This is a genomic window from Pedobacter sp. P26 (assembly GCF_050632135.1).
Classification (GTDB): Bacteria; Bacteroidota; Bacteroidia; order Sphingobacteriales; family Sphingobacteriaceae; genus Pedobacter.
Genome location: NZ_CP192574.1, coordinates 1,441,788 through 1,903,160, shown reverse-complemented (window position 1 = coordinate 1,903,160; position 461,373 = coordinate 1,441,788). Strand labels below are relative to the sequence as shown.

The window sequence follows — 461,373 nt, the reverse complement described above, 5'->3', positions numbered from 1 at the left end:
AAGGAAGTAGCAGAAAAGATGGGAGTAGAATTTGCGAATTTCACCAAAAGCCAGTCAATTAATAAGATGCGTAAATTAAGCGCAGGTAGGTTGCTCAAACTGGCATCAAAGGGGGACCCAAGAAGATTTAAACCAACTGTAGACGGATATTTTCTAGAAGAATTTCCAATCGATATATTTGAAAATGGCAGACAGGCAAGTGTTCCTCTTTTGGTTGGCTGGAATGCTAATGAAGTGCCATCTTTGGCTTTTTATCGCCTTAAAAGGGCAACACCGGAAAATTTCAGAAAAAAAGTAGAGCGAATCTACGGCAGCGGAGCCCATGAATTATTAGAGTATTATCCGGTGAAGACCAGGCAGGATGCTAGGGAAGCTGGTGCTAAGCTTGGTAGCGATTGGTTGATCAACTTTGGAACTTGGCGCTTGGCCGAGCTTCATGCATCCAAACAACCGGCTCCTGTTTACCGTTACCTTTTTGATCAGCCACATCCTGGACTTACAAAAAAAGTACTCAATAGTGGCAGCCTTCCGCAGCAACTTTTAAAACGATTACTTAACAAAACAATAACAGGGTCTGCTTTTCATGCGGCGGAAATTGAATATGCCCTTGGCAATTTGAATGTTCAAAAAAATTATGCATGGAAAAAAGACGACTATCAAGTTTCATCCAGAATGCAAGGTTATTTTTCAAATTTCATCAAGAGTGGAAATCCAAATGGACTGGATACCGAAAAAAAAGCCTTATAAAATGGCCTATACAGAATGAGGGAAATAGCAATAAATATATGCGTCTAGGCATCGAGGGCTCAGTCGAGATAGAAAGTGATACTAATAGGAAACGCTTATTACTGCTTCAAAAGATTGGTACTACAGAATAGGGAAGGATTATTGTTATCGAAGATAATTGGAAATGTCCATTTCATTTCCAATTACTCTCCCATCTCTATGTAACTCAAATCCTGAAATCATTTCTTGATTGTAAACAGCCACTGTCTTAGGTGGCCAAATGAGTGGATCGTTTAATTTATCCCAATCGATACCAATATCCTCCGGATAATAATCCCAGCTCATCCAGGCCCTTTCATTTATCATGAGGGCATCATAACCCAAAGCCTTACATAGATATTCATTTCTATTTCCCTCCCACTCCGTCCCATGACATAATAGATCCGCCGACTTATAGAAGTCTGTTAATTGATCATCGTCTCTAAACTCAAGATACCGCTTAGAAACTCCCGCGCGCAGCAAAACACCCCGGACGCGATTTGCATCCAGGGCATTTTCAGTATCAAGTATACTGGTATTTTTATGTAGGGAAATTTTATACACCTTAGCAAACCCTCGATTTTCATATCTGACTTTTTCCATCAATATAGATTTTTGCAATACAAGATGTGAAAAAAGCATTGCTGCATCTAAGCTTACTGATGTATAAAAAGCGTCACCAAGGGTGAGACTGTTCCAGCCCACTCCTTTACCAGATTGAATATTTACTTTATTCCCGATCAGATCAAGTGAGCCATGGTAAAGGCTCAACAATTCTGGCCTTAAAACCTTTTCCATAAAATAATTAATTTTTGATTACCCCCTTGACTATCAAGTTTATTTAACTTTTCCATCAAGGTCAGGTGCTTCAGGTTTCAGATCTAGAGGATAGTTAGCGGTGAGTACTTCGGTCTTGCTTTTCTGCTTTCCACCTTTCGCATTGACCGATACTTGTTGTTTTATAGACCATTGAGACCAACCATATTCCCTTGAATACTTCTCGAGTAAGGGCGAGGGATATGAAGAAAGTAGGAATTTGCCTTTAATCCTTGCTAGCAAAAATAGCAGAGCATCGAAGTCCTGCTCAGAATACCCATCGTAATGTCCACAATCTGAATTGTAGTATGGAGGATCGCAATAAAAGAAACTATCAGGCGTGTCTCTACTGGCAATAATATAAAGCGCATCTGCACATTCTATTTGACAATTTTGAAGTCTGATCGCCATTTCTTCCACAAATCCTTCCTTCTTTGAATTGATTTTCTTGGTCGTTGTGTTGTTCGATTTATCGTATCCCCAACTGCTGTCAAGTTGCGAGGAAAAACTCTGAGAGGAGGTGAGCCATACTGCCCATGCCCTTTTTATCTCTGAGAACATATCTGGATTATTGTAGATTACAGATGCTTTGCGGTGAAGGTCCCGACTGTGCAGTGAAATTCGGATTTCCTTTTCCAAGGATGTAAAATCATCTTTAGCTACCCGGTAAAAATTGATCAGTTCTTTATTGGTGTCATTTATTACCTCAATTCTTGAGGGTTCTTTTGCGAAAAACACTGCTGCCCCGCCAATAAAAGGTTCGCAATAAAGCACATGTGAAGGGATTACGGAGACAATACGTTTTGCTAGCTTTTGTTTACCCCCATAATAACTTATGGGGGTTCTTAATTTTAATTTGGTCATAATTCTTAATACAAATCGTCAATCGTTAAATCGACTTTCTCACCATTGACAACTATAGAAACCCTGCATTTTATGTCTGGGATTCCCATGCTTTCAATCTGAAACCGTTTCCCGTCAAGGTGATAAAGCGGATGATCATTGTCTAGATCTAGGACTACCCAGCCCCTTGCACGGATGCGTTCTATCTTGGCTAAGAGCTTCTTCATGGTTCATTTTATTCCTAAAAATTATCTGCCAATTTCTTCGTTCTGGGTCACTTCAGTGGTCTGATTTCCCTCCCAAGGAAAACGTTCTTCCTGCTGCTGAGCACCAATCTCATTTTTATGTGAGGTAGTTTGTTCAGGTTTCGATTCAGTATTTCTTTCTACTTCTTTATTTGGAAATATTTCGTCCTGGCGGATGATGGTCATGTTTTTATCGAAAACATCAAGCCCTTTAAACTGGGGGTTTGCGGTAATAAATACCTGAACAGCTTTTTTGCCAACCATCATTTCAGCCTGTGCTAAATTCCCATTCTTAAGCAGCTTGATCATATTATCTTTTGCAGAATCTGCTAAGCCCTTAAATGGATATTTATCGATGGCGTTGGACAGGTCAAACTTAAATTCAGGGTAGAACTTTTTTAGGGGATGATTACCGTAAGCATCCTGAACATCAAGATTAAGCTTAAACCAAACCTTCTTCTTTTCTGGCGTTTCTCCATTTTCTGCCTTGAGGTAAACGTCTCGTTCAATCGCGTTACCCGATAGAAGCTTATAGGCCTGCAAGGCGGTTATACGGTTATCTCTTTCAAGATCAAAGACCTGTCGGATTGGAACGGTATTACCTGCCTTGTTCAAAGTAACTTCATAATCGTTAAGAAAATACATGTCACTCTGTTTAGAGCGGCTGAAGTTTAACATGAACTTCATCTGGTCGGCAGCCATTGCCGGATTTCTTTTTACCTGGGAAGGCAGGTACGATTGGTTAATGCCCAAGGTAAAGGCAGGAAGTTCCCTGGAAATTGCGGATTCAAGAACATCATTAAGTTTTGATCCGAAGCCTAGATAATCAAGGCTTTTCTTTAGGTATTCTAAATTATTCTCATTCATAATCAAATAAAAAATGGTTAAAAAATCAAAAAAGGCTAAGTTGCTGTTCTGGCTGGGGTGGCTCATAACCGTTTTCCCTGGCTAGGTGCTCGCCTAGTGAAACTGCTAGTTCTGCAATAGACTGGTATTGGCAATCGGTCAAAAAAGCGGAGAAAAGAAAATGGGAGCGGTACCCGGTTGAAGATATTACATGGGAATCGGACCTAAACTCTAAGTGAACAACCATAGGTTCCTTCCCATCGTCTCTTTTTTGGGGCCAATGATAAACGTAGTTCACATTTACATCAAAGCCAAACACCCGGATATCGATATTAAGGTCTTCTTTAAAGATCTCTGGGATCATGAAATAAATTTATGGTGAGTATTTTAGGCAACGTACCTCAGTCCTGAATCCGCTTATCAGGCAGAAGCGGTGTAATGAAAATTTGCAAACGGGGCAGGAAAAACATTGAGATTTAAATTCAATAAGCACCCTATCATCCGAAATCGAAAAAGACGCATCCAATTGCTTGATCCACAAGGAAAACCTACAGGTCAGCACGGAAGCAAGCAAATCATTGCCAAGGCAGGATATAAATCTGGCATTAATAAAAATAGAGCTGATATTAACAGCCGTTTGCGGCTTCGGGCAATTTCCGATAGCCACAAAAGCTGCCTCGCCAAATTTGAAGCTTCCAGCTATTGATATATTCTTTTGTGCATCGGTTTTGCCATAAAACAATAGGACTTTAGTTATGCTAATCTCAGGAAGTCCCTTTGGAATGCAAAACTCAAAACCGTTTTGGGTAATCCATTCTCTATCCACGTTTTATCGCGAAATCCCATGACTATAACCCCTGCTATATTCACTTTTTAATTCAGCGAGGTCTTTTTGCAAAAAGCCCGCATTGACATCAATACTTCCATTTTTTTGCATCCCTGCAAAAGCATTTTCAAATCCTATGGTAAATGGGGAAAGCTGAATATCAGCATCTTTTATTGAAGATATATTTTCTATCAGAAACCCTGCATCTTCCCCAAGATAAGAAACAATAAGGGCAGCTCTATTTGCGATTATCCCTTTTGGCTGTGAAGCCCTATACTGAATAATAGTTCCCTCGGTTAGTTCCACAATACTTCCGAGTGCAAATTCTTTCTGTTTTTCTGCGTTCAGTGTTTCCCCGTTTATCTTAATAGGAACTGATAGTTTGGAGGCGTCATAAGAAATGAATTCTTTGGTTTCACCATCATATTCAAACACTATCGTCCTGTCTGTCCCATCAGAAAACCTGATGGTTTTTGCCATATTAGGCTGCTCTCCACTGATCATCAACCGGGATTCCTCCTCTGATAAGTCCGGCATAAGTTGTGGCTCTTTATAAATAGGGTGCAGTTTAATTTCCTGAAAGTTGTCTTCATCGGTGTGCAGAGAAAGTTTTGCATCCAGGCTGTCGATCACAAAAGCTTCACTGACCAGATCCCGAAGGTTGACCATGGAAGTTCGTCTTCCGGAAAGCAATGCAGAAAGATCTGCATCGCTTAATAAATGCTTGTTACCATCATATAATCCCAGCCTGGAAAGCTCTGCTATCGGCAGTGCCTCGTTTATCATTAAATGTTTCATCAAAATTTTGTTTTATCTGTTAGCACTATACAATGGCGAGTCTCCATCTAGATTCTTCCCCGAACCATTAGATGCAGTTCTTACCTGCTCATTCGTCATTTCCCGCTTGAGATATAAAAGGGAAGCATATAGTTTATCGCCTTTGCTTAAGGTGAAACTGTTACCAAAAAGGCTTTCCTGCATCTTCAGCCTTCCCTGTTTTAAATGCCCGATCACTTCATAGACTGATCCATTATAAGGAATTTTGTCACCGGTGGTAAGATAAACCGGGGGTTTACCTTGTGGTAGACCAGTTGCATGCATATGTTCTTGCTCTACTGATTTTTGCTGCGCTCTTTCAAGATCCATGATATAATTGAATATACGTTCAGCATCCATTGAGGCAGAAAAATCTCAAAGGGATTATTTTCCAGGATTTTGATCCAGCTTTCTACATATGCGAAATGCTGCCCCGGATCATGGCCTATACCCAGCTCTTGCCCCATGATCATGGAGGCGATCTCTGCCCTTAACTCCTCTTTTGCATAAAGTAAATCTCCGAAGCTATTGCCCATATCCCGGTTTAAACGTTCTGGGTGACCGGTCCAATGACCCAGTTCGTGAAGTAGTGTGGCATAGTACTTATGATGCTGCGAAAACCAGTCTTTATAGGGTAAGGTTATCGTGTCATTTTTCGGGCTGTAAAAAGCTTTGCCTGAATACTCATGCAGGATTTTAGCACCAGAGGAGGCAATCATTTTTTCTGCCCGTTCATTGGGCTGCCAATCGACACCTGGTATTTCCCGTTCCAGCTTCGGCATTCCATCAATCTGGGCAGCATTAAAGACATAAGCATTTCTGATGATGGCATGGCGAAGCGCAGTAGTTTCCTTGATTGGCTTTCCCAGCTCATCATGCATAACCTTTCCCGAGGCATCGCGCTTGGTACGCTCATCTGTGGTTTTAACAAACTGGATAAGCATTGACTTCTCTCCTTTTCTAACCTGCATCCCACTTTCTTCTGCTTGCCTGTAGGTCATCCACCTTGGATCGTCCCTACCTGCCATTAACAGCGACAGCGCATTAATACCTTTATATCTTTTGCCGCTTTGGAAATTATAAGGTAATAGGAAGGGCATCCCACTTGCGTCCCAGGGAATCTGCCATGGGGCAGTTCCTGCCCTAAGTCCGTCAATCACCTTTTCGGCAACCTGCACATGAAGAGGCTTCTGAACATCTTTTTTATCCATCTTCAGACTCCTCCCTATCGGCAAAATCTATCCCATAGACCCAAGCTTCATCGAGATTGAGTTCAATCTCCTCCACCATGGCGAGCAGTTCCAGCTTTTGCCTTAATGTTAAATGGGCTGTACTTTCCATAAATTTCACTTGATTAATTTTCGATGTCGCATGGAGCTGAAGGATGAGGAGTATGGGGTCAATGTACACGCCCTCCATGCGCAGGCTAAAGTGCAGGTGTTCCCCCGTCACTCTCCCGGTTGATCCGGTAACCCCTATAAGTTCCCCTGACCTTACCTCCTCTCCAGTATGTACCAGTATTATGGAAAGATGACCATAGATGCTTTCCAGTCCTGAATGATCAATCCTTACAAATTTCCCCAGGATGGGGTGAAAACCGGTCTGGGATACCCTTCCTGACAAAAAAGAAAAGACCGGTTCATTTCTGGCATGTAGATCTATTCCTTTATGAAAATCAGAACGGTGTGTGAGGGGATGTGTCCGTTTACCAAATCCGCTATTTATTTTCATCGATTGTAATGGCATAGAGACCTGGGCTAGGCAAATGGCAATAGATGCAATAGATGCAATAGACAATAATATCCCAGCGACCCAAATTTTAGCGCTCAAGGGAAGCGTCATCACTGATTTCAATACTTTGGTTTCGGGAGATGTGCTCTTCAAGAGAAATCATACTTCTTTTCATCACTTCTGGATTTTCTATTGCGATCTTTAGTGCAGCAGAGGTATGGCCATAGTCTGAATATTCCTGTTTCATGTTTATGTCCAGCAATTCCTTAAAAGTATTAATATCCATCTCTTTTACTCCAGTCATAATATCCTGATAAAGCTCATTTTTATCCCTTAGTACCAAAAGTGCGTCTGTAGAATACTTTCCTAAAGGCCCACCGCCAAAACCTACACTAATGGTGTCACTTTTCAGATCAGCCATTGCAATGACCCCGATCTGCCCTTGTCTGGAAACAGGGTCGACGGTCAGCTCGGGATGTACCACCACAAGCCTGCCTGTTAACTCTTCCATAAGAATTCGTTTAAAGTTTTAAATTGGTTATCTATCGTTTTATGCCACCTGCCATTGAAGCTTTAGGAGGTTCCTGTGGTCTGGCTGAGGAAGCTTCTGATTGATTTTTTTTAACTATCATCAATACTTCATTGTTGATGCGCATGAAATTTTTCCGGAGAGTCTCCTCCTTTCTCCCTCCGAAATCATAATAAATGGGCATAGCTGGATAAGACTTTTCTTCATTAGCTATCGCTTCCATATCCAGGTTTACCCTACAGTGGATTGCCGAGGTCTCGAATTTTCCGGTATATTCTTCCACTGCATCCGAGGCCAACATGCCTACGAGTTCTCCCGCCTTTAGTGAGGCAATTTTTCCTGCAGGGATCAGGGGTTCAAGTTTTTCCGATAGCGAGAGTGAAGTTTTCGTGCGGTCTATTGATAGACTTTCAGAACGCTGCTTTACTTTACCAAAAAGCCGTTCAAGCCATTCCAGGGTATCTTTGTTCCGTACTGATCCTGAAAGTACGTTCCCTACAACAGAGGTAATGGTAGTTGCTGTATCCTTTCCATATTGCTGCTGAAACTGCGGGAGTTCTTGAAGTCCCATAAGCACCGCAACTTTATTCGATCTGGCGGTAGCGATCAGATTTTCGATCCGATGCACGAAAAGAGTGGGAACCTCATCAATAATCAATGCAGATGGCAGGTTTCCTTTTGAATTGATTAACCGCGTTAGCCGGTTCAGTACTACTGAATAACATGCAGAATTTATATTCTGGGTATTGGGATCGTTGGCTAGGACCAGCATGGATGGCGCATTCCGGGATGAAATCTTAAGATTGAAATCATCTCCTGAAAAAACCCAAAACGTTTCTTTTGTGGCCAGTCGGGATATAAATACTTTTAGTGTCCCAATCTGTCCCTCCAACTGATTGAATGCCTTGGCCTGATAGGCAGTTGCAAAGGGAGAAAGTAAGCTTTTGAGTTCTGGATTGGAAAAAAGCACCGAAAATATCTGCTCATAGCTGCAGTTCAAAAAGGATAGCACATGTGGAAAGGTGGAATATCGGCCTTTTTCATACTGAGAGAAGAAATAGATGCAAGAAGCTAAAAAATTAACGGCGCTCTGGGTAAAAAACTGGTCGCTACCTCCTGATTTATCTCCTTTTTTTAATGCTTCTACTAGAGCTTCAGCCGTCTCACCTGCGTCTGCCAGTGTAAGAATATAATCCGGTCTTAGCACATTGATTCGTCTGCTTTGCTCGACTGATGTGAGATTGATCACATGGAAATCAAAGCCTGAAAGCCTTCCCTGCTTCTTCCCAAGTAGGTAGTGATAATAGGCAATCTGGCCAAGGTCAGGAAATTTAAAATCATAACAGCATACGCAGAACTCCTTAGCAATCACCTGACGGATAAAAGGCATGACGACACCAAAGCTCTTGCCTGAACCAGGGGTCCCGATCAGAAGAGTTCCGCGAAAAATATTCTCAATGTTAATGAATCCCGCATGCACTTTTTCCCGATAATAGAACAATGTGGGAATGGAAACTGCAAATTTCCCTTTTACCGGCTTCCTTGCCTGCATAAAAGATTCTTCCTCAGTATTCCATTTATCTTTACCCAAGTTAGAACTGATGATCTTGGAAACATTGTCCATCGCAACGTGGACCAATATGCTACCTACCAGTAAAAAAGATATGTAACCAATGTCTCCCCAACTGGTGAGGTAGATAATATTTACCCCAGTATTCCCGAAAAAGTATATGCTAAAAATCATCGATACCAACCCAAAAACCAGGGGATAGATAATGGATGTTTTTGCATTCAGATCCTTTTCTTTTTTACTTAAAGTGCCAATTGAGACCAAGGAAATGAGTAAAAAAGAAAGAAAGCGGCTATAGAACGGGTGCTGATAGACGATGATCCTGGACATGCGGATAAGAAACCTACTAATTCCAAGTCTTTGGGCATAATCGCCTGTGATCAGTTTGGGAGCATAGATGAACATCAGTACGTCCAAAAACAGAGCAAGATAAATTGCAAACTGAAGAAAGCGGTGAAGGCTTTGTTGTTCCTTGCTTTCTTCCATAAAACCTCATTTAAAAAAATTAGAAATAAAAAAACCGCCATTTTGGGGCGGTTTTTTTTATATTATTATTAAGTTTTTTGGCAACCTGTTATTTACTTCTTGGGCAATTTAACAAAAACAGAATTTTTTGCCATTTTCTTAAGGGTATTATTGAGTGTTAAAATCTTCATATCCTGCGCAACAAGATCTGAATCATGCGTAACCATTGTTGCCTCATGGGCCTTGGCTAAAGAAATATAAAGATTATCGTTAAAATCGGTAACTGCAGGAGAAAAATCCAGCATATCTTCGAGTTTTGAAACGGGGCACTTTACCACGTCAATAGCATCTGCATAGGCTAAAAAATCAGATTTAAACTGATTGAAAACTACAACGATCTGAGCGCTTTTGCGAAATACATCTTTGTAATAGGCATACTCACCTTTTCCATAACTTTGTTTAAGGTGTGCTTTGTTTGATTCTATTTTTAACAGTCTATTGAAAAGTTCACTAATCTGAAGTGAGGAGGTAATTATCCGCGAGGTTCCTGAATTTACAGCTATTGAATAGACACTGTTGAAAAAATCTATATAGGTTCCCTCAAAGGGTTTTCCATTCGTCACTCCCAGAACATAGATCCATACGTTGGTATCAAAGAAATAATTTCCCGGCTTAGGAGTTGGGTGAAATGAAAGGTCAGAAATATCTAAAGACATACTTAAGCAAGCACGGCATCAAGCATGGTGCGGTAATTATCATTGTTTTTGATATTATCGACTACCCATTCAAGTTTGGTTTCGTAGGTTGCTAAATGATCGGTATTGGAAACCTTTACTTTTTTAGCAAAAAAGGACATTCCCTTTTCAACCATTATTTTTCCAAAAGACGCATTTAAAAATTGAGTGGTGAGAACTTTAACCTGAGCAAAGCTAACCTCTACCCCATCTTCTTTTTCCAATGCTTCAATGATAGCTCTATGCAGTTTCAACCCATCTTGGTGAAACATTGCATTGGGACTATTAAGTATTTCAAAAACAGAAATTTGCATCGTAGATTGATTTAATATTTAAATATATACATATATACGTATATATTGGTAAAAATGTTTGTAAAATTTTAATTAAAAAAAGTCTGCAAAGGTACAGAAAATTATCCGCTTTAAATACCTTTTATAAAAGTGAATTCTTGTTAAATACCAGATGTACAGTACTTCCCATAAATTCCTGTTTTACATCAGCAATCTTATCCGGCCTGGCAGTACTGTCCGCATGACTGGTATTATAATAGGCATCTCCTGTAATGATATGAAGGTGGCCATCATGGTTTAGAAAAAAGTCTCTCATCTTGTTAAGGTGTATCCCTCCCGGTGCATCCAGTTTGGTAGTATTCCCTTCAATGGCCCAAAGAACCGCAGCTCTAGCCGAAGAAACCTCCCCTGCAGTCTTATTTTTAATCTTGGGAAGGAAACCCTTGCCGAGATCAGTTACGGTGAATATAACACGTCCCAATTTTGGATAGTATTGTCCGCATACGAAAAACGGGTATTCCGTTTCGCCATGAAGATTGATATTGCAGCAAAGTTCAGCGAGATAGTCTAACAATTTCTCGGTTGTCGCCTCTGAAAACCCGGGCATCCCATCGTGAACAAGGAGTTTTTCAAGAACATATTCAATAAACCCATCTTTATCATCGGGCATAAATGACTTAAAGGGGATTGTGCTTCCCTTATTGCTTCCACTCAATTTAATGGCATCAGTATTTATCAGGCCATTTTGAAAAAGGATGGGAAATTTTTTGTTTACATCCTCAAAACTAATTGAAAAGGTAAGGCCGTGCTCAATATTCAAACGGTAAAGGGCTGCTCCGAGCATTGCGCTCATATTGCCATCGATCCATTCCATCTCCTTTATCCCGATGTTGATATTGATATCATTGTATACCCTGGCACGTTGATAAAACCGTTCAATCTGCATCAGACCGGAAACATTGGTGTTGATCCGGCTATCGCTTAATTGTATGGTTTGGTTTATGGTTGGTTTTAATATCTGCAAGCTGAGAGAGGTTGTTAACGGCTAAAGTTATAAAATTTAACCATATAAATTAAATCCTAAACATTACCCTTAAAGTTGCAACCAACGGTTATCCCCTAGATCAGATGGTGTCGGCATTTAAAATGTCGGAATAATGGATGGACAATTTAAGATTTCTGCCGGAGACCTGCTTTTCCGAAAGTTCAATATTGAATACCTTATTACCTGGAAATGTTGCCTTCTTTAGTATGTAAATATTACGGAAGGAACTTTTGAACTGCTCGAAGGGATAAAGGCTAAAGACAGGCTTCAGTTCGATGGACTGCACATTGGTTGATTTGTTTACTTTCCGGTCTTCGAGTTTAAACCTCAGCTCATCTACATCAAAAATGAGGTTGGTGGCATTTTTAAAACTCAGGTCTAAAAGAACACAATCACCCAGTGTAAAAACCCTGTTCAGCGTCATGAATATTCCATATCCTGTTGTACGGTTTACATGTTCCTTCCTGCGCAATTTTAGGATCGAAAGTGCATTGGCTTTCAGCTCAGGGGTCGAAAGCGATGCGCCAGATATGTCCAAAGGCCTCATGTACTGCGGAAGGATCTCAACCTGGGAGGAAACATATTCAGATTTCTGCGAGGGCAGAAAACATAGCCTGAACTGTGAAATAAATGTTTCCCCAACAATGGTTACCAGGCCCGCCTCACCGCTGGAAAGAAGGGCAGGAATGGAATCGGGGGCAGCCTTAACCCTAAGAATATTTTTTTCGGGAAGGTCTCCGATCAGCGAGGGGCTGGAAAGGTCTACATAAGAGATCTTTTCCGGTGAAATAAAATGAAGGGAAACAGAGCCAGAGATACCAATAACAGGAATTTCAGAAACAGTAAGCGTTCCGGTCTTCTGGGCAAAAAGTGTCATTGAGCACAGTAAAAACTGTACAGCTAAGATAATTTTTTTCATAAATTAATAAGATTGTTGTTTTCTTTTAAGCTCATCGGGATCGATGAGATAGACTTGGGTATTGTACCTGATTTTGACCTTGTTGGATCTTATCAGCTTATTGACCGCTGTGGTTGTTGACTGGAACATTTTAGAAAGTACCCCCATCACCAGTTGGTTGTTATTTTCCGCCTGCTGTTGGATGGATATCCCTTGTGAGGTAGAACCGCCAAGATCCCTGGTAAATTCCCTGAAGGCAGAAGAGGGAACATAAATCCCTGCAAGTCCATCATTATCATAAATCTGAAGATTTATTGGAAGGACGTCCCCACCATAGAATACTGATGAGATAGTAAGAGAAACCCGTTGGGCAGAAAATCCCGATATAGTAGCGTAAAGATAAGTGCCTTTGCGGATCATAAATTTCCCCGCCATAATATCATCCAAAAGCCTGATGCGCAATCTCGAACCGGAAAATCCGGTAATATCCTGATCTATTATTGCAGAGATTGGGCGTTCATCCTCAGAAGAAACTATGGTATTAAAAGCCCCCAAACCGGCATTGACTTTTTTTACCGCTACTTTCTTTTTACTTTTTGCCTCCTTTTCGGCAATTTCTAAAAGGCGTTCCTTTTCCCTCTTTTCGATAGATGAAGGATCATTCGCTTTTCCCATACTGTCCACCAAGGCCATCTGAGCGCGAAAGATCTGCATTGGGTCTGCCGGCTCTTTTTTTATTTCAGTTTCATTTAGAACTTGGCTGTTTTGCTTGATCTTTGACAAGGCAAGGACCAGCGCCCTGTCCTGCTCGGTTCTGGATGAATTTCCCCTGTTATCATAGCTTCCAAAATTTTCGTTGTAGGGAGGGCTTCTGTTCTGTTCAGTGGCTGTGGCCCCATATTTTCTTTTCATTACCTGATCTATGGAATCAAGCATCCGCTTTTCCCTTTCATTATAGGAAGAGCTTACCTGGGCCTGCGCCCTGGTTTCATCGGTAATACTTCCCACAGCAGTATACCCATCCGCCTGTTTGAACTTATTACGGTAAGCATCAAGCTTTCCTGAAAGCCCTTGTTTCTTAACCTGATCGGATACCCCGGCCACGTTAACCTGAAGTGAATCTTTTCCAAATACCAGTTTTCCCTCTTTGCCAAAACTAGTTTTGTAGATATAAAAGAAAAGCAGAATGAAAGGAAAACAGACGATGGGTAGCGCATATCTTGGCTTTTTGAGATCTATTTTTTTCATAAGAGTTATTTTATTTGTTTCTTTTTCCCATTTTTTCAAGCCCAGCAATCATTTTGGCCATCAGTAGACTATCCGCAGAAGTCAATGAATCTTTGGTTAACATTGAATTGAGTGCCGCCCTCATCTCCAGTGTTTTTTCTAGGCTGTTTACCGTAGAGCCAATTTCTGACAGGCCATTTCCAATATTGCCAATGGCTTTTTTTCAAGATCCGGCTTTTGAGGCCTGGACCTGAGCAGCGTAAAACACAGTAGCAGGGAGAAAACCATTAACAGGACCATCGCTGAAAAGATGCCTTTTGGATATTGATTAAAAAAATGGAAAGAAAGCGTCCTGAAACGGTCAATTTGCCCTGCGAACTCATTTTTCAATTCGGAAAGGATGGTTATTTTTCTCATTGGAATGCATTTTTTTCTGTAACTAAAAGATCCCTGTTTTCTAATGTTTTCCATCTGGTGATCAGAACCGCATGTGGGTTATTATCAGACCTGGTTTCCAGATCGGTCAAATTTCCCTCGGTGATAAGTGATCTGGTAATGGTTGAACTCCTGCGGTCTATTTTCTGGGTGCCATAATAGCGGAAATACATGCGTTTCTCGTCCAAAGAAATAGAATCGGTACGGATGGTCAGTACCGCTGAAGAAGAAAGAATAGAGGTAAAAAAACCTTTTTCCTTTAAATTATTGTACTGCAATGCGCCGCTTTCATCGATCAGGTACATGGCCTGTTTCATCTGGTATTCAATAAATTTATCATCCGGTACGAGCGAGAAAAAAGTGAATGGAATTTTGCAATATGTGCCCGGTATTCTGCTGCCCTGTTCAACTGCACATCGGTCTGTTTTGCCATAACAGGCGTTCCGGAGGGATCCAAAATATAAATGCTCTTTCTGGAGTCCCGGACATAACCATAGGCAAAAAAAGAAACAATTGCTACCACTACTGCGCAGAGAATAAAACTGCCTATGGAAATCAGAGTAGCCAGGCGGATTTTTGATTCGATATTTTTGATCATCATCTCTTCTATCCTCCCATTATTTGTCCTGCAACCCTGGTCATACTTGATGCTCCCCTACCCATAGAACTTGCTGCAGATGAAACGCCAGATGTTGACACAATCCATGTTGAAATACTCGGAACAGTTAACATGGTCAGTGCGCCTATGATAAAGGTTACGATTACCATTCCAAAAGACAGTATCCCATTACCGGCAAACCATCCCAGTTTTTCAAGACTGGCCTCTCCAGTACCAATCAACTCCTGATAGCGTGTTATTTCTGCTTCCAATGCATAGTGCTGAAAAAGCGATGCCACATACATCACCAGATAGGCTATTCCCGAATAAAGGTTTACAGAAATAAATCTTGCCACCCAGGTGGAAAAGGAATCCCTAAAGGCAGGGAGAATTGATAGTGCTACCGAGAAAGGTCCAAGAATAATCAGAATGGTTGAAAAAATAATCTGGATAATGAATATGATATAGGTACATACCCTCAATATCCATATCGCTAATGTCTCCAGTAGTGAAGTAGCAAGAAGCTGAAGTCCAATCTGCAAACGGTTTCTCATTTCAACAACAGGCTTCCATACCTCTGAGAATCCTTCTTTTACCGAAGAGCTTACCGATTCCCATGCATTTTCATACCAGGTATCAGCTTCTGTTTTTGCTGTTTCTGTTTCAGCCTGGAACTTTAAAAGCTGATCGGAAACTTCGACCATCAGCTTTGCCCGCTGGAGCCTGAGATCATTGATCTCTGCCTGGCTCCCATCGAACATAGCCGAAGTCTTCTGTTCCACAACATCTGTCGGATAGGCAAGGACACGTGTAAATATGCTCCACCATAGAATCACCATAGTCAGCCCAAAAGGACGCAACAGTGGCATAATCTCCAATTGCTTGTCCCCAGAAATCATTTCATAACTTTTAATGGCGAAGAATATCAGCATAAAAATCGCAGCCAGTGCCTGCGCATCAGCGATAAAGGCATCATAATGGGTCCAGATCGTATTTTTCATTTCATGCAAAAAATGCATCATGCCTTCCTCATAGACACCGTTTCCCTGAAGAAAATTAAAGGTATCCTTAAAAGAATCGGGAACAGATTGCACAAAAAAACCGGCAGTGCCGGTGAGGATATTTAATAAGGCCATATCTAAAGTTTTGTTTTTTTAAGGATATCATTGGCGATCTGGATATCGGTCTTTCTGACGGTAACATTAACAGGATCCCCGTCCCTTAATTTTTCTGTGGAGGATCGAATGGAAAGAAAGGTTTTCGCCTTTGATTTTTTCATCTCCCAGTTAGCGATCAGTTTTCTAAACTCGCCCAGCATTCTGTGATAGGCCATAATCCTTGAACCCCGGTCAACAGTAGTGGAACGGGCCATTTCCAGTCTTTCCAGAAGCGCATGGCTTTCTTCTTTATACCAGTCCAGCAAACCGCTGGAAACCAGATACTGTCTTTCAGAAGCAGATAGCCCTGTTAACAGCTCAGAATCAGCTTGATTCAACAAGCCTTCAAATTCATTCCGGTAATACATCAGCCATAAAGGATCTGCGAAACTCAGCGCCGAAGAATAATTTGAAGCTTCGCTCAATGCGGTATTGCGCAAGGTATCGGCATGCAACTTATAGAGGTTGTCTGTGTTCTGCATAGCAGCGGCAAACATTAACCTTTGGGTCTGCGGTCCGGCCGGTCCCAATGGCCGCAGGTCACTTTTGGGATAATTGGGATGCAGCGCCCAGGTGATCCAGTATTCTGGGTTTAACCACAGAAAACCTGGCTTTGGGGTAAACTTATCCCTATCCCATTGTTTGAAGACCATGCGTTCCTGTTGATAGATAATGTGTTTGTCCGTTATTTTTTTTGTGCATTTACTAAAAAACCAAATACGCAAAAAAGAAACATCACTAGATATTTTTTCATTGTTTTAAAAGTTTTGATTTAAATAGAATATCGTCCGCTGTGCGCAGATCCTGATTAATAAAATCCTGATATGGATTCAAAGAATGTAATAAGCCATTCATTTTTGCCCAGTACATAGATTTTTTCATGCTGAATACAAGCGCGCGGATGACGCGAAGTTCCAGAGCAATCTTTTTTAGCAGCGCATCCCGCTTTTCAAAGTCCATCAGCACATTTTCGCCCTCTTTTAGTACAAAAGATGAAACTTCTGAAAAAAGCCCTATCCCCCTGTTCTTTACCTGTCTCGCAACGTCTTCGGCAAAAAGCAAAAGGTGCGGATCTGACCTGGCCATTGCTAACATTCCGTTACTTTCCAAAGTGATTTCCGCTACCAGATTTCCAATCTGTCTTACGGCAATGGCACTTTTTAGCCCTTGATCTACTTCTCTTAAGGAGGAGAGTATTAGCGACTGAACCATTACCACCGCGCCCAGATTTACATTAATATCTGAAAGCCTGTTATTGATTGTATTTTGATAGTTACCGTAGGTATTTTCAGCAGCTAGGCGGATTGTACCATTTTCATTTACAATCGCAAAATGTCCGCGATCGAATACCAACCGTTGGGCCTGGACTGAAAAGGTTAGGGCAAGTAATAATACCATTGTGATGTATCCTCTCATAATTTTAGTTTTTAAGTACATCCTTTCTTCGAAGAATACTTTCTACCATTGCCTTATCAGTATTGATAAAATCTGAAAATGGGTTAGCTGCCTCCAGAGCTTTCTTTCTATTAGAGTAAGAAAGCGTAGCCGCAAGCCCACGGGAGGCACCAGCTATCTGGCGTAATTCGGTCAATACATGAGAAAAAAGCATCTTTCGGTCACTTTGCTTCATCTGGTTAATGTCACTGGTTGACAGGGCAATTCCATATAAAAAGTTCAGTAGCGAATATGCCTTATCTCCCATATCCATTTCTGCCTGAATTGCAAGAATGGATAATACCGGGTCATCTTTACAAAGCCTGAAAATAGTTTCCTGGCTTCGCGAGATATCATTAATAAGTGGGTATGCTTCAATCCCTACCTGCGAGGCATCAATTGCAAGGCTCAGTGTTTTAAACCTTGAATGAATATCCCTGTAGGTGTTTTTTAGCCTCACCATTAGTGTTTTATTTACTTCCTCATTTGCAGAGGCAACAAGCTGCCGATCCCTGGCATCAGTCTGTTTTCCGTGTTCGGTTTTGCTGTTTCCAACCAGTTGGTGTAAGAGTGTTACGTTAAGCTGGGCATGCGAGGAAAGGAAGATTATGGTCAAAGCAAAAAAAATACTATATTTTTCATTGCCTGAGCATTTTATGGTTTCGGATAATGTCATCAGCGATACGCTTATCTATATTGATAAATCCCGCATATGGATTGAGTGAATTTAATATACCGCGTTGTTTCGCCCAATACATTGAGCGGTACATGCCGTAAGCCACTCCACGCAAAATGGTGAGTTCGGTTACAATTTTGTTCAGCAGTTTGGCCCTTTCTCCAGCATCCATAAGGGCGTCTTTTCCTTCCTTCAATACGAAGGAACTCACCTCTGCTCCCAATTTTATCGATCTGGTTTTAAATTCCCTTGCCCCTGCTTCAGCGAATAGTAAAAGAAGTGGATCGGATGAGCTGATATTGACAGCCTTATTTACATCCTGCACAATATCCTGCGAAATCTCATAGATATCCTTTACCGAAAGCAGCGACCTCATCACCCCGGATACCTCTGAAAGGCCACGGTAAATAGTTGACTGCAGATCGTTTACAACGCCAAGCTGCCCGGTCACGGCAAGCTGGGCTCTTTGAACAAGGGTCAAATTGTCACTGGTCCTCGATAAGCCGCTGTTCATTACCCCGGCGTGTGCAGCTGTGGCAGCAGCTGTTGTTGGGTCAAGATATATCTGCGCTCTGGAAATCTGAACGAAAAGCGTAATTGATAAAAAAATGATTATTTTTCTCATAGTAGCATGTTTAATTATAAAGCTGTTGCATTTACCTTCCGGACAAAATCGGGCAATGAAAGACCACTGGATTTCATATCAGCGATGAACCGCTCAAGGCCCAGGCGGTAAGATCCCAGACGTGAGACATAGGATTCTACCGCGGTTTTTTCAGGTTTCTCTGTTGTGAATGTTAGATACTGAAAAAGGGATACTTCTACGCCATATACCTCACCTATACCCCCGCGCTTGATGTATACCTCTTTGAATTTTCCCCGCCCTGATTTATTTTCCAGTGCATTTACAGTAAAAATTTTCCGCTGTTCCGCATCGGGTAAGACGAGTAGTTTGGCTACCTGCTCATAATTTCCCTTGTATTTAGACTGGTCTAGCAGACAGATGGTATCAGAGCTTGCGAGTATGGAATCCTTGATAACCGCGTTCCCGATAATATCATTCAGTTCCTGGGTTACCACAATCGGTTCTCCCCAGAATTTCCGCATGGTTTTATAGAAGAATAAAAGATAATTGGCCATAAGTGGCGAAGCAATTGCTTTCCATGCTTCCTCTAACACCAGAGCTTTTCGCTGACCGGTCCTATGCCGCATTTTCTGGAGCACCAAATCCATAATTGAGAGCGTAACAATGGGAAAAAGGATCTTATTTTCTTTTATGGAGTCTATTTCATAGACTATAAACCGCTCAGTAAAGTCAGATTTATCTGAACTTTCATTCAGTAATTTACCATATTCCCCTCCAAGGCAGAATTTTTTAAGCACATAACGGTATTCATCCAGATCAAAGCTGATTTTTTCCGTTCGCATTATTTCGGCAATTTTTGCTACTGAATAATGGTAATAGGTATCAAAGCACAAGGCATATGCTGCATCGCCAAGAAAAAATCCGAGTAATAGGCAGAGAGCACATTTGAAAAAACCGTATCCTCAATCTGTGAAACATAACCTTCAGCCCCTTTTAAAAGCAGCCCAATCAGCGTTTTTAGAAAATCCTTTTTTTCAATATTATACTCTGACTCAGATATCAAAAAAGGATTCATCGTTATCGGATGCTCCTCGGTATAAGTGTAATATTTCCCTTTAAAATAACTGCAAAGGCCCGAATAGGAATGCCCAACATCGACAATTACGACATCATAATTATAGCCCAGATACTGCTCTAGCAAGCTGTTCATGAAAAACGACTTACCTGTTCCCGAATTACCGAGTACAAATTTTGAGCGGTTGGTGATCCTGCCGTTCTCCATGGGCAGATCTGCCAGATCAATTCCTACCGGGATTCCTCTTCTATCGGCAAAGCGCATTAAAAATGCCGAAGGCTCATCTGCCATCTGCCGTTCCTTATAAAAAAAGCATAATGCAGCATCTGTAGTAGTGAGGAACCAATCATATTTTTTAAGCGCTACTGCATTTCCAGGGAGCGCACTTCTAAAAAGCTCCAGTTGGTTATAGGCATTTTTTGATGGGATAATCCCCTGCTGAAATAGCGCAGCTTCAATGTAATTACAGCTTTTATCAAGTGAGCCAATCTCGGAGCACACCAGCATCGAATAATGGGCATTAACCAATAATTGATTTTCCCTTGCGACATCCACCAATAGTTTATCGATGTCCTCTACACACATCTGGTTAGCAGGGTCGGGCACACCGGAATGGCGCTTCCGCTTTAACTGAAGTTTGTTCAGGGTCATTCCCTGGCCTGGAACCTCTATCAATTGGTTATAGATCAAACATGATATCCCGGGGACAGAAGATAGAAAATGTAAATTATCCATTGGAAATCCCTCTAATCCCTTTCCGTCAGTGAGTTTTAAATAAGGGCCAATTGATTCCGGCAGATCAATAGCATCTACATCAACAAGGCTCATGCAACGCACAGCCCTTTCGCCCAGCCCAATTTCATTATCTCCTGACCGAAAATTGTTAAGGGAAAAATGCTCAGCTGAAAAATCCATTGCCAGCATTCTGGCTATGTATTTTTCTATCTCCACCCGGCTTAGCATTTTAGGCGATATCGATGCCCCTTTAAGCAGTTCGATGATCTTAGCAACATCGGAGAGAAAACCCATGAAAGCCTTCTTATCGTAAACATACATTGCCCGTCTTTTCACCTGACGGGTGATAATCAAAAAACTGGAATGTTCGATATATTCCCGGCCTGAAAAATGCTCATCATATTTTTGTTGCAACCATTCGGTTTGCTCCTTTGGATAATAAACCTTCCTCGAGAAAATATCTTGCTTCTGCATGATATAGCCTTCTCCGAGAATCTTAACTACATTTAGCAGTAAACGATGAAAATCTTTATATGCCTGTGTATTTCGGTGAAAGTGACCCCTCTGTTTCGGGCCAAACTGGCCACCAAATTGATTACCGGATGATGCACATCTAAGTTCCTTTCCCTCCGAACAAATATACACTTCGGATCCAAATCCATTTTCCTCAGGACTTTTCGGTTTAATCCATCTTACTGCCGGATTTATCCTCAATTCAGACCTTTCTAGCGATCAAAATCCATTCGCAGGTACTGGAACGCGTAAAAAACGCCATACCCCTTCAAAACAGCGAAGTGACCGTAGTCATCCCGAATAGTAGATATGCTCCCAGGAGCCTTTATTTTATGCAGAAATTGAAAAATTATTCCCGAAAGCCAGTTGCGAAAAAAGCTGATCGAAAGATCAGAACGGCCAGTTTGCCCCGAAACAGGTGGTCACTTTAAAGCGAAATGGGGTGACAGTTTAAATGCGGAACGGCTGGCCATTTTTGCCGAAATGCCCATACTGATCTCTTCCGCTGAATATTTATCTGTGCTCAGGAATGATAAGTATTGCGCTGCGTAGGGTAATAATTTATTGCTGTAACTGCCAAGTTCGAATCTGTAGCCCATTCGGAATACTTCATTCTCCTTATTTTCAATACTGATTACTTCTGCCATTCCGGCTGTTCCGAAGCTAAGATCTTTCTTGTAGTCCAGGAACTTAGGTTCGATTGGCTTTACGGAAGAGTTGATGATTTGCTTCGTAAAATTAGAAACCAGGTTTGAATTGGTGTTCACAGCCGTGATGATTGGCTTATCCACTTTTACAATCTGCTTTTCTTCTCCTTTATGTTTGTATACGGCCACATAGTTGTTTTTGAAAAAGTTCTTTGCGAATTCTACGATTTCATTTTTTGTAACCTTTGCCATTTCATGTATGGAGGATAACGTTTTGCCCCACTCAGTGCCACGATTTTTGATAAATGCATCCATTGTTGCCCCTGCTCGTATGTCATTGTTGTCATAGCTTTGCAGGTCTGCCAGCTTAATGTTGGCGATAGTGGCCTTGATCAAATCCTCATCGAAGCTTCCCTTTTTTATCAGAGTACATCAATCGATTCAATATCATATGTGGGGATTTCGGTAATAGTAGACAGCGGATTCCGTTCCAAACTGTACACCCGTAGATTAGCCCGACTTTGAGCAGGACATCTTGAGAAGAGTCTCAAATATATCCATTCCTATCAGAACCACCGCAAAAGAAATTTTGTCAATGCTCTGCCCCCCATCCGCACAAAACTTCACTCCACGGCATCCCGGATATGATTATCCAGCCAATAAAGCTGTTCTAGGGCAAGATTACATCCAAAAACCGACAGACAAAAAACTCCAGCAACACCCTTTCTAAAAAAACCATTTTTAAGCGCTTTAGCGCTCCACTGAAGCTGCCTTGAGTACAAAAAGAACCATTGAATCATGTTGGCTTTAAACAAACCCTAAAACCGCTTAAAATGAGCCGAGTGACTACTTTGAAGCGAGAACAGTGGCCATTTTAAACCGGAAAAAGTGACCACTTTGCAGAAAAACAAGTGGCCACTTTTGGAATAATCCCCACCAAAGGGCTAGAACAAGTTCAAAAGTCAGAATCTTGATAGACAAAGTTTTGCAAATTTTCTTTCATTTTTAACCATAGAGCTGGAACTGCCAAAAATTTAGCGAAAACCTGTATCATCCGGGTCCTCTTGAAAAATTAGTTCTTGAACAAATCGACCGATTAGGGATTGGATATTACCCAAATAATCATTGGAAGAAGCAGGAATTTGCGGCAGCACTTATAGCCAAAGTAAAGAAACATCTTAGCGCCAATATTACCATCTCAACATTCGATATTTATAACTATTTCAATATTAAAACCGATTATGGTGCTATTCAACAGAAATTTCCAATAAACGAAACGCAGAACATTGAAACCTCTTCTATTTACCAATCAATAATCGAAAAGCTTCGGACAAGCCAAAGGGTTGTTATGACCGGTGAACCGGGAATGGGTAAATCCTAGCTAGTCGAGAATCTTAAAAAGTACATCCTGCAATCCGAATTTCATTTGATCCGGCACCCGTGTTACACGGATCTTGGTGACCAGCACCAAAAGCTGCATATGCAAGTCAATACTTTCTATGCTAATCTGATTAAAGAACTACTTGAGATTTTTCCAAAACTCAAAGAGTATAAACGAAAATACTTTGCAAACGATCTGGAAGAACTTAATCTGTTACTATCTGAAGTTGATGAGGAGACAATCTTAGTTATCGACGGTTTGGATCATATAGAGCGGATTTATCGGTTTAGTAACATGGGCGAAGAAACTCCCCATGTCGAAATTGAGATTTTGAGCGCCATCAATGAATGACCCCGAAGCAGAGCTATCGGGGGTATCGCAAAATTTAAAGACTCAAGCTTAACTGATTTCTATGCAACATCTTGTAAGATGATTTATCCTCCCCCTGATTTTGAATATATTTCATGATAATTGTTTCATTTGCATATTGCCCAACAGTATTGACATAATGACCAGCAGTCCAAAAATTTTCTCCCCAAAGTTGTTGCTTAACTTCTGGGTGAAGACGGAAAAGCTCCTTTGCTGTAATGCTCTTTACTGCCTGAACAATACTTTTTACCGATAGCATCGGAACGCTTTGTATCAAAAAATGAAAATGGTTATCATCAGCACCAATCTCAACAAAATGAATTTCATATCGTTTGGAGATATCTTCACAAACCAAAACTAAACTCTCTTCAACGGAAGTAGACAAAATGCTCCGTCGATATTTAATCGGACAGACCAAATGATAAAGCAACAAACTTTTGTTATGACTCTTGTTAATATGGTCTGGTAAACAATGTAGATTTAAACGTAATGACGGTTTTAAACTATGCTGTGCGCCATTTGAAAGTGAACCACATTGTGGTTTGCGGTCACTACAACTGCGGGGGAAGCGGCAATGCAACCTGCCGATATGGGCATATTAAACCCTTGGTTAAGAAATATCCGTGATGTTTACCGGCATCCATAGAGATGAGCTAAATGCCATTTAGGAGGAGGGCGCACGCTACAACAGACTAGTGGAACTGAATGTTCAGGAACAATGCGTGAACCTGTTAAAAACCGCAGCAGTACAGGAAGCAATTACCAACCGGGGAATAATGGTACATGGCTGGGTTTTCGATATCCATACAGGTAAATTAATTGACCTTAAAATCGATTTTGAAGTCATTTGAAAGATATTAAGGAGATTTATAATTTATATTAAGTCCGAGGTCCACGGTCCGAGGTCGGAAGCGTTTAGTTCCTAATCAAAGTTTATAAGAAATCAAAAGTCCGAAGTAGGCGTTTTATGCACTCGGACTTCTGACTAAATACTTCGGACTTTCTTAACGTCCCATCCAACCGCCATCAACGGTCAAGATTGTTCCATGTACATAATCGCTAGCCGGTGAGGCCAGGAATATTGTTGGTCCTTTAAAATCTTCTGGTGTCCCCCATCTTCCGGCAGGTATACGGGATAATATAGAAGTGCTTCTGTCCTGATCTTCGCGTAAAGCAGAAGTATTATCGGTTGCGATATATCCGGGCGCTATTGCATTTACATTTACACCCTTTGAGGCCCACTCATTTGCAAAAGCCTTGGTTAAAGATGCAATTGCACCTTTACTGGCGGCATAACCAGGAACGGTAATACCACCCTGGAATGATAGCAATGATGCCGTGAAAATTACTTTTCCGCTTCCTCTGGCAATCATTTCTCTACCAATTTCGCGTGTTAAAATAAACGGTGCCGTTTGGTTTACGGCAATTACTTCATCCCAGTATTCATCAGAATGTTCGGCAATTGGCTGACGTAAAATCGTTCCGGCGTTATTAACCAAAATATCGATAACAGGATGATCTGCTTTTACCTGAGCCGCAAAAGCCAGGGTCTTTTCGCGTTTACTAAAATCGCACTGGTAAGCATAAAACTTTCTACCCAGTGCTAAAATTTCTTTCTCAACGGTACTGTCCAGAAGTTCGAGACTTGCAGAAACACCGATAATATCGGCACCTGCTTCGGCCAAAGCTAGAGCCATAGCCTTCCCTATCCCTCTTTTACAGCCGGTAACTAATGCAGTTTTACCTGCTAAATTAAATATGTCAGACATGTTTTTCTAAAGTTCTATTTTAAAGATCGCTCCATTTCGCTGTGATCCAGCAGAAGTGACGGTAAGAAATTATTATTTCAGTTCATTAATAGCACAGTGATCCATATCACCATAATCTAAGTTTTCTCCGGCCATCCCCCAAATAAAAGTATAGTTGCTTGTACCTGCTCCGGAATGGATAGACCAGTTTGGCGAAATTACCGCCTGATCGCTCTGCATCCAAATGTGGCGGGTTTCTTGTGGCTGACCCATAAAGTGACAAACACTCTGCCCTTTTGGAACTTCGAAATAGAAATAGGCTTCCATCCTCCTATCGTGCGTATGTGCAGGCATGGTATTCCAAACACTACCCGATTTTAGTTCGGTCATTCCCATTTGCAACTGACAGGTTGGCAAAACACTGTTCACTAACAACTTATTAATTATTCTATGATTTGCTGTTTCAGGCGTACCCAACTCTACAATCTCCGCTTCGGCTTTGCTCACTTTTTTGTTTGGAAAAGTATGGTGTGCAGGAGCAGAATTGATGTATAATTTAGCCGCCTCGCCTGGTGTGGCAGATTCAAAAAACACCTCTTTAGTACCCTTGCCAATGTACAAGGCTTCTTTATAATCCAGTTCGTATTTTTCGCCATCAGCAGTAACAATAGCTTTTCCGCCAACATTAATAATGCCCAGTTCCCTGCGTTCTAAAAAGTAAGTTGCTTTTAAATCATCAGGGTTTGGAAGCGCTATTTTCTGATCAACAGGCATTGCACCACCAACAATATACCTGTCAAAATGAGATAAGGTTAGGTTTACCTGGTTGGCCTCAAATACGTTTTCAATTAAGAAATTTTCCCGCAAAGCTGCGGTATCCATTTGTTTAACTTCTTTAGGGCTTTGGGCGTAACGGCTTTCGAATTCATTCATTGGTTAAAAATTGAGTTTTGCGATAAAATATGAACTGATATCAGATCCTATCTGCAAATATATTTATACGATCATGATTATCTCTATTAATATTAAACTTTATCAACCTTTTTTATTGCCAACCAATATGTCAATCTTTCAGGTTGTTATAAAGAATATATTTAGGGACAAAAAAAGTTTTTCCATAAATTTTAAAATAATAACCTGAGTTCGATAATTAATTGGAATAGAAACATGTAATCAAAGCGATATTTTGTATATTTAAGTATATAACATTCAAATATTTAGCAAAATAAAAGCGATGATTACATACTATAAAGTTACCTATATTTTCTGCATAGTTGATGAGTTTTACAAAAACTTTGAAAAAACGACTAAAAACTTCATTTTAGGCAAGCCTTCAAGACGTCCGATAATGAGATAATTAGTATTCTTCTTTTGTTTCATGTTAGCGGCTTTAAATGCTTAAAGCATTATTATATTTTCTACGTTCAAAAGCATATGCAGGATGATTTCCCCAAGACGGTATCTTACAACCGTTTCGTTGAACTTAGCCAAAGTGTAATCATGCCCTTGACGATCTTCTTAAAAACCTGTTGTTCGGGTTCCTGTACAGGAATTTCTTTCGTGGATTCCACGCCGATAAGAGTTTGCAGGAACAAGCGGATAAAAGCAAACAAGGTCTTCAAAGGCACTGCCGAAGTTGGAAAATCAACCATGGGATGGTTCTATGGCTTCAAACTTCATCTGGTTATCAATGACAGCGATGCATATCTAAATACCCGTTGCAATGGATTCTCGATGATCTTGGTAAAAACCGAAGCAGACAAAATTTCCCCGGGTGCATCAAACCGTTCCCATCTAAAATCCGCACTCTTTGTCAATTGATTGATAAAGTTTGGATTACCTCGATCACCGCAAACTGAAAAGGGTCAAACTCAAAAATATTGGTCAGTTCCCTTAACTCAGGCCTGGCAAGTGACGTGCTGTAGGCTACCCTGAAATTCATATTCTTTATTTTTGAATACGTAATATTTACGGAATAATAAGGCCGGTAATTCCTGGTATTGGGTGTAGTAGTATTATAACCTACTGCTTTTGACAAAACCATCCAATTCACAGAAAAGATTTATTACCTTTAATTCGTTAATAATCATGGTATTGGCTTTAGTTGGGTAACTGAAATTATCCAATATCATGGTTGTTAGCTTTCAATATTTATCAATATATGTTGATAATCAAATAATTAAACCCATAACTCACGTTAAATACGTGAATCCGTCATTCATCAGTGCAACATAACCATAACGCCATCCAGCATTCATTAAATTTACGGCATTGAATCCTGGAGCATTTGCCACAATTTGGAAAAAGGCAGAGACTGTGGTATTACCATTCGAAACTTTCAGCGGAATAACGTTATAGCCGGTTATCTTTGGACAAAAGCTGGCATCAGGCTGATAGAAACTGTCTGACATCTGCTTCATATTATATCTGTGAACACCAATTTTGCCTGCGCCTAATTTTCGAGCTTTTAAACACCGTTGCCCAACTTTGCAAACTTTAGTAGATCCACGTTGAGCTTATAATACTGTTCGGCTTTGGATAGCAATCGTCTACATTGACCCTATATTTGGCACCAACCAATGATGACGAAGGTTTATTTTCGCCGTAACCCTTTGCCCAAAATACAATTAAGCCCCAGGGATATTCAACGATACGAATCTTTATCGTTTGCAACTTGCTGAAATACATCATGCATGGTAAATCCGTCCACTGTCTCGAAAGAGGTAAATGAGCAGCCTTACGATATCAACGAGATAGATAAACTAGCTGCAAAATAAGTCCAACAGCTATATAGGAAACCGGCTTGGCAGGCCTAACTGATCTTAACAGATTTGGGTGAATTTATTTCAAAAAAAATCTGGAACGTGCAAATAAGTTTAAATCACGCAGAGGTAAAACTTTATTATGTATCACCATACATTGTATTTCTATTGCGATATAAAAACAACCTTTTTTCTATATTTAATTAAATATCTCTTTAGTGGTCATGATGCCGCTCGTCAAATTTATAAACAGCTGAAATTCAAAGAATATAATCAACTTAAAAAAATTACTTGATCATCTCGGCATTATATCCTTTCCAGGATTTTAAATAGTCAGTGAAGTAATTATTGATCAGTCCCCTATAATAATCGCCACTTATCTCATGGGCCACACCTGGCAATATCATGAGGTCAAATCTTTTGTTATTTTTAATTAACGCATTTGCCAACCGCATCGTGTTTGCAGGGTGTACATTGTTGTCCATGTCCCCAGTTATCAATAAAAGTCGCCCTTTAAGATTTTTTGCCAGCTCTATTGTAGTTTTTGGATTGCTAGCAAATGATGTATGTGCCCTTCCCAATGAATCTACACTCGCTTTTATTTTGTCAATACCTTGATAGGTTTCTGTCCAGAATTTTCCATATATATTGTTATCGTGATTACCGGATGAGGATACGCCAACTTTAAAAAAGTCAGGATAGGTCATCATTGCCGCGGCCGTCATAAATCCTCCTCCAGAGTGTCCATAAATACCTACACGGTCCAAATCGATGTAGCTATAACGCGCTGCAAGTTGTTCGACCACATACTTGCAGTCGGCCAAAGCATAATCGCGTAGATTACCATACCCGAAGGTATAAAATTCTCTTCCACGAAGTGGTGATGATCCCCTGAAGCCAAATTGGAGTACTATAAATCCAAGGTCGGCAAGCCTTTCATTTTTACCCGGTATAATACTAAAGCCCTGATTAATGCCATCATCCTGAGGCCCTGGATAGACATTACAGACAACAGGATATTTTTTATTCGGGTCAAAGTCGGTTGGTGTGTAGATGATACCATATAAATCTGTCACAAGATCAGCTGCCTTAACCTTATCTAAGATAGCCGTATTTAATCCGTTAGCTTTTAGGATGCTATTATCCAGCGTAGGAATGGCGATCCGAAGACGCCCCTTCATATCTCTCAGTTCACATTTAGGTAAGCAATCTACAGAGGAGTATTCATCAATTATAAATCTCTTATCAAGTGAGATAGTAATGTAATGATCACCCTGACCTGGTGTTAATTCAACAAATCCAGTACCATCCAGATTAACTTTGAAGAACTTTTTATGATATGGATTGGTAGCTGATTTGTAGCCAAAACCTTCGATGATCATGAAACGTGATTCGACATCCATATAATAAATACTGCCCGCAACGAAATCACCCTTGGTTACCGCATTTTTTAACACACCTTTGCTATCATACAAGTAGTATGCTCCTTTACCGGTTCGCTCAGACCACCATATGATGTCTTTACCATCATTGATGACTGCATATGTCTGCAACAGCTGATTTAGAATTGGTTTTCCGACTTCGGTAATAAGTACACTTGTTTTCAGGGTATGGGGATCTACCCGGCACAACTGGATCGTATCTACAGTTCGGCTCTCTCTGGTGAAATAGATTCCTCCCGACTGTTGGCCTTGATTCAATTTTACTACCTGGTCCTGAAAATGATCAATATCTACTTGGTGAATCTTCGCACTATCTGCATTCAATAGCCACAGCTCAAAATGGGTAACATTTTCGTCTCCCGGTAACTCGTATTTATAAGATACCGGGACGGGGGCGTGGGGTGCTAGACTATTTATTAGGGTCAGGTCTCTAACTTTGCGTTGATCCGAACGTAGTGCGAATCCTGTATGTGTACCGCCTAACCATTCTCCAAGCCATGGTCCGCGTTGCGCTCGATTTTTGCTAGAGAGAGTTTTTCGTGCAAAAGAATTATTGGAATCACCATCATATGTTAACTGAATCAGGGAATCCTTTCCAGAAGTTACTGATTTTAATAAGAAAAGATTATGGTTTTCAGCGTATACACCGTATACGCGATCCTTTGTATATAATGTCGACATATCATTACCAAGGGGCAATTGACGAAAAGACTGAAGCCCTTTAGGAGTATAAGCTGAAACAGGCTCGATAAAAGTTTTGTTCTTCAAATCGTAGTTTAATTCTTTTCCCTGCACCATACATATTAAGATAGCTTGGTTTGTAGGAGAAACGCTACGAACAATAAAATCTATCTTCGTTGGGTGGATTGATTGTGAAAAATAAGGGGAAGTAAGCTCTACAAGTTCATTTGCATCAAAAAGTCGAGTAGTCTTGTTATTAGCAGGATCTGCAATATAAAATGTTTTCAACCCTGATTTGGAACTGGTGTTATAAAGCAAAAGGTTACTTTTAAAGATCCAAGCGGGATGGGTTATTGCTAACGATATTGCCCTCCGCACTGAATCTCTTTGTAATGCAGTCCAATTTTTTTGCATCGTCTAATGATTTTGATTGCTGCTGGGCCTGGGTAATAGAAATGACAAACAATAAAATTGCCGACAAACTGACACGGGTGAAGAAAAATGACATAAATGTTGTGATATTAAATTTTAGATACGTGTTGATGATGTTATTACTTAGTATCAACCTGAATAAATTCTGAATGTATAGATTGATTATTTCGATCTTCATTTGACAGTATGATTCTGGTGCCTCCTGCTGTTTCTTCTAGCTTTCCGAAAAACCTTTCACAAATCATCTCGTCAATACAAAACATAATTTCGATAGATTTATTTCTTAATAATTGACTTGGTATTTATACTACTGCAAAATCATCATAAAATAGCTAAACTGAAGCAGGCGACATCCATCGACCTGCAACCGTTATCATCACTACTAATTAGATTTATTGGCAAATATTTCTTTCAGCTTTGCATTCAGTACCTCACCTCTCAAGTCTTTGGCAATGATCATTCCTTTAGGGTCAATTAAAAAATTCATTGGTATAGCTTTTACTTCATATTTAATAGCAGCATCATTTTCCCATCCTTTTAGATCCCCAACCTGTTTCCAAATTAGTTTATCATCAGCTATGGCCTTAATCCATTTGGCTTTGTCTGCAGCTTTGTCAAGCGAAACGCCCAAAATTTCAAATCCTTTTTCCTTGTATTGGTCATAAAGCTTTACAATATTGGGATTTTCCCTACGGCATGGTGCACACCATGACGCCCAAAAATCAACCAATACATACTTACCTTTATAGTCTGAAAGTTTAACTGCTTTACCTTCAACATCAGGCTGTGTAAAATCCTGGGCTGCGACCCCTTCTTGTGTTTTTTTGAAAGTTGCGATCCGTTCTTCTACCTGTTTTCCAAAGTAAGAGTTTTTTAATTCCGGCGAGAGGACTGCATATACTTTCTCCATTTCTACTGCGTCAAACCCAGGGCGTAATGTAGAATTGAGTGCCATTAATGCCATATATTTTGAAGGATTTTGCTTCACATAATTAATTTTGGCCTCAAAAATCTCCTTTTCTATAACTTTTGCTCTTGCCTCTAATTCTGTACGATAGGTCCGATCCTGCTTTTTGGCTTCTGGCTGATCAGAATATTCTTTATCTAAAGCTTGCAGTTTATTATAAATCGGACGTAGAAGATTATCAACATGCTTACTTTCTTCTGTTAAAGTAGAACCAGTTACCTTGGCTGTGCTAATGGAGTCTTTTCCAAGAATAGTAATATTCTCGTTCCCTAAAATAATAGGTAGGGCATCAATCTTGATTCTTTTCCCTGGTACTTCTATGGCATCATCATGTTTTATACGAAGAGTAGCCTCCATAGGTGAAGGAACAGAGCCTTTGAACATGAAGGATCCATCAACTAAAACTGCAGAATCCAGTGTTCGCTTTCCTTCTAATTTTATCATTAAAAAAGCTTTGACTGGCTTGTTGAGCTTCCCAATCTGTCCTTTAATGGTATATCCTGTTTGCGCGACAGCAGCAAATGAACTGATGGCCATTGCTGTCACGATTAATATTTTTTTCATAGTACTTTATTATTTTGATTTTTTATAGTTGATGTCTTTTTTCTGGCTTAGCCGATAAAAACTGATTATATGCGGATTCATTACTTAAAATTTCCAAGGCAGTCTTCACCGAAGCACTCGCCTCATTCCGAACTCGTATCGCATAGCTTTTTCCCAAGAAAAGCATATCCGCTATTTCCGCCTTTAATTCAACAGCAATAGTTTTTCTGGCTACCTTATTATCCAATGGCGGCAGTTTCAATCCCTGCTTAATAGCGCTGGTCATCATCTTATCGATAATTTTATCGCCAATTATAAAAGATTCATTAAAACCCTGAAAATTCGAATATTTGCTCGTGAGCATTTCACGGTTTTGTTGGACAAAGTTAAAGGCGGCTTGCGTAACCCGGCCACTGTTCATTAGTTTGTTTAGCCATCCGCTATATAGCGCAGTATCAATCGGAATAAACTTATCGGGCATGATGCCGCCACCGCCATATACTGTTCGTTTAGCGTTAAGGGTAGTATATTTAAGTGAATCCGGAAAGTTAACGTGGCCACCCCCTGTAAGTTCACCAGACGCCATACGACGGCTAAAATCTTCAAAATAATCAGATTTTCCTTTTGCGTAAGGCTTTTGAATAGATCGACCGGAAGGTGTGTAATACCGAGCTGCTGTTAGACGAATCAAAGAACCATCGCTGAGCTCGAGCCCTTTCTGCATTAAGCCTTTGCCAAAGCTACGCCTTCCTAGAACCACCGCCCTGTCCCAATCTTGCAAGGCACCTGTCAAAATTTCGCTTGATGATGCCGTCGACTCATCAATCAGAACTACTAAATCGCCGGACATAAACTGGCCAAAACCACCCGTTGAGTAGTAATCCCTAATGCCAGAATTCGTTACTGAATAGAACACCACCTTATCTGTGGGCAAAAATTCATCTGCAACGCCAATAGCTGCTTCGACAAGACCGCCACCATTACTTTGGAGATCTAAAATCAATTTTGTCATCCCCAAACCTTTAAGCCTCTTGAGTTCGGCATCTATTTCCCTTCTGGTGGACTGGCTGAAAACAGACAAAGAGATATAACCAATATTTTTGTTGAGCATATAGCTCGCGGCGATAGAAAGTTCAGCAATCTGCTCTCTAGTAATATTAAATTCCAGCGGAACGGGCTGAGCTCTGCGAGCAATACCCAGCTTAACGCTTTTACCTTTCTCACCACGTAGTAGGCGCATCACTTGCTGGTTTTTTAGATCTCTCCCAAAAATAGGTGAATCATCTACTGTTGTGATTCGATCGCCTACCTTAAGCCCCGACTTGGCAGCGGGTCCGTCCGGATTAATTGCTGTAATAAAAGTACTATCTGAAACCATGGCAAACGAAATACCTATGCCAGCAAAGCTACCTGCCATTTGCTCGTTCATCGCGTCAATTTCTTCTCTGCTGACGTAACTCGAATGTGGATCCAGATTGCTTAACATGGCTTTAATTGCCGCGTCTACTACCTGCTCATCGTTCACCGGATCTACATAATTATCTTGAATGAGCTTCAACGCATCCTGTAGCTTTATTTTTGGATTCATCTGGGCTGATGTAGATAAATCGATCAGAAAAGTTAATAAGAACGCTAATAATATGGACTTTTTCATATAGTTTATTTCTCTGATTTTAAAATTTCAACTGCCATTGAGATCTCATCCCTAAGCTCACTAGGGCTACCTGAGTAACCCTCCGAGCTATAACGAACGATCCCATCTTTTATAATAACTTTACGAGGGATTGCGGAAGATTTAAAAAATGGAACCAAGCTTTTGAAAACCAAATCTTGTTCTCCCTTTGGGCCAACGGCATCATGCAGAAGATTAAATTTAAAGCCTTGTTGTCGAACGTAATTCTCCGATTTCGACTTATAGTCGCCTTGCTGCATAGTCCCTATCATATATATCCCAACCCTTGGGTCTTTTGCATATTGGTCAACCAGGAGCTGCATGCCTGGAAATGCTTCGATACAGGGCCTGCACCAAGTTGCCCAAAAATCCAGAACAACAATCTGGTTTGCCCAATCCTTGGAGTTAACCAGCTTACCATCCGCATTTTCCAAACTAAATGGCACCAAAGGATAATTAACCATGTTGGCCAAGACATGTGCCTTCATTTCCGTCTTTTTGGCTTCAGGCATCAAGTCGGAAAGATACTGCTGATATCCGTCTTCTTTACCATTGTGCTCATTTCTATAAATTTCTTTGAGCTTGGTCAACATTTTTGGGGTCAAGGCATTTGCAGACACACTGGATTCCAAGAGCGCTTTGATTGCTCTGGTATCATCAAGTTTCGAAAGGATATCAAGGTGTAGCTCATTTAAACTGGCATTTTCATAGGCTCCATTTTTTGATAAGAATTTAAAACTCTCATTTGCATTCTTATAGTCACCTTGCCCCTTGGCAAAAAAATATGGCTAAAAAGCCGTCTGTCCATCTCACTATCAGCATTTTGTTGCGCTTTCAATGTATCATTATCAAAATCTTTTAGATAAGACTGGTCTTTTTGCCTTTCTACAAGATAAGGAATAATGGTGCTGCTAAAACGATAGAGTAGTTTCTGATCCCCAATACCCAAAAGATGCCCTCTGGTTAAATTCCATCGGTAGATCTCGTTCGCCGTTTTAAAATCAATTTCCTTAAAAAGACTTAAAAATTTCTCATTTTGTCCGGTTGAAAAGTATCGGGTAGCTAAGCCTCTAAAAATGGTGTAATAGATATAGTCCATATTATCTGGTGACTTTTTCCACTCCGAATATGGAAAATCTTCCAAAAATTTCTCCTGGCCTTTCTCCAAATCTTCTCCATGTTTATCATCAGTATCTTTGTGGTAAGCTATAAATCTGGCTGTAGGACTTTTGGGGTATTTATCATAGACAAGTGCCGCTACAGCTTCTAAACCCTCGCTATTTTTTAACCTCGCAAAATAACGCTGTAAGGTGGCAAGGGAAGCCTCCGAGACATTTTTTTCTTTAGCTCATTTCTCAAAACACTGTCGGCAAATGCATTATACGCTGCAACGGGCATTGTTAGCTGCTTTAAATCAAGATAATTAAAGATCAGTTTATCTGGAATATTTTTGTTTAGTCTTTCCTCTTTTTGCAATAGAGAATCGACTAATCGCTTATCCTTTGATAACTTTACGAAACTGTTCATTGCCATGTTTCCGGTCAAACCAGCCCTTAAGCTTGCCTCTGCCAAATAGGCTCCGGGTACCGGTTTCCCGTTCTTACCAAGTATAGATGTAAAGTACCCATTGCCATTGCGAATATCTATGGCTTCGGGACTTTCTAAATCTCCCTGATAGAATTTCAGAGCGATAAATGAAGCTTGCTCTGGCACTTGATAAGATCCTGTCCAACTATCGTTCTGTTTGCTTAAAGAGACGGGAGTACTGCGCCACTGAAAATCACTATAGACTGCCACTATCGCTTTTGGTTCATCACTAAACTCCAGGTCTCCGCCTTTTGGCTGGTAACTAATAATTGTTTTTTGACCCTGTTTGACAGGGTTAGGCTGCCACACTACGGTTTGCGCAGCTAACTGCTGGCCGAAAAATGGGCAAAGCAGTAGCACACATTTTTTAAAAAAAGTTTTTTCATAGTTTAATTTCTATCTGGGATTTTGTTCGAGTTCAGGGTTCAACAGAATATATTTATCGCCAATGGGATACAGATAACGATTGCTATTGGCTTCTAACGTATAATTCAAGCTTTTAAAAGTTCTGGTTTTTGTTGAAGCAAAATCAGCGTCAAGATTGAGGCGTTTTTGATCAAACCAGCGTATACCGGTTCCGAAAAATTCCCTGCGCTTCTCTTCCACAACAATTCGCAGTGCCTGGACTGGGTCAGCTGCCGATAATGGAACGTAATTAGCTGTAGAAAAACGTTTAATTCTCAGGTTATTTACCAAAGCAAGTGCATCGGCGGTTTTTCCATCTCTTGCCAGACATTCAGCCTTAATTAACATCATCTCAGGTACAGTTGGTCCATTGTTGATCACAGGTTCATTTATTAAATTCTTGGTTGAAGCCCTTCCAGTAAAAGCAATGCTAAATTGAGTTCCAAAGCGACCTCTTACATCAGAGAAAAGCTTATACCTTAAATCATTTGGGCCTAATGATGCTAGTAAATCACTGCTTATTGAAATAGCAGGATAAACAACGTTTGAAGTCTTGGAAAAGATAATCTCGGGATTCAGCAACCGTACAGGAATAGTGCCTGGAGCAGTTTCATAAGATTTTAAATCCAGTAAGCCATTTTTCAGCGATAAAGCACTATCTGCATAGAGCGCTGCGTTACGAAAGTCCCGCATATTTAAGTATGTTTTTGCAAAAATGGCGTAAGCTGAAACCTTTGCTGGTCTCACATTGTAATCCGCTATCCCAGGTAAATTGCTTATCGATGCCCTCAAGTCCTTTAGAATTTGGGAATAGACTTCCGCTACTGGAGCCCTATTTAATTTGGTGTACAGGTTAGGCGTGGTAAGCAAGGGAACACCTAAATCAGTAGCTGCGGTTGCGCTAGTATACTGCTTTCCATACATGTTTACCAAAATTAAATAGGCATACGCCCGGTGCACCAGGGCTTCAGCATAAATTCTTTTCTTTTCTACCTCGGTTCCATCCAGAGAAGTCAACACGCCCTGTAAAACCTCATTGCATACGTAAATGGTTTTGTACTGCTTGTCCCAATCGCTGTCACTTTGAGATTCGGACGTGTATTTCGGCGCCCATGTGTACACATTAGATAATATATCGTTGAGCGAATTTTGTCTTGTTACATCCGTAATCTCCGTATCATCCCCTGATAAAATCGGATAAGAATAAGTACCTTCTAAAACATTATTATTATTTAAGGTATTTCTAAAATCTGAAGTATATTTTAATGTTCTGACTGATAACTGGTCAATCTCCACATATTTTCTACAGCTTGACAAAGTAATTGCCAAAGTCAGCAGGATCATTGAATATTTATTTTTCATTTTATTATAGCGTTGCATTAATACCAAAAACATAACTAGGCGTAGGGGTTATGCTACCAAAATTGCCGGTGTTGATAAATTCAGGATCTATACCCTCTTTATTTGCTCTCCATACAATTCCAAGGTTTCGCACATTGGCAGAAAGCGCAACCGATTTCACGAAATTTCTCGGCAAGAGGCGTTGTGGAATGCTATAGGCTAAAGAAATTTGTTGTAAACGTATGTTATCTGCTTTTCTTACCAAAGCATCTGAAAACCGGTATCGATTAATACTGTTAAAATTCACACCGGTGATGCCTGGTACATCTGTTATTGCTTCATCTCCAGGTTTTCTCCATCTACTGGCAAGCTCACCCTGACGACCAAGTACGCCGTTATAGGCAAAATCAGTTGTGGTAGGATAATTGGTTACCGCATTTTCAATAAATACATGACCAAAGTAACCCACAAACCTTATCCCTAATTCCAACTGACCATATTGAAAGTTGTGATTAAAGCCGGTTGAATATGGTGCGTATCTCCTGCCTACATAGGTTAAATCCTCCTTGGTAAACGCATTAGTAAGGTTAGTGGTATTATTAATAATATTACTATTGCGATCAAAAATCTGTGATTGTCCTTTGTTATCCAATCCAGCCCAACGATAAACATAAAGCGAGCCTAGTGGCATACCTTCAATGGTATTACCGGTTCCTGCAATAGTGCTGGCGTTATTCACAAAGCGCAGATCTGTGACTGTATTTGTGGTATATCCGAAATTCAGTATTGATTTCCAACTAAATCTTCCTGCCCTGATGAGTTCACCATTAATGGAAAAGTCAAATCCATGGCCACTCAAAGTTCCGCTATTAAATGATAGCAGTGACCAGCCATAGGTGGGATTATAAGGAAATGGCGCTAAAATTCCTTTTGTACGTTTGGTATAAGCGTCAAAACTACCATTTAGTCTGCCATCGAAAAATCCAAAATCTACACCTAAATTGGTCATTTTTGTGGTTTCCCAACCTAAATCAGAATTTGCAGGGGTTTCAATACTCGCTATGGGTTGGTTAGTTCTTCCATCACTGCCCGAAACATTAATAATTGCCACATTTGTACCTGCCAGGGGTACAACACCGCTTGTCCCTATAGTGGCGCGAACGCTAAAGCTATTTAACCAGGTTAGTTCCTTGATAAACTTTTCTTTGCTTGCGTTCCATCTCAAACCAACCGACCAGAAAGGTCTAGCTCTTTTACTTCTGTCCAGGCCCAATAAGGTATAATCATCGAACCTTACACTACCTGTTACAATGTACTTCTCCTGATAGTTGTAGGATGCATTACTATAATAGGACAAAAATCTTTTACGGTAGCTAATCAGGTTACTCAAATTCTGACCAAAGGATTGAGTATAGCCAAATATAGTTGGATACTGCTGGGTTGGATTGATGGTAGCAATTGTCCGCGTATCGGCGTTAAAACCATATCTCGTTTCAGCAGTATTATCCGAAATTGTCTCCCTAATTTCGGTACCTGCAATGGCACTGAACTGATGATTATCCCCAATTGTAAAATTAGAATTTAACTGTCCCCTTAAGGAAGTTTCCGAGGCTGTAGTGCCTGAGCTGCTATAGCGCCCCCCGTAGTTCACCGTATTTGAAGCTCTACCGTTGACTACTGTGGTGAAGGTATTTACCAATATTCTACCATTAAAACTATTTAATTCGTCGAGTGTATAGGTACTGCCAAACTGACGTTGATTGGATAATGAAATATCTGCATTCAACCATTTGGCAATCTTGCCGTTTAAGCCTGCACTCATTCGTAGGACATTATTTTTAGCAACAGTATTTGAATAATTTGACTCGTCAAGTGTATTGTAAGCAAAAGGCAAAAAACCCTGTGCAACCATCGGGTTTGCGATAGCATCTGTGATGGTAATGTTTCTGCCAATACTGTTGCCGTTGGCATCGACCAACAAATCATATGGACGCAATGCAGTAGTGCTTACCGATAACGCATTTATTGCAGCTGCATTATATTGAGATTTTGAATACTGGTAGTTGAAGAGTGCCCTCAGCGTTAATTTTTTGTTAAGAAAATCGGTAGACGTATTAGCATTTACAAAGGCGTTTTCGCCGTAATTTCCCTTAAAGATTGGAGTATCTTTGGTGTAGTTTCCTGAAATGTAGTATGTACTGCTTTCAGAACCGCCGGAATAGGAAAGATTGTATTGATGGTTGACTGCGTTTCTGAGCAAATAGTCCTCAATCTGAGCCATACCGTCTCTTGATGCGATTTCTGCCAATGCTGCATCGCGCTGGGAAACAGTTGCTGTACCACGTTTGACTCTGAACATCCACTCGGTGGCCGCACTATTGTTTGGAGTAGAGACCGTCGCTCCAATGGTAGGGTCTACCAAAAGCCCCTTGTCAACCATTTCCTGTTCAAGATCAATGTATTGGGCACTAGTCATCCAATTTAAATCTGCAATAGAAGGATTTTTTGAAATACCGAAAATGTAACCAACATTTAATGCGGGAGCCACTTTTCTACCTTTCTTTGTTTCGATGACAATCACACCGTTTGCTGCCCTGGAGCCCCATATTGAGGTAGCTGAAGCATCTTTAAGAAAAGTAATCTGCTCAATATCAGCCATATTTACGCTGCTTATTACGGAATTACCAAAACTATTTCCGCCTACTTGTTTGGTTAGTGTTGCAAGGTCGCTCGCATTCATCAATGGAAATCCATCCAATATAATTAGTGGTGTTCCAGCGCCACCAGCGTAGCTGTTTACCCCTCTGATCTGCACACTATTTCCTTTGATATCAAATTTTACACCTGCCACTTGACCTTCCAACCGTTCTAAGATATTAACGGCAGGATTAGTCTGTAATTCTTTGCCCGTAATTACAGAATAAGCTCCAGCAGCGCGTTCCTTGCTAATATTTTGATAACCGTTTGAAACTACACTAACTTCTTCCAAAGCTGTAGAAGCTGGTTTCAGGGTCACATTATAAGTTTGGGTTTTCCTATCTACAAAAATTTCTTCTGCTTTATAACCCATATAATTGATTTGCAGGATATATCCGTTCGGAGCTACATCCTTAATGGTGACGTTACCCTGTTTATCGGTGACATACATTTTATTAATGGTCTTGTTGTATACATTCGCTCCAACAAGTGGTAGTCCCAGGGAATCTCGGACAGTTATCTTAACGTCAACGTCATTAACAAAATCCATCAACTTATCGGCAACATTTCTTTCTTTTATTACAATAGTTTTATTATCCACAGAAAATGTAAGTGACTGGTTGTTCAAAGATTTTTGAATCGCCTCAAAAACATTTACCTGATTCACATTAATGGAAACTGGCTTGGCTTTTACGATAATGTCCAGGTCATAAATAATATTGTAACCGCTTTGCTTTCGTATTTCATTCAGCACATGTTCTAGTGACGCGTTATTTCTAGTAAGGGAAACCTTTTGCGCCCTGGTAGATGCGCTCAATTGCATGATTGCAATCAGAATAGTCACAGCAGTTAGTCGCATAACGAGTAGCGGTTTGCGGAGCCGCCCAGCTGGCAGCCCGAGTGAAGTAAAATTTTTATACATTTGTTTGTTTGGTTATTGCAGTAGGTCTCGGCTTCGAAATCAAGATCCTACGCGGTTATTAGTTGATTTATTTTATCGACAACCAAATTACCCAGAGGTGCCTGCAAGCACCTCTGATTTTTTTGGCATCGTTTTAGATTTATCTGGAAACGATGACCCTCCTTCCCTCAAGCTTAAAGTGGACTTTTCCTGTTAATTGAATATGATTGAGAACTTCTGAAATATTGCTACTTCTAGATATCCAACCACCAAGCATCAAATTTTCAGGTGCAGTCTGTTGATATACTATTTCTACATCATACCATCGGGCTATCTTTCTCATCACACTTGGTAGATCTTCTCTAAATACGAACGCTCCATTTTTCCACGCGATCGCCATTTCGGTGTCTGCCTGTTTTACTTCTATTTTTCCATTGCCCAACTTCGACATTTCTCCTGGCTTAAGCAGTACATTGTGGTTATATTTTGAGGCCAACTTTATGCTTCCATTGATTAGCGTGGTTTCAATGCGAGACTCATTAGTGTAGGCATTGATATTGAAATGAGTTCCCAGCACTTCCACTTTCTCTACTTGTTCCTGGTTTTTAATAACTGAAACAAAGAATGGGACCCTATTGCCATTTCTTTCCACATGGGCCACTTCAAAATACCCTTCGCCAGTCAAAACCACCTCCCTTCCGCTCGCAGCAAAAAAGTTGGGTACTTTAGAGATGACCCTGCATTTAGCCAGACCTTAGTCCCATCAGGCAGGATCACCATATATTGTCCACCCACAGGTGTTTTTACCGTATTAAATCCAGCAGTAGGGATATTTTTACCGGAGATTTTATAAACCAAAGTTCCGTCTGAAGTTTTCGAAATCACCACTCCAGCCTCTGTTGCAATTTTTCCACTGGAATCTTTACCTAAGTCAATATTTCTTCCATCAGACAAGGTTAATACAGCCTTATCAGTACCAGGAGCAAGATCATAATGTTTCGCAATAACATATTGATCATCAGCTTTAGCATTCTTGTTGAAAATGAGATAACCTACGCCTGCTATCATTAATAAGCTAGCTGCAATTCCTATTGAAACTATTCCTTTATATACTTTGGCAAGCTTCTTAACTTCAGGCGATTTTGGTTCAGGCTGAGAAATTTCAGAAACGATCTTAGACCAAATTTTATCTTCCAATGCTTCATATTCTATTGGAGGATCGACCGTTTTATTTTCTTCAGCTTTTAACAAATACCAAGTTTCCAGCTTGGCATTTTGTTTCGCAGTAAGTTTGTTTTCTAGATAGTCTTTAATAAATCTGCTTATATTATGCTTGGTCATTTTAATAGCTCGTATAATAGTATGACACATAGCTCAGGACAATGTTGTATTCGGTGTTAAAAAAAGTTACTTTTTTATTAAATTAACAAAATACACTAAAAAAATATAAAGTAAGCGGAAAGATGATTTCCAAATTTCGTTCTCAGTATCGTAATAGCTTTGTTCATTTGCGTCTTTACAGTGAGCTCTGAGATATCCATGGTATCCGCGATTTCTTTGTAAGAAAGATTCTGCTTTCGTTTCAGCTCGAAAACTTCACGCATCCGGGGTGGTAGCCTCTCGATTTCTTCTTCGATTAATTTTGCTAAGATCCGCTCCCTAATGCGATAGTCTGTAATTTCCTGAGCTTGATCAAGAAACTGACCAATGTCTGTTAAATATGCATGGTGAAATTGATTTTTTCTAAAAAAATTCAATATTGAGTTTCTTGTTGCAACATATAGATAAGCTCCCAGCGAGGTATCCAATTTTAATGTGGCCGCTTTTTGCCAAAGTTTAGTAAATACTTCCTGGACTACATCTTCACTTTCGTCTTCTTCCTTCAACATGTGCAGAGCATGTTTATACAATAGAGGCCAATAGCGTCTGTAAATTTCGGAAAAAGCAATATCATCCCGGTTAATTAAAAGCGAAAGCAATTTCTCATCGTTGTAGATTGTATAATCGGAAATCATCCTGCTAGTAAAAATAGAACTAATTACTTGCATTTGAAAACGACAAGTAAATTCTGTACAACACTAGCTATCTAAGCCTGATCACAGATGCCTATTCCAGAAAGATCGTAGGGTTTGCACTCCATCCGAACCTTGAAGCTACCGGCTGTATTATCGCTCTGGAGATGGCTATCAACGGGAGGAAAAAAGACTCACCGTTCATATTGGTTCATCATTCGGACCGGGGAATACAGTATTGTTCTAAAAGCTATACTGAGCTTCTTAACAGGGACAAAATTGCAATAAGTATGACTGAAAGTGGTAGTCCCTATGATAATGCTTTAGCCGAACGTGTTAATGGAATAGTGAAAAATGAGTTCTTTCCAAAAAAGATATATAAGGATTATAAAGAAGCTAAAAAGAGCACTGAAATCATTATCAAAAACTATAACGATAAAAGGCCCCACGGTAGTCTGGACTATCTTACGCCTAGCAAAGCCCATGATATGTCTGGCGAGATAAGCAAGCGTTGGAAACACTACCCTTATAAAAAAAGGGTATGCAAGAAGAGCCCCTGGAGACCGTCTGAAAATACAATCAGAAAAAATGCACCGCAATTCTATTATTAATAGATTACAAATTGTACACTTGTAAAGTAATATCAGAATTAACACAAAAGTGGTGTAAACTAATTCTAGTATTACCACTCAGAAGATGTAAACTAATTCTAGTATTATAACTCAAAAACGACAAGTAAAATCAGGACGAGTCAAAAATTGGGGAAGAACCGCAAAGTGGCCACTTTTTTCGGTTTAAAATGGCCACTGTTTTCGCTTAAAAGTGGTCACTCGGCTCATTTTAAGCAGTTTTAAGACTTATTTAAAGCTAACTTGGCTCAACGGTTGTTCTTGTGCTAAAGGCAGCTTCAGTGGAGCGCTAAAGCGCTTAAAAATGGTTTTTTTTAGAAAGGTTGTTGCTGGAGTTTTTTGTCTGTCGGTTTTTGGATGTAATCTTTCCCCAGAAAAGCTTTATTGACTGGATAATCATATCCGGGATGCCTTGGAGCTGAGTTTTGTGCGGATGGGAGGCAGAACATTGACAAAATTTCTTTTGCAGTGGTTCTGATAGGAATGGATATATTTGGGACTCTTCTCAAGATGTCCTGCTCAAAGTCGGGCTAATCTACAGGTGTACAGTTTGGAACGGATTTCGGTAATAATGGTTATTCCCAATTTGTAGAAATTGCTTGCCTGGAAAAAAATAAGCTGACCAAAACATACAGTAACCTCTTTTTGATTTTTATAAATACGAATTTGTTATTTTTATTTTATGTTTTAAAATAGGAAGCGCCCTCAAGGTAGAAATTAGGGTTGATCTTATTAAATGCTGTGGAGGGAAGATTAGTCCCACAGCAAATTTTTAAAATTTTATTCTGATAATTGCCCACAGGTGCATAAGAAAGCCGGTTTTCCAAGTTAAATTGCCAAACCCCGGCTAGCGGAATCACATTTTTTTTGCGCAAAAAAAATGGAAAAAGGAGGATAATTATAAATTTCATATACTGATTGATTGGATGTGCCCGATCGAATGTTATGACGGATGATTGGCAGACAGGTTTGACCATAGTTTGGGATGATGCCTATCAATAATTCATGCTAGTTATTGAACTACTTCGCGGCTCATCAATATCAGACAACTGGGTACATATCAAAAATGGCCAACCGTAAAATTACCCGCCGCATCATCTCGAAGCGACAGGTAAACATATTTAATATTATCAGAGTTTTTTGATATCTCTTCTCAGAATTATCTCAATTCGCATAAACCTGGAAGCTGTCGCCAAAAGCTGCGCCGCTACCTCCCCCATATTTGTAGAAGCAGAGTGTCGCGGAATGATTTGTGGCACCGGTAGTAAAGGTTACAGATACTTGCTGATAGGTTGTTGCTGAGCTGCTGGCAAACACTTGGCTTCCACCATGGTTTTTCACGGCAATATTGCAGGTATTACCTGTTGTAGCTAATTTGACATAACCCTTAAATGTGTAATTGGTATTGGGCTGTAGACCGCTTACCGTTACTTCGTAACCTGAATTATCAGCCCCAATCCGTGCACAATAACTTCCTGAATTTTGGTTATTGTTAACGATGCCAGTAGTTCCGTAGGTGCTCCAGCCAGATGCATTACCGGTTTCAAAACCTGGGTTCGAAATGGGGATTTGGTATACACGGACGTAATCTATCTCTACATTATTCGGCCAAGTAGTGGTATTGTCCGGCGACTCGGTACGCTCGCCATTGTTGAGAATAAAGTAACAATTCTCATCGGGCCAGTTGACAACTCCGCTTGCATTCAATGTATGTACCAGCGTTCCGTCAATATACCATTTCATCTGGGTTGCTGTCCATTCAAACCCATATACATGAAATACTCCTGCATTATAGGTGCCGTTAAAAGGTTTAATAAAATGACTGTACCATGTCGTATTAGGATAAGCACCTGTCATCAGATGAGTTCCCATGGCATCGTATCCTTGATCCGGACGATAGCCGAAGTACTCCCAAATGTCTATTTCAGGTCCCCATATACGGTCTTCTGCAACTAGCCACAAAGCTGGCCAAACTTTGTCGCCAACGGGCATTTTGGCTCTGAATTCTATATATCCGCGGTTCAGGTATATTTTGTGCATCGACATGATGGAACTGCTTGTGTAATTGTAAGTACCAGCCGGGTCTGTTCCCGTGTAAGACCTTTTCTGGTTTCGTAGAAACAATGAGCCGCCGGTTACATAGGTATCTTCACTGGTAACATAGCCAGCATAACCAGAATTTAAGCGATATTGGCCAGCAGCACCTGGCACGAGTTGCCCTGTACCCGGGTCTTTAAAACCTAGGGTCCACCAGTTGGAATTAAGCCCAGAGCCGTCGAACTCATCGCGCCACACGAGCGAATAGTCGCTGGTAGGGGCTGATAGGGTGGCGCTGCTGGGCGCTGATAAAATTTTATAGGAGGTATTTTTCAGAGCCGAATCTGAGGATGGAAGTAGAACCTCCTGTTTGCAACTGAGTAGCAGTTGTGTTGTGGCAATAAAGGCCATTACTGTTTTTTTCATATTTAAATTTGTTAACTTGTTTAGTAAATATGGCGGGTAATACTCATTGGATTTTATTTAGCGCCTGTCATTTAAGCGAATCAGACACGACATGAGCAGTTCCAACCTTGCTGATCATTTGGTCGTCAGAATTGATTCGGATAACCGCAAACGTGATCTTAACTTTGTCCCTTCAGCGCGTTTTTGTTTTACCATTTGTATCTAGGATCCGGTTGTTATAGATTAAGGGTTATGAATCTCTATCTTATCATCATTGAAATTCAAAGGCAACCATAAATACCTTGATTTTTCCAGGTCGGTCTTATTCCATACATCACCCATAAAAATGAATTTTCCGGGTTTGCTGGTAACCGGTAATACAAATGCCCCCTGCGAGAAAAAAGTCACCTCCGCATTCGGTCCCTTGCATGGATTGCCCAGTTCTTTCCACGGCCCCATAACATGATCAGCAACTGCATATGATGCTGCATTAGGCGACCAGCCAGTACATCCTGAAGTGATCAGGTAATATTTTCCCTTATTTTTAAAAATAGCCGGGCTCTCCCGCCTTTTATTTTCAAATATCCTTACATAGGTTGTTGTCGGCTTTAAATAATTATCGCTCAAAAGGCAGACATGCATGGTATTATTATTTTCAGAAGAATAGATGAGATAAGCTTTGTTGTTCTCATCTTTAAACAAGGTCATGTCCCTTAACATTTGCCCATTGGGCTTTACGCCGCCCAGGTATTTATAGGGCCCTGCGGGGCTATCACTTATGGCAACACCACCCCTTGAGTAGTTATAGTCGTTTTTGTCTATGTGCATCCACATCACAAATTTCTTTGTATGTTCATTGTAGATTACTTTAGGTCTTTCTATTACCCTGCCGGTATCCAGGTCATTATCCGGGTCATTAACTACCGGTTTTAAGGCTATGCCACTGTATTTCCAATGTTTCATATCGGTAGATGAGTAGCAGGATATCCCACCTGCCGGAACCCGGTAATCCTCCCAGTTCTGGCCGGGAACGAGCCAGGTTTTTCCGTTTTTTATTTCACCAAATAAATAATAAACACCTTGATGATACATCACTCCAGGTCCGTGGGCGTTAATTGGTTTCCCATCTATATCAAATAGTACCTTACCATGCACAAGTGTATCTGGTAATGATTTGATCGTGTTTGCAAAAGTTAAACTTTTGCTTATTGATAATAAGATGATAAGTGTAATGTATTTCATTTTCATTTAGGTTGTTAATATCAGGATATTACTTTTGTTTTTAATTAACAGATAATTAGTATGTTATATATGAGCTGATTAAGAAGGTCTAAAATTTATCTGCATTAAAAACAGCTATACTGCGCATCACTGCCGGTTGAACAACAGAACTGGTAACCGTAAAACGCAAGGCCGTAGCCGAAAATTTAGCAAATTGATCTATCCGTTTATGGCCTATAGTTTTCCCTGTTACTATAGTTTTCCACTTACCGTTAACTTGTGCTTCAATAGTGTATTTCGAAATTTTTTGCCCGTCATGCAGGTCTTCCATCGTAACCACATGGTCAAATGTTTTTGATCCATTAAATTTGAGGGTTTGCACAGGCGATTTTGAATGAGATGCAGCAACCGGATTGCTGAACCTCCGTTTAATTTCATTGCCCATTTCCCTGGCCGCAGCAATCAGATTATACGGAATTAACCCCTCCTGTCGGGTGTCAGGTTCACGATAAGTCCTGATCCGCACCCTACTGTTTCATAGTAAGCTTGGATGCGCCTTTCAAGTGATTGAGGCTCACGAGGCCCAGTCCACATCCATCCACCGGCACTAAAGCTTACAGTAGTTGGAGCGATTTGAGGCCGGTAGAATTTACCTAATGGCTCACCTGTATTGGGATGGCCCCACCTGTACGTTGTACTGATTGAATACTTAGTACCATCAATTGTGTTCAACGCGTTCCAAAGCGGGTAGCTGGCTTTGCCATTTTCATTGCCAACATGTTCTATATCTGGTCCCAGAAAAAGGCATCGGGGTTGAAGCTCACGCGCATATTTGGTTAACGTTGCATAAAACTCCCTTAATTTCCTCCGCGATGCACAGCATCTAATGCATCTGAACGACCAAAATGATCGTCCCAGATAAAAGTAAGCGGGCCGTAGTTGGTCATCAATTCCCTGATCTGCGCTTTCTCTTTCTGCAAGGCCTTCTTATAAAGTTCCGGATCATCAAGCTTGTCTATCCTTCCGGTCTCACCGTCTTTATGCCGCGGTTGGCTGGCTTCCCAATGCGAATCAATCCATGGAGCGGTGTACAGGCCTGCCTTCAGGCCGTATTTCCGGCATGCATTTACAAATTCCTTTACAATGTCGCCTTTACCATTTTTATAGGGACTTGATGCTACGCTATAATCTGTAGTTTTTGTAGGCCACAAACAAAAGCCCTGCTCGTGCCTAGCTGTAAGCACCATGTATGTCGCACCCATTGCTTTAGCGGCCGATGCCCATTGTTCCGGGTTGAGTTCAGTTGGGTTAAATGCTGATGGTGGTGTACTGCCCTGTGGCGCGTCGGGAGTAGCATATGTGTCAATGCTGTAATGAATAAAAACCCCAAGTTCAAGATCCTGAAACGCAAGTTGTTGGGATGTAGGGCGCGCCAATACTGATGATTGCGCCCATCCCCGCCCTGAAGCAATTAACATTAGTAATATCGACACGATTGTCATAAATTTTTTCGCCATTCTTTTATTTTTTATTTAAAGCATGCTAATTAGTACATGCAAAATCTTTAAATCGTTCTTTATAATTGAAGCTCATTGATCTTGACAGGGGCTGTGCCGGACAAAGAGGGAATCGCCAGGGCGGCGATTCCCGTCAAAATCATTCCAAAACTTTCAAATTTCTTTCATCCTAAGACAAACGTTTGAAACGAGTTAGGAACTTCCATGGTTTATGGAATATTAATTCCCTATATTCGGGTTTAGCTGAAGATCGCTGGACGGAACAGGCAGATAGTATTGCGGTGTTCCAATTGGCGCATTTTCAGATGGATCTCTGTTAGCAATTACCTGGGTTAAAAGCTGCAAACGGGTTATATCAAACCACCTGGTATATTCACCTGCAAATTCCCATGCTCTTTCATCAATGACCGCTTTTATAAAACCTGTACTTGATAAGCCACTTAAAGGAGTTAAACCAGCGCGGGCACGTATGGCGTTAACACTTGTGTAAGCCTGATCGTTAGCAGCGCCGCTCCTGGCTTGTGCCTCAGCATATATTAATAAAACATGTGCGTAACGCATCATCTGAACTGTACCGCTTGACCCATCGGTACTTCCCTCAACAGGAGCCCTGAATTTTTCATAATAAGGGTGCTTAACGGCATCGTTCTGCCATGGGATGGTTGTGCCATCGGCTTTTTTAATCACGGTGTGGAAGGTGGCAACCTTTCTTGGTCCCGCGGGAAAATCATTAAAAAATTTAATTTCTGCAAAAAATCATCCCAGCCGTTTTCCTCACCTGGCATTGCGGAAGAACCGTATAGTGCATTAGCGTTAAACCAATTACAGGTACCACAATTATGTATTGCAAAGACCTCTTCAGATGTTGTTGTTCCCAAACGGGTGTTCTGCCATAATGTATTCAGATCAGATACCAGATCAAAACCGTAAGCGGCTTTATTATCAATTACTTCTTTCGCTTTAGCAGCAGCCAATGCATATTTTGAATTATCATTAACAGGCCAGCCACCTTCTGTAAGATAAACATCGGCAAGCAGCGCCGAGGCAGCGCCTTTCGAGGCCCTTCCCGCATCCATTTTTTTATTCTGCATCATTTTTTCGGCATTCAGCAGGTCGCTTTCTATTAGCTTATAAACATCAACGGGAGCAGACGGAGTAACATTTAAAACTTCCGGACTATAAACTTCTGAAGTGATCAATGGAATCCTTCCCCATAATCTAATAAGCCAGTAATAATCAAGAGCTCGCAGATAATATGCTTCGCCCACAATCTGGGTGATGGTTGCTGCATCGCCGGTTGTTGATTTGTAATTGTTGATAATGTTATTGGAACCCTGTATTGATTTGTAACAGCCGTTCCAGATATTGAGCATCCTACCATTGAGATTGGAAACATGATATTGATCAAATTCCCTCAAGTCGGCTTTGTTGCTGGCCGGGTGAGTTGTCAGATCATCTGAACCCATTATCACCGCAACTGCCGCTGCCGTAGTAAACCCGCTTACCCAAGTAGTTGACAATGGTTTATAAGCGCCCACCAATGCTGCATTTAGACCGGCTACGGTACTTAATGCCTGCGTTCCTACAACCTGTCCTTTAGGGTCTTCCTTCAGCGCTTTTTTACAGCCCACCACAGACAGGATCATTACTATAATTAATATCTTTTTCATAATTTATCTTTTCAATAAGTTTAAAACTTGAATATCGCACCCGCGTTAAATGTTTTCGAGTTAGGATAAGATCCGAAATCGATGCTCTGAGTAACATCAGACCCCGAACCTGCATTACTGGATTCCGGATCAAATCCTTTATATCTCGTTATGGTAAATAAATTGGTTGCACCAACAAACAGCTTGAGGTCCACACTCTTGATAGTTCCTTTGGGCAGGTGATAGGAAATGTTCAGATTTTTTAGCCTAACAAAATTCCCGTTCTCCAGAAAACGACTCGATTGAAAATAGTCTTTATTGCTTGAACTGAATGCCGGTATATCCGATGTTTCATTAATACCCGGGATATACCTTTTTAATACCTCTATATTGGTAGCTTGTTTGGCATCAGCATTAGCAGTTATGGAACTGGCGTAAGAGTAATCCAGTTTACTAAAACCCAACAATGATTGAACAAATATGTTTACAGAGAAATCTCCGTAAGTAAAGGTATTATTCCAGCCCAGCGATTGTTTAGGTGTACCATTTCCGATGATTTGAAAATCGCTGCCGCTTATTGCATTATCTCCATTCAAATCCTGATAATGTGAATCACCCGGCTTGTTGCCATATTTTGCAGCTTCAGCTGCTTCATTTGGTTTCCAGGTTCCCAAATATTTCAGGCCCCAGTAAGATCCAAGCGCATAACCGGGTTTAATAATAAATTCAGGTTGGGTAGAAAGACCCGCACCTGCATTTGCAACACTTTGGTCTGAAAATACACTAGCCAATGAACCTAGGCTCTTAACAAGGTTTTTTTGAAATGTTATATTAAAGGAGCTTGACCAAGTAAACTTACCTGATTGTACAGGCGTACCACCAATGTTAAGTTCTACCCCGCTGTTTTCCATTTTCCCAGCATTACTGATAATGTTTCCACCACCCGCATAAGCCGGCAATGGGAGGGATAAAAGTAATTCCTTGGTATTTTTAATATATACATCGGCAGTAACACTCAGACGGTTGTTAAATATTGAAAGGTCTATGCCCACATCTTTTGCTTGTGTTGTTTCCCATTTCAGGAAGGGGTTAGCAGCATTTCCAAGTACAATACCTGACGAAATTGTGGTATTGTTGAAACTGTTAGCAGCGGAAAAAGCATCGCTAAGATAGGTAGAAAGCGTAGCGTATGGGTTAATAGCCTGACTCCCTGTTAAACCCCAGCTGCCCCTGATTTTAAAGGTGTCAAAAATGTTCAGTTTTTTAATAAAAGGCTCCTCGGAAAGTTTCCAGCCTAGAGCTACAGATGGGAAGGTACTTTGCTGGTTAGCGGGTTGAAATTTTGACGATCCATCCCTCCTGACTGAAACTGTCAGCAAATATTTATTATTATAGGCATAATTTACCCGGCCTAAATAAGAGATTAAAGCTGATCCGGAATAAGAAGACCCTGCCGACTGTGTAGTAGATAAGGCAAGGTTATCATAGCCCAGGTTGGCGAACGTAAGGCTATTAGCATTGGCGCTAAATCCTGTTGAAGTATATTTTTGCTGCTCAAATACCGCCGTTACATTTAAGCTATGCACGTTATTGAATACGTGAGAATAGTTTAAGGTATTGGTATTTTGTAAATTGAGCAATTCTGTAGATGTACGGCTGGCGTTTGGAATGTTATTTGTTACCGACGGACCAGAGTAATTTTTACCTTGTATATTTTGATAATCAATCCCAAAGCTTACATCTAAGGTAAAATCCTTGAAAAAGCGGTAATTGGCGCCCCCGTTTAAAGTCGCTGTGGAATTGTTGATGATATTTTCCACATCGTTCGCCAAAGCAACTGGATTATAGCGAATAGAGCCCAACGGATCTACCAGAGTGTATGTTCCGGCAGTAGTTCTTACCGGCGTAGTGGGCGCCCATGCTAAAGCCTGGTTTACAGAGCCACCTGTGCCCTGGTTGTTTGTATTCAGATTTTCTCTTCGTATGGCCGAAATGTTAAGCCTGGTAGTTAATTTCTCGGAAAACTGTGTATTAATATTTGACCTGACGGCGTAACGTTTATAGTTTGAATTGATGACTACGCCATCTTGATTTAGATAATCACCAGAAATAAAGAATTGGGTTTTGGCATTGCCTCCAGAATAGCTTAATTTATATTCCTGTCCAGGCGCAGTCCTAAAAACCTCATCCTGCCAGTTAGTTCCGCCTGTAGACCTGAAATTATCTATCTGCGCCTGTGTAAAATAAGGAGATGCATTAAGAGCTGTATTTCGGGCATTCACCGTCGAAGCAAAATCGGCTGCATTTAGCAGATCCATTTTTTTGATAACCCTCGACGAGTAAAATATAGGTGTAAGGGTTATTTCCTGCTTTTCAGCATTCCCTTTCTTTGTGGTTATTAAAACTACGCCATTTGCTCCCCTGCTACCATAAATTGCAGTGCTCGACGCATCTTTCAAAACTTCAATATTAGCAATGTCATCAGGATTCAGGTTGTTAAAATCGCCGCCTATGAAACCATCAATAACATACAGCGGGTTGTTGTCCCCGAGTATAGAATTAGAACCCCTTACCCTGATCTTAACATCACCACCGGGCGCGCCAGAGTTGCTAACAACCTGCACCCCTGCAACCCTGCCCTGCAGGGCCTGGTCAACCCGGGTAACCGGCTGGTCTTTAAAATCTTTGGATGACAGGCTGGATAAGGAACCGGTTACATCAGATTTCTTTTGCGTCCCGTAACCTATAACAACCACTTCAGACAGGTCTTTACTATCGGGCGCCAGTTTAACATTTACTGTAGACCGGCCATTGATATCGATTTCCTGTTTCAGGTAACCGATATAAGAAAACACCAGTATAACATTTCCAGACGGCACATTAATTGAATAATGACCGGCATTATCTGTGACCTGCCCGATTGTAGCACCTTTTATTCCTACGCTTACGCCCGGTAGCGTAATTCCTTTTTCATCCTTCACCACACCAGAAACGTTTGACGTTTGGGCACTGGCAATAAATGATTGGAACACGAATAACAGCACAAACAAAGCAAATAGTTTTCCTCGCCGAAATGTTTGCCCGGAACTGGCAACCAGCGGTAGTGTAATGGATAGATCCCCATTAATGGAATGTAAGTTTTTACTCATAATAAATAATTTAAATAATTTGGTTATCGGATGTTACTGCGCATGCCTGTTAAGATTGTAAATTAAGGAAGCCGGCTGTAACAATTGGTTATGCAAATAAATAGAAAAAACTAGCTGATGAGTGCGCTGTAATGTTCATATTATGCGCTCAAATAACCTAAAAAAGCTCCATAATGATAATTATGGAGCTTTTTTAGGCGTTTAAAGTATTAATTAACGCGCTTTAATTTCTTTTATAAATTGAGATGGCGTTTTTCCAAACTCTTTTCGGAACGCCTTTTGAAAATAGGAAACGCTCAGTATCCCTATCCGTTCAATAAGTTCAATCTGGGTAACGTCTTCGTGGATCATGATATGTGCTGCTTTTTTAACCTGATGGTTCTCACAAACTCATTGATAGACTGGTCTGAAATACTTTTTATTTTTTGATAAAGCTTAGAACGGCTGGTAAACATATGCCGGCAAATGAAATCCACATCCAGTTCCTGTGTTTGAATATTAGTTTCAATCAGCTTAATTAATTTATCTAGAAAAGCTTTGTCTTTAGCCGAATGTACCAATTCGGTAGCTTCTGCATAATAATCCTGGGTGTACTTTATTTTCAGCTTTTGTTTTTGCTCAAACAGGTTATGTATGGTTAACAACAGCAGGTCGGTACTTAGCGGCTTTGAAAAGTAATAATCGGCACCAGATTCAAGCCCTTCCATCCTGGCCTCCAAAGCATCTTTAGCTGATAGTATCAAAAAAGGGATATGGCTTGTTTCAAAATTTTCCTTTACCTGTTTACATAGCGCCACGCCGTTCAGAACCGGCATCATCACATCACTTATGATTAAATCTGGAACAATTTCAATGGCCAGGTCAAGTCCCTGTTTTCCATCAACAGCTTCATATACCAAATAGTGCGGCTGTAGCACATTCTTTAAAAAAGATCTGAGCTCATCGTTATCTTCAACCAGTAAAATATGTTGCTTAACAGCAGTCTTCGCTTTGGTTTCCTGCGATAATAGCTCAGGCTGAGCAGGTATAAGAATCTCTGAATGGTCAATTCTCTCCAGCATAGTTGCCGATTGCTCCTGGTTATGCTCATTTCTTTCGGCCAATGAATAATTTGCAGCTCCAAGCGGAAGCGCTATAATAATTTCGGTTCCTTTATAACGCTCGCTGTAAACATAAATATCGCCTTTGTGCAATAAGGTTAGACTTTTCACCAGTGCAAGCCCTACACCCGAGCCCAGGTGATTATTACTGATGCGGTAATAACGGTCAAATATCTGACTAATGGATTCCTTTGAAATGCCAATACCCGTATCTGCCACCCTGAAGTATATATATGATCCGGCGCGATGTTCATTTAACAAACTGTATCCGGTATCATAGGCCGGTTTAAAATCATCAAAAGCAAAAAATACATCAACGGTAATACCACCTCCGGCAGGCGTATATTTAAATGAGTTATTTAACAGATTAAATAATATTTTTTCAACAATTTGTTGATCGAGCCAAATTGACGTATGATGCTCCGCAAGTTTTAAGGTATAGGTTATGTGTTTATTATCGGCCAGTTCCTCAAACTCATCAAACAGGGCCTTGATAAACCCACCGAGGCTTATCCGGGTAACCTGGAGCTTAACAGCGCTGTCTGCTACCTTGCGAAAGTTCATCAGCTCATTGATCAGATTGATCAGCCTTTTAGCATTCCGGTACATGATCTGGTAGTTATGCTGGTAAGCTGCATTGGCATTTTCTTTTATTAAACTTTGTAACGGACCAATTATGAGCGTTAACGGTGTCCTGAATTCATGCGATATATTGGTAAAAAACTGCAGCTGCTGTTGATAAAGCTCTTCCTTTTGCTGGTGCATCTCTTCACGTTTCTTTTCTTCCACATCACGGACAGCAAGCTCACTTTTTAGCCTGTACCACCTGGCCTGATAAATATATGCACCAACCAATCCTGAAAGAAACAGTATGAAGTATACAATTTTGGCAGTCATTGATTTCCACCAGGGAGGAGTAACAGTAATTGAAATAATGGCCTTGTCTTTGCTCCAAACCCCGTCATTGTTGGTTGCCTCTACTATTAATAAATAGTCTGCATAATCAAGGTTGTTATATGCGGCTGTAGGATTGTTGCCACTTGTAAATTTCCAATCCTTGTCAAAACCCATAAGTTTATACCGGTACCTGCACTTCTGTGGATTTGCATAATGCATGGCAGAAAAAGAGATCACAAAATTGTTCTGAAGGTAATTCAATTTAAGCCTGTTACTATAACTTATTGGTTTTTCTAATATAACTCCCGAAGCCCCAGCCTCCCCTACCACTACTCTTATACTATTAATGATGAGATCAGTAAACACAGGGTGGGCTGCTATTTTGTTTATTTTAATACTATCCGGAAAAAAATAATTGAGCCCATTGATTCCTCCAAAATACAGCCTCCCGTCTTTGCCTTTATAGGATGCACCTACTTTAAAGCTGTTTCCCTGTAAACCATCATTTTTATCAAACCTTACTAATTTGTTGTTGCTCACATCCAAACACTCCAGGCCGTTGCCGCCCATCCATATCCGGCCTTTATCATCCAGCTCCATGGTTTCGACATCATTAAATACTCCATATTGGCTGCCATACGTTTTTATCCGATAAGTGTTGTCCTTTTTTAACACCAGATAGTCCAGGCCGCCCCCTATGGTTCCCACCCAGTACGTACTGTCACTTTGTTTTTGTATAGGAAAAATATAGTTGGAGCTCAAAGAATTAGGCCGGTTGTTTACCCCATAATTGAAAGTCTTTATAACTCGTCCGGAACTGTCAATAACCAGCCGTTTAAGACCATGTATGCTTGAAATAAGCAATTCGGGTTTACCTTTATCAGCCCAAATCCGGTAACCCGATCCTGTTCCCCAATATTTAACCTTGTAAATACTTTTTTTACCAGGTGTTATACAGCCAAAGCCGTTGTAATAGCTGCCAAACCACATATTGCCGTAACAATCTTTTGTTAAGCTGGCAATGGAATGGACCGGAAACTTCTCATAACCAGAAGGACGCCACAAACTATTGCGCTTTGAGTTTAGGATCTCGAGGCCTTTGTCCGTACCTATCCATAAATTATGATCATTATCTAATTCCAAAGCATCAATTTCATTGCTTTTTAGTTTTACCGGACTATTTTCCGTGTTGTAACGAGTAAATTTTCCGGTATGAAGATCGTATTCATTCAGGCCGCTTGCATTGGTGCCTATCCAAACCCGTTGACCGGATTCCTCAACTATTGACCTGATGTGATTTCCGGATAAGGTATTAGGGACCTCTGGGTTATGTTGAAAAGCATAAAACAATTTCGCATTCAAATCGCAAAAATTAATTCCACCACCAAAGGTGCATACCCATAAGCATTCGGAACGGTCAATAAATATTTTATCCAGATAGTTTGTATTTAAACTATTGACAAGACTCTGTGTGGTAATGGTCTGTTTTAAATTAAACGCCTTATCCAATAAAAATAATCCAGCATCGGTACTAACCCAATAATCCAGTTTTTTGTCCTGTATAATATCATTGATGAATGAACAGCCTGGGATAAGCAGGTGCTGGGAGGAGTGCATTTTTAAAGTCGATACGCCCTGAGACGATAGTAATTCATGACTGTTTTCCTTAGCTAAAATAATGGTCGTGCCTTCTACCACTAACACCTGTTTGTTACGGTTAAGGAATACTTTACCTAAATTATTAAAGTAATGCCCTGAACCATCAATAATATCAAAATGCCTGAAACGAAAGGAATGATCTAATATCCAGACACCCTGATTACCTGATAGCAAAATATTACCGGCACCATCAAGCGTCATATCTGTAAATTTGATGCCGTTTGGATAGTTTAGGGAAATATCTGCTAAAGTTTTACCGTTTACTTTAAATAACCTGAATTGATTCTCTGCAAGCGTAGCTAACAAGTTGCCCTTTAAAGCAAGCAGCCGGATATAGGTTTTATTTCCAGTATCGTGGCGGCTGTTATCAAAATCAGTATATTTCTCAGACCGCGGGTCAAAGCATTGAATACCATCTTCTGAACCCAGCCAAATCCTGTCGTTTTCGTCCAGGCACATGCTCCGTATACGGTTTTTGAAGGAGTTACTTTTAGGGACATTAGTGTTATAAAACCTTTTAATGGCATGTCCGTCATACCTGTCCAGCCCAAACAGGGTAGCAATCCAGATAAATCCCTGATTATCCTGTTTAACCTCCTTAACATCTGTATGTGACAGCCCGTCATCAACAGTAAGATACGAAAATTTTAGCGGGTCTTGCTGTGCAAGTGCTCCAAATTCACCATAAAAAATAAAAAGAAAAATGACGCTATATCGGGTAAAGGCCGGAACTTTTAATTTCTTGGTCATAATAATTAAAACATAAAGTTAATATTACAATTAGCATTGGCTTACATGATTGGCAAATAAATAAAGTTAACCTTACATCAAATATGTATTTTTAATTTAAATATCCTTAACGATCTAAAACGAAAGTCCCAAGGAGCAATAATAACCTATACAAGGTTCGGCATACTACACAGGTATCAATGAAGGTTTTAGCGTAACCGATAATCAGAAGATCTGGAAAACTGATGCATATTTTTGAACCTTTTGGTTTCCAAAAAAATTTGTTACCGTTTCCATGGCCACTGCAAAAATATCATAGTCCAAAGTGCCTTTACCAGTTGACACCTTTTTTCCAACCGGGTCGATCTGCTGTAGTTCTCCCATAAAAAACCGGATAGTCTTGCTGTGGAACATCTTTCTAAAAGGGACTGTTGTTAGAGGATTCGATGAATTCAGTACCTAACTGGTATAAGAGGGGCGAAAACAATGATAATTATTCCGATCAACAATTATGATTTGATGCTCCGATTTTTTTGAGAAGGATCTGGCAAGATTCAGCCCGGCAAATCCTAAACCTATAATTACAATTCTTTTCATATTCATTTACAATTCATAATCAGTATTGATCTTTGAAGGAATACGCGCCAATTAAGTGTCAAATACCCTGAATCGCTTTTTAAATAAATGGGTTATTCCATTTCCTGTTCCTTCAAGCCTTCGAGAAACCATTCTGACTTATATTCAAAATTTGAGCCTTCACCTGAGTCATTAATTACAGCTCGTAAAATCCTGTGCTATGCTACATTTATTTTCATACAAATTTTTGGCAAAAGAGCCAAACTCATTAACATCAAGGACATTCTTGAGAATATAATGAGGTTCTCCTGTTTCACTTTAAACTGTTTCTACTGCGCCAGTTTCGAAGCTGTTAGCTTCTTGTTGACTTAAAGGGTTGTTTGTCTCGTTAAGTTTTATCATTTTTCTATTGTTTAAGTGTAATACGTTGTAAAATTTGTATAAAAGTGCTCGCAGGCCTGTCCTATCACGTTTCAACAGATTCTTAATCAAGTATTAATATTCAATTGACATTGAAAAATTAATTTTGCATTAAGATGTCAGAATTAATTGTAGACCTTAGATCCAGTAATGAAGCTACCTTTGAACAAGTTTTTAAAATTTGGCACAGGAAGGTGTATGGATATTTCATCTCCAAAACTGCCTGTACTGATCTTGCTAATGAACTTACCCAGACCGTCTTTATCAAACTGTGGCGATTCAGGAAATTACTGTCTGAGAATTACCACCTGGAGCATCAGATATTTCGAATAACCAAATCTGTATTGATTGATTATTTCAGAACAGAAAATACAGCAAGGCGTCATTTATCTCTTTACGGCAAAGAGCTTGAGGGCAGTCATACTGGAGAAAACCAGTTTGAGATCCGCCAACAGCTTTATACAGTATTGAATACCCTGCCTCCCATGCGAAAAAACGTTTTTATTCTGAGCAAACTTTATGGTTATACATATAAGGAAATAGCTGAACAATTATCAATTTCTCCGAGAACAGTAGAAAATCATGTTTCACTGGCTACCAAACAACTCGCCAAATATTCTACCCTGGTGCTGCTGTGTGCATTGCTTACAATTAAATAAATTTTTCTACCATTAGGGGATTGCATGACCCACAATCGTATAAAGGGTATGAATGTCTCAAAAGAATTACTAGATAAATACTTCAAAGGGCTTTGCTCTGCGGAGGAATATCTGAAAGTGAGAAAATACCTGAATGCCAATCAGGAAATGGATGAAGAACTACTTCCTGAACAGGAATGGATGGTTGTTCAGGATGCCCCACTTTCAGCAGAAAAAGTGATCAAATGTATGCGTCAATAAAAAGGCAAACTATTCATAGAACCTTCAGCATTTCAGTTCTCAAAAAATTTGCCATTGCAGCAAGTATCATATTGGTTTGTACTTTTGGCCTAATCAGCTATGATAGTACCCCTGAACATAAAAATTCGGCATCAATCGCTGTTAAAAACAAAAAAACAGCCCTTACGTTAAATAAAGAAACTGTTACCAATTACACTGGTAAAGTAAAGCAACATACCTTACCTGATGGTTCTCTTGTTAAATTAAAACCTGGCTCAAAACTAGAATACCCAAAACTTTTTATAAGCAAAGAACGAAGGGTTTCACTTCAGGGAGAGGCTTACTTTCTGGTTTCGAAAGATCCTCTTCATCCGTTTGTAGTTAATGCAGGTGGTATTTTAACCACTGCGCTGGGAACATCGTTTACCATAACGGCAAAACGTGGCAGCCATTCTTTTAAAGTTGTATTACACACTGGTAAAATCCTAGTAAAACCCGCAGAGAAATGGCCGAAGGCAAAGGCTTTTCAGGAAATATTGCTGGCAGGCAGCCAGTTGGTATACCATCAATATTCAGCAAGGCTAAAGGTGAGTACTACATTGAAAAGGCATGCCTTAGCAGATGCAGTTCCGCAACAACTTGTATTTACCCAGACGCCGCTGCAAGAAGTATTGGCGCAAATAGAAACTGCCTTTGGGATCAAAATAAGATATGAGCCAGCAGATGTAAAAGACCTGGCATTTACAGGAACGATAAATCCGAAGAAAGACATTGACCAGGTACTGACCGATATTGCAGATCTTAATCAATTAAAATTGTCACGGGTAGCTGATGGTTATCAAATAAGCAGGTAACATATTGTAAAACAAAAACATTAAGCTCGGAACTTACCGGGCATGGCCATACCATGCCCTTTTCGATAGCAAATTAATTAGCATATGAATAAACATTTCTTCAAACAATTACTAATATGTGTTGCACTGCTTCTCCTGGCAGGAAAGCTCAGGGCTCAAAATGCCGAGATGGCGGGCATCGTTAAAGACGAGAAAGGATTGCCATTAGCTGGTGTATCCATTGAGCTTTCTGATGTACTCACCCAGCAAATTAAGTCAACTCTAACAGCAGACGATGGGAAATTTAAATTACAACAACTGCTTTCCCAAACACCATATGACCTAAGCATATCCTGCATTGGCTATCAGACCAAACGGCTTTCAAAGCTGATCTTAAAACCTTCTGAACATTCCTCAGTAATTATCGAGCTATTGCCCCTCGCTGCAAAGAGCCTGGAAGAAGTGATGGTGATTGGCTATGGCACCCAAAGCAAAACGAGCATCACTGGTGCAGTTGGCAAGGTCAGTTTCAGCCAGATCAAAGATCAACCAGTTACAAATTTTGACCAAGCCATTATTGGAAGAATCGCAGGGGTTCAGGTACTGCAAAGTTCTGGCGAACCCGGAAAAGGTTCAACCTTCAGAATCCGCGGTACCGGATCAATTACTGCAGGGAACGGACCTTTAGTGGTGGTTGATGGATATCCACTTGATTCACAGGGACAGGCAAATGAATTCGTAAACACCAACGATATTGAGTCTGTTGAAGTACTTAAAGATGCCTCTTCTGCCGCAATATATGGATCGCGTGGAGCCAATGGCGTTATACTGATCACTACAAAAAAGGCCAGGCAGGAAAACTGCGAGTAACCTATTCTTCCAATACCGGGATACAGCAGGTTTCTAAAAAGCTCAACATGCTCGATGCTTATCAATATGCACAGCTGGCAAAGGATGCACACGATAACGCCTGGGTAGATTTTAAGGCGGGAAATAGTGCAGCTACGCCTGATGCTAAACGTGGAACGGTAGAAAATGCAGGTTTTTACTGGAATCAAACCCCGGTTGATTTATATCCATACCTAAATGGCGAAGCCGGGCTTACCAATACCGACTGGCAGGATGAGATTTTCCGATCTGCGGTATTAACCAATCAATCACTAAACTTTTCTTCCGGAAACGATAAATATAAGTACTTCACTGCCATGAATTATACTGATCAGCAGGGGGTAGTTATCAATTCAGGATATCAGCGATACGGACTAAGAATGAACCTCAATGCGAAGGAAAACAAATTTGGTTTTGGCGTAAGCCTGGCTCCATCTTACGCAATAGAGAAGCGGGTTAATGATGAAGGTCCCTATACCGAAGAGTCAGTTATCGGTTCAGCACTTCAGATGTCGCCTACCTGGCCAGTCTATAATCAAGACGGATCTTATAATTTTGATGGCAATGGTAAATGGCGGATAGGTAAAGATTATCAACACAACGCGGTACTCAACCCCGTTGCACTTGCCAATCTGATAGACAATAAGGTATATCATGCCAATATTCTGGGAAGGGTTTACCTTAACTACGAATTGCTGACAGGTTTAAAGTACGAGATAGCGCTTGGCGCCACGCTCAATGAGTATCGGAATAAAACCTACAGACCATCAACCATTCCCAATCTTGGCGAGGCCTTTTACACCAACCCATCAAATCCTGTGGCTTCAAACAGTCAAACATCCATATATAACTGGCTGCTGGAACAGACTTTAAATTACACCAAAAGTTTTAAAAATCATCATTTGAAAATATTAGGTGGCTTCACTGCTCAGAAAAACCGTTCAGAGCAGAATGGTGTTACCGCAACCAATTTCCCCGACGATGTTATCCGCACAATTAATGCGGGCCAGGTTATATCTGGCACGGCAAGCATTCAGGAATGGTCGCTCCTATCTGCCCTTTCCCGACTTCAATACGATTTTAAAGGCAAGTATCTCTTCTCGGCTGCCATACGGACTGATGGTTCCTCACGCTTTGGTAAAAACAACAAGTGGGGTTATTTTCCCTCGATATCTGTTGGATGGCGGCTTTCATCAGAAGAGTTTATGAACAGTTTTAGCGTAGTTAGTAACCTTAAAATTCGTGCCAGTTATGGTATTACAGGGAATTTCCAGATTGGAAATTATGATCATATAGCCAAAATTGGCATTAGTAATTACATTTTGGGGCCTGCAAGTGGTCAGCTCACCAATGGCTCTGCTCCAGCAAATCTGTCAAACTCCGATCTGGGATGGGAAAAATCAAAGATGTTTGATTTAGGAATGGATTTGGGTTTATTCCAGCAGCGTCTGAACCTGGAAATTGATCTTTATGATAAAACCACCAGCGATTTGCTGCTCAATTTGCCTGTTCCCTATTCTTCCGGTTTTCGTATGGCAAGACAAAATATAGGCAAGGTGAATAACAAGGGAGTCGAAGCAACACTTTCCATGCAAAATGAATTTGGGAAATTTAAATGGGGGATCAGCACAAATATTTCAGCCAACAAAAACAGGGTAAAAGAGTTAGGTCCGGGCAATGCACCCATAATAGCCACCAATGGCACAGCAAATACTTTTTTTATTACAGCAGTAGGCCAACCTATTGGCGCCTATTATTTTTTAAAGGCTAATGGCGTTTACCAGAGCCAGGCCGACCTAAATGCTAATCCTCATTTTTCAAATGCCTATCCAGGCGATATTAAATTCACTGACGTTGATGGAGACGGTGTACTTGATGTAAATAAAGACCGTACCATTGTCGGCAATTTTTTCCCTGACTACACCTTCGGCATCACCAATAATCTTTCATATAGTGGTTTTGATCTGGCCTTCAGCTTTCAGGGGGCACAAGGTTTTGAAATTGTGAATCTCCAGAATAGGTACATCAACAGCATGGAAGGGAACTTCAACAATACTACCGACGCCCTTAATCGCTGGCAATCTGAATCAGTGCCAGGAAATGGAGAAGTTAACCGGGCAAACAGGAAGGCTAAGGGTAACAACGGGCGAACCTCATCCAGACAGGTAGAAGACGGCTCATATGTAAGATTACAAAATATAACCTTGGGCTATAGCTTGAGCAGCATGTTATTGAAAAGACTGTCCATCACTGGCGCAAGGTTATTTTTAACAGCACAAAACCTGCATACCTGGACAGTTTACACTGGCTATAATCCGGAAGTAAACCTCTATTCTGGAGATGCACTCACGCCAGGTATTGATTACGGTACATACCCGCTTAACAAAACGATTTCGGTAGGCTTAAACCTTAATTTTTAACCATGAAAAATTTACTATCCATTATTTTATTATCACTGTTACTGACCAGTTGTAAAAAGGGATTCTTAACCCTTAACCCTCAGTCTGAAGCAAACGCAGAAAACTATTATAAAACGGCCAAAGATTTCAACACCGCATTAATCGGTGCTTACGCCAGGTTTACAGATTATCCTACAATGTATTTTGAACTGAGCAGCTACCGTTCCGATGAATTGTCGCTTGGTGCACCAACCGCGGGTACGCAAGATCGGTATAACATTGATAAATTTGCAGACGATCCTTCTAATCAGATCCTGCTGAACGTATGGGGAAACCTATATAACGGAATTAGCCGCTGCAATGAAATAATTGCCCGGTTGCAAGATACCAGTCTTAGTGATGTGCAACGAAGTCAGATTGAAGCCGAAGCCAGGTTTATCAGGGCCTACCATTATTATCACCTGGTTAAATTTTGGGGCAATGTACCGCTCATTACCCACCCGGTTAGTCCATCAGAATCATTGAGGGCAGGTAGTGTACCATCCGATCAAATTTTAAGCACACTGGCAGAGGACCTGCGTTTTGCCAGGGAAAACCTGCCTGAACGTTTTGCTGGTGAGGCAGATTTAGGTAGGGCAACATCCGGAACAGCCACCGTTTTGCTTGCGAAAGTGCTCATGGAGAAAAAAACTATGCAGAAGTACAACGCTTACTAAAACCGCTACTCACCAGCCGGTATAAGCTGCTTAATGATATTGCCGAGGTTTTCAAGGTAACAAATAAGAATAATGAAGAAGTTATATTTTCTATCCGTTACAATAAAGAGGTACCTGGAGCTGGTCATGGCTTGTGGCTGAGCACCACCTCTGCAAAATCTTCACTAGTTCCACCAAAGCTATTGGCAGCATATGGCGCTAATGATCGTAGAAGAGATCTTTTATTATATGCACGCTCGGGCACCAGTAATAACTTTGTTCCTAATAAGTTCATGGACGTAATCTCGTCCACTACACAGAATGCCGAAAATGATTGGATACTGCTACGCTTTTCGGAAGTATTGCTGATGTATGCGGAGGCCGTAAACGAATTGGGTTATGCTACATCAGGTGATGCCTTTGATTGCCTGAATAAGGTACGCAAACGTTCAGCTGTTGCCGACCCAAATTTTACATCAGCAAGCTTACCCAATCAGGCAGCTTTCCGCGATGCCGTTCAACAAGAATACAAACTCGAGCTAGCCTATGAAGGTCAGCGATGGTTATTACTAACTAGAACCGGAAATGCTACTTCAGCTATCCGGCAGGAGGAAAATATCAATCTGCCTACGTTCAGGCTATTATTCCCTATCCCTCAAACAGAAGTTGAGAAAATAGGCAATCCTTCCATTATGCCACAAAACCCTGGCTATTAAACTGAATATAGATGAAAAGGCCACGACCAATTACGATGTTTTTAATACTGATCGTTGCAGGAATCACATTTCCGGCATTTGCACAAAAGCAAGCAGCTAATGACCTCACCCGAATTTTTAAGGGGAAAGAGGTAGTTGTTGCTGCCCACCGTGGCGATTGGAGAAATGCGCCAGAAAACTCTCTGCAGGGACTTAAAAATTGTATAGCATTGGGTATTGATATTATTGAAATTGACCTGCGGAAAACCAGCGATGGGCAATTGGTTATTATGCATGACCCAACTATAGACCGAACTACGAATGGAAAGGGAAAAGTTGCAGATTATACGTTGGAACAGCTTCAAAAATTTTGGTTGATAAATGGAACTGGCCACATTACTGCACACCGTGTTCCTACCTTAGAGGAATACTTATCCATCGCTAAAGGAAACATTATTATCTGTGTGGATAAGGGATTCGACTATTTGGATCAGGCGCTGGCAATGATCCGAAAAAAAAGATGCAAGAACAGATCATTTATAACATTCCACCTATTTCTTTAGATAGCCTGAACCGGCGGTATCCGGCATTGCGCCTGGATGGCATTGCCATTAATATACTTATAGATATTCGTAAAGCGGATGTTAAGGAGGTGATTACCTCTTACAGGCACCGAAAGCACACTCTTATCCACCCTACCTTTTCTTCTGATAAGGCAGACTTTGTAAAGTGGATACCAGAAATCAGGAAAATGGGACTAAGCATCTGGCTTAATGCGCTCTGGCCCGAACACAATGGCGGACATGATGATGACATGGCTGTGGAAAAGTCCATGCCCGACCAAGCCTGGGGCTGGCTTATTGCAACAGGTGCAAGTGTGATCCAAACTGACCGGCCAAAGGAGCTGCTTCTTTACTTAAAATCTACTAAACATCACCATTGATACTAATCAAGGTATCATTCTAAATCAACATTTTAAATTCAATCAATAGTTATCATGAAGCGTGTAAAAATGAAACCTCCATAGCAGCCCATCAAGAAAAGATCGATTCCCTATAGGTTAATGGTCGTCACAACAACTACTTTAAATAAACAACAAAAAACATGATTATGAACATTAAAAAAATTAGTTTATCAATATTTCTGGTCTTTACGGCCACCTTTTTACAGGCACAACTCTTAAATACAGATAAGGTTATCAACACTTTAAAGTCTGGGCGAAAAAATGACCTGATCGCCGTTTGTGCCCACAGGGGATACTGGCGTGAAAATGGGGTTCCGGAAAACTCATTACTGGCCATTAAACGTGCTGCCGATATGAAAATTGAAATGGTAGAAATCGATATCAAATTAGACAAAGGGGGCAGCCTGTACTCATGCATGACTGGAACTTGGGTAGAACAACGGAGTTAGGGATGGGTAGAAATGATCTGGTAAGCAGTTGGTACAGCAGTGCGTTGAAAACTCTTCGTTTAAAGGATAAAAACGGCAGGTTAACCAACGAGCATTTACCCACATTCAGAGAGGTCCTTTCTTACATCCGCGACCAGAAAATTGCTATTGTACTGGCTTTAGACATTAAAGATAAGAAAGCTGCAAAAGTATGTTGGGACATCATGAATGAAGGCGAAGGATGGAAAAATGCCTGGGGAACTCCCAGCCGTAAATGGACTATTTTCAAGTTGAATGCAACAATCTACAGTGGGCCGGGCGACGTTGAAAGTAGTTTGGGACTAAGGGGCGGAAATTATAGTGACTTTAGATTCGTACCTGTTTATACCACTAATATGGTGGATAAACTTAATTGTCTGGCACACTATAATTCGTTCAAAAACAAACCCTATTTTATTGGCGTAGAAGTTAATATTAAACAACAAAATGGTATTCATCAGGATATCTTGAACCAAGCTTGGAGAGATGGAAAGACAGCTTGCTGCTTTAACGCTATACCTGATGCAGGTGGCAATAATTTCAATAAGGCAGACGGCACCTGCTGCTATACATTAAGTAGTCTTTATTATAAATCTTCGTCCGGAAAGGCAGATACCCAGGATAATCGTGGAAGCTGGCAATGGCTAACCTCTATGGGCATACACTGGATTACTACAGATGAGCCGGTTAATCTGATTAACGACTGGTTAAATAAAGGATTTAGAAACACAGCCTACTATTATTAAAGATTCTGCGATCAGAAGCAAATTTTCTAACATTTATAATTTTAAAAGATATTCTATGAAAACTACATTTCAACTTGCCTTTTGTACTCTCGTTGCCTTGGCATCGTTTAGCAGTTGTAAAAAACACTCCATTGTTGAGGAGTCCCTTAATGGTAAAAATAGCGAGCAATTGCTATCAAATGGTGTTAAACAAGCTAACTTCATTACTCCTGATTCAGTTGCTGGCATCCAGGGAAATAAATGGGGGAAAATAAGTTATGACCTCAACTCAAACCGGGTTAATGGAGATTCTGTTCTGCTTAGTTTTGACGGCAACTTATGCCGTGAAATACATGCAGCCAATGGCTACACGCTTAAATATGCTGATGTTTCAGGTACTTCGATATCCAGCATCAGTCTAAAGCAGGTACTTGCAACGAACCTTAAGGTTGTAGATTCTACCACAGATCCTGAAAAAACAAATGAAATGAGACAGACCTGGTTTACGTTTAGTGATGGCAAACGATACGGAATGATTCCAGTAAAAGACCGCTACCTGGTATTATTTAAAGGTGATAACATCCTTAAAACAACCGCATTGTTCGTACTTCAGTTAAATACAATTGAATATATCCCAGGTCAAATGAGCGGATACTACTTCGGTGGCGTAAAATTCGACTATAAACGATTGATTTAAGTATACTCAACAAAGGTGTCCGTTTAATCGGACACCCTTGTTTTTGAAAATTATTTTATTCCTAACCTTCATAGGTGAAATATTGTTCTTCAAGGCAATGTGAATTTTGTTATAAATCATGTTTCGGTTATAATAGCGTGATTTAAGTTCACTAGCTGACACTAGGAATCAAATAGTTGGGCTATTAAAAGAAAAAATGTTCGCTTTTTTCTTTTTTTGCATCAATTTCAAAAAAATAGCAATTCAAATCTTTTTCGATAGTGAGCCGTGAGAATTACCTTATCCCTTAATTTAACCATCCTAGGAAATCAAATCCTACAGATACATAAATTTGTATAATTACCCGGTGTGTTTAAACGTATAAATCATGTATCTAATTGCCTGTCAATCGCCAACCGATTGCCCGATGCGATCTCAATAGGATTAACAGGACCGAGAATAGGTGGAAAGGAATCATTACGAGTACCTTATAAATCTTAAGAAATTATTTTGAATTACTAAAATAATTAGGAATCTTTGCAGGACTTTTTGTTACCTTAATCCGCATGATTTTGCCGGTCAAAATTTAAACAGTAAAGCGGTAATGTGAAGCAAAAAGATTGGAATGCTAAAAATGGGAAAAAACAATATATAATGAGCATTGAAGGCGCGACATTTAGAAAACAGATAAAAATAGGAGGCGACTTGATCGTAATAGATGAAGTGAAAGGCGATGATCTATTATACAGAGTATCGGTTAACCAGAACTTCAAGGGATACCTTCAGAAAAGGAGCGGCCAGTTCCATCGGATAGATGGATCGGATATACATAATCTTTTGTTTGCCAAGATATGCCAATCCCTGGAAAATCACTCTGCTTAGACCAATAGTATAAAAATCCTGGTTTTTATTGGAATAAAAAACATAAGGCAACAGCGCATTCACATAGACATCAATTAAGGGCGGAGAACCTCGTGGCCCATTTCTAAATAAATAATTGATTTGAAAAACAAGAGAAGTTATTGTTGTGTAAATTAAAATAAGCTGACCATAATTACCTTAGAGAAGTTTTGCAGGATTAAAATTCGGGTAACAGAGATTCCCGGGTATCGGAATTTCACTCTATTGCATTATGGAAAATCAGCGTCCCACATCCAAAGAGTTTGGGATTTACCAAAAAGTAAATACTTACCTTTAAAATTCTGATCTTCGTTTAAGCTATACTTAAAAATTGCACTTGGCAGGAAATCGGTTATACCAAATTTTACCGCTTTTAAAAGGTACAGAAGTAGGCAACTGCGTATCATACTTTTGATTTGTATGCTCTACCCTTAAGCCTCCTAAAGCTTCTGAGCATGGAGTAAGTTGCCATTTACCTTGAACATAACCGGCAATAATGTTCTCTTTAATGGTAAATGCAATATGCTTTGACATTATGAATTTAAATCCATCTCAACTTTTACGACACTTTTGTATTTTGTCAATGCCTTAACTATTTTTTTGAGTATTTCTGAGCTGGCTCCATCCAGATAAATTTTTATCTTATTCTTATCCATGTCGCTGATTTTCCAGTTATGAACTCTATGGAGAAAAGATTTTTTTTCAGGGGAGCCAATTTCATCGAAGAAATGCACCAACAATTTGCTCGATCCACTAGACTCCAGAAACACAAAAATTTATGCTTTCAGTTTTAGCGGCTATGAAGAACTTCATTAAAGGGAATATATAAATATCCAAATTTAGGGAAATGGGCTAAATTTAGCGATTGCTGTTTTATTAAGGCAATGGCATAAACTAGAGTAGCTTAGACAAACACACGATATTGGTTATAATAGTACTGATTTACAAAAACTTAGTTGACACCTGTCAAAGATGCAATTACAAGATTTGAATATAAAAGTATTGGCATCATAGATGATTAACAATATCTTTCTGTAATCATCACCTCCTTCGATATCGAGCATAAAATACTGTCTCATAGTAAAAAAGTATAGTCACGAATCTTATTTTTTGCTGTAAAAACATTTTCATAACAGTTTAGAATAGCGAAACCTATAATACAAAAACTGAGAATAATGTAAGAGATTGTGGTTAATCTCAGGTTGATGACACAATTTTACCTTTGCAAAATATTCAAAAAAAATTAAATGTTTTAGGAAATGATATCACAAACCTTTGAGATAAGGTTTGAGTTTAGGAAATTCTGATTTCCAGTTACGCTTTTCAATTTCAATTACCACAATCCCATTTGCGGCCCTATATCCCTCCATTGCAGCTCCAGTACCGCCTGTCTCTACTTTCAATGATTCAATATATTTCGGTTTGATTAAGCTTTCGATCAATCTGCAATCCTTATTGCAGTATCGATAATTTATGACAACTAGACACCATGGACCAAAAGGTGGCTTAGTAACAAAACTAGGTGGAAGACTTCTTAATGGCTCTCGGGTATAGATATTCATCCCACTGAGCAAAAAAACACCGAGCAAGAAAATGTTTTTTCATACATTCTAGATGTTTTGGAATTTAGTGCATAAATCTTTTAATAATTGTGCGGCATTTTTTTTCAAAATGACTTTAAATATTCAAAATTTGGATATTTAAAGTTTTAAATTACCGTTTAGAATAAGTGAAAAGAATTTTTATGTTCATCTTACGCGTTATTCTTTGGTTAAGCAGGAATTATACTCAAAAGCGCCAGCACACTGCAATTCTTAACCGATTCAGTCCTTGGTTCTTTTTTCAAAACAGTTCTTTTTCTCAGCTACACCAGAAGAAGACTTTTCCGTTAATTTCCATGCTAACTTGAGCCGCAGCGGCTTGAAAAAAACATTTATTTGAAACTTTTCTCCTTCATTTTGATCATACCTATAATTTGATTTCCATAAAACCATTTACAATTGAAGTTCCTTTATTTTAATTAATCCTTAAGTCCTCATTTAGATTTTAACTGCATGATAAACTAACGGAGTTGAATGTTTACATATCTGTATTTACTTTAAACTTGCTCCATGATCATTTTGGAAATCTTCTCCACCCCATATTTTCTGTGCCGAAAATTTTTCGGAAGGATTGGCCCAAAAGGGATCACTTTCTGATAAGCCAAGTGGTAAAAATATGTTGGATGCGATGTAAGGGCTTCCTTGATTGTTATAAAAATCGCCTAAGGAAGGTTGTGCTCCATAAAGGCCGATCGTCAACCAGCCTGCTTTGTAAGTTGTCGGACTTTCTAAGGTTTTTTGATGACTGCTGTTAAAGCGCTCCTTACTTGTCCAGGACTAAGTTGCTTTGGCAATGCCTTTCTCAGAGCCATATTCGCCAAATGATGAAAAGCAGCTCCTCTATATATAATAGATCGACCCGTGGCAGGATAACTACCATCAGCATTGATCAAACGCTCCTGAATAATAGCATAACGCTCATTTCGTTTACGAATTTTATCAAACATGACATTATACGCAGTTGTTTTTTTACCGATAATGTTCGCAATTTCTGCCAGATAAGGGTGAATTACATAACTGTTATAATAATCAAAAGCAAATGATGTCCCGTCAGTGTACATGCCATCTCCAGTGTACCATTGCTCCATTTGTTGCAAAGCATAATCAACACGCATCGGATCCCAATTATAACCAAATTTAGCCATGAAAGCTTCATTCATAGCAGAAAACAGGAGCCAGTTGGAGAACACGGGCTTGAACCTTCTTGTGGTAGCTATTGAATTAACCAATAGTGACTGACTCTTTTTATCTAGGTTTTCCCAAAGCCATGGTGCACGAGTGAAGGCAATGGCTAGAAAAGATGCATCCACAAGCTGTTGACCGCCAATATCAAAGTTCATAAAATCTTTGGCATTTGAGTCTAGAGCATTTTTAATACCTTGCAGGGCCCAATCCCGATATTGTTGTCTTAAATCTACCTCTTGCTTGCTCCCCCTTCCAGTTGTAGCCAGGGTGCAATGCCACTTAATACCCGTCCCAGAATTTCAAGATATTGGACTTTAATTCGATGTTCTTTATTATCGACATGAACGGAAGTTACCTGCGGCATAGAAATGCGTAAACTATCTTTGGCCAGATTATAGATAACAGGCCGAACCATTTTTTCCATTTGGGCTAACCAAAACTGACGATCGGTAATCACTGTTTTTTTGGATTGATGGTTTTTTTCTGTGAAAAAACCGAAAAACTTATCATGATCAGAACGAGCAAAATCATGTATTTATTTTTAGGAGTCATAGAGAACTTATTTTTATTTGGTTAAGAAACGATAATATTCACAGCCAGCGAGTAAAAATGCGCCAACGCCAAAGTTTGCTGTAGATTTTGCATCTACTATTTGTCCGGGAATGGCTTTTTCACCAATCGGCTGGACAAAACCAACCCTTCCATCCTTTTGAAGGGAGGTTTGAGTTAGATAGTTCCATCCCAATTTAGCTGATAGAAGGAATCGTCTTTCTTTCAAAATACCATTATTGATACCCCAAAATAAACCATATGTAAAAAATGCGGTACCACTGGTCTCTGGCCCAGGTGCATGTTGTGGATCAAGCATGCTTCTGGTCCAATAGCCACCTTTTTGTTGCGAATTAATAATGGCCATGGCCATACCTTTATAAATTTTAAGGTAGTCTTTGCGGTGCGGATCATTTTTAGGCAGATCTTTCAGCACTTTTGCTAAACCAGCGAAAACCCATCCATCACCTCTTGCCCAAAAATCCTTTCCTCCGTTACTCGATTTATGTTCTGGATAAACATATTTAGCATCACGGTAGTACAGCTTGGCTTTTTTATCATACATAATACTGTTAGAATAGGTTAGGTACTCATGAAGCTTTTCGAGGAATTTCTTATTTCCGGTTAATTTGTAAAGTTTGGTCATCACCGGCATAACCATATACAATCCATCTGCCCACCACCAATAATTATTTTTGTCAGTATTTATTTGATAGCCCATTACCTCTTTCGCCCGAGCTATTTTTTGTTCATCAGGCTGAATATTGTATAAATCGATATAGGTTTGAAAACAAATTTGCCAATCGCCAAAAAGCACATAATCATCCCCCTCACCGTATTGATATTTCCATTGCGATTGATCAGTGGATTTAGCCCCCATCCAATTGTTGTATATGGCCCAATCTTCAGAATATTTCCTGTAAGCTTCATTTTTTGTGAGTTGATAAATTTCCATATTGCCAGTGTGGTAAGCCGCATGGTCCCAAAATGCCCTTACTTGAGGTTTGTTATTGGCTTGCCAATAATGGTTAACCAAATTTATTTTCGCTAGAACGGCTTCACTTTCTTGTGCACAAATTATATTCGACGCAAGCAGAGTCAGAGCAAAGATTAGCGTTATAAATTTATTTCTTTTCATAATTTAATAAGTTCTATTTGTTTTAATGTAAAAATAACATGCAAATTTCCCTGGCATCGTTAAAACTAGTAGTTCAATGCATACTTCCCGGGTATAGCTTGTTGCATTGCCCATCATGATTTCTGTAGACTGCACAAAATGATGATAAATTATATATCATCTTCACGATCTGAATCACACTTTCATGTCGGGTTCCCATAAATCCCTTCCTTTGCATTATCAGCAAAAATCAGATTGTTCATGGGCAAAATATAGTATCGGTTGCGAATCTGCCACACCATACCCTACCTTGTGATTTTCGAAAAGGTTATCATTTTCCGACTTTAGGAAATAGTATACATCATTTTCCGTAGCTACCTTTAAAAGGTGTAACTTGATATGCGCAATTATTGCCTGGTCTTTAATCTTTTTGGCTAAACAAAATTGCAGTAAAAAGAAACTCCAACAACAAGCTGTCAATTAATATTTTTCGTTGTTTTCTTGTTAATCTTTTTTTTGCTATTAGGGCTTACTCCAATTCTATTCAAGCTGAAAATTTCAAGTTTCAACATTACTATAACTCAATTTGTCGGGAAACCACTAACTGATCAAGTTGTAGGTATTGGCAAAATAGCGAAATAATTTACTGATAAAAGGGGGTAAATACAGTTATTTAAGTGGGTAATTTAAGCTGAAACAAAATATAGCGTTTTCTTCAGGCTATGAATGTATGCTGGTTAAAGGTTCTCGAACTTTTTTAAAAAATTTTCGTTTCATAAATTTAATTCCCCTAGTTCAATAAAGGTTTGGCATTGTTGGCCAAAAAACCAAATTTGACTTAGTTACAAAATCACCTCATTATTCACGTTTGCCGTACAATACTGAATTTCAACTACAGACAAATTTTGATAAAATGCAAGTATATTTAAGTCCAGTGACAAGCTGGTCTCTCCATTTGAAATTTATCTGCTATTTCATAGACAAGAAGCTTCAGCCTAAATGGTAATAAAAATGGCTCTTCGCCAGCTTAATAAAGATAATGTTGTGTGGTCTGACCATAAAATTTCTTTTAGTCAATCTATTGAGTAAATTGATAGATTTTTTCGATGAAAGGAATAAATATCCTGTCTTTTTTCAAGCATCTAGATCTCACTGATATGAATAACCCAAACCATCTGGCCGAAGCGAGGGGCTAGTTCGAAGTTTCCACTACCGATCATCTTGTATATATGCTCCTGAAACAGCAGCAGTTTGCCTATTAGCAAAAATCGGCTTGCAAAAATGATGATACTTCAGGTTAATTATCTAGTTGATTTCGCCTCTAGAAATGAGAGTAAACCATTAGCCTTTTCTGACTGCCAATACCATTAGTATAGATAATATTTGTATTACTTTACCTTTATTTTTTAATGAGTAATGACATAATGTAATCGTCCCCTCGTCTTGATGAAGCTGGATCTTCAATCTATCGACACCTAAACTCTCAAAAACTGTAGGCGAAGACATAACGATTTAAATGAGATCTTTGATAGAAAGTTCTGAGAAACTAACTTGAGCAAAACATTAAACCTTCTATAAAAAGTCGTGCCGCCTTAAAATTTGCCACTAAGCACTGCATAGGATCTGCAGAATGGTTCGACTGAAATGGTATTCTTAATAACTTCATACTCTTGGTAAGATCTAATGATTTTCTAATTACGTGGGATAACTGTTTTATGGCCTGCTTTATCCCTTAATTTATGATTTAATGGAGCTAAACTTAAATCAACATTAATGTAATCCAGTATCAGATTGCTTTCTTAATTTTAGCATAAACAGTAATTTATCAGATAAATAATTCAGATAGAAGGACAAAATTAAGTAAAAAGCAAGTATACACCAGATCCCTAATCTTATTTAGAATTTTGCAAATCTGGCTCAAAGCAATAGCAGATGACGAAAAAAGTTAGGCGTTATCAGGAATGCTTGCGATTGAAATCGTTTATTTAATTTTTTCAAAATTTCAAGATTTGCGAATGACCCTGTGTTTTAATGAAAGATTAGCCTTGTACTTTTTCACATAGTCAGAGGGTCTCATTCCGAAAAGCTTTGTAAATTGTTCTCTAAAATATTTAATATCGGTAAAGCCACAATGGATTGCAGTCTGGCTTATATTATATTCTGAATCAATTAAAAGCTGTGCTGCCTTTCTCAATCTAATATAACGTATAAATTCTATTGTTGTCTTGCCAGAAATCGCCTTGATTTTTCGATATAGTACTGAAGGTGATGTAGCTAACTCATCGGCAAGTGTTTTTATATTAAAATCTGAGTCATCTAGGTGCCTTTCTGTTATGGAGATGCATCGTTCTAAGAATAATTTATACTCGTTAGAAATTTTAAAATCGACTGATTTGAGAGTGATCTCATTGAAAAAGTATTGTTGAAGTTTGGTCCTGCTTTTCAAAAGGTTTGCTACTCTAGCAATTAGGATATCCTTTTCAAATGGTTTGGTTATGAAGTCATCTGCTCCATGTTCGATACCCTTAAGTTTAATTTCTGATGAAGAGCTAGATGTTAATATAATCACGGGAATATGGCTCAGTTCTGGAGTATTTTTTATATTTGCACATAAATCCAATCCACTTCCACCAGACATAATCACATCTGTGATAATAATATCTGGCATATGTGTCTCTGCCAGGGCGAGACCTTCAGTACCGTCTAGAGCTTCGAAAATCAAATAACTATCTATAAAAATTTTTCTGATATAAATTCTGATATCGTCATCATCTTCCACTAAAAGAATTGCTTTCTTCTCCGTAGTGATATCGAGTGTTTGAACATCAACTTCCTCTTGAATATTGGCTAGCTGCTCAACTTCCAATGCTTGGTGATCATCCCAAACATCCAACACTTTAGATGAGAGCAACATAGATTTATCTTCTATAATTTCCTCAGGCTCAAAATGAGTCGACCCATGTAATAAGCCAAAAGTAAACTTAGACCCCTTCCCAAGATCACTTTGAAAGTCAACCACCCCGTGATGTGCATCAATTATCTTTTTTACCAGAAATAATCCAATTCCAAATCCGGTAGTTGAATGCCGTGTATTGTCTTGATAATACCTGTCGAAAATTTTTGACCTCGCTTGATTGGAAACACCCGAACCAGTATCACTTACTTGCGTCACAACTAAGTTTTCTAAAACATTAATCTCTACTGTTATACATCCATTACTCGGTGTAAATTTAAATGCATTAGAGAGAAGATTAAATAACACCATTTCAAGCTTTTCACGATCTCCAAAAACAAACACTTCTTCTTTGGACGTGATGAAAGTGTAGACAATATGATTTAATTTTGCCTCATGCGTGAATGAGATAAAAATCTCCCTACTGAATTTGATGAGATCGAATTTATGTACTTTCAAACTTTGTGTCTCTGATTTCCTGAATGAAAGTAACTGGTCAACAAGTGATAAAAGTCTTTTGGCATTTCTGTAAACGATTATAAGTTCCTTTGGATCTACAAAGCTCTCTTTGCTATTTAGAAATTCTTTTACCGGATTTATTATCAGGGTCAGGGGCGTTCTGAATTCATGGGATATATTGGTAAAAAAGAAAGTTTATTCTCGATAATTTCTTTTTCCCGGTGAACGTTTGCATTAGCAATCTCCACTTGATATTTCAAAAACGATTGACGCTTATAATAGCATATAAATAAATAACCAGCTGCTAAAATTAGAATAACATAAAATGTAAATGCCCAGACGGTGAAATACCATGGTGGTAATATTTTAATCGAAAGAATTTTTTCCTCTTTTTGCCAAACGCCATCTGAATTTGAAGCTCTAATTCTTAGCCGATAGTTTCCTTGAGTAAGTTTAGTGTAATTCGCAGTTCGAACATTTTTAGAATCGTTCCAGGTCCGGTCCCAGCCTTCCAGATAATAGGCATAGACAATTTTACCAGGAAGGCTATATTCAAGCGCTGCGAAATCAACAGACAAAGATTCACCAAATGGGACAATGATCTTTGTTATATTCCCATTTTTTACGCCTCCCACTATACCATTATCGTCTGAGGAGACCTGCTCATTATTGATTCGGATTCCAGTTATAACGACTGGAACTAATGCACTTCTCGGACGGAGGCTATCTGGATTAAAAATACTAAATCCTTTTAAGCCTCCCAGAATGACTTCCCCGGAACTTAGCTTCAGAGCTGAATTATCGAGAAACTGATTGCTTTGTAGACCATCTTCCTGATAAAAGTTTAAAAATTTTTGTGTTTTTATATCGAATCTTGAAAGTCCACTGAAAGTAGTTAACCACAGTGCTCCTTTGTCCTCCACTATTGCAAGAATTGAATTATTACATAGACCATTGGCAGTGGAAAACTGCTTGATGATTTTTCTACGCTTTCGGTCAAACAAAATTAGCCCCCCACCCTCAGTTCCTATCCAGAAATTACCAAACAAATCCTCAGTAATCGCTCTTACTGGCTTTCCAATTTCGTTATATTCATAGATCTTTTTATCTCGATTCATCTTAATGAGTTGCGATACATTTCCCGCCCATAATGTATGACTACGATCCTCAGCTAATGACAGTAAATTTTCTTTCAATTCTTCATCGAAAACTTTGAAACGATCTTCTTGCCTATCAAAATAGTAAAGCCTTCCATGAGAAAATGTTGTGGCCCAAAATGTCTTATCATGAGTCTCCAAAAGTTGCCAAATGTTATCGTTTTCGAATCCTGTGAATGGATTCAAGCATTTATAGCGTTTAGAGCGTTTAGTATCTTTAATAATTCTAGTTATTCCTCCGCCATATGTAGCAATCCAAATATCCCCAAGAAAGTCGCTTTTTATACAGCTTATGAAATTATTGCTGCTTGAGGTTGAATTATTAGGATTTTCTTTTAAATTTTCAAATGAATTTCTTTTGCGATCCCATATACTGACACCACCACCATCTGTTCCAATCCAAATTTTATGGTTCCTATCCTCATAGAAAGAGGAAACATAATTACTTGCTAAACCTGTTTCGAGGTGGGGAGTGGCTGAAATACTTTTAAAACCACGACTCCTATTATCAAATATTATTATTCCTTCCTTTGAACTTCCAACCCATTTTCTACCGGTCGGATCTTCATATATTGTAAAAATCAACTGATTTTCAATAAACCCATCTATTGGCTTCCAATATTTTTTATCCTGCATCAATCTGGTAATTTTCAAGCCGCTCGACTTCGTACCAAGCCACAGTTGATGACTCGAGTCGATATGCATGCTTATAACTATATCCGCAGACAACTTCGCGTTATCTATAATAGATAGCATTTCTAATTTACCAGAATTTAGATTTAATCTTCGCAAACCGTTGCGAGTGCTAATTATAATCCCATTTTTATGATCCAGTGCCATGCATGATAAAAAGGATGGCAGGTGAACCACAAGTTGTATAGTTTTTGTCGCGCGGTTAAAGGCAAATAACCCAAACCCCTCAATAAGTAAATAAATCTCATTTTTTGGGGTTACAAGAATATCCGAAACACTAAAATGTGGGATTTTAGCCCCATCTTTTTCTAATAAAATCTGTTCAGCATATTTCCTATCGCTACGTTTAACATAAAACCCAGATCCATTTGTTCCGATGTACATGTCGCCTCGATTGTCCGCCAGAATCTTCTGAATTTGTGCTTTCAGTATAAAAGGCTTTGGATCGTTCCAACGAATGCCCTGAAGAGCAGAAAATTTGTTACTAAGGGGATTATAAATGCCCACTCCCTGACCGGTTCCAACCCATATATTTTGATCTTTATCTTCGTTAATAGAGTAGATATAATTATGTGGTAGAGAGCTCTGATCTCCTAGTATACTTCGAAAGATTAGAAAATCATAGCCATCATATCGATTTAGTCCATCATGAGTACCGAACCACATAAATCCATTTGAATCCTTAAATATTGCTCTGACGGAATTATTGGACAGGCCTTTCTCAATCCCAAGCGTTGTATAAGGAAGTTCTTCAAGCGAATAGCTTACATTGTGCACCAACATGAAAAATACGAATATCAGGCAACTCTTAATTTTTTTGAGATATTCATTTACAGGATCGTATGTGTTATTTTTTGAATGAGAATTTTATTTATAAACCTCTTATATGCTGAAGTGTGAAAGGTAATGACTATCAAAAACATCATAACATTGTTACCTATAAATTTAACATAGGACATCTGTTGAAGATTAAAGCCTTTATCTTAACAATCAGTTAAGAGTTTGGCATGCAAAACATATCATAACTCTTAAGGAAAATTTGAGTTGCAACAATCATTATTTTTAAGTTTACCCAAAGTGTGGTTAGGCACAAGGAAAACTGTTTGTGAAATAGTCTTTGTTTGAAGCAACGACAATGCTACTGCTGAAACAAAAGTACCTAAAATTCACTAACTTTGCTCAATTTCAGAAATGAAAAAAGCATATTATAAATTTGATGATAGCTACAAAAGGCTTAATCGAATATGAGGTAACCATAGCCTTCCTACTCAAACATTCCGCCTACAAAATTACGAGTAGGACTTCGATTTGATACTTCCATGTTGATTGGCAAAAATCTTTTCACAAATCTCAAGAACCAAACAGATTTATCATAACTGCAAGCTTCATTGAAAACAAATATTATATTTGCTGATAACAATTGCGTCGTTTTTTGCATAACTGAAAGTGCGGCTTTAATTGATTTCAGATAGTGTAATTCTATGAAATGTCACAAAATTCAAGGCAGGTGTTGTCAATTTATCCTTTACAATCGTTTTATAGTTAGCATCCTTAGATAATCTCTATTAGGTTCTACCAATATTAAGAAAAGAATCATGATTTAAAGGTTGCAATAAAAGGTATATTTTGCTGTGTCTCGTCTGGTTGCTTTTTTTACGTTGTTAGTTACATGCATTTGTGATAATTTGCATCATTGCTATTATTTCATAGTACATTTTAGCATTTTTGGTGGGAACTACTATTAAAGATTTTGAAGGATAAGAGTCGCTTGTTAAACTCAGCAGTGGGGGATCGTTACGCGTTTGACAAACTTTATCAAATGTATATACTCAAAATGGTTAAATTTAAAGTTATTGCACCCTAATAATCAAATGTGTATAAGTCATCTTAAATTACGAATAAATTTTTCTGCATTTCTTAAATAAGCTCTAAGAACTGTCGTTATTATTATGTAATCCTTAGTAATTCTAATTTTTGATAGAGTATTCCGTTTCAGCCAAACTTTGCTACGAAGCGTGGAGGGCTTATGTTTGATATCACATAAGCCCTCAGCCGCTGACTCCGCAATTAACAGTTTAGCAACATCCATTACGAGTAAGCCTTGGTTACTATTTAGAAATCATTAGATCGTTCAAATCGCTGCGTAATGGAATAACTATCTAGTCTCCAAAAATCCACTGCACCTCAGACAATCTTAAAGGAATTTCCGATTTCTCATTAGTTTTTAATTTTAGAATAACAAATTTCCCTCTCTTACCTCTCTGTATAGTAAAGCCATTGTCCCATTGCTTCGCTTCTATGATATCCTTACTTGGAATTTTGCCTTCAATAACAGGTTGTCCAGGTTCCTTGGGATTGTCGGTAACGTATACCGTGAAAGCAGTCGGTCTGATATTCTGATCGGAAACCGTTATTCTACAACCCGTTACAAACCTTGGTTTAATCAATTCGACTACGCAGCTTGCATCTTTGGTATACGCATCTGTTTCCCAAAATGATTCCATGTTGCCATCAAAGGCAAAAAGAGCAGGGCTCTCCGGATGTTCATATAGACTTTTAACCGACAGGACTTCATTTGCAGAGGAAATGCTTTTAGTAAAAATAAGCTCCACGAGCTCTTTATTTTCTTTGGGGTTAAAAGCAGGCGAAGCCATGTAATCTAATGTACTCTTTAAGAGTTGACGGGCTATATAACGGTTATCCAAATCCGATAAAATATCAAATGTACATAGCAAAAGTTTGCCCTTCCCAATTTTCGTTTCCACGATGGCACCTAATTTATCGTCTCTTACTGGATCATCAATGACTTGAACTATCGGGCGATATTCAGGTGCTGTCTTATTCAGACGCAATACACGGGCGTTATTAGTAAGTTCCCACCATTGCCAATTTGAATAAAAATCAGTCGGAAAGTCTTTAAAAACAGGATGATCAGGATTACATAATATCCCCATAGTCTTAATCTGATAATCGAACATAATGGTAGACCAAAATGGCGTTGTAAAAGTCATTCGCTCGGTCTCAGGCAATTTGTTTGTGACTAAAAGCGCAGTAGCGCCATCTCTAATTTTTCTCAACAAGGCACTGTCTGCCGTAGTTGCAATAGTGATATTCTCCGGGACATCAACTTTTTTTGAGGCAGGATAGACGAATATTTCGTAACTATTGGAAATCCCCAAATGATTCTCTTTGAATTTTATAGTCAGTTTTGAAGCGCGGGAAATACCTGACAGATCAAAAGAGACATGGCCGAGGAGGTTTACATCACCTTGTTTCAACCTTGTACCCACTAGACTTCCTGTTTTGATTATTTTGCCATCAGCTAAAACTTCCCATTTAACATTCATTGTGGGGATATCGGATAAGGAATAATTGGGGATGACCAGATCTGCGGAGAAAGCTTCATTATTTAACCATGTTCGTTTTGGCATTTTTAGGAGTAATGTAACATCATTACAAAAACCTCGAAACTCCTCAGGGGTTATCAGGCCTTTTGATTCCCAAAACTGGTTAAGCAAACCGACCATGGCGCTTCCTTGTCCAGGATAATCATGTAAATCAAGCAGTTGAAATCCTCCCATTCTAGGCGTACGTAAGAGCCGTTCAATCTCTTCACGATATAGCAAAGCTGACAATTTTCCCGAAGCATTTAAAAAATCCCTTGCCTGGTTCAGCATTCCCTTCTGCTCGAGTCTACTCTTGAAAATCTCAAAATTTCTTGGCGCGAGGACACCTGTATATTTTCTTATTTCCCGGAAATCAGGAAATATGGTCCATTGTCCTACTTCGTGACTAATAATCGGCCATTGGTTATATGGTGGCTGAAGCGTATAGGAATAATCTTTCTCGGTATTGGGTTGTTCTGTTGCGAAATAATCTTTCATGCGCCTTTCAAAACGCCTGCCCTTAAATTTTCCTGCATGGGCGACCTGAAATTCGTCTCCTTTTAATCTTTCGAAGAGGCCCATAGCTTCCAGATTTGCTGACCCTGCGTATAGGTGACGTGTGTCATATCGTTTCCCAAAGGCTACCAATTTTTCTAAAACTTTGGGATCGCCCTTTACCTCATTGCCCATGGACATAAGTACGAATGAAGGGTGATTACCGTAAGTATCCAACACCCTTTTAAGCTCTGCCTGTAAAAATTCATCAATTTTAGGGTCCTTTCCCACAAGTGAATTTTCCCACGATTGAGAGAATAATGGCAATTCAACTTGAAGTAATATACCAGTTTCATCAGCTGCTTCAAATGCTGCTTCAGGAGGACACCACGAATGGAACCGCCAATGATTTAACCCATAAGACTTTCCATTCCGGAAAATTGCAAGCCAATCGTCCTTCTTCATTGAGGGATAGCCTGTAAGTGGGAAACTCCCAGCGTCGTGTTCCCCTCTTAAAAACAGCTTTTTGCCATTTAGGACTAAACGACCTTGCTCGACTGTGAAATCCCGCACTCCAAAGGTAACTTCATGAGTATCGGCATTGTTATTGGTAAATTTGCCATCTATCTGCAGCCTATATAGATTAGGTGTAAATTCATTCCAGGGCTTGAACTTACCGTTCATCGGAACCGTTATTGTAAGTGGTTCCGATATGGACTTATTGCGAATGTCCTGAGTAAAACTCTTAATAATTTTATTACCCGCCTTTATTGTTAGCCTTAACCTTCCGGAAATCATTTTTGCGCCAGAATCATTCAATGACATTTTTACTTGAAGTAATCTTTTTTGAAAAGAAGGATAAACCTGTACATTGCTGAAATGAATTGGTGCAACTTTACGAAGTTCTATCTTACCAATTATGCCATTCCAAATGGTTTGAACCTCTGGCGAATAACCGTGGCTCCAAGAACCTAGATTGACCTGAGGTTTGTTATCAACTCTGATGGCTACGAAATTTTTTCCAGCTCGAAGAAATTTGGATATTTCGTATTGATGAGGAATTGATAAACTGTTCTGTTCTCCTGCAAAGGCACCATTTATCCAAACCTTAGTCTGCCACATACACCTTTCAAGGCTAATATATATATTATTTTTTTCCAATCCAGCGGAAGTGTAATTTCCCTTCGATACCAGGCTGCACCTATGTAAACTCGCTTACGAGCCAATCGGTATATTTCGGGCCTTCCGTCATATAGAGGCGTACCATTGACGTGCTTGTTACCAAATCCGCCGACGTCGGTTGATCCAGGAAGTTGAATTTTGAACGGCAAAACATTATTATACCAATGTTCAGCCTCTCCAATATTTAATGAGTCGAGTTTAAATTGCCAAACTCCTTCTAAAGGAATAACTGTTTTTTTTGTGCGAAAAGAATAAATGGAGAAAAAAGGAGGATAAATATAAATTTCATATTTTGAATGATTTGGAGATAGCTTATAGAATGTTATAATGGATTTTTTAAGACCCGTAATTGGTGGACAAGTGATAGCGTTTGCCTTTGATGGTGGAAAATTCAAGCACATAAAAATTACCTTCCCGGAAAGTTTTTACACCCTCTAGTAGCAGTCTAGAAGTGCTACGCACCTTACAATAGGAACCATTAATTGATCGTATTGTTGTGGTTAATAGTTTTCCGTTTTTCCATTTCATATCAACTTCAAAACCTTCACGTGCCATCAATCCGCTTATTTCGCCACTGCTCCATGTTGATGGAAGTGCGGGTAGCAGGCGAAGTTCCTGATTTTGGCTCTGTAGCAGCATCTCCGCAATTCCAGCTGTAGCTCCAAAATTGCCATCTATTTGAAAAGGTGGATGTCCACAAAACAAATTGGGGTAAGTCCCTCCAGCGTTTGACATATTAACTTTATAATTGGTTGTGGGATTGAGCAGGTTCTGAAGAAGTTTATATGCACGGTCTCCGTCTTCTAATCTTGCCCAGAAATTAATTTTCCAAGCTAAAGACCATCCCGTGCCCACATCGGTACGAGATTCCAGGGTTTTTCTAGATGCTGAAGCAAGTTCCGGGGTTTTCTGAAGGTTTATTTGCACACCTGGATACAAGGCGAAAAGATGTGAAACATGTCGGTGTGTTGGCTCTGTCTCTTTGAAATCTTCTGGCCATTCCATTAACCTGCCATCAGCAGAAACTTTAGATGTTGATAGATTGTTTAACGTTTGTTGAAACTGTGTTTGCAAAGATGAGTTGTCCTTAAGTATCCTTCCAGCCTGTATAACAGCTGAAAACAAACCGTGGATAATTTGTTGGTCATGCTCCGGGCCCATAGTTATTGATCCCTCAGAGCCATCTGGCGCAAAAAACTTGTTTTCCGGTGAGGTAGATGGACCAGATACTAACTTACCAGTCTTGGGATCTTTAACTAGCCAGGAAAGGTAAAATTTGGCTGATCCCAGCATAATAGGATATATTCTTGTTAAATATGCTCGATTTTTTGTGAAAGTATAATGATCCCATAATTGTTGGGCTAACCAGCCGCCACCTGCAGTGTACAGTCCCCAGCCTGTACCTTCGCCTGGTGAGGTGAAGCCCCACACGTTAGTGATAGCCTGACTACACCAACCACTAGCTCCATATTGGATACGTGCAGTCTCTGACCCTGGCTTTACTAGTGATTCAACCAGATCAGTAAAAGGCGAGTAACATTCAGGAAGATTTGACACATCGACTGGCCAGTAATTCATTTGGAGGTTGATATTCGTGTGATAATCAGAATTCCAAGGACTTTTTATTTTATTGCTCCAAATTCCCTGAAGATTTGCAGGCAAAGAGCCACTACGCGAGGAGGCTATCAGCAGATATCTCCCGAACTGGAAGTAGGTTTGCTGTAATCTGAGGTCATCTTTGTTCCCCAAACGAATATTTGTAGGTATGGTATCTTCGCCGTATTGGTCAAGGTTAAATTTAACCCGACTATACAATGATCTGTAATCGGCTGTATGCCTCTGATTTAACTTATTAAAAGAAATAGCTTTAACCCTACGTAATTGTTTTAAAGAGCTAGCTAATGGATCACCTTGTTTATAGGTTGGATAGATTTGTGCGTAATCTGTATTGGCCGTTAGAACTAGCGTGACTGCATCACCATCCTTGACCAGAATTGCATCTTTAACGTAGCTTATTTTGGCTTTGCCAACGGCTTTAAGGCATGCAGCATAGGCCATTCCCTGTCCATCTAGACCATTCTCAAGATTTCCAGTCATTAACAGCTGATCCTTCTGAACTTGAGTTTTAGAATGTTCAGCACGGGTGAGCCTTACCTTAAAGTTTATGGAATACCTTTTATCTGCGGTAAACCGGATGATAATAGCACGGTCTGGGTAACTTGCAAATATCTCGCGCTTAAAACGGATACCTCCTTGTGTATAGGTTATAATAACCTTTCCACTATCCAAATCAAGTTCTTTACGATAATCTGAATAAGGCGCATCTGTCTGAAAGTCAAAAAAGAGATCGCCTAGTGTTTGATAGCTTCCATATTGCTTTCCCGCGGATCCGGGACCTTTACATACTTGCGTTAGAGAGGTAAGTCGGCTGGCTTCTTTATACCTTCCCGAAAATAGCAAATCACGTATGCTTTTTAATGATTTTGCGGCCGCGGGATTATTACTATCCTGGAAACTACCCGACCAAAGAGATTTTTCATTCAATTGAATGCGCTCGCGGTTAACGTCTCCGAAAACCATTGCTCCCAGAAAACCATTACCAACGGGTAGAGCCTTTAGCCATTCAGGATCACTTTCAAAAACATTTGCTACATCAGGAGTAGTTGAGTTAGCAGGTTTGTTAAACCAAACCTTAGCTTTCGGGGCCTCATTAATATTAAGTTGTGCATTGGACGGGGTTGAGGCGACAAGCACAATTATCGAAAATAAAAAAATGCATTTAATAATAGTTTTCTTCATAGTTATTGATTTTCAAAAAGGAATAATGGTCATATTAAATTTATTCAAACATACTCCTTATTTTACAAGCATAAATCTCCTTTTAAGGCCTTTTTTGATCATGCTCTACGACAAAAATTGTTATTCCCAGCAACTTATTATATAGGAAGTAACTTCTGCAAATAAATGTCAATGGACTTATTATCATCTTTTCCAAAGCAATCAAACAGTGGATTTTTACGAATTCACTGTTTGATCATACCGCTTAGTACCCTGGATTTTGAACCATAGCAGGCATCTTCGCCATTTCTACCTGAGGAATAGGCATCAGATAGTGCTGTTGTTTGAATACATGTAAGCGGATTGTGTTAGTAACCTGATAAGTAAAATTATTACCAGACTTTGTTATCAACATCGCCTTATTATAACCATTATTCACCGTTTCAGCAATTTTCCATCTTCTTATATCATTCCATCGATGATCTTCATTCATTAATTCAATCCGCCGTTCATTTTGAATGAAGGACCTCATTTCCGATACGGTCATCCCAGCTTTCATGCCATACAACCCGTCAATTCCAGCATCAATGCCAGCCCTTTTCCGAATGGAGATAAGTTTTGGATAAGCTAAAGCAGTATTACCTGTTTCATTTATTGCTTCCGCATAATTGAGTAAAATCTCCGCATATCGTATCAAAGGCCAGGCTCGTTCCGTTACAAATGTACTGTTACTGGAAATATTTTCATCACACATTTTCCTGCTATAATATCCAGTTGTTGTCGGGCCAGCCTTTGTTGCTGAGAGGTAGCCATCAGTGGGCGCACCATCAAAGGTATTTACAGGAACCTTTGTGCCAGTCGTTGTGCTATAATATAAAGCACCGTTGTAAATAATAGAATATCCAAATCTCGGATCGCGGTTCAAATAAGGATTTGATTCTAAGAAACCCGAAGTTGGATCATAGGTGGATTTACCATTTTTCATCGGAAAAGATCGTGCCAATTGTTCAGTTGGCTGAGAATTTTTTGCTCCTCCTCTTGAAGGAGGGTTGTAATAGCCCTCAAAGTCCCTATTTGTGGCTCGTTGAAGTGCAAAAATCTGTTCAGTATTTGGATATCTCTTTAAAAATGTATTGTAAAAGCCATATCCCGGTGCAGTGACGTTATCCTCCATCAAATTGTAATAATTGCTGTTAATAACTGCTTCAGCTGCATCTGCGGCTTTCTGCCAATGAGCGACATCATAAGCCGGATAACTGACGATACTTGCAAGTTGCCCAGACGCTACGGAAAAACCATTAAACAGTGGACTTGCTGCATACAATAGAACACGCGATTTTAGTGCAAGACAAGCTCCTCTTGTAACTCTGCCAAAATCCTGTTCTGCATAATCCCCGGGGGCGGGAAGAATTGAAGCCGCAGCGTCCAATTCACTTATAAGGTAGTTAACGGATTCCTGGAAGCTCGACCTCGGCAGATTGATAACATCAGAAATTCCATAGATATTATCACCGATAAGTGGTATTCCTCCGAAATTGATCAATAGATAATGATAATACCATGCACGTAGAAATCTCGCCTCACCAGCTAATCGACGTTTCAATGGTGCACTTAAAGGGGATAGTGGTAGTTTCGCCAATAGCACATTAACCTTCCTAATGTTGGAGTACGGGGTTGACCAAAAATCTGCCACCCCACCCTGACCGAAGAAATTATTAGGTGATATAGTGCCACTATACATTATTACAATCGGCTGACCAGTGCCAGAATATGCGTACTCCGCGTCATCAGTTGCCATTTCGGTATTTCCGTGTCCACCATATCTAGTCTTATTGAAGCTATATCCAATCCCACTATAAATGTTACTAAGAAACCCGATTGTCTTGACGCTATCTGTAAATATAGATTCTTCCGTTTCTCCAGTACTTGCTTGACCATCCAGAAAATCGGTTGATTTCTTACACGAAGTGTATAAAATCACTAAACTTAATAAAATAAATATTTTTTTCATCTTTATTTTTCTAAAATGTGACACTTAAACCAAAATTTAACATCCGTTGTGGAGGATATTTTATCCTATCCTGTCCTGAGTTTGATTCCGGATCAAACTGATATCGGCTACCTAGATTTGAGAATGTCAACAAATTATAACCATTTACATAGGTACGAATAGATTGTACCTTTACCCTATCCAAAAACCGTTGCGGGAGTGTATAACTAAATTCTGCGTTTTTGAGCCGCAGATAATTTCCTGAAACGGACCAAAATGTAGATGGGAATGATGATGGACTGCTAATGCCAGGATTCAGAGTTAAGAGCGGGTATTGAGCATTGTCTCCAAGTTCAGGAGTCCAACTATTTTGGTGAACAGACGTAGGCTTAGATAGGAATGCTTGTATTGCCTCTGCAACGCCTCTAACCTGGAAGTTGGTTGCTGCCTGAAATAGCAGACTGAGGCTGAAATTTTTATAATTAAATCCTAAGTCTAGTCCATAGTTCGTATTAGGCAAATTGGGTTGTCCAATGTATGCCTGATCAAAAGAATCGATTTTGCCGTCACCGTTAAGATCAGCATATTTCAAGTCTCCGACTCTTGGAGCTACAATTGGGACAGGGCTTGCTGCGATGTCAGCTTCTGAATTATAGAAACCGATCCACTGGTATAGAAATCCTGCCCCAATACTGTTACCTGTCGCCTGTTGGTAAGCGTAAGCTTGAATGGGCTCATCTCTGAAAACGATTTTGTTTTTAGCATATGAATAATTAGCTCTAACAGAGTATCCAAAATCTCCAATCTCATCACGGAATGAAAGTTCAATCTCTCCACCCTGATTTCGAACGACGCCTAAGTTTACAGGTGGCAACCCAACTCCAAAAACTGAAGAGACGGTACCCCGACTAGTTAGGATATCAGATCGTTCATTTCTAAATAAATCTATTGAACCTGATAGCTTGCTTTTGAACATTGAAAATTCGATCGCAACATCCAGTTTTTTTCCTTTTCCCAAGTCACTTCGTTATTACCTAGTGTTCCCTCATAGAATCCATTATAATTGTTGCTTCCAGTACCGAAGTTTGCATTCCCACCCTGAAAGTAATTTTGCTGATAATAGTATGAGAAGCTATCACCGATCTTATCATTACCGACTATCCCATAAGACCCCCTTATTTTAAGAAAATTTATAAACTGGATATTATCCTTGAAAAATTTCTCTGACGAAATATTCCACCCTGCAGAGGCTGCTGGGAAAAGACCATATTTTTTTGCGCTCACGAATCTGTCAGATCCATTATACGCTACGTTAAACTGGAATAAATATTTATCAGCATAATCATAACCAACCCTCCCTGAGTAACCTTTGAAATTATTGGGCACAAAATTATACACCGAGTTTGAACTTGCTTGAAGAAGAGTATTTGTATTCATCAAAGCCAACCCATAAACATGGTGCTTGTCAAAATTTTGATCAAAGTTCAAATGTATTTGAGTTGTTAGGTTTCTCACTGTACTGCCAGGACCATAACCAATAAAATAACGTCGCACCCTGTAAACATTGGCATCTCTTGGGGCATAATTATTATTTACGGGATCATATATAAATGACGGGAATTGATCTCTTGTCATATTTCTGGTATAATTGTGTGTGCTTGCATATGATAGGACACCTTTTATAGATAATCCCTTAGTTATAAAATCCAGCTTCTGAACAGCATTACCAACCAGGTTCATGTTATTTTCAAAATTTCTGGTATATCCATAATGCGCTATTCTCCCAACAATATTATTTTGGTTATATTGGGGATTTTCATCACGTTGCCAAGTACTATATCCGTAGCTTCCGTCGGGATTATAGATTGGATAGGCCCATGGTGCAAGTGCAGGAAAACTTACGTAGTCGTAAAAAAGGTCATTATAACCAAAAGCGCTTGCAATGTTGTTATTATTCGTAATGGAAATATTCCCATAGAGATTGAGCCGCAATTCAAGAGTTTTGGTCGCCTGGATATCCAAATTAGAGCGGTAGTTGTATCTGTTATAGTAAAAGTTAGAATTTACCCCATTATCTGCACTATAATTTTTCAATAAACCATCCTGTAACAAATATCCTGCAGAGACGAAATATTTTACCTTTTCTGTGCCACCGTTGATATCGAAATTTCCTTTATTTTGAATACTAAAATCTTTGAATAAAATTTTCTTCCAATCATTATCTGGATGTCCATATGGGTCTGAACCATCTTGGAATTTCTGCAGGTCACCCGCGTTCCATCGAGGCATTAGTCCATCATTTACCCTTGCCTTATTATACAATAAAGCGGTTTCGTAAGAACCCAGAAACTCTGGCATTATCGTTGGTTGCATAACACTGAATTCGTTTCTTAAGGAAATCCTTGGCTTACCAATCCTTCCCCTTCTTGTAGTCACAACAACAACACCGTTCGCACCTTTCACTCCATAAATTGCGGTAGTTGCTGCATCTTTCAAAATACTAACATCCTCAATTTCGTTCGGATCAAGTAATGAGAACTGACTTGCAGTATATTCAATGTCATCCACAATAATCAAGGCTTCGTTAGATCCGGAATTGTATGAACTTATACCACGGATGAAGAATTCAGCCCCATCCGCACCAGGCCTTCCAGATCGCTGTTGGGCGAAGTAGCCTGGCAGACGTCCAACTAATGTATTCTGCAAACTGGCTGAAGGGTTTTGTCTAATTGCTTCACCAGAAATGCTACTTATTGAACCAGTTGTGGTAAGTTTTTTCTGTTTTCCGAATCCTAAAACCACGACTTCCTCTAAATTATTGTTATCGATGTCTAACCGGACATTTATTACGTTTCGGTTTTCAATCTTTAGGCTTTGTGGCACATAGCCAACGTATATAAACTGAAGAATTCCTGATTTACCTTTTAGCGTAATTTTATATTTGCCATCGCTGTTCGACACAACTGTGTTTTCAACATCTTTCTCCTTTACCGATACGCCTACCAAAACCCCTGAATTATCTCTTATAGTTCCTTCTATTGTGCGTGCTTGTGCAATTGCATGATTAATAAAGGCCGTCAATAACATTGACAGCAAGATTTTATAGATTGTTATTTTCATGATGTATATTTTACCAGCCTTCATTCTGTATCAATTTGTTATTTCTGACAATCTCTGAATACGGAATTGGCATGTGATATAATTTATTTGAAAAAGTGAGAGCTGCAACAGGCTGAACCTGATATTCAAAGGTATTGTTCGTATTTCTAGTGATTTTATGACCGCTAACTACACCATTTAATATCGTTGAAGCAGTTTTCCAACGCCTCAAATCCCAGAAACGGTGTTCCTCGAATGCAAGTTCTATTCTGCGTTCGGTAAATATTAACGTCCTCATGTCACTCTGGGTAATACCTTGGGGTATCCCATATCGCGAATTTGTGCCAGCAATGATACCTGCACGTGCTCTCAACAACTTGATTTGCGTAACAGACTCTTCTGTCCTGCCCAATTCATTAAGTGCCTCAGCATAATTCAATAAGATCTCTGCATATCTAAAAAGAATAAAATTATGGGATTGATTAGTATATGTGGTATTGTTAGCAAAATCTGCCATAAACTTCTTGACATAGAAACCAGTTTTGGTCTGTACAGTGGTTCCGCCAGGTTTATCTAGTCCACCTTCGAAGGTCTGAACAGGTCGTCGGAGCCAATTCAACCCATTATAAAAAATTGTTTGATAAAATCTTGGATCTCTATTCACATAGGGATTATTCTGAACATAACCTGAAGCAGGTGAAGAACTTTCAATAGGCAAACCATTATTCATAGGAAATGCGTTTACCAACTCTAGCGTAGCACTAGTTCGTCCCTGGCTTGCTGCAGGTGTTGCATAACCAGAAGGTGCATTTATACTTTCAATATTAAAGTTAACGGTACCCTGTTTGTTCAGAATGACTTCTGTGTTTTTGTTGGTAATGAACGTACTATTAAATGATGGCTGAAGGCTATAGTAACCTAAGGAGATCAATTCTTGAGCAGCGTCGACTACTCGTTGCCACCGAGATGGATCTGAAGTTGAATAACCAGTTAATGCTCTACGAGTTGCATCCGACTCAAAGCCACCACCATTAAAAAGTGGACTAGCTGCATATAGATAGGTACGACATTTTAATGCAAGTGCCGCCCCCTTTGCTATTCTTCCCCAATCCGAGGTACCATAATTTGCACCCTTTTCAGATCTCAGACTATCTTTAATCGCATCGCATTCATTTACGATGTAATTGACACAGTCAGAATAATTGTTACGTGGAACCTCCAAATTATCTTGCACGGAAAAAATTCTGTCACCAATTAATGGTACACCTCCGTAGCGCTTTAACAGTTCGAAATACATCATTGCTCTAATAAACCTTGCCTCGGCTTTCCAATATTGTTTAGTTATTGCAGCCATTGGTACTTTATCAATATTAGAAAGGAAAATATTTGCTGCCCTGATTCCAGCATAGCTATTACCCCAGTAAGCATCTGGATTATTCAAAACGCTGATTCTACCATTTGTATAATACTCTACTTGTGTATTGTTACGTGATGGGATCGCATCTCCCGAGGCCGCGTCGAGGTAATCTCCGTCAATCCTATTAAAACCTGTAGGAAGATATGTGTACACACTATTAAGAAAGAAACCAGCAACAGTTGCATTTTTGTCCTGATCATCCCAGACCAGGTCTTCCCTTATCCAGTCTCGAGGTTCAGTTTCCACTTTTTTACATGAGCTAATGATACTCATGATTAAGATTGTAAAGAATAGAAGATTTTTTGTGTTATATATTATTTTCATACCATTAAAGCTTAATGTTAATACCAAAATTGAGTAATCTCTGGATTGGATAAGCACCATTGTAAACTTCTGGATCTACCCTGTCGAAACTGGCGAGGGTAAGTAAGTTTGTACCGCTAAAAAATATTCTGGTTGATTGTAGCCCTACCCTTTTAACAAGGACTGGAGGCAATGTATAACCAAGTTCAATATTCTTAATTCTTAAATAATTGCCAGAATGCATCCAAAATGTTGAAAAAGCATAATTATTAATATTTGTTCCAACGTTCACCCGGGGATAAGTTCCTGTAAGATTCGTTGGAGTCCAGCGGTCAAGATTGTGTTCCCAAGCCTGTCCAAGACCGTTATTCTGAAATGCCCACTCGCTGTTACCACTCAAATAAACTACTCTATTTGCAGCGCCTTGAATTAGGGTACTAAAATCAAAAGATTTATATTGAAATCCTAGATTTAACCCAAAGAACAATAGCGGTTTAGTTTGGCCGATAGCTGTCTGATCGAACTGGTTGATCAGGCCATCACCGTTAAGATCTTTATATCTAACATCCCCGGGTTGAGCAACATAGCCTTCTAGTTTTGGACTTTCCAGAATTTCGGACTGAGATTGAAAAAGCCCATCAGCGATGTAGCCGAAACTTTGTCCCACCTGACTGCCAGTTCTTCTCATCCACGGAAAAGGCTGATCAACTTCGTCAATCGCTATGACTTCCGAATCTTGGATACTGAAATTTCCAGCTATAAAATATCCCAAATCCTTACTAGGTTGTTGCTGCCAGTTTACATTAAAATCCCATCCATTATATTCGTACTTCCCAATATTTTCATTTGGAAAGGTTTGTCCCAGAATTGCAGAATTTTTACCTCTTTGCATTAAAAGATCGGCGTATTTATTATTGTAGTATTCGGCCTTAATGCCCAACGAACTATTGAAAAAGCTACCCTGTATACCTAAATTAAGTTTTTTTGCTGTTTCAAAACTGATGTTTGGATTGGCCAAAGGTTGCTCAAAAATACTGGTTTGCGAGCCTGGACTTGACCCAAAATACGCAGCTGCACCATCAAAATATTGTTGGATATAGCTAAAGTAACCCGGATTATCATTTCCGTTCCTTCCATAAGAAGCATACAGCTTCAAACCATTCAACCATTTCTGATTGATTAAAAAGTTCTCTTTCGCAACATTCCATGATACTCCAACTGCAGGGAAGAAACCAAATTTGAAATCACCCTCAGGTGGATAATAGTTAGAACCATTGTAAGCAAATGCAGTCTCGAAGGTATAGCGATTATTATAAGTGTAAGCTGCCCTACCTGAAATACCTTTAATAGTGTAAGGAAGGTTCGATCCTGTTACTAAATTATCACGATTAGCAATTACGACAGCACTGACGTCGTTTTCTCCAAACTGATGGTCATAACCGATTTTGTATTCCATATAGTTGGAACGTGCTTGGGAACTTATTTGATTTCCATTAGCTTGAGTGCCGTTGTTTCCATATTGTGTATAAATATTCGTCGTAGGATTAAATGCAAAAGCTGCAAATGTCTTAGACCTAACTATATCCTCAGATAATGTGGAATAGAGTGAGACAGCAGCTCTAGTCCACAAACCCTCCGTAATTTCGTTGAGGGTTCGTTTGATAAAAAAATCTGCAAGAACATCCCGTTTATAATTGGCTGTATAACCAGAATTCACTACCTGTCCATATATATTAGTTTGAAAATTTGCTGAAGTACCGTAACTGCCATTGGGATTAAAAACGGGATAGGCATTATTGGGTGTAATGAGTAAACTGTTGAGAATGGCCTGGGTGCTGCTGCCAAAGTTTGTTAAAGTAATGCCAGGACCATTGCCATTCAAAATTCTCCCTAAGAGATTCACACCGGCCGAAAGTTTTGAATTGATTTGCAGGTCGATGTTTGAACGAATGACATAACTTAAAAACTTATTGTTTGTATCATAGGTATTGTCAGCAGATGTTTTAAAAAATCCACTCTGATTGATGTGCTCTAATGCTACAAAATATCTTCCCCAATCATTACCGCCAGATATGTCAAGAGAATATTGGTCTAAACGTGTATTTTTCTTCAAAATTTGATTTCTCCAATCGACATCAGGATGGCCTATTGGATCAGACCCAGTGGCATAGGCAGTTAAATCAGCTTGAGTATAGGGCTGAATCAGCCCGTCATTTTTAGCCGCTTCATTGTAGAGCATAGCATAGTTATAGGAATTTAAAGCCATTGGCTGCTTGAGTGAGCTCTGAAAGGCAGTTTGAGCTGTAAACGAAATCATCTGTTTTGCTTTTGACCCACGCTTTGTAGTGATCAATAGTGCCCCATTAAATCCCTTAACCCCCAGCATTGCCGTTGAAAGTGCATCCTTCAAAACAGTCACTGATTCAATCTCCTCAAGATTAATAATTGAAAGACCTCTAGGAATTCCATCTATTATCAACAGGGGATTTCTACCCCTCAAGGATAGTGACGAACCATCAGACCCCGGTTGTCCTGAACTCTGTAAAGCATATAGACCGGATAAGCGCCCTGTTAAAGCAGAATTGAGAGATGTAACTGGTAGCTTAGTCACATCAGAAGTGTACACTGCATCTGATGAAGTTGCAGTATTAATAGGATTAGTAACTACCCCAAAGAGCAGCCTAGTATCTCGTTCCTGTTTTAGGACAACATTTTTTGAGTTAATAATAATGGTGTTCTTTTTGATATCATCAATCTTATAGCGATAAAATAAGTGTCCGTTTAAACTTAGCAGAAGAACATCATTTAATTTAGCTGGGATGGAAAAAATTCCATCTTTACTAGAGAAAGCTACACTGCTGGTTTTCTCGACCTTTATCTCTATACCATTCAGAGGTACTTGATTGTCGTCAAAAAGAGTTGCTGAAAAATTCGTACTATCCTGTTGTACCTGGTTAACTTTTTTTGCAGATACTGATATAGTAAGCAAAAAAACAAGACAACATTGTGCGAAGACCTTGCGTAAAATTTCTTTCATAATAATTGGTTAGTGATAGTAAATTGAAATTTGGGAAAGAGTTTTTTTACATTTGCTAACATCCTGTTAGCAACAGCGGGTTGTTATGTTGGATAGTTTTCTTTCATGAGCGAAGTTTGAATTTTCGTTGCGTTATCTTAATGCAATCAGTAGGTCGATTTAGATGATATACATCGAGCTAAGCATAATTAAGTAATATTTGGCTGGATCGAATTACCGAAAAAATCTATCAAGACGAGAGGGACAATTTCATGAATTTCAGGGGTCAAATCTGACATTCATCATCAGAGGTTATCCCAAAAGGATTGTATTCACGACCAATAGTCCAATATTTTCTGACCACCGCCTATATTTGGTTGTCAACTTCTATCTTTATTTGTTGACATTGCTAAAAAAATCCACATTAATGTTTGTAAACAATGTAAACACCTCGAAAAAGTGTCCGGAACAGCTTTTCAATAGGCAAAGTTTTATGAAATCAAAAATTAAGGAGAAACAGGTAACAATACTTGAGAATCGAAAATTATTCGGAGGGCTGGACGAAGCAACAAAATCAAAAATTTTAAATAAAATTAGTGAAGGCCTTATTGTTCAAAGGCAAGCTAGCAAAAAAAACAATATTCCCGCACCACTATAGTTCTTTGGCAACCTAAGGTTAATTACAGTACCTTGCTTGTTGTCAATGAAGGCCAAAATATGAATCAGAAACAAGGATCAAAATTCTTATTGGATAAATTCAATCATTAACTAAAGCATTGGAACTAGCTCAGCTTAAAAATATAATGTTGGAGACACTGATTGAGGTAGCGGAAAGTGAGCTTAGTATAAAGATAAGAAAAAGCATGGCACCAAACATTCTTAAAAATAAGGCAAAAGCTCCAAAGAGTACTATAGATTGATACCTATGTAGGTCAAAGCTACTCAGTCTGCCCAATTTGTAACAAAAAGAACAGTAAAATTCATAGTCGATATTCCAGTACTTTTTTGGATTTACCTATTTCCGGCCATCTGTCAAAAGTTAAGTGCATTCATTGAAATTACACTTATCATTAACATGAAGAATTCATGCCTGGATTCGAAAGAAGGCAGCCTTCGATAGAATCTCCCTTTTTTAGTGCTGCATATGGTTTATCTGACCCTTCTTGTACTGCACATAAATAAATAACTGACCTGTTTCTCAACTCCGATAACCATTACAGACCTGAACTTCAGCGTTCTAGCCCTAGTGTAGAGAAGGCTGCTAATCTAAACAGATCCAGCCTGGAGGAAAAACATCCGCAATATACTTTATCTTGCGGCCATTGACTTAAATTGAGTAGGCCTCAGTTTGTTGATTGATAGAAATTGTTGCTGAATGATGAGCTCCTTTTAGCGAAATCCCCACAAAAGGCTGTATCCTAGAAATTATGATCGGTTTAGAAGCTGACCTGACTCTGCAAATCATCAAGTATGGTAAGAGCTTCACTTAAAAAATCAGGGCAGGCCATCCGGCGCTGCCCAAGATAATTAACTAAACCTAAAAAATTACAGAAATCCTAATTAATTTATTGTGATATAAATTGCTTTAAAATATTGTTAAGCGCTTCTCCGCTTATGTTTCTTGCTATAATCTTTCCTGATGGATCAATCAGAAAGTTTTGGGGTATGGCATTGATGTGATAGAGCTTTGCGAGGGAACTATCGAATCCCCTTAAGTCAGAAACATTGGTCCACTCTATATGATCATCTTTAATGGCTTTAAGCCACGCGGCTCTGGAATTCGAAGCATCGAGTGAAACACCCAGTACCTCAAAGTTTTTGCTTTTGTACTTTTGGTATTGCTCGAGGATGTTCGGATTTTCTGCCCTGCAGGGAGCGCACCAGCTTGCCCAAAAATCAAGCAGCACGTATTTTCCCCTGAAATTTGATAGACTTATCTGTTTGCCAAAACTATCTGAAGAGGTAAAGTTCGGCGCCTGCTGACCGACCGAGGTCGTAATCAATGCCTCTATTGCCCTGCCAAATTCAATTCCCAAAGCAGTTCCCCTGACCCCTGCTGAAAGACCTTTATAGAGCGGCTCAACATCCGCAACATTTATCAAGAGTCCGGCATATGATTTTAGCACATAAATACTGACTACCAAATCAGGGTTAGAAATGATAAAAGACCGCTCAAGACTTTTTCGTTTAATAATAAAATCCTGGTTCTTTTGCTTAACCTTTTTAATAAATATGGAATCTTTCCGGTTATCGGGAGTGAGTGAGTTTAATAATTCACGTTGCCCTTTCTGCAGGGGACTTAACTCATCTCTCAATTTTTGATACAATGTATTTTCCCGATCCCCACTGATAGCAGCTGTGGCAATAGAATCCTTTCCAATGATTGTTAGATTTTTATTACCTATATAAATATCAGATTGATCAGAGTTCTTTTTGACAATATAAGACCCGACATGACTAAGGAGCAGATTGGCCTGTTGGATTCCGTCAACTCGGCCTTCAAAATGAAAAGTACCTTTATCCAACTTAGCAGAGTCTCTGATGTTCTTCCCATCTTTTCCCTGATAGCTTAGAAACAAAATTCCAGAGGGATCCGCATCTGAGAATTTTCCATTAATACTAAATTTTTCATCTTTTTCTCCAATCTGCAAAAGTTTCTGTAAGAGAACAATATTCTCTTTTGATGATGGGACCGGAGCATGAAAATTTGCTATTTTAAAATTTTTATCTATAATAATGGTACGTGGGATATTGATGATCTGATAATCACTCAGCCCACTTCTTGCGATGTGCCATTGCAAACCTGAGGCTTTCCTCTGGTTTAAATTCTTTCTCCAGCTTTCTTCGAGCTCATCTATGGAAAGTGAAATAAATACTACCCCATCATTGCCTGCATATTGCGCTTTTAGGTTTTCAAAAGCAGGCATCTCTGCCAAACATGGGCCACACCAGGTTGCCCAGAGATCGATAAAGATTATTTTTCCTTTAAGTTCAGATAACCTGACCTGTTTCCCGCTCATATCTATAGCTTGAAAATCGCTTGCCTGATCTCCGTTCCCAAATCGAAGCTTTGCTTCCCACATCTTAAATGCAGCCTGTCTGAAGTCCTTAGATTTTAAGGTATTGAGCTGTGCAGAGAAGTGCTTTATTTTACTTTTGTCTTCCATACCGACCATTTTCCTTACCAAAGAATCTGCGAGAAGCCAATCTGATATTCTGTAAAGAGATTCTTGCTGAACTTTTGTTTGCCCTTTTTGTGATTTTATGATCTGTGCAGCAATGTCCCGGAAAACAGTGAGCTGCAAAAATCTTGCATCCGTCAGATATCTCATATGTTCTGATAGTGTCGGTGTTGAGAGATCTTCAAAACGATTGATGTAATTTTTGGCTGAATCAGGACTGAGATTGAGCTTTCTGGGAGCATAATACCTCACTGAACTGATGCTATTGACTACATCAGAATTTATGCGGGCAACTTCCAACATGCGAAATATATTGCTTACGCCTTTCAGATTGTTAAGTTGCTTAGCTCTTAAAGCCGCAGCAGACAAGATCAGATCTAATTGCCCTGCAGGATTAGCCTTTATGCTCCTGCCAGCTTCAAGATATGATCCGCCCTTTGGAAAAGGTGTAGTCTTAAGGAAATTATTCACCTCACTTCCCCTTCCTATGAAGGTAGATTTTTCGGGATTTAAGTGGTTAAGATCGACTTTAAGATGGTCACCAGGACTTAAATAAAGAATATTGCGTCCGATTCTATAATAACCTGGATTCACTATATTGAATCGGATACTGAAGTTGCCTCCAGTATCCGTTTTAACCGTCAATTCCTTGTCCTGTGGCTGGAGGTACTGAAACGCTGAAATATCCTCAACCTTGAGATCTTTTTGGGCAGAGCGGAATTTACCGGCAATTATTACCTGCTGTGCCGATGCAAGGGAAGCAAGGAACAGTAGATAAAATAATAAAATGTTTCTGGTTCTCATGACTAAGGATTATTTAACATTCCTGGATTGGCATCAATAACCTTTTGCGTAAAGCGGAGCGTGAATCTTTCCGGGCTTAGTGGGAATTCTGTCAGCTTGCCTGTCGCATCATAATACCGGTGTTTGTAAACGACCGAAGAAAACAAAGGATCATTCGAGAGCCGGCGCATATCAAACCATCTAAACCCATTGATTGCAAACTCTCTAGTGCGCTCATCAATGATAAAGCGGATCAATGACGGCTTATCTGTAATTGATACCCGGGCATCAGCGGCAGACATCCTTGTCATCCTGAATGCTTCCAAAATAGCAATTGCCTCAACTGATTTATCCATTCTCGCTAGGCACTCTGATCTCAACAATTGAATGTCCGCCAGTCTTATGCCAATCTGTACAACTGTTCCGCTATTTCGTCTCAGAGCACCGGGAAAGGCAAGAGCAGCACCACCAGTCTCTTTGTTGCTAAAAAAGCGCATCCTCATATCTGAAGGTTTAAATAGTGCGGCAGCTTCAGGGGTCAGTAGGATATCTGAACGATCTGAATTGAATGCTCCAGCATTGACCTGCTTGCAGAATATATTCTCCGTATTTAGCCAGGCTGTTGGGTAGAGGCTCTGAAAACCGGATGGGTTGGTTATCGGATTATAGCCCCAAGCACCTACAGTTCCGGCATTTGCCATAGTGATATTCAGGTTATAAAGCGCAACGGTGTAATTGGTTGGCAGATCATCTATACTGCTGTTTAGATAAGGTAATGCATCTGAATACCTACCCATAAATACCAGCACTTTACCAAGAAGGCCTTCAGCAGCTGCTTTTCCCATACGAGCCCGTATGGAGGTGTTCCTTGGCAGTAAAGGGATCGCTTCGGTTAGATCTTTGATCATGAAATCATAGACCTGCTGAACGGTTGCCCTTGTGAATTTCGTTTCCGCGACATCGGCTACGCTAATGATGGGAAAGGCAAGATCAGTATTAGCAGTGGCTGAATTATAAGGCTTCCCATAAAAATTGACTAACATAAAGTAGCACCATGCACGGTTGGCGACTGCCTCTGCATACAGAGCCTTCTTTAGTTCCTCGGTTCCATTTGTTGATTCCAGGACTTCATTCGCAATCTTATTGTATGTATACAGCTGCGTCATGATTCCTTTCATTTCCGCATTGTCATCTTCCGGATTGTAAGTGTCTCTGTCATATCTGAAAAAGCGCTGGGTCCTTAAAGTTGCGCCTGAAAAATAGGGTTCGGTGCTTAGCACTTCATCACCCATAATGAGCTGTCCGTTGGGAAACTCTGTAGGACCTGACCCAGTATTGATTAGTGCAGTATTGTTAAACAGAAGATTGTAATCTGAGGTGCTTTCTGCGATCAGTTTTCCCTTCGGTTTAAGATCAAGGTAATCCCTTTGGCAGCCGGATATTCCTGTTGCCAGCAAAACTGCAGCAAGTGCTGCATGTATAGTGTTATTTAATGCTTTCATTTTCTAAAAATTTACATGTGCGCCAATGGATATGGTGTGCTGGTTAACTGGCATAGTCCTCGCTCCACCAGAGGTATTGCCAATATTTGATGCCAGTCCTGTAGGATCCTGAAATTCCGGATCTATATCATAGCTATTGGCTTTCCAGAGCATCACGTTGGACAGCTGAGCCTTTAAGGCTATCCCTTTCACGTTAATTTTGGATAAGATTTTCTTGGGCAGTTCATAAGAAAGGGTGATATCTCTTAATTTTATAAAGCTTGCATCCAATACATTTATATCTGCCATTCTGTAATAACTCACGTTCCGTTGGCTGGAACTGATACCATTTGCTGCAATATAGGAGGGGATATTAGTACGGAGTTCATCGCCCGGAACCCGCCACCGGTTTGCGAATTCCTCGTTTTCATTAGCTGTAAGTCTTCCTCCAGAGAACAGATTGGTTACATCTCGGCGCATGACATGACCAAGGTTATAAATGATATTTGCGCTCAACCCAAATGCTCCATAGCTGAAAACATTCGTTAATCCACCGCTCCAAACGGGCTGATATGTTCCCATATAAACAATATCACCCGGTGTTGTGGCATTAATTGCTTTGGTAACTGATCCGTCTGCCCGATAAACCTGTGGATCCCCAATGTTATCCAGTCCGGCATACCGGTAAGCAAAGATTGAAAACGCCGAATATCCTTCAAGATAACTTTGGGTCACAAGGTTGTTGCCCGTACTGATCGGTGCCGTATAGGAAAGTGAGGTGATCTTATTTTTATTGTAGGCCATATTGAAAAGCGTACTCCAGTTAAATTTACCAGTGGAAATGTTCTGACTGCTTAAAGAAAGCTCTACTCCCGTATTGGTTATCTTGCCCATGTTACCAGTGATGCTGGTGTAACCTGTAAAGGGGTTGACTGGTAAGAAACCGATGAGTTGATCTGTATTTTTCCGATAGATGTCAACGCTACCGTTAATACGGTTGAAGACCGTAACATCCAGCCCCACGTTTAGTGTCTTGGTAGATTCCCAGCTTAATCTTCTGTTTGCCGGTGTACCAATCCTTACACCCCTTCCATCGGGAAAAATGCTGTTTGATTCAGCAATCACGATGTCATAGGATGCTGCGGTACCGATGATTGGCGAAAGTCCTGTAATGCCATAGGTACCCCTTAAAATAAGTCTGTTTAACCAGTTGGCGTTTTTAAGAAAATCTTCCCTACTGGCATACCAGCTTAGTCCACCACTTCCAACAGGCCGGTCCTGGGCGGATTTGTCCTTGCCAAATAGGCTGGACTGATCCAGTCTCCAGTTACCATTGATAGTATACTTGTTATTCAATGTATAGCCTGCGTTTGCGTAATATGAAACCACTCTATTTTCAAGCTCGCCGGCCCCAAATGAATTGTCTACAAGTACACCTCTATTACCACTGTTTGGGTAAACGGTATTGACTATTCCGTTATTCAGTGCCTTATAATCTATCGATCCGAACGTTAGTAAATCGGGATCATAACCCCTCACCAGTGAAGTTGTACTGGTGGTCAGCTGGTTTTGGATTTCTTGGCCTGCAAGCACGGTAAACTGATGCTTCTGGTCATTCCAGCTTCTATCGTAGCTTAACTGATTTCTCACATTCCAATTGCGCTGACTCTGATTAAAATTGGTTAGAGTTCCCCCCGTAGTTGGAAGATAGTATGTCGGGATTCCTCCAGCGGTGACTGGTGCCACCGTAAATGCGGCAAGTTCTCTTCTTACATTAAAATTATTCTGATCAAGAAAGGTAGCATTTTTTAAACTGGATTTATAATAACCATATACCCCCTCAAATTTAAGCCCTTTGTATGGTCTTATAGTTAGTCCACCAACTATTCGGTTAATAACTTCATCAATTTTGTTATCCCTTAGCTCAAATTCATTTACGGGATTATAACCTAAGTTGATCTGACTGAGGGTTTCATAGTTTCTTCTCACACCATCGGCGAGGTTAAGCCATGACAATGGAACAGCGTTTCCCGCCTCATCCTTAAAAAGTGCGTAAGGTATGAACCGACTATCGGGTGCAATATTGTTTTTTGAGGATCTGATATTATTGGTCAGATCGGTAATTAGATAGGCACTGATTACCTTATTGAACTGCATGTCCTGACGGATGTTGATTTTGTAGGAATTATTCTTTTCACCAGCCAGATTACTTCGGTTACCGGTATAGGCGAGAGAGCCATATACATTGTAGCGCTCGCCGCCACCTCTTAATGAAAGAGTTTGATTAGTAAGCAGTGCATTGCGATACCAAACCTCCTTCATTTGGCCTAAGTTATTGATATTCGCCAACTGGTTAAGCTGGAGGTCTGCAGTAGCACTACTGATCGCTCCACTGTTGAGGTTATAAAGAATCTGTTCATGAGGGGGCAGAGTAGGAGAAAGGGATCCGTTGGGAACTATTGCACCAATCGGATTCAGGACAGGGTTGAAAATTTCCTTTGCTGCCTGGATAAATTGGGCGCTGTTCAGTGTCCGTGCATAATTTAGATCTGGAATGCCTCTAAAGTTCACAAAGCCGTCATAGTCAATATCAAGCCCCCCACCCGAGCGCCCTTTTCGCGTCGTGATTACAATCACGCCATTGGATGCTCTTGCTCCCCATACCGAGGCAGCAGTTGCATCTTTTAATACCGTGACATCCTCCACATCATTCGGATTGATCGAGGAAATATCATTAATCGGAAACCCATCAACAACATATAATGGGCCCCTCGCTGCGTTGATAGTAGTTACACCACGCAATAATACCTGGCTGGAAGAATAAGCTGGATCACCTGGAGCATTGTTGATGGTCAATCCTGGGATAAGTCCATCAAGACGCTGAATCACATTCATAGAACCAGTTCTTGAAGCAAATACCTTCATATCTGGTTTTGCAAAACTTCCGGCACTTCGCTCTTTTGAAAGGGTCTGGATACCGGTTGATACTATAGAAACACTTTTGAGCGACTCGCTCTGCGATTTTAAAACTATTTGCAACAATCGACCAGCAATACTATCATTTATTGTAATGGACTCTTCCAAATAGCCAATATAACTTATGGAAATTGTTGAACCACTAAAGTTATTTATCACAAACAGACCATCTATATCGGTTTGAGCCAAGATCTTACCTTCCATATTTTTGATCGATGCACCTGCTAAAGGACGACCTTCTTCATCGGTCACTTTACCGCGAAGCGGATTGACAGGGGCTATCATAGACTTTGTAAACGTTATGAGGTTCCCATTGATGAGTTTATAGGAAAACCCCGATTGCCTGAGGATTAGTTCCAGGATTTCGGAAACAGGCTTATCTTTGACATCAATGTCGACAGCCATGGTTGAGGGAAAGTCGTTGGTGCTGTACAGAAAAGAATAGCCACTTTTAGCTTCAATATTTCGGATCACCGTTTCTAGAGGTGTCTTTTTTAGGTTTAATGAGATTTTCTTCCCTTGTGGAAACACGGCAGCTGTTACGTGCAGCAAGCCTGCGAGAAACAATAAACAGGTTATTTTTATCATCTTTATGATCTTACGGAATAAAGGATTGGGCTTGGGGTCCCACATCAGTAGTTTGGTTTTCATGTTTGGTTAATTGTCCTAAAAAGCACAGACCTGCGAATAGCCAAAGCATATGCAAAACTTTGGATATCAAGGATTATTTATACTTTTAAGAAGATTTAGATTGATTAGGGCATCCTCATCGCAAATTTGTATGCCCGGTTAATTTCGTATCGGCAGGGATCTATCTTTTGATATTTCCCTGTTTTTAGTAAATACTTATGTGATCACCCTCCTTTCTGTAATTAAAATCCTGGGATGCTTTCAGGGCTTCCAATATGTCCATCAATCCCGTATCGTTAAAAGTTCCGGTAAACCTATATCTTAAAAGGTCAGTATTTTGAATAGAGATTTTTATGTTATACCACCGCTCCAGCAACAATACAACTTCTCTAAATCCCTGATCATCAAAGCTTAATCGATTGTGAATCCAGTCTATAGCTTTAGGTGTTGAACTTGATCGAAGTGGGGCAGTAACCATAAATCCCTTTCCTTTTGCTATCAGCTTTCTGGACGTGGGTGCGGCAATACCCAATCCAAAAACAAATTTTTGATTTGGTTTCAGAGTAGCCAGCACCTTTGTATTTGATGGGGTCAATATCTGAACAGCTCCCCTGATCAGAGATGTTTCTGCCTGTTCGCCTTCATACGCTTTAACATTAAATAATGTTCCAAGTACCTTTACATCCATTTTTTTGGTGTGTACAACGAAAGGCTTTTTTAGATTGTGAGCGACATCAAAATACGCCTCCCCCTCAAGATCGACACTTCGAATTCTTCCTTCAAAACCAGTTGAATAACGCAATTTACTACCTGCATTAATGATTGCTAATGATCCATCCGGCAAAAGGATTTTTTCTTTTGTCCATTTTTTGTAGTAAAGGTCAGATAATCTTTACTGTCCGCAGGACTTACAGTTAGTTTAAAAATTAATAGAGTGCACAGAATCATTATTGTAATTGCAGCGGCAATACCATAATAGATTTTATTTCTTGTTTTCTGTCTGTCAACAAATGATATTTTTCGGTTAATTCCTTCAAATATCCGCTCCCTAATTATTTCGTCGGGAATGGCATCGTTTTTTCTGGATTGTGTATCACTGAAATAGGATTCCAATATCCCCCTGTGACTGTCACTTATAGTTCCATTTACATATTTATTTACAAGGGTCTTAAAAAAATTCTTCTTCATTTGGTAGATATAAACGTAGATTGAAGCGGTTGATTATTGGTCTTATATTACTATGTACCCTTACGCCCCCAGATCACCCAAAAGAAAATTTATTTTTTTATCCGTCACAGGAATGGGTAAAGTTTTGTCCCAACTGAAATAAATGAGCAGGCACGAAAGCTTTTATGCACTATGTTGAGAAAGGATTATTTCTATAAGGACCAAAGATGAGGCCAATGCAACGCGAATTCTTTTTAATGCGATGTTGAGTTGATTATCTACTGTCTTAGGTGATATACTTAGCTGAGTAGCTATTTCCCGAGCTGACATATGACCATTTCTGGAGAGAATAAATATCTCACGACATTTAACCGGCAGATTGGATACAATTTGGTTTACTATGGCATTAATATCATTTGTAAATAAATTCCCTTCGCCATCGTTGACTGAAAAATTGAGTATAAAATCCCGCTCCACATATTCTGCGATTACCTTATTATGTCTGATGATCTTAAAAGATTGGAAACGTATTGCCTGAAAAAGATAAGACCTGGGGTTGAGTATAAGGCTATATTTTCGTTTAAGCCATATTTCAGCAAACACCTCCTGTACCGCATCTTCAGCAGCTGGGCCATCCTTCAATATATTATTCGCCAAATGAAATGATGTCTGCCAATAACGGCTGTAGATCTCATTAAATGCATCTCGGTCATCCACCCTCAAAAAACTAAGCAGTTCCTGATCAGAATATGATGAATATTTTATTTTTGAAATTTCCATAAAACATTCACAATATAGCACTTATTAGGATTATATTTTTGACCTCAAAAAAATCAATTTTTCCGGAGTGAAGTTGCTCCTAGAGATTACCGGGCCTAGGAGTGTATTGATAGGAAGCCGTCCAGGCTCCAAGGTTAGTTTCCTGTCTGGGGCCACTGATCAAACAGGAAGGATTGCAGATAAAGGAAACATAGCTTTGAGGCAATTTTCTATAAGGACAAAGGCTGGGTCTAACAGCAAGTCAAGGCATAACAACAATCTTGTCATGCAAGATATCTGCCGCAGATCTACCGAACGATGATTACTATTTCCATATGATAAAAGGTAATTAAAAGTCAATTACTTATTAAATATTGACGATCTCATAAATTAAAATCGCCAGAATGCATTAGTACAAATTACAACTAACGGTCAGTATAAACGGTACTAATGAATATCAACGCATTTATACTATCACAATGGAAGAATAAGCCCGAAGTCCTTATTGAGATCCATACCACTAGCTTTCTCTCTTAGCAAATAATCAGAGGTTTAACATTGCTTAATACAAATTCATACAGGCTGCATAGGACATAATTTGTGCATTGTCAATACTTCAAAACGATGCATTGCTATTGTAACGCATTGTTATTTGATATAAAGGCGGTATTTCCTATAATACGACTTCCCTAAAATAAACATTGTAAAAAATTAGTAATGAGAATACTTTTTCTACCTTTAATCAAGAATTCAAATTGTTACCTTTGGTTATGAAATTTCTGATCCTATTTTCCATAATGTGTATCTATATTAATCGACTTAACGCTCAAACGACTGGCTGTTTTTCTCCTGCTGGTTGGATATATACAGATAGGCAGGGTACATTTGGCGCTAATTCCATACCTAATTATTTAGTCGATGAAGAAAGTGATAGATACATTAGGCTTGCTGACGTTTTTTGTGTTCAAAGAAATGCTCCTAATACTTGTTATATAACGGTACCGCCAGGTGCTCCGGTGAGTAATGCTTTCAGTACTTATGGCGAATTGATTACATTTAGCCTCGTAGATTGTCCGATAGATAATGAAATTCCGTTTCTTCTATTATTATCTGGCGGTACAGGGGTCTTATTTTTACGTAGAAAATACTTATTAACTACGCAATCGTTTTCATAGTAGGAGCTTAACTATTACTTCTTTTATGGCTCTGATCAAAAATAGGCTCCAAGAGCTATCATGAGTAGCTATACAATTAATACTTGAAACTTTCGAGCGTATTTCGTTTCATCCCATTGCCCCAGATCAGTAAGCGTGCCGCCCTTCAGTTAAATTGGTCAACAGCTGCCAATGCTCAAATTTAGGAACACCCCCTTAGGGCTAAGCATTGGTGATTATTTACAAATCATTAGATCGTTCAAATCTCTACTTAATGGAATAACTATCTAGTCTCCAAAAATCCACTATACCTCAGACAACCTTGCAGAAATTTCCGCTTTATTCATAGTTTTGAGTTTTAGAATAACAAATTCCCTCTCTTTATAGTAAAACCATTACCCCCATTCCTTCACTTCTATGATATCTTTGCTTGGAATTTCGCCTTCAAAAACAGGTTGTCCAGGTTCCTTGGGATTGTCGGTAACGTATATCGCGAAAGCAGTCGGTCTGATATTCTGATCGGAAACTATTATTCTACAACCCGTTACAAACCTTGGTTTAATCAATTCGACTACGCAGCTTGCATCTTTGGTATACGCATCTGTTTCCCAAAATGATTCCATGTTGCCATCAAAGGCAAAAAGAGCAGGGCTCTCCAGATGTTCATATAGACTTTTAACCGACAGGACTTCATTTGCAGAGGAAATGCTTTTAGTAAAAATAAGCTCAACGAGCTCTTTATTTTCTTTGGGGTTAAAAGCAGGCGAAGCCATGTAATTTACTGTACTCTTTAAGAGTTGACGAGCTATATAACGGTTATTCAAATCCGATAAAATATCAAATGTACATAGCAAAAGTTTGCCCTTCCAAATTTTCGTTTCCACGATGGCACCTAATTTATCGTCTCTTACTGGATCATCAATGACTTGAACTATCGGGCGATATTCAGGTGCTGTCTTATTCAGACGCAATACACGGGCGTTATTAGTAAGTTCCCACCATTGCCAATTTGAATAAAAATCAGTCGGAAAGTCTCTAAAAACAGGATGATCAGGATTACATAATATCCCCATAGTCTTAATCTGATAATCGAACATAATGGTAGACCAAAATGGCGTTGTAAAAGCAGTTAAGAAATCAGGTGTTTTGAAAAGCATTAAAGATCTTTATGATGGCTACGAAATTTGATCAGGTCGCTTTTGGTAATAATTTAATTAAATACCCGCATCTTTTATTCTACAACCATCTGTTATTGAGATGATAAAATCTGGCATTTTTACTTCAGGTACTTAGGATGTCTTTGCAATATTTGCCCTACGATAGCTAGGTAAATGAGGATTAAATGTGAAATTAAGTTGTGAATTCTATCTAGTTATATAGTGCTCAGCACTTCGAGACATGTGTCAAAAGACAACTGGTTTGACAAGCCTCGTATCAAAAACTTATTTCCAGTTTTCATATTTCTTTCTTTCTGATAGCTCAATCGACTTGCTTGAACAAACCACACTTTACGAAACAAATTATAAAAGGCTCAGGAACCAATCAAATAGGAACATTTGGCATTGAAAAGGATAATAAAAAGTTCTTATGGATGTTTCCCATTCTCATGAATATGTTTACATTATTAATGGAACTTGGGTTGATATGCTCTTATTCTAACATTTTTTCTATCTTTTAATCATCATTTATAAAAGTATTGTTTTGCTGTAGGGGTTTCATTTAGCATCATAAATATCGGTATTTGAAAAATCGTAATTATATTCTTAAGTTGTTGTTTTCTTTACATAGGATCTTACTTTACGACCATTTAGCAGGTTTTCTTAATATAAAATTGATCGTTTCATGTTATGCGCTAAACATTCTCATAATGTGCTGCTTGTAATTTTGCGCAGCTTATCATTAAAGTACGCTTCATGAAAAAAAACTTACTAAATTTATTCAGGGTCTGCCTTTTTTTTGCGTTAATAACGCATACTTCAGGTTTGTTTGCCCAACGCACCCAATACAAGGGTATTGTTAAAGATGATACCCAGGCCATTGTACCGGGTGTTAGTATTATGCTCAAAGGTAGCAAAACGGGGACCTCCAGCGCTGCTGATGGAACTTTTTCCATTTCGGCAGAAAAAGGACAGGTGCTGGTTATCTCTTCAATTGGTTTTGCTACCCAACAAATCCTGCTTGGGGATCAGTCTACCATAAACGTGACCCTGCAAAACGATTCAAAATTATTGTCCGATGTAGTGGTTACTGCGCTTGGTATTAAAAAGGAAGCCAAAAAAATCGGTTATGCCACACAGGAAGTTAAAGGTGCAGACCTTGTAAAGGCACGTGAGCCAAATGCCATCAACTCGTTGGTGGGAAAGGTTGCAGGACTAACGGTTGGCGGCAGTGCCGAAATGCTTGGCCGCCCGCAACTGGTGCTGCGCGGAAGTACCGACCTTTTATTTGTGGTTGATGGGGTACCTGTAAATTCGGATACCTGGAACATCAGTGCTGATGACATTGAAACCTATACCGTTTTAAAGGGCCCAAATGCGGCTGCGCTTTATGGATCGAGAGGGCAGAACGGTGCAATTTTGGTAACAACCAAAAAAGGCTCAAAAAATGGCCGCGGATTTACCGTTGATTTTAACAGCAGCACCATGATCGAAAGTGGTTTTGTGGCTTTACCCGAAAACCAGACTCAATATGGCTATGGTAATGACTATAAGTATGCTTATGGATCGGATTTGTACGACCTGGACGGTAGTTACAGAAGAACCAACATCTGGGGGCCAAAATTTGACGGGCAAGGGGTAGCCCAGTATAATAGTCCGCTGGATGCTAACGGCAAAAGAACATTAACACCATGGACGGCAAAGGGTGTAAACAATTTTGAGAATTTTATGGAAACCGGATTGCTATCTACCAACAATGTTTCGGTAGGTGCCTCTGGCGATAAATATGATTTAAGGGCATCGCTTACGCATACTTATCAAAAAGGTATGGCTCCAAATACCAAACTCAACATCGATAATTTTGCGCTTTCTGCCGGGTACAAGTTAAGCGAAAAATTACGCGTGGATGGAAGTTTGAATTTTAATTCACAGTACACACCAAATATTCCGGATGTATCTTATGGACCCAACAGTTATGTGTACCAGTTTAAGGTATATGGTTCGGCCAACTGGGATGTTGCCGAAGTTGAAGATTACTGGGGCGGCGAGCGTGGCAGAAAAGGACTTGTTCAGAATTTTGTTGAATACGGAAGACACAATAACCCTTATTTTACCGCTTACGAATGGCTGCACAGCCATAACAAAACCGATATTAACGGTTATGCAAAACTGAGTTACAAAGTAGATGAGCATTTAAATTTTCTTGCCCGTACACAGATTACCACCTGGAACCAGTTAAGAACGGAGAAAGTGCCACCATCTACCAACTTAAACCAGTATGTTAACGATTATGAGTTTAATAAAACCGGTGGTATATACAATATCTGGTATGGCGATTACCGCGAAGATCAACGTAGATTGATGGAGCACAACCATGATGTACTGGCAAATTATAATAACAAGATAGGCGATTGGCTTGATCTCGGTGTATCGGTAGGTGGAAACTTAAGAACATTCGAATATAGCTCTAACTGGGAAACAACCTTTGCGATGAATATCCCGAATGTGTATAACTTCGCCAACTCTAAAGGTCCGATAAAGGGGTATACATTTGGTTCAAAAATGCAGGTGTACAGCGGTTACTATTCCGTAGATCTTGGAATTAAAAACTGGTTAAATATCAATACCACTGGTCGCGTAGATGATCTTTCTACATTGCCAAAGGGACAAAGTACTTTCTTTTATCCATCGGTTTCGTTAAGCAGTGTAATTTCTGATTATGCAAAGCTTCCTTCCTTCATGTCGTTTTTAAAGGTAAGGGCTTCATTTGCTGATGTAAAAGGTGCACTTACCAATCCAACAATCGGTACCGCTTACCAGGCCTTAACGGGAAATACGGTAGGCTCGTTATTAGGCGGCGGACTTTATGGTGGTTATGGAACCGAACTGATCTCATCGTATGATGGACCATCTTATGATAATCAGAATTCTTACAGTTCTACTACCTATTACAATAATACACCATCGGTAGATTATTCTAAAAATATTGCAAATCCATCCATCAAACCTTTTAACGTAAAATCGTACGAAGCCGGTGTGGATGTGAAATTCTTAAAAAACAGATTAGGTGCTGAATTCACTTATTTCACATCGATAAACGGACCACTGATTTATCAGCTGGCCGTGGCACCCTCAACCAGTTATGCTACCAGGAGTGTGAATGCCATCACCTCGCAAAAGAAAGGCTGGGAACTTTCGGTTAACGGAACGCCTGTTAAAACATCGGGTGGCTTTTCATGGGACGTAATGGCCAATGTATCTACTTATAAGGAAACCTTAAAAGAAATTTATGGCGGGGTAGATGCGCTACCAATTAACGGGCATAATTATAAGGTAGGCGAACGTTTAGATGGTTTTTATGGCCGCGCTTACGTTCGTTCTCCTGATGGACAGGTAATTCACGATGCAAGTGGTTTACCTTTGGCACAACAGGCTGGTATCAACAACAATCAGCTTTTAGGTTATGCCAACCCTGATTTTGTATTTGGCTTAAACAACAGGTTTACCTATAAAAATCTAAGTTTTAGTTTTCAATTGGATGGGCGTTCAGGCGGAAAAATATTCGATTATGTGTATGCACAGATGATGAATGCCGGAAACGCCATCGAACTGGTAGAAGGTCAATATGGCGATGCCCGTTTAAAAGAGTGGCAAAGCACAAACGGTGGGGTAGCCAATGCTACTGCAGCCATGGTGGGGAGCGGTGTTGTCATCACATCGGGTACACCACATTATACCAGTGGAAAAATCGACAACTATAACGAATTAACTTTTGCCCCGAACACCAAAGCGGTAACCTTAAGAAGTTATATCCAGAATGGTGTTTATGGCCAGTTCGATGAGCCATTTATGGTTAACCGTTCTTATATTAAACTGCGTGAGGTGGTAATTGGCTATACTTTACCAAAGAAATGGCTGGAAAAATCGTTCATCCGTTCGGCTTCATTCTCATTGGTGGGCAGAAACCTGCTTTACTTCGCAGAACGTAAGGATATCGACCTTGACCAATATGCTTCAGGATTTAATTTAACCAGCAGAAGTTTGGGTGGAAAACAATCAGATCTGCAGAGTTCTACTGCCCGTCGTTACGGTTTTAATATCAATATAGGCTTCTAACGCTCAAAAAATTAAAATATGAAATCTAATATATTCAAAATATCAGCAGTTGCGATGTTGCTTATCAGCACAATGGGCTGCCAAAAAGGAGATTTATTGCCCAACCCAAATGTTGCCAATGAAAATTCTACCATTCCTGCCTCTTTATTATTAAACCACATTACCTGGAGTTTTTATAAGGGTGGAGGTTTTGTTGATAAGGTTGCGAATGCCGTTGAGGAAGATCCATTCGGGCAGGTAATGCGCTGGAACCAGTTTACCACTTCTTCTAATGCGTATTACCGTGGTGCAAATGCCTATGCATTTAGCAATACCGCCACTACTTACGACATTATCAGGTATGTGTCTAAAATGGAAAGTCAGGCCGCTGCCCAGTTTAATTCATCAGCTACCATTTATGCTGCTCTTGGCAAATTCTTCAGGGCCTATAGTTTTATCTGGCTAACCCAAAGGGTTGGCGATATCCCGATGACAGAGGCGGGTAATACAGACATCTTTCAGCCAAAATTTGATAGCCAGCATGATGTGTACAAAAATTCGTTGCAGCTGCTGGAAGATGCAAATAACATCATGTCGACATTGGTAACCCCCTTAAATTCTTCAACTGCAGTTGGTGGCGATATTTTTGGTCTTACTTACCTGCAATGGCAAAAGGTAATCAACGCTTATAAACTCAGGGTATTGATCTCGCTGAGCAAAAGAGCTGATGATAATGCCGACCTGAATATTAAAACGCAGTTTGCGGCTATCATCGGTAACCCTACAAAATATCCAATCTTAAGTGGTAATACCGATAACCTGACTTTCAAATTTAACGCTACGGTAAATAAGTACATCTATAACCCGGATGAAACCTATAACCTTTTTGGTAACGTAAGTAAAACTTATCTGAATATTACCACAGCCAATAAAGATCCAAGGACTTTTATCGTTGCTACGCCGGCACCAGCTCAGCTTACGGCAGGTAAAACCGTAGCCGATTTCTCTGCTTATGTAGGTTCTGATATTGCCCTAACACAGGCGGGTTTGGCTGCTAATGATGCATTGGGCATGTACTCTTACGTGAATTTCAAAAGGTATTATGCTTCTTTCGCAGGGCCGGAAAGCCTGATTTTGGTTGGTTATCCCGAAATGTGTTTCAATATTGCCGAAGCCATTAACAGGGGCTGGTTAACAGGATCTGCTTCAACATGGTATAACAATGGAATTAATGCTTCACTAAGTTTTTATGGAGTGGTTAACGGACAAAGTTATGCGGTTGGAAATCGCGAAGGTTTAACCCTCGGAACTGTTGTTTTAAACACATCAGATTTTCTGAACAATGCCAATGTAGTGTATAAAGGTGATAATGCCGATGGTTTAAAACAGATTTTAGAACAGAAATATGTGGCTTTTTGGCAAAACTCAGGTTGGGAGGCATTTTATAACTGGAGAAGAACCGGTGTGCCTGCATTTTCGAACAACGGTCCCGGAATCAACCCTTCTCAAAAAATCCCGGTTCGCTGGCAATACCCTATTGATGAGCAGAACAATAACAATGCAAACTACAAAGCGGCTGTTGCCAGTCAGTATGGAGGCAATGATGACGTAAACCAACTGATGTGGTTGCTTAAATAGTATAATTAATCAAATTAAGGAGCACCTCATTTTTTAAAGGCTGCTCCTTTTTTAACCTTTAAACATTAGATATGAAAAAGAACATTATCCTGTTTTTAAGCCTGGCATTTACTGCACAGTTTGCTTCTGCCTCTGTTATTGATAGTACAAGGGCTGTTGCGGTTAAAGGTGCCACAAATTTTAGAGATTTAGGCGGTTATGAAACCAAACAGGGCACTCATGTAAAGTGGGGGAAAGTATTTCGTTCCGGAGAAATCAGCAAACTTACCGATGCAGATCTTTTACTTCTTGATCAAAAACACATCCGTTTTGTGGTCGATTTTAGAAGTAATGATGAAGTGGCAAAAGCAAAAGACCGTTTGCCTAAAAATGCTGGTTATCTGCAATTGCCTGCCGGGAGTGAAAATTTGGGCAGTTGGATGATGCAAATCACTAAATTAAATGCTGCCGATTCGCTGATGGAATCTTTTTATGGACAAACTTCGCATTTGAAGGATAAATATCAGCCGTTTTTTAAAGCCCTGTTAAAACAACCAGATTCTTCTGCGCTGCTTTTTCATTGTACCGCAGGAAAAGATAGGACCGGTGTTGGTGCAGCATTATTGCTTTACGCTTTGGGTGTTCCGGAAGAAACCATTTTGGAAGATTATTTACTGAGCAATGAATTCCGTAAAGAAGAAAACGAAAAGATGGTAAAAGGTATGGTGCAGATGGGGATTAAAGAACAGGTAGCCAAAGACCTGGCAGGTGTAAAAAAGAATACCTGATGGCAACCTATAATGCTATTATTACTAAGTATGGCAGCGTTGACGAATTTCTTAAAACTGAAATGGAGCTGAGCAATGAAGATTTAGCAACATTGCGACAAAAATATACAAATTAGTATTTCGATAAGAGATTGACTTATATATTTATCTTATAAAGGTACCGATGGTGTAATAACACAATTGGTACTTTTTTTTACCATTCATTTGCAAAATGTCATTAACTTAAGGTTTTTGACCACAGATGGACACAGATTTTCATAGTAGTTTGGGTCTTTATCTACCAAAAGATCCTATCGTGTTAACCTTTAACAGCAAGCACCTTTTGTTAGCGATCCGTAGTCTGTTTCGTTCATCACCATCAATAAAGGTAACGTAACCATATACCAGAAAATGCGAATTCCCAAGGTATTTTCGAATATTCCAAATTAAAACCATTATACCGATTCGGTCCATTAAGTTTTCGACCCACATAAATCCGTAATGCTACGAAATTCACAGATTGCCATATTATCCGACAACTCCTCGCGCAACGCGCATTTTTTTATAACTCTGCCCGCACTATATAATGATCAGTAAAAATGGGATATTTAAGAAATGGTAAACATATATTTTTGAAATTAAATCTTCATTTACAGCTTATCAATGTTAATATAGCTCCTTTGAAAGTCAACTATAATTTTCACATCCCAAGATACTATTATTTCTCTGCTACATTTGTGTCATTTAATCGCAATGCCACTCGCATGCATCCGGTAAATTAAAATTTGTTGGGCTGATTTTTAGATAAATTGATTTGTTGAGTTACAAATAATGAAGCCAAAAAAACGGATACTTAGCGAAATCCCTAAGTTTAGTTTTCGTTAAAAAACTCCAGCGTTGATCTAATTATTTCCATTTGTAAATCTCCTGGACTGGTCACAATGCATCCAACCATTGACGGCCAATCGTAAAATGCTACTTTATCGACGAGCAAGATCCAACGAATGATTGAACATGGCTACACTAACATATAGTCGGTATTGAATTTGAAAAAGCCAGGATATCCATCCTGGCAGTCTAACGTCACCTAAACTAACCCACTGATATCCCAATCAGCGAATATTTATTTTAACATACGATCTTAATCGCGCTTGCTTCAGTTTTGAACTCTCTTTTGTTTAGCACATTCAACAGTAGTGCAGCCTTCACATTTTTTGAGAAAACTCTATTGATTACAAAACTTATTGACATTATCATTACAAAATAAGATCATTCCGTTTTTCTATTTATTTGCTCATTCCATTAAATAAGTGGCAAAATAGCTTCTTAGTTTTTTCTGAAAATAAGTTTTATATGGTTCTTCATACGTATGACTTTGACCCGGCAAAACAAGTAGGTCGAAATCTTTCCCCGCCTTGATCAGCGCATCAGCCATTCTAAACGTATTCGCAGGATTTACGTTCTGGTCAGATTCACCGGTTACCAAAAGTAAATGTCCCTTCAAGTTTTTTGCCAGAGTCTGGTTGATCTCCATTTTGGAACCCAAACCATTATAAGTTTCTCCCCATGTGCGATTATATATGCGATTATCGTGGTCGCCGGATGAGGAAACGGCAGCTTTATAGAAATCGGGATAGGTACAGATTGCCGTTGTAGCCATTGCACCACCGCCCGAGTGCCCAAAAATGCCCAACCGATTCAAATCGATGAAGCTAAAACGGCCTGCCAACTGCTCAAGTCCATTTTTATCATCCTCCAGAGCATAATCTCGCAACTTTCCGAAGCCATACTTATAATATGCAGCGTTACGATAGGGTGATCCACCACGGTGCCCCATTACGACAACAATAAATCCGATTTGCGCCAGAGATGTATTATTATATCGGTCGAAAACGGTAAAATCATTCCAAACAGTTTCTGTAAAGGGTCCCGGGTATACCTGAGATATAATTGGATATTTTTTGGCTGGATCAAAGTTGAACGGTTTCCACATTAAACCATAGAGTTCGGTTATCCCGTCCTTAGCTTTAACGCTAAATCGTTCGGGCTGCTTCCAGCCATAGGCATACAACTGTTTCAGATTTGGTTGATAGGCTTGTATGATGAATTTTCCATTATTGTCCCTAACAACTGTTCTCGGCGTTAGGTCGGTTCTGGAGAAGTTGTCCACAAAATATTTTTTCGACGGCGCTACGAATACCGAATGATTGGCATCTTCGGGGGTTAAAAGCTTAGGCTGGTTATTATCATCAATGGATTTTTTATATAAAAACGAATAGTTTGGATTGAAAGCTGGATTTTTCCCATAACCATAAAAATATATAAACCTATTTATGGTATCGATGGAGGCGATTTTACCAGCTGTCCAATCTCCATTGGTTATGGTATTGGTCAAGCGGCCCTGATTATTATATAGATAATAATGGCCCCAGCCTGAACGGTCGCTCCACCACAAAATATCCTTTCCTTTATTTAAAATGGATACGCTAAAAAGATCTGTATTGATAAAAGGTCTGCTGACTTCGTTTATTATGACACGCAATTCGGCAGTTGCAAAATTAACAGCACATAGTTCGATTTCATCACGGGTTCTTTTCTTACGCAATAGAAACACCTCTTTTCCTATATCCTGTTTCTGTAAAACTTCAACCTGCTGATCTGGCCATCGGTCCAAACTTACTTTTTTTAATGTATGAGTAGTAACATCTCCTATAAAAAATTCATACTGTCCCACATCTTTATCTTCCGGAAGTTCATATTTATATGTTGTGACATAAGGTCTTTTTTCGAAGATGGAGTTGGTCACAGTCATTGTCCCAACCTTTCTGTTATCTTTCCGCAAAACATAAAATGCTTTGGAGTCAGAACTCCAAACGGCATCGGTCGCAGTAGGAGCATTTGCAAAAGCATCTGTTTCGTTCATCGAAAAAGAATGATAGGCAGAGCCATCATCAGAAAGCCTAAATTCAGTAGTATCTCCAACAACCCCTTTTAGATAGAGGTCATGCTTATCAGCATATAAAATCCATTTCTGATCGGGAGAACGATTGCCTATAAGATTTCGAGGAGTGGAAGAATTTATAGATTTTGGCTGTTTAACCAATTCTTTATGAGTATAATCATAACTGTATTTCTCTTTGTTATAAGTAACCTCTACGGTCCTTTCGTCTTCAGAGAAATTCGCATCGTAGGCAATATCTTTAGGGTTCGGCGCGACCTTATTCAATTGAGTCAGACTAGCGATTATGACCTGTTTATCAAACAAAGGCTGCTTTCGCTTAAGATTGGCATCTACTAAAGAAAATTCGTTTTTGCTACCCTCCGTTTTTTTATCCGTTGCAAACCAAAATTTATTGCTTTTTTTCAAAAAAAATGGAATAATCTGTAGGCGACCAACCTGTTTTTGTAGATTAGGAACATCAAATCTCTCCGCAGCAGCATAATTTGGACTCTGTGCCAGCAGCTGTGCCGGGATCATTAAAAGGAAAAGGATGGCGATCTTATTCATTGATTATAGAAGTAGAAGAAGTTAATTTTTTCGAATATTTTTCACAAAAATCAATCAAATATTCGTTTTTTGATTTAGTCAATATTACGTCCGAAATCTCCTTCATGTAAGGAAAAGTGCGATCCGATAAACTACAAAGAGTATAATAGTTAAATACTATACTCATGTTTTTTTGCGTAAAGCTCCCAACATGATCTGCAATTAACTTACCTGCCTTTTTTACATCTTTCTCACCACCGGCCATTGCAACGGCAATCAGTACATTTAGCTGGCTTTTGTCTTTAAACCTGCTTTGGTCGACCTGAGTCTTAAAAACCTCAAATTCTGTTCTGGAATAAGGATGATTTTTAAAATAATTACCTAATAGGCATTTCTCCGCAAGTTTTTTATAGGCATTATAAATCTTGCCATCAACAACTTCTTTGGCATTATGCTTAATAAATTCTGTATAGTGTGCCATTAAATAACCAAAGTTAGTGCTCCCTACTTCAGAAATAAACAGGGATTCATAACTTTCCCCGAACAAAAACCAGTTTTCTGGTTTTACTTTTTCTTTATCGTTCAATAGACCAAAATACTCTGCAGCAATATCTTGCCCAAACTTATTTTCCTTTTGTTTGAACTTTTGCAGGATCATTCTTAAGTCAGAGGAACTTACTTTAGATATACTTCAAGATCTTTTTTTGAAAATCTGGGATAACCGCGAGCAAATTAATACGGAAAAATCTTTTGGAGCATATCTATTTAGGATCGCAGAAAATTTGGTATACGACTATTACCGCAAAGCGGCTCGTGACCATAAGATGCAAAATGATATCATACGAACCAGTACCGAAATTTACAGTTACATCGAAGAAGATATTTTGATTAGGGAGAATTCAAAGCTGTTACGGGAGGCGGTGTCAAAAATGCCACCCCAGCGGAGGCAAGTTTTTTCATTATGTAAACTAGAAGGAAAATCCTATAAGGAAGTTGAGGAGATTATGGGCATAAATCCTAAAACGATCAATAGCCATCTTTTTCAAGCACGCAAATTTCTTATTGGCTATTTTTCAAAAGATAGCGGAATGTCTGCGATTGTAGTCACAAGTTTTATTATGAAATCCATTATAAGATAGTTTCTGTAAGACGCATTAAATAATATTTTAAATTGCGATATTCTCCTAAGAGAATTTTGCCAGCAGATATTTTGTGGAGATGAATAATTTTATATTAGACTTTGCTTGATTGTTAATCATTTAGTATCTCTACCCAGAGCTAAATTAATTAGTTAGCGTTATATATCAAATGCCATTTTAGGACAGATTTGCTTTTCGCTCGGTCTATTTTGACGGATTCATCAACGAAATGTTATCTGGATTCAAAGAAAATCGGTTTTTGAATAAAAAAACCTTCTTTTGGTGAGTAGTACAGAATGTATTTTTATCCGTTATTTGAAAATATTTCTAATGTTATAGATCGATGTTAGGCAGTGTTGATATGAATGGCTACATACTCAATTAAATGCAAGATATAAACATGCGATTGTTGGAAGATAGATTTCCTTTTTTAAAATAGTTTATAGCAAATGACAATATAAAGTCCAACATAGAAAGCCTGTATTTAAGCTCCCCTATTTTTTTAGTTTTGCTAAAAGATGGCCCTTCAGGATACTATCTATAGAAAATCAGCCGATCAAAAGAACACATAAGATAAAAGATATTTTTCTGAGGCTATTAGAAGATCCAATTTCTTCAGGGCAACAGTGTGTTGAATCCAGCTCTGCTTTTCATAAGCTTAAAGACCGCTTAAACCTAACCACTAGTCCTTTTGAGCAAAATGAAAGGATCGATTGTCCGAAAAAAATGGCGGTGGCTGAGAACCATTGGCCATTTTAAACGGGACAATCGATTTAATTAGCAAATGAGCCGCTTGTTAGCCTTTTATTAATGAATTGAGATTGGGAAATGCCTTATTTACTAGCTACTGTATTAGTATTTTCCAGGAGTTTATCTTTAAAGACATTTTTTATGGATAAAATAAATTCAATCATTTCATTAACATTTCCGGAAAAATACTTATTGCAGATATTTTCGATATCCCTAATCATCAGATCCTTTCTGGTGAACGTGACATAATATAGATAGCCTTCCGGTGTCTTTCGATGATTTAAAATTAACCGGTTTTCCATCAATCTAAGCGCCAAAGAGATGGTGCTGACTGCCATAACAGGTGCAGCCATTCTTTGCCTAATCTCTTTTGTTGAAAGCTCTGGGACATCCAACAGTACTTCAATAATTCGTCTCTCAATATCATTAAACTTTAAAATATTCATATAAGTATAAATAGTATAACAAAGGGATTTATGGATTAGATTTAAGATAGGCTTTATCAAACAAATACTTTTACAGCTTAGTTATGCTGGAAGGGAGGTAATTAATTGCTATAAAATCAAATCAGAACTTTACCTGCCACTAAATTAGGTACCCAACATCCGGAAAAAATAAAGCAAATACATTTACCTAGGTTTTTTTAGAGGGAAGCGTAATCTATTAATCTGCATCGCCAAAAAATTAACAAAATTTTACGCTCATGAAGCTGGATACAAAATGTAAATTTTTACTAAAATACTGATCATACTTATGCGTTAATTAAATTGAATGAAAATACTTGAAGCTGACTAGTATGATCTGAAGATACAGGTTTAATAAAGAATCTCTTTTAGGAGATCCTTTATTTATTGGAAATTCTTTTTTATTTACAAATCACTGCCGAAAATCCTCTTCAATTCTTTGTCCAGTTCAGTCCCACGTAAATTCCTTGCAATGATCTTACCTTTAGGGTCAATCAAAAAGTTTTGTGGTATCGCTTTAACTGCATAATTATCAGCAATTCTCTGTCCATTGGCCGCCTCATCTAAGATCTGTGTATATGGTAGTGCATCATCTTTCACAGCTTTAAGCCATGAATTCTTGTCTTTATCCAGCGAAATGCCTAATACTTGAAATCCCTTATCTCTAAATTTATCGTAAGCTTTAATTACATAAGGGTTTTCTGCCCGACAGGGCTTACACCAGGATGCCCAGAAATCTATAAGAACATATCTCCCTTTGAAGTCTGCAAGCTTAATCATTTTACCATCCATGTCACTTTTAGAAAACGTGGGCGATAAGGAACCTACATAAGTTGCCTTGGTTGAAGCCAGGTCTGCTCCCAGGGTTCTCCCAGCACTAGTCTTACGTACTCTTGCAGAAAGCAGATGATAAAGGGGCTCTATTTTCTCTACCTCAATTATTGGTCCCGCCACCCTGCTAAGTATTTCAGCGCTTATATCCGCATCAGGATTTTCTTTGATGAATTGAACATTCAACTGTTCACGGACCAGAATTTCATTTTTATATGCAGATGCCAGCTCATCGTTTAATTTTCTCAAACTGGAATCTTTCGGGTCAATTTTTGACCACTTGGCAGAAATTGATTTTAGTTTGTCCGAATTTTTTCTCAAAAGGGTTTTATAAAGCCTAGCCTGTTTATTGATCACAGGCCCATCAACCTCCCCGAATTTTAAAGAATCCTTTGCTAAAACCGTAATCAATCCCTTTTCAAGATATAACTGGAGGAAATCCTGGGTTTTCTCAAGCCCGGCACCCGTGTGATCCAGTGCAAGCTGGGCACTTTTATATTCTGATAATGCTCCCTGGAATGTAAACCGCCCATTTCTTACGAGCGTTGAGTCAGTAATGGTCTTGTTCCCATTGCGGAAAATCAGAAATGCTTTGGTTCCTGGTCTCTGTTTTAGTCCTTGTATGGTAACATTCAATTCATATGATGCATTTTGTGCCTTTATCATAAACGGACTTAACAGCACTAACGTGATTAATTTTGCTTTTTTCATGTTTTTTGTTAAAATGTATAAAATTAACAAGTGGCGCGCCAAATGAAAGTGCACCGCTTAGTTTTAAGGATTGTTGATCATTTCGGGGTTGGCATTCATCACCACCAAATCGAAACGCATGGTCAGTCTTTCCGGCTTAAGGGTATAGATTTCTAGAGGTTGACCGTTCGCCGCATTATATTGAATATGTTGATAAACTTTGTCTCTGAACAGCGGATCAACAGACAGGCGTCTCATATCATACCACCTATATCCATAAACAGCGAATTCTCTCACGCGTTCATCTATTATGAACTTGATTAAATTGTCTTTCCCCGTAATGTTAACTTCTGCATCAGCTGCAGGCATACGCAATTTCCTGAAGGCAATAAGCGTCTTCAGGGCGCTGGCAACATCACCTATTCTCGCTTCGCATTCGGCTTTCATGAGCTCCACATCAGATAAATAAGCCCCTTGAGAAGCTTGAGAGGCAAATGGGCCCTTTCTTCTCATCAGTCCGGCCGGATTTGATATGGTACTATTATTGGGTTTGTCCGTGAATGATTTCAGACGTTGGTCATTTGGCCCATACAGATTAATAACCCAAGGTGCTACTACAAGATCATTTGATGTTGACGGCCACGTTACGCCGCTTGTTCTGGTATATAAGCTCTCTGTGTTGAGCAAAGAACTTACCGTCCAAGTGGCGACCTTATACGTTTCGTTATAATCATAAATGGCTACTGGAAATTCAGTAGGATAATGCGTTTTTGCAGTGTTGATCAGAGCCAACGCCTTTGCATAGTCACCCATATATAAATAAGCTTTAGCCAACACTAACTCTGCGCCAGATTTGGTTAGTCGGATTCTAGCGGTATTGTTGACCGGGAGGAATGGAATAGCTTCCGCGAGATCTGCAATGATTGACTGGTAAACCTGTTGCACTGTAGCGCGAGTAAACGAGTTTTGTGTAACATCTGCTTCAGTAATTATAGGGATTCCAGGATCAGTAGCTGCTGTTTCGTTATTGTAAGGCTTCCCGTAAAGGTTTATCAGCATCAGGTTGCAATATGCCCTATTGCCCTTTGCTTCCATTTGCAGCCTTTTTTTGTAATCGTTGTCCGATCCTTCAGATTCCATAACTTCATTTATGATCTTATTGTACAGATAAAGTTGCTTGATAGGGGTCGACAATTCCGGAGCACTGACATTTGGGTCATAGATATTCGCCTGCCAGGTGAATAAACGTACAGTTTGAATATTTGCGGAACTAAAAAAGTTACTTATCGTGGCTACATCGTCGCCCATGGGAACACTTGGGTGATTCGCGCCTATCGATAATACGGAGTTTGCGTCCAGGAACAAGCCCTCATAATCGGATGTTTTTTTAACTATTAGTTTTCCTTTTGGCTTTAATTCCAAAAAACTTTTTTGCAGCCACCCAATATGTTGGCTGTTAGCAAAAACAAAATAATGATATTTATTTTTCTCATGATATTTATTCTAAATACAAAATTCTACAGTGAAATATTTGCACCAACAGATATGGTATTCTGTCCGGTACGCAACGACCGGATACCGCCGACTTCTACGTCCTGCCTTTGAAATTCCGGGTCTATGCCATATTTATTGGCTTTCCACAGCATGATATTTCCCACCTGAGCGAAAACCCTGAACGCATGGATAGATATCTGCTTTAATACATTTTCAGGTAAATCATAGCTTAGGGTGATGTCTCTAAGCTTCACGAATGAGCCGTCAACTACGTTAGTGTTTGAGATCATGTAATACCATGGATAACGCGCAGCATTTTGCTGGGCATTGCCGATAAAGGAAGGAATATCTGTAAACTGTTCGTCTCCCAGTTTTTTCCATCTATTGGCAAAATCACTATTGTAATTGGTAGCCCGTGCATTGATACCCGTATATTTTGTATTCACATCTCTCCTAATTACATTGCCTGCATTGAATATCATGTTGGCCTGAAGATTGAATGATTGATATCGGAATGAATTTAAAAATCCCCGGACCATTTGGGCTGATAAGTTCCCATATATAAAATATCCTCCGGTTTCGTAGCATTGAAAGCCTTTGTGATTGTTCCATTGTTTAACCTAACCTGCGGATCTCCGACTGCATCCAGACCCGCATAGTTGTATGCAAATATGGGATAGGCAGAGTAGCCTTCTACGAAACTAGCCCTTAGCTTATCAACACCCGTGCTGATCGCACTGGCGTTCACCTTGGTGATGGTATTGGTGTTATGGGCCCCGTTGAATGTGCTGCGCCACTCAAATTGAGCACTTCTGATATTCACCGTAGTTAAGGATAGCTCTATCCCTTTATTTTTTAATTCCCCTACATTTCCAAGTACGGTCGAACCCGTTGCGATCGCAAATGGATTAATGGCGTACTGATCCAATAGATCCTGGGTATTTTTCCAGTATAGGTCAAGTGATCCAGAAATTCTATTATTTAAAAAACCGAAATCTGCCCCGATATTAGTGTTTTTAGTAAGTTCCCACGTCAATATCCGGTTTGCAGGAGTAATTAACCTATATATATTACCATTTGAGAAGGTATAATTGAGGCCAGCACCAGGACCTATGATATCATCGGAGGATGCCGTTCCTGGGGATGGTGAATTGCCTGTTATACCATAGGTTGCGCGAAGTCTAAAGATATTCAGCCATTGAAACTCCTCCATGAATTTTTCTCTGTTCATATTCCATAATCCACCGACACTCCATACAGGTTTATTCTGAGCAGATTTGTCTTTTCCAAAAAGATTGGATTGATCAAGCCGCAGACTGGCATTGATCCCATATTTATTTTGAAAGGTATAGGCCAGGTTTGAATAGTTAGAAATCACGCGGGTTTCTAACTCAGTGTTAGCGAAATAATCCCGGGAAGCAAAGTTAAACCCTTGATTGATCGGATTGACAACATTGAAGAAGCCGTTCTCCAGTGTTTTGTAATCAATGGAAGGAAAAGAATAAAGATCATCATCGAATCCTCTTATCAGATCTGATGAGACAACAGTTTTCATCCGCTGTACTTCACTGCCGACGAGAACGGTAAGCTGGTGCTTGCCATCCATCCAATCCCGGTTATAAACCAGCTGGTTTCTTAATGTCCAGTCGGTAGAATTACTGTTATTGGTCGTCAAACGTCCACCGGTTTTCGGAAAGTTATATGTGAGCAGCTTCGTCGTGGCATTGTAAGTGGCAAAGCTCATGACCTCAGACCTGACATCGTAAAGATCCTGACCTTCAAACTGCCTTGAACTATTTTTGGCCAGAACCGTGCTATAAATTCCTTCGAAACGTAGTCCTTTAATTAATTTGACCGTCAACCCCCATTTAGTCTAGCCGATAACCCGTCCCCTTTGGTATAGCCATTGTTTGGCTCATTAAGTGGTACATAATTAAGGCTAACACCTCCGATTTTCTCCGCTGGAATCCGTAATTCATCCGGAAGATACCTCCAAGGCATGCTAAGTGATTCCCCGTTATCTCCTTTAAAAAGTTGATAAGGGGTAAAATTCGATGTGAAAGTGTCCCATGGTTTCGATTCGCTACGATTATGTGTTATATCTGTAATTAAATACAATTGGATGCGGTCACTAACCTTGAAGTCCTGTCTTAGGTTAAATTTGAATGTCTCGCTGTTGTTATCCGGAACATTGCCATTATTTTTCGCCAAATTGTAGTTAAAAGACCCGTAAGCAGCATATTTTTTTGAACCGCCGCTAACAGATAGAGAGTGATTGGTTACCCATGTATTCCTATAAAATAAGTCTCTGATCTGATCTTTATTTGAAATACGGGAAAGGCTGTCCAACTTAGCATTTGCAACTGCTTGCGTGATCAATCCTCTGGATAGGTCATATAAGGCCTGTTCATGAGGCGGGACAGTTAAGTTCGTTCGGCTGATAACACTGGCCCAAGGGGTAACCGAGGCATCAAAGATTTCTTTTGACGCCTGAATAAATTCCTGGGAACTGAGCACAGGTAGATAATTTAAATCCGGACGCTGTTGCAGTCTGGTATATGTGTTGTAATCGACTTTTAGCTTTCCAGAGATGCCACCTCTTTTTGTTGTAATAACGATTACCCCGTTAGCCGCTCTGGCTCCCCAGATAGAAGATGCTGTCGCGTCTTTTAATACCGAAATATCGGCGACATCATTTGGATTGATCTGAGCAATATCGCTGATTGGAACACCATCAACTACAAAAAGAGGAGACTTGGAAGCTGAAAGCGTACTTACCCCCTGATTTGGAACTGATCCGCTCCCGGTGCATTATTGACCGTAAGACCCGGGATTAATCCATCAAGACGTTGAATGATATTCATTGTTCCAACGCGGTCATTAAATGTTTTCATGTCCGGCTTAGAAAATGATCCGGCACTTCGTTCTCTTGACAGTGATTGATAACCTGTGTTCACGACATTTACCTCTTCCAGACGTGCTGTAGATAATGCTAATTTAATCGTAATCAATTCTGATAAATTCTCGAGTAGTATGATCTCTTTATTGTCGTAGCCTACAAAAGAGACAACCAGTACTGTTCCAGTGTTCACATCTGTGAGGGTGAAACGGCCCATGTTGTCAGTAGTTGTTCTTTTATTACTGCCTTTAATGCTGATTGTTGCTCCGGCAAGCGCTTCCCCCTTTTCATTTTGTATTAAGCCATTGATAGTGGCATAGCTCATTGGTGAACTGCTTATTGGAGATGTGCCGGATTTTCCTTTAATAATTATAGCTTTATTTGAGATTACATAGGTTAAATTTTGATTTTGTAAAATCTGATTAAGCGCCAGGCGTAAATCCATATTCCTGATGTTAGCATTAACCAGTTGGGTCCTATTTAACTGTTCTGATGCAATCAAAATATTATACCCTGTTTGCTTTTTGATGGCATTGAATAATTTGGAAAGTTTCGCGTTATGTTCTATAAGCGTTACTGTTTGCGCCATGCTTACTGCATTTACCTGAAGCAATGTGGCAATAAGAAGCAATACAGTTAGTTTTGCCAATCGGGTAGTTTGGCGGAGCGGGCGTTTTAGTACCTGCGGAATGATGTTAAAAGCATAACAATATTTCATACTTTTGAGTTGGTTTGAGTTTGGTTGAATTGATATTAATGGTTAGTTCAAGTTGGTTTTTCCCGACAAGTCGGAAAAGGATGCTCCAGCCCCAGTCAGGCCATGTTGGTCCATCGTCTGACTTCATCTGTCTCACCCGTGCAGGAGTTATTCAAGTAAAATTTTCTTCATAATCTGTTATTGGTTTAGGTTGTTGATTTTTAGTTTATCACATATATTCGCCTTCCTTCCAGCCTGAATTTAACTTCACCTGTCAGTTCAAGGTTTTGTAAAACTTGTTTAATGTTTTCATACCTGGAAACACTGCCCCAGAATAGTTTTGATCTGTTTTTTCCTTCGTAGACAATTTCGACATCGTACCAGCGCGCCACTTTTCTGAGTATACTTTCCAGTGTCTCATTGTCAAAAGTAAATTCATTGTTTTTCCAGTCTATAGCACTGTTAACGTCTACAAATTTCACTGTAAAACCTTGAAGGTTATATTGAGATTGCTGCCCGGGCAGAAGAGTGTGATGTTGGCCGCTTTTTAAATTTACCTTCACACGGCCTTCCAGAAGCGTAGTTTTAACAACAGGCTCATCTGGATAACTGTTAATATTAAAGTGCGTTCCCAATACTTCTACTTGCTGACTTTGGGTCTCAACAACAAATGGGTGCAACTTATCTTTTGCCACCTCGAAATAGCCTTCGCCTGATAATTTTACTTTACGCCTGCCATCTGCTCCCAGCTGGGTGTTGAAGGTAAGGCTAGAAGATGCGTTAAGCCACACCATGGTTCCATCCGATAGGTTAACAATATAAGTTTGGCCAGCAGAGGTGGAAACGGAGTTGATTTTATTTACTGATTGCCCATTAGCTTCAATCTTATAAATCAATTTTCCTTCTTTGGTTTTAGAAATCGACACTCCCGGTTCTTTTGCAAGTTTTCCATCGAGATCTCCCATCAAAATTATCTTCTTCCCATTTGAAAGCGTCAATGTGGCACCAACTTTTCCAGGCACGACAATATTTTTATTTACGGCTAAATTATCGGTCTTGGTTTTTTTAGACTCCTTCTGATAAAAGTATCCACCTGCTGCTATAGCAATAGCAATGGAGGCTGCAATGGAAAGTTTTCGCCAGAGCTTAACTTTTAAAGATATCTGTTTTGTTTTGGCGGCTGCCTTTTCCATTATCCGGCTAAGCATCATCTCTTCCGGCGTAATTCCCAGCGGCTGATGTGGGGTTAAGTCAGCGTTCAAATATGCTTTGATCAATTCCTTTAGCGTATCGTCATGGACCCCGGATGCCAATATTTCCTGAAACTCTAACCGTTCATGATAGGTTGCCGTTTTGCTAGTGTATTGTTTGAATAGGTAGGTAAGTCTTTCCATCTCCAATAAAGAGTATTTTCATAGAAGAAAGGTAGTAGACGTTCATAAAAAAATATTTTTTTATTTATGGCAAATAAATGCACTGGTCAATACCATAACGATAATGGGTCCAATCTTTATTTCTAAATGCTTGCGGATAAACTTTACGGAGTTGTAGATCTGGGTTTTTACAGTTTCTGGTGATATGTTTAAAAGAGATGCGATTTCCTCGTACTTGAGTTTTTCCTGCCGGCTTAGCTGATATATCCGCCGCTGTTGAAGAGGGAGTTTTTTAACGACTTCACCAATCATAGTCCGAAAATGCTCAGAAGGGCTTTCTAAAGCTTCGAAATCTGCCTCCCATTGTAAATTCTGCTCTAATATTGGCTGCAATTTTTTTCCTTTGCTAATCTTTTCAAAACTGTAAAAGCTTGATTCTGGCAGAGGATAAACAGATAGCTGCTTAAATTTTGAATATCTGCCAACTTTTCTTTCCTCAACCAAATAGTAACGAAGGCATCCTGGACAATTTCTTCAGTTAAGATAATGGATTCTGTGAGCCTTAAAACTGCTTCGCCTAGACCTTCATAGTACCATCTAAATAACTCAGCAAACGCTAACTCATCTCCAACAGCGATTTTCGCCAATAAATCTCGCTCATCATGATGTGGGGTTATTGCCATTGATTAAATTTTGGTCTAATTTACAAATAAACCTTTCGTATTTTTTTACAACTATTTTTAACGATAGAACAAAGTCAACGTTGGGTGATAAGCGGATAAACCAATCTGGTTACGACTCTCAGCTAAATTGATAATCAATACTTTATAATGAATTAATTTTTGATTAGGCTGGATCAATCCATTCTGGTTTATCTACCAATATAGTTAATTTATGCTTTTCGGATCAATTTACTATGGTACTTAAAGGCAAACTATATTTACTGCTAGCAGTATGCTTGCTAAGCATATCTGAATTAACTTTGATTTACGATTTTCTCTTTGACATCCTCACATAATCGACCCCAAGGTTCCTAGTTGAAAATTTGTACTGTCTTTACTTTTTGTTGCCATTTTTCGGTTTTTAATGACAAGCGGTAATAGGACTTTGAGAAAGTAATATCGATTCCGAAAAATTCACAATGTCGAATCAATTCCTAACTGGGCATCGAAAAGGTTAGGCCCAGAAATACTGCTATATTAATCTGACCTCGATCTAGGTAGTAACTCCAGTCCTTCATGAATCGAAAAAACGCAAAAGGACATAACAAAATTAAATGCAAAACTGAAAAAAAAACACAATTATAGGCCAAATACCATAAAATTTATGGAAATAGCAGAATGAATTGAATCAAAAATATATTATATCTAATTTTACCGACATAAATTACACGGGATCATTTTAAAACAATTAATTTAATTTGAGAAGAATGAATATTTTTTTTATCAAAGAGAGTGCGACATTTATCGGCCATGGTTAGTAAAAAATCAATGGCATAGTGGAAAATAATCATCTATCAGGTATTTCCAATGAATTATTTTAGAATTTAGTTAGATGACTGAACTGGTTTATGTGGCCGCAGGTAAATGATTTGAATGCTTTAATAAGTGCAGAAAACCAATTTAAAATATGGAGATTTTAGTAGGCAATTTTTCTGAGGAAAATGCAATAAGAATAAAGAAAGCGCTAAAAAATGAGTACCGAAAATGATGGGGTTATCATCCCTGGAATGGCTAGAAAAATTGTTCACCATCACCCAATCGAAGTAACGCATAATTAAAGCAGATATCTTCAAACCTGAGGCTGATTTTTAGATTACATTTAATTTGGCTGGTTCAGAAAGATTGGGGAAATCTAAACTCCAGAAATTCCAATTTGCTATATATAATATTTTTATGCACTGACAAATCCTTACATATGGATTAAGTACAACCTCTGACCGTGGAGTAGCGATTAAAAAGAATTTTTGGAAAGGGGACAAAAACCTTAACCAGATAATGAAAATGGTGACGTAAAAGTCGCCAGACTTTAGATTAGTTAATAGTTTATCAAGGGCATTGCCGGATGGCGTGCCCTTCTTTAATCTTTTTTCAATAAGTTATCAATCTAAAATGATCATGGATCTTTGTTCTCTTTAATTTTTCTGCCAAAGGCTAATATCCCTAAACTCGAAACCAGGAATGAGATGGCTGAGCATAGAACATACACACTATAAAGCAATTACGGTTTTGCACTCTTCTTACGCTTTACCGGTTGTTTTTGAATAATTAACTGTCCATTTATTTTTGCCCATAATTTATCCTTTAAATGATCATAATCTAATTCTGTATCTACTTCTAATGATTCTTGTGTTTTAAGTAAATACCATGTCTCAATTTTTGCTTGTTCATTGATAGTTGATTTCTGTTCGAGAAACCGTTGGATTATACTTTTAATTCTTTTATTGTTTCGCTTTTCCATAAAATAGTATCATAGGATGGAGATGATTCATGACGATTTAAAATCCGCTTTCTTTATTCTCACCAAAATATGTGGTGTGTGACAAATACCAATTCTGGATATGCTAAAGGCTTTGATAAATGTAGCAGCTCAAAGTTTTAATATCTAATTAATACGTTAAGTAGCTATATCGACCTGGCGGATTACCCTATGATAGACCATTAGTTAAAGCGTTATAATTTTGAATTTTAAACCATAGAATTTTACACAATAAAATTGCTTTTTTCAAATTGCAATACCTCCTTTATGGCTTTTTTTTGTTACCAAGTATGGATAGTTTTTTATTTTATTAGGATTATAATTTCTATCCACCATCAGAAACTGAGAGATTTAGCTTCACAACTTCATAGCAAAAACTGTTCAGATAACCTCAAACTATCCAATCAAAAAGGCATGAGATTTTATCTGAAAGCTACAATTTTTCATTAAGAAAATCAAACTTTTTGCTTAGCTATCCATCGTAATCAGCCTATATTCTGCTCCATCTTTTTAGTAAATTTAATATTAAAATAGCACAAAACTCCTAATTTTAAATTTTCTCACACAATTACATTATAAAAAATCGTCTAGTTTGTGTTAACAGAAATGACTGTTAAATCTCCAAAACCCACTGAATCTCGCTGATCCGGATAGGAATAACTCACTACAGATCCAATCTATCAATATAGAAGCGTAGGCTAGTCATTGCTTTGTTCAATACTTTACCTGTCTTTCTGTGGTTCCGACTTAAAAGGATTACAAATGCCGAATAAGAATAGCTCCTTAGCCCCAACGGATTAAATAATATCACTATTGAGGAATTGTAAGCCGCAAATTGCGAAGAACCTGCACGTGTTAGGGGACAAGAAATACTTTTCTTTTTTTTGACTTCCTCATATGAATTTTCGTTCTGGCAGGCAAGTATTGGAAAACTTAATAAAACTCAAGGGAGCCTGATCATTTTACAACGACACAGGCTACTTAACTCCTATTTACCTTATCTTTTGATTCGAAACAGATTTCGAATGCTAAACTTCAGTAATCGTTTCCTGAAATATTTAGAATGGCACTTTTATATTATGGTAAGATTGATAGTGAAACTGGCAGAAACTTTATTTCCGGAGGGGGTGTGTAAATCAGCATCTCTCTCATCTGGAATTTATCCCCTGAACTCAACCGGCCAGGATATTGGCCAGCTTTATACCTAAAGTTCTGTGCATCAAATTCACTAAAAACTCTCGCGTTCGCTCCAAAAGAAGTGACTTTACCAGCGCCATCGAACCAATGACCATAGCCATTTGCCGTTGTAGTGGGATTGAGTGAGCCGTTTGGCTCAATCGCATAAAATTTTATTAATGTGCCCATGTTCTTGGTGATTTCTTCCTTAGGCATTTGAAAAGCAGCCGCAAGTTTCACCACATCTACGTTAACAGCTGCATAGTCATAATTGCTCGTGCTACGAGATACAGAAATGTCATATTGGAAGGAAACATCCTTTGGTAGCTGATTATTATAGCCAGGTAAGTTTGTGTTTTGGAATTTCACCTTGTAAGGCCACTGCATATCGTTTGAATTGTTGCTGTCCCAGGCATGTTGATCATATTTTGAGGGAGCACCTGTTACGACAAACCATAGACGGCTGCAATTATCCGGTACAACGAATGTTGCAATACCTGTCTTATTCGAGTTCTTTGCGCTATATACCCTAGAACCGTCATTTAATAGTGCTACAAAACCATAGCGCCATCCGGCAACTGTGGCATCTACCGGATTATACCCCGGGGCGTTCGGGATGCCTTGGAAATCTGCGGAAACCAGTGTCCCCCCTACAGGAACCTCAAGCGGAATTACATTATAACCTGTAGTTTGCGGGCAAAAGCTTGGGTCCGGCTGAAACGAACCATCAGGCATCTGATTCATCTTATATCTATGTGAGCCAATGCTCTTAGCTCCCAATGTTCGTAGATTATCGGTATCCCAAGTAACGAATCTGGTGGAAGCCTCATACATCTCATCGTGTAGTTGTTCAAGAGTTAGACCATTTAGACGTTGATAAGTTTGAATAGGGTCCTCATATGCTTTGGATTCACGCCAAATCCTTCCAATGAAAGCTATACCGCGTTTTTGTGCCCAAAATTGGTGAATCATGCAGTTATTGTACCTATAATCTTCATGTAAGAGATGTTTGTGATAATTTTGAGTATAAGAACTAAACCAGCTTCCAAAAAACTCGTTAGGATAAGAATTGAAAGCCTGCCATTGAGCAGTTTGTTCCCAAAACCCATTGTTTCCTGCCCCATTACCACTAAAGCCCCATCTAAAACCATGTCCCGTACCCAGGTCGCAGGCGACCTGATATTGGAAGCTATGCCCGATTTCATGTGCAACAGTGGTTCCGACAGGATGGCATGTCGCAGGGCTTATCCATAATGCGCCTATTGTATCGTCATAACCTAAACCTGTTGCCCGCCAGGTATCTTCATAATACAAAAATATCATAAGCTTATACTTTTCGAGCTTTGAGCTGCCGTTTCCCAATATTGCGAACTTGAGTACATCTACATTGAGTTTATAATATTCTTCTGCCTTCGAAAGCAAATCATCTATATCAACTCGATATTTAGAGTTCACTAGTTGTGAAGAAGGTTTATTTTCTCCATAACCTTTAGCCCAGAACACGATAAAGTGATCTGACTGTTGCGAACGACTATAACTCCATTCACTTTCGACAGAATTCCAATCCATGTTCTTCATTGACCTGGGTTTATAAACCTCCAACTTGGCTACAGGATTATTGACATTTTTTTCTCGGCAGTATCCTCCGAAATTTCATTCTTTTTACATCCAGTAGCTACAATAAGAAAACAAAGAGCTACGATAACAGTTCGTGGTATAGAAGAAATGTATTTCATTTTTTTCATAATTTATTTGATTAGAATGTATCTGTAAATTGCAAATAATAAGCCAAATTTTATGACCATATATTACCCATATTATATTACATTTTAACGCTTATAAAATTTACAAAACACAAACTATTTGACTAATTTCCCCGCAATTCCATTTCCTTAACATTTTTTAAAATATAATACACCAAACATTCAAAACTGCATTTTATCACGCACTAAGGCAGATAATAACGCCAGAGCCATTTACAACGAAAAAAATAATTGTTAAGTTTTTTAAAAGATAGTTAGTTTTGTCGAAGCTTTCATATAGGTAGATATTTATTTGATTTAATATATTTTTAGCAAAATATTCTTAATAATATATCAAAATTATTAACGATATTTTGATATAGGTTAGAACTTGATATCAGAATGATTTGCCATCTTTCATTCTCAAACCTTAGTCAATACGATAATCACCCAAACCATTTCTTGCATGTCGACCTTATTGACTACAAAACTTCCCATGTGAGATGGTAACGAAAGCTAATGCCAACCCAACTAGTAAAAATTCCCAGCGGGGGTATACTAGACTTCTTCATGCTTAAAGACAAACATCTTGTAGATTCTCTCGCACGTCACTTTTTAGTTGAAAAACCTTCAAGTACTTCAAACTAAAGTGCATGGAGACATCCGCCTCCGCGCAAATTAAACTAATTAACTAACTAACCTGTGTGTAAGGCTGAGAAAACCTTTGAACACAATTATCTTCTGCACGCCCGTCATCACTACAAAGTTGATGCTTATTTTCCCATTTGAAAGGTGGTATATAAACCAAATAGTGGGGGGTATTTAAGCAAAATACTGTTTATAGCGTAGAGAATCAAATTCTTGTTGTAGTCTCCAGACTCTAAAAGACCTAATTCAGACAATTACTATTATGAAAACACAACCCTGCCATATCGCATCCCTTTGCGATATCTTCGTATATAATCAGGGAATTCATCAATAGTCTGAGAACTGTTCACGTAAACTCCTGATGCCTTGAACCAGTCTGAAATGCAATTTATTTGAGTTGAAGATCACTTTGAACCAAAACTTCATCATTTTTATTAGGCCTATTTTATCTTGTAAACCCAGAAATCATCCAGCCAGAAATGGCTTTGATGAGCCTAGAGAATTTTGATTTACTCATTTCTATTTCACTTGTAAATATTGTCAGGTTGAAATCCTTATCCAATAGATGGAACCTGCCGATAGCTATATATTTTTATCAAATTCACTATATTCCACAGGAACTTCGAAACTATTGTTTTCAGGGTGATCTCACTTAAGAAATAAGTTTTAAGTGTATATTATACCTTGCATGGACTTTTTATTCTTGCTATTAATAAGTTGTTTTAAAAGGGTGTTGTGACATAATCATCTGCTCCAGACTCTACAGCTCTCAATCTGATTTCTGGGGACGGAGAACAAGTAAACAGGATCATGTGAATACTAATAAAATAAGGAGATTCTTTCAGCAATCCACAGAATTCCACTAAATTTAGATGCTTCATAACCACATACAGATTATTAAAAACGATTCATTTTCAACAATTAAATCGAAATCAACATTAGAATCATCGGTCAAAGTTACTTTTTCCAATAAAAGTCACACATAATTTCGAGTAGCCTCATCCTCATCAATAAACAGTTTTTTTGTCTTATTTTGGTCAATGGGATTATCCCAACTTCAGGTAAGGTGATGGAAATAAATTGAGAAGTATCCATCTCACAGCCAGCACCAATTCCCTAAATATTGGGCAAATTGCCTTGTTTCAATGATATGATACAAAATGCGATTACCGTCGATGAAGTTTCCTATATAACGCACACCGTTCAATTATCAGAATCAAAGGTTCCTTTTTCACTATATCATTATCTATTTGAAATCTTCCCAGCTGATAATAAAGGTAGCTCTTTAACATACTGTTCACAAAATTTAGCAATAACATCAGCTGGCATTATAATGGTAGAAGTGCGGCTATGTCGGCCGATATTGATTCCAACAAAATGTCCGGCCACATCAAATACAGGACCTCCACATTCGTTCGCCTTAATTGCTGCATCCTGCGCAATCACTTTTTTGAACCCGTCCGATCGGGGGCTTCTACCGCCTGAATAAGAGTCGCCCGTGTGACCAACTGGACGAAATATCCCCAGACGTATCTTTTGAAGCATGGCTTTGCCATCTCTAAAGATTTCCATCGAAATTGTATCATTCTGATAATATTTGGAAAGCACTTCTATATATTGTTCTGGACGATTTATTGCTATACCGTTAATGGATTTAATGCGGTCGAATGTCTTAAGAATGCCATCAGCTGGGTAGCCTTTGGGAATTTCCGTAATAGTTACCTGATCATTGATAAATTTGGTTTTCGCGCCAAGAAAACCGAAGCTATATTTCATTTCCATCTCAATTTCGTGAGTACTGGCAATTCCTACCTTTGATTTTCCATCTGCTAATGCAGAAAAAAGTACAGTACCTAGGGGTATGCTAATTTCAGCTGCTCCTAAAGAGAGGTCAATCCCCGAGGGCAGCATGTTATCAATTCTTAACAAAGCCAGATCATTCTCCTTGTTCCGATAAAATGTCTTGGCTTTGAACTGTTTTCCCCTAAAAGTAATTAGTGCTTGGTCACCAACTGACGAACTCTTCGTCAATATCCCCTGAAAAGGTTTTCCATTTATTTCAAATTTTAAAATTGTACCTAATGAGAAATACATTACATGGTCATACACTGTGCTGCTGATATTAATTACAGAACTGGCATTCTTAGTTTTTATTATTGCCATTAAATCCAGTGGTGGAATAGTATCTGAATCTATTTTACAACTTGTGGCTACATTATTGATTGACTTCGGCAAAGAATCATAGCTAATGGGAACATGTAAGGCATCCCAGTACCGGCGATAAAGATCTATTGGAACCTCGAAATTTTGCTGCTCATTGTTTAAAATCCAGCTGTGTATTCCAATCAAACGGCCATTTACATCGAAAAGTGCCCCGCCTGAATCACCAGGCTCCATTTTGCAACTTGACTGAAAATTTCCTTTAGAAATATCAGTAGTTTCGATTCTCCCCAGCCTGACATTTGGTAATTTCTGCTCGAAAGTTCCAGGAAAAGAGATTCCTATGCAAGGTTGCCCGACGATCATTTCACTACTGTAAGCCATCTCAGCAAATGGCCATATGCCATTTTCAATAATCTGCATCATAGCCACATCAGTCGCGGGCTTATCTTTTCCTAAGGAGATGCGGCCGAGTCCCTTCGCTAGTATTTTACGCCCATTAGGAAAGCAAAGCTGATAAATCTGTTTCGGTTGGGTAGCATGAGCAGCAGTAAGTACCAAGCCTTCTTCATTGACAACTACACCACTAAACTGTGATACGGCGAGCGTTTGCGATAGGGTATCAAAAGCTGCAATTTTAACGGTGGCACCCATAACTTTTTTCACTACCGCTGCAACAAGCTTCTCTATTTTCTTAACATTAGCTTTGGTCTGACCGAAGCCCGTTGAATAACTCAACGTTAATAGTAAACCCACAAAGATTCTCTTGTACATATCTTTTTAGTTTTGATTAAATGCCTTTAAGCCTTAATAATACTTCTATCATTTGTTTATTAGTTTTCCACTCCACCTTTGGATCAATTAACCTTCCTTTTCTATTTATAAGAATGTAGCGTGGAATGTATGCAATATCCAAATCGTCCGGAAAAGCTGTATCTCCGTTGATAAACCACTGATCTGTGATCCTTCCGTTAAATCCCATTCCATTTCGCCACCTTCTTTCCTGTGCATCTATAGAGATCTGAATACAAACAATATTCTTATCCTTAAGTAATACCTTTAGGGAATCATATTCTGGAAATTTGTTAATACATGGTCTGCACCAAGATGCCCAAACATCAACGAAAACGTATTTACCTTTAAAATCAGAGATTGAAACGTTATTTCCTTCTTTATTAATAAATTTATATTTCGTCATATCCCAATTTTTCAGGTCAATCTTTGTCTGAGCGAAGGTAAATTGTATTGAAAATATGAAGACAACGGTTAAGATGCCCAATAAATTATATTTGAGTGTTTTATCCATATTTCTGGGAGATTATATTTTAATGAATTTTTCGAGTGTTTTGTCAAGTTCTTGCCCTCTTAGATTACGTGCAACAATTTTCCCATTCGGATCAATAAGAAAATTACTTGGGATCGCAGTTACGCCAAAAAGTTTGCTGGCCTCACTTTTCCAGGATGCCAAATCAGAAAGTTGTGTCCATGGCAAACCATCCGTAACGATCGCCTTTTCCCACCTTTCTCGAGAATCATCAAGAGAGTAAGCAAGAACTGTAAAATTGTGGCTGCTAAATTTTTGATATGCTTTTAATACATTGGGATTTTCCTCCCTACAAGGTTTACACCATGAAGCCCAAAAATCAAGCAGCACATACTTCCCACGGAAAGAGCTCAATGAAAATTCTTTTCCATCAGGTGCCTTAGATTTAAAATCAGGTGCAATGCTACCAATTTCAGCAGACTTAATGGCCGAAAGTTCAGTTGCGTATTTTTTCCTAAAAATGAAGCTTTTACCTCATCACTCATTTTGGAAAACATTTCGGAAGCTTTTGCTTTTTCCTGAGTTGTATTTACTGTTGTTCTTAACCACTCCAAAGCGATCGGAGAATTCAAGTGATTATAAAAAAAGGTCTCTTCAGCATTCTTCTTATCTATTTCATATTGGTCAGCATCTTGATTGAGTTTTTTAATTGACAAAATATCACTGGTATCTTTTTCCCTGAATCTTTTAAACAATTCGGCTTTTTTTTCTGAAATTCCTGGCGAAGATCTGCAAAAGCTTGGGCGTCATTATTAATCCTAGTACCACTTATAGAAGCAGTTTTAATTGCATCTACGGCAGAAACTATGATGTGGCCGGATTCTAAATAAATAAATAGTCTGTCAGTTGCATTATTAAAATCAAAACCACTATTTTTCAATGCTGAAAAAAGTATTGCTTTTTGCGGGTATAGGGTAGAATCTGAAAATTCTGCCAGCCCGTTAGTTATTGATGCAGAATCAATTACAGATTTTCCACTTTTTACATCAATATGTTTTAAAAATACAATTGAGTTGGGGATAGGTTTTGAAAATTTAACCGTAAGCTTAAAGAGTTTGGACTGGCCAAAAACGGTGGTAGAGATAAGCGTTGTGAGAAATATTAATACTGTATTTTTTATTCGTTTCATTGTGTGTGTGTAGAAATTTAATTGCTTAAAATATGTGTCAACAAAATTTAAAATTAGTTCTTTAGCCATTTGAATTATTCCTTTTTCAAGACTTTAATAAGTTCTTTTTCAAGTATATCTCCACGAAGGTTTTTGGCTATTATCTTCCCGTAAGGATCAATCAGAAAATTAGCAGGAATACCCGCAATAGCATAAAGCCTACTTACCTCTCCTTTCCATGCTTTAAGATCAGATAAATGGATCCACGGCATGCCATCTTTCTTTACAGCTTTTTCCCAGGCATCCTTATGTTCATCCATAGAAAATCCTATCACAATGAAATTTTGATCTTTAAAAGCATTATAGGCTTTTAGAATATTAGGGTTTTCGGCACGGCATGGGGTACACCATGATGCCCAAAAATCTAGCAAAACATACTTTCCTCTAAAATCACTTAATGAAACAGCTTGTCCTTCAAGATTTTTAGCAGTAAAATCAGGTGCAAATCCACCTATTGAAACTGAAGCAGTACTTTTTAATACCAACTCATAAGCCTGACCACTCTTAGATTTCCTTATCTTTTCACTCAAAGTTCCGAACAAATTTTCTGCCTGCGATTTTTGCTGAGCGATATTGATATTCTGTTTTAACCAGTCCAGTGATACTACTGAGTTTCCCTTTGTTTTGAAATGAGATAGTTCCGCCGTGCGCCTTACTGAATCCAGTGCCTTAAATTCTTTACTTAACTTATTCAGATCTTCTTTTACATTGTCTCTATAAGCTATCCGGAATTTATTTCTCAATGAATCCTGATGAGGTTTAAATTTTAACAGCACATCTGTATATCCTTGCAAATCTTCATTCAAAGGCGTACCACCTATACGGGCATCTTTAACATCACGAGGCGTTCTAAACGTTATATTTCCTTGCTCCAGATAAACCTCCCGACTAGCTTTTGTATTGTTAGGAATAAAGCCTTTGTTCGCCCTTTCTATGTATAGTAATGCTTTTTGAGGAGAGAGGGTTTTACTCCTAATTATAGCTTTCCCATTTAACAATGTTACGGAATCAAGTCCAAGTTTACCATCAATTGGCTTAACATAATATAAAAAAACCATGCTATTTGGATAAGGATTAGTGCTGCTTACGTTTATACTAAATTGGAGTTCCTGTGCCTCAGTAATAATTGTAGAAAGTAAAAGAAAAATACCAAAACATATCTTAACTATCATAAATTTCATATTAAATGTTTTAAGTAGATAATAATTTACTAAGCCTATCCTTCAGATCCTGTCCTCGCAGATTTTTTGCCACAATTTTACCATTTGGATCAATGAGTACGTTCATTGGAATGGCGCTTATTGAATACAATGATACTACCTTGCTGTTGAAACCGGTAAGGTCTGATAATTGTAGCCAATTGGTTTTGTCCTCTTTTATCGCTTCAAGCCACTTCGCCCGCGAATCTTCCTTACCTCCATCCAGTGAGATGGCAACGATTTCGAAATTCATATCCTTATACTGGTTATATACACTGATAAGGTTTGGCACCTCTTTTCTACATGGTGCACACCAACTTGCCCAAAAATCGAGAAGTATATATTTTCCCCTAAATTCGCTCAGCTTCCTTACTTTACCGTTAACGTCCGAGATACTGAATTCAGGTGCTAAATTGCCCACCTCTATCCTACCCGCCTGCTGGATTCTGGCCAAATACCGTTGTCCTGCCGGAGAATTTCGTCGTTCAGCGCTTAGATATTCAAAATATGTTTTTGCACCTGAAAGATTTACAGCGGGATCTACCCAACGGCCCAAAAAATCAATAGCAGCCAAGCTTTCTGGATTTTTTTATTATAGCGGCAATTTCTACAGCTCTGCTGGAAACCATGTAATTATATTCTTTCAACAAAATATCGGCTTTAGCAGAATTACTGCCTACAGCTTTATTTCTTGCGTAAATAGAGGACTCAAGTGCCTTGTATTTATTCATCATAGGTCTAAAATCCTGGAGAGCATTATTGTTGGCTGTACCTGTAATAACCGCATCTGCTTGTTTTTCGTGATCTAAAAGAGCAGTAATCTTTCCACTTTCGAGATAGATTCCATTTTGCACAATTTTAACTGCATTTTTATCTGTTGCCCCTCTACCAAGGGCTTTTGATAGATTATCCTCCCCATCTGTGATAGCTAGAAATGCAGGTGTTGGCCTGCTTACCTCTCCTGAAAAGCGGAATTTCCCATCCTTAACGGAGCAGGTGTCAGTTACAAACTGACCTAATGGTGAAGAGTAATATAACGTAACGGTTACCTTATATCCAGGTACTGATTTCATTATACCGGTTACTTCGTACTTAAGTTGCGCAAAACCTGCAAAGTTCAGTGCAAGGAAATATAAAGTGATCATTATTTTTTTTGTGTTCATTATGATATAGATTTATGGTTATTTATAGCTGACTAAAGTACAAAGAAGGCAATAAATGCCCTGGATGAATCTGAAGTTGATGAGGGTACACTAAGCGGATCATTAGCCGCTCTTTTGATTTTAAGACCAAGCAGATACCATGTCTGACGAGAAAATTTCGCCTTATTTTTTACGACTACGCATAAGCTATCTGCACCTATTCTAGAGGCCGGTCTGACTGTAGCCCTTGTTCTTGTCAATTCATAAGTATCTGCAGGCCACGGCTTAAATTTTGTTCCAAAGGTTTTGCTATAGGCATTAATTGTCGAATCATCAATGGCAATAGTTGCATCAACCTTTACACTCGCTGGATTGAATGCAGTATTTAGTGCCACCCCAAAGCGAATAGAATCTGGTCCAATCATTACACCTTTACTATCAGAACTTGGTAAAAAGTTAATGAACATCGTTGAGTTTCTCCAATAAGAAGTAGATGAGCCCCACTTATTTGCATTTTCCATTCTCGCGTTAAGCTGACTAATCGTCACGGTCATTTTAAGAAAAAGAAGTGAATAATCTAATTTTGAACCATTTCTTGCACTTAATTGAACGGGAATGAGGTATGTGGTATTTGTTTTTAACTTAGTTGCATCCCTTAAGGTAACATACAACGAGTCCCTGGATTGAACTTCGCCGTTACCAATAGCAAATATTCCGCTATGAGACACATCAAATGCCCCTTTAGGAATAGATGGATTATTTTCAGCATACAAAGCATTATATGCCGAAACCATACTTGTATCGACGCTTGCGATAATCGTGTCATTTCGTCCAGCTGCAGATTTTAATGACACGGGAACACCGACATAACTTGTAACATAATTATAGGAGCTGCCATTGAAACTTGTCATAGATCCTTTCTGGACATAGGAAACCATGCTGCTGTTAGATAATTTAGCGGAAATGGATGCTTCCAGATCAGTTGGCTCTTCTTTCTTGCAACATGTTACTATGATGCAAACTAACACTATAGACCCGGCGATTTTAAATCTCCTCAAAATAGATGAGGCTCTTTTATAAATTTTGTAATACATAATTAATGAATTAAGCGTAAAAAATCAAAATAGATCATTGTCTTGAATTTTGGATTATAGAAGGATTTGCAGCCAATACGTTAGCTGAGAAAGGGAGGAGGTATCTGTTAGATCCCGGAATTACAGTACCAAGAACTGTATTACCTGCTACATTAGTACGTGTGATGGTAACTTGTGTGGACAGATCTTTATTTAACCTCTTTAAATCAAATAGTCGTAAACCGCCATGGAGAAAAAGCTCTCGCCTTCTGTCATCCAATACGTACTGTAGGATATTTGCTGCTGTGTACGTTCGTGTATCGTTACTCGTTATTCGATTAGTTCGAAGATTGGTCAGAATAGCAGCCGCGTCAGACACTTTTCCTGCTCTAGCTAGACACTCTGCCTTAGTCAGAAGCACTTCCGGAACAGCTACGCTATTATCCATAGCATAGGTATTACCTGGATTAGCTGATACACGATAGGCATCAGATGAGAATCTTTTGCTATAACGCGCATCGACTGTAGTGAGTAGGGTCTTTAATCCTGAATTGATCCTGAATGCCGTTTGATAAAACAGAAAAAAGCTTCATCAGAAGTTAGTTTACCCATTAATGTTTCGGGATTATTGGTTAGATCCTGAAACTGGGTTGGCGCTAGGTAATTTGCTGAAGTGTAATTAGTTAGCGTTTTAACTCTGGACAGAGTGGAGTCAGCATAGATCTCAGCATTTGCATAATCACCTTTGTATAAGTATGCCCTTGCAAGTAAAGCGAAGGCAGCAGCCTTACCTGGATGGATGATATCGCTACCTTTTGAGGCTAAATATGGATTGTCGACGGCCATTTTTAAATCTTTTATAATTTGAGCGTAGACTTGTTCAATTGTTGCACGTGGAAGTAGTGCTGTCGCATCGGGCACTAAAACCAATGGCACAGCAAGATCAGAACTCGAAGTAGTAGCATCGTAGGCTTTACCATATGCATTTACTAACTGGAGGTAAAAGTAAGCCCGATGAATTAATGCCTGTGAGATGATATTGCTCTTGTTTTGTGGGGTGTTGAGAGGGTCTGGTGCAGCGCTATTAATTCTATCTAAAATTATATTCATCTGAAATATTCTTGCGTAGGTACCATTGTAAATCCTATCAACATCAGTGGCATTCCAGATCGCATTTTCATAGAAATATGCCCTTCGATAGTAAGTAGTTAAAGAGGATGTTTGAACGTCTGTGAGTTGAATATCGTCGCTCATAGCGTCAAGTAAAAAATACTGCACCCTACCTAGCGAATCACTATTTAGCATCTCTTGAAAATCCTTTATCGCCACTGGATTCACACTGGATGTTGGTGAATCTATAGCTAAAAACTTCTTACATCCTGTGATTGTAAAAAGAGAACAAATCAGCAATAAACAGAGGGATATGTGTAAATATTTCATTGTCTTAAAAATTAAAAGGAAATGTTAATGTTAGCAGAATAAATTCTCGCAGCCGTAATACCTGGCCGACCTGCTGTACTAATTGTAAGTGGATCAATACTGTATTTGTTGCGGTACCAACCTGCCACATTTTGAACCTGAAAACTAAACGTACCGCCGCTTAATTTTAATTTCTGAAGAATGTTTTGAGGAATATAATAACCAATCATTACTTCCGATAACCTGACATTATCTGCTGAAATTACACTGTTACTCGAAAATTGAGCGACAAACTGACGATAACTATTGCTCCCATCAGTTGTTATTCTGGCCACATCGGTATTTGCCTCATCACCTGGTCTTATCCATCTATTGACTATGAGTGCGCTTGTCTCTACATTATTGCTAGCATAGGGAATATAATATCGCATTACATAACCCAAGCTGAATACAATGGCAGCACGTGCAAAGAAATTTTTAAATCTTATGTCCTGTATAATGCCACCCGTCCAAGGTGCTTTAGTTACGCCGGCATATACCAATGACGATGCTATTGAAGCGCTATCCAGTTTAGTCGAGATGTTTCCGTTCGAGTCGTAGTACTGGGGATCTCCATTTGCATTTAGTCCCGCCCACGGCAGTGTCCATAAATTACTGGTGCTATACCCATTTCTAAAAGCCCTGGTATATCCATCAGAGGCAACGAAGCTGGTAACCGGCACATCTTTGACGAGGTTGATATTATATGCGCCATTTAAAGTCAATGTATAACTAAAATCCTTACTCTTCAATAAATTTCCACTTACAAAAAATTCAATACCTTTATTGGTAATGCTGCTATAAGTTGTTTTGCGGGTTCCTCCAGTCGAAGGATCAGCTACTACTGTAACGGTACTATTGATACCTTCAGAAGTTTGGTTGTAATACCTCAAATCAAAATTATATTTATCCTCAACCATGGCCATTCTAGCGTAACCTTCGAAACTTACGTTTTTTGGCGGGACAGCGTTGAAATTACTATTTACCGCTTGGCTAAACGAACCATTACTAGCCACATTGGTACTCATTATTAAACTTAATCCCTGGTATGGGCTAATGTTTTGCAATTTCATTCCCACATCAAGGCTATTGATTATATTGGAATAGAAGTAGTTTTCCTTTGCTATGTCGTAGGATAGTGCCCCGTTGTATTGTGTTGATCCTTCTGGAGATTTAGAGTAATTAAAATTGAAGTTCAGATTTTTATTCCTCAAGCTCATCACCACTCCAGCGCTTAAATAATTGTTTTTATTTTCAGTAGAAGATGCAGAAAGCGCATTGCGGCTGAGAGCGGATTCTAATGATCCAAAAGATTTTTGCTGATTAAACGCCGCGTTTACCGAGATAGTGCTGTCCATCAGTGAAATTGTAACCTTCTGATAATAATTTGTTGCTGTCTGGCCTTTTTGCTGAGTTGGTTCCTGGCCAGTTACCCAGATTGCATAGTTTCTATAAAAAGTTTGTTGGTAACGTTGGTTATTATATATTACAGCAAGATCTGGCATTTTAATTTTCGAAACTCCAGCGGATAAATCCACACTATGAATTATTTTTCCCCAGTGTTTTATCACTGTTCCCGTAACATCTCCTACAAGGCTTTCGAGCTTGCTGTAAGTTCCAACCTGGCCATATAATGGCGATAACACTGAATTATAAGATCCGGTCACCTTTAACCTGTCTCCGTATGCATAATTTAAAGCGGCATTACCATTAATATTTCTACTAATCGTGGTATCGCCATTTATAGGGACTATTAACGAGGACGGATTAACCGAAGAAACTGATCCGCTAAACAAAGAATAAAAATTGGTAATAGAGGCTCGTGTATTTGGTGTAGGCAGATATACTGGGGTATTCGTATTTGTAACAGAATTATAACCATATAGAGTTGCGTTAGATGGTCTGCTCGACTCAGTACTTGCTCCACCGGCGCCTAAGCTAATGCCTATTTTATGGTTACCGATAGATTTGGAATAGCTAATGTTGCTGCGAACATTATATTCGTTATAGACAGTACTGTTTTTAGACAAAACATCACCAAATGGAATGTAGAAATTTACATTGCCATTATTAAATTCTCCATAAGTATCAACCAGTTGGCGAACATAACTGGATTGTTTACCATAAAGTGTATTTTGTGCTGTATTTCTCCCACTATAGTATAGGGAACTACTAAATGACAGTCCTGGTAGTATCATCCAGTTCATATTCATACTTGACTTTTTAAGTGTTGTGGTACTTTTGTTACTATTGAGCCTAGCATCCTGCAACAGATTGACACCAAAATCTTTATATCCATAACCCATAATGGCTTTATTTGCAGCATCTGAAATTGCCGTATAGTCATATACATAATTTCCATCAACATTTAATAACATCTGATAAGGTTCTAAGGTAGTATTTGAAGGTGAAAAACTATTGATTGCGTCCCGAGTGTTATCCTTGGAGTAATTTATCAACCACCTGATATGCAGTTTATTTTTTAAAAGGTTGATATCGTTATTTAAGCTAAATCCATAGCTATTGGATTTGCTATAAAGCTCATTAGACTGATCTGTAGAATAATTACCAATACCAGTGAATTTATAGGCATCGTTACCACCGCTTAAAGTAAGTGAATGGTTTTGACTAAACCGATTCTGCTGTAACAGGTTAAGCTGTGCCTCATTATCCAATCTTCCAAGGGAATCCCATTTGGAATTGAATAGTGTAGAGGTAATTGATCCTAAACGTTTTTGTGACAAGAGTTGCTTGGCAGGTGAGAGATTAAACGTCGCCGCTGAATAAATGTTCGGGAAAATCGAATCAATATCTTTCAAATAAGAAAGAAATTGGGCTGGGCTGGCCAGGCTCAACTTGGATCGTTCGAATTTTTGGCTGGGAGAAAAATAAAAGTTTGAGTTATAATCAATGTTGATTTTTCCTTTTTTAGCTGATTTTGTCTTGATTATAATCGCACCACCAGCAGCTTTTGTGCCCCATTTAATGAGTTCTTTAGGATCCTTAATCACTTCAATTGACTCAACATTGGTCATTGGATAATTGGCTGGAAAACCGTCCTGAGGAAAACCGTCAATCACCACAAGCATACCCGAAGCTGAAGCAGAGAAATTATTGGCGCCCCTTATCTGTGGAACCAAAACGTTTTTAACGGACGAAACAGTATTGATTTTCGTTTGGGCAACAGTTTCTCCCCGCAATAATTTGTCAATATTTGCCTGGCCTACCTTTTGGCCCCAAAAGCTAAGGTAATCTGCTACGCTCATTCTTGTCCATTTCCTAATGAAAACACCTCCAGGCCCGTAATCCTGGAACATATCAATACTGGTAACATTAGTAGATGTGGTGTTAACTGTCTGCAGGGTGAGTCCTGGTATGGTACCCTGTAAAACCTGCGACAGGTTCATGTAATTCCTATTTTCAAGATTCACCATAGTAGTAGGATTTTTCTTTACACTATTATAGTTGATCGCAACCTCATTTAGCTCAATCAACGTGGTTTTGCCTTTTTCCATCATGATATACAAATCAGTGGTATCCCGGTAATTTACAATCTGTTTAGCAAACCCGTCCCCTGTAGCTTCAAGGCTACCCGAGGCACCTATTATAATCGTGAACGTTCCATCGACACCAGAAACCGCCTGAGTATTAAGCTTTGTTTCACGGATATTAATCCCTTTCACCGGCAATTCATTTTCATCGACAACCTTTCCTTTTAGCTTGGTTGTAGTTATCTTTTTTGAGTTAGATATCAGCGTTGGTGGGATTTTAGCAATTTTTTTCAAACCAATCGTTTTTTCAAACAATTCATATTGGAAATCGAGTCCTTTAAATAGCGTGTTCAGTGTCACATAAATAGATGCATCTGTTAAATTGATACTTATATCTTTTATAGGTTCAATTTCTTCCTTTTTATAAAAAAACATAAGAAGTCTGAGTTTCTATTTCTTTTAGAATAGTTTCTAGTGCAACATTATTTTTTTTAAGTGTAACATTTTGGCCATAAGCAGATGATTGAGAAATTAGTATAAATAAAATAGCAAAGAAGCTAACAGGCAAAATCCTATTTAAAATAAAACTTAAAGCATTATGCCCCTCGTTTTCAGAACTAAATCTGGCACACTTACTTTGAGAATCACATTCCCTAGTTAAGTACATATAGGGATGCTGCCGCCTCATTTTAATGAGGCAATAGTAATCAATCTTCATTTAACGTTTGTTTGGTTGGTTTAAGTTTCGGATAGTTAAGAAAAGTGCTAAACAGGTTTAAAGCCAGAATGTATAGTAAACAGTTCTTGTTGATTTAGTACTTTTGATCAAATCATCATAATTTAGGTTTCACACATCATCTTTTTTCAGTTTACGATTAATTTAAGTTGGTTATTCTTGTCTTTAAATGCTTTAACATCGATATCCTGATATTCCAATAACATCATCAGGCGGCTCAAGTTGATATTTTTAGGAATTTTCCCGGTATATTTTACTTTCTTTAAAGGTTTATTAAACACCACATTGATTCCATACCATTCCCCGATCTCTAGTAAAATTTCCTGTGTATTATTCCCATCGAAGCTAAAATAGCCATCTTTCCATGCAATAACCCTAGAAGCATCCACATCACGTCGAATCAGATCATTAGTGGTCAGAATGACCTGCTGATTTGGTTTCAAGATAATTGGCCTTAATGATGCTTGATTTGGCGTTACCCTAACAGAACCTTGCACCAGCGTTGTTTTAACTGATCCTGGCAAGTAACTGTTTACACTGAATTTAGTACCCAGAACTTCTACCGTCTGTCCATTGCTCTCCACAAAAAATTTACTTTTTTGCACTGTCTTTTACCTCAAAATATGCCTCCCCACTTAATTTCACTACTCGATCTCCCACACCAAATTTTTCAGGAAACGAAAGTTTTGATTTAGCATTCAGCCACACGCGTGTACCATCAGTAAGCTCAATACTGTATTGTGATGCCTGACCAGTCTGTAACATACCAACAGCAATATCTGCTGTTACGCCACTACCTGCTTTATAGATCAGCGCTCGAGACCCATTATTACTAATGGTACCATTGCCCAAATTTGTGGTCTCCATGTCTCCAAGGGTATCCAGCGTAACCACTTCACCGGTAGAAAGTGTTATGGAAGCCTTACCTGATTTAGGTTCCATCTTTTTGATTTCGCCAGCACTCACTGCGACGAGGTCATCTTTTTGCCTGAACTGGACAGCAATAAGATAGGTTGCAACAGTTAGGAAAATAGCGGCAGCTACGCGGTACCACATAGGTATTAGGATTGAGGGGTTTACCAATTTTATACCTAATTCATTAAACAAACGCCTTTTGCCAGCGTAATGTAGTTTCACTATTTCGCGTTTATTAAGTGGTTTTGAATCCGAACTTAATGTTTCATACCAGGAATATAACTCTTTTCTTTCAAGACCACTTTCCTTCCTGTGCAGGTATTTAAATATGATATCGAGAAGTTTATTGTCAAAGCGCATAATTAACACAATAATAACCTTAAATAAAGACTAGATATATATAAGTGTGATAAAGCAGACATAGCACCTACGTCTATTTTAATTTTTTTAAAAAAATTAAAATGTCGAGCACGCTGAAACCACATTGATAGACTATTACGATAGGAGAATAATTTAAAAGATGGCGAAAACTGTAGACGCTTTATACTTCAAAAAAAACCAAAAATTTAGTCTTTTAAACCAAAAAATATGGAAAAAAGCAGGAAAAGTCTTTTGTTACAATTTTAATCCGTTGAAGCGCTTTTCTAATTTGATTTTCGACGGTTGATTCGGAAATTTGAAGGTATTTCTGCAATTTCTTTATTAGACATATAATCATTCCTACTCATTTTAAAAATAGCGCGGCATTTTTCAGGCAGGTTGTCGATTTCCTGGTTTACTTTATCCAATAAATATCTGTAATACAGGCGATCTTCTAATGGCTGTTCCTTACTCGCTATCTCCAATGACTGGATATCTTCATATTTATCCACCAACGATAACTTTCTCAGGTGCTGAATGATAAGATACCGACAAGATGCGTACAGATATGCAGGAAGTGACTCAATTTGAGAAAGCCGTTCACGACTTTTCCAAAGACTTAGAAAAAGGTCGTGCAGAATATCCTGAGCTGCCGTTTCATCATTAATTTTAGATACTACATGCCGAATTAATGCAGGATAAAAAAGATCATAAAGTTTTGAAAAAGCAGCCTGATTTCCAGATGCAATATCTGCCAACAGCCCCGTATAGGTATATCCATTAAGCTTTTTCATTTTTAATTTAAACAAAGGTAGCTAATCATTACAGTTTTGTGGATATATATCCCCATCAATCAGAACCAATACTACGGCAAAGAATTTACTAAAAGACTTTTTATAAAAAGGGAGAATATAAAAGCTTAAATATAAGTACTCGTTCGAACATATTTAGACGACAAATAAACCGGATAATTAAAAACAGGGCGGGATATCGGTCCCGCCACTGCGTCATCATCAACTATCAGGGACTAATACTGTTGCTTTTCTATTTTGCTACCTTTGAATGGGTTGACAATATATAGTCCGTTAATACTTCCCCTGCTTCCCTTTTTATATAATCAAGATCTTCAAGTAAAGGAGCCAGCTGTCCGTTCTTTAGCATGGGAAGTCCCATAACTTTTCTCAACTGGTTATTACCAGCAAGTATTCGACTCTCTTTTTGCTTACGTTCCTTCTCACTTTCAACATCATTCAATGAAACAACAAGTGGATGAGTGGGCTTACTATTATTCCTTAAGGCTTCTGCCATATATTCATCTAATCCCAGTGATTTAAAACGACTTCGATGTTGCTTATTTAACTTCGGTAGCATTTCATCAAAATTTCCAACTACCACATAATCAGCTTTACCTATTGTATCCCAGCTCAGGGCAGATTTTTCGCTTTCTTCCCCATATTCCTTCAAGGGGAACAGGGTAGGAAAAGTTACATCAGGTGTAACGCCACGAAGCTGAGTAGAGCGGCCGTTTATTCTGTAGAATTTACCAATTGTAATATTAAACTGACCAAACAGGCTCTGACTATTCTCTGAGAATTGGTCTTGCTCTGCCAAAGCTGCTGCCTGCTGTTTAAACCTGGAAGTTTTTATAACCTGGTCGAGATCTAGGTCTTGCTGAACCGTACCTTTTCCGTAAGTCTGACTTCCAAGGATGATTCCCCTACCATAATCTTGTAGAGCGGCTGAAAAGATTTCCGATGCAGATGCACTTAAACGATCTACCAAGACTGCAAGGGGTCCATCATAACTTAAACGAGAATTACGATCGCTATTCACTTCAATAGCATTTTTAACATCCTTGACCTGAACCACCGGGCCGGTCTTAATAAATAACCCAGTTAAGTCTATCGCCTCGGTAAGCGAGCCACCTCCGTTTTGCCTCAGATCGATCAAGATCCCATCGACATGAATTTTCTTGAGTGAATCGATAATCAAAGCTACATCCCTCGTAGTACTTTTATAATTTGGATCTCCCAAACTGTAAGCTTTGTAGTCCATATAAAACTGGGGAATGGTAATGATTCCAATCTTAGTTTTTTTTCCATTCACATCGTACTCTCTGATCTCTTTTTTTGCGGAAAGATCCTCTAGGATAACTTTCGCTCTAGTGATCGCTACAATTTTTGCTATATCGGTTTCAGTCTGCAGTTTCGTTAATAGTTTCAACCTCACAATGCTACCTTTTTTTCCCCTGATAAGCGAAATAACATCGTTTACCCGCCATCCCAAAACATCTTTAAAATCACCATCATTGCCTTCTGAAATAGCTATTATACGATCTTCCGGCGTAATTAGCTTTGTCTTAGCAGCCGGACCTCCTGCTACAAGAGATTTAACAACTATAAATCCATTTTCAAGGGCGAGCGTGGCACCAATACCTTCGAGTGAGCGCGACATGCTGACATCGAACTCGGCAGCATTGAAGGGATTAAAATATGCAATATGCGGATCCACTGAACTGGTCACCGCATTCATAAAAATCTGAAAAAAATCTTGGTTGGTAACTCTTGAATCCTGGACAAGCAAATTTTGATACCGTTTCATTAGAATTTTCTTATTCTCTGTTTCATCGGAAGATATTTTTGATAAAACCAAGAGATCGTATTTAACATGCTTGCGCCAGATTACCTCCAGTTCAGCTCTATCTTTTGGATAAGGTAACAGCGACCTATCCAACACAACGGTTTCTTTTTGGCTGAAACTATAGGATGGCTTAAGTTGAACTAGCGCATATTCAATCGCTTCACGATAACGCTGACGATAACGGTTAAATATTTGCAAGGCATTATCGAGATTACCTGCCTTAAGATTGTCGTCTAGGACAGTTTTATACATCGAAAACTCTACTATATCACTTTGTAACAAATAGTTATGACCTTGATCTAGTAATTCAATATATTTCTCGTAAATCAATACCGACAGTGAATCATTTACCTCTAAAGTTTTGTAGTTCTTGGATGCGATCAAGTCTGCTGTCAGTTTAGTGATGATTTGCTGCCTCGGAGCAGCCTGTAATTGTTGAGGTAATTTAAAAACCTGCGCGTTGATCGCGATGGAGGCTCCTAAAAAAATAGGAGTAAGATTAGTTTGGTCATGAGTCTGTGTTGATTTATGCTGAAAATTTTAATGTCTGGCAGTTATGTCCACGTTATATAAATAGTTTGGATAGTCCAGAAAAATTTTAACCGCCAATAGTTTTGATCGCAAGGGAATTGTCGCAAATCTTTTTAATAATCTTAAGATGAAAATCACTATTTTTTCCATTAATACTGTTTCTATAATAGTTTGGAATACTTTTGCGATGAAATAAATCTAAACCAATTTTACATTAAAAAATTCCCTTTATCATTTTAATTGGTATTGTCATACTCCCCTTATTGTTTAATGACAGAGGCTTAGCTTTGGCTTCCGACCCCCCATGCCCTTTTTATACATCTATAATTATCGAAAGTCAGCTTTGACTGGATTAGTTTCCGCCATATAAAGGTTAATTACAAACAAGTGTCAAAAAAAACAATAGCACCTACGCCTACTCACTTTTTTATGCAACAAGTAATTTTAATGCATCAATTCCGATATGACGAATTCAGCCTAGACTACCATAATTATGAATAATCCTGATTATAGTCTCAAGCTCATATCTTTAAGTATTCTCAGATTTTGTAAAGAATGAGTTCCAGAAACCACCTATGTCTTTTTACCTGCTAGTTAGATTGTGAACGTAAAATTTCTTTGGTGTTATCATTAGCGATAAAAAATTTTCGGTTAAATGTTGACTGAATAATTATTATAGATTACTCATCATTAATAATTAGCTTTTATCCCGATTGAGGAGAGTCTCACCTCAAACAACTACATAAAAATATTGTTGTTGACTGCAAATTATTGTCTGTTTACTATATTATTTTACCAAAACAGAACCGAAAGTTCAGTGGTGTACACTATTAACTGTATTTAAATGTTAAGAAAACACAACAAACAAGTTAGGCTGACGGATCCAATCAAACTATCCGTATAGTTATGCAAGGACTAAGCATTCACGGATTAGAAAATTTCCCGCGAAAATTAAGCTAAGTTTAGAATAAGGAATTATTCTATAGTTCAAATATAGCATCGGGCCATCCTTACGACGGCCCGAAAACTAATCATCAACCATATTTTAATATCCTGGGTTCTGTGTTAGGACAGCATCTTTATTGAGCTGTATTTCTGTTAAAGGTATAGGAAGTAGTAAGTTTTTCGTAGTTAATCCTGATATAGGCTTTGATGCATCATTCGAATTAAGACGAAGAGCACGCTCAACTAAGGTTCCTGTTCTCATTAGGGTCATACGTCTATTCTCCTCACCTATCAATTCCCGTGCACGCTCATCAAGGATAAAATTAAGTGTCATCTGAGATGGCATTACCTGATCGGCTCCTGCACGGGTCCTTAAAGCGTTGATTGAGGCAGCGGCTTCGACTGTCTTTCCCTGTTTCACTTGTGCCTCTGCTAGTAATAAATATGTTTCGCCTAAACGCATCAAGATAAAATCTTTAATCATTGCATAACCAAATGTATCATTAGGATCAAATGCACCCCATTTCGTCGTACTAGGACAAATGTTCATTAAAGTATCTGGACCAGTGAAGGGCACTTGTTTACCATATCTGGCAGCATAAATTGGATTTGGATCGTTGTAATAATATCTTCTGCGGATATTATATTGCGAGTTACGGATATCATTGCCCTTGTATAAACCATAAAGAACCCAGTTACTTAAACGCAATCTTCCTACAGAACGGCCACCTAATGAATCGGCAAGAGCCAAACCTGCAATATTGAAATAGGCAGCACCAAAAACCCTTCTTTGCTGTGGACTGTCGCTGATTCCACCGACAACACTAGCTGGATTTTCCTGTTCCAATACCCAAATGGCTTCTGTATTTCCCTGAGATCTTCTTTGATTGCCATATTGGAACATATCAGAATAGTAATCTCCGGCCTGGCTGGTTTTCACGCCATAACGGTTTCTAATCAAGCTGAATTTACCACTGCTAATTATTGCCTGAGCTTGTTGTTCTGCCAAATCAGGCTTGCCTATACGAAGGTAAACCTCAGCAAGCAATTGCATAGCCATAAACTTATTAGCTCTACCATATATTTTTCCTTTAGTGTTTGTTTTAACGGATTCGATATCAGGGAGGTTTGCGGCAGCAAATAGTAAATCTGATACAATAAAACTGTTTACATCATTTATTGGAGCCCTAACAAAATCTGTTTTGGGATCAATTAAGGCATGAGTTACCAAGGGTACGCCACCAAACAAGGTTGCCAAATTATTGTAAGCGTAAGCCCGAAAAAATTTAGCTTCTGCACTTACCATCGTTTTACCTTTAACACTTAAAGTTGTCAAGCTTGGGTTTTCAATTCCATCTATAATTATATTAGTAAGGTTAATCATGATGAAGCCTCTGTTCCAGCTACGAGCAGCGGCGCCGTCGGTAGACGTTAGTGTGGCATAATTATAATAGGGAATCTCTATGCCTTGCTGGTTATTGGTAGCATTTGCGACATCAGTACCTACCTGCCAAACGCTCGGCCAACCTTGCTGGTCAGCATAGGAAAAATATGTGCTGGTATGGTTGTACAAGCCTATTAAGGATGCTTCAAATCCAAGAGAATCTGTAAGATTTGATGGAGTGTATGATGAAAAAGGTTTTTCATCAAGAAATGCCTTCTTACACGATGAAAATGCGACAAACAATCCTGATAATGCTGCAAATATGGTTATATATTTTTTCATGATGATTATAAATTAACGTAGTGATACATTTAAACCCAGTACGAATGTTCTGGTTAAAGGATAGTTGTTTGTAAAGTCTGCTGCGAATGCTTGTTGATTTGAGTTGCTATTCCCCCTCCCCTAACATAGGTAATTTGTTCAGGATCCCAGCCAATCCAGTTAGTAAAGGTATGCAGATTTCTACCACTTGCATACACTGTCAAACCCCCAAGGTGCAATTTATCCAAAACATTCTGCGAAAACACATAGCTTAAGGTAACATCTTTTACCCTTGTATAACTAGCATCTGATGCATAGCCATATCCCAAAGTATTATTATATGATAAAGCCGGCCTCGTTTGACTCATGTTTTCAGGAGTCCAATAACCAACTTCTGCAGGCGTATTTCGTCTTCCAGTTTCATCACCATAGCTCAGATCCGGATTATTTTTAGTCATCCCTTGTGCTGTTTGAATAAAAACGCTCAAGTTGATATTTTTGTAGTGAAAAGTATTCGTTATTCCACCAGTCCATTTCGGTGCAGTTTGACCTAATATGGTTCTATCACCATCACCGGTAATCTTACCGTCCCCATTTAAATCTGCAAACTTCAAGCTCCCTGGTTTGGCCGTCGGATCCTGTTTTGATACATCCTCTCCTGTCTGCCAAACGCCGGTCATTTTGTAATCATATACTACACTAATTGGTTTTCCAAGAAACCATCTGTTTCCCAGATCATCTTTCCCGTCACCATATAAATCAGTTATCTTATTCTTATTGGCAGCAAAAACAACCATAGTTTCCCAACGAAAATCCTTACCAACGAAATTTTGTGAATTTAAAGTAAGTTCTAAGCCTCTGTTCGTAGTCTTGCCTATATTCTCTAGCACATTGTTATACCCAGTTATAATAGGTAAACTTCTATTAAGTAATAATCCGCTAGTTTTATTCTGATAAGCTTCTATGCTTCCACTAATTCTATTTTTAAAAATCCCGAAATCTAGGCCAATGTTTGCTGTTTTAGTTGTTTCCCAAAGCAATTGTCTGTTTCCCAAGTTACCTGCTAAAACTCCAATTGTGCTTATTCCATTAAATGGCGAACGAGCTGTTACATCAGTGGTAATTGTTCTATAAACACCAACAGCTTCATTACCGGTTTTTCCGTATGATAACCTCAACTTTAAGTTACTAAAAATATTAGCTTTTTTAATAAAGTCTTCATTTATGATATTCCAGCCTATTGCCGCAGAAGGAAAAACACCATATTTGGTTGTATTTGCACCAAAAACAGAGGAACCATCCCTACGGGCGGTTAAAGTAAGTAAGTATTTACTATCGTATGAGTAGAATAATCGACCCATTTGTGAATTCAACCCGGATCTCTCACGATATGATGCGCTGGTCTGTGTGGCGCCAGCACCTATATTATCTAAGCCCAACTCGTCATTGACAAAACCTACTGCCCCGGCAGTGGTAGAATTATATTTTCTTTCTTGAGCACTGTACAAGGCAGTAAAATCGAAATGGTGCTTTTTGATGTCCTTTGAATAAGTTAAGATATTTTCAAGAGTATAGCTATTTGTAGATGCGTTGAAACTACTTGCCGTACCATTTAAATCGTTCGCTAAACGACCGATATAACTCCCTCTTCTCTCAGGAAAATAAGTATAACCAGCATTCAAGCGAAATTTCAGGCCTGTCAATGCTCCCGGAAACTTTATTTCAGCATAACCATTGCCATTAATATTTGTCGTCCTATTGATTTGAGTGGTATTCAAGCCAAGCAATGGATTGGTGTATAATTGTTCCGGATTCATTGGATAAATGGTATATGTCCCATTTGCATTATATTCCTGGGCATAAGGACTCATCGCTGTTGCGAACAATAAATTTGCTCTTCCACCATCGTAGTTGTTACTAGTCAAAAATAGCGAGGTCCCTACTGTCAGAAAGCTGGTTACATTGATGTCCAAGTTGGAGCGTAGGCCAATACGGTTAAAATCATAACCCTTAATAACGCCTCGTTGTTTTAGGTAGTCTCCGGAAACAAAATACTTGACATCCTGTGAGCCACCAGAAATACTCACGTTGTGATCTTGAATGGTCCCTTGTTGCGTCGCCTCTTTCACCCAATCGGTAGTTGTTCCCGCATTGTAGGCAGGAAGCTCTCCAATATTCGGTACTGGTCTTTGTTGTACCTGGCCTGTTTGTTTCAGAAAGTCTGTATATTTCTGAACATATTCAGACCCATCTCTTGGCTCCAGAATATGTGCGATGTTATCTAATCCAGCATATCCGCTATAGCGAATAACCGGTTTACCGGAGGTACCTCTTTTTGTTGTAATTAAGATTACGCCATTCGAACCATTTGTTCCATAAATTGCAGTTGCACTTGCATCCTTTAATATCTCCACAGATGCTATATCGTTCGGATTGATATCATTTAGTGAGCCCCCTGTTTTACTCAATGGCACTCCATCTACAACTACATAAGGCCCTGCCCCTGCGCTTATTGAATTCTGACCTCTGACTAAAGCATTCGGCTGGCTACCTGGTACTGAAGAGGTCGATGTGATATTCACACCAGCAACTGCACCTTCAATAGATTGTAGAACATTAGTAACAGGTAATTGTGATAATCTTGCTTTCGGCACCGAAACTACCGAACCAGTTACATCTGAACGTTTTTGCGTACCATAGCCTATCACAACCACATCATTTAGTGTTTCATTAGTCTCTATAAGAGTAACATTCAGCAATTCACCCACCACCTCAACTATTTTTGTGGTATAGCCTAAATAATTGAAGGATAAGCGCTCGCCTTTTGTCGCTGTAATTCTGAATTGGCCGTCTCCGTCTGCCACAGCAACTTTTGCTGTAGTCAAATTTTTTATTGTTACGCCAGGTATTGGTGCATTTTTTTGATCCTTTACTGTCCCAGTTACTAACGGTGTCAGAGTTTGCGCATGAAGCTGCCCGCTTATGGAGCTTAAGGTGGTGAAAATTGTTAATACAGATAAGATGTATCGAAGTGGATAAAGTATTTTTTTTAACATAGCTTTTTGGTAATTTGGTTATTACAATTAATTCTAATTTAATACGGAATAAATTAGTAAGTGGTCATACAGTCGATGCATGAAAGATTACTTTAAGGGGAATTACTCATCGGTTTTCTATTTGGCTGATGCAAATTTGATTCAAATTCACGAAGAAAAAGAGGGACGTTTTGACATTTAGTGGGGGTATATTTCTAATTTATTGATCAAATACGTGAAATTATACTATCTAGCAACGCGTATCAATGGGATAAAAATTAGTCCGTCTATCTGAATAAAAAGGAGAACAGGATTAGTCACAATAATTTAGGATCTAAGTGCAAGACATAGGAATATATGATTCAGAAATAGACTCGATACATGATTTGATTTCCGGTACGTCACAATTAAACTATGCCATTTTATAGTTCTTTTAATTTGAGGGATGAGTATTAAAATTTAATTTCCTTTCCTCATAAACGGCATGTCGCCAAGCTCTCTTTGTCGTGTGCTCAATAGCCGCTGGACACTGAACGTCAAAACTATCGGTTTGGCCACCGACAATGTAGATACTGTATGCTACCTGATTAGCAAATCCGATTCTCCATATCAGGACAATCCTAATCTAGGATACTCCATTACCGAATGCAGACAGCGCCTGCGCCCTGAAATAAACCGTTAGAGAGAGATCATGACGTAATTCGCCAAGCAATTTAAATTCGTTACTGGTCATTATAAAGATATACCACAAAAATATAAGCAGTTAGCAAATTAGAGCCTATGTTGACAAATAATATTATAGCAGATCTAGTCCGTAAATCTTCAAGTTCATAAATAAATTGACTTTGCGAGTTCTAAATAGCCATTAGAATATATATGCTTATCCTCGACATGGTAACAATCTGTAAGAAAATAACAAGAACCGCAAAGCGGATTAAAAGCAAGAATATGATAAGGGAATTCTCCAAATACTTACAATATTCTAATTAACTTGCTTCCATAGCTGATTATTCCCTATATAGGTAATCGGAATATTTAGTTAGGGCTCAAGAAATAATACGTCCCTTTTGACTCTTGTTAGTCTATGATATTTTTTAAATATTTTTTCTGAAAGATGTGCGGTGCTTTTTCGTAAATTCAGAAGGGTTTATTCCGAAAATTTTCACAAAATGTGCCCTGAAATATTTGATATCGTTTATTCCAACACTAAGTGAAGCTTCATTAATATTACAGTTGGTATTGATCAGAAGTTCCGCTGACTTTCTTATTCGAACAAACCTCATGAAGCTTTTAACTGAACCATTTGTTATCAGCTTCATCCTTTTATATAAGTTTGAATAACTCATTGTCATTTCGTCCGCAAGTGTCTGGACATCGAATCCGTCTTCGAGTAAGTTATTCTCAATTATCACAATACATTTATAAAGAAAATCCCTATCAACTTCCGAAAGAACATTGCTGTTATTTTTTAAGGTGACCTGATTAAAAAAATATTTTTGCAGGTCGGCTTTATTACGAGAAATATTCCTAACTCTCGCGATTAAGAGATCTTTTTCGAAAGGTTTACTAATGAAATCCACAGCACCAATCTGTATGCCTTGAAGTTCAAGTGTAGGGTTGGCATCCCCCGTGATTAGGATCACTGGGATATGGCTCAAAATAGAATCTTCTTTGAGCAATTTACAGAATGTGATACCGTCCATCCCATTCATGTTTATATCGCTAATGATAATATCGGGAACATATTTTTTGGCGTAAAACAGTCCCACATCTCCGTTATCCGCTTCATAGATTCGATACTCATCTCTAAATATCCTCACAATATAAGCCCGCATATCCTTATTATCATCGATTATCAAAATGGATTGACGATCAGAGATCAGAAGCTCCAATTGACCGAATGTAGTGCCCTGGTCATCCTGATCCAAAAGCGGCTCCTGATCATAGATTGCCTTCCTGTAATTATCTGTTAAGATGGTATTCGTAAATGTCTCCCCGCTCGGCAAACTGCTTCCCCCTTTTTAAGGGTGAGTATAAATATTGTTCCTCCTGTTGGATTATCGGTATAAGAAATATTTCCATGGTGAAGGTTTACGAATGTTTTGACGAGAAACAGACCAATACCAAACCCTGGTGCGGACCGTCTGCCTTCTTTTACCCTATAGTATTTTTCGAATAGCTTTTCTTCAAGACCTTTCGGTATGCCGCAACCGCTATCCGAAATCAACACTTTCACCTCATCTTGTGCATCTATAGTTAATTTAACATCGACCGTGCCGCCAGCAGGAGTAAAGCTTATTGCGTTTGCAATCAGGTTAAACAGAACAATTTCCATTTTCTCGGCATCTGCATAGATCATAACCTCATCTTCATTATGATAAAAGTTATAAATTAGAGCTTTACTTTTAGCTTGTGATATAAAACATTGGAATACCTCTTCAATAAGTAGGGTGAGATTCAATTCGGTAATCTTTAATTCATGTAGATCTTCTTCTGCCTTTCGAAATAACAATAACTGATCAACTAAACCCAAAAGACGCTTGGCATTTCGGTAGATCATCTTTAATTCCCCGTTGCCGGCACCAAAACTGGTCTTGAGCAGATCTTTGATGGGATTCATGATCAATGTTAGCGGTGTTTTGAATTCATGTGAAATATCCGTGAAAAATGATATTTTTTTCTCATTAATTTCATGGTCCTTTTCTGCTTTGAACCTTGTGATCTCCATCTCATGTTTCAGTTTCATCTGGCTTGTTCTATAGTGCCAAAATAGATATACGATACTTAAGAAGATAGCTGCACAGATTATGTAAGCCCAACATGTACGGTACCATGGAGGTAAGATTAAAATTGTGATGATCCGCTCATTTGCAGCCCAAACTCCTTCGGTATTTGTTGAACGGATGTGAAGTTTGTATTGCCCAACATCAAGATGTGAATAAAAAGCGGTCCTATTTTTCCCAACCTCAATCCAACCTTTGTCCCACCCTTCCAGAAAATAGGCGTAATTGATCTTATTTGGGTATGAATACTCAAGTGCCACATAATCCACAGCAATCTCTGCCTTATGATAATCAACTTCGATGTGTTTGATGTCCATAATATTCTGTCGTCCTAAATATGCCGAGTCTTGCTGGACTGAAAGATTATTTGTCCTAAATTCAGTGATGTATATTGATGGTGTATTGACAAAGGTCTTTATGCTATCAGGGTTAAACCAATCAAAGCCACTCAGTCCCCCAAAAATCATGTCGCCGCTTCTCAGTTTTAAAGCCGCATTAAAATTGAATTGAATACTTTGAAGTCCATCTTCGGCATAAAAGCGTCTAAATTTACCATTCATGAAATCAAATTTACCCAAACCGTTAAAGGTACTGAACCAAAGTGCGCCTGAACTGTCCTCGAGAATATTTAAGACCGCATTGTCCGGTAAACCGTTATTTTTAGTAAATGCTTTGATTTGGTGATTTTTAGAATTAAACAATAGTAATCCTTCGCCCTCGGTCCCTAACCATAGATTACCGCGTCTATCCTCAAAAATGGAGTGAATAGTCGTTCCAATCGGCACATACAAATGCTTTTTGTTTATCGTATTAATTTTTATCAGTGATGAATTTGCCATCCAAAGATCACCTGAACGATCTTCGTACATAGCTGTTATATCTACTAGCGATGCATCGAAGAGCTCAAATCGATCATTGAGTTGGTTGTATTTGAAAAGCCCCCTGCCCCGTGTTCCAGCGGCCCAAATATTTTGTTTCGAATCTTCATACAGCTTCCAAATACTTGGGATCAGGCTGGAATTGGAAGGATTTATACATTGGTAGTGCTTGAAGGAATTGGAAGCGGCAAGATATCGGTTTATTCCGCCTTTCAGTGTCGCAATCCAAATATTTGCCCGCTTATCCTGAATGATGCTAAAAACAAAATCGCTGCTCAATGATTTTTTTACAGATGATTGATGATGAAAGTTTTTGAAATTCCCTGTAAGGGGGTTGTAAATACTTAGCCCACCACCTGACGTACCGATCCAAATATTTCCGTTCGTATCTTCACAGAATGATCTGGTAAAATTGCTTACCAAACTATTTGGATTTTCCGGTTCTTTAGCAATAGTTTTGAACTGATTTTTACTTTTTGTATCGATAATATTAACGCCACCTCTAAGTGTCGCAATCCAGAGCCGTCCGTCTGGATCTTTAAAAACATCCTGAATTGCAGTGCTTGAGAGTACTGGCCCGTTTTTCTGCATACCGATAACCGTTACCGCTCCTGTTTGAAGGTCAATTAAATTTACCCCACCTCCGTCCGTAGCTACCCATACTTGCATACTTCGATCAGGATAGATCTTCATCACGCTGATGTTGTTAAGTTTGGCACTATAAGTGTTTTTCAACTGATGTGAAACAATATCAAACTGAAATATGCCGCTTTCTCCCCCAACCATAAATTTTCATTTCTTGGATCTGCGGTCATGGTAGAAAGGGTTTTCAACTGCGAATTAATAATCCTTACCTCATTTGATTTTCGATCGTAAATCCCCAGTCCCATATATTCTACGAATAACCATATTCTGCCATTTTTATCAATGGTAAGAGCTTGTACATTGAAGTTGGTCGAAGTCTTAATCTTAATCTGTTCACAGTTGTTAGTCCCTTTTTTTACCACCAAAAATCCACCACTGGTACCAACATAAACATCACCTTTCGGATCACTGACAATTGCATTCACCTTTTTTAGAATATTCGTTTTATTAGAAGCCCTACCTTTATTTAGAGTTGCTGTCAGAATTTTCCCATTTGCATAGTCATAAATAGCAAGCCCCTTGTTAGTCCCGATCCATATTTTATTATGAGTATCTCCTGTAATGCAGGTAATATGATTACTGACCAAAGATTTAGGATCTTTTAAATCTTTTTCAAATATCTTTACAGCAACACCGTCATAACGATTCAGTCCGTTATAGGTACCAATCCACATAAAGCCGTAATGGTCTCGAAAAACACACGTTGCCATATTATTCGATAACCCCTGCGCAATGCCTAGATACTTTATTGGAGCTTCATTTGCACCATATAAAGATTTCGAAAAAAGAAGAATAGTGAGAAGAAGGACGAATAAATATTTCTCGTATAAATTAGGCATATTACAGCTTGCTCATGGACTGTGGTTCTTTCAAAGTTAATTATATTTTTAACATTCCAAGCACTGTTCGCTTTATGTAATGATATTCTCTTAGCTCAATTTAAACTTTTCTCCTAAGATATTAGTCATGAAAACGCTAATCTTCTCAATGGAAAACAATTAGTACTTTCAAATAGGGATTTAAAGAGACATTCTGTACTGATGATTAATTCCGAGATCGGGGTCTCTCGCAAAATGTCAGAGCGGTAGTTATAGATAAGATGTGGTTGTGTAAAGTCCATAATCTACAGGTTGCTAAAGCAAATCGACAGTATAAAACAATATAATTTCCTATTCGAGTGATCAAGTATGTTTTGGAATTGCAATAGCCTACTGGAGATTTTTTGTTGTCATATTATTTTTTTTATTGGGAAGCATTACTTTAAATATTTTTCTTTTTTTAAGCTGTGATTTAAGGATTTATTGAGTTGTTTGCAAACTCTGATGGCAACAAGTACCCAAAAAAGAGTTTCTTCTTTTCTATTATACCATATCTCTTTATATTCAAAAATGGCTAAACTAGCCTTCGCTCTTGTTTTATATATCTGCTGGTATATCATTTCTGTTTTTATAGTTTTAAAGAAACTCTCTGCAACTGCGTTATCCCAACAGTTTCCTTTTATGCTCATGCTTTGCTTTACCAGTTAGTATTACAATTTTTTCTGAGCTCGGAACATGCATATTGTATACCTCTGTCTGAGTGAAGAATCAACTGTTGGGTAATAGGCCTATTCATTATAGCCATTTCCAACGCCTTTATCGTGGTGCTCTTAGCTTCCATGTTTTCACTTAATGAACAGCCTACAACTTTTCTATCCGCCAGTTCTATAACTGTTGTCAGATACAGCTAACCTTCCCCAGTTTGTATATAGGTAAGGTCTGAAACCCATTTTTCTACAATATTGGAGGCATAAAAATCTCTATTAAGCATATTTTCTGCTAAAGTGTGCTGTGAGTCTGTTATCTGCATCCATTTCTTACGAATAGTACTCTTTATACCCAATCTGCGGCATCAGCCCGGCAACTCAAGGCCGTGAGCCATGTTATAAGAGAGCGACCAAATTGGTGTAAGTGCTTAGAAGGATTTCAATCATAAGAGAAGTTTTTCATGATGCCTTATCATAATTTGTATTACTCTGAAGGAGCAGCTAAGAAATGGCAGATATAGTATCAAAATTCCATCAATTGGAAAAGGTGCAGGCCGGCAAAATGGTTTGCATATATTCCTCATGCATTGGCCACGGTGGTCTTGGTTCGTGCAGTATACGCTAACTGCTTAAAAGGCGTTCATGGGCATTCGCTTCATCCCGAAGCAGTATTCATGACACAGCCCGAGGAAAAGTCTGAAGGAACACAAAACCCTACAGTAAACTACCTATGTTCAATAAACAGATGAGACTGATCGACCTTTATGAATTCAGGAATGGTTGAACAGCGCTAACTATAGGAATCGAAAGTCTTATCTTCTGTTAAATTCAGTGATCGATCTGTGGCCGTATACTAATTTGCCAAATCGTGACTATACAGATGTTAAAAACAACATATGTTAAAAAATGTATGATTGTTTTAATTTGCTAAACTCCTATTTTTGAATACAGAAATTTTTATTATCTGTAATATTCACTACTTAATCTGACAATTAGTAAAAAAGACCAAACCGTCAGATTAAGTAGTGACTAATTCATATTATCAGATCATAAAATTTACACTTCCCCTTATACTAAAACCTGAAGGGATAGTGCAATTTTACGCTACCTTTCTAATCACAAATTCTTTCAAATTAATAACCTGGATTATTCCCTTTTATCTGCTTGTTCTGATCTATAACATTTTGTGGGATTGGAAACAAGTAATTTTTAGATGCAAAAAACTTCCTATCCCCCCTACAGCAGGCACCACGGTATAGGTTACATTACTTCCATTTGTAGTAATTTTCATCCCATGCAAAGGCCTATTGAGGTTTATTTCGGCAATTCTCCACCTGATCAGATCCCAGTAACGTTTGTCTTCTAAAGCCAGTTCAATCCTTCTTTCTCTTCTTATTGCAGTTCTCATATCAGCCTGGCTTAGGCCAGTTGGTAAATTTGTCAAATTACTTCTGGATCTAATTCTACCTATTGCATTATAAACAGATTCATCTGGCCCGACAGCTTCATTTTGAGCCTCTGCATAATTTAGCAATACTTCGGCATAGCGGAAAATATTGTAATTCTGGGTGCTTGTACCACCATCCCAATTGGCTGCTCCAAGTACAATTTTATCATTCAAACGCTTACGCATATAGTAACCTGTCTGCGTCGCATCATTTTTATCGGCCAGATCAATTGCATTTGCTGCATTGTTTCTCATTGAAAGATTGGTATTATACCAGTAACATCCATCAAAATTTATAGACTGATAAAATCTTTTTCCCTTCCTACATATGGTTTTTGTGGATCATAACCCGAAGTAGGATCAGTAATCACTTTTCCATTGTCCATGGCATAATCATCAATGAGCTCTTGTGTTGGGTTTATGCCCCCCAGCTCGTTTCCGCATCATTAGCAGTAAAGGTAGGTCCACATTTGCCGTCAATCGTCCCACCTTTAACCGTGGCGATATATTCCCTATAGAAAATACTCTCCTTACTGGCATTCGCTCCTTTTAAGAAAAAGGCTTCATAGTCGGGGTCTAAATCATAGTTTTTAAGGTCGTCGATAATTTTTTTGTTACTTGCCGCTGCATCGCCCCACTTCTTGGCAAATAGCTCTACCCAACCCTTTAGCACCATAGCTGTTGCTTTTCCGATTCTTCCAGAACTTGGGGCATCAGGAAGGTCAGCATATACTTCGGCACATTCTTTAGTGATAAACTGCATGGTTTCATCAGCAGTATTACGTGGTTTAAAAATAGCGTCACCCTGATCCTGTGCCAATACATCGGTAACGATCGGCACCCCACCATAGGCCATCCAGAGTAACTGATAATAATAGGCCCTTAAGACTCTTACTTCAGCAAGGCTCGTTCTTTTGAAAGTTTCCGGCAAGCTGGAGGCACTAACGTTTTTAATGAAAAGATTACACTTTCTGATATAGGAATAATTTCTTGCCCATCCATAAATATTACCAACATCTCCTCCAGGGATAGCGTTAGGATTAATAATCATCTGCTGAACCATCTGTCTGGAGCCTGGCCAAGAAAAACCACAGATGGAATTGTCAGACCAGTTTTCAACGGGATCATACCAATTATTCCCATTAGGGAGCCCTTCGTAAATATCGTTTAAAAATAGATTGCTCGCCCCCTGATCAGTCCATACGTTGGCCTCTGTCAATCGGTCCCTAGGAATTACATCAAGCTCACTATCCTTACAAGCCTGAACACTTAGCAACACAAAACCTGTTGCAATCAATAAATTATATTTTGAAAATAGCTTTTTCATAATTTCGGTCTTAAAATGGTTTAAAGTGTTACGTTCAGCCCAAAAGTGTATACCTTTTGCTGCGGATAATAGTTGGCATTGGATGCACTGATTTCTGGGTCGAAATCCTTAAGACCTTTTGTCCAGGTAACTAAGTTTTGCCCAGATAGATATAGCCTTATTGATTTCAACTTAATCGCCGAAACAATTTGACTCGGTACAGTGTAGCCAATTGTGACTGATTTCATCCTTAGATAGTTTCCGCTTCTGATCCAAAAATCCGATGTTTGCGTACTGTTTGATGATGGAGAAGGAAGTACCCGAGGATATGATGCATTGGTATTTTCAGGGGTCCAATAATCCAGCGTGGCTTTTAGTGCTGATCCGCCGTTAAAAAAAGGGTAACTGGCCTGTCCGTCAAGATAAGCGTCGGCTTTTGCTGCCCCTTGAAAAAGAATGTTTACATCGAATCCTTTATAACTAAACTCTGGTGAAAAGCCATAAATAATTTGCGGAACATTCGAATTCCCGATTACCTTTATATCCTCATTATCGATCTTATTGTCTCCATTTACATCCTCATACTTAATATCGCCCGGTTTGAGTGTACCGAACTGAGCGACAGGATATTCGGAGGGAGAGATTGTGCCATCGCCATTTTTATCATCACTTTGCTGGAATAAGCCCAGTGCGTGATATCCAAATTTAGTACCCAATGATTTTCCTGTTATGCTTCTGTTTGGGTTATTTAAAGTAGAAGCATTTTCGAATACCTGTACCAATTTGTTCTTGGCATAGGTAAAATTACCTGTCAATCCTACTCGCATACCATTTTTAAATGCATAATGACTGCCTAGGGAAAGATCAAAGCCCCGGTTCTGCATGGCGGCAGCATTAGTTTGAGGGAGGCCTATTCCAAATTCGGATGGGACCAATGTCTGGTTAGCAATTAACATATTGCTCCTGTTTTCCCTAAAATAATTAAATTCAAAATCGAACAATCCCTTAAAAACCGAAAGGTCTAAGCCGATATTTGTTTTATTTGCTGTTTCCCAGGTGATATTAGGATTTCCCGGTGCAGTTTCTGACAAACCTTGTGTACTGCCCCCATTAAAAATAAAACTATTCCCGTAAAGCGCATAAGCACTCAGGTATTGAAATGGCGCCAATACCCCACCGATATATGGTAATGCTCCACTTTCACCATAAGATGCTCTTATTTTTAGATTATCGATCCATCCATAGTTATCCTTAATAAATTTCTCTTCCGATAATCTCCAACCGATTGAGGCTGCTGGAAATAAATGATATCGGCTACCGGGCGCGAATACATAATTCCCATCGTACCTGCCTGAAATTTCTGCCAAATATTTACCGGCATAGGCATAAGTTGCCCTGAATACCAAGCCGTATTGACGGCCCTCTGATGATGAACCATAATTAGATCGATCTGTTAATTCGGAACTTCCGTTGCTCAGTTCTGGAATAGCGACATTAAAATTTGATCTTCCTGCCCCAAAAGTTGTTTCTTTTGTATTTCTGTACTCCGAAACAAGGGTAGCTCCGAAATCGTGCTTACCAAAACTCCGGTTATAATTTAAAAAACCCTGATAGGTAAGTGCCTGGCTCTGTGCAAAATCTATATTGTAAGATGGTTTTGCGGGACCATCAGAACCAGCCTGTGGATATGTGTAAGGGATTGTAGACGTATTAACCGAATAATAAGGTATCGGGGTTAACCATGTTTTTACTGTTCTTCCATTAGGATCATTGTAATCATAGCTTATTACTCCTTTTACGCTTAAACCTTTTACAAACGGCAATTGCTGCTCTACACTAACCTGTGTGGTTAATATCTGACGCAGATCGTTAGAATAACCGCTTTGATAAATGTTGCCATAGGCAGATCTTCCAATATAAGAACCCGGCAGCCCATTACTGAAAGTAACTGGGGCAACTGGTGGCGTGCGGTACAATTGGTCAAATATAGAAGCTGCACTTTTACCTGGGTACCGTTTATCTTCTACCCTGCCACTTAAACTCAATGAAAATTTTGTGGTGCTGGTTACCTGCGCATCAACATTACTTGTTAAGTTATACCTTTTAAAGCTCGTAGGACCCCACATGCCATCCTGGCTTAAATAGCCTAAAGAGCCAAAGTATTTAATTTTCTCAGTTCCACCGCTCACCGAAAGGTTGTGCGACATCATCGGTGCATCTTTATTGATAAGTTCTCCCAATACATCATGATTAGGAAAAACATCAGGGTCTGAACCAGTTCTGAATTTCTCTATATCCGCAGCGCTATATGGCAATGCCGTACCTGCGTTCTTTGCAGCAGCATTACGCATGGTTACATACTCAAATGCATCAACCATTTCCGGTAAGTGGGTAGGGTTTTGCAAACCGTAGCTGGCATTATATGAAAGTTCAGGTTTTCCTGTATTACCTCTTTTGGTGGTAACCAGAATCACTCCGTTTGCCCCAGCTACCCCATACGGAGCTACCGCTGCTGCATCTTTTAAAAACGTAATACTTTCTACACTTTGTGGATCTAACTGGCCGAGCGTTCGCGGAACGCCATCAACAATTACCAATGGGGCAGTACCTCCTGTTGTACCGATACCACGTATCAATAACGAAGCGCCATCCTGGCCAGGTTCTCCACTCCCCTGTGTAACAATTAGTCCGGGTGCACGTCCACCAAATGTATTACTTAAATTGGCTACAGGTAAATTTGCTACCTTATCGCCTTTAATAGTCGATACTGCCGCGGTTAATGAAGTTTTCTTTTGTGTGCCATAACCTACCACCACCACCTGCTCCAACTCATTAGATGCAGGGGCTAACTGGACCGAAATTGTTGTTTTTTCACCAATTGTTATTTCTTGCGTTTTATAGTTTACAAAAGAAAACACTAAAACTGATGTTTTGCCCGGTACGCCGATACTATAGTTTCCGTTATTATCAGAAACTGTGGTGGTGGTTGTTCCTTTAACTTTTACAGTAGCGCTGGGCATTCCACCGCCTGTTTCGTCAGTTATTTTGCCTTTAACCGTTACGGCACTTTGGGCAAAAGAAACATTGGTTATAAAAATAAAAACTAAGGATAAAAAGAAATACTGTAATAAGATTAATCCAAAGGATTTCTGGTAATATTCGAAAATTTTATTCATAAGATTAGGTTTATGATTTGGTCAAATCAAACCTAGTTATTAATGAAACACGATAAAATAGACTGTATATTGTAAATGATGGATTTTCTTCCGAAAAATAAAAATTAATACATGCTGCTTTGCTGCTTCATGTTTCGTGCTAATCGATCAAAAAGGAATTCATTCCATAAGCTGCAAAAGGTTAGCTTGCAGTTTAAAAATAAGATTAATAAAATCCCTAAAAATTTCGATTGCCCCAAAAGTTTATATAAACTTAACAATTAATTATTTAGGATGTGAGCTCGGTATTCAAACTGGCTCACATCCTTTTAGGTTTAACCTGATCCTATTATTGTTATAGTAATCGATATACTCATCAATATCATCCTGTAACTCCACCAACCGACAAGTATTTTTTGAGGTAGAACATTTCAGACTTAAGGGTACCAAAAAAATTCCTATTATAGCATTATCAAGGCATTTGCCCTTTCTTAAGATGCTTTGAATAATTCTATTCTTCCACAGGATGCCTCGTTAATCCTTCATCCTGAATTGCCATCCTAGTCCGAGTGTAGTATCGGTTTAGCATTCTTTGGCACCTTTTTCAATACCCTGTTCAGCATGTCAGCAATTTGCTCGAAATTCGGTCTGAGAGATTGTGAATAGCATATAATCTCTCTGTTGAATAAATCGATTATTGGAGAGAGATACAGTTTCTTGCCAGCTATACTAAATTGAGTTACCTCGGTAGCCCATTTTCAAACAGTCTGCCTGCATTAAACTTCCTCTTGAATATACTTGGTGCAGTCTTGCACATTTCTCCTTTGTAGGATTTATATTTCTTAGCCTGATAATACTTTTCATATCCATCTCACCAGTTAGCTTCAATACAGTTTTAGGATTGATCTTATGCTGCTCCTTTGTTTGTTAATATAGCATTGGCCTATAGCCATACCTACCCTTATGCTCCTTGGAAGTGGAATTATGCGTGTCTTAATCCCTTGGTACTTATCAACCACCCTACTACGCTTAATATATTAATAAAATGAACTACTCGCAATATTGGCTGCCTCCATAAGCATTGAAAGATCAGCGTCTTCTTTAACCCATGAACGATCAGAGCTTTTGTTTTTCTTTGATTCTTCTTTCTGGACTAAAACTCATAACTTTTTTTAAAACGCGAAATCCGTACGTAAACGCTTGTTTTCTTCCAAAATTTGTCATGCTCTGTCAAGGTTTTTCCCGGTGCTTTTTTAGAGATCCTTGACTTCATAAGACATTTTTTCCTGTTGTTTTATCCGATAGCCCCTTGGCCCACCAACCTTATGTTATCATCAACCAGTTGATTGTACGCTATTGGATCTGATGTTAAACTGGGGATAAGGCTCTCTCCAAGATACCTGATTGTCCTTAAAGTATTGGATAACTTAGAGTTTTTCTTTAAAGAATAGACCGTTGAATGTGGTCTAGGTACAGCTTCTTCAAACTTTTTATAAAATTGCATCCACTGACGAATCATACGTTCTCAAGACCATTTTCTCCTTAGACGCTAGCAATAGATCTATCTCTTTTTAATATTGATAGACAATAGTCAATAAATACTAAGCTATTTTTAACTTGTCTAATCATAAACATGCCCCCATAAAGCATGTAGCTTTTTTGGGGCGCTGCACTTTGCAACTAGGATTTTATTTATTGACGAGAAAATCAGCTATCGTTTGGTTTTCTTTTCTATCTTTTGAAAATTAGTCTCATCTAATATTGTAAGAGGGTTAAATTTATTACTCTGCATGTATTTTAGCAAACTATATTTGATCTGCCTTGCCACTGGCCTATCGCCGATATTGTTGTCAATATCCATTGTACACAGCAACAACTTACCATTGCCAACTTTTGCCTCGACAATACTGGCCATATTTCTGTTTTTAAAAAAATTATCAATATTCCGTAACACAATAGCTGAAGGTGCTAAGCCAATACTATCCAGCTCTAGTGTTGTGGATTTTTTGCAAAGGTCCCACCATTGCCAGTCTGTATGGTTATCGGTAGGAAAATTTTCGAAAGCAGGGTGCTTTGGATCCACCAATAATCCCATGGTACCAGGTTGATTCGGAAAATGAACTGGGCTCCAAAAACCTGCACAAATTTACCTTCAACACCGTTTATTTTTTCTTTAGCAGGATTTAACAAGACGTTTTTCCCTTGCACTAAAGCATCCATGGCCTCCTTGTAATCTGTGGTAAAAACAATATCCCCGGCTACCTGTTCTATTCTTTTAGGATACACCCAGATATTCCAACTGTTGTGATACGATGTGTTTTCTATACATACATTTACAGTTAATTTTTGAGCTATACTTACTTTAGTTAAGCTGGCGGTAATCTCTCCTGCTATGGCACCGTTACCTAAATTGATATTTGCACCCCTAATTTTACCCGATGCAATGATGTTATTGCCAGTGCCCGTAATCTGCCAGATTACATTTACATTTTTTAAGGGAACTGCGCCAAAATTGGCCACTTCGATTTTGGCTTTAAAAGTTTCATCATTGGTATAGGTTGCTTTTTCAAACCGGATAAGGGGTACCACAGGAGCACAGAATTTCCTGAAATCTTCGGGTTTTATTAAACCCTTACTATCCCAAAATGCATCCAGTATACCCACCAGAGCTGTTCCCTGCCCCGGAAAATCATGTAAGTCCAATAATTGAAATCCACTTATTCCTTTGGTTTTTAAAGCTCTTTCAATTTCTTCTTTGTAAAGTAAAACAGCGAGTTTTCCACTTGCATTGGTAAAGTCATCTGCAAGTGCTAACATATTCTTCTTTTCAAGATCATTTTTTACAGCGATGAAATTTAACGGAGCAAGTACTCCCGTATATTTGGGGATTTCATTGATATTCGGATATACTGCATACTGCCCAATCTCATGGGTGATCAGGGGCACCGGCAAACTATCTACCGATTTTGCATAATCTTTGTTAAAAGATGGCGCTTCCACATCAAAAATACCCTGCCCCCTTACCCATCCTTTTTTTGAGCTCTGCGTAATAAAATAGTCATCGGCGGATACAGGCCAATCGCCAAAACCTTTTTCAAAAGTATACGAAGTTGTGGTATACATTCTTCTATTATCTAAGGCTTTTAATTTAATCACCTCATCACTCAACCACTTCATATTGCCTTGCATTTCGTTACCCATGCTCCAAAAACAAAATGATGGATGGTTACCATAATATTGCATTATCCTACTGGCTTCTCTATCAAAAAAATCATCTGCCAATTTATCTGTTCCTATTTTAAGCGACCATGCCGGCAATTCTATCTGCAGGTAAAACCCCATTTCATCAGCCGCACTGAAAGCAGCTTCAGGTGGGCACCAACTGTGAAAACGCAGATGATTCAAGCCATAAGCTTTTGCACTTTCAAAAACTTTTTTCCATCCTGCTTTTTCCATTGGTGGAAACCCTGTCAATGGAAAAATATTGCATTCTAATGTTCCCCTTAAAAACAAAGGCCTATCATTAATAAGCAGTTGAGACCCCTTACTGCTTACCGTTCTGAATGCAAAACTGGAACTTGTACTATGCGTCGAGTTTGCATATTTTACTGATGCATTTAGGGTATATAAGGATGGATTAAATTCATCCCATTTATTAACTGGTGCACTAATTGGGATATAACTGACTATGGTATTTTCGCCAGGTTTTAGCACTACCGCAATATTGGCCCTAGTAAATTTTACCTGACCGTTGATAGCGGTTAAATTAAGTATTGAACTAAGCTTTTGACCAAACTTATTCTCTATTTCGCTAACCACTTTTATCCTTTTTAATTTTTCTTCGGTGAAAACCTGTATGTTTTTTAGATAAACACTTGGCCTGGAAATGAGTTGCACCTTACCGATCACCCCATTCCAGATAATCTGAGTTTCAGCAGAGTAGGCATGCCCGTCTCCAATATCGAATTTTTTACTGTTATCAATCCGGATTGTAATGGTATGTTTTCCTGGCTTTAAAAAAGGTGATAAATCAAATTCCTGTGGGGCGCTAAGGCTCTCACCCTTACCATTTACTTTTTTCCCATCAACCCATACATCGGTTTGCCAAATTACTCTTTCTAACAAAAGTGAAATCTGTTTATTGGTCCACGGTACCGGAATGTTTACTTCTTTTTGATACCAGGCCGCGCCTACATAAGAAAATTTCCGCCATAAATGCAGCATCACAGTCCGTTTAAGCTCCGGTTTTAGCTGCAGTGGGTTTCCCAAGCCAGCATCGTCGGTAGTACCGGGCAATTGTATTTTGTGGTCAAAAAAGGAAGCAACTTTACTGTACCATTTTTCTTTTTCGCCAACCTTGAGAGAATCTGTTCGGAATAACCAGCTTCCGGCCAGGTCTAGTTGATCCTCAGCAATTGCTCTTTTATTTTTTCCCTGTCCAACCACACCCGAGATCAGGAGAAGCTGAAAAAAGCATGCAAGCCATAATTTTCTCATTTAAGATATGTTGAATAGATTATTTAATGTATTTTATTACCATGCTGTTCTAATATATTACTTTGGCCGGATAAGCACATCATAATCAAAACCTGTTGTTACCCAATCAATTTTTAAGCTTTCTTAAACGCCAGACTATTAGATTTTATACAAAAGACCATTTTCCGGCCAATGAAATGATTTGCGGGCCATACAGTCTGAATGCGAAGAGATGATAATAACAAAAATCAAAATATACCTTCTCATTTTTTTCCGTTGTTTTTAAATTTTTAAAGTAATCATAAAATATATCGTCATATCTGACGATATGAATGATACTTATATTACCATGTATAAGATCAGTTTTTAACAGCACTAGTAGAAATTTTTTATTGCCCTTACCCCTAAATGTCCATTATCCAAGCTCAATAACTCATTTATATCTTGTTCCGCAAGTTCCGTTTCTTTCAAACCCGTATTTCCTAATGCAGCCATATACAGGCAATGAACATTATTGCGTTTGTTCAGGTCATCATCAAAAATCATCAGATCGGGTAGGGATACGGCAAAATAATCCAGCTTAATGTGGTCATCCAAATGCTGTTTTCCGTAATTGACTAAGCTGCTAAACTTTTCGTTTGCGGCACCGTTGTTATGCAGTTCACGCAAAGCCAATCCCTGATAAAATATCGCATCAGGTTGCGCATCGTTGTAAAATATAGCCGCAGTTGGCTCCATATCGCCGGTACTTGCTCTGATAAAATAGGCTTCTGCATTTTTTTGATCCCCAGATTTGCTGTAGGCAATCCCTAACCAGTAGTCAATATCGTTTTCCCTTGTACCATACAATTTACCCTCACCTAAATTTTCGGGATATACAGTGGCATCGCTCAGCAGCTTTATTGCCCCAACATAATCGCCATGTTTTATGGCCATTTTGGCTAAACCAATTTTTGCAAATACATATTGCTTACTTACTTTACCTTCTCCACCTTCCCATGGATGAAATTTACGTCTTGTTAATAGTGCCAAAGCCTCATCTAAATTTCCATTCAGATTTTTTAATGTAATGTACTCCAGATATAAGTCATCCCTGGTTAATATCAGCGCTCTATACTTTTCCAGAAAAGTTAATCTATAAGTAATAGAATAATTTAACCTTTTATGGAGTTGATCTAGTTCAAACAATACCCTGGCATCTGTAACGTCATTAAAAAATGCTTTTTCCATAAAGCATAATGCTTTCTCTTCGTTCTGCTCACGGTTATAATAAGCAATACTCAAATTCCGGTTTACCGATGCAAAATCAGGGCTGATTTTCGCGGAAACATTCCAACAATCCATGGCCTCTTTATACTGCCTTTTATCATACCATAAATTGCCCAGGTAATAAAATGCCTTATGATCCTTTGGATTCACCTGGGTAACAAATTTTAAAAGCGCAATATCTTCTAAGCGATTGGGGAATACTTTATCCGGCCCCAGCTCAAACCCTCTAGCCAGATACAATTCAACCTTTTGTTTATTATTCAATTGGGCATAATAGTTTGCCAGATAATAAAAATATAAAGGCTGCTCCTCTTTATTTTCACATAAAAGCAATAAATCTATAGCTTCTTCATACCTGCCACAAGCTGCATAATCAATGGCGATCTCTATATAGCTATGTGCATTATCTCTCAACCTTTCTTTTAACATCTCCGTCCATTTATGGCTTTCAGAAGGATTTTGCATATGAATTAAAGATAATTCGTAGATAGACCCAAAATCAAAAAGATCAATAGCTAAAGTTTCGTTAGCTAACCTAGCAGCATCATCAAATCTTTGCAGTTTGCGCAACAGCACTGTTTTTAAATGCCTCGCGTTAAAACCATGCACATTCCTTATCAATGCCCTTTCTACCAATTGCAAAGCTTCATTCCAGTTATTTTTAATGGTTTCTATTTTGGCCAGTTGCAGATAGGCATTGTCCTGTTGCGCCACATTCCAGGCCGCTTTATAAAATTTATCATAGGCATCTTTAATGTTTCCCTGGTATAATAGGCTCAACCCTAAATTATATAAAGGCTCACCATCATATGGGTTTGGATTGTGTTTTATTAAGGTGTTAACAGCACTTTGAAAATACTTTTCGGAAGTTACAAACTGCCCTCTTCTAAAATAATAAAGTCCTAAAGCATTGTTATTTCTAATATCGGTATCATCACGTTTTAACGCTTCTTCATAATAATCTTTGGCCGAATAAGTTGCATGCCTATACTGTTCCAAATGAAGGCCAGCCATATAAAGTTCTTCATTGGTTTTCATTGCCGCTGGCGCCACCAATGGTTTGGCCGCCTCTGGCGAAATGTCTACATTTTTTACTGTAATAGGCGAATAACCCACCAGTTTGTCTCCATCGGCATTGCTTACGATCAGTTCGAGATCTTGTTCAACATAGTTTTCAGGCAATGCAATTGTTGTTTCGAAAGATTTAAGCGGTGACAAGTTTACCCGAATGTTAAAAATAATCTGCTCTTTTAACTTCAGCATGATGCCTGCATTGTGCTGTGTTGATGTAGCATATACTTTAATAATTGCTTTCCCATCTTTAAATGCTAAATTAACCAAGGCATCTTTGGTCGCATTTTTAACGTAACCGATTTCTTTGTAAGGTAGAAAATATTGAGTAAAAGTAATTTCCTGGTTGGGCATAATCCATGAAAAATCGGGCTGATTGTCGGTATAAACACCGGTCATGATTTCAATATATGGCCCATCCTCATCTGTTAAATGTTTGTCCCAGGTCTGTCCAAAGTTTCCAGACCCCCATGTCCACTGTTTTTTACCCGGCGAAATATGGTGGTTGGCTATGTGTAAAATTCCCGCTTGTTTTTGATGGTGATAACCACCCACAAAGTCGAAGTCTGAACCGACGGCCATAAAAGAAGTAGGCACAGGTATATTTTTATACCATGAAATATCTGTGCCCGGTGCATAGTCTTTTTTATAATAGGTACCCTTAGCTATAGGAAAAAGCGATACATCTCTTTTTCCATGATCGTAAACTGCGGTTACATCTGGCGGAAAAACAGATTGATAGTGCTCATCTACAGCAACTGCCGGATTTGCCCACCACAAAAAAGTTTGGGGCAATGCCGTTCTGTTATAGAGCTTACCCGTAATTTCCAGGTAGGCACTGTCAGGATACAATTTAAAACCAGCCATCCCCTTGGTATGAAACATTTTTTCAATTTCACTTACCCATACTGTTTTGCTTCCGTCAGGGTGTGTTTCAATTGTAAAATCTACAGGATCGAAGGTACTCGGGCGGTGATGTTGTGGCCAGTTAAACTCAATCCCTCCTGATATCCATGGACCGGTTAGGCCCACGAGTGCAGGTTTTATAACCTGGTTGTAATAAACAAAATGATAATCATTTGTTTTGTCGTAAGCCATCTGGATACGTCCGCCCAGCTCAGGTAAAATCATGACTTTAATAAATTCGTTTTCCAAAAAAACGGCATGATATTCCTGATCTATCTTTTCATCATACACTTGGTCTATCACAGCATGAGGATAAACAACCCCACTACTTCCCTGATAAATTCTCTTTTCGAGAAACATTGGATTCTTATCTGGCCCGCTCGTTTTGTAGGTAGGAATAATTACTTTTTCTTCCCAAGCTTTTACTTCCATATTCGTATATAAAGGGTTATTGCGTAAATAATATTGTTCTTATTAATGGTAATTCAGACTATGTAAAATTCAAACCAAAACGTAAACATCCAGCTGAATAATATTCACACCATGCTTAATGCACGATCTGAATATCTTCGATCTCTTCTAAGGTTTTTCCCTTGGTTTCTTTAACAAATCTCCAGATTGCGATACAACCAACCGTGCAGATTAATGCATATATGTAAAAAATACTTTCCTTGAGCCAGTCAAATAGTATTGGAAAAGTAAATACAAGCACAAAATAGGCGCCCCAAAGACATAATATTGCCCAGGTAGTTGCTTTTACACGTACTTTGTTCGGAAATATTTCTGAAATAAGCACCCAGGTAACCGGTGCCAGAGATACGGCATAAACACCGATAGCACTTAGTAAAAACCAGGAAACCATTGTAGAGCCAGATGCCAATAATTGAGTTATGATAACATATAAAACAGCTAAACCTCCCGCTCCAATCAGCATTAAGGGTTTTCTGCCAATTTTATCGACCAAAAACATAGCTGAAACTGTAAATATTACGTTAACCGCCCCAATAAATACAGTTTGCAAAAGTTGATCATCCTGCGAAGTGCCTATGCTTTCAAATAACTTTGGTGCATAATTAAAAACGGTGTTGATACCGCAAAACTGCTGAAAAATAGCAAGGCCGATACCAATCATCACCGCCGGAAAATACATCTTATTAAAAATGCTGGCGTGCTCTATATTGGATTTGCTTTGTAAAGTCTGCTCTATATTTTTCAGGGCATCAACAGCAAATTCATTGTTCCCGATTTTATTTAAAACTTTTAATGCTTTATCATTTTTACCTTTTTGCACCAGCCATCTCGGGCTTTCGGGAAGTATTGAAATGCCAATAAAAAAGACGCCTGCTGGGATTGCACCAAGCCCGAACATCCATCGCCAGGCATCATCACCGGTATCTCTTAAGGTATAATTAACAAGATTGGTAATCAAAATCCCTAAAACAATCGTTAATTGGTTAATAGCAACCAGACGGCCTCTAAATTTTGGGGGGCGAGTTCGGCAATATACATCGGCGATAACATCGATGCCATACCAACACCAATTCCGGAGAAAAATCTAGAAACAATAAAAAAATCACGGTTAGGTGCCATAGCCATAGCAAGGGATGAAGCCAAAAACACAAATGCCGCAATCATTAACCCAGGTTTCCGGCCATAGGCGTTTGACACGTAACCTGCTATGATACAGCCTAACATTGCACCTAAAGCTAAACTGCCAGTGGCGAACCCCTCCCAATAAGGGGTAAGTTGAAACTGTTTCTCAAGAAAAGGTAAACTACCCGATATTACGGCAAAATCGAAACCGAATAAATAGCCGCCACCTGCGGCGAGCAAGGATATGAAAGTGATGTAGGCTGTATTAAATTTGCTTTGAGATTTTATGTGCATATATTTGGTTGTTGATAGATAGCGAAACGAAACTTACGCAAACTTAAATATACCAAGGTTATATTCAAATGCACTCATTAAGGATAATAATGGATTTTCTTACTTTCTTATAACAACATCAGGATGATAAAAAATATAATAAAAAAAATGACGGTTTTGAAGGACAGAAGGCGGTAATAGTGCCAAAAAAATACTATCAAAAACCTGTGCAAATAACAATGTGATCAGCAGTATGTGCGTTAGCAGCATAGGATATTACCCCAAAGCCCGTTTCCATTATCGGAAAAGGGCGAACGGCACGAATGAGCATATCCTCATTTATTGCACTGAAGGACAGGGAACTGTTAAAATAGAAAAGAAACTCTACAAAATAGAACCCAATGATTTTTTCATCATACCGAAAGGCATCGAACATATTTATGGAACCGTTGAAAATAATCCATGGACTATTTATTGGGCCCACTTTACCGGGCAACACGCCGATTCGATAGTTAATCGTCTCAATTCAAAACTTAATAGCTTTAAGGAATTTATCCATTATTCTGACAGACGGATAGAGCTATTCGACACGATATACCATCATCTTGAACGGGGGTACAGTGTTGAAAACATGGAGTATTCCAGTCTTTGCTTTTATCACTTTTTAGGAAGTTTTGCACATCATAGTAAATTTGATATCGATAAAACAAATCAGGATCTGGGTATTGTTAACAGAGCAATCGATTATATGACCAATAATATCCAACAAACATTGTCACTAAAACAGATGGCTGTTGATTTACACATATCTCCTTCTCATTTATCTTTTTTGTTCAAACAGAAAACAGGTTATCCGCCCATGGAGTATGTAAACCATCTTAAATTGCAAAAAGCTTGTCAATACCTGATGTTTACACCTATGCGCATAAAGGAAATTATCAAGGAGATAGGCATGAATGATCCTTTTTATTTTTCACGATCTTTTAAACGACAAATGGGCATGTCTCCTAGAGCTTACAGAAATAAAAAGAAAGAAATAGAAAAATAGCGAGCTGATTATAATGGCGAACCCGATTACCATAATTTCGGCCATAGCTTTTCGGTTATATTCCTTAAGTGCTAGTGCCTGGCGCCACTGATAGTTAATATTTCACCATATTCTACTTGATATCCTCCTCCTAATTTTTTGTCATTTTTATCTTTGAGTTTAGTGCCTTGACACAAGATGGACAGTGTATTCAGTAAGTTAATCTGCACAGAAATCGGCAAATAAGAATGGTTCTTCGCCAATTTGATGCAATACTAAAAATCGAATATTTATTACTAAGCACTTATTAATCACCATATTTATTTATAATATACTTGTTTCGCAACACTGTTTTTAGTATCTCGAAGTACTGAAACAGATACTATAGCGTTGATTTTACCTAATAAACTTAACCGAAATCTGATAGATTATTCTATGCTGACTGGAGGATCGAAATATACCAGTCAGAAATACAAGAATTAATAGTCAGGCTGTTTGCCCGAAGATCGGAAGAGCGTGCTCAATGCCCAATGTGCTTAAAGAACAGCAATACTGTACGCTCATCCTATTTCTGAAAATTAATGGACTTACCGATGGTTCACCAATAAGGTTTTTATTTTTCTTAAAATCCAGCGTTTTGCATGTAAAAACATTATATGCCTCAAATCGATATTCTCAGAAAGGTGCAACGATATCACCAACCTTATTCCAGATGAACGGAGAGGGCTTCACTGTATTTACAGCAGATCCTTATTGAGATATCTTCAAACAAGGATTCCTTCTTTTCTAAATTAATGCATAATCCCCTCAATAGCAATATTTGTCTTAGGTTAGTTAAGTCTATGGCTTTGCCAGTATATGATGATCTAATCTGTGTGGGAATAGATGATTGGGCAAAGTGAAAAAGGAATGAACTATGGAATGATCATCGTTAATGCAGAAACCGGCCGCCCTATTGATCTTTTAGATAGCAGGGATATGAGGTTACGGATTGGTTTTCAGCTCACCAACAAATTGAATATGTTACTAGGGATAGAGCGACATCTTATGCAAGTGCAATTACAAAATCAATACCTGCAGCAAAACAAATAGCTGATAAATTTCACTTGGTAAAGAATCTTGGGGATGTTCTCTGCGAGGAAATCAGACTCGAATACGGTCATCTGGAAGCAAGTGGCTAAAAACATTTCGGCAGATTTAGAAGCAGCCTCGTCCGGCATAGTACAGTGGAATGTTAATAATAATATTAGCCCTAATAGTAGTAAGTAAGATATTCCCTTGTGAATGGTTGAAGGAAGGGAGAAGCTTGCGTTAATGACCAAATAAAAAAAACGGCTATAACCGCACTGAAATTTCCGCAGAACTAAAACGGACTGGCGTACTGTAAAAAAGTATTTGACATTGGGAATACGACCTATCTGAAGGGAACCGAGTGCCAATTACAATAAGTATGAGAAATAAATTGCCCAAATGGTCGATTTAAAAATCAACCCTTCGACAATGTTTAAGTCACTTAAAGATTTAGTGTTAAATTGTTGTGAGCGCTCTTTCACAAGGTGGTTTACTATTAAGTTCCCTGCCTATCAGCGTAAATGGACCAGAGCAAGTCAACAACCTTTAAAGTCCAAAATTGGGCATTTGGGTCAATTATATACCTTCGTTGAGAAAGGTTGCGATATTTGTAGCAAAACCCGATTGTGATGTTTCAAAAGACACGGGCGAGTGCTCAAAGGCGAAGGAGATTGTGGATGGTCTGATAGATAAAGTTACATTTCTAGCCCACTTAAATAGCATTTATATCGACTTTAGAAAAGTATTGAAAGGAGGATGCTCCAATAAAAATTAAAGCCGAAAATATCATATTTAGGGCTTTAATTTTAATGATTGATAATGCAGTTCATTATTAGCTATAACTAAAATAAACTGATTTGGTTATAATGGACTTCTAATCTAGGTTCTCAAGGTGTAATGGTATCAGTGTATGACACCCAAAAATTATCCACCGCACTTTTTACAGGGACAAAAGCAGACCTTACCAAAACCTTCTCACCCATTTTCCAATTCGGCAGTAAGATCTTCAACGAATCGCGGTGCAAGAATAAATCTACTGCATTGCCGGCATTATTGTTATAGGTTAATTTTGTGGTCACATTTATGGTATCTGTATTAGCAGCAAAATTCAAAGTCAGATTTGTGGCGTTGATACTGCTTGTCGTGTACCGTCTGTTTCGCAGAGAGCTTACATAAAGCGGACCGTATACTGTGACGGCAGTAAGTGTTTGTCCAACTGATTTATTACCTGCTGCATCAACTGTAAATAGAGAAAAATCCTGAATTTGCTCTTCCAGATTGGGTATAATAACTTTGATTGAATCTTTGGTAGACTCTCCTTTGGCCTGCAGTAAAAGTGAGTCGCGCTTATTATTGTAATACACTACATATTTTACAACACTTCGATCAGCACTGGGACTCCAGCGAAGCTGAACCCTCTTGTCGCCCGGGTAAGCACGAAAATTGGACACCAGACCAGTATAAGTGATCTCTTTACCCTTAAGATAATTATCAAAATTATAGCCCTCTTTATTGCAACCTGCAATTACAAGAAGGAGTAAACAACCTATAAATAAATTCAATTTCATAATATATATTAAATTATAATTTTAAACTAAACCAATCCTTATTGGTTTACGAAATGCTTAATTAAGCTGGAATTTTCGTTCATACGAAAAATGCTGTGGCTTTATTTATCTGGGATCTCCAAATAACTTAACCTCTACTATAGCAGCATATGATACTTTTCCCCAAGTTTCCTCTACAGACATCCTTACATACTTTACAGAGGGTGCACTGATGGGAAAAGTAAAATCAACGCCTGCCTCGACAAACTGCCGATCTGCTGCAGTTACCGTTCCAGGACTTGGAATATTGCCAGATGGTGGATCTGGAAATTTGTAGTTTCCTAAATTTATCCAATCGCCAACAACAGTTCCTTCTGGTACTCCCATAGGAAATACAACATCCTTCGGCTGATCCTTGTCTGAGCCCCAAACTGAAAATATTTTAAGATTTCCAAATCCGTATGACCAGTTTGCTCCAACTCGCTCATATAGGGTGAATCTACTCAGTTTTGCATTTGTACCCAATCCAAATGTACAGTTATAGGGATAAGCGGCGGCTGCGCCAGTTAGCACATCGGTATGCCACATATCTTCTCCGAGTATATTATTAAAAATATTGTTCACAGAATAAGACCCTGGATAAGTTGTCTTATCAGAGGCAAGCTTGTAAGCAAAAAACTTACTCCTATCCAATGCCGTTTCGTAAAGAGGTTTGATCGTTTTGTAGAGCGTATCGGAAAAATTCCCATACTCGTCAACCACGTAAGCGGCCATCCTTTTGGGTAGCGTATCAAGTCCCCTACTACTAAAATTAATCAATTGAAAATTATTGAAGCTTTGCTGCCTGATGACGTATTTCCCATAAGCAGGATCATCATACAGCAGTACTACACCAACTTTCTTTTTGAGATCGTTTTTAGTACTAACATTAACCCCAGCAAAGTCAGCGTTTAATGAAAGCTGCTCCCTAACCAATTTGTATACCGGTTTATCAGGATTTACTTTTACTATTACCGGATCTGATGCCACCCCTGCCCTGCTATAAACTTCCATCTTTATTTCGTATTCTGTTGCTTCGGAAAATCCCTCAACAACAGTGGTATCAGTATAGTAACTGGATTTAGTCTGGCGTTTCGCGCCAGTTTTATGGTTTATTGTATAATCAGACAATACGTATAACAGATTAGATGATTTTGGAAGGTCATAGGTAATTATGGCAGCACCATTTAAGTTTTTGATCTTAACATTTGTGATGGGGCCTGGTTTAGTCATATCTTTTGACACTATATCATTGATTTGGTCAACTTTGGTGCAAGAAGCAAAAGCCAACAAAATGAAGAACAGGCAGTGTGTATATTTTTTCATTTTGAACATTTTATGAATGGTTACCATAAGGGGTTTTGAACATTTTTATCATTATTTAACATGACCGCATCTGATAGTGGCCAGAGATAATCACGAGTGGTGAAGGCTGGGATAAACTGAGTGACCGGCTGGTAGAAAGTAGCAGCAGTTGTTTGCATCACACTCCAGCCGCGCATCGGTTTGGACATCACTTCAGGCATTTCTTTCCATCGGCGTAAATCCCAACCCGCCTGGGCCTCAAAACAAAGTTCTGATCTCCGCTCTCTATGGATAATTTTCCGTAGACCTTCTTTAGTTCCTACGCTGCCCGGAGAATTCGAGAAATTTGTCCACGATTCTACCACCCCTTTTAAGCCTGCTCTAGCACGTACTTTATCAATGTATTCATATGCTTCTGCATTTGGTCCATTGGCCTCATTAAGGCATTCTGCATATAAAAGGTACAATCCTGATAATCTTATCCTGGGTAGTCGGTAAGGCTCCGCACTGAAAGCAGAACCGTTAAAAACAGTGAGATAGCTTACTAATTTTTTTGGCCATATTGCCGTAACATTGGTGGTCGGTCTATCCAAAGGACCAGCAAGGCTTCCAAGCCCTTTAGCTTGTACACTTAACATGGTAGATTGGTTTAAAATACCGTTCCCAAACCAGTAAGCTCCATCAAAGCCAATACTTGCATAATAACGGGGCTCCCGATTAAAGTTGGCCTTTATTGTACTATACCCTTCTTTCAGATAGTACTTATGGCTAACATCTCCGGCCTGGATAGAGAACCGCCCGTTATAATCCCAAGTTTTATCTTCCTCAATAGGAACACCATTGGCAGTATAAAACAGTTCAGTCGTTGAAATGGGAACTGCAAAAGTGCCAGCTGCCTGATATAGAATTTTAGCATTATCTGCATACATTCTGGGAATGGAAAGATTTTGATATCCAAAAACAGGGTTCAATGCCCATATCAATTCTGAGTTGATATCCCATTTTTCCGTGACCGCATTTTGCAGGGTCAATAAACGTTGTACTTCAGGTGAAAGCGTGCCTACGCCAGCATTTGGAATAAAATTATAGAGCCGCTTATTCATCAAAACTGCCTCATCTACCGCAGCCTTACACGCATTAGCAGCCAGCTTCCATTTTTGTGGATCGTATGAAGCACTGAATAAAACAGTGCCTTCCTTGTCTTTAAATCCTGCGTAATCTGGATTACCATTAAACAAGGGACTGGCAGCTGTAGCCAATATTTCAGCTTTAACAGAAAGCGCAATTAATTTTGTAATACGTCCCAATTCATCCGTTGGATTCATCATCTGCTGGGGCAAATCCTGAATCGCCTCATCCATTAACTGGACAGCATAATCAAAAACGACATCTACAGGTTCCCTTCGGATCTGCATCACTTCAGAACTTTCATTAATATCGAAATTGGTTTTATACAATGGGATTGGTCCGTACATTCTCGCTAAAAAATAGATGTAATAACCCTTTAAAAACTTTACCTCAGCTATCCATCTCGCCTTTTCCGGTGCCTTAAGGTCAATTGGTTTATCTATGTTTTCCAACATGATATTACATTTTCTAATGGCTTGAAAAAGATTTGTCCCTCCATTGGCCCCTTGCCAATAATTAAGAATTGGAGATGAGATGTTTTGCGAATTTCCACGAATGAGCTGAAAAGAGGCAGTAAATCCTCCAAGGTCCGCAGGATAAATAATTTCAGATGACATAACAAAACCTGGATCGTTTACCACATTAGCCATGCTCTGGAGTGCGTTGTAGCAACCGAATAGGTAGCTCTCAGCTTCATTTCTGTTTCTAAAGGCGTAGTCCAGCGTACCTACATTGGGAGGTGTAACGTCCAGATACTTTTTACAGGAAGAAACACCTGTAATAAATAAGCAACTCAGAAGCAAAAATTTTATCAAAAAATAAGGTTTATTTTTCATTTTATTCATTATAATTTCTTTTAAAAATAAGACTGGTACTATGGATTAAATACCGATGTTAAGCCCCAAGTTGTACTGTCTTTGAATGGGATAAGTAAAGGCATTACCACCAAGTTCAGTGTCCCACAATTTGAAATTTGTAATATTGAACAAATTGTTCCCACTGACATATATGCGGCATTTTGACAAATGTATTTTTTCGAGCAACTTGCGTGGTAGTGTATAACCGAATTCGGCCATTTTCATTCTTAAAAAGCTACCATCCCTAAGCCACCATGTGCTCGGTTGCATATTGTTCTGCACCTGAGCGGCACTGGTACCCATTCGTGGATAGAGTGCGTATAGGTTTTGATTTTCTGCGGACCAGTGATCCTCTGCAAATGCTTGCAATAGCGATGTCTGACCAACTACACCGCCTGAGGATGGAACAATAAATGGGCTAACATCCCTTGGGCTGATGTAAAAAGATACCCTTGTTTGCCCTTGAAAACGCGCATTCACATCAAATGCCTTATACCGCACACTAAAGCCAAAACCGTAAGAAACTTGGGGCGTGGTAGGATATCCTATTGGTGCTTGATCTGCTACAGTAATACGTCCATCATTATTTAGATCCCTATACTTTATATCCCCTCCTCTCACTATACCGCCAAAGACTTGGGCTGGGGAGGCAGCAACCTCATTATCATCCACAAAAAGCCGTTCTGCGATGTAGCCACGAGGTTGACCCAGTATTGCACCATTTACATAACGGTAATATTCTGCGTAATTGGGTTCTTCAAACTGGGTATAATTGCCTTTTGAGAAGGTAAAGTTTGAAAGAAACTGTATGGTTAAATTGTTGTTTACCGACTGTGTGTAATTTGCAGTTAAGTCCAGTCCATGTGATTTGGCAGTCCCCAAATTTGCTGATACCGCGGCTTCCAGCCCGGTAGACTGGGGTACTAGCCTTTGCAAAAGAATATTTTTTGTATTTTTTTGCCAATATTCAGCAATAACATCTAGTTTTTTAAAAAATGTAGTTTCAATGGCATAATTCTGGATCACACTTCTTTCCCAAGTAATTTCGGGATTTGGATAGTTTCTGATCGTTACACCAGGCCTTGTATAGATATTATTTGTACCAAAAACTGCTCCGGCCCCCGAAGGTTGGAGATTTACGTCTGAAAGATAAAAGAACCGTTGTGCACCTATATTATCATTTCCGGTAGCTCCTACGCTTGCCCTTAATTTAAAAGAAGTTAAAATATTAGCCAATGCACCTTTCCAGAATCCTTCTCGGGATACGATCCAGGAAGCTCCAATGGTTGGAAAAAAACCAAACCGGTTTTTTTCCTCAAACCTTTCAGAACCATTGTATCCAAATCCAGGCTCAACGATATAACGGTCTTTAAACATATATGTTAATCTTCCCGCAAAGTTGAGGTTACGATAAGGCAGGGCGTATGGCAAGCTAGGTTGACCATTTGCAGGATCAACTCCATTCGCATTGAGCGTTTGTTGGCGTATTCCCACCAATTGGGCATCTATCTTATGATCACCAAAACGCTGGCTGTAATTCAAGCTTCCTTGAAAGTGCATCCTTGCAGTAGCATCCTTTCTCCCTGGAGAATAAATCAGATATTCTGTAGCCTGTCCAGGTTGATTATTGATCCATGTAAGTGTATAACTGTTATTAACCCTGTCATAGCCACCTGGCAATGTAACAGTATAATAAAATGGCTGATAGGCCATCTGATAATCAAAGTAAGAATAGCGGTTCGTATTAAAAAAACCATTAAAACTTAAACCGGGAACTATGAAATCCAACTTTTGATCTAACCTCACTGTAGCCTGCATGGTTGAAGTTGAAAAAGTTTTATAGCCCCTTAGCATCTGCGCATATGGATTATAATACTGTAAACCTGCATTGGTACCTGTCGCTCCTGCTGCACTTCCGTTCCCGAAAAGGATATGCTGGCTGAGTTGATTGGCCTGATCTGCCTCGTAAAAAGGAGCAAATAAAACTGGGCTTGTGTGGGTAGCTTGCGCGTATAGATCTGTAGCAAATGAGGCATTATTGGTTATAGGTCCACTATAGTCATTAAAAATACCCCAAAGATCTACCGAAAAAACAGTTGATTTTGTGAGGTTGATGTCTATATTACCCCTTAATTGATAAGTCTTGAAACTTACATTATTATTAAAATCGTTCTGAGGACTTTGTTTTAAAGCCCCATTGTCAGTTGAGTAAGATCCAGATACGAAATAATTGGCTACGTTTCCCCCACCGTTGATACTGGCAGTAGTCTTCAAATTATTGGTTCTTTTTTTAAACATCAGATCCATCCAATCTACTGCTGGATATACAAAACGATTGCTTCCTGGTGCATTATTGATGGTTTGTTGGGTATTATAGATTTTATCGGCACTAAAAAAGTCACCAGAATAGGTTTCCGGACGAGACCGTTCGGCCGCATTATACATATTCATGTAGGTCATCGGATCACTTAATCCAATCATTTTAGTAGGCTCAGAGATGACATTATCGACACGCAGATCAATTCTAGGTCTACCCGATTTACCCCTTTTCGTAGTAACTAAAATTACTCCGTTAGCACCTCTTGCACCATATAAGGCTGTTGAACTGGCGTCCTTAAGGATTGAAAAGCTTGCAATATCATCTACCTGCAAACGGGCCAGATCATCTTTAGTGAGCTCAATGTTATCGATAAGAATAATGGGTTCCTGCCGGTAACCAAAGGAAGTAACCCCTCTCACAAAAAAATTAGAATTATCTAATCCGGGCTGGCCACTGGTTTGAAATCCGATAACCCCAGCCACCTGGCCAACGATGGCATTGGTAAGATTACTGGCAGGTGAGACCAATTTTCCGGGGTCAATAGTTACCACCGAACCGACCACAGCCTCTTTTAACTGTTTCTTTCCAAAAGCCGTAACAACAACTTGCTCCAGATCGGATTTATTGTCAGCTAATTTAATCCGTAATACTTTTGTTTCACTGGTAGTGGTAACGCTCTGGGAAACAAAGCCTACCATACTGAAGTTTATCACCGTACCCGGTATTACATCCAGCACAAATTTACCGTTCAGATCGGTTGTCGTTGTCATGTTTGTTTTACCCCTTGCAGCTACAGTTACCCCATTTAAATTTGCATTTGTGGTGTCTACCACATTCCCTGTGACAGTAATTTTTGACGTCTGCGAAAAAGCGTTCCCACTTAACAGCACACAACAGAGAAGAAGAAAGTTGGTTAAACTTCTTAGGTTTAGTTTTTTAATAAGCATAATTAGAATTCCGGTTTATTTGATTAGAATTACTAATTTAACACTATGACAATCATTAAAAAATGGATTTTGACAGGTTTTACATGGACTTTAAAACTGAAAATTTTGCATATGCATATAAATTACTTTCCAGTACATATATTGTTTAAAGCAAAACTTATTTATAGGATTAACCCATGCTGCCATACCAACTCTCTAGCTGTAACCTGAATTGCTTAAAAAAAATGGCGATTATTATCAGAACAACCTGGACTGGCATAAATCTCAATTATATACAACTAAATATCTGAAATTCAGTGTATATAATCGGGAAGTACCGATCGGGTTAAATTGACGAACAACTCGAATAAATGTTTTGAAGCCTATCTCTATTATCACCAGCAGAACTCCAGCAAGCTGGACTCAATCCGAAAGAGCGTGCTTAATGGGATATTAAGAATTATGAGATTGGAGGAGGTGGTCATTCCATAGCCAGGCCGCTCCTTTACCAAAAGAAGCCCGGTATTGGATTAAAGAACAACAAGCAGATTCCTACCGGTAACTCAAGCTGCAGCTTTATCAGATTACAGCGCTGAATATAGAACAGAAAAGAGTCGAAGCATTGAAGGCATTGGTTAAGCAAGCCAGCGGGGTACTGGTCAACAACTTTTTGTTATATCTCCTATCAAATAGGTCATATGGCGGTTCCTTAGATATGACATCAGGGGATATTTTCTTGATAATTCCATTGGATTGCAGTTTCCACAATATTTATGGGTAATGCAAACTAACGTAATATTGTAAATATTGGTTACCGTATTAACTTTGATCATTGGCCAGATCAAATTTAAAAACTTTGATCTGAGTATTATTTCTGAGATCCTAAAGAATTTATCTTAATATTAAAACAAAAGACATCATGTCGGTAAATGGCAGAGGTATGACCTTTAATCCTGCAAATCCACTGCCTAGATAATTATCTAGGTTGGATTACTAGACGATCCTTTATCTATGGGTGCTCACTCCGATTTTTTACCACACTTTCTAAATGTTGTCAATTATTAAAAATCGGCTCAGGTAATTTTAAGGTTTAATTATTTGATAATGGATAAAAACAAAGATTCGAACCACAACCACATTAAGAGCAGGCAACTAGAAAACTCTGACCAAAATCATCTTGATCCAATAGAAACAGATGAAATAGCGATACTTAGAAGGCTATTAAATAAGATTTGGGGTGTAACAGAAATGCTTCAGAACGACATTCATTATATAAAACGGATATATACGAAACCAGTTGTGCCTAAAAAACCGAGGATAGACCGGGAGGAAAGAAAAACCCTTATCAAACACAAGCTTTTGACCAGAAACAAAAAGACGGGTTAAAACTCTGCCTTACCATCGATTACTATGAGCTGCTTGTCAAGCTTTGATTTAACATAATCCTGGGTCTGCGATATTGATGAGTGCCTTGCCATCTTTGAAAGCTTTTCAATTCCCACTGTCTCCAGGCTTTCATAGTTGCCCGTGTGCTTTAAAGCATAAAGCTTTAAGTTCTTTGAAAGTTGAAAATCCTCCCTGAACTTCCACCACCGGTTGCTCAGGAACTGCTTGTTTCTCTGTGTTGCGCCTGGCTTATAATGGCCGCCAAATAGGAAATTGGATTTATCGTCAAAACTGCCAATATATTCCGCTAAAAGATCAAGCATGTCCTTTCTTAACTGAAACTTTGCCATTAATCCATTTTTTGTACCATTGACCATGCGCCCCCGTTCGATAACCGTTTCAGGGATGGTCAGTTCACCCTTTTCCCAGTTGATCCAACCGAGCTGGATCCTTAACTGTTCGGCCTCACGGATGTTATATTCGAAGAGAAATTTACAGGCTATCAGCAGATCCCGGTAATTAGGTGCACCTATCAACAATGCTTTCACCGTCTGGATTTCCTCTGGTTCAAATATCTCAAAGCGGGTCTTCAGTTTTTTTGTTTTGTACTTGTAAGCTACAGAACATGGATTGTAATTAATTACCCTTTCATGGTAAAGAAATTTATAAAAAAGTCAACCGGTAGATATATGAATTATAGGTAACAGGCGATAAACCCCGCTTCCTTTCCATGGTGCGCATAAAGAAATTGATATCGTTAACTGTAAAATGGGAAGGTTTCTGTAAGAACACATTATTTTTCTTAAGGAACTCTGAGTAGAAGTTGAATAAAAATGTAGTGGTGTTGAGTTCTTCCTGTGAGATTGTACCGTTTTCGAAGTCAAGGGTACGGAGTTTTAGCCACGCCCTGATACACTCTCCCATTTTACTCTGACCGGTGAGCTTGATATAGTCGGGATAGGTATCGGATATCGGGTTCCAACCCGCGGTCAAAAGTTCGATCAGAGCATCAATTAGGAGGCTGGCCTGCTCGGTATACATTTTTTTTGACGCATATCTGTCAATCCCCGTACTTTTTTTTATGTTTTTGTTTTTTCCCGTTTCTGGGTTCAAAAACGGAAAATGTACCTCTATCTTGTTGTTAGCATCGATTTTCTTTGGAACATAGAGTTTGAACTCAATATCGTTCCATCTTTTCAAAACCTTGGTTGATTTCATTTAAACGCACTTTTATTTTTCCCCTTAAATTTCCCCTAAATTACAAAATAAGCCTTTAAATACAAAAACAAGCGGTATTTTTTAAAAATCATACAATAAACTGTTTAAACCTATTTTTTATCCTACGGGCACAAAAAGTGCTTAAATTTTGATTTTAGGCACATTTAACTAAATTTGGATTATACCAAAACCAAGTTTATGTATCAATTAACAGTACCTGCAGATCGCGTTAACGAATCGTTAAGTAAGCACATTTTGGCCGATGGTTTCGACCTCACCTACGATATGGAAAAAAGTCGTGGCGCATACATTTACGATTCGAAATACAATAGAACTTTACTCGATTTTTTCACTTGTTTTGCCTCTGTTCCTTTAGGTTATAACCACCCTAAAATGATTAATGATGAAGCGTTTAAAAAGAATCTTCTCCTCGCTGCATTAGCCAATCCATCTAACTCAGATGTTTACACCCAGCAGTATGCACAGTTTGTTGAAACATTTTCTAAAGTTGGTATTCCAGATTACCTGCCACATGTTTTTTTATTGCTGGTGGTGGCCTAGCAGTAGAAAATGCAATTAAGGTAGCGATGGACTGGAAAGTTCAGAAAAATTTTGCAAAAGGATACGCTGAAGAAAAAGGCTTTAATGTTTTACACTTCGAAAGGGCTTTTCATGGCAGAACGGGTTATACTTTAAGCTTAACCAATACCCTGCCAGATAAAACAAAATGGTTTGCCAAATTCGACTGGCCAAGGGTAGCTGTTCCGGAAGTTAAATTTCCACTTTCAGGAAATAATTTAAGTCATGCCATTGAAACTGAAGAAGCTTCGCTTGCACAGATCAAAAAAGCCTTTACAGATAATAAAGATGATATCTGTGCGATAATTGTAGAACCAATCCAATCTGAAGGTGGAGATAATCACCTGCGGGAAGAGTTTTTAATCCAACTTAAAACACTGGCAGATGAAAATGAAGCTTTTTTAATTTATGATGAAGTACAAACTGGCGTAGGTTTAACCGGTAAATTCTGGTGTCACCAGCACTTTAGTGAAAAGGCCCGACCAGATATTATTGCTTTTGGTAAAAAAATGCAGGTTTGCGGTATTCTTGTGGGTAACAAGGTAGACGAAATCGAAACCAATGTATTTAAAGTACCAAGCCGTATTAACTCAACATGGGGAGGTAATCTGGTGGACATGGTGCGCGCTACACAGATTTTACAAATTGTAGAAGAAGATCAGCTTTGTGAGAATGCTACAAAAGTAGGTTTGTATTTAAAAGATCAACTCGAAAATCTGTCTCACAGGTTTGATCAAATGACCAATGTGCGCGGAAGAGGTTTGTTATGTTCTTTTGATTTCCCAACAAAAGAAATGCGCAATAAGTTTATTGGCAAAGGATTAGAAAATAACGTAATGTTTCTGGGTTGCGGCGAGAAAACCATACGTTTTCGTCCGGCACTTTGTATCGAGCAAAAGCATATTGACGAAGGATTGACGGTTATGGAAAAAATATTGCCTTTATTGTAGGCATGAACAGAAAATCATTGGTTTATATCATCCCGATAGGCGTTTTAATATTGATATTCTTCATGGTCAGGGATGTTTTTGACCAACCGGGAATTGAAGATACGAAAGCTGGCTTCAAGGAAATCCTAAAATATAGAAATGCCAACAATACTGGTCCTGTACAAAGGATTTATGTGGTAACGGTTAAAGATTCAGTATGGAAAGAAATGGAAGATTATGGTAATTTAATGCCCCATACCAAATATGGAAATACAAAAGTTTACTTCTTTATGGAAAACGCTAATATCCCGAAAACATTAGAACCAGGGGAAGTAAACTTCGATCCTCAATTTAATAAATCCTGTATTGCGCTATACGAAAAAAGCGCAATGAGTCAGGTCGCATTTAATAGGCATCCGTTTTAAACGCAGATTTTTTTGTATAATTACGCATGAATCGTGATTACAGTTCGATAAGTTCATCAGCAAAATCGCTATTGCTGGCCAAAAGCTTAACGGACATTCCCTTTGTAGCTGATGCTGTTAAGTTAATTTACGGTAATGAAGCTCATGAAAAATTAAATCATAAAGATTTTGATGAGGTATTTTTAAAACGGTTGGTGCATTTTGAGAGTAGATATTTATCTCTGGATAGCTTACTTTTTGCATCAGGTTGTTTAAATATTCTGGAAATTTCTTCTGGTTACTCTTTCAGGGGCTTGGATCTGGTTTTAAGGCATCCAACTATTTATTATTTGGATACCGATTTACAAGGGGTAATCGATATCAAAAAAGATTTGGTTGACCGGCTGATTGTTGATGAGAAATTACAACTAAAGGGCAAACTCAAAACCGAAGCTTTAAATGTTTTGGATGGGGATGCTTTTTCAAATGTTATAAATCAAATGCCTCTCGGCCCGATTAGTATTATAAATGAAGGTTTATTGATGTATTTAAATACTGAAGAAAAGGTATCATTATGTAAAACCATCCATAAATCATTAAAACAAAGAGGTGGTTATTGGATCACTGCTGACATATATGTTAAACGACCAGCGCTTAAAAATGAAACCAATGATCATTTTTCTCAGTTTCTGGAAGCACATCATGTAGAAGATAATAAGTTTGACAGCTTTGAACAGGCTGAACACTTTTTTCTCGAACAAGGGTTCAAATTGATAACTAAAGCAACTTCAGTTTGGCATCAACTTTCCTCACTAAAATATATTGATATGGAGTTATTAAAAAAAATGAAAGAGCAGGCGAATAGAGTTGGGAGAATCCGGGAAACCTGGGTATTAAAAGCGATTTAATTAAACAGAATGAAATACTCAGCATTCTAATATTTAAAATTCCAGGAGTAGTTTGCCAACTGCGTTAATCCTTATGATTTGGAAATGAAGGGTTTTGTGCATTTGGCATTTTCAGCCCCGCTTTCCCTCCTGCCAATTTGATCCCGATGTAAAATCGGGAGGCATCCGTTCCAATCGGGTTTATGAACAATGTTTTGTGCCTTGAAAAAACCGCTGTTCAATAAACCTGACAGCAGCGAAAATCCTTTTTGCCAGCAGAAACCTTAATATACTGTCATGCTGAGGCACGAAGCATCTGCAAGCTATAACACAGAGGTTCCTCATCACTTCAAAACCCGCAAAAAGATTGCAGCGAATGGCAGGGCTACAGCACCTATGAAACATTGACTTTCGTTTTCAAACCCTAAAATCCTGGCATTTACTATACTAAATCAGTCTTCGACTACGCTAAGGCTGATAAGCAACTAATTGTCTCAGCTCAAAACTAACGAAGTTTCCAACCTGCTCTTACCCTTTCAAACCTCGTGAGTTCCTGCCCCCTAAACAAAAGCAGAAAAACCAGTAATGGCCCTACCTACAATTAGTGTATTAATTTCTTTTGTACCCTCATACGAATAAATCGCCTCAGCATCTGCTACGAAACGCGCTACATTATATTCGAGTAAAATACCGTTTCCGCCCATCACTTCCCTTGCTTTGCTTACTACATCACGCGTTCTTAATGAACAGAATACCTTGGCTAAAGAAGCATGCTCATCTTTCAACAAACCCTGATCCTGTAATTGCGACAAGCGAAAACACAGCGTTTGCATGGCCGTTAAATTCGACAACATCTCCACCAGGTGATTTTGAATCAATTGAAAAGAAGCTATAGGTTTACCAAACTGTTTTCTGGTTTGGGTATATTCCAAGGCATTTTCATAGGCTCCGCGAGCACAGCCTACCGCCTGCCAGGCCACACCCGCTCTTGTCATTTGCAGTACCTTAGCCGTATCTTTAAAAGAGTTTGCATTTTGCAGGCGATCAGCTTCTTCAACTTCGCAATTGGTTAAAGTAATAATGCCATTCTGCACAATCCGTAAAGCCATTTTATCCTGCATTTTCTCTACAGCAAAACCAAGATTATCTTTTTTCACGATAAAGCCTTTTACGTCTCCACTTCCCTCATCACGTGCCCAAATAATTAAGATATCGGCAAAGGTGGCATTACCTATCCATTTTTTCTGGCCATTTAATACCCATTTGCCATTTATTTTTTTGCAGGTTGTGGTTAGTCCCCCGGCTGCAGCCGACCCCACTTCAGGTTCCGTTAAACCAAATGCACCGATAATTTTAAATTGCTGCATCAGTGGTAGCCACTGTTGTTTCTGTTCCTCCGATCCACATAAATAGATCGATCCCATGGCCAGGCCGCTTTGTACACCAAAAAAAGTAGAAATTGAGGTATCAATCCTAGCCATTTCCATTGCTAAAATACCTTCCATTAAATTCGATTTCCCCGGACAGCCATAACCTTTATAGGTTAAACCACAAATATTGAGTTCGGCAAGTTTTGGGATAATTTCGAATGGGAATTCAGCTTTGTTCCAGTAATGGTTAACAATGGGTTTCACTTCTTTTTCTAAAAAAGCACGTACTTTTAACTGGAGTTCGCGATCCTCATCTTTGAGCGCTTCGTCGCCCAAATGGTAAAAATCACCTTCAATGGGGGTAATTCTTTCTTTTTATCCGATCCACCCATCATTTTCATCATCCCCTGGATTTGTTTATCATCCAGGCTTGATATGGTTTCGACCATTTTAGGTAAATCGACTTTTTTCGATAAAGCCTCTAACTTATCGAAATCTACATGTTTAAAAAGATGGTAAGCGTTTTTGAGAGATGAGAATATATTCGCCATTATTATTCGTTTTCAGAATAACAAATGAAGGACGGTTTTGTTGGACTTTCAAAGTAACCGCAAAGGCCGCTAAGTTTTTCGCTAAGGAAAAGGAAGAGAAATCTTAGTAAGACAAATCTCCACAGCTTTGCGCACTTTGCGTAACACTTCTTTTCTTTGCGGTAAAAAAACTACCTCAAATCAAACAAACTATCTACGCCCAACAATTTCCGCGAAGTAAAGCCTTCACCAAAAGTGGCGCCAATGCTTTTACCAAATTCTCTTGAACGGCCAATCACACTTTCGAAAAATTCAGGTGATGAAATATAAGTTTGCAATCCATCTACATCAGGATTATAAAACTGTGTTTTAAAAGCCTTAATCGAGTCAATTTTCTTATCCATCTGATCAGAAATATCTACAATAATATCAGGCTTCAAGTATCTGTCCTGGATATATTGCAACAACAACCTCGGACGGTGGGCCTCTTGCTTAACACCATCTATCAACGTTTCGATTTTTGGTAAACCTGATAAAAAAACCGAATCGTAAACCAGGTCGCCTGCCCTTCCGTGATCAGGGTGCCGGTCTTCCAAAGCATTGCTTAAAATAATTTCGGGTTGATATTTTCTGATGACTTTAATTACTTCTAAACGGTGAAATTCATCGTTCTGAAAAAAGCCATCCCTCATTCTTAAATTTTCGCGAACATGTAAACCCAAAATTCTCGCAGAATCTGCGGCCTCTTCATCTCTAGTTTCTGCTGTACCACGTGTACCGAGTTCGCCTCTTGTTAAATCTACAATTCCAACTTTTTTACCAAGGGCAATGTGTTTTAAAATAGTACCGGAACAGCAAAGCTCTGCATCATCAGGATGCACGGCTATAACTAAAATATCTAACTTCATGATTTAAATTATTGGGTATTTTGGCTCAGCAGTTGCTGAATTTTCTTTTTAATTTTCGAACTCAATGGCTTGGTGAAGGGCAAGAAATAATCTTCCAGTTCGCCATTTTTGTTCAGGAGGTATTTATGAAAGTTCCAACGGGGTTTCGAACTTAATTTGGTGTTTTGCTTTTTATCGCTCAGGAACTGATAAAGTGGGTGAGCATGTTCGCCACGAACCATAATCTTTTCAAAAACAGGGAATTTTACGCCATGGTTGATCTCGCAAAAAGATACGATATCGGATCCATTTAAAGGTTCCTGCTTCCCAAAATCATTTGTGGGAAAGCCCAGAATTTCAAAATCAGGGCTATTAATCTCGTCTTTAAGTTGCTGTAATTCTTTTAACTGTGGCGTAAAACCACATTCTGATGCAGTATTTACAATTAAAACAACTTTGTTGCGGTAGGCTGATAATGGTTGTTCTTCGCCATTAATTTTTTTAACCTTAAATGAATAAATATTCGGAATGCGTTCCTGCATTATATGTTATTGATAAAATCCTGAGGTACGGATAATAGATTCTATATCCCTATCCTCATTCGGATCGTAAGTGCTTTTTAAATTATGTCCTACCACGCGGGCAACAATCTGATAAGAAAATGCAGCGAAACCGCCTTTGGTTTGCTTTACAATATCGTATGTTGTTCTGCCCACTTCACGGTCGATCAGTTTCGTTAAAATCTGACCCTGAGTAATCGTTAGTTCCTTTATTTCGCGGTTAAACATGTCTTTAATTTCTTTATCACATTGTTTAACCAGTTGTTTTTGTTCTTTTTTCTCAGGACTTCTGGCCAAATCCTGCTCCAATTGCTCATAACGCCGTTTTGCAAAAAGTGCATAAGGCATTACTTTTAATACGTTATACCTTAAACGGTTGTAGGCAGCCTGTTCTGCCGGCGATTTCCAGATTCTTGCTGCGTAAATGTTAACCTCATTAAGTTGCATCCAGGGAATCATCACACCATTATCATTTGTTGAGGCTACTCTAATCGTATCACTTTTACCCTTTTTTGGAAATACAGGTGCAGAAGGATCCTGGGCCCGTAGCGAAATGCTGCAAATCATTACAATAGAAAGAAAAAAGAGCCCTTTAAATTTCATAAATTTATACTTTTACAAAGTTAGGTGTTATTTCATATATTAGTTGTTTCACAAAACTAATATAAGTTTTATTCATAAATAAGACGCAAATTTTTACGCAAAAAATACAAATGAAAACAGAGTTAGTGATTGATTTAGAGGCGGAAAAGCAAGAGATTCTAAAAAGATATAGGGCATTACTACGGGCAAGCAAATCTACTTTACAAAAGGGCGATAAAAAAGAAATCAGAAAAGCTTTTGATATGGCACTGGAAAGCCATAAAGATATGCGCCGTAAATCTGGCGAACCTTACATATACCATCCTATCGCTGTCGCTCAGATCGCTGCCGAAGAAATTGGATTAGGAACAACCTCTATAGTATGTGCCTTGCTACACGATGTGGTAGAAGATACCGACATCACTTTAGAAGACATTGAACGTGAGTTTGGTAAGAAAACTGCTAAAATTATCGATGGTTTGACCAAAATATCTGGCGTTTTCGATACCAATAGCTCTTTACAGGCTGAGAATTTCCGCAAAATGCTACTCACTTTGGCTGATGATGTTCGGGTAATCCTGATCAAACTTGCCGATCGTTTGCACAACATGCGTACAATGGATTTTATGCCCCGCCACAAGCAGCTTAAAATCGCTTCAGAAACCATTTATTTATACGCTCCTCTAGCCCATAGATTAGGTTTATATGCCATAAAATCAGAATTGGAAGATCTTTCAATGAAATATCTTGATCCTGATACTTATAAATTCATCGCTAAAAAATTAAACGAGAAAAAAGCAGAGCGTGCACTTTTCATCAAAAAATTCGTTGAACCGATTGATGAGATTGTTCATGAGCAAGGTTTAGTAGCCGATGTTTACGGCAGGCCCAAATCAATCCACTCCATCTGGAACAAGATGAAAAAGAAAAATATCCCTTTTGAAGAAGTGTATGATCTTTTTGCCATCCGGATTATTTTGGATTCGGCCCCCGAAAATGAAAAGGCCGATTGCTGGAAAGCGTACTCTATTGTAACGGATTTATACCGCCCAAATCCAGATCGGTTACGCGATTGGGTTTCCTCACCAAAAGGAAATGGTTACGAAAGTTTACACACAACGGTAATGGGTCCACGCGGACAATGGGTTGAAGTACAGATCCGTACACAACGCATGAATGAAATTGCAGAAAAAGGTTTTGCTGCACACTGGAAATATAAAGAATCAAGTAACGATAACGGTCTGGATCAATGGATCCAGAAAGTGCGCGAAATGTTAAGCAATCCTGAAGCCAATGCTTTAGATTTCCTTGACGATTTCAAAATGAACCTTTTCTCGGATGAGATTTTTATTTTCACGCCAAAAGGCGCTTTAATACAATTGCCTTTGGGCGCTACCGCATTGGATTTTGCTTTCGAAATCCATACCGATGTGGGCGCTACCTGTATCGGTGCTAAAGTTAACCATAAGCTGGTTCCGATTTCATATAAACTGCAAAATGGCGATCAGGTAGAGATTATTACCTCAAGCAAGCAAACCCCAAAAGAAGATTGGTTAAACGTGGTGGTTACTGCTAAAGCCAAATCTAAAATTAAGTCATCGCTAAAAGAAGAAAAGCGAAAAATTGCCGAAAATGGCAAGGAAATCCTGGAAAGAAAGCTAAAGTCATTAAAAATTACTTACAATACCGATAACATTCAAAAGCTAAGTTATTTCTTTAAGCTGCCTTCTACACAAGAGCTTTTTGTAAATGTAGCCCTCGGGAAAATAGAGCTGAAAGATATCAAAGAATATCTGTCAAGCGAAAAGGAAGTCGAAAACCGTGGACCGGAACGCCCTGAAAATCTTTCTGTAGATGGAATCAAGAGTAAAATTAAAGGTGGAGAATCTGATATTTTACTCATTGGTGAAGATATGCAGCGCATTGATTATACCTTGGCAGCCTGTTGTAACCCAATTCCTGGCGATGATGTTTTTGGTTTCATCACCGTGAGTGAAGGTATAAAAATTCACCGCACCAATTGCCCAAATGCAGCACAGCTAATGGCCAATTATGGTTATCGTGTGGTAAAGGCTAAATGGAACAAACAGCAGGAATTAACTTTCTTAACCGGCTTACGCATTGTAGGTATTGATGATGTCGGTTTGATTAACAATATTACCAGGGTTATTTCTACCGACTTTAAAGTAAATATGCGTTCGATTACTGTTGATACTAATGAGGGGATTTTTGATGGTTCTATTATGATTTTTGTAAATGATACTGAACACCTCGAAAATCTGATCAAGAATTTGTTAAAAGTTAGAGGGGTTACAGGCGTTACAAGATTTGATGCTTAATTAGTTGGAAAGTTAAAGGTCCGAGGTCATAATTTCGAAATCTAAGTCGCAAGCTATTTGTGATTTAAACTTCCGACTTCCAACCTCTGCCTTCCCGACTTTGACAACATTTCAACAATCAAACACTACAACAATCAAACTATTTACCTACCTTTGAGTGGAGTTTAAAAACTATGTCTGAACAAAAAACAAATGAGCTCGTTCGCAAGATTTTTGAGGCTTATTTAGAAAACAAAAATCTACGTAAAACACCAGAGCGTTTCGCTATATTGGAAGAAATATATTCAAGAAACGATCACTTTGATGTAGAAACCCTTTATATCCACATGAAAAACCAAAAGTACCGCGTAAGTCGTGCTACGGTTTATAATACATTGGAGTTACTGGTTTCATGTGATTTAGTTACCAAGCACCAGTTTGGTAAAAACATGGCACAATTCGAAAAATCTTATGGTTACCGCCAGCACGATCACGTGATCTGTATCGAATGCGGTAAAGTAGTAGAGTTCTGCGATCCACGTATCCACCAGATCCAAACCATGGTTGGCGATCTATTAAAATTTGATGTTAAACACCATTCGTTGAATCTTTATGGTTTCTGCTCTGACTGCAGTATGGCCAGAAAAGTAAATGAAAATGCGGCTACAGCTGCAAAAATTGAAGCAAATTGAAGCAAATTAAATCAAAATTCAAATAAAACCAGCTTAATTTATTAATAATGACGCAAGTAGATGTACTTCTCGGCCTGCAATGGGGCGATGAAGGAAAGGGAAAAATCGTTGATGTACTAAGTCCAAAATATGATCTTATTGCCCGTTTTCAGGGTGGCCCAAATGCCGGACATACTTTAGAGTTCGATGGCAAAAAATTCGTTTTAAATACTATTCCTTCAGGAATTTTTAACGAAAAAACCATGAACCTGATCGGTAATGGCGTAGTAATCGATCCAATTATCCTAAAAAGAGAGTTAGATAATTTAAAAAAAGCTGGTCATGATCCTGTTGCTGATGGCAAATTGGTGATTGCCCGTAAAGCACACTTAATTTTACCAACCCACCAATTATTGGATGCTGCTAACGAAGCACGTATGGGTAAAAACAAAATTGGATCAACTTTAAAAGGTATCGGTCCAACTTATATGGATAAAACCGGCCGTAACGGTTTACGCGTTGGTGATACGACCCTACCTGATTTCAAAGAGCGTTATGCAAAACTGGTAGAAAAACATACGGAGATCCTTTCTCACTACGAAGGTTTTGAATACGAACTTGCTGAAAAAGAAGCATCATTCTTTGAGGCAATAGAATTCTTAAAAACCATTCCTCATGTAGATAGCGAACATTATGTTAACGGTTTCCTAAAAGAAGGAAAAGCGGTTCTAGCTGAAGGTGCGCAAGGAACTTTATTGGATGTAGATTTTGGTTCATACCCTTTTGTAACTTCTAGTAACACCACAACAGCAGGTGCCTGTACCGGTTTAGGTATTGCTCCAAACAAAGTTGGAGCTGTTTATGGTATTTTTAAAGCTTATTGTACACGTGTTGGTGGAGGTCCTTTCCCTACTGAATTAGATAATGAAGTTGGCGAAAATTTACGCGCTTTAGGTCACGAATTTGGTGCAACTACAGGCCGTGCCCGTCGTTGTGGCTGGATCGATCTTCCTGCATTAAAATATGCGATCATGTTAAACGGTGTAACCGAATTAATTATGATGAAAGCTGATGTTTTAGATACTTTCGATACCATTTATGCCTGTACACATTACGAATACAATGGAGAAACGATCGATTACATGCCTTACGATATCATTTCTATTGAACCTAAACCAGTATTGAAAGCAATTGATGGTTGGGCTACTGATGTAACTAAAATTACTTCTGTAGATGAAATCCCGGCTAAATTGACTGACTACATTGCGTTCTTGGAAAAAGAACTGGAAGTGCCAATTAAGTTCCTTTCTGTAGGACCAGATAGAGCACAAACTTTAGCTTTACGTTAGAATCAGCGTCGTCACCCTGCATTTATTTCAGGGTCTGTTAATTTCACAAACACAATATAGATGCTGACCACGAAGTAGCTACAAGGCAATTGAAAATAGTATTTTAACTTGTAAAATAAATCTGATAGCTATCGGATCAGCCGATATAAGAAAGCAATCCATAGCGGATTGCTTTTTTCGTTCAAGAGTTGTCAACTTTTAATAGCAATAGCTAGAAGAAAATTGACAACTCTTTGCCAATTGACATAGTAAATTGATTTCGACAGTTTGTTTTCCTTCATCAATTTAGTTATTTTTGAGTATAAATATCTTATTATGGCAACTATCTTAGAAAGCGAAATGCTAAATTATTTTACCCAGCTAGACGATGCCGAAAAAACTTCTGTAGTAAAAATGCTTAAAGCATTTATAAAAGGGAAAAAAGAAAATTCAAACGTTACCATTGAAGCCTATAATAATGAGCTTTTAGCCGCAGAGCATGAGTTTAAAAACGGCAATTATATTTCTCATGATGAATTATTAAATGAGATTAAAAGTTGGTAACCAAACATCTTGAAATTGTCTGGACTAAGCAAGCCAAAAGCCAATTAAGAGAAATCTATAATTACATTAGCCAAGAATCTGTCCAAAATGCAATAAAGGTTATAAATGATTTAACTCAAGCAGTAGAAAATATAGTTCAGTATCCTGAAAAACATAAAATTGATCAATATAAAAAAGATAACGACGGAACATATCGTGCTTTTGAAAAACATCATTTTAGGATATCTTATCGAAACGAAAATCAGATAATAAGAATATTAAGGGTTAGGCATACCAAAATGAATCCTAAAAAACATTAATTTTACGATACTAACCATAATTCTAAAAGATAAAAATTAATTTCTTACAATTACCATCTCTATTTTTACCTTTGCGGCAGCTTGAAAACCCCGCAAAACATATCCGAATTTAAACAAAAAGCATTACACTGGGCCAATCAGTTCGAGGTATGTTGTTTCTTTGATTCAAATGAATACAAAGATGCTTATTCTGCTTACGATTTCATTATCGCTGCTGATATTCATGCAGAATTAATATGTTCTGCAGGTAATGCCTTCGATCAGCTAAAAAACTTTTATGCTTATCACAAACAATGGATTTTCGGCTATTTTAGCTACGATTTAAAAAACGAAATAGAAGATCTTCAATCTAATAATCCTGACGGTTTAAACTTCCCGGATTTATACTTTTTTGTTCCAAAATACCTGGTTGCTTTTAAGGATGGACGAGCTGAAGTGCTGCTTGGTAAGGAATCAGTTTTAGAAGAAATTGAATTGTTTCAACTGCAAAAAAAAGAAGAATCGGGAACCATACAGATTTCACAAAGATTATCGAAAGATCAATATATCCATAAAGTTGAAGCTTTAAGAAGTCACATTCTGAGGGGAGACATTTATGAAGTCAATTTCTGCCAGGAGTTTTTTTCAGAAAATGCAGAAATAGAACCTGTACAAACTTTCGAGTTGCTAAATAAAATCTCTCCTACCCCATTTGCAGGTTATGTTAAAGTTCACGGTAAATATATTTTATCCGCCACACCAGAAAGATTCCTATGCAAACGTGGCTCAAAACTTACCTCACAGCCCATTAAAGGCACGGCTAAAAGAAGTACAGTTCAGGAAGAAGATGAAGCCATAAAACTGCAGCTTAGAAGCGACATCAAAGAACAGGCTGAAAATGTAATGATAGTTGATTTGGTACGCCACGACCTTACTAAATCAGCCATTAAGGGTTCTGTTACCGTTGATGAATTATTCGGTATCTACAGCTTCCCACAGGTCCATCAGATGATTTCTACCATTAGCTGTGAATTCAATCCAGAGATTCATTTTATCGATGCCATTAAAAATGCGTTTCCAATGGGCTCCATGACAGGTGCACCAAAAGTTAAAGCCATGAAGTTGATTGAAGAATACGAAGTGACCAAAAGGGGTATTTATTCAGGTTCTTTTGGCTGCATCAGTCCTGATGGAGATTTCGATTTCAATGTCGTTATCCGCAGCATTCTGTATAATGCGGAATCAAAATATTTGTCTTTTCAGGTTGGAGGAGCGATTACCTACCAAAGTAATGCCGCTTTAGAATATGAGGAGTGTTTGTTGAAAGCCAGTGCGATTTTGAAGGTATTGGGGAGTTAATTGGTTCAGTGGTCATTAGTTCATTTGTCCTCAGCAATCCATCATCTCAAACTGAAACGCAGTGAAATGGAGAGATCTATCTATCCAGATTTAGCTTCGCTGAGCCTTCGGGTTCTAGACTGCATTGCACCCCGCTCGAAATGACGGTACTTTAAAGTGGGACTAAACAAAAAAGGTGGAAAATTCTGCATCATGCAAAACCTTCCACCTCATTACCTTCAGCCTTCTACCTTATTTCTTATAGTACTGTTGCGCTTCAGGTAAATATTTTTGGATCTGCGCAATACGGGTTGCATCACTTGGGTGAGTACTCAAAAATTCGGCTGGTTTTTGTGCGCCAGCAGATGCAGCTGACATTCTGTTCCAGAAACTGGTCGCATTTTGTGGATTATATCCGGCCATGGCCATAAAAATCAGGCCCAGACGATCGGCTTCCAACTCCTGGTTGCGGCTGAATTTTAACATTGCAACTGGTGTACCAACTCCATATAATGTATTAAAAATAGACTGCGTTTTAGGGTTTTTAGATAAAGCAACTCCCGCTGCTGCGCCAACACCCTGTGCAACCATTTCCTGCGACATACGCTCAGCTGAGTGACCCGCAATGGCATGCGCAATCTCGTGCCCCATTACTGTTGCTAAACCAGCGTCATCCTGAGTAACAGGCAAAATACCCGTATAAACTACAATCTTGCCTCCTGGCATACACCAGGCATTTTTTTCATTGTTCTGTACCACATTAACTTCCCATTGATAATCAGCAATCAGATTACCGTAGTTATTGCTGTTCATATACGATTTTACAGCGGTAATTAACCTGCTTCCAACCGTTTTCACTTTTAAGGCCTGGGCATTCGAAGCGGGTAAAACAGTAGATTTATTTTCTGTTAAAAAGGTACTATAGGCCTGGAATGCCATTGGCAAAACCTGATCGTTACTAACTAAATCAAATCGACTACGGCCTGTTAAAGGGACGGTAGAACATGAGTTAAATAATAATATTCCAGCAACACTTGCTGTTAAAAATAACTTTTTCATAAACGCGATTTTAAATGATTAGTAATACTTATAGGTTATAGGCAAAGCCGATGATTAAACAGTAAGCCTATAAATAAGTTTTAAAGAAATGTGTTTTGTTAATTAATTAGTTTTCTTCCTAAACAAATACACCTTAGATTCCTTGCCCTTCAGCAATCTTTCGAGATTTTTTTGGTGAGTAACTAAGATTAAAATACAAACGACCATACCATAAAGCACTTCAGATTTGATAGATACCTGAAACAAGAAAACCACACTTAGGGGAAAAGTAAATCCCGCGCAAATGGAGCTTAATGAAACATATTTAGTTAACAGTAATACCACCACAAAAACCAGAACGCAAAGCATAGATGCTTCGAAGTTAACTGCCAAAATCATTCCAAAAAGTGTAGCAACACCTTTACCCCCTCTAAAACCGGCAAAAACAGGGAATAAATGTCCCATTACCGCGGTTACTCCCAAGGCGAGCTGGTAATTAACAAAAACAACTGAATTTTGTGGTCCGGTTACCGACATGCCGATCAGATAGGCCAGATTGGTTGCAGTATAGCCTTTTGCAATATCGATGATCATTACTGCAATTCCGGCTTTTTTGCCCAGTACCCTAAAGGTATTGGTTGCGCCAGCATTGCCACTTCCGTATTCTCTTACATCAACCCCATAAAAGGCCTGACCAAGCCATACAGCTGTTGGTATAGATCCGAAAAGGTAAGCAATTAATAAAGCGCTGAGAGAATAAACCGTAACCATAGCCTACAATGATACAAAAAATAAGCTTTTAATTTTATAGCAAATCACTTTAGTATGCTTTTAAACTCATATCCAGGCTTCTCACAGAATGTGTAAGCGCGCCCATCGAAATAAAATCTACTCCACAAGCTGCATATTCAGTAACGTTCTCTTCGGTAATTCCTCCGGAAGCCTCTGTAATAAATTTCCCGTTAATTAATGCAACGGCAGTCCTTAAGTTTTCAAAAGTAAAATTATCAAGCATAATACGGTCTACACCACCAATAGCTAAAACCTGCGATAACTCCTCCAGGTTCCTAACCTCAATTTCGATCTGAAGTGGTTTATCCTGACTGATAAGATATTTTTGCGCAGCAGTAATGGCATTTGAAATCCCCCGGCATAATCTACATGATTATCCTTGATTAAGATCATATCATATAAACCAATGCGGTGATTTACACCTCCACCAATCCTAACTGCCCATTTTTCTAAATAACGCAAGCCAGGAGTAGTTTTACGGGTATCTAAAATCCTGGTTTTAGTCGTTTTTAACAGTGAAACAATACGATGGGTTTTAGTAGCAATGCCACTCATACGCTGCATGCAGTTTAAAACCAATCGTTCTGCAATTAAAATAGAATGCGTACTTCCGGCAACGGTTAAAGCAATATCGCCTACTTTTACAGCTGTACCATCCTGCAATAATACTTCAACTTTCAAGCCAGCATCAACTTCCTTAAAAATCTCGATTGCCAATTCAATTCCCGCTAAAATACCATCTTCTTTGATAATCAGTTTTGCTTTTCCCTGTGTTCCTGGCGGAATTGTTGAAAGTGAAGTATGATCTCCATCACCAACATCTTCGGTAAGGGCATTTTTTATGAATTGATGTATAAGTTGAGTATCCAAAATATAGGTTTTATGCCGCAAAAATAAGAATTATTTATTAGCAGGCAATTTCCTGAAAGGTTAAAGTGATTTGCTAACTTCAGAGGCACTAACCTCCACGACTTACAAAGTTGGCGAGACATAGCGGAGTCAGAACTTCGTAAGTACTGACTGGCCAATTAATCCTTGGCAGGTTCTATCCTTAATTCAGTAATCGAAAAGTTGGTATTGAATTTTTTCATGGTAATAGAAATCCTGAAGGTTTCTTTAGCAGTGCTTAAAATAATTACGCCAAAACGATAATTTGGATTTGTATTAATTTTATGAAAAATACTTGTTTTTACCGGAGGGTGTTTAATAAAAAAATCTCTCAAAATCTGTTCACCCTGTGCTTTTGAGTATACATCTTCCTCATCAACAATGATAAGTTCGATAGTTGAGGCGAAATTTTTAGCAATTTCTTTTGAGTTACCAGCTTTAAAATACGAGGATAAATCATCAATTATATCTGCCTGGATGGCTGTAGGGTAATATAATGACGACAAACTAATAACGAGTAAGAATAAGCTCCGGATCATTTCTGTATTTTATACAGAACCCTATAGCTAAAATTATGCCATTAGCATATCAAAAAAAGGATTTCTTCATTTATATAAGCACCAATAAAGTTATATTTGCCATATAAATAAAACACTAAACATGTTATACATGAAAATGTTTTGATTTTAATCAATAAATTTTACAATAAAAATGGTAAACGATAAAAAACTCGCGCTTATAATTCTAGATGGTTGGGGCTACGGAAAACAAGATAATTCTGATGCTGCTTATGCTGCCAACACTCCTTTTTTCGATTCGTTATTACAGAAGTACCCAAATTCCAGGCTTGAAGCATCAGGTGAAGCAGTAGGCTTGCCAGCCGGACAGATGGGAAACTCAGAAGTTGGACACATGAACTTAGGCGCAGGCAGAGTAGTTTACCAGGAGCTTGGAAGAATCAATAAATCGATTACCGACAGAGAATTGCACCACAACCCGGTTTTGGTAAGTGCATTTGATTATGCAAAGCAGCATAATAAAGCAGTTCACTTCATCGGCCTGGTTTCAAACGGCGGGGTACATGCGCATATTGAACATTTAAAAGCTTTGTGCGATGCCGCAAATGAAGCAAATGTACCAAACACCTTTGTTCATGCTTTTTTAGATGGCCGTGATACGGATCCAAACTCTGGTCTGGGCTTTATTACTGACCTGGAAAACCACATCCAAAACACCAATGCTAAATTGGCAACCATGGTTGGCCGTTATTATGCAATGGACCGCGATAACCGTTGGGAGCGCGTTAAACAAGCTTATGATGTAATGGTAAATGGCATTGGCGAAAAAACCCAGGATGCTTTGGCTGCAATCAAAAAGTCTTATGCCGGTGGCGTAACTGATGAGTTTTTAAAACCAATCGTATTAACGCAGGATAATGGTGCTCCAGTTGCTACGATTCAAAACGATGATGTGGTCATCTGTTTCAATTTCCGTACAGACAGAGGACGTGAGATTACAACAGCATTAACACAGAAAGATTTCCCCGAGCAGCAAATGCATAAACTACCATTGTATTATGTCACCATGACTACCTACGATGAGAGTTTTGAAAAGGTAAATGTAATTTTCACAAAAGATGATTTAACCCAGACAATAGGTGAAGTATTGGCCAATAATAATAAAAACCAGATCCGTATTGCAGAAACTGAAAAATATCCTCATGTAACCTTCTTCTTCTCTGGCGGAAGAGAGGCTGAATTTACCAATGAGAAACGTATTTTAATTCCTTCACCGAAAGTAGCAACTTACGATCTTCAACCTGAAATGAGTGCCGCAGGAATTACCGATGCCATTACCAAAGAAATGGAAACAGGATGGGCTGATTTTATTTGTTTAAACTTTGCCAATCCAGACATGGTTGGACATACAGGTGTTTTTGAGGCCGTAATAAAAGCAGTTGAAACTGCAGATAAATGTGCAGAAATCGTGGTAAACAAAGGTTTGGAGCATGGTTATTCGTTTATCCTTTTAGCCGATCATGGAAACTCAGAATTTATGGTAAATGACGATGGATCTGCCAATACTGCACATACAACCAACCTGGTCCCTTGCATTCTAATTGATAAAGACTATAAAACTATTGCAGATGGTAAATTAGGCGACATTGCCCCTACTATTTTAAAAATATTAGGCGTAGCTATTCCGGCAGAAATGACAGGAAATGTTTTAGTATAATGGTTAAAAAACTTTTTATCCCGGTATTTGCTTTAGCTTTATTTTCATGCAACCAGCGAAAAGAAGCCGAAGCAAATACCAGTTTAAGTTATTTCGATGTTAAGGGTTATTTCGGAAAAGAAATTTCACGCTTGCAGCGTTTAAATCCCGATGTAGATAAAACGGTAAGTATAAACGCTATAGCGGAACATAAAAAAGCCAAAATTACCGATTGGACAAAAGAACTTGCCATTTTTGTTAATGCCGATATTAATAAAACCTCCTGGAAAGGTAGTTTTAAAACTAAAGAACAAGATGGAGTTGATATTTATACTTCCGATAATAAAAAAATCCCTGTTAAAAAGGTTTCTATTACCTGGAAAGGTATGAAAGCAGTTAAGATAGAGATCATTATCGATAATAAAAATATCTTATATCAATCTCAGGATACTTTAACTTATTATCCCGATAGTTTATATGCTATTAAAAAGCATCAAAAAATAAGATTGCTTAATGAAAAAAGATATTCGGTTATCGGAAAGCTTGAATAAAAAATGGGACCCGAATATATTCAGGTCCCATTTTTTTAAAAGGATGTATTTTATTTCAGGCTGGCAATCTGCGCTTTATCGTAGGTTACCCAATCAATAATATCTTTTCTTAATGGCTGCAAGGTTAATACCTTCTGAAAATCAGCAATAGAGTTATTGAATAAAGCTACACAAGCTGCTTTTTCTTCTTTTTTCTTTGCTTTAAAAGATCTGAAAATTGCATAATCTTTGTAAGCCAGGCCCCGGTTCTGAAACATCTGTGCGTCTTCATCACCATTAATTTCAATGGCTTTTGTAAAATCTTTGAGAGATGCCAGATAAAAGTTTTCGCGCATGGTATTTAACGATTCTTTAGGATCGTTAGCTATTTTCAACCTTGCGATACCGCGATAATAATAAGCAGAAACCTCTGTAGGTTTGATGGTTAATAACCGGCTGTAAGTGGCAATACACTTCTCGTATTCGCGATTTTGGAAGTAAGAATATCCGAGCATCTGGAGCACGTTTGCATTATCAGGAGTTTTAGTATCAGCTTTTTCCAATTGCATTGCTGCAGTTTTATAATCACCTTTCATCATAGCCTGCATGCTTCTTTCGTAATTGCTCTGCGCGAAACTACTCGTTGATGTAAAAATAATTAAACCTAAAATCGCCTTTTTAAAATAGTTCATGTATGAGTAATAAGTTAACAAATCTAACGCCTAACCGAATTTATAGGAGAAATTTTTTGCAATATAATCCTATTCTGATAATTTAAAAGTTTTTAATTTTCTTTCATTCAAACCAGGTGCCCTAAACATTAGCTTAAACGCTAAAAAATGCTTTATATGATATTGGCGAAAATATTTATATTTCTCTGCCTTTTTAACATAAGATTAATATTATTTTCACTTTGGCACAAGAGTTGAATTTATTAAGCCAATACCAAAATTAAACAAAGTGAATACGATTAAACTGCCAGTTTGTCGTTAGCAGAAAATGTGATAATGAGTAAACAAGATATATTTGATTTCCATACAGCAATGCCAATCATAAATGAAGATACCGAGTTTTTTCCTTTAATGTCTCAACAAGACGAGGAGGAAATGAACAATGAGGAAACGCCCGAAACGTTGGCCATATTGCCTTTGCGAAACACAGTTTTATTTCCAGGAGTAGTTATTCCTATTACAGTTGGAAGAGATAAATCGATTAAGCTAATTAAGGAAGCTTATAAAGGGAATAAGATTATTGGTGTTGTTTCTCAAAAAGACGTTTCTATTGAAGATCCTACTTTTGAGCAACTTAACACGGTTGGTACTGTTGCCAATATTATTAAGTTGTTGCAGATGCCTGATGGGAATACCACTGTAATTATTCAGGGTAAACAACGTTTCAGTTTAATTGAAGAGGTGCAGAATGAACCTTATATTAAAGCCGTTGTTAAAAAATTCGAAGAACAAAAGCATAAGGGCGATAAGGAGTTTAAAACATTAATCGCTTCTATACGCGAGATGTCTGCACAGATTATCCAGCTTTCACCAAATATTCCAAGCGAAGCCAGTATTGCACTAAAAAACATTGAGAGCAATTCATTTTTGATCAATTTCATTTCATCAAATATGAATGCCGAAATGGCCGATAAGCAAAAAATCCTTGAAATGGATAAATTGCAGGAAAGGGCGCAAAAGGTAATGGAACTATTAATGGTCGAATTGCAGATGCTGGAGCTGAGAAATCAGATCCAATCAAAAGTGCGTACCGATTTAGATAAACAGCAACGCGATTATTTCTTAAATCAACAGCTAAAAACCATCCAGGAAGAACTGGGCGGAAATTCTGCCGATTTAGAATTTGATGCTTTGCAGGAAAGGGCTAAAAGAAAAAATGGACGCAGGCTGTTGCTGATCATTTTGATAAAGAAATAGATAAGTTAGGTAGAATGAATCCTGCTGCGCCTGATTATTCGGTTCAGTTAAACTACTTAGAACTACTATTGGATTTACCCTGGAGCGAATTTACAAAAGATAATTTCGACCTAAAAAGAGCACAGCGCATCTTAGATAAAGATCACTTCGGTTTAGAAAAAGTAAAGCAGCGTATTATCGAATACCTTGCTGTGCTAAAACTAAAACGCAATATGAAAGCACCTATCTTATGTTTGGTTGGCCCTCCGGGAGTTGGTAAAACATCGTTAGGAAAATCGATTGCAAAAGCATTAGGCCGTAAATATGTACGTATGGCTTTAGGCGGTATCCGCGATGAAGCAGAGATCCGTGGGCACCGTAAAACTTATATAGGTGCCATGCCGGGCCGTATTATTTCATCCATTAAAAAAGCCGGAGCAGATAACCCTGTTTTTGTTTTGGATGAGATTGATAAAGTAGGTACTGATCACCGTGGTGATCCATCATCAGCTTTGCTTGAAGTTTTAGACCCTGAACAAAACAACGCATTTTACGACCATTATGTAGAGGTGGATTACGATTTGTCAAACATCTTATTCATTGCCACAGCAAACTCTTTAAGTACGATACAGCCTGCTTTGTTAGACCGTATGGAGATTATTGAGGTGAACGGGTATACGATTGAAGAAAAAATAGAGATTGCAAAAAAATACCTGTTACCAAAACAGAAAGAAAATCATGGTTTGCAGACCAAAGATATTGCCCTTAAACCTACCCTGATTGAAAAAGTAATCGAAGATTATACAAGAGAATCGGGTGTGCGTGGTTTAGAGAAAAAAATAGGTTCGTTAGTACGTGGTGTAGCTACAAAAATCGCCATGGAAGAAACTTATGAGGCAAATTTAACTAATGATGATGTCGAGCGCATTTTAGGTGCCCCGATTTATGACAAAGATTTGTATGAAGGCAATGAAGTTGCAGGCGTGGTAACTGGCTTAGCCTGGACAAGTGTTGGAGGCGATATTCTATTTATCGAATCGAGCTTAAGTCCTGGGAAAGGAAAATTGACCTTAACCGGTAACTTGGGCGATGTAATGAAAGAATCTGCCGTAATTGCTTTGGCTTACCTACGCGCCCATGCAGCTGAATTTGGTATAGACTACACTTTATTTGACAATTGGGATGTTCATGTTCACGTGCCTGCAGGTGCTACACCAAAAGACGGACCATCGGCTGGGGTAACCATGCTTACCGCCTTAACTTCGGCATTTACACAACGTAAGGTAAAACAACACTTAGCTATGACTGGTGAGATTACTTTACGTGGAAAGGTACTTCCTGTTGGTGGAATTAAGGAAAAAATTCTTGCAGCAAAAAGGGCGAACATTAAAGAAATTATCCTTTGCAAAAGCAACCGTAAGGATATTTTAGAGATTAAAGAAAGTTACATTAAAGATTTAACGTTTCACTATGTAACAGAAATGAGCGAAGTAATTGAACTGGCATTAACTAAAAATAAGGTAAAAAAACCAATAGATCTGAGCGTTAAAATTGCTCCGATTGTAAACTAATTGCTAATTCTTTTGGATTAACGATCAAAAATCCAATTACAATAAATACTTTTATAGCCCAGGTAAATTGCCTGGGCTTTTTTATGAGATCATTTTTATTCACCATAGTTTTTTGTTCGGTTGTTTCAACCAGTTTCGCCCAATCCTTTAAAAACGAATTCGGTTTTAAAACTGAAAATGATGCTTATCTGGCTACGTTAAATGACCGATACTATACCAACGGGTTATTTATCTACTTCCGCCATGCCATTAATACTGAAAAGCTGTCAGATAAAATAGAGAAAAAAATCTACGAAATTTCTGCCGGACAAAAAATGTATACGCCCTATTGGGGTCAGGTACCTGATAAAGAAGATCAGGACAGGCCTTTTGCAGGTTATCTTTATGCCGGTGGCGCTTATTCGGTTTTCTACAAAAATGAAAGTGTTTTAAAAACAAGCGTAGAATTGGGAACGGTTGGTCCTAACTCACTCGCTCAAACTGCACAGCGTTTTCTACATAAAACAGTAGGTTTTTATACTCCTGCAGGCTGGGATTACCAAATCAAGAATGAACTTTCTGTAAACCTTGCCACCAACTATAGTAAACTACTTTTTAGACCTGAAGATCCAATTGTGGATATCAGTGCACAGGGTTATGCCAATTTGGGCACCACTTTTTCAGGACTAGGCGCATCTGTTTTATTTAGGGCAGGTAAAATCAATCAATTGTTCAATAGTGCTTACCATAATGCGGTAATTGGAAATTCGAAAACAAAAAGCCTGAACAATTCAGAGTTTTTCTTTTACGTTAAACCGCAGTTAAACTTTGTTGCCTATGATGCCACCATACAGGGAAGCCTTTTCAATAACAATAGTCCGGTAACATTTGGTGTAAAGCCAATCGTTTTTGAACAACAGTTTGGTGTGAATTATAGTTCGAAGCGATTTACAGCTGATTTTAATGTGATTTTTAAAACGAAAGAGGTTAAAAGTGTGGCAAAGGCGCAGAATTATGGTGGTTTGAGTTTATACTACAGATTTGGGAAAAGTTAGGTAATTGTTAATATTGTTTTACTGTTATATATTCATTTTAAGTGGTGTCAGATATTTCTATCTGACACTATTAATCTTAAAATAAGGCATCTGTATTTCTATTGTACATAACAAAAGAATATGAAAAAAATAATCCTTTTTATCATTTCGTTTTTGATAATAGGTGCGGCTATTTACAATTTATATCCCGAACAAAAACTCCCGCTAAATACTGAAATTGATTACATTATTGTAAAAAAATCTGATCGGCAGCTATTGGCTTACGCGAAGCACAAGCTGATTAAAACATACAAAATTTCTTTAGGTGATAATCCCGTGGGCCATAAGGAATTTGAAGGTGACGAAAAAACACCAGAAGGGTTTTATGTCATCAACGCGAAAAACCCAAATAGCGGCTACCATAAAAACCTTGGAGTATCTTATCCAAATAAAGAAGATATTGCCAGAGCTAAAGCCTTGAATAAATTACCTGGTGGCGATATTAAAATACATGGAATTCGAAATAAATTAGGCTTTATTGGCAAGTTTCAACGATTTTGCGATTGGAGAGATGGCTGTATGGCACTAACCGATAACGAAGTAGACGAATTGTTTTATGCTGTAAATATTGGAACTAAAATAGAAATCAGGCCTTAAATTTATTTTGGATTTGAGAGAATAGGTTATACAATAAAGGGCAATTAAATTGCCCTTTATTGTATCTATTTAATTTGTCAGTTTAACCACCTTTGCGGCATAGTACTGATCGAGGTAATCTTTTACTTCAGCTTTTTTAGCTGCATCATCAATAAAGTTATATAGTGGGGCCAAACCATCATCCGAAGCGCCTATAAAAAGTTGCTTTATCCTCTGTAGTAGAAGCAACCCAATTGTTAAGGTTCACAATAACCCTGTTATTTATGGTTTCGGGTTTTAATTTGCTAATATCACCTCCTGTTGAACTATAATAGATCTGGGCAGAAGTATTATCATTTAAATTGCGTAGGATAGGCTCATCCAGGTAGCCGGTAGGCAAGCCAAATGTCCTTTTTAAAGTATAACGTAATCCTTCCATAATAATCGCGCCCCGTCTCTCGTTCTGAGGTGCTTCTGCCTGGTAAACAACGTCAAATTTAGAACCTATTTTTATGTTTGTTAAAACATGTGTTCCATATTTACTAACAAGTTCCTGAGCAGATAATAAAGTAATATCTCTCTTAAAATCTGCTGTTAAAAATTTATTTACCGACTTGTCGTAATAAAACTTATATACCTTCCAGATCATGTAATACGAATAGTGCCCGTAAACATATTTTTTATTAGTAACATCCGTTCCTGGAAATACCTGATTAATGGTATTTCCAAAGAGTTTTAAGCCTTTAGTTGCGTTATATGAATTAGAGAATTTTGTTGATAAATCAACGGCACTTTCAGCCTGAGTAGTCCTCCACGAAGATTGTGTACCTCTTATAAAAACAACGTTATATGTTCTGTCGGCATCATAAGCAGAAATATCGACTACATTGCCTCTTACAGAAGCCAGATCATTAAACTTATCTGTAACATCGTATCCGAACCCTAAAAAATTGAAGGTTGCAGATGGTGGATATAAAGGTTGAGTATCCTGGGTTGCTCCCTTAACCGAATAGGCAATATCAGGGGATAATTTTTCTTCAGGAACAGGATTTGGAATTTCTTCTGGATTTTTCTTGCAGGCAGCAAGTGTAGCCATAAAGGCCAGCGCTAAAATAGTTCTTTTCATTTGGTTATTATTTGTGTGTGCTCACCAATGTCAATTTTGGTGCCACTTACACAACAAATCCTGGTATTTGAATGTGGTTTATCAAAAGGCAAATCAAAACAACTAAAAAGACAGCAGCAGTATAACCATAAGTCATTATAGATCAATCACTTTTCTGTTTTTCTTCTTTTCAGCTGTTGAGGCTTTATTTTTTAGCCGCTTTTCGATAACGCCTTTGGGAATTTTGGTTGGCTTTCTTTTTTCTGAACGGTTAGTGACCGCTTTAATAAATCGATCAGTTTTGCAATGGTTTTCTCTTTGTTTAAAAGCTGGCTTCTATCTTCCTGCGAAACAATATGCAAGAGTCCTTCAGAATCTAAACGGTTTTGAAGTTTTTCCTTTAACAGTATTTTTTCCTCGTCGTTGAAATGCTCAAAGGCATCGATATTAAAAATGATTTCTACCTTACTCGAAACTTTATTTACATTTTGTCCTCCTTTACCCCCACTTCTGGAAGTTTTGAAAGTAACAGACCGTAAAATTTCTTCTCTTGTAGGCAACATGCTGCAAAAGTAAGAATTTAGAAATAATAAAAGCTTATTCGCCTTCTTTGGTCTCGCTTACCTTGCTACGTAAACCTACAATATCCTTATCCAGCTGGTAAATTCCTCCTCTATCACTTCCAACTAACTGAAGTTTTTCTAACATGGTTTTTGCCATTTTTTCTTCTTCCAGTTGTTCATCTAAATACCATTGCAAAAATTTAAAAGTCAGGTAATCTTTTTCGTTCAACGAAAGTTCTACCAGATCGTTAATGCTTTTTGAAACCAACAGCTCGTTATCCAGGAAATCCTGAAATACCTCTATTACCTGCGAGAAAGAATTTTTGGGCATTTCAAGGGCAGTAATTACTGCATGCCCGTCCCGATCATTAATATAATGGATTAATTTAAGCATGTGATGACGCTCTTCATCACTTTGGCGATAGAAAAACTCGGTATATCCTTCTAAACCTGGCTGTGTTTCCAGCCACGAGGCAATGCCCAGATAAACTTGTGATGATTCGGCTTCCAGTTTAACCTGGTTATTCAGCGCCTCCAACATTCTTTCTGATAGTAACATAAATTTTCTATTTATTTTTCAAATTAAACACATCCGGCGAATCAATGTTTTAGTTGTACCTTGTTTATAATCTATCTTAAAAAAATTCAGCATTCTGTTTCTATTTTTTACCTTTGCTACGATGAAGAAAAACCTGGTAATAGCAATAGATGGCTATTCATCTTGCGGAAAAAGTACATTAGCGAAAGCACTGGCAAAAAAATTAGGTTTCATTTATGTAGATAGCGGGGCGATGTATCGTGCCGTAACCCTATATTTTTTAAGAAATAATGTTGATATTGCTGATGATGCTAAAGTTATTGATGCTTTACAGCACATTGAACTGAATTTCCACTCCCGCGATTACGAATCGCACATTACCCTTAATGGTGAAGAAGTTTCTGACGAGATCCGTTTAATGCCCGTTTCAGAAAATGTAAGCGAGGTTTCGGCACATAAAATTGTACGCCATGAAATGGTAAAACAACAGCAGCGTATGGGCAAATCGAAAAATATTGTAATGGACGGCCGTGATATCGGCACGACCGTTTTTCCTGATGCACCGGTAAAATTCTTTATGACAGCTGATCCAAAAATCAGGGCCGAACGCAGGTTTAAGGAACTGGAAAGCAAAGGCAATAACGAAACTACGTTAGAAGAAGTTTTTGAAAATCTTGCCCACCGTGATTATGCGGATACCACCCGTAAGGAAAGTCCGTTGGTGAGGGCTGATGATGCCATTATTTTAGATAATACCGATCTTACACAGGAAGAACAATTGGATTTTGCGATGGAGAAAGTTAATCCGTTTTTGGTTCACTAGTCAGTAGTTCATTTGTTCACTGGTCATTAGTTCATTAGTCCATTTTTTAGTAGTTGATGGCCATATTGATTACTACGAAGCGACGAAAAATATTACAAAAGTTTGGTTAATTGTTTAAATCGGTTAACTGATATCTATCGCTGCATCCCAAATGCATAGTTTAGTTAATCTTCTTAAGACCAAGGGATTTTAGACTAATAGATTTCTCCATTCCGCGGTGCTCCACCAGTCGAAAGGACGTGTCGCTAAGGTTAATTATTTAAATCGGTTAACTGACACCCAAATTATGAGTCACCAAGCTATTAACTGTGAAATATCTAACTACTGGCCCTTCGACTCCGCTCAGGGTGACACTCCGAGGGGAGAATAGATTTTTCAATCTAGTTGAGTCCATTAGCTACCAGACTATGAACCATCTAATCATCGACCCTATATTCTATTCACTCCAAACCCCAAACGCTCAACTCCAAACTGATCGGCTATCAAACTATCAACCATCAGACTATTGACCTTTGACTTCAGAAAAAAATTCATATTTTTAGCACATAACCCAAATGTTGCTATGAAATTAAAATCAATTTACCTTACTGTATTATTTCTATCCATCTTTATTTTAAATGTAAATGCCCAAAAAGGCTGGATCAACCTCTTTAATGGGAAAGATTTAAAAGACTGGAACATTAAAATTGCAAAACACGACTATAAAGAAAATTATGCCAATACATTTCGGGTAGAAAATGGTGTAATGAAAGTAAGTTATGATGGATATAATGAATTTGACCAGCAATATGGCCATATCTTCTATAAAAAACCTTTTTCTGCCTATCTTTTAAAAGTAACCTATCGTTTTATAGGCGAACAGGCTAAAGGTGGCGAAGGCTGGGCAACCCGAAACAGTGGTGCCATGTTACATTGCCAGGATCCGGCAACGATGTTAAAAAACCAGGATTTTCCGATTTCTATCGAAGGACAGATTTTAGGTGGAGATGGAGAACACGAACGCCATACCAGCAATGTGTGTACACCTGGAACATTGATAAATTATAACGGTAAATTGTTTACACCACACTGTTTAGATTCTAAATCGAAAACCTATGCAGGCGACCAATGGGTAACCGCAGAATTTTTAGTCTTAGGTGATTCTGTTATCAAACACATTATAGCAGGCGAAGTGGTTTTAGAATACACCAAACCTCAAATTGGTGGCGGCAACGTCTCTAACTTCGACCCAAAGGTTAAAACAGATGGTAAAGCATTAACATCAGGTTATATATCCTTACAAAGCGAAAGCCATCCAATAGAATTTAAAACAGTAAAACTTTATGATTTAGAAGCCTACATGAAAAATAAGGCAAAACTGGATAAAGTATTGGCTAAAATATTAAAAGAGTAAACCATAATCCAAATCATTTGTTAAATAGTGATGTAAACTTTAAAGCTAAATTTATACGATGCTCCACGTCTGCCTGTTTAAACGCTTTACCCTTCTTTTCTTTTTATTTGTTACCCATGTTGCAATTGCGCAGAAAGCTTATCAGATAAAAGACATCCCCGATCCTAAAAATAATGGCGGTGGTTATGTAAGTGACCCTGATAAAATTTTGGGTATCAATGCGGTTTCGCAACTCAATAGTACCATTGCCGATTTCGAGAGTAAAACCAATGTGCAAGTGGCAGTGGTGGTGGTTAACGATTTCGATCATGATAAAGAGGATTTCGACTTTGCTTATGAGCTCTTCAATACCTGGGGAATAGGCTCAAAAACCAGCAACAATGGTTTGTTGTTATTTATTTCGAAGGAGCGCCGTAAATACAGGTTTATTACAGGTACAGGTGCCGAAGGTGTTTTACCTGATGTAAAGCTTAAACATATTGCTGAACAGCAGCTTATACCGGCTTTTAGAGAAAATGATTTTGCCACCGGAATTACCAATACCATTAATGCCATTGGCGAGATTATCTTAAAACCTGAGCATAAATCGGAGCTCAACCAATTGTTCACTCAGCAGGATAGCAATAATGATTTAGAAAATTTCTTACTACCTACCGGGATAATCATCCTGCTTTTTTGGGGTGCATTCAAAATTGTGAACCGGCAGGCTAAAAATGCTACAAAAGATAAATCCAGGTCAGGTGGAGACCAATATGAAAAGATTGGAAAAGGCTGTGCGGTGGCGATGATGATCACTTTTGTAACCGGCTTTATATTCTTCTTTTTGGTGGAATGGATCTGGTTGAAAAAATAAGATCAAAAGATGTTCCGTTTATTCTGTATGCTATTTTGGCTCTTGTACTTTTCGGCAGGTACCTTTTCCACATTTCAGCATTGCGGAAAATACACAATGACGATAAAAACTTTTTTAATTCGGTAAGTAGTTTTCATAAAAAGAATTTTTGGCTGATCATTTTTTCTCCCCTTATTTTAATCAACATGATCATCTATTTATTTAAAAGGGTTAAAAACATTAACCGCTTTAAAGCAGTACTTGATAGTAAGGGCCAGGAAATGGTACGTTTGGATAGGGATATCAATATTGAAGGCGAACCTTTTTTAACAAGGGGCCAACGCAAAGAAGAGATAGTAAAAGCTTATGATTACGATATTTGGGAAAGTGCCGACCATAAAGAACATATCATTAAGGCATGGCCTGCAGAAAAATACAATCGCTATACCGAATGCCCTGAATGTACTTTTAGAACTTATAAACTAAATAAACGCATAACCACAAGAGCGGCAACCTACAGCCATGAAGGCCAGGCAAAATTGATAAACGAATGTAGTTTTTGTAAAAAAACAGAATTTATTAAATGGATTACATTAGCCATGTTGGTTGAATCGAGCTCCTCTTCCGGTTCGTCTTCGGGAAGCAGTAGTTCTTCCTCTTCATCGAGCAGCAGCAGCTGGGGTGGTGGCAGCAGCAGTGGTGGCGGTACGGGAGGCAGCTGGTAGTACATTAACCTCCATAAAGACGATTTTTTTTTAAGAACAAGCTCCTTTTTTCAATCTTATCCCCTCCTATTAAAAGTATTTTCTAATTTTGAAACACTTAGCACGGTGTTTGCTTATAGCGTGTTTGCGATTACCTATTAAAACTGTTCGCAGAATCTTATACTTATGACTAGAATTTTCTTCCTCCTCATCGCTCTTTCTATTTTTGCTAACCGTTTAAATGCACAAGAATTGTATCGTGTTAAGGCCGACAAATTGCGTGTAAGGGAAAGCAGCGATCCGAAAAGTAAGGTGATTGGAAATATTGGTCAAAACGAAAGCATTACGGTTTTGGATGCCAACAATGCGAAGTTTTACAAAGTAAAGTTTAAAAACCGCGAGGGCTGGGTAAGCAAGGATTTCGTCGAAAAAATTGCACCCGCGGCAAAACCAACTACTCCTCAAGCAACTACTGCACAAACCGATGCCACCCCTCAAAAGTCAGCAAGCGCCGACATGTATCGCGTAACTGCCGACGACTTAAGGGTTAGGCAACAAGCTGATCCGAAAAGCAAAATTGTAGGATATCTGCCTAAAAATGAAAATGTGGCCGTAATTGATTCATCTAATACAAGTTTCTATAAAATTAAAGTTACCAATGGTGAAGGATGGGTGAGTAAAGAATTTTTGGTCAGGGTTTCTCCTGTAAAAGCTACAGTAGAAAAAACCAGCATAGCCGCATCAGTACCTCAAATAAAAAAAGATTACACCAACATTATCTTTTTTGTAGTTGTGGCCTTAATACTCATCACTATACTATACTTTTCTATTAAATACGCCAGTGGCAACAAATTTTTGATCGGTTTTTCGGCAATTGTGATTCTGGTAACCGGGTATTTCTGTTATATTACTTTCATTCAGCCAAAAGTAGTAACAGGTACCTTTGCAAGCAATGAAGACATTCAGTACAAATCTTTCAATTTCAAATCGAAAGATTCCGTAACCGTTGCCGATGCCTATACTGATTCTATTTTTACCTCGAAATACGTTATTGAAGGTGACATGATCAAACTTTACGATCAGCAAAATACAATTATGCTACTAATCAGAGATGATAAAACGTTAATTGGCGAGGGTTTTACAAGAGGGACGTTTACAAAGAAATAAATCCGGGATCATCAAACGTTCCTACGGAACGAAAAAAATGCACATTTTTTTCTACCGATGATTCGTCCTGCTGGGACGAGTCATAAACCAAGGCGGCAAATTTTAAATACGGTTCGTCCCATCGGGGACGATTTATGGGTAGTAAATAACAAAATGTTATTTGCGTAACGTTCTGTAGGAACGTTTGGTGTTTGGTGGGAAGTTATGCACAGCCCCTTATTTTTAAACCTGATAGAGCGGACTAGCCCGGAGCGTAGCGAGGACTATAAGCGATAGCAGGACTGCTGTTTCAGAAGCATTACTGAACGCTCATTTTCAAATATTAACAAATAAAACCTACGCTATTCCTAAATTTAGCTTGATAGATGCTGAAATAAATTCAGCATGACGCACAAGCTAATTCTTAATACACTAAAAATCAGCAACATTTATTAAAAAAATCTTTTCTATTAATTAAAAAATTTTTACCTTTGCAGTCCCTAAATAGGGAAAAAAGGAGATAATTAATTAATGGCTAAAAAACAAGTAGCAGAAAAAGAATTAGCAGCTAAAACAGCTGAACTTCAGGGAGAAGGCGGACGCCTGACTGAAAAAGAAACTATTGAATCAGAAGCTGATTCAGTTTCGATCGAATCGATCAAATCATCATTAGCTACACCAACCGAGGATTTCGATTGGGATGCAGATGAAAAAGTTTTCGGTAATTACAATGATGCAGACCGTAAAAAGTTTGAAGATATGTATGCCGGAACATTCAATCAGATCACTAAAGGTGAAATCATCAGCGGTATCGTTGTTTCAATCAACAACAAAGATGTAGTATTAAACGTAGGTTTCAAATCAGACGGTTTAGTTTCTACTTCTGAATTCCGTGATACACCGGATCTTAAAATCGGCGATTCAGTTGACGTTTTCGTTGAAGCACCAGAAGATGCTAACGGTCAATTGATCCTTTCCCGCAAAAGAGCAAAAACCCAAAGATCATGGGAAGCGATTAACGAGGCTCTTGAAAATGATAGAATCATCAACGGTTTCGTTAAGAGCCGTACTAAAGGTGGTTTAATTGTTGACATCATGGGCGTTGAAGCTTTCTTACCAGGATCTCAAATTGATATTAAACCTATCCGCGATTACGATGTATACGTGGGTAAAACAATGGAATTCAAAGTTGTTAAAATTAACCATGAGTTTAAAAACGTAGTAGTTTCTCATAAAGTGTTAATTGAAGACGATTTAGAAAGCCAAAAAGTAGAGATCGTTTCTAAATTAGAAAAAGGTCAGGTATTGGAAGGTACTGTTAAAAACATTACTGATTTCGGTGTATTCATCGATTTAGGTGGTGTTGATGGTTTACTTCACATTACTGATATTTCTTGGGGCCGCATAGAGCATCCAAAAGAAGTATTGTCATTAGATGAAAAAATCAACGTGGTTGTTTTAGATTTCGATGATGAGAAAAAACGTATCGCTTTAGGCTTAAAACAATTAACTCCACACCCTTGGGAAAACTTAAGTACTGACATCCAGGTTGGTTCTAAAGTAAAAGGAAAAATCGTAACTGTTGCAGATTACGGTGCTTTCTTAGAAATCATCCCAGGTGTTGAAGGTTTAATCCACGTTTCTGAAATGAGCTGGTCACAAAACTTAAGAAATCCACAAGAGTTCTTAAAAGTTGGTGATGAGATCGAAGCTGAAGTTTTAACTTTAGACAGAGACGAGCGCAAAATGAGCTTAGGTATTAAACAATTATCTAACGATCCATGGCAAGAAGTTGCTGCTAAATTCCCAGTTGGAAGCAAGCACCAGGCAACAGTTAAAAACATGACTAACTTCGGTGTATTTGTTGAAATCGAAGAAGGTATTGATGGATTAATCCACATCTCTGACTTATCTTGGTCTAAAAAAGTAAACCACCCTAACGAATTCACTAAAGTTGGTGACGTATTAGACGTAGTTGTTTTAGAATTAGATGTTGATAACCGCAAATTAAGCTTAGGTCACAAACAATTAGAAGAAAACCCTTGGGATACTTTCGAAACGATCTTTACTTTAGATTCGGTTCACCAGGGTACTGTTGTTAAAGTAACTGATAAAGGTGCTGTTATTGCTTTACCTTATGGTGTAGAAGGTTTCGTACCAACTAAACACATGGTTAAAGAAGATGGTACTTCAGTTAAAGCTGAAGAAACCAATGACTTCAAAATCATTGAATTCAACAAAGAAGCAAAACGTATCGTAGTATCTCACGCCCGTATCTGGGAAGAGGTTAAAGCTGAAGCTGTAGCAGAAGAAAGAAATGCTAAGAAAAAAGAAGCTAAAGCTGCTGTAACTGCGGTTAAAAAAGTTAAAGATTCTGTAGAGAAATCTACTTTAGGAGACTTAGACGTATTGGCTCAATTGAAATCGCAATTAGAAGGCGAAGAAAGCAAAGCTAAAAAAGGCTAGTTCTTTTTAACTGAATATATTAATCCCGATAGCGAAAGTTATCGGGATTTTTTTGCGCCATTTTTTGCCACGGAAACACGGAATGCACGGATCCCACCACAAATCGGCATTGCGAGAAGGCTTTTTCAGCCGATGAAGCAATCTCATTCATGCAGTTAAAACAAGACCTGAGCTTATCTTTTCTTAAATGTCTTATATGGTCCATCACAATAAGAAACTAAAGCAAATGTTCGTCGCGTAACTGTAGCCCCGCTATACTTTCTGCCGTGAAAAACGGTATTCATCCTATCGCCTGCAGGCTGGAGTTTATTTAACGGAGCAAATAAACCTTGGCTGATAACTTCTTCCATCTTTTTAAACAAAACTACTTGCAATATTTCCGGAAGATATAAGTACTCATTGGTAAAATTACCAACTTTCATCGGGTGCGTTTTTTCTTACTTTTGATTAAATCCCTCTTAATATGTATAAAATAAGTATTATAATCATTTTTTGTTTCGTCTCCATTGCCAATACGGCATATAGTCAAGCGGATAGCGTTAAAAAATACTTAATATCTGCACTGGATATGATGAAAGCAAAATCGGTTAATAAGGGCAAAGTCAACTGGGATTCACTATATAATTCCTCTATAAAATCGGCTGCTACCTGCAAAACCATAAGAGATACGTATCCTATTATTACCGATGCCCTTAAAGGGCTAGAAGATGCGCACTCAAGGTTTTATGCTCCGGAAATTGTAAAAGAATATTTGCTCGGTTACAGAGCAACTGGACAGGAATTTCCTGTTATTAAGGGTGACTTTTTAGAAAACAAATATGCTTACGTTACTTTACCAGAAATTGGAAGTTATAATTTTGATGACTGGAATGAATATGTAGATACCTTCTATAGGCGATTAACCGAACTTCAAAAACACAATCCTAAAGGCTGGATACTAGATTTGAGGGATAATATTGGCGGAATGTTTTACCCCATGTATGCCGCTATTTCCCCGCTTTTAAATGATCAAAAGGTAATTGCAACTAAAGATGCTAAAGGAGAAATTACATATTTCTCTTACAAAAACGGCAAATTTTACGAAGGGAAAAACCTTGCTCATCAATTTAACCTTAAAAACAAAGGCGTTAATACAGTAACTAAACCCCTGGTGATCCTCATCAACAAGAAAACAGGAAGTTCAGGCGAGTTTGCGGCCATCTCATTTGCCGGACAAAAAAACGTGAAATTCATTGGAGAAAACACTCAAGGATTAACTTCAGGGAATCAGGAGTATAAATTAAGCGATGGTGCATTTTTAGTACTTACCATCGGAAATACAGTAGATAGAAACCAAAAAGAATATACTAAAATTGGGGAAGGGCTTAGTCCTGATTTTAAAATAGAAACATCTGGTAAACAAGCAGAAACAAATCAGTTATACATGAGTAAAGCAATTGAAGTTTTAAATACCAGCAAATAAGAACTAATGAGAAGTATTTTTTTAATAGCAATGGTTTGTTTTTGCGTTAAACTTTCGGCACAAGAAATTAATATTATTCCGCAGCCAGCTTATATTAAAATAGAAGAAAATAAAAAATCATTTACAATAGATACAAAAACGCAAATTGTTGTAGTTGATTCGTCATTATTGAGTTCAGCTAATTTTCTAATTAATTATGTTCAACAGTATTATAATCTGAAGCTAAACATAACAAGCGTTACCCCCACCAAAAATTTCATTAGCTTAATTTTAAATACACGTGTCAGTGAATTTGATGATGCTTATTTTCTAAATACTTTAGATAATGGAGTTTCTATTATCGGCACCTCAAAACCCGGGGTATTTTATGGTATACAATCATTAATACAACTTTTACCTACCTCAAAGGCAGAAAAGTTAAGTATAAAATCGGTTTCAATTATAGATCATCCCCGTTTCGGTTACCGAGGCATGCACCTCGATGTAAGCCGCCATTTTTTTGATGTAGCCTTTGTAAAACAGTACATCGACTACTTAGTGCTGCATAAAATGAATTATTTTCATTGGCATTTAACCGATGATCATGGCTGGAGAATCGAGATTAAAAAATATCCAAAACTGACTGAAATCGGTGCCTGGAGAAATGGAAGTATTATTGGTTTATGGCCGGGAAAAGGCAATGAAAACATTAAATATCAGGTATTGCCAACAGAAGTAAAGATTACGCCAAAAGATGCTGTACTCCAAACAGATGGCATTAAACATGGCGGCTTTTACACACAAGAACAGATTAAAGAGGTAGTTGATTATGCCGCCAAACGTTACATTACCATTATTCCAGAAATTGAAATGCCTGCGCACAGCATGGCCTTATTAGCTGCTTACCCTGAATTAGGCACCGAGCCCAATAAAAAATATGAAGTTGCCCAGACTTGGGGAATGATGAACAAATACAATAATGTATTACAGGCTTCTGATACCACATTTAAGTTTTTAGAAAATGTTTTAACAGAAGTAATGGACCTATTTCCATCGCCATACATCCATATTGGTGGTGATGAAGCTTCGAAAATATGGTGGAAACAATCCGCAGTTTCACAACAGATTATGAAAGCCAATGGATTGAAGAACGAAAGTGAACTACAAAGTTATTTTATCCGCAGGATGGAGAAATTTGTAAACAGTAAAGGCAAAACCATTATTGGCTGGAACGAGATTTTACAGGGAGGTCTGGCACCAAATGCGGTGGTAATGAGCTGGCAGGGCGAAAAAGGTGGTATTGAAGCCGCCAAACAGCGACATAAAGTAATTATGACGCCTGAAATTAAAATGTATTTTAACCACGCCCAATTTGTAAAAGAAGACAGCTTAACTGCGAATAAGTTTTCGCCACTGATTGATGTTTACAATTATGAACCCATACCAGCCGAACTCTCTGCCGAACAGGCAAAGTACATTTGGGGCGGACAAGCTTGTTTGTGGAGTGAATACATTACCAATCCGGCAAAAGTACAATATCAGCTTTTCCCAAGATTAGATGCCCTAAGCGAAATTTTATGGAGTCCGAAAGAAAAACGCAATTACCCTGATTTTCAAAAGCGCTTGAAGACACAGTTCAAACGTTATGATTTAATGGGAATTACCTATTCGAAAAGATATTTAGAAAATTAGTGGATAATCTGTTTTGCCACCTGCATCTGATAAGTACCCGGTGTAATGCCTACAATCTTTTTAAATGCCCTGATAAAATAATTGGCATCGTTAAAACCAAGTTCATAACTTATCGAAGCCACTTTTGCCCCAGGCTGGGTAAGTAAGGTCTTGGCTTTGTTAATTTTTTCTGCCAGGATAAAATCGTTAGGACTAATACCCAGTTCGCGCTTAAACAACCTATAAAAGGTTGCCTTGCTCATACAGGCCTTATCGCTCAAACTGTTAATACTGATCTTCTCGTTAAGGTTAGATTTAATGTAATTCAGTACAAAAGCCAATGGGTTTTGATTGAGGTTATAACCTTCATCGCTGATTGTTTTAAGGTTCTGCGTTTGCATAATGCGCACCAGCAGTTCTTTTAAAGTCAAATCGGCCAATACATCTTTTTCTTTTGTCCGTTCAGAGCAGATCCTGATTACCTTATTGATAAGATAGGCAATCTCCTCATTGTTATAAAAATGATATTCATCGTAGTTTAGCAGCCATTTCTCATTGCTGCCTTCTTTCGGGAAAAATTCGTTCAAATAAGAAATTGTTTTTTGGATCTGCTCCTGATCTATAGCCAGGGCGATACATTGGGTGGGATTAAGATTCGAAGCTTCAGGAAAATCAATTTCCATGGTAACGGCAGGCGGAACAATAACGGTTTGGCCAGGAAAATAGTCAAAACCTTTCTTATCAAATAAATGCATTACCTTTTTCCCCCTCAGCATGCTAGTAATTACAAAATCATTAAAAGTAAGCGGAACTTTATACGATTCTGTATAGGTTTCGAAAACATTTAATTCGCAACGCTCTAAGGTATAACAGGTTCTGTTTTCTACCAAAGTTTGCAAGGTTTCCGATGCACTGAGATTTACCTGATTTAATGTATGTTGCATAAACCGAAAAGATTTGGTCAGACCTATTTAATAAACTCAAATATAATGATTTCAGCTAGTTATATCGAATGGATAAATGCCTGTTACTTGTATGACATGACCTAATCTCCATTTGCTGACTACTAAAGATCATTATGGTTTCAATTTGGTTACATAGCCTGAAATAATAATGCTATCAATTGATTCGATTGTACTATCTGTTCCATAGGCTTTGCCATTAGGTTTGTATTAACCAAATCTTAAAATCGTAAAAATCATGATGAGCCATCCCATTAAAAATCTTAAAAAACTCCGCTCAAAATGATTTTTAAAATTTAATAATCAATAATAATTATGGAAAATTTAATTGAAAAACCCTCATTCAAAAGCCATTACGATAATTACATTGGGGGAAATTTGTAGCCCCTGTAAAAGGTGCTTACTTCGATAACATATCGCCGATAGATGGTAAAGTTTTTACTAAAGCAGCACAATCCACAAAGGAAGATTTAGAATTAGCGGTTGATGCCGCACATGAGGCATTTAAAACCTGGAGCAAAACCTCTTCAACCGAAAGAAGCATCATTTTGAACAAGATTGCACAGCGGATGGAAGATAACCTCGAATACCTGGCAACTGTTGAAACTGTAGATAACGGAAAAGCAATTAGGGAAACCTTAGCTGCCGATTTACCCTTAGGCGTAGACCATTTCAGGTATTTCGCAGGAGTAATCCGTGCCGAAGAAGGTTCACTTTCAGAACTTGATCAACATACTGTTTCATTAATCGTACATGAGCCGATTGGTGTGGTGGCGCAAATTATTCCTTGGAATTTTCCACTGTTAATGGGCATCTGGAAACTTGCCCCTGCCCTTGCAGCGGGAAACTGTGTGGTGTTAAAACCGGCAGAGAGTACACCAGTTTCCATTATGGTTTTAATGGAATTAATCGGCGATTTATTGCCTCCGGGAGTAATAAATGTGGTAAATGGTTTTGGCGCTGAACTTGGACGTGCCTTAGTGACTAATCCTAAAATTTCGAAAGCAGCATTTACAGGCTCTACCCCAACGGGCAGATTGGTCATGCAATATGCAACTGAAAATATCATCCCGGTTACACTGGAACTAGGCGGAAAATCGCCTAACATTTTCTTCAGTTCGGTAATGGCAGAAGATGATGCCTTTTTAGATAAAGCGGTAGAAGGTGCGGTAATGTTTGCTTTAAACCAGGGCGAAATTTGTACCTGCCCATCGCGTTTATTGATACAGGAAGATATTTACGAAAAATTTATTGCCAAAGTAATCGAGAGAACAGAAGCGATAAAAATCGGTAGTCCTTTGGATAAAACGGTAATGATGGGTGCGCAAGCTTCGAAAATCCAATACGAAAAAATTGCGCAATACATTAAATTAGGTAAAGAAGAAGGTGCAGAAGTATTAACTGGTGGAGAGGTAAACGAGCTCCCTGGCGAATTGGGTGGCGGTTATTACATCAAACCGACCATCTTTAAGGGCCATAACAAAATGAGGATTTTCCAGGAGGAAATTTTCGGTCCGGTATTGGCCGTTACTACCTTTAAAACAGTAGAAGAAGCCATTGAAATTGCAAACGACACTTTGTATGGTTTAGGTGCCGGTGTTTGGACGCGCGATGCGCATGAACTTTATCAGGTACCGAGAGCCATTCAGGCAGGTCGTGTTTGGGTAAATCAATATCACGCTTATCCTGCAGGTGCTCCTTTTGGTGGCTACAAGCAATCGGGAGTGGGCAGAGAAAACCACAAAATGATGTTAGGCCATTATCGCCAGACCAAAAATATGCTGATTTCTTACGATAAAAATAAATTAGGTTTCTTTTAGTTAGCTTGAAAAAAGGTTGAATCATAAATAGAATTGTCATCCTGAGCCCTGTCGAAGGAATGAGTTAAATCAGTATTGGCAAAGCGTTTCGACAAGCTTAACGCAACAATTCGAGTCTAATTAATACTACACTATAGCTTCCTTCTAATGATTAATTCAAACCTAAAAAACAAGATCATGATCAAGCGAATAGACAGTACAGAAAAAGCAAAAGAGCTGATTGCGATACTCAAAGAAAAGCATGGAGAACTGATGTTTTACCAGGCTGGTGGATGTTGTGAAGGTACACAGCCACAATGCTTCGAAAAAGGAGGCTACTACCTGCGGATGCGCGATGTTTGTTTAGGTGAAATAGAAGCTTGCGAGTTTTGGGTAGACAGAGACCTGTTCGAGTATTGGAAATTCTCACACTTTACTTTGGATGTGCTGGATGGATTTGGTGTAGGTGGTTTTTCGTTAGAAACCCCACTTCAAAAAACCTTTAAGATCCATTACCGCCTATTCTCTGAAGAAGAATTAAAAGATTTAACTCCAATTAAAACGGCGGAGTAACTGTTGTTTATTTGGTTTAAACAGAAGCCAGTTCGGAGAAATCCAGCTAGCTTTTTTGTTTATATATTCTATAAATGACGACCTCTGTGATATATCATCTACATTCACCTTATTTCTAATATTTTTTATTTAAAAGGCTTTGAGACTACGCTAATAAAAAGCATGTGTAATTTTAAAAATTTATGCAATCTTTGCATTAAAAATTAAACCATGCGTAAACTATTTGCCGTTCTTTCTACCATCATCACCTTATTTGCCATTAAAGAAACGGTCTACGTATTTACTTCTAATGAAGCAGACATGGTTAAGCAAAAAGCCATCATGATTGTAATTGCTTTAAGCATTACAATACCTTTAATTATTTTAACTCTTTGGCTTTGGTCGCCGGGTAGAAAGAAAAATGGTGAACAAAACTAAGCAATAAACTTACTTTTCAATTCGGGTGTCGGCAACCAACAACTCTCCTGCTTTCCCCACCATTTGTAACGGTTTTTAGCAATTATATCGTAAACCCAGTCACGTATAAACTTGGGAATAATGAGAAATGCATAAAGAAGCGGAATTGATCCATTGAGTTTTCGGGCCACCCTTAGTGCCGCTGAAGATTTGGTATAGAGTTTTCCATCCTCCAGCAATAAGATGGTATTCAATTTTTCTGGATCCGCATTAAATTTTGGCAGCATTTCTTTGGCGTAATCACCTTGTAGCGCAGTAAATTTGAATTGATCCTTTTTATCATGTTCAATAACAAACTGCACAGATGAATTACAGAGGTTACAAACGCCATCAAAGAAGATTATTGGTTGCTGGATCATAGAATATAAAAATAAAACTTTTTAAAGCAAAAACAGCCATTGCTTTCTCAAAATAATAATCCAGAGCAAAAATACCTATCTTAAAAAACATAATCCCTAACAGAAATCTTCTACTTCTGTATTTGTACTTTAGTCTTTAAACCCTATAAAAAAATAATTTTACGTTTTTATATTTTGATCGAGAACAATTTAGCCATGAAAAGCTAAAACAATCGATCTTCAACTTTCTTACCTTAAAACATTTTTATATATTTGCCCAATCCTTCTTCAATGCAAAAGAAAACACTTCTTGACGGACAAAAAATTCAGATTACAATTAAGAGGCTCTGCCATCAATTAATTGAAAACCACGACGATTTCGCAAATACTGTTTTAATTGGCATCCAGCCGAGGGGTATTTTTTAGCAGATCGCATTCATCAGGATCTTCAGCTTATCCTTAAAAACAAGAAAATTCTAAAAGGAAACCTGGATATTACTTTTTTAGAGATGATTTCCGCCGTAAAGACGGATTGGTTACCGCGAGTAGCAACTCAATCGATTTTATTATCGAAGGTAAAAAAGTAATCTTAATTGATGATGTACTTTGGACCGGCAGAACCATCAGGGCAGCGCTTGATGCCTTGCTCGCTTATGGCCGACCAGAGAAAGTGGAGCTTTTGGTTTTAATAGACCGCAGGTTTAGCAGGCATTTACCTATAGAACCTGATTATATTGGACATCAGGTAGATAGCTTAAACTCACAACAGGTAAAAGTAACCTGGGCGAGCGAAGGAAGTGAAGATAAAGTGATTTTAATATCCGAAAATAATAAATAAAAATGGCAGCAGAAAAACTATCAACCCGACATCTTTTAGGCATTAAAGATATTAACCGGAATGATATCGAATTGATTTTCGAAACTGCAGATAATTTCAAGGAAGTGATTAATAGACCGATAAAAAGGGTTCCTTCACTTCGTGACATTACGATTGCCAATATCTTTTTCGAAAACTCTACCCGCACCAAACTTTCATTCGAACTTGCAGAAAAGAGACTTTCGGCTGATGTGGTTAATTTTGCCGCTTCGTCATCGTCGGTGAGCAAAGGCGAAACCCTCATCGATACGGTAAATAACATCTTATCAATGAAAGTTGATATGGTGGTAATGCGTCATCCTTATGCCGGCGCAGGTCAGTTTTTAAGTAAACATGTAAAAGCACAGATTGTAAATGCGGGCGACGGTGCACATGAACACCCAACACAAGCCTTACTTGATGCTTTCTCCATCCGCCAGAAACTGGGCGATGTAGCTGGTAAAAAAGTAGTAATTGTGGGTGACATCCTGCATTCTCGTGTAGCTATCTCAAACATTCTTTGCCTGCAGCGTTTAGGTGCTGAAGTAATGGTTTGCGGTCCTACAACCTTAATCCCCAAACACATCCATCAATTGGGTGTAAAGGTTGAGCATAATTTAATTAAAGCTTTAAACTGGTGTGATGTAGCAAATATGCTGCGTATACAACTGGAGCGTCAAGACATTAAATATTTCCCATCGTTAAGGGAATATGCCATGATGTACGGCTTAAACAAACAGATTTTGGATAACCTCGATAAAGAAATCATCGTAATGCACCCGGGCCCGATAAACAGAGGTGTAGAGATTACCAGCGACGTGGCCGACAGCAAACAATCAATTATTTTAGAACAGGTAGAAAACGGAGTGGCCGTGAGAATGGCTGTGTTGTATTTGTTGGCAAGTCAGGGTTAGATTAGTTTGGAGTTGGGAGATTGGAGTTCTCAGTCCAAATCCATCAGCTGCATTGGTTGATGGCTTGATGTACTTCAAGATTTTATAGTGGCAGTTGGCAATGTAACAATCCTAAACAATTTAACAGTTGCAACAATACAGTTAACCACGCTCGTTTTTTCCACATTCGTTTACACCCTGATACCAAACCAAAAATCCTATCGTTAGTTTGTGTTATTAACAGATGTTAATTACTTCTGTTGATAAGCTTTGATACTATTTATAATTTAGTACCAACCATATTTGAAACCAATGCAGAAAAAATACTTACTAATTCCGCTACTTTTAGCTGGAAGTTTTAGCACCTACGCCCAAGTTAGCGCCGTGCAAAACCTCAACAAAAACTATCAAACGGGCTTAGAATTATTAGACAAAGAAAAATACACTGCAGCTGCCCAACAGTTTAAACTTGTTGAGCTGCAACGTTATAAACCTTCTACCCAAACAGAGAGCAATGCCGAATTGTCTTTACTGAAAGAGAATGCAAAATTTTATGCCGCCGTTTGTGCGCTAGAGTTAACCAATAGCGATGCCGAAAGTTTGTTTCAGGCTTTTATCCGCGATTATCCGCTAAACCCGAACACCAAACTGGCTTATTTCTACGTTGGGAAAACTTATTTCAACCAGAAAAACTATAAAAAAGCTTTAGAATGGTTCGAAAAAACAGATCCTTCTACACTTTCGGGCAAGCAAAGAAACGAATACCAGTTTAAGCAGGGTTACGCGTATTTTGAACTTAAAGACTACGATAAAGCAGAACCTTTATTTGAAAAAGTTAAAAAAGAAGAAGGCGATTTTCAGGAAAGTGCTACCTACTACTTTGCTTACATCAATTACTTAAATAAAGAATATAAAACGGCACTGGCCAACTTCGAAAAGTTAAAGGGTTCCCCTACTTATGAGGCGAGTTATCCCTACTACATCACTTCGATGTATTACCTTGATGAGCGTTACGATGATGTAATCAGCTATGCTTTGGCAGCCATTCAAAAAACCAAACAGCAGTTTGAACCAGAAATGTTAAGTTTAGTTGCGGCATCATACTTTGCAAAATCAGAATTTAAAAATGCTGAAAAGTATTTCGCCGAATATTATGCAAAAGATAAAAGCGAAACCAAAAACAATCTCTTCATTTACCAATACGGATATTCTTTGTTTCAGAATAAAAAATACAAAGAGTCTGTTGCCGTTTTAGAAAAACTGAATACGGATGATGTTTACCTACAAAATGGTATGCATACGCTGGGTAAAGCATTTATCCAGTTGGGCAACAAGCAGAAAGCACAGAGTGCCTTTTTCAGGGCTTCGCGTTTAAGTTTTGATAAGGGTATACAGGAAGAAGCCTGGTTAAACTATGCCAAATTAAGTTACGAATTGGAATTCCACCAGCAAGCTTTAGAGGCTACACAAGGTTTTTTAAAAACTTTCCCAAAATCGCGCAAAATAAACGAGGCGAAAACTTTATTGGGTGAGGTTTTATTAACCACCAAAAACTACCAGGCAGCTGTAGATATTCTGGAGCCAATTCCGGATAAAAACCTTGAAGCCAAAGAAGCTTATCAAAAGGTAACCTATTTCCGTGGTTTAGAATTTTATAATGAAAGGGCTTTCCCAAATGCATTATCGATGTTTTTGCGTTCTGAAAAGTTCCCGGAAGATAATGAGATCAATGCGTTGAACACTTACTGGAAAGCGGAATCGATGTACGAACTGCGTAAGTATGGCGAAGCAGTTAGCACTTTCGAGAAATTTTTGAAGATGCCGGATGCGGATAAAACAGGCGTTTACAATTTTGCGAATTATGCGTTGGCTTATGCAGCCTTCGAAGATGAGAAATACAGCAAAGCGGCTAATTACTTCGAAAAGTTCCTGGCCGGTAATGATAAAGACCAAAAAACTATTGATGATGCGACCATTCGTTTAGCCGATTCGTATTTCGTAAATAAGAATTATGGCGATGCAATGGTCAATTATAACAAAATCATTAGCCGTAAAACCACTTCTGAAGATTATGCCACTTTCCAAAAAGGAATGATCCAGGGGTTGGAAACGCAGTATGATGCGAAAATTGCAACGATGCAAAGCTTGTTAAATAATTTTCCAAACTCAAACTATGCTGATGATGCAGGCTTCGAAACCGCCTATACCTATTTCAACAAAGGCGATTTTGATAAATCCAAATCAGATCTTGTAGCACTGGTGGCCAAGTACCCACGCAGTAGCTATGTAGCTAAAGCCCTGGTTACCATCGGCTTGGTTCAGTACAATCAAGATCAGGATGATGCCGCTTTAGAATCGTTCAAAAAAGTAGTCCGCGATTACCCAACTGCCGATGAAGCTAAACAGGCGATGGAATCGATCAAAAATATTTATGTAGACCGTGGCGACGCGAATGGTTTTATTACTTATGCTGCTACTACCCCACTTGGAAATTACTCTGGTTCAGAACAGGATAATATCGTTTTTGCCGCAGTCAATAATACCTATCTAAAAGGAGATGCTAATGGTGCATTCCTGGCAGTAAATGCTTATTTCGATAAATTTCCTAAGGCGAACCATGAAAAAGAAGCTAAATTTATCAGGGCAGAGTCGTTGGTGAAACTGGGCCGTCCGGATGAAGCTATTCCTGATTACGAATTTATCTTAAATGACTGGACGAGCGATTATACCGAACGTTCGTTAGTGAGCATCTCTCAACTCTTCTTAAATCAGAAGAAATACAACGAAGCGATTGTTTACCTGAAAAGATTAGAAACTACAACCGATTACAAATCGCACTATAGTTTTGCCATCAACAATTTATTAAAGGCTTACACCGCTTTAAATATGCCTGATGACATGCTTAAGTATGCTCAGCTGACTAAAGAATCGGAAAAAGCTTCGGAAGAAGAGAAAAATAGTTCCAGCTTATATTCTGGTAAAGCTTACTTGTTAAAAGGCGATACGACCACAGCCATAAAAGAATTTAAAAATGTTGTGGCTAAAACAAAAACCATTGCTGCTGCCGAAGCAAAATACAATTTAGCTTTATTAGAATACAACAAAGGTGATTTCAAGACTTCATCTAAAACCTGTTTTGATCTGATCAACAACATGGCCGCTTACGATTATTGGGTAGCGAAAGCATTTATCCTTTTATCTGATAATTATGTGGCACTAAAAGACAATTTACAGGCAAAAAGTACACTTCTCAGTATAATTGATAATTACGAAGGCAAGGATGATATCATTCCTACAGCCAAAGAAAAACTAGAAAAACTAAACCAGAAGAAGTAGCATTATGAAATCGATTAAATATATATATAGTTCACTGTTTTTTTAGCTGCTGGATTAATGACTGCTCAGGCGCAGGATAAAAAGACTGAGGAAAAAGGGGTGGTAAACGAAGAGATTGAAGTAGTGCGCCCATATAAGCCAATTTTGGCCGAAGCAGTAAAGTTGAGAAGAAGCCCGAATTTGGACGACGTTAAAACGTATAAGGCAAAATTAAACTACAGCATTTTAGATAGAAAGCTGGATATAAATAGTGACATCCAAAAGCTGCAGGCACAGGCACTTGCCGAAGAAAAAGCGAGTATTTTGGTTAACAATTACGTAAAAGGTGCGTTTGGTTCGTTGAGTACCCTTTTGGGCGAAGCTTATTTTAACACCGGTAAAGATGAAGGTTTACAGGTTGGTGGTTATTTTAAACACTTTAGTCAGGAAGGGAAGTTAAACAAACAGAATAGCAGCAACCAACAGTTAAGTGTTTTTGGTCGCAGTATTTTAGATGAAAATACCGTAAGTGGACGCATTAATTTTGAGCGTAACGGCACTTATTTTTACGGTATAGATGATACCAGACCAACGCTAAATCCTAATCCGGATAAGCAGGCTTTAACTACCATTGAACTGGAAGGTGAGTTAGTAAAAAACTTTACCGAAGATGAAGATGCTTTTAGTTATGCCTTAAAAGCCAATGGCTATATCTGGAACGATAAATTTAGCGCCAAAGAAAATTACCTGAGTTTAAACGGTTATTTAAACAAGCGTATCAATTCTTTAAACCTTGGTTTAGCTGCATCAACAGAATTTGGAAACACCAAAGATGCTTTAACCAGCGTTGGCAATAACCTGTTGCGTTTAAACCCCTACATCCGTTTACAGGTTAAAGGTGCAAAAATTACTGCTGGAGTTAATTTTGTACAGGAATTTGGCGCCTACAGCAGTTCTAAAATATTTCCTGCAGTTACTGCCGATTTCACGCTGATTCCTGATTATCTGCAGGTTTTTGGTGAAGTTAAGGGTGACGTAAACAGAAACTCTTTAAAAGGTTTTACCGATGAAAACCCTTGGCTAAACAGCAATATCTTAGTGAAAAACACCGTAGAAAAATTAAGTTTTAGTGCAGGTGTTAAGGGTACCGGCGGACCAGGTTTTGGTTACAAAGCCCGTATTTATGTAAAACAGTTTGATGATATGCCTTTGTTCGTAAATAACTTTACCGACTTTAACAAGTTTGATGTTATCTACGATTTCGGCAAAACGAAATTAACGGGTTTAGAAGGCGAAATTTCTGTTCAGGTAAGTGATGCTTTAAAATGGACAGGTAAATTAAATCTAGACGATTGGAAACCTGCTTCTGAAACTTACTCCTGGTTTAAACCAGGTTTGAAAGTGAGCTCGAACTTTATGTATACCTATAACAAAAAATTAAGCTTTAATGCAAGTGTGGTGATCCAGGATGATGTAAAAGCTAAAGTATACACCGGTGCTCCTGTTCCTGCTTCGCAATATGTAATCCCTAACACAGGAATAGAACTTATTGAAACCGTTAAAGGTTATGTAGATTTAGGGCTAGGTGCAGATTACAGGATCAACAATAAGTTTTCTGTTTTTGCAAAAGCAAACAACATCTTAAATAAAAACTATAGCAGATATTTATACTATCAGGTAAACGGATTTAATATTTTCGGTGGTTTGACTTATTCGTTTTAGGATAGAGAAACCTCGAAAGTCTTAATGAAACAAAAAAATGCCTTCCGAAATCGGGAGGCATTTTTTTATGGGCTGTTTAGTGAAATCTTCATTGCCTAAGGTCTGTTTTCAAAAAACAAAGTATTTGGAATAACAGGTATAATCAGATAGTCATTTCGACTGAAGCGCAGCGAAATGGAGAAATGACGGCCTTGTATATCTGTCATCAACCCTCCGATGTATTTGAAAAACCCTAACTTCTTCCATTGACGTTATTTTAAAAATAATTATTAATCAGCATTTTAACTGCTTTTGCGTTTCCATCCAGTTAGGCCATAGCACAACATCCCCGTTCTACTTAAATCCGGCCTAACAAATTTTTCGGGTTGCACTGCTTAAGCCAACCTACTAGCTTCGAAAGAAAACGGCGAAGCCCTCATGAATGCAGCTGAAAGTTATTAACAACAAATGAATAAATTTTAAGCCGGCAGTTTTTGTTTCTTTTTGATGCCAAAAAGAAAGAGCCCTTCGGCGGCGGCGAGCCGAGGCAAGACCGCGCCCTGGGACAAGAGAAGATAATTATAAGTCACTCATATTGATTTTAAATAAGTAATTAACCCTCAGAATGGCAACATACCGGGATGCTTAACTTTAATGACATTGGCCTGAAAAAGCTTTCTCAGCAATGACGCTATTTTAAGAGATTATTTTTACTTAAACCGATATCCTATCCCAATCCTAAAAACCTGATTCGTCTGTTTAAAAGAGCCCAAACCATTGCTCACCTTGTATGGAGTTAACCATTGGTAGCTTCCATTGATATCAAATTGCTTAATATGAATACTGATGCCGCCTGTAAACCCTATATTTACCTTATTGCTTACTGTATTTACTAAAGTCGAGTCGATTTGCTTACTATGGTATAACGTATCACGTGGATTGGCTATCTTGGTAATCATTTCAGACTGCTTACCCACAAAACTAATTACCGGACCTGCTTTAACATTGATATGTTTTGAAAGCTTATAGGCAGCTGTTAAAGGAATATCTACTGCTATCACTTTTCGTGTAGCTCCAATTGTAAAGGGTGGCAACGAATCCGGGCGGAAATAATTCGGATGTGTAAATTCTACTGCAATTTTTTGATAGCTATTAATATTTAAACCCATGGCGAGCTGCCATTTCTTATCTAGCGGATATGTGCCAAATATACCAGCATAAAAACTACTGCTGCCTTTTTGTACATTCACTCCTGTTGTGATGCCATAACTGTAAGTTGGTTCTGCATCATTTTCCTGTTTGGTTTTAGCTGTTTTAATTTTAGGCAACCTGATATTTTTTACCTTCTGGTTTTTACCAGGATTAGTGTGTTCTGCTTTTTTATTATTCTTTTTCTTATTGCTGTTTCCTGATGATGCATTTCGCAGTTCATTAGTGCTATACACAGTTAAAGCTGTATTTTGATCTAAAATCGAAATAGGTGAAGGAAGAAAATTAGAAAGGCTATTTCCCCGCTGAAATCCTTCTGGTGCCAATAATAAAGCGCTACCTTTCGTAAGTGAGCTATCCAATTTTTGACTAATATTTCCGGGTAACTCCACTTTTGAGTTAACGCTTAGCGGTTGCGCACTTAAATTCTCAAATGGTTTAGACCGGTCTGACCTTTTTGTAACATCCTGTCCATTTTTAAAAGGAGAAAAAGCATTTGTTTTCGCAGCAGCTAAAGTTAAGTTTTCAATGCCCTTTGTCTTTTCTACAAGCTTGACACCATCATGATCAACTATTTTATTTTGCTCCACAGCTGGATTTATCGAATCCCCCGCCCCATTAATGCTATCTTTAATACTTGTAGTATCGGCTATTTCATTGTAATTTAACACCTTAGTACTATCTACAGGTATTGAATCTACAAGGATGGGCTTAACTTTATGATGTGTTTCTTTCTGTTTATTTTTTGATTTCAGAACGGTGAAATAGCCTACAGTAGAAGCTGTAACGGCTACAGATAACGAATAACCAATTACTTTGAACAATTTGGCTCCAGTTGATACATTAGGCCCGTGGCCACCTGCCGTACTGACTGGCATCTGCTCATTGAGCAGTTTATGCATACCCGCCCATGAGGCATCCGAAACATCCTTAACTGGTAAACTATCTAATTTATTACGCCAGAGTTTATGATACCATGCTGAATTTCTCATCTTCTTTTTATGTTTTCAGTTGGTTTATCAATTGTTGAGGAAGCTAACATTTTCCTCAACTGTTTCTTTGCTTCTGTGAGGTGCCACCTTGAGGTGCTCTCGGTAATATTCAAATGTTCTCCAATTTCTTTATGTGAATAGCCATCTATAACCGAAAGGTTAAAAACCAACTGTGTCGCGGTTGGAAGGAGGCGTATCAATTTTAGGAGATCTTCTACAAAAAGCTTGTCTAATACCGATGGTTGAATAAAGATTTCCTCAATCTCATCCTGGCTAACCGTTTCATTAAACTTTGCTTCTCTTCTGATAATATCAATGCACGATCTCACCATTACTGTCCTGATCCAGGTACCAAATTCTCCTTTTTTAGCATCAAAAGTCTGGATATGCTGAAAAATCTTCAAAAACCCAATATTCAGCGCATCTTGCGCCAGATCATCAGATTTTAAATAACGAAAACATATACGCAGCATATCGGCATAGTAAAGCTTATAGAGACCTTCCTGTGCTTGCCGCTCATTAGCTTTGCAGCCTTTGATCAGTTTAGTATCTTGCTTAAAAAAAGGTTCATCCATTTGGTTCGGTAAGCGGTTCTTCATCGTGTTGTAATAAGATTACGCAACGAATATGAAAAACGCTGGGTTAAAATTAACTTATTTTTTTCCAGTCTTATTTTAGTTTTTCGACCAAGCGTTTATAGAACTGCGTTCGTATAAGCTTATACACCCCAGCCTATGCGCCATACCGAAAGCTACAACAGACATAACAAATGGTACAATACACATTTCCCATCAGAAAGTGCCAAAACTGATTTTTATGAAAAAGCTACAGCAACGGGCGAAAATAATATAGCTTATTGGCTCCAAAAATTCTTTTTTAACTGCCTTGACCCGCTTCTGTACAAAAAAGACCAGAGTTGGCTTACTATTGGTGACGCTTATGGATTCGATGCACAGTATATCCTTAACTCAGGCAACAGGGTATTGGCAACAGATCTCAACACAGATTTTTTGAATATTGCACTAAAAAAAGGGATTATTAATGCTTGTGCTGCGGAGAATGCAGAAAAACTCATGCAAGAAGACAATAGTTTTGATTTTGTGCTTTGTAAAGAATCCTATCACCATTTCCCAAGACCTTATGCTGCAATGTACGAAATGATCAGGGTGGCCAGACAAGGTGTGGTAGTGATAGAACCACAAGATCCGGTGACCAAGATGCCCCTGCTATTAATGTTAAGTAATCTTTTGGCCAGGAATGCACATTTTTTGAATAAATTATGGAAAAACCGCTTTTCGTTCGAGCCGGTTGGAAATTTTGTTTACAAAGTATCGGAAAGAGAATTTGAAAAACTGGCAGCTGGCTTAGGCCTACCTTTGGTCGCTTTTAAAAAATCAATCCAAACTACTGGTTTAAAGGCGCAGAACTGATATCAACTGATCAATACAGCAAACCGTTTCTCTTTATAAAAATGAAAAAATTTCTTTATGATGCACTTGTTAAGTTAAGGGCCATGCCCTCGCAAGTATTAACTACTGTTATTTTTAAACAGTTGCCAGATGAGGATACTATAAACCTGCTCAAGAAAAACGGCTACGATTTGGTTTATATCCCAGAAAACCCTTATCTGAATTAAACTCACTCCATCGATTATCTCAAACAAATATGAAAACAAACACTACCCCCCGAACCCTTTATTTTTTGTCAACCTTAACGCTATCAGCTTTTTTAATTCTTGCTTATTTTTTTATCCCCGAGTGCATTGGATCGAATTCTTTAATGCAGCAAGTATATTTTTGCCTGTTGCAATTGGAGTGCTCATTGCTGCAAGTCTTTTACTTATAGGCATATACCTTTTAATAAAAGGCATTAATTATCGAAAAGAAAAAAACACGTCAGATATTTATAGCAAAACAACCTGATTCCAACTACTGAACCAATCAATCTATATATGATTAAAGAACTGATGATACTGCCAATTCTGCTCTGTGGGCAGATATTTCGATGGGATTTTTTTATCTTCGGGAGATGTATCATTATGCCCTCGTAGTTAAATAAATTATAAGGAAAATGCTTTCCTATGCTTATGGCTTTTGAAAGGACAAAATCAATCGCTTTAAATGAGCTACAATGAAAATATTTAATGTACAGCCGATTAGAATAAATGAATACATCTACAATGATGAACATCTGGCAGAAAGCAAAACAAATTGGGGCTACTCCTCCGGATTTGAAATTACCGGAGAGAAAGCTGGGGCTTTAAACACAATGTACATCACATTCGAGATTGTTTATAATGTAGGGAGTACCAATGATGAGGAAGTTGTTACCCACACTGGTCCGGGCAGTTACAGTATCGCCATTTCATTTCAAGAGGGTGAAGACGTATTTATCTCTTACAAAAGTTCTTGTCAGTTTAACTTTGAAAGTGAAGGCTTTGATGAAGATGTAACTTCCTTGGCTAATTTTTTAACGGATTATCAAGCGCATACCAGATCATTTTTTAATCAATACGGCCATAAGCCTTTAATCATAATTGAAGAAGAAACGCGAAAACAACAGCCGCTACTGGCCGATGCCGAATTAGCAATCGAAAACTTACGGGCGAATAATATATATGAGTTTTAACGAACGTGCTTCAGCTATAAAAAGCACTTATCTTGCAAAACATCTTTATTAGACTAAAATCCGGTTGTTTATTTAATCCCACCACACCCTGGCGGTAAGTATAAAGCTTTAAGCTGAGAGGTGTATAACTAATAGCATATTTCAAGGCCACCAAGTCATGCTGAATTTATTTAATCATCCTTTAGGGCAGGAAGATCCTGAAATAAATTCAGGATGACGACCGTTTAAGAAATTTGTCGTATACACCAGGCTCATCATGATACAACCTCTTTTAAAATTTCCCTATTCTTTTTCTACACACGCTTTTCGATGGTAAAGCGTTTCTATAGGTTTTAGCCTCAAATTCGGTATTATATCGATTTAGCCATTTGCTTACTAGCATACCATTTCTATCTTTGTAACCGTTATCTTTGCATGGATACAGCTATAGGTTTAAAAAACTGTGATTTTTTCATGATTAAAATAACAAAACTGTACCCGTTTTTGTCCTCTTTTTGGAATAGGCTGTTTAACAGCACCCATAGAAACTATTTGAAGGTAGAATATAATTTTTAATTTTAAACGCTTAATTTTACCCGAATGGATATCTTATCATACCTTTTAGAACTCTTGCAGCAACGCAAAGAAGTTGGCATTACCGGCTTGGGCACCTTTTATAAAAAGAAATACCCGGGAAGATACGATAAGGAAAAACAAACGTTTTTACCTCCGGGCTATACCCTTCAGTTTTCTAGCGATTTAACCGAAGAAAAGACGCTGGTAGATTTTATTGCCGCTAAAAGGAATATCTCTAACGAGAGCGCCAATGATTACATCGCGCAATTTGTTGAAGACATAAATCAAAAACTGGAACTTGACCATGAGGTCGAATTAGAAAATACCGGTCGCTTATTTTTTACTGAGCAAGGGCTGGATTTCGAACCGATAAAGAACATCAATTATGGTTCTGAATTTTATGGTTTGCCTTCTTTACCAGAAACGGTAACTGAAGATGTAAAACCCGATTCTCCAAAAGAAGAAGAAGAAGAAGTTTACGACGAAATTGCTGAAGCGCCAGGTGCACCTTCACCTTTTGAAAATAAGTCTTACCAGGCGCCGGTAATCGAAAATGTAGAGCTGGATGAAGTTAATGATGACTTCAAAAATACTTTAAAACATACTGAAAATGGTGCAATAGAAGTTACTGAAGCACCTGAGTTTATCAAAGAACAGCACGAAGAACATCCTAACCGTTTCGGGCATGTACCAGAATCGGAAGTAGAAAATATTGCTGCTGAGCAACATGCCATTGAAACAGAAGAACCTACTGAAACACCAGAAGACGTTACAAATACTGTTGAAGAAGTAGAAGTACCAGAATCGGTTGTAACACAGCACGAAGAACATCCTAACCGTTTCGGCCATACACCAGAATCGGAAGTAGAAAATGTTGCTGCTGAACAATCTGCTATAGAGACACCAGAATTTGACGATGCACACGAGGAAGTAAAGGCTGCAGAAGATACTTCATTATCTACAGAAACCAAATCAGCAGAATTACCAGAAACAGTTATCTCAGAAAGCGAACGTCCAGGCCGTTTCTCGCTTAGATCAGAGCCTGAAGAACCAAAAACATACATCAATTTAGAAGACGAGGCTAAAAAGAAGAACCTGTAATTGAGGCTCCGGCGTTTATAAAAGAGCAACATGCAGAGCATCCAAACCGTTTTGGCCATGACCCGATTGAACATGGAAACGAAGCGCGCCAGGGTATGTCTACCTGGTTGATGATTACAATTGCAGTTTTAGCTTTAGCTGTTATTGCAGCGATAACCTTTTTAGTTAAGCCTGAATTATTTACAGGCGAAACAGCTGAAGCCCTAAAACCAGCACCGGTAATTGTCGATTCGCCTAAGGTTGTTGTTGATACCCTAAAAGCAAAACAGGACTCAATAGCCAAAACGGATAGCATTTTAAAAGCCAATCAGCTTCAGAAAAGAACCGATACTGTTAAAAAAGAGATATCAAAACCGGCGGTTAAGCCAGCTATCGAAACGCCAAAAGAAAATAACGTCGTACCAAAAACTGGCCCTTCTACGTTTGATGTTATTGCGGCATCTTACAAAACTGTTGCAGGAGCTGAAAAATATATTGCCATAATGAAAACCCGTGGCTTAAATGCTAAAATTGCAAATATGGCCGGACCGTGGAAAAAAGTAAGCATAGGGAGTTTTAAAACACAAAAAGAGGCCGAAGAGCAGAAAGATATCTTACAGAAAAAACTAAAGGGAAAAGGGTTTTACGTACAACAGATTTTTAACAACACACAACCATAATGATAACTTTATTAATTCAAGACACCACTCAGGCATTACAAGACACAGCAAATGCGGTTAACCAAGCAGTAGCACAACCACAGCCAGAACTCCATTTTATCGATCTGCTTTTCAAAGGCGGCTGGGTAATGATTCCATTGGCTTTTCTAGCTTTTTTAGCTTTGATTATTTTTGTTGAGCGTTATTTAACCATTAAAAAAGCCACGAAAGACGAATCAAACCTAATGGGTCAGATCAGGTCTTATATTCAATCTGGAAATTTAGATGGCGCCATGTCGTTATTAAGGAATAATAACTCTCCCCTTTCGCGCATGTTGCAAAAAGGTTTAAAACGTATTGGCCGCCCGATTAAGGATATTGAAGGTGCAATTGAAAATGTTGGTAAATTAGAGGTTTCTAAATTAGAAAAGAACATTAGCATATTGGGTATTGTTGCAGGTATTGCACCAATGCTTGGTTTCGTAGGTACAATTGTGGGGGTAATTACCATTTTCCATCAGGTATCCATTAAGGGTGCTATTGAAATCGGTACTATTTCTGGTGGTTTATATACGAAAATGATTACTTCTGCAACCGGATTAATTATCGGTATCATCGCTTACGTACTGTATCACATTTTAAACATTATGGTCGAAAAAATCATTCTTAGAATGGAAACCGATGCAATTGATTTTATTGATTTACTAGAAGAACCAGGCAAATAATGAATTTACGCAAAAGAACAAAAGGATCGGTAGAAGTACATACTTCAGCGTTGAACGATATTATGTTCTTCCTGATGCTGTTTTTCTTACTGGCCTCTGCCGTAGTAAATCCTACGGTGGTTAAATTATTGTTGCCACAATCATCAAGCGGACAACAATCTACCGCCAAAAAAGCAGTTACCGTGACTATAGACGAAAATTTAAAATATTTCGTTGAAAAGAAACCGGTTAGCATTGAGGAATTAGAGCCTACATTGGCATCATACCAAAAACTGGCACCAGATATGACCATACTTTTGTATGTATCGCGCAATGTGACTTATCAGGATGGATTTGTGGTAAATGATATTGCCAATAAACTGAAATTAAAACTTGTTGTAGCCGTTGAGCCTAAGAAATAATGAACTACAAAGCACAAAACATACCTAACGAGGAAAATAATTACCCTAAAGCTATTGCCATTGCAAGCGGTATCATGGGCTTTTTATTATTGATCAGCTTTTTTATCGTGATTGGTTCTTTCCAGCCACCAGAAGAAGTGGGTATGGGTGGTATGGTGGTTAATTATGGGACTTCTGCAGAAGGTATGGGAGATGATTATACCAGTATCGAAGAACCGTCAGCAGATCCGAATGCAAATGGTAAACCACCAGAAAAAGTAACGCCTGAAGAAAAGGTTACCCCAACCACCTCTACCGAAAGTAGTGACAAAGAAGTGCAAACACAAAATACCGAAGATGCAATAGCCGTAAATACCAAACCCACAAAACCAACTACGGCTGCACCCACTCCGGTTACAGAAGATAAACCTGCCAAGCCAGTAATTAACCAAAATGCGCTTTACAAAGGCAAAAAAAATACTGGTCAGGGACAAGGGGACGGTACAGGGAAAACGCCGGGCAACCAAGGCGATAAAGATGGTGATCCTTTAGCTTCTAATTATGGAGAAGGCGGTTCTGGAAACGGCAATGTACAGTTATCATTGGCCAGCAGAAAATTTATCGATATCCCAAGGATACAGGATGATGGACAGAGCGCAGGAAAAATTGCCGTTCAAATCCGTGTAGATAAAAATGGCAAAGTTGTACAGGCCCGTGCCGGAGCTAAAGGTACTACCCTATCTGATTTAGCCCTCTGGAGAAAATGTGAGCAGGCCGTATTAGGTGCAAGTTTAAATAAATTGGAATCAGCTCCCGATGTACAAACCGGAATCGTGATGTTTAACTTCAAAGTAAAATAAAATTTAAAATATTATAAACAACCAAAGTCTGTGTCCCCACAGACCTTGGTTGTTTAATGCTATTAAATCATTGTGCAGTCAGATATTACTATCTGACCGAAGATTTGTTCACAAGCTGGATTGGATTTTCAACAATTAATGATGTATCTATCCTAAACTAATCACAAGTCAGAGGGGAACATCTGACTGCACTCATACTCCATGGTCTGTGGCTTACAGACCTTCAAAATAAATTAAAGACTCCCAAAGCTTTCCAACGCACAGCTCTTTAAAACTTCAGAAGAAATATTCATAATTCATTTCATAATAACGCCAATCCACTATATTTGACGCATATTATGAACTACCAACAAACGCTTGATTTTTTATATAGTAAACTCCCGATGTTTACCCGTGTCGGCGCCTCTGCTTTCAAAAAAGATTTGACCAATACCATCATTCTTTGTGAGGCTTTAGATAATCCACAAGATAAATTTAAAAGCATCCATGTGGCCGGAACAAACGGGAAGGGTTCAACATCGCACATGCTGGCTTCCGTACTACAGGCCCAGGGCTATAAAACAGGATTGTACACCTCACCACATTTAAAAGATTTCCGCGAACGCATCCGCATCAACGGAAAAATGATGAGTAAAACTGAAGTCGTATCGTTCGTAAAATATCAACAAAAATTGATCGAAAAAACTGAACCTTCTTTTTTCGAAGTTACCGTTGCCATGGCATTCGATCATTTTGCAAAACATGATGTAGATATAGCCGTAATCGAAGTGGGCTTAGGCGGAAGACTGGATTCTACCAATATCATTACGCCACAAATTTCAGTTATCACCAACATTAGCCTCGACCATACCAATATGTTGGGCAATACCCTGTCCGAAATTGCAGGTGAAAAAGCAGGTATCATTAAAAAGAATATTCCGGTAATAATTGGCGAAACCCAGGAAGAATCGGCACCGGTTTTCATTAAAAAAGCCAAAGCTGAGGGCGCTCCTATTGTTTTCGCTGATCAAGTGTTAACTGCCCAGGACTTTAAAATCAAAAACAGTAAACTTTCCTTGTCCGTTTATCAGCATGGTAAAATCAAATACAAAAATCTTCAAAGCGATCTTACCGGGGTTTATCAGCATAAAAACATCCTAACCGTTTTAGAAACACTAGCTATACTGAATGAGGAAACCGAAATTAAAACCGATCAGGAAAGTATTTATAAAGGAATAAGCCAGGTAAAAAAACAAACCGGTTTGCAGGGCCGTTGGCAAACTTTATCTAAAAATCCTTTAGTCATCTGCGATACCGGCCATAACGAAGCGGGAATTAAGGAGGTGATCAAAAACATTACACAAACTCCGTATCAAAACCTGCACATTGTTTTTGGCATGGTAAACGATAAGGATATTTCGAAAGTGTTGTCGCTGATGCCGAAAAATGCCATTTACTATTTTTGCAAACCCGACTTAGAACGTGGTTTAGCCGCAAAGGCCTTAAAAGAACAGGCGGCAGCATTTAACTTAAACGGAAACAGTTATGCATCAGTTGCCGAAGCAAAAGCTACTGCCATTCAGGCAGCCGATACACAAGACCTTGTTTTTATAGGTGGAAGCACATTTGTAGTAGCCGAAGCGATATAAAATCTTTACATAAACTTCAAAGTAGCTTTATCTAAATTGATTACTTTAGCCATTTAACTAAAACACAATGAAGAAAATACCCCGTCTAATTTTTACTATTTCTATTTTTTCGATCTCACTTTCCTCAGCTCAAACCAAAAAATCTACCACAGTGCCTTCAAAAGCATTTCCAGCGGAGGTTGCACGCCCCAAATTGGTGGTTGGCTTAGTGGTCGACCAAATGCGCTGGGATTATTTATACCGCTACTATAACCGCTATAGCAATGGTGGATTTAAAAGATTAATTAACGAGGGTTTTTCTGTGGAAAATACCTTCATCCCCTATACACCAACTTATACTGCATGTGGCCATACTTGCATTTACACCGGTTCGGTTCCGGCTGTTCATGGTATTATCGGTAACGATTGGTACGATCCTGAAACCAAAAAGAATGTTTATTGTACAGAGGATTCTTCAGCATCCACTGTTGGCAGTACACCCTCATCAGAAGGTAATATGTCGCCAAAAAATATGCTAACCACAACCATTACAGACGAATTGAGATTAGCCACAAACTTTAGAGGCAAAGTAATCGGCATTTCATTAAAAGATAGAGGTTCCATCCTTCCGGCCGGCCATGCGGCAAATGCGGCATATTGGTACCAGGGCAGTACCGGAAACTGGATTACCAGCACCTATTATATGAAAGAAGTGCCAACCTGGATCGCGGATTATAACAAACTGAAACTGGCTAACAAGTTCTATGCAAAAAACTGGGAAACTTTATACCCGATCAATACCTATGTAAACAGTACCAAAGATGAGAATGCTTACGAAGGCAAATCAAGCACATTTCCTCACCAGTTAACACAAAACGTTGATAAAAATTTCGATGCCATTAGAAGCACCCCTTATGGTAATACCATTACGCTAGACCTCGCCAAATTAGCCATCCTATCAGAAGATTTAGGTCAGGATAATATTACTGATTTCTTAGCCGTAAGTTGCTCATCTACCGATTATGTTGGTCATGCCTATGGTCCGAACTCAGTAGAGGCTGAAGATACTTATTTACGTTTAGACAAAGATTTCGAAGAGTTTTTCAACTACCTGGATAAAAAAGTAGGCAAAGGAAATTACACGGTATTTTTAACTGCTGATCATGGTGCAGCGCATGTACCGGGCTTTATGCAGGAGAACAAATTACCTTCAGGTGTAGTGAGTGACCGTGATATCGCAAACAAATTAAATGCTTACTTAAATGATAAATTTAAAGTAAACAATATTGTTTTAAGATCGATGAACAACCAGATCATTTTCGATCATGATAAAACCGAAAAAGGTGATGTGAGTTTCGATGTAATTAAATCAGCATCAGTAGAATTCTTAAAAAGATTAGACGGTTTCCAAAATGCTGTTGATATCGCTAAAATATCGCAAAGCACACTTCAGGAAATCCAGAAAAAATGATTACCAACGGATACAATACACGCAGAAGTGGTGATATCTATTATGTTTTACAACCAAACTGGTTTAACGGTAGCAGTACAGGTACAACCCACGGAAACTGGAATCCATACGATTCGCACATTCCATTGGTTTTTATGGGCTGGGGAATCAAATCAGGTGCTTCTAATAAAACACATTACATGACCGATATTGCACCAACGCTGGCTGCGCTGCTCCATATTCAGATGCCAAATGGTAATGTTGGAGAACCAATCACAGAGATTACAAACAAATAATTTAAGAAAACTATGCTCACCAGCATAGTTTTTTTGTTTTTACTTAAATCGTCATCTCGACTGGAACGCAGTGTAACGGAGAGATCTGCCTCGATAGATTTAGCTTCGCTGAGCACTACGTGATTTCCGACTACGTTGCACTCTGCTCGAAATGACGACCTCGTAAAATATCTTATATAGTAAAAAATAAACTATATTTTTTATCTTAACATCATGTCAACATACACCGCTACTAAACTTACCCCCATGCTCGAATCGCATGATATGCAGGCAACATTAAAGTTTTACACAGAAGTCCTAAACTTCACCTGTGATGTAAAGCTTAATGACCTAAGTTGGTTAAGCCTCCGCAAAGATGAGATAGAAATCATGTTCTGCAGCCCTAACGAGCATCGCAATATTCCAAAACCGATCATGAGTGGTTCACTTTACATCAAAACAAATGAAGTAACAGCACTCTGGGAAAGTTTAAAAGATCATGGCAAAATCTGTTATCCGCTTGAAGATTTTGACTACGGCATGAGGGAGTTTGCCATTTACGATAATAATGGTTATTTACTGCAGTTCGGTCAAAATTTATAACTGAACCAAAAGCCATAACAGTATAGGGTATTCGTGCTTTAAGCTGCTTAATTTACTACATTTGCATACCAAATATATTTGGAAACAAGGATCGGTAACCAGAGCATAACGATCGTTAAAATCCTATAGTATGCAACAAGTAGAAATCTATAAGCCTAAAAATAAAATCCGTTTTGTAACCGCTGCATCCCTTTTCGATGGACACGACGCCACCATCAATATTATGCGTCGTATCCTCCAATCTTCAGGTGCCGAAGTGATTCACCTTGGCCACAATCGATCGGTTGACGAAGTGGTAAACTGTGCCATTCAGGAAGATGTTCAGGGCATTGCAATGACATCTTATCAGGGCGGACACATTGAATACTTTAAATACATGCACGATCTCCTGCAAGAAAGAGGTTCCGGACATATTAAAATATTTGCAGGTGGTGGCGGCGTAATCCTACCTTCAGAAATTGAAGAACTTCAGGCTTACGGAATTTCTAAAATCTACTCTCCGGATGATGGCCGTAAAATGGGGTTGCAGGGCATGATCAATGATATGCTGATCCAAACCGATTTCGTTACCAAATCCAATATCACTAACGAGCTCGAAACCATTCCAACAAAAGATATCAAAGCCATCGCCGGGGCCATTACCGTTGCAGAAAATGATCCCGAAGGCGCGCAGAAATTTGTTGATGAATTAAAAAAACTCTCCAAAAATAATACGGCGCCTATCTTGGGCATTACCGGAACTGGCGGTGCCGGAAAATCGTCTTTAGTAGATGAACTTGTTCGACGTTTTTTGGTAGAAGTGAAAGATAAAACTTTAGCAATCATATCAGTAGATCCTTCGAAAAGAAAAACAGGCGGGGCATTACTTGGCGACCGTATCCGCATGAATGCGATCAACAATCCCAGGGTTTATATGCGCTCATTAGCTACCCGGCAGGCCAATCTTGCCCTATCCAAAAATGTACAGGAAAGTATCGATATCTGTAAAGCAGCAGGTTATGATTTAATTATTGTAGAAACTTCGGGCATTGGCCAATCGGATACTGAAATTACCGAACATTGCGATGTTTCGCTTTATGTAATGACTCCCGAATTTGGGGCGGCTACACAATTAGAGAAAATCGACATGTTAGATTTCGCCGATTTGGTAGCCATTAATAAATTCGACAAAAGAGGCGCTTTAGATGCTTTACGTGATGTACGTAAGCAATACAAACGTAACCATAATATTTTCGATGCCAAAGACGATGAAATTCCTGTCTACGGAACCATGGCTTCGCAATTTAACGATCCAGGCATGAACAACCTGTTTGTGGCCTTAATGGAGCAAATCAAATTAAAAACCGGAACAGATTTTAAAGCCAAAATGGAATTAACTTCCGATCAATCAGAGAAAATTTACATTATCCCTCCCGATCGCATCCGCTACCTGGCAGAAATTGCCGAAGCAAGCCAGACATATAACGAATGGGTAGATAAACAGGCCAACATCGCCCGCAAAATGTACCAGCTTAAAGGTGTAATCGATTTATTAAGCGAGAATAATTCCCTCTTCCAGAGGGGTGTCCGCATGACGGGGTGTCAAAAAGCCTAAATGCAACCTATGAATTCTTCGAAGAGCAATTAGATGGCGAATGCAAACGTTTACTCCGACAATGGCCAGAAACCAAAAAAGCTTACAAAGAAGAATTTTTCATTTATAAAGTCCGCGATAAAGAAATTAAACAGCCTTTATTTTACGAATCACTTTCCAAACTGAATATCCCAAAGGTAGCCTTACCAAGATATGAAGATTGGGGCGATATTTTAAGGTGGCTTTTAACCGAAAACCTACCCGGCGAATTTCCCTATGCAGCAGGTGTATTTCCTTTAAAAAGAGATGGTGAAGATCCTACCAGGATGTTTGCCGGAGAAGGTGGCCCTGAGCGTACAAATAAACGTTTTCATTATGTGTCCTTAGGTCAACCGGCACATCGCTTATCTACAGCCTTTGATTCTGTTACCCTTTATGGAGAAGACCCTCATATTCGCCCCGATATTTACGGGAAAATCGGAAACTCTGGTGTAAGTATTGCCACTTTGGATGATGCCAAAAAATTATACTCCGGTTTTGATCTTTGTGCGCCATCTACTTCAGTATCCATGACCATTAACGGTCCGGCACCAATGTTATTGGGCTTTTTCATGAATGCCGCAATTGATCAGCAATGCGAAAAATACATTATTGAAAATGGTTTAACAGAAGAAGTTGAGGCTAAAATTGTTTCGATTTATAAAGCCAAAAATATAGAAAGACCATCATACAATGGTGTGCTTCCGGAAGGAAACGACGGCTTAGGTTTGATGCTTTTAGGCGTTACAGGCGATCAGGTTTTACCTGGTGATGTTTATGCGAGCATAAGGGCAAAAGCCATTAGTTCAGTAAGGGGAACCGTTCAGGCCGATATTTTAAAGGAAGATCAGGCACAGAATACCTGCATATTTTCAACAGAATTTGCCTTAAGGATGATGGGCGATATCCAGAAATACTTTATCGATGAAAAAGTAAGGAATTTCTATTCGGTTTCCATTTCTGGCTATCACATTGCAGAAGCTGGAGCCAATCCGATCTCACAGCTGGCTTTTACCCTAAGTAACGGATTTACCTTTGTAGAATATTATTTAAGCAGGGGCATGCATATTGATGATTTTGCACCTAACTTATCTTTCTTCTTCTCCAATGGAATTGATCCTGAATACGCCGTTATCGGTCGCGTAGCCAGAAGAATCTGGGCCAAAGCCATCAAGAATAAATATAAAGGGAACGATCGTTCACAGAAGCTTAAATATCATATTCAAACTTCTGGTCGTTCATTACATGCCCAGGAAATCGATTTTAATGATATCCGAACCACTCTACAGGCACTATATGCCATTTACGATAACTGTAATTCACTCCACACCAATGCTTATGATGAAGCCATTACTACGCCTACAGAAGAATCTGTAAGGAGAGCCATGGCAATCCAACTGATCATTAACAGGGAACTAGGCCTGGCCAAAAACGAAAATCCGCTACAAGGCGCTTTTATCATCGAAGAACTGACTGACCTGGTAGAAGATGCTGTTCTTGCCGAATTTAAGCGGATAAACGATCGTGGCGGTGTTTTAGGGGCAATGGAAACCATGTATCAACGTGGGAAAATCCAGGAAGAAAGTTTGTATTACGAAACCCTGAAACATACCGGCGAATACCCGATTGTAGGTGTAAATACGTTTTTAAATAAAAATGGTTCCCCTACTATTGTTCCCGGCGAAGTGATACGTGCTACTGAAGAGGAAAAGCAGTACCAGATTTCAGCATTGCAGAAATTTCAGGGCCGTAATGCAGACCGTTCAGCAGATTTACTGAAACAATTGCAAAAATCAGCCATTGCAGGCGATAACATCTTTGAACAGTTAATGGAAATCTGCAAAATTTGTTCTTTAGGTCAAATTAGTAAAGCCCTTTACGAGGTAGGTGGACAATATAGAAGAAACATGTAATAAAAAAAGCCCCCATAAAGTGTCTAACTTTTTGGGGGCACTGCAAAACCGAGGGCTTTTATATATCTTCTGTATGACTATTATCCAGCAATCCAGCTAAATTTATAATCAATCGTTGGATTTTTCATTCGCTCTGCAACACGTAATAAACGCGAAGGTAAAGCCATAATATAATCACGGGCTTTTTCACCAGCCTCATTTAGATCGCGCATCCCTTCAATTTTCCAGTCTTCAATCAACTGTTGCATAATTTCAACATAATCAATTGCAGTATAAACGCCTAAACGCTGTGCAGCATCGGTAAAGTGACCAAAAGTCTGACCAATCTTCAAACCTACCTCACGTAAGAAATGCGCTGGCATTACAATTTTCTGGCGCATCATATCTTCAAAAGCCAACATCGCTTCATTAGGATCAACCTCGAAAATACGGTTCATGAAATCTTTATAAGCCTTAGCATGTCTCGCCTCATCAGAAGCAATTACACCACACATTCTTGATAATAAAGTATCACCGTCTTTTTTTGCTAGAGAAGCTACCCTTCTGTGGGAAATATTGGTTGCCATTTCCTGGAAAGAGGTGTAGATAAAGTTACGGTATGGATCATGCCCGGTACCGATATCGAAACCGTCAGCAATCAGATATTGCGTAGAAATTTCCATCTGGCGCATATCTACACGACCTGACAGATATAAATATTTATTTAACAAATCACCATGACGGTTCTCTTCAGCGGTCCAATGTCTGTTCCATTTCATCCATCCACCATCTTCTTTCATGCTTGGACCCTGTACCATGGCTAACCACGATTCGTAAGTAGGCAATGCTTCTTCAGTGATCGTATCGCCGATTAATACGGCTACAAGATCGTAAGAAAGATCCTTTGCATTATCCCTTAATATTCTAATATCTTGATAAAATGTTTCGCTAGTAGAATCAGGAAGAAAATCAGATGGTTGCCAGTTAGTATCAATTGGTTTAAGATAGGTATCCATCATCTCCAGCATATACTTTTCTATATGCACCATCACTTCCCTTCTTTTATCTGCAAAAAAACTCATTATTTGTATTTATATATTGTTAACAACAAAGATAACCAAATATTGCGGCAAACCTTATGATATTAACATATTTAGCGCTAAATCAGTTTTAAATGTGATCAAAATCAGTAAGATGCTCTTAAATGGCATTCTATAGAGGGTGAGAGACGAATTTAGTATAATCCTTCTCAATTGTTTTTATTTTTTTGAAGCGCGGTTTCCTGTGCATTTAGGTTGGGTTCGGTCCTGCTGTCCGTTTTACTCCGCCCATGAAGAATTGGCTCCGTGCTCACTCCCATCAGGGCTATTTAACCCTGGCCAGAAGAAAAAACAGGTAAGATGGAAACGGACGATGGAATGGGCTCTGCGGAGATCAGCGTGATCTGCAGGAACAAACCCTTAAACTTTTCGTCACTCCTTCATGGTGAGAATAATCAAGAACTGTTAATATCAAATGGTAATAAATAAACGTACTGCAAAAATGCCATAAACGAAGAAAACCCTTCAACATTTCTGCTAAAGGGTTTCTTTTAAGATCTGGCACCGACCTACTCTCCCACGTGTTACCGCAGTACCATCGGCTCTGGTGGGCTTAACTTCTCTGTTCGGAATGGGAAGAGGTGGACACCACCGATATAGGCACCTGAATATTTTTAATTAAGGTTAAAGGGAGGAGGGTTTTAGGGTGGGAGGGTTATACCTTCCGCCTTTCTACCTTCGGCCTTCCAGCCTTAAATGACATATTATTGAAAGAAGTTAGTTTGAAGAACAAACAACAGTCTGTTTGCTTTGAAAGCTTCGGATGATTAGTACTACTCGACTGTGCTGTCGCCAGCTTTACATCTGTAGCCTATCAACGTAGTAGTCTGCTACGGTCCTATATGGAATTCTCATCTCGTGGCTAGTTTCGCACTTAGATGCTTTCAGCGCTTATCTATTCCCAGCGTAGCTACTCTGCAATGCCCCTGGCGGAACAACAGATTCACTAGAGGCTGGTCCAACCCGGTCCTCTCGTACTAAGGTCAGCCCCACTCAAAATTCCTACGCCCACAACAGATAGGGACCGAACTGTCTCGCGACGTTCTGAACCCAGCTCGCGTGCCACTTTAATCGGCGAACAGCCGAACCCTTGGGACCTTCTCCAGCCCCAGGATGTGACGAGCCGACATCGAGGTGCCAAACCTCCCCGTCGATATGAGCTCTTGGGGGAGATCAGCCTGTTATCCCCAGCGTACCTTTTATCCTTTGAGCGATGGCCCTTCCATGCAGAACCACCGGATCACTATATCCGTCTTTCGACCCTGATCGACTTGTCTGTCTCACAGTCAAGCAAGCTTATGCTATTGCACTCCGCGTACGGTTACCAAGCGTACTGAGCTTACCTTTGAAAGCCTCCGTTACCTTTTTGGAGGCGACCACCCCAGTCAAACTACCCATCAAACAATGTCTCCCCCTTAGAGGGATTAGACACCGAATACAGAAAGGGTGGTATTTCAACGTTGGCTCCACGACGCCTAGCGACGCCGCTTCAAAGCCTCCCACCTATCCTACACATCCTGTATCCAATGTCAATGTTAAATTGTAGTGAAGGTGCATGGGGTCTTTCCGTCCCGTTGCGGGTACCCGGCGTCTTCACCGGGACCACAATTTCACCGAGCTCATGGCTGAGACAGCGCCCAGATCGTTACACCATTCGTGCAGGTCGGAACTTACCCGACAAGGAATTTCGCTACCTTAGGACCGTTATAGTTACGGCCGCCGTTTACTGGGGCTTCGATTCAATGCTTCTCTTACGATGACATCCCCTCTTAACCTTCCAGCACCGGGCAGGTGTCAGGCCTTATACCTCATCTTTCGATTTTGCAAAGCCATGTGTTTTTGTTAAACAGTCGCCTGGGCCTTTTCACTGCGGCTGACATTACTGCCAGCGCCCCTTCTCCCGAAGTTACAGGGCCATTTTGCCGAGTTCCTTAGCCATGATTCACTCGAGCACCTTAGAATCCTCTTCCCGGATACCTGTGTCGGTTTGCGGTACGGGTTTTTATAACCTGAAGCTTAGCGGTTTTTCTTGGAAGTCTGATTACCTGCACTATCCACTCACCCGAAGGCTTGCGGTACTATCAGCGTTCAGCTAGATCGGCGGATTTGCCTACCGTTCTAATACCTACAGCCTTTAACGATCTATTCCGTCAGATCGCGGCAGTGTCACTACTCCGTCCCCACATCGCAGTTATAAAAAGTACGGGAATATTAACCCGTTGTCCATCGAATTTCCCCTTCGGGTTCTCCTTAGGTCCCGACTAACCCTGATCCGATTAGCGTTGATCAGGAAACCTTATCCTTTCGGTGGGCGGGTTTCTCGCCCGCCTTATCGTTACTTATGCCTACATTTGCTTTTCTATAAGCTCCAGCACCCATTACCAGGTACCTTCGCTGCCGATAGAATGCTCCCCTACCGATATATTTCAATCCCATAGCTTCGGTGTACAGTTTAATGCCCGTTTATTATCCATGCCCGATCGCTCGACTAGTGAGCTGTTACGCACTCTTTAAATGAATGGCTGCTTCCAAGCCAACATCCTAGCTGTCTGTGCAATCGGACCTCGTTAGTTCAACTTAACTGTAACTTGGGGACCTTAGCTGATGGTCTGGGTTCTTTCCCTCTCGGCGCGTGACCTTAGCACCCCGCGCCTCACTGCCGACTATATTATATAGCATTCGGAGTTTGTCTGGATTTGGTAGGATTTGACTCCCCCGCACCCAATCAGTAGCTCTACCTCTATATAACTCAACGTCGACGCTGTTCCTAAAAACATTTCGGGGAGTACGAGCTATTTCCCAGTTTGATTAGCCTTTCACCCCTACCCACAGATCATCCGGAAACTTTTCAACGTTTATCGGTTCGGTCCTCCAGTACGTGTTACCGCACCTTCAACCTGTCCATGGGTAGATCACAAGGTTTCGCGTCTACCTCCTCTGACTATACGCCCTATTCAGACTCGCTTTCGCTTCGGATCCGTGCCTGAAGCACTTAACCTTGCCAGAGAAGAGTAACTCGTAGGCTCATTATGCAAAAGGCACGCCGTCACGCCACCTGGACGCTCCGACCGCTTGTAAGTACACGGTTTCAGGTTCTATTTCACTCCCCTGTTCGGGGTTCTTTTCACCTTTCCCTCACGGTACTGGTTCACTATCGGTCTCTCAGGAGTATTTAGCCTTACCGGATGGTGCCGGCAGATTCCCACAAGGCGTCTCCGACCTCGCGGTACTCAGGATACTGCTAGGCTAGCATTCTATACGTGTACCGGGCTATCACCGTGTATCGCTGGGCTTCCCATCCCATTCCACTTCTGTTTGCTAATGCCATGTTGCAGTCCTACAACCCCCACTTTGCCGTAACAAAGTAGGTTTGGGCTCTTTCCCTTTCGCTCGCCACTACTTAGGAAATCATTGTTATTTTCTCTTCCTCTGCTTACTTAGATGTTTCAGTTCGGCAGGTTTGCTCATTATATGTGACATGTCTTCAACATGCCGGGTTGCCCCATTCGGAAATCTTCGGATCAATTCCTATTTGCAAATACCCGAAGCTTATCGCAGCTTATCACGTCCTTCATCGCCTCTGAGAGCCAAGGCATCCCCCGTGTACTCTTTATTACTTTCTTCTACTCTTGCGCCTTTTGCGCCGCAAGGTATGCTTTTTTGCTCTTGTTATGATGTCTCATTCCCAACGTAAAGTCGGGAGAGCACAAACACAACAGTCGCCTATTGTTGTTTGCTCTTCTTTTTTAACTTCTTCCAATATGTCAAAGAACTTTACTGAGGCTGAAGGCCGAAGGTATAAAGGCGGAGGGTTTCATTGTCCCCAACCTAAGCTTCGTTTCAGCTTCGTTAGTAAAAAACTGCGGTCTCGAACCGTTTCATATTTCGATATTATTATATCTATATATGTGCCCCCTGGCGTTTCTTCTTTTCTTAATCTTTATGTCAATGTATATTATCTATCCCGATAATAAGGTATTTATTCTGTTGTGGTCTATGTACCGGCTTAAAGTTTACCTCTTTGCCTTCTACCTTCTGACCCTCAACCTTTATGGTGGAGAATAACGGTCCCGATAGCTATCGGGACGAACCGTTAAACGGTTGCCATTCTTCAGTGGAGAATAACGGAGTCGAACCGTTGACCTCCTGCGTGCAAGGCAGGCGCTCTAGCCAGCTGAGCTAATCCCCCAGAGTATTAGTTTTGAGTTTGGAGTCATTAGTCTGGAGTATTCATAACTCCCAGGCTCTTTTCTCTTTACTCCCAACTTCAATGGTAGTCCCGTCCAGATTTGAACTGGAGACCCCTACATTATCAGTGTAGTGCTCTAACCAGGCTGAGCTACGGGACTTCTTGATTTCAGGTAAGCAATAGTTTGCAGTATATAGTATCTTACCGCTACTGCTTCCTTTGGCTTCCCCTTCTTGTCTCCGTTAAGCTTACCTTTATAGTATGCCCACCGTTTTCTTCTGGGTGTTTCTTTTTTCTCTTGTGTTTTTAAAGTATTTAGTATCCAGTATCAAGACCTTAAGCCTTATACCTTATTACCATATACCTTAATTAGAAATATCATGTTGCGTGGCGAGTAGGTGAGTCTACTCCAGAAAGGAGGTATTCCAGCCGCACCTTCCGGTACGGCTACCTTGTTACGACTTAGCCCCAGTTATCGGTTTTACCCTAGGACGCTCCTTACGGTTACATACTTTAGGTACCCCCAACTTCCATGGCTTGACGGGCGGTGTGTACAAGGCCCGGGAACGTATTCACCGCGTCATTGCTGATACGCGATTACTAGCGAATCCAACTTCATGGGGTCGAGTTGCAGACCCCAATCCGAACTGTGAATGGCTTTGTGAGATTCGCATCATATTGCTATGTAGCTGCCCTCTGTACCATCCATTGTAGCACGTGTGTAGCCCCGGACGTAAGGGCCATGATGACTTGACGTCGTCCCCTCCTTCCTCTCTGTTTGCACAGGCAGTCTGTTTAGAGTCCCCACCATTACATGCTGGCAACTAAACATAGGGGTTGCGCTCGTTGCGGGACTTAACCCAACACCTCACGGCACGAGCTGACGACAGCCATGCAGCACCTAGTTTCGTGTCCTTGCGGACTGATCTATCTCTAAATCATTCACTAACTTTCAAGCCCGGGTAAGGTTCCTCGCGTATCATCGAATTAAACCACATGCTCCTCCGCTTGTGCGGGCCCCCGTCAATTCCTTTGAGTTTCACTCTTGCGAGCGTACTCCCCAGGTGGAACACTTAACGCTTTCGCTTAGCCGCTGACTGTGTATCGCCAACAGCGAGTGTTCATCGTTTAGGGCGTGGACTACCAGGGTATCTAATCCTGTTTGATCCCCACGCTTTCGTGCCTCAGCGTCAATAAGACCATAGTAAGCTGCCTTCGCAATCGGTGTTCTGAGACATATCTATGCATTTCACCGCTACTTGTCTCATTCCGCCTACCTCTAGTCCATTCAAGCCCATCAGTATCAAGGGCACTGCGATAGTTGAGCTACCGTCTTTCACCCCTGACTTAACAGGCCGCCTACGCACCCTTTAAACCCAATAAATCCGGATAACGCTTGGATCCTCCGTATTACCGCGGCTGCTGGCACGGAGTTAGCCGATCCTTATTCTTCCGGTACATTCAGCTCTCTACTCGTAAAGAGGTTTATTCCCGGATAAAAGCAGTTTACAACCCATAGGGCAGTCTTCCTGCACGCGGCATGGCTGGTTCAGAGTTGCCTCCATTGACCAATATTCCTTACTGCTGCCTCCCGTAGGAGTCTGGTCCGTGTCTCAGTACCAGTGTGGGGGGTCATCCTCTCAGATCCCCTAGTCATCGTCGCCTTGGTGGGCCGTTACCCCGCCAACTAGCTAATGACACGCATGCCCATCTTTATCCTATAAATATTTGAACATTGGATAATGCTATCCTGTGTTTTTATGCGGTGTTAATCCGGATTTCTCCGGGCTATCCCCCTGATAAAGGTAGGTTGCATACGCGTTACGCACCCGTGCGCCACTTTCTCTTCCAGCAAGCTGGAAAATATCGTTCGACTTGCATGTATTAGGCCTGCCGCTAGCGTTCATCCTGAGCCAGGATCAAACTCTCCATTGTAAAATGTGTTGTAAGATGCTGACCAGTTTTAACTATTGTTAAAAATAGTCTTCTTTTTTATGTTGTCTGTTAGACACCACCTTTAAAATAAAGCTACGTAATCATGTACTTTGATCGGTACTCCATTACCTCGCTACGCTACATTGACATCTCTTTTAAGAACTTATTGACCTGGTAAACCTCACGGCCGGTCATTTATATATCTTCAAACTTCTGTTCGTTCAAGTCGTGTTCGTCTTAAACGTGTTTCCATTTGTTTCAATCTTTTTTCTATCTTTCCGGCATCCGCCGTTCCGATTTTTTCACCCTTCCTTTCGGTTGGGAGTGCAAAGGTAAGGATCTTTTCCGAACTTGCAAATAAAATAAATTTTATTTTTTAAGCTTTCTTCTTTCCTTGTTTGCTTTTCAATATGCCAGGTTTAACTGGCTTTCCGTTCTTCCGAACCGGGCTGCAAAGGTAACAATCTTTTTCTCTCCCGCAATATTTATTTTAAAATAAATCCTGCTCTCCTCTCTCTCTATAACACCTTTTCAACTAAACCCCTTCCTCCGAAGCGGGATGCAAAAGTAGGAAAAATATTGTTCCCTCCAAAGGTTTTTTACAGAATAGCACAGGCTTTAACGTAAGTTGATGGTTTTCAGCAGGAAAAAAAATACTATAGTTAAAACTTTTTGAAGCAAAAGGTGTTTGTTCTCACTTATAAACCTATCAGGTTTTTTGAAATCTGCGATCTGAAGACTTATGAGTTCCTGGCGCACACGCCACCTGGAAACTTTATAAGTACCCTCCTGCCCCCTCCCACCTAAACCCGATTGCAGTGGTAGCTGCAGGCTCCACGCCGGCACTACAAACGGAAAGCGGGAACATACTGATATAGTAGCACAACAACTGCTTGCTGAAAAAAATGAGTATACTATATAGTATATAATCGAGCCTTATATATATGTTAAAAATTGTTAACTGTTATATTCTACTGAATTGCTTTGCATAGCTTAGCGGCGAATTGTTTTTATTGATGTTATCGTATTATTAATTATCTTTGCAGAATGTTTAAAGTTAAACACTTAATTATTTTATTATTTATTGCCGCTTTGGGTATTGCGGGTTGTAAAAGTCGTTTCGAGAAATTGAGAGCGAGCAATGACGTTGCAAAAAAATACCAGGAGGCGCTTCGTTTGTATAATAAACGCGATTACAGTAAAGCCTTAGTGCTTTTTGAGGATCTTTCTCAAAAATATCGTGGCCGTGCAGAAGCTGAGGATCTGAACTATTATTATGCTTATACATTATATAGATTAAGTGATTACACCACTGCAAGATACCAGTTTAAAAGTTTTGCGGATACCTACCCAGCAAGTAAGAATGCAGAGGAAGCGAGATACATGGGTGCTTATTGCTATTACTTAGAATCTCCAAGTTTCTCTTTAGATCAGGAAAATACCTATAAAGCTATTGATGCGCTACAATTATTTATCAACTTATACCCTACCAGCGATCGTGCTGCAGCTGCAGGCAAATATATTGCTGTACTAAGGGGCAAGCTGGAGGATAAAGCATTTGAAAATGCTAAAATGTATTTAACTACAGGCCCTAGTAATGTAGATAATTACAGAGCGGCTGTTATTGCCTTAAAAAATGCACAAAGAGACTACCCAGATATTAAATATGCTGAGGAAATGGATTTCCTGATGATTAAAGCGCAATATTTATACGCAAAAAATAGTTATGTCATCCGCCAGGAAGACCGGTATAATGAGGCACTTGCCTTATATACGGAGTTTACTGAAAACCACCCGGATAGTAAATTTGCTAAAGATGCAAAGGCGCTTAAGAGTGATGTTGAAGCAGGAATTGTGGCTACCAAGCAAGAATTGGCCTTATATGCTGCCGATCAGGAAAAATACAAGCAGATGCTGATCAGAACCGGTAAATTAAAAGATACCGTTTCTGCAAAACCAACTAATGCAGATAATACGAATATTAAAAACAAGTAATAGATGAATACTAACAAACCTGCTGTACCAAATACTACAGTAACCAGAAACGTACACGATTTAGATAAAACTACTGATAACTTATACGAATCATTAGTGGTAATTGCTAAAAGGGCAAATCAGATCTCGAATAACGTTAAAGAAGAGTTACACGGTAAATTGGCAGAATTTGCTTCCAGCAACGATAATTTGGAAGAAATTTTCGAAAACCGCGAGCAGATTGAGATCAGCAAGCACTATGAGCGTATGCCGAAGCCTGTTTTGGTTGCTATTGATGAATTTTTGAACGAAAAAGTTTATCACAGAAATCCTGCTAAAGAACAAAAGTAACTGGTATAGAGCAATGAGCATGGCGCAATTTTGTAAGCATATCAATGCTCTAAGCTCCATGCCCTGTACCCTATGCTAGAAAATAAAAATATAATCCTTGGCGTTTGCGGCAGCATCGCAGCATATAAGTCGGCATTTTTGGTTCGGCTGCTTATAAAAGCTGGTGCAAACGTAAAGGTTATTCTTACCCCTGATGGTGCTAATTTCATTACACCACTCACCCTTGCTACGCTTTCTAAAAACCCGGTTTATACGCAATATTTCGAAGAAGAAACAGGCGTATGGAGTAATCACGTTGAGTTAGGCCTGTGGGCTGATCTTATCATTATCGCTCCCATAAGTGCTAATACCTTAGCCAAACTAGCAACAGGAATCTGTGATAATTTATTAACTGCGGTTTACCTTTCGGCCAAATGTCCGGTTTATCTAGCCCCGGCTATGGATCTGGATATGTGGAAACACGAAACCACCCGAAGCAATATTGAACGTGTTATTGGTTTTGGGAATACCGTTATTGCTCCTGCCAATGGTGAACTGGCCAGCGGGCTCTGGGGCGAGGGCCGAATGGCTGAACCCGAAGAAATTGTTTCTTTCCTGGATAATGCCATTAAAAAATCGATGCCTCTATACGGCAAAAAGGTAATGGTTACCGCTGGTCCTACTTATGAGGCTATAGATCCTGTGCGTTTTATAGGCAACCATTCCTCAGGAAAGATGGGTTTTGTGATAGCCGATGAGTTGGCCAAACTAGGTGCAGATGTTACCCTAATTGCCGGACCAACCGCACAAAAAGCGGCACAAAGTTTAAAAAGGATTGATGTGGTAAGTGCTCAGGATATGTTCAATGCCTGTTCATCGATATTCCCTGATACCGATATTACCGTAATGTGTGCGGCAGTAGCCGATTATCGCCCCAAGCAGGTTGCCACCCAAAAAATTAAAAAACAGGATAGCGGATTGGTTCTGGAACTGGAAAAAACAACGGATATACTCGCTTCTTTAGGTGCGGCAAAAAAACACACCAGGTTTTGGTTGGTTTTGCTTTAGAAACCAATGACGAAGAGAATTACGCAAAAGGCAAACTCGAGAAGAAAAATCTTGACCTGGTTGTTCTAAATTCTTTGAATGATACGGGCGCAGGTTTTAAATCAGATACCAATAAAATTACTATTTTTAACAAAGCTTTAGAACGGACTATTTTTGATATGAAATCGAAAACAGAAGTTGCCAAAGATATTTGTACTGCCATTTTAAAAATTGCGAAATGATAAAAAAGATTGTTTGGATACTGGTATTGGTTGGTTTTGGGAAGCTGCAGGCGCAGGAGTTAAATGCAAGGGTAACTTTGCTGGCTCCCCAGGTTTCGAACATTAGCAAACCAACTTTAGATGCTTTGCAAAAAACAATCCGCGATTTTTTAAACAATAATAAATTCAGTAATGAAAGTTATAAACCTCAGGAACGTATAGACTGTAGTTTTATCATCACCATCAATTCATGGGATGGTGGCTCTGGATATACTGCCGAAGCACAGATTCAAAGCAGTCGCCCTGTTTTTAACAGCTCTTACAATAGCACTTTGTTAAATATGAGCGATAAGAATTTCGATTTTAATTTCAACGATGGGGCCACAATCGACTTCTCTGATCAAAATTACATTTCCAATATCAGTGCCCTCCTCACCTACTATGCTTATACCATCATCGGTATGGATAAAGATAGTTTTAGCAAAATGGGCGGAACTCCTTTTTACAAAAAAGCACAGAATATTATTAACCTTGCACAGGCTTCCGGCAATACCGGCTGGAGGGCAGCCGATGGCTTACGTAACCGCTTTTGGTTCAACGAAAATGTTTTAAACCCCATTTTTGCCGAGCTCCGCAATTTCATTTACAGCTATCATTTAAGTGGCCTGGATCAGCTAACCGACAATGATAAAGGCTTAACGCAGATTGTTGCCGCACTACCTGCACTGCAACAAATGGATAAGCAGAAACTGGGCTCTATTTTCCCTAATGTTTACTTTGCCACTAAAGCCGAAGAAGTAACCAATGTACTTTCTAAACTCAATGGACAAGAGCGCATGAAAGCCTATAATATGCTGGCAGAAATCGATCCGGCAAATATTGGTAAGTACGAGGGACTGAAGAAGAATTAATATTGTTGGTCAATAGTTTGATAGCTCATGGTTTATAGCTTAGCAATTGATTATTAAATCGGTTAATTATATATCAAGCCCATCAGTCAACCAGTTTCAACAGTTAACTGCTATATGGCGTTGTGTAGCTAAAATATAGTTTCTAAAAATGATGAAAAGATTTTTATTAATTACAATTTGTCTTTTACCATTAAGCTTGCTGGCACAATCTTCATTTACCATTAAGGGCTTTGGCAAAGCTTATAAAAATGGCGATAAGATATTTTTAACTTATCGGCAAGGTGATCAACTTATTGAAGATTCTACTTCGGTAAACAAAGGTTCCTTCGAGTTTAGAGGGAATTTTAAAACTAAAGTAAGAGGCTACATTTGCCGAAATGACAATCCCCGATTTGCATCCGAACTATTTGATTCATTTGATATTTACATTGAAGCAGGACAGATTACGCTGAATTCTCCAGATACTTTAAACAATTCCATTATTTCTGGAACTCCATTAAATAATGATTATGCTAAACTTCACGCCGCATTAAAATCCCTTAAAGAAAAAAATAAAAGATCCCGGTAAACTTAGTGCAGAAGAACTAAAGGATACGGCTTTGGTAAACCTAATCAAAGCTAAAGCTCAGACTGCATATTACGAAACATTTCCTATCCAGTTTAGCTTTGTAGATAAACATCCGAATTCCTATGTAAGTTTATTGACTTTAAGTCAAATAGCACGCACCAGTAAATATCTGCCACGCGTAGCGAAAAGTTTTGCAAAATTATCTATCGAACTTAAGGAAATGCCAGAAGGCAAAAAAATAGCAAAAGATATTTTGGAGGGCAAAAAAATTTCTATAGGCATGATGGCAAAAGACTTTATCCAAAATGATATAAATGGTAATCCGGTCAGACTTTCAACTTATCAGAACAAATATGTCCTTGTCGATTTTTGGGCTTCCTGGTGCCAACCTTGTCGAGAAGAAAATCCAAATGTTTTAGCTGTTTATCATCAGTACAAAGAAAAAAACTTTACGGTCCTCAGCGTATCGATCGACGTATTGGCGAATAAAGCAAACTGGTTAAACGCCATTAAAGAAGATCAGTTACCCTGGATGCAGGTGTCTGATCTTAAAAAAGAAAACGAAGCGGCTAAACTTTATGGCGTTACTTCCATACCATCGAATGTACTTATTGATCCTAGCGGAAGAATAATTGCAAAAGATATCAAGGGAAAAGAACTACGCGATAAAATGGCTGAATTATTAGGTGCTAAGTAATTGTATTGAGACGGGTTAACTGGTTAATTATCTGAATTGGTTAATTGTATATCATGCCCATTAGTTAACCAATTAAACAGTAAGTAGTTTCTCTGTTTGTGGTGACTAATTTTAGAAAAGCAATCTCAGGTTTTCAATTGAAGTCAGTCCTGCTTTCGTTCATACGCCTGCAGGCCTTAAACACAGGCCGGTATCCACATCAATCAGGTTTAATAACTTCAGTTAGTTTTTCATAGTAGGGCTTTTCCTTTCCAAAGCCAGATTGTATGCAACATTTTTCCCTATCCAGCATCCTATCTCACAGTTAAGCAATTAACCAATTTATACAGTTGACCGTTAAGTAGTTTCTCTGTTTGTGATGATTAATTTTAGAAAAGCAATTTCAGCTTTTCAATTAAAGCCAGTCCTGCTTTCGTTCATACGCCTGCAGGCCTTAAACGCAGGCAGGTATCCACATCAATTAGGTTTAATCACCCAAGTCAGTTTTCCATGGGCAGATTTTCCCTCTCTAAAGCCTGATTGTATGCAACATTTTTCCCTACCCAGCGTCTTATATTACAGTTAAGCAATAACCAGTTTCAATAATTAACCGATAAAGTTAAAAATTTGTTAAAATATTTTGATATTACGAATATCTTCGTACATTTGAATACGAAATAATTCGTACAACTTGTAACATATGACTAATCATAACATCAAACCAACAGAAGGTGAAATGGAAATCCTCCAGGTGCTTTGGCAAAAGGGGAATGCAACGGTAAGAGAAGTTCATGAAGCATTAAATAAAAAAGACTCCGGGTATACCACCACCTTAAAACTGATGCAGATTCTGCATGAGAAAGGAATGGTAGAAAGAGATACCAACCAAAAAACACATATTTATAAAGCGCTTGTTAGTCAGGATAAAACTGAAAAGCAATTGGTAAACAAAATGATCGATAACGTATTTAACGGATCGGCAGCGAGGTTGGTGATGCAGGCTTTGGGTAACCACAGTGCAAGTGCAGAAGAAATTGACGAAATAAAAAAATATTTAGATAGCCTGAAGTAAGGCTATTGTTGAAGGTTGAAAGGTGTAGGGTTCAGATCCCTAACAAGCAGTAAAATTTTCGGGTTGTCCCCGCATAAAAAATTAAAACCACCGTTATGGAAACTTTATTACAACAGTTTATCAAAGCTTTTGGCTGGAGTATTTTAAACTCACTCTGGCAAAGCGCCATTATTTATGGCATCCTGTTTATCGTCATGCTCAGCATTCCGAAACTGGCGGCAAAATATAAGCACAACCTTGCTTTTGGTGCGATCATGTTAATGTTTATTGGCTTCAGCTACAATATCATCCACCAGTTAACATTGAATATAAATGATCATGCCCCCGCAATCAGCCCTCAAAACATTCAGGTTTACCAATATTTCAATAACCTGCCACCAAGTTTTAGCAGTAGGGCAGAGCAATATTTTCCTATTGTAGTCATATTTTATGCTATCGGTATTGTGCTTCAGTTATTCGTTATTATTAAAGGCTATGGTCAGCTTTCAAAATTGAAAAAAGAAAGTTTAAGTACCATTCCAGACAGTTGGAAAACTATTTTCGAGCAAGTAACTACCCGCCTTAAAATTAATAAAGTTATCCGGTTCCATCTCTCATCTATTGTTAACGTGCCTTTGGTGATCGGTTATTTGAAACCTGTGGTATTATTTCCACTGGCCCTGGTAAGCCAATTAGATAACGATCAGGTAGAAGCAATATTAATCCATGAGTTATCTCATATCAGAAGAAATGATTTCCTATTGAACCTCATTAAAACAGCCATAGAAACATTATTATTCTATAATCCATTTGTATGGATGGCTGGTAGATTTATACATATTGAACGTGAGCATGCCTGCGATGATCTGGTATTAAAAATTACCGGAAAACCATTGAATTATGCCCACGCCCTGCTTAAACTCGAATTATTAAAAGATAAAAACAGTCCGGCTTATGCACTGGCAGCAACAGGCAAGACACAGAATTTGTATCAACGCATTAAAAGAATAACCAACATGAAAACAAATTATTTAAACGCCAAACAACAAATGGCAGCCTTAACTTTAGGGGTAGCTTGCTTGTTTTCTATTGCCTGGATCAATCCAACAGAAAAGAAAAAAGAAAACAAAATACAACCTAAACAGGAAATTTTAAGCGTACGGTCTGCGAACGGAACCATAAGCCACCTGATCTGTACCGATACTACCAAAAAGCGTAAAATCAAAATTATTACCATTGATGCAAATGGCAACAAAAAAGAGTACAATTCTCTTAAAGAAATGCCTGATAGCCTAAGAAAAGATTTTTACAGGGACGAACTTTTTGGCGGCAATGGAATATACAGGATCAATCTTGACAGTTCATTTAAATTTAGATTAAACGATTCTCTTTTAAATAAAAAACTTTATAAAGAGTATAACTCACCAGAAGCAAAGGCCAAATGGAAAAAATTTGGCGAAGATATGGCCAAACAATACAGCTCACCTGAGGCACAAGCTAAATGGAAAAAATTTGGTGAAGATGTAGCCAAACAATACAGCTCACCAGAAGCACAGGCTAAATGGAAAAAATTTGGCGAAGAGATTGCCAAACAATACAATTCACCAGAAGCACAGGCTAAATGGAAAAAATTCGGCGAAGAGATGCAAAAGAAAATGAATTCTCCGGAGGCTCAGGCAAAATGGAAAAAAATTGGTGAAGATATGAATAAAGAATTCGGTTCGCCAGAAGCCCAAGCCAAATGGAAAAAATTTGGTGAAGATATGGCTGCAAAAATCAACACACCAGAGTTTAGAGCCCAGTTGGATAACATTAGAATGCAGGTATTGAAATCAGGTGATATGGTTAATTTATCAGGCCTAACCAACTTACAATCTGATTCTATATTTAAAGGAAATAGAAACACACTTACCGGCCCAGATGGAACAGTATTCTTTTACAACGACAACAATAACACCAACAGCAAAGTAAAACAGACTGAAGAATATAAAAAGCTGAAAGAAAAATTCGATAGCGAGGTGAAGGAACTGAAAGAGAAAATGGAGAAAAAAGAAAAAATTGATGGTGGCAACAAAAGTTCACAGATCAGTCCTGCTGTAATGCTTTACAACAATAAAAATTTTTCAGATCCAGCTAAAATATTGAAAATCGAGAATGCGGTAGTAACCTATAAAAAAGCTGATTTTAAAATTGCAGATCAGTTGGCATTAAAAAGTTTTCTAAAAACTGATAACCCAATTGCCATTGCAAATAACAACACCATCAGCATTTCGATTAAATAAAACAACACACAACCAAACAGATTAAGGAACAGCGGAGAAAATTCTCCGCTGTTTTTGTTTGATAAATTTCGACTTAATTTAATTTGTACCTTCGCCAGCCTTTAAAATTACTTTATTATGCGCTCCATTAAGTTTAACATCATTGTCCTTTTAACCATTCTGAGTTTAACTACTTTTGCCCAAACAAAAGTGGTTTCTAACTCATATAGCTTTGGTATTATTTTAAAAATCGAAAAATTTGCAGGCAGGGATTTTCGATATTCATTGGAATTAAAATCGACAGATACAGACTCACTGAAAAACATCGTGATTAAAGCCCAACAGGTTATTAACGATGACGAATGGCTTGATGTTAATTTAGCGAAAGACGTGACCAAAGATACCGTGTGGCATTCTTTAAAAATCAGCAGTAAAATAAATCCAAGGGCTAAAGAAATATGGCTGTATGCCAATTTTGAAGGTAATGGGAACTTTTTCGTGGATAATTTAAAGTTCGAAATTAAAACTGAAAGTGGAGATTGGGAAAAGTTTCCTATAAAAAACGCAGATTTTGAAAATAATGAAAATAATCCATTAAAAGATTTTCGAACCAATGCAAATATACCAGACGGTAGCACTATTGGTTTACGAAACAGAACAGATTCAATTGGCGGAAAAGCATTATTGATTAAAACAACAAAAGCTTCAGTGATTTTTAAAACCAACTACGGTGCCAATAAACGCATTGGAAAATATTGCAATATCAATGGAATAAAAATCTATTACGAAACTTACGGTACCGGCGAACCTTTATTATTGTTGCATGGAAATGGACAGTCGATTGTAGATTTTAACAAACAGATACCCGAATTAGCCAGATATTATCGTGTTATTGCCGTTGATACCCGTGCACAGGGAAAGAGTATTGATAATGATTCTTCTAAATTAAGTTACGATATTTTTGCTTCTGACATGAAGGCTCTTTTAGATTCCCTGAACCTTAAAAAGTAAATGTTTTAGGATGGAGTGATGGAGGAAATACAGGATTGATCATGGCCATTAAATATCCAGATTACGTTGGAAAGTTGGTTGTAATGGGTGCGAATCTAAATCCAACAGAAAATGCAGTTGAAAAAAGCATGCTAAATCAATTAAAAAAAGATCTAAAAAAGCTTCAGCAAAAACAAGATACAGAATCAAAGCAAATGACAAGATTGCTTTTGATGTTATCCACAGAACCCAACATCAATGTTGAAGACTTGCATACAATCAGTGCGAAAACATTGGTACTGGCCGGAGAAAAGGATGTAATTAAAGCTGAACATACCAGGCTTATTGCCAGTAACATCAGCGGCTCACAGCTAATTATTTTCAAGAAGCAAACGCACATGGTACCTAACGAAAATCCTCTGCTTTTTAATGAAACTGTACTTAATTTTTTAAAACAGGAAGATGTAAAGAATTAATGAAATTTGTTTCGCTGTTTTTGTTTTATACTGGCCTGTTGAATAAATTTTAATATTTTTGCTTAGCATGCTACAAAAACTTTCTATCCGTAATTACGCATTAATTGATAGTCTTGATATCGAATTCGATAAAGGCTTAAATATCATCACAGGTGAAACCGGTGCTGGTAAATCGATCATACTTGGCGCATTATCGCTAATTTTGGGTCAGCGGGCAGAAAGCAAATACTTTTTTAACCAGGATAAAAAATGTGTTATTGAAGGTAGTTTTGTATTGGCAGACGAAAATCTGAAAGAACTTTTTGAAGAAAATGACCTGGATTTTTTAAACGAAAGCCTTTTACGCAGGGAAATTTCTATCGATGGTAAAACAAGATCGTTCATAAACGATACCCCTGTTAATTTATCTATACTGAAACAGATCGGCGAAAAACTGATCGATATCCACTCGCAGCATGCCACGCAGGAGATCAATGATGCTGATTTTCAATTATTGATTGTTGATTCGCTTGCAAACCACAAATCATTATTGTTCGACTACCGTAGTGGGTTTAAAAAACTCAGACAGGATACTTCCCTGTTAAAAAAATTAATCGCTGAAGCCGACGAAGCCCGTAATAAACAGGATTATGAACAGTTTTTGCTTAACGAACTCGAACAGGCAAAATTACAGGAAGGCGAACAGGAAGAACTGGAACAAGAGTTGGAACGATTAACCCATGCCGAAACCATTAAACGGGCGTTACTTACCACTTCGGGTTTAATTAACGAAAGCGAACCTTCTGCCCTCCAGATTTTAAAAGAAGCTTCGTTACAGTTACAAGGCATAGAAAAATTCGATCCGGCAATTAATGTACTTTACGAACGTTTACGCTCATCAATTATAGAAATAAAAGATATCACCGATGAGGTTTCTGGCATTGAAGAAAATACCATACACAGCGCTGATCGTTTAGAGCTTGTAAATCAGAGACTGGATCTTTTTTATTCACTTCAACAAAAACACAGGTTAGCCAATAATACAGAACTGTTAGCCTTTCAAAAGCAATTGGAAGAGAACCTGAACAAACTCCTATCCTCTGATGAGCATATTGAAAAACTTCAGAAAGAAATCAATCAGCTTAAAAAAGAATTGCATAAACAGGCTAACCAGTTAAGTGCTAACCGAAAAAAAGCAATTAAGGTGGTAGAAGAGCAAACCGGCACCACATTAAAAAAAGTGGGAATGCTTAATGCTAAATTGGTTCTGGATCAAAAAACCATATCAGAACTGAATAAAGACGGACTGGATGAAATCAACCTGCTTTTTACAGCAAATGCTGGCCAGGCCCCTGCACCGGTAAATAAAGTAGCTTCTGGTGGTGAATTATCCCGATTAATGTTGGCCATAAAAGCTTTATTGGCTAAACACACTTCGCTACCCACCATTATTTTCGACGAAATTGATACCGGAATTTCTGGTGAAACCGCGTTAAAAGTTGGAGAAGTAATTGCTGATTTAGGACAGAACATGCAGGTAATTTCAATTACGCACCTGCCGCAGATTGCAGCCAAAGGTATATCACATTACTTCGTTCATAAAAATGAGGATAATGGAAAAACCACTACCGGAATCCGCAAGCTTAAACAGGAAGAACGCATTGGTGTAATTGCCGAAATGTTAAGCGGAAAAAATCCAGGGGCATCAGCCATCGAAAATGCGCGGGAGTTGCTCGCCTAATTCTGACATTACGTCATCTCGAGCGGAGTGCAACGTAGTCGAGAGATCTATCTAGGCAGATCTCTCCATTCCACTGCGTTTCAGTCCAGATGACGACTTTTCTTATGGATTTGTTAATGGTAGGGAAATGTTGTTGTGCTGTCAGATGTTCCTATCTGAAAGCTAAAAAGAAAAGCACTAATAATTTTACATCATGATTTAGACATAAACTAACAAATTAGTTTATATTTAATGAATGAAATCTTTTATACTTTTACTTTCATTTTTAGCCATTGGTAACTTTTGTCTTGCTCAACAAAGTTATGTCCTTTCGGGTATAATTAAAGATAAACGCGGCGAGGCTTTACCTGGAGCTGGCGTATATGTAAGTGGCTATAAAATTGCTACGACAACAGATAATAATGGCCAATACACCCTTCCCTTAAAACCAGGAAACTACGATATTTTAGTACAATTAATTGGCTACAAAGCGTTAAATAAAAACGTAGTGATTGCTGATAAAGCTGTAAAACTTGATCTTACCCTTGAAGAAAGTGTAACTCAATTGGCAGAAGTAACCATTAAACCCGATCCGAACAGAGAACATTATATTGGCATGTTTAAGGACTATTTTATTGGAACCACGCCTAATGCAGAACAGTGTAAGCTTATCAATCCTAAAGTATTGATTATCGATTACGATAAAGAGGAACATAAACTCACCGTAAAAACCACCGAATTTCTGATTGTCGAAAACAAGGCGCTTGGATACCGCATTAAATACCTTTTGAATAATTTTGAATACGACAGTAAAACAAGAATCATCTATTATGAAGGTTTTCCTTATTATGAAGACTTAAAAGGATCAGCAAGAAGGAAGAAAATTTGGGATCAAAAACGGATTACCGCTTATCTGGGATCGCCGCAGCATTTTTTCAGATCAATTTATAATGGCAAGGCAACTGAAGAGGGCTTTATCATTAATAAATTAATTACTCAGCCAAATCCTGACAAACCTTCAGATAGTACCATAAATGTCAATATTAAACGTTTAACAAAAGTGCAGGAAGGTTTATTACGCAAACCGATAACCATTAATCATGAAGATTCGCTCAGTTACTGGATCAGAAAGAAAAACCTACCAGGTGGAATTTCTTTTTAAGCCGTGCTCCGGTAATGCAGGATACACTGGTGCATGTAAAAAATCAAAGTATTAAAAGCTTCAATTTTACGGATCAACTTTATGTTATCTACACAAAAGAAAGGGAGAATCCTGCTTACGCTAACCGGATCGGCCTGTCTATTGCCCGACCGTTAGATACGCCCGATTACCAGATTTCTACCATAGCCTTACATGTTGTTCCGGTATATTTTTACGAAAACGGCGCTATTTACAACCCGCGTTCGATGCTTTATTCAGGTTATTGGGGCTGGGAAAAAATTGCTGATAGTGTACCTATGGATTATTTGCCACCAGCCAGTGTAGATGGGAAAAATTGAGAAAATTAAATCCAGCCAAATAAAAGCATGCGTATAATATAGAGAACAAGTATTTTTCCTTTTTTTGAAAAGCAAATGCAGTGCTCTTCGGTTTCAACAGTCCCGCACTTCGTTACAAATCCTCGCCCTCATGCTTTGGGCTGTGGGTTTTCCACTGCGGTCGGGTTTACCTGACAGGACTGGTAATACTATTGAGGGGCTTTAGAACTATTCAGCACCTACCGCTGTTCAATAAACCTGACAGAGCGGGTAGTCCACAGTGAAGCGCAGCGTAACGAGGACTACAAGCGATGGCGGGACCGCTGTAGCCATGAAAAACGGAGCTTTCGTTTTCAAATAAAAAACGACTCTTGTTGTAAACCAGGCTTATTTTAGAGAAATTATCTTCTTAAAGATCCTTCTCTGCGCTCAGGATGACAGCGCTCATGCTTTGGGCTGTGGGTTTTCTACTGCGGTCGGGTTTACCTGACAGGACTGGTAATACTATTGAGGGGCTTTAGAACTATTCCGCACCTACCGCTGTTCAATAAACCCGACAGAGCGGGTAGCCCCACAGTGAAGCGCAGCGTAACGTGGACTACAAGCGATGGCGGGACCGCTGTAGCCATGAAAAACGGAGCTTTCGTTTTCAAATAAAAAACGACTCTTGTTGTAAACCAGGCTTATTTTAGAGAAATTATCTTCTTAAAGATCCTTCTCTGCGCTCAGGATGACAGCGCTCATGCTTTGGGCTGTGGGTTTTCTACTGCGGTCGGGTTTACCTGACAGGACTGGTAATACTATTGAGGGGCTTTAGAACTATTCCGCACCTACCGCTGTTCAATAAACCCGACAGAGCGGGTAGCCCCACAGTGAAGCGCAGCGTAACGAGGACTACAAGCGATGGCGGGGCTACTGCCGCCATGGAAAACGGAGCTTTCATTTTCAGAAAACAATATTTGCTGTTCACTTAACTTATTTTGATCAAATTCTCTTTTAAAGATCCTTCACTGCGCTCAGGATGACAAATTGTATCAGCCTGGTCTCAGCTTGAAATGATGATTAATTATAAATGTTAAATTTGTTAAAATTCTTTTTCGTTTTTAATAAATATTACGCCTTTTGGTTACATTCGTCTCCATGATTAAAAGCCTTTTAGTAGCCCTTACGCTGATTATTCTGGGTACTAATGCCATTGCTCAAAACACTTTCTCAATTAGTGGTTTGGTTAGGGATCAAAAAGATGGATTACCAGGTGCAAGTATCTACTTGAGTGGTTATAAAATTGCTACTGTTGCTGATAATGACGGAAGATTTAAACTCTCCAACCTAAAGCCGGGCAGTTACGATTTACTCGTTCAACTGGTTGGTTACCTCCCCTATTCTAAAAGTGTAATCATCTCGGATAAATCGGTCCAGGTAGAGCTTGTTTTAAAAGAAAATGTTGCCCAGCTTGATGAAGTGGTGATCAGGGCTGACCCTAACCGCCAGAAATATATTAACCAGTTTAAAGAATTTTTTATTGGCAAAACGCCAAATGCAACTCAATGCAAAATCTTAAATCCTCAGGTTTTAAATGTAGATTATGATGTAACCAAAAGTACCCTCAGCGTTTCTACAACCGAATTTTTGGTGGTCGAAAATAAAGCTTTGGGCTACCGCCTTAAATACATGCTCGATCATTTCGAATACAATTCGCGAACCCACATTATTTATTATTCTGGTCATCCGTTTTTTGAAGAATTAAAAGCTTCAGCAGCTAAAAAGAAAAAATATATTGCCGCCCGTGAAGTGGCCTATTATGGTTCTTCGCAACATTTTTTCCGTTCGCTTTATGCCAATAAAACAAAGGAAGAAGGTTTTATCATCAATAAAATGATCAAAATCCCCAACCCTAATCGTTATCCGCAATACATCATCAATACCAATTTAGAAAAGATTAAGGCCGTCCCCGAAAAAACCGGCATCAGGCAAACCAAAGGAAAAATAGATACAGCGTTGCTTGCCTTTTGGACCAAGCAACAGGAAATGCCGAAAACCATCGATAAATTTTCGCGAGCGGATGTGCTTACAGATACTTTAGTGCATTACTTTAACCAGAATTTAAAATACCTAAGTTATACTGATGCCTTGCTGATTCAATATACCAAAGAGAAAGAATCGCTGGCTTATTCTAAAACCGGTTTCTGGATTTTCAGGCCTTTAGATGTCCCCGAAAATGAAATCTCCGTTGCCAATTTAACCGGCGAAGGTGTACGTTTTTACGAAAATGGTGGCATTTATGATTCGCGCTCGCTCCTTTTCGAAGGCTATTGGGCTTATGAAAAAGTAGCAGATATGGTGCCGATGGATTATGTACCGCTTCCGAAGAAGGAATGATGGATGATTTGAGATGGAAAATGTAAGATGTATGATGGGATCTAAAACTAAAATTGTTGAAAAGTAACCATTATTGATACTTAAAATTACTAAAAATATTAGTAATTTTAAATTATGATTGGCGAAGAAGAAAAACAGTATTTTAAAGGACGGGGTGCTCAGGTTAATCCACACAATAAGTTTTTAAAAGATGTTTACATCAAGGAACATCATGAAGGCATAGATGATTGGGAAGAAAGCGACCGCAAAACATCCTTTATTTTCGAAAATTCAAAAACCATCGTAAACAAGGTTGACAGTCCGGATGTGGGCATGGCCTACTCGCTTAATCCCTATCAGGGATGTGAGCATGGCTGTACCTATTGTTATGCCCGCAACTCTCACCAATATTGGGGTTATAGTGCAGGTATCGAGTTTGAAAGAAAAATAATTGTAAAAAAAGACGCACCTGAACTGTTTAAAAAGTTTTTGGGAAAAAAGGTTGGGATGCAACCACCATTTCACTTTCGGGTAATACCGATTGCTATCAACCTGCGGAAAGGAAATTTAAACTCACCCGCCAATTACTCGAAATCGCGCTGGCATACAAGCAGCCCATCGGCATGATTACTAAAAATTCTTTGATCCTCCGCGATCAGGATATTTTACAGGAAATGGCCAAGCTAAACCTCTGTATGGTTTATGTTTCCATCAATAGTTTAAATGAAGATCTGCGCCAGGTGATGGAACCGCGTACCACTACAGCAAAACAACGCTTAAGAGTGGTGGAGGAATTAAGCAAAGCCGGTATACCTATGGGGGTGATGGTCGCTCCTCTCGTTCCCGGTTTAAGCGATCATGAAATTCCGAAAATTTTAAAAGCTGTAGCCAATGCCGGTGCCATTAAAGCAGGTTATACTGTAGTTCGGTTAAACGGAGCGATAGGACAGATATTTGAAGATTGGCTGCGCAAAAACTTTCCTGACCGTTTCGAGAAAGTCTGGCATTCGATTCAGAGTTGCCACGGCGGTAATGTAAACGACAGCCGTTTTGGCGACCGAATGCGTGGCGATGGCAATATCTCGCAGATGATCAGGGATAATTTCAGGCTGCACTGCCGTTTGAACGGCTTAAATGTAAAGGATATTATTTTAGACCACACTTTGTTCAAAATCCCAAGTAATCAGGTGAGTCTGTTTTAACATTTGGGGAGAAAAATCCCTAGCGCTCCGTGGCCGTGGTTTTATCATCACGGCTATCTCAAATTAGTTGATCACAATTTGTAATTCTACCGCGTTGACACATCTTTTTTAAGAATACTTTAGCATCATGCTAGGCTGCTTAAAAGAAGTATAGGCTGTACCGAAGAACGTCGTCAATCCCAAGAGCCAGGAAAATTAAAAAACAGGTACAGTTCAGGTAAATTGGCAGTAACAAACCTGAAACGCAGTAGTTTTGTGTTCATAAGCGATGATTTAATAGTTAAAAAATATTGAACACAAAATGAAGTGCCGCTGTTTTTTGATGTGCATGGGATTTGTGCAAAAGGCTCATTGCTGGATCCGATAGCCATCGGATGACAAAGCGCTTTGGGTACTTTGGCGCTCCAAAATGCGCAGCATTCTTGAACGCCGCTAAAAACAATATTAACCGTGAAAAACTACCATGCCCCACGGCATAGAGCGAAAAACTACAGTTAACAGTCGTTACCGATTTGCAATAGGGATTTTTGAGCTTCGGGTTTGTGATCTGCCTTAATTAATTTGTAATCCAGCTTGATAAAACTTAGTTTTAACACCATGAACATTGCATTAGTAACCTATCTGGATAAAGGAGCTTATGATAGCACTACCGTTGAAAGCGAGGATGATAAACTCTTAAATTTCCTTAAAGAAAAAGGACTGAATATTGAAAAAGTAATCTGGAACGATCGGGATATAAACTGGGAAGATTATTCGCTTGCCATTTTAAAATCTCCATGGGATTATTTTGACCTGATTGAAGAATTTTACCATTGGCTTGATCACCTGGAAGAAAAAAGGTAAAATTGCTTAACCCCATTGATGTTGTGCGATGGAATGCAAACAAACAATATCTGCGAGAAATTGAAGCAGCAGGATTAAAAATCACACCTGGTTTCTTCATTCAAAATCAAGAAAGCGTAGATCTTAACTATTTTTTTGAGAAATTCAATACCAATAAGTTAATTGTAAAACCTTGTATAAGTGGTGGCGCAAAAAATACATTTAAGGTAACTGCAGATAATGTAGCCGAGATAAATCAAAAAATAAATCTCCTTATTCAGGATGAAGATTTTATCATTCAGCCTTTCCTCCCAGAGATCCTGGAAAGCGGTGAATGGTCGTTTATTTTTTTAATGGCGTGTATAGTCATTCTTTAATCAAGCAGGCTAAACCTGGCGATTTCAAGGTGCAACCGGCACATGGCGGATCTGTGCATCCCCAAACACCTGGTGAAGAACTTATTACTACCGCACAGCAATATGTTAATTCATTCGCTAAAAAATGTCTCTATGCCCGTGTTGATGGCACTTTTGTAAATGGAGAATTTTTATTGATGGAGCTGGAGCTGATTGAGCCATTTTTGTTCTTAAATACCGATCCTCAAAATTATGAGCGGTATTATCAGGCATTACTGGAGTTGATGTAAAGTGTAAAGGTTAAGCGTTTTCGTCATTCTCGCGCATGCGGGAATCTTAAAGCGCATTAAGATTCCCACCTGCGTGGGAATGACGCCTCTTTTAGTATCTGCTACCGAATCAAGGCGACAATCGCTAGGATTTATTTTATTTCTCTGCAAAAACCTAGGCCCAATATTTATAATTTTTGGCCGCACCCATTTCGAAATAAGTATATAAAACAAAAAAACTCCCGATTTTCATCGGGAGTTTCTTATTTATTTACTCGAAGAATCTTCTTCTTGTTTCGGTTCTTCTTTTTTCTTCTCACCCTTTTTGTGGTTGATCGAAATCAGTTCGGTAGTTTTATCGTAATCAATTTCTAAAACATCTCCTTCTGTTAATTCGCCTTTAAGAATCTCTTCAGCAATCGGATCTTCTAAATATTTCTGAATCGCTCTTTTTAACGGACGTGCTCCAAAATTACTATCGAAACCTTTATCTGCAATGTATTCTTTAGCGTTGTCAGTTAATGCAATTTCATAACCAAGTATATGCACGCGGCCGAATAATGCTTTTAACTCGATATCGATGATCCTGAAAATTTCTTCTTTACCTAAGCTATTGAATACCACTACATCATCAACACGGTTTAAGAACTCCGGCGCAAAAGCACGTTTTAATGCACTTTCGATTACACCACGACTGTGAGAATCGGCCTGGTTTGTTTTTGCGGAAGTAGAGAAACCCACACCTTGACCAAAATCCTTAAGTTGACGGGCACCAATATTAGAAGTCATGATGATGATTGTATTCCTAAAATCAACTTTACGTCCTAAACTATCAGTTAGCTGTCCTTCATCCAAAACCTGTAATAAGATATTAAATACGTCTGGGTGTGCTTTTTCAATCTCATCCAGTAAAATAACTGCATAAGGTTTTCTTCTAACTTTTTCGGTTAATTGTCCACCCTCTTCGTAACCTACGTATCCTGGAGGCGCCCCTACTAAACGTGATACTGCAAATTTCTCCATATACTCACTCATGTCGATCTGGATCAGAGAATCATCACTATCGAACATGAAACGGGCCAGTTCTTTAGCCAATTCGGTTTTACCTACTCCAGTTGGACCTAAGAAAATAAATGAACCGATCGGTTTTTTAGGGTCTTTTAATCCAGCTCTTGTACGTTGGATCGCTTTGGTCAATTTCTTGATCGCATCATCCTGACCGATAATTTTCTCAGCCACTTTATCGTACATGTTCAACAGTTTTGCACTGTCCGTTTGCCCTACACGCTGTACCGGAATCCCCGTCATCATCGAAACCACTTCGGCTACATTATCTTCTGATACTTCGTAGCGCTTGGTTTTGGTTTCCGCTTCCCACTCCGCTTTAGCTTTATCCAATTCTTCAATTAAATTTTTCTCTGTATCGCGCAGTTTTGCAGCTTCTTCATACTTCTGGCTACGTACAACCTTGTTTTTTTCTAATTTGATATCTTCAATTTTAGCTTCGATATCAATAATATTCTGCGGAACGTGGATGTTGGTTAAGTGAACACGCGAACCTGCCTCATCTAAAGCATCAATGGCTTTATCTGGCAAGAAACGATCTGAAATATAGCGCGATGTTAAAGTAACACAAGCTAAAATAGCTTCGTCGGTATACGTTACACCATGGTGTTCTTCGTATTTATCTTTAATACGGGTTAAAATCTCCACAGTTTCATCCGGTGTAGCAGGCTCAACCATCACTTTTTGAAAACGACGGTCTAAAGCACCATCTTTTTCAATGTACTGACGGTATTCGTCTAATGTTGTAGCACCGATACATTGAATTTCTCCCCTTGCCAAAGCAGGTTTGAACATATTCGATGCATCTAAAGAACCTGATGCACCACCAGCACCAACAATGGTGTGGATCTCATCAATAAACAGAATTACATCTGTAGATTTTTCAAGCTCGTTCATCACCGCTTTCATACGCTCTTCGAACTGGCCACGGTATTTTGTACCGGCCACCAGCGATGCCAAATCTAACGTAACCACACGTTTGCCAAAAAGCACACGCGAAACTTTACGTTGTACAATGCGTAAGGCCAAACCTTCAGCAATTGCCGATTTACCAACACCTGGCTCTCCAATCAAAATCGGGTTATTCTTTTTTCTACGGGATAAAATCTGCGATACGCGTTCAATTTCTTTCTCGCGACCTACAATTGGGTCTAGACGACCTTCTTCTGCAGCTTTTGTCAAATCCCGACCGAAATTATCCAGAACAGGGGTCTTAGATTTTATATCTGAAACCTTTTTAGGTGTACTAAAGCTTTCCTCTTCGCGATAATCATCATCGCCTCCTGTAGAAGCGCTATTTGAGATATCATCTCTGAAACCATTTTTATTCACTTCTACCTCCTGTTTAAAAACATCGTAAGTAACGCCATACTGCAATAAGATTTGTGAGGCGATATTATCATCATCTCTCAAAACCGATAACAGCAGATGTTCGGTACCAATTAAATCGCTCTTAAATATTTTAGCTTCTAAGTAAGTAATTTTTAAAACTTTTTCTGCCTGTTTTGTTAATGGAATATTGCCTAAGTTTACTGTAACACTCGAAGTACCGCGAACGGCATCTTCAATTGAGCGGCGCAATTTACCTGTATCAACCCCTAACGATCGTAAAATTTTTATAGCCATGCCATCGCCTTCGCGGATGAGGCCCAATAATAAATGCTCGGTTCCGATGTAATCGTGCCCTAAGCGGAGCGCTTCCTCCCTACTAAAAGAGATTACATCTTTAACCTGTGGTGAAAATTTTGCTTCCATAATACCTTTCTTAACAGCTACGTCCCTAAACTATAAATAACTTTATAAAAATGAACGTGCTGTTTTCTTTATTTTATCAACAATTGCGCCATACGGGTGGATAAAGAGGCTTTTGAATGCCTGAGAACCCAAAATTCAATGTAAGATTATTGTTTCGATAAATATTATTTTATTTATATCTATCTACGTAATAAGTGTTCTAAAGGTTTTAAAGGGACATTTGCCAAAAACATCCGGTAACAAACATCTTATTGTCGGTTTATTGTAAGGATTTTTCAGCCATTAAAAACTGACAATTTGTATCTTTTTACTTAGGCAATTTACAAGTTTTGACAGAAAAACAAAAAGAACATGACATCATTTAACAATTTTATCAGATAGAAATTAACAAATTCGTCAAATCCAGTCTAATAATATATAATAACCTTAATAAGAAATTAACCGTAAATAAGTTGTTTTTGTTTTTAACATAGTTAAACTAGAGGCTGTTTAAATTTTTATAACAAATATAAATAGCCTTTTGCTATCACAAGAGCGTAGTCTATTACCTTTATTAATACGTTGAGATGGTCTTCGGCTACGCTCAGACCGAAATAACCAATAATTTTATATTAAACAGGTTCTAAAGGGATTGATTAAAATTAAAATGGCCACAGTTAATGCTGCAGCCATTTTAACTTAATGTCATTATTTAACTACTAAAATACTGCTGTACCAATATAATGGTCAGCATTTTTTGTTTTTAATTAAATTAAGCAAAAAGTATATTCAATAGTTATCTGTCCAGATATTCATTAAAGCTACCAATTGATACCGAGGTTAATCTCAAAGTTTCCTGCCGTGTAACCACTTAAATTACCAGTTTGTGTGGTATACGCGGCATTAATCATATATTTTTTCTTATAATGCAACCCAACACCAAAACTTGCAGCCTTACTGGTATGATACATGGCTGTAAATAATAACTGTTGATTGGCAACTCCAAGTTGTCCGCCGATATCAACAATATCAGCGATTCCCGTAAAAGAACGGTAAGCTACTTTAGGTTGAAACAAGCTTTCTCCAATATCAATTCTGTAACCTGCAGATGCATATACAGCAGGGGTATTAATTAGTTTTAAGTTGTCTCTATTAAAATAATTTTTAAGGTTCACTAATGCAAAATCTGCATTAAAGCGCTTTGAGGTTAGTCCAACTCCAAAATCACCGTCGAAATACGTCCTGTGGTCGCTGTTATAGGTGCCAACCTGTGGGTCATTTGGATTTCCTATAAGGTCTTGCATATCCACCCGCTGATTCATAAAACCAGCAGACAAACCAAAATGCAATTTTGCAGATTCATTAAGCGGAAGATGATAGGCATAACTTGCCAGAATTCTCGTTTGCCTTTGTAAACCGGCTTTATCCAGATTCATGTTTAATCCTACCCCTACTCTTTCCCATCCGTAAGTGGCACTCAGGTTTTGTACCATAGGTGCACCGGGAATATTATTCCATTGTGAACGGAAGGTCAGGTCTGCAGTTGCACCTCCTGCCAACCCTGCCATGGCCGGGTTAGCAAGATAAGTGTTGTTAAAATATTGATTTAATAATGGATTAGTCTGAGCTTTTACCTTTGAAACACCGATAAGAGTAGCCAGTATTAATATTATTGTTTTCATCCTTTTCATTTTTCTTAGCGGTTTCTGATAATCGTGATAAATCCTTTTGAACCAATTTATTTGGGCCATAAGTAATGATGTAATAATAAGTTCCTTCCGCAAGATCGTTTCCTCCGATAGTTCCATTCCAGCTGTTATCATACGATTTTTTGCTGTACATTTCCCTGCCGTTGCGATCAAATATCCGAACTTCGTTATTTGGATACATATCAATGTTCTGTACAATCCAGGTATCATTTATACCGTCTCCATTTGGGGTTAAGATATTATTCGCAACCAACTTATAGTCCTCATTTATCTTAATTGTGATCGACGCGGAGCTAACGCAACCGCTGGCATTGGTTACACGAACCGTATAAGTTGTAGTTTGTGCCGGACGAACGCTGAGGGATGCGGTATTCTGTCCGCTGACAATGCCGCTTGCTGTAGACCAGCTATAAGCTGTGCCTCCACTGGCAGTTAATACCGTTGTTTCACCCTTACTAATTTCAGTGCCTTTATTGCTTACAATACTTACCAATGGAACTGCATTGATTGTTAACGTACCGTTTACATATACAAAACTGTAATTGTTTGACACACCACCAGACGGTACCAATACATAATTGCCTGCTACATTTCTATTGGCAGTAGTACTGACAGTTGGTTTTGTGCTCAATGAATTTTCAGTATCACCTGCTTTAAAACCAGTATAAGTTACGCCAAACGTTGGGAAACCGTCTGACTGGCACATTACTGCATTGGTTGCCGTAACAGTAAGTGCAGATTTAGTAATGGTCAGGTTAGCACCAACATAGGTTAAGGTATAATTGCCGTTCAAGGCTAATGTACCCTGGTTGATGGCATAAGTACCCACATTTTCGCCAGGTGATCTGGTCAATGTTCCGCTGAAAGCATCTGTTCCTACCAGTGAAGGAGCAAAAGTATAAGTTAGTGCAGGATCAGCATCGCCGTAGGTTTTGCTTTTTGCTGCCGCTGTTACCGTTACCGTTTTTGCTCCGATCGTTAAATCAGCACCAACATAAGTTAAGCTATAATTGCCGTTCAGGGCTAATGTACCCTGGTTGATGGCATAAGTGCCCACATTTTCGCCAGGTGATCTGGTCAAACTTCCGCTGAAAGCATCTGTGCCCACCAATGCCGGAGCAAAGGTATAAGTCAATGCAGGATCAGCATCGCCATAGGTTTTGCTTTTCGCTGCTGCTGTTACCGTTACCGTTTTTGCACCGATTGTTAAATCAGCACCAACATAAGTTAAGCTATAATTGCTGTTCAAGGCCAGTGTGCCCTGGTTGATCGCATAAGTGCCCACATTTTCGCCAGGTAACCTGGTAAGACTTCCTGTGAAACTGTCACCCGTTACCAATGCCGGAGCAAAGGTATAGGTCAGTGCAGGATCAGCATCACCATAAGTTTTGCTTTTCGCTGCGGCGGTTACCGTAACTGTTTTTGCACCGATTGTTAAATCAGCACCAACATAAGTCAAGGTATAATTGCTGCTTAAAGATAGTGTACCCTGGTTGATGGCATAAGTTCCCACATTCTCGCCAGTTAATCTGGTCAATGTTCCGCTGAAAGTATCTGTCCCTACTAATGAAGGAGCAAAGGTATAAGTCAGTGCAGGATCAGCATCGCCGTAGGTTTTGCTTTTCGCTGCCGCAGTTACCGTTACCGTTTTTGCACCGATCGTTAAATTAGCGCCAACATAGGTTAAGGTATAATTGCTGCTTAAAGCTAGTGTACCCTGGTTAATTGCATAAGTTCCCACATTCTCGCCAGTTAATCTGGTCAATGTTCCGCTGAAACTGTCACCTGTTACCAATGAAGGTGCAGAGGTATAAGTCAATGCAGGATCAGCATCGCCATAAGTTTTGCTTTTCGCTGCCGCAGTTACCGTTACCGTTTTTGCACTGATTGTTAAATCAGCACCAACATAAGTCAAGGTATAATTGCTGTTCAAGGCTAATGTACCCTGGTTGATCGCATAAGTACCCACGTTTTCGCCAGGTGATCTGGTCAATGTTCCGCTGAAACTGTCACCTGTTACCAATGCCGGAGCAAAAGTATAAGTCAGTGCAGGATCAGCATCTCCATAAGTTTTGCTTTTCGCTGCCGCTGTTACCGTTACCGTTTTTGCACTGATTGTTAAATCAGCACCAACATAAGTTAAGGTATAATTGCTGTTCAAGGCTAATGTTCCCTGGTTGATCGCATAGGTACCCACATTTTCGCCAGGTGATCGGGTCAATGTTCCGCTGAAAGCATCTGTGCCCACCAATGCCGGAGCAAAAGTATAAGTCAGTGCAGGATCAGCATCTCCATAAGTTTTGCTTTTCGCTGCCGCTGTTACCGTTACCGTTTTTGCACCGATTGTTAAATCAGCACCAACATAAGTTAAGGTATAATTGCCGTTCAAGGCCAGTGTACCTTGATTGATCGCATAAGTACCTACGTTTTCTCCAGTCAATCTGGTCAAAGTTCCGCTGAAAGTATCTGTTCCTACCAATGCCGGAGCAAAAGTATAAGTCAGTACAGGATCAGCATCTCCATAAGTTTTGCTTTTCGTTGCGGCCGCTACCGTAACTGTTTTTGCTCCGATCGTTAAATCAGCACCAACATAAGTTAAGCTATAATTGCCGTTCAGGGCTAATGTACCTTGGTTGATGGCATAAGTACCCACGTTTTCGCCAGGTGATCTGGTCAATGTTCCGCTGAAAGTATCTGTTCCTACCAATGCCGGAGCAAAGGTATAAGTTAGTACAGGATCGGCATCTCCATAAGTTTTGCTTTTCGCTGTGGCCGTTACCGTAACTGTTTTTGCTCCGATCGTTAAATCAGTACCAACATAGGTTAAGGTATAATTGCTGTTCAAGGCCAATGTACCTTGATTGATCGCATAAGTACCCACGTTCTCGCCAGATAACCTGGTCAAACTTCCGCTGAAACTGTCACCTGTTACCAATGCCGGAGCAAAGGTATAAGTCAGTGCAGGATCAGCATCGCCGTAGGTTTTGCTTTTTGCTGCGGCCGTTACCGTAACTGTTTTTGCTCCGATTGTTAAATCAGCACCAACATAGGTTAAGGTATAATTGCTGTTCAAGGCCAATGTACCTTGATTGATCGCATAAGTACCCACGTTCTCGCCAGATAACCTGGTCAAACTTCCGCTGAAACTGTCACCTGTTAACAATGCCGGAGCAAAGGTATAAGTCAGTGCAGGATCAGCATCGCCGTAGGTTTTGCTTTTTGCTGCGGCCGTTACCGTAACTGTTTTTGCTCCGATTGTTAAATCAGCACCAACATAAGTCAAGGTATAATTGCTGTTCAAGGCTAATGTACCCTGGTTGATGGCATAAGTTCCTACATTCTCGCCAGGTAACCTGGTCAGACTTCCGCTAAAACTGTCACCCGTTACCAATGCCGGAGCAAAGGTATAAGTCAGTGCAGGATCAGCATCTCCATAAGTTTTGCTTTTCACTGCCGCTGTTACCGTAACTGTTTTTGCACTGATTGTTAAATCAGCACCAACATAGGTTAAGCTATAATTGCTGCTTAGAGCTAGTGTACCCTGGTTGATGGCATAAGTTCCCACATTCTCGCCAGGTAATCTGGTCAATGTTCCGCTGAAACTGTCACCTGTTACCAATGCCGGAGCAAAGGTATAAGTCAGTGCAGGATCAGCATCTCCATAAGTTTTGCTTTTCGCTGCCGCTGTTACCGTTACCGTTTTTGCTCCGATCGTTAAATCAGCACCAACATAAGCTAAGGTATAATTGCCGTTCAAGGCCAGTGTGCCCTGGTTGATGGCATACGTACCTACATTTTCTCCAGGTGATCTGGTCAGACTTCCGCTGAAACTGTCACCTGTTACCAATGCCGGAGCAAAAGTATAAGTTAGTGCAGGATCAGCATCTCCATAAGTTTTGCTTTTCGCTGCCGCTGTTACCGTTACCGTTTTTGCACTGATTGTTAAATCAGCACCAACATAAGTTAAGGTATAATTGCCGTTCAAGGCCAGTGTACCTTGATTGATCGCATAAGTACCTACGTTTTCTCCAGGCAATCTGGTCAAAGTTCCGCTGAAAGTATCTGTTCCTACCAATGCCGGAGCAAAAATATAAGTCAGTGCAGGATCAGCATCTCCATAAGTTTTGCTTTTCGCTGCCGCTGTTACCGTAACTGTTTTTGCACTGATTGTTAAATCAGCACCAACATAGGTTAAGCTATAATTGCTGCTTAGAGCTAGTGTACCCTGGTTGATGGCATAAGTTCCCACATTCTCGCCAGGTGATCTGGTCAATATTCCGCTGAAAGTATCTGTTCCTACCAATGCCGGAGCAAAGGTATAAGTCAGTACAGGATCGGCATCTCCATAAGTTTTGCTTTTCGCTGCGGCCGTTACCGTAACTGTTTTTGCTCCGATCGTTAAATCAGTACCAATATAAGTTAAGGTATAATTGCCGTTCAAGGCTAGTGTACCTTGGTTGATGGCATAAGTACCCACATTTTCGCCAGGTGATCTGGTCAATGTTCCGCTGAAACTATCACCTGTTACCAATGCCGGAGCAAAGGTATAAGTCAGTGCAGGATCAGCATCACCATAAGTTTTGCTTTTCACTGCCGCTGTTACCGTAACTGTTTTTGCACTGATTGTTAAATCAGCACCAACATAGGTTAAGCTATAATTGCTGCTTAGAGCTAGTGTACCCTGGTTGATGGCATAAGTTCCCACATTCTCGCCAGGTAATCTGGTCAATGTTCCGCTGAAAGCATCTGTTCCTACCAATGCCGGAGCAAAAATATAAGTCAGTGCAGGATCAGCATCTCCATAAGTTTTGCTTTTCGCTGCCGCTGTTACCGTAACTGTTTTTGCACTGATTGTTAAATCAGCACCAACATAGGTTAAGCTATAATTGCTGCTTAGAGCTAGTGTACCCTGGTTGATGGCATAAGTTCCCACATTCTCGCCAGGTAATCTGGTCAATGTTCCGCTGAAAGCATCTGTTCCTACCAGTGAAGGAGCAAAGGTATAAGTCAGTGCAGGATCAGCATCACCATAAGTTTTGCTTTTCGCTGCCGCGGTTACCATAATGGTTTTCTTGTCTACTGTTAACGCCTGCTGCACATCTGTCGCTGCACTATGTGTTGCATCTCCTGCCTGACTGGCAGTAATTGTTGATGTACCTACAGCAATGATGTGGATTTTACCATTCACAATGGTTGCCACATTGGTATTGCTACTGGTATATGTAACCGGAATGCCTGAATTATCACTTGTAGCTCCCGGGTCAAAATCTGCATCGCCATAAATTTTTGTTGGCAATGTATTGAATGTAATGGTTTGGGAAGTGTTTGGAGTTCCATCGACCAGTACACCGGCGGTACTGCCCACATTGTTTAAAGTTGTATTTGCATTATTACCTACTGCGTCTCTGATAGTAGCTCCATTAATATTTAACCCTCCTAAAGCAATACCATCCAAATCTCTATCGGTGCTCGCAACTGTATATCGATATGAAAGTGAAGAGGTACCGCTTCCCGAAATATAATTTGCACGTACGGTGCCACCTGTATTTAGAGTGACAGCTATATATGGTATACCACCTGTGACGTCAACTGTAACAGCTTCCGAAAAATTAACTGTAAAATCAAGATTTTGAGCATTAGTGTAAGTACCATTAGCTGGAACAGCTACCGATGAAACTGATGGTGTAGTTTTATCAATGTTATAGGTTTCTCCTATATAGGGTAATGTTGTACCCACACCAGGAGAAATACCTGCTGAATTAGCCAGATTTAAAGTGATCGTTCCGGAGCCTGTGCCTGTGTTCAAAGTAACTGTATAAGTAGTGCCTGAGCCCGAAACGGATGATACACCGGCACTGGTAATACCAGCCGTGGTTACAGAGAAATTAAAAGTGTTAATACCGGTTACCGCTTTATCAAAAGTAATGGTATAACTTATCGAAGTGGAATTAGTTGGATTTGAAGCCGCACGAACAATTGATATCACCGAAACCTGATTAGTTACAGTTAATGTTTTAGTAGCGGCATTACTATTATTTGGCCCATCACTCACGATAAAGGAGATAGTCCTGCTTGTTGTATTAGGTGAACTTGCTGTGTTATTGTAAGTAACTGCCCTCAAAGCCGATTGCCATTGCGCTAATGTAGCGGTAGCACCAGCCGAAGTTAACGTTAATGTACCGCTTCCGGCGGTATAGCTGCCCATAATATTTCCATAAATAGCACTGCCGGTATTGGTAAAAGCTAAAACATCCTGTGCAGTTTGAAAATTTCCTGTAATTGTTACTGTTGCACTGGCGAGCGTAGTATTATCCGTGTCAGAAATCGTTAACCCATTATCTACAACAATTTGTGACCCTAAAAATGAAGTGATTCCTCCTGATGTGGTAACTACAGGCGCCTGGTTAGCAGCAAATACTGTAAAAGTATTGCTGTTGCTGGCTATACTTACATTACCAGCGGCATCAGTTGCCGTTGCTTCTACGCTATGTGAAGCATAAGTGAGTGCCGGCGATTGTACTTTACTCCAGTTACCACTCCCATCAGTTGTAGTAGTACCTATAGATGTATTATCTACGTATACTGTAACGATACTGTTTAGTTCGGCTGTGCCTGTATAGGTTGGGGTCGTAGAACTAGTGCTTGATGAATTTGCAGGCGCAACAACAACCGGTGTAGCCGGTGCCTGATTATCAACAGTAGCATTGGTACCATCAGTTGTGGTGGTATTGTTTCCGGCATTGTCCGTAGCGGTTACTGCCAAATTTCTATTGATTACACGATTGATATTACCAGCCGTAATGGTATAGAAAGCAGTCCAGGTACCACTGCTGTTCGCGGCAGCAACGGCGTTTCCGCCGCCAAACTGGCTGAAATCAACAGTAACGGTCGAGATGACATCCGTATTATTATCGCCTCCTCCAGTATTGTTCCAGGTAGCTGCTACCAGATCACCAATCTTAAAAACGCCACCTGTTCCGCTAGCGCCGCTGATGCTGATCCTCGCATCGGTAACTGTTGGTGCCTGGTTATCCACGGTAGCATTAGCGTCATCGGCCGTAGTTGTAGGCCCGACTGAATTTGTTGCGGTTATTGAAATATTTCTGCCTGTGGCATCAATAGCACCGGGTGTGATCGTATAAGTGGCTGTCCAAGTGCCGCTACTGTTGGTAGCTGAAACTGCAGCACCGCCTCCAAACTGACTAAAGTCAACAGTTACTGCTGTGATACCTGAATTGTTATCTCCGCTGGCTGTATTGTCCCAGGTTGCGGTTGCAACATCTCCTATCTTGAATGCACCACCTGTGCCACTTGCGCCGCTAATGCTGATCTTGGCGGCAGTGACTGTTGGCGCTGTTGAGCTGCCCAGGTTAAATTGTTTTATATTAGTAGAGCCAAAGCCCAGACTAAAGTTATACGCTGTGCCAGATGTAGACGGATTAACCCAGTTAGCCGTATTGGTAATATCCGCTAAAATTGTAGCTTTTGACCCACTTGATAAGCTAGGATTATATTTTTCATTGGGATAACGTGAATTAGCTGTATTCGTAAAAAAGGCAGTAGAATAAGTTGTACCTAGGTCAGATGGCAATTCGCTATAAGCCTGAAGTTGATTAACGGGCTCAGCACTGGTGGGATTTGTATGCCATCCGTTCGAAACATTAGTAGCATTTAATCTGATATTATTAAACGCAAAGATAAATGAAGGATTGCTTTCACTTCCCTGGTAGATGATTAACTGATCACCCGTTGCAGAAGGCCATGGATTGGCAGAAAGAGTAGTATTGGTCCATGTGCCCGGGAGTATTGAAAAATCTGCAGCTGGAAGCACACTACCATCCCCTTTTAGGCCTGATGCGGTCCTGGTAGCTAAGTCAATCTTGAAGATAATCACTGTACCTGCTGGTATCGTTACTGAAGGCTGCCATTGCAAAGTTCCCTCATTGGTTGTAACAATTGATGGTTGTGGTGTTGTTATTGCACCTACAAAATGTCCTGCAGTTGAGCCATAGGCATTTACCCACCCTCGGTCGGTAATATAAATCACCTCATTCGCAGCAATATTATTAAGCGCCACGACCGCAAAACTACGTATAGTTGTTCCGGCATCTACGTCACTATTCATTCCAATCACCGCAAGATCCCCTTTAGATAAAGCGGCCCTGGCACTTAATACATTGATTAAAAGCACCGGGATAATGAATAAAAAATGAAATACTTTTTTGTAAAATTTTCTCATATAATTACTTTTCTAAATCTTCAATACTTGCGGTAGAAATAAAGGTATAACCGGGATTGAAGTTTACCGGTTATACTAATAAATGATTGTGGATAAGCTGGGTTTTTAGTCTCTTGCAGGAAAAAGTCCTTCTATACAAATCACATAATTAAGTGCCATTGAAGGTTGCCTGTTCTCATGGACGGCAGGTGCTGTTGAGCCAGAAGTTGCTATAGCCAGACTGGTTAACTGCGGTCCGCTTACACTTTGTATACTCAGCGTACCATTAGCCATTGGCGCTTGTTGTGCCGGCGCTTGCGGTACGCCATATAGCATTTCCCCCAATCCACTTGGCGCACCTAAAAGATTGCCTGTAGGGCTGGGCTCATCGTATTGATCAGCAGATGCTTTAACGGTTACAGTTGCTGTACCTGCCGCAGGTATATATGTTAAACCATGTATATGAGCCGACATTTCCGGCAGACCGATTGTTACTGATTCTGTGCCGTCTGAGTCACCTATGTTATATGCTGAAAGTCCAGGCCCCTGACCTGCACCTACAATAGTCCTTCCCTGTAAATCAGGTAATTTAAATGTGGTTGTACCATCGCCACCATAATTAATACCAATTATAGCATATAATGCAGTATAGGTACGTATTCCTAAAGTTTGCCCGCCACAAATTGACCAGCTCATCGGTGCAAACGTTCCTGCGAACATCCTTACCTCTCCTATAGTTCCTTCCATTTTTGATAAGATTTAGTGTGAATCAATTTATTTAGTTTCTTGAAGGGAAAAGTCCTTCTATACAAATGATGTAGTTTACTGCCAGTACTGGCTGTATATTGTTGTGCGGCAAGCTACTACCTGCTACACCGATGGTTACACCTGGTATTGGCGGTGAGAGATTACTAAGCTGTGCAGCATTACTATTAAGGTTAACCAGATTTGGAGAATTAGCTGGATTTGCATAAACATTGTCAGTACCCGATGAGTCTTGCGCCAAATAATTACCTACCGGACTATTTTCAGCACCAGAAGAAGCGACTGCATTTAATGAAATATTTACTGATGCTGCAGTTGTACTGTAAGTAGGGGTAATTTGATGCGTATGGGCTGGCAGCTCTGATGAAGTCAGCGTATGATTTTCCTGTCCGTTTACCTGCCCTAATGGATAAGCGCTCAGGCCAGCGCCTTGACCCGCTCCTACTACTATGCGACTGGCAATGTTGGGTAAATTGAAAGTGTTCACGCCGTCTCCACCATAAATGGTGCCGATAATTGCATATAAAACTTGATATTGAGATAAGGACATTTGTTGCCCTTGGCAAAACATCCAGGTTCTTGGTGCGAAATTGCCTGCAAATGCACGGATTTCGCCAACTGTTCCTTCCATAATTATTTTATTGAGATTTAGTAATTAATTTCTTGATGGAAAATATCCTTGTATACAGATAATGTAATTGAGTGCAATGCTTGGCATGATGTTATTATGCCCAACACCGACTCCTGCGGGTTGTAATGCAACAGTCGGATTGGGAATGTTAACATTTGTGACCTCTAAAGAGCTATTATTTAAGGCACTCAAAGTACCGCCAGTAGCGAAACTGGCCATTTGGGTGGATCCGTCCTTGCTGACAAAAGCATTTAGCCCGTTATCTTGTGTACCTCCGTTAGGATTTCCATAAAATGTAGCATTACCTATACCATTACCCGTACCAGGAGTAACTGCGGCGGTATGCGTATGCGCAGGTATTTGATTTACAGTAAGCGGTACCGCTTCTACCCCTACTTTTTCTCCTGGTGTATAAACGGACAAGCCCGCACCTGCACCTACACCTACTACTGTTCTGCTGCGCAAATCTGGCAACCCGAAAGTGGAGCGCCCGTCACCACCGTACAAAGTACCCACTATGGCAAAAACTGCCTGGTTAGTGTTCACGTTTAACAACTGGCCCTGGCAAAACGCCCAGTTTCTAGGCGCAAAATCGCCGGCAAAAATCCGGACTTCAGCAATTGTTCCTTCCATATAATATTAATTTAGGTTTATAAATTTTTCTCCTGCTTGTATGCCCATCTGAAAGAGCTTACCTCCTGAAAAATAGCCTTCGCGCATGTGCAAAATATTGATCTTTAAAAAACGATTTTCACGACATGCTACAATCAATCCATAGAGTGTATCAGCATAAACTATAGTGCCGGGTTCTGGCTTCGCCCCTTCCGGTAACTGAATTTCCGCTGGTGATCCTTCCAGTATGCGTACTTCTGTATCTTTAATCCAGGCTGTAGCGCCGTCATATTTTGGATTCGCAGCATTGATCAGACACTCTATTTCATCTGCAGAGTGCTGCTTCCAATTGATCGCAAGCTCCTGATGATCAGGTCTTTTTTCATACCTAGCCTTATCTTCAGTATTTTCATTTTTAACAGGCAGATGGCTACTGTTATTCACCAGGGCAGGTATTGCATCTACAGCCATAAACCCTAAACGCTGGCAAAGCAACCCATAATTTTCACCTTTTATAATGGGTAGTTGCTTTGACCACAAAACCGGGCCTGCATCTATATCTGCCGTCATTTGATGTACAGTCAGGCTTGCAAAGCGTTCATTGTTTCTAAGTTGCCAGAATATAGGATCAGCTCCGCTATACTTCGGTAATTCACCAAAATGAAAGTTGTAATAACCATTACGTACCATTTGAAGCATATCATCAGGAATTACCCAGGGAAAACCGAATACCCAAACCGCATCTACATCTGATGCTGTTAACCACTGTTGCATTTCCCGTTGCCACGATATTTTATTCAACTGCAATACCTGATCAACAGACAAACCCATAGCCAGCAGCGGCCCCAGCAATATTTTGTTGCTTCGCTTCAGCATAGCCACACCACCTAAAAGCCCCTGCGCAGCTAATGCCTGGACGGTTGGGAATGCGAGCGAATCTGAATTGCAAATAACCGCTATTTTCATACTATATACCAAGATAAGGGTTCATCCAAAATGAAGATGTTTGGCTGTTGATACGCTGTACATCTTCATGATTAATATCAATCGTCTCCAGTTCACCTATCAGCTGCCTGGATATTTCTCTTTTAATACCATTGAAAGTATTTTTAACCAGGTAAACCCTGCTTTGCAAGGCATTAAATTCTGGTGCAATTTCAACACGTCCACGTGCTGTTTCAATGGCTGCTTCGGCAATGGCTTTTTGTAAAGATTTTCCACTCTGGCCTTTAACCGCCTGAGCAATTAGCAAACCTGTTTCAAAGCCAAACTGCGTAAAAGGATTTGCCATTACCTGACTTACCTCATCAAGCTGATCCTGTTTTAGTTCACGGTTTAATGATAATGTAGTATAAACCTCTACTGGCTCCGCTGTTGTAAACGGCTCCAGCAAAAACGGCAAACCAATTAGCGGGGTTGTTTTATGCAAGCCCTGCACTACATATTGTGTTAAGAAAATTTCAGCTTCTTTTCCGCAAAAAGTAGCTAGAATAAAATCAGGTTTGTAGATGTGTATATGTTCAAATACAGCGGCAATATCACCTGTTTCTTTGGGATTTGGTGTCGGCGCAATAGCAAATGGCATAGTTACCCCGTCAGTTGCCGATTCCATACCAGCACTTAACATGCTTTGAAATGAATACCCGCAGTCGTACAAACCAGATACATACATTCCTTTTTTACCAAAAGTTTGAACTCCCCATTGGCCAATAGACCATAACTGCTGCCAGGTATGAATGGAATTAAGAAACATGTAATCGTTAAACTTTTCAGGATCTGGTAAATGCTCGCCTATGTTATTCATGATGAACGGCCTTTTAATATTTGCTATCTTTTCTGAAAGATCAATACCTACTTTATTGGAAACTATACCGGTAATTACGTCAGCATCATCAAAACCAACCAATTTGGTAATAGCAGCCTCAGCCAGTTCACGGGAACCTTGTCCGATAAATTCAGGCACAATTTCTAACTCAAGCTCCTGGTTTAGCTCCTTAAGTCCATTTTTTAACCCTGTGCTAAAGTGCTTAGCCATAGGAAGGATACTTGAATTGGGAAGCAAAACGCCCACCGTTAATTTTTTAATTGCCATTGATTCTGATTAATTTGCCCACATTCTCAAAAGATTACTATAGTGTTGCTGTAATACAAGATATTCTTCTTCAACCAGTGCTTTGCTACGGAGATTTTCTGTGATCTGGAAAATTTCAAATAACATTTTTCTGTATACTGTTTCTTTAACCAGTGACTGCACCCAGCTTACCGCAACGTTTCGCTCGCCACGGGTAACTTCCCGTACGCGATGAACCTGGGTACATGGATAGCAAATGGCATCTCCTTTATTTAGCTTATATAATATATTGCCATTCGCAGTCTGGAGTTCCAGTTCACCTCCATCATATTCTTCTGGATCATTCAGAAAAATGGTTAGGGCCACATCAGTGCGAATCATATTGCCCATAACCGGACTATCCACATGCCAGCCGTAATGCATACCAGGCTTATAATTACTAATAACAAAGGGGTGAATACTGTGTGGTAAGACCGCATTTCTGAATAAAGCATTGCGGTTGAGTGCAGCTAAAATATTTTGTTGAATGGCAGCATGCTCCTGTGTTTGCTGATTAAGCTGTAAATTGCTTTTTACTTCTTTTGCAGCACTGTATGCGGTTAACCTACCGTCATCAAATGCTCCGGATTTAAAAAGAAAACGGATATCATTAACTTCAGCTTCACTAAGTAAATTTGGAATATGCAAATATGTATCATTTAAAATACAATTATTTTTCGCATATATGTTTGCGGATTGAGAGTTCATTAAGAGTGCTTTGGTTAGACAAGTGTAAATCTATCAAGAACTTTTTATATTTCGATGTCACATACGTAAAAATAATTTGACATAAATCAACAACTTTATTAAATTGATCATCTACTTTAATAGACACAAATCTCAAAATCATTTCAAATTCTTTATATGTTTATGCCGGGATTTCCCACATTTAATAATAATAAGTACCAATGGACACCTATATTCTGGGAACAGGCTTATCACACGATGGATCAACAGTTTTGTTAAAAAACGGCAAGATCATAGTGGCTATTGAAAAGGAAAGGCTTAGCAGGATAAAGCATGACGGAGGTAATGATTTTGATACTGTCCGATATTGCCTTGATTTTGCAGGGATTGAGGCCAGTGATTTAACATTAATTGTGCAAGCCTCAAACTTTGAAGATAAGATCTCACCAAGCCAATATGCCGGACGGCGGTATTTCAATAAGCATATTCAAACGCCTGTGATCACCCTGTCTCACCATCTGGCACATGCCTGGAGCGCAGTAGGCATGTCTCCGTTCAAAGAATGTAACGTAATGGTTGTTGATGGTGCGGGTAGCCCTCAAAATCAATGCCATGATCTAAAAGGTGCGTTGGTTCCATCCTATTTATTCAGTAGTGGCATGTATTGCGAAAAAGACAGTTTTTACTATTTCGACGGAAAGGATTTGACTCCACTATTTAAAGATTTTTCTGAGCTTAAGTTATATCAGAACACGGCTTCATTAAAATTACCAACCAATTATCATTCCATTGGCGGACTTTATGATGCAGCCAGTCGTTATTGTTTTGGCAATCTGAATGATGTTGGAAAGCTGATGGGTTTGGCGCCCTACGGTATTTTGAAGGGGAAACCACCACTATTTAAGCTAGAGGCTGGGTTAATTGAAGTAATTTATGAAAATGTTAACTTGTATTTCAACAAGCCGTCATCAGGATATGATGCTTTTAAAAAGATTTTACCCACTATGCCGATATTGCGCGCTGGGTACAGGACGAAACTGAAAAGGCAATTATTTATCTCTTTCAGGAACGATCTAAACTTCAGCCGCATGCCAATGTTGCTTATGCCGGTGGAGTGGCATTAAATGCTGTGGCCAATTATAAATTACGCCGTTTGGGTATTGTAAAAAATTTATACACCCAACCCGCAGCAGGAGACAACGGACTGGCCATTGGCTGTGCCTATTATGGCTGGCACAAGATCCTGGGCCAACCCAAATCGGCTATTCCTGACAACATTTTTTTCGGACGCGAATACTCCAATGATGAGGTAGAACGAGCCATAGCAAATGCCGGAATTAGTGATAATCCAGCATTTTTGATCAAACAAACGCCAGATTTTGTTTCACTTACAGCTGCCGAACTTGCGCGTGGCAAAGTGGTAGGCTGGTTTCAGGGTGGAGCCGAATTCGGACCTAGAGCATTAGGGCATCGGAGTATATTGGCCGATCCGCGTATTAATGGTATAAAAAACCACATTAACAGTAAAATCAAATTCAGGGAAGATTTCAGGCCTTTTGCTCCGTCGGTGAGAATTGATGATGTACAAAAATACTTTATACATGGCTGGGAAAGCCCATACATGATATTGATTGATGAGATAAAACCTGAATGGAAAAATCAGCTTGATGGTATTGTTCATCAAGACGGTACCTGCAGGGTACAGACCGTAACCAATGCTTTCAATCCTGATTTCTATCAGCTCATTGGTGATTTTGAAGCAAAAACAGGTATTGGCGTTTTATTAAACACGTCCCTCAATCGTAAAGGGATGCCCATAGTGGAAACACCTGCCGAAGCTTTATCACTTTTTTTATCCGGCGCAATAGATGTATTGACATTAAATAATTTCATAATTTGTAAGAACCATGATTTGCTTCTCTAAATTAAACCTCAACATTGACATTCATTCGCTACGGAACGAATTGAACGGTTTATTAACCGGCAATAATTGGATGCCGCACTACAACACTGCCGATTATGTAGGTAACTGGCATGTTTTACCTTTGCGTACGCCTGGTGGAAACAGTGACAATCCTTTTGCGGATCTTTTTAACCACAAACATTTTGAAAATACAGCGTTATTAAATAAACTACCTGAAACCAGCCACTTTTTAGAGAAACTGGAGTGTGAAAAACTTTCTGTGCGGCTGTTAAATCTTCGCGCAGGATCGGTCATTAAAGCACACAGAGATATTGAACTGGCCTTTGAACATGGGGAAGCACGTTTGCATGTGCCCATATTCACTAATCCAGGTGTTGAGTTTTATGTAGATGAAGAGCGCATTATGATGAACGAAGGCGACTGCTGGTACATTAATGCGAACATAAAACATTGTGTAGCAAACAATGGCACTGCTGACAGGGTACACCTGGTCATAGACTGTAAGGTAAATGATTGGCTTACCAAACTGATTACTTCAGGTATAAAAAAAACAGTTTTTTTAAAAAAAGACCCCGAAACCGCACAGCAAGTGATTGAAAGCCTGAGAATGGCAAACACAATACATTCAAATCATCTGGCCGATCAAATGGAAAAGGAACTGAATACGAATCAATTGACTGCCAGACTGCTAAATTTTATTTCCGAAATTGGTTTACACTATCAATTGGAACCCATAACTGAAGAAACGTTTTTGCCGGGCCTTAAACTTAGAGGCGGGGTATTGATTGTAGATACGGAAAAACTATTGTACCCGGGCGATATTTTACATGAAGCCGGACACCTGGCCTGTATGCCGGCTGAAATACGCATGGATATGAGCGATTCACTACCAAGCAACGACCTCAACAACGGTGGCGAGATGATGGCTATAGCCTGGTCGTATGCTGCAGCTGTACATTTGGATATTGATCCTCATATCGTATTCCATGATAAAGGATATAAAGGTGGAGGACAAAGCCTTGTGGATAACTTTACCCAGGGCGATTTTTTCGGCGTTCCTTTATTGCAATGGAACGGAATGGCCTATCCTTCAGGTCAGGAAGGTAGTCTGTCTTTCCCGCAAATGATGAACTGGACATGTAAACAAAATATGTATATCAACCATACAGCACAGGAATAAAGATGACATCAGATTTTACTTTACCACAATCGACAGAACTCAGCCCTTTGGGCCTCATGCATATAAAGCGTTTTTGGGGCAAGGTAATGCTTAGAAGAGCGAACCTGCTAGATGAAGAACTGTGGAAAAAAGAATGGCAGCTGGATAAAACATTACTGAGTGTACTTGGGCTTGGTCTTGAACAAACGCTCACTTATGTTTTTCAGTATGCTCCTGCATTTGAAGAATTCGAACACTGGATCTTGCTTACTTCAGGTACCCCGACAGGTGAGCAGATCCGTAAATTTAATCGCTTGTTTGATGAAATTCAAACGCCTAGCCAGCCTATACCACCAGCGCTTAGTGATGAAGAAATGGCATTTTGGACAGAAAATGGCTATCTTATTCTTAGAAACGTTATTTCTAAAGAAGATTGCCAGGCAACTATCGATGTTATTTGTGATTTCCTGGATATAAAACTGGATGATGCTGACACCTGGTATGGATTACATCATTCAAGGCAGGGTATTATGGTACAGTTGTTTCAGCACCCATTATTGCAAAAAAACAGGCAATCAGAAAAGATCAGGATGGCTTATGAACAGCTGTGGCAGCGTACCGATATCTGGGTAACAACAGACCGTGTAGGTTTTAATCCTCCAGAGAGTGATAAATGGAAATTTCCCGGGCCTGATTTACACTGGGATTGCAGCCTCGACCTTCCTATTCCATTTAACCTTCAGGGTTTACTGTACCTTGCTGATACAGCACCTAATCAGGGTGCCTTTACCCTGGTTCCGGGATTTCATAATCGCATATCGGATTGGCTCCACTCCCTTCCTGATGGCGCCAATCCAAGAACAGAAAACCTGCATGCGCTTGGCAGTTTACCTATTGCTGCCCAGGCAGGAGATTTTATTATCTGGCATCAGGCTTTACCTCATGGCAGCCGTCCAAATACTTCATCAAAACCCCGGTTTGTGCAATATATAAATTATCAGCCTGCTGATTTATCTCATCAAAAACACTGGTTGTGATGATAATAATGTAATACCTCTTGACAACGGAACTGATTTATCAACCTGGGTTCACTCTTCAGCAGACAATTGTATCCGCTATAGTCCTAATTCATAAGTGAAGCCAGGTTTATCAGACATTACATATTCAAATGTTACCGCCACATCCTTCTTGTGGTTTTCTAATTTACACACAGCTAATGGCATCGTCAGACTGCAATTATAAGTTGTCAATACCTCTTTACCAAATATGGTTATTTCGGTAAATAAATCAAGCCGGTTATGGGTTTCAGAAGCAGGTACCTGTAAAACCACTGGCTGCGGAAGCAGGAATTCCCGACTGGTACTATACACCAGTCCTGCTTTTATCCTTTTTGGCTGGTAGTCTGGTATTACAAAATGGTTGTATTCTTCTTCCCACCGGGTTAATATTGCTTCAACGATTATGTTTTCCGGAATAAAAATAGCCTCTGAATGCATTTGCGGAATTAAATTGTTCATAATGGCCAATTGAGGCTCTTTCCGTAAAGCATTTAACATGGTTTCAGAAATTGCCATATCAATACGGATAGTATCAGGAAATTTATAAGTAGTAGCATCAGTGCAAACATAGTCGATCACATAGTCTGACAGGCCTAATCGCTCATAGAGCATTTTTGCCGCATCCAACGAATCTGTATTGATATCCAATAAAATGAAATTGATCTGCGCCGAGGTAAATTTGGACGTTAAAGGTGTTAACAATGCAGCGTAAGGACCACAACCGGCATACAATATATTAATTGTATGTCCGGGCATTGTATTTAATAAATGATTAACTGCCTGATTAATACCTCTGATAAATCTACGTGTGCGCTCTAGCTCTTTAAGACAATGCGCAGCTTTAATAGTTGACACCGCAGTGCCATAAGTTAATTTGATATCTTTATCTGTAATATTGCCTGCCTTCACTCCAGTTACGCCAGCAAAAAGCAAGTGGAGCTGATCTATCGCATTTTTAATATGCAAATAGTCCTCTTCAAAAAGTAAGGCATTAGTTGCTTCAGAAATGCTTTCGTTGCGTTGTTGAGTCGTTAATTCCATGTATATTTATACCTAATGCTAAAAGTTTAATACCAAACTAAAAGGTTAAATTTAGCTCAGATCGATCCTTAATTATTAATTTATTTGAGCGTATTACGGCATTTTAATTTATTATATAATCTTCGAATTTGGTATAGTGTTTATTTCCGTAGAAATCAACCATACAAAATCCTACCTGATAATTTCCTTTTGGCAGCGTTAAAAGTTTAATGTCTAAAGCGGAGGGATCAATAATAGTAAGTTTACCCAATTCAATACTCATAGATTCATCCAGGGCATTTTGACCCAGAAAAACAATTTCATCATGAGCTTGCAGGTCTTTAATCTTATCGGTAATACCATCAGCAGAAATCTCACGAAATCCGATCACTTTAGCTAGATTTTCCCCATCAACATTAAAATATTTCATAATCAGTTCTGCTTGTTTTCCATTCCAAAGCACAGGTATATTGTAAGATACACCTGATTGATTGGAAAGTCCCATAAATACACAAACATTGATACCGTTAATGCTGATCCACCTGGAATCCCATTTTTTATTCCCCCATACAAGGTAATATATCCACGGTGATCAACATTTGTATCATAGGCATCCAATCCATACGACAGCAGCGTATTATCTCCTGTTAATTTTCTGATATTTAAGTAAATCTTATTGGTGTTAACCAACATGGCAGCGTTTAACTTTCTTCCCGAATCACTAACAAAAACGCTATCAGCACCGCCACCAATTAATTCAGCTACATAATTTTCGATAAATTTTTCGAACGCTATATTGAAAGGCGTTTTCAAATAATCCTTTAATTGACTAGCCGTTTTTCTATTGTAATAAGGGAAATATACCGAAAGCCCCGAAATGGCATCTTTATCTAAATTTTTTGAATAAACATTGAATAAAACTGCATCCCGCATCTTTTTCTCGAAATCACTAAACAATGTGTCTGTACTCTTAGCTGCTAGCTTAAAAAAGCTAAAAATATCAATCATATCTTCAGCCGCGAACGAAAAAGATGGTAATCCGAATGATTTGGACTTGGCCCGGTAATTTGACTTCTGTTTAAAAGCTTCCTTTGCGGGGTACGTTGAATTTAGATTTGCAGAAATGTTACTGATTAATTTTCCTACACTTATATTTAAAGCATCTACTTTATTAAGCGCTATTACAGACAATGTTGCCTGGAGATAAGGTTGAGACGAATAAGTATCAATATACGATTTTGCAATTCCCTCCAGAAGCTGAGCTGTTTTTAGGTTTGGATTGGTAGATAAGGAGCTGATGATATATTGATAATTCCAACCGTTGCCAGGTTCGAGCTCTTGTGAGGCCACCATGTATTCAGCATAGGGTGCCAGTACAGTGGCGGTTTCAATGGTTGCCATTAAACAGGCATCAAAACCTATAAAATCTAGGTTCAAATCATTCTGGCTACGTTTCAAATCAGCAAAAGCCTCTCCCATTTCATGCAGCGACAGGGAAATATCTTCAGGAAATAATTCATCATATCCAAAACCGTGTACACTGCCTCTTCCGTGATTCCAAAAATCAAGCCGTATCTTTCTGCTGGAAAGTTCTTTTTACTATAAGTGATAAAATCAACCAGGGTTGATGGGTTTCCTATACTTTTGTTTGCCGTAACTTTTACTTTTTCAAAACCGTCTTTAGTAACCTTGCTATAGGTAAGGCTATCACTGGAAATCGGCGCAGAAAGATGCCATTTTTTAGTCCCGCCATGCAAAATCACTGTTGCAAAATTATCATCAACGTTTTTATAGGAATGAGTAATTTCATTAATGTCTTCACTCGCCAACTGATGTTTGCTTTCCAGGTCTGAGCCATTCATATAGATCAGCAGTACAAAACGGCGTTTAGGCTCCAGGTTTTGAGCATGGCTTGTACTAGCGTAAAATATGAGTACAGCCAATGTTAATAGTAAATGGCGACTTTTTCTAATGAAGCCCATTATCTTCTTGGATTAACTTGTGGAGGATTTCTAAATTGATAAATGGCTGCGGCCACAGCATCTTTAAATTCCTCACCATATTCATTCGTATTATCCGGGAATGTTTTCTTTAACAATTCTGATAATCCATCTGCATAATTCTCATTGGCTTGATCTATATTAAAATCGCTGTTGGCCTTAAATGATCTTTTAACTTCATTATTGTTTTCAATAACATTATCCACTCTTAAAAACAACGAACGCCTTTCGTTTCTTAAACTTCTTGCAACTGTTTTCTGATCGTTAATTTCCCTAACAAGGCCTAAGAGATCGGTCATCTGCTGGTCCATTTCACTTGAAATGTTGGCCCTGGCCTGGTTATCGCGTACCAATGTAATCACCTCATCCAATGAACTTACAAACTCATCATCAAAGGCTTCTACACATTGGCGCTGTATCACTTCATTTTTGAGTTTCACCTCTTCTATTTCGCAAATGTTTTGTTGCCAATCATCAGGTTGCTTTTCATATTCATCCAGGTATTTCTTATTCGATTCGAACAAGAAATCTTCTATCATTTCATGAAATTCCAGCAAGTCGTAATAGTCTTTTTTATTTTGCGCAATGCTTTGCAACTTAGGCGTTAATAAATTATAATCCGTTTCTGAACTTAAAGTTCTAAAAATACCGTTATTGATATTTGAGGTCACTTCCTTCGTTTTAGCAGATAATTTATCCTTTACAAAACCGGTGATCAAAGCACTAATATCATTCATTGCTTTATCCACATCTAACGAACCTTTTAACTTGATATCATTTCCAAAAACAGTTAACTCAAGTTCCGCTTCTATTTTCTTGGCATTAGATGTAAATTCCATACTTAATACGAAAGATTTGATCCAAAGTAACCTGGTAATGGCGCTTAATATATTAGCTACTGCCTCTAAGGCTCCTGATGCGACCTTTCCTCCAAGGGTTAGTGCGGCCTTTGCTATTTCCAAAGCACCATAGGCTACGCCAATAGCCACATTAACACCCACCTTTAAGGTTTCATAATATAAAATCTGAGCTGAATAATAAATTTTATCATCCAAGCGCCACCAGGAAGCATCTTCTCTTCTATCAATATAACCCCGGATGTAATCGTTATATTCATTGATCGTGTTACTCAAATTTAAAATCTGCTGTTGCGCTTCGGTCAATTTCCGGTTTGCATTTTCTATAGAGTTTTGAACGCTCCTGGCCGCATCACGCACAGCATTCTGCGCTTCTTCCAAAAGTTTGATAAATCCACTGGTATCGAATACCAAACGTGAACTAAACCCACTGCTCGAAAAATCTGCATAGTTTCCATCCAAATGAAATAAAATTTTAAAGCCAACATATTGCAGTTCAAGATCAATGTATACCTTTCTGTCTTTAAGAAGAATCAAGGCATCTAATTGAAAGATATTTAAGATATTAACATAAGCACTTAAATAGAATTCGAGTTTTTTTGATGCACGGTTGATGTTTAAATACAGTACAGGGCCTTGAGCATCTGCCTTTATTAAAGCGCCAGCCAAACCTCCTTGTACGGGTTCCATAGGCATAGCCTTTCGGGATCTTGTCAATTCAAATATTCCCTTGATTTCAATTTTTGAAATTTCAATCAATGTCAGGATAGCATTACCAGGCTCTATAAGAAAAAGCCCTCTGGCTTTTACATTAAAGATTTCGATGGTGCCGCACAGAAAAAAACCGACATTCATCTGATAGTTTCCTATTTTGGTAGGCTGGGAACATATAAACAACTGGCAGTTTAAAGAAATGGCTCCGGATGAGTCGACACGGTAATGCCGCATGGTTGAAGTATCGGTAAAGATGGATTGTCGGCTGGCTCCCAACGCAGAAACCTGAAGATTTTCTGCGTCAGGTATGGCGAGTTCAGTGGGCAGGCTTGAATTAAAGTTCTTCAAGATTTCCGCTTTATTGGCCTTGTCCGTATAAGATGGATACTCCCATTGGGGCATTTTAGCATTATTAATTTCAAAATCGGCTAAAGCCACCACATCAAGAAATTCTATGCCAGGAAAATCAACTTCCGCAATATCTACAATAATGTCCTTTAAGGAAGTCCTTCCCTTGGTAGAGGTGATTGCCGCCGTAATTAATCCAATATTGGCCTGGCTTACAATAAACCCAGCAAAAATGGAAATATTATTGGTCGTTACCCGACCAGTCATCCCAAAAGTAAGCCCTGTGGCCCCTACGCCAATCATCAAGCCTAAATCGCTCAGGCTGATCTTGGTGTTTAATGGTATCCTATAGTTTGAAGAAGCAGACAAGGTAAATGAGGAGACGGAGAGGTTTCCAGCAAGAACAAAGGTTAGCACATCTTCTTTTAAAGGAAAATTGAGCTTTCCTCCTGCCTCTAAGTAGAAACCATTATCCTTTTTAATCCCGAAATATAAATTTTCAATCTCATAACCATCCTTTTTGATATCGGCGCTGATGAGCATCGCTTCAAATTTTGAAGTGTTCAGCGCTGCTCCTATAATCAGATCGATATGATCCAGACCAGTTAATTGATAAAGCCCCTTTCCAAATGCACTTTCACTATTTTTCAAATCAAATAATGAGTTGGCAACCAATTGGTGATTACCATAGCGATCTGACAAGACCATCTCGGGAAAATAATCTGATGCGCTTCGGTTTAAATATTGGTTAATGGCAAGAGAGGCTTTGTTTCTAACAATTAATGCTACTTTTTTTATACTAAAAAAAGTCATTGTGTCGTAAATGAACTGCTCTAATACATTTCCATCCTGAAAAAAAGCGGTATCTATGCTTAAAGCCAACTGTTTAACATCCGCAAGCACAACCACATTGGCATAAAGCGAAGCTTTACCACCTGATATATTTTTATTATACAGAATAACCACAGACCAGATATCGGCAGATTTAAGCACCTGTGCTTTAAAAGTCCCGGGTAAGTTATTAAACAGCGTAAATTGGCTAGACAGTCCATTAACGCCTAATTCATTGTTATTTAATAAATCTTTGATTTCAGCTCGACTAGTATCGAGCTCTCCGAAAATCAATTTTTTATTATCATTTACAATAATGGCTATTGACGCATCTAACTCAAAAATCTTCCCGGTAGCCGAAAAAGCGAAGTTGGTGTGGTTACTCATTTTGAAATCAAAAATTATAATCTAGCGGCTGTGCTTAACAGAAAATAGATCAACTTAGCTGATACTAATGATTTTAAAATCGTATCAGCTCGTTATCCCGCTTGGGCCAATTGTTTTTCAGGTGCATCAAGTTTCTTAACCAAATTTTCAATGGTATCTAGATTCAGTTGCTGTAAGATTTGATTTCTTTTAGTATTCCAGATTTTGAAGGCTAATTTCTCTACCTTTACAAAGCCTAGATCAGGAATAGCTCCTCCCAAGTCCACTTCAATGGCAAAGGCATACTCTTTTTCGGCTCCTTTTTTGTAGATATAAGCGGTTTTCAAGCTAAACTTAAGATCTTCTAACTTAAACTTAGATTCGGGTTTATTTCCAGTATTTAACGACTCTAGGCCATCTTCGATCTTTTTGATTTACTTGGTTACCAAAGGCCTCCTGCAAATCTTTCAGCATATCGCTTAAGGTGGTACTACCCACATCGTCCAACTTTGCTGGAACTAAAAGAAAAGAAGAATCGTTCCCATTTTTTTCATAAACTGCTACTAAATTAGTTTTAAGTAATTGGAACTGTACGCCCAATTGAAGACTCATTTCACTCATTTTTTAAAAAATTTCTTAATTTCCTACTCTTTTGGCTTTTCGGATGATGCCCCGTTTGCGCTGTGGTCTCTGGTCTCCACTTTTGGTTATAATAAGGTTATTTAGCAGATCGGTGTAGCTTGCTTAAGCCATCAATCACCAACCCCATTAATGTTTTCAATAATTAATAGTGCAACAGTTAAATTAACCTACAAAAGCTGGCTTACAATTTGGTCTGTATTTGGCTAAGCTTCTCAAAGCACACATTGGGATTATTATTTTTTGCATATCAACTATAGCTATGGTCGTTAAATCCATTTTTTAGACACAACTAAACATCAGCCATTTGATGGCTAAAAAAAATTGGTCTTTAGGCAATACAGCTGCAACGAGAAAGAGTTGTGACTTGAGAGCGTTGCATATCCGGATTGTTCCTTCAGAATTACCGTGTGATAATTCGTAACAGTTAATGCATCGTTAGCAATTAACTGTTACGAATATAATATTTTTATCATTCCAAGTAAAATTCTGAGCAAAAAAATAAGCATTAAAATGTCACCCATAAGATGAGCTGATGAAGTTTAGCGGGTAAGCCTATTGCTTCATAAATTAGCTATTATTGGTTTAACCAGGCTTTAAATAGTGGTGCCCGTTCCCGGCTTACAAATGCTTCCTGCAAGGGATAATGAAGAAAAGTAACTTTGAGTTTTGAATTGAAATGATTGTAGACCTTGTCTATAGCATTTATATACAAAATATACTGCCTGTTGAGCCGAAAGAAAAGTAATGGAAATATAGAATTGTGGTCTTGAGCCTGTTTAAAGATTTGCTATAATACTTTTATGCGTGTCGATAATTGTTTAAGTCGATACAAGTTAGCTCAACACAAAATCCTTTCAGAAACTTCTCTTAAAGTAAAAAACCCCAAAAGCTAAACTAATGCTTTTGGGGTTTACTATTTATGATATAGCCTCTTTTTCATTTGTTAATGAAAATTGGCAGCTAAGCTATCACATCCAAATGTAATCATTATGGTGTATAGGCACCACTGAATTCCGTTAAACCATCTTTACGCATGGCTTCGATAATTAAGCAGGTATAGGTAAAATCCCAGCTTGAAGTAACCTCCGAATTCTGATTAAGTCCATAAGGCCAGTAATGTTGGCTATCACCACTAAGTTGGGCGGTATTGTCATTTGTAATCAACCTCAATATTGCGGTTACACTTGGTGCCTGCAGTTTACCATTAACAAGTGTACTCCACCACCATGAAGAAGTTCCGGTACCTAAAGTGTGTGAACCTTCATGAAGCATCGTTCTGAGATTTTGATAGGACGAATTGGTTCCAAACTGCATCCAGCCCTGATTGTTGGCATCGGCTGTTGGTACACCATCAACATAATTTAGATATACATGTTTAGTAACAGAAGTATAGTTATTAAAATACCATACTGCACTATCTATAGCAATCTGTAGTCTGCCATACGCAGCGAGCTCTTCGGATCCAGGGTTTTGAGATTTGTTAAAGGTATAGGTAAAATTACCTTTTGCAATGGTTTTAAAGGTAACTTCATTACTATAACTAGTCCCTTTAGCATTAACGGCATAAGCCCTGGCATAATAGGTTGTTTTTGGTGTAAGGTCTTTTAAGCTCACCCTAAACTTACCAAGTCCGGCGTTCTTATGCTTCACTTTGCTACTGCTGATTGTCGGATTTGGGGAGGAAGCATAAACAATTCCTCGTTCTGTTACAGCATCACCACCATCTGTTAACACCTCAATATCTGCTGCTGCTACGGTTGAACCTATAATATACATGGGTGAAAAACCAAATGTTGCGCTGACAATATTGGCTGTGGTGAGTTCGATTTCATTCCCATAAGCAATACCAGCTTTATTCACGGCAAAGGCTCTTACGTAATATTTAGTGGAAGCGGTTAGGCCTTTAATTTCACTTGTAAATGTACCTGAACCACTCACACTGACTACGCCTGATTTATTGTTATCTATTGTTGGTTTGGGAGAAGTACTCCAGCAAATCCCCTGGTCAGTAACTGCAGAACTTCCCTTATCGGTGATGGTTCCTCCGCTCACTGCACCAGTGGTTGTAATATTAGTAAATGCAGTAGTCGTTAAACTTGCAACCTGAACATTAGCTTCAGTTTTTGTTCCGGATGTTTCTGGTACGTTTCCACCCTTCTTACATCCGCCGAACATAGCAAACATTAAACAGGCTACAATAAGATATTTTTTTGATTGAGTCTTCATTTGGTTTCGTTATTTAGTGATGAAATAGGTTTAGATAACAGCAAATCAGATCAAGAATTAAACGCTTTGTTTCTTATACCTTGATATACAAATAATAATACCTCCCTAAGAAATTAACTTAGGAGGTATCGAATCTATTTAGCCCACTTCAATAATTTGACACTTTTAATTTTTAAGTATTGGCCAGAATTATCTATTGATACGGCGAAACCTATTGAAACTGTTGTTTGCTGAGATAATGAGAAGTTTAGTTCTCCGCTGGAGATATTCGAATAAGCAATAGCAGCAGTTGGAATATTGGTCACATTAGGCAAAGTATTACCAGCAGCAACAGCAATATACCTGGATCCTCCACTATTCTGATCAAGACCAGATAACCTGAAAGTATATTTTCCGGCTGGCAATGTAATTGTTTGATAAATCAATCCGTTAGTAACAGGAGTATTGATACCCCAGCCAGATTCGAAAGATAATACACCAACTCCACTCCTTAATTCATATCCACCATAAAGGTTATTATTAATATTTTTCGCACCGGCACTCGTTATCCATCCAGCCAATGTACCCCATCTGGATCCATCCCAGGTATCTCTTACAAATGGCCCTGCGTTAGACAATAGGCTAGTCATGTCTTCATCCACAGATAAATTTGTGATATAGTCAACCTTAAATGTGTCAACACAGTTCGTATCTGGAAGAAATAAGGTACGATATTTATAAGTTGAACCACTTTTATAATTTTTAAGTACTGATCTGGTCGAGTCAATAGGTGTACGTACAGTTACTAAGTTATCACTTGTATTAGTGTATTGAATTTCCGTAGCAAAAACTCCGGTTAATTTATCCATACCTAACCATTGTATAGTAGCTGTCCCATCAGAAGCGCGCTCTCCACCACTAACCGCTCTGTTACTTAATGAAGCTTTGTAACGATCTCCATAAGATCTGGCATTGGCATAAACCGGAATAGATTTATTACCCATCTTATCATAAGTGTATATAATAAAATTCTGTAAACCTTCTGTTTTGATTGGAATAGAGTAATTAAGTGTATCTATAACATTTTTCTTAACAACCGGGATTACCAATGAATCTTTCATGTTATTCCAAAATATTTTACAACTTACAACCTTAGGATCTGCCAGAAAAAGTCCTTTTAGTAATACTCTTGAATCACCCGAATACATTTTAACAGAATCCAGCTTACCAGTATAAGAAATTTCGCCACCTGCTACAAATTTCTTAAAGTCATCCTGTTTGGTACAGGCACTGTAAACCCCTGCAACTAATATAAGCAAGGCAGCCACAGTTAACTTTCTATATTTTTTTAATTTATAATTATTCATCTTTATCATTTTTAAATGAAACTTAAATCGCTATCGCGGATCTCCATAACATTGAATTTCAGAAATGGACTGAAAAGTTGTGCCCTGCCAGTTTTTATTGGATTTAATGCGTAGATAACGGAATTTCTTAGCAACAGCTCCAAAAGTATAACTGATGCCGGCATTGGCAAAGGAATAATCTTCTGATGTTTGAACACCATAAGCACTGCCAGATGGTTTAGTAGACTTATATGATCCAATCATTACCCAATTATTAAAGCTGCCATCTGCTGGAGGGTTATCAGATGCCCATATTTCAAAATCCTTTAAATTTCCTCCATAATAATACATCCTTCCCGCGTTTAGATATTCAGGATAGTTCCACACTACAATTCTGCTTAGGATAGCGGGTTTTCCAAGATCAAAAGTTACCCATTGTGGCGTTACCTGTGTAACATCAGTAAGTGAACACCTTGGCCAATCAATAAAATTATTATCCCACATATTCTCTAATGCAGTTGCTGTGTAAGTCTGAACAGCATCTGTTGGAAGTTTTAATGCTTTATATAGTGATTTAGAAAGCGCTGTTTCATACAAAGGCTTTAATGTAGTATATAAGGTATCGCTGTAATTTAACCACCTGTCGCGAATAGTAATGGCGAATTTACTGCTAAGTGTATCCAGACCACGAATTGACTGGTTAATATCTGCCGCAGACGTATATATGTTTTTACCCAGCGATTCGTATTTGCCATTTTTAAAGATCATGACTTCAATTGATAAATCGGCTTTAGCCGGATTACTTGAGGTAAAGTTAATGCCAGCGAAATCAGGTATTACCTTTAAGTTTCTGAATACTCCTCTAATCGGATTTTCCAAAGGTTTGATTTTGACAATTTTTGGTGCCGAAGCAACCTCACTCCTGTTCACTGCATAGACCATAACCTCGTGCTCATTGGTATCGCCAAAGCCTTCTACCAAGAGGCTGTTATTATAATAAGATGATTTAACTTCAGCCTCGGTACCATTTGCTAACTTGTATACCGCTTTAACATAAAGCAAATCTTTATCTGTAGGCAATACATAGCTAATTTTTGCATTTGCCGGACCATTCTCTACTGAAATATTAGAAACCTGCCCAGGTGGCGTTTCATTCTTTTCGAGTGGTTTAAGTTCATCTTGCTTACATCCTATAAATGACACTATCATCATCGATAGCACCAAAGAAAATAGTTGATTAATCTTTTTCATATTTTTATTGATTAATGATAATTTTACCATCCAGGGTTTTGTACCAGTTTAGGATTAACCGTCAAATCATATGTTCTAATTGGCCACAAATAATCACGCGGTGCGATAAAATTCTGATTCAATACCGTCCTCACACGATAATAAGACTGCTCATCAGGCTGATTTACACTCCAAGCAGTAATCGGCTGGTTAAACATTTCGGCTGCGCGTTTCCATCTTCTGATATCCCAATAGCGACTGCCTTCAAATGCCATTTCAATTAAGCGTTCCTGCTGAATAATCTCTCGCATACCGTCTTTAGTGGTATACTTTGATGGATTAGTTGAATAGTTCATCCATGATGATTCTACACTTTGCAAACCTGCTCTGGTTCTGATTTTATTGATATAATTATATACATCCGAAGAAGGGCTCGATAAAGTCTCATTCAGCGCTTCCGCATACATCAGATATAAATCTGCCAAACGGACTTCAGGCCATGCATAGGTTCTATAGGTTGCCCCGCTGTTGCTTTGCGACATATTCCAATCCACCACTTTCTTAACAAAATAGCCTGTTTCATTATACCAGCCAAAATTGTTTGCGCCGGCCAATTGCGTAGATTTGGCTTCTACAGTGTAAGTATTTTCATCAGAGCTTGAAGGACTATCATATTTGTACCAGGTAGCACCGTCAAATGCTAAATCAGCATAGAAACGTGGCTCTCTGTCAAAGTTTAATCTCGCAGTATTATATCCTTCTTTGATATAAAAACGTTCTGCTTTTACAGCTTTCCTAATAGTATAGCGATTACTGAAATCAAGCGTTTTATCTTCATTGATCGGCACACCGTTCCGGGTGTAGAACATTTCTGCAATTTTAATAGGAGGCGCTAACTGTTGTCTGGCTAATCCTACCGGGATTGGGTCTGAACCTTTCATCAAACGTGGCATCGCTACCTGTTGCATAAATAATGAAAGACTATTTGGGTTAGCCCAAACATGCTCAGAATTTTGAGCAACTCTCTCCGTCAAAGCACCTCTTATGGTAAGCTGCCTCAGGGTACTGTCAGACAGTTTAAACTGTGATCCAGGGAATTGATATAATTTAAATCCTGCACCTTCAGCTGCATCAACGGCGGCTTTTGCCGCATCCCTGGCTTTTATCCATTTATTGGCATCGTATGTAGTATTAAAAAGTGCAACCCCATCTTTATCACTAAATCCCGCATAATCTGTGTTTCCATTAAACAAAGGACTTGCAGCGGTTAGTAGTAATCTAGCCTTAATGGCAAGTGCAATCGGTTTGGTAATACGCCCCAGTTCATTGCTCCTGTCCGTAATAATCATCGGTAGATTAGTAATTGCCTCATCCAACAAATTATTCACATAATTTACACAATCATCAAAAGGCATCCTTTTAATTCTTACTTCGTCAACAGATGCGTCAAGATCCAGGTTTTTATCTACTATTGGAATCGGGCCATACATACGAAGCAGTAAAAAGTTGTAATATGCTTTTAAAAATTTTACTTCTGCAATCCAGCGCTGTCTTTCATCCAATTTGAGATCCGGAACTTTAGTCTGATCCTGTACATTGTCTAGAAAAATATTACAGGTTCTGATCGCTTTGTATAAACCATAATTATCATTATATCCTCCTCCCTGATAACGTCCGTTCCATGCATCCATTAACGGATTATCGGCATTCTGGCTACCTCTGGCTATACGCCAACCATAAGAAATAAACTCCCGTTCTTCTATATTTGACCATATTTCATCTCCGGCCATAAAACCCATATTGTTTAAAGGGTCACCATCTTTAGGCAAAAAGGAATAACAGGTAAATAAATACTTTTCTGCCTCACTCCTTAAGGTAAATGCATTATCTATTGTAGCCACGTTATCAGGAACAATGTCCAGATATTTTTTACATGAGCCCAATAAAACTAAACTCAGCATTAGAATGGAGGCAAACCCCATTAAACCAGGCTTCTTTTTATTTTGAAATAATATTTCGGTATTTTTCATTGTATTTTCTTTAACAATCTTTAAAAACTTAAACTCACACCTAAATTGTATACCGTTTGTACAGGGTAACCTAAACCGTTTCCTCCCATTTCCACATCCCATAATTTAAATGAGCTAAATGCGGCAAGGTTACTGGCATTTAAATAAAAGCGGGTAGCCCTGATTCCTAGTTTGTTTTGGATTCTGGTTGGAAGATTATAACCAAGTTCTACCGATTTTAATCTTAAAAATGATCCATTGCGCATCCACCAGGTTGATGTCTGATTATTATTGGCAATAAATTTATCGCTCAATCGCGGCCAGAATGCATATATATCACGATTTTCTTCACTCCAGTGACTATTAGCAATTACGTCGAGCAGACCATTTTGTGAACCGCCATTAAAAACAAACGGGGAAATATTCTGCGGATTGATGAAGAAAGATGAACGGGCAGAACCCTGGAAAAAGGCAGAGATATCAAAACCCTTAAAGCCAAATGTTCCTCCAAAACCATAAATAATTTCTGGTGCCTGTGGTAATCCGATAGGTACAGCATCTGCTGCCGATATTACACCATCACCATTTACATCTCTGTATTTGATATCACCACCGCCATAATCAAGTCCGGGTTTACCGGCAAATTGTACAGGTGAATTTTTAGCTTCAGCATCATCAACAAATAGCCTTTCTGCGATATATCCAAAAGTTTGTGTACTTGGCAATCCTACATGGGTTCGATATGCCTCATTTGCATTATAAGCAGGCTCATCATTAATTAAAACTTTGTTAGTTGCATAGGTAAGGTTACCTCTTAACTGCAAATACATGCTGTTTCCAAAAGATTTATTATAATTAGCCGAAAAGTCAACTCCCCTGCTCTCCATTTCATTCGTATTTGCCTTAACTGCAGCCTGAAGCCCCATTGTACTCGGCACATATACCCTGTCTGTTAAAATGTTAGAACGGTTTTGTTTATATACATCAATATTAAGACTTAACGCATCAAACAGGGTCATGTCCAAACCAAGATTGAGTTGTTTAGATTTTTCCCACGTAATTAAAGGATTTGCATAACGTGAAATAGAGATACCATCTTTATAATAGAAGTTATTCTCTCCAAATGTTCCGCCATAACCTGCATCATTCATGTTCACCTCCGAAAGATAGAAGAAACGATCCTGAGCCCTTCCAATCTGATCATTACCGGTGATACCATAAGTCGCTCTTAATTTCACATTGCTTAATACTTTGCTTAATGGTTTGAAGAATTTTTCATTGGAAATCAGATAACCCAAACCAAATGAAGGGAAGAAACCAAAACGATTGTTTGCAGCAAAACGCTCCGATCCGTTATAACCAAAGTTAAATTCAGCAAGATAGCGATTATCATATCCATAAGTTGCACGTCCAGACACACCCTGATTACGGGATGGCAATGACAACTGAAGACTTCCTGCGTTTGCAGCCAGATAATTCCTCATATTGGTAATCAACATTCCGGTTACCGCATGTTTCTCTTTAAAAGTATGATTGTAATTTACAGCTACTTCTGTATAAAAAGTAGAGTTTAAACTTTTAGTTCCTTCTGAATAATTAAGATATTCCGTTCCGGTAAGTCCGTAGGTTGGAGGTGCACCACTATTTAATAAGTTTAGCATAAAATCCCCACCTGCTGGATTAGGAATAGCTGAATAATAAAAAGGATTATAATTACGCGCAATATCAAAGTAGGAATACCTGATTACATAAGACATCAGTCGTGCACTTAAACCTGGCAGTATCCCTTTTAAATCTTGTTTTAGTTCAATTTGTGTTTGTAAGGTCGAGGAATTATTATCCTGATATCCTTTTACCATTTCGGCATAAGGATTAACATAAAGTGACCCGCTAGGCGAAATTGCATTACCAAATAAAGGATGTTTGGCATAAGGTTGATAACTTGCTGGATAAACTGCAGGAAACATTACCGGATTTGACCAAAGTGCCTGATTAAAAATTTTCTGACCACCATTGATCTTGTTTCCGTTACTATCATATCCACCAACTGGGCCTCTGTAATCGTCAAACTGACCATAAACCCTGATAATAGCTTCCGTGGTGTTGGTTAGGTTAATATTAACCGTAGATCTCAATGAATAATTTCTGAGTTTGATATTACTATTAAAATTATTAAGATCTGCCACTTTCAATACCCCGTTATCAATATTATAAGTACCCGAAATATAATAACTGGCTTTACTTCCACCACCTGTTACGTTCATATTATAACGTTGATTAAACGTATAATCCTTAATCAACTCTTTTATCCAGTTATTATTTGGGTATAAAAGTGGGTTATCACCCGCCGCAGTAGCATCAATTTTAGTCTGCAGGTATGGTAATATAGCTAATCTGCTTCTGGTTAAAGCTGCTTCATTAGCCTGTTTCATATAGGTAATATTATCTGCAAATTTGAAATTTCTCGTATTGCCTGATAACGAAGTTTCAGCACGGAAAAAATATTTGGTTTCACCAGCCTTTCCAGATTTAGTGATAATTAAAAGGACACCGTTTGCACCCCTGGCCCCATAAACTGCTGAAGCAGTTGCATCCTTTAAAACGTTAAATGATGAGATATCATCAGGTTGTAAACGGGCCATATCATTTTGAGTAGATTCAACACCATCAATCAAAATTAAAGGATCCTGCTTACCCGCACCAAAACTTCCTAATCCACGGATAAAAAAGATGCATTATCTGCACCCGGCTCACCGCTACGCTGATAGGCAATCATACCAGCTACTCGTCCGGCCAGCATTGTCGTCAGGTTACTGGTTGGCCCCTTTAACTCTTTTGGATTAATAGAGGTAATGGAACTGATCACACTGGTCTTTTTCTGTGTTCCAAAACCAACTACCGCAACATCATTCAGCGTATTGGCATCAGGTTTTAATACGACGCTAATATTATATACACCATCACGTTCATAGTCAGCCACATTTTTGGTTACTGCTTTGTAGCCCACCAGGCTAAAAAGCAATTTACCCGATCTTGCAACCTTAATGGTATAGCGCCCCTGATCATCTGTGGATATACCACGGCTTGATCCGGACACCTTAACATTTACCCCGGGTAAACCACCTACAGTGTCCTTCACCACCCCCTTAACGGTTACTTCATTTTGTGCAGAAGCAGAAAAACAAAAGCCCATGAACATCATTATGCCCACAAGCGTTCGGAATACGCTTCCACGGAAAAATAAACAGCCCGAATTTTGAGCCTTCTTTTTGTAGATTTTTCTCATTGTTTGATTTTAGTTTGATATAGTTTGTTGATTAGTTTATTCATGAGCCTACCAATCATCATACGGTCGAGTCCTTATGATGGCAGATATGCTTACTTTGCAAAACTCAGCTGAAAGCTTTTCTAGTTAGTGAAAGAGCTTAATGATAATTAGGCAAAATCATCTATATATAGAGATAACTATAAATAGGCGTTATTCGAATGTTTAGGATAGTTTGTTTTTCTTCATATCTTCATTGTTATATTTGGTTATGACAAATTAACTACTAAAATACCTATCCGAGTGAGGGGCAATATGGTAAATTTTAGGGGCCAAATTAATACGAACGCCTGTCAAACGCTGTATTAAGCGAATACTACCAAATTAAAACGTTGGAATAACGCTTATTTTTTTTTGAAAAATGAACCAACCCCTCAATTGGATATTATTAATCAAAACGTGATCCATTCATCATCAAATTTATGATATACTTTACAAACCATTTTGTAATGGGCTTGTTGTTTCTATCTTTGTACCCGGTCTTAGCATTGCCGCTTTCGGGACTTGGGGCGAATTTTAAAAAAGCAGATGTATAGTATAAAAATCCCCGTTTCGAAACAAATTGCCCTTAAACATTCTAACATAAGAAACTAACATGTCTGACGAGAAAATAATCTTTTCAATGGCAGGAGTAAATAAAATTTACCCGCCACAAAAACAGGTTTTAAAAAATATTTACCTTTCTTTCTTTTACGGAGCCAAAATCGGAGTTATAGGTTTAAATGGCTCTGGTAAGTCATCCCTTTTAAAAATTATTGCCGGTTTAGATAAATCTTATCAAGGCGAAGTCGTTTTCTCGCCTGGTTATTCGGTGGGTTATTTAGCGCAGGAGCCAATCTTAGATCCGGAAAAAACGGTTCGCGAGGTAGTTGAAGAAGGCGTTGCTGAAGTTACTGCCATTTTAAAAGAATATGAAGAAGTGAATGAAGCCTTTGGTTTGGAAGAAAACTATTCTGATCCAGACAAAATGGATAAGTTAATGGCCAGACAAGGCGAGCTTCAGGATAAAATCGATTCTTTAGGTGCCTGGGAAATTGATTCGAAATTAGAAAGAGCCATGGATGCCTTACGTTGTCCTGATCCGGATACTAAAATCGGTGTACTATCAGGTGGTGAGCGCCGCCGGGTGGCCATGTGCCGTTTATTGCTTCAACATCCTGATGTATTATTATTGGATGAGCCTACCAACCACCTGGATGCCGAAAGTATCGATTGGTTAGAGCAATTCTTACAAAATTACGAAGGAACCGTTATTGCAGTTACCCACGATAGGTATTTCCTGGATAATGTTGCCGGATGGATTTTAGAATTAGACCGTGGCGAAGGAATTCCTTGGAAAGGGAATTACAGCAGCTGGTTAGATCAGAAAGCAAAACGTTTATCACAGGAAGAGAAAACAGAAAGCAAACGCCAGAAAACATTAGAACGTGAATTAGAATGGGTACGTATGGCACCAAAAGCACGTCATGCAAAATCTAAAGCACGTTTAGCCAATTACGATAAATTAGCTTCAGAAGATGGCAGAGAAAGAGAAGATAAATTAGAGCTGTTCATCCCTGCAGGCCCACGCTTGGGGAATGTGGTTATTGAAGCCACGAACGTTACCAAAGCTTATGGCGACAAAATATTATTCGATAATTTAAACTTTTCACTACCTCCGGCAGGTATTGTGGGTATCATCGGACCAAATGGTGCGGGTAAAACCACTCTGTTTCGTTTAATTACCGGACAGGAAGAAGCTGATGCCGGTACTTTCCGCGTAGGCGAAACGGTTGAACTGGGTTATGTGGATCAGATGCACAATGACCTGGATGCCGATAAAACGGTGTACGAAAATATTACCGATGGTTTAGATAACATACAATTGGGTACTAAAGCGGTTAACGGACGTGCTTATGTTTCAAAGTTCAACTTTAATGGTGGCGATCAACAGAAAAAAGTTGGCATTCTATCTGGTGGTGAGCGTAACCGCGTGCACCTGGCCATTACCTTGAAAAAAGGGGCCAATGTATTGCTACTGGATGAGCCTACCAACGATATCGACGTGAATACCTTACGTGCATTGGAAGAAGCTTTAGAAAACTTTGGTGGTTGTGCCGTGGTAATCAGTCACGACAGATGGTTCTTAGACAGGATCTGTACGCACATCCTCGCTTTCGAAGGTAACTCTGAAGTTTATTTCTTTGAAGGTAATTACTCAGATTATGAGGAAAACCGCAAAAAACGTTTGGGTGATGTTACACCGAAACGCATTAGGTATAAAAAACTAGATTAATAAAAAGTCCCGGTAAAATCGGGACTTTTTTGTTTGAGGCGTAATTTTGAAAGCTTTCTGTATCTGTAACGTTGAGCTTGTCGAAACGCTTACTAGCGACCTGAATAGGTCCTTCGACAGGCTCAGGATGAAAATTTTTCTTACAATTTATGCAGGCTGAAAAGGATTTGGCCTTTGGTTTTCTTTCGCTTTGCGTTTGCCCCTGAAGAAAAAATACAGGTTAATGAACAGCATAATGCCCAGGTAAATGGCAAAACCACCTATTTTAGAATTTAGTGCTTCAACCAAACTGCGGTAATCGTTTGCGCCAATCGTAATCTTCATAATCAACAGTGCGAAACCGATATTGAGCAGGTAAAAGCCTGTTTCGAAAAGTTTGTTCGTCGCGTTGGCAATCTCTTCCCTTCCCTTAAAAATATCCAACATATATATCTTACTGTTTTTGAACAGCGTTTTTGAAACATAAAAAGTCAGAAAAAGTGCAATTGGTAAATAAACTGCATAGCCGATTAAAATTTTTGTCGTTTCCATAATGAAAAGTTTAAGGTGTTATTTTATTAATTTATGAATGGTTTTGGTAAGCAAATAGATATTTAAATAATGAAGAATCGACAGGATGCAAACAATAGTCGCCACTTTTACGGCCATCACTTCTACAAGCTGCTGCGATGAGGCAATCGTCTCCCATCCTACCAATGTCATGGCACAATAGCCAATATTAACCAGGTAATAAGAAACCAAAAGCGATTTATTAATCTGATGACAAAGATCCAAATGATCGGGAATGAGTTCAGCTACAAAAATATTTCCATTTCGGTAACATATCTTCCCTACCACTACGATGATGAATACGATAACCGCTATAAAGATGGCATATCCGAGTATATTGTAATCCATAGCAAAAGATTTAATTATAAAACTTTCAGGAAAAAATGAAAATATAAACTAAAAAAATAAGCCCCGTTAGTGGCATTCTTTAAAATGTTTATGCTCTATTTTCCTTTCACAGTGTAAAAGTAAATTAAATTTATTAAACTTTCAAATATTACTGAAAATTAATTAAAAATAAGTCCCTAGTCATTATGAATGGCAATGAAGGATCTCATCGATTTATTAAAGATTCTTCACTGCGTTCAGAATGACAGATTTTTAGCAGATTATAGGCTGCGAGGAATCGTCATTCCCAACTTGATTGGGAATCGTAATGCAAGCGCTTTAGGATTCCCGCCTGCGCGAGAATGACGATCGTACTGATAGGGTCTGCCGATGGTAGCGGAGTCGAATGGCATTTATCGATTAGCGCCTGTTTTTCAAAGCTTTTTTGATCGCCACATCAGTTACCCTTTCCATAATCTTATAACCGGCGAGGTTAGGGTGAACACCGTCAACCGTTAATTCCGGTCGTTGGCCTTTACGTTCATCAACCAAAGGTGTCCAATAATCCAAAATGGTATAATTTCGCTCTTTGGCATAGGTCTCAATCATTTCGTTTAAATCAACAATAATATCGGCTGCCTTAATCTGCTTATTCCATGGATATTCATAAACAGGCAAATATTTACAAAGTATTACCTTAATACGGTGTAACCTTGCCAGTTCTGCCATCGATTTAATATTATCCATAATCTTATCTATAGTCACATGGCCTGTATTGCCTGCAATGTCATTACTACCTGCCAAAATAATCACCGCTTTTGGCTTAAGGTTAATCACATCCTGCCGAAAACGGATCAGCAGCTGTGGCGAAATCTGTCCGCTTATTCCCCTATCCACATAAGCATTCCGGCTAAAATATTCAGGATCTTTCTGTTTCCAGAATTCAAAAATAGAACTGCCCAGAAAAACTATTCTTTTCTCTTTCCGTTTAGGTGACTGCAAGCGTTCATTTTCTTTCTGATACTTCGTTAACGCGGCCCAATCGTCTGCAAAATTTTCTTTTTGGGGTTTATTGTTTAACGAATCTACTTTCTGATCCTGTGCGAATAAAGCATGGCCAGAAATCAGTAAAATAAAAAACAGGATTTTATTCATAAGGTAAATTGCATAATATAACAAAACACTAAAACTAAATAATCTGGGTTTAACTATTTATTCTTCAGCATTAATGTTACTGTCCAATCTGCCTTTTTTTCCCCCAAACTGACTGAGGTTATAACTCAATGTTGCCTGTATAAAACGGCTGATAAACCTTGTTCTGTTCTCAGAAATGGAATTGTTGGTAATGCTTGTGCTGAATAGAGCGCCCTGATTAAATAAATCATTCGCCTGGACGGAGAAAAGCAATTTATTACCTTTCAGGAAAGAAGTATTCAATCCCATATTTACCAATAAAGGATTTCCGGCATATAAACTATATCCGAAATTTAAACTTTTGGAAGCCGATGCGTTTATCCTAAAACGTTTACCGGGGATCCAGCTTGCACTTCCACTCAAGGCCACAACCTGCACATTTTTAATGTTCTGGTTCATTACCGAATAGGTATTGGAACTGAAACTATAAGATGCACTGGTATTGAAAGCATATTTTTTCTGGTTGAGGTTAAATTTAAAAGCATTAGAAACATTAATGCCACTACTGCGGTTCAGCACATTGTCGGTGTAAAAAACATTGTGGCTATAGGCAACAATCCCATTTATGGATAGGGAAAGTTTATTATCCAGCATCCTTTTGTTCAAAGAGTAATTAGCACCGATATTATAGATGCCATTTACATTCTCGTAAGTGGTTTGCTGTTTCAAACTGTTTAGCGTATCCCGAAGAAAAACCGTATTGCTTACCACACTGTTGATGGCAAAACTGCCCGATAAGCCTGCCATAATGCTAAGGCCTGATTTAAGCCCAAATTTATTATAGCTAAAATCAGCGGTATGACTCGATGTTGCTTTAAGATCCGGGTTACCGATAATCAGGTTCTGCACATCGTTATTATTCCTCACAGGCTGCAGTTTGTTAAAATCGGGCGAATTGGTATAACCATTGTAGCCAAAACTCAAATTTCCGTTATCTTTAATCTGATAGCTCAAATTGGCCGAAGGAGAAAAATTCAGCTGATAATTCTTTAGTTTTTGTCCCGTATTTTGGTATTTACCAATAATTATGCTCGGCGAAAAATTTAGCCCAAAATTATAGCTGATCCGGTTGCTGTTGGTATTATAACCGATGCTGATGTTCTGATTTATGAAATTGGATACATAATCCTGTCCCAGCGAATCGACCACAAAACTATTTCCCAAAGGATTGGTAACCGTTGTAGTTTGCAAGTTGCGGCTTCTGCTTACTGAAAAGCGGTAGGAAAAATTGATAAAACTGTATCCACTACTATCATCTGTCTTTTTTAAGGAGTTTGAAAACTGGATATTTCCGCCGAAGTTCGAATTTGAGGTATTGTTATCTACCAAACGGTTTAATAATGAATCTTTAACCAATACATTAGTGGTTTCGTTGTAGTAACGGATGATATCGTTAATGGTACTGTTACTGTTTCCGGCACTGCTGCCAAAATTGAAACCCATAGAAAGCGACCGCTTGTTATTAGCCAAACGCCGCGACCAGTTGATGCTTCCGTTAAGATCTGGATTGCTATTGCGGGAACCTGAATTGGAAATAAGGTCCTGCTTGATATAGCCTGTTTTATTAGAGGTAGAAAAAGCATCGTTCCTGGTATCAGCCAAAGAGCCAGCCAAAGAAGCATTAAAATAATTCTTTTTGTAGCGCCGTTTAACCCCAGGTTAATGTTATTGGTCAGCGATTTGGAGTTATTGGCACTTTCCCTTAAGTCGTTGATGGTTCCCTGCGGATTAAATGTTTCAACGTAATTACTCTGAATAGATTTACTGGTTCCGTTACTGAAATCATAACTGCCATTAACACTAAATTCTTTCGATATTTTATCTCTGATATTACCTTTTAAGGCTCCATTATTCAATTGAGCAAACTCATTATTGGTAATGCCGTAGCGACCGTCAAAACCAATCTGTTTTGTTTTTTTCCATATACTACCGTTGGTTCCCAGGTTATGCGCATTATTGGTGGCAGAATTCACACTCATTCCCCCAAAAACGCCCTTATCCATACCAGGCTTGGTAACCAGGTTCAGCATTTTTTGAGGAGTACCGGTTTTAATCCCGGTAAAATTAGCTTCATCACCATAATCATCAATTACCTGTAGCTTGGCAATAATATCTGCCGGTAACTGCCTGATGTAATCTTCTACATTGCTGGTAAAAAAATCTTCGCCGTTAACCCGCAGCTTGGTCATTTTTTTCCCCATTGCCGTAACAGCGCCTTTATCATCAACCTCAATTCCCTGTAACTGCTTTAAAAGATCTTCAACCTTGTCGTTTTCCCTAATGGTATAGGCTCCTGCATTGTATTCTATAGTATCTTTTTTAATTTTAATGGGATCAACCTTTACTTTAACCTCTACATCATTGAGGCGGATACTTTCCGTTTTGAGCATAATCGGATCCAGATCGGAACTTTTTTTCGAAGATTCGATCTTGTAGAATGATGCGTAAGGCTTGTAGCCTAACGCAGTAATAGAAAGATAGAACTTATTTCGGATTACCTTTGTAAACACAAAGTTTCCCTTCGCATCAGAATTTGAGCGAAGGGTATCCTGATCGGTAATCAATCTGATATTTGCGCCTTCAACAGGCTTCTTCAAAGAATCGATTACATTACCACTTATTTTAAACTGAGACTGAGCGAGAGCGTTAAAGGAAAATGTGATCAGTATAAAAAATAATAAAAAGCATAAATTATTGCTTTTTCTCATCCCTCGGACCTCTTTTATAAATAACAAGACCATTTAAAAAATTACGCAGGATCTGATCGCCGCAAGGTTTAAAATTCTCGTGGTCTTCGTTTCTGAAAATATCGCCCAGCTCTGCCTTTGTCACTTTAAACCCAACTAAATCGCAGATGGTAATAATATCTTCTGTTTTTAATGATAAGGCTACTCTCAGTTTTTTTAATATATCGTTGTTGCTCATTGCTAATTGTAAGAATTATAATGTTGGAATATTTTAATGTTGCAAAATGCTTAAAATTTTTGATTTTGCTATCCAGACTTCCGACTGCGGACTCCCGACTTCGGACTTCAGACTTATCTTCTAACTTGCTATCTCTAATTTAAGTTTCTTTCCTTTAATTTTTTCGCCGTTTAGTTTTTTTAACAATTGAGTTATCTTACTTCTTTTTACAGCTACATAACTGGTTGTATCTTTAACTTCTATCAGTCCTAAATCATCTTTTACCAAATCTCCTTTTTGTAAAAACAGACCCACAATGTCAATTTTATTAATTTTATCTTTCTTACCATGCGCCAGGTATAAGGTTACCCAATCACTCTCTTGTGGTAAAACATATTGGTCTTCCAAAACTTCCTCGTCAATATCATCAGGCAGGTATTTGTAGTTTTCTTCGCTGGTTAAAATGGCGTAGGCTGTCCCTTTTGCATGCATGCGTGCCGTGCGACCATTGCGGTGAATATAGGCGTCTTCGGTGTAGGGTAATTGATAGTGCACAATATGTTCCACTTCCGGGATATCGAGACCACGTGCTGCCAGATCTGTTGTAATTAAAATCCGATGGCTACCATTTCTAAATTTAAGCAATGCCTTTTCCCGATCAAATTGCTCCATTCCACCATGAAAAACATCGTGACCTAAACCATTCTCGAATAGTAAATCACTTATCCGGTCTACCGTTTCCCTGTGGTTACAGAATACCAATGTATTTTTATTGCCTATTTTACTCAATAATCTGAATAGGTAATCTAACTTGTCGGCTGCAGGTACTGTTATTTTTTGAGCTTTAGATCTGGTTTTGCTTCGATATTCTTCGAAAAATCGACTTCAACCGGCGTCTTGATTTTAACAAAACCAGGAATCTCTTCCATTTTGGTTGCTGAAGTTAATATCCGTTGCTTTAAAGAAAGTAACGACCCGATGATATAAGACATATCATTTTCAAAGCCGAACTCCAGCGCCTTATCAAATTCATCCAAAACCAAAGTTTCGATAAAAGATTCGTCAAAGTTCTGATGTTCCAGATGATAAGCGATCCTGCCTGGCGTGCCGATCAAAACCGCAGGAGGATGGGCAAGGTTATTTTTTCTATCCTTACCGCATGACCTCCGTAACAGCAGTTTACCTTAAACGAAGTGCCCATTTGTTTAAAAACCTGCTCAATTTGAAGTGCAAGTTCTCTTGAAGGGACCAGAATCAAAGCTTGTACGCCTTTCACTCCGGTTTTTAAATTAGAAAGTAATGGCAATAAAAAGGCCAACGTTTTCCCCGAACCCGTTGGCGCTATTAATATTACATCTTTACCAGTCTTAGCTGTTTTTACAGAAGACTCCTGCATCTCATTAAGTGCAGAAATGTTTAATTTTTTTAAGGCATTTTCCATCATTCCGCCATAAAGGTAATCATTTCTCTTCAGGGCGAAAACGGTAGCCTTAGTTAGGATTTTAAAAATCTGCTCCGCAGCTTCCGAAGAGTAGAAAAGTTGAGTCTTTTGTCAAGCAACATTAACATGCTGCCGCGTTTAGACATTGAAGATAATACCTTTTCATTGACGGCATCAACCGAAGATAATATTTTGTCTGCCAGTTCATCTACAAATTTATTCGCTCTGCTATTTTGTAATAACTGAAGCTCTTGAATTAACTCTGCTCTCATAATTAAGAATTTTAATGAATGTATTAATATTAACGGACCGAATAATAATTTGTTTCAACAAATTAGAAGTTCATTCAAACTATTATTAGTAACTTGTTGATAACTAACTTTTTGTTAGCAAATAAACAATCTTGGCTTAACACATATTTAATTTTTAGCGCTTATTTTTATAAAAACCTGATTACCATTCGTTAACCTCAAAAAATACAGTGTATGACATGGAAAAAATTTAGTGGTGAAATTATTCAATCTTCAATTCTGGAAGAAGTAGAAAATGCGATTATCAGAGAAAGTGAAAACGGCTTTAAACTTAAAGTTTGCATTGGTACAGATTCGCAGGTAAAAGGTTCAGTAACCGATTTTGCGACCGTAATTGTGCTGTTAAGAGAGCATCATGGCGGTTTTATGTACATCCATCAGGAAAAGAGTACACAGCAGGTAAGCATCAAAGAAAGAATGTTAATGGAAGTACAGAAATCAATCGAAACTGCTTATTCCATTTGCGATTTACTTGACATTTACGATGTGGCTTTAGAAGTACATGCTGATATCAATACCAGTCCATCCTTTAAGTCGAACAAAGCGCTAAATGATGCCATGGGGTATATCTTAAGCATGGGCTTTATTTTTAAGGCTAAACCGGAAGCATTTGCCAGTTCAACCTGTGCGGATAAGATGGTGCATTAGGATGGAAGATTTGGGATGGAGTTAGTCCGGAAGTCCGAGGTCAGAGGTCCGAAGCCAAGCACATTCATTCCCCAACATCGTGGAGCTAAACATCAGTTATTGTCAGTCTGAACCTGTCGAAAACTTTTTATGGTTGAAAAAAACAACTTGTCCTTCGACAAACTACTATTGACAGACTCCAAAAGAATGGTCAGTCATCTGGACTGAAGCGCAGCGCAATGGAGAGATCTATCTAGGCAGATTTTGCTGCGCAGAGCCTTCAGGTACTCAATTGCGTTGCACTATGCTCGAAATAATAATTTGAAAGAATTTTTACGAGTAGATTTATTACTGTCATTTATATTCATTTTTATAAAATGAATTGTTTCTGGATTCCAATCTTCTCGGGAATGACGAATCTATAGCGGCTTTTCCTTGCAAACTTTGCGGTTAAACCCAACAAAACCGCATCTCTGTTGTTGTAATTTAAAACAAGCACTTGAAAACTTATAGATTAGAATTTACGCAGAAACTTCCGATAGGGTTAGATACCGCATGGGACTTTTTCTCTTCTCCCTTAAACCTGGCAGAAATTACCCCAAAAGATATGACTTTTGATGTTACCTCGCCAAATATGGCCAACACCAAAATGTATCCGGGTTTAATTATTACTTACAAAGTCTCTCCTCTTTTTGGAATTAAGTTAAGTTGGGTAACCGAAATTACACATGTTAAGGATAAAGAATATTTTATTGACGAACAGCGTTTCGGCCCATTTGCTTTCTGGCACCATCAACACCATTTCGAAAAAATAGACGGAGGCGTTTTAATGCACGATACTTTACACTATAGCATAGGTTGGGGACCGATTGGCACCATCGCAAATGCGGTAATCGTGAATAATAAAATTAACGAAATTTTTAAGTTCCGTTATCAGAAAGTTGAAGAACTTTTCGGTAAGTTTTAACCTAAAGCTTTACCATTTTTTGGTAGAAATGGTTTCAGTTTTCTTTTTGGCTTTCTCTACCCTATTGGTTGCTAAATACTTTTTAAAGTCATCTGCAAATTTATCTATTTTATTATAAGCGCTGTTAACCATATCCTTCCACGCACCCGCATTAAGTTTACCCGGGTTTCGCTCTAATGGGGTACCTATTTTAGTTGCGGCAACAAAATTTCCGTAACGGTCGCGCTGGTATGGGATATACAACAGATCAGTTAACCAAAACCGGTATTTTCCATTACGGGCTTCAAAAACAAAATTGTAGCTGATTTCTCCACTTGGATGGCCGGCGACTAAGATGGTCTTGTCGATCACCATAGTTCCTTTGGCCAAAATAGAGGTATCAGTAATGTGCTCAGCTTTCATCGATTTTTTATAGGTCACATTAACAAAAGATTTAGCCCTTTGCAACAATGTATCTTTACTCAACGATTGAGAATCTACCACTCTATAGTAAATAAATTTACCGTTATCATCTTTAGCAAACTGTTTTTGCTGTGCAGAAAGATCAATTGAAAAGGCGACTAAAAAAACAGGATAATGTATTTCATCAGAATGGATTAATGTACGAACTGAATATTAAAGATACTAAAAAGCCGCCCCGATTGTATACCGGAACGGCTTAATATTAAAATTTTATTCCTTAGAAAGCGTAAACTGCGGCTAAAGAGAACTGCCCTGCATTTGGAGCTAAAGCACCACTCTTGTTAAAGAAAGGTTTATCGCTATTGTGATCTAATCTTACCTCAGGGATAAAAGTTAAACCGCCCGATTTAACATTAGCAGTAAGCGTTAACGCTGTAGTTGATGTAGCAGCAGTAGTACCGAAAGCTTTAGCTTTAAAATACTCTCCCCTTAAACCTATCGTAACGGCATCAGCTACGGCGTACTGAGGATATAATGCAGCACCTGCATAACTTCCCTGTACCGAACTATCTTTAATATCATAATTAGCTGCATTTAAACCCAATTTAAATTTCTCTGTAATTTGATATGAAGTAGTTAAATCCACAATAGTTCCGTATCCACCAAAACCAGCGCCAGATAAAGCATTGATGTAAGCTGTCCAGCCTTCAACCGGAGCAATCATTAACTGCCCACCAATAGCCGAAACACCTCGTGATGCACTATAAACATTCCAATCGTTAAATAAACCAGCCATTAAACTTACTTTATCGCTGAATTTATAAGTGGCTTTAATACCCGCATTCTGGAATGGACCGTTGGTAAATAAGTACGAAGTAGAATAGTTGAAGTTTCCAACTGGTGAGATTACCTCGTATCCAATAAATGTACCCATATAACCTGCTGTCATTGAAAATTTATCGGTAAAATCATAATTTACATATAAGTTCTGAATATTGAATGATGAACCGTTAGCCGCAGCATCAGGGATAGATTGCGATTGTCCTCTTGGACCAAAAGAAAGCTCTCCTACAAATGAGGCCTTACCTGTTTTTTTCTTCAAAGCAATATCAATCATACCTAATGATACCGAGTTGTGATCTGTTACAAAAGATGTTTTTGCATTTAAAGGATTTTTAGCAAAGTCATATTTAAAATACGTATCTACCGACCCTGAAATTTCAAGTGGTGATGTTGTTGTGGTCTCCTGAGCCAGGGCACACGTCGTGCTGGCCATTGCAAAAATAGCGGTTAAAAGTTTCTTCATGTTTGAGCTTGATTTGAGTTTAGATATATAAAATCCTTAAGATATTGGTTCTGTTAGTGGACTGTTTTTTTCGATATAGATCGCTCTCTCCTCAACTAACAAGGTACCTTGAGAGTATTTCTCATCATGTTGAGAAGCATCGAGACCTAGTTCTTCTTCCTCTTCAGAAACCCTGATTGGATTGATCAGATTTACCAGTTTGAAAATTACGAATGATACAACAAAACTGAATATGATTACAATCACCGCACCTTTTAATTGTGTGATAAAGAAAGCCGGGTTGCCATAAAATAAGCCATCAGCACCAGCAGCATTTACCGTTTTTGTAGCAAAAACACCAGTTAACAACATACCAACGATACCACCTACACCGTGGCAAGGGAAAACATCCAATGTATCATCTAAACTGGTTTTTTGTTTCCATGAAACCACAAGATTGGAGATAACTGCGGCAATAGCCCCAATAAATATACTTGATGAAATACTTACAAAACCTGCACCTGGTGTAATGGCTACTAAACCAACTACCGCCCCGATACAAAAGCCCAATACTGAAGGTTTTTTACCTCTTGCAACATCAAAGAACATCCAAGATAAACCGGCAGCACCTGCAGCGGTATTTGTAGTTAAAAATGCAGAAACAGCTAAACTACCTGCGCTTAATGCAGAACCGGCATTAAAACCGAACCAACCGAACCATAATAAACCAGTACCGATTAATACATAAGGGATATTAGCTGGCGGAACTTCTTTATGCTCTAAGTGAGATTTTCTACGCTTTAGCACCAATGCTCCTGCTAATGCAGCCATACCTGCAGAGATGTGCACTACGGTACCTCCTGCAAAGTCTAACACGCCCATTTTAAACAGGAAACCTTGTGGGTGCCATGTCCAGTGTGCTAACGGTGAGTAAACAAAAATGGCGAATAAAACAATAAACAAAATATAAGAAGTAAAACGGATCCGCTCTGCAACTGCTCCAACTACTAAACCTGGTGTAATGATGGCAAACATTAACTGAAATACAGCAAATAAAGATAGCGGGATGGTTAAGTCTGATCCTCCCTGAAGATGTGGTGCTCCGGAATTTACGCCTTTAAAGAACAAAAACGTTGATGGGTTTCCGATGAAACCGCCGATAGTATCTCCGAAGGCTAAACTAAAACCTACTACTGTCCATAAAACCGTAATTACTCCTGCTGCTACCACACTTTTAATCATGGTAGACAATACATTTTTACGATGAACCATTCCACCATAAAAGAATGCAAGACCTGGAGTCATTAAAAACACTAGTGCAGCTGCGATTAATATAAACGCAATGTCTGGTCCACTATATTTGCCTTCATCAAAATTAGGAAGAAGTGGAATAAATAGAGCGAAAATTGCGACAATCATCAATATCGCAAAAGGCGCGTACTGTTTAAAGGAGAATTTACCCATAGTTTTTAGCTTAATTTGTTTGTAACGTTTAAATAATTTAAAATATGTTTGATTTATTTCTATAAAAATACGACTTATTACATTTTTAACACTATTTAATCGAAATTTTTTAATAAAAACGATAAATTTTTATAAAACAAAACAAAAATTAACCATAAAAATAAAAATAACAAAAAATACTGGTTATTTTAATGCAAGTTTTTGACAAAAACAAAATCACATATTATCCAGTATTTGCATTATTTTAGCAAAAATTAATGAAGAATACCACGAAAAATTGCCCAAAAACGAGAAAACCCATGAAAATTCATGAGTTTTTTAAAAAAATAAACAGATAATTTAAATTTCTAATAAAAATAAGCAGATCCCTGAACAACCCCTCTCTTTTCTATTTCTTTATCCATATAGGTCTGAATTGCCGATTTATTAAGCCCCCAATTGGGTGCAATCAACAAATCCCAATCTGAAATACCAAAAAGCCGCTGAATAACAATATCCGGGCGCAATAAAGGGATTAACTCACAAAGTAAATCAGTATATTCTTCGAGGGAAAACAATTTAAAAGGTTCTTTTTTATATTTAGCGCCCATTATCGAGCCTTCTACCACATGAAGATGATGGAACTTAACAAACTTGATCTGCGGGAAACGGTTAATTTCGTGAATATAACCATGCATCTGCTCCCTGGTTTCCCATGGGAAACCAAATATAGTATGCACACACAGATCGAGTTTACTGTCTTTTAAAAGTTCCACCGCAGCAACAAATTCACCATGACTGCAACCTCTGTTGATCTGATCAAGGGTTTCGTCATAAATGGATTCCATTCCCATCTCTAAATCCACATCGAAACGATCGGTATAGCTTTCCAATAGCGCAACCTTTTCGGCATCAATGCAATCAGGACGTGTGCCTACTGCAAAACCAACAATATCTTCTGTATTAATCGATAGCGCTTCATCATACATCATCTTTAAATAATGTACTGGCGCGTAAGTATTGGTATTCGGCTGAAAATAAACAATATACTTATCAGCTTTATAAGAAGTTTTAGCCCTTAACATGCCTTCGGCAAGCTGATCTTTAATATTTGGATTTTTACGCGATGGTTCGGGTGTAAAAGAATCCACATTACAATATGTACATCCACCAAAGCCTTTGCTCCCATCACGATTGGGGCAGGTAAAACCACCATCTACAATTACTTTAAATACGCGCTGCCCTTTATACTTTTCGCGCAAATGCGTTCCGTAATTTTTATATCCCTTTATACCTGAATCTACGAGTGTTCCCATTTGCTGCAAAAATACGGTTTTTGTTTGACAGGTAAGACGAGATTTGAGATATTAGAGGTGAGATGTGAGATTGGGCAAACATTTTAGCGGCAGCGGAAACTGCCTGATAAAGGTCTATTTTTTTCAAACCGCTTTTTAAACTCATCTTTCGGCATAATATAAGTTAAATACTGTTCAACATTATATTTAAATTGATTTTCAGTAATATCAACATTCCATCCATCCTCTTGTCCCCTTGTTTTACTGATTGAATCAGGAAGATCTTCTCTTACTCTAAAAACAGGTATTGGATTGTTAGCGGTACCATAATTATTATTATTTACTTCATCTCTATTGATTGTTATTATTATTTTCTTCCCCCGTAAAGAAGTAGGAAAAGCAAGTCCTTTATCATCAGGATAATTAAAAAATGTAATCTCTAGGTACTTGTTTATCGATTTTTCCCTAAAAAAAATTTTGTAAATACTTTCTTCTGGAGATAATAAAGATGTTTTATATTGAGTATCTCTAAAATCTAGTTGATCAGGAAATAAAATCCTTAGTTCTACACAATCATCTATATACATAGGAATCGCAGTTTTTGAATTATTATCTTTTTTTTGAAAAGATAGTTAACGCCATAAAGTATTAAAGGAAATATGACTAATACACCTAAAGCCCAGCCAATTGCTTGTGATATTTGTTTGTTCATTTACAGCCTGAAACTATTATTTCTTTTCAAACCTCTCTTGAAATTCTTCTTTCGGCATGATGTAAGTTAAATACTGTTCAACATTATATTTAAATTGTTTATCCGTAATATCAACATTCCATCCATTTTCTTCACCTTTTTTCATACTAACCGAATCTGGCAGGTTCTCCCTGACCTTAAAAACAGGTATAGGATTTTCTTTGGTTCCATAATTTGGATTATTTAAATCATCCTTGTTAATTGTTAAAAGAGCTTCTTTTTCATCCATTACTGCGTCGAAAGCCAGTCGTCTATCCATAGGATAATTAAAAAAATAAAAGAAATCCATTTACCCTTCTTAGCATCTCTAAACCTCAACGTATAATAATTTGATTGAGGTGCAGAAAACGATGTTCTATAGCTAAATGTTTTTACTTCAGTATTATGCGGGATAAAAATCTTATATTCAGAAGAATTATTAATGTAATCATGAATCGCACATCTGCTATCATTAGATCTATTCTTAAAAAAATAATTTATCCCATAAATTAATAAAGGAAAAATAATTAATACACCAAGTGCCCAACCAATGGCCTGTGAAATCTGTTTGTTCATTATCTGGGATTTATTGCTACAACACCTATATTGTTACTATTATCTTTTTTATTTGAGTTTACATAAATATCATTAGACTCATTTAGCCTAGCTTCTTCATAACTATCCGATCCTCTATCAATCAAATAGTTCGCAATGGCACCAGCAATCCCTTTTGCCAAGCCTTTAAAAAATCCTTACCTACTAGTGATGAACGTGTTGAAGGATAAGATCTTGATGCAATATCGGCTGCCAATCTGGAGTTAGCAGCACCAGCTACGTCACCGGCTGCTTCTCTTATCGCGGCTTGGGTATTAAATTCCATCATTTCGCGGGTAATTTGTTGATTAGTACGTGTTAGATTTATTCCATTTTCAACAACAGCTCCAACAGCCCCTATAGGCTGATTGACTAATCCTTCTGTTTTTGCACTCTCTCCAACATCGCTCCATCTCCATATAGGAAGATTTTTTTTGCTGCTTCTTCCTTACTATTTTCGCCATCTACATAACCATAAACTGCAATAGGAGCTGCCACCAGTAAACCTATAGGTGTAAAAGCTGTAGCAGCAGTAATTACACCAATTATTGCCTGAGATGTAAAATGGGCGGCAATTTCAGCATTGTTATTGCTGGTAATTTCTTTTGCGGCAGCCATTGCAATGACCGGATCTATGATAATAGAAACCACGCCTCCTTTTGGGCAGTTCATCAATGATTGACTAAGTAAAGCTTGTTTTTTATCAATTTCGACCCCTCCATGCGACAACATCCACTTCCCCTCTAAAGTAGCATCACAATCGTGCGCTATCTTATACAAACCTGTTACCCCAGCACCAATACTCGTTGCCGCAGCCGCAAGCATTACCCCTGCTGCTACCAATGCTAACCCACCGGTTGCAACTGTTGCAACGGCAAGCGCAGCTACAGCAATTACTGCTGTTAAAATCTGCAGGCCTCCCCAAAATTTACCTGCAACTTTACATGAAAAAGTATCACTGATTTTTTTATCATCGGTATTTAACAAGGGCGCTTTTTTGCTTGATAATATTACTGTGGAAACCCTCGTGATACCTATCTGAAGAGGTTTACCATTAGTCATATTGGTACAAATAACATTAGCACCCTCATGTACATAAGAATAACTCATTCTATCCTCCTTAATTTATAGTCTACAACTACTTCGACATTGTTTTTAACTTCTTCAGCTAAAAAAACGTCAGTCTCTTCAATCAATGACAAATCTGTATTGATAACTTGCCTTACCTGGTATTGAAAGTCGTAACTAGAAAACTTATATCCAACAATGGGCTGAAATTTTTGATCATACTGCTTTTTTATAGAGCTGATATCTATTTCTTTAAGGTCAATTTTACTTTGCTTTTTAATTTCGACAAACTCAGGTTTTTCAAAAACAATTTCTGAAGAAACGTGTAAAGGAACCGAAACGTCTTCAAAAAGCTGAGAATTGTAATTTAAAGTGTAATGCTTATAAACTTCTGATAGATTCACTAAATACCGATCAAAAAAAAGATCAAAAAATAACTTCGTTTGTATATCTTCAATGAGAAGTTTTTCATCTTTAATCTGCGCTTCTGCCAAATAAATAAATTTTTGAAGTTCAATCTCAGCATTACTTGATCTCAAAAAAGAATATCTCTCTTTTATATTGTTTTTAAAGCTTTCCCAATTTTTTAGCACTTCCTTGTAGTTCAATATCTTGTTTATTTTCCCTGTCTCACTGTCAACCTGTACAGTTATATTACATTTAATCAGGTCCAGAGACGAAAACAAGTCCATTGCTTCAGAGAGATTAGAAGGATTTATCTGAATAATATTATCAAAAAGCAAAACCTCTACAATCAAATTCCCATTATCAATTTTATTTTTAACATGAAACTCGCGCTTTGTGGTTGCATGGTTAGTAATCACGCTATTAAATTTAGTCGCAACAGTTTGCTCGCAACGATACTTCAAGAGAATGGGTTCTGTCCTTTCAGTATCAATTACCTTATCAATCTTTGTATCAATTTTATTTTCTACGTGGACAGGCTCATCCTCATCGAAAAATTTAAATCTGCTCATATATTAATTAATTTTAACTGGACTACCTGTTATTTTTTGTTCACCTCCTGAAGTTTGAGAAATAGTGGCATCCGAGCACACTACAATCGTTCCCTGCGATTCCAAATTATAAGTTTTACTACCTAAGTTTACTGCAGTTGTTCCAACTGTACCAATATTCACCTTGGCACCTGGCATTTTACCCGCATTCGCATTAATCTCATCTGTACCCCGAATATTAATGATCTTGCCAACAATATCAATAGTCCCATTGCTATTTAGTGTAATGCTACTTCCATCCTTGCCGCCTGTACTTAATGTTATTTTGGTGTCAGCCTGCTCAGTAATAAATCCTGGACCATTTTCAATCTTCACAAAATTAGCAGCATTAGTACCCAAGTTTAAAGCATGGTTTAAATCATCAAAACTTAGGCAACTCCCTTTTCTTGAAGTTAAGCCCTTTGTATTACTGTTTTTAAATCCACTGCTATCACCACTTTTGCCATGGTACACGCTACCCATTACTACTGGCCTGGCCACGTTGCCTTCTTCAAAAGCAACGACCACCTGATCGCCCTTTTCAGGGATGACATGGAAACCCCTGTTTTTCCCGGTATCGCCACTGCCGGCATTGGGGCTAACAACCCTTAACCATTCAGTTGGGTCGTTGGTTTGGCATTCCCATTTAAATTTAACCTTAATCCGGCCCTGTCCCTGTGGATCATCATTATCGATCACATCGGCAAGCTGCATATCCGAATGTGGTTTTTCGTAATTTCTGACCATTAAACGTTCCGTTGTAGCCACCAGGCCTTCGAAAGTGTTGCTATATTTACCTGTTCCATCTATCTGATGGTTGATACTAGTGATCAGAAATTTTCCCAGGCTTTCGGTTGCAAAAGCCAGTTCCTTTCTTACACTCATGGTGATTTCGGCAATGCTGCCAATGCTGAGTGCGGCATTATCACCACCGGCATTAATCTTTAACAATTCACTAATGTGAGCCTTTTCTTCATTTTCTACATGGCTTTTAATATCATTGCCATTATCAACCCTGATTAATGAAGGCTGGTTAAAGGTTTTGCTGTACATCGAATTGGAGGCCTTAATGGCATGCGCCAAATCTGGATTTCCGTCTGCTTTCCCCGTACTTTCACTATGCAGCATTTCATCCTGTTTAGGATTATAGGCAAAACGCTTGTATTTTATCGGCGAAACTTCCATGGCGTATTGCAGGTTATGCACATCGCGACCATAAAAGAGTGCTATTTCTTTCTGTTCGTCGGGCTTGCCAAAATTAAGCTGCCTGCCATCATAATAAAACCACTCGTGGTATTCGCCCGATAGCCGGTTTAGGAATGCAAAATCACTTTCCCGGTATTGAATCAGATAATCTATCGGCGTTTTTCTGGATGCATTGGCCACTATTGTTAAATCGTTGGCCGGTGTATCTTTTGTAGCAAGTTTTACAATGGTATCGAGATCTTTATCGAGATAAGAACCCAGATCCGGTCCGCGGTCGATTAATATAGTAGGGCTATAACCACTTATAATTAAAACACCATGATAGCCATGGCTCTGCGAGAGCTCTACCTTGGTAACCAGGCCGGTAAAATGTTGCATACCCTCTATGGAGTGCCCAAAAGCAGCCGTTAAGGTTTTACCTACAAAGTCGCGACTGTCATCTAAATTGATTAAACCTGGTGTACCCAGCTGATCATGATTACAGTGCAGTTCAAAATAATGGTGTTGATTAAAGGCTTGTAGTAAACTAAAAGAAGAAAAATGAGCAATTGTCGTATCTTCTATACTAATTTCTACGATAAGTTTGTTTTCCATAATATAATATTATAATTTATTGTGGGAGCAGCGTTTTAGGCTACATTGATCTATACACTGCAATTTTATAAAGCCCCGGATAGAAATGTACTTCAAATGATACACCTGCTGTATTTCGTTTGTATGAGGCATCTATAACTTTCTTATTATAGGGATGCACTTCTATGGTATTTCCTTTTTTTAAATAGCCATTCCCAATCATTGTATCAATATCATTAGGCTTTACATGGATACATCCATGTGATTCTGCCAGCTGAAAGATTTTTCCCATTGATGTTGCAGCTTCATCGGGTGGCGTGGTATGTATAAAATCTCCCATGATATATTCCTTCCCATTCATTTTACGATCATTGTTAGTGTCTTTGAAATATTTAACAGAAACATGTCCAAAATCATTAAACAACCATTTTGTTGGTATAGGAGTATTAGGATAAAGATCGCGCTGATATTTTAGCACCGCATTTGTAACGCCATTCTGATCGTTTTTATATTTTCCCCATTGTGCATTTACATCGGTTAATTTTTTCCAGGTACCCAGATGTTTTACCATTACAATGTTTCCACTTATTTTAACTTCTGTACCCCATGCTATTCCCGACCATTCAGCATATTTTCCATAACTCACGTGTTTCTCAATACTTTTTATAACAAACCTTCCAGCTGTTGTAGAAGTCTGCGCGTGCCCATCTCCTCCCATTTTAACGTTCGAAGGCCCACCGTGGGCATCAAATTCTTTAATCTTTACGAGCGTATTCATTTTGTTAAATTAATTGTATTTTAAAACCTCTACCATTATTACCCGTGCCTGATCTAGTTTTTCATTATTGTTGAAGGTTAATTTAATTGAAGTGCTGGTAGAAACATTAATCTGCACCGGAAGTGGTTGCTCGGTTACACCAATCGTAGGTTTTTCCTTTTTGAGGCTCCCGAAATAGCGCGTAAAATCTCCGATGTACAAAGAATCCGTAATGGATTTTGGCACTAGGAATATAACCCCTGCTTTTATCTTATTGATTGTATCTTTATTTTTATAAACCTGTGCAATGATATTTTTATCCGCATTGTCTTCCGCACTCTTATGTATGGCTAATGGTAATTTACCGGAAAATGCTTTATTTAACGAGATCAGCCCGGTCTCGCTGAGTTTTGACAAAGGTATTTTTGAAACCGAATCTATGTAAGTAAGGAATAAATGTTTACTATCCTTTTCCTGATGAACAGTTTTTAGTGACTTATCGTCTTTTTGATCCTGCTGAACACGATTTTCATTACAGCTTAAAAAACAAAGCATAACCGCAAAAAAAGCGACTGAAAGTACTTTAACCTTAGAAATTGAGCGTAGCATTTACATTAGTTTTAAAATTACGAGAAAGGTGATTATCTTAAAGTTCCCTATTCATCTCAGACTGCTTCTAACACTTTACTATAAGTCTAAACGCCGTAGTCATCACAGAGATGATAATGACCTTAAAACAAACAGTTTGCCTCAGCTTATCTTTTTCCGAATTTGTAATACTATAAAAAGCGAAAGCAAGCTATGGCTTACCTTCGCCTTTTAAGGGGGCTGGTTAATTTACCTTATACCACCAGTATCTATTAAGCTTTTGGCCAATCGTTTTCATGTTCCGCGTTACCCAGTTTTAGCTTACGGGCAGATACTACGAAACTTAAAGTCATAGGTGTATTGTCGTTTACCGCAATACCCTCGTTATACTGGATGATATAACCATCTTCGAAAGACAGTTCTTTCATTTTGGAATCTTCTTCGCCCTTTTTGAAAACCAATGTTCCGGAAAGCGGCTTATACTGGTTGTTAACCATTGATTCGATCACTGAAGTATCTTCAGTTGATTCGATTTCGATGTGGATGGTACCACCATAAACACCTGAGGATGGACGGCCTTTTGCGTCAACATCTCTATTTAATGAAAAGCTGCACTGTAGTACATCAAATTCTTTTGATCCTAAGTTTAAACGGGTTTTGAATGCCATTGTAGTAAAGTTTTAAAATGAAAGATAAATTAATTGCGGTCAGCGGTTGGCGCGGAGCGAAGAGCATGGAATATATTTGCCTTAAACCTTACGCCTTAAACCTAACTAAGCTTTTGGCCAATCATTAAGGTGCTCTGCGTTACCTAATTTAAGCTTTCTCGCTGAAATCTGGAACTTGAGCGTCATCGGGTGATCGCCCACAATGTTTATTCCTTCGGAATATTTAACAATGTAGCCATCCTCGAAGTTAACTTCTTTCATTTTGGCATCTTCCTCTGTTTTCTTGATCAGAAGGGTTCCTGTAATAGGTTTGTACTGGTTATTTACCATCGCTTCGATAATTGAAGTGTCTTCGGTTGATTCGATCTCAATATCGATGGTACCGCCGTAAACTCCGGAAGAAGGTCTTCCTTTAGCATCTACATCTCGGTTTAACGCATAGGCACAGTGAAGCACATCGTACTCCTTGCCTGAAAAGTTTAATCTAGCTTTGAAAGCCATAGTTTTAAAATTTAAAGGTTAAAAATTTGGTTAAGGTTGCTGCAGCTACCGCTTTCCCTAAACCAAATATCAGGCCAATAATGCACTATACCATTCATTAACAATCCATAAACCTTTAATCAAAGAACAAAAATTATAAAAAAAATAGCCTAAAAATACGCTAGAACTAATATTTTAGGTTTTATATAAATGTGGAAAAACTATTTACAACGAAGTTATAAGCATACAACAATGTAGGAAATAAGTATAAAAACTGATACAAAATTTAGGCAGAAAGTTTAAATTTTTGAGAAAAGGTATGAATGATTAAGCATAGGGTTTAGGGAAAACACCCTACTGCTTTCAGAGTTTAAAAATTGAGTTCTCTTTTTTAGAAAAGCAAAGCCTGTGGCTCTTTTTTGTGTCAGTCCCGCCACATGCTCATACGCCTTCAGGCCTTAGGCGCATGGCCGGTATCCGCTGTGTCTGGTTTAGAAATTGAGTTTAATGCACAGATTTAAGTTAATAAACCCGGTAGCAGCGAACACGAACCCGATTTTTTCTATCGGGTGAGTAAAGCGTATAACGGGACTTTCGGAACCGATTGAAACAGAACCCTGATTTTCAAAATTTAAAAATGAGATTGGTGAGGTTGATATGAGATTTGAAACCTAAAAGCCGGTTGAAAGCCATTATACTTTAGTGTAAAGAGGCTGTATCATAAATTGTATTCAATCGAATTGTCACGTTGAGCTTAGCCTGTACTGTGCTTGACGAAGTATCGAACCGCCTTGTAAGACATTTAAAAAACGTCCTTCGACAAGATACCATTGACAGACGCCAATAGTAAAACCGTCATTGCGAGGAACGAAGCAATCTTAATGCGAGCGCTAGTAGCGATCATTGTAAGATTGCTTAGTCGGCTGAAAAGCCTTCTCGCAATGACGATTCCTCACAGTCTACAGCTCATTAAAAATTCTTCTGTCCATTAATATTGATTTTTATAAAATAAATTAGCCCTCAGGATTGACAATTCAATATTTATGAGACGGCTAAACCTCTTCCTCTTTTTTATTGATCAAAAAGTAAACAGGAACCCCGAGCAAGACAATCACAAGTCCAGGCCAGGTATATTGTTGTTTATAAATGAGTAACAAAATGCAAAACGCTGCCCCTATTAATAGGTAAATAATTGGCGTAACCGGATATAACCAGGTTTTGTAAGGCCTTTCTATATCAGGTTTTTTTATTCTTAAATAAATCACACCAAAAACAGTAATCATATAAAAGAGCACAATAACAAAAGAGATCATATCTAAAAGGTTACCATACTGCCCGCTTAAACATAAAACAGAAGCCCAGATGCCCTGCATCCAAAGTGATTTTTCCGGAACCCCGTTTTTATTGTTTTTAAGCGCTGCTTTAAAAAACATTCCATCTTTTGCCATGGTTTGAAATACCCTTGCCCCTGCCAATACGATTCCATTAACACAACCAAAAGTAGAAATCATTACCAGCAAAGCAATTATGATGGTGCCAGCCCCACTACCAAAAATTTGCTCTGAGGCTGCAACAGCAACCCGATCATTGAGGGCAAAAGCAATACTATCCCGGTTCAAGGTATTGAGATAGATAAAATTAACCAATAAATAAAGAATCATTACGGCCGAGGTGCCCAAAACCATAGAACGCACTACATTTTTTTAGGGTTTTCAATTTCTCCTGAAACGAAAGTTACGTTTTCCCAGGCAACGCTCGAAAATACAGAACCTACCATTGCAGCTGCAATCCCTCCCATTATTGTCATTCCGGAGATAGATTCCCATCCCGATTTCAGAAAATTGCCGCTCGGGTCTGTTTTAAGATTATTGAAAGCGCCCCAGCCAAAACTCATATTACCTGTCCAAAAACTGTTTTTCACCAAAAGAAAGCCCAAAATAATTAAGCCGATTAAAGCAACAATTTTAGACCCTGTAAAAATATTCTGCAAAATTTTGCCGCCCTCTACACCTTTTGTATTGATATAAGTTAAAAGCAGAATCACGCCGATAGCCAAAATCTGGATCCAGGTAATTTTATAACCGCCGCTTTGAAAAATTGGAGCAGCATCGTTTAAAGCGGGTATCAGATAGGCTGTAAATTTACCAAAAGCAACAGCAACGGCCGCAATAGTACCCGTTTGAATTACGGTAAACAAGCCCCAACCATAAAGAAACCCCATCATCTTACCAAAAATCTCTTTCAGATAGGTATATTGCCCACCAGCTTTAGGAAACATAGAAGAAAGTTCTCCATAAGAAATTGCGGCTGCAACTGTCATTACTCCAGTTATTATCCATACTACTATTAACCAATAACCAGAACCTAAATTCCTCATGATATCGGCACTAACAATAAAGATACCGCTTCCGATCATTGAGCCCATTACCAACATTGTGGCATCGAAAAGGCTTAACTTTCTTTTGGAAGGTTCATCTTCTTTTTCAATTTTCATTTTTCAGTTTGGTTTAGTTTGTGGCTAATTTATTTAAAAAAAGAAAATAGGAGCGCTTCGCCTGTATTATTTTAATTGAACAAAATTTTATTTAACACGGTAATGAAATTTTTAATCACAAGAAGAATATTTTATTAACTTGCTACTTATAAGTCCGAAGTCCGCAGTAAATTAACGGATTAGCTAAGTTCGGAGTTTGGAGCGGGCGCTTGAAGTCGATAAAACAACTTAAACCATCGACCGATTTAAACAGTTAAGCAATAACAACTAACCAAATATAAAACCACTTATTAACTATGGATTTTTTACAAAACAATTTAATTTACTGTATCCCGGCACTGGGCCTTGTTGGGATTATAGTTATGATGATTAAAAGCGCCTGGGTAAACAAGCAAGATGCAGGTGATCAAAACATGCAGGAACTTGCGGGCTACATAGCCGATGGTGCTATGGCCTTTTTAAAAGCTGAATGGAGGGTATTGAGCATTTTTGCTGTGTTTACGGCTGCACTCCTGGCCTATTCGGGAACAATTACGGAAATAAATGGTATCCCGATGCATTCGAGCTGGATTATCTCCATTTCTTTCATTATTGGAGCTGTATTTTCTGCAACCGCAGGTTATATCGGCATGAAATCAGCCACTAAAGCCAATGTAAGAACCACGCAGGCCGCCAGAACGAGTTTAAAACAAGCCTTAAAAGTCTCCTTTACCGGAGGTACGGTGATGGGCTTGGGTGTTGCCGGACTAGCCGTTTTAGGTTTAGGTGGCTTATTTATTATATTCTTAAAGCATTTTAACGTAGTATCGGTAAATAGTGTAGAGATGAAAACCGCCATTGAGGTATTAACCGGGTTTTCACTAGGAGCAGAATCTATTGCCTTATTTGCCCGTGTTGGTGGTGGTATCTATACCAAAGCCGCTGATGTTGGTGCCGATTTAGTTGGAAAAGTTGAAGCTGGCATTCCTGAAGATGATGTGCGCAACCCGGCTACCATTGCCGATAACGTGGGCGATAACGTGGGTGATGTTGCCGGTATGGGTGCCGATTTATTTGGCTCTTACGTAGCCACTATTTTGGCTACAATGGTTTTAGGACAGGAGATTGACGTGAAAGATAATTTTGGAGGAATGTCACCTATCCTTTTACCCATGGTAATCTGTGGATTAGGCATTATATTTTCAATCATCGGAACCTGGTTCGTCACCATTAAAGATGAAAAATCGAATGTTCAAAATGCGTTGAACCTGGGTAACTGGTCGTCAATTGTGATTACAGCGGTGGCTTCATTCTTTATCGTAAAATGGATGTTACCGGAAACGCTTAGGCTTCGTGGATATGAATTCTCAAACATCAATGTATTTTATGCCATTATAGTGGGTTTGGTAGTGGGTACCATTATGAGTATCGTAACCGAATATTTCACTGCAATGGGCAAGGGCCCTGTAAATTCGATTATTCAACAATCTTCAACCGGGCATGCCACCAATATTATTGCTGGTTTATCAGTAGGCATGAAATCTACTGTAATCCCTATTCTGGTACTTGCCGGAGGAATTATGGCTTCTTACCATTTTGCAGGTTTATATGGTGTGGCTATTGCTGCAGCGGGCATGATGGCCACTACAGCTATGCAATTGGCAATAGATGCTTTTGGGCCGATTGCGGATAATGCCGGTGGCATTGCCGAAATGAGCCAGTTACCTCCGGAAGTACGTGAACGTACCGATAATTTAGATGCAGTGGGTAACACCACCGCAGCAACCGGAAAAGGTTTTGCCATCGCATCAGCTGCTTTAACCTCTTTGGCTTTATTTGCTGCCTTTGTTGGTATTGCAGGCATTACTGCTATTGATATTTATAAAGCACCTGTTCTGGCGGGTTTATTTGTTGGCGGAATGATCCCCTTTATTTTCTCTGCTTTATGTATTCAGGCAGTGGGTAAAGCTGCGATGGATATGGTGCAGGAAGTGCGTCGCCAGTTTAGGGAAATCCCAGGTATTATGGAATACAAAGCTAAACCTGAATACGAAAAGTGTGTGGCCATTTCCACCAAAGCCTCTATCCGTGAAATGATGATGCCTGGCGCTATTGCTTTAATAACTCCCGTAATTGTGGGCTTTACCTTTGGACCAGAAGTTTTAGGCGGTTTATTGGCCGGTGTTACCGTAACTGGTGTATTGATGGGAATTTTCCAGAGTAATGCCGGAGGTGCGTGGGATAATGCTAAAAAATCTTTCGAACAGGGTGTAATGATTAATGGTGAAATGCACTATAAAAAATCAGAACCACATAAAGCTTCTGTAACCGGAGATACTGTAGGTGACCCTTTTAAAGATACTTCTGGCCCTTCGATGAACATTTTGATCAAATTAATGTCTATCGTTTCACTAGTTATTGCTCCTTACATCGCAGTCAAGGCAATTGCAGGCGAACACCGTACAGAAGTTCGCAAAGAAATCAGAATTGAGCAAAAAACCGATGGTTTGGGCAACACAAAAACCGATACTTTAATCAATACAACCGATACTTTAGCGCATTAGTTGTAAAAACCTAGATAGAAAAAGTATAAAAGGGATTTTTAACTTAAATCCCTTTCACATTTTCGTAATTTTTATTTAGGTTTGGAGCTGAAATAATCTAAACAAAAACTAAAATATGGGTTTATTTACTAAGAAGCCAATGCATTTGCTGCTAGAAGAAGCGGGAGATTCAGCCAAAGGCTTAAAGCGTACACTTAGCGCCGGTGCATTAGTGGCATTAGGTGTGGGCGCAATTATTGGTGCTGGTCTGTTTGTTAGAACAGCAGCAGCAGCAGCACAAAATGCCGGGCCATCTGTTACCATTGGCTTTATTATAGCTGCAATTGGTTGTGCATTAGCCGGTTTATGCTACGCAGAATTATCATCATCTATTCCGATTTCAGGTAGTGCCTACACTTACACTTATGCCACCATGGGCGAGCTTATGGCCTGGGTAATTGGCTGGGATTTGGTGTTGGAATACGCCGTTGGAGCTGCCACAGTAGGTATTGCCTGGAGCGAATACTTAAATAAATTACTGGTAGAAGTGTTGCATACTTCGCCCATACCGTATGAGTGGTGCCACTCTCCTTTCCAGTCGCACCCTGATGGAACCGTAAATGGTATAATCAATCTTCCGGCATTATTTATTGTAGCCTTATTGAGTTTACTTTTAATTAAAGGAACATCAGAATCTGCTTTTGTAAACGGAGTGATCGTAATCACAAAAGTAGGTATTGTAATCCTGATCATTGTATTAGGTTGGGGCTTTATACACGAAGCGAACCACCATCCATATATTCCAAAAGCGACTACCTATGTAGATCATGCAGGTATCAGCCATAGTTTTGGTGGTTTCTGGGGAGTTATTGGTGCTGCAGGAACAGTGTTTTTTGCGTTTATCGGCTTTGATGCCGTAAGTACTGCAGCGCAAGAGACTAAAAACCCTAAAACCGCAATGCCAATCGGTATCTTAGGTTCATTAGCAGTATGTACAGTTTTATACATCTTATTTGCACACGTTTTAACCGGTATTGCTCCAGTTGAGTTCTTCAGAACTAAGGGTGGTGAGGCATCAGTTGTGGCTGCGATAAGTGAATATATGACAGGCTATAGCTGGTTAGCCAAATTGGTTACAGTAGCTATCCTGGCAGGTTTTTCTTCTGTAATCCTGGTGATGTTATTGGGTCAGAGTCGTGTATTTTATTCAATGAGTAAAGATGGTTTATTGCCAAAAATGTTCAGCGATTTACACCCAAAATTCAAAACACCTTACAAAGCCAACCTGGTAATTTTAGTAATTGTAGGTCTTTTTGCAGCATTCATTCCTGGTGATGTGGTAGGCGATATGACCAGTATTGGTACCTTATTTGCCTTTATGCTGGTTTGTATAGCGGTAATTATCTTAAGAAAAACTGATCCTGATCTTCCGCGTCAGTTCAGAACACCTTGGGTACCATTAATTCCAATTCTTGGTGTAGTTGCCTGTGGATTAATGATTCTTGGCTTAGGCTGGACAAACTGGTTAAGATTATTTGGCTGGTTAGCTTTAGGCTTTATCATTTATTTCGGATACAGCAAAAAGAATTCACATTTGAAAGACGCTAAATAAGCCATATTTTTCAAAAAAATTAAAGCCCCGATTTAAAGTCGGGGCTTTTTTTATGTTAAATAATTGTTAATAAAACTACCTTTGCAGAAAATTGATAAGATGTACCGCAATTCTGCTAAAATTAAAAGCGTTTATTTCTCTTTAACTGTTGTTTTACTCTTTATTTCCACATTAGGGTATGCACAAAGAACAATTAACGATGTAATGGATTCTACAACGGTAAACCATTTGCTTATTATATCAAAGAAATATGGCTCATTATCGTTTAGTGGATATTTACAGCCACAATTTCAGGTTGCGCAATCAAACGGCACACAGGCAGAATACCAGGGAGGGAATTTTGGCGAATTCACCAATAATCGGTTTAGATTGAGGAGAGGTCGTTTAAGGGCCGATTACATGATGTTAACAGAAGATGGCAGTCCTTCTACCTATTTTGTACTTCAGTTTGATGGTACGGAACAAGGTGTGGCTATCCGCGATTTCTGGGGACGTTATTACGAAAACAAATGGAAGATACTGGCAGTAACCCTTGGTCTTTCGGGCCGTCCGTTTGGGAACGAACTGCAATTGTCTTCTTCTGTCAGAGAAGCACCAGAGCGTGGACGGATGTCACAGATTTTAATGAAAACAGAACGCGATCTGGGGGTTACTTTTACCCTAAATCCACGTTGGAAAGATGCTACACTTAAAAACTTTGTATTCGATTTCGGCATTTACAATGGGCAGGGTTTGGCCGGCCCGGGTGAGTTTGATAACAGCAAGGATTTCATCTTCAGGTTAAGCCATAAAACTTATTCATTTAATAAATTTACTATCGCGGGCGGTATCAGCACACTACAAGGCGGTTTAAACCATCGTTTACCACTCAGCTATAAAATGGACAGGAGTAGCGATCAATGGAGAATGGTTAAGGATTCATCCGCTTCAACAATTAATAAGGTAGCTCCAAGGAGATATTATGGTGCCGATATTCAGTTGGCTACAAAAACCAAAAGCTGGAAATCAGAATTAAGGGCCGAAGTGGTATCAGGGCTACAAACAGGCACTTCAACTACCTCAACCACACCAGGCTCCTATCCTGTTGATAATAAATCGCTGGCCTTGCCTTATTATACCAGAAATTTTAACGGAGCCTACCTTACCTTTGTGCAGACATTAAACAGTACCGATAACCAGCTTATTTTAAAGTATGATTGGTACGATCCGAATGCAAAGGTGAAAGGACTTGATGTTTCAGGCGACAGAGGACTTTCTGCTGCAGATGTTCGCTTTGATACTTTTGGTTTTGGCTTTTTACATCACTTTAATCCACACTTTAAGGCGGTAATTTATTACGATATTATTAAAAACGAATCAACGCAGATTAAAGATTATACGGCTGACAGGAAGGACAATGTGCTCACTTTAAGAACACAGTTCTATTTCTAATAAATAATCACACAATTGAGGAATTGATACAAATTCCGCTACCTTTGCTTAAAATTGTCCCGCTATGAAATTCGATTTTATGACGTTCAACTTAAGCCAGATCCTATCAACAACGATGGTACTCTTTGCGATTATCGATATTTTAGGCGCCATTCCGGTTGTAATCGAATTACGTAGAAAAGCAGGTCATATCGAATCGGAAAAAGCATCACTAGTGGCAGCAGGTTTAATGATCCTCTTTCTATTTGTTGGCGAATCGCTGTTAAAGGTAATCGGATTAGATGTAGAATCTTTCGCAATTGCAGGCTCATTCGTAATCTTTTTTATCGCAATGGAGATGGTATTGGGATTAACCATTTTTAAGGAAGAAGCACCCGAAACGGTATCCATTGTTCCATTGGCTTTCCCGTTAATTGCCGGAGCTGGAACCATGACCACCCTACTTTCGTTAAAAACAGAATACCATACCCAGAATATCCTGGTCGGCATAATACTCAACATGTTGTTTGTTTATTTCGTACTAAAGAACACCAACAGGCTGGAAAAACTTTTCGGAAAATCAGGCTTAAACATCTTACGTAAGGCTTTTGGCGTAATTTTATTGGCCATTGCGATTAAATTGTTCAGGAACAATACAGGGCTTTAGGGATCATTTCAAAGATTCGTCACCCTGAATTTATTTCAGGGTCCAATAAGCAAAAAAGATGCTGAAACAAGTTAAGCAAGACGACGAACGTAGGAAAGTACTTGTCAAAATAACAACCCTTCCAATCAATTAGTAACAATAATTTCGTATATTCATCTAAACATAAAGCTTACATCATGAACAGCTTTGAAGAATATACCTTAATTATTGGAGCCATCGCCGTGTTAGTCGAGGCGGTGAAATACGTCAAAAGGAATTTCAGATCCTGGTTTGAACATACTTAGTACGCATTGAATCGATTTCTATTTTTTAAATAGATTCGTCATTTCCAACTTGATTGGAAATCTTAAAGCATTAGGATTCCCGCCCGCGCGGGAATGACGGTCTGGGAAGATATTCACTGATCTTAAAATCCATTAATCCTGTTAATCCTGACTCTTCTTAATCAACCTGGCTACAAACATCGTATCCGCATTATTTTCATAACCTTTTATCAGTTCCATTTTTTCCAGTTCTAACGGAAGTGTATCAAGTATATGCTGCACAACCGCTTCATTTTCTTGCGCAAAAGCAGAACAGGTAATGTAAATTAATGGCTTACCTGGTTTTGAAGTATTTCACCACGTTTTGCACAATGCTTTTTGAATACCTGCAAACTGATTGATTTTACGTTCTTCGAAAAAAGTAAGCATTTCAGGCGTTCTTCCCCAGGTTCCTGAACCAGTACAAGGTGCATCCAGGATAATGCCATCAAATTGATAATGGTGCAAAACCTGATCGTTGTTCTGCAACAGATCGATTTCCTTTTTATGGTATTTCCTGATTCCCGCTAAACGGAAACGCTCATCCAGGTTTAACAATACACTTTCGCGCAAATCAGAAACCAAAAGTTCGATAACTGGCTCCAAACTATGTAAAAGCAGGGTTTTCCCACCCGATGCGGCACAGCAATCCCACCATTTATCCCATTTATTTGGTTTGAAATATTCACCTGTATGCTGTGAAGATAAATCCTGAACCTGATAACTTCCCTCATTTAAAATGGTTTCAAGCTTGGTTCCATTGGGTAAAGCCAGGGCAGTATCAGTAATCATTTTCACTACAATACTTTCACCTTCCAATTTAGAGACAATTGCTGCAGAATCTTCGGTTTTCACGCGGATAAACAGATCGGGTTGTTTAAAGAACGAAGTAAAAAATGCTTCTTTATCAATGTCGTTAGAAAGCGTTGTATGGAAAGGATAAACTTCTTCTATATTAAAGTCAGGATATTTAACTTTAATCAGCGCTAATTTTTCCCCGAGCGGCAAAGTGATATTTTCCTTTAAATCTGGTAAATTCTTCTCCACCAGCAAGCTTAAAGTATCGTGGCACAGAAAATCTGCAATACTCAAACGGACTTCATTGTGAAGCGTTGGTAAAGCTTTTCCTAATCTAAAAAGCTGTAAATATGGCGGGTAGCCCACCTCCTGTCTGACGACCCCATTTGCTTATGCTGTTTAAAATAAGCGGGCAGAAAGCGATGTAAAGGCAAACTTCCATCATAACTATTTAAAATCTGTTCAAAGGCTCTTAACTGATGATCTGCTCTCATGCAATATTAAAATGGAAGAAAAATTTTAGATTACTCAACTGGGCTTAAAGCGAAGTTTTTAAACTTCAACAGCATTAAACTGGTGTTAATATAGCCTAATTTTTCATCATGGATAAATGAAAAATTATTATGCAACCCTTTGTACTTATCCTTTACAATATAATCTTTATAATCTTCGCCGTAAGTTACCAGTAGTTTGCCAAAATAATAGCCAACATCGAATCCTTTAAAAGCATATTCTCCAGGCTCAAAGCCATATTTATAGCGGTATTTTTTGATAAAAGTAATCACGCCACTACTTTTATAGTCTATTTTGTAGGATGAACTAATGATGGTATTCAGATCTTGCAATTTATCGGTAGGATAATTCTGTTTAACCCAGTTCGGGTGACCAAAAAGCGAGAGGTTATATCCACCTGACGGAAGATGTTTTAATTTATAAAGTTTTTCGATAGTCGGGAGCACAAAAGGCCGGTCGGCGGAGGTAAGCACTACCGCATATTGTTTGCCTTTGATCATCCTTGTTTCAAAGGCATAAGCCGAAGCATACTCCTGTACAATAAATTTGGTATTGGTTTGAAAATAGTTCCTTATTGGTGCTGCAAATTGCTCGTCTTCTGTTTTTTTAGGGTTAATCAATACCACTATCGTATTAGCTGGATTGTAATTTTTAGCAATGTATGTGGCTATCTTTTTTCCATGTAAGCCAATATTATTTACAATCGATACCAGATTTGGATTGTTAAACTCAGCAGGTTCGGAGGCGGCCAATGGAGATACAATGATTGCATTATTTTCTTTGGAATAACTGGAGATAAACTTTAATCCGTCAGGAAAAACGGGGCCAATGATTAAATTGCTTTGTTTGAAACGATCATTCTTGTACAAGAGTGATATATGTGCATTGTCATCCTCCGTATCAAAAACATTAAGTTTAAAATTTAAACCTTGCGCGGCAGCAGAATCCAGTCCCAATTTAAACCCCTGATAAAAATCAATAGGCATCGCATACTTCTCGATATCGGCTTTTGTAGCTGCTTTTAAATTCAGCTCATCCAATTTAAATGGAACAAGCAGGGAAACATTTGCCTGCGAAAACTTTTTGACAGGCTTTTTATCTGCAGGTTTCTCTTTTCAACCGGTTTATTCGTTTCGGGCTTAGGTGTCCTGAGTTTAGGCGAACAAGCACTCAAAACTATCGTAAACAAAACCAGCAATCCGTAAACCTTCTTAACATTCATACCTATCGTTTTTTAACAAAATATGCTAGCAAAGTTTATTCCACCTTGCTAGCATCACACTTATTTTATGCAGTTTGGACTGAAAACTCCAAACTGAAAACTTATAACTGAATTATTCCCACTCAATAGTTGCTGGCGGTTTAGAGCTGATATCATATACCACTCTGTTAATCCCTTTAACTTTATTGATGATTTCGTTAGAGATTTTAGCCAACACCGGATAAGGCAAATGACACCAATCTGCAGTCATTCCATCCAATGATTCAACCGCTCTTAATGCAATTACATTTTCATAGGTACGCTCATCACCCATTACACCAACAGACCTAACCGGCAAAAAGATGGCTCCTGCCTGCCATACCTGATCATATAAACCTGCTTCTTTTAAATTGTCGATATAAATTTTATCAGCATCCTGTAAGATAGCTACTTTTTCTGCAGTAACCTCACCAATAATGCGAATACCTAAACCTGGTCCAGGGAAAGGGTGACGGCCTAAAATAAACGATTCTAAGCCTAAGGCAGTACCTACTCTTCTCACTTCATCTTTAAACAAAGTTTTAAGTGGTTCTACTACTTTAAGTTTCATAAAGTCTGGCAAACCACCCACGTTGTGGTGCGATTTAATGGTAGCCGACGGACCTTTAACCGAAACCGATTCGATGATGTCAGGATAAATGGTACCTTGGGCCAGCCATTTAACATCCTGAATAAGGTGAGATTCTTCATCGAAAACTTCGATAAAAACACGACCAATGATTTTACGTTTTTGCTCAGGATCTTCTACCCCGGCCAACTGGCTTAAGAATTTATCTTTAGCATCAACGCCTTTAATGTTCAGGCCAAAATCTTTATACTGCTCTAAAACACTTTCATATTCATTTTTACGTAATAAGCCATTATCAACAAATATACAGTGTAGGTTTGTGCCGATAGCTTTATGCAAAAGTACCGCAGCAACACTGCTGTCAACACCACCAGAAAGTGCCAGAACAACTTTATCGTTACCTACAGTAGCTTTAATATCGGCAATGGTTGTTTCAACAAATGCAGCTGAAGTCCAATCCTGACTGCAACCGCAAATATCAACTAAGAAATTTTCCAAAAGGATTTTCCCATCAATACTATGCGTTACCTCAGGGTGAAACTGAATGGCATAAGTATCAGAATCTTTAATGTGGTAAGCCGCAACTTTAACACTGTCTGTACTGGCAATCAGTTCAAAATTTTCAGGAATATCGGTAATGGTATCGCCATGGCTCATCCAAACTTGCGAATCGATGTTGATGCCTTTAAATAATTTATTCTCCTGGTTTACAAAATTCAGGTTAGCACGGCCATATTCGCGTGTTGAAGATGGCTGAACTGCACCACCGGAATGTTGTGCAATATATTGTGCACCATAACAAACCGCCAGTAAAGGATATTTTAAGTGGTATTTTGATAAATCAATTTGAGGCGCATCTTCCTGGCGAACAGAGTATGGGCTACCCGAAAAGATAACACCTTTTACGTCATCTGTAATCTCAGGAAGATTGTTGTATGGATATATTTCACAGTAAATATTTAGTTCGCGAACCCTACGAGCGATGAGTTGTGTAAATTGCGAACCAAAATCGACGATAATGATTTTTTCTTGCATCCGCAAAGGTACCAATTAGATATGAGATTTGAGAGGGGAGATTTGAGATTTTTGAAGGAAAAAGTTTGACGCTTAGCGCATAGTGTTTGGCGTTAATTAATCTTTTTTAAAAAATTAACAGAACAAAAACAAAGTAGAAAATTACCAGATAATCTTTAAACCTGCTGATTGGTATTTATTAATATTTTCATCTTTGCTGATTAAAGTAATATCATTCTGAATGGCCTGCCATATTAACATCCTGTCAAATGGATCTTTATGCCAGATGGCATTTAATTTATAATGACTTGCTGCCAACTCTGGTGAAACCGGCATTAAGTCAAAGCCCAAATCTTTTGCTTGGCTCGACAATTCATTAGGCTCTAACCCTATAAGATTAAGTTTACCAAGTGCATATTTTAAAGATATTTCCCAAAGGCTGATGGCGCTTACAAGAATTGTATTTTCATTATTTTCAATAATAGATATTGCTTCGTTTGAAAGTCTTTTTGTATCAATTATTGCCCATAAAAACACATGAGTATCTAACAAATAAATCATAACCCTAAAAGTTCTTCATCTGTCATGGCAAAATCGTCATTGAAAATCACCTGAGCTTTTCCTTCTAAAGGGCCTAATTTTCTTTTACCTTTATTTTTGCCAGATTCCGGAAGAAAATAACCAATAACTTCTTTCTTTCTACCATAAGTTACGGCAATACCAATACCTGCCTTAACATCTTCAAGTACTTCAGAAAAGTGAGCTTTAAATTCCCCAACCGACATTGTTTTCATAGCTAATAGATTTATAATCAAATATAAACAAAAGTTGTCAAGTTGAAATTGACTTATGTTTTTAGATCTAAACTTCGTTTGCTGATATACGATTTGCAGCAACTAATGAACTAATGACTCATGAACCAATAAACCTCTACGATTCGATCAAAACGACCTCAACACCAAACTTCCGTAAAAAATCTACACCCTCGTCGCTAGGCAAACCTTTATAAGCTGCATACGATTTAGAATAATACACCAATTTAATTCCTGAAGATAAAATCAACCTTGCGCAGGCAATACAGGGAGATAGCGTTGTATATAAAGTACAACCTTCTATTTTAGATCCATTTTTTGAGGCATAGAGGATTGCATTTTCTTCTGCATGTAACGCCAATGAACAGCTTCCCTTACTATCGCGTGCGCAACCATGCTCTGGCCATTCCTCATCGCAATTGTGCGTGCCGGCCGGTGGTCCATTATAGCCAATAGAAATAATGCGGGTATCTTTTGTGAGCACTGCACCAACATGCGCACGTACGCAATGCGAACGGGCTGCCAGATCGGTGGCAAGGTTCATAAATATCGAATCGAAACTTGGTTTATCTGCCATATAAAAATCAAAAAAGCCACAAAGAAATTCATCTTTGTGGCTGCTAAATTACTTTATTAAAAATTAATGTCCGCCAGAAATTTTCTGGTCGAAGTTAATTCCTTGTGATCTTAATATTGATGCCACTTTCCAGGCATAAAATGCCAGGTAAGCAAAGCAGATGATCCCTACGATGTAACTGTGTTGAATACCTGTAAACTCTGATACTGCACCCTGTGCCCAGCTAATGATACCACCGCCCATAATCATCATGATCAGGAAACTACTTCCCTGACTGGTGTGCTTACCTAAGCCACTAACCGCTAAAGTAAAAATACAAGGCCATAATGTACTGCAGAATAAACCTACGCTTGTAATGGCGTAAACACTCACCATACCTTTTGTAAACATTCCGATTAACAACGCAGTAATACCAATTGCCGAAAAAATCAATAACATTCTGGCAGGATTACCTTTACTCGCCATATCAGCAGCAATTAATACCAGAATAATCAATGCATATACATAAAATGGAGCCAAATCATGTTTCGCAATGGCGTTAACAGCTAAGAAAATACCAAAAGCTAAATATGGTGCAATAAAACGCAATACTTTTTGTGTGCTGATATTATCAGTAAAAGCTTCAACAGCACCTGTCCAACGCCCAATCATCATACTAGCCCAGTATAACGAGATATAAGGAGCAATATCTTTAATGGCAAAACCAAGATCTTTTTCCATGTAAGCAGGCAAATTACTCGCTGTTGATACCTCAACACCTACGTAAACAAAAATAGCAATCATACCCAAAACCAATTGTGGATATTGCAAAGCTGATCCCTTAATCGATTTAGTATCATCTGCTGACGCTTCCACCAAAGCAGGTCTATCAGGTAAAGATGACATTTTTAAGAAAATTGCTACTGCAATAAAAGCTACTCCCAATATTAAATAAGGAATTTTAACGCTTTCTACGCTGATGTTGGTATTGGCGTTTGCAGCAGAACCAAAAATGGCGAAACTTACAATAAGCGGCCCAATGGTTTGTACCAAAGTTATTAATACCTCCGGCAAGTGTTAAACGCTGCGAACCGGTTTTAATCGGGCCCAGGGCAATTGCTAAAGGATTAGCTACCGTTTGTTGTAACGAGAAACCCAGTGCCACAATAAATAAACCCGAAAGCATTAAAGGAAATGAGTGCAGGTTTGCCGCCGGATAAAATAACAAGGTCCCAAGTGCGGAAATAACCAAACCTAGTGCCAACGAATTTTTATAGCCCAGTTTGTTTACAATATCTTGTCCTATTAAAACAGAAATACCATTATAAATTAAAGCACCCACCGTGTAAGCAATGTAAAATGCCAGCGAAACCAGCTGACTTTCGGCCTGCGATAAATCAAAAGCCTTTTTAAATACCGGGATGAGAATGTCATTACTGGCGGCTACAAAGCCCCAAAAGAAGAATACAGTGACCAGTGGGATAAACTGCGCCCACTTGGTTTGCGTTTGTTCTGAATTCATATTATAAATCTAGTTTTATTGGGGCTAAACATAAATAAAAAAAGCTAATAATCAGTATTTTTATGCAACCTATGCAACAAAAATAAATGTTATATGTTTAGGTATAAAATTGCATATTCGCATATTCTAAACAACACAATGCATGTTTGAAGCCATATTACTAGGTATAGGAGCAGGGATTATTTCGTCGTTTTTAACAGGGCCGGTTTTTTTGCAATGATTAAAACCAGCATAGAAAGGGGTTTCAAAGCTGGTTTTTCTTTAGCTGTTGGTGTAATTATTAGTGATGTGATCTTGATCGGTCTGGTTCTTTTTGGTAGTCAGTTTGTCGATTATAAAGCCGAATTTGATAAATACGTAGGCAGTATTGGCGGTATATTTTTACTTGCCGTTGGTATTTATTACCTGGTTTCTAAAATCACCGTGCATTATGATAGTACCACACTACAAAAAGTGAGTAAACGGGGTTATGTGCTTAAAGGTTTTTTAATGTGCATCCTCACTCCTTCTACCCTCATGTTCTGGATTATTGTGAGCGGTATTATTTCCGTTAAGCTCAACAATATGCTTAATGAGAAATTAGTCTGCTTTTTTATTGCCATGGCCACACAACTCAGTATTGATGGCGCTAAGAGTTTTTACTCGAGCAAGCTCCGGTATAAAATAAAAGAAGATGCGCTTAAGAAACTGAATAAAATTGCAGGTGTAGTGATTATCTTTTTTGCCTTCTGGCTTATTATTAAAACCTATCTGAAGTTTTACGCATAATATATTGCTTCCCCAACTTAGATGCGCTTACATGTCTTAGGTGGTTAAATATTTTTAGAAAAGCAGGTGCAGTATAACTATTGTTGTTAGTCCTGCCAATGCTGCAAGTCCTCGGCAAATGAAGAATTTGCCTCCGGGCTTTCCGCGAATGTCAGGTTTAGGAGGCAAGAGCAACAACGCCAAAAAGAATGTAACATGAGCGATCAATGAGGGTACGAACTATATATAAAAATCTGCGTTTTAATCTGTTTAATCTGCGGGAACAAAAAATAGAGTTATCATTTTGACCAGATAAGATATCTAAATCAAAGATTACGATTGATGGCATGGAGGATGAACCTATGTTAGTGGTTCGCGGGGACATGAACCACGGAGCGGAAAAAAATGCACAAACCTTCTTTATGCCTTCCTGCATTTGTGGTGAAATGTATGCGCAAAAAAATAGCCCATATTACTATGAGCTATCTGTTATTTAAGTCCCCCACAGGGGATTCAGGGACTAATAAGCCCTTTGGTTATTTCCTTCTTTCCAGTTAACAAAAGCTTTATTAACCACTTTATTACCGCCTGGTGTAGGGTAATTTCCTGAGAAATACCAGTCACCTTTGTTTTTCGGACAAGCTTCATGCAGGTTCTCTAAACTTTGGTAAATGACTTCAACCTCAGCAACAGTACCTTTTGGGGTAATGATCTGTGCAATTTTAGCTGAAATTTCTTCAGGCGTGAAGGGTTTATAAATTTCCTTAACGTGGTTTACAATTTCCTCTTTAGGTAAAAGTAACGAAGCCTTACATTTCGTGTAAACATCTTCTATCACCTGCCACATACCACGCTCCGTTAACAGTTGAATAGCCGCATCGAAAGCTACAAACTGTCCCATCCTGCTCATATCGATACCATAACAATCAGGGTAACGGATCTGAGGTGCTGAAGAAACAATAATGATTTTCTTAGGGTGCAAACGGTCCACAATTTTAATGATACTCTGCTTTAAGGTAGTACCACGTACAATCGAGTCATCAAGTGCGACTAAAGTATCCTGGTGGTTATTGATAATACCATAAGTAGTATCGTAAACGTGCGCCACCATTTCACTACGGTCAGCATCCTGGGTAATGAACGTTCTTAGCTTTACATCCTTAACGGCCAGCTTTTCTACGCGAGGTGCTAAAGACAGTAAGTCTTCAAGCTGCTGGTCTGTTAGTGTTTCTTTCTTATGTAAAAGTATATCTTTCTGGTGCCTGCGCACATATTGCTGAACGCCATCAACCATTCCAAAAAAGGCAACTTCAGCCGTATTCGGAATAAATGAAAATACTGTATTTTTTAAATCGTAATTAACTGCCTGAAGAATTTTATCACTCAATAAACGGCCCAACTGTTTACGCTCACGGTAAATTTCTACATCACTTCCTTTTGAGAAATAGATACGCTCGAATGAGCAAGATAACCTTTCGGTAGGCTCACGGAATTGCTCCATGCTCACCTCGCCATTTTTCTTAATTATTAAAGCATGACCAGGATCGATCTCTTTAACATCTTTAAACTGAATATTAAATGCAGTTTGTAAAGCTGGCCTTTCAGATGCCGCTACAACAATCTCATCATCATAATAGTAATACGCCGGACGGATACCTGCCGGATCGCGCATAATGAACGAATCGCCATTACCTACCATACCACAGATCGAATAACCTCCATCCCATGTTTTGGCCGAACGGCGAAGGATATTGGCAATATCTAAGTTATCAGATATTTTGTGTGTAATCGCAACGTTATCGTGCCCTTCTTTTTTATACTGATCGAAAAGTTCCTGGTTTTCATCATCTAAAAAGTGACCGATTTTTTCCAATACCGTAACAGTATCTGCTTTTTCTTTTGGGTGCTGACCTAACTCGTACAATTGCTCCAATAACTCATCTACATTCGTCATGTTGAAGTTACCCGCAATTACGAGGTTACGCGTCATCCAGTTGTTTTGCCTTAAAAAAGGGTGACAATTTTCGATGCTGTTTTTACCATGTGTACCATAACGCAAATGGCCCATTAACACCTCGCCGATAAAGCTTACGTTGTTTTTGAGCCATTCTGTATCCTGCATTAATTCAGGGGTATTTTCCTGTATATCAACAAATTTGTTCTGTACATATTCGAAGATATCAGCTACCGCATTTGATGCCATGCTCCGGTATCGGCTAATGTACCTACTGCCCGGTTTCATATCCAGCTTAATGGTGGCAATACCTGCGCCATCCTGGCCCCGGTTATGCTGTTTCTCCATTAAAAGGTATAATTTGTTAAGGCCGTAAAGTGCTGTACCGTACTTTTGCTGGTAGTAAGAAAGTGGTTTTAACAGGCGAATAAAAGCGATTCCGCATTCGTGTTTTATCTGATCACTCATTGTGTGGGTTTGAAGCCGCAAAGTTATCCTTTTAAACCATTACAACCTAAACAAAAGTGTTTTCTTTTGTGATGATGAGTTTTATCTGACAGATGATACAAATAGACTATCACTGCATTTCCCGAGTTAAAAACCTGTATGATTAATTAGAATAATTCTAAATAACTTGCAAACCAGAGTTAAAATTAACACTTTTGCAGCATTATTAAGATTTAGTCTAAATTGAAACAAATTTACATATCCTTATTATTCTTATCGATCTGTGGCAGTGCGCTGGCGCAAATCAAGAGCGTTGTTACCGGAAAAGTGGTTGACGTAAACAACCGGCCTATCCCCTCTGCAAATATCAAAATTATCGAAACTAATCAATATGGAACCACTACTGAAGATGGGACTTTTAAATTCAACCTAAGCAATTTAACCAATACGACTTTAACTTTTGAATTTTCTTTTATTAGTTATCAGCGTTTAACAAAAGACATTAAAATTTTTGCTGGTGATGTTAATGTGGGCAATATTGTTTTAAAAGAACTGAATTTAAGTCTGGAAACCATCGATATTAATGCAAAACGCAATTATGAAGGGCAGTCAAACTCTTCTTTAATTATGTCAAGAGATGTTATTGAGCAAACCCCAGCTTTGAGTATAAGCGATTTACTGAACCAGATACCGAACAGAAAAATTGTAGCCCCCTCTCTACAGCGCGTGCAAACCATAAACCTGCGATCTTCATTCGAACCCACCACCGATCAAAGAGGCCAATTTGAACTTAGCAATGCTTTCGGTGTAGCCATTATTGTTGATGGTAATGCCATTAGCAACAATATGAATATGCAGAGTTACAATCCAGGTATGCTTGGGGCCGGCAATTCATTATTATCATCAGAAGGTTACGGGTTAAATGGTTCTAGAGGAACAGCTTACTCAGGTGATTATGCTTTTGGAGGAACCGATTTAAGGCAGGTCCCTGTAGATAATATTGAAAGTATTGAGGTGATTTCGGGAGTTGCACCCGCCAAATATGGAGATTTAAGTGACGGAGCAGTTATTGTGGAAAGGCAGGCAGGAAAAGCACCAGGATATCTTCGCATGCAACTCCGAAATGATGCCACATCTTACGGCTATTCTCAAGGTTTTAAAATCTCCCCTAAGGCTGGTGCTATAAATGTTGGACTAAACTATGTAAATTCTTATGCTGACAACCGTGATAGGCTAAAAGCTTATAAGCGGATTAACAGCAATTTAATGTATTCTAATACTTTTGGCCGGGAAGCCAGATTAAAGAACACCCTAAGCCTTGATTACGGAAAAAATCTGGATGGGGTAAAAAGCGACCCAGATGATATTAAAAAAGCACTGATGAGGTTCGACAGCTGGAATTTCAGTGTAAGCAACAGAAGTTCATACCGTGTGAACCATAATTTTCTGAAAAACATTTCGATTAATTTACGCTATTCAGAAGGCCATCAGGTAACCTATAAAGAAGAATTTAAAAACGAGCCTTATGTAATTATCTCCGATGCGACTTCAACGGGCATATTCGAGGGTGCTTATGTAAGGGGAATTTATACAGCCCAAACCCTGATTGATGGCAGGCCTGTTAATGCTTCAGCAAAACTTGATTTGAATGCAGATTTTAGAACAAGAAGTGTTACCCATTTTTTAAATTTTGGTGCGAGTTACGATTATAGCGCTAATAATGGTTTAGGACAGGTACTCGACCCAAATAGACCAAGATTTGGGACGGCCATTACTACAACCTCGTTAAGCCCATCTCGTTCTGAAAGGTACTACGATTTTAACCTGGCGGTTCCACAAAACAATATTGGTTTATACGCCGAAGACATGTTTAAACTCCCGCTATTTAAAAAAGAATTGAATGTAAGGGCGGGCTTAAGGTACGATCTTCAAAATGCCTTACCATCATTTTCGCCAAGGCTTAACTTAAATTACGCTCTCAGTAAGTCGGTAAAGATTGGTTTGGCATACGGGCTTTCGTTTAAATCGCCGGCGCTTGCGCAACGCTTTCCGGGGCCAACTTATTACGAAATTCCTTTAGTCAATTCATACAACAATAGCAGTGCCTTAGAAAGCACTTACTTAGTATACGTAAACCGTTACGATCATCATTCAGAAAATCTGAAATCAGCATATAGCCAAACCATTGAATTAAGCTCACAGGTTAAAATTAAAGATTTCAATCTTTCACTCAGTTTGTTTAGCAAACTTTCGAGAAATGGAATTGGTACTATTGCTACACCTGTTATTGTAACATTACCCACATACAACGTGGTTCCGCAACCCGGTCAGAAACCACTAATTACCACAAACGGAACCAAGAATTATTATTTTGTGTACCATAGGTTTGATAACGACCTAAGCTCTGACAACCAGGGTCTAGAACTGATCTTAAATACACCTCAAATTAAAGCCATTTCCACATCCTTTAACATCAGTGGTGGTATTTTCAGAACGAATTATCAAACCAATATTCCACGATTGGGTAACACCTCCGATCAAACCATCACACGAGATGATTATGCAAAAGTTGGCTTTTATGAACCACTTAAAAGAATTTCTTACTTAAGTAACGGCCGTATCAGTTCTGCTACACACATTCCGAAGATTAGCCTTGTGATTAGCTTTATTGCAGATTTTTCAATTGCCCAAAAATCAATTGAATCGCCTAATTCGGGTATTCCATTTGCCTACATCACCAATAATGGCAAGTATGTTACCATCACCAACTTTGATGCTTCAAACCCAGATTACGGGCAATTATTTAAACCGTTATCAGAAGTTAATAAAGACAATATGCCTAAAATTGTTCCGAACTTCCACTTATCTCTTTCAAAAGAAATCAAGAAAAGGCTGAGGTTCTCTTTTAATGTATTTAATGTTTTCAATTATCAGCCTTATTACATCAGCTCATCCGGCACATATACTTATCCCAATTCTGCTCCATCATTTGGCGCAGAAATATCCTTAAAACTCTAATTTTCAAAGTCATGAAAAAGTACCTTTACCTGTTTCTAGTTATCTTTCCCTTCGCGGCATGTAAAAAAACAACTCAACCGAGATTGAGCCTGTTGATTTAAATATCAAAATTAATTACAAACTGGCAACCAGTGGCTATACGCTACCGCTTAATATTGCTAAACTTAAAATTACCAATATTGAGACCAGAACTGTGCAGGAATTTACTGTAAATGATAAAGGTGTTATTCTGATTTCTAAGTTATCACCTGGATTTTACGACATCGACGCTTCCTCCAACTTTAGCGCAGCTGAGTATTCCACTATCACAGGAACAGTTACGGAAAAAGCAGTTACATTTAATGCTTCCTTAAAAAATAAGCAGATTACTGTAGGCTTCTCTGAAACCATCAACTTAAACCTGATTGCGGGCAGTCTTGGCGACTGGGTGATCAAACAGATCTATTTTGCAGGATCAGATCGTGTAAATGGAGCGCTTTACAGGGATCAATTTATTGAGTTTTACAACAATAGTGATAAAACACTTTATGCCGACAGTTTATACTTTGCAGAAACGACCGGATTAATCACTAAAAGCACATCAGGATCATATAATTTGTTGCCAAGCGGGCAATTAGACTGGAATAAATCACAAAATATGCCTACTGATATTGACGCTAATAATGATTATGTATATGCACGTGCATTATTCATGATCCCTGGAACCGGAAAACAGCACCCTGTTGAGCCAGGTAAGAGTATTGTGGTTGCCCAAACCGCAGTTAACCACAAAAGTCCGTTTACTGGAGTAGATGGAAAAGCAATTACGGTATTAAATCCTAGTTTAACCGTTGATTTAAGTAAAGCTGATTTCGAAGCTTATTATGCACCATTTTTGAGCAAACCCTTAGCTTCTGACATCGACAATGCCAGTGTGCCAAATCTTGAAGTACTGTCATACTTCGGTACTGATATGATATTTGATAATCCCGGGAGGTATGGGTATGTATTAGTGAAAGTTGATGGTACGCAAAAGCCGAAAAACTGGCCGCAATATAACTATCCTACCAAAGCCACGCCATCATCATCAGCGGGAAAATACTATCAAATACCAGCAAAATGGATCATTGATGCTGTAGAAGTGCAACCTAATGAAGCAACTGACCGTATCCCGAAAAAATTTGGAGCAACCCTTGATGCTGGTTTTACCTTTGTACCACTTGGTTCATATACTTCACAATCTGTAGTCAGGAAAACAGAAAAAACGATAAATGGTAGGATTATCCTGAAAGACACCAATAACAGTACTGAAGATTTCGATTACTTCAACGTTGCCAATCCGAGAGGATTTAAATAAAAAGTTAATTGCTGGTCGGATTCATCCGACCGGCTTTTTAAACCTTCTATGAATAGAAAAATTCTAAAATATTTGTTTTTGCTAGTGCTCCCATTATCTGCCCTGGCTCAAAAAACAGTTACTGACAAAGAGTTTCAGCAGGCATTGGCTACCAATCAGTTTTATGCAGATTCGGCTAGCCAGGAACTGCTCAAATTTGCTAAATTGAGCAGTTATTACCTCAGTACGATGATGCCCGAAAGGTTTAGCAAAATCAGCCTTACCTACAATTTTGATAAAGGCACCTATATTCCTTCACAAGGAGCCACAAAAATTAATGCGGGTAAATTATCAACAGAAGGTACGGTTAAACTCGGCAGTATTAAATTATTTGGGAGTTTCTCTTATGCTAAAACCTTTGAGGATAGTACACGTTTTTCACATCAAACCAGAAACAATACTTCTTCTCCATATTATTTTGGTTCTCCAGCTTATGTTCATTATGAAAGAAGTGTTTACAGTTTTCAGGCTATGGCCAATAAGAATTTCCTTAATGAAAAATTAAGTCTGAGTATTGGAACTGATTATAAAGTAGGAGATCATTTCTCAACAAATGATCCGAGGGGATCAATAGGCGAATACCAGTTCAATTTGAATGCAGCTTTAGGCTACAAATTATCGCCATTTGTTAGATTGGGATTCGGTTATCGAAAAGGTTATGGTCAGGAAAAAATAACCATTGGATACAAAAATCCCCGGTACTATGAAAGCTCAAGCTTTCCAATGTATTATAACCATCTGGTAAATGGCTATGGAGAAACGAAACCAATACTAAACGACAGAAGATATAATGACGATCAACAACGCAATGGTTTGGATATATATTTTGACATGAATGCCGGCAACTTTGGCAGCTTTTATTTGTTTGGAAATTATATTGAAGAAAATCAGCGTTATTTTTTTGCTAATGGTTCTGGTTTTACTGATTATTCAAAATATAAACTCAAAAGAACTGACGTTAACCTGCTTTGGAATAAAAAACTTTCACATGGTACCATTGGCACGCAGGCACAATATCAATCAGTTGATGGTGCTGATTATAACATTGATTTTGGTGCCAACAACTACAAGTATTTATCCAGTAGCTTAGGGGCAAAAGTATTTCTAACTACCCAATCTGCTAAAAGTATATATAACCATTTTATAAAAGCCAATTATTTTGACGAAGAGAGGATTGATGGCATCAGGGCAAATGATGTTTATTTTAACCACTTAATGCTGATGGTAGGTTCAAGTAAAAGGTGGATCAAAGAAAACAACGGTTATATCGGCATTGGTTTTTCTGCACATCATCAGTTTTCACTGAGCGATCATTTTACAGTGGCGCCTGCCAATGAAGCTTATTTTACGAGATATGTGATCTATCACGACTATCTGTTTAATACTTCTTCTGCTGCAGGAGGCGGAGTAACAGCAGAATACGGATTTCCACTATTTAAAATGATGCTGTCGAGCATTAAAATAAATGCCTTTTATACACAAAAGCTTAACCAAAAAAGCTTAAATAGAACAATTGTCACAACCCCCGGTAAAGACCGTTTTTCTTCTAATATTAGCCTAAACCTGTATTTTTAACCCATGAATAAAATTTTTGCCCTTCTTGCTTTAGCCCTTACCGGACTCATCTTATTTTCTTTTCAATCAGCCGACTTTAATGACGACGATGAACTGAGCATAGATAGCCTGCGCAAAGTTTATTCAAAACCTACCGATCAATGGCCAAAACCTACGGTTGATAAAGATGCCGTTTTTCAGGAATTGGGCGAACTTCCACCCTCTCCTGTTGATTTAAAAAACGACTCGGTAAAAAATGTAGTGGAGCTGGGTAAAATTTTGTTTTTTGATCCGCGTTTGTCGGGTTCGAACCAGATTTCGTGTTCGAGCTGCCATGCACCAGATTTACACTGGACAGATGGCCGTCAGGTTTCAATCGGTCATGATCATTTGACCAATATCAGAAATGCACCTTCACTGGAGAATGTCTGGTTTTACAAACGCCTGTTTTGGGATGGCAGGGCAAACAGTTTAGAAGAGCAGGCCGGCAGTCCTGTAGCGGCACATAATGAGATGCACCAGGACATGAAAGTTTTACCCAAAAAGCTTAGTAAAATTAAAGGTTATCAACCTTTTTTCACGGCTGCATTTGGTTCAAAAGAAATTACCAATAAAAGAATTTTCGAAAGTCTGGCTACTTTTCAGCGCAGCATTGTAAGCAGAAGAACCCCTTTCGACCGTTTCCTGGCGAAAGATAAAAAAGCCTTAACAGATCAACAATTAATGGGCTTACACTTATTCCGCACAAAAGCCCGCTGTATCAATTGTCATAACGGACCATTTTTTACTGATAACGAATTTCATAATGATGGTCTAACCTATTATGGCCGTAAATATGAAGACCTAGGGTTATACAATGTAACCAAGAAACCAGAAGACGTGGGCAAGTTCAAAACTCCCGGACTGAGAAACGTGATGAAAACGGCTCCCTGGTTTCATAATGGTTTATTCCCTGATATGGATGGCGTGATGAACATGTACAATGTGGGCATGCCGGTACAACGTGTGAAACCGGAACAGGTAAATGATCCTTTACTACCTAAAAACGATAAGTTATTAAAGGGATTAAAATTGAGTATAGCAGAAAAAGATGCAGTTGTTGCCTTTTTAGAAGCATTATCTTCGCCTACAGTGCTGACCAGGGTAGCGCAATTGCCACAGTAATTAGTTTGGAGTGTTGAATTGGGAGTTTGGAAGCAATTAAACTAGATTTAGTATAAGACAACAAAAAATTGCTTACCCTTTCTTTACCTTTTGTTTACCCTTTCTCTACACCAAGTTAACCCCAGGTTAACCTCTTTAGTTACCTATTCTTTACCTTTTGGTTACCTAAAAGGTAAAGCCAGGCTCTGCTTTGGGACTTTCTTAGGTAAGCCAGGGCCGATGCTGACCGCCAGCAGGTACGAAGAGCCCTTGTTGAAGAATAGTTTAAACACGTTCCTACCTGCTTAAAAAGGAGCATAGATTTGCCACATAACATCCACAATTTGTTAATATTTCATCTTAGCAAAAAGTACTAACCAGACATCGGTTGCCAGTTAGTAATCTGCAGTTAACTGTTAACCGGTTTTAGCCGGCGATTGGCTGTCAGCAATCAAACAATCTGGCCATTCAACAATTCATATCCATCACATCTTACCAGACTTCAGCGCTTCGCCGAAAAATATAGAAGCATGTGCATCAAATACAGCAGGATCGCCACTGGTATAAAAATGTCTTTCTTTTTGCTTAGCCAGTTTTTCTTCAATCTCCGGATGTCTTTCTAAATAATCGAGCAAACGTTCAGCTACAATCTCACCCTGCGTTAAAATATTGATATGATCCGGAAATACTTTCTTCAGTTTAGGCATTAATAAAGGGTAATGCGTACAGGCCAATAATATACAATCGATAGCTGCCGATTGGCTCAATAACTGATCACAATATTCATTGATAAAAAATCTGCTCCGGGCGCTAAGTGTTCGTTGTTTTCGATCAGCGGAACCCACATGGGGCAACTTTGCTGATAAACCTTAACCTCTGGAAAAAATTTACTGATCTCTAAAAGATAGGATTGAGAATTAACCGTACCTCTTGTACCCATTACCCCTACCGATTTGGTACTCGTATAATCATTAATTACTTCTGCAGTGGGCCTTATTACCCCAAGCACCCGCCTATCTGGATATTTAGCAGGAAGATCTATCTGCTGAATGGTTCTGAGTGCTTTTGCCGATGCCGTATTACAGGCCAGAATAACCAAATGGCATCCTTTTGCAAAAAGCCATTCTACGCATTCTAAAGTATATTTATAAATGGTATCGAAAGAATGATCGCCGTAGGGCGAACGGGCATTATCGCCCAGGTATATATAATTATAATCGGGCAATTTATCGGCAATGGAACGGAATACCGTTAATCCACCGTAACCTGAATCGAAAATACCTATCGGCGAAACCTGCATTATGTTGGAAAGTTAAATATTGAAACCGTTGTAAAGTTAGTTGAAAATTGGAATGTTTTAGTGATAGTTCGCATGTTGTAAAATTAAAATGCTTAGCATTTCTGAACAAAACGTCCAACAAGAAAATCGTCATTTCAGGCGGAGTGCTACCTGTACCGATTTTACATCGGTAACGCAGTCGAGAACCCGAATGCTCAGCGAAGTCTATCGAATATAGATCTCTCCATTTCACTGCGCTTCGTACGATAGCTATCGGATCGAGATGACGACAGTTTAGATAAATCCTAAAAACAAAAAAGCGGAACTAAGTTAAACTTAATTCCGCCATATATCTTGAACTGGTCAGGAGACTCTCGACTCCGAACTCACGACTCATGACTATTTCTTAGGTGCAGCTGGTTTTGCAGCGGTTGCTGTAATACCTAATTTAGATTTAACTGCAGCAGTAATATCATCACCACCATCCCAGAATACTAAATTGTTACCACCTTGTCCGTTTGCGATATCGAAAACATAAGCTAAACCTTTTTCTTTAGCTACAGCAGAAATGGCTGTTGCTACTTTAGCCTGGATTGGTTGGAATAATTCACCTTGTTTAGTGCCTCATATCTTGTGATGCTTTAGTACGTGCATCAGTAATTCTTTTTTCTAAATCCTGTAATTCCTGACCTGCAGCCTGTAATTCTTTACCCACTGTTTCTTTGTTAGCCTCACTTAAAGTTTTTTGTTTCGCTTCTGCAGCAGCCATTTTGCTTTGATATTCTTTTGATCATTGCATCAATATCGGCTTGCTTCTGTTTACCTAAGGTTTCTAAAGTAGTTTGAGCTGTTTTAGCTTCAGGTAAATTTGCAAAAACCTCCTCTGAATTAATGTGACCCAATTTTTGTTGTGCACTTGCCATATTCGCTGTAAACAATAACCCTGCTGCTACAAAGAATACGTTAATTAACTTTCTCATCGTTTTATTTTACTTTTTTATTTTTTTCTAATTGTTTTCCTTCAAAAATCAGGGCGAATATACTAATTATTTACAGTCCCTGGTTTATATCCTAATTTTACAATTACATCATTACTAACATCGTAACTGCTACTTGCATAAATCATCATTGTTGCTTCACTGCTTTTGTCAAAAATGAAGTCTAAATATTTTGATTTTGCAATCTGTTTAATAGCCTCAGCTACTTTATCCTGAATAGGCTTAATTAATTTTATCCTGCTTTGAAAAAGATCTCCATCCGGTCCAAACTTAGAACGTTGAAATTCTTTAGCTTGTTTTTCTTTTTCTATAATCTCGTTTTCACGTCGTTTGCGCATATCATCAGTTAATAAAACCTGATCGGCCTGATAAGCCTTGTACATCCTGTCAATTTCAGAAAAATTCTGATCAACCTGTTGCTGCCATTGTTTAGACGCTACATCTAACTGACTGAGTGCCGATTTATATTCTGGTAAATGTTTCAAAATATACTCCGTGTCTACATAAGCAAACTTCTGTGCAAAAGCACCAATAGAGGTGCAAAGCAGGAATGCGATAAAAAGATACTTCTTCATTTGTGTGTGTGTGTTAATGATATAGTTAATAACCTAAGCTTTCTTTAAACTCCTATTGCAATGATTTATTGCATAATTAGTTAAATTTTTATTCTTTATCAATTAAAATCCACCTAATTGTTGTGCGATACTAAAAGTAAAGTTTTGCTTACCGCCATCTGCTACTCCAGGAATCCTGTCAAATGCATGTCCGTAATCGATACCCAATAAACCAAATATAGGTAGGAAGATACGTGCGCCTACACCAACTGATCTTCTCACGTTGAACGGATTAAAATCACCAAACCTGTTCCAGGTGTTACCGGCCTCTGCGAAGGCTAAGACAAAGGCTGTAGCTTGCTGACTTGCAATAACCGGATAACGCGCCTCAAGTACATATTTTGTATAAATAGGGCTACCAGATTGTTGAGCAATTCTTGGATCAGAACCATTTGGGATAACGGTATTGTTTGCATAACCACGCATTGCGATTAGCTCAGATCCCTGTAAGAAATCGAATCCCTGCATACCATCACCACCCAGTTTGAAACGCTCAAATGCGGATTGACCTACTGCCTGGCTATACTGCCCTAAGAAACCAAATTGTGCCTGCGCTTTAACTACTAAGTTACCTGCAACACGTTGGTACCACTGCGAATCGAACTTCCATTTATGGTATTCGGTAAAACGGTATTTTTCTTTATCAGATGCCGTTGCATAATTCACTTTGTTGAACAGTGAGTATGGTGGCGTTGCCTGAACAGTGAAACGGATGAATGATCCTGATTTAGGGAAGATTGGCGAATCTCTTGAATCGCGGCTGATTTCTTGTGATAAACTTAAGTTATAAGATGTACCTGAACTAAATAAATACCCTGTATAGTTATTTAAGATATACTGTTGTAAACTCACCGCGTGGGTTAACTGGAAATAGTTATCTGGCCAGTTTAATCTTCTACCTAAACTAACGGTTACCCCATTTAAACGGATTTTTTGAAATAAAGCATCTCCATTGCTTAAACCGTTCGATTGTAATTGAGGTAAATGCACTCACTCCGAAGCTTACCGGTTTCTCGCCACCAAACCAAGGTTGTGAGAATGAGAAGCTATACGATTGATAATATTTACCGTTGGTTTGCCCACACGTAAGCTTAATTTCTGTCCGTCACCTTTTGGCAATGGTTTATAAGCCTTTAAATTAAATAAGTTACGTAACGAAAAGTTATTGAAAGTTAGACCTAATGTACCAATGATACGGCCACCACCAAAACCACCTGATAGTTCAATCTGATCTGAAGGTTTCTCTTCTACTGCATATTCAATATCTACAGTACCATCTGCAGGGTTAGGCCGAGGTGTAGGTACAGTTTTAGACTCGTCAAAGTTACCCAACTGACCAATTTTTTCACGAATGGTACGGATTAAATCACTTTTGTTAAATTTCTGTCCTGGTTTGGTACGGATCTCACGTAAAACAACCTTATCATTTGTAATGGTATTACCTTTTATAGTAATGCGGTTGTTGGTATATTGTGGTCCTTCGTACATGCGTAATTCCACATCAACAGTATCGCCATAAATTTTGGTCTGTACCGGATCAATATTAAAAGTTAAATATCCATTATCGGTGTACATGCTGTTAATGTCGCCACCGTTTTCGCCACCACCATTTAATTTTTTATTTAATTTTTCTTCGCTGAAAACATCACCTTTTTCAATGGTTAATACTTTTTTCAGAATACTATCCGGATAAATGGCATTACCTGCCCAGGTAATATTACCGAAATAATACTTTTTACCTTCGTAAAGGTCCATTCTAATATTAACTTTTTTATTGTTATACTGGTAAATGGTATCTTTTAATAATTCCGCATCACGATAACCTTTCTCGTGCATTTTAGCAATCATTTTAACCTTATTCTCTTCGTATTTCTCTTGCGAATTTTCCGGAACCCCAAAAACGCCACCACGCAAATTGTTTAGGGCTTTTAAGGAATTTTCTAAGTTTTGCTGATTTGAAATCTTTATTCCCTGTAAAATCTATATGTTGCACTTTAACACGGTGACCTTTATCAATATAAGCTTCTAATACCACACTATTTTCTGCATTCGGATCTTTACGCGTTTTGTAATCGATCTTGGTAAAGAAAAAGCCTTTATCCAATAAGTATTTCTTAACAATGGCAGATGTGGTATTGTATAAGTTATCGTTTACGATTTTACCCGTTTTATCATTTAACTTTTCCTGAATGGCAGTTTTTTCAGATTTACGGATACCTTTTAAATCTATAGAACTTAAACGCGGACGTTCTACTACTTCAATTTCAAAATAAACAGAATCCTGAACAAATTTTTCGATGTTAAGTTTAACATCATCAAACAAGCCCTGTGCCCACAACGTTTTAATTGCATCAGAAGTTGCTTCCCCTGGAAGAACGATTTTATCGCCTTTAGTTAATTTAGACAAGGTGATTAATACTTCTTTATCTAAATATTGGGTTCCGGTTACTGTTGTACCTCCAATAATATATTCTTTTGGACTAAAATAATCGAGATCTAAGCCACCAACCTTTAAAGAAGGGGTTACCGGAGCCTGACCTTGTGGACGTACTTGAGCGAAGGCCGGAGCGGCTAAAACTAGTAGGATTAAAACTTGAAATATTCTTTTCATTAAAATTATTTGTTCAGTAATGGCCAAAAGGTAACGATATTTTATAAAGCAAAATTACTTTATGTTGTTCCCTTATTATGGTTTCATTTATCGTATAAAAGTGGTGCTAAGTTAGCTTAAACGCTTGTTAAAAAGTGTTAAAAGAAAAATTAGTTTAATTGCTCGCTAATTTTACCAAAACGGCGTTCGCGTTTTTGATAGTCTACAATGGCCTCGAAAAGATCTTCACTTCTGAAATCCGGCCATAAAACATCAGTAAAATAAAACTCGGTATAAGCCATTTGCCAAAGCAGATAATTGCTGATACGGTGTTCGCCACTGGTCCTGATCATAAGTTCAGGATCTGGTATATTTACGGTTGTTAGTTTCGACGAAAACAGGTCTTCGTTAATATCATCCAAAAGAAATGGTATTATCTTTTACCGCTGATGCAATTTTTTTAGCGGCTTCCAAAATTTCCCATTTCGCACTATAACTTAAAGCCAGTGTTAGTGTACATTTTTTGTTATGGGCTGTTTTTTCCATGGCTTCTTTTAAATCATCAATACACTCCTGAGGTAAGGATGCAATATTGCCAATAGCATTCAGCTTAATATTTTTTATTAAGTGTTTCGGTTTCTTTGTTGATGGTAGAAATCAGAATCTGCATCAAAGCATCTACCTCTTCTTTGGGTCTGTTCCAGTTTTCGGTAGAAAAAGCATATAAAGTGAGGTACTCAATACCTACTTCAACACAACCTTCAACAATGTCTTTTACAGAAATTACACCTTGTTCATGTCCAAAAACCCGCACTTTGCCCTGGCCTTTTGCCCATCTTCCATTACCATCCATGATTACGGCAATGTGCTTTGGCAGGCGGCTATAGTCTATTTGTTCTTTAAATCCCATTAATTATGTCAAAATCAGCTTAAAAGGAATAGCATTTTGAGGATACAAAGGTAAAAGATATGCCAACACTAACAAATAGATAAGTGTCCCTTTTTCGAAAATCGCCTCTTTGGGTTCCCGGCTGTCCAATTTTATAGCGTGAAGGATCGGATAAATTAACCTGATTCTGGCCATTTCCAACAATTACCTGGTTAACCGGATAACGGCCGCTTACATCATCAATATAATCGGTAGAAGGTGTTCTATAGCCCAGTTCGGTAAAAATGCTCCAGGTATCTTTGTAATTATACCTTAAGCCCAGGCCATAAGGAATGGTTAAAACGGCATTTTTATATCCATTTTCCTGTCCTTCGGTGGCCAGGCGATCTAACCGGTAACGCTCGCCATTTACTTTTACAGTTGGTTTAAATACAAGTAACCCCACTCCCGTAAACAGGTATGGCGTAAATTGCCGCGTTCCGCCGCCAAGGTTAAAATTAAAAAAATTAAAATCCACCAGCGCGCTGAATTCACTCAGTGATGTTTTAAAACGCAGATTTCTTTCCCGTAACTGCTCATTGCCGGAATAGGAATCATCCGCTTTTACCTGCCCATAAGTATAATTTAAACGGACCCCCAGGTACTGGTTAAAGTTGCGCTTTGCATAAATTCCACCAGACAAACCACTGATATACAATGGATTATTCTGATTAAGATCACCCATATAACCGGCACCGCCAGCCATTACACCAAGTTCCCAGGAGGGTTCACCTATCACTGCACGCTGCGCACGAACAAACTGCCCACTAAAGATGAGAAAGAAGATAATTAATAGCTGTTTGCCTGGCGTCATGCTTAGTAGTTACGGGTATCAATGCCCCATAATAATTTATTCCTTAACGTATTCAAGTAGGTTTCATTATTAAGGCGGATCAGATTTATGCAAAAATCTGCCTTTTTTATGCTGATTTTAACCGAACGCTCTACTGTTACCGTGCGGCTATCGCAGGAAACGAGGAATTTTGATTCCCTGGCTTCTACCTCAAAAGAGAGGGTATTGCCATCAGGAACCACTACTGGCCTAACATTTAAATTATGTGGTGCAATGGGCGTAATTACAAAATTTTTCGAGTCGGGATAGATAATCGGCCCTCCGCAACTCAATGAATAAGCTGTAGATCCTGTCGGGGTGGCAATAATCAATCCATCTGCCCAGTAGGAGTTGATAAACTCTCCGTTCATAGAGGCGTGGATAATCATCATGGCCGAATTATCGCGACGGTGAATGGTGATATCGTTTAATGCAAAGTTTTCTTCGCCAAACAAATGGTTATCCGATTCTAAAGTTAACAGCGAACGGGAATCTAATGTATATTCTCCATTGCTTAAAGCCTTTAATGCCTGTCCGATTTCATTTTTATTGATACTGGCCAGAAACCCTAAACGGCCAAAATTGATCCCGATTACGGGTATGCCAGAATTGCGGATCAACGATAAGGTATCCAGTAAAGTCCCATCACCCCCAAACTCAACAGTACATCAGCATGGTCTTTAAGTTCGGCATGGTTGTGAAAAATGATTGTATTTGAAGGCAGTTTAATTTTGCCGTGAAGAGATGTTTTAAATTTAGAATATAAAAACGGGCTGGATACTTTTGCTCGGCTCAAATGATCGAAAACCTCCTGAACATAGGGCAATACCGTATCATTAAAATCTCTCCCGTAAATTGCAATCCTCATAAAGTAGGTTTATACATTTAAATAATTCATGAAAGAATCGTAACGCTCCTGCGACCCATCATCAATCTGGGTATTATTATATACTTCTTTCACCAGGTAATCATACCTTTCGAAAGAGGCTACCAATGAAGTAATTTCTGTTTTATTTACTTTGAGCGTTACTTCCAGACGTGTAGAGTCTTCGAAAGAATTCACATAAGAAGAGAGTACCTGAGCATTATCAGCTTCAACAATCTGCGCAATATGTGCCAGAGAATTATCACGGTTACTAATCTCCAAAACTATAATGCCACCAGGTTCATTTACCGCATACTGTTCGGCAATAGCATTTACCATACTATTGATTGGAATTAAACCAGCATAATTTTTCTGCTGATCTAAAACCGGAACAACTGTTAATTTTAACTGGCTGAATAACCTGATTACATCATAGGTATGTGCATTATTCAACACGAAAACATTAAGGGTGTTTACAGCACTATCGCTTAAAAGTGTATCGTGATTGTCAATATTTAATAAATCATCTTCAGAAACCAAACCCAATAAAGTTACCTCGTTAACAACCGGTAAATGCTTCAGTTTAAAGTCGTTCATACGATCTAAAGCTTTCTGCACCGTGTCATCAGTTCTTAGTGACGGAATTGCATCTGATATGATTTCTGCAGCAAACATTTATTTTAACAATATTCTATCTAAAAATTTCTCTAAAAATGCATTAAATATCTGTGGGTGTTCCATCATAGGCGCATGCCCACACTTATCAACCCAATTTAATTCTGAGTTCGGCAATAACTGGTGGAATTCTTCTGCCACTTCCGGCGGAGTAACCTTATCATTTTTGCCCCAGATTAAAGAAACCGGTATGGTAATTTTCGAAAGTTCTTTAGCCATATTGTGGCGTATTGCCGATTTTGCCATGGTTAAAATACGAATAACCCTTGATCTGTCGTTAACTGTTTTAAAAACATCATCTACCAGTTCTTTGGTTGCCGTTGCCGGATCGTAAAAAGTAAATTCAACTTTTTCCTTAATATAATCGTAGCTCTCTCTACGTGGGAAAGATCCTCCAAAAGCATTTTCATATAAACCAGAACTACCTGTAAGTACCAGCGCTTTAACAAATTCCTGATGAGCAACGGTAAATACTAAACCTACATGGCCACCAAGCGAATTACCCACAAGCACTACCTGGTTTAAATTTTTATATTTTAAAAAGCGATGAAGATATCTCGACAATGCTTTTACGCCCAATGTTAAAATTGGCAGATCGTAAATTGGTAAAATCGGAATAATTACACGATAGCGATCTTTAAACTGTTCGATAACCAGTTCCCAATTGCTTAGTTCGCCCATCAGGCCATGTAGCAATACCAGTGTCTCGCCTGTTCCAGCTTCAATGTATTTAAATCCGTCCTCTTCTATTATCGGGTAAGTCATATATATTCTAGATGGTATTGTGCTACTAAGTTAGTAGAGTAAAATTAAATTTATGCATTTATATCCCATTTTTTCTGAAATAAAACCAAAAACGGTATAAAAACGTCATTTGCATTGCGTAGAGCGATAAGCGGCCAGCGATTATTAACCTTCTGCCTTACGCCTTTATTCCCTCTACCTCAATTAAGCCAGTTTTTCTTTAACAATCTCCGCAATTAATTTACCATCTGCTTTACCAGCCAGTTCTTTGTTTGCCATGCCCATTACCTTACCCATATCCTTAACCGATGTAGCGCCAGATTGTTTGATTACCTCCTCAATAATTGAGGCAACCTCTGCCCTATCTAACTGTTTTGGTAAAAATTGATTAATCACCTCAATTTCTTCTTCTTCTACCTGATACAAATCTTCGCGATTTTGTTGCTTGTAAATATCAGCAGATTCGCGGCGTTGTTTAATCAGTTTCTGAAGGATTTTGAGTTCAGCTTCTTCCGTAATTTCTTCTGAAGATCCTTTCTCTGTTTTTGCTAAAAGTAAGGCAGCTTTTATTGCTCTTAAACCTCTTAACTGTGCATTGTTTTTAGCCAGCATGGCTTTTTTTATTTCCTGATCTATTGTGTTTGATATCATTTCTTTTAATCGGTTAATCGTTGCTGGGTTAACTGGTTAATCGTTTAAATTGGTTAACTGTTCAGTTAAGTTAATTGTTTAATCGCAGGATTGCTAAATTGTTAACTGCAAATTGCCAACTGAAAACTTTATACCCTATTTATAATTGTTGCGGTAGCCTGTGCGGTAGGCATAATCAGCATATCGTTAATGTTAACATGCTTTGGCCTGCTCACAACATACCAAATGGCATCTGCAATATCGTCGGCAATTAGCGGCTCCAGGTTTTCGTACACCTTTTTCGCCCGATCCTCATCACCTTTAAAACGTACCACCGAAAATTCGGTTTCTACCATACCCGGATTAATTTCTGTAACCTTAATGCCGTGGGGTAATAAATCGATACGCATGCCTTTACTCAAAGCATCTACAGCATGTTTGCTGGCACAATATACGTTTCCATTTGGATAAACTTCTTTTCCTGCGATAGAACCAATGTTAATAATATGGCCCGATTGATTTGGGATCATCCAGTTGGAAATAATTTTGGTTACGTAAAGCAAGCCTTTCACATTGGTATCAATCATGGTGTCCCAATCGTTGGTATCACCTTTATCAATGGGATCTAAACCCTGGCTCAAGCCTGCATTGTTAATTAAAACATCAACCTTTTTCCACTCTGCAGGCAAAACTTCTAATGCATTGGTAAGACTTTCTTTTTCGCGAACATCTGCAAAAACCTGTTTAATCGTAATGGCATATTTGTCTTCTAAATGATGTGCAATTTTAGCCAGGCGGTCTTCTCTGCGGGCCAATAATACCAGGTTATAACCTTGTTGGGCAAATGTATGTGCACAAGCTTCGCCAATACCAGAAGTTGCACCTGTAATTAATGCGATTTTAGACATTTTTATGAATTTTAGGTCCAGGTAATCCTTTAAAATAAGGTCTTGATTTACCTATAACAACAAAGGTAAGTTTTTTTGGATTGCAGGACTATTGAAAAATCAAACTGAACGTTAATTGACGTAATTTCAACTTATCTATCGGATTGGCGTAAACAGTATTATCATGCTGAAGCAAATCGTTGGCCGAATACGAAAGTTTTATTTCGGGCGACATTTTAAAATACTCGAAATAAATATCGAAACCAATACCTGTTTCGTATGACAGGTAATTTCTTTTATTCTTTAAAAACTTATTTACGGCTGTTTCTCCTTCATCGAAGGTTTTCTTTTTCGAAGCTATATCTATAGAATATTTAGCACCACCTAACCAATATACCCTAAAATTATTCAGCCGGTTCGATTTTACCTTTATGCCTAATGGAAATTCGAACATCGTAGCCTGAACTTTTCTGTCTACCACGGTTTGGAAGTTTTTTGTTTGCCCGTTGCCTACGTCAATCGGCGCCATTGGCTCATACTCGTAAGTGACTACCCTATCGCTAAAAATTAGGGAGGGTGTTGCCCTGATATCAAAGTTATCAGAGATCATTCTATTCATTACAAAACCCAATCCAAAACCTTGAGATGGCGAGCTGGAAATAGCATTTAATGTTGAGGTAACCGGAATGCCTGAATTTAGATCGTAAGATGGATCCAGAGAATTTGGCACTTCATAAAAAGGCGATCGCCAATTTGGCTTTTTTAGGATTTTGTATTCGGCCGAGATATACTGAAAATTAAAACCAAAACTCCAATCTTCATCATCTATTCCGCCACCCCAATTTTGTGCAAAGGTGGTTGTAGAAACCATAAAAAGTGAAAGAATGAGGCTTAATTTTCTGATCATTTGGTTCCTACATATATCGAACTTATTCCAAACGTTAAAATTCTTTGTTTGGTACTTTTAAAGCCAACTTTTTCCATCAGATTAGTAAAATCTTTCCCGTCTGGAAAAGCTGCTACCGATTCTGGCAAATAAGTGTAGGCTCTATGGTCTTTAGAAAAGAGTTTTCCAAAAAACGGCGTTACCTGTTTAAAATAAAAACTATACAATTGTTTTACAGGAAAAACCTTTGGTTTTGAAAATTCGAGTATCACCATTTTCCCATTGGGTTTTAATACCCGGTACATATCGGTTAATCCTTTTTCCAGATTTTCGAAGTTACGCACGCCATAAGCGCAGGTAATGGCATCAAACGTATCATTTTCGAAATGCAGGCCTTCAGAATCGCCTACCTGAACGGTAAAAACTTCGTTTAAACTACGCTCGTTAATTTTCTTTTTAGCTACTTCTAACATGCCTTCAGAAATATCAACACCAGTTACCTTCTCCGGATGAAGCTTTTTAATGGCTTCAAAAGCAAAATCGCCAGTTCCAGTAGCTACATCAAGCATAATCCTGGGTTGGATAGAAATTAATTCTTTAATGGCTTTTTTACGCCATAATACATCAATGCCTAAAGAAAGAAAATGGTTTAAAAAATCGTAAGTGCCAGAAATGTTGTTAAACATGGTTGCAACCTGCTCTTTTTTAGTTGCATCTTCTACCTGGTATGGAGTAATATTCTGATTCATGATATGGAGCAAAGATATAGAAAAGAGTTTGCAGTTGGGAGTTTAGAGTTTGCAGTTTAGCGATTGCCTTAAACTTTACGAATCGCTGACGACAGAGGTATTTATCGATCAAAGTAAACATTAGCGTTAGTTTGCAATTGGGAGTTGAGAGTTTGAGTATAACGATTGTATTAAACTTTACGAATTGCAAACGGCGGTAGCTATTCCCCTCCCAACTCCAAACGCCCAACTCAAAACTAATTGTTACCTTTGTACTATGATTATCAAAACGGCAACATTTGTTTGCAGCAACACCCAGGTTTCGGCACTACCGGTACCAACTATGCCCGAATATGCATTTATTGGTCGCTCTAATGTGGGTAAATCTTCATTAATCAATATGCTGGTTAATCAACATGGGTTGGCCAAAACCTCGCAACGTCCTGGAAAAACACAGTTGATTAATCACTTTTTAATTAACGAAGCCTGGTACATTGTCGATTTACCGGGTTATGGTTATGCCAAGGTTTCTAAAACCAGCAGAGAGAAATGGGAGAAATTTATCCGCGCCTATATCACCAAAAGAGAAAGTTTACAATGTGTTTTTGTTTTGATAGACAGCCGTTTAGAACCTCAGGGAATTGATATAGAATTTTGCTATTGGTTAGGTGAAAAACAGATCCCGTTTTCGTTAATTTTTACCAAAGCTGATAAACAGGGCATGACCACCACACAGAAAAATGTAGCCGCTTTTAAGAAAAAATTAGGTGAGTTTTTCGAAGAGATTCCTTCCACCTTTATTTCTTCTGCTGAAAAAGGAACCGGAAAAGATGAAGTTTTAAATTTCATTTATGAGGTGAATAAAGATTTCGTGGTTCCGACAGATTATAAAAAGTTTTAACCAGTTTTCAGTTCGCAGTGCACAATTTTCAGTTTAATATTAAAAAAATCTGTGCAATCAAATAATCTGTGTAATCGTCCCCGATGGGAAATTAATCAGTTCTAAAAAAATGAAAAAATACTTTTCACTCGTATTATTCGCTCACTCCGTTTTTGCGCTACCATTTGCTATGATTGGTTTCTTTTTGGGCGTAACTACAACAGAAAATCCATTTTCCTGGTATAAACTAATTTTAGTTTTGCTGTGTATGGTTTTTGCCAGAAACTCGGCCATGGCTTTTAACCGTTATCTCGACAGAAACATTGATGCAAAGAACCCGCGTACCAAAATGCGCGATATCCCTGCAGGTAAAGTTTCAGCAAATGAAGCATTGATTTTCGTTATCGCCAATTGTGTTCTTTTCGCCATTACCACCTACTTTATTAACCCGCTTTGTTTCTATTTATCGCCAGTGGCTTTGTTCGTGGTTTTGTTCTATAGCTACACCAAACGTTTCACTGCGCTTTGCCATTTGGTATTGGGCTTAGGCCTGGCGCTTGCTCCTATTGGTGCTTACATTGCCGTTACCGGGCATTTTGCACTGGTTACTGTGCTCTACTCTCTAACAGTATTATTCTGGGTAAGTGGATTTGATATTATATATGCCTTACAGGACGAAGAATTTGATCGCGAAGAAAAATTACATTCCATTCCATCGGCACTTGGCATTAAAAATGCTCTGAATGTTTCAGTGCTGTTGCACATACTTTCAGCTACTTGCGTAATATTGCCGGTATTTTTTACATCTTTTAGTTGGGTGTATTACGTAGGTATTGTGTTTTTCTGTTCGATGTTGATTTATCAGCATTTATTGGTAAAACCGAACGACATCAGCAAAGTAAACCGGGCTTTTCAAACCTTAAACGGTTATGCATCGGTGGTATTTGCTGTATGTTTTTTAATAGATGCATATTTGAGACATAAATAAATGAGTGAATGAGTTAATGATTGAATTTTGAATGAGAGAATATACCATTGCGCCATAACCATTCACTCCTTCAATCATTCTCTAATTTTAATAATTAACTATTATGATAACAAAGAAACCCAGAACATATATCCCTCAGGAATTAACCATTACCTGGGAAAATTTAGCACCACTTTTTACTGAACTGCAAAACCGTGAGATTAACAGCACAGCTGAGTTAGAGCAATGGTTAAAAGACCGTTCTGAGCTGGAGGCGGCTTTGGAAGAAGATTTCGCCTGGAGATATATTAAAATGAGCTGCGATACCGCAAATGAAGAACTGGTTAAAAATTTTCAATACTTCGCGACCGAAATAGAGCCAAAAATTTCTCCGTTAGCCAATGAATTGAACAAAAAATTTGTCGAAAGTCCGTTTATGGATGATTTGGACAAAGAAAAATATTTCGTGTACAGTCGCGCCATTAAAAAAGCATTGGAGCTTTACCGCGACGAAAACATTGAACTCTTCACTGAACTTCAGGTAAAACAACAAAAATACCAAAGCACTACAGGCGCCATGAGCGTTGAGCTGAATGGGCAGGAATATACCTTGGAGCAAGCCTCGATCTTTATTAAAGATTTAAACCGAGAGGTACGTGAAAATGCCTGGAAAACGATCCAACAACGCCGTTTGGTTGATAAAGATGATTTAAACATTTTATTTGATGAGCTCATCAGGCTACGCAATCAGGTAGCTTTAAATGCTGGCTTTGAAAACTATCGCGATTATATGTTCCAGGCCTTAGGCCGTTTCGATTATACCCCACAGGATTGTTATGATTTTGCCAGCGCGATTGAAAAGGAAATTGTTCCGATTTTAAAAGAACAGGCTGAAAAACGCCGCGAAGCATTAGGTCTGGAAGTATTAAAACCCTGGGACCTGGAAGTGAGCATCAGTGGCAAACCAGCTTTAAAACCTTTTAACAACGGTGAAGAACTGATTGATAAAAGTATTGCCTGTTTTAATGCCATAGATGAAAAATTAGGTTCAAAATTGGCGACCATGAAAGCCAATAACCTTTTTGATGTGGAGAGCAGAAAAGGTAAAGCGCCCGGCGGTTACAATTACCCGTTAGCCGAAACCGGAGCACCTTTTATTTTCATGAATTCGGCAAACTCGTTGCGCGATTTAACTACCATGGTTCACGAAGGTGGTCATGCGGTACATACCTTTTTAACAGCAAATTTAGAGCTAAACGACTTTAAACATTGTCCATCTGAAGTTGCTGAGCTGGCTTCAATGAGCATGGAATTGATTTCTATGGATAATTGGGATGTTTATTTTGATAACGCTGAAGATTTAAACCGTGCTAAAAAAGAGCAGTTGGCCGATGTTTTAAAAACTTTACCATGGGTGGCGGTAATTGATCAGTTTCAGCACTGGATTTATACCAACCCTAACCATACAGCCGCTGACCGCGAAGAAACCTTTAAACAGATTTTTAACCGTTTTGGTGCTGGTTTTGCCGATTGGACGGATTTAGAACAACAATTTGGAAATGGCTGGCAAAAACAACTGCATTTGTTTGAAGTTCCTTTTTATTACATCGAATATGCAATTGCCCAGCTAGGTGCCATTGCCGTTTGGAAAAATTATAAAGAAAACCCTGAAAAGGCTTTAGAACAATACCTGGCTGCACTTGCATTAGGTTATACCAAGCCGATGAACGAGATATATGAAACCGCGGGCATCAAATTTGATTTCAGCGCAGAATATGTAAAAGAACTGGCAGGTTTTGTTAAAACAGAACTGGAGAAACTGGGATAAGGCAGAAATTTTTGAGATATAAGGCTTTTTCCCCTCAAAGGATTATTAATAAGAGTCGTGGTAAATGCCACGACTCTTTTGTTTAATAACCACAGATAAAAAGGATGAACACAGATTATATCTGATTTACTCCTAGTTCTGGTCTTAGCGTCTCGCTAAGAGACTGAAGTTTAATTCTTTTATCGTGGCGTAGGGATGTTGTAAAGACGCTTCGACTCCGCTCAGCATGACAAACCGAGGGAGAATTATCAATTCGCCTTGGCATCTCGCTAAACTTTTTTTGACACTGAAACATAGAAGGCACCGAAATTAAGTAAGAATGAAGAACCTTAATACACTAAAATGTTTTTTTGTAATCAAAACTGATGTTTCATCTGCAGTACCTAAATAACAGACCTGATGGAAGTGAAAATCCCTTTTGGGTATTGGAAAATTATTTTTACCAACTATTTCCCAAAAGGATTGTAGCGTACAGCAGGACAGAACCCTGGCTATGAAATACAGACGCTGCTCTCCAAAAAAGAGTCTTTAGTACCAATCACCATAACCGCATCTTATCTGGTCCTGGCGTCTTAGTTCTTTCCAGGGAAACATAAAATACAGATTTTGTAATAGGCTCTTCGACTCCACTCAGCGTGACAGCCCGAAGGAGAATTATTAACTGGCCTTAGCATCTCGCTTAACTTTTTTGCCATGGAAACACAGAGGACACAGAAACTAAGATTATTTAAAAAGAGGCTATTACAGCAAATGCTGAACTTCTGTTATGTACCAATACTCATGGACTATAGCATGTAAAAAAATGTTAATTAGGTTAAACATTGTTAAAATCTACCGATTAATGTAACTGATGATCTAGTTTCGTTTAATTCCTAATCAGATAAAAGGAAAAACCAATCATCAGATCCTAATTAACAATGAAACTATTCGCTCCATTCTTTTTAATACTTAATTTATTTTGTGCCAATCTGCTTTATGCCCAAACCGTAAAAATCCATGTTACTGGAACGGTTATCTCTAAAAGCAACACAAAAATTTTGGCTACGCTCATATTTAAAAATGCAACAGACTCTTCCTTTATCAAAACCGTGACAACCGACGAACAAGGGAATTTTATATTGGATAATTTCCCATCAGGCAAGTGTACACTAGAAGTTAAATCACTTGGTTATAAAACTCTTTTAGAAACGCTGGAGCTGAAACCGAACAAAACCAATATCAATTTAAGTTTTACGCTACAATCAGATATAAATGAACTGGAAAGTGTCGTTATTGCTGGCCGCAAGCCTTTAATAGAACGCCATAGCGATAAAACGGTGATGAACGTAGAGAGCAGTATTATTTCAACCGGAAATACTGCACTCGAAGTGCTTGCTAAAATGCCCGGCGTAGCGGTTAATCAGGATGGAATAATCAGTATCAGAGGTAGATCTGGTGTCAATGTGCTTATTGATGGAAAAACGACTTATTTATCGGCCGAACAATTGGCTACCAGATTGCGCTCATTAAATAGTAACGAAATAAAAACGATCGAACTGATTACCAGCCCATCTTCTAAATACGATGCTGAAGGAAATGCAGGCCTGCTCAATATCAAGCTAAAAAAGAATGCGAACTATGGTACAAACGGAAACATAGATTTAGGTTTAGGCTATGGCAAGAATCCAAAAAGCGATGCGGCGATATCCATTAACCATCGAAACAAGAATCTTAACATTTTTGGGAACTTCGCTAACAACAATAATAAAGCCACCGAAAACCTGGACATTTTGAGGGTAGTAAATGGCAGTGATCAAAATACTTATTTCCATCAATCTAATACACAGACCAGATCCACACATAACAACAATTACAAAGCTGGGATTGACTATTTCGTCAACGAGAAAAACACTTTAGGTTTCCTCACTACAGGTTATTTTAACAATGGTCACGATGCGTCTAATGGCCTAACTGCTATAGGCCGAAGTTTTACACAGATTGATTCATCAATTGTTGCTGATAATCCCGCAAAGAATAAATACCGTAACCAGGCTTACAACCTCAATTACAAAAGTGTGATCGATACCTCAGGTCAGGAATTATCGATCGATTTAGATTATGCGAAATACCATAGTGAAGAAAATACCATTTACCAAAACTCCTTTTTCGACCAAAGTGCTTCGATGTATAAATCACCTGCCATCTTTCGAAATGCCACCCCTTCTCTTATCACAATCAAAGCTGCGAAAATTGATTATGCACTTCCGCTTAACACCACTACTAAACTAGCCATAGGTTTAAAAAGCAGTTGGGTAAGTACAGATAATGATTTTCGGTTTGAAAACCTAACCGGAACAGCTTGGAAGAATGATGCGGGCAGAAGCAACCATTTTATTTACGAGGAAAATATAAATGCTGCTTATGCCACCCTAAAGCACGAATTTAAGTCGACCAGTGTAGAAATTGGTTTACGAACGGAGCAAACCAACTCTAAAGGCAATTCCATTAGCGACAATAAGACTGTAAAGCGTAGTTATTTTGATTTTTTCCCAAGTTTTAACATCAACCAAAGTTTAAATCCTAATCATGAAATCGGTTTTTCATACAGCAGAAGGATAGACCGGCCTGATTACAAATCACTCAATCCCTTTGTTTACTTTGTTGATCTATATACTTTTAGTCAGGGAAATCCTTTTCTTAACCCGCAGTATACCAATTCTTTTCAACTGGCATACAATTATAAAAAAACATTAAATATTTCATTGGGATACAGTATCACCAACAACTTAATTATTGATGTTTTGCTACCAGAAAACGAAAAGAAAACACTGTATCAAACCGTTCAAAACCTCGATAAACAATATGCCTACGATGTAACGATTGGCTACCCTACAACCATTACCAAATTCTGGAGCATGGACAATACACTTACCAGCACCTATAACCAGATCAAAACCGCTAACCTAGGTGATGGTGTATACGACAGAAAGAAAGTAAATTTTATGATCAACAGTAGTCACAGTTTTACGCTCAGTCCGTCAACATCTGCAGAACTTTCAGGAGAATATGCCTCTTCGCAGATTTATGGCACTTATGCCATAAAACCTTATTATGGAATAGATTTTGGAATCAAGAAATCGTTCTTCGATAAGAAACTCAATGTTAGATTTGCTGCCAACGATGTTTTCGACTCCAGAAAAGCAAGAATCAGCAGTGCACTCTCGGGTTTAGACTATAACCTCACGCAAAAACAAGAGAGCAGGGTTTACAGGTTAAGCTTCAATTATATTTTCGGCAGCAGCAGTATTAAGGGAACCCGCGAACGGAAAACAAGTGTAGCAGACGAGGAAGGCAGAATTAAATAATAGTTATCCTTCTTCTTTTCTTCTGAGTTTCAAAATAACAAACATCACTAAAACTGATATTAAGATCATGATCAGATAACTGTAGCTCAAGTTACGTTCATCTTTCGCAGGAATCAGGTTTACCACTCCGTAGCTTAAAAATGAAACAATTACGTAGGTAATCCCTCCCGTTAATCCACCTGCAATACCTGCATTCTTAGGGAACTTGCTCAAACAGAAAGTGAAGTAATTATTAAAAGTAAAGCCTGCTCCTACATGGATTAAAAAGGCAAAGAAAATTAACGACCAGATGTTAGAAACAAAATTTAAGCTTATAATCATCATAATTACAAATGCTACCTGAAACAGCGAGTTGATCATTAATCTTTTAAAGAAAGGTCTGTTAATGGTAGCCTTCCCAATAAAGCCTCCAACCATCCATGCAAAACCTAAAAACAATGAGCTGTAACCTGCAATAACCGGCGAAAAATTAAAGTGATGCTCAATAATAAACGGACCGGTCATATTGTAAACCATCACCATACAATAGGCTAAACCCAACATTACAATACCCAATGTAAAACTCGTTGTTTTAATCATTTCGATATAAATCCCTGTTATTTTCTTCAACTGAAAATCGGTAAAATGTTTTAAAGTTTCGCCACTGAACAACAACTCCAGTACCGCAAAAACCAGTGCAAAACCTGCCAAAAAATAAAAATTAGATTCCCATCCAAATGCTGTTTGAAGATAACCACCAATAAAAGGCGCTACGATTGGCCCGGTAGACCAGATGATGGAAAACAGACTGAGGTAGTGTTTTAACTGGTCGCCTTCGAAGAGATCGACAAAGTATGCCCTTTTCGCTACCACAATTGCACCAACAGTAAGTCCATGAATAACGCGCATTAAATAAATGAGGTAAATGTTATGTGTTGTGGCAATAACAATACTAGCCCCAGCAAAAATCAATAACGCATACAGGCAGATCTTATACCTGCCAAAGCTATCGAGCACGCTCCCGATAAAAAGTTGCGAAACACCATAGCTAATTAAAAAGATACTTAATGTGAGTTGAACCTGAACACTGCTTACCTGCATTTCGCCTGCCATTGTTGGTAAAGAGGGGATATAAATATCGGTAGCAAAACCCGACAATGGAATTAAAGCAAAGGCCAGTATGGTAGCTAAACCCTGGTTACCTTCTTTGATATATTTTATTTGTACTGTGTTTGAATTCATATTCATTACTGTAATCGTTAAAAATATTCCAATCAAACATTAATTTAAGAGCACTTATTTACCTGATTGAATATTGACAACAAAATTAGGACTTTCACTCAGCGTAAAATTATGCCAATCAAACAAAGGATTATTCAAGCCAAATAATTTCAAATTTTTACTTTAATCTAATAAATCCCATTCTTTTCGGCTGCATTTTGCTTCCCAAAATAAAGTGCCTTGAAAATTATATCCTGCTTTAAACGTTTTTAGCCAAACTTTTTATAAGTTTGAAGAAACAAGCAAACAAAAGATGTTCGAAAAGCTATTCAGAAAGAAATCTATTTCCAAGATATTACAAGATGCGGCAAAAGGCTATGGCGACCACGAAAATACATTACATAAAACACTTGGTGTTCGCGATTTAACAGCTTTTGGAATTGCAGCGATTATTGGAGCGGGAATTTTTAGTACGATTGGCAAAGCAAGTGCAGATGGCGGTCCGGCGGTAATCTTTTTATTTATTTTTACGGCAGTAGCGTGTAGTTTTGCAGCCTTTGCTTACGCAGAGTTTGCTTCAATGGTACCAGTTTCTGGTAGTGCTTATACTTATTCTTACGTAGCCTTTGGCGAACTGGTGGCCTGGATTATTGGCTGGTCGCTCATTATGGAGTATTCCATCGGTAATATAACAGTTGCTATATCTTGGTCTGATTATTTTACCGGACTACTTTCTACCATAAAAATACCGCCGCTAGGCATAGATGGTATCCATGTACCCGATTGGATGACAATGGACTATTTAAGTGCTTATAACGGACATCAACATGCTGAAGCGCTATTAGCCGCCGGCAAAAACCTCGCAGATTTAGATCCGGCTACAGCTTTGGCTAATAATGCATGGCTCACCGCTCCGAAAATCGGTAGCTTTCACCTCGTTGCAGATATTCCTGCCTTAGGCATCATCATTTTAATTACCTGGTTAATTTATCGTGGCATGAAAGAGAGTCGCAATGCCAGCAACGCCATGGTGGTGGTTAAGCTTGCGGTAATTCTTTTGGTATTGGCGGTAGGCATATTTTATGTAGACACAAAAAACTGGGATCCATTTGCACCTAATGGCGTTGCAGGAGTTCTAAAGGGCGTCTCGGCAGTATTCTTTGCTTATATCGGTTTCGATGCCATTTCTACGACAGCTGAAGAATGTAAAAACCCGCAACGCGATTTACCCCGTGGAATGATGTGGGCCATTATTATCTGTACCATCCTTTATGTGGCTATTGCATTGGTTTTAACCGGTATAGTTAAATCAGACACCTTAGCCGTTGGCGATCCCTTAGCATTTGTTTTTGATCAGATTAACTTAAAATTAATGAGCGGTATTATTGCCGTAAGTGCGGTATTTGCTATGGCAAGTGTACTTTTGGTTTTTCAGATGGGTCAACCCCGGATCTGGATGAGTATGAGCAGAGACGGGCTATTACCAAAATCTTTTTCTAAAATTCATCCGAAATATAAAACACCTTCATTTGCAACTATTGTAGTAGGCTTTGTAGTAGCTGTACCATCATTATTTATGAATCTAACCATAGTTACTGATCTTTGTTCTATCGGAACACTTTTCGCTTTTGTATTGGTTTGTGCAGGGGTTTTAGTATTACAGAACAGGCCTGACGTTCAACGAGGAAAATTCAAGATACCTTATGTAAACAGTAAATTTATTATTCCAATCGCCTTAATTGCGACGATTATTTTCGCCTTTACAAAATATGGAAAAGAGACAAAAGCTTTCTTTTTAAATTCGCCTAAAACCATCCAAACCGTAACTTTTGTTACTTCATTAAGTGGCGACGAACTAAAAATTGTTAAAGAGGAAATTGTTAAAAATGCTGCGCCACAAATTTTATTGGCAGAAAAAGTAGATGCAGAATCTTATCTAAGTGCATTACCTGCTGATCGTTATGAGCAATTTATTTCAGCGTCAAAAGTACCTGTAGAGAAGAAGTACGAAAGTGGCTGGGGTTTATTTAAGCACAAAATCCCAATGTGGATTTTCATGATTATCTGCGTGGTCATCACCTACTATTGTATTACCAAAAACTTATCCTTAATTCCTGTTTTAGGATTGATCAGCTGTTTATACATGATGTGCGAACTTGGAATTTCAAACTGGATCGGTTTCGGCATCTGGCTGGTAGTTGGGCTTGTGGTTTATTTTGCCTATGGTTACAGACATAGTAAACTGGCAAATCCAGAGGTTTAAATTAAAATGAAATACAACCCTTTAATACATCATCGAAGATCGATCAGGTTAAAGGGTTACGACTATTCAAAAACAGGGGCATATTTCATCACGATCTGCTGTGAAAATAGAATCCATAGATTTGGAAAAGTTGCAGGTGATGAAATGATCCTAAATAAATCTGGCACTATTGCTTATAATGAATGGATTAATTTAGCGGATAGATTTCCGAATTTTGAACTTGATGTTTTTCAGATTATGCCGAATCACATGCATGGCATCATCGTCTTATCAGATCGAACTACTGTCGGGGCGACCCTTGAGGTCGCCCAAGAAAAAGATAAAATAAAAATGGCGACCGCAAGGGTCGCCCCGGCAATTGCTGAAATCGTCGGAGCTTACAAATCAATTGTTTCAAATGCATGCCTGCAGTTGTTCAAGTCACACAATAAAATAATGGGAAAGCTTTGGCAGCGTAATTATTATTCTATCGGTCGGTGTCTCACCGACCGAAATTAGTCTCACATATATTATTTTTTCTATATTGTATTTAAATTGTCCCTGCAACTTAAATATAATTATGCATATCTTCGATAAAAGGCAGGGACAAATGGATTACAACTATCCATATTTTTATACAGATACCATCTGTAACTTTGCACATTTATTAAATGATGATAACCTAAAAATGATCATCGTAAATTCGCTGAAATTTTTAGTCAATGAAAAACTTATTGAAGTATATGGCTACGTGATCATGCCCAATCACATCCATTTGATCTGGAATATGCTCAAATTAAATGGAAAGGAATCTCCAGCAGCCAGCTTTACTAAATTCACAGCACATGAATTTAGAAAGCATCTTTTGGTTAATAATCCTATACTTATAAATCAATACCGTTCTCAAAAGAATGATAGGATTTTTCAATTTTGGAAAAGAGATCCGCTAGCTATTCCATTAAGTAAGGAAAGTATTATAATACAAAAATTAGATTATATCCATGATAACCCAATTAAAGAGAAATGGAATTTATGTGCTCATCCTGAAGATTATAAATGGAGTAGCGCAAACTTTTATGAAACAGGGATTGATCAATTCAAGATCCTCACACATTTTAGAGATTAATCATTTAGGTCGGTTAGACACCAACAACAGGAAAAATCTATGTACTCAACCAGAAGATTATAAATGGAGTAGCGCAATTTTTTACGAAACAGGGATTGATGAATTTGGGATTCATACACATTTCAGAGATTAAATGTTTAAGTCGGTGAGAATCTCGATCGACTGAATTTAGATGTTTCGGTCGGTGAGACACCAACCGATAGGAAAATGGAGCGAGGATAAATTCCATTTATAAAAAAATCCCCTTTCTTTAAGAGAAAGAGGATTATATTTATTTCTTCTTTATAAAAGCCAGCGCGGTAATCATCACAAGTCCTAATCCAGATGCGATCATATAATTATTCGCATGATCAAGATGGTATATTTTCGCTGCGGGACCTGCTATAAATAGCACAATGCCCAAAATCAAAAGTGCAGTCCTCATTTAATTAAACTGGCAACCTGTGTAATTCAATATCATCTGGCGTAACGAAAATTAACGGAACTTTCTCTACATCAACATAACTGCTATCCAAACCAAAACTTCGCTCCTCAGACAAACTTAGTTTTTTAAGGATAAAATAGTAATCCATAATCTGTCTTTCGTAAAAACTTAACTTGGTAAACTTAGATAAATGTTTTTCTAAAAGAACAAATCTGAAATCGCCAGCAATTTTATGTTTGTTTAACGAGGTGTACTGGCTGGTAATATCGATCTCTCCATTTTTCACCAACTCTTCAACCACTTTACGGTAAAGCAGGTTAACACGCTGTTCAATCCTGAAACCTAACCTAAAATCGATCCTGATTAACTTGCCCGGAATCAGGAATTCAACTTTATAATCTAAAGTATATGGCTCATCCATTACGTCAACATGCACCAACCAGTATACATCAGCGCGTTTTGGCTCTTTTTGAATAATGGAATAGATAATTTTGGATTCGATCTCCGTTTTAAAGTTGGCACTGGTTAAATAAACCAACTGAGAAGAGTATTTCGGGACCGATTCATCGCTGCTCAATTCAGTTAAAATCTCATAATAATCTTCAATTTCGACATATTTAACAAAGCGATTTTTGATTTTCCGGGCTACAAACCAACTCCACATCACCGTAAATAATAAGGAACCGATTAATACGGTTACCCAACCACCATGTAAGAATTTGGTTAAATTACTGATCAAAAATGTACCCTCAATAATGACGTAGGTAAAAAAGAATAACGCTATCAGATATCTCGGAAAACGTCTGCTTCTCAAATAAAAACTCACCAGGATGGTGGTCATTAACATGGCTATGGTTATAGATAAACCATAGGCGGCGTCCATTTTCTCTGCTTTTTGAAACAAGAATACAATACCACAGCAGCCAATCCATAACATCCAATTAATAGAAGGCACATATAACTGGCCTTTAGAAACTGATGGGTAAACAATTTTAATTTTTGGCCAAAGGTTTAAGCGTACTGCCTCAGCAATTAAGGTAAACGAGCCACTAATTAAAGCCTGACTGGCGATTACTGCGGCCATAGTAGCGAGTATAACCATTGGAATTTGAAACTGATCTGGAACGATCTGGAAAAAAGGATTCATTTTTGCCCCTGGAACATAACTGCCGCTGTTCTGCAAAATCCAAACACCCTGCCCCAAATAGTTTAGAATAAGTGTCAGTTTAACAAAGATCCAACTGATCCTAATGTTATTTCTACCGCAGTGACCTAAGTCAGAATATAAAGCCTCTGCCCCGGTTGTACATAAAAATACACCGCCCAGAATTAAAAATGCGAGTTTATTGGTAACCAATAAATGAATGGCATAGTAAGGGTTAAATGCCTTAAGGATGCTGAAATCTTTAATCACAAAAGACACGCCCAAAACACCCAGTACAGCAAACCAAACAAACATTACGGGGCCAAATAGCTTGCCTACCATATTGGTACCGAACTGCTGGATAATAAACAGGATGGTTAAAATGGTGATTACAATTGGAATAACCGGCACATCAAATTTGCTGGTAAGCCCTTCAATGGCTGATGTTACCGTAATACTGGGCGTGATAATACCATCTGCAAGTAGTGCACAGCCACCTACAACGGCTGGTACCACTAACCACTTAGCCTTTTTGCGCACCAGGGAAAATAAAGAGAAAATACCACCCTCACCTTTATTATCAGCTCTAAGGGTAATAATAACATACTTAATGGTGGTTTGTAAAGTTAATGTCCAAATGATACAAGATAAAACGCCTAAAACGTTTGTTGGATTGATATCTTGCTTCCCCCTAGAATTGTTGTAAAAATTGCATTTAAGGTATACAAGGGTGATGTACCAATATCACCAAATACAATTCCTAAACTAATTAGAACACCGCCGGCGGTTAACGCGTTGACATTTTTATGATTTGACACTTTGTTGATTATTTAAGTGCGGCAAAAGTAAACTAACTATAACAATTTAACAACCAAATTATTGTGTATTTTCAACACTATGAAAATTAAATTTTATTGTTAAATTGTGTTAAATTATCGGTTTTAAACAAAATGTTTAATTTCTTTGTTTTAAATTAATACATTTGCTATACCAATTTGATGAAACTCTACACTAAGATAACGTTACTCACAAAACTCGCCTGCACATTGTGCATTGTTTTGTTATGCAGCGTAAATTCCTGGTCGCAACAGAGTGATAGCATTCACATCAGCTTAAAAAACAGAACAAAAAAAACAAGCCGGATTCCTGAAATTAAAGCCAATATTACACCTTACAAGCCGTTTTTTATGACAGTTGGTGGTTCCGGAATGTTCAATACTTCTTCTACAGTTCCTAAAAATGCAACAGTTGTAGCAAAAGATAAATTGTTAAGTATCTTAAAAATATATCCTAATCCTGTAGAAGATCAGTTAAATATTATTCTATCTATTGGAAAAGATGGTACCCAAACGACTATTAAAATTATCGATTTGTTAGGAAATGAAGTTGCAACGCTTTTGAACGAACGTTTAAATGCCGGTGAGCATACCAAAAACTTTGTCATTCCTAACAGAATTAACCCAGGCATTTACTTTTTAAGGGTTATTGCAGGTTCAGAAAGCCAGGTAAAACGGATCTCTGTTTTATAACACCATTTTCTTTTCTATTTTTGATTGATGCGGAATTAATTACCGTCTATTTTATCATATTTCATATTCTTAAGAATGAAGATCATCGCCATTGGCCGAAATTATGCCGAACATGCAAAAGAGCTGAACAATCCAGTTCCAACCACACCAGTAATTTTCCTGAAACCTGATACAGCTGTTTTAAAAGACAACAAACCTTTTTACCTGCCTGATTTTTCTGACGATATTCACTATGAACTGGAAGTGGTATTAAAAATCTGTAAGGAAGGAAAACATATTGCCGAAAAATTTGCTGCAAATTACTATGATGAAGTGGCATTGGGAATTGATTTCACTGCACGTGACATTCAGAGTAAACATAAAGAGAAGGGATTACCCTGGGAATTGGCCAAAGCTTTTGATAACTCAGCACCAATTAGTAATTTTTTACCTAAAAGTGATTACGAAGATCTTTATAATTTAAATTTTGAGTTAAAGATAAATGGTGAGTGCCGTCAGATTGGCCATACTAAAGATTTGTTATTCTCGTTCGAGAAGATAATCAGCTTTGTTTCTCAATATATTACTTTAAAAAAAGGAGATTTAATTTTTACCGGAACGCCTCAGGGAGTTGGAAAAATAAATAAAGGCGATAAACTGGAAGCCTGGTTAGAAGAAAAGCAACTTTTAAATTTTGATGTAAAGTAACGAATGATTAAAAACCCGATCCGACATAAGTTTAAATTTTCAATTTCAGTTTGCCTTTTATTTGCTTCAAATTTTGTTCAGGCCCAACAAATTTTTAGTACGAATAAATATCCGATTACAGATTTCAGACAACCTTTAGATATCACTCCCCCTGCACTGGCGGGCTCATTTGGCGAAATCAGAGGCAATCACTTTCATTCCGGGATCGATTTCAGAACTAATCAGCGGGAAGGTTATCCTGTTTATGCAGTTGCCGATGGTTATATTTCGAGGTTAAGGGTTCAGAACAGTGGTTTTGGACAGGCATTGTACATCAATCACCCCAATGGTTTTACTACGGTTTACGGCCACTTACAGCGTTTCGCCCCAAAAATTGCCACCATTGTTAAAAACCTTGAGTACGAAAAGAAATCATTTGAGATTGATGAGTTTCCTGATGCCACATTAATTCCGGTACATAAAGGCGAAATTATTGCCTGGTCTGGTAACCGTGGCAGTTCAGGCGGACCACATTTGCATTTCGAAATCAGAGATACTAAAACTGAAGAGACCATAAATCCGCAATTTTTCGGGATCATTATTCCCGATAATATTCCCCCTGTTATACATGGATTGTATGTATACCGTTTAAATGGCAAAACCTTTAACGAAAATACACCAAAACAGGCCATTGGCATTAGCGGAGCAAATGGTAGTTATAAAACCGTTGCACCCATCAGCTTAACCGGTGAGGTTGGCTTCGGCATAGTGGTAACCGACAGGCACAATGGTTTATCAGGCACCAATGGCGTATATTCCATTCAGCTAGAGGTAGATGAAAAGAAAGTATACACTTCTGCCCTTGAACGTTTTGCTTTCGAAGATAGTAAAGCAATTAATTCGCATATCGATTATCCTACCTATTTAAATACGAAAAGAAGTATCCAGAAAAGTTTTGTCGAACCTGGCAACCCTTTAAAAATTTATAGCGGTTTGGTAAACAGTGGTAAGATTAATTTCAATGATGGAGCTTCACACCAGCTTCGTTACATCATTACCGATTCGAAAGGAAATTACTCTGTTTTGCCTTTTACCGTAAATGCAGGTACTGCACCTGTTGCGGCGCCAGTTATTCCAGCCGGAATAATTTATCAATATAATAAGGTGAATGAATTTAATACCGATGATATTAAAGTGGTTTTCCCATTCGGGACATTGTACAGCGATTTAAATTTCACTTATAAAAAATTGCCTAAACCAGCAGGTAATGCCTGGTCGGCTGTACATCAGATTCATAATAGATATACGCCATTGCACATCGGTTTCGATATTTCAATCAAGGCTGATCAACTTCCCGAAAACCTCAGGAGTAAAGCGCTGATTGTAAATTCGAACGGTTCATCTCAGGGTGGTTTTTTCGAAAATGGCTATATCAAGGCCACGCCAAAAAACTTCGGCAGCTTTTACATTGCCATCGATACCATTGCACCGAGGATAATACCAGTAAATATCTCGGAAAGGAAAAATATGGCCGGTTTATCTAAAATATTTTTTAAGATCAGCGATAATCTATCCGGAATAAAAAGTTTTAATGGCTATATAGATGGTAAGTGGACTTTGATGGAATTTGACACGAAAACGGCTACACTATGGCACAGTTTCGATGAAAGAACAACTTCGGGAAAACATACACTTGAACTGGTTGTGGTAGATATGAAAGAGAATACCCGAAAATATACGGTAACATTTATTAGATAGAGACACGATATATTGGATTTCGTGACCTTACTGATATCAACTTTTCACAATTTAAACCAACAAATGTAATCTTTTAACATATATCCAACAGTATAATAGGTTAAACTGTTTAAATTGCAGGCATGATTTAAACATGTTATCATTCAAAATTCAATCATTATAAATATGGCAGAGTTAAAAGAAGGTGATCAGGCACCGGCAATTACATCAAAAGATCAGAATGGAACTGAAGTTTCGTTAAGCGATTATAAAGGCAAAACAGTTGTACTTTATTTTTATCCAAAAGATGATACTCCTGGTTGCACCGCCGAAGCTTGCGATTTCAGAGATAACTACCAAGGTTTACAGGCCAAAGGTATTGTAGTTTTAGGCGTTAGTGTTGACGATGAAAGATCGCACCAAAATTTGTAACCAAACACAATTTACCATTTACCCTATTGGCCGATACTGATCAGAAAATTGTAAATGACTATGGCGTTTGGGCAGAAAAAAACATGTATGGCAAAAAATACATGGGCACCGTTCGCACCACTTTTATTATAGATGGCGATGGAAAAATCATCCATATCATCAAAAAAGTTGACACAAAAAACTCAACACAACAAGTACTCAATTTAATCAATAACTAATTATGATATAGCGGTTAAAATATTAACTTTGCTATGTAACAACAACCTCTTATTTTAATGAAACATACAATTAAAGAGCTAGAAGATATTGCCTCTCAAATCAGAAGAGATATCGTAAGAATGGTTCATGGATGCCAATCTGGCCACCCGGGCGCTTCGCTTGGATGCGCTGATTTTTTTACCGCTTTATATTTTGAAGTATTGAACCACAAGACAGATTTCACGATGGAAGGCGCAGGCGAAGATCTTTTCTTCCTTTCGAATGGACATATTTCTCCGGTTTGGTACAGTACATTGGCTCATGCTGGTTATTTCGATAAAAGCGAACTGGCAACTTTCCGTAAACTGGACTCTAGATTACAAGGTCATCCAACTACCCACGAGCATTTACCAGGTATCCGTATTGCTTCTGGATCATTAGGTCAGGGCTTATCAGTTGCCATTGGTGCAGCATTGGCTAAAAAGTTAAACGGTGATAAATCTCATGTTTTTGCCTTATTGGGTGACGGAGAATTACAGGAAGGACAAAACTGGGAAGCAGCGATGTTTGCCCCTTTCAATAAAGTTGACCATTTAATTGCATCGGTTGATTATAACGGACAGCAAATTGATGGCCCTACGAGTAAAGTTCTTGCCTTAGATGATTTACAAGCTAAGTTTGAGGCTTTCGGATGGCATGTAATTAATACTGATGGTAATGATATGCAAGCCATAGTTGAAGGTTTACATTATGCTAAAACCTTAACGGGAAAAGGTAAACCAATCATGAATTTAATGAGCACACAGATGGGTGCCGGTGTAGATTATATGATGGGTTCACACAAATGGCATGGTACAGCACCAAATGATGAGCAATTAGCAGCTGCACTAGCGCAGTTACCAGAAACTTTAGGGGATTACTAAATTAGATTTGAGACAACAGATATGAGATTTGAGACGAATTGTTGCCTGATCTCACATCTAAAATCTCAATTCTCATATCTTAAGAAATAATGAAAACCTGCGAAGCAAGCTTGAACGCAGCTAATTAAAAATATAAAAACGTGAAAAAATATACATATACAGAAAAAAAGATACACGTTCGGGTTTTGGAGCTGGCTTACATGAAGCTGGAAAGAAAAACGAAAATGTGGTTGCCTTATGTGCCGATTTAGTTGGATCACTTAAAATGGATGCTTTTATTAAAGATTTTCCGGAGCGTTTTACACAGGTTGGTATTGCAGAAGCAAATATGATCGGTATTGCAGCGGGCATGACCATTGGTGGTAAAATTCCTTTTACAGGTACTTTTGCAAACTTCTCTACTGGCCGTGTTTACGATCAGATCCGTCAATCGGTAGCTTATTCAAACAAAAACGTTAAAATTTGTGCATCTCACGCCGGATTAACTTTGGGAGAAGACGGAGCAACACACCAGATTTTAGAAGATATCGGCTTAATGAAAATGTTGCCGGGAATGGTCGTAATCAATCCTTGCGATTACAATCAGACTAAAGCAGCAACGATGGCTATTGCAGAATATGAAGGTCCGGTTTATTTACGTTTTGGCCGTCCGGTAATCCCTGTGTTTACAGATCCAGATCAAAAATTCGAGATCGGTAAAGCGTGGATGGTTAACGAAGGAACTGATGTTACCATTATTGCTACGGGCCACATGGTTTGGAAAGCGATTGAGGCTGGCGAGAAATTAGCTGAATTGGGCATAGATGCCGAAATTATTAACATCCATACCATTAAACCTTTGGATGATGAGGCCATCTTAAAATCAGTTAAGAAAACCGGATGCGTGGTTACTTGTGAAGAGCACAATAAATTTGGCGGCCTGGGCGAAAGCGTAGCACGTTTGTTAACTACTGAACTACCAACTCCACAAGAGTTTGTTGCCACCAACGATACTTTTGGCGAAAGCGGAACACCAGATCAATTAATGTCTAAATATGGCTTAGATGCTGTAAACATTGTTGAAGCGGTTCAAAAAGTAATTGGCAGAAAGAAATAGATGTGAGAAATGAGATGTGAGATTTGAGACATTGTGTCTAAGCGAATCTCACATCTCACACCTCGTATCTCACATCAAAAAAATAATGAAACAAGTTGAAGATTCAGAAATTCTTGCCATGTTTGCTGTCGAGCATACGCGTAATGAAGCCTTTAACCTGTTACTAAAAAAATACCAGCAAAAAATATATTGGCACATCCGCAGGCTGGTTTTAAACCATGATGACTGCGATGATCTTTTGCAGGAAGTATTTGTTAAAGTTTGGAAAAATCTCGATAAATTTAGAAGCGATTCTCAGCTCTATACGTGGATTTACCGTATTGCGACCAACGAATCGATTACCTTCTTAAATAAGCAAAAGCAGCGTAACAATACACCTTTGGATGAGGTATCATCCGAACTTGCCGATAATCTGGTGGCATCATCATATTTTAACGGCGACAAACTCGAGCTTAAATTACAAAAAGCAATTCTTACCTTACCTGAGAAACAACGGATTATCTTTAATATGAAATATTTTGATGATATGAAATATGAAGAGATTTCGGAGGTACTGGGAACCTCAGTAGGCGCACTAAAAGCATCATTTCATATTGCTGCAAAAAAAATTGAAGCTTTTATTACAAATGATGAAGTAGACTATTAAACCTTTTCACTTTAATTGTATCATATATCTGTGATGAACGAAAATATAGAAAACAATGATTGGATGAACGAGGCTCCTGTACTTGCGGCTATGGGGAAACGTAATCCTTTCTCCGTTCCTGATGGATATTTCGAAAATAGTGATGAGGCCATTTTTTCTGCCATATTCCTGGATGGATTGAAACAGAAAACCAATAACAATAATTTTGAAGTTCCGCAGCATTACTTTGAAGATTTAACGGAACGAATACAAACCCAGATTGTCCTTACAGAAATGCCTAAGGCAGAAAATACTTTTGCGGTGCCCGAAAATTACTTTGATAATTTACAAAGTAGAATTACGAACAGGATTGCAACATCAGAGCCTAAAAAAGAGGCAAAGATTGTTCCTTTATGGCGACGCAACATTGTTAAATATGCAAGTGCTGCATGTTTTGTTTTAATGGCTTCATTTGGTGTGTATTTTTATCAGAATGGATCATCTGCTACCGTTCAGCAAGCACAATCGGCAGAGGCCGTGAACGAGCAGCTATTGTATGATATTGATGAAAGTACCATCATTGATCATTTAGAATCTCAGAATACCACATCATCAAATATCAAAGCTACTTCTGCCTCAGATACAGAAATGGAAAACTACATCCTGAGCAATTTCTCATCAAATGATTTATCTCAGGAATTAAATAATTAATAAAGAAATGAAGAATTTACTTTTTGTCGCTTTAATGTTTTTATTACCTACTACCCTTTTGGCCCAAAGACAAAAGGCAGAAGAAATAGAATCACTTAAAATAGCTTTTTTTACACAAAAACTGGATTTATCACCTGAAGAGGCCAAAATTTTCTGGCCGATTTATAACGATATGCAGGAAGAGCAAAATGCCCTGCGCAAAGAGCGCATGCAAAAAATGATCTCTTTCAGAAAAACGACTGAAATTGATAATTTAACAGATGCGCAGGTACAGAGCTTAATTACCAGCGAATTTGATTTTAAACAAAGAGATCTTAATCTCGATAAAAAATATTACAACAAACTTAAAGCAGTATTGCCCATAAAAGTTGTTGGAAAGTTTTACCGGGCTCAGGAAGGTTTTAAACGAGAGTTACTCAACCGGTTTAAAGGCGGCCAAAAGCAATAAAGAAAAAGACTTACAGTAATGTAGGTCTTTTTTTGTTTTAAAGCACTCTTTCATTTCCGTACTTTTGTGTTATGCTTACCCAACGTCAGTTGTTTTTACAACACAATGCACAAACTTCTCCCGAACCTTTAATGCTCGAATTTGTAAGGGCAAAGGGCGTTTATATATACGATGCTGCTGATAAAAAACATTTAGATCTTATTGCCGGTATCGGCGTAAGCAATGTGGGCCACTGCCATCCAGCCGTAGTTAAAGCCATTCAGGATCAGGCCGAAACCTATATGCACCTGATGGTTTATGGCGAATATGTACAAACGCCGCAGGTAAATTTTGCCAGGGCACTTGCCGAAATTTTACCCGAAAACTTAAGCTGCACCTACTTTTTAAACTCTGGAACCGAGGCTGTGGAAGGTGCCATGAAACTGGCTAAACGTTATACTGGCCGGAAAGGATTTATTGCCTGCAAAAATGCTTATCATGGCAGTACGCAGGGCGCAGAAAGTTTAATGGAAAGTGATTTTTATTCTTCTGGCTACGGTCCTTTCTTGCCACATGTAAGTTTTATTGAGCATAACAACCTTGCTGATCTCGAAAAAATCACTACAGAAATCGCTGCTGTTTTTATTGAGCCTATACAAGGCGAAGCCGGAATAAGGGTTGCTGATTTAAATTACATGCGGGCTTTAAGGACTAAATGCACGGAAACGGGTACATTATTAGTTTTCGATGAAATACAATCAGGTTTTGGCCGCAGTGGTAAAATGTTTGCTTTCGAGCATTATAATGTGGCACCTGATGTACTGCTTTTAGCTAAGGGAATTGGTGGTGGAATGCCAATCGGTGCTTTTATCAGTTCACTGGAAATGATGTCGGTATTATCGCACACACCTATTTTGGGCCACATGACTACCTTTGGTGGTCATCCGGTTTGTTGTGCAGCTGGTTTAGCCACTTTACGAACCTTGGTTGATGGTCATATTGTGGATGAAGTTGACGAAAAAGGTCAGTTGTTTAAACAGCTTTTAAAACATCCCGCAATTAAAGAAATCAGAGGCAAAGGTTTAATGCTCGCCGTTGAGTTTGAGAATTTCGGGATCAATAAAAAAATCATCGATGCCTGTATTTTAGATGGTGTATTGTCAGACTGGTTTTTACATTGCAGCAATTCTATGCGCATTGCTCCTCCGCTAATTATAACCAAAGAAGAAATTGAAGAAGCCTGTACGATCATTATAAAAAACATTAACTTAGTTGCAGGGTAAAAGCATAGCGTTGAACGCAAAGCGCATGGCGGTTAAACATTAAGACACAGTTAGCAGAATGAACGTACTCATAGTTGAAGATGAAAAGAGCCTGGCGCTCGAAATGGATGAATTCTTAAGTAAAGAAGGATTTATTGTTGAACATGCATGGAAAAAATCTTCTGCAGAAGAAAAGATATTTGTTAACAGTTACGATTTCATTTTACTCGATTTGGGCTTACCTGATGGTGATGGTTTTGATATTTTGAAACAGCTGAAAGCCATGAAAGACCGCGATGATGCCGTAATCATATTAACTGCGCGTAGCGCTGTTGATGACCGGATTAAAGGCCTTGATGAGGGAGCAGATGATTATTTACCAAAACCATTTTCGCTAAACGAACTTTTAGCGCGTATGCATGCCATTACACGCAGGAAACATAAGCTGGAGAAAAACGAGATCAATGTTCACGATTTTCTGCTTAACATACAGAACAGAACCGTTGCTTTTGGCGAAGAAAGATTAAACTTAACCAAAAAGGAATTCGAGATCTTCAACTACCTGGTGCTGAATAAAAACCGCGTGGTATCTCGCATGAGCTTAACAGAACACGTTTGGGGCGATATCTTAGAAGTAAACTCCGATTCGAACTTTGTTGATGTGCACGTTAAAAACTTACGTAAAAAACTGGCGGCATTAAGCCCTACTGATTGGTTTGAAACGGTGAGAAGTATTGGATACAGAATTAATTGCTAGTGCGTTTAGGGTTGGGCGTTTGGCGGCTGGCGTCCATTTAACCGGATTCAATAATTAACAGATTAACCAACCAATGAACAAATGACTAACGAACGAATGAACCTTTATCCATCTTACATCAAACATCATCCATTTGCATGAAGTTACAGGTAAAGTTTTCTTTATATAATGCAGTAACCAAAATTGCGATTATCCTCGTTTTGGGTTTAATCATTTTGTTTTCGTTAGATAGATTAGCTTATAACCAGCTCGACAACCGTTTAATTAAAAAGAAAAATAAAATTATTGAGCATTTAAATGATGACGAGATCGATAGTCTTTTAAATAAACAACAATCATTTACCGATTATAACATTTTAAAAGAAGAATTTATTGTTTTAACCGACATTCCCGATAATCAACAGGATTCTTCTGCCAAGGTTTTTACCGAAAAGAGAGAGATTGAAGGTGATATAGAAGTCTACAGAATCCTTAACTATAAATTCTCGTATCATACCAACTGGTACAACCTAGAAATTGGAGAGACCATGACTACCCTCCAGTCGATTAAAAATTCAATCCGTTTTTACATGCTGATCGTGTTGGTAGCCGCCCTACTCATTACCTTGGTTGCCGACTTTACCTTTTCCAATTTCTTACTGAAACCATTTTACCTCATTATTGATAAAAAAATCAACCTGGTTGATGATCCATCCCATTACAATTATCAGAATATCCCAACCAGCACCAACGATTTTAAAATCCTTGATAACAGCATCAATTCATTAATGCGAAAAATAAACACCCTTTTCGCTTTAGAAAAACAGTTTATTGCCAATGTTTCGCACGAATTGCTTACCCCTATCTCCATTTTAAGTACACGGTTTGAGAATATGCTGAATACTCCCGATATTCCGGTAGAGCATGAGAATAAAATTTATGCTTCGTTAAAAACATTAAACCGTTTAAAACTGATTATCAACAGCTTACTACTGATTTCAAAAGTGGAGAACAATCAATATTTAAAAACTGAAGAAATTAGCCTCAAGCAGGAAATAACAGATATTCACGAAGACCTGGAAGACCGCATCATCGATAAAAACATTACTTATCAGGCTAATCTTACCAACGATTTCCATTTTACGGGCAATAAAGCCTTAATCCACACACTTCTGATCAACATTATCAATAATGCGATCAAATACAATGTTGACGGCGGTTCGATAACCATTACAGATAAAACAGAGACTGAAAACTACATACTCACCATCCGCGATACCGGATCGGGTATGAGCGCTGAGCTTGTCGAAAATGCCTTCGACCGCTTTAAACGTGGAAACAGCGAAGAAAACGGTTTCGGTTTAGGTTTAGCCATTGTGCAAAGTATAGCCAGGTTCCATAAAATCAAGGTTGATATTAAGTCCGCAGAAAACGAAGGAACAAGCATTTCGTTAATTTTCTAAAACTAATTTTCCTTTTCAATATTCACATATACATCGCTTTTGATCTTTCTTACTAAAACCTCCATCAACTACCTCATATTTAGCGTACCTACTAACCTGAGTTCTGTTATTAAAAGCATATAACTGATCAGTTTTTTTAGAAAATCCAAAGTTATCCCAAAGAGACCGTCTCATAAATTTCGAATTATCGTCCTGAGCCTGTCCGAAGGAATTGGTTAAATAACTTTTATGTGTTTCGACAGGCTCAACATGACAAAATCTGAGGAGAAATTGCCTTTATAATATAACCTCTTCTTCGGCTATAATACTTTCTATAACGAAACTTATTCTTTTTGGCAGGCGCTTTGCTCCATAATAGAAAATCAATCCGATAAGAAAATGAAAAACATGATCCCAGTATTAGGCATTGCCACTTTATTAATGGCTGCATGCCAGGGCGGTACCGCTAAAAAAACACAGGCAAAAATAGACTCTACCATTGTAACCAACGCCGAAACCGCAACAGATTCGGTTCAATGTTATCAATACCTTAAAAACCGCGATACGGCTACTCTTTCGCTAAAAAGTGAGAATAACAAAGTAACAGGCACTTTAGGCTATAATTTATACGAAAAAGATAAAAATGCAGGGACTATAGCCGGGATTGTTAAAGGCGATACCATTGTAGCCAATTATACTTTTCAGTCTGAAGGACAAACCTCTGTTAGGGAAGTAGCCTTTTTAAAACAGGGCGCTCAGTTAATTGAAGGTTTTGGCGATGTGCAGGAAGTTAAAGGCGAAACCAGGTACAAAGATATCAGCAAGCTAAAGTTTGATGGATCAATGGCTTTTGGTAAAATTGATTGTAAATAAAATTTCATCATTTCGACCGAAGTGGAGAAATCTGTTGTCTAGTATCATAGATTTCTTGACTCCGCTCGAAATGACGATCTCCTAGTAGTTGGAGTGTTGTTTATCTTACAACATTTTTCGCAGCTTCTGCCCACTCCTCGCTTGCCTTAATCATATATTCAGAATACTTTTGAATTTCATCAGGTTTTAATTTGGCGGCCCAACCTGTTGCCTGATTTGCCCATGCAGTGTATTTATCGCTTATGGCTTTAATTTCTGCTGCATTTTTACTTTTTACAGCTGCAACGTATTCGTCTTTTAATTTGCTATACTCAGCCAAACCTTTATTTACCTCTTCGCTCGAGAAAGTCGGAACTTCAGTTTTAACGGTTTCAGTGGTCGTCGTAGTAACTTTGGTAACAGTATCGCCGTTTACGGCAATTTTGCTCGAATCTTTTGTCGTTTCTGTTTTTTTGTGCTGTCGCAAGAAACTAATGTAGTAGCCAACAGGCCAACTGCTGCAATAGATAAAATGGTGTTTTTCATTGTTTTATATTTTATTAGAGGTGATGAAGCTATCATCATTTTGTATTTTCCCTGTCGGTTTTGAAAAATCATGATGGTTTCATTTTGATTTGGTTTTAGCCCGAAGATGACTAAATATTGTGCCAAATCATAAAAAACCCGGTTAAATACTCAACCGGGTCTCCTTTAATACTTACTGTATAGTGATTACTACCTATAAATCCTCAAACCGTTCCCAAAAACCGTCAACAGGTAATTTGGCGAATATGTTTACAGGTTCTTTTTTTACCGGGTGTATAAACTGTAAGCGACGGGCATGCAGGCAAATACTTCCTTTTCTGCTTCCTCGCGGATAACCATATTTATTATCACCCATAATCGGACAGCCCATTGAGGATAGCTGAACCCTGATCTGGTGCGAACGACCCGTTAAAGGATCTACCTCCAACAGATAGTAATCGCCTACTTTTGCTTTCACTTTATAAGAAAGCTCAGCCCGCTGACTGCCGGTAACTTCCGTATTATAATAAGAAACCACATTTTTTTGTGGGTTTTTAACCAGCCAATGAATCAAAGTAGCTGATTCCTTTTCAGGTTTATTTTTGACTACCGCCCAATAGGTTTTCTTTACTTCCCTGTTTTTGAAAACAGCATTCATCCGTTCTAAAGCCTTACTGGTTTTAGCAAATAAGATTACACCACTTACGGGCCTGTCTAAACGGTGTACTACCCCTAAAAAAGCACCATTAGGTTTATTGTACTTTTTAGCGATATACTTTTTCAGCTGTTCATCCAAAGGTTCATCCCCAGTTTCATCAACCTGTACGATATCACCCGCCCTTTTATTAATAGCGATTAAATGATTGTCTTCAAAAAGGATGTCGTTATCGGTAATTGGCATCGGTTAGTTTATTGGTTCATTCGTTATTAGTTCATTTGACCAAGCAAATCATCTATTGGTTAATCTGTTAGTTGTTTTAAGCTGGATAGTTTATCTGCGCTTGAAAAAACTCCAAACTCAACGCCCAGCTCCAAACTTAGTATTGTTCTTTCTCGTTCGGGAAATCGTTTCCTTTCACATCCCGGATATAAGATTGCGCCGCGCCTAAAATTTCGTCATACAGGTTGATATACTGGCGTAAAAAGCGTGGTTTAAATCCTTTGGTTAAACCAATCATATCATTTACTACCAAAACCTGTCCATCACAGTTTGGTCCGGCACCAATGCCAATAGTTGGAATATGCAGACTTTCTGTAACTTCTTTGCCTAGAGCAGCAGGAATTTTCTCCAATACGATTGCAAAACAACCAGCAGCCTGTAAGGCCAAAACATCTGTTTTTAACTTATTTGCTTCTTCTTCTTCCTTTGCACGAACGGTATAGGTTCCAAATTTATAAATCGACTGAGGTGTTAAACCCAGGTGTCCCATTACCGGAATTCCTGCTGTAATGATACGTTGAACCGATTCAATAATTTCTTCGCCGCCCTCTAATTTAACACCGTGCGCTCCTGATTCTTTCATAATCCTGATCGCTGAGTTCAAAGCTTCTTTCGAGTTTCCCTGGTAGGAGCCGAAAGGTAAATCAACTACAACAAAAGCACGTTTAACTGCTCTGATTACAGATGCAGCGTGATAAATCATCTGATCCAGGGTTATAGGCAAAGTTGTTTCATGACCAGCCATTACATTCGATGCAGAATCGCCAACCAATAAAACGTCTAATCCTGCATCATCCAGGATGGTCGCCATCGAATAATCGTAGGCTGTTAACATCGATATTTTTTCACCACGTTGTTTCATTTCTTGTAAAATGTGTGTAGTGATGCGTTTGATTTCTTTATGTACCGACATGAGATTTGTTTTGTGTTGCCAAAAGTATTGTTTTTTCTTTAATTAAGCCGAAAGACCAAAGTTAAAAGACCAAAGCAATCTCAGGCTAAAATCATTTTTTATACAAATCAGTTCCCTTGCTTTCAGCTTTAGTCTTTTAGCTTTCAGCTTATGCTTTATTTTACTTTTCTCTTTACATTGCCAATCTTAAACCATATCTTTGTACCCCGAAATGGAAGGGATATATTCATCTTTTTTTGCACCCTGCAAATACGGCTTTAATGCCGAAAGCCATTCTTTTTTCAACTCTTTTTTAAATCAAAATCCATATTGTAATTACCATGACTAACTACACCAAGTTACCTGCGATTTTATTACTGGCCGATGGCACAGTTTTTTACGGCAAAGCGGCCGGAAAAATTGGGACTACTACTGGCGAAATTTGTTTTAATACCGGGATGACAGGTTACCAGGAAATTTTCACAGATCCAAGTTATTTTGGACAGATAATGGTTACCACCAATGCACATATTGGAAATTATGGTATCCATAAAGATGAAATCGAATCGGGTTCGATCAAAATTGCCGGTTTAGTCTGCAAAAATTACAACATCGTTTATAGCCGTAAAGAAGCAACAGAATCAATCCAGGATTATTTCCAGAATGATAATTTAGTTGCCATTTCTGATATTGATACACGTGCATTGGTTCGCCATATCCGCGATAAAGGTGCCATGAACGCCATTATTTCTTCAGAAATAACTGATTTAGAGGAATTAAAACAAAAATTGGCCGAAGTACCTTCCATGGAAGGTTTAGAACTTTCATCTAAAGTTAGTACAAGCGAACCATATTTTTACGGTAACCCTGAGGCAAGCTTAAAAGTTGCCGCTTTAGATTTAGGCATCAAGAAAAACATTTTGCGCAGTTTTGAAAACCGTGATATCTATGTTCAGGTTTTCCCGGCTAAAACGACCTTTGCTGAAATGGAGAAATTCAGTCCTGATGGTTATTTCATCTCTAACGGTCCTGGCGATCCATCGGTAATGCCTTATGCGGTAGAAACCATCAAAGATATATTAGCAAAAGACAAACCATTGTTCGGTATCTGCTTAGGTCACCAGTTATTGGCTGAAGCTAACGGTATCGGTACCATGAAAATGTTCAATGGTCACCGTGGATTAAACCATCCGGTTAAAAACATTATCAAAAACCACTGCGAGGTTACCTCACAGAACCATGGTTTTGGTGTAATTCCGGATGAGGTTAGAAACTCTGATAAAGTAGAAATTACACACGTTAACCTAAACGATAAATCAATCGAGGGAATCCGTGTTAAAGGCAAAAAAGCATTCTCAGTTCAATATCACCCGGAATCTTCTCCTGGTCCACACGATTCGCGTTACTTATTCGATGATTTCGTTGAAGTAATGAAAGGCGAACTGGTTTGGTAAGGTTGAGGTAGAAAGACTAAAGCTTAAAGGCCAAAATACAATAAAAAAGATCTGCGGATTTGCGGCAAAAATAAGCTGCCGATCCGCAGATTTCTTTTATAACCTATTTTCGCCTGCTTAAAACATCATTTTACCGACATTTTCGACTCTGAGTTTAAAAATTCATTTCCTATTCATTTAAAGCTCCTTACATTCGCAACATGGAAACAAAAAAGCCATTATCAGTGTTAAAGACCTGGTAAAAAAATACGATGATTTTGTAGCCGTTCAAGGGCTTAGTTTTGAGGTATATGAGCATGAGATTTTCGGTCTGCTTGGCCCTAATGGCGCTGGAAAAACCACTACCCTCGAAATTATCGAGACATTGAGAGCTAAAACATCAGGTGAAATTATTGTTGATGGTTTTTCTGTTGATAAACATCCGCAGGATATTAAACAGATTATTGGTGTACAGCTACAGGCAGCTGGTTATTATCCAAATCTAAACCTGACCGAACTGATTGAACTTTTTGCCGGGTTATATGGCGCCAATATTAAACCCATGGAGATGCTGGAGAAAGTGAACCTTCAGGATAAGGCCAAAGCCAAATACAAAGCACTTTCAGGCGGACAAAAGCAGCGTTTCTCTATAGCCACAACGCTCATCAATCAACCAAAGATTATTTTTTTGGACGAACCTACAACAGGGCTGGATCCACAGGCCCGCAGGAATCTTTGGGATTTGATTACAGAAATCCGAGATGCAGGAACAACCGTGGTGATTACCACACACTATATGGACGAGGCTGAACAGCTTTGCGATCGGGTTGCTTTTGTAGAACGTGGTCAGATTATCGCTTTAGATACTCCCGATAATTTAATAGATAAATTAGTAAACAGTGGTTTTGAACGCAAAAAAGAAGTTAAAAAGGCCAATCTGGAAGATGTTTTCATCAACCTTACCGGTCAGGAATGGAGAGAATAATTAAAATTCTTTTTCTTGAAAAGCAAGGGCAGCATTCCAGTTAAGGTTACTCCCGCTTTTCTTTACAATCTTTTTGTAAATCTTATGCCCAAATAAAAGCATCTAAAACAAAAAGGATTTACACTACAATCGGGTTTAAGAACATAAAACAGCACAACTATTAATCAAATAGTAAATGAAAAAATACAATAACCTTACAGCAACCCTGGCCCTTGCCAAAGCGAGTTTCCGATCGATTATGCGGAGTCCATCGGCAGTAGTATTTACGCTTGCTTTTCCTTTGATATTTATCCTTGTTTTTGGCTTTTTGGGTGGTGGCGGAACCCATATCGATGTTGGGGTAACACCAGGTTCTGATGTGAACAACCCGGTAATGGGCATGCTCGAAAAAACAGGAATGATCCGTCTGGTTAAAGATAAATCTAAAACCGAATTTGATAAATTACTTGAAAAGGGCAATGTTGATGCCATGATTGATGTGCACAGGAAAGTAAATTCTGCCGCCTATTCGGTTAATGTGGTTTACACCTCAGCATCAAGGGATAAAGGCGGGATTTTAAAATCGGTTTTAAATAATATTTTTTACGACAAAACTTTAAAACCAACTGTAGCTGAAATAAAAGAAAGTACCATTACAGGCCGTGAATATAAAACCATCGATTTTATCCTACCGGGCCAATTGGGCTTTTCGCTATTAAGCACAGGCGTTTTCGGTACAGCATTCGTATTCTTAAGTCTTCGCCAAACCCTGGTAATTAAACGCTATTTTGCTACTCCTGTAAAGCGTTCGAGCATTGTAATTGGCGAAGGAATTGCCCGCATTGGTTTTGCCTTAATTGGTGCGTTATTTATCATTTTAATTGGCCATTTCTTTTTGGCTTTACCCTTGTACATGGAGCACTCACAGTCGTCAACATGCTTGTACTGGCCACAATGGGCATTATTGTTTTTATGGGCTTTGGCTTTATTATCTCGGGCATTGCCAAAAGCGAAAGCATGGTACCTCCAATATCAAATATTATTACCCTGCCACAGTTTTTGTTGTCAGGAACATTCTTTTCTATCGAGGCTTTTCCAAGTTGGTTACAACCGATTAGCCGGGCCTTACCCCTTACCTATTTAAACGACGCCATGCGTAAAGTAGCCTTTGAAGGCGTTGGCCTGTGGGATGTTAAATTCCAGATCATGATCTTATTGCTTTGGGGTATTGGCATTTATGCCGTGGCGGTAAAAGTATTTAAGTGGGAATAAGCACCCTAAAAACATTTTAAAATGATAATGTAACGTTATCATTTTTTTTGGCTAAAAAAATTAATATCGGATAGGTTTACTTTTATGTATAACCGATAATTATTATATTTGATTATGTGGGATTTTGATTTAAGCGATTTAGAAGAGCTGTTACCGCAAATAAAAAGGTTATACGAAAAAAAGGCCAGGTTAGAAACTTCGAGGCCCCTGCCTAACAGTGCCCTACACCGTATTAAAGAAGACCTCACGCTCGAGTGGACTTACAACTCAAACAGTATAGAAGGAAATACCTTAAGCCTGAAAGAAACCCAGATGGTTTTACAGGAAGGCATGACCGTAAAGGGAAAATCACTTAGGGAACATTTCGAAGCCTATAACCACGAAAAAGCCATTGATTACTTATATGGCTTAGTCAAAAAAAACTATACGTTAAGGAGCATTGATATCCTATCGCTGCATGGCCTGGTATTGCGAAGCATTGAAGATGATTACGCGGGTCGCTTAAGAAATGGCGGAGTACGTATTGTAGGTGCAAATTTTACGCCGCCAAATGCCAGTAAAGTTTCTGATCTGATAGATCAGCTGATCACTTTTATTAACGATAATCCGCTGGGATTAAATGATATTGTATTGTCTACTATTTTCCACCATAAACTGGTTTGGATCCATCCATTTTTTGATGGGAATGGGCGTACTGTAAGGCTTGCGATGAATTTACTACTTATGCGAAGTGGCTTCCCCCTGCTATCATCCTCAAGAACGACAGAAAGAAATACTACGAAGCCCTTAATCAGGCTAACAAGGGCAATTACCATAAACTTTGTTTATTGATGTTACAAGCTTTAGAACGTTCGTTAAATATCTATATAAATGCATTGCCTGGAAACACTTACGGAGATTACGAACCCATATCACATATCGTTTCAGAACCTGATGTTCCTTATGGCCAAGAGTATGTGAGCCTATTGGCAAGGCAAGGCAAAATTGATGCCTATAAAGAAGGCAAAGATTGGCTTACCACAAAATCTGCCGTACAAAGCTATATTAGAACACGTAAAAGAAAACGTTAACCTTTTTTAACTTTTCGTTGCATGATATTGATGTAATTTTACCGAAAAAACATTTAATGAAAAGTTTAATCATCTTTTGCGGTATTTTAATGATAACCAATACTTTAAAAGCACAGTTTAAATTCTTAGCCAATAACAGTTCTGATCAATATAAGGCCAAAATTTTTGTTGATAAATGTGAAGGGAATGCTTGTAGCGGAAAAGCCACTATTATTGTTTACGACAAGGTGAGAGACCGTGAAATTGATACTTTTCATTCAGATGGCCTGGAGTTTGGTTTAACTGAAACACAGAATGCTAAACTTGGATGGCTGGAACTAGGCAAATATCAAACCCCTTTAATTTTCGGTGATTTTAATTTCGACGGCCTTGAGGACCTTGCCATCAGAAATGGTAGTAAAGGTGCTTATTCGAGTCCATCTTATGATGTTTATTTAGCAGCAGCTGAAAACAAGTTTCTATTGAACAATGAACTTACCAAACTGGCCAGTGAAAACTTAGGTATGTTTGATGTAGATAAAAAATTAAGACAGGTATCAATCCACCAAAAGGACGGTTGCTGTTTTGACAAAACCATCAACTACAAATTTGACGCTAAAAAGGCACCATACGAAGACTCATCGGTAATTGAAGATTCGAGCATTGCCGACTATGTTACCGTAATTACCCAAAAACTGGTTGATGGCAAAATGAAAAGAACCGTGCAAAAATTTAAGATGAAAGATTATTATAATCAATAGCCGACCACAGATGCACACAGATAAACAAGGATTTCTATCTGTGTTCATCCTTTTTTATCTGTGATTAATTATACAGAGCTTAATTGCTTTTTAAAGTGCTGCTTTTACCAAAAACGGCAGTATTTCTTTCTGGAAACTTACAAAGTTCTTACGCACATCTGAATCGCTAACTGAAGTAAATGCAAATGAAAACACGATACTTTTACTTGCTTTTAGCAAAAAGGCTAAGCCTTCTCTTCTTGCAGGATTATTCTTAAAGTTATCCAATTGTAAATAAGCGGATAAAAGTAAGGCTTCAAGCTGATCTGATAAATGTTTTAAAAACTCCTGCGAATTTGCGTTTTCACGAACAAAATCCCAGCCGATAAATTCATTACACGCGGTAAATGATAAGCGGCTTGTTTTCATCACCAGTGCTTTTAAGTGCTCTTCTTCTGAAGCGTAACTTACTTTATTGTGCAGTATTTCGTAAAGGTTCTGATCCAGATAATCCATCAGAATACTATCTAAAACCTGCTCTTTGCTCTCAAAATATTTGTAAATAGTAGCTTTAGCGATACGGGCCTTTTTTGCAATTTCGTTTACACTGGTTTTATGGTAACCATATTTTCTAAATAGTTCTTTGGCAGCCTTTTTTACTGTTTCTTTTATTTTTTCAGCTTCCATTTTAATTGCTTACGTGTAATAGTGTGTTGCCTTGCAAAGAAATATTATAGGCTTTTAGACTTCTTTCGGCAGGTGCTTTTTGTGGACTTCCATCGAGCAGTGAGAATTTAGCTCCGGAACAAGGGTCGGTTGCTGTTACACCACTATCATCGGGTGCTACCTTGCAGATCTTCTCCGGATTTACTGTGCTACAGCGATCGAAGGCGACATATCCTCCAAGTGGTGTTTTTACGATTAGTAATCCACCTACTCCGTTGTTCGAAACTACCAGGACATTATTTACTGCTTTTAAGCTAAATTCAGTTATCGTTACATTATAATTTACTGGCACATCAGGAATGTAACCTTGATCTTTACCACAACCTGTAACAATTAGCAGTACAAACAATATACTGAATAAATATTTCATCATTAAATTAAAGCAGATTTAAATTGCTTTAAGAAACGTGCATCATTCTCAGAGAATAAGCGCAAATCTTTAATTACATATTTCAGATTGGCGATACGTTCTATTCCCATTCCGAATGCAAAACCACTGTATTTTTTTGAATCAATTCCACAGTTTTCCAAAACATTTGGATCTACCATACCACAGCCCAGAATTTCTACCCAACCACTGTATTTACAAAACTGACAGCCGGCACCTTTACAAATGGTACAAGAAATATCCATTTCTGCAGATGGTTCGGTAAAAGGGAAATATGACGGACGGAAACGTACTTTGGTACCTTCTCCGTATAATTCCTGAACGAAATAAAACAAAGTCTGCTTTAAATCGGCAAATGAAACATTTTCATCAACATACAAACCTTCCACCTGATGGAAAAAACAGTGTGCACGGGCAGAAATAGCTTCGTTACGGTAAACACGGCCCGGCATAATTGCTCTGAATGGTGGCTGACCTTGCTCCATCATGCGTACCTGTACCGAAGATGTATGCGTACGTAAAGCAATATCGCCTTTCTCTCCACCTTTTTTAATAAAGAAAGTATCCTGCATATCTCTGGCAGGATGCTCTTCAGGGAAATTTAGTGCCGAGAAATTATGCCAATCGTCTTCAATTTCAGGACCCTCTGCTACCGTAAAACCAAGTTTTGCAAAAATCTCGACAATTTCTCTTCGTACTAAGGCTAAAGGATGGCGTGAACCAATCTCGAAACCTTCGCCAGGTAAAGTTAAATCCAATTGCGAATTTTCACTTTTAGTATCAGTGCTTTCGGTTGACTCTTTTAAAGTCTGATATTTTGATTCTGCAAGCTGTTTAAATTCATTTAAAACCTTGCCCAACGATCTTTTTTCTTCAACAGAAACAGATTTGAATTCGTCGAAAATTTCTTTTATAATGCCTTTGCTTCCTAAATATTTAATGCGGAATTGCTCTAACTCGTCTGCTTTTTCAGTTACGAAAGCATTAATTTTATCGGTATATTGTGTTATTTTGTCCTGTAACATGGCTTCAAATATACAGCAAATTATCTAATATTTTTAAGGTAAACGGGTTCAAATAATCTGTTTACAATACCATTATAAAAGAAAATGAACCCATAAAGCACAAAAGCCGCTTAATGCGGCTTTTGTAATTATAGCAGATTTATAAGTTTTAAATTACGCCTAATTCTTTACCCACCTTGGTAAACGCAGCGATTGCTTTATCTAAGTGATGTTGCTCGTGCCCGGCTGATAACTGTACACGGATCCTTGCTTTGCCTTGAGGTACCACCGGGTAAAAGAAACCGATTACATAAATGCCTTCTTCCAACATTTTCGCAGCAAATTGTTGGGCAGTCTTGGCATCATATAACATTACAGGGACAATGGGGTGGAAACCTGGTTTAATATCAAAACCAGCCTCGGTCATTTTCTCACGGAAATATTTGGTATTGTTTTCTAATTTATCTCTCAATGAGGTGGTTTCGCTCAACATATCCAATACCGCAATTGATGCACCTGCAATAGCCGGAGCAAGAGTATTAGAAAATAGGTAAGGACGTGAACGCTGACGCAGCATGTCGATAATTTCTTTTTTCCAGAAGTAAAACCTCCTGATGCACCACCTAAAGCTTTACCTAAAGTACCGGTAATGATATCAATACGGTCGATCACATTGAAATGCTCGTGTGTTCCACGACCATTTTTACCGATAAAACCAGTACAGTGTGATTCATCAATCATGATCAATGCCTCATATTTATCTGCTAAATCTGCAATTTTATCTAGCGGAGCAACAGATCCGTCCATAGAGAAAGCGCCATCGGTAACAATAATCCTATGTCTGCAATCTTTAGCTGCAATTAACTGCTTTTCCAGATCTTCCATATCGGCATTTTTATAACGGAAACGCTGTGCTTTACACAATCTAACACCATCTATAATTGATGCATGGTTTAACTCATCAGAAATAATAGCATCTTCAGCATTAAACAATGGCTCAAAAACTCCACCGTTTGCATCAAATGCAGCAGCATATAAAATGGTATCTTCAGTACCTAAAAATTTGGAAATCTTAGCTTCCAGTTCTTTGTGCACATCTTGTGTTCCACAGATAAAACGTACTGAAGACATTCCATAACCATGATCATCGATTGCTTTTTTTGCCGCTTCTATCACTTTTGGATGAGAAGAAAGTCCTAAATAATTATTTGCACAAAAGTTAACTACTTCAGCACCACCACTTACTTTAATGTCGGCACCCTGAGGTGTAATAATTATACGTTCGCGTTTAAATAATCCAGCGTTTTCGATTTCTTCAAGTTCCTTTTGCAGAACAGGTTGTAATGTTTTATACATGGCCTTTTTATATGGTTGTTTTGACGTCAAAGTTATAAAAAAAGTATTTTATAACCTAAAAAGGCAATTTTACTCCATTATTTTGCAGATAAACTTTTGACTGATCAGGGGATCTTCGTGATATTATTTTTAAAAACTATCTATCCAGATTATTTTTTTTCGATCTTAACAAACTTTAACATACACCTATGTGTATATAGTCTTAAAGTTATTCGATCTTTATAGCTTACTAATCTAACGTATGATAAGAATTTGCGCGCTCCTGTTTTTTTGCGGCCTCACCAATTTTGCATTTGCACAACATTTTACAGTTACTGGCACAATTAAAGATACGAACGGACAACCTGTTCCATTTGCATCGGTTTATTTAAAAAGCACTACTTCGGGAACCTCTGCAAATATTGACGGAAAATATTCGATTAAGCTGAAAAGCGGTGAGCATACCTTAAGTTTTAGAGCTGTAGGTTACAAACAGCAAGAGCATATTGTAAATGCCTCAGCAGATCTTGTGCTTAATGTAACGCTAACGGCAGAAAGTTATACTTTAGACAACGTAAATATCAGGGCCAATGCCGAAGATCCGGCTTATGCCATTATCCGTAAGGCCATTAAACAAAGAAAAACACATTTAGAGGAGGTTAAAGTTTTCAGTTGTGATGTTTACATTAAAGGAGTGCAAAGATTAAAAGGTGCACCAAAAAAATTCTTCGGGCAGGATATACAAAAAATTTTAGAGCTGGATACTAACCGAAAAGGCATTATATACCTATCAGAATCGCAAAGCAAGTTCAATTTCAGAAGGCCAAATGATGTGCATGAAGAAATGATCTCATCAAAAGTCGCTGGCAGGAACAACTCATTCAGTTTTAACAAGGCATCTGATCTGATCATCAATTTTTACGATAACTACCTGCTCGAAAATAAATTAAGTTCAAGAGGATATATTTCTCCAATTGCAGACAATGCACTCTTCTATTATAAATATAAGTTACTGGGCGAAAGCAAGGAAAACGGAGAAATTATCCATAAAATAGAAGTGATTCCCCGCCGTGAAAACGATCCTGTTTTTAGGGGGATTATCTATATTATTGACGATAGCTGGAGAATTTACAATACAGATGTTTACCTGACCAAAAACGCAGGTATCAACTTTATCGATACACTGAACATCAGCCAGCAGTTTACCAAAGTGAATGAGGTTTACATGCCTACGGCTATTAATTTTCAATTTGCAGGTAATGTGCTGGGATTTAAAATAGCCGGTTATTATGTGGGGATTTATAGTAATTATAATCTGGACCCTAAATTTCCAAAAAACTTTTTCAGTGGAGAAATCTTAAAAGTTACTGAAATGGTGAACAAAAAAGATTCCGTTTACTGGAAAAATAACAGGCCTATCCCTTTAACGGAAGATGAAAAAATCAATTATGTAAAAAAAGACAGCATAGCGAAGCTAAAAGAATCGAAAAAATATCTTGATTCTCTTGAAAGAGAAAACAATAAATTTGGTATTGGTAAGCTTTTACTCAGGGGGTAAGTATTAATGATCGGTATGACAAGGAATATTGGAATTTCGACCCCGTATTAAAAGCTATATTCTACAATACTGTTGAAGGATTTGCCATAAAATATGGTGTTACCTACCGAAAGGATTTTGAGAATAGAAGATCTTATTCTATCCGACCTGAGTTGAGATACGGATTTGCTAACAAGAGGCTTACCGGAAGCTTAACCGGAAGCTATTATTACAACCCGCTTAAACGGGCCAGTGTAGGTGCATCGTTCGGAAACGGAGTCTTCGACCTGAACAACCTGGGCTCTATGACACAGCTGGGCAACACTATTAACTCATTATTTTATGAGAAAAATTTCGCCAAGTTTTACGAAAAGAGTTTTATAAATATCAATACCACCCGCGAACTGGCCTCAGGCCTTCAGGGAAGTGTGGCTGTAGATTACAACCGGAATAAAAGCCTCACCAATAACTCAAAGTTTAAATTTATAGATGCGAAAGACCGCGAATTTACATCAAACAACCCTTTTAACCCAACCGAAGACACACCGCTTTTCCCAACCTACAATTCTTTCAGCGCAACAGCAAGTTTAACCTATACTTTTGGGCAAAAATACATTACCCGTCCGGATGGTAAGTTTTACACAGAATCAAAATTTCCTAAAATTACGGTATTATATAAAAAAGGATTTAATGGTGTATTAAACAGCGATGTTGATTACGATTTCGTGAAGCTTGAGGTTTCTCAGGACAGGATCGGATTTGGATTATGGGGTTACACCTCATTTTTGGCAGGTGTAGGCAAGTTCCTGAACAACAAAAACATGTATTACCCTGATTTCAAACATTTCGCAGGTAACATTTCCACCATATTTCCTCCTAATTTAAGGAAATTTCAATATTTAGATTTTTATCAGTTCAGTACCAACCAACAATATTTCGAAGCGCATTTGGAGCATAATTTTGCAGGTTTCTTTATGAATAAAATTCCATTGTTGCGCAAAGCTAAACTGGAAGAATTTATCGGTGGTGGTTATTTATCCTCACCTGAAAAAAGAAATTACAAAGAATTTTATTTTGGTATTCAACGCCTGGTACTGCGGGCAAGTTATGGTTTCGCTTATGATGGCGGAACTAAGTTAACCCAGGGTTTTAGGATATCTTATGGCTTCTGATAAGGTGTAGGGTATAAGGTGTAAGGTCAATGTCATTAAGTTTAAGCCATTGGCACAGGTGAAAATAATTTAACCACAGATAAAAAGGATGCACACAGATATAAAAATTCGTGTTTATCTGTGCAAATTTGTGGTTAAAAAACCTATATTCTGAAAACAGGGGTTAAAAACCTTCCACCTTAAGCCTTCTACCTTCCACCTTTTTTATTATCTTTGCCCCGCTTTAAACGCCGTTTGCAACGGTATCAACAGCGTTATGAAAAAATATCAAACACTACTTTACTATTGCTATAGTTACATAGCGGAGGCAGAACAATTTGCTGCCGATCATCTTAGATTTTGTAAATCCTTAGATCTTGTTGGGCGTATTATCGTTGCCGACGAAGGTTTAAATGGTACCGTTTCCGGTACTGCTGAAGCATGCAAAGCCTATATGGAAGCGATACATGCTGATGAGCGGTTTGCCAAAACAGAATTTAAAATCGATAATGTAGAAGAACCTTCTTTCCTGAAAATGCACTGCCGTTACAAATCGGAAATTGTACATTCTGGTTTAAGGGATACTTCGATTATTGATCCAAACAAACAAACGGGTAAACATTTGGAGCCGGTAGATTTCATGAAAATGAAAGATGATGAGGATGTCATAATCCTTGATGTGCGTTCTAATTACGAACATAATCTAGGTAAATTTAAGAATGCAGTAACGTTGGATATCGAAAATTTCCGCGATTTCCCTGAGCAGATTAACCAGCTTGCCCAATATAAAGACAAAAAAATATTAACCTATTGCACTGGAGGTATTAAATGCGAAAAAGCATCTGCCCTATTATTGCACCATGGTTTTAACGATGTATACCAGTTGCATGGCGGTATTATCAAGTATGGTAAGGAAGCCGGTGGAAAGGATTTTGAAGGCAAATGTTATGTTTTCGATAACCGCATTGCTGTTGATGTGAACGAGGTAAACCCTACCATTGTTTCGGTTTGCTATAACTGTGGTAAAACTACACCAAAAATGATCAACTGTGCCAATCCGGAATGTAACGAGCACATTACCCAATGCGATGAGTGTGGCGAAGAACTTCAGGGCTGCTGCTCAACAGCATGCACTACTAATCCGCGTAAACGCCCTTACGATGGCACGGGTTACTATGTAAAAGTTCCGCAGCCGGTAGCGGTGAAAGGCTAAAGTGATTAAATAGACGGGTCGTCATCTCGACTGAAACGCAGTGAAATGGAGAGATCTATTGAGATAGATTTCTTGACTTCGTTGCACTCCGCTCGAAATGACGGCAATTTTACGAACTATTGAAATTTTGATCTTTTCGCGCCTGATTCCTTGACATCTACTACTGCTCACCTATATTAAACAATTTTTCACTTACTTTGTGTAATAATGGCTTTATCGAGTAACCATTTTATGCTAAACTATTTCCGTTTTTTATTACTGCTTTCCTGTTTTACAATAAGTGCCTATGCATCAGAAATTAAAAGCATTGGTGTACCCTATATCGAAAATTACCCTAAAGCTGTTTATTCATCAGGGAACCAGAATTGGAGCATAGCAAAAGATAATAAAGGGGTGATGTACTTCGGCAACGCAGAAGGGTTATTAACTTTTGATGGCCGTTACTGGCAGAAATACCAGATGCCAAACCGGCAGATTGTTAGAGCGGTAGCTACAGATAACAAAGGAAGGATTTATACCGGCGGTTTTGGCGAATTTGGTTTCTGGGCGATTAAAAACAACAAATTAAGCTACAACTCGCTCATCAATTTATTACCAAAAGGCATTGAAATAAATGACGAGGTTTGGAAAATTTATGTAGATCAGGACCGGGTCATCTTTCAGTCTTTCTCCAAAATATTTATTTATAAAAACAATAAAATCGAAGTGGTAAAATCGCCGTCTTCTTTTTTGTTTTTACATAAAGTACGTAATAAGTATATTATTGAAGTGCTTGAAAAAGGTTTATTCGAACTGGTTGGCAATAAATTAATCCACATTCCGAATAGCGAAAAGCTGGGAAAAGAAGGTATTCTGTCCATTCTTCCCTATAAAACTGACGGACTTATTATTGGCACCAGTAAAAACGGTTTATTTACTTACGACGGGAAAGATTTTGCGCCCTTAAACACTTCAGCTAATAGCTATTTAAAAACCTATCAGCTTAATAACGGGGTAAGTTTACTCGGCAAATATTTCGCTTATGGCACTATCCTCAATGGGTTGATTATTATCGACGAAAATGGAAGGGTTGTTCAGCGGATCAACAAATCGAGCGGTTTACAAAACAATACGGTTTTGAGTTTATACGCCGATAATGAACAAAACCTATGGACCGGGCTTGACAATGGAATCGACCGGATAGAATTAAATTCGCCCCTATACTTCTATTTTGATAAAACCGGCCAGTTTGGAACGGTATACTCCAGCATTATTTTTAACAATAAAATTTACCTTGGCACCAATCAGGGCTTATTTTATAGTGAGTGGTCGCCTGATAATTTACTGCCTTTTAATTTTCGGTTGATCCCAAATTCGCAGGGACAGGTGTGGGAACTGACCATTATTGATAACGAACTGATTTGCGGCCACAATAGCGGTACATTCAAAGTAAATGGTGATCAAATTAACTGGTTATCCAGATCTGCTGGCGGGTGGACAATCAAAAAGCTAAACTCCAACCCAAATTACCTCGTTCAAGGTACTTATACCGGACTTTCGCTCTTTACAGAGTCTCCGGGTTCGGGATTAAAATTTGTAACAAAGATTGCAGGATTTGATGCGCCATCGAGATACGTAGAGCAAGATAATAAAGGTGATATCTGGGTAGCACATGCCTATAAGGGTTTATACAAATTGAGTTTAAGCCAAAATTACAGCAACGCTACCAGCGTTAAATATTTCGACGAAAAGAACGGTCTGCCCGGCAATTACAACATCAATATATTCAATTTAGAGAACAAAATTGTGTTTTCTTCTGATGCGGGTTTTTATACTTATGATGAGTTAAGTGATAAATTTACCAAGTACGCAGCGTTGAATAAAGAGCTCGGTTCATTTCAATCCTCCAATAAAATTATCAATGCTGGCGGCAAAAAATATTGGTTTATCAACCACGGTAAAACGGCCCTGGTTAATTTTAGTGAACCGGGCAAGGTAGAGATCGATTCCAATCAATTCAGTATTCTGGATGGCCGCATGGTACAATATTATGAAAACATCAGCCGCATCAGCAACGCGATTTACCTAATTAGTGTGGATGATGGCTTTGTCATTTATAACCCGACTGCGCAACTCAACCAGCAGAAACAAAAACTTCCTGCCGTTTTGATCAGGCGTGTAGAAGATATTACCGATAAATTTTCGCTCATTAGCGAAGCCGGAAACAGCGAAGAAGCAACAGAGATTCAGAACAACCGTAATAATATCCGTATTTCTTACGCACTGCCCTATTACCGTCAGGCCAAGGTTAAATACCAGATTTACCTTGAAGGTTACTCCCGTACCTGGTCTGACTGGAGTTATGCCACCGAAAAAGATTTCACTAATTTAAGCGCTGGAAACTATGTTTTTAAGGTTAGAGCAAAGATAGATGACAGTACGGTGAGTGAAGAAACCGTTTATAAGTTTACCATTTTGCGCCCATGGTACCTGAATAACTGGGCCATACTACTTTATGCCATTCTTTTTGTGACCGTATTGATTGTGGGGAAGAAAATTTATGAAAGGAAGCTGCAAAGGGATAGTCAGAAAATCAGCGAGCGCTTGCAGGCCGAACAGGAAGAAATATTAAGGCAGGAAGCAGAAACGAATGAGAAACAGATCATCAAGCTTCAAACAGAGAAACTTCAGGCAGAACTGGCTTCAAAAAACAGGGAACTGGCCAATTCTGCCATGACATTAGTCTATAAAAATGAGCTACTCCAAAAATTGAGCGACGAGATCACCAAGTTAAAGGATGAAAATGGCAAGAAACTTTCTGACGATCAAACCCGCAAAATTCAGAAAGTTATCAACGACGGCATGAACGATGAGCGCGATTGGCACCTGTTCGAAAATAGCTTTAACGAGGCGCATGAAAGTTTCTTCAAGAAATTAAAATCACAGCATCCCGACCTTGTTCCGAACGACTTAAAGCTCTGCGCTTACCTTAGGATGAATATGAGCAGTAAAGAAATGTCGTCGTTATTGAATATTAGTTTACGTGGGGTAGAAATCCGCAGGTACCGCTTACGCAAGAAGCTGGAAGTACCCCATGATAAAAACTTAACTGAGTTCCTGATGGAGCTTTAATATTACCTCGAGAAACAGATTTTAAGTCAAACTTCTTCAATAACCAGCCTCTTGAACGTTTGCATAAAAAATGGTTTTGACGCTTTTTTATATTATATCATTAAATAACCACTACATCATTACCTCTCACAGCTGTTTTTATCACCCCACAAAACACTTAGTGTTAATTGTACACTTGTGCGTATGTTAATATTATGTTAAAATCGAAAAAAATGCATTTTTAGCCTAAAATCGCATTTGGTTTATTTAGTTGAGATACCTCACAGTACCTGATGATGTATTAATGTAGAGGTAAAAACACTTGCACATCAGCAAAAACAACCTCACATTTAACTAACAATTAAACTAAATTTATAATAAAGCATGAAAAGAATCTTTACAAGACTTTCTGTTCTCGCTGCATTTTGTTTGCTAACAATTAACGTAGCATTAGCGCAAAACGTTACCGTGAAAGGTAAAGTAATTGATGGGGGTGACAAAACTCCATTACCAGGCGTATCTATTTTAATTAAAGGCACACAAACTGGCACACAAACAGATGTGAACGGCAACTACTCCCTTAGCGCGCCGGCCAACGCCACATTGGTATTTAACTTTGTAGGTTATACAGCACTTGAGCAGGCTGTAAATAATCAAACAACAATTAATGTATCATTAGCATCATCAACACAACAATTAGAGCAAGTTGTGGTTGTGGGTTATGGTACACAAAGAAAAATTGATGTTACTGGATCGGTTGGGACGGTAAAGGGCGAGGATATTTCTAAGCAGGCATCAGTAAATGCAATCAGTGCCTTACAAGGCAAGGTTGCGGGTGTAACAATTACGAATAATGGTGCACCGGGCTCATCTCCACAAATCACCATTCGTGGTACAGGAACAATTTACGGAAACACAGGCGTTTTATATGTGGTTGATGGCGTTTGGTACGATGATATCAGCTTTCTAAACCCTGCTGATATTGAAAATTTGAGTATTTTGAAAGATGCTTCCTCGCAGTCTATTTATGGTATCCGTGCAGCAAATGGCGTAGTTTTGATTACCACTAAAAGGGGAACAAAAGGTCAGGCGGCTATTACCTATAATGGATCTGTGGGTTACAAGGCTGTAACCAATCAGATAAAAATGGCCAATGCAACTGAATATGCAACATTAATAAATGAATTATCTGCATCAACCGGGGCACCTAATTTATTTGCCAATCCGGCAAGTTATGGAGAAGGTACAAATTGGTATAACCAGGTATTTAGAAATGCATTACAAACCAATCATCAGTTATCTGTAAATGGTGGAGGTGATAAATCGACGTATAATTTCTCTTTGGGTTATACCAATGAAGATGGAATTGTAAAAAAACAAAACTATCAGCGTTATACGGCAAAATTATCAAACGATTTCCAGATACTGGCCCCTTTAAAAATAGGTTATACTGTTTCTGGTACAGCCATCAAATCAAATGATATTCCTTCAACCATATTCCGTCAACTGTATGCCGCAGGTCCGGTAGTTCCGGTATATTATGCTGATGGAACTTATGGCGATGCCAACGATTTCAGCTTGGGAGGTGGTAATAATTTTAACCCTCAGGCAACAATAGATTTTTTCAATCAAAAATCTTTAAATTACAGGATTAATGGAAATGTATATGCAGAACTGACAATTGCCAAAAATTTCACCTTTAAAACAAGTTTAGGTGGAGATTTTGGACAAAATGAAGTAAGGGCATATATTCCGGTATATAAGGCTACTCAAGGCCAGCAAAGTACACAAAGCCAACTTGATGTTAATCGCGAAGAAACCAGAAACTGGATCATTGAAAACACCCTGACATACAAAAATACTTTTGGTGCCCACAATTTAACAGTATTGGCAGGTCAGACTGCACAAAGAAGAAAATCTTATTTCTTAAACGCAACAGCATTTGATGTGCCATACTCAAGTGATGGCGATCTTTACTTAACCTTAGGTAATGCAGATAAGCGTTCGGTTACAGATGGTGGTGCTTTAACAACTTATGCTTCATATTTCGGAAGGATAAATTATTCTTTCAAAGATCGTTACCTGTTAAACGCAACACTTCGTGCTGATGCTGCCTCACAGTTTTTCGGTGGAGGAGATCTTTGGGGTTATTTCCCTTCAGTAGGTGCCGGCTGGGTAATTTCTCAGGAAGATTTTATGAAAGACCAAACAGTCTTTAACAATCTAAAGTTAAAAGCTTCATGGGGTAAGGTAGGTAATGCAGGTGTGCCAATAAACCCAACCACATTAACAGTTACGCAAAATGGTGGCTATGTATCAATTTTTAACGGGGTAGCTTATACAGGTAAAAACGTAAGTACTTTAGTTCCTTCTTTTTTAAACTGGGAGCGCACTACCGGAACCGATATCGGTTTTGAAGCTGCATTCTTAAAAAACAGGTTAAACATCGAAGCCGGTTTTTACAATAAGAGAACCGAGCAGGCCATTTTCGAAATCCCGGTTTTAACATCAATTGGTACCAGTTCAGGTAATCAGATCGGCAATCAGGCTGATTTTCAGAACCGTGGTTTTGAATTTTCTGCAACGTGGAGAGATACAAACGAATCAGGCCTCGCTTACTCAATTAGCGGTAATCTTGGTTATAACAAAAACAAGGTTTTATCCGTTGTAACCGGTAACAACCCAATTTATGCAGGCGGTGCAGGGCTTTCAAATGGTGGCCTTGCTACACGTACCATCCAGGGTGGTGCAATAGGAGAATTTTATGGCTACGAAGTTGCCGGTATTTTCCAAAATGCTGCTGAAATTGCTGCTTCAGCACAAAAAGGAGCTAAACCGGGCGATTTTAAATACGTAGATACAGATGGTAATGGAATTATTAATGGTAATGACCGTATTGTGTTAGGCAATCCAAATCCAACTTATTCTTACGGTTTAAGCGCAAATTTAGCTTACAAAAATTTCGATCTTACTGTTGATATCCAGGGTTTAGCTGGTGTTAAAGTTTATAATGCAAATATCGCATCCCGTTTTGGTAACGAAAACTTCACCAAAGATTTTTATGATAACAGATGGCATGGCGAAGGCACTTCTACCACCTACCCTTCCGTTAATTTAGGAACAACGGCCAACTCAGCTCCTAATTCATTTTATGTAGAAGACGGATCTTATATCCGTTTAAGAAATGTACAGTTAGGTTACACTCTTCCATCATTATTGGTGAGTAAGTGGAAAATGCAAAGACTCCGTTTCTTCCTCGATGCACAAAACCCGGTAACGCTTTTTGGTTACAAAGGTTTTACTCCTGAGGTTGGTGGTACCCCTACAAATGCAGGTATTGATGCAAATGTTTATCCGCTTCAGGCCACATACAGATTTGGTGCTCAAGTTACTTTTTAATCACAACGAAAATGAATTACAAAAATACTTATATACAAAAGATCGGGATGCTAACCATCTGCTCCTCTCTTTTAGTAATGTCTGCATGTAAAAAAAGTTTTTTAGATGTAGATCCACAGGCAAAACAACCTGCAGTAACCTTTTGGAAAACGGCCGATGATGCAACCTCTGCAGTAAATTCTATTTATGGTAACCTGAGAAACTGGGCCAACACTGCGTTTCCAGCCCTTGCAATCGAAAGTATTGGAAGTGATGAAGCGGAAAAAGGCAGTAGCCCGAACGATTCTAGTTATATGAATGAATATGATCAGTTTACTGCTTCTTCTACCACAATCCAATTAAATGGTTTTTGGGAAGGCCAGTATCAGAATATCAATTTATGCAACCAGGTATTGGATAATGTTCCGGGAATAAATATGGATGCCAGTCTTAAAGCCAGATATCTGGCAGAAGCAAAATTTGTTCGTGCCTATTCTTATTTCAGATTAGTACGTGCATTTGGCGATATTCCTTTACGCTTAAATGTACCTAAAGATCCATCTGAGTTTAACATTCCAAGAACACCTAAAGCACAGGTATATGCAGCAATTGAAAAAGATTTAGACGAAGCAGCTGCAGTATTGCCTCAATCTTATCCATCTGCTGATTTAGGCAGGGCAACTAAAGGCGCAGCTTTAGCACTTCATGCTAAAGTGGCAATGTATCTTAAAAAATGGGATCAAGTATTATCACTTACCAATACCGTTATGACTTTAGGATATGATTTATACCCTAATTTCGAACAGAGTTTTCGTTTAAATCATGAGAACAATATTGAATCTATTTTCGAAATCCAATGCGAACTTTTGTTGAACAACAAAGATGCATCTAACTCACAATATAGCCAGGTACAGGGTGCCAGAGGAAACACCCCGGATACAGGCTGGGGCTTTAATGTACCAACTGCTGCATTAGAATCGGCTTACGAAGCTGGCGATGTACGTCGTGATGCAACCATCCTTTACAGGGGAGAAACTACTCCGGAAGGTGATGCTATTTCCAATACAGCAGATAATCCGATGTATAATCAAAAAGCCTATGTACCATTTAATAAAATTGTTACTGGTTTTAATCAGGGGGCTGATCAAAACGTAAGAGTAATGCGTTTTGCAGAGGTTTTATTAATGAATGCTGAAGCAGCAAACGAACAGGGAAATACAACTTTAGCACTAACTTCGTTAAACCGTGTCCGTGCGCGTGCAAGAGGTGGTGTAGCAGGTGTTGTACCCGATGTAACTACAACAGACAAAGAGACTTTACGCCAAGCAATCTGGAAAGAAAGATTTGTTGAATTGGCTATGGAATCTGATCGTTATTTTGATGTGATCCGTCAAGGACGTGCTGCTACAGTTTTTGGTCCTAAAGGCTGGAAAACCGGTAAAAACGAGGTTTGGCCAATTCCTTCTCAGGAGATTGAAAAAAGCGCAGGTACAATCACACAAAATCCTGGTTATTAATTGCTAATTTTTATAGAAAGAAATGAAAACAAAATATTTTTTATTAATGGCAACTGTAACTTTAGGGTTATCCTCCTGCCAGAAAAAATTTGATCCATCAAGTTATGCACCAGCATTAAATATTGGTGGCTATACCAGCGCAAAACAAATTGCATCAGGTAATCTTGTTTCCTACTTTGCATTTGATGGAGGCTTGATTGACAGTGCTTCTAATACTGCCGGTGTAAATACGGGTACCACATTTGGAACGGGCATTAAAAAGCAATCCTTACAGGGTGCTTTAAACAGTTATGTATTAGCAACACCATCAAACAAGGTTGCTGCTTTAAAAAGTTTTACAGTAAGTGAATGGTTTAATAGCCCAGCGCCAAGCACCGGCATTATCGGATTATTTACCTTAGCCAATACCACTCAATTTTGGGGTAATATTGAAATCTTTATCGAAAATGGAAGTACAGCAACTGATGGTAAATTAAGAATACACCTTAATCAGGGTGGCTCAGATAAAGAATATCAGGTAAATGGTGTTCAAAACCTATTCGGAAAATGGGTAAACTTAGCGGTTTCTTATGATCAGACCAGCTCAATGGTTAAGGTTTATATCAATGGTTCTAGGGTTGCTGCAATTGCTTCAACTGCAACTGGTCCGCTTGCCTTTACCAATACAGGAAAATTTGTTTTTGGTACCGTTCAATTCCAAACTACCCCAAGTCAGACTACCGGAAATACCAAACAGGATTGGGCCAGCTTTTTAACCGGACAGATTGATGAAGTTAGACTTTTTGATAAAGCCTTAACTGATGCAGAAGTAAGCGCACTTTCTATTTTAGAAGGTAGAGGAAAATAATAGTTTTCCAACGCTGAGAAAGGCAATTAATAATAAAGGGTTGTCAGTAATGGCAACCCTTTTTAACCATGTTGTAATGATAAAAATCTTCCCATATTTTTTAGTTCTTTTTCTTTTTGCAACAGCCTGCAAAAAAGGTGATACGCCTACTCCGGTTGATCCACCTGTTACACCAACATCTTTTGCTTTTAGCGATTTAAAGGTAAACGATGCTTACAGCGGTTTTACCTATTATGGTGTAAACAATAGCCCAATTATCAAAATAACATTCTCATCACCTATTAATTCTACTTCTATAAGTGGCAATGTCACACTTACCGATGCCTCCGGAACTCCGGCCGCATTCACTTCCAAATTAGAGAACAACGATAATACGGTTGTAATTACTACTACGGCATTACAGCCCATTACTAAATATATTTTAAGCGTTAATAACAATTTATCATCAAAAACCGGTGGCAAACTTCAATCGGCAGTTGCTGTAAACCTGATCACTGCTGTAGATGATGCAGATAAATTTGCCCGCATCAGCGACGATGACCTTTTAACTTTAGTTCAAAAGCAAACCTTTAAATATTTCTGGGATTTTGCACATCCAATCAGTGGCCTAGCCAGGGAAAGAAATACATCGGGTAATACTGTAACTTCAGGTGGATCGGGTTTTGGGATCATGGCCTTGGTTACCGGTATCAGCAGGAATTTCATCAGCAGGGCCGATGGATTGGCGAGGATCCAAAAGATGATATCCTTTTTAAAAACTGCCGACCGCTTTCATGGTGCCTATCCACATTGGTTGGATGGAAATACAGGAAAAGTAATTCCCTTCAGCACCAAAGATAATGGTGGTGACCTTGTAGAGACTTCATTTCTAATGGCAGGTCTAATTACAGCCCGCCAATACTTCAACGGTACTGATGCAGCAGAAGCTACGTTAAGGGCCGATATTAATACCATTTATAATGGGGTCGAATGGAACTGGTACAGAAAAGATAACAGTAGTACTCTTTACTGGCACTGGAGCCCTAATTACAATTGGGACATGAACCTGCCCGTTAAAGGCTGGAATGAGTGTTTGATCACTTATGTGATGGCCGCAGCCTCTCCTACCTCTTCGATCCCTAAAAGTGTATATGATGGCGGCTGGGCTCAAAATGGAGCAATGAAAAACGGGAACACCTATTACGGCGTCCAACTTCCTTTGGGTATAGCGAATGGTGGACCATTATTTTTTCGCATTATTCTTTCCTGGGCATCAATCCAACAGGTTTAAGTGATGCTTATGCCAATTATGAAATACAAACCAGGGCACATACGCAGATTAATTATAACTATTGTAAAGCTAATCCGCTCGGTAACTATGGTTATGGCGAAAATTGCTGGGGTTTAACGGCGAGTGATATCCCTAACGGATATGCTGCAAGTGCACCAGGCAATGATGTGGGGGTAATTGCCCCAACTGCAGCTTTATCGTCTTTTCCTTATACGCCAACAAAATCGATGCAGGCGCTAAAATATTTTTATTACAAACTTGGCAATAAAACCTGGGGAGACTATGGTTTTTACGATGCTTTCTCCCTAAAAGATCAATGGTTTGCTTCCTCTACCCTGGCGATAGATCAGGGACCGATTGTGGTGATGATCGAAAATTATAGAACCAAATTAATCTGGAACTTATTTATGTCGGCACCTGAAGTTAAAGCGGGCATGAAAAATCTTGGTTTTAGTGGCCCCAATCTTTAACATTATACATCAGCAATGAAATTTATATTCCGAAACTTCCTCTTATTATCATTTACTCTTTTTACGCTATCATCATGTGCACAGCTAAAAAAAAGTGCCTACAATCCAGATCTAAATATCAAAAAGAATCTTTCCGATATCGAATTATTGGATCTCGTTCAAAAACAAACCTTCCAATATTTTTGGGATGGTGCCGAGCCAATTTCTGGTGCAGGCAGAGAGCGTTTCCATGTAGATAACGTTTATCCTGAAAATGATAAAAACACAGTAGCTACAGGTGCAACAGGTTTTGGTTTAATGGCCATTTTAAGCGGAATTGATAGGAATTACGTAACCAAAAAAGAAGGATTAGACCGCTTAAATAAAATATTGGACTTCCTATCCAAAGCCGATCGATTTCATGGCGCGTGGTCGCATTGGATAAACGGCGAAACAGGAAAAGTACGTCCATTCGGACAAAAAGATAATGGAGGTGATTTAGTGGAGACTTCATTTGTTGCGCAGGCTTTAATCTGCATTAACGAGTATTATAAAAATGGTTCTGAACCCGAAAAAGCATTAGCAAAAAAGGCCGATGACCTTTGGAAGGAAATCGATTTTAATTGGTTCCGCAACGGACAAAACGTATTGTATTGGCATTGGTCGCCAGAGTATAACTGGGAAATGAACTTCCCGGTAAAAGGCTATAACGAATGTTTAATCATGTATGTTATGGCAGCTTCCTCCCCTACTCATACCATACCCGCCAAAGTCTATCACGAAGGCTGGGCAAGAGGAGGAGCAATTAAAGCAGATTTCGATCTTTATGGACATCATATTCCATTAGATTATCAAGGTGCAAAAAATTCTGTGGGTCCATTATTTTGGGCACATTATTCATATTTAGGTTTAAATCCTAAGGGATTAAAAGACCGCTATGCCGATTATTGGCAAAACAATGTAAACCAGACACTGGCTATATACGATTACTGTGTAGCCAACCCCAAGAAATTTAAAGGTTATGGCAAAAATAACTGGGGTTTAACTGCCAGTTACTCAGTTAAAGGTTATGCTGCCCATAGCCTTCAGGAAGATTATGGCGTTATCTCGCCCACAGCAGCCATTTCTTCTATCCCATATACCCCAAAAGAATCGATGAAGGTAATCAGACACCTTTACGAGGATTTGGGCGATAAGGTTTGGGGGAAATACGGTTTTTATGATGCTTTCTCTGAAACGGATAACTGGTATCCGAAAAGATATCTGGGCATTGATCAGGGTCCAATGGTAGTAATGATCGAAAACTATAGATCAGGACTGCTTTGGAAGTTATTTATGGGAAATAAAGATGTTCAAAATGGTTTGAAGAAACTGGATTTTCAGTTTCAACCATAGTATAGTGTTGCGTATAAATGTTTAGCCATCATATATTTTAAATTAAATCTACAGAACCATGAAAAAAGTAATTTTAATATTAACAGCAATGATAGGATGTGTAATCCTAAACTCAAGTTTTACTTCCATATCCAATGCTAAACATAAAACTGTAAAAGCAAAATTTGCTACTGTAAATGTAACGGCCACCAACTCAACCAGTGATGGTGTGTACGTAAGGTTAGAAAATAATACCAGTGGTGGTGCCTATGTTTTCTTTATCCAACCCAATTCTCCAAACGGAACAGTAATCGGACAGATACCAGAAAATGGCGACAGTTATACCGTAAAATTAACCTCAACTGGTGGCGCACATGATATGTGGGTTTATTGGGAGCACCAATCTCACGTTACCGGACTAAGCGTTAGCGGCATGTCGATAGGATGTTCGAGCTGCGCCAGAATAAACATTTTTAATTAATTCCCAACGAATAATGGCTAAACATTTATTCAAAATATTTTTAATAATACCCCTACTTTGCGGTAAGTTCACGGCTTCTGCACAGCAGAAAACCTATTGCAACCCCATCAATGTAGATTATGGTTATACGCCTTTCGAATCTTTTACTGAATGGGGTAAACACCGTGCCACAGCCGATCCGGTAATAGTAAATTATAAAGGTGATTTTTACCTGTTCAGCACCAACCAATGGGGTTACTGGCACAGTACCGATATGCTGAACTGGAAATTCCATGAAAGAAAATTTCTTCGCCCATGGAATAAAACCAAAGATGAACTCTGTGCACCTGGTGTGGGTATTGTTGGCGATACCATGGTGGTTTTCGGCAGCACTTATACTAAAAATTTCACCCTGTGGGGAAGTACCGATCCTAAAGGCAATAAATGGTTTCCTCTGGTCGATTCTTTAGAAATAGGCGGTTGGGATCCGTCATTCTTTACCGACGATGATGGTAAATTTTACATGTATAACGGCAGCAGTAATAATTATCCGATGTATGGTGTAGAGCTCGACCGCAAAACTTTTAAACCAAAAGGTACCCGTACACCAATGTATTTGCTCGAAAGCTGGCGCTATGGCTGGCAACGTTTCGGCGAGTATATGGACAATACCTTTCTCGATCCCTTTGCCGAAGGTGCCTGGATGACCAAACATAATGGTAAATATTATTTCCAATATGGCGCACCCGGAACCGAATTTAGCGGCTATTCGGATGGAGTGGTTGTAGGCACCAAACCGCTGTTTTACGATACACCAACAACACCACAATCCGATCCTTTGAGCTATAAAGGCGGAGGATTTTCCCGCGGTGCTGGTCACGGTGCAACCTTTCAGGACAATAACAAAAATTACTGGCACATTTCTACCAGCATTATCTGCGTAAAAAATACCTGGGAACGCCGAATGGGGATCTGGCCAACCGGTTTTGATAAAGATGATGTGATGTGGACCAATACTGCCTTCGGCGATTACCCACTTTATTTACCGGCTGAAAGAAAAGAAGGCGGACCTGCAGGGCCAGGCTGGATGCTCATTAATTATAAAAACCGGTAACCGTTTCTTCTACCCTGGGAAGCTTTAATGCCAATAATGCGGTTGACGAAAGTATTAAAACCTATTGGAGTGCCAAAACAGCCAATAATGGCGAATGGATCCAGACTGATTTGGGTAGTCTAGCAACCGTTAACGCCATACAGATCAACTATGCTGATCAGGATGCCGAATTCTTAGGAAAACAGAACGGAATTTACCACCAATATAAAATCCTTTCCTCAACGGATGGAAAAAAGTGGAGCGTCTTGGTTGATAAAAGCCAGAACAAAACAGACGTTCCGCATGATTATATAGAACTCCGGAAACCGGTAAAAACCAGGTTTGTTAAAATGGTAAACATCCACATGCCTACTGGAAAATTTGCCATTAGTGGTTTACGTGTTTTTGGGAATGGAAATGGTGAGAAACCGACAAAAGTGAAAAATCTGATCGTTTTAAGGACAGAAAAAGACAAACGCAGTGCCTACATTAAATGGGAGCCTGTTGATAATGCCTTTGCCTATAACCTTTATTACGGTACTGCGCCTGATAAACTGTATAACTGCATTATGATCCATGATTTTAATGAGTACTGGTTCAAAGCAATGGACAGCCAGAAAGCTTATTTTTTTCTATCGAAGCAATAAACGAGAATGGCGTATCGGTAAAAACCGAGGTAAAGAAAGTTGATTAAAATAAATGCTCATGCTCGTTTGTAACGAGTGTGGAAATAAAGAATTGCTTTAAGTGATTAATGTTTAAACAAAATAAAATCGTAAAGCCGTTTAGGCACTCGTTGGAAACAAGCGCCAGTTAATAAAAAGAATAAAACACATATATAATGAAGAGAGCGAATATCCTGGTTGTTTTTTTAACCCTGTTTGTACTGAACGGATCGGCACAGACCAAAAAACCTGTTTCTGCAGAAGAGGCAAAGATGAACACCTTCATCAGCAACCTGATGGCGAAAATGACAGTTGATGAAAAAATTGGCCAGCTGAATTTACCAAGTTCCGGAGATATTACCACGGGACAGGCCAACAGCAGTGACATTTCTAAAAAAATTAAAGCCGGACAAGTTGGTGGTTTATTCAACATCAAAGGTGTAGATAAGATTAAAGCGGTCCAAAAAATCGCGGTGGAAAACAGCCGTATGAAAATTCCATTGCTTTTCGGAATGGATGTTATCCATGGATACAATACCGTTTTCCCAATCCCTTTAGGCGTTAGCTGTATCTGGGATATGGCAACTGTGCAAAAATCTGCCCGCATAGCGGCGATAGAAGCCAGTGCAAGTGGCATCAACTGGACTTTCTCTCCTATGGTTGACATTTCGAGAGATCCACGATGGGGCCGTATTTCTGAAGGAAGTGGAGAAGATGCTTATTTAGGCTCACAAATTGCTGCAGCAATGGTAAAAGGTTATCAGGGAAAACTTCAGGCCAATAATGAGATTTTAGCCTGTGTAAAACACTATGCCTTATATGGCGCAGCAGAAGCCGGTAGAGATTACAATACCACCGATATGAGTAAAGTACGCATGTACAACGAATATTTCCCGCCATACAAAGCTGCTGTTGATGCCGGAGCAGCCAGCATTATGGCTTCTTTTAACGAAGTTGATGGCATTCCAGCTACAGGAAGCAAATGGTTGATGACGGATGTTTTGCGTAACCAATGGGGTTTTAAAGGCTTTGTGGTAACCGATTATACAGGTATCCCTGAAATGATTGCGCACGGCATGGGTGATTTGCAAACTGTTTCTGCCCTGGCTTTAAATGCAGGGGTTGATATGGATATGGTGGGTGAAGGCTTTTTAGGTACTTTAAAAAAATCCTTAGCTGAGAAAAAAGTAGGTATCGCTCAGATCGATAGGGCCTGTAGATTAGTACTTCAAGCAAAATACAAACTCGGTTTATTTACCGATCCTTATAAATTTTGCAATGCAGAAAGAGCAGAAAAAGAAGTTTTTAGTCCGGCTAACCGCCAGGTGGCACGCGAAGTTGCAGCAGAAAGTTTTGTGCTGTTGAAAAATAACAATAACCTGCTTCCATTAAAAAAATCAGGAACTATTGGTTTGATCGGTCCATTAGCAGATAATACCGCAAATATGTACGGTACATGGAGTGTTGCTGCGCTTTTTGACAAGTCAGTAACAGTACTACAAGGTTTAAAAAATGCCCTGGGTAATGATGCAAAAATATTAACCGCTCGCGGTGCCAATTTCCTGGCAGATTCTGCTATGGAGCAGCGTTATGTAAACATCCACAACCCTACATACAAACGTGATCCACGTACCGAAGCTGAAATGATTAAAGAAGCTTTAGAAGTAGCGAAAAAATCAGATGTGATTGTGGCTACTATTGGCGAAGGTTCTGAATTTACAGGCGAAAGTAGTAGTGTAACCGATATCCAGATTCCTGAAACACAGAAAAACCTTTTAAAAGCTCTGGCTAAAACAGGTAAACCAGTAGTATTGGTGCTGTTTACAGGCCGTCCATTGGCATTAAATTGGGAACAGCAAAATATTCCAGCCATTTTAAATGTATGGTTCCCGGGTAGTGAAGCAGGAAATGCAATTGCCGATGTACTTTTTGGCGATGTTAATCCATCGGGTAAACTGAGTGCAACTTTTCCTCAGAATGTGGGTCAGGTGCCTTTGTATTATGCTCATAAAAATACCGGCCGCCCGTTGGCTGAGGGTAAATGGTTCGAAAAATTTCGTTCCAACTATTTAGATGTAAGCAATGACCCCTTATATCCATTCGGTTTTGGTTTAAGCTATACCTCATTTAATTATAGTGATGTTAAACTAAGCGCCAATACATTAAGCAAAGGAAAATCGATCACGGCATCTGTTATTGTAAACAATACAGGCAAATATGAGGGCAAAGAAGTTGTTCAATTATATATTCAAGATCTTATTGGAAGTATTACCCGCCCGGTTAAAGAATTAAAAGGTTTTCAAAAGATTAATTTAAAAGCCGGAGAAAGTAAAACCGTTACTTTTAATATTACGGAGAATGACCTTAAATTTTACAATTCTGATCTGAAATTCGTTGCTGAACCCGGCGATTTCAAAGTATTTATTGGTACAAATTCACGCGATGTAAAAGAAGCATCTTTCACCTTGAAATAAAGACAATTAGGTTTGGTTATAAACCCTGAGCTATTGTAAAGTAGCCAGGGTTTTCTATTTTTGTCGAATGAAACCATCATGATTTACCAAAACACACCTTGAAATAACAAGTCATGAAAGCTTCATCACCTTTAAAAATAATATAAAACGGATGAAAAAGATTTTTTTACCATCTGCATTCTTTTTTCTGTACTCTTTTTAAATGCTCAGGATTTTAAAAAATACGATAGGGGAAGCTATATAAAAGGAAAGGATTCTATCTACTATAGGATACTTTTCCCGGAGAATTTTAATCCCGACCAAAAATATCCTATCGTTTTCTTTTTGCACGGAAGCGGAGAAAGAGGTAACGATAATGCCAGTCAACTGGTACACGGTGGTAAATTGTTTTTAAAAAATGATGTCCGCAAGAACTTCCCTGCCATTGTAGTTTTCCCTCAGTGTCCGCAGAACGATTTTTGGGCCAATGCCAATTTTGAACAAGATGCCAAAGGCAAAAGAAAAATCAGTTTTGTAGAAGGTGGCAAACCCACCAAAATAATGCATGCGCTGCAGGGAATGGTTAAAAATTTCCTTAAAAAACCTTATGTAGATAAAAATCAGGTTTATGTTGGTGGTTTATCAATGGGTGCAATGGGCACTTATGAACTGCTTAGAAGAGAACACCGTAAGTTTGCCGCAGCCATTGCCATCTGCGGTGGAGACAACACCAACAACATTAAAAAATATCAAAAGATACCACTTTGGATTTTTCATGGTGCAAAAGATGATATTGTGGATCCTGCATTTTCGATTGCCATTGCCGAACGTTTAAAAACGGTTGGCGACGAAGTGAAATTTACCCTTTACCCTAACGCAAACCACAATAGCTGGGATAGTGCCTTTGCCGAACCAGAGTTGTTTAGCTGGTTGTTTTCTCATAAGAGATAGCAAAACGGTTAGTCATACTGAACTCGTTTCAGTATCTATCTTTTCAAGACCTGAAATAAATTCAGGGTGACGATCAGAGGTAAAAGAATTAGAAAAGCAGGGTTCGATATCTTATAGGTTCCAACAGTCCTGCCATCCGCTTTACTCACTCCGATTGAAAAATCGGAGCTTCGTGCCCGCTCCTGTCAGGTTTAATTTACCCGAGTTAACCTAAGTAACCTAGACCCGACAAAATGGAAAGCCCGGAGGTTGAGGTACGAGGCCGAGGACTTGAATTGATGGCGGGACTGCTGTACCATAAATGCACAGGTTTTGCTCTTCAAAAAAACAAAAATTACAAAAAAAGCCTGAAGAAAAAATCTTCAGGCTCTTGTAAAATATTCTAATTGATATTACTCCGCCATATTGTGGTAAACCGCCTGCACATCATCATCTTCCTCCAACTTATCGATCAATTTCAAAACATCAGCTGCCTGCTCTTCTGTTACCTCATGGTGAGATAAAGCAATACGCTCTAATTTTGAACTTTTTAACTCAATGCCTTTCTCTTCTAAAGCTTTTTGTAAAGAACCAAAGTTTTCGAATGCACCTTGTGCTACCGCAATATCATTTCCTTCTTCATCAGCCTCAACATAAAGTTCCTCTAAACCAGCATCAATTAATTCGAACTCTAATTCCTCCAGGTCTAAACCTTCAGCAGGTACAAAACGGAAAATTGATTTGCGGTTAAAAACGAAATCTAAAGATCCGGTTTTACCCAAAGAACCATCAGTTTTGTTAAAATAACTACGAACATTTGCTACGGTACGGTTGGTATTATCAGTAGCTGTTTCAATTAAAACGGCTACACCATGTGGCGCATAACCTTCGTATACAATTTCCTCGTAATTGGCCATCGATTTATCAGATGCACGTTTAATTGCCGCCTCTACCCTATCCTTTGGCATGTTTACTGCTTTTGCATTTTGCATAGCTGTACGTAAACGCGAGTTGGTTTCCGGATGAGGTCCGGATTCCTTTACCGCCATTACGATATCTTTACCAATACGCGTAAACTGAACCGCCATTTTGGCCCAACGCTTAAATTTTCTCTCTTTTCTAAATTCGAATGCTCTTCCCATTATTGTTAGTATTGAGATATGAGATTTGAGATATGAGACCTTAGGCCTTCAACCTTCCAATCCTCTACCTTTATATTATTTCTTTAAATTATTTAACATATCAGTTGTCAGTTTCGATAAATCGAACTCTGGTTTCCATCCCCAGTCTTTTGCTGCATAGTTATCATCAATAGAACGTGGCCAGCTGTTTGCAATTTGCTGACGGGGATCATTAGCGCTGTAAGTTAGTGTAAAATCCGGAATATGTTTTCTGATTTCGGCGGCTAAAACCTCTGGCGTGAAACTTACACCAGCAAAATTATAGCTACTACGCACTGAAATCTGATCTGCAGGAGCATCCATCAGTTCAATTGTTCCTCGGATGGCATCATCCATATACATCATTGGCAATTCTGTTTCCGCATTTAAGAAACTCTGGTAACTGCCTTTTTTCAACGCATCGTGAAAAATGTGGATTGCATAATCGGTTGTGCCACCACCCGGAGCAGCTTTCCAGCTGATTAATCCCGGATAACGGATACTACGTACATCCAATCCGTATTTTTGGTTATAATATTCGCACCAGCGCTCTCCTGCCAGTTTACTGATCCCATAAACAGTATTCGGATCCATTACACAAAATTGTGAAGTATTATCTTTTGGCGAATTCGGTCCAAATACAGCGATAGAACTTGGCCAGTACACTTTTGCTGTCTTATATTCTAAAGCTAAATCTAAAACATTCAATAAACCGTTCATATTTAAATCCCAGGCCAGCTTTGGATTTTGCTCACCTGTAGCTGATAATAAAGCGGCTAAGAGGTAAACCTGTGTCGGTCTGTATTTATGGAAAATGCCATTGATCATTTCTTTATCAAGCACATTCACAAATTCAAATGGTGCAGAGTTTTTGATATCATAATCCGGCCTGCGTATATCGCATGCAACAACATGATCATCACCATATATTTTACGTAACATGGTGACCAATTCGGTACCAATTTGCCCGTTAGAGCCCAAAACAACAATTTTTTCTTGCATATTTTTTTTGAGAATGAGCAAAGGTAAAAAAATGAGATAAAAGGCAATAAAATATTTATAGATAAGAAGGGGGTAATTGTATAAACTGATTAATTGCAGACCAGATTTTTTAACCGTTGGATTACTAAATTGTTAACTGCAAATTGCTAACTGAAAGCTGTTAACTGCCAACTGAAACTTTCAACATTATTTTATACATTTACTACACGCTTATCGAATAACCAAATAAAAATGACTCATCCAGAGCCTGAAAAATCTGAAGATTTACTGAATCGCCTAAAGCTTGGCGATAAGAAGGCTTACGAAAAAATATATTTTACCTATAGTAACGAGCTATTATTGGCAGCCTACAAAAAAACAGGCGATAAAATAATCGCTGAAGAACTGGTACAGAATATCTTCATCTCTCTTTGGGAAAAACGGCAGGAAGCACAGATCAACAATCTCCAGGCTTATTTGTTTGGTGCCTTAAAGTTAAGCGTAATCAACCACATCAGGAGCCTGGTGATGCAGAATAAGTACATGGAGTACCAAACCCTAACCTATTCAGAAAACCATCATGATACCGCAAACCTGGTCGACCTTCATGATCTCTCTTCCATTATCGAAGAAGGCATTAACTCGTTACCCGAAAAAACACAGGAAATCTTCAGACTGAGCCGTTATCAACACCAATCTACCAAAGATATTTCCACCGGTCTAAACATCTCCGAAAAGGCTGTAGAATACCATATCACCCAATCTATTAAGAGGATAAAAGAATACATTAAAAATTTTTATATCTTTTTGTAACTGACTATCAGTTGTTTAGAATTTATTTCTATTATTATGACACACTGCTTTAGGGTTTGGCTCCAGTTGTGTTACTTGTATAGTATAAGGCCAAATATTCTTTTTATGAACCAGAAATCATTTTACGATTTACTAAGCCGTTATGAAAACGGAAATTGTACTGAAGCTGAAAAGCTATGGGTAGATAAATGGTATCATAACTTAAATAACCAGAATTTTAAAGATTTATCATCAACTGCGCTCGAAGAAATGCAGGTGAATACCTGGCTTAACATCAATAACGTTGAAAGCAAATCTACACCAGCGCTTAAAGTTAGAAGACGTTGGCCAAAATTCGCTATTGCAGCATCTATTATTATTGCATTTTTTATTGCCGGTTTATATTTAAGCAATTACAACCATGCTGAACAATCTTTTATTGATGAAAATAAAGGCTTGACCTTAATCAGCAAAACGAATGAGAGTGATAGCAGCCTGTTGATATCACTCAGTGATGAAAGCACAGTAATACTTAAACCACAGGCGAATATTATTTACCCGAAGGTTTTTGCGGCTAACAAAAGAACGGTTTACTTAAAAGGAAGTGCATTTTTCTCGGTAAGTAAAAATCCTAAGCGCCCGTTTTATGTGTACAATCAAAAATTGGTTGTGCGTGTTTTAGGTACCAGTTTCTGGGTAAAATCATCAACGGATAAACTTCAGGCTCAGGTTGAAGTAAGAACTGGAAAAGTTCAGATATCCGAAAATCAGAAAAGCTCACTCTTCACTTTCGATAAAGAAAAACTGGCTAAACCAATTCTGCTAACACCCAACCAAAAGGGCATTTTTGCTGACCACAAATTAAATAAAACATTGGTGACCAAGCCTATTCCATTGGCCGAAGCTTATAATCTACCCACAAGCCTGAGCTATAATTTTAAAGAAGAAAGCATTAAAGAAATTTTCAAAACCTTATCTGAAGCTTACGGGATAGAGATAAAATTAGATAATGAGCAGATTTCGACCTATACTTTTACCGGTGATTTAAGCAAAAAAGGGCTATATGAGCAGCTCGACCTGATCTGCGGAACCATCTCAAGCAAATATTACATCCAGGGAACCAGCATTGTGGTTTCCAAAAACTAACCAAATAAAATATGATGAAGAAAAACCACAGCACTAACAGCCCATAGCGCGGCTCCATTTTCCATAATATTTTTCTAAAAAACAAAGCCGACAATGTGGGGCATTGCCGGCGAGTTAAATACATTAGAAATGTATTCATGGTATTTCCATGTCCAATAAATCCAATCATTTAATGAACAATAACCAAATTTATGAAAAAAAATCAACTTATTTCGCTGGCGATATATGCAATGAGAATTTCGATTTACCAAATACTTGCAATAATAATTTTTACTTGTGGTGCTTTTGCCAAAAATGTCGACGCCCAAGACTTTCTCAACAAATCAATTTCGATCAAAGCTGATCAAACAGATATTAAAACCATTATAGAAAAAACAGAACAATTAGCCAATGTTAAATTTGTTTACAGTCCGCAATTAATAAACTCCGGCCGTAAAGTTTCTATTAATGTAGTTAACCAAAAGCTTAAATACTTTCTTGAGAATTCGCTAAAACGTTATGACGTGGGATATAGGATAGTTAAAGATCAGATTTTGCTCTATTCTATCCCCGCCAATAACAATCTCGAACTCTTAAAAACTTTCGAAGGCATTGTAACCGGAAAAGTAACCGATAGCAAGGGCAATGCCATTCCAGGAGTTTCGGTTACCGTAAAAGGGAAATCAATCGGAACCACAACCGACGAAAATGGGGCTTTTGCTTTAAAAGGCTTAACGGTTGATAGCCGCGTACTCGTGGTGAGATATGTAGGCTTCATATCTAAAGAAGTCAGCCTATCACCAGGCAATTCCGACGAAAACCTGAACATCAGTCTATCAGAAGATAACCTACAGTTAGAAAGTGTGATGGTAACCGGTGGTAATCCAAAGAAAAAATTAGAAAGCAGTGTGGCCTTAACCTCGGTGAGTAATAAAGATATCACCAACAGGGCACCCTTAAACAGTACCGATTTATTAAAAGCTATACCAGGCCTGACCGTAGAAAGTACGGGTGGCGATGGTCCGGGCAACGTTTGGGTAAGGGGCTTTCCACAACAGGGTGGTTATATTTTCTTAGGCATACAAGAAGATGGTTTACCGCTTTTACCAACAGGTTTCAATACCAACCCATCAGTAGATCAATACTATAAAACAGACTTAACCATACAGAATATCGAAGCAATTAGAGGGGGAAATGCCTCGATTATTCAAGCCAATACGCCAGGTGCTGTAGTAAACAACATCAGTTACGCGGGCGCCGATAAACAATATGGCCAGTTTAAATTCACCACAGGTTTTTCACAAGGCTTATACCGTTTTGATGGGAATACCGGTGGAAAAATAAACGATCAGATTAAATATAACATTGGTGGTTTTTACCGTACCGATAACGGCGTGGTAGAACAGGGCTTTAACCCGGCCAACCAGGGTGGACAGATTAAAGGCAACATGACTTTTAATTTCAAAAACAATAAAGGCTTTTTCAGGGTGTATGGTAAATACCTTAATGACAAAGTCCAGTTCTTACTAACGAGTTATTACCCTTACGATGGTACCGGGAAACCAACCACTTACCGGGATTATAATATGGCTTCACAATCAATCTTACCGGTTCAAACCGAATGGAGTTATAACGATCCTTCAACCGGAAACCATAATTTTAGTCTAACAGATGGTATCCATACCAAATTGGGTTCAGCAGGTTTCCAGTTCAATTACCTAACCGATAGCGGCTGGCAGATAGTGAACAATTTCCGTTATCAAAATACGCATACAAACTCAACCTATACCGTTCCGGCAGGAATTACAGCGAGAACAGCGGCTACACCCTATTATTACCCTGGAGGTGCCGTTGCACCGTTTGTAACCGGAGATTATGTAATTACATCAAACGCACAGGGACAGATTAACAGCGATGTTCAAATTATTGATTACCTGGATCTGAAAAAGACTTTTAAAAATCATAGTTTAAATATCGGCGCAGGTATTCATCAATACAATCGCGACGATTTACGCTATGCATTTAGATCTTTTACAGAATTTAAGGAGCACCCAAGTATCATCTTACAGTCGCCAACAGCAACAGAAAGAACAATTCAAACCAAAAACACCTTTATTGGCGATACCAGGACATTATCAGCTTATGCTGGTGATGAGATTAAAATATCCGAAAAATGGCGTTTAGATATCGGAGCGAGAATTGATAACCAGAATGTTAAGGGAGACAGACCTTATTATGCACTTAATTCGAATGGCACTGTAAATATTGCAGCGCCAGCCACTCCAACCATACTGGGTTATACCAGCTATGATGAAACCTTAACCAACTGGGCAGCATCAATAGGCGCAAATTATAAGATAAGCACTACTGCAAGTATGTTTGCACGGGCTACAAAAGCTTATAACGCACCAAATATAGGCGATTATAATGCTTCAGGATATAATGGTGCAAACATTAAAAAACGCCCGGTTTATTTAGGCGAAGTAGGTTTTAAATATGCAAAAAACAACCTGGCAATTTTTGCATCAGGAAGTTATTCTGCCATTAAAAATGTTTCGTTAACGATTAATGTGCCTACGACAGCAGCTGGAACACAAGCACTGGTGGCCTTTGGCTCTACACGTACCTGGAGTGCCGAGTATGAAGTTTCCTACAAAATATTTAAACCGCTAAGCTTACGCTTAACCGGAACACTGCAAGATTCTAAATACACCGATTATGAAGCAAATACAAGTGGAAACGCCGCTGTAGCAGCCGAATTTGGATACCGTGTATATAGTTTTACCGGCAAAAGAACCGAAAGGGTACCTGTATTGAATACAGAGCTAGGTGCCAACTACGATTACAAAAACTTTAACCTGTATGTAGCAGCCAATTATGTTGGCAGCCGTTTTACCTCACCTAGCGGAAGTTACGAGCTTCCATCCTATGTGGTAATGAAAGCCGGAGCAGGATATAATTTTACTAAAAAGATTTCAATAAGATTTTGGGCAGACAACTTGTTAAATGCAAAAGTGTTGACAGAGGGCGATGTTCGTGGAGATCAGTTCAGAGATTTCTCAACCGTAACACCTGGCACATTAATGATTGGCAGAACTTTACTACAACGTACCTTCTGGGGATCATTAGCTTATTCATTCTAAACAAATAAAACCGGAGTTCACGCTCCGGTTTTTTTATTCTAAAACATCATGACAACAAGAAGATCATTTTTACAAAAAGTAAGCGTTGCCGGGGCAGCAGCTTTTTTAAGTCCATCCATTATTACAACAGCTTTAGCACAATCGGCGAAGGTTTCAAAAATCGGAATTGGTCTTTTCACCCTACGCGAACAATTAACGGCAGATGTAAAGGCCACTATTGAACGGGTAGCTAAAATCGGCTATAAAAAAGTTGAAACCTATTACGGCTATCCGGGGAAATATGAAGTGAAAGGATTCTGGGGACTGGAAGCCAAAAATTTCAATGCATTATTAAAAGCCAACGGTCTCTCCTCTCCCAGCGGACATTACAACGTCACGGAGTTTTTATCCTCTGGCGATGATAAAGTGTTAAAATCGCACATCGAAACCGCAGCTACTGTTAACCAGAAATATTTTGTTATCCCTGCTTTACCGACTGATATCAGGGCCAATGGAACATTAGATGATTATAAACGCATGGCTGCCAAATTTAACCAGGCAGCCGAACTTTGCCAAAAATCAGGCTTAAAATTGGCTTACCATAACCATAACTTCGAATTTAAAGATCAGGGAAATGGGGTTACAGGTTATGAAACCTTGCTTACTGAAACCGACGCCAATATGGTAGGTTTTGAACTCGATATCTTTTGGGCGGTAAATGCAGGTTTGAACCCGGTTGATATGTTCAAGAAAAATCCAGGCCGTTATAAAATGTTTCATGTTAAGGATATGGACAAAGCAGATAAAGCCGTTTTCGTAGAAGTAGGCTCCGGCAGGATCGATTTCAAAAGCATTTTCGCCGCATCAAAATTAGCTGGTGTAGATTATATTTTTACAGAACAGGACATCATTAAAAAGGAACCTTACGAGAGTATTACAGAAAGTTATAATTACATCAGAAAAAATCTGCTTTAGTCTGATTTTAGCCTTAAAAAGGCTATGTTTTTGGATATATTAGTAAATAATATGTCAGCCCGTACTAAATGTACTTTTTACACCAAGTAAATTTGAGATAAAAACAGGGTTTAAATAGCAATCAGGCAGTAAAATAACTATTATTTAGAATTATTCTATAAGGTAACAATGATATTGCAAACTGATAATTTAACTTAAAAAATTAATTGTTTACGTTATATTTTTTCTAATATTACTAATTCAACACATAAATAACCAAAATATAAAATCATAAAGACGATGCACAGAAGAGAAGCACTCAAAAACGTTGCATTTTTGCTGGGAGGAGCAATCTCGGCAAGTACAATGGGCGTGTTATTTGAAAGTTTTACGCTCCCCGAAAATGAAAAAAACTTCGTAAGCTATTCGCTTGAAGACGAAAAGATCTTTGCAGAATTTGCTGACATTATTGTCCCGACGACCAAATCCTCTGCAGGTGCCAAGGCCGCAGGTTTAGGTAAGTTTATTCCGATGATGATGAAAGATTGTTACCCTGCAACCATGCAAACCTCCTTTGCACAAGGATTTAAAGATCTTCAGGCAAAATCAATGAAAGATTTCGGGAAAAGCTATATCACTTTAACACCGGCCGACCGCAAAAAGTTAATGATCGATTTGAGGGCAATCGCACTTGCACAAAAAGATGGCCAATCAGAAGAGAACAAAGATTTAGTTTACTTTTTTATCACGGCAAGAGATTTGACCTTACTCGGTTACTATTCTTCAGAAATTGGTTGCACCAAAGCAAGGGAATATGTCCTTATTCCGGGCCGATATGATGGCAATGCGCCATTAAAGCCAGGCCAAAGATCCTGGGCAACCTAACTTCTAATCACAACTACAAAACATCATGAATTTAAATACCAATTTAAAAGCAGAAAATACTTACGATGCTATTGTTATAGGATCGGGGATTAGTGGCGGCTGGGCTGCAAAAGAACTTACCGAAAAGGGCTTACGTGTACTGATGCTCGAAAGAGGGATGAACATTGAGCACATTACCGGGTACGAAAATGCAATGAAAAATCCCTGGGATTTTAAACATGCAGGTAAACTTACCGAAGAGCAAAAACGTACCCACCCGGTACAAAAAAGAGATTACCCCTACCAGGAAGCAAATGAAAAATGGTGGGTAAACGATTTAGAATGTCCATATACTGAAGACAAACGTTTCGATTGGTACCGCGGTTTCCACGTGGGAGGTAAATCGTTAATGTGGGGCCGTCAGAGCTACCGTTTAAGCGACCATAATTTTGAAGATAATGCAAAAGATGGTCATGGAAGCGATTGGCCGGTTCGTTATGCAGAACTTTCGCCATGGTACGATTATGCAGAGCGTTTTGCCGGCATCAGTGGTTCTAAAGAAAACTGGCCTACTTGTCCGGATGGTGATTTTTTACCTCCGATGGATTTAAACATTGTAGAAAAATCAGTAAAAGCCCGTGTTGAAGAACATTATAAAAGAGAACGTATCATCATGATTGGCCGTGTTGCCAATCTTACTGTTCCACATAAAGGTCGTGGTAATTGTCAATACAGGAACCTGTGTAGCCGTGGTTGTCCATTTGGTGCTTATTTCAGTACGCAGTCTTCTACCCTTCCTGCAGCAATGGCAACCAAACGTTTAACATTAAGGCCATATTCTATCGTAAATCATATTATTTATGATAAAGATACCAAGAAAGCCAAAGGTGTAATGGTTATTGACGCACAAACCAACAAAACGATGGAGTTTTATGCGAAAATTGTTTTTGTAAACGGTTCTACATTAGCTTCTACATTCATTCTGCTAAATTCAACATCAGAAGCACATCCAAACGGATTAGGTAACGGTAGTGGTCAATTGGGTCATAATTTAATGGATCACCATTTTCGTTGCGGCGCATCCGGAGAGGCTGAAGGCTTTGACGATAAATACACCTATGGCCGCCGTGCAAATGGAATTTATGTACCAAGGTATCAAAACATCGGTAACGATAAACGCGATTACTTACGTGGATTCGGTTACCAGGCGGCGCAAGCAGAAACAACTGGCAAAATGATGTTGCAGAGTTATCATTTGGTGCTGACCTGAAACAAAAAATGACCACTCCAGGAAAATGGACTATGGGATTAGGCGGTTTCGGAGAAATGTTACCTTACTATGAAAACAAGGTTTACATTGATAAAACCAAAAAAGATAAGTGGGGGCAGCCCGTATTGGCAATTGATTGCGAATACAAAGAAAATGAGAAAAAAATGCGTGTGGATATGATGAACGATGCTGCTGAAATGTTGGAAAAAGCAGGTATCAAAAACATTAAAACATACGATGCAGGCTGTTATCCAGGTATGGCAATCCACGAAATGGGTACCGCTAGAATGGGCAATGATCCAAAAACTTCTGTGCTGAATAAATGGAACCAGATGCACGAAGTAAACAATGTTTTTGTAACTGACGGATCGTGCATGCCATCAATTGCTTGCCAAAACCCTTCATTAACATTTATGGCATTAACTGCGCGCGCTGCAGATTATGCTGTAAAAGAACTAAAGAAAAAGAATATCTAGAAAGGTTTAAGGTAAAAAGGTTTAAGGTATAGGGCTCAGTGTCTCTATGCCTTAAACCTTTAGCCCTATACCCCATACCTCAAAAATGAAAAGAAAATTAAGAATGGGCATGATAGGCGGCGGAAAAGACGCCTTTATCGGTGCCGTACACCGTTTGGCTGCCAATATGGACGGCCTGATCGAATTATCTGCCGGAGCTTTAAGTGTAAATCCTGAAATTGGATATGAATCTGGAAAAATACTTTTTCTTCCCGATAGCAGGATATACAATAATTACGAAGAAATGCTGACCAAAGAAAGTGAATTGCCAGCAGACGAAAGAATCGATTTTGTAACCATTGTTACTCCAAACTTTGCTCATTTTGCTCCTGCAATGATGGCCTTGGATAAGGGTTTCAACGTCGTGATTGAAAAACCGATGACCTTGACATTAGAAGAAGCTAAAGAGCTGCAGGCTAAAGTAGAAGAAACCGGACTAACCCTTTGTTTAACACACACTTACTCAGGATACCCGATGGTTAAGCAGGCTAAGCAAATGGTAAACGAAGGCGAATTGGGTGCTATCCGTAAAATCGTGGTAGAATATCCTCAAGGCTGGTTAAGTACACTTTCTGAGCGTGAAGGCAATGCACAAGCGGCTTGGCGTACAGACCCATCTAAAACTGGGAAAAGCGGTTGCATGGGCGATATTGGCACACACGCAGCACACCTTGCCGAATACATTTCGGGACTAAAAATCACTAAAATTTGTGCTGATTTAAATATTGTAGTGCCTGGAAGAGCCATTGATGATGACGGTAACGTATTGTTAAAGTTCGATAATGGAGCTAACGGCGTACTGGTGGCCTCACAAATTGCTGCCGGAGAAGAAAATGCACTAAAAATCAGGGTTTATGGCGAAAAAGGTGGTTTAGAATGGCACCAGATGGAACCAAATACACTAATTGTAAGGTGGTTAAATGCTCCTGCCCAGATCTACAGAACAGGTAACGGCTATATGGGTAGTTTTGCAAAACACAATACCCGTACACCAGGCGGTCATCCTGAAGGTTATTTAGAAGCATTTGCCAACATTTATAAAAACTTTGCACTTACGGTAAATGCAAAATTAAATAATGAGGAACCTACAGCAGAAATGCTCGATTTCCCTGGCACTTCAGACGGAATCAGAGGAATGGCATTTATCGAAAATGTGGTGGCTTCAAGCCAATCAGATCAAAAATGGTTCGACTATAAAATATAATAATCCGGCATGACAACGATAAAAGGACCAGCAGTATTTTTAGCACAATTTATAAGCGACGAAGCTCCATTTAATACACTTGATAACATTTGCAAATGGGCAGCAGATTTAGGATTCAAAGGTATCCAGATGCCAACACTCGATGCCCGCTTTATTGATCTTAAACAAGCGGCAGAAAGCAAAACCTATGCTGATGAATTAAAAGGCAAAATTGCAACTTACGGTTTAGAAATTACTGAGCTTTCTACACACTTACAAGGACAATTGGTGGCAGTTCACCCTGCTTATGATGACTTGTTTGATGCCTTTGCACCAAAAGAAGTACACAAAAACCCAAAAGCCAGGACAGAATGGGCAGTGCAGCAGATGAAATATGCTGCAAAAGCATCACAAAACCTGGGTTTGAATGCGCATGCTACTTTTAGTGGTTCATTATTGTGGCAATATTTCCACCCCTGGCCGCAACGTCCGGCTGGGTTGGTTGAGGAAGGTTTTGCAGAATTGGCAAAACGATGGACGCCAATCTTGAACGAATTTGACCAGTGCGGAGTTGATGTTTGCTACGAAATACACCCTGGAGAAGATTTATTTGATGGCGAAACTTACGAAATGTTCCTCGCTGCGGTAAATAATCACCCTCGGGCATGCTTATTGTATGACCCATCTCACTTTGTGTTGCAACAATTGGATTACATTCAGTACATTGATTTTTACCACGAACGCATCAAAGCCTTCCATGTAAAGGATGCAGAATTTAACCCTACAGGCAAACAAGGCACTTTTGGTGGATACCAGAGTTGGGCAAACCGCGCCGGACGTTATCGCTCACCTGGTGACGGACAAGTTGATTTTAAAACCATTTTTAGTAAATTAGCCCAATATGATTTTAAAGGTTGGGCCGTTATGGAATGGGAATGCTGTATCAAAAACCAGCAAGATGGTGCCCGCGAAGGCGCAGAGTTTATCAAAAAGAATATCATTAACGTAACTGATAAAGCATTTGATGATTTTGCTGCATCAGGTAGTGATAGCGCTTTCAATAAAAGAATATTAGGATTACAAGAATAAAAATACACACAACATGAAAACCTGCATAAGCAACAACAAATAAATATTAACGCTTATGCAAGTTTGAATGCAATTAAAAACAACACACAACACATGAAAAAAACATTTTTAATTTTAGGCGCTGTAGTCATTTTTATGGCGTCGTTTTCAAAAGCTGATTTAGCGAAAGAGAAAGCCGTGGTTGCAACGGCAACAACAGCAAACCATGCTACTTTTCAATCAAATCCAGGAGAAAAACTGATCAATAAATCAGATTGTTTAGGTTGCCACAACAAGACCAACAAAATTATTGGCCCTGCTTACGTAGACATCGCAAAAAAATATCCGGCTACAGATAAAAACATCAATATGTTAGCAGATAAGATTATTAAAGGTGGAACCGGAGTTTGGGGCAATATGCCAATGACCGCTCATGCTACTCTTAAAAAAGATGACGCAAAATTAATGGTAAAGTATATTTTATCTCTAAAGAAAAAATAGTCGAATTCCGTTAGCAAATCGATTTACTATATGAAAACAGAGCAAGAAAATAAAAACACGAGTAACCGTCGTGATTTTATTAAAACTTCGGCAATTGCTGCCGCGGCCTTTATGATTGTTCCACGCCATGTTTTAGGCGGAACAGGTTATTTAGCACCGAGCGATCGCTTATTGGTTGCCGGCATTGGTGTTGGCGGAAAAGGTCAAAGTGATTTAGATATGTTCTACAAAAGTGGAAAAGCGGATATCGCCTTTCTATGTGATGTAGACGATCGCCGTGCAGCCAATAGTGTAAAAGCTTTCCCCAAAGCAAAATACTATAAAGATTGGCGCGAGATGCTGGATAAAGAACATAAAAACTTCGACGCTGTCTCTGTTTCTACTCCAGACCATAACCATGCCATCCAGGCTTTAGCAGCCATGCAGTTGGGCAAACATGTTTACGTTCAAAAACCTTTAACACACGATATTTATGAAGCGCGTATTCTAACCGCAGCTGCAAAAAAATATAAAGTGGTTACACAAATGGGTAATCAAGGTGCATCAAACGACGGTCCACGGCAGATGAAAGAATGGTACGAAGCTGGTTTGATCGGCGACGTACATACAGTTTATGCCTGGACTAACCGCCCGGTTTGGCCTCAAGGCATTCCTTGGCCAAGCAAAAAAGCAGAAGTCCCTAAAGAATTAGATTGGAATTTATGGTTGGGAACAGCTCCTGAAAAGGATTTTGTTGATAAATTGGTTCCATTTAACTGGCGTGGCTGGTGGGATTACGGAACAGGTGCTTTGGGCGATATGGGTTGTCACCTAATTGAAGCTCCTTTTAGTGTATTAAATTTAAAATATGCTAAAGAAGTTGAGGCAAGTGTAGGTTCTGTTTATGTTGATGAATTTAAGCGCGGTTATTTCCCAGAAAGCTGTCCTCCATCAAGTCATGTTACCTTAAAATTCCCTAAAACGAATAAAACTAAAGGCGATGTTACTTTACACTGGATGGATGGTGGTATCCAGCCAGAACGCCCGGAAGAATTGGAAGCAAACGAAACTTTTGGAGATGGTGGTAACGGTACCCTATTTATTGGAACAAAAGGTAAAATGATGTCTGAGACGTATAGTGCAAATCCAAAATTATTGCCTTTAAGTAAAAACAAAGACATTAAAGTTGCGCCAAAATATGCCCGCGTACCAGATGGTGCAAATGGGCACTACAAACAATGGGTTGAAGCAGCAATTGCCGGTTATGGCAAACAGGAAGTAAGTTCGCCTTTTGAAATTGCTGGTCCGTTAACGGAAGCTTTATTAATGGCAAACCTGGCAATCAGAAGTTTTGATATCCAGAAAACGGTAAACGATAAGATTACTTATCCAGGCAGGTACACTAAAATGTTATGGGATAATGATAATATGAAAGTGACCAACTTTGATGAAGCCAACCAGTTTGTAAAACGTGAATACCGTAAAGGCTGGAATAATTTAACCCTTTAACTATCACAAACCTCGCAGTTTTTTAACCTGCGAGGTTTTATTTAAAAAAATGAAAAAAATCTTTCTTTCTGCTTTTATCATATTAGCAGTTACACAAATATCAAAAGCACAAAAAGGCTTTAAACCACTGTTCGATGGTAAAACCACAACAGGTTGGCATACCTACAACAAAACTACAGTTGGTAGTGCCTGGCAAGTTCAGGATGGTACATTGCATTTAGATTTAGTTAAAAAAGGTGCTGATGGCGGTGGCGATTTAGTTACAAACAAAGAATACGGCGACTTCCACTTAAAATATGAATGGAAAGTAGCTCCGAAAGCAAATAGTGGCCTGATTTTTTATGTTCACGAAGAACCTAAATACCATGCGACCTATTCTACAGGTTTAGAAATGCAGGTTATTGATAACGATGGCCACCCGGATGGAAAAATCACGAAACACCGTGCTGGCGATTTGTACGACTTGGTAAAAAGTTCATCAGAACCGGTTAAAGCGGTTGGCGAATGGAACAAAGCAGAGATCATTAGCAAAAAGGGTAAATTAACCTTAATTTTAAATGGTGTTGAAGTAGTAAAAACCACCCTTTGGGATGATAACTGGAAAAAAATTGTTGCAGGTAGTAAATTTGCGACATGGGAAAACTGGGGAATCTTTAAAACCGGCAGAATTGCCTTGCAAGATCACGGAGACGAAGTTTGGTACAAAAACATCTCTATAAAAGAACTATAAAAATGGAAAATGTAAGAGGGAAAATGTATAATGTGAATTACAAATCCTTCTTACAAATTCAGATGATGTTGATATAAAACATCTCCATAAAAGAACTATAAAAATTGAAAATGTAAGAGGGAAAAATGTATAATGTGAATTACAAAATCCCTCCTGCCAATCCAGTTAAAATATTATAAAATTGTAGATGAGTTACGGGGATACGTTTCTATCATCCCTCTTACCTTAACCATTTTACATAATTACTAGCCAAATGAATAGCACTACTCGCTTTAAACTTTCTGCCATGATGTTCCTGGAATTTTTTATCTGGGGCGCATGGTTTGTAACATTAGGGGCATTCTTAAACAATAACCTAAAGGCAACCAATTCCGAAATTGGTTCTGTATTTTCAACACAATCCTGGGGCGCTATTATTGCTCCATTTATCATAGGCCTTATTGCCGACAGATATTTTAACGCTGAACGAATTTTAGGTGTTTTACATATTATTGGTGCTATTTTAATGTACCAGATGTATAGTGCCCCAGATGTAAGTGTTTTTTATCCTTACGTTTTAGCTTACATGATTTTGTTCATGCCTACCCTTGCACTGGTAAATTCGGTTTCTTTTAACCAAATGAAAGATGCCGAAAAAGAATTCGCAAATATTAGGGTCTTCGGTACAATCGGCTGGATCATCGCTGGTTTATTAATCAGTTTTGCTTTCCACTGGGATTCTCCGGAAGGAATTCAAGCTGGATTATTGAAAAGTACCTTTTTAATGGCTGGCATTGCCTCTTTGGCGTTGGGATTATTTAGTTTTACTTTACCTGCAACTCCTCCAAAGATTGCCAAAGACGAAAAAATAAAATTACGTGACATTTTAGGATTGGACGCATTGAAATTATTAAAAGATAAAAATTTTGCTGTTTTCTTTATTTCTTCGATCCTGATTTGTATCCCATTAGCCTTTTATTATCAAAATGCAGGCCTTTTCCTGGCTGATATCAAAGTTTCCAATCCAACAGGTAAAATGGCCATCGGTCAGGTTTCTGAAGCATTATTTTTATTGGCTATTCCTGTTTTCTTTTCAAAGTACGGATTTAAGAAGACAATTATAGTTGGTATGCTGGCATGGGCGATACGTTATGTACTGTTTGCTTATGGCAATGCAGGCAACTTAAGCTTTATGCTGATTATAGGAATTGCACTACATGGCGTTTGTTACGATTTCTTTTTTGTTTCTGGTCAGATTTATACCAACTCAAAAGCTGGAGAAAAATTCAAAAGTGCTGCGCAGGGTATTATTACCCTAGCAACTTATGGCGTTGGTATGTTGATCGGCTTTAAAGTTGCGGGCTTAATTACAGATATGTATAAAACCGGAGAGGTAACCGATTGGAAAATGGTTTGGATTATTCCAGCAGGAATTGCAGCTGCCGTTTTCTTATTATTCGCCCTGTTGTTCAATGATAAAACTAAATCTGAAATAGAAGCTAAAGCAATTTAACATGGGCTCAAACGTAAATAGAAGAAATGCTTTAAAGAACATCATTGCAGGAACTGCTGCAATTGGTGTTTCTTCAGGATTTTCAGCACTAGCAATGGAGAAACCAGAATCAGATCGGCCGCTAAGGCTAAAAGGAAATATCAACCATGCTGTATGTCGCTGGTGTTTTAGTAGTTTTGATGTAGAAACACTTTGCATTGAAGCAAAAAAAATAGGTATTAAAGGTATTGATTTGGTGGGTCCGCAAGATTGGCCTACCTTAAAAAAACATGGTTTAGAATCAACCATGTGTAATGGTGCTGAAATTAATTTGGTAGATGGTTTTAACGACGAAAAATTCCACGAAAAGTTAATTCAGAATTATACCGCAATGATTCCACTTGTTGCAGAAGCTGGTTATAAAAATCTGATCTGCTTTAGTGGAAACCGTCGTGGTAAAGATGATGAAACAGGCTGGAACAATTGCGTTAAAGGATTAAAACAGTTAATTCCATTGGCCGAAAAGCACAATGTGGTATTGGTAATGGAGTTGCTAAACAGCAAAATTAACCATAAAGATTACCAATGCGACAGAACATCATGGGGAGCTGAGCTTTGCAAACGCTTAGGATCTGAAAACTTCAAGTTGTTATATGATATTTACCACATGCAGATTGATGAGGGTGATGTGATCAGGAACATCAGAGATTACCATCAGTATATTGCACATTACCACACTGCCGGTGTTCCGGGCAGAAACGAAATTGATGATACACAGGAACTGTATTACCCTGCCATTATGAAAGCCATTGCCGAAACCGGCTTTAAAGGTTTCGTTGCACAAGAATTTATACCCAAAAATGCTGATAAAATAGCCTCCTTAAAAAAGGCAATCTCAATTTGCGACATTTAAAAATATACCTATGATATCAAGAAGAAGTTTTATACTCAATAGTAGTATGGCTGCAGCGGCAGCACTTTTGGCTCCATCGTTCGCTTTTGCTGCCGATAAAAAAGCAGTAGGCTTACAATTATATTCTTTAAGGGATGAATTGCCTAAAGATGTAAAAGGAACCATTGCCAAGGTGGCAAAAGCTGGCTTCAAAGAGGTTGAAACCTATGGTTTTTCGATAAAAGATCAATTTTGGGGATTAACGCCTAAAGAATTTAAAGCATTGTTGGATGCTAACGGTTTAAAAGCACCAAGTGGCCATTACGGTTTGGGCACTTATCTGGCTGATGGAAATACCACAGAACTCAAAGCAGCAATTGCAGCAGCAAAAGTACTGGGCAGCGAATATGTAACCATTCCCTGGTTGGAAGGAAGTATCAGAAAAAATGCCGACGATTACAAAAAAATCGCAGCCAGGATTAACGAAGCTGGAAAATTAACGAAAGCAGCAGGTATCAGATTAGCTTATCATAACCACAATTTCGAGTTCGAAAAACAAGGTGATACTACCGGTTACGAAATCCTCTTGAAAGGAACCGATAAAAAATTGGTTGATTTCGAACTTGATTTGTACTGGGTAGTACGCTCTGGTAACGATCCAATTAAATTATTTAAAGAAAATCCAGGACGTTTTACCATGTGGCACGTTAAAGATATGGATAAAGCCAATCCGGCATTAAATGCTGAAGTAGGAACGGGTTCTATCAACTTCAAACCTATTTTTGCCCAGGCAAAACTTTCGGGTATGAAACATTTCTTTGTAGAACACGAAACCAATTACAAACCAAATCCAATGGGATCTGTTGCAGCAAGCTGCGCTTATATTAAAAAGGAGATTATTTAAAATCTTAGGTAATGAATTCAAGAAGGACATTCTTAAAACAGGCAGGATTAGCTGCCGGAGCGGCATTATTAATTCCATCATTTGCTTTTGATAAAGCAAGTAAAAATGTTGGCCTGCAATTATACACCCTGCGCGATGAGTTGCCGAAAGATGTAAAAGGCGTTATCGAAAAAGTAGCAAAGGCCGGATACAAAGAAGTTGAAACCTATGGTTTTGCCAATGGAAAATTTTGGGGCTTAACGCCTA

At 38.7% G+C, this 461,373-nt stretch carries 370 protein-coding genes, 2 tRNA genes, 3 rRNA genes and 23 pseudogenes (2 of these 398 running past the window's edge); 161 read left to right on the top strand and 237 right to left on the bottom strand.

Annotated features, from left to right (window positions below; translation table 11 throughout):
* A protein-coding gene (locus ACQ86H_RS08755; RefSeq protein WP_431294525.1) for a carboxylesterase family protein crosses the window boundary here: on the top strand, window positions 1-747 show its 3' portion. Its footprint begins 87 nt before the window's first position; only the last 747 of its 834 coding nucleotides appear in the window; the start codon falls outside the window, past its left edge; it ends in the stop codon at window positions 745-747.
* A gap of 144 nt (window positions 748-891) precedes the next feature.
* On the opposite strand, the gene ACQ86H_RS08750 is transcribed toward ACQ86H_RS08755, so the two are convergent.
* The 25 genes from ACQ86H_RS08750 to ACQ86H_RS08630 all read right to left on the bottom strand — a co-directional run bounded on the left by ACQ86H_RS08750 (window position 892) and on the right by ACQ86H_RS08630 (window position 21,820).
* A complete protein-coding gene (locus ACQ86H_RS08750; protein WP_431294524.1) occupies window positions 892-1,563 on the bottom strand; it encodes a hypothetical protein in 672 nt (223 codons plus the stop codon).
* Between the two features lie 39 nt (window positions 1,564-1,602).
* On the bottom strand, window positions 1,603-2,445 hold the full coding sequence (locus ACQ86H_RS08745) for a DNA adenine methylase (protein WP_431294523.1): 843 nt from the start codon (window positions 2,443-2,445) through the stop codon (window positions 1,603-1,605).
* Between the two features lie 227 nt (window positions 2,446-2,672).
* The gene (locus ACQ86H_RS08740; RefSeq protein ID WP_431294522.1) at window positions 2,673-3,536 is read right to left on the bottom strand and encodes a hypothetical protein; all 864 of its coding nucleotides are present in this window, start codon (window positions 3,534-3,536) and stop codon (window positions 2,673-2,675) included.
* Between the two features lie 25 nt (window positions 3,537-3,561).
* Window positions 3,562-3,879, bottom strand: a complete 318-nt coding sequence (locus tag ACQ86H_RS08735) for a hypothetical protein (RefSeq protein ID WP_431294521.1) — start codon at window positions 3,877-3,879, stop codon at window positions 3,562-3,564.
* Between the two features lie 465 nt (window positions 3,880-4,344).
* Window positions 4,345-5,139, bottom strand: coding sequence for a DUF4099 domain-containing protein (locus ACQ86H_RS08730; protein ID WP_431294520.1), 795 nt, complete (start codon window positions 5,137-5,139; stop codon window positions 4,345-4,347).
* A gap of 12 nt (window positions 5,140-5,151) precedes the next feature.
* Window positions 5,152-5,487, bottom strand: coding sequence for a hypothetical protein (locus ACQ86H_RS08725; protein WP_431294519.1), 336 nt, complete (start codon window positions 5,485-5,487; stop codon window positions 5,152-5,154).
* The gene (locus ACQ86H_RS08720) at window positions 5,454-6,368 is read right to left on the bottom strand and encodes an ArdC family protein (protein WP_431294518.1); all 915 of its coding nucleotides are present in this window, start codon (window positions 6,366-6,368) and stop codon (window positions 5,454-5,456) included. Before ACQ86H_RS08720 ends, ACQ86H_RS08725 begins: the two co-directional genes overlap by 34 nt.
* A complete protein-coding gene (locus ACQ86H_RS08715; RefSeq protein ID WP_431294517.1) occupies window positions 6,361-6,888 on the bottom strand; it encodes a M23 family metallopeptidase in 528 nt (175 codons plus the stop codon). Before ACQ86H_RS08715 ends, ACQ86H_RS08720 begins: the two co-directional genes overlap by 8 nt.
* Before the next feature lie 88 nt (window positions 6,889-6,976).
* Complete coding sequence (locus ACQ86H_RS08710; RefSeq protein ID WP_431294516.1) at window positions 6,977-7,399, bottom strand: hypothetical protein; 423 nt, start codon at window positions 7,397-7,399, stop codon at window positions 6,977-6,979.
* 31 nt (window positions 7,400-7,430) lie between these two features.
* A complete protein-coding gene (locus tag ACQ86H_RS08705; RefSeq protein ID WP_431294515.1) occupies window positions 7,431-9,473 on the bottom strand; it encodes a type IV secretory system conjugative DNA transfer family protein in 2,043 nt (680 codons plus the stop codon).
* Window positions 9,474-9,565: 92 nt separating this feature from the next.
* Window positions 9,566-10,168, bottom strand: a complete 603-nt coding sequence (locus ACQ86H_RS08700; protein WP_431294514.1) for a PIN domain-containing protein — start codon at window positions 10,166-10,168, stop codon at window positions 9,566-9,568.
* 2 nt (window positions 10,169-10,170) lie between these two features.
* Entirely contained in the window at window positions 10,171-10,500 is a 330-nt protein-coding gene (locus tag ACQ86H_RS08695; protein ID WP_431294513.1) for an STAS-like domain-containing protein, read from the bottom strand.
* Window positions 10,501-10,621: 121 nt separating this feature from the next.
* Window positions 10,622-11,503: a hypothetical protein gene (locus ACQ86H_RS08690; protein WP_431294512.1), complete on the bottom strand. Its 882-nt coding sequence runs from the start codon at window positions 11,501-11,503 to the stop codon at window positions 10,622-10,624.
* A gap of 100 nt (window positions 11,504-11,603) precedes the next feature.
* Entirely contained in the window at window positions 11,604-12,443 is an 840-nt protein-coding gene (traN, locus tag ACQ86H_RS08685) for a conjugative transposon protein TraN (RefSeq protein ID WP_431294511.1), read from the bottom strand.
* 3 nt (window positions 12,444-12,446) lie between these two features.
* Window positions 12,447-13,670, bottom strand: coding sequence for a conjugative transposon protein TraM (gene traM / locus ACQ86H_RS08680; protein WP_431294510.1), 1,224 nt, complete (start codon window positions 13,668-13,670; stop codon window positions 12,447-12,449).
* Between the two features lie 392 nt (window positions 13,671-14,062).
* A complete protein-coding gene (locus ACQ86H_RS08675; RefSeq protein ID WP_431294509.1) occupies window positions 14,063-14,401 on the bottom strand; it encodes a hypothetical protein in 339 nt (112 codons plus the stop codon).
* The gene (locus ACQ86H_RS08670; protein WP_431294508.1) at window positions 14,398-14,685 is read right to left on the bottom strand and encodes a hypothetical protein; all 288 of its coding nucleotides are present in this window, start codon (window positions 14,683-14,685) and stop codon (window positions 14,398-14,400) included. Before ACQ86H_RS08670 ends, ACQ86H_RS08675 begins: the two co-directional genes overlap by 4 nt.
* A 5-nt stretch (window positions 14,686-14,690) precedes the next feature.
* Entirely contained in the window at window positions 14,691-15,818 is a 1,128-nt protein-coding gene (locus tag ACQ86H_RS08665) for a plasmid transfer protein (protein WP_431294507.1), read from the bottom strand.
* Window positions 15,819-15,820: 2 nt separating this feature from the next.
* A complete protein-coding gene (locus ACQ86H_RS08660; RefSeq protein WP_431294506.1) occupies window positions 15,821-16,492 on the bottom strand; it encodes a hypothetical protein in 672 nt (223 codons plus the stop codon).
* Window positions 16,493-16,589: 97 nt separating this feature from the next.
* Window positions 16,590-17,255 (bottom strand): hypothetical protein, encoded by a 666-nt coding sequence (locus tag ACQ86H_RS08655; protein ID WP_431294505.1) that lies wholly within the window; start codon window positions 17,253-17,255, stop codon window positions 16,590-16,592.
* Window positions 17,256-17,259: 4 nt separating this feature from the next.
* Entirely contained in the window at window positions 17,260-17,949 is a 690-nt protein-coding gene (locus ACQ86H_RS08650; protein WP_431294504.1) for a hypothetical protein, read from the bottom strand.
* The gene (locus ACQ86H_RS08645) at window positions 17,912-18,574 is read right to left on the bottom strand and encodes a hypothetical protein (RefSeq protein ID WP_431294503.1); all 663 of its coding nucleotides are present in this window, start codon (window positions 18,572-18,574) and stop codon (window positions 17,912-17,914) included. Before ACQ86H_RS08645 ends, ACQ86H_RS08650 begins: the two co-directional genes overlap by 38 nt.
* Before the next feature lie 14 nt (window positions 18,575-18,588).
* Window positions 18,589-19,377 carry a hypothetical protein gene (locus ACQ86H_RS08640; RefSeq protein WP_431294502.1) on the bottom strand — a complete coding sequence of 263 codons (789 nt, stop codon included), beginning with the start codon at window positions 19,375-19,377 and terminating at the stop codon, window positions 18,589-18,591.
* A 17-nt stretch (window positions 19,378-19,394) separates the two neighbouring features.
* Window positions 19,395-20,819, bottom strand: coding sequence for a helicase HerA domain-containing protein (locus ACQ86H_RS08635; protein WP_431294501.1), 1,425 nt, complete (start codon window positions 20,817-20,819; stop codon window positions 19,395-19,397).
* A 461-nt stretch (window positions 20,820-21,280) separates the two neighbouring features.
* A complete protein-coding gene (locus tag ACQ86H_RS08630; RefSeq protein ID WP_431294500.1) occupies window positions 21,281-21,820 on the bottom strand; it encodes a hypothetical protein in 540 nt (179 codons plus the stop codon).
* Between the two features lie 1,165 nt (window positions 21,821-22,985).
* On the opposite strand from ACQ86H_RS08630, the gene ACQ86H_RS08625 reads away from it, so the two are divergent.
* Complete coding sequence (locus ACQ86H_RS08625; RefSeq protein WP_431294499.1) at window positions 22,986-23,237, top strand: hypothetical protein; 252 nt, start codon at window positions 22,986-22,988, stop codon at window positions 23,235-23,237.
* 34 nt (window positions 23,238-23,271) lie between these two features.
* Here the strand turns inward: ACQ86H_RS08625 and tnpA are convergent, their stop codons facing one another.
* The gene (gene tnpA / locus ACQ86H_RS08620) at window positions 23,272-23,712 is read right to left on the bottom strand and encodes an IS200/IS605 family transposase (RefSeq protein ID WP_431295366.1); all 441 of its coding nucleotides are present in this window, start codon (window positions 23,710-23,712) and stop codon (window positions 23,272-23,274) included.
* 32 nt (window positions 23,713-23,744) lie between these two features.
* Between tnpA and ACQ86H_RS08615 the strand changes: the two genes are divergently transcribed.
* Complete coding sequence (locus ACQ86H_RS08615) at window positions 23,745-23,882, top strand: carbonic anhydrase (RefSeq protein ID WP_431294498.1); 138 nt, start codon at window positions 23,745-23,747, stop codon at window positions 23,880-23,882.
* A gap of 68 nt (window positions 23,883-23,950) precedes the next feature.
* On the top strand, window positions 23,951-24,106 hold the full coding sequence (locus tag ACQ86H_RS08610; protein ID WP_431294497.1) for a carbonic anhydrase: 156 nt from the start codon (window positions 23,951-23,953) through the stop codon (window positions 24,104-24,106).
* Window positions 24,107-24,259: 153 nt separating this feature from the next.
* Here the strand turns inward: ACQ86H_RS08610 and ACQ86H_RS08605 are convergent, their stop codons facing one another.
* The gene (locus ACQ86H_RS08605) at window positions 24,260-25,024 is read right to left on the bottom strand and encodes an SDR family NAD(P)-dependent oxidoreductase (protein WP_431294496.1); all 765 of its coding nucleotides are present in this window, start codon (window positions 25,022-25,024) and stop codon (window positions 24,260-24,262) included.
* Between the two features lie 72 nt (window positions 25,025-25,096).
* The gene (gene kduI, locus ACQ86H_RS08600; protein ID WP_431294495.1) at window positions 25,097-25,936 is read right to left on the bottom strand and encodes a 5-dehydro-4-deoxy-D-glucuronate isomerase; all 840 of its coding nucleotides are present in this window, start codon (window positions 25,934-25,936) and stop codon (window positions 25,097-25,099) included.
* Window positions 25,937-26,237: 301 nt separating this feature from the next.
* On the opposite strand from kduI, the pseudogene ACQ86H_RS08595 reads away from it, so the two are divergent.
* A pseudogene (locus ACQ86H_RS08595) lies at window positions 26,238-26,716 on the top strand (transposase); the annotation flags it as partial.
* A gap of 100 nt (window positions 26,717-26,816) precedes the next feature.
* Here the strand turns inward: ACQ86H_RS08595 and ACQ86H_RS08590 are convergent.
* The 13 genes from ACQ86H_RS08590 to ACQ86H_RS08530 form a co-directional block, all read right to left on the bottom strand.
* Window positions 26,817-27,056: a hypothetical protein gene (locus ACQ86H_RS08590; protein WP_431294494.1), complete on the bottom strand. Its 240-nt coding sequence runs from the start codon at window positions 27,054-27,056 to the stop codon at window positions 26,817-26,819.
* Between the two features lie 139 nt (window positions 27,057-27,195).
* Window positions 27,196-27,414, bottom strand: a complete 219-nt coding sequence (locus tag ACQ86H_RS08585; RefSeq protein ID WP_431294493.1) for a DUF6055 domain-containing protein — start codon at window positions 27,412-27,414, stop codon at window positions 27,196-27,198.
* Window positions 27,415-28,052: 638 nt separating this feature from the next.
* Window positions 28,053-30,302 carry a prolyl oligopeptidase family serine peptidase gene (locus tag ACQ86H_RS08580; RefSeq protein ID WP_431294492.1) on the bottom strand — a complete coding sequence of 750 codons (2,250 nt, stop codon included), beginning with the start codon at window positions 30,300-30,302 and terminating at the stop codon, window positions 28,053-28,055.
* Window positions 30,303-30,702: 400 nt separating this feature from the next.
* Window positions 30,703-31,851, bottom strand: coding sequence for a redoxin domain-containing protein (locus ACQ86H_RS08575; protein WP_431294491.1), 1,149 nt, complete (start codon window positions 31,849-31,851; stop codon window positions 30,703-30,705).
* Between the two features lie 22 nt (window positions 31,852-31,873).
* Window positions 31,874-33,484: a S41 family peptidase gene (locus ACQ86H_RS08570; RefSeq protein ID WP_431294490.1), complete on the bottom strand. Its 1,611-nt coding sequence runs from the start codon at window positions 33,482-33,484 to the stop codon at window positions 31,874-31,876.
* A gap of 5 nt (window positions 33,485-33,489) precedes the next feature.
* Window positions 33,490-34,122: a TlpA family protein disulfide reductase gene (locus tag ACQ86H_RS08565; protein WP_431294489.1), complete on the bottom strand. Its 633-nt coding sequence runs from the start codon at window positions 34,120-34,122 to the stop codon at window positions 33,490-33,492.
* A 71-nt stretch (window positions 34,123-34,193) separates the two neighbouring features.
* A complete protein-coding gene (locus ACQ86H_RS08560; protein ID WP_431294488.1) occupies window positions 34,194-34,670 on the bottom strand; it encodes a hypothetical protein in 477 nt (158 codons plus the stop codon).
* 116 nt (window positions 34,671-34,786) lie between these two features.
* Window positions 34,787-35,449: a hypothetical protein gene (locus ACQ86H_RS08555; RefSeq protein WP_431294487.1), complete on the bottom strand. Its 663-nt coding sequence runs from the start codon at window positions 35,447-35,449 to the stop codon at window positions 34,787-34,789.
* 36 nt (window positions 35,450-35,485) lie between these two features.
* Entirely contained in the window at window positions 35,486-36,856 is a 1,371-nt protein-coding gene (locus ACQ86H_RS08550; RefSeq protein WP_431294486.1) for a RagB/SusD family nutrient uptake outer membrane protein, read from the bottom strand.
* A 4-nt stretch (window positions 36,857-36,860) separates the two neighbouring features.
* Window positions 36,861-40,391 (bottom strand): SusC/RagA family TonB-linked outer membrane protein, encoded by a 3,531-nt coding sequence (locus ACQ86H_RS08545; RefSeq protein WP_431294485.1) that lies wholly within the window; start codon window positions 40,389-40,391, stop codon window positions 36,861-36,863.
* 202 nt (window positions 40,392-40,593) lie between these two features.
* Window positions 40,594-41,118: a FecR family protein gene (locus ACQ86H_RS08540; RefSeq protein WP_431294484.1), complete on the bottom strand. Its 525-nt coding sequence runs from the start codon at window positions 41,116-41,118 to the stop codon at window positions 40,594-40,596.
* Entirely contained in the window at window positions 41,115-41,774 is a 660-nt protein-coding gene (locus tag ACQ86H_RS08535) for a hypothetical protein (protein WP_431294483.1), read from the bottom strand. The genes ACQ86H_RS08540 and ACQ86H_RS08535 overlap by 4 nt, the downstream gene beginning before the upstream one ends.
* 95 nt (window positions 41,775-41,869) lie before the next feature.
* Window positions 41,870-42,481, bottom strand: a complete 612-nt coding sequence (locus ACQ86H_RS08530) for an RNA polymerase sigma factor (RefSeq protein ID WP_431294482.1) — start codon at window positions 42,479-42,481, stop codon at window positions 41,870-41,872.
* Window positions 42,482-42,498: 17 nt separating this feature from the next.
* On the opposite strand from ACQ86H_RS08530, the gene ACQ86H_RS08525 reads away from it, so the two are divergent.
* Window positions 42,499-43,056, top strand: coding sequence for a transposase (locus ACQ86H_RS08525; protein ID WP_431295365.1), 558 nt, complete (start codon window positions 42,499-42,501; stop codon window positions 43,054-43,056).
* Window positions 43,057-44,238: 1,182 nt separating this feature from the next.
* Here the strand turns inward: ACQ86H_RS08525 and ACQ86H_RS08520 are convergent.
* The 11 genes from ACQ86H_RS08520 to ACQ86H_RS08470 all read right to left on the bottom strand — a co-directional run bounded on the left by ACQ86H_RS08520 (window position 44,239) and on the right by ACQ86H_RS08470 (window position 57,821).
* The gene (locus tag ACQ86H_RS08520; protein ID WP_431294481.1) at window positions 44,239-45,537 is read right to left on the bottom strand and encodes a family 16 glycosylhydrolase; all 1,299 of its coding nucleotides are present in this window, start codon (window positions 45,535-45,537) and stop codon (window positions 44,239-44,241) included.
* Between the two features lie 222 nt (window positions 45,538-45,759).
* The gene (locus tag ACQ86H_RS08515; RefSeq protein WP_431294480.1) at window positions 45,760-46,758 is read right to left on the bottom strand and encodes a glycoside hydrolase family 43 protein; all 999 of its coding nucleotides are present in this window, start codon (window positions 46,756-46,758) and stop codon (window positions 45,760-45,762) included.
* 88 nt (window positions 46,759-46,846) lie between these two features.
* The gene (locus ACQ86H_RS08510) at window positions 46,847-47,119 is read right to left on the bottom strand and encodes a hypothetical protein (protein WP_431294479.1); all 273 of its coding nucleotides are present in this window, start codon (window positions 47,117-47,119) and stop codon (window positions 46,847-46,849) included.
* Window positions 47,120-47,214: 95 nt separating this feature from the next.
* Window positions 47,215-47,469 (bottom strand): hypothetical protein, encoded by a 255-nt coding sequence (locus ACQ86H_RS08505; RefSeq protein ID WP_431294478.1) that lies wholly within the window; start codon window positions 47,467-47,469, stop codon window positions 47,215-47,217.
* A gap of 125 nt (window positions 47,470-47,594) precedes the next feature.
* Window positions 47,595-48,230 carry an alpha-L-fucosidase gene (locus ACQ86H_RS08500; RefSeq protein ID WP_431294477.1) on the bottom strand — a complete coding sequence of 212 codons (636 nt, stop codon included), beginning with the start codon at window positions 48,228-48,230 and terminating at the stop codon, window positions 47,595-47,597.
* A 243-nt stretch (window positions 48,231-48,473) separates the two neighbouring features.
* Window positions 48,474-48,941 carry a RagB/SusD family nutrient uptake outer membrane protein gene (locus tag ACQ86H_RS08495; protein ID WP_431294476.1) on the bottom strand — a complete coding sequence of 156 codons (468 nt, stop codon included), beginning with the start codon at window positions 48,939-48,941 and terminating at the stop codon, window positions 48,474-48,476.
* The gene (locus ACQ86H_RS08490; protein WP_431294475.1) at window positions 48,938-49,924 is read right to left on the bottom strand and encodes a RagB/SusD family nutrient uptake outer membrane protein; all 987 of its coding nucleotides are present in this window, start codon (window positions 49,922-49,924) and stop codon (window positions 48,938-48,940) included. The genes ACQ86H_RS08495 and ACQ86H_RS08490 overlap by 4 nt, the downstream gene beginning before the upstream one ends.
* 20 nt (window positions 49,925-49,944) lie before the next feature.
* Entirely contained in the window at window positions 49,945-53,052 is a 3,108-nt protein-coding gene (locus tag ACQ86H_RS08485; RefSeq protein WP_431294474.1) for a SusC/RagA family TonB-linked outer membrane protein, read from the bottom strand.
* Window positions 53,053-53,265: 213 nt separating this feature from the next.
* Window positions 53,266-53,403 carry an AraC family transcriptional regulator gene (locus ACQ86H_RS08480; protein ID WP_431294473.1) on the bottom strand — a complete coding sequence of 46 codons (138 nt, stop codon included), beginning with the start codon at window positions 53,401-53,403 and terminating at the stop codon, window positions 53,266-53,268.
* On the bottom strand, window positions 53,400-57,458 hold the full coding sequence (locus ACQ86H_RS08475) for a hybrid sensor histidine kinase/response regulator (RefSeq protein WP_431294472.1): 4,059 nt from the start codon (window positions 57,456-57,458) through the stop codon (window positions 53,400-53,402). Before ACQ86H_RS08475 ends, ACQ86H_RS08480 begins: the two co-directional genes overlap by 4 nt.
* A gap of 204 nt (window positions 57,459-57,662) precedes the next feature.
* The gene (locus ACQ86H_RS08470) at window positions 57,663-57,821 is read right to left on the bottom strand and encodes a hypothetical protein (protein ID WP_431294471.1); all 159 of its coding nucleotides are present in this window, start codon (window positions 57,819-57,821) and stop codon (window positions 57,663-57,665) included.
* 728 nt (window positions 57,822-58,549) lie between these two features.
* On the opposite strand from ACQ86H_RS08470, the gene ACQ86H_RS08465 reads away from it, so the two are divergent.
* From ACQ86H_RS08465 to ACQ86H_RS08410, 12 genes are all read left to right on the top strand, one after another.
* Entirely contained in the window at window positions 58,550-59,092 is a 543-nt protein-coding gene (locus tag ACQ86H_RS08465) for an RNA polymerase sigma factor (RefSeq protein WP_431294470.1), read from the top strand.
* 48 nt (window positions 59,093-59,140) lie between these two features.
* Window positions 59,141-59,332 (top strand): hypothetical protein, encoded by a 192-nt coding sequence (locus tag ACQ86H_RS08460; RefSeq protein ID WP_431294469.1) that lies wholly within the window; start codon window positions 59,141-59,143, stop codon window positions 59,330-59,332.
* Window positions 59,317-60,165: a FecR family protein gene (locus ACQ86H_RS08455; RefSeq protein ID WP_431294468.1), complete on the top strand. Its 849-nt coding sequence runs from the start codon at window positions 59,317-59,319 to the stop codon at window positions 60,163-60,165. Before ACQ86H_RS08460 ends, ACQ86H_RS08455 begins: the two co-directional genes overlap by 16 nt.
* 84 nt (window positions 60,166-60,249) lie before the next feature.
* Window positions 60,250-61,014, top strand: coding sequence for a TonB-dependent receptor plug domain-containing protein (locus tag ACQ86H_RS08450; RefSeq protein ID WP_431294467.1), 765 nt, complete (start codon window positions 60,250-60,252; stop codon window positions 61,012-61,014).
* Window positions 60,942-63,452, top strand: coding sequence for a SusC/RagA family TonB-linked outer membrane protein (locus tag ACQ86H_RS08445; protein WP_431295364.1), 2,511 nt, complete (start codon window positions 60,942-60,944; stop codon window positions 63,450-63,452). The genes ACQ86H_RS08450 and ACQ86H_RS08445 overlap by 73 nt, the downstream gene beginning before the upstream one ends.
* A gap of 2 nt (window positions 63,453-63,454) precedes the next feature.
* Window positions 63,455-64,147: a RagB/SusD family nutrient uptake outer membrane protein gene (locus ACQ86H_RS08440; RefSeq protein ID WP_431294466.1), complete on the top strand. Its 693-nt coding sequence runs from the start codon at window positions 63,455-63,457 to the stop codon at window positions 64,145-64,147.
* Window positions 64,148-64,329: 182 nt separating this feature from the next.
* Window positions 64,330-64,842: a RagB/SusD family nutrient uptake outer membrane protein gene (locus ACQ86H_RS08435; RefSeq protein WP_431294465.1), complete on the top strand. Its 513-nt coding sequence runs from the start codon at window positions 64,330-64,332 to the stop codon at window positions 64,840-64,842.
* Window positions 64,843-64,853: 11 nt separating this feature from the next.
* The gene (locus ACQ86H_RS08430; RefSeq protein WP_431294464.1) at window positions 64,854-65,384 is read left to right on the top strand and encodes a glycerophosphodiester phosphodiesterase family protein; all 531 of its coding nucleotides are present in this window, start codon (window positions 64,854-64,856) and stop codon (window positions 65,382-65,384) included.
* Window positions 65,342-65,764 (top strand): hypothetical protein, encoded by a 423-nt coding sequence (locus ACQ86H_RS08425; protein WP_431294463.1) that lies wholly within the window; start codon window positions 65,342-65,344, stop codon window positions 65,762-65,764. The genes ACQ86H_RS08430 and ACQ86H_RS08425 overlap by 43 nt, the downstream gene beginning before the upstream one ends.
* Before the next feature lie 167 nt (window positions 65,765-65,931).
* The gene (locus ACQ86H_RS08420) at window positions 65,932-66,234 is read left to right on the top strand and encodes a hypothetical protein (protein ID WP_431294462.1); all 303 of its coding nucleotides are present in this window, start codon (window positions 65,932-65,934) and stop codon (window positions 66,232-66,234) included.
* Window positions 66,235-66,236: 2 nt separating this feature from the next.
* Window positions 66,237-66,998 (top strand): hypothetical protein, encoded by a 762-nt coding sequence (locus ACQ86H_RS08415; protein WP_431294461.1) that lies wholly within the window; start codon window positions 66,237-66,239, stop codon window positions 66,996-66,998.
* A gap of 55 nt (window positions 66,999-67,053) precedes the next feature.
* Complete coding sequence (locus ACQ86H_RS08410) at window positions 67,054-67,674, top strand: hypothetical protein (RefSeq protein WP_431294460.1); 621 nt, start codon at window positions 67,054-67,056, stop codon at window positions 67,672-67,674.
* Window positions 67,675-68,877: 1,203 nt separating this feature from the next.
* On the opposite strand, the gene ACQ86H_RS08405 is transcribed toward ACQ86H_RS08410, so the two are convergent.
* The 14 genes and pseudogenes from ACQ86H_RS08405 to ACQ86H_RS08340 all read right to left on the bottom strand — a co-directional run bounded on the left by ACQ86H_RS08405 (window position 68,878) and on the right by ACQ86H_RS08340 (window position 95,954).
* The gene (locus ACQ86H_RS08405) at window positions 68,878-69,087 is read right to left on the bottom strand and encodes a hypothetical protein (protein WP_431294459.1); all 210 of its coding nucleotides are present in this window, start codon (window positions 69,085-69,087) and stop codon (window positions 68,878-68,880) included.
* 731 nt (window positions 69,088-69,818) lie between these two features.
* Window positions 69,819-69,956: a hypothetical protein gene (locus tag ACQ86H_RS08400; protein WP_431294458.1), complete on the bottom strand. Its 138-nt coding sequence runs from the start codon at window positions 69,954-69,956 to the stop codon at window positions 69,819-69,821.
* A gap of 690 nt (window positions 69,957-70,646) precedes the next feature.
* Window positions 70,647-71,754: pseudogene (locus tag ACQ86H_RS08395) on the bottom strand (DUF2264 domain-containing protein).
* 150 nt (window positions 71,755-71,904) lie between these two features.
* On the bottom strand, window positions 71,905-72,924 hold the full coding sequence (locus tag ACQ86H_RS08390) for a glycoside hydrolase family 88/105 protein (protein ID WP_431294457.1): 1,020 nt from the start codon (window positions 72,922-72,924) through the stop codon (window positions 71,905-71,907).
* A 2,083-nt stretch (window positions 72,925-75,007) separates the two neighbouring features.
* Window positions 75,008-76,417, bottom strand: coding sequence for a hybrid sensor histidine kinase/response regulator transcription factor (locus ACQ86H_RS08385; protein WP_431294456.1), 1,410 nt, complete (start codon window positions 76,415-76,417; stop codon window positions 75,008-75,010).
* A 66-nt stretch (window positions 76,418-76,483) separates the two neighbouring features.
* Window positions 76,484-76,558, bottom strand: a pseudogene (locus ACQ86H_RS08380) (hypothetical protein); the annotation flags it as partial.
* A gap of 8 nt (window positions 76,559-76,566) precedes the next feature.
* On the bottom strand, window positions 76,567-79,050 hold the full coding sequence (locus tag ACQ86H_RS08375; protein WP_431294455.1) for a ligand-binding sensor domain-containing protein: 2,484 nt from the start codon (window positions 79,048-79,050) through the stop codon (window positions 76,567-76,569).
* A 1,376-nt stretch (window positions 79,051-80,426) separates the two neighbouring features.
* Window positions 80,427-83,270 (bottom strand): glycoside hydrolase family 2 TIM barrel-domain containing protein, encoded by a 2,844-nt coding sequence (locus ACQ86H_RS08370; RefSeq protein WP_431294454.1) that lies wholly within the window; start codon window positions 83,268-83,270, stop codon window positions 80,427-80,429.
* Between the two features lie 396 nt (window positions 83,271-83,666).
* A complete protein-coding gene (locus ACQ86H_RS08365) occupies window positions 83,667-86,129 on the bottom strand; it encodes a glycoside hydrolase family 95 protein (protein ID WP_431294453.1) in 2,463 nt (820 codons plus the stop codon).
* 244 nt (window positions 86,130-86,373) lie between these two features.
* Window positions 86,374-88,119 (bottom strand): RagB/SusD family nutrient uptake outer membrane protein, encoded by a 1,746-nt coding sequence (locus ACQ86H_RS08360; protein ID WP_431294452.1) that lies wholly within the window; start codon window positions 88,117-88,119, stop codon window positions 86,374-86,376.
* Between the two features lie 10 nt (window positions 88,120-88,129).
* Window positions 88,130-89,116, bottom strand: coding sequence for a TonB-dependent receptor domain-containing protein (locus ACQ86H_RS08355; protein ID WP_431294451.1), 987 nt, complete (start codon window positions 89,114-89,116; stop codon window positions 88,130-88,132).
* Window positions 89,044-91,218 carry a SusC/RagA family TonB-linked outer membrane protein gene (locus ACQ86H_RS08350; protein ID WP_431294450.1) on the bottom strand — a complete coding sequence of 725 codons (2,175 nt, stop codon included), beginning with the start codon at window positions 91,216-91,218 and terminating at the stop codon, window positions 89,044-89,046. Before ACQ86H_RS08350 ends, ACQ86H_RS08355 begins: the two co-directional genes overlap by 73 nt.
* A gap of 10 nt (window positions 91,219-91,228) precedes the next feature.
* Window positions 91,229-92,887 (bottom strand): RagB/SusD family nutrient uptake outer membrane protein, encoded by a 1,659-nt coding sequence (locus ACQ86H_RS08345; RefSeq protein WP_431294449.1) that lies wholly within the window; start codon window positions 92,885-92,887, stop codon window positions 91,229-91,231.
* 55 nt (window positions 92,888-92,942) lie between these two features.
* Window positions 92,943-95,954: a SusC/RagA family TonB-linked outer membrane protein gene (locus ACQ86H_RS08340; RefSeq protein WP_431294448.1), complete on the bottom strand. Its 3,012-nt coding sequence runs from the start codon at window positions 95,952-95,954 to the stop codon at window positions 92,943-92,945.
* Window positions 95,955-96,426: 472 nt separating this feature from the next.
* On the opposite strand from ACQ86H_RS08340, the gene ACQ86H_RS08335 reads away from it, so the two are divergent.
* A complete protein-coding gene (locus tag ACQ86H_RS08335; RefSeq protein ID WP_431294447.1) occupies window positions 96,427-96,591 on the top strand; it encodes a hypothetical protein in 165 nt (54 codons plus the stop codon).
* Window positions 96,592-97,498: 907 nt separating this feature from the next.
* On the opposite strand, the gene ACQ86H_RS08330 is transcribed toward ACQ86H_RS08335, so the two are convergent.
* The 7 genes from ACQ86H_RS08330 to ACQ86H_RS08300 form a co-directional block, all read right to left on the bottom strand.
* Window positions 97,499-99,919: a redoxin domain-containing protein gene (locus ACQ86H_RS08330; RefSeq protein ID WP_431294446.1), complete on the bottom strand. Its 2,421-nt coding sequence runs from the start codon at window positions 99,917-99,919 to the stop codon at window positions 97,499-97,501.
* Between the two features lie 2 nt (window positions 99,920-99,921).
* Entirely contained in the window at window positions 99,922-101,400 is a 1,479-nt protein-coding gene (locus ACQ86H_RS08325) for a RagB/SusD family nutrient uptake outer membrane protein (protein ID WP_431294445.1), read from the bottom strand.
* Between the two features lie 3 nt (window positions 101,401-101,403).
* Complete coding sequence (locus ACQ86H_RS08320) at window positions 101,404-105,006, bottom strand: SusC/RagA family TonB-linked outer membrane protein (protein WP_431294444.1); 3,603 nt, start codon at window positions 105,004-105,006, stop codon at window positions 101,404-101,406.
* 184 nt (window positions 105,007-105,190) lie between these two features.
* Window positions 105,191-105,829 (bottom strand): FecR family protein, encoded by a 639-nt coding sequence (locus ACQ86H_RS08315; protein WP_431294443.1) that lies wholly within the window; start codon window positions 105,827-105,829, stop codon window positions 105,191-105,193.
* Entirely contained in the window at window positions 105,811-106,173 is a 363-nt protein-coding gene (locus tag ACQ86H_RS08310; protein ID WP_431294442.1) for a hypothetical protein, read from the bottom strand. The genes ACQ86H_RS08315 and ACQ86H_RS08310 overlap by 19 nt, the downstream gene beginning before the upstream one ends.
* A 162-nt stretch (window positions 106,174-106,335) precedes the next feature.
* Window positions 106,336-106,932 (bottom strand): RNA polymerase sigma-70 factor, encoded by a 597-nt coding sequence (locus ACQ86H_RS08305; protein ID WP_431294441.1) that lies wholly within the window; start codon window positions 106,930-106,932, stop codon window positions 106,336-106,338.
* A gap of 1,528 nt (window positions 106,933-108,460) precedes the next feature.
* Window positions 108,461-109,222, bottom strand: coding sequence for a hypothetical protein (locus tag ACQ86H_RS08300; protein WP_431294440.1), 762 nt, complete (start codon window positions 109,220-109,222; stop codon window positions 108,461-108,463).
* Window positions 109,223-109,978: 756 nt separating this feature from the next.
* Between ACQ86H_RS08300 and ACQ86H_RS08295 the strand changes: the two genes are divergently transcribed.
* The 3 genes and pseudogenes from ACQ86H_RS08295 (at window position 109,979) to ACQ86H_RS08285 (ending at window position 115,838) form a co-directional block, all read left to right on the top strand.
* A complete protein-coding gene (locus ACQ86H_RS08295) occupies window positions 109,979-113,338 on the top strand; it encodes a SusC/RagA family TonB-linked outer membrane protein (protein ID WP_431294439.1) in 3,360 nt (1,119 codons plus the stop codon).
* A gap of 18 nt (window positions 113,339-113,356) precedes the next feature.
* Window positions 113,357-114,955: a SusD/RagB family nutrient-binding outer membrane lipoprotein gene (locus tag ACQ86H_RS08290; RefSeq protein ID WP_431294438.1), complete on the top strand. Its 1,599-nt coding sequence runs from the start codon at window positions 113,357-113,359 to the stop codon at window positions 114,953-114,955.
* Between the two features lie 71 nt (window positions 114,956-115,026).
* Window positions 115,027-115,838 (top strand): annotated as a pseudogene (locus ACQ86H_RS08285) (tyrosine-protein phosphatase).
* 1,157 nt (window positions 115,839-116,995) lie between these two features.
* Here ACQ86H_RS08285 and ACQ86H_RS08280 read toward each other — a convergent pair.
* Both ACQ86H_RS08280 and ACQ86H_RS08275 read right to left on the bottom strand, forming a co-directional pair.
* Window positions 116,996-119,209, bottom strand: coding sequence for a DPP IV N-terminal domain-containing protein (locus tag ACQ86H_RS08280; protein WP_431294437.1), 2,214 nt, complete (start codon window positions 119,207-119,209; stop codon window positions 116,996-116,998).
* The gene (locus tag ACQ86H_RS08275; RefSeq protein WP_431294436.1) at window positions 119,202-119,846 is read right to left on the bottom strand and encodes a hypothetical protein; all 645 of its coding nucleotides are present in this window, start codon (window positions 119,844-119,846) and stop codon (window positions 119,202-119,204) included. Before ACQ86H_RS08275 ends, ACQ86H_RS08280 begins: the two co-directional genes overlap by 8 nt.
* On the opposite strand from ACQ86H_RS08275, the gene ACQ86H_RS08270 reads away from it, so the two are divergent.
* Entirely contained in the window at window positions 119,827-120,327 is a 501-nt protein-coding gene (locus ACQ86H_RS08270; protein WP_431294435.1) for an RNA polymerase sigma factor, read from the top strand. The genes ACQ86H_RS08275 and ACQ86H_RS08270 overlap by 20 nt on opposite strands.
* A gap of 833 nt (window positions 120,328-121,160) precedes the next feature.
* Here ACQ86H_RS08270 and ACQ86H_RS08265 read toward each other — a convergent pair.
* The 32 genes and pseudogenes from ACQ86H_RS08265 to ACQ86H_RS08110 form a co-directional block, all read right to left on the bottom strand.
* Window positions 121,161-121,523: a BlaI/MecI/CopY family transcriptional regulator gene (locus ACQ86H_RS08265; RefSeq protein WP_431294434.1), complete on the bottom strand. Its 363-nt coding sequence runs from the start codon at window positions 121,521-121,523 to the stop codon at window positions 121,161-121,163.
* A gap of 423 nt (window positions 121,524-121,946) precedes the next feature.
* A complete protein-coding gene (locus ACQ86H_RS08260; protein WP_431294433.1) occupies window positions 121,947-123,083 on the bottom strand; it encodes a redoxin domain-containing protein in 1,137 nt (378 codons plus the stop codon).
* A gap of 63 nt (window positions 123,084-123,146) precedes the next feature.
* On the bottom strand, window positions 123,147-124,484 hold the full coding sequence (locus ACQ86H_RS08255; protein WP_431294432.1) for a RagB/SusD family nutrient uptake outer membrane protein: 1,338 nt from the start codon (window positions 124,482-124,484) through the stop codon (window positions 123,147-123,149).
* Window positions 124,485-124,579: 95 nt separating this feature from the next.
* Window positions 124,580-125,038: a hypothetical protein gene (locus ACQ86H_RS08250; protein ID WP_431294431.1), complete on the bottom strand. Its 459-nt coding sequence runs from the start codon at window positions 125,036-125,038 to the stop codon at window positions 124,580-124,582.
* A gap of 38 nt (window positions 125,039-125,076) precedes the next feature.
* On the bottom strand, window positions 125,077-126,417 hold the full coding sequence (locus ACQ86H_RS08245) for a hypothetical protein (protein WP_431294430.1): 1,341 nt from the start codon (window positions 126,415-126,417) through the stop codon (window positions 125,077-125,079).
* Entirely contained in the window at window positions 126,414-127,073 is a 660-nt protein-coding gene (locus ACQ86H_RS08240) for a hypothetical protein (protein ID WP_431294429.1), read from the bottom strand. The genes ACQ86H_RS08245 and ACQ86H_RS08240 overlap by 4 nt, the downstream gene beginning before the upstream one ends.
* 126 nt (window positions 127,074-127,199) lie before the next feature.
* Window positions 127,200-127,280 (bottom strand): annotated as a pseudogene (locus ACQ86H_RS08235) (hypothetical protein); the annotation flags it as partial.
* 50 nt (window positions 127,281-127,330) lie between these two features.
* Window positions 127,331-128,173, bottom strand: coding sequence for a carboxypeptidase-like regulatory domain-containing protein (locus ACQ86H_RS08230; protein WP_431294428.1), 843 nt, complete (start codon window positions 128,171-128,173; stop codon window positions 127,331-127,333).
* Window positions 128,174-128,373: 200 nt separating this feature from the next.
* The gene (locus ACQ86H_RS08225; protein ID WP_431294427.1) at window positions 128,374-129,546 is read right to left on the bottom strand and encodes a FecR family protein; all 1,173 of its coding nucleotides are present in this window, start codon (window positions 129,544-129,546) and stop codon (window positions 128,374-128,376) included.
* 60 nt (window positions 129,547-129,606) lie between these two features.
* Window positions 129,607-129,918, bottom strand: a complete 312-nt coding sequence (locus ACQ86H_RS08220) for a sigma-70 family RNA polymerase sigma factor (RefSeq protein ID WP_431294426.1) — start codon at window positions 129,916-129,918, stop codon at window positions 129,607-129,609.
* Window positions 129,903-130,208 (bottom strand): RNA polymerase sigma factor, encoded by a 306-nt coding sequence (locus ACQ86H_RS08215; RefSeq protein WP_431294425.1) that lies wholly within the window; start codon window positions 130,206-130,208, stop codon window positions 129,903-129,905. Before ACQ86H_RS08215 ends, ACQ86H_RS08220 begins: the two co-directional genes overlap by 16 nt.
* Before the next feature lie 1,537 nt (window positions 130,209-131,745).
* Window positions 131,746-131,985 (bottom strand): hypothetical protein, encoded by a 240-nt coding sequence (locus tag ACQ86H_RS08210; protein WP_431294424.1) that lies wholly within the window; start codon window positions 131,983-131,985, stop codon window positions 131,746-131,748.
* A gap of 1,095 nt (window positions 131,986-133,080) precedes the next feature.
* Window positions 133,081-134,757 carry a DUF4859 domain-containing protein gene (locus ACQ86H_RS08205; RefSeq protein WP_431294423.1) on the bottom strand — a complete coding sequence of 559 codons (1,677 nt, stop codon included), beginning with the start codon at window positions 134,755-134,757 and terminating at the stop codon, window positions 133,081-133,083.
* Between the two features lie 2,054 nt (window positions 134,758-136,811).
* Window positions 136,812-138,503, bottom strand: a complete 1,692-nt coding sequence (locus ACQ86H_RS08200; RefSeq protein ID WP_431294422.1) for a trypsin-like peptidase domain-containing protein — start codon at window positions 138,501-138,503, stop codon at window positions 136,812-136,814.
* 16 nt (window positions 138,504-138,519) lie between these two features.
* Window positions 138,520-139,035, bottom strand: coding sequence for a TlpA family protein disulfide reductase (locus ACQ86H_RS08195; RefSeq protein ID WP_431294421.1), 516 nt, complete (start codon window positions 139,033-139,035; stop codon window positions 138,520-138,522).
* A 12-nt stretch (window positions 139,036-139,047) separates the two neighbouring features.
* On the bottom strand, window positions 139,048-139,407 hold the full coding sequence (locus ACQ86H_RS08190) for a peroxiredoxin family protein (RefSeq protein ID WP_431294420.1): 360 nt from the start codon (window positions 139,405-139,407) through the stop codon (window positions 139,048-139,050).
* Window positions 139,404-139,625 (bottom strand): hypothetical protein, encoded by a 222-nt coding sequence (locus tag ACQ86H_RS08185; protein ID WP_431294419.1) that lies wholly within the window; start codon window positions 139,623-139,625, stop codon window positions 139,404-139,406. Before ACQ86H_RS08185 ends, ACQ86H_RS08190 begins: the two co-directional genes overlap by 4 nt.
* 38 nt (window positions 139,626-139,663) lie before the next feature.
* A complete protein-coding gene (locus tag ACQ86H_RS08180) occupies window positions 139,664-140,251 on the bottom strand; it encodes a DUF4369 domain-containing protein (protein WP_431294418.1) in 588 nt (195 codons plus the stop codon).
* Window positions 140,252-140,256: 5 nt separating this feature from the next.
* On the bottom strand, window positions 140,257-141,402 hold the full coding sequence (locus tag ACQ86H_RS08175; protein WP_431294417.1) for a redoxin domain-containing protein: 1,146 nt from the start codon (window positions 141,400-141,402) through the stop codon (window positions 140,257-140,259).
* A 10-nt stretch (window positions 141,403-141,412) separates the two neighbouring features.
* Window positions 141,413-141,994, bottom strand: a complete 582-nt coding sequence (locus tag ACQ86H_RS08170) for a peroxiredoxin family protein (RefSeq protein ID WP_431294416.1) — start codon at window positions 141,992-141,994, stop codon at window positions 141,413-141,415.
* Window positions 141,981-142,583 carry a DUF4369 domain-containing protein gene (locus ACQ86H_RS08165; RefSeq protein ID WP_431294415.1) on the bottom strand — a complete coding sequence of 201 codons (603 nt, stop codon included), beginning with the start codon at window positions 142,581-142,583 and terminating at the stop codon, window positions 141,981-141,983. The genes ACQ86H_RS08170 and ACQ86H_RS08165 overlap by 14 nt, the downstream gene beginning before the upstream one ends.
* A 32-nt stretch (window positions 142,584-142,615) precedes the next feature.
* Entirely contained in the window at window positions 142,616-143,473 is an 858-nt protein-coding gene (locus tag ACQ86H_RS08160; RefSeq protein WP_431294414.1) for a DUF1735 domain-containing protein, read from the bottom strand.
* A 217-nt stretch (window positions 143,474-143,690) separates the two neighbouring features.
* On the bottom strand, window positions 143,691-144,083 hold the full coding sequence (locus ACQ86H_RS08155; RefSeq protein ID WP_431294413.1) for a RagB/SusD family nutrient uptake outer membrane protein: 393 nt from the start codon (window positions 144,081-144,083) through the stop codon (window positions 143,691-143,693).
* A gap of 92 nt (window positions 144,084-144,175) precedes the next feature.
* On the bottom strand, window positions 144,176-145,075 hold the full coding sequence (locus ACQ86H_RS08150) for a RagB/SusD family nutrient uptake outer membrane protein (protein ID WP_431294412.1): 900 nt from the start codon (window positions 145,073-145,075) through the stop codon (window positions 144,176-144,178).
* 11 nt (window positions 145,076-145,086) lie between these two features.
* Window positions 145,087-149,019: a TonB-dependent receptor plug domain-containing protein gene (locus ACQ86H_RS08145; protein WP_431294411.1), complete on the bottom strand. Its 3,933-nt coding sequence runs from the start codon at window positions 149,017-149,019 to the stop codon at window positions 145,087-145,089.
* Window positions 149,006-149,302: a hypothetical protein gene (locus tag ACQ86H_RS08140; RefSeq protein ID WP_431294410.1), complete on the bottom strand. Its 297-nt coding sequence runs from the start codon at window positions 149,300-149,302 to the stop codon at window positions 149,006-149,008. The genes ACQ86H_RS08145 and ACQ86H_RS08140 overlap by 14 nt, the downstream gene beginning before the upstream one ends.
* Window positions 149,303-149,448: 146 nt before the next feature.
* Complete coding sequence (locus ACQ86H_RS08135) at window positions 149,449-149,925, bottom strand: FecR family protein (RefSeq protein ID WP_431294409.1); 477 nt, start codon at window positions 149,923-149,925, stop codon at window positions 149,449-149,451.
* Entirely contained in the window at window positions 149,912-150,457 is a 546-nt protein-coding gene (locus tag ACQ86H_RS08130) for a FecR domain-containing protein (RefSeq protein WP_431294408.1), read from the bottom strand. The genes ACQ86H_RS08135 and ACQ86H_RS08130 overlap by 14 nt, the downstream gene beginning before the upstream one ends.
* 422 nt (window positions 150,458-150,879) lie before the next feature.
* Complete coding sequence (locus ACQ86H_RS08125; RefSeq protein ID WP_431294407.1) at window positions 150,880-151,389, bottom strand: RNA polymerase sigma factor; 510 nt, start codon at window positions 151,387-151,389, stop codon at window positions 150,880-150,882.
* Window positions 151,390-151,639: 250 nt separating this feature from the next.
* Complete coding sequence (locus tag ACQ86H_RS08120; protein ID WP_431294406.1) at window positions 151,640-153,619, bottom strand: carboxy terminal-processing peptidase; 1,980 nt, start codon at window positions 153,617-153,619, stop codon at window positions 151,640-151,642.
* 1,192 nt (window positions 153,620-154,811) lie between these two features.
* Window positions 154,812-156,437, bottom strand: coding sequence for a RagB/SusD family nutrient uptake outer membrane protein (locus tag ACQ86H_RS08115; protein ID WP_431294405.1), 1,626 nt, complete (start codon window positions 156,435-156,437; stop codon window positions 154,812-154,814).
* Between the two features lie 53 nt (window positions 156,438-156,490).
* A complete protein-coding gene (locus ACQ86H_RS08110) occupies window positions 156,491-159,301 on the bottom strand; it encodes a SusC/RagA family TonB-linked outer membrane protein (RefSeq protein WP_431294404.1) in 2,811 nt (936 codons plus the stop codon).
* Between the two features lie 634 nt (window positions 159,302-159,935).
* Between ACQ86H_RS08110 and ACQ86H_RS08105 the strand changes: the two genes are divergently transcribed.
* Window positions 159,936-160,133 (top strand): hypothetical protein, encoded by a 198-nt coding sequence (locus ACQ86H_RS08105; protein WP_431294403.1) that lies wholly within the window; start codon window positions 159,936-159,938, stop codon window positions 160,131-160,133.
* A gap of 412 nt (window positions 160,134-160,545) precedes the next feature.
* On the opposite strand, the gene ACQ86H_RS08100 is transcribed toward ACQ86H_RS08105, so the two are convergent.
* The 15 genes and pseudogenes from ACQ86H_RS08100 to ACQ86H_RS08030 all read right to left on the bottom strand — a co-directional run bounded on the left by ACQ86H_RS08100 (window position 160,546) and on the right by ACQ86H_RS08030 (window position 180,799).
* Window positions 160,546-161,457, bottom strand: a complete 912-nt coding sequence (locus tag ACQ86H_RS08100; protein ID WP_431294402.1) for a response regulator — start codon at window positions 161,455-161,457, stop codon at window positions 160,546-160,548.
* Complete coding sequence (locus ACQ86H_RS08095; RefSeq protein ID WP_431294401.1) at window positions 161,421-163,898, bottom strand: ligand-binding sensor domain-containing protein; 2,478 nt, start codon at window positions 163,896-163,898, stop codon at window positions 161,421-161,423. Before ACQ86H_RS08095 ends, ACQ86H_RS08100 begins: the two co-directional genes overlap by 37 nt.
* Window positions 163,844-164,596, bottom strand: coding sequence for a ligand-binding sensor domain-containing protein (locus ACQ86H_RS08090; protein WP_431294400.1), 753 nt, complete (start codon window positions 164,594-164,596; stop codon window positions 163,844-163,846). The genes ACQ86H_RS08095 and ACQ86H_RS08090 overlap by 55 nt, the downstream gene beginning before the upstream one ends.
* Window positions 164,597-165,012: 416 nt before the next feature.
* Window positions 165,013-165,264 carry an IS3 family transposase gene (locus ACQ86H_RS08085; protein ID WP_431294399.1) on the bottom strand — a complete coding sequence of 84 codons (252 nt, stop codon included), beginning with the start codon at window positions 165,262-165,264 and terminating at the stop codon, window positions 165,013-165,015.
* Window positions 165,265-165,272: 8 nt separating this feature from the next.
* Entirely contained in the window at window positions 165,273-165,458 is a 186-nt protein-coding gene (locus ACQ86H_RS08080; RefSeq protein WP_431295363.1) for a hypothetical protein, read from the bottom strand.
* A 957-nt stretch (window positions 165,459-166,415) separates the two neighbouring features.
* Entirely contained in the window at window positions 166,416-166,484 is a 69-nt protein-coding gene (locus tag ACQ86H_RS08075; RefSeq protein WP_431295362.1) for a hypothetical protein, read from the bottom strand.
* Window positions 166,457-166,984, bottom strand: coding sequence for a RagB/SusD family nutrient uptake outer membrane protein (locus ACQ86H_RS08070; RefSeq protein ID WP_431294398.1), 528 nt, complete (start codon window positions 166,982-166,984; stop codon window positions 166,457-166,459). Before ACQ86H_RS08070 ends, ACQ86H_RS08075 begins: the two co-directional genes overlap by 28 nt.
* 163 nt (window positions 166,985-167,147) lie before the next feature.
* Complete coding sequence (locus ACQ86H_RS08065; RefSeq protein ID WP_431294397.1) at window positions 167,148-168,056, bottom strand: RagB/SusD family nutrient uptake outer membrane protein; 909 nt, start codon at window positions 168,054-168,056, stop codon at window positions 167,148-167,150.
* Window positions 168,057-168,076: 20 nt separating this feature from the next.
* Window positions 168,077-171,211, bottom strand: a complete 3,135-nt coding sequence (locus ACQ86H_RS08060; protein ID WP_431294396.1) for a SusC/RagA family TonB-linked outer membrane protein — start codon at window positions 171,209-171,211, stop codon at window positions 168,077-168,079.
* A gap of 288 nt (window positions 171,212-171,499) precedes the next feature.
* Entirely contained in the window at window positions 171,500-171,589 is a 90-nt protein-coding gene (locus tag ACQ86H_RS08055; protein ID WP_431294395.1) for an IS3 family transposase, read from the bottom strand.
* A gap of 161 nt (window positions 171,590-171,750) precedes the next feature.
* Window positions 171,751-171,888, bottom strand: a complete 138-nt coding sequence (locus ACQ86H_RS08050; protein WP_431295361.1) for a hypothetical protein — start codon at window positions 171,886-171,888, stop codon at window positions 171,751-171,753.
* Window positions 171,889-172,901: 1,013 nt separating this feature from the next.
* Window positions 172,902-173,105: a hypothetical protein gene (locus tag ACQ86H_RS08045; protein ID WP_431294394.1), complete on the bottom strand. Its 204-nt coding sequence runs from the start codon at window positions 173,103-173,105 to the stop codon at window positions 172,902-172,904.
* A gap of 74 nt (window positions 173,106-173,179) precedes the next feature.
* On the bottom strand, window positions 173,180-175,687 hold the full coding sequence (locus ACQ86H_RS08040) for a sugar-binding domain-containing protein (protein ID WP_431294393.1): 2,508 nt from the start codon (window positions 175,685-175,687) through the stop codon (window positions 173,180-173,182).
* Between the two features lie 354 nt (window positions 175,688-176,041).
* Window positions 176,042-179,344, bottom strand: coding sequence for a DUF5107 domain-containing protein (locus tag ACQ86H_RS08035; RefSeq protein ID WP_431294392.1), 3,303 nt, complete (start codon window positions 179,342-179,344; stop codon window positions 176,042-176,044).
* Between the two features lie 115 nt (window positions 179,345-179,459).
* Window positions 179,460-180,799, bottom strand: a pseudogene (locus tag ACQ86H_RS08030) (sugar porter family MFS transporter).
* Window positions 180,800-181,031: 232 nt separating this feature from the next.
* Between ACQ86H_RS08030 and ACQ86H_RS08025 the strand changes: the two are divergent.
* The 3 genes from ACQ86H_RS08025 (at window position 181,032) to ACQ86H_RS08015 (ending at window position 182,986) form a co-directional block, all read left to right on the top strand.
* The gene (locus ACQ86H_RS08025) at window positions 181,032-181,826 is read left to right on the top strand and encodes a helix-turn-helix domain-containing protein (protein WP_431294391.1); all 795 of its coding nucleotides are present in this window, start codon (window positions 181,032-181,034) and stop codon (window positions 181,824-181,826) included.
* Between the two features lie 864 nt (window positions 181,827-182,690).
* The gene (locus ACQ86H_RS08020; protein WP_431294390.1) at window positions 182,691-182,897 is read left to right on the top strand and encodes a hypothetical protein; all 207 of its coding nucleotides are present in this window, start codon (window positions 182,691-182,693) and stop codon (window positions 182,895-182,897) included.
* Window positions 182,819-182,986, top strand: a complete 168-nt coding sequence (locus ACQ86H_RS08015; RefSeq protein WP_431295360.1) for a transposase — start codon at window positions 182,819-182,821, stop codon at window positions 182,984-182,986. The genes ACQ86H_RS08020 and ACQ86H_RS08015 overlap by 79 nt, the downstream gene beginning before the upstream one ends.
* A 777-nt stretch (window positions 182,987-183,763) precedes the next feature.
* On the opposite strand, the gene ACQ86H_RS08010 is transcribed toward ACQ86H_RS08015, so the two are convergent.
* From ACQ86H_RS08010 to ACQ86H_RS07995, 4 genes are all read right to left on the bottom strand, one after another.
* Window positions 183,764-184,444 (bottom strand): DUF4998 domain-containing protein, encoded by a 681-nt coding sequence (locus tag ACQ86H_RS08010; RefSeq protein WP_431294389.1) that lies wholly within the window; start codon window positions 184,442-184,444, stop codon window positions 183,764-183,766.
* A gap of 105 nt (window positions 184,445-184,549) precedes the next feature.
* Window positions 184,550-185,788, bottom strand: a complete 1,239-nt coding sequence (locus ACQ86H_RS08005; protein ID WP_431294388.1) for a DUF5000 domain-containing lipoprotein — start codon at window positions 185,786-185,788, stop codon at window positions 184,550-184,552.
* A gap of 20 nt (window positions 185,789-185,808) precedes the next feature.
* Entirely contained in the window at window positions 185,809-187,740 is a 1,932-nt protein-coding gene (locus tag ACQ86H_RS08000) for a RagB/SusD family nutrient uptake outer membrane protein (RefSeq protein WP_431294387.1), read from the bottom strand.
* Between the two features lie 36 nt (window positions 187,741-187,776).
* The gene (locus tag ACQ86H_RS07995; protein WP_431294386.1) at window positions 187,777-191,019 is read right to left on the bottom strand and encodes a SusC/RagA family TonB-linked outer membrane protein; all 3,243 of its coding nucleotides are present in this window, start codon (window positions 191,017-191,019) and stop codon (window positions 187,777-187,779) included.
* A gap of 1,083 nt (window positions 191,020-192,102) precedes the next feature.
* Between ACQ86H_RS07995 and ACQ86H_RS07990 the strand changes: the two genes are divergently transcribed.
* Entirely contained in the window at window positions 192,103-192,384 is a 282-nt protein-coding gene (locus ACQ86H_RS07990) for a hypothetical protein (protein WP_431294385.1), read from the top strand.
* Here the strand turns inward: ACQ86H_RS07990 and ACQ86H_RS07985 are convergent.
* Both ACQ86H_RS07985 and ACQ86H_RS07980 read right to left on the bottom strand, forming a co-directional pair.
* A complete protein-coding gene (locus tag ACQ86H_RS07985) occupies window positions 192,381-192,932 on the bottom strand; it encodes a tyrosine-type recombinase/integrase (protein WP_431294384.1) in 552 nt (183 codons plus the stop codon). The two genes, ACQ86H_RS07990 and ACQ86H_RS07985, sit on opposite strands and share 4 nt — an antisense overlap.
* 115 nt (window positions 192,933-193,047) lie before the next feature.
* The gene (locus ACQ86H_RS07980) at window positions 193,048-193,602 is read right to left on the bottom strand and encodes a hypothetical protein (protein ID WP_431294383.1); all 555 of its coding nucleotides are present in this window, start codon (window positions 193,600-193,602) and stop codon (window positions 193,048-193,050) included.
* A gap of 198 nt (window positions 193,603-193,800) precedes the next feature.
* Between ACQ86H_RS07980 and ACQ86H_RS07975 the strand changes: the two genes are divergently transcribed.
* The 4 genes from ACQ86H_RS07975 to ACQ86H_RS07960 are packed head-to-tail and all read left to right on the top strand — an operon-like array spanning window position 193,801 to window position 196,422.
* The gene (locus ACQ86H_RS07975; protein WP_431294382.1) at window positions 193,801-194,163 is read left to right on the top strand and encodes a hypothetical protein; all 363 of its coding nucleotides are present in this window, start codon (window positions 193,801-193,803) and stop codon (window positions 194,161-194,163) included.
* Window positions 194,164-194,189: 26 nt separating this feature from the next.
* Window positions 194,190-195,131: an aminotransferase class III-fold pyridoxal phosphate-dependent enzyme gene (locus tag ACQ86H_RS07970; protein ID WP_431294381.1), complete on the top strand. Its 942-nt coding sequence runs from the start codon at window positions 194,190-194,192 to the stop codon at window positions 195,129-195,131.
* Between the two features lie 2 nt (window positions 195,132-195,133).
* Complete coding sequence (locus tag ACQ86H_RS07965) at window positions 195,134-195,535, top strand: hypothetical protein (RefSeq protein ID WP_431294380.1); 402 nt, start codon at window positions 195,134-195,136, stop codon at window positions 195,533-195,535.
* 26 nt (window positions 195,536-195,561) lie between these two features.
* Complete coding sequence (locus tag ACQ86H_RS07960) at window positions 195,562-196,422, top strand: hypothetical protein (RefSeq protein WP_431294379.1); 861 nt, start codon at window positions 195,562-195,564, stop codon at window positions 196,420-196,422.
* 539 nt (window positions 196,423-196,961) lie between these two features.
* On the opposite strand, the pseudogene ACQ86H_RS07955 reads toward ACQ86H_RS07960, so the two are convergent.
* The 4 genes and pseudogenes from ACQ86H_RS07955 to ACQ86H_RS07940 all read right to left on the bottom strand — a co-directional run bounded on the left by ACQ86H_RS07955 (window position 196,962) and on the right by ACQ86H_RS07940 (window position 200,351).
* Window positions 196,962-198,322: pseudogene (locus ACQ86H_RS07955) on the bottom strand (acyl-CoA dehydrogenase family protein).
* A gap of 170 nt (window positions 198,323-198,492) precedes the next feature.
* Window positions 198,493-199,209 carry a bacillithiol biosynthesis deacetylase BshB1 gene (bshB1, locus tag ACQ86H_RS07950; RefSeq protein WP_431294378.1) on the bottom strand — a complete coding sequence of 239 codons (717 nt, stop codon included), beginning with the start codon at window positions 199,207-199,209 and terminating at the stop codon, window positions 198,493-198,495.
* 8 nt (window positions 199,210-199,217) lie between these two features.
* Complete coding sequence (locus ACQ86H_RS07945) at window positions 199,218-199,730, bottom strand: glutathione peroxidase (protein ID WP_431294377.1); 513 nt, start codon at window positions 199,728-199,730, stop codon at window positions 199,218-199,220.
* Window positions 199,731-199,736: 6 nt separating this feature from the next.
* A complete protein-coding gene (locus ACQ86H_RS07940) occupies window positions 199,737-200,351 on the bottom strand; it encodes a DUF4294 domain-containing protein (RefSeq protein ID WP_431294376.1) in 615 nt (204 codons plus the stop codon).
* Between the two features lie 110 nt (window positions 200,352-200,461).
* On the opposite strand from ACQ86H_RS07940, the gene ACQ86H_RS07935 reads away from it, so the two are divergent.
* From ACQ86H_RS07935 to ACQ86H_RS07910, 6 genes are all read left to right on the top strand, one after another.
* A complete protein-coding gene (locus ACQ86H_RS07935) occupies window positions 200,462-202,669 on the top strand; it encodes a RelA/SpoT family protein (protein ID WP_138817956.1) in 2,208 nt (735 codons plus the stop codon).
* A 173-nt stretch (window positions 202,670-202,842) separates the two neighbouring features.
* A complete protein-coding gene (locus tag ACQ86H_RS07930; RefSeq protein WP_147229375.1) occupies window positions 202,843-203,340 on the top strand; it encodes a Fur family transcriptional regulator in 498 nt (165 codons plus the stop codon).
* Between the two features lie 47 nt (window positions 203,341-203,387).
* Entirely contained in the window at window positions 203,388-204,668 is a 1,281-nt protein-coding gene (locus ACQ86H_RS07925; RefSeq protein WP_138817958.1) for an adenylosuccinate synthase, read from the top strand.
* Between the two features lie 315 nt (window positions 204,669-204,983).
* A complete protein-coding gene (locus ACQ86H_RS07920; protein WP_138817959.1) occupies window positions 204,984-205,211 on the top strand; it encodes a hypothetical protein in 228 nt (75 codons plus the stop codon).
* Window positions 205,205-205,510 carry a type II toxin-antitoxin system RelE/ParE family toxin gene (locus tag ACQ86H_RS07915; RefSeq protein ID WP_431294375.1) on the top strand — a complete coding sequence of 102 codons (306 nt, stop codon included), beginning with the start codon at window positions 205,205-205,207 and terminating at the stop codon, window positions 205,508-205,510. Before ACQ86H_RS07920 ends, ACQ86H_RS07915 begins: the two co-directional genes overlap by 7 nt.
* A gap of 81 nt (window positions 205,511-205,591) precedes the next feature.
* Window positions 205,592-206,848: an anthranilate synthase component I family protein gene (locus tag ACQ86H_RS07910; protein WP_431294374.1), complete on the top strand. Its 1,257-nt coding sequence runs from the start codon at window positions 205,592-205,594 to the stop codon at window positions 206,846-206,848.
* Between the two features lie 231 nt (window positions 206,849-207,079).
* Here the strand turns inward: ACQ86H_RS07910 and ACQ86H_RS07905 are convergent, their stop codons facing one another.
* The 4 genes and pseudogenes from ACQ86H_RS07905 to ACQ86H_RS07890 all read right to left on the bottom strand — a co-directional run bounded on the left by ACQ86H_RS07905 (window position 207,080) and on the right by ACQ86H_RS07890 (window position 210,084).
* Window positions 207,080-207,886 carry a M48 family metallopeptidase gene (locus ACQ86H_RS07905; protein WP_132395303.1) on the bottom strand — a complete coding sequence of 269 codons (807 nt, stop codon included), beginning with the start codon at window positions 207,884-207,886 and terminating at the stop codon, window positions 207,080-207,082.
* 102 nt (window positions 207,887-207,988) lie between these two features.
* Window positions 207,989-208,636 carry a glycerol-3-phosphate 1-O-acyltransferase PlsY gene (gene plsY / locus ACQ86H_RS07900; protein WP_029279402.1) on the bottom strand — a complete coding sequence of 216 codons (648 nt, stop codon included), beginning with the start codon at window positions 208,634-208,636 and terminating at the stop codon, window positions 207,989-207,991.
* Window positions 208,637-208,685: 49 nt separating this feature from the next.
* Window positions 208,686-209,527 (bottom strand): annotated as a pseudogene (nadC, locus tag ACQ86H_RS07895) (carboxylating nicotinate-nucleotide diphosphorylase).
* Window positions 209,528-209,685: 158 nt separating this feature from the next.
* Window positions 209,686-210,084, bottom strand: coding sequence for a DUF4783 domain-containing protein (locus tag ACQ86H_RS07890; RefSeq protein ID WP_138817964.1), 399 nt, complete (start codon window positions 210,082-210,084; stop codon window positions 209,686-209,688).
* Between the two features lie 172 nt (window positions 210,085-210,256).
* Here ACQ86H_RS07890 and gpmI point away from each other — a divergent pair, with 172 nt between their 5' ends.
* Together gpmI and ACQ86H_RS07880 are read left to right on the top strand one after the other, a co-directional pair.
* Window positions 210,257-211,780, top strand: coding sequence for a 2,3-bisphosphoglycerate-independent phosphoglycerate mutase (gpmI, locus tag ACQ86H_RS07885; protein WP_431294373.1), 1,524 nt, complete (start codon window positions 210,257-210,259; stop codon window positions 211,778-211,780).
* Window positions 211,780-212,310, top strand: coding sequence for a hypothetical protein (locus ACQ86H_RS07880; RefSeq protein WP_138817966.1), 531 nt, complete (start codon window positions 211,780-211,782; stop codon window positions 212,308-212,310). Before gpmI ends, ACQ86H_RS07880 begins: the two co-directional genes overlap by 1 nt.
* A 50-nt stretch (window positions 212,311-212,360) precedes the next feature.
* Here ACQ86H_RS07880 and ACQ86H_RS07875 read toward each other — a convergent pair whose 3' ends face one another.
* Window positions 212,361-212,981 (bottom strand): tetratricopeptide repeat protein, encoded by a 621-nt coding sequence (locus ACQ86H_RS07875; RefSeq protein ID WP_138817967.1) that lies wholly within the window; start codon window positions 212,979-212,981, stop codon window positions 212,361-212,363.
* A gap of 315 nt (window positions 212,982-213,296) precedes the next feature.
* On the opposite strand from ACQ86H_RS07875, the pseudogene lon reads away from it, so the two are divergent.
* The 3 genes and pseudogenes from lon (at window position 213,297) to ACQ86H_RS07860 (ending at window position 217,437) form a co-directional block, all read left to right on the top strand.
* Window positions 213,297-215,767: pseudogene (gene lon, locus ACQ86H_RS07870) on the top strand (endopeptidase La).
* A gap of 83 nt (window positions 215,768-215,850) precedes the next feature.
* Window positions 215,851-216,801, top strand: a complete 951-nt coding sequence (locus ACQ86H_RS07865) for a lipid A deacylase LpxR family protein (protein ID WP_431294372.1) — start codon at window positions 215,851-215,853, stop codon at window positions 216,799-216,801.
* A 120-nt stretch (window positions 216,802-216,921) separates the two neighbouring features.
* Window positions 216,922-217,437, top strand: coding sequence for a L,D-transpeptidase family protein (locus ACQ86H_RS07860; protein WP_431294371.1), 516 nt, complete (start codon window positions 216,922-216,924; stop codon window positions 217,435-217,437).
* Between the two features lie 178 nt (window positions 217,438-217,615).
* Here ACQ86H_RS07860 and ACQ86H_RS07855 read toward each other — a convergent pair whose 3' ends face one another.
* The 3 genes from ACQ86H_RS07855 to ACQ86H_RS07845 form a co-directional block, all read right to left on the bottom strand.
* Entirely contained in the window at window positions 217,616-218,542 is a 927-nt protein-coding gene (locus ACQ86H_RS07855; RefSeq protein ID WP_431294370.1) for an MAC/perforin domain-containing protein, read from the bottom strand.
* 191 nt (window positions 218,543-218,733) lie between these two features.
* Window positions 218,734-219,084: a peptide chain release factor-like protein gene (locus tag ACQ86H_RS07850; protein WP_431294369.1), complete on the bottom strand. Its 351-nt coding sequence runs from the start codon at window positions 219,082-219,084 to the stop codon at window positions 218,734-218,736.
* A gap of 34 nt (window positions 219,085-219,118) precedes the next feature.
* Window positions 219,119-219,643: a ferritin gene (locus ACQ86H_RS07845; RefSeq protein ID WP_431294368.1), complete on the bottom strand. Its 525-nt coding sequence runs from the start codon at window positions 219,641-219,643 to the stop codon at window positions 219,119-219,121.
* 121 nt (window positions 219,644-219,764) lie between these two features.
* Here ACQ86H_RS07845 and cmk point away from each other — a divergent pair, with 121 nt between their 5' ends.
* From cmk to rpsA, 6 genes are all read left to right on the top strand, one after another.
* Entirely contained in the window at window positions 219,765-220,445 is a 681-nt protein-coding gene (cmk, locus tag ACQ86H_RS07840) for a (d)CMP kinase (protein ID WP_431294367.1), read from the top strand.
* Window positions 220,446-221,007: 562 nt separating this feature from the next.
* The gene (locus ACQ86H_RS07835) at window positions 221,008-221,838 is read left to right on the top strand and encodes a 3-keto-disaccharide hydrolase (protein ID WP_431294366.1); all 831 of its coding nucleotides are present in this window, start codon (window positions 221,008-221,010) and stop codon (window positions 221,836-221,838) included.
* Window positions 221,839-221,896: 58 nt separating this feature from the next.
* Window positions 221,897-222,691, top strand: a complete 795-nt coding sequence (locus tag ACQ86H_RS07830) for a TPM domain-containing protein (protein WP_431294365.1) — start codon at window positions 221,897-221,899, stop codon at window positions 222,689-222,691.
* A gap of 185 nt (window positions 222,692-222,876) precedes the next feature.
* Window positions 222,877-223,395: a hypothetical protein gene (locus tag ACQ86H_RS07825; protein WP_431294364.1), complete on the top strand. Its 519-nt coding sequence runs from the start codon at window positions 222,877-222,879 to the stop codon at window positions 223,393-223,395.
* A 165-nt stretch (window positions 223,396-223,560) separates the two neighbouring features.
* The gene (locus tag ACQ86H_RS07820) at window positions 223,561-224,541 is read left to right on the top strand and encodes an SH3 domain-containing protein (RefSeq protein ID WP_431294363.1); all 981 of its coding nucleotides are present in this window, start codon (window positions 223,561-223,563) and stop codon (window positions 224,539-224,541) included.
* 510 nt (window positions 224,542-225,051) lie between these two features.
* Entirely contained in the window at window positions 225,052-226,986 is a 1,935-nt protein-coding gene (gene rpsA / locus ACQ86H_RS07815) for a 30S ribosomal protein S1 (protein ID WP_121287220.1), read from the top strand.
* A gap of 173 nt (window positions 226,987-227,159) precedes the next feature.
* Here the strand turns inward: rpsA and ACQ86H_RS07810 are convergent, their stop codons facing one another.
* Window positions 227,160-227,408, bottom strand: coding sequence for a hypothetical protein (locus tag ACQ86H_RS07810; protein ID WP_431294362.1), 249 nt, complete (start codon window positions 227,406-227,408; stop codon window positions 227,160-227,162).
* A 41-nt stretch (window positions 227,409-227,449) separates the two neighbouring features.
* On the opposite strand from ACQ86H_RS07810, the gene ACQ86H_RS07805 reads away from it, so the two are divergent.
* Window positions 227,450-228,448 (top strand): S41 family peptidase, encoded by a 999-nt coding sequence (locus tag ACQ86H_RS07805; RefSeq protein WP_138817978.1) that lies wholly within the window; start codon window positions 227,450-227,452, stop codon window positions 228,446-228,448.
* A 6-nt stretch (window positions 228,449-228,454) separates the two neighbouring features.
* Window positions 228,455-230,119, top strand: a complete 1,665-nt coding sequence (locus ACQ86H_RS07800) for a beta-N-acetylhexosaminidase (protein WP_431294361.1) — start codon at window positions 228,455-228,457, stop codon at window positions 230,117-230,119.
* On the opposite strand, the gene ACQ86H_RS07795 is transcribed toward ACQ86H_RS07800, so the two are convergent.
* A complete protein-coding gene (locus ACQ86H_RS07795) occupies window positions 230,116-231,042 on the bottom strand; it encodes an AraC family transcriptional regulator (RefSeq protein WP_431294360.1) in 927 nt (308 codons plus the stop codon). The genes ACQ86H_RS07800 and ACQ86H_RS07795 overlap by 4 nt on opposite strands.
* A gap of 431 nt (window positions 231,043-231,473) precedes the next feature.
* Here ACQ86H_RS07795 and ACQ86H_RS07790 point away from each other — a divergent pair, with 431 nt between their 5' ends.
* The 3 genes from ACQ86H_RS07790 (at window position 231,474) to ACQ86H_RS07780 (ending at window position 233,849) form a co-directional block, all read left to right on the top strand.
* A complete protein-coding gene (locus ACQ86H_RS07790; protein ID WP_431295359.1) occupies window positions 231,474-232,880 on the top strand; it encodes an aldehyde dehydrogenase family protein in 1,407 nt (468 codons plus the stop codon).
* 177 nt (window positions 232,881-233,057) lie between these two features.
* A complete protein-coding gene (locus ACQ86H_RS07785; protein ID WP_138817982.1) occupies window positions 233,058-233,432 on the top strand; it encodes a DUF779 domain-containing protein in 375 nt (124 codons plus the stop codon).
* A gap of 210 nt (window positions 233,433-233,642) precedes the next feature.
* On the top strand, window positions 233,643-233,849 hold the full coding sequence (locus ACQ86H_RS07780; protein WP_138817983.1) for a hypothetical protein: 207 nt from the start codon (window positions 233,643-233,645) through the stop codon (window positions 233,847-233,849).
* Here ACQ86H_RS07780 and ACQ86H_RS07775 read toward each other — a convergent pair.
* A complete protein-coding gene (locus tag ACQ86H_RS07775) occupies window positions 233,846-234,247 on the bottom strand; it encodes a thiol-disulfide oxidoreductase DCC family protein (RefSeq protein WP_431294359.1) in 402 nt (133 codons plus the stop codon). The two genes, ACQ86H_RS07780 and ACQ86H_RS07775, sit on opposite strands and share 4 nt — an antisense overlap.
* Before the next feature lie 270 nt (window positions 234,248-234,517).
* Here ACQ86H_RS07775 and pyrR point away from each other — a divergent pair.
* The 4 genes and pseudogenes from pyrR to ACQ86H_RS07755 all read left to right on the top strand — a co-directional run bounded on the left by pyrR (window position 234,518) and on the right by ACQ86H_RS07755 (window position 241,012).
* A pseudogene (gene pyrR, locus ACQ86H_RS07770) lies at window positions 234,518-235,064 on the top strand (bifunctional pyr operon transcriptional regulator/uracil phosphoribosyltransferase PyrR).
* 2 nt (window positions 235,065-235,066) lie between these two features.
* The gene (locus tag ACQ86H_RS07765; protein ID WP_186828754.1) at window positions 235,067-235,996 is read left to right on the top strand and encodes an aspartate carbamoyltransferase catalytic subunit; all 930 of its coding nucleotides are present in this window, start codon (window positions 235,067-235,069) and stop codon (window positions 235,994-235,996) included.
* Between the two features lie 291 nt (window positions 235,997-236,287).
* A complete protein-coding gene (locus ACQ86H_RS07760; protein WP_138817985.1) occupies window positions 236,288-239,311 on the top strand; it encodes a tetratricopeptide repeat protein in 3,024 nt (1,007 codons plus the stop codon).
* 57 nt (window positions 239,312-239,368) lie between these two features.
* Window positions 239,369-241,012 (top strand): hypothetical protein, encoded by a 1,644-nt coding sequence (locus ACQ86H_RS07755; protein WP_431294358.1) that lies wholly within the window; start codon window positions 239,369-239,371, stop codon window positions 241,010-241,012.
* Between the two features lie 689 nt (window positions 241,013-241,701).
* Here ACQ86H_RS07755 and ACQ86H_RS07750 read toward each other — a convergent pair.
* Together ACQ86H_RS07750 and ACQ86H_RS07745 are read right to left on the bottom strand one after the other, a co-directional pair.
* On the bottom strand, window positions 241,702-243,192 hold the full coding sequence (locus ACQ86H_RS07750) for an outer membrane beta-barrel protein (RefSeq protein WP_431294357.1): 1,491 nt from the start codon (window positions 243,190-243,192) through the stop codon (window positions 241,702-241,704).
* Entirely contained in the window at window positions 243,189-243,791 is a 603-nt protein-coding gene (locus ACQ86H_RS07745; RefSeq protein WP_431294356.1) for an RNA polymerase sigma factor, read from the bottom strand. Before ACQ86H_RS07745 ends, ACQ86H_RS07750 begins: the two co-directional genes overlap by 4 nt.
* Window positions 243,792-243,926: 135 nt before the next feature.
* Here ACQ86H_RS07745 and ACQ86H_RS07740 point away from each other — a divergent pair, with 135 nt between their 5' ends.
* The 14 genes from ACQ86H_RS07740 (at window position 243,927) to ACQ86H_RS07675 (ending at window position 257,539) form a co-directional block, all read left to right on the top strand.
* A complete protein-coding gene (locus ACQ86H_RS07740; RefSeq protein WP_431294355.1) occupies window positions 243,927-244,622 on the top strand; it encodes a class I SAM-dependent methyltransferase in 696 nt (231 codons plus the stop codon).
* Between the two features lie 41 nt (window positions 244,623-244,663).
* Window positions 244,664-244,828, top strand: coding sequence for a hypothetical protein (locus tag ACQ86H_RS07735; RefSeq protein ID WP_431294354.1), 165 nt, complete (start codon window positions 244,664-244,666; stop codon window positions 244,826-244,828).
* Between the two features lie 494 nt (window positions 244,829-245,322).
* A complete protein-coding gene (locus ACQ86H_RS07730; RefSeq protein WP_431294353.1) occupies window positions 245,323-245,820 on the top strand; it encodes a hypothetical protein in 498 nt (165 codons plus the stop codon).
* Between the two features lie 579 nt (window positions 245,821-246,399).
* Window positions 246,400-247,476, top strand: coding sequence for a hypothetical protein (locus ACQ86H_RS07725; RefSeq protein WP_431294352.1), 1,077 nt, complete (start codon window positions 246,400-246,402; stop codon window positions 247,474-247,476).
* Between the two features lie 110 nt (window positions 247,477-247,586).
* Window positions 247,587-248,135, top strand: a complete 549-nt coding sequence (locus ACQ86H_RS07720; RefSeq protein ID WP_431294351.1) for an SPOR domain-containing protein — start codon at window positions 247,587-247,589, stop codon at window positions 248,133-248,135.
* Window positions 248,135-248,839: a MotA/TolQ/ExbB proton channel family protein gene (locus ACQ86H_RS07715; RefSeq protein WP_138817992.1), complete on the top strand. Its 705-nt coding sequence runs from the start codon at window positions 248,135-248,137 to the stop codon at window positions 248,837-248,839. The genes ACQ86H_RS07720 and ACQ86H_RS07715 overlap by 1 nt, the downstream gene beginning before the upstream one ends.
* Window positions 248,839-249,240 carry an ExbD/TolR family protein gene (locus tag ACQ86H_RS07710; protein WP_025144642.1) on the top strand — a complete coding sequence of 134 codons (402 nt, stop codon included), beginning with the start codon at window positions 248,839-248,841 and terminating at the stop codon, window positions 249,238-249,240. Before ACQ86H_RS07715 ends, ACQ86H_RS07710 begins: the two co-directional genes overlap by 1 nt.
* Window positions 249,240-250,079: an energy transducer TonB gene (locus ACQ86H_RS07705; protein ID WP_138817993.1), complete on the top strand. Its 840-nt coding sequence runs from the start codon at window positions 249,240-249,242 to the stop codon at window positions 250,077-250,079. Before ACQ86H_RS07710 ends, ACQ86H_RS07705 begins: the two co-directional genes overlap by 1 nt.
* A gap of 338 nt (window positions 250,080-250,417) precedes the next feature.
* Window positions 250,418-251,707: a bifunctional folylpolyglutamate synthase/dihydrofolate synthase gene (locus ACQ86H_RS07700; RefSeq protein ID WP_138817994.1), complete on the top strand. Its 1,290-nt coding sequence runs from the start codon at window positions 250,418-250,420 to the stop codon at window positions 251,705-251,707.
* 67 nt (window positions 251,708-251,774) lie between these two features.
* The gene (gene pafA / locus ACQ86H_RS07695; protein ID WP_431294350.1) at window positions 251,775-253,157 is read left to right on the top strand and encodes an alkaline phosphatase PafA; all 1,383 of its coding nucleotides are present in this window, start codon (window positions 251,775-251,777) and stop codon (window positions 253,155-253,157) included.
* On the top strand, window positions 253,154-253,432 hold the full coding sequence (locus ACQ86H_RS07690; RefSeq protein WP_431294349.1) for a hypothetical protein: 279 nt from the start codon (window positions 253,154-253,156) through the stop codon (window positions 253,430-253,432). Before pafA ends, ACQ86H_RS07690 begins: the two co-directional genes overlap by 4 nt.
* Window positions 253,433-253,645: 213 nt before the next feature.
* A complete protein-coding gene (locus ACQ86H_RS07685; RefSeq protein WP_210419375.1) occupies window positions 253,646-254,014 on the top strand; it encodes a VOC family protein in 369 nt (122 codons plus the stop codon).
* Window positions 254,015-254,144: 130 nt separating this feature from the next.
* On the top strand, window positions 254,145-255,608 hold the full coding sequence (locus ACQ86H_RS07680; RefSeq protein WP_431294348.1) for a cobalamin-dependent protein: 1,464 nt from the start codon (window positions 254,145-254,147) through the stop codon (window positions 255,606-255,608).
* On the top strand, window positions 255,593-257,539 hold the full coding sequence (locus tag ACQ86H_RS07675) for a methylmalonyl-CoA mutase family protein (protein WP_431294347.1): 1,947 nt from the start codon (window positions 255,593-255,595) through the stop codon (window positions 257,537-257,539). Before ACQ86H_RS07680 ends, ACQ86H_RS07675 begins: the two co-directional genes overlap by 16 nt.
* Window positions 257,540-257,619: 80 nt before the next feature.
* On the opposite strand, the gene ACQ86H_RS07670 is transcribed toward ACQ86H_RS07675, so the two are convergent.
* The 6 genes from ACQ86H_RS07670 to ACQ86H_RS07645 all read right to left on the bottom strand — a co-directional run bounded on the left by ACQ86H_RS07670 (window position 257,620) and on the right by ACQ86H_RS07645 (window position 264,742).
* Complete coding sequence (locus ACQ86H_RS07670) at window positions 257,620-258,600, bottom strand: acyl-ACP desaturase (protein WP_086547398.1); 981 nt, start codon at window positions 258,598-258,600, stop codon at window positions 257,620-257,622.
* Window positions 258,601-259,114: 514 nt separating this feature from the next.
* Window positions 259,115-259,226: ribosomal RNA gene (gene rrf, locus ACQ86H_RS07665) — 5S ribosomal RNA — on the bottom strand.
* A 140-nt stretch (window positions 259,227-259,366) separates the two neighbouring features.
* A 23S ribosomal RNA gene (locus ACQ86H_RS07660) occupies window positions 259,367-262,241 on the bottom strand.
* A 492-nt stretch (window positions 262,242-262,733) separates the two neighbouring features.
* Window positions 262,734-262,807, bottom strand: a tRNA-Ala gene (locus ACQ86H_RS07655).
* Window positions 262,808-262,889: 82 nt separating this feature from the next.
* A tRNA-Ile gene (locus ACQ86H_RS07650) sits at window positions 262,890-262,967 on the bottom strand.
* 253 nt (window positions 262,968-263,220) lie between these two features.
* A 16S ribosomal RNA gene (locus ACQ86H_RS07645) occupies window positions 263,221-264,742 on the bottom strand.
* The 16S, 23S and 5S rRNA genes sit together here with 2 tRNA genes alongside, the layout of an rRNA operon.
* Window positions 264,743-265,789: 1,047 nt before the next feature.
* Here ACQ86H_RS07645 and ACQ86H_RS07640 point away from each other — a divergent pair.
* The 18 genes and pseudogenes from ACQ86H_RS07640 to ACQ86H_RS07555 all read left to right on the top strand — a co-directional run bounded on the left by ACQ86H_RS07640 (window position 265,790) and on the right by ACQ86H_RS07555 (window position 283,453).
* On the top strand, window positions 265,790-266,737 hold the full coding sequence (locus ACQ86H_RS07640) for an outer membrane protein assembly factor BamD (protein ID WP_138817998.1): 948 nt from the start codon (window positions 265,790-265,792) through the stop codon (window positions 266,735-266,737).
* Between the two features lie 3 nt (window positions 266,738-266,740).
* Complete coding sequence (locus tag ACQ86H_RS07635) at window positions 266,741-267,067, top strand: DNA-directed RNA polymerase subunit omega (RefSeq protein WP_090504977.1); 327 nt, start codon at window positions 266,741-266,743, stop codon at window positions 267,065-267,067.
* Window positions 267,068-267,139: 72 nt separating this feature from the next.
* Window positions 267,140-268,335: pseudogene (coaBC, locus tag ACQ86H_RS07630) on the top strand (bifunctional phosphopantothenoylcysteine decarboxylase/phosphopantothenate--cysteine ligase CoaBC).
* Complete coding sequence (locus tag ACQ86H_RS07625) at window positions 268,332-269,225, top strand: DUF4835 family protein (RefSeq protein WP_138818000.1); 894 nt, start codon at window positions 268,332-268,334, stop codon at window positions 269,223-269,225. The pseudogene coaBC and the gene ACQ86H_RS07625 overlap by 4 nt, the downstream one beginning before the upstream one ends.
* Before the next feature lie 148 nt (window positions 269,226-269,373).
* Window positions 269,374-269,793 carry a DUF4369 domain-containing protein gene (locus ACQ86H_RS07620; RefSeq protein WP_431294346.1) on the top strand — a complete coding sequence of 140 codons (420 nt, stop codon included), beginning with the start codon at window positions 269,374-269,376 and terminating at the stop codon, window positions 269,791-269,793.
* Between the two features lie 31 nt (window positions 269,794-269,824).
* Window positions 269,825-270,490 carry a peroxiredoxin family protein gene (locus ACQ86H_RS07615; RefSeq protein WP_431294345.1) on the top strand — a complete coding sequence of 222 codons (666 nt, stop codon included), beginning with the start codon at window positions 269,825-269,827 and terminating at the stop codon, window positions 270,488-270,490.
* 679 nt (window positions 270,491-271,169) lie between these two features.
* The gene (locus tag ACQ86H_RS07610) at window positions 271,170-271,541 is read left to right on the top strand and encodes a BlaI/MecI/CopY family transcriptional regulator (protein WP_121281962.1); all 372 of its coding nucleotides are present in this window, start codon (window positions 271,170-271,172) and stop codon (window positions 271,539-271,541) included.
* 95 nt (window positions 271,542-271,636) lie between these two features.
* Window positions 271,637-273,802: a M56 family metallopeptidase gene (locus ACQ86H_RS07605; RefSeq protein ID WP_431294344.1), complete on the top strand. Its 2,166-nt coding sequence runs from the start codon at window positions 271,637-271,639 to the stop codon at window positions 273,800-273,802.
* A gap of 117 nt (window positions 273,803-273,919) precedes the next feature.
* Window positions 273,920-275,247: pseudogene (locus ACQ86H_RS07600) on the top strand (alpha/beta fold hydrolase).
* A 67-nt stretch (window positions 275,248-275,314) separates the two neighbouring features.
* On the top strand, window positions 275,315-276,967 hold the full coding sequence (recN, locus tag ACQ86H_RS07595; RefSeq protein ID WP_431294343.1) for a DNA repair protein RecN: 1,653 nt from the start codon (window positions 275,315-275,317) through the stop codon (window positions 276,965-276,967).
* A gap of 235 nt (window positions 276,968-277,202) precedes the next feature.
* A complete protein-coding gene (locus tag ACQ86H_RS07590; RefSeq protein WP_431294342.1) occupies window positions 277,203-278,108 on the top strand; it encodes a carboxypeptidase-like regulatory domain-containing protein in 906 nt (301 codons plus the stop codon).
* A 14-nt stretch (window positions 278,109-278,122) separates the two neighbouring features.
* The gene (locus ACQ86H_RS07585; protein ID WP_431294341.1) at window positions 278,123-278,446 is read left to right on the top strand and encodes a hypothetical protein; all 324 of its coding nucleotides are present in this window, start codon (window positions 278,123-278,125) and stop codon (window positions 278,444-278,446) included.
* 1,119 nt (window positions 278,447-279,565) lie between these two features.
* Window positions 279,566-280,804 (top strand): carboxypeptidase-like regulatory domain-containing protein, encoded by a 1,239-nt coding sequence (locus ACQ86H_RS07580; protein ID WP_138818006.1) that lies wholly within the window; start codon window positions 279,566-279,568, stop codon window positions 280,802-280,804.
* Window positions 280,805-280,918: 114 nt separating this feature from the next.
* Complete coding sequence (locus tag ACQ86H_RS07575) at window positions 280,919-281,410, top strand: hypothetical protein (protein WP_431294340.1); 492 nt, start codon at window positions 280,919-280,921, stop codon at window positions 281,408-281,410.
* On the top strand, window positions 281,302-281,985 hold the full coding sequence (locus tag ACQ86H_RS07570; protein ID WP_431295358.1) for a radical SAM protein: 684 nt from the start codon (window positions 281,302-281,304) through the stop codon (window positions 281,983-281,985). The genes ACQ86H_RS07575 and ACQ86H_RS07570 overlap by 109 nt, the downstream gene beginning before the upstream one ends.
* 597 nt (window positions 281,986-282,582) lie before the next feature.
* Window positions 282,583-282,828 carry a hypothetical protein gene (locus ACQ86H_RS07565; RefSeq protein WP_431294339.1) on the top strand — a complete coding sequence of 82 codons (246 nt, stop codon included), beginning with the start codon at window positions 282,583-282,585 and terminating at the stop codon, window positions 282,826-282,828.
* A 2-nt stretch (window positions 282,829-282,830) separates the two neighbouring features.
* The gene (locus tag ACQ86H_RS07560) at window positions 282,831-283,184 is read left to right on the top strand and encodes a hypothetical protein (RefSeq protein WP_431294338.1); all 354 of its coding nucleotides are present in this window, start codon (window positions 282,831-282,833) and stop codon (window positions 283,182-283,184) included.
* Window positions 283,166-283,453 (top strand): hypothetical protein, encoded by a 288-nt coding sequence (locus ACQ86H_RS07555; RefSeq protein WP_431294337.1) that lies wholly within the window; start codon window positions 283,166-283,168, stop codon window positions 283,451-283,453. The genes ACQ86H_RS07560 and ACQ86H_RS07555 overlap by 19 nt, the downstream gene beginning before the upstream one ends.
* Before the next feature lie 246 nt (window positions 283,454-283,699).
* Here the strand turns inward: ACQ86H_RS07555 and ACQ86H_RS07550 are convergent, their stop codons facing one another.
* From ACQ86H_RS07550 to ACQ86H_RS07510, 9 genes are all read right to left on the bottom strand, one after another.
* Window positions 283,700-286,252: an ATP-dependent Clp protease ATP-binding subunit gene (locus tag ACQ86H_RS07550; RefSeq protein WP_431294336.1), complete on the bottom strand. Its 2,553-nt coding sequence runs from the start codon at window positions 286,250-286,252 to the stop codon at window positions 283,700-283,702.
* 800 nt (window positions 286,253-287,052) lie between these two features.
* Window positions 287,053-287,913, bottom strand: a complete 861-nt coding sequence (locus ACQ86H_RS07545) for a PorP/SprF family type IX secretion system membrane protein (RefSeq protein WP_431294335.1) — start codon at window positions 287,911-287,913, stop codon at window positions 287,053-287,055.
* Window positions 287,849-296,179: an MBG domain-containing protein gene (locus ACQ86H_RS07540; protein ID WP_431294334.1), complete on the bottom strand. Its 8,331-nt coding sequence runs from the start codon at window positions 296,177-296,179 to the stop codon at window positions 287,849-287,851. Before ACQ86H_RS07540 ends, ACQ86H_RS07545 begins: the two co-directional genes overlap by 65 nt.
* Window positions 296,180-296,284: 105 nt before the next feature.
* Window positions 296,285-296,905 carry a phage tail protein gene (locus ACQ86H_RS07535; RefSeq protein WP_431294333.1) on the bottom strand — a complete coding sequence of 207 codons (621 nt, stop codon included), beginning with the start codon at window positions 296,903-296,905 and terminating at the stop codon, window positions 296,285-296,287.
* 31 nt (window positions 296,906-296,936) lie between these two features.
* Window positions 296,937-297,554 (bottom strand): phage tail protein, encoded by a 618-nt coding sequence (locus ACQ86H_RS07530; RefSeq protein ID WP_431294332.1) that lies wholly within the window; start codon window positions 297,552-297,554, stop codon window positions 296,937-296,939.
* Between the two features lie 24 nt (window positions 297,555-297,578).
* The gene (locus tag ACQ86H_RS07525; protein WP_138818014.1) at window positions 297,579-298,187 is read right to left on the bottom strand and encodes a phage tail protein; all 609 of its coding nucleotides are present in this window, start codon (window positions 298,185-298,187) and stop codon (window positions 297,579-297,581) included.
* A gap of 6 nt (window positions 298,188-298,193) precedes the next feature.
* Window positions 298,194-299,132, bottom strand: coding sequence for a formyltransferase family protein (locus ACQ86H_RS07520; RefSeq protein WP_431294331.1), 939 nt, complete (start codon window positions 299,130-299,132; stop codon window positions 298,194-298,196).
* 1 nt (window position 299,133) lies between these two features.
* Window positions 299,134-300,258, bottom strand: coding sequence for an ABC transporter substrate-binding protein (locus ACQ86H_RS07515; RefSeq protein ID WP_431294330.1), 1,125 nt, complete (start codon window positions 300,256-300,258; stop codon window positions 299,134-299,136).
* A gap of 9 nt (window positions 300,259-300,267) precedes the next feature.
* Window positions 300,268-300,924: a Fe2+-dependent dioxygenase gene (locus tag ACQ86H_RS07510; protein WP_168202484.1), complete on the bottom strand. Its 657-nt coding sequence runs from the start codon at window positions 300,922-300,924 to the stop codon at window positions 300,268-300,270.
* Window positions 300,925-301,184: 260 nt separating this feature from the next.
* On the opposite strand from ACQ86H_RS07510, the gene ACQ86H_RS07505 reads away from it, so the two are divergent.
* The 4 genes from ACQ86H_RS07505 to ACQ86H_RS07490 are packed head-to-tail and all read left to right on the top strand — an operon-like array spanning window position 301,185 to window position 305,083.
* Complete coding sequence (locus ACQ86H_RS07505; protein WP_431294329.1) at window positions 301,185-302,087, top strand: carbamoyltransferase N-terminal domain-containing protein; 903 nt, start codon at window positions 301,185-301,187, stop codon at window positions 302,085-302,087.
* The gene (locus ACQ86H_RS07500) at window positions 301,976-302,887 is read left to right on the top strand and encodes a carbamoyltransferase C-terminal domain-containing protein (protein WP_431295357.1); all 912 of its coding nucleotides are present in this window, start codon (window positions 301,976-301,978) and stop codon (window positions 302,885-302,887) included. The genes ACQ86H_RS07505 and ACQ86H_RS07500 overlap by 112 nt, the downstream gene beginning before the upstream one ends.
* The gene (locus tag ACQ86H_RS07495; RefSeq protein ID WP_431294328.1) at window positions 302,871-304,067 is read left to right on the top strand and encodes an aspartyl/asparaginyl beta-hydroxylase domain-containing protein; all 1,197 of its coding nucleotides are present in this window, start codon (window positions 302,871-302,873) and stop codon (window positions 304,065-304,067) included. Before ACQ86H_RS07500 ends, ACQ86H_RS07495 begins: the two co-directional genes overlap by 17 nt.
* A 2-nt stretch (window positions 304,068-304,069) precedes the next feature.
* Window positions 304,070-305,083 (top strand): phytanoyl-CoA dioxygenase family protein, encoded by a 1,014-nt coding sequence (locus tag ACQ86H_RS07490; RefSeq protein WP_431294327.1) that lies wholly within the window; start codon window positions 304,070-304,072, stop codon window positions 305,081-305,083.
* A 78-nt stretch (window positions 305,084-305,161) separates the two neighbouring features.
* Here ACQ86H_RS07490 and ACQ86H_RS07485 read toward each other — a convergent pair whose 3' ends face one another.
* The 13 genes and pseudogenes from ACQ86H_RS07485 to ACQ86H_RS07425 form a co-directional block, all read right to left on the bottom strand.
* The gene (locus ACQ86H_RS07485; RefSeq protein WP_431294326.1) at window positions 305,162-306,145 is read right to left on the bottom strand and encodes a methyltransferase domain-containing protein; all 984 of its coding nucleotides are present in this window, start codon (window positions 306,143-306,145) and stop codon (window positions 305,162-305,164) included.
* 103 nt (window positions 306,146-306,248) lie between these two features.
* Window positions 306,249-306,554 carry a hypothetical protein gene (locus tag ACQ86H_RS07480; protein ID WP_431294325.1) on the bottom strand — a complete coding sequence of 102 codons (306 nt, stop codon included), beginning with the start codon at window positions 306,552-306,554 and terminating at the stop codon, window positions 306,249-306,251.
* A gap of 2 nt (window positions 306,555-306,556) precedes the next feature.
* Window positions 306,557-307,986: pseudogene (locus ACQ86H_RS07475) on the bottom strand (clostripain-related cysteine peptidase).
* A 119-nt stretch (window positions 307,987-308,105) separates the two neighbouring features.
* Window positions 308,106-311,261: a hypothetical protein gene (locus ACQ86H_RS07470; RefSeq protein ID WP_431294324.1), complete on the bottom strand. Its 3,156-nt coding sequence runs from the start codon at window positions 311,259-311,261 to the stop codon at window positions 308,106-308,108.
* Window positions 311,262-311,353: 92 nt separating this feature from the next.
* Window positions 311,354-311,587, bottom strand: coding sequence for a hypothetical protein (locus ACQ86H_RS07465; protein ID WP_431294323.1), 234 nt, complete (start codon window positions 311,585-311,587; stop codon window positions 311,354-311,356).
* Between the two features lie 40 nt (window positions 311,588-311,627).
* Window positions 311,628-311,861, bottom strand: a complete 234-nt coding sequence (locus ACQ86H_RS07460; protein ID WP_431294322.1) for a hypothetical protein — start codon at window positions 311,859-311,861, stop codon at window positions 311,628-311,630.
* Window positions 311,862-312,456: 595 nt separating this feature from the next.
* The gene (locus ACQ86H_RS07455) at window positions 312,457-312,594 is read right to left on the bottom strand and encodes a hypothetical protein (protein ID WP_168202485.1); all 138 of its coding nucleotides are present in this window, start codon (window positions 312,592-312,594) and stop codon (window positions 312,457-312,459) included.
* Window positions 312,595-312,869: 275 nt separating this feature from the next.
* On the bottom strand, window positions 312,870-314,108 hold the full coding sequence (locus tag ACQ86H_RS07450; protein ID WP_431294321.1) for a hypothetical protein: 1,239 nt from the start codon (window positions 314,106-314,108) through the stop codon (window positions 312,870-312,872).
* 134 nt (window positions 314,109-314,242) lie between these two features.
* Window positions 314,243-315,454 (bottom strand): DUF4998 domain-containing protein, encoded by a 1,212-nt coding sequence (locus ACQ86H_RS07445; RefSeq protein WP_168202486.1) that lies wholly within the window; start codon window positions 315,452-315,454, stop codon window positions 314,243-314,245.
* A gap of 30 nt (window positions 315,455-315,484) precedes the next feature.
* Entirely contained in the window at window positions 315,485-316,684 is a 1,200-nt protein-coding gene (locus ACQ86H_RS07440; protein WP_168202487.1) for a DUF5000 domain-containing lipoprotein, read from the bottom strand.
* A 23-nt stretch (window positions 316,685-316,707) separates the two neighbouring features.
* On the bottom strand, window positions 316,708-318,693 hold the full coding sequence (locus ACQ86H_RS07435) for a RagB/SusD family nutrient uptake outer membrane protein (protein ID WP_246862624.1): 1,986 nt from the start codon (window positions 318,691-318,693) through the stop codon (window positions 316,708-316,710).
* A 20-nt stretch (window positions 318,694-318,713) separates the two neighbouring features.
* Complete coding sequence (locus ACQ86H_RS07430) at window positions 318,714-321,347, bottom strand: SusC/RagA family TonB-linked outer membrane protein (protein ID WP_431294320.1); 2,634 nt, start codon at window positions 321,345-321,347, stop codon at window positions 318,714-318,716.
* A 35-nt stretch (window positions 321,348-321,382) separates the two neighbouring features.
* Window positions 321,383-321,958, bottom strand: coding sequence for a carboxypeptidase-like regulatory domain-containing protein (locus ACQ86H_RS07425; protein ID WP_431294319.1), 576 nt, complete (start codon window positions 321,956-321,958; stop codon window positions 321,383-321,385).
* Window positions 321,959-322,592: 634 nt separating this feature from the next.
* Between ACQ86H_RS07425 and ettA the strand changes: the two genes are divergently transcribed.
* Window positions 322,593-324,272, top strand: coding sequence for an energy-dependent translational throttle protein EttA (ettA, locus tag ACQ86H_RS07420; protein WP_431294318.1), 1,680 nt, complete (start codon window positions 322,593-322,595; stop codon window positions 324,270-324,272).
* Window positions 324,273-324,419: 147 nt separating this feature from the next.
* On the opposite strand, the gene ACQ86H_RS07415 is transcribed toward ettA, so the two are convergent.
* The 9 genes and pseudogenes from ACQ86H_RS07415 to ACQ86H_RS07375 form a co-directional block, all read right to left on the bottom strand.
* Window positions 324,420-324,803 (bottom strand): hypothetical protein, encoded by a 384-nt coding sequence (locus ACQ86H_RS07415; RefSeq protein ID WP_431294317.1) that lies wholly within the window; start codon window positions 324,801-324,803, stop codon window positions 324,420-324,422.
* A gap of 18 nt (window positions 324,804-324,821) precedes the next feature.
* The gene (locus ACQ86H_RS07410) at window positions 324,822-325,169 is read right to left on the bottom strand and encodes a hypothetical protein (RefSeq protein WP_138818030.1); all 348 of its coding nucleotides are present in this window, start codon (window positions 325,167-325,169) and stop codon (window positions 324,822-324,824) included.
* Window positions 325,170-325,568: 399 nt separating this feature from the next.
* Window positions 325,569-326,303, bottom strand: a complete 735-nt coding sequence (locus ACQ86H_RS07405) for a GDSL-type esterase/lipase family protein (protein ID WP_431294316.1) — start codon at window positions 326,301-326,303, stop codon at window positions 325,569-325,571.
* A 57-nt stretch (window positions 326,304-326,360) separates the two neighbouring features.
* The gene (locus ACQ86H_RS07400; RefSeq protein WP_431294315.1) at window positions 326,361-327,785 is read right to left on the bottom strand and encodes an outer membrane beta-barrel protein; all 1,425 of its coding nucleotides are present in this window, start codon (window positions 327,783-327,785) and stop codon (window positions 326,361-326,363) included.
* Window positions 327,677-329,050: a carboxypeptidase-like regulatory domain-containing protein gene (locus ACQ86H_RS07395; RefSeq protein WP_431294314.1), complete on the bottom strand. Its 1,374-nt coding sequence runs from the start codon at window positions 329,048-329,050 to the stop codon at window positions 327,677-327,679. Before ACQ86H_RS07395 ends, ACQ86H_RS07400 begins: the two co-directional genes overlap by 109 nt.
* On the bottom strand, window positions 329,034-329,267 hold the full coding sequence (locus ACQ86H_RS07390; protein ID WP_029274124.1) for a DUF1456 family protein: 234 nt from the start codon (window positions 329,265-329,267) through the stop codon (window positions 329,034-329,036). The genes ACQ86H_RS07395 and ACQ86H_RS07390 overlap by 17 nt, the downstream gene beginning before the upstream one ends.
* A 120-nt stretch (window positions 329,268-329,387) precedes the next feature.
* The gene (locus ACQ86H_RS07385; protein ID WP_431294313.1) at window positions 329,388-330,035 is read right to left on the bottom strand and encodes a helicase-related protein; all 648 of its coding nucleotides are present in this window, start codon (window positions 330,033-330,035) and stop codon (window positions 329,388-329,390) included.
* A 41-nt stretch (window positions 330,036-330,076) separates the two neighbouring features.
* A pseudogene (locus ACQ86H_RS07380) lies at window positions 330,077-330,642 on the bottom strand (DEAD/DEAH box helicase family protein).
* Between the two features lie 98 nt (window positions 330,643-330,740).
* Complete coding sequence (locus tag ACQ86H_RS07375) at window positions 330,741-330,959, bottom strand: hypothetical protein (protein ID WP_132402397.1); 219 nt, start codon at window positions 330,957-330,959, stop codon at window positions 330,741-330,743.
* A gap of 213 nt (window positions 330,960-331,172) precedes the next feature.
* Between ACQ86H_RS07375 and ACQ86H_RS07370 the strand changes: the two genes are divergently transcribed.
* Both ACQ86H_RS07370 and ACQ86H_RS07365 read left to right on the top strand, forming a co-directional pair.
* The gene (locus ACQ86H_RS07370; RefSeq protein ID WP_138818034.1) at window positions 331,173-331,646 is read left to right on the top strand and encodes a ribonuclease H-like YkuK family protein; all 474 of its coding nucleotides are present in this window, start codon (window positions 331,173-331,175) and stop codon (window positions 331,644-331,646) included.
* A gap of 478 nt (window positions 331,647-332,124) precedes the next feature.
* Window positions 332,125-332,592, top strand: coding sequence for an SRPBCC family protein (locus tag ACQ86H_RS07365; RefSeq protein WP_138818035.1), 468 nt, complete (start codon window positions 332,125-332,127; stop codon window positions 332,590-332,592).
* A gap of 9 nt (window positions 332,593-332,601) precedes the next feature.
* Here ACQ86H_RS07365 and ACQ86H_RS07360 read toward each other — a convergent pair whose 3' ends face one another.
* The 16 genes and pseudogenes from ACQ86H_RS07360 to ACQ86H_RS07285 form a co-directional block, all read right to left on the bottom strand.
* On the bottom strand, window positions 332,602-333,075 hold the full coding sequence (locus ACQ86H_RS07360) for a DUF4468 domain-containing protein (RefSeq protein ID WP_431294312.1): 474 nt from the start codon (window positions 333,073-333,075) through the stop codon (window positions 332,602-332,604).
* Window positions 333,076-333,271: 196 nt separating this feature from the next.
* A complete protein-coding gene (locus ACQ86H_RS07355; RefSeq protein WP_138818037.1) occupies window positions 333,272-334,300 on the bottom strand; it encodes a porin in 1,029 nt (342 codons plus the stop codon).
* A 36-nt stretch (window positions 334,301-334,336) separates the two neighbouring features.
* Window positions 334,337-335,743 carry an ammonium transporter gene (locus ACQ86H_RS07350; RefSeq protein WP_138818038.1) on the bottom strand — a complete coding sequence of 469 codons (1,407 nt, stop codon included), beginning with the start codon at window positions 335,741-335,743 and terminating at the stop codon, window positions 334,337-334,339.
* A gap of 347 nt (window positions 335,744-336,090) precedes the next feature.
* Entirely contained in the window at window positions 336,091-337,038 is a 948-nt protein-coding gene (locus tag ACQ86H_RS07345; RefSeq protein ID WP_138818039.1) for a TIGR01212 family radical SAM protein, read from the bottom strand.
* A gap of 83 nt (window positions 337,039-337,121) precedes the next feature.
* Complete coding sequence (locus tag ACQ86H_RS07340; protein ID WP_431294311.1) at window positions 337,122-337,604, bottom strand: hypothetical protein; 483 nt, start codon at window positions 337,602-337,604, stop codon at window positions 337,122-337,124.
* A 141-nt stretch (window positions 337,605-337,745) separates the two neighbouring features.
* A complete protein-coding gene (locus ACQ86H_RS07335; RefSeq protein ID WP_431294310.1) occupies window positions 337,746-337,997 on the bottom strand; it encodes a hypothetical protein in 252 nt (83 codons plus the stop codon).
* Window positions 337,997-338,323 carry a hypothetical protein gene (locus ACQ86H_RS07330; protein WP_431294309.1) on the bottom strand — a complete coding sequence of 109 codons (327 nt, stop codon included), beginning with the start codon at window positions 338,321-338,323 and terminating at the stop codon, window positions 337,997-337,999. Before ACQ86H_RS07330 ends, ACQ86H_RS07335 begins: the two co-directional genes overlap by 1 nt.
* Window positions 338,323-338,484 (bottom strand): hypothetical protein, encoded by a 162-nt coding sequence (locus ACQ86H_RS07325; protein WP_431294308.1) that lies wholly within the window; start codon window positions 338,482-338,484, stop codon window positions 338,323-338,325. The genes ACQ86H_RS07330 and ACQ86H_RS07325 overlap by 1 nt, the downstream gene beginning before the upstream one ends.
* A 229-nt stretch (window positions 338,485-338,713) precedes the next feature.
* Window positions 338,714-339,451 (bottom strand): hypothetical protein, encoded by a 738-nt coding sequence (locus tag ACQ86H_RS07320; protein ID WP_431294307.1) that lies wholly within the window; start codon window positions 339,449-339,451, stop codon window positions 338,714-338,716.
* Window positions 339,448-340,386 (bottom strand): hypothetical protein, encoded by a 939-nt coding sequence (locus tag ACQ86H_RS07315; RefSeq protein WP_431294306.1) that lies wholly within the window; start codon window positions 340,384-340,386, stop codon window positions 339,448-339,450. Before ACQ86H_RS07315 ends, ACQ86H_RS07320 begins: the two co-directional genes overlap by 4 nt.
* A 3-nt stretch (window positions 340,387-340,389) precedes the next feature.
* On the bottom strand, window positions 340,390-342,204 hold the full coding sequence (locus ACQ86H_RS07310; protein WP_138818044.1) for a type VI secretion system Vgr family protein: 1,815 nt from the start codon (window positions 342,202-342,204) through the stop codon (window positions 340,390-340,392).
* Window positions 342,205-342,244: 40 nt separating this feature from the next.
* Window positions 342,245-342,961: a hypothetical protein gene (locus tag ACQ86H_RS07305; protein WP_431294305.1), complete on the bottom strand. Its 717-nt coding sequence runs from the start codon at window positions 342,959-342,961 to the stop codon at window positions 342,245-342,247.
* A 9-nt stretch (window positions 342,962-342,970) separates the two neighbouring features.
* A complete protein-coding gene (locus tag ACQ86H_RS07300) occupies window positions 342,971-343,549 on the bottom strand; it encodes a hypothetical protein (protein WP_138818046.1) in 579 nt (192 codons plus the stop codon).
* A 251-nt stretch (window positions 343,550-343,800) separates the two neighbouring features.
* Entirely contained in the window at window positions 343,801-344,196 is a 396-nt protein-coding gene (gene tssD, locus ACQ86H_RS07295) for a type VI secretion system tube protein TssD (RefSeq protein ID WP_025145659.1), read from the bottom strand.
* A gap of 105 nt (window positions 344,197-344,301) precedes the next feature.
* Complete coding sequence (gene tssD, locus ACQ86H_RS07290; protein ID WP_025141859.1) at window positions 344,302-344,697, bottom strand: type VI secretion system tube protein TssD; 396 nt, start codon at window positions 344,695-344,697, stop codon at window positions 344,302-344,304.
* Window positions 344,698-345,842: 1,145 nt separating this feature from the next.
* Window positions 345,843-347,092 (bottom strand): annotated as a pseudogene (locus ACQ86H_RS07285) (APC family permease); the annotation flags it as partial.
* 374 nt (window positions 347,093-347,466) lie between these two features.
* Here ACQ86H_RS07285 and ACQ86H_RS07280 point away from each other — a divergent pair.
* The 4 genes from ACQ86H_RS07280 to ACQ86H_RS07265 all read left to right on the top strand — a co-directional run bounded on the left by ACQ86H_RS07280 (window position 347,467) and on the right by ACQ86H_RS07265 (window position 353,381).
* Window positions 347,467-349,713, top strand: coding sequence for a sodium-translocating pyrophosphatase (locus ACQ86H_RS07280; protein WP_431294304.1), 2,247 nt, complete (start codon window positions 347,467-347,469; stop codon window positions 349,711-349,713).
* A 115-nt stretch (window positions 349,714-349,828) separates the two neighbouring features.
* On the top strand, window positions 349,829-351,304 hold the full coding sequence (locus tag ACQ86H_RS07275) for an amino acid permease (RefSeq protein ID WP_138818049.1): 1,476 nt from the start codon (window positions 349,829-349,831) through the stop codon (window positions 351,302-351,304).
* An 81-nt stretch (window positions 351,305-351,385) separates the two neighbouring features.
* Window positions 351,386-352,735: a porin gene (locus ACQ86H_RS07270; RefSeq protein ID WP_246862625.1), complete on the top strand. Its 1,350-nt coding sequence runs from the start codon at window positions 351,386-351,388 to the stop codon at window positions 352,733-352,735.
* Window positions 352,736-352,814: 79 nt separating this feature from the next.
* The gene (locus ACQ86H_RS07265) at window positions 352,815-353,381 is read left to right on the top strand and encodes a MarC family protein (RefSeq protein WP_086549389.1); all 567 of its coding nucleotides are present in this window, start codon (window positions 352,815-352,817) and stop codon (window positions 353,379-353,381) included.
* A 617-nt stretch (window positions 353,382-353,998) separates the two neighbouring features.
* Here the strand turns inward: ACQ86H_RS07265 and ACQ86H_RS07260 are convergent.
* The 8 genes from ACQ86H_RS07260 to ACQ86H_RS07225 form a co-directional block, all read right to left on the bottom strand.
* On the bottom strand, window positions 353,999-354,847 hold the full coding sequence (locus ACQ86H_RS07260) for an RsmB/NOP family class I SAM-dependent RNA methyltransferase (RefSeq protein ID WP_431294303.1): 849 nt from the start codon (window positions 354,845-354,847) through the stop codon (window positions 353,999-354,001).
* 158 nt (window positions 354,848-355,005) lie between these two features.
* The gene (locus tag ACQ86H_RS07255) at window positions 355,006-356,034 is read right to left on the bottom strand and encodes an ABC transporter substrate-binding protein (protein WP_431294302.1); all 1,029 of its coding nucleotides are present in this window, start codon (window positions 356,032-356,034) and stop codon (window positions 355,006-355,008) included.
* 294 nt (window positions 356,035-356,328) lie between these two features.
* Window positions 356,329-357,858 carry a glutamine-hydrolyzing GMP synthase gene (gene guaA, locus ACQ86H_RS07250; protein ID WP_138818052.1) on the bottom strand — a complete coding sequence of 510 codons (1,530 nt, stop codon included), beginning with the start codon at window positions 357,856-357,858 and terminating at the stop codon, window positions 356,329-356,331.
* Between the two features lie 141 nt (window positions 357,859-357,999).
* Window positions 358,000-358,398, bottom strand: a complete 399-nt coding sequence (locus tag ACQ86H_RS07245; RefSeq protein WP_138818053.1) for a type II toxin-antitoxin system VapC family toxin — start codon at window positions 358,396-358,398, stop codon at window positions 358,000-358,002.
* Complete coding sequence (locus ACQ86H_RS07240) at window positions 358,395-358,631, bottom strand: type II toxin-antitoxin system Phd/YefM family antitoxin (RefSeq protein ID WP_025145669.1); 237 nt, start codon at window positions 358,629-358,631, stop codon at window positions 358,395-358,397. The genes ACQ86H_RS07245 and ACQ86H_RS07240 overlap by 4 nt, the downstream gene beginning before the upstream one ends.
* Window positions 358,632-358,767: 136 nt before the next feature.
* Entirely contained in the window at window positions 358,768-359,226 is a 459-nt protein-coding gene (locus tag ACQ86H_RS07235; RefSeq protein WP_138818054.1) for a deoxycytidylate deaminase, read from the bottom strand.
* A gap of 63 nt (window positions 359,227-359,289) precedes the next feature.
* Complete coding sequence (locus ACQ86H_RS07230) at window positions 359,290-360,258, bottom strand: hypothetical protein (RefSeq protein ID WP_431294301.1); 969 nt, start codon at window positions 360,256-360,258, stop codon at window positions 359,290-359,292.
* Entirely contained in the window at window positions 360,167-360,727 is a 561-nt protein-coding gene (locus ACQ86H_RS07225) for an MFS transporter (protein WP_431294300.1), read from the bottom strand. The genes ACQ86H_RS07230 and ACQ86H_RS07225 overlap by 92 nt, the downstream gene beginning before the upstream one ends.
* A gap of 216 nt (window positions 360,728-360,943) precedes the next feature.
* Here ACQ86H_RS07225 and ACQ86H_RS07220 point away from each other — a divergent pair, with 216 nt between their 5' ends.
* Window positions 360,944-361,495 carry a LysE family translocator gene (locus ACQ86H_RS07220; protein WP_431294299.1) on the top strand — a complete coding sequence of 184 codons (552 nt, stop codon included), beginning with the start codon at window positions 360,944-360,946 and terminating at the stop codon, window positions 361,493-361,495.
* Between the two features lie 499 nt (window positions 361,496-361,994).
* Here the strand turns inward: ACQ86H_RS07220 and ACQ86H_RS07215 are convergent, their stop codons facing one another.
* Entirely contained in the window at window positions 361,995-363,896 is a 1,902-nt protein-coding gene (locus ACQ86H_RS07215; RefSeq protein ID WP_057932784.1) for a class II glutamine amidotransferase, read from the bottom strand.
* A gap of 222 nt (window positions 363,897-364,118) precedes the next feature.
* Here ACQ86H_RS07215 and ACQ86H_RS07210 point away from each other — a divergent pair, with 222 nt between their 5' ends.
* The 4 genes from ACQ86H_RS07210 to ACQ86H_RS07195 all read left to right on the top strand — a co-directional run bounded on the left by ACQ86H_RS07210 (window position 364,119) and on the right by ACQ86H_RS07195 (window position 370,986).
* Window positions 364,119-366,893, top strand: coding sequence for a TonB-dependent receptor domain-containing protein (locus ACQ86H_RS07210; RefSeq protein ID WP_431294298.1), 2,775 nt, complete (start codon window positions 364,119-364,121; stop codon window positions 366,891-366,893).
* Between the two features lie 193 nt (window positions 366,894-367,086).
* Window positions 367,087-368,229, top strand: coding sequence for a DUF4876 domain-containing protein (locus ACQ86H_RS07205; RefSeq protein WP_431294297.1), 1,143 nt, complete (start codon window positions 367,087-367,089; stop codon window positions 368,227-368,229).
* Window positions 368,230-368,277: 48 nt separating this feature from the next.
* On the top strand, window positions 368,278-369,843 hold the full coding sequence (locus ACQ86H_RS07200; RefSeq protein WP_431294296.1) for a DUF6850 family outer membrane beta-barrel protein: 1,566 nt from the start codon (window positions 368,278-368,280) through the stop codon (window positions 369,841-369,843).
* 3 nt (window positions 369,844-369,846) lie between these two features.
* A complete protein-coding gene (locus ACQ86H_RS07195; protein WP_138818060.1) occupies window positions 369,847-370,986 on the top strand; it encodes a cytochrome-c peroxidase in 1,140 nt (379 codons plus the stop codon).
* 464 nt (window positions 370,987-371,450) lie between these two features.
* Here the strand turns inward: ACQ86H_RS07195 and ACQ86H_RS07190 are convergent, their stop codons facing one another.
* The 17 genes and pseudogenes from ACQ86H_RS07190 to ubiE form a co-directional block, all read right to left on the bottom strand.
* Window positions 371,451-371,672: a hypothetical protein gene (locus ACQ86H_RS07190; protein WP_431294295.1), complete on the bottom strand. Its 222-nt coding sequence runs from the start codon at window positions 371,670-371,672 to the stop codon at window positions 371,451-371,453.
* Window positions 371,673-371,728: 56 nt separating this feature from the next.
* Window positions 371,729-372,265 (bottom strand): glutamate racemase, encoded by a 537-nt coding sequence (locus ACQ86H_RS07185; RefSeq protein ID WP_431294294.1) that lies wholly within the window; start codon window positions 372,263-372,265, stop codon window positions 371,729-371,731.
* A gap of 378 nt (window positions 372,266-372,643) precedes the next feature.
* Window positions 372,644-372,814, bottom strand: a complete 171-nt coding sequence (locus ACQ86H_RS07180; protein ID WP_431295356.1) for an OmpH family outer membrane protein — start codon at window positions 372,812-372,814, stop codon at window positions 372,644-372,646.
* A gap of 161 nt (window positions 372,815-372,975) precedes the next feature.
* Complete coding sequence (locus ACQ86H_RS07175; protein WP_431294293.1) at window positions 372,976-373,224, bottom strand: OmpH family outer membrane protein; 249 nt, start codon at window positions 373,222-373,224, stop codon at window positions 372,976-372,978.
* Window positions 373,225-373,286: 62 nt separating this feature from the next.
* On the bottom strand, window positions 373,287-373,817 hold the full coding sequence (locus ACQ86H_RS07170; protein WP_113950648.1) for an OmpH family outer membrane protein: 531 nt from the start codon (window positions 373,815-373,817) through the stop codon (window positions 373,287-373,289).
* Between the two features lie 102 nt (window positions 373,818-373,919).
* Window positions 373,920-374,846, bottom strand: a complete 927-nt coding sequence (locus tag ACQ86H_RS07165; protein ID WP_431294292.1) for a BamA/TamA family outer membrane protein — start codon at window positions 374,844-374,846, stop codon at window positions 373,920-373,922.
* A 12-nt stretch (window positions 374,847-374,858) separates the two neighbouring features.
* Entirely contained in the window at window positions 374,859-375,770 is a 912-nt protein-coding gene (locus tag ACQ86H_RS07160) for a POTRA domain-containing protein (protein ID WP_431294291.1), read from the bottom strand.
* A complete protein-coding gene (locus tag ACQ86H_RS07155; protein WP_431294290.1) occupies window positions 375,712-376,467 on the bottom strand; it encodes a POTRA domain-containing protein in 756 nt (251 codons plus the stop codon). Before ACQ86H_RS07155 ends, ACQ86H_RS07160 begins: the two co-directional genes overlap by 59 nt.
* A 149-nt stretch (window positions 376,468-376,616) precedes the next feature.
* Window positions 376,617-377,356, bottom strand: a pseudogene (locus ACQ86H_RS07150) (isoprenyl transferase).
* A 19-nt stretch (window positions 377,357-377,375) separates the two neighbouring features.
* Window positions 377,376-378,188 (bottom strand): DUF6089 family protein, encoded by an 813-nt coding sequence (locus ACQ86H_RS07145; RefSeq protein ID WP_431294289.1) that lies wholly within the window; start codon window positions 378,186-378,188, stop codon window positions 377,376-377,378.
* 2 nt (window positions 378,189-378,190) lie between these two features.
* Window positions 378,191-379,074 (bottom strand): annotated as a pseudogene (locus ACQ86H_RS07140) (NAD kinase).
* Between the two features lie 9 nt (window positions 379,075-379,083).
* Entirely contained in the window at window positions 379,084-379,746 is a 663-nt protein-coding gene (locus ACQ86H_RS07135; protein WP_138818068.1) for a CBS domain-containing protein, read from the bottom strand.
* Complete coding sequence (locus ACQ86H_RS07130) at window positions 379,747-380,511, bottom strand: alpha/beta fold hydrolase (protein WP_138818069.1); 765 nt, start codon at window positions 380,509-380,511, stop codon at window positions 379,747-379,749. It lies immediately after the preceding gene.
* 183 nt (window positions 380,512-380,694) lie between these two features.
* Window positions 380,695-381,141 (bottom strand): GatB/YqeY domain-containing protein, encoded by a 447-nt coding sequence (locus ACQ86H_RS07125; protein WP_138818070.1) that lies wholly within the window; start codon window positions 381,139-381,141, stop codon window positions 380,695-380,697.
* A 128-nt stretch (window positions 381,142-381,269) separates the two neighbouring features.
* The gene (locus ACQ86H_RS07120) at window positions 381,270-382,028 is read right to left on the bottom strand and encodes an SDR family oxidoreductase (protein ID WP_138818071.1); all 759 of its coding nucleotides are present in this window, start codon (window positions 382,026-382,028) and stop codon (window positions 381,270-381,272) included.
* An 88-nt stretch (window positions 382,029-382,116) separates the two neighbouring features.
* Window positions 382,117-382,914, bottom strand: coding sequence for an outer membrane beta-barrel protein (locus ACQ86H_RS07115; protein ID WP_431294288.1), 798 nt, complete (start codon window positions 382,912-382,914; stop codon window positions 382,117-382,119).
* Complete coding sequence (gene ubiE / locus ACQ86H_RS07110) at window positions 382,911-383,642, bottom strand: bifunctional demethylmenaquinone methyltransferase/2-methoxy-6-polyprenyl-1,4-benzoquinol methylase UbiE (RefSeq protein WP_431294287.1); 732 nt, start codon at window positions 383,640-383,642, stop codon at window positions 382,911-382,913. Before ubiE ends, ACQ86H_RS07115 begins: the two co-directional genes overlap by 4 nt.
* Window positions 383,643-383,898: 256 nt before the next feature.
* Here ubiE and yihA point away from each other — a divergent pair, with 256 nt between their 5' ends.
* The 4 genes from yihA (at window position 383,899) to ACQ86H_RS07090 (ending at window position 390,640) form a co-directional block, all read left to right on the top strand.
* Window positions 383,899-384,522 carry a ribosome biogenesis GTP-binding protein YihA/YsxC gene (gene yihA, locus ACQ86H_RS07105; RefSeq protein WP_138818073.1) on the top strand — a complete coding sequence of 208 codons (624 nt, stop codon included), beginning with the start codon at window positions 383,899-383,901 and terminating at the stop codon, window positions 384,520-384,522.
* A 109-nt stretch (window positions 384,523-384,631) separates the two neighbouring features.
* Window positions 384,632-385,489, top strand: a complete 858-nt coding sequence (locus ACQ86H_RS07100; protein WP_431294286.1) for a UbiA-like polyprenyltransferase — start codon at window positions 384,632-384,634, stop codon at window positions 385,487-385,489.
* A 103-nt stretch (window positions 385,490-385,592) separates the two neighbouring features.
* Entirely contained in the window at window positions 385,593-387,296 is a 1,704-nt protein-coding gene (locus ACQ86H_RS07095; RefSeq protein WP_138818075.1) for a M3 family oligoendopeptidase, read from the top strand.
* 917 nt (window positions 387,297-388,213) lie between these two features.
* Complete coding sequence (locus ACQ86H_RS07090) at window positions 388,214-390,640, top strand: outer membrane beta-barrel protein (protein ID WP_431294285.1); 2,427 nt, start codon at window positions 388,214-388,216, stop codon at window positions 390,638-390,640.
* A gap of 3 nt (window positions 390,641-390,643) precedes the next feature.
* Here ACQ86H_RS07090 and ACQ86H_RS07085 read toward each other — a convergent pair whose 3' ends face one another.
* Complete coding sequence (locus ACQ86H_RS07085; protein ID WP_431294284.1) at window positions 390,644-391,861, bottom strand: MFS transporter; 1,218 nt, start codon at window positions 391,859-391,861, stop codon at window positions 390,644-390,646.
* Window positions 391,862-392,153: 292 nt separating this feature from the next.
* On the opposite strand from ACQ86H_RS07085, the gene ACQ86H_RS07080 reads away from it, so the two are divergent.
* The 3 genes from ACQ86H_RS07080 (at window position 392,154) to ACQ86H_RS07070 (ending at window position 395,208) form a co-directional block, all read left to right on the top strand.
* Window positions 392,154-394,103 (top strand): amino acid permease, encoded by a 1,950-nt coding sequence (locus tag ACQ86H_RS07080; RefSeq protein WP_431294283.1) that lies wholly within the window; start codon window positions 392,154-392,156, stop codon window positions 394,101-394,103.
* A 6-nt stretch (window positions 394,104-394,109) separates the two neighbouring features.
* Entirely contained in the window at window positions 394,110-394,601 is a 492-nt protein-coding gene (locus ACQ86H_RS07075) for a hypothetical protein (RefSeq protein ID WP_431294282.1), read from the top strand.
* Window positions 394,602-394,662: 61 nt separating this feature from the next.
* On the top strand, window positions 394,663-395,208 hold the full coding sequence (locus ACQ86H_RS07070; protein WP_431294281.1) for a transposase: 546 nt from the start codon (window positions 394,663-394,665) through the stop codon (window positions 395,206-395,208).
* A gap of 428 nt (window positions 395,209-395,636) precedes the next feature.
* On the opposite strand, the gene ACQ86H_RS07065 is transcribed toward ACQ86H_RS07070, so the two are convergent.
* Window positions 395,637-397,415 (bottom strand): KUP/HAK/KT family potassium transporter, encoded by a 1,779-nt coding sequence (locus ACQ86H_RS07065; protein ID WP_431295355.1) that lies wholly within the window; start codon window positions 397,413-397,415, stop codon window positions 395,637-395,639.
* Window positions 397,416-397,432: 17 nt separating this feature from the next.
* Window positions 397,433-397,594: a KUP/HAK/KT family potassium transporter gene (locus ACQ86H_RS07060; RefSeq protein WP_431294280.1), complete on the bottom strand. Its 162-nt coding sequence runs from the start codon at window positions 397,592-397,594 to the stop codon at window positions 397,433-397,435.
* A 180-nt stretch (window positions 397,595-397,774) separates the two neighbouring features.
* Here ACQ86H_RS07060 and ACQ86H_RS07055 point away from each other — a divergent pair, with 180 nt between their 5' ends.
* From ACQ86H_RS07055 to ACQ86H_RS06995, 13 genes and pseudogenes are all read left to right on the top strand, one after another.
* Complete coding sequence (locus tag ACQ86H_RS07055) at window positions 397,775-398,305, top strand: T9SS type A sorting domain-containing protein (protein WP_431294279.1); 531 nt, start codon at window positions 397,775-397,777, stop codon at window positions 398,303-398,305.
* A gap of 75 nt (window positions 398,306-398,380) precedes the next feature.
* Window positions 398,381-398,992 carry a fumarylacetoacetate hydrolase family protein gene (locus ACQ86H_RS07050; protein ID WP_431294278.1) on the top strand — a complete coding sequence of 204 codons (612 nt, stop codon included), beginning with the start codon at window positions 398,381-398,383 and terminating at the stop codon, window positions 398,990-398,992.
* A 3-nt stretch (window positions 398,993-398,995) separates the two neighbouring features.
* Complete coding sequence (locus ACQ86H_RS07045; RefSeq protein WP_431294277.1) at window positions 398,996-400,729, top strand: M23 family metallopeptidase; 1,734 nt, start codon at window positions 398,996-398,998, stop codon at window positions 400,727-400,729.
* A gap of 165 nt (window positions 400,730-400,894) precedes the next feature.
* A pseudogene (bcp, locus tag ACQ86H_RS07040) lies at window positions 400,895-401,358 on the top strand (thioredoxin-dependent thiol peroxidase).
* 57 nt (window positions 401,359-401,415) lie between these two features.
* Window positions 401,416-402,261 carry a transketolase gene (locus tag ACQ86H_RS07035; RefSeq protein WP_431294276.1) on the top strand — a complete coding sequence of 282 codons (846 nt, stop codon included), beginning with the start codon at window positions 401,416-401,418 and terminating at the stop codon, window positions 402,259-402,261.
* 140 nt (window positions 402,262-402,401) lie between these two features.
* Window positions 402,402-403,357 (top strand): annotated as a pseudogene (locus ACQ86H_RS07030) (transketolase family protein).
* An 85-nt stretch (window positions 403,358-403,442) separates the two neighbouring features.
* Window positions 403,443-404,003, top strand: a complete 561-nt coding sequence (locus tag ACQ86H_RS07025) for an RNA polymerase sigma factor (RefSeq protein ID WP_132402533.1) — start codon at window positions 403,443-403,445, stop codon at window positions 404,001-404,003.
* A gap of 15 nt (window positions 404,004-404,018) precedes the next feature.
* On the top strand, window positions 404,019-404,693 hold the full coding sequence (locus ACQ86H_RS07020) for a hypothetical protein (protein WP_431294275.1): 675 nt from the start codon (window positions 404,019-404,021) through the stop codon (window positions 404,691-404,693).
* A 7-nt stretch (window positions 404,694-404,700) separates the two neighbouring features.
* Window positions 404,701-405,141: a hypothetical protein gene (locus ACQ86H_RS07015; protein ID WP_431294274.1), complete on the top strand. Its 441-nt coding sequence runs from the start codon at window positions 404,701-404,703 to the stop codon at window positions 405,139-405,141.
* A gap of 71 nt (window positions 405,142-405,212) precedes the next feature.
* Window positions 405,213-406,403 carry an aspartate aminotransferase family protein gene (locus tag ACQ86H_RS07010; RefSeq protein ID WP_431294273.1) on the top strand — a complete coding sequence of 397 codons (1,191 nt, stop codon included), beginning with the start codon at window positions 405,213-405,215 and terminating at the stop codon, window positions 406,401-406,403.
* Window positions 406,404-406,461: 58 nt separating this feature from the next.
* Complete coding sequence (locus ACQ86H_RS07005; protein WP_138818094.1) at window positions 406,462-407,139, top strand: response regulator transcription factor; 678 nt, start codon at window positions 406,462-406,464, stop codon at window positions 407,137-407,139.
* Between the two features lie 137 nt (window positions 407,140-407,276).
* Window positions 407,277-408,581 carry a sensor histidine kinase gene (locus ACQ86H_RS07000; RefSeq protein ID WP_431294272.1) on the top strand — a complete coding sequence of 435 codons (1,305 nt, stop codon included), beginning with the start codon at window positions 407,277-407,279 and terminating at the stop codon, window positions 408,579-408,581.
* A 387-nt stretch (window positions 408,582-408,968) separates the two neighbouring features.
* Complete coding sequence (locus ACQ86H_RS06995) at window positions 408,969-409,433, top strand: hypothetical protein (RefSeq protein WP_431294271.1); 465 nt, start codon at window positions 408,969-408,971, stop codon at window positions 409,431-409,433.
* A gap of 100 nt (window positions 409,434-409,533) precedes the next feature.
* On the opposite strand, the gene ACQ86H_RS06990 is transcribed toward ACQ86H_RS06995, so the two are convergent.
* The 3 genes from ACQ86H_RS06990 to panB all read right to left on the bottom strand — a co-directional run bounded on the left by ACQ86H_RS06990 (window position 409,534) and on the right by panB (window position 411,790).
* Entirely contained in the window at window positions 409,534-409,899 is a 366-nt protein-coding gene (locus ACQ86H_RS06990) for a hypothetical protein (protein ID WP_431294270.1), read from the bottom strand.
* Window positions 409,900-410,151: 252 nt separating this feature from the next.
* Window positions 410,152-410,838 carry an RluA family pseudouridine synthase gene (locus ACQ86H_RS06985; RefSeq protein WP_431294269.1) on the bottom strand — a complete coding sequence of 229 codons (687 nt, stop codon included), beginning with the start codon at window positions 410,836-410,838 and terminating at the stop codon, window positions 410,152-410,154.
* A 136-nt stretch (window positions 410,839-410,974) separates the two neighbouring features.
* The gene (gene panB / locus ACQ86H_RS06980; RefSeq protein WP_167296730.1) at window positions 410,975-411,790 is read right to left on the bottom strand and encodes a 3-methyl-2-oxobutanoate hydroxymethyltransferase; all 816 of its coding nucleotides are present in this window, start codon (window positions 411,788-411,790) and stop codon (window positions 410,975-410,977) included.
* A 320-nt stretch (window positions 411,791-412,110) separates the two neighbouring features.
* Between panB and carA the strand changes: the two genes are divergently transcribed.
* Together carA and ACQ86H_RS06970 are read left to right on the top strand one after the other, a co-directional pair.
* Window positions 412,111-413,223 carry a glutamine-hydrolyzing carbamoyl-phosphate synthase small subunit gene (gene carA / locus ACQ86H_RS06975; RefSeq protein WP_431294268.1) on the top strand — a complete coding sequence of 371 codons (1,113 nt, stop codon included), beginning with the start codon at window positions 412,111-412,113 and terminating at the stop codon, window positions 413,221-413,223.
* 217 nt (window positions 413,224-413,440) lie between these two features.
* A complete protein-coding gene (locus tag ACQ86H_RS06970) occupies window positions 413,441-414,187 on the top strand; it encodes an ABC transporter ATP-binding protein (protein WP_431295354.1) in 747 nt (248 codons plus the stop codon).
* Window positions 414,188-414,322: 135 nt separating this feature from the next.
* Here ACQ86H_RS06970 and ACQ86H_RS06965 read toward each other — a convergent pair whose 3' ends face one another.
* Window positions 414,323-414,658 (bottom strand): hypothetical protein, encoded by a 336-nt coding sequence (locus tag ACQ86H_RS06965; RefSeq protein ID WP_431294267.1) that lies wholly within the window; start codon window positions 414,656-414,658, stop codon window positions 414,323-414,325.
* Between the two features lie 444 nt (window positions 414,659-415,102).
* Here ACQ86H_RS06965 and ACQ86H_RS06960 point away from each other — a divergent pair.
* The 4 genes and pseudogenes from ACQ86H_RS06960 to ACQ86H_RS06945 form a co-directional block, all read left to right on the top strand.
* Window positions 415,103-415,273 (top strand): annotated as a pseudogene (locus ACQ86H_RS06960) (ABC transporter permease); the annotation flags it as partial.
* Between the two features lie 279 nt (window positions 415,274-415,552).
* The gene (locus ACQ86H_RS06955; protein WP_431294266.1) at window positions 415,553-416,269 is read left to right on the top strand and encodes a Fic family protein; all 717 of its coding nucleotides are present in this window, start codon (window positions 415,553-415,555) and stop codon (window positions 416,267-416,269) included.
* The gene (locus ACQ86H_RS06950) at window positions 416,269-416,508 is read left to right on the top strand and encodes a hypothetical protein (RefSeq protein WP_431294265.1); all 240 of its coding nucleotides are present in this window, start codon (window positions 416,269-416,271) and stop codon (window positions 416,506-416,508) included. The genes ACQ86H_RS06955 and ACQ86H_RS06950 overlap by 1 nt, the downstream gene beginning before the upstream one ends.
* Before the next feature lie 56 nt (window positions 416,509-416,564).
* Complete coding sequence (locus ACQ86H_RS06945; RefSeq protein WP_138818103.1) at window positions 416,565-417,248, top strand: XAC2610-related protein; 684 nt, start codon at window positions 416,565-416,567, stop codon at window positions 417,246-417,248.
* A 90-nt stretch (window positions 417,249-417,338) separates the two neighbouring features.
* Here the strand turns inward: ACQ86H_RS06945 and ACQ86H_RS06940 are convergent, their stop codons facing one another.
* From ACQ86H_RS06940 to kbl, 4 genes and pseudogenes are all read right to left on the bottom strand, one after another.
* Window positions 417,339-417,914, bottom strand: a complete 576-nt coding sequence (locus ACQ86H_RS06940; protein WP_138818104.1) for a TetR/AcrR family transcriptional regulator — start codon at window positions 417,912-417,914, stop codon at window positions 417,339-417,341.
* 1 nt (window position 417,915) lies between these two features.
* Window positions 417,916-418,326 (bottom strand): hypothetical protein, encoded by a 411-nt coding sequence (locus tag ACQ86H_RS06935; protein ID WP_138818105.1) that lies wholly within the window; start codon window positions 418,324-418,326, stop codon window positions 417,916-417,918.
* Entirely contained in the window at window positions 418,326-419,366 is a 1,041-nt protein-coding gene (gene pheS, locus ACQ86H_RS06930) for a phenylalanine--tRNA ligase subunit alpha (RefSeq protein WP_121283580.1), read from the bottom strand. Before pheS ends, ACQ86H_RS06935 begins: the two co-directional genes overlap by 1 nt.
* A 148-nt stretch (window positions 419,367-419,514) precedes the next feature.
* Window positions 419,515-420,701, bottom strand: a pseudogene (gene kbl / locus ACQ86H_RS06925) (glycine C-acetyltransferase).
* Between the two features lie 241 nt (window positions 420,702-420,942).
* On the opposite strand from kbl, the gene ACQ86H_RS06920 reads away from it, so the two are divergent.
* The 14 genes and pseudogenes from ACQ86H_RS06920 (at window position 420,943) to ACQ86H_RS06855 (ending at window position 442,128) form a co-directional block, all read left to right on the top strand.
* On the top strand, window positions 420,943-422,238 hold the full coding sequence (locus tag ACQ86H_RS06920) for a DUF5686 and carboxypeptidase regulatory-like domain-containing protein (protein ID WP_431294264.1): 1,296 nt from the start codon (window positions 420,943-420,945) through the stop codon (window positions 422,236-422,238).
* A gap of 2 nt (window positions 422,239-422,240) precedes the next feature.
* Entirely contained in the window at window positions 422,241-423,389 is a 1,149-nt protein-coding gene (locus tag ACQ86H_RS06915; RefSeq protein ID WP_431295353.1) for a DUF5686 family protein, read from the top strand.
* A gap of 256 nt (window positions 423,390-423,645) precedes the next feature.
* The gene (locus tag ACQ86H_RS06910; RefSeq protein ID WP_431294263.1) at window positions 423,646-424,581 is read left to right on the top strand and encodes a rhodanese-related sulfurtransferase; all 936 of its coding nucleotides are present in this window, start codon (window positions 423,646-423,648) and stop codon (window positions 424,579-424,581) included.
* A gap of 231 nt (window positions 424,582-424,812) precedes the next feature.
* Window positions 424,813-427,692, top strand: coding sequence for a ligand-binding sensor domain-containing protein (locus ACQ86H_RS06905; protein WP_431294262.1), 2,880 nt, complete (start codon window positions 424,813-424,815; stop codon window positions 427,690-427,692).
* Window positions 427,693-428,055: 363 nt separating this feature from the next.
* Entirely contained in the window at window positions 428,056-431,070 is a 3,015-nt protein-coding gene (locus ACQ86H_RS06900; RefSeq protein ID WP_138818110.1) for a SusC/RagA family TonB-linked outer membrane protein, read from the top strand.
* 11 nt (window positions 431,071-431,081) lie between these two features.
* Window positions 431,082-432,566, top strand: coding sequence for a RagB/SusD family nutrient uptake outer membrane protein (locus ACQ86H_RS06895; RefSeq protein WP_431294261.1), 1,485 nt, complete (start codon window positions 431,082-431,084; stop codon window positions 432,564-432,566).
* 22 nt (window positions 432,567-432,588) lie between these two features.
* On the top strand, window positions 432,589-433,413 hold the full coding sequence (locus ACQ86H_RS06890; RefSeq protein ID WP_431294260.1) for a LamG domain-containing protein: 825 nt from the start codon (window positions 432,589-432,591) through the stop codon (window positions 433,411-433,413).
* 49 nt (window positions 433,414-433,462) lie between these two features.
* Window positions 433,463-435,153, top strand: a pseudogene (locus ACQ86H_RS06885) (glucoamylase family protein).
* Window positions 435,154-435,168: 15 nt separating this feature from the next.
* Window positions 435,169-436,527, top strand: coding sequence for a glucoamylase family protein (locus ACQ86H_RS06880; protein WP_431294259.1), 1,359 nt, complete (start codon window positions 435,169-435,171; stop codon window positions 436,525-436,527).
* 58 nt (window positions 436,528-436,585) lie between these two features.
* The gene (locus ACQ86H_RS06875; RefSeq protein WP_138818114.1) at window positions 436,586-436,987 is read left to right on the top strand and encodes a hypothetical protein; all 402 of its coding nucleotides are present in this window, start codon (window positions 436,586-436,588) and stop codon (window positions 436,985-436,987) included.
* A 13-nt stretch (window positions 436,988-437,000) separates the two neighbouring features.
* Window positions 437,001-438,080 carry a family 43 glycosylhydrolase gene (locus tag ACQ86H_RS06870; protein ID WP_431294258.1) on the top strand — a complete coding sequence of 360 codons (1,080 nt, stop codon included), beginning with the start codon at window positions 437,001-437,003 and terminating at the stop codon, window positions 438,078-438,080.
* 14 nt (window positions 438,081-438,094) lie between these two features.
* Window positions 438,095-438,706: a discoidin domain-containing protein gene (locus tag ACQ86H_RS06865; RefSeq protein ID WP_431295352.1), complete on the top strand. Its 612-nt coding sequence runs from the start codon at window positions 438,095-438,097 to the stop codon at window positions 438,704-438,706.
* 194 nt (window positions 438,707-438,900) lie between these two features.
* A complete protein-coding gene (gene bglX / locus ACQ86H_RS06860) occupies window positions 438,901-441,198 on the top strand; it encodes a beta-glucosidase BglX (RefSeq protein ID WP_431294257.1) in 2,298 nt (765 codons plus the stop codon).
* 171 nt (window positions 441,199-441,369) lie between these two features.
* Window positions 441,370-442,128 carry a prolyl oligopeptidase family serine peptidase gene (locus ACQ86H_RS06855; RefSeq protein ID WP_431295351.1) on the top strand — a complete coding sequence of 253 codons (759 nt, stop codon included), beginning with the start codon at window positions 441,370-441,372 and terminating at the stop codon, window positions 442,126-442,128.
* A gap of 392 nt (window positions 442,129-442,520) precedes the next feature.
* On the opposite strand, the gene ACQ86H_RS06850 is transcribed toward ACQ86H_RS06855, so the two are convergent.
* Window positions 442,521-443,249: a YebC/PmpR family DNA-binding transcriptional regulator gene (locus ACQ86H_RS06850; RefSeq protein ID WP_025145740.1), complete on the bottom strand. Its 729-nt coding sequence runs from the start codon at window positions 443,247-443,249 to the stop codon at window positions 442,521-442,523.
* 75 nt (window positions 443,250-443,324) lie between these two features.
* Entirely contained in the window at window positions 443,325-444,269 is a 945-nt protein-coding gene (locus ACQ86H_RS06845) for an NAD-dependent epimerase/dehydratase family protein (RefSeq protein WP_431294256.1), read from the bottom strand.
* 231 nt (window positions 444,270-444,500) lie between these two features.
* Between ACQ86H_RS06845 and ACQ86H_RS06840 the strand changes: the two genes are divergently transcribed.
* From ACQ86H_RS06840 to ACQ86H_RS06770, 15 genes and pseudogenes are all read left to right on the top strand, one after another.
* Window positions 444,501-445,061 (top strand): sigma-70 family RNA polymerase sigma factor, encoded by a 561-nt coding sequence (locus tag ACQ86H_RS06840; protein ID WP_431294255.1) that lies wholly within the window; start codon window positions 444,501-444,503, stop codon window positions 445,059-445,061.
* 105 nt (window positions 445,062-445,166) lie between these two features.
* Window positions 445,167-446,186, top strand: coding sequence for a FecR family protein (locus ACQ86H_RS06835; protein ID WP_431294254.1), 1,020 nt, complete (start codon window positions 445,167-445,169; stop codon window positions 446,184-446,186).
* 191 nt (window positions 446,187-446,377) lie between these two features.
* Window positions 446,378-449,308, top strand: coding sequence for a TonB-dependent receptor domain-containing protein (locus ACQ86H_RS06830; RefSeq protein ID WP_431294253.1), 2,931 nt, complete (start codon window positions 446,378-446,380; stop codon window positions 449,306-449,308).
* Window positions 449,309-449,356: 48 nt separating this feature from the next.
* Window positions 449,357-450,262 (top strand): TIM barrel protein, encoded by a 906-nt coding sequence (locus ACQ86H_RS06825; RefSeq protein ID WP_431294252.1) that lies wholly within the window; start codon window positions 449,357-449,359, stop codon window positions 450,260-450,262.
* Between the two features lie 279 nt (window positions 450,263-450,541).
* Window positions 450,542-451,126: a gluconate 2-dehydrogenase subunit 3 family protein gene (locus ACQ86H_RS06820; protein WP_138818122.1), complete on the top strand. Its 585-nt coding sequence runs from the start codon at window positions 450,542-450,544 to the stop codon at window positions 451,124-451,126.
* A gap of 25 nt (window positions 451,127-451,151) precedes the next feature.
* Window positions 451,152-452,851, top strand: a pseudogene (locus ACQ86H_RS06815) (GMC oxidoreductase).
* Window positions 452,852-452,936: 85 nt separating this feature from the next.
* Window positions 452,937-454,094, top strand: a complete 1,158-nt coding sequence (locus ACQ86H_RS06810) for a Gfo/Idh/MocA family protein (RefSeq protein WP_431294251.1) — start codon at window positions 452,937-452,939, stop codon at window positions 454,092-454,094.
* 9 nt (window positions 454,095-454,103) lie between these two features.
* Window positions 454,104-455,162 (top strand): sugar phosphate isomerase/epimerase family protein, encoded by a 1,059-nt coding sequence (locus ACQ86H_RS06805; RefSeq protein ID WP_138818125.1) that lies wholly within the window; start codon window positions 454,104-454,106, stop codon window positions 455,160-455,162.
* A 93-nt stretch (window positions 455,163-455,255) separates the two neighbouring features.
* Window positions 455,256-455,642 carry a c-type cytochrome gene (locus ACQ86H_RS06800; protein ID WP_138818126.1) on the top strand — a complete coding sequence of 129 codons (387 nt, stop codon included), beginning with the start codon at window positions 455,256-455,258 and terminating at the stop codon, window positions 455,640-455,642.
* Between the two features lie 30 nt (window positions 455,643-455,672).
* Window positions 455,673-457,130 carry a Gfo/Idh/MocA family protein gene (locus ACQ86H_RS06795; RefSeq protein ID WP_138818127.1) on the top strand — a complete coding sequence of 486 codons (1,458 nt, stop codon included), beginning with the start codon at window positions 455,673-455,675 and terminating at the stop codon, window positions 457,128-457,130.
* A gap of 49 nt (window positions 457,131-457,179) precedes the next feature.
* A complete protein-coding gene (locus ACQ86H_RS06790; protein ID WP_138818128.1) occupies window positions 457,180-457,860 on the top strand; it encodes a 3-keto-disaccharide hydrolase in 681 nt (226 codons plus the stop codon).
* A 253-nt stretch (window positions 457,861-458,113) separates the two neighbouring features.
* Window positions 458,114-459,352: a nucleoside permease gene (locus tag ACQ86H_RS06785; protein WP_431294250.1), complete on the top strand. Its 1,239-nt coding sequence runs from the start codon at window positions 458,114-458,116 to the stop codon at window positions 459,350-459,352.
* Between the two features lies 1 nt (window position 459,353).
* Entirely contained in the window at window positions 459,354-460,244 is an 891-nt protein-coding gene (locus ACQ86H_RS06780; protein WP_138818130.1) for a hydroxypyruvate isomerase family protein, read from the top strand.
* Between the two features lie 10 nt (window positions 460,245-460,254).
* Window positions 460,255-461,127: a sugar phosphate isomerase/epimerase family protein gene (locus tag ACQ86H_RS06775; RefSeq protein ID WP_431294249.1), complete on the top strand. Its 873-nt coding sequence runs from the start codon at window positions 460,255-460,257 to the stop codon at window positions 461,125-461,127.
* Between the two features lie 11 nt (window positions 461,128-461,138).
* Window positions 461,139-461,373, top strand: partial view of a sugar phosphate isomerase/epimerase family protein gene (locus ACQ86H_RS06770; protein WP_431294248.1) — the 5' end (the start) only. The gene runs 635 nt beyond the window's last position; the window shows 235 of its 870 coding nt (coding positions 1-235); the start codon lies at window positions 461,139-461,141; its stop codon lies off the right edge, out of view.

Coding starts and splice junctions, on each gene's coding strand:
- ACQ86H_RS08750 (WP_431294524.1), bottom strand. CDS start 1,563: ATGGAAAAGGTTTTAAGGCCAGAATTGTTGAGCCTTTACCATGGCTCA.
- ACQ86H_RS08745 (WP_431294523.1), bottom strand. CDS start 2,445: ATGACCAAATTAAAATTAAGAACCCCCATAAGTTATTATGGGGGTAAA.
- ACQ86H_RS08740 (WP_431294522.1), bottom strand. CDS start 3,536: ATGAATGAGAATAATTTAGAATACCTAAAGAAAAGCCTTGATTATCTA.
- ACQ86H_RS08735 (WP_431294521.1), bottom strand. CDS start 3,879: ATGATCCCAGAGATCTTTAAAGAAGACCTTAATATCGATATCCGGGTG.
- ACQ86H_RS08730 (WP_431294520.1), bottom strand. CDS start 5,139: ATGAAACATTTAATGATAAACGAGGCACTGCCGATAGCAGAGCTTTCC.
- ACQ86H_RS08725 (WP_431294519.1), bottom strand. CDS start 5,487: ATGGATCTTGAAAGAGCGCAGCAAAAATCAGTAGAGCAAGAACATATG.
- ACQ86H_RS08720 (WP_431294518.1), bottom strand. CDS start 6,368: ATGGATAAAAAAGATGTTCAGAAGCCTCTTCATGTGCAGGTTGCCGAA.
- ACQ86H_RS08715 (WP_431294517.1), bottom strand. CDS start 6,888: ATGAAAATAAATAGCGGATTTGGTAAACGGACACATCCCCTCACACAC.
- ACQ86H_RS08710 (WP_431294516.1), bottom strand. CDS start 7,399: ATGGAAGAGTTAACAGGCAGGCTTGTGGTGGTACATCCCGAGCTGACC.
- ACQ86H_RS08705 (WP_431294515.1), bottom strand. CDS start 9,473: ATGGAAGAAAGCAAGGAACAACAAAGCCTTCACCGCTTTCTTCAGTTT.
- ACQ86H_RS08700 (WP_431294514.1), bottom strand. CDS start 10,168: ATGTCTTTAGATATTTCTGACCTTTCATTTCACCCAACTCCTAAGCCG.
- ACQ86H_RS08695 (WP_431294513.1), bottom strand. CDS start 10,500: ATGCAAATTTCTGTTTTTGAAATACTTAATAGTCCCAATGCAATGTTT.
- traN (WP_431294511.1), bottom strand. CDS start 12,443: ATGAAAAAAATTATCTTAGCTGTACAGTTTTTACTGTGCTCAATGACA.
- traM (WP_431294510.1), bottom strand. CDS start 13,670: ATGAAAAAAATAGATCTCAAAAAGCCAAGATATGCGCTACCCATCGTC.
- ACQ86H_RS08675 (WP_431294509.1), bottom strand. CDS start 14,401: ATGAAACAGGCCATGTACCTGATCGATGAAAGCGGCGCATTGCAGTAC.
- ACQ86H_RS08670 (WP_431294508.1), bottom strand. CDS start 14,685: ATGATGATCAAAAATATCGAATCAAAAATCCGCCTGGCTACTCTGATT.
- ACQ86H_RS08665 (WP_431294507.1), bottom strand. CDS start 15,818: ATGGCCTTATTAAATATCCTCACCGGCACTGCCGGTTTTTTTGTGCAA.
- ACQ86H_RS08660 (WP_431294506.1), bottom strand. CDS start 16,492: ATGGTCTTCAAACAATGGGATAGGGATAAGTTTACCCCAAAGCCAGGT.
- ACQ86H_RS08655 (WP_431294505.1), bottom strand. CDS start 17,255: ATGAGAGGATACATCACAATGGTATTATTACTTGCCCTAACCTTTTCA.
- ACQ86H_RS08650 (WP_431294504.1), bottom strand. CDS start 17,949: ATGACATTATCCGAAACCATAAAATGCTCAGGCAATGAAAAATATAGT.
- ACQ86H_RS08645 (WP_431294503.1), bottom strand. CDS start 18,574: ATGAGAAAAATAATCATTTTTTTATCAATTACGCTTTTCGTTCAGATT.
- ACQ86H_RS08640 (WP_431294502.1), bottom strand. CDS start 19,377: ATGCGAACGGAAAAAATCAGCTTTGATCTGGATGAATACCGTTATGTG.
- ACQ86H_RS08635 (WP_431294501.1), bottom strand. CDS start 20,819: ATGCAGAAGCAAGATATTTTCTCGAGGAAGGTTTATTATCCAAAGGAG.
- ACQ86H_RS08630 (WP_431294500.1), bottom strand. CDS start 21,820: ATGGATGCATTTATCAAAAATCGTGGCACTGAGTGGGGCAAAACGTTA.
- ACQ86H_RS08625 (WP_431294499.1), top strand. CDS start 22,986: ATGCAAGTCAATACTTTCTATGCTAATCTGATTAAAGAACTACTTGAG.
- ACQ86H_RS08615 (WP_431294498.1), top strand. CDS start 23,745: ATGACGGTTTTAAACTATGCTGTGCGCCATTTGAAAGTGAACCACATT.
- ACQ86H_RS08605 (WP_431294496.1), bottom strand. CDS start 25,024: ATGTCTGACATATTTAATTTAGCAGGTAAAACTGCATTAGTTACCGGC.
- kduI (WP_431294495.1), bottom strand. CDS start 25,936: ATGAATGAATTCGAAAGCCGTTACGCCCAAAGCCCTAAAGAAGTTAAA.
- ACQ86H_RS08585 (WP_431294493.1), bottom strand. CDS start 27,414: ATGTCAGACAGTTTCTATCAGCCTGATGCCAGCTTTTGTCCAAAGATA.
- ACQ86H_RS08580 (WP_431294492.1), bottom strand. CDS start 30,302: ATGCAAAAAAATTGGACTGCATTACAAAGAGATTCAGTGCGGAGGGCA.
- ACQ86H_RS08575 (WP_431294491.1), bottom strand. CDS start 31,851: ATGAAAAAAATATTAATCGTGACAGCAATGGCCATCAGTTCATTTGCT.
- ACQ86H_RS08570 (WP_431294490.1), bottom strand. CDS start 33,484: ATGAAAAAGTCCATATTATTAGCGTTCTTATTAACTTTTCTGATCGAT.
- ACQ86H_RS08550 (WP_431294486.1), bottom strand. CDS start 36,856: ATGAAAAATAAATATTCAATGATCCTGCTGACTTTGGCAATTACTTTG.
- ACQ86H_RS08545 (WP_431294485.1), bottom strand. CDS start 40,391: ATGCGACTAACTGCTGTGACTATTCTGATTGCAATCATGCAATTGAGC.
- ACQ86H_RS08535 (WP_431294483.1), bottom strand. CDS start 41,774: ATGACCAAGCATAATATAAGCAGATTTATTAAAGACTATCTAGAAAAC.
- ACQ86H_RS08530 (WP_431294482.1), bottom strand. CDS start 42,481: ATGCAAGTAATTAGTTCTATTTTTACTAGCAGGATGATTTCCGATTAT.
- ACQ86H_RS08520 (WP_431294481.1), bottom strand. CDS start 45,537: ATGAAAAAAACAGTAATGGCCTTTATTGCCACAACACAACTGCTACTC.
- ACQ86H_RS08515 (WP_431294480.1), bottom strand. CDS start 46,758: ATGAAATACATTACACTTATCATCTTATTATCAATAAGCAAAAGTTTA.
- ACQ86H_RS08490 (WP_431294475.1), bottom strand. CDS start 49,924: ATGAAAAAGATATTAATTATAGTAATGATCCTGTCTGTGGTGGGCTGT.
- ACQ86H_RS08485 (WP_431294474.1), bottom strand. CDS start 53,052: ATGAGTAAAAACTTACATTCCATTAATGGGGATCTATCCATTACACTA.
- ACQ86H_RS08480 (WP_431294473.1), bottom strand. CDS start 53,403: ATGATCCACGAAGACGTTACCCAGATTGAACTTATTGAACGGATAGGG.
- ACQ86H_RS08475 (WP_431294472.1), bottom strand. CDS start 57,458: ATGACCAAGAAATTAAAAGTTCCGGCCTTTACCCGATATAGCGTCATT.
- ACQ86H_RS08470 (WP_431294471.1), bottom strand. CDS start 57,821: ATGGGAGAACTACAGCAGATCGACCCGGTTGGAAAAAAGGTGTCAACT.
- ACQ86H_RS08465 (WP_431294470.1), top strand. CDS start 58,550: ATGTCAGAATTAATTGTAGACCTTAGATCCAGTAATGAAGCTACCTTT.
- ACQ86H_RS08460 (WP_431294469.1), top strand. CDS start 59,141: ATGAATGTCTCAAAAGAATTACTAGATAAATACTTCAAAGGGCTTTGC.
- ACQ86H_RS08455 (WP_431294468.1), top strand. CDS start 59,317: ATGTATGCGTCAATAAAAAGGCAAACTATTCATAGAACCTTCAGCATT.
- ACQ86H_RS08450 (WP_431294467.1), top strand. CDS start 60,250: ATGAATAAACATTTCTTCAAACAATTACTAATATGTGTTGCACTGCTT.
- ACQ86H_RS08440 (WP_431294466.1), top strand. CDS start 63,455: ATGAAAAATTTACTATCCATTATTTTATTATCACTGTTACTGACCAGT.
- ACQ86H_RS08430 (WP_431294464.1), top strand. CDS start 64,854: ATGAAAAGGCCACGACCAATTACGATGTTTTTAATACTGATCGTTGCA.
- ACQ86H_RS08425 (WP_431294463.1), top strand. CDS start 65,342: ATGCAAGAACAGATCATTTATAACATTCCACCTATTTCTTTAGATAGC.
- ACQ86H_RS08420 (WP_431294462.1), top strand. CDS start 65,932: ATGAACATTAAAAAAATTAGTTTATCAATATTTCTGGTCTTTACGGCC.
- ACQ86H_RS08415 (WP_431294461.1), top strand. CDS start 66,237: ATGGGTAGAAATGATCTGGTAAGCAGTTGGTACAGCAGTGCGTTGAAA.
- ACQ86H_RS08410 (WP_431294460.1), top strand. CDS start 67,054: ATGAAAACTACATTTCAACTTGCCTTTTGTACTCTCGTTGCCTTGGCA.
- ACQ86H_RS08405 (WP_431294459.1), bottom strand. CDS start 69,087: ATGTCAAAGCATATTGCATTTACCATTAAAGAGAACATTATTGCCGGT.
- ACQ86H_RS08375 (WP_431294455.1), bottom strand. CDS start 79,050: ATGTTGGTGCACAATGTAAGCTATTCGCTTGAAGAACTTCCTTATACA.
- ACQ86H_RS08370 (WP_431294454.1), bottom strand. CDS start 83,270: ATGTGGCAGACTAAGGTTTGGATAAATGGTGCCTTTGCAGGAGAACAG.
- ACQ86H_RS08365 (WP_431294453.1), bottom strand. CDS start 86,129: ATGAAGAAAACTATTATTAAATGCATTTTTTTATTTTCGATAATTGTG.
- ACQ86H_RS08360 (WP_431294452.1), bottom strand. CDS start 88,119: ATGAAAAAAATATTTATTTTATTAAGTTTAGTGATTTTATACACTTCG.
- ACQ86H_RS08350 (WP_431294450.1), bottom strand. CDS start 91,218: ATGAAAATAACAATCTATAAAATCTTGCTGTCAATGTTATTGACGGCC.
- ACQ86H_RS08345 (WP_431294449.1), bottom strand. CDS start 92,887: ATGAGTATCATTAGCTCATGTAAAAAAGTGGAAACTGAACCTCGAGAC.
- ACQ86H_RS08340 (WP_431294448.1), bottom strand. CDS start 95,954: ATGAAAGAAATTTTACGCAAGGTCTTCGCACAATGTTGTCTTGTTTTT.
- ACQ86H_RS08335 (WP_431294447.1), top strand. CDS start 96,427: ATGAAATCAAAAATTAAGGAGAAACAGGTAACAATACTTGAGAATCGA.
- ACQ86H_RS08330 (WP_431294446.1), bottom strand. CDS start 99,919: ATGAGAACCAGAAACATTTTATTATTTTATCTACTGTTCCTTGCTTCC.
- ACQ86H_RS08325 (WP_431294445.1), bottom strand. CDS start 101,400: ATGAAAGCATTAAATAACACTATACATGCAGCACTTGCTGCAGTTTTG.
- ACQ86H_RS08320 (WP_431294444.1), bottom strand. CDS start 105,006: ATGAAAACCAAACTACTGATGTGGGACCCCAAGCCCAATCCTTTATTC.
- ACQ86H_RS08310 (WP_431294442.1), bottom strand. CDS start 106,173: ATGAAGAAGAATTTTTTTAAGACCCTTGTAAATAAATATGTAAATGGA.
- ACQ86H_RS08305 (WP_431294441.1), bottom strand. CDS start 106,932: ATGGAAATTTCAAAAATAAAATATTCATCATATTCTGATCAGGAACTG.
- ACQ86H_RS08300 (WP_431294440.1), bottom strand. CDS start 109,222: ATGCTTTTCAAAACACCTGATTTCTTAACTGCTTTTACAACGCCATTT.
- ACQ86H_RS08295 (WP_431294439.1), top strand. CDS start 109,979: ATGAAAAAAAACTTACTAAATTTATTCAGGGTCTGCCTTTTTTTTGCG.
- ACQ86H_RS08290 (WP_431294438.1), top strand. CDS start 113,357: ATGAAATCTAATATATTCAAAATATCAGCAGTTGCGATGTTGCTTATC.
- ACQ86H_RS08280 (WP_431294437.1), bottom strand. CDS start 119,209: ATGAATAAGATCGCCATCCTTTTCCTTTTAATGATCCCGGCACAGCTG.
- ACQ86H_RS08275 (WP_431294436.1), bottom strand. CDS start 119,846: ATGATCCTGCAAAAGTTCAAACAAAAGGAAAATAAGTTTGGGCAAGAT.
- ACQ86H_RS08265 (WP_431294434.1), bottom strand. CDS start 121,523: ATGAATATTTTAAAGTTTAATGATATTGAGAGACGAATTATTGAAGTA.
- ACQ86H_RS08260 (WP_431294433.1), bottom strand. CDS start 123,083: ATGAAAAAAGCAAAATTAATCACGTTAGTGCTGTTAAGTCCGTTTATG.
- ACQ86H_RS08250 (WP_431294431.1), bottom strand. CDS start 125,038: ATGATATTCAATGCAGGCAATGTAATTAGGAGAGATGTGAATACAAAA.
- ACQ86H_RS08230 (WP_431294428.1), bottom strand. CDS start 128,173: ATGAAATATTGTTATGCTTTTAACATCATTCCGCAGGTACTAAAACGC.
- ACQ86H_RS08225 (WP_431294427.1), bottom strand. CDS start 129,546: ATGGAAAGACTTACCTACCTATTCAAACAATACACTAGCAAAACGGCA.
- ACQ86H_RS08215 (WP_431294425.1), bottom strand. CDS start 130,208: ATGGCAATAACCCCACATCATGATGAGCGAGATTTATTGGCGAAAATC.
- ACQ86H_RS08210 (WP_431294424.1), bottom strand. CDS start 131,985: ATGGAAAAGCGAAACAATAAAAGAATTAAAAGTATAATCCAACGGTTT.
- ACQ86H_RS08205 (WP_431294423.1), bottom strand. CDS start 134,757: ATGAAGAACATGGATTGGAATTCTGTCGAAAGTGAATGGAGTTATAGT.
- ACQ86H_RS08200 (WP_431294422.1), bottom strand. CDS start 138,503: ATGTACAAGAGAATCTTTGTGGGTTTACTATTAACGTTGAGTTATTCA.
- ACQ86H_RS08195 (WP_431294421.1), bottom strand. CDS start 139,035: ATGGATAAAACACTCAAATATAATTTATTGGGCATCTTAACCGTTGTC.
- ACQ86H_RS08180 (WP_431294418.1), bottom strand. CDS start 140,251: ATGGCTAAAGAACTAATTTTAAATTTTGTTGACACATATTTTAAGCAA.
- ACQ86H_RS08175 (WP_431294417.1), bottom strand. CDS start 141,402: ATGAAATTTATGATAGTTAAGATATGTTTTGGTATTTTTCTTTTACTT.
- ACQ86H_RS08165 (WP_431294415.1), bottom strand. CDS start 142,583: ATGAACACAAAAAAAATAATGATCACTTTATATTTCCTTGCACTGAAC.
- ACQ86H_RS08160 (WP_431294414.1), bottom strand. CDS start 143,473: ATGACAAGTTTCAATGGCAGCTCCTATAATTATGTTACAAGTTATGTC.
- ACQ86H_RS08155 (WP_431294413.1), bottom strand. CDS start 144,083: ATGGATAATAGCGTAGCTGTTCCGGAAGTGCTTCTGACTAAGGCAGAG.
- ACQ86H_RS08150 (WP_431294412.1), bottom strand. CDS start 145,075: ATGAAATATTTACACATATCCCTCTGTTTATTGCTGATTTGTTCTCTT.
- ACQ86H_RS08145 (WP_431294411.1), bottom strand. CDS start 149,019: ATGTTTTTTTATAAAAAGGAAGAAATTGAACCTATAAAAGATATAAGT.
- ACQ86H_RS08140 (WP_431294410.1), bottom strand. CDS start 149,302: ATGAAGATTGATTACTATTGCCTCATTAAAATGAGGCGGCAGCATCCC.
- ACQ86H_RS08125 (WP_431294407.1), bottom strand. CDS start 151,389: ATGAAAAAGCTTAATGGATATACCTATACGGGGCTGTTGGCAGATATT.
- ACQ86H_RS08115 (WP_431294405.1), bottom strand. CDS start 156,437: ATGAAAAAATATATAACCATATTTGCAGCATTATCAGGATTGTTTGTC.
- ACQ86H_RS08105 (WP_431294403.1), top strand. CDS start 159,936: ATGTCGCCAAGCTCTCTTTGTCGTGTGCTCAATAGCCGCTGGACACTG.
- ACQ86H_RS08095 (WP_431294401.1), bottom strand. CDS start 163,898: ATGGTTGGGGGAGAAAGCGGCATATTTCAGTTTGATATTGTTTCACAT.
- ACQ86H_RS08090 (WP_431294400.1), bottom strand. CDS start 164,596: ATGCCTAATTTATACGAGAAATATTTATTCGTCCTTCTTCTCACTATT.
- ACQ86H_RS08085 (WP_431294399.1), bottom strand. CDS start 165,264: ATGAGCATAAAAGGAAACTGTTGGGATAACGCAGTTGCAGAGAGTTTC.
- ACQ86H_RS08070 (WP_431294398.1), bottom strand. CDS start 166,984: ATGAGAAACAATGCAGCAAATGCAATTGATCTGGCCGATAAAAATGAT.
- ACQ86H_RS08065 (WP_431294397.1), bottom strand. CDS start 168,056: ATGAAAAAGCTATTTTCAAAATATAATTTATTGATTGCAACAGGTTTT.
- ACQ86H_RS08060 (WP_431294396.1), bottom strand. CDS start 171,211: ATGAATAAAATTTTCGAATATTACCAGAAATCCTTTGGATTAATCTTA.
- ACQ86H_RS08045 (WP_431294394.1), bottom strand. CDS start 173,105: ATGGCCAGTATTGTCGAGGCAAAAGTTGGCAATGGTAAGTTGTTGCTG.
- ACQ86H_RS08040 (WP_431294393.1), bottom strand. CDS start 175,687: ATGAGAAAATTATGGCTTGCATGCTTTTTTCAGCTTCTCCTGATCTCG.
- ACQ86H_RS08035 (WP_431294392.1), bottom strand. CDS start 179,344: ATGGAAGTAAAAGCTTGGGAAGAAAAAGTAATTATTCCTACCTACAAA.
- ACQ86H_RS08025 (WP_431294391.1), top strand. CDS start 181,032: ATGTGCGTTAGCAGCATAGGATATTACCCCAAAGCCCGTTTCCATTAT.
- ACQ86H_RS08020 (WP_431294390.1), top strand. CDS start 182,691: ATGATTGGGCAAAGTGAAAAAGGAATGAACTATGGAATGATCATCGTT.
- ACQ86H_RS08010 (WP_431294389.1), bottom strand. CDS start 184,444: ATGAAATTGAATTTATTTATAGGTTGTTTACTCCTTCTTGTAATTGCA.
- ACQ86H_RS08005 (WP_431294388.1), bottom strand. CDS start 185,788: ATGAAAAAATATACACACTGCCTGTTCTTCATTTTGTTGGCTTTTGCT.
- ACQ86H_RS08000 (WP_431294387.1), bottom strand. CDS start 187,740: ATGAATAAAATGAAAAATAAACCTTATTTTTTGATAAAATTTTTGCTT.
- ACQ86H_RS07995 (WP_431294386.1), bottom strand. CDS start 191,019: ATGCTTATTAAAAAACTAAACCTAAGAAGTTTAACCAACTTTCTTCTT.
- ACQ86H_RS07990 (WP_431294385.1), top strand. CDS start 192,103: ATGGATAAAAACAAAGATTCGAACCACAACCACATTAAGAGCAGGCAA.
- ACQ86H_RS07980 (WP_431294383.1), bottom strand. CDS start 193,602: ATGAAATCAACCAAGGTTTTGAAAAGATGGAACGATATTGAGTTCAAA.
- ACQ86H_RS07975 (WP_431294382.1), top strand. CDS start 193,801: ATGTATCAATTAACAGTACCTGCAGATCGCGTTAACGAATCGTTAAGT.
- ACQ86H_RS07970 (WP_431294381.1), top strand. CDS start 194,190: ATGGACTGGAAAGTTCAGAAAAATTTTGCAAAAGGATACGCTGAAGAA.
- ACQ86H_RS07965 (WP_431294380.1), top strand. CDS start 195,134: ATGAACAGAAAATCATTGGTTTATATCATCCCGATAGGCGTTTTAATA.
- ACQ86H_RS07960 (WP_431294379.1), top strand. CDS start 195,562: ATGAATCGTGATTACAGTTCGATAAGTTCATCAGCAAAATCGCTATTG.
- bshB1 (WP_431294378.1), bottom strand. CDS start 199,209: ATGAAGTTAGATATTTTAGTTATAGCCGTGCATCCTGATGATGCAGAG.
- ACQ86H_RS07945 (WP_431294377.1), bottom strand. CDS start 199,730: ATGCAGGAACGCATTCCGAATATTTATTCATTTAAGGTTAAAAAAATT.
- ACQ86H_RS07940 (WP_431294376.1), bottom strand. CDS start 200,351: ATGAAATTTAAAGGGCTCTTTTTTCTTTCTATTGTAATGATTTGCAGC.
- ACQ86H_RS07935 (WP_138817956.1), top strand. CDS start 200,462: ATGAAAACAGAGTTAGTGATTGATTTAGAGGCGGAAAAGCAAGAGATT.
- ACQ86H_RS07930 (WP_147229375.1), top strand. CDS start 202,843: ATGTCTGAACAAAAAACAAATGAGCTCGTTCGCAAGATTTTTGAGGCT.
- ACQ86H_RS07925 (WP_138817958.1), top strand. CDS start 203,388: ATGACGCAAGTAGATGTACTTCTCGGCCTGCAATGGGGCGATGAAGGA.
- ACQ86H_RS07920 (WP_138817959.1), top strand. CDS start 204,984: ATGGCAACTATCTTAGAAAGCGAAATGCTAAATTATTTTACCCAGCTA.
- ACQ86H_RS07905 (WP_132395303.1), bottom strand. CDS start 207,886: ATGAAAAAGTTATTTTTAACAGCAAGTGTTGCTGGAATATTATTATTT.
- plsY (WP_029279402.1), bottom strand. CDS start 208,636: ATGGTTACGGTTTATTCTCTCAGCGCTTTATTAATTGCTTACCTTTTC.
- ACQ86H_RS07890 (WP_138817964.1), bottom strand. CDS start 210,084: ATGATCCGGAGCTTATTCTTACTCGTTATTAGTTTGTCGTCATTATAT.
- gpmI (WP_431294373.1), top strand. CDS start 210,257: ATGGTAAACGATAAAAAACTCGCGCTTATAATTCTAGATGGTTGGGGC.
- ACQ86H_RS07880 (WP_138817966.1), top strand. CDS start 211,780: ATGGTTAAAAAACTTTTTATCCCGGTATTTGCTTTAGCTTTATTTTCA.
- ACQ86H_RS07875 (WP_138817967.1), bottom strand. CDS start 212,981: ATGAACTATTTTAAAAAGGCGATTTTAGGTTTAATTATTTTTACATCA.
- ACQ86H_RS07865 (WP_431294372.1), top strand. CDS start 215,851: ATGAGATCATTTTTATTCACCATAGTTTTTTGTTCGGTTGTTTCAACC.
- ACQ86H_RS07860 (WP_431294371.1), top strand. CDS start 216,922: ATGAAAAAAATAATCCTTTTTATCATTTCGTTTTTGATAATAGGTGCG.
- ACQ86H_RS07855 (WP_431294370.1), bottom strand. CDS start 218,542: ATGAAAAGAACTATTTTAGCGCTGGCCTTTATGGCTACACTTGCTGCC.
- ACQ86H_RS07850 (WP_431294369.1), bottom strand. CDS start 219,084: ATGTTGCCTACAAGAGAAGAAATTTTACGGTCTGTTACTTTCAAAACT.
- ACQ86H_RS07845 (WP_431294368.1), bottom strand. CDS start 219,643: ATGTTACTATCAGAAAGAATGTTGGAGGCGCTGAATAACCAGGTTAAA.
- cmk (WP_431294367.1), top strand. CDS start 219,765: ATGAAGAAAAACCTGGTAATAGCAATAGATGGCTATTCATCTTGCGGA.
- ACQ86H_RS07835 (WP_431294366.1), top strand. CDS start 221,008: ATGAAATTAAAATCAATTTACCTTACTGTATTATTTCTATCCATCTTT.
- ACQ86H_RS07830 (WP_431294365.1), top strand. CDS start 221,897: ATGCTCCACGTCTGCCTGTTTAAACGCTTTACCCTTCTTTTCTTTTTA.
- ACQ86H_RS07825 (WP_431294364.1), top strand. CDS start 222,877: ATGATCATCTATTTATTTAAAAGGGTTAAAAACATTAACCGCTTTAAA.
- ACQ86H_RS07820 (WP_431294363.1), top strand. CDS start 223,561: ATGACTAGAATTTTCTTCCTCCTCATCGCTCTTTCTATTTTTGCTAAC.
- rpsA (WP_121287220.1), top strand. CDS start 225,052: ATGGCTAAAAAACAAGTAGCAGAAAAAGAATTAGCAGCTAAAACAGCT.
- ACQ86H_RS07810 (WP_431294362.1), bottom strand. CDS start 227,408: ATGAAAGTTGGTAATTTTACCAATGAGTACTTATATCTTCCGGAAATA.
- ACQ86H_RS07805 (WP_138817978.1), top strand. CDS start 227,450: ATGTATAAAATAAGTATTATAATCATTTTTTGTTTCGTCTCCATTGCC.
- ACQ86H_RS07800 (WP_431294361.1), top strand. CDS start 228,455: ATGAGAAGTATTTTTTTAATAGCAATGGTTTGTTTTTGCGTTAAACTT.
- ACQ86H_RS07795 (WP_431294360.1), bottom strand. CDS start 231,042: ATGCAACATACATTAAATCAGGTAAATCTCAGTGCATCGGAAACCTTG.
- ACQ86H_RS07785 (WP_138817982.1), top strand. CDS start 233,058: ATGATCAAGCGAATAGACAGTACAGAAAAAGCAAAAGAGCTGATTGCG.
- ACQ86H_RS07780 (WP_138817983.1), top strand. CDS start 233,643: ATGCGTAAACTATTTGCCGTTCTTTCTACCATCATCACCTTATTTGCC.
- ACQ86H_RS07775 (WP_431294359.1), bottom strand. CDS start 234,247: ATGATCCAGCAACCAATAATCTTCTTTGATGGCGTTTGTAACCTCTGT.
- ACQ86H_RS07765 (WP_186828754.1), top strand. CDS start 235,067: ATGGCAGCAGAAAAACTATCAACCCGACATCTTTTAGGCATTAAAGAT.
- ACQ86H_RS07760 (WP_138817985.1), top strand. CDS start 236,288: ATGCAGAAAAAATACTTACTAATTCCGCTACTTTTAGCTGGAAGTTTT.
- ACQ86H_RS07755 (WP_431294358.1), top strand. CDS start 239,369: ATGACTGCTCAGGCGCAGGATAAAAAGACTGAGGAAAAAGGGGTGGTA.
- ACQ86H_RS07750 (WP_431294357.1), bottom strand. CDS start 243,192: ATGAGAAATTCAGCATGGTATCATAAACTCTGGCGTAATAAATTAGAT.
- ACQ86H_RS07745 (WP_431294356.1), bottom strand. CDS start 243,791: ATGAAGAACCGCTTACCGAACCAAATGGATGAACCTTTTTTTAAGCAA.
- ACQ86H_RS07740 (WP_431294355.1), top strand. CDS start 243,927: ATGCGCCATACCGAAAGCTACAACAGACATAACAAATGGTACAATACA.
- ACQ86H_RS07735 (WP_431294354.1), top strand. CDS start 244,664: ATGAAAAAATTTCTTTATGATGCACTTGTTAAGTTAAGGGCCATGCCC.
- ACQ86H_RS07730 (WP_431294353.1), top strand. CDS start 245,323: ATGAAAATATTTAATGTACAGCCGATTAGAATAAATGAATACATCTAC.
- ACQ86H_RS07725 (WP_431294352.1), top strand. CDS start 246,400: ATGGATATCTTATCATACCTTTTAGAACTCTTGCAGCAACGCAAAGAA.
- ACQ86H_RS07720 (WP_431294351.1), top strand. CDS start 247,587: ATGATTACAATTGCAGTTTTAGCTTTAGCTGTTATTGCAGCGATAACC.
- ACQ86H_RS07715 (WP_138817992.1), top strand. CDS start 248,135: ATGATAACTTTATTAATTCAAGACACCACTCAGGCATTACAAGACACA.
- ACQ86H_RS07710 (WP_025144642.1), top strand. CDS start 248,839: ATGAATTTACGCAAAAGAACAAAAGGATCGGTAGAAGTACATACTTCA.
- ACQ86H_RS07705 (WP_138817993.1), top strand. CDS start 249,240: ATGAACTACAAAGCACAAAACATACCTAACGAGGAAAATAATTACCCT.
- ACQ86H_RS07700 (WP_138817994.1), top strand. CDS start 250,418: ATGAACTACCAACAAACGCTTGATTTTTTATATAGTAAACTCCCGATG.
- pafA (WP_431294350.1), top strand. CDS start 251,775: ATGAAGAAAATACCCCGTCTAATTTTTACTATTTCTATTTTTTCGATC.
- ACQ86H_RS07690 (WP_431294349.1), top strand. CDS start 253,154: ATGATTACCAACGGATACAATACACGCAGAAGTGGTGATATCTATTAT.
- ACQ86H_RS07685 (WP_210419375.1), top strand. CDS start 253,646: ATGTCAACATACACCGCTACTAAACTTACCCCCATGCTCGAATCGCAT.
- ACQ86H_RS07680 (WP_431294348.1), top strand. CDS start 254,145: ATGCAACAAGTAGAAATCTATAAGCCTAAAAATAAAATCCGTTTTGTA.
- ACQ86H_RS07670 (WP_086547398.1), bottom strand. CDS start 258,600: ATGAGTTTTTTTGCAGATAAAAGAAGGGAAGTGATGGTGCATATAGAA.
- ACQ86H_RS07640 (WP_138817998.1), top strand. CDS start 265,790: ATGTTTAAAGTTAAACACTTAATTATTTTATTATTTATTGCCGCTTTG.
- ACQ86H_RS07635 (WP_090504977.1), top strand. CDS start 266,741: ATGAATACTAACAAACCTGCTGTACCAAATACTACAGTAACCAGAAAC.
- ACQ86H_RS07625 (WP_138818000.1), top strand. CDS start 268,332: ATGATAAAAAAGATTGTTTGGATACTGGTATTGGTTGGTTTTGGGAAG.
- ACQ86H_RS07620 (WP_431294346.1), top strand. CDS start 269,374: ATGATGAAAAGATTTTTATTAATTACAATTTGTCTTTTACCATTAAGC.
- ACQ86H_RS07610 (WP_121281962.1), top strand. CDS start 271,170: ATGACTAATCATAACATCAAACCAACAGAAGGTGAAATGGAAATCCTC.
- ACQ86H_RS07605 (WP_431294344.1), top strand. CDS start 271,637: ATGGAAACTTTATTACAACAGTTTATCAAAGCTTTTGGCTGGAGTATT.
- recN (WP_431294343.1), top strand. CDS start 275,315: ATGCTACAAAAACTTTCTATCCGTAATTACGCATTAATTGATAGTCTT.
- ACQ86H_RS07590 (WP_431294342.1), top strand. CDS start 277,203: ATGAAATCTTTTATACTTTTACTTTCATTTTTAGCCATTGGTAACTTT.
- ACQ86H_RS07585 (WP_431294341.1), top strand. CDS start 278,123: ATGCAGGATACACTGGTGCATGTAAAAAATCAAAGTATTAAAAGCTTC.
- ACQ86H_RS07580 (WP_138818006.1), top strand. CDS start 279,566: ATGATTAAAAGCCTTTTAGTAGCCCTTACGCTGATTATTCTGGGTACT.
- ACQ86H_RS07575 (WP_431294340.1), top strand. CDS start 280,919: ATGATTGGCGAAGAAGAAAAACAGTATTTTAAAGGACGGGGTGCTCAG.
- ACQ86H_RS07565 (WP_431294339.1), top strand. CDS start 282,583: ATGAACATTGCATTAGTAACCTATCTGGATAAAGGAGCTTATGATAGC.
- ACQ86H_RS07550 (WP_431294336.1), bottom strand. CDS start 286,252: ATGGAAGCAAAATTTTCACCACAGGTTAAAGATGTAATCTCTTTTAGT.
- ACQ86H_RS07545 (WP_431294335.1), bottom strand. CDS start 287,913: ATGAAAACAATAATATTAATACTGGCTACTCTTATCGGTGTTTCAAAG.
- ACQ86H_RS07540 (WP_431294334.1), bottom strand. CDS start 296,179: ATGAGAAAATTTTACAAAAAAGTATTTCATTTTTTATTCATTATCCCG.
- ACQ86H_RS07535 (WP_431294333.1), bottom strand. CDS start 296,905: ATGGAAGGAACTATAGGAGAGGTAAGGATGTTCGCAGGAACGTTTGCA.
- ACQ86H_RS07530 (WP_431294332.1), bottom strand. CDS start 297,554: ATGGAAGGAACAGTTGGCGAAATCCGTGCATTTGCAGGCAATTTCGCA.
- ACQ86H_RS07525 (WP_138818014.1), bottom strand. CDS start 298,187: ATGGAAGGAACAATTGCTGAAGTCCGGATTTTTGCCGGCGATTTTGCG.
- ACQ86H_RS07520 (WP_431294331.1), bottom strand. CDS start 299,132: ATGAAAATAGCGGTTATTTGCAATTCAGATTCGCTCGCATTCCCAACC.
- ACQ86H_RS07515 (WP_431294330.1), bottom strand. CDS start 300,258: ATGGCAATTAAAAAATTAACGGTGGGCGTTTTGCTTCCCAATTCAAGT.
- ACQ86H_RS07505 (WP_431294329.1), top strand. CDS start 301,185: ATGGACACCTATATTCTGGGAACAGGCTTATCACACGATGGATCAACA.
- ACQ86H_RS07495 (WP_431294328.1), top strand. CDS start 302,871: ATGATTTGCTTCTCTAAATTAAACCTCAACATTGACATTCATTCGCTA.
- ACQ86H_RS07490 (WP_431294327.1), top strand. CDS start 304,070: ATGACATCAGATTTTACTTTACCACAATCGACAGAACTCAGCCCTTTG.
- ACQ86H_RS07485 (WP_431294326.1), bottom strand. CDS start 306,145: ATGGAATTAACGACTCAACAACGCAACGAAAGCATTTCTGAAGCAACT.
- ACQ86H_RS07480 (WP_431294325.1), bottom strand. CDS start 306,554: ATGAAATATTTTAATGTTGATGGGGAAAATCTAGCTAAAGTGATCGGA.
- ACQ86H_RS07470 (WP_431294324.1), bottom strand. CDS start 311,261: ATGAGTAACCACACCAACTTCGCTTTTTCGGCTACCGGGAAGATTTTT.
- ACQ86H_RS07460 (WP_431294322.1), bottom strand. CDS start 311,861: ATGAGTGAAATGAGTCTTCAATTGGGCGTACAGTTCCAATTACTTAAA.
- ACQ86H_RS07450 (WP_431294321.1), bottom strand. CDS start 314,108: ATGAAGACTCAATCAAAAAAATATCTTATTGTAGCCTGTTTAATGTTT.
- ACQ86H_RS07445 (WP_168202486.1), bottom strand. CDS start 315,454: ATGAATAATTATAAATTAAAAAAATATAGAAAGTTAACTGTGGCTGCC.
- ACQ86H_RS07440 (WP_168202487.1), bottom strand. CDS start 316,684: ATGAAAAAGATTAATCAACTATTTTCTTTGGTGCTATCGATGATGATA.
- ACQ86H_RS07435 (WP_246862624.1), bottom strand. CDS start 318,693: ATGAAAAATACCGAAATATTATTTCAAAATAAAAAGAAGCCTGGTTTA.
- ACQ86H_RS07425 (WP_431294319.1), bottom strand. CDS start 321,958: ATGAGAAAAATCTACAAAAAGAAGGCTCAAAATTCGGGCTGTTTATTT.
- ettA (WP_431294318.1), top strand. CDS start 322,593: ATGTCTGACGAGAAAATAATCTTTTCAATGGCAGGAGTAAATAAAATT.
- ACQ86H_RS07415 (WP_431294317.1), bottom strand. CDS start 324,803: ATGGAAACGACAAAAATTTTAATCGGCTATGCAGTTTATTTACCAATT.
- ACQ86H_RS07410 (WP_138818030.1), bottom strand. CDS start 325,169: ATGGATTACAATATACTCGGATATGCCATCTTTATAGCGGTTATCGTA.
- ACQ86H_RS07405 (WP_431294316.1), bottom strand. CDS start 326,303: ATGAATAAAATCCTGTTTTTTATTTTACTGATTTCTGGCCATGCTTTA.
- ACQ86H_RS07400 (WP_431294315.1), bottom strand. CDS start 327,785: ATGGGTTTCAATTTTGGCAGCAGTGCCGGAAACAGTAACAGTACCATT.
- ACQ86H_RS07395 (WP_431294314.1), bottom strand. CDS start 329,050: ATGAGAAAAAGCAATAATTTATGCTTTTTATTATTTTTTATACTGATC.
- ACQ86H_RS07390 (WP_029274124.1), bottom strand. CDS start 329,267: ATGAGCAACAACGATATATTAAAAAAACTGAGAGTAGCCTTATCATTA.
- ACQ86H_RS07375 (WP_132402397.1), bottom strand. CDS start 330,959: ATGAGAGCAGAGTTAATTCAAGAGCTTCAGTTATTACAAAATAGCAGA.
- ACQ86H_RS07370 (WP_138818034.1), top strand. CDS start 331,173: ATGACATGGAAAAAATTTAGTGGTGAAATTATTCAATCTTCAATTCTG.
- ACQ86H_RS07355 (WP_138818037.1), bottom strand. CDS start 334,300: ATGAAGAAACTTTTAACCGCTATTTTTGCAATGGCCAGCACGACGTGT.
- ACQ86H_RS07350 (WP_138818038.1), bottom strand. CDS start 335,743: ATGGGTAAATTCTCCTTTAAACAGTACGCGCCTTTTGCGATATTGATG.
- ACQ86H_RS07345 (WP_138818039.1), bottom strand. CDS start 337,038: ATGGGAACACTCGTAGATTCAGGTATAAAGGGATATAAAAATTACGGA.
- ACQ86H_RS07340 (WP_431294311.1), bottom strand. CDS start 337,604: ATGTATATAGATGATTGTGTAGAACTAAGGATTTTATTTCCTGATCAA.
- ACQ86H_RS07335 (WP_431294310.1), bottom strand. CDS start 337,997: ATGGATGAAAAAGAAGCTCTTTTAACAATTAACAAGGATGATTTAAAT.
- ACQ86H_RS07330 (WP_431294309.1), bottom strand. CDS start 338,323: ATGAACAAACAGATTTCACAGGCCATTGGTTGGGCACTTGGTGTATTA.
- ACQ86H_RS07320 (WP_431294307.1), bottom strand. CDS start 339,451: ATGAGTTATTCTTATGTACATGAGGGTGCTAATGTTATTTGTACCAAT.
- ACQ86H_RS07315 (WP_431294306.1), bottom strand. CDS start 340,386: ATGAGCAGATTTAAATTTTTCGATGAGGATGAGCCTGTCCACGTAGAA.
- ACQ86H_RS07310 (WP_138818044.1), bottom strand. CDS start 342,204: ATGGAAAACAAACTTATCGTAGAAATTAGTATAGAAGATACGACAATT.
- ACQ86H_RS07305 (WP_431294305.1), bottom strand. CDS start 342,961: ATGAATACGCTCGTAAAGATTAAAGAATTTGATGCCCACGGTGGGCCT.
- ACQ86H_RS07300 (WP_138818046.1), bottom strand. CDS start 343,549: ATGCTACGCTCAATTTCTAAGGTTAAAGTACTTTCAGTCGCTTTTTTT.
- tssD (WP_025145659.1), bottom strand. CDS start 344,196: ATGGCATTCAAAACCCGTTTAAACTTAGGATCAAAAGAATTTGATGTA.
- tssD (WP_025141859.1), bottom strand. CDS start 344,697: ATGGCTTTCAAAGCTAGATTAAACTTTTCAGGCAAGGAGTACGATGTG.
- ACQ86H_RS07280 (WP_431294304.1), top strand. CDS start 347,467: ATGGATTTTTTACAAAACAATTTAATTTACTGTATCCCGGCACTGGGC.
- ACQ86H_RS07275 (WP_138818049.1), top strand. CDS start 349,829: ATGGGTTTATTTACTAAGAAGCCAATGCATTTGCTGCTAGAAGAAGCG.
- ACQ86H_RS07265 (WP_086549389.1), top strand. CDS start 352,815: ATGACGTTCAACTTAAGCCAGATCCTATCAACAACGATGGTACTCTTT.
- guaA (WP_138818052.1), bottom strand. CDS start 357,858: ATGCAAGAAAAAATCATTATCGTCGATTTTGGTTCGCAATTTACACAA.
- ACQ86H_RS07245 (WP_138818053.1), bottom strand. CDS start 358,398: ATGATTTATTTGTTAGATACTCATGTGTTTTTATGGGCAATAATTGAT.
- ACQ86H_RS07240 (WP_025145669.1), bottom strand. CDS start 358,631: ATGAAAACAATGTCGGTTGGGGAATTTAAAGCTCACTTTTCTGAAGTA.
- ACQ86H_RS07235 (WP_138818054.1), bottom strand. CDS start 359,226: ATGGCAGATAAACCAAGTTTCGATTCGATATTTATGAACCTTGCCACC.
- ACQ86H_RS07225 (WP_431294300.1), bottom strand. CDS start 360,727: ATGAATTCAGAACAAACGCAAACCAAGTGGGCGCAGTTTATCCCACTG.
- ACQ86H_RS07220 (WP_431294299.1), top strand. CDS start 360,944: ATGATTAAAACCAGCATAGAAAGGGGTTTCAAAGCTGGTTTTTCTTTA.
- ACQ86H_RS07215 (WP_057932784.1), bottom strand. CDS start 363,896: ATGAGTGATCAGATAAAACACGAATGCGGAATCGCTTTTATTCGCCTG.
- ACQ86H_RS07200 (WP_431294296.1), top strand. CDS start 368,278: ATGAATAGAAAAATTCTAAAATATTTGTTTTTGCTAGTGCTCCCATTA.
- ACQ86H_RS07195 (WP_138818060.1), top strand. CDS start 369,847: ATGAATAAAATTTTTGCCCTTCTTGCTTTAGCCCTTACCGGACTCATC.
- ACQ86H_RS07190 (WP_431294295.1), bottom strand. CDS start 371,672: ATGCCTAAACTGAAGAAAGTATTTCCGGATCATATCAATATTTTAACG.
- ACQ86H_RS07185 (WP_431294294.1), bottom strand. CDS start 372,265: ATGCAGGTTTCGCCGATAGGTATTTTCGATTCAGGTTACGGTGGATTA.
- ACQ86H_RS07175 (WP_431294293.1), bottom strand. CDS start 373,224: ATGAGAAAGTTAATTAACGTATTCTTTGTAGCAGCAGGGTTATTGTTT.
- ACQ86H_RS07170 (WP_113950648.1), bottom strand. CDS start 373,817: ATGAAGAAGTATCTTTTTATCGCATTCCTGCTTTGCACCTCTATTGGT.
- ACQ86H_RS07155 (WP_431294290.1), bottom strand. CDS start 376,467: ATGAAAAGAATATTTCAAGTTTTAATCCTACTAGTTTTAGCCGCTCCG.
- ACQ86H_RS07145 (WP_431294289.1), bottom strand. CDS start 378,188: ATGACGCCAGGCAAACAGCTATTAATTATCTTCTTTCTCATCTTTAGT.
- ACQ86H_RS07135 (WP_138818068.1), bottom strand. CDS start 379,746: ATGTTTGCTGCAGAAATCATATCAGATGCAATTCCGTCACTAAGAACT.
- ACQ86H_RS07130 (WP_138818069.1), bottom strand. CDS start 380,511: ATGACTTACCCGATAATAGAAGAGGACGGATTTAAATACATTGAAGCT.
- ACQ86H_RS07125 (WP_138818070.1), bottom strand. CDS start 381,141: ATGATATCAAACACAATAGATCAGGAAATAAAAAAAGCCATGCTGGCT.
- ACQ86H_RS07120 (WP_138818071.1), bottom strand. CDS start 382,028: ATGTCTAAAATCGCATTAATTACAGGTGCAACTTCTGGTATTGGCGAA.
- ACQ86H_RS07115 (WP_431294288.1), bottom strand. CDS start 382,914: ATGATCAGAAAATTAAGCCTCATTCTTTCACTTTTTATGGTTTCTACA.
- ubiE (WP_431294287.1), bottom strand. CDS start 383,642: ATGAATCAGAATATTACTCCATACCAGGTAGAAGATGCAACTAAAAAA.
- yihA (WP_138818073.1), top strand. CDS start 383,899: ATGATTATCAAAACGGCAACATTTGTTTGCAGCAACACCCAGGTTTCG.
- ACQ86H_RS07100 (WP_431294286.1), top strand. CDS start 384,632: ATGAAAAAATACTTTTCACTCGTATTATTCGCTCACTCCGTTTTTGCG.
- ACQ86H_RS07095 (WP_138818075.1), top strand. CDS start 385,593: ATGATAACAAAGAAACCCAGAACATATATCCCTCAGGAATTAACCATT.
- ACQ86H_RS07090 (WP_431294285.1), top strand. CDS start 388,214: ATGAAACTATTCGCTCCATTCTTTTTAATACTTAATTTATTTTGTGCC.
- ACQ86H_RS07085 (WP_431294284.1), bottom strand. CDS start 391,861: ATGAATTCAAACACAGTACAAATAAAATATATCAAAGAAGGTAACCAG.
- ACQ86H_RS07080 (WP_431294283.1), top strand. CDS start 392,154: ATGTTCGAAAAGCTATTCAGAAAGAAATCTATTTCCAAGATATTACAA.
- ACQ86H_RS07075 (WP_431294282.1), top strand. CDS start 394,110: ATGAAATACAACCCTTTAATACATCATCGAAGATCGATCAGGTTAAAG.
- ACQ86H_RS07070 (WP_431294281.1), top strand. CDS start 394,663: ATGCATATCTTCGATAAAAGGCAGGGACAAATGGATTACAACTATCCA.
- ACQ86H_RS07055 (WP_431294279.1), top strand. CDS start 397,775: ATGAAACTCTACACTAAGATAACGTTACTCACAAAACTCGCCTGCACA.
- ACQ86H_RS07050 (WP_431294278.1), top strand. CDS start 398,381: ATGAAGATCATCGCCATTGGCCGAAATTATGCCGAACATGCAAAAGAG.
- ACQ86H_RS07045 (WP_431294277.1), top strand. CDS start 398,996: ATGATTAAAAACCCGATCCGACATAAGTTTAAATTTTCAATTTCAGTT.
- ACQ86H_RS07035 (WP_431294276.1), top strand. CDS start 401,416: ATGAAACATACAATTAAAGAGCTAGAAGATATTGCCTCTCAAATCAGA.
- ACQ86H_RS07025 (WP_132402533.1), top strand. CDS start 403,443: ATGAAACAAGTTGAAGATTCAGAAATTCTTGCCATGTTTGCTGTCGAG.
- ACQ86H_RS07015 (WP_431294274.1), top strand. CDS start 404,701: ATGAAGAATTTACTTTTTGTCGCTTTAATGTTTTTATTACCTACTACC.
- ACQ86H_RS07010 (WP_431294273.1), top strand. CDS start 405,213: ATGCTTACCCAACGTCAGTTGTTTTTACAACACAATGCACAAACTTCT.
- ACQ86H_RS07005 (WP_138818094.1), top strand. CDS start 406,462: ATGAACGTACTCATAGTTGAAGATGAAAAGAGCCTGGCGCTCGAAATG.
- ACQ86H_RS07000 (WP_431294272.1), top strand. CDS start 407,277: ATGAAGTTACAGGTAAAGTTTTCTTTATATAATGCAGTAACCAAAATT.
- ACQ86H_RS06995 (WP_431294271.1), top strand. CDS start 408,969: ATGATCCCAGTATTAGGCATTGCCACTTTATTAATGGCTGCATGCCAG.
- ACQ86H_RS06985 (WP_431294269.1), bottom strand. CDS start 410,838: ATGCCAATTACCGATAACGACATCCTTTTTGAAGACAATCATTTAATC.
- panB (WP_167296730.1), bottom strand. CDS start 411,790: ATGTCGGTACATAAAGAAATCAAACGCATCACTACACACATTTTACAA.
- carA (WP_431294268.1), top strand. CDS start 412,111: ATGACTAACTACACCAAGTTACCTGCGATTTTATTACTGGCCGATGGC.
- ACQ86H_RS06965 (WP_431294267.1), bottom strand. CDS start 414,658: ATGGCATCAACATTGCCCTTTTCAAGTAATTTATCAAATTCGGTTTTA.
- ACQ86H_RS06955 (WP_431294266.1), top strand. CDS start 415,553: ATGTGGGATTTTGATTTAAGCGATTTAGAAGAGCTGTTACCGCAAATA.
- ACQ86H_RS06950 (WP_431294265.1), top strand. CDS start 416,269: ATGTTACAAGCTTTAGAACGTTCGTTAAATATCTATATAAATGCATTG.
- ACQ86H_RS06945 (WP_138818103.1), top strand. CDS start 416,565: ATGAAAAGTTTAATCATCTTTTGCGGTATTTTAATGATAACCAATACT.
- ACQ86H_RS06940 (WP_138818104.1), bottom strand. CDS start 417,914: ATGGAAGCTGAAAAAATAAAAGAAACAGTAAAAAAGGCTGCCAAAGAA.
- ACQ86H_RS06935 (WP_138818105.1), bottom strand. CDS start 418,326: ATGATGAAATATTTATTCAGTATATTGTTTGTACTGCTAATTGTTACA.
- pheS (WP_121283580.1), bottom strand. CDS start 419,366: ATGTTACAGGACAAAATAACACAATATACCGATAAAATTAATGCTTTC.
- ACQ86H_RS06920 (WP_431294264.1), top strand. CDS start 420,943: ATGATAAGAATTTGCGCGCTCCTGTTTTTTTGCGGCCTCACCAATTTT.
- ACQ86H_RS06910 (WP_431294263.1), top strand. CDS start 423,646: ATGAAAAAATATCAAACACTACTTTACTATTGCTATAGTTACATAGCG.
- ACQ86H_RS06905 (WP_431294262.1), top strand. CDS start 424,813: ATGCTAAACTATTTCCGTTTTTTATTACTGCTTTCCTGTTTTACAATA.
- ACQ86H_RS06900 (WP_138818110.1), top strand. CDS start 428,056: ATGAAAAGAATCTTTACAAGACTTTCTGTTCTCGCTGCATTTTGTTTG.
- ACQ86H_RS06895 (WP_431294261.1), top strand. CDS start 431,082: ATGAATTACAAAAATACTTATATACAAAAGATCGGGATGCTAACCATC.
- ACQ86H_RS06890 (WP_431294260.1), top strand. CDS start 432,589: ATGAAAACAAAATATTTTTTATTAATGGCAACTGTAACTTTAGGGTTA.
- ACQ86H_RS06880 (WP_431294259.1), top strand. CDS start 435,169: ATGAAATTTATATTCCGAAACTTCCTCTTATTATCATTTACTCTTTTT.
- ACQ86H_RS06875 (WP_138818114.1), top strand. CDS start 436,586: ATGAAAAAAGTAATTTTAATATTAACAGCAATGATAGGATGTGTAATC.
- ACQ86H_RS06870 (WP_431294258.1), top strand. CDS start 437,001: ATGGCTAAACATTTATTCAAAATATTTTTAATAATACCCCTACTTTGC.
- bglX (WP_431294257.1), top strand. CDS start 438,901: ATGAAGAGAGCGAATATCCTGGTTGTTTTTTTAACCCTGTTTGTACTG.
- ACQ86H_RS06850 (WP_025145740.1), bottom strand. CDS start 443,249: ATGGGAAGAGCATTCGAATTTAGAAAAGAGAGAAAATTTAAGCGTTGG.
- ACQ86H_RS06845 (WP_431294256.1), bottom strand. CDS start 444,269: ATGCAAGAAAAAATTGTTGTTTTGGGCTCTAACGGGCAAATTGGTACC.
- ACQ86H_RS06840 (WP_431294255.1), top strand. CDS start 444,501: ATGACTCATCCAGAGCCTGAAAAATCTGAAGATTTACTGAATCGCCTA.
- ACQ86H_RS06835 (WP_431294254.1), top strand. CDS start 445,167: ATGAACCAGAAATCATTTTACGATTTACTAAGCCGTTATGAAAACGGA.
- ACQ86H_RS06830 (WP_431294253.1), top strand. CDS start 446,378: ATGAAAAAAAATCAACTTATTTCGCTGGCGATATATGCAATGAGAATT.
- ACQ86H_RS06825 (WP_431294252.1), top strand. CDS start 449,357: ATGACAACAAGAAGATCATTTTTACAAAAAGTAAGCGTTGCCGGGGCA.
- ACQ86H_RS06820 (WP_138818122.1), top strand. CDS start 450,542: ATGCACAGAAGAGAAGCACTCAAAAACGTTGCATTTTTGCTGGGAGGA.
- ACQ86H_RS06810 (WP_431294251.1), top strand. CDS start 452,937: ATGAAAAGAAAATTAAGAATGGGCATGATAGGCGGCGGAAAAGACGCC.
- ACQ86H_RS06805 (WP_138818125.1), top strand. CDS start 454,104: ATGACAACGATAAAAGGACCAGCAGTATTTTTAGCACAATTTATAAGC.
- ACQ86H_RS06800 (WP_138818126.1), top strand. CDS start 455,256: ATGAAAAAAACATTTTTAATTTTAGGCGCTGTAGTCATTTTTATGGCG.
- ACQ86H_RS06795 (WP_138818127.1), top strand. CDS start 455,673: ATGAAAACAGAGCAAGAAAATAAAAACACGAGTAACCGTCGTGATTTT.
- ACQ86H_RS06790 (WP_138818128.1), top strand. CDS start 457,180: ATGAAAAAAATCTTTCTTTCTGCTTTTATCATATTAGCAGTTACACAA.
- ACQ86H_RS06785 (WP_431294250.1), top strand. CDS start 458,114: ATGAATAGCACTACTCGCTTTAAACTTTCTGCCATGATGTTCCTGGAA.
- ACQ86H_RS06780 (WP_138818130.1), top strand. CDS start 459,354: ATGGGCTCAAACGTAAATAGAAGAAATGCTTTAAAGAACATCATTGCA.
- ACQ86H_RS06775 (WP_431294249.1), top strand. CDS start 460,255: ATGATATCAAGAAGAAGTTTTATACTCAATAGTAGTATGGCTGCAGCG.